We start from the raw sequence: 461,373 nt of genomic DNA on the forward strand, positions 1-461,373 counted from the left end.
GCGCCGACGCCATCAGCCGCCGCGGAATTAGTGAGCCGTGACCTCAGTTATCGCTTACAGCAATATCAGCAGCGCGAGCAAGCACTTAAAAACGCGATCGGCACCCTCTTGTATCGCCAGCAACGGGCGCTGACGCAGCACGAACACCGTTTGTCGCATCAGCACCCTCGCCGGCGGTTGCAACAGCAAAGTCAGCATATTGATGAGCTGCAACGACGAATGCACCAGGCACTCACTAAGCAGTTTTCACGGTACAGCAGCCAACTGAACACGTTAGATACTCGATTGCAGCGCATGACGCCTGACCGTCGTATTCAGCAGCATCAGGCTCAATTGGCGCAATACCATCAACGCCTCACCCACGCGATGGACTCGCACCTGTCCCATGCGCAACAGCGACTCGCGACCTTGGTCGCCACCTTAGATGCGGTCAGCCCACTTGCCACCCTTTCTCGCGGCTATTCAATTAGCCGTGATAGTGATGGACACATCGTCACTAACATCAACCAGTTGAAAGAGGGTGATACCTTACACACCCAGCTTAGCAACGGCGATGTCACCAGCGTGGTACAACAACGACACCTGCATCAATCTCCTGATTAAACTCTGCACAACAGACATCTGACCGATCAGTAAGCGATCGCGCGATCTGGGGGTTTATTCCCCCTGATCAGCTTCCTACCCTGAAAAGAATATTTATCAATACACTTCCCGAAAGCATAAGTTACATGTTCTGCATTTGGATTTATAGAAGGATAAAAATCTAAATTGTGTTTTACTACAGCCTAGATCCAGAGTAATCTAAAAGTGTGATGTAGAAAGGGGTGTCGATTTTACCACCGCTCAAAACCTGAGCGGCAGCGCAATGGACTAGGATCTAAGACAACAGATAATCGCGCCCATTAACGTGACCCAGATCACTTTTATTCGGTTACGGATCCTAACAGAGATCGGACTCGCCATGTCACGATCAAAAAAACCCAGCATCGCTGCTGGGCTTTCTATCACTTCTTATTGCGGTTTTTCACCATATCCATTAAGCGTTTACGCTGACGGGATTGAGATAATGTCAGCTTTTCTTTTTTCCCCTCATAGGGGTTTTCGCTGTTTTGGAATTGGATCTTTATTGGCGTGCCCATTATATCCAGGGTTCGCCGATAGTAATTCATCAAATAACGCTTATAAGAATCTGGTAGCTCTTTGACCAAGTTACCATGAACCACCACAATCGGTGGGTTGTAGCCGCCTGCGTGCGCATATTTGAGCTTCACCCGACGTCCACGGATCATCGGTGGTTGATGGTCATCTTGCGCCATTTTCAAAATGCGGGTGAGCATCGCGGTTCCAACACGTTTTGTCGCTGACTGATACGCCTCTTGAATCGACTCAAACAAGTGACCGACCCCGGTGCCGTGCAACGCAGAAATGAAATGCACACGGGCAAAGTCGACAAACCCTAAGCGACGATCAAGCTCTGACTTCACACGCTCTTTCACTTCACTGTCCAAGCCATCCCACTTGTTGACCGCCAAAACAATCGAGCGCCCAGCATTCAGTGCAAAACCAAGCAAGCTTAAGTCTTGGTCCGATATATTCTCGCGTGCGTCGATGACTAATAACACCACGTTGGCATCTTCAATCGCCTTGAGGGTTTGGATCACCGAGAATTTTTCTACCTTGTCGGTCACTCGTTTACGACGTCGCACCCCGGCAGTATCAATCATCACGTATTCGCGACCATCACGCTCCATGGGAATGTAAATGGAGTCACGGGTTGTGCCAGGCATGTCATAAACCACCACGCGCTCTTCACCGAGCATGCGGTTCGTCAGGGTTGATTTACCCACATTGGGGCGGCCAATAATCCCAATTTTAATCGGTAGCGATTGTAAGTATTCATACTCGCTTTCCGCCTGCTCTTCGGTTTTTACCGCGTCATCATTACTGTCGAGCGTATCGGCTTCCTCGGTCAAATCGATCACGCCTGCTTGCGCATCGTCCTCGTCAGCTGACACTTGCTCCACCAAAGGCGTCAACGCACGATTAATCAGGCCGCTAACACCTCGGCCATGCGCGGCAGCGATCTGGAACATGTTATCCATGCCTAACTGCCAAAAATCAGCCGTCGCCGTGTCTGGATCAATACCATCCACTTTGTTCACCACCAAGAAGGTAGTTTTTTCACGGGTACGAATATGTTGAGCAATATCCTGATCCGCTGGGGTCAGACCGGCTCGACCATCGACCATAAACAGCACGACATCGGCTTCTTCAATCGCCGCTAGCGACTGCTCTGCCATCTTGGTTTCTACACCTTCTTCGGTGCCGTCAATGCCGCCGGTGTCAATCACGATAAATTCGTGATCATCTAGCAATGCCTTGCCGTATTTTCGATCCCTGGTCAGTCCCGGAAAATCCGCTACTAATGCATCGCGTGTGCGGGTAAGACGGTTAAAGAGCGTCGATTTTCCCACATTCGGGCGCCCCACTAGGGCTATAACAGGAATCATGTAGACCTCTTCTTTTCATTCGCTTTATTAATAAACAAGGCTCCCGACTGTCTTGGCAGCCAGGAGCCTAAATATAGAACTGGATGGCTTCGCTTACTCGATACTCAGCTTTCTCAGTTGACCATCACGGGTGATCACAATATAGCCATCATCGGTTTGCACCGGTGCAACTGCAATCCCGTTCCCTTCTAGAGATTGTTGCGCGACAAAGTCACCCGTTTGCGGGTCAAGCCAGTGCAAGTAGCCTTGGCTGTCGCCGACCACCAGATAGCCGCCGCTTGCCGCAGGTGCGGTTAAGATACGGTAAGCTAGCTGTGTATTGCGCCACTTTTCTAGGCCGTTACGCGCATCTAACGCAACGACATTATCTTTATCATCAATAAGATAAATACTATTGCCTGCGACTAGGAAGTCTTTAGCAGAGGAAAAATCCCGCTTCCACGCTGCTTTCCCTGAGCGCAAATCAATAGAGACTAATTGGCCATTATAGCCTACTGCATACAAACGGTCGCCATTGATTACTGGGGTCGCATCCACATCCACTAAGCGGTCAATCTCGGTCGCCCCTTTTGGGGTCGAGATAGGGATCTGCCAAATTGAGCGGCCGGTTTCGATCATGGCCGCGCCTAGACGTCCATTGGCCATCCCCCAGAATACCCCGCCGGAAATAGTCACTGGCGCACTTTCACCGCGTAGGCTCAAGTTCGGCACATCATTAGCGTTATTCCACTGTGGCTCGCCCGATTCTGCATCCAGTGCCACTAACTCACCACGGCTGGTATTAACGATCACCAACCCAGCTTCCACCAAAGGCTTGGCCAGTACTTCACCATTCACGTTCTGTTGCCAAACCCGCTCGCCAGTTTCGGCATCCAGTGCGTAAACTTGACCGGTTTCACCGCCCACATACACTTTGCCGTATGAGGCGCTCAAGCCGCCAGAAAGCAACGCCAGTGTCTCGGTTTGTACCGACTGTTGCCAGACAGCGTCACCGCTTTCTAAATCAAAGGCGGCGACTAAACCTTGGCGGTCCGCCGCAAACACTTTGTCATACGCCACGGTAGGCTGGAGCGCGGAATAGTATTGGCCGACCCCGTCACCCACTTGTGCCTGCCAATGCTGGGTTGATGAAATCTCATTAGTCACTGAAGGCAGCGGCGCCATTTGCACCACATCTTCTTCACCGGCACAGCCTGCCAGTATCGCCATGGTCGTGGCCATTGCAGCCATACGCCATAATCGTTTTTTCATACCACGACCTTATTGACTCAGATTATCAAGCTTCATGTTAACGGTTGGGCTTTCCGCCGCCGCCAATGACGCTGCATACGCGTCTCGCGCTGCCTGCTTGTCGCCCTGACGAAGCAAGACGTCACCACGGATCTCTGCCACTTTCGCCGTCCAGCTTTCGGCGGTCACTTTGTCGAGTTCGTTCAATGCGGCTGAATAATTTTCCAACTCTGCCTCAACGCGCGCCAGTCGTGTGGTGACAAGTCCATACAGGGCGTCATCTTTCACGGCTTGCTGCGCTTTTTTGAGTTGCGCCTGGGCACTGTCCAGCTCTCCTTGCGCAACATGCTTTTGCGCCAGCTGTAATGCCGCCAAGGCACGATAACCTTCATGGCCTTCTAGCTCGCTCAGTGACACAGTATCACCGCTTTCAATGCCACTTAGCACCTGTTCATATTGCTGCGAGGCTTGCGCTTGGTTCGCCAGTTGCTGTGACTGGAAATAACGCCAACCATATAACGCACCCAAACCGACAACGGCACCGATTACAACGGCCTTACCATTGTCTCGCCACCACTTTTTAATGGCTTCAACCTGCTGCTCTTCTGTGGTGTAGACGTCCACGTTCTGTCCTCTTAAATCAATGCTTTTAGTGACGCGGCGATCTCATCCTGATTCAGTGTTTGTTGCTCGCCGCCTTTCAAATCTTTTAACGCCACTGTGCCGTTGGCGACTTCATCTTCGCCTAACACCAGCGCCACAGAGGCGCCGACTTTGTCCGCGCGCTTAAACTGTTTCTTAAAGCTACCACCGCCGAAGTGCGACATCACACGTAGCCCTGGCACCTGCTCGCGTAAGCGCTCCGCCAGTTTCATCCCCACAGCCATGGCTCCTTCGCCGGCTGTGACCATATACACATCCACTGCCGGGCGGACATCATCTTGGTTAAGGTTTTCCAGCATTAGAACCAGACGCTCTAAGCCCATTGCAAACCCAACAGCAGGGGTTGCCTTGCCGCCGAGTTGCTCAACCAAGCCGTCATAACGGCCACCACCGCACACCGTGCCTTGCGCACCCAAGCTATCAGTGATCCACTCAAACACGGTCCGGTTGTAGTAGTCGAGACCACGTACCAAACGGTGGTTTACTTGGTATTCGATACCTGCCGCGTCCAAGAGTTCACACAAGCGCGCAAAATGCTGTTTTGATTCGTCATCCAGGTAGTCACCGAGCTGAGGCGCATCCACTAGAATGGCTTGGATGTCTGCGTTTTTGGTATCTAGCACGCGCAATGGGTTGGTCTGCATGCGGCGCTTGCTGTCTTCATCCAACACAGATTCGTGTTGCATCAAAAAGTCCACCAGCGCTTGACGATAATTCGCACGCGCTTGTGGTGAGCCGATTGAGTTAAGCTCCAATCGCACATGTTCCGCAATGCCCAGCTCGCGCCACATACGTGCGGTCATCATGATTAACTCAGCATCCACGTCTGGGCCATTGAGGCCAAAGACTTCCACACCAAATTGGTGGAACTGGCGATAGCGGCCTTTTTGCGGACGCTCATGACGGAACATTGGTCCGATGTACCAAAGACGATGCTCTTGGTTGTACAGCAGGCCATTTTCAATCCCGGCTCGGACACAACCTGCTGTCCCTTCAGGGCGCAAAGTGAGACTGTCACCATTGCGGTCATCGAAGGTATACATTTCTTTTTCGACAACGTCTGTCACTTCACCAATGGCACGGCTAAACAAATGCGTCGCTTCCACAATAGGCATGCGAACTTCACTATAGCCGTAAGCGCTCACTACGTTTTTAATGGTAGATTCGAGCTTTTGCCATAAAGGAGATTGAGACGGGAGGCAGTCATTCATGCCTCGAATTGCTTGAATTGTTTTAGCCACGTTAACTTCCGTTACCGAAATGATATAAAAGGGGAGAAGGCCGCCTAACGGCTTAGCCTTCTTGATCGATTTGAGACACCTTGATGCGGTTGCGTTCATCCATCATCGCCGCTTTGGCGCGGATTTTGGCCTCCAGCTCATCCACCAAGTTGTCGTTATTAAAGCGCTCTTTTTGGCGTTTACCATCGAGGTAATAAGCACTGCGCTTGTTACCCCCTGCCAAGCCGAGGTGAGACGCTTCGGCTTCACCCGGGCCATTGACCACACAACCAATCACAGAGACATCCATTGGGGTCAGTATGTCTTCCACGCGCTGCTCGAGCGCATTAACCGTACCAATCACATCAAACTCTTGACGTGAACAACTCGGACAGGCAATAAAGTTCACACCGCGAGAGCGGATACGCAGTGATTTAAGAATATCGAAGCCGACTTTGATTTCTTCGACCGGATCGGCGGCGAGTGATACACGCAAGGTATCACCAATACCTTCCGCCAATAGCATCCCCAAACCAACGGATGACTTAACCGCACCAGCACGCGCGCCACCGGCCTCGGTGATACCAAGGTGAAGGGGCTGATCGATTTGCTGCGCGAGTTTGCGATAAGACTCAACCGCTAGGAAGACATCTGACGCTTTCACACTGACTTTAAATTGGTCAAAGTTAAGACGGTCAAGGATATCGACATGACGCATGGCCGATTCGACTAAAGCATCAGAGGTTGGCTCTCCGTACTTTTCTTGCAGATCGCGCTCCAGTGAGCCGCCATTGACACCAATCCGGATTGGAATGTTTTTGTCACGTGCGGCATCCACCACCGCCCGAATGCGCTCTTCTTTACCAATATTCCCTGGGTTGATACGCAAACAGTCGACACCATACTCCGCCACTTTTAATGCAATGCGGTAGTCAAAGTGGATGTCTGCGACCAAAGGGATCGAGGTTTGCGCTTTAATCTCTTTAAACGCTTCCGCCGCGTCCATGGTGGGTACCGATACCCGAACGATATCTGCCCCCACCCCTTCTAGCGCTTTGATTTGTGCCACAGTAGCGGCCACATCTGTGGTTCGCGTATTGGTCATAGATTGCACGGCAATCGGCGCGCCATCACCAATCGGCACATTGCCGACGTTGATGCGCGTTGAGGGACGGCGTTTAATGGGAGTTTCGTTGTGCATATCGACGTTCTCTGATTACTGCGGAAGGCGCAACCGAGCCACTTGACCGGTTGGGAAGCCATCAAGATCAATGTTGTCGCCATTAAAGGTGATTTTCACCACGCTGGGAGCACCCAATACCAATTGATACGGGATGTCACCCGTTAAGGTCACTTGCTCACCCTCAGATTTTATCCCGGTTGCCAGTCGTTCGCCATTGGCATCTCGCACATCTATCCAGCAATCACCACTAAAGGTCATCACTAGACGATTATTGACCGTACTGGCGGGGGCTTCATCCTCAGACGCTGCCGTTGATTGTGCCTCAGGTTCAGTTTGTGTCGTCGCCTCGTTCGTTTGCCCCGGCTCAACCGCCGAAGCTGATTCTGGCTCCGTCGACCCTGAGCGGTTCTCCTGATTAGATACCGGCTCGTTCGCGGTATCTTGTGTGTCAGTTTCTTGTAACTCCGCCCCTTGTGAGGCCGTCGAATCTGTCATCGCAGGCTCGGCCATCGCCGGTGCCTCTGCGGCAACCATCGCGCTATCTTGCTCTGATGGCGTAGTGACAAGTTCATCCGCTTGCTGGCTATCCAGCTGTGTCGGCACAGACGTCATGGCCTGCTGGTTCTGCCAATACCACACACCCGTGATCCCGACCGCAATAGCGATGATCACCCAAGACAACCACATCAGGCGGCTTTCACTTTTTTGCCGCCGTGTTTTGCGCGAGAAGCTTTGCATTTTTTGTACGGTGGCCGTACTGCTTGCTTCCATATTGCTATTACCTAAAAGCTGATCCGCGTCGATTTGCATCAGCTTGGCATAGGATCGCAAATAGCCACGTGTAAACGTGGCCAATTGATCCATGTCCGGATTGTTTTGTTCAAGATCCTCAATGACGCTGACCCGCAACCGAAGTCGGTCAGCCACATCTCGAACACTCCAGCCCATTTTCTCTCGCGCTTGCTTTAATACTTCCCCGGGCGCAGGTTGGGTATCAGATTGCGCTTGTTCTTCCGTCTGTTCAGTATTCATTCGCTAGGTACAATTGATATTCTTTGGATTCTGGAAACCGTTGCGCCAATCGCTGAGCGTCATGGGCAGCTCGCTCCGTGTAGCCTTGTTGCTGATACGCTTTCACTAGCAATAACAGTCCTGCAGGCTGAACACCAACACGTTGGTGGAGCCGCTTGATACGTGCGACGGCCTCTGCCACTTGCCCGGTATCTATTTCTAATTTGGCAAGTTGTAAACCAGCACGGACATTCAGCGGGTCGTGATCAACCGCTTTGCTAAACAAGGCTTTTGCGCGTTCTACGTGGCCAGCTTTTAGCTGACAAAACGCCGCGTTTTCATAACTGTCTGACACACGATGATAATACGGTTGTACGACTGCTTGCAAAAATGCGTCATTCGCCGCGGCAAATCGCTGTTGTTCGCACAAGAAAACACCGTAATTGTTATACACATCACCTTTTTCAGACGCTTGCGCTAACGCTTGTTGATATAAGCGATCCGCTTTGTCGTTTTCACCGACACGTTGTTGATAATACGCCATCGACAGCGAGGTGCGATAGTAGTTAGGCGCATATTGGCGCGCTTGCTGCAAGTTTTGCTGCGCTTGTTGATAGCGATCACTGTTTAGATAGCCTAATCCCAGTGCAATGCGCGCCTCTGCGGCTTGAATCTTATCAAATTTCGTCTCGCTGTGCGGCGAACCTGACGATGAACATCCAGCCAACGCCATCAGCACGCCCAATACCCAAACCGTTTTTGTCATGCCATCCCCTTATCACCCTCTCAGTTAGACGGGTCGAACAGGGATCACCTCCTGTGCGCCCAGTCGCTTCTCGGCACGCTTGGTTCGGTCGACAATGTCACCGGCAAGTTGACCACATGCTGCATCAATGTCGTCGCCCCGTGTTTTACGTACCGTCACCGTAAAGTCGTATTCCATTAAGGTTTTCATAAACCTATCAATACGAGAATTGCTCGGCTTGTTGAATGGCGATCCAGGATACGGGTTAAATGGGATCAGGTTAATCTTCGCTGGGGTGTCTTTTAATAGCTCTGCGAGTTGGCGCGCATGCTCCATGTAGTCATTGACATGATCGAGCAAAATATATTCTACCGTCACACGGCCGCGGTTGGCATTTGAGGTTTCAATATAACGGTGTACCGCATCTAAAAAGGCCTCAATATCCCAACGATCGTTAATCGGCATAATTTGGCTACGCAGCTCATCGTTCGGCGCATGCAGTGAGATGGCCAAGGCGACATCGATTTTGCCAATCATTTGCTCCAAGCCAGAGACCACGCCCGATGTCGACACGGTGACTCGGCGCTTAGATAAGCCATAAGCATTGTCGTCGAGCATCAAATTCAGAGAAGGGAGAAGGTTTTTCATGTTGAGCAGCGGCTCTCCCATGCCCATCATCACCACGTTGGTGATCGGACGACGACCCGTCTCTTTCTCAATGCCAATCTCTTTTGACGCACGCCATACCTGTCCGATGATCTCAGACACACGCAAGTTGCGGTTAAAACCTTGCGCCCCGGTTGAGCAGAACTTGCAATCAAGCGCACAGCCTACCTGAGAGGAGACACACAGAGTCGCGCGGTCATCTTCGGGGATATACACGGTTTCCACGTCTTGACCGCCCACACGCATTGCCCATTTGATGGTGCCATCTTGAGAGTAATGCGCTTCACTGACTGCTGGGGCTTTAATTTCTGCCACCCGCTTGAGCTTCTCACGCAACTTCTTGTTGATGTTGTTCATTTCATCGAAGTCGTCGCAACCAAAGTGATACATCCACTTCATGACTTGGTCAGCACGGAAGGCTTTTTCGCCGAGCTCATCAGCGAAGTAGGCACGCAATCCTTGCCTGTCAAAATCAAGCAGATTAACTTTCTCTGTCGTCATTGGGGGTTGCCTCGTAAGAACTAGCTAGGTGGTAAGACTGAATCATCGCCTCACGCGTGCCGATACCTGACCTTGATCATAGCCAATATATCACCTCGGGACGCGCTTAAGGCGCGAAATTGTACAGGCTTTAGATCACAGTTTCCACTCTCTAACCGCGGGGTTATTCAATGTGGTCGTCTGATATCGATAGGCAGAAAAAAAGAGGCTAATGCCTCTTTTGGAAGATTAAATAGCAGGTGCTTGATTTAGCAGCGAGGATGAATTTCATCCGCGGTGAAAAAGTACGCAATTTCGCGCTCTGCCGAGGCTGGGCTATCAGAACCATGCACCGAGTTGTATTGCATGCTTTCCGCATAGTCAGCACGCAAGGTGCCGCAAGCTGCTTCTTCTGGGTTGGTTTTTCCCATCAATTCACGGTAGCGGCTGATCGCGTGCTCGCCTTCGAGTACTTGCACCATGATAGGGCCTGATGTCATGAACCCAACCAGGGACTCAAAGAAAGGCTTCCCTTGATGTTCGGCATAAAATCCTTCTGCCTGCTCTTTGCTAAGATGGAGCATTTTCGCCGCCACGATACGCAAACCTGCACTTTCGATACGCTGATAAAGCGTGCCAATCAAATTACGCTCTACGGCATCAGGTTTAACGATAGAAAAAGTGCGTTCAATGGTCATTCGCTTGTCCTTTCACTGTCTGAATCTCGCCCGCTAGGGGCAACAACGCGCCTACCCTAGCAAATTTCGTCCTCTGTCCCTATGACCAATCGGGTGAAGCGTTAACTCACACAAAATTTTGTTAACCTTTCACCCGACGTGTCGAAGGTTTATTTCGCTTGGTCGAGCAATACACGCGCCAAGGTTTTCACGCCCATGCCAGTCGCACCAACAGCCCACTTGTCGTTGGCCGCTTTACGATAGGTGCCCGAGCAATCAACGTGCATCCATCCTTTTTGGTAGTCTTCTACAAAATAGGAAAGGAATGCTGCTGCGGTGCTCGCACCCGGCATATACGCCCCCATTGACGCATTGGCGATATCGGCAAACGAAGAAGGAAGTAGCTGACGGTGGAACTCCGCCAGTGGCAATGGCCACATGCCCTCGCCTTCTTTTTGCGCCGCATCAAGCGTGCGATGGGCGAGCTCATCATCAAAACTAAACAGGGCGTGGTAATCGTTACCCAGTGCCGCTTTTGCCGATCCGGTGAGCGTGGCGCAATCAATCAGCAGTTCAGGTTTTTGCTCGCTGGCATACATCAAGCCATCAGCGAGTACCAAGCGCCCTTCCGCATCGGTATTGAGCACTTCAACCGTCACACCATTTTTGTAAGTAATGATATCGCCCAGTTTGTAAGCGCTGCTTGAGATCATATTCTCGGCACAGCAAAGTACCAATTTAACGCGCTTATTCAACCCTTTGGCAATTGCCATTGCCAGTGCTCCGGTCGCCGTCGCTGAACCGCCCATGTCTGCTTTCATGGTGGTCATAAAGTCAGAGCCTTTAATGCTGTAGCCGCCAGAATCAAAGGTGATCCCTTTACCCACCAAACACGCATACACAGGCGCGTCCGGATCCCCTGTCGGGTTATAGTCAAGTTGTAACATGGTTGGCTTGCGCGCGGAGCCACGACCGACGGTATAAATGCCATTCCAGCCTTTTTCTAACAGGTCGGTACCGGAAATGATTTTATAAGTGACCTGATCGGGTGCCATGGATTTCACAAATTCCCCTGCACGTGCCACCAGCTGATGCGGGCCGACTTCTTCTGCGGTTTGGTTGATGATATCGCGCACCCAGTCACCTACGGTTTGTCGAAGCTCGAACTCTTGCGTATCGTCCTCGTTCAACACGGTCTGCGTAAAGGCGACCTTATTCTTGGGCCCGCGAAGCCCTTGGTAAAATGCCCACACTAATTCAAGATCCCAATGCTCCCCGGTCAAGGTCAGAGCCGGGACGCCTTGCCCTTCAAGCTTGCGCGCCGCTTGTTGTACCTTGTCTCGCTGATTGGCATCGTTGGAGGCATGGATCACCGCTTTGTCGGTGTCAAAAGAGACCAGCGCATTATCGCCCCACTGTGGCGCCGCCGGTTGATGCGACAGAATAACCTTTAATGTATCTGACATGTTGCACTCCTTGTACTGTCTCGCTGCTTTTGCTGTACAGCGTGTCTCACTGAGCCCTCAGGCAAACGCCTGGACGCCTCAGCAATATGAAAAAAGCGAGCCTATTGGCCCGCTTTGAATGTATGTTTTATTGGCCACGGGTACTGTGCCGAGCCGGTGACGATAACACAAGCATCATCAATCACTCACGAGAGCTAGCCCTCAGTCTCGCTCATCCATCCAGCACATAATGATCGCCTCGAGGATGCGTTCATTGGAACGCTCAGGATCATCATCAAAATCATCCAACTCGGTGATCCACTGATGTAAATCGGTAAAGCGAACCGTTGTCGGATCGACATCTGGGTAGGCGTCACAAAGCTCAATAGCAATATCGAGTGAGTCTGTCCATTTTAAGCTCATCTTGCTTCTCCGTCCGTTGCAGCGTTAGATTAATGATTTTCGGCTGCGTGATTCAAGGTATAGCGCGGGATCTCTACCACCAGATCTTCGTCGGTAATTTTGGCTTGGCAACCCAAGCGTGACTCCGGCTCAAGCCCCCATGCTTTATCGAGCATGTCATCTTCAAGCTCATCGCTTTCATCCAACGAGTCAAACCCCTCACGGATCACCACATGGCAGGTGGTACACGCGCAAGACTTTTCACACGCGTGCTCAATGCCAATGCCATTTTTCAACGCCACATCGAGGACAGTTTCCCCTTCTTTCCCTTCCAGTTCCGCACCTTCTGGGCATAGCTCGTGGTGCGGCAGAACAATAATCTTAGGCATGATTACACCTCATCAATGGATTGGCCGGCCAACGCATTGCGAATCGATTGATCCATGCGGCGTGCCGCAAAAGTCTGGCTGGCTTTGTCTAATGCTTTGATCCCAGCTTCAATGGCGGCGCTATCATCACCATTGCGCAAGGCAATCAAAGCTTCTATTTCTTTCACCAACGCTTGCTGCTCGTCAGCATTGAGCAGGTTATCCCCGTCTTGCTGCATAGCAACCAACAAGCCTTCGATCACACGATCGGCTTCCACACGCTGCTCCGCCAAATAGCGGGCATCTTTATCTTCTTCCGCGTGGGTGAATGACGATTTGATCATGGTGGCAATCTCATCATCACTCAAACCATAAGAAGGCTTCACTTGGATAGACGCTTCCACTTCGGTGGACTTTTCCATCGCCGTGACGGACAACAAACCATCAGCGTCCACTTGATAGGTGACGCGAACATGGGCCGCCCCCGCCGTCATTGGTGGGATGCCTTTGAGACTAAATTGTGCCAGTGAACGACAATCGTCCACCATTTCACGCTCGCCTTGTACCACATGCACTTTCATGCCGGTTTGGCCATCTTTAAACGTGGTGAATTCTTGGGCTTTTGCCACAGGAATGGTGGTGTTGCGAGGGATAATTTTCTCCACCAAACCGCCCATGGTTTCAATACCAAGAGAAAGCGGGATCACATCCAACAACAACATGTCAGAGTCTGGCTTGTTACCCACCAAAATATCGGCTTGCGTCGCGGCGCCAACGGCCACCACTTTATCGGGATCGATGCTGGTCAAAGGTTCACGACCGAAAAACGAGCCAACCTGTTCACGTACAGCGGGCACTCGAGTCGAGCCGCCTACCATCACCACTTCCAACACCTCATCAGCACTGACACCAGCATCTTTTAATGCACGGCGACATGACATCAGGGTTTTCTTGATAAGTGGGGCAACCAATTGATCGAACGTTTCACGGCTCAGCTCGCCTTGCCAGCCCAGCACATCGATGGACGCGCTGTCAGCAGAAGAAAGGGCAATTTTCGCCTGCGTCGCCGCGTGCAGCACGGTGCGGCGCTGATCGCCACTGAGGGTGTCAAACCCGGCTTGCTCACAAATCCATTGCTCGAGCAGATGATCAAAATCATCACCGCCCAACGCGGAATCACCACCGGTCGCCATCACCTCAAACACGCCCTGAGACAGACGTAGAATCGAGATATCAAAGGTGCCGCCGCCCAAATCATAGACCGCAATCACCCCTTCTTGGCCTGAATCAAGACCATACGCAATCGCCGCAGCGGTAGGCTCGTTAAGCAAACGCAGCACGTTGAGGCCTGCCAGCTTCGCCGCATCTTTAGTCCCCGCACGTTGTGCGTCATCAAAATAGGCGGGTACGGTGATCACCACACCTTCAAGCGCGTCGCCCAAACTTTTTTCCGCACGTTCGCGCACAGTGCGTAAGATATCGGACGAGCCTTGCACCGGATTAATCGCGCCACGACGGGTTTCCACTTGTGGCAAGCCATTTTCGGTTTGTGAAAACTGATAAGGAAGTTGCGGATAACGCGCTTGCACATCGTCTAATGAACGTCCCATCATGCGTTTGACAGACACCAATGTATTGGCGCTATCCGTTTGCACATACGGGAGGGCATCATAGCCTACGGAAATGGCATCATCACCATAATGGACCACAGAAGGGATCAGTGGCCGATCTTGCTCGTCGTTCAAGGTGGTTGCGGTACCGCTTCGTACCGTGGCCACCAAGGTGTTGGTGGTACCCAAATCGATGCCGACCGCGTGTTTGTGCTCATGCGGCGCGGCACTTTGACCGGGCTCTGAAATTTGTAACAGTGCCATGTCTAATCCTTAAACTTTACTGCGTTGACAGGCGAAAGGGCGATCAACTCATCAGCTGATCTTCGACACGCTCCACTTCATGGCGAAGCTTTTCTGCGAACTTGAGTTTGCGCACAATCACGGCGGCCTCTAGCCACTGTGACGCAGCCAATGCCTGTTTAACCTCGAGAATCAATGTGTCGTAGAGCGACTGGGCTTTTTCACCAAAATCAAACAGCGCCGCTTCATCTTGATTATCGGTAATCGACTCGAGTTCTTCACGCAACGTCATTTGCTGCATCAGAAACTCAGGATCCTGCATGGTTTGCTGTTCGTCTTTTAAGTCAATGCCTTGCAACGTCAGCATATACTCAGCGCGTCGAACCGGATCTTTTAACGTCTGAAACGCGTCATTTACTTGCGATGCTTTCTGTACCGCCTGCAGACGTGTTTTCTCGTCTTGGCTGGCAACATTATCGGGATGGTACTGGCGCTGCAATTCCCGAAACGTTGAAGAAAGCGAGCTACCGTCCAGCTCAAACTGATACGGTAGCTCGAAAAGTTCAAAATGATTCATGTGCTCTCACGGATTACACGTTGAAGCTTTCGCCACAACCACATTCACTACTCACGTTAGGGTTGTTGAATTGAAAACCTTCATTCAAGCCTTCTTTGACAAAATCCAGCTCTGTCCCTTCGAGATAGAGCAGGCTCTTACCATCGACGATTACCTTGACATCATCGTACTCAAAAACCTGATCGCCTTCTTGCAGCTCATCCGCAAATTCGAGTACATAGGCCATGCCTGAACATCCTGACGTTCTCACACCTAGGCGCAAGCCAATGCCTTTGCCGCGGTTATTGAGAAACGCTCTGACGCGATCTGCTGCCGCCTGAGTCATGGTAATAGCCATATATCAACAACCCCTTCGTTTTACTGCTGGTGTTTTTTCTTGTAATCACTGACCGCTGCTTTAATGGCATCTTCCGCCAAGATTGAGCAGTGCACCTTAACCGGTGGCAGCTCTAGTTCTTCAGCGATCTCAGAGTTTTTGATCGCCGCAGCGTCGTCAATCGAGCGGCCTTTCACCCACTCGGTAACCAGCGAGCTCGAGGCAATTGCCGAGCCGCAGCCGTAGGTTTTAAACTTGGCGTCTTCAATGATGCCTTCGTCATTCACCTTGATTTGTAGCTTCATGACGTCGCCACACGCAGGGGCACCGACCATGCCATTACCAATCGATGGGTCGCCTTTCTCAAACGAGCCAACGTTACGTGGGTTTTCGTAGTGGTCAATTACTTTATCGCTGTAAGCCATAATCGTTTCCTCAATATGATTGCTCACTGTTGCCAGCTGGCGCGTTATTCGAGTTAGTGGTGCGCCCATTCAACGGTACTTAAATCGATACCGTCTTTGTACATGTCCCAAAGTGGTGACATTTCACGCAGCTTGTTGACTGCTTCACGCACTTTCTCAATCGCATAATCCACTTCTTCTTCGGTCGTAAAGCGACCAAATGAGAAGCGCAGCGAGCTATGTGCTAGCTCATCGTCGCGTCCAAGCGCACGAAGCACATAGGAAGGTTCTAGGCTTGCTGAGGTACACGCAGACCCTGACGATACCGCCAGATCTTTCAGTGCCATCAGCAAAGACTCGCCTTCGACAAATGCAAAGCTCACATTTAGGTTATGTGGAACACGCTGCTCCAAATCACCATTGACGTAAACTTCTTCTAAATCTTTCACGCCTTCATAAAAGCGGTTGCGTAGCGCCAGTGCATGCTCAAAGTCTTTTTCGCGCTCTTCTTTGGCGATACGGAATGCTTCGCCCATACCCACGATTTGGTGGGTTGGCAATGTGCCTGAACGCATGCCACGCTCGTGACCACCACCATGCATTTGCGCTTCAATGCGCACGCGTGGCTTACGGCGAACGTACAAAGCACCAATGCCTTTCGGGCCATACGCTTTGTGTGCGCTGAACGAGATCAAATCGATTTTCATCTCTTTGACGTCCAATGGCACTTTACCCACTGACTGTGCCGCATCGACGTGGAACATAATCTTGCGTTCGCGGCAAAGTTCGCCAATCGCAGAGATATCTTGAATCACGCCAATTTCGTTGTTCACGTGCATGATTGACACTAAAATCGTATCGTCACGCATGGCTGCGTCGAGCTTCTTCAGATCAACTAAGCCATTTTCTTCCGGCTCAAGATAGGTCACCTCAAAGCCTTCACGCTCCAATTGACGGCAAGGGTCAAGCACGGCTTTATGCTCGGTCTTGCAGGTAATAATGTGCTTGCCTTTCTTGGAGTAGAAATTAGCAATACCTTTGATGGCCAAGTTGTCTGACTCAGTCGCCCCAGAGGTAAACACGATCTCACGCGGGTCAGCATTGCAGTAGTTGGCAATGTTCTCACGCGCTGTATCAACCGCTTCTTCTGCTTGCCAGCCAAAGCGGTGTGAGCGAGAGGCCGGGTTACCAAAAAACCCGTCCATGGTCAGGTACTGACTCATTTTTTCAGCAACGCGCGGATCGACCGGACACGTGGCTGAATAATCAAAATAAATGGGCAATTTCATGTTTTTCTCCAATTACACCGACATTGGTCATCAGGAGCGAACGTTCACGCCTATGGTGGCGCTATCTTGTTTGACCTTCGAGCTAAATGTATTTCTGGGCGCCAATGAGGCATCCAGTTTAGCGTCCTGACGATCTGCTACTTGCTTCACTTCATTATCATGCATCAGCTCACCGAGCGTGATGTCGTTTAAAAAGCCGCTAATTCGGGCACTCAAGTCGTGCCACAGAGTATGTGTTAAACAACGGGTGCCGCCTTGGCAATCCGCTTTACCTTGGCACTTGGTCGCATCGACAGATTCGTCAACGGCGGCAATGACCGCACCCACGGCAATGTCATTTGCCGCAATACCGAGGCGATATCCGCCGCCGGGACCACGGACACTCGTCACTAACCCCGACTTGCGGAGCCGTGAAAAAAGTTGCTCAAGATAAGACAAGGAAATGCCTTGACGCTCAGAGATGTCCGCCAGTGGTACAGGACCCTGCTCGGCATGAAGCGCCACATCGAGCATGGCGGTAACCGCATAACGGCCTTTCGAAGTCAATCTCATAACACGCTACCTGTGGTGAATAGATGCTCAGATAGTTACATACCTGAGTAATTTGGTCAAGTATTTACCTGAGTATTTTTGTCAGGTTTTCACCCTAAGTTACGCATGCTCGGTTGAAAGGATCACTGAGCGCGATGATTATCGGTATTTTGCTCGCTCGATGCCGCTTGTTGGGTCACTTTTTCGATAGATGACAGCACACCCCGTAAAATATTTAACTCTTGGCTCTCTAGTCGCGCGCGGTTAAAGAGCCGACGTAACTTGGTCATTACCATCCCGGGATGCTGAGTACGAATAAATCCGGTCTTGGTCAGTACGGTTTCCAGGTGCTGATAAAACCGTGCAAGCTCTTCATTTAACGGGTAGGTTTGTTCAAGCGTGGGGCCTTGATAGGCTTGGCTGTCTAACCAAGCGACGCGCATTTCATAGCACAGGGTTTGTACCGCCATCGCGAGGTTTAGCGAGCTGTAATCGGGGTTGGACGGAATCGACACATGATAATGGCAGGTCTGCAGCTCTTCATTGGTCAAGCCTGTCCGCTCGCGACCAAAGACAATCGCCACCGGGTGAGTACTGGCTTCTTCCACGGCCTTTTTACCGCATTCGCGCGCATCCAGCATCGGCCACTCAAGTGTCCGGCTTCTGGCACTGGTTCCCACCACAAGACCACAGTCTGCTACTGCCTCTTCTAAGGTCCCGACCACCCGCGCATTGTTGGCGATATCACTGGCACCAGCTGCTAACGCAATGGCTTGGCCATCCACGTCACAGTCAGGCGCGACGAGGGTCATATTGCTAAGCCCCATGACTTTCATTGCCCTCGCGGCTGAGCCAATATTTCCGGAATGGGAGGTTCCCACCAATACGACGCGGATTTGATCTAGCATGATGTTGTTTTCGTCTCTTACGCTGTGCCCCCTTGGTGGGGCGAGCAGGTGTCTGTCAGATCTGCGCAGTTTATCACAGTGCAATCGATAATACTTCTCAGCTAAGCGTGTCGCGTCGCTTCACGGACATGGCCGCGGTCAAAAAATACCCACTTTCCTTTTGCTCTGGCTCTGTTATACTCCGCCCCGCTTTCGTTCTTTAACATCCGTTGGGAAAACCGTATGCATCCGATGCTAAACATCGCCGTCCGTGCTGCACGGAAGGCTGGCGATTTTATCGCTAAATCTGCAGAAAACAGAGACAACATCGAAACCGCACAAAAAGGCAGCAATGACTTTGTCACTAACGTCGATAAAGGTGCGGAACAAATCATCATCGACATCATCAAAAAGTCCTACCCGGACCACACCATTGTTGGCGAAGAGTCAGGCGTGGCTGAAGGGAAAGATAGCGACTATCAATGGATCATCGACCCACTGGATGGCACCACCAACTTCGTTAACGACTTTCCGCACTTCAGCGTGTCTATCGCGGTGCGCATTAAAGGCCGCACTGAGATCGGCTGCGTTTACGATCCTATCCGTAATGAGCTGTTCACCGCACAACGTGGTTCTGGCGCGCAACTCAACAACAAGCGTATTCGTACCGGCAGCGCCAAAGAGCTGGACGGCACCATCCTAGCAACGGGCTTCCCTTTCAAAGCTAAGCAACATGCTGAAGGCTTTATGGCAGTTGTGAGCGCGTTGTTTGTCGATTGTGCTGACTTCCGTCGCACTGGTTCGGCCGCACTCGATCTTTGCTATGTAGCCGCGGGCCGTGTCGATGGCTTTTTTGAGCTTGGCCTTAAGCCTTGGGATATCGCGGCAGGCGAATTGATTGCTCGCGAAGCGGGCGCGATTTGTACCGACTTTAACGGTGGTACCGACTACATGCGTAGCGGTAACGTGGTAAGCGGCGCGCCACGTGTGGTAAAAGGCATGCTGGCCAAAGTACGTGAAAACGCGCCTGAGTCGATGAAAAAATAATGATCCCCTCTGGGAATAAAAAGCGACGCTCGATGAGCGTCGCTTTTTTTATGCATTCAAATCACCGACTGCCTCTTTGAGACACGCACCCTGTTGAGCGCTTCACGCCGATAATAGAAACATCGCCCCACCATCATGCGGGCAGGGCGAGCGTATTAAGGCATCGCGTCGAATTCTTGCCCTTCTTTTTCCACTTCTGGCACCAAGAGGTGCTCGCGTGCAATTCCCAACTTCAATGCCAGTGCGGACGCCACATAGATTGAAGAGTAGGTACCCACGGTGATACCAATCAGCAAGGCCATCGCAAAGCCGTGGATCATGGTTCCACCCAAGGTGAACAGGGCAATCACCACAAATAATGTGGTGCCCGAGGTGATGGTGGTTCGGCTTAGCGTCTGAGAGACAGACGCATTAATGATTTCATCTGACTCGCCTTTACGCAGCTTACGGAAGTTTTCACGAATACGGTCGAACACCACGATGGTATCGTTCAACGAGTACCCCACCACCGTCAGCAACGCAGCGACGATGGTCAAGTCCACTTCGACTTGGAATAAGGAGAAAATCCCCAAGGTAATGATCACATCGTGCGCCAGTGCCATCACCGCGCCCGCGGCCAAACGCCACTCGAAACGGAACGACACGTAGATCAGGATACAAACCAGTGCGATGATGATCGCCAACCCACCCGCTTCGGTCAGCTCGTCACCCACGTTCGGGCCGACAAACTCGATGCGGCGCATTTCTACCTGGTCACCCGTACCTGCTTTGATGGCATTGAGCACCTCGTTACCAAGGTTCTCACCTTCCATGTCATCACGCGGACGCAGGCGCACCATCACATCAGTGGCACTACCGAAGTTTTGTACCACGGCATCATCGAAACCGTCAGCCGCCAGTGACTCACGAATCTGCGGTAAGTCAGCGGGCTGTTCAAAGCCCACTTCAATCAAGGTACCGCCGGTAAAGTCGAGCCCCCAGTTTAACCACTTAGTGGATAGGGTCACCACAGACGCGGCAATCATGGCGATGGACAACACGAAGGCCAATTTAGACCAACGCATAAAGTTGATCGACATGTCCGGTTTAAATATTTGAAACATGCTTGGACTCCCTTAAATCGACAGTTTCTTGACGCGCTTACCACCGTACACCAGGTTAACCAGTGCACGCGTACCAATGATGGCGGTAAACATCGAGGTCAAAATACCGATCGACAGTGTCACCGCGAAGCCTTTTATCGCGCCCGTTCCTACAGCAAACAAGATGATTGCGGTGATCAGCGTGGTGATATTGGCATCGGCGATGGTACTAAACGCGTTAGAATAACCACGGTCGATTGCATGTTGAGGATTACGGCCTTCGTGAATTTCTTCACGAATACGTTCAAAAATCAGCACGTTGGCGTCGACCGCCATCCCCACGGTCAAGACGATACCGGCAATACCAGGCAATGTCATGGTCGCCCCTGGGATCAGAGACATAATACCGATGATCAATATGATATTGGCGAGCAAGGCACAGTTGGCAAAAAGACCAAAGCGACGATAGTAAATCAAGGTAAAGATCATCACCGCCACCAAGCCCCAGATACAGGCTTGCACACCCATGTTGATATTTTGCTGACCCATTGATGGACCAATGGTGCGCTCTTCAACAATCGAGATAGGCGCAATCAAGGCCCCCGCACGCAGCAGTAGCGCCAAGTTGTGAGCTTCAGCGGCAGAGTCGATACCGGTAATACGGAAGTTACGTCCCAAAGCGGACTGGATCGTGGCTTGGTTAATCACTTCTTCGTGTTTTTCCAAGATCACTTTGCCGTCTTCATCACGCTCGCCGCTGTCTTTGTATTCAGCGAATACCGTCGCCATCAGCTCACCAATATTGCGCTTGCTGAAGTCGGCCATTTTGTCACCGCCCTCGCTGTCGAGCGAGATATTAACTTGAGGACGGCTGTATTCGTCGCGTGACGAGCTGGCGTCAGTAATGTGTGAGCCGGTCAAAATGACGCGCTTTTTCAGCACGGCGGGACGGCCATCACGAGTACGCATCAGCTCACTGCCTGGCGGTACACGACCCGCCATGGCGGCAGATAGGTCAGCGTCTTGATCCACTTCGCGGAATTCCAAGGTCGCGGTCGCGCCAAGGATTTCTTTTGCTCGCGCTGTATCCTGCACGCCAGGAAGCTCAACCACAATACGGCTTGCACCTTGGCGTTGAACCAAAGGCTCGGCCACACCCAGCTCATTAACACGATTACGCAGAATGGTAATGTTTTGCGCCACCGCGTAATTGCGAATCTCTTTGAGTCGCTCTTCTTTGTATACCGCGGCTAATCGCCCTTCATCTTCATCGACAGAAAAGTTCATGTCGAGGTAGTTGTTCGAGAGCAGCTCTAGCGCTTTATTGGTGTCTTCGGCATTACGCAGATTTACCACGACGCGGGTATTATCTTCTACACGCAAGCCACGATAACGAATACGCGCTTCACGTAAGTCTGTGCGGAAGCTGTCTTCTTGTTGGGTGATCAGCTTTTCTAATGCTGCATCCATGTCCACTTCCATCAGGAAGTGCACGCCGCCACGTAGGTCGAGGCCAAGCTTCATCGGGGTGGCCCCCAGCGTATCCAGCCACGATGGCGTTGCAGGCGCTAAGTTTAAGGCGACCACATAATCATCACTGTCGAAACGCGACATCAAGGCATCACGGGCGCCGATTTGTGCTTCCGTGTCTTTAAAGCGGGCTAAGACGGTACCGTCTTCGAGCGCAATGGATTGGTAGGAAAGGTCGTTCGATTCGAGGGTCTGTTTGATGGAGTCCAACGCAGTCATATCTACCGAGGCGCCACGCGCCCCGGAAATTTGTACTGCTGGATCTTCACCGTATAAATTGGGAAGTGCATACACGATGCCAATAACCAGTGTTATTAGCACCATGATGTACTTCCACAAAGGATAACGGTTTAGCACAGCATGCATCCTTTATGGTTGCGAGAATTAGAGAGACTGGATAGTACCTTTCGGCAGTACTGCCGTCACGAAGTCTTTTTTGATGGTTACTTCGTTATTATCGTTGAGCGCAATCACAATAAAGTCATTGTCTTCAGCGATTTGAGTGATCTTACCCACTAGACCACCGCCAGTTAGCACTTCGTCCCCTTTGCTCATAGATGCCATCAGGTTTTTGTGCTCTTTGACACGCTTAGATTGCGGGCGGTAGATCATAAAGTAAAAAATCACCGCAAAGAGACCAAGCATGATAAAAAGCTGCATTCCGCCACCTTGTGGTCCGGCTTCAGCGGCTGCGTGAGCTTGTGAGATAAACATTCAATCACGTCCTCGTTCTAGTTGTTGAATTCGAAATTAATCGAGCGGCGGCACTTCCTTGCCACGACGCGCGTAGAAATCCGCTACAAAGGCATCTAATCTACCTTCGTCAATCGCGTTACGCAAACCTTCCATTACACGCTGATAATAGCGCAAGTTGTGGATAGTATTGAGTCGCGCGCCTAGGATCTCATTACAGCGGTCTAAATGGTAGAGGTAAGCACGGCTGTAGTGGCGGCAAGTGTAACAGTCACACTCAGGATCCAAAGGCGAGGTATCACTTTTATGTTTCGCATTACGGATCTTGATCACACCGCCAGTAATAAACAAGTGGCCATTACGTGCATTTCGTGTCGGCATCACGCAATCAAACATGTCGACGCCGCGACGAACACCTTCGACCAAATCTTCAGGTTTTCCTACGCCCATCAGATAGCGAGGCTTATCTTCTGGCAGCTGCGGGCAAGTGTGCTCCAAGATACGGTGCATGTCTTCTTTGGGTTCCCCGACCGCGAGTCCGCCGACGGCATACCCATCAAAACCGATCTCGGTAAGGCCTTCTACCGACACATCACGCAAGTCCTCGTAGACACCGCCTTGTACAATCCCAAACAAGGCATTTTTGTTACCTAGTTTGTCGAAATGATTGCGGCTACGTTTTGCCCAGCGCAATGACATTTCCATCGACTTTTTCGCTTCGGCGTGTGTCGCAGGATACGGCGTACACTCATCAAAAATCATCACGATGTCTGAACCCAAGTCATATTGGATTTCCATCGATTTTTCCGCGTCCATAAAGATGCGATCACCGTTCACTGGGTTGCGAAAGTGCACCCCTTCTTCGGTGATTTTGCGGATATCGCCCAAACTGAACACTTGGAAACCGCCTGAGTCGGTCAAAATAGGGCCGTGCCACTGCATAAAGTCATGCAAATCCCCGTGCAGTCGCATAATTTCCTGACCAGGGCGTAGCCACAGGTGGAAAGTGTTCCCTAATAGGATCTCCGCGCCCGTCCCTTTCACTTCTTCAGGCGTCATCCCTTTAACGGTGCCATAGGTGCCTACCGGCATAAAAGCCGGGGTTTCTACCGTGCCGCGTTCAAAAATTAAGCGGCCACGGCGAGCGCGTCCGTCGGTTTTTTTCAGTTCGTATTCCACGAATCCTCCTCAGTGCCAGAGAAACAGTCTGGCGTGTGTCTTATGCTAACAGATTGACCCTGCCGCAAGCATAGCGCACACAGGCATGAGAGCCCGTGTCCTCATTCTGTCGTCAGTTGTGCTGACGGGTAATAAACATGGCATCGCCATAGCTGAAAAAGCGATAGCGCGCTTCAACCGCGGCACGATAAGCCGCCATGGTGTGTTGGTAACCGGCAAAGGCACTGACCAACATAATCAAGGTGGATTCCGGCAGGTGGAAATTGGTCACCAATACATCCACTAGCTGCCATTCATACCCTGGATAGATAAAAATCTGGGTGTCATTAAAAAACGGGGACAGTGGCTCACCTTTTTGCTTGGCCGCCTGTGCCGCACTTTCCAGTGAACGCACCGAGGTGGTTCCCACCGCAATCACCCGCTTACCTTGTGCTCGTGTTTGATTGACCGCATCAACCACCTCTTGCGGCACTTCAGCATACTCAGCATGCATGGTGTGCTCTTCAATGTTGTCGACCCGAACCGGCTGGAATGTGCCCGCACCGACATGCAGGGTAACAAAGGCGATATTAACGCCTTTTTCTTTAAGCGCTGCCATGACGGCATCATCAAAGTGTAGCCCCGCGGTGGGCGCTGCCACCGCTCCTGGCTTCTCGCCATACACCGTCTGATAGCGCTCTTTATCACTGTCCTCATCAGGGCGGTCGATGTATGGCGGCAACGGCATATGGCCGATGTCGTTAAGCGTATCTACCACGCCTTTATCGCTGTTTAGCTGGATTTCGAACAGAGCATCATGGCGTGCCACCATCTGAGCCGCGACTTGTCCCTCATCGCCGAGGAAAAGCTCAGCCCCGGGTTTCGGAGCTTTAGAGGCACGCACATGAGCAAGGAAGCGCTGCTCGTCGAGCACACGCTCCACCAGCACCTCAATTTTTCCGCCTGAGGCTTTGCGCCCATACACGCGCGCCGGGATCACGCGCGTATTGTTGAACACCATCAGATCACCCGGCTCAACCAGCTCGAGGATGTCTTTAAACTGACGATGTACCACCTCGCCGCTGGTGCCATCGAGCGAGAGCAAGCGGCTCGCGCTGCGATCCGGTTGCGGATAGCGCGCAATCAACTCATCAGGGAGTTCAAAGTGAAAATCGGATAATTGCATGACCTTTGCCTAGATAAAAAGCAGGCCGCTAGTATAGGTAGCCCACCGTGAAGATCAAGCAAGCTGTAAGCTTGATTCAGGCATGGTTTACACTGGTACCCTTGGGCTCCACGTTTGCCTCGATGCACGTCGTTATCTTGATGCATATCACGTCTAACCTAGCACAACTGCACTACAGTAAAAGTAACCCTGTGTACTGACGACAAGGAGGTGCCATGTTTGTTGTTGATGATATGATGACCCGGCATCCACATACGCTTAGCCCTGACCACACACTTGACGATGCCCACCGTTTAATGCGCGCCGAGCGCTTCCGCCATCTCCCTATTGTGGATGATGATGAGCGTTTGTTAGGACTGGTCACACAAAGAGATGTGCTATCAGCGCAAGCCTCATCACTGGGCAAGACCACCAATGGCGATCACCAGATCCATACCCCCCTATCACACTTTATCGAGCGGCAACTGGTCACGGTCGATCCTGGCGCATCCTTACGAGCGGCAGCGCTAACCATGTTAGAGCGTAAAATAGGCTGTTTGCCGGTAGTGAAACACCAACGTTTAGTTGGGATCATCACCGACAGTGATTTTGTCGCCATCGCGTCGACACTACTCGAGATCCAAGAAGAAAGTGAACCGGTTGAAGAAGGCGAGTAAATTAAAAAAGGGAGTGCGAAACTCCCTTTTTATGAGGTTGATAACGGGTATCGCCTGACTAGAACTGATCTTCTTCCGTCGAGCCCGTCAATGCCGTCACCGATGACTGGCCACCTTGGATAATATTGGTCATTTGATCAAAATACCCGGTGCCCACCTCTTGTTGGTGTGCGACAAAGGTATAGCCATGCTCAGCGGCAGCGAACTCGGGGCGCTGAACCTTTTCAACATAGTGACGCATGCCCTCACCTTGCGCATAAGCATGCGCCAAGTCGAACATGTTGTACCACATGTTATGAATACCCGCTAAGGTAATGAACTGGTACTTGTAGCCCATGTCTGACAGCTCTTGCTGGAAGCGTGCGATCGTCTCTGCATCCAGGTTTTTCTCCCAATTGAAAGACGGTGAACAGTTATAAGCCAGAAGCTGGTCTGGGTACTGAGCATGAATAGCTTCAGCAAACTGTCGTGCTTCTTCCAAGTCCGGTTTCGCGGTCTCGCACCAAATCAAATCGGCATAAGGCGCATAGGCTAGGCCGCGCGAAATGGCTTGCTCAATCCCAGGGCGCACGCGATAAAAGCCTTCGGCTGTGCGCTCACCAACGATGAAGTCCTTGTCGTATGGGTCGCAATCTGAGGTCAATAGATCCGCGGCGTTGGCATCAGTACGTGCAATCACCAGCGTATCGGTGCCCGCCACATCCGCGGCTAAGCGCGCCGCCACCAATTTTTGTACCGCCTCTTGGGTTGGCACCAATACTTTTCCGCCCATGTGGCCACATTTTTTCACTGACGCGAGCTGGTCTTCAAAGTGCACGCCTGCCGCGCCAGCCTCAATCATGTTGCGCATCAGCTCGTAGGCGTTAAGCACGCCACCAAAGCCTGCTTCGGCATCGGCCACAATCGGCAAGAAGTAATCCGTGCCCTCCTCTGGCGAACTGCCTTTTGACCACTGAATCTGGTCGGCGCGGCGAAAGGCATTGTTAATGCGCTTAACGACAGCGGGAACAGAGTCGACCGGATACAGTGATTGGTCTGGATACATGCTTGAGGCGGTATTGTTATCCGCCGCCACCTGCCAACCGGATAGATAAACCGCCTCAATACCCGCTTTGGCTTGCTGTACCGCTTGACCGCCTGTCAACGCGCCCAAGCAGTTCACGTAGCCTTTTTTCGCACTGCCGTTGACCAAATCCCATAGTTTGGCAGCACCACGCTTGGCGATCGTATTCTCCGGCACAAACGAGCCACGCATGTTGACCACTTCTTCAGCCGTATAGGGGCGTTTAACCTGTTTCCAACGCGGGTTTTCCGCCCAATCCTTTTCCAGTTCAGCGATTTGTTGTTGGCGAGTCAAAGTCATGTTCCATTCCTCTTTGTTAGTAGGGCTTTACCAGCCCCTTACTGTCATTCCATATTTGTTATTGTGCTTCCATGCCCATTACGGCAAATACTCATAACCTGGCAAGGTTAAGAAGTTGACCAGCTCATCACTGGTCGTGAGCTCAGCCATCAAGGTGGCGGCCTGCTGGTATTGGCCTTGCGCAAAGCGCGCTGCCCCCAGCTCTTTTTCCAGCACCGTCATTTCCTCACCAAGGTACTGTGTGAATAGTTCCTTGGTCACCACCTTGCCATTGCTCAGTGGTTTTTGATGTTTAATCCATTGCCAAATCGACGCACGTGAGATTTCAGCTGTAGCCGCATCTTCCATCAGGCCATAGATAGGCACACAGCCGTTACCCGATATCCACGCTTCAATGTACTGCACCGCGACACGGATATTATGTCGCATACCGGCCTCAGTGCGTTCACCCTCGCAAGGCGCTAGCAAGTCAGCCGCCGTGATCTCAGCGTCTTGCTCGCGGGTGACCGCTAGCTGATTTGGCTTATCGCCAAGTGCGCGGTCAAAAATCGCTTTAGCCGTGTCTGCCAGGCCTGGGTGCGCAATCCAGGTGCCATCGTGACCGTTATCAGCTTCTAAGGTTTTATCCTTTTCAATTTTGTCCAGTACCTGCTGATTTTCAGCCGGGTCTTTGCTGGGAATAAAGGCAGCCATACCGCCCATCGCCAACGCACCACGCTTATGGCAGGTTTTGACCAACAGACGCGAGTAAGCGTTAAGGAAAGGCTTATCCATGGTCACCACTTGGCGATCAGGCAACACACGATCCGGGTGATTGCGCAGCGTTTTGATATAGCTAAAGATATAGTCCCAGCGGCCGCAGTTAAGGGCGACGATATGGTCACGGAGGTGATACAGGATCTCATCCATCTCAAACACGGCAGGCAGGGTTTCAATCAGCACAGTTGCCTTAATGGTGCCACGGCTCAGACCAAACTCGTCTTCGGCAAAGGAAAACACCTCGCTCCACCAGGCTGCTTCCTGATAAGCCTGTAACTTAGGTAGGTAGAAATAAGGCCCCGATCCCGTCTCGAGTAAACGACGGTAGTTATGGAAAAAGTACAGGGCGAAGTCGAACAAAGCCCCGGGAATCGGCTTACCTTGCCACATCACGTGTTTTTCGGTCAGGTGCAAGCCACGCACACGGCAGATAAGACGCGCAGGGTTGTCATTCAGCTGGTAGCGCTTGCCAGTTTCTGGGTGCTGATAACTGATGGTGCCATTGACGGCATCGCGCAAATTACGCTGGCCTTCTACCACTTGTGGCCATGCTGGCGAAAAGGAGTCTTCAAAGTCCGCCATGAAAACTTTCACGTTGGCGTTAAGTGCATTGATTACCATCTTCCGCTCTACCGGTCCGGTAATTTCTAGCCGCCGATCTTGTAAATCCTTGGGAATGCCACGGATGGTCCAGTCGCTTTGGCGAATCGATTGCGTCTCCGGTAGAAAGTCGGGCAGCGCTCCCGCATCAATACGTTGTTGACGTGCTTCACGCGCTGCTAAAAGCGTAGGGATACGCGCCGCATACCGCTCAGCGAGACTGGCTAAAAAGCACAATGCATCCTCGGTTAAGATTTCTGCCTGCTCTTCGGTGACTGTCTCGTTAATCACCAACGATTCGCGTAAGGTTGAGCACGCTTCCGTCATATCGCCTCCCTGGCTTATCATTTGTAATCCAATCACAACACTCTTTTCACTACACGCTCTTGGGCTCTCGTGCAGCGCTTGAGTTATTACGTTGGCTCACATTCGCGTAAAAATCAACCAAAGGTCAAAACAAAACGGTAAGACAAAGACAAAAAAGTGCATATAAACAAACAGTTAAAAAATTAGAGCATAAGCTCGAATGTGCTTTTTTATGCCTATCAGCAGAATGATATAACACTGCTACTGGGATCATAATTTTGTCACCACCTTGTAATCAGTTACGTAATTAAATTACATATCGCGCACTTCACCTTCTCGTGAAAAAGTAAAAAAGCAAAATAATTTCAATCTCTTAGGAAAAAAAGCAAAAAGCCGCTCCCCTAGATGCTGCTTTTTTCGTGATAATAATCCAACGGCTTCAGCGTCGTTTTGGCAAGGTTAAAATAGATGATAATGCTGATATAAAGTAGATAAACCAGTTTAAATCACTCATTTTGGTCTCTTTATTCCTTAGCTATTGGGGAAAGTAGCTCTGCGACCAGATCAGCGAGCTGGTTGAACGTATCAATCCGACTCGAAGAAGGACGCCAGACCACCCCGATATCACGGTAGGCCGCTTCCCCCGGCGGCGTTTCTAAATGCACGTCGAGGTTATCAATCAAGCCATGATCAATTGCCATTTGCGGTATAAAGGTCACACCATTGCCGTTGGCCACCATTTGCACCAAGGTGTGTAAGCTGGTCGCCATGAAAGGATTAATCTTCTGCGAGGCCGTCATTTGACAGGCAGACACCGCGTGGTCGGTGAGGCAGTGTTCTCGTTCAAGCAAGAAGACAGACTCATCGGGGAGGGCGTCATAATCAATCGGTAACTCAAGCTGCGCAGCTTGCTTTTGGCTCATCACCATTTTAAATGGATCCCGCCCCACCACGCGGCGAGTCATGGTGCCAATATCCATGGGTAAAGCCAGAATAAGGATATCCATTTCGCCGTGTTTTAGCGCGGTGAGTAAGTTCGCCGTCGTATCCTCGCGCAATAGCAAATCTAGATTGGGATAGTGTTGATTGACCTGCTGAACCACATCACACAACAAGAAAGGCGCAATGGTGGGGATGCAACCCAGCCGGACTTTGCCGTGCATAGGGTCTGATTTAACTTGCGTTAGCTCCATCAAATCCTGGCTGCGTGCTAGAATTTCTCGGCTACGGCGCACCACCTCTTCGCCCATGCCTGTGAGTACCAAGGTTTTATTGTCACGCTCAATGAGCTGAGCACCAATCAGATCCTCGAGGTTTTGGATCCCCGCGCTCAACGTAGACTGGCTGACAAAACACAATTTGGCTGCTTCGCCAAAATGCCGTGTTTCGGAAAGGGTAACCAGATAGTGTAGCTGCTTTAAAGACGGATATTTGTTCATACAGTCATATTTTAAACAATCGTATTTTTCGATTATTACAATCTATTAATTCCACTTTTTTCAATCTAACAAGTTCGCTATAGTTTGTCTCGCTTATATAGGAACCTGATTATCAGGAAAACATTTAAACTAGGAGCTGAGATATGGTACTCGTAGGTCGTCAAGCACCAGATTTTACTGCCGCTGCCGTACTAGGCAATGGCGAAATCGTTGATAACTTCAACCTGAAAGAGTTCACCAAAGGCAAAAAAGCGGTTGTCTTTTTCTACCCACTCGACTTCACTTTCGTGTGCCCATCAGAGCTGATCGCATTCGATAAGCGCCTGAGCGACTTCCAAGCTAAAGGCGTTGAGGTTATCGGTGTGTCTATCGACTCTCAGTTCTCACACAACGCGTGGCGTAAAACGGCTGTCGAAGACGGCGGTATCGGCGCAGTGAAATACCCACTGGTTGCTGACGTTAAGCACGAAATCTGTAAAGCATACGACGTTGAGCACCCAGAAGCTGGCGTTGCCTTCCGTGGTTCTTTCCTCATCGACGAGGAAGGCGTTGTTCGTCACCAAGTTGTTAACGACCTACCACTAGGCCGTAACATCGACGAAATGCTACGCATGGTTGACGCACTGAACTTCCACGAGAAAAACGGTGAAGTTTGCCCTGCACAGTGGGAAGAAGGTAAAGCGGGTATGGCAGAATCTCCTGAAGGTGTTGCTGCATACCTGTCTGAGCACACTGACGACCTGTAATAAGGTCAAGTGCCCCGCACTGGATAATGTGAGACAATAATGAGGCCCGGCAAACCGGGCCCTTTTTGTATCTGCTCGCCTCACCGTATCGGCTGATTCTCTCCCAACAAACCCTTTCCAACTAACACTAGGCGTTTTCCCCTCACCCTGTCACAATAGTTTTAGCTATGCTGACACGGTGCGTTTCGTCAAAGGGGTGGTATGTCTGTCTTGGTTGAAGTTTGTATTGATAGTATCCGTTCATTATCGCTGGCCGAACACGCTGGCGCCGATCGGATTGAACTGTGTAGCGCACTGCGCCTCGGTGGCTTAACCCCGAGTGATGGCTATATGCAACAAGCCGCTCAAAAAGCACGAATCCCTATTTATGCGATTATCCGGCCGCGAGAAGGCGACTTCGTCTATGCCAGTGAAGAAATAGAAGTGATGCTGCAGGATATTGCCAACGCCCGCCAAGCCGGGTGTGCAGGCGTGGTGATCGGCGCACTCACGCCAAACGGTCAGCTCGACCTACCGGCGATAGACGCCATGCTTGCCCAAGCAAAGGGAATGGGCGTGACGTTCCACCGCGCATTCGATCATTGCCAAGACCCTCACGCGGCGCTCGACGCAATCCTTGCCCGCCCAGCGATTGAACGGATTCTTACCTCTGGGCAAGCGGCGAACGCTTTACAAGGCAAAGAGGCACTCAAACAGTGGGTAGACGCCACACGCCATACCTCATTGACCATCATGTCAGGCGCAGGTGTAACCCCTGATAATGCACAAGCGTTGCTCGCCTACACTGGCGTACGTGAAATCCACTTATCTGCACGTACCGAGCAAGTAAGCGTCATGCAATCAAACTCACATGCATCAATGGGCGATGGGGATGATGCCCGTTATCCGATCACCGATCCGGCAAGCGTTCGTCTCGTCAAAGCCATTGCCAATCGTTTTTAAACCTCGGTGTAATGTCGTGACCAAACAACATGGCAATGTGACCCGCTCTAGTCTTTTGAAGTGATATACGCTTTCGCTGCTTGAATCCATTGCATCCGAAAAGTGAGTTTTCTACCGTAACCCCATCGCTGTGGTAAAAGGAGATCGGCTTTGTCGGATAAAAAAACACAAAAAATCAGCAAAAAACACTACGAAAAAAAGCTAGCCGAATTACAAACTGAGTTGGTCAAGCTGCAAGAGTGGGTCAAGCAAGAGCAGTTGAAAGTGGTGGTCATTTTTGAAGGGCGCGATGCCGCCGGTAAAGGCGGCGTGATTAAACGGATCACCGAAAAGCTCAACCCGCGTGTTTGTCGCGTGGTCGCGCTAGACAAGCCCACAGAGCGCGAACGCACGCAGTGGTATTTTCAACGTTACATTGAGCACCTGCCCGCCGGTGGTGAAATTGTCTTGTTTGACCGCAGTTGGTATAACCGCGCCGGTGTCGAGCGAGTCATGAACTTTTGCAGCGATGAAGAATATGAAGAGTTTCTTCGCACCTGTCCCGAGCTAGAGCGTATGTTGATCCGCTCCGGGATCATCTTAATAAAATACTGGTTCTCGGTATCAGACGAGGAGCAAGAAAAGCGCTTCGCGGAGCGGATTAACACCCCAATAAAGCGGTGGAAATTCAGCCCAATGGATCTCGAGTCTCGTAGTCGTTGGGTGCAATACAGTGAAGCCAAAGACCGCATGTTTGCCTACACCGACACCAAAGAAAGCCCTTGGTGGGTGGTGGAAGCCGATAACAAAAAACACGCTCGGCTCAATTGTATCGCCCACTTACTCTCACAAATCCCTTACCAAGAAATTGACTACCCCGCAGTAACCCTGCCAGAAATCAATAAGGAAGGTTACGTGCGTATGCCTTTGCATGACCAGAGCTTTGTCCCAGACGCCGTTAGTGACTGGTTAAATGACAAGTAGCGATTATTTGAGGAGCTTTTCCAGCTCCTCTTTTTGAATGTGGCGAACGTCTTTGCCTTTGACAAAATAGATGATGTATTCACAAATGTTCTGACAGCGATCGCCCACTCGCTCAATGGCTCGGGCCGACCACATCACTTTCAGCACATTGGGAATCGAGCGTGGATCTTCCATCATGTAGGTCATCAGCTGACGCAAAATCCCCTCGTATTCACGGTCTAACGAGTCATCTTTGCGATAGACCTTCATGGCCGCATCAATGTCCATACGCGCAAAGGCGTCTAACACATCGTGCAGCATTTTAGCGGCGCGCTGACCCAAGGCTTCGAGTGATACCAAAAACGGTTGCTGAGAGTAGCTTGAGTTATCCAATGCCATTTTAGCGATACTGTCAGCAACATCACCAATGCGCTCAAGATCCGTGATGGTCTTGATGATTGCCATCACCAGTCGCAAATCGCTCGCGGTGGGCTGACGTTTAGCAATGATACGTGTACATGCCTCGTCGATCGCCACTTCCATGCCGTTCACTTTGTGATCTTCACGAATAACATGGCGGGCAAGCTCCACATCTTGATTATGCATGGCACGTAGTGCATCGGTTAGCTGACGCTCAACCAAGCCGCCCATTGCCAGCACGTGGGTGCGAATGGCTTCAAGCTCTGCGTTAAACTGACCAGAAATATGACGGCTAATATTGTGGTTATCCAAGGCCTGCTCCTTATCCGTAGCGCCCGGTGATGTAATCTTCGGTTTGTTTGTTTTGTGGGGTGGTAAACAAGGTATCGGTATCCGCGTATTCCACCAAGCGCCCCATATTAATAAACGCCGTTTGATCCGAAACCCGCGCCGCTTGCTGCATATTATGGGTGACAATCACCACCGTATACTGATTTTTTAAGTCATTAATCAGTTCTTCAATGGTTAGGGTTGAGATGGGATCCAACGCCGACGATGGCTCATCAAGCAATAGCACCTCAGGCTCAATCGCGATCGCCCGTGCAATCACTAACCGTTGTTGTTGCCCACTGGACAACCCAAACGCATTGTCATTGAGGCGATCTTTCACCTCATCCCACAATGCCGCGCCACGTAGCGAGCGCTCTACCGCATCATCCAGTGTTCTAGGATCATTGATCCCCTGCAAGCGTAATCCAAAGATCACGTTTTCATAGACAGATTTGGGGAACGGGTTTGGGCGTTGAAACACCATCCCTACTTGGCGACGTAATGCTGGCACATCCACATCACGGTGATAGATATTTTGTCCGTGCAGGGTAATTCCGCCTCGAACACGGCAGCCATCCACCAAATCATTCATCCGATTAATGCATCGTAGTAATGTCGATTTACCACACCCAGACGGCCCGATAAATGCGGTGACCTTCCCTTTCGGGATCCGCATACTGATATCAAATAGCGCTTGGGTCGATCCGTAGTAAAGATTGAGATCCCGAATGGCTAACGCGGTTTGCTCGTCAGGCAAATTCCCCAAATCTAAGCTAGGCGTTAAGCCTATGGGTGGCGTTATCGAAAACATCGAGCGGGATCCTTATCGTTATAATTCCAATGCGCGATACTTTTCACGCAAGTAATGACGAATACCAATCGCGGACAAGTTGAGCGCCACGATCACTGACACAAGCAAAAATGACGTGGCGTATACCAAAGGCCGCGCCGTTTCGATGTGCGCGCTTTGAAAGCCGACATCATAAATATGGTAGCCCAGATGCATGAACTTCCGCTCTAAGTGCAAAAACGGGAAGTTTCCATCCACTGGCAAAGAGGGAGCGACCTTAACCACTCCCACCAACATTAAGGGCGCTACTTCTCCGGCTGCACGAGCGACCGCTAAAATCAACCCTGTCATCATCGCAGGACTGGCCATCGGCAGAACCACCCGCCAGAGCATTTCTGATTGGGTGGCGCCAAGGGCAAAGGCACCATGGCGGACACTGGTCGGAATTCGGGCGAGCCCCTCTTCTGTGGACACAATCACCACAGGTAAAGTGAGGATCGCCAATGTCAGTGCCGACCAGAGAATGCCTGGCGTACCAAAGACTGGAGCAGGCTGAGCCGCTTGATAAAACAGATCATCAATGGTGCCACCGATAAAGTAGACAAAAAAGCCTAGCCCGAACACCCCGTAAACAATTGACGGTACCCCGGCGAGGTTAACCACGGCAATGCGGATAATACGCGTGAATGCCGTTTTTGGTGCGTATTCGTGAAGATATACCGCGGCGAGCACCCCTAACGGGGTGACAATCACTGACATCAACAGCACCAAGAAAACGGTGCCAAAAATCGCGGGAAAAACGCCCCCCGCGGCATTACTGTCTCGTGGTGGTTCCGATAAGAAGGCCGCGACCTGGTATCCCCAAAATTCAAGCTTCTCAACCGCACTCATGGCGTTGGGATACCAAACATTAATCACATTTTGCAGTGGCAACGCAACAGCATCACCGTGGCTATCTTCAACAACCAGCGCGCCTGTTTGTTGTTTTTCTCGCAACTGTTTAAGCTTTTTCTCTAGCTGATGATACTGCGATAGCAGCTGTGAACGACGCTTATCGATTCGTTTTTTGTCTGCCGTGTTTAGCTGGCTGTCTAATGAGAGGGACTTTTCCTCCAGCCGCAATTGCTCCAGCCGATAGTTAACACCCGCTAAGTGTACTTGCTCGATGTCATTGATCACCGCGCGACGCGCCGCTAAATCTTCCAAGCGTTGATAAAGTTCAGACAGCACTAATGCATGTCGGTGGCCACCGGCGTCGACGTATGCTTGAGGCTTACCATAAAACATGCCATTTTCACTTCGCTCGATCATCGCCATTTCAACTGGCGTGTGCTGGCTTTTGATCTGAAACGCAAGTAGCTGACGAAAATCAATGCCCGCTTGTTCTCGATTACCGGTTTTAACTACCAAACGTTGGTAGCTAGGCTGGCGATAGGCTGGCAATGCAACACCGGCATCTTCAAGCTGCGTCGCATCAACCTGGTCGGTTCGGTAAATTTGTCCGACCACGGTTTCTACCCCCTGCTCACTCTTCACTTCAAAGCTGGTGACTGGTGTCGGCCAGAAGTAGCCTAAGCCTCGATAACCGAGCAATAACAGCACTCCGAGAATCGCGATCAGACTGACACTGACCATTCCGGCCGTCATCCAAACCCAGGGAGTGCCAGATTTTATCCATGGACGCATGCGCATTCTCGTCTCGGTTAAAGGTTGCTGTACTTGTCACGCAAACGCTGACGGATCAGCTCTGCCAATGTGTTAAAGACAAACGTGAAGACAAAAAGAATAAAAGCGGTTAAAAACAGCACCCGATAATGGGAGCTACCCACTTCAGACTCCGGCATTTCTACCGCGATATTGGCCGATAAGGTACGTAATCCTTCGAGCAAATTCCAATCCATGATCGGCGTATTGCCAGTAGCCATCAGCACGATCATGGTTTCACCCACCGCGCGCCCAAAACCCATCATCACAGCAGAAAAAATACCTGGGCTCGCGGTAAGCAACACCACCCGGGTCAAGGTTTGCCAGTGTGTTGCCCCTAAGGCCAAGGCACCGTTTTTAAGGTGTGGAGGCACCGAAAAAATCGCATCTTCGGCCATCGAGAAAATGGTTGGGACCACCGCAAAGCCCATCGCGATACCCACGACCAACGCATTGCGCTGGTCATAGCCGATGCCAAGCTCATATGTGATAAATTGGCGTGCATCCCCCCCTAACCACAGCTGCTCTACCCATGGCCCCAGGTACGCGGCGAATACGCCCACCAGCAATAAGGCCGGAATGATGACCACAATTTGTGCGTTATCAGGTAAGCGGCGTCGCACATACCTTGGGATCATGCGCCACACCCCGCTTAGCCCAAGCAAAACAAGAGGGATAAGCAAGAGCAGCAAGAAGACGCTAGCAATGTGCGATTCAACCCAAGGTGCCAGCCACAAGCCGGCCAAAAAGCCGATAATGACGGTGGGTAACGCTTCTATTGTTTCCACCGTCGGCTTCACCCAACGCCGTAAGCCAGATGACATAAAGTAAGCCGTGTATATGGCTGCCCCTATCGCCATCGGCACTGCGAAAATTAAAGAAACCAAGGCGACTTTTAAGGTTCCAAAGATCACCGGAACCACGCTCAGTTTCGCTTCAAAGCTGTCATCCGCAGAGGTCGATTGCCACACATATTGGGGAGACGGATACCCTTCATACCACACTTTCTGCCATAGCGAGTGAATACTCACTTCTGGGTGAGGGTTGTCAACAGTCAACCATTGCCATTGACTGTCAACCACAGCAATCAGCCCGTTTGCGCGAGGCGTAAACGCCAAAGCATCAGGCAGCGCGGTAAACTGAGCATCGAAATGGCGCACCTTTTTACTGGTGGCATGCACCAGGCTGAGTCGTCCGGTTTCATCCACCGTCGCCATGCTTTTGCGGTGACGCTCTGGTGCAAGACGCGCCACGCCCTCTCCCGGCGAAAACGCGCGTACTTCGGTTAACGACGGCTCGCCATTTTTCACCACATCGAACCATTGTGTCACTGTGCCGTCTTGGTGCTGAAGGAGCAAAGAGCGCCCCCCGGCTAGCATCGCCATTTTCGTGACCGGACTGGTGACGACATTGTCGAGATTGACCGTTTCGCGCAAGGCTAGATCGTTTCCCTTTAAGCGCCAAATCGCTAAGCGATTTTGTTGATGGACAAACAAGCGCTGTCCGTCTCCTGATAACGCAATATGGTCAACGGCTTGTGAAAGGGGCACCGTGCTTTTTTGCGTACCCCGATAGACGACCAGGCGGTTATCCTGGGTAACGGCAGCCAGCACTGGCGGGATGGTTTGACCATGTAAACTATCCGGCACCGCAACAGTAAGCTGGTTAAGCGGCTGCGCGCTCGCGTCCACTATCAACTCACGACCAAAGGCCGGCATAGTGGACAATTGAGGGACCACTGAAGCGTCAGCTTGATACTGTGTACGAAAGCGTAATTGCCAAACAGCCACGCGCCCTGGTGTCTTTTCTACCGCCAAAAACGGCGTAGATGCTTCGACGCGGCTTATCGCAGGCTTATCCATGCTGGATAACGGCTGCTGTAATACCGTTTGCGCGCGTGGCACGGCGCTGGCTGCGGGCGTCCCAGACCGTGACGGGCGCTTGACTACGGTTAACACCCCTCGATCATCCAAGCCATACGCCAACTGATTGCGCGTATCGGCGCCAATGTATTGAGGCACGCCGGGAGTGGCTACGCTAAAACGCTCACTCAAGCTGACACTCGCTTGGTGAAAAAGCGGTACCACCACTGTGAGTAAGTAGAAGAAAAGAAGCAGCAGGGTCACTAATACCATCACGCCACCAAGACGTACCGTTTGGCGAGTCAGTTTATCTTTAAACCGCCGCGCCGGTCGGGTATCCGTTAATGATGGTGAAGAGTGGGTCATTCGTGCCTCTTTTTATTGAGCAAGCCCTGCATTGTATGTCATTACAATGACAATTTTGTGACAGCGGTATCCTGTCATAGCCCGTAAGGATCAACGCGTTGCGGCGCTTTCCTTTAGTGTATCGCGCGCGGTCATTCACGCCTAGTGACTTGGTTGCCACGCAATAAATATGCAACAAACGGGCTTTAGGCTTGCCCAAGTTGATATTGGGCACACTTTCGTGAGTTTAGCCTCTCGCAGCATAGACAACACCTTGACTGACCTCAATAATTGTCTGAACAATCGCCGTAAGGATCACGCATGAAACACTTTGTTATCACCTTAGTCGGCCCAGATCGCGCAGGCCTGGTTGATCAGATATCACACACAGTGTTCAGCCATCATGGCAACTGGCAAGCCAGTCGGCTCAGTCAGCTAGCAGGGCAATTTGCCGGTATCATTCACATTTCGGTATCAGACACGTACGCTGATGCCTTGGTTCATTCGTTACGCGCGCTCGATGGCTTGCAGCTGCTGATCGCCGATGCGACACCCGCTTCGCCGTCTCCGATCACCCATACCTTGTCGGTGACAGGCAACGACAGGCGTGGCATCGTTCAAACGCTCAGCCAACTGCTCGCCGCTCATGGCGTCACCATCAACAAACTCAACACCCAAACGCAAAGTGCCGCCAATACGGGCGGGCAAATTTTCACCGCAGATTTTTATTTAACTGTCCCACCAACGGCGGACATTAACGTATTGCATGAAGCCCTTGAAACGCTGTCAGACGACTTGATTGTCGATTTTGACAGCAATTTTATTCAGTAGAACAGGATTTTCTTACGCGTTATGACTTTAGACTCTTATCATGTCGACAAAGAACTTAGCTGGCTTTCTTTTAATGAACGTGTCTTGCAAGAAGCTGCAGACAAAAGCGTCCCGATTATTGAGCGAGTCCGGTTTTTAGGCATTTTTTCATCCAACCTTGACGAATTTTATCAAGTACGGTTTGCCGACGTGAAACGGCGCATCATCATTGATGAGGAGCGGGGAGTAGAAAGTCATGCCAAAGAGTTGTTGAGCAAGATTCAAGCGAAAGTCGTCAAGCTGAACCAAGACTTTGATCATCTTTACAATGATATCTTGCTAGAAATGGCCCGCCGCCACATTTTTTTAGTCAACGAACGTCAACTCTCTGACCATCAAGCCCAGTGGCTAAGGCGTTATTTTAGAAGCAATATTTTGCCTTACATCACGCCAATCATGCTTAACAAAGACGTCGATGTTTTAAGCTTTTTGAAAGACGCCTATTCTTACCTCGCCGTTCAGCTGAAAAAAGAAGGGGAAGAGCCCAAGTATGCGCTGATAGAGATCCCCACTGATGAGCTAGAACGCTTTGTTAAAGTCCCTGAGCCAAAAGGAAAACGGCAGCGTAAAACCATCATTTTACTCGATAACATCATTCGTTTGTGTTTAGACCAAATTTTTAGTGGCTTTTTCGACTATGACACGGTCGAAGCGTACGCGATGAAAATGACCCGTGACGCAGAATACGATCTGACCAATGAAGTGGAGCACAGCCTGCTTGAGAATATGTCAGAAAGCTTGGATCAGCGTTTAACCGCCCTGCCCGTTCGGTTTGTTTATCAACGCGATATGCCGCCAGAAATGGTGAGCAAGTTGATTCAGGTATTAAAAATCTCCGACTACGACAGTGTCTTACCGGGTGCGCGTTATCACAACTTTCGCGATTTTATTGGCTTTCCGAATGTGGGGCGTAAATACCTGGAAAACCCGCCTCTGCCCCCATTCGAGTCAGCAGATTTTCAACTACAAAACAACGCATTTGAGGCCGTTCGCCAACGCGATATTCTCCTTTATTATCCCTACCATACCTTCCGGCATATGACCGAGCTGGTGCGCCAGGCCTCCTTTGACCCTAAGGTGCGCAGTATTCGTATCAATGTGTACCGCGTAGCGAAAAACTCCCGCATCATTAACTCAATGATTGATGCCGCCAACAATGGCAAGCGTGTCACCGTGGTCGTTGAACTCCAGGCGCGCTTTGACGAAGAGGCTAACATCGAGTGGTCACGGGTGCTCACGGATGCTGGTGTAAAAGTAGTGTTTGGCACCCCTGGGCTCAAAATTCACTCGAAACTGTGTTTGATTTCTCGTCGTGAAGACGGGGTGCTGCGCGATTATGGTCACATTGGCACAGGCAACTTTCATGAGAAAACAGCGCGTATTTATACCGATTTTGCCTTATTTACCGCGGATCAACAGCTGACATCAGAAATTCGTAAAGTCTTTGATTTTATTGAAAATCCCTACCGTCCTGTTAAGTTCAATCACTTAATTGTCTCGCCACGTAACTCGCGGCGGCGTATGTATAAATTGATTGAACGTGAAATTGAACATGCACAGGCCAAGCGTAAGGCTGGTATTACCCTCAAGGTCAACAACCTGGTCGACAAAGGATTGGTGAACCTGCTTTACAAAGCGAGCAATGAAGGGGTGAAAATCCGCATTATTGTGCGCGGCATGTGCTCGCTGGTGCCAGGGGTTAAAGGAGTCAGTCAAAATATCAAAGCGATCAGTATTGTCGACCGCTTCTTAGAGCACCCCCGCGTGTTTGCCTTTGAAAACGGCGGCGAACGTGATATGTATATTTCGTCTGCCGATTGGATGACCCGCAACATCGATAACCGCATTGAGGTTGGGGCACCCATTCGCGATCCCAGACTGAAAGATCGCATCATGGCGATCTTAGAAATTCAATTTTCCGATCGCGCGAAAGCCCGCGTTATCGATAAAGCCATGTCTAACGCCTACGTAAAACGCGGTAACAAAAAGAAGATCCGCTCGCAAACCGAGATCTATGATTACCTTAAACACGTGGAGCGCCAAGAACTCAAAAACGCGGAAAAGTTGCAACATGACACACCCCCAGTCAAAAAATAAGCCTCGCGAAATCGCAGCGGTTGATCTCGGCTCTAACAGTTTTCATATGGTCGTCGCGCGCGTCGTTGGCGAAGGACTGCAGATAGTGAGTCGTCATAAACAACGTGTGCGACTGGCCGCCGGGCTGGATGAACAACATCGCCTCAGTGATGAGGCGATCCGCCGTGGTGTCGAGTGCTTAGCCATGTTTGCTGAGCGGTTGAACGGCCTCGACATGGAAAATGTCCGTATCGCCGCTACCCACACCTTGCGCCAAGCGCGCAATGTCGACACCTTCATCGAACGGGCGAGACAGGTTTTACCCTACCCGATTGAAATCATTTCTGGGGAGGAAGAAGCGCGTCTTATTTATATGGGCGTCTCCCATACGCAGCAAAACGTTGGCCGAAAATTAGTGATTGATATTGGGGGCGGCAGTACAGAATTAGTGATCGGGGATAACTTTGAGCCCGCACTAGTTAACAGTAAACGGGTTGGCTGTGTCAGTTATAACGAGCGCTTTTTCCCCAAAGGCAACATTACGCCTAAGCAATTTGCCGCCGCACAGCTGGCTACCCAACAAAAGCTAGAAAGCTTAGCGTCTCAATACCGCCAAGCCAGCTGGCAAGTGGCACTCGGTGCGTCAGGCACCATCAAAGCGATTCGTGAAGTGATTATCGGCCTCGGTGATGAAGATGGGATTATCACCCGTAAGCGGTTAGATAACCTGATCGAAAAGCTGCTGAAATTTAAAAACAGCGACAGTATCGACTTGCCCGGCTTGTCGGCTGACCGCCAACCGGTTTTCGCCGCCGGCGTCGCGATTCTTTCTGGGATATTTGATGCGCTTGCCATCGAATCGATGCGCTTCTCTGATGGTGCACTACGTGAAGGGTTGCTCTATGAAATGGAAGACCGCTTTCAGCGTACCGATATCCGTGGTCGCACGACGGATGATATGGCAGCACGCTACAACATCGACCTGAGTCACGCCCGTCGCGTGCAACATACAGCGGCGTATTTTTATGCGCAAGCCGAGCCGGATAAAGGCAGCAAAAAAGCAGAGCTCGCCGGGCTTTTGAATTGGGCTGCGCTGCTGCACGAAGTGGGGTTAAGCATTGGTTATCCTGGCTACCACAAGCATTCTGCGTATATTTTGCGCAATACCAATTTACCTGGGTTTAACCAAGAGCAGCAAACCGTGCTTGCCACCCTCGCGCGCTTCCATCGTAAGGCACTAAAGCTCAACGAGATGCCTAAGTTTACCTTGTTTAAACCTAAGCTCATCGAGACGCTGATTTGCGCACTACGGTTAGCCTGTGTGTTGCATTCACAGCGTAACGACGAGGCCTTGCCAGAGATTGATCTCAGTGTCGACAAGAAAGGGGCATGGCAGCTCACCTTCCCGACAGGGTGGTTGCAAGAAAACCGCTTGCTCGCGGCGGATTTGGAAGCCGAAAAGCAATACTGGCAATCCGTAAACTGGACGCTGACTTTTAGTGACTAAGCGCGCGCCAAGCGTTCGCTTGCGCAACGCCGAGTCCCTCACAAGCCGATTATCTCGCAGCTAGTCTTTTAGCGATGCATCCAGCCCTAGTGCTTGTCTTTGCGCGCGCACCGCTTGAGCCGGCAAGGGAATATAGCCTTGCTGGCTCACCGCCTTCTGCCCTTGCGCCGACAAAATATAACGCATAAATGCCGATTCAAGGGGCGCCAGCGGCTGATTGGGGGCTTTATTGATGTACAAATATAAATAACGGGTAAGGGGGTACTCACCCGTTCGAATCGCTGAAGGGGTGGGCTTTATCGCCGCTTTTCCCTGGTGTGAAATCGCCAACATGCGCGCGCCAGAGGCCTGATGACCAATTCCTGCATACCCGATAGCATTCAGCGAAGAGGCCACCGACTGCACCACTGACGCCGAGCCAGGCTGCTCATTCACATCGGCACGAAAATCCCCACGGCACAACGCGGCTTGCTTAAAATAACCATAGGTACCGGATACCGAGTTGCGGCCGAATAATTGTAAATCTCGGTTGGCCCAACGGCCTGATAAGCCCAATTGCCCCCAGGTTGCCACCGGCTGACTCGCGCCACACCAAAGCGTGCGAGAAAATACCGCATCCAGCTGTTGAAAGCTGATGGCGCGTAAAGGGTTATCTTGGTGGACATAGACGGCCATCGCATCCACCGCAACGGGGACCGCGGTAGGAGGATAGCCAAAACGTGCTTGAAACGCATTTTCTTCACTGACCCGCATCGGACGACTCATGGGGCCAAGTTGGGCTGTCCCTTCCACCAGCGCGGGGGCGGCGGAGGCAGAGCCTGGCGTTTGTAGCTGTATATTCACTCCGGGATGCAACCGTTTGAACCCTTCCGTCCAAGCGGCCATCATATTGGCTAGGGTATCTGATCCCACTGAGCTCAAGTTACCGGATATACCACTGCTACGTTGATAATCAGGCAGGGTGTCAGCATGACTAAGGCTCGCCACACTCAATAGCAGGCAGGCTGTGGCCAAAAACCGCTTTAACATGCTAACCGCTCCGGTAAGGTAAAGGAGAACGTGCTCCCTACCCCGAGTTCACTTTGAATATCTAATTCCGCATCGTGATGACTGAGCGCATGTTTTACAATCGCCAGCCCTAAGCCACTGCCACCCGTTTCACGGGAGCGGGCTTTATCTACCCGATAAAAACGCTCGGTTAACCGATCCAGATGTTGCGGCGCGATACCCTCGCCACTGTCCTGTACTTCCAAGCGTGGGCCTTTGCTTGCGCGATACCAACGCACAGTGATCCCAGCTTTGGGCGGAGTATGCTTTACTGCGTTATAAACTAGGTTGGAAATCGCACTGCGTAATTGGTCGTCATTGCCTTTTACTTTAAGGCTGGTATCGACTTCAAACGTGAGTACATGCTCACTATCACCACTTAAAGCTTGGGCTTCTTTTTGTAGCACATCAAGCATGGCTGGCACATCGACAAGATGATCCAACTCAGGCTTGGCCGCTGCTTCAATTTTAGACAAGGTCAAAAGCTGTTCCACCAGTGACTCCATCCGGGACAATTGCTCGGTCATCACCCCATGTGCTTTGGGCCACATGGGACCGACGACCATCTCTGGATCTTCCGTCATTTCTAAGTAGCCACGTAACACCGTCATCGGCGTGCGTAGCTCATGTGAAACATTGGCGAAAAAGTTGCGGCGCATCCCTTCCAGTTGCTTCAACTGAGTGATATCACGCACCACCATCAAATACTCGCCTTCCGCATAGGGCATGGTCCGGAACTCAAGTGTGCGCGCGCTATTAAGGTGAGAGCGCATCTCAAGCGGCACATCGTAGTTGGCATCAGCTATATAGCTGACGAATTCAGGGGCGCGGATAAGATTACTGATATGCTGACCATTATCATCAGGCATACGCAAGCCAAGCAGCTCTTGGGCTAATTTGTTACACCAGACAATGGCACCGTCACGCTCAAACACCACCACCGCATCCGGTAAAGATTCCGCCCCGTTGCGAAAGCGACGAATCAGATTCGCCAGCTCCTTACGGCGACGACGATTACGCTTTTGTAAGCGATAAATCCCATTAAACAAAGGCTCCCAGGAGCCGGTGCCAGAGGGTGGCATCAGGCTTTTGTCTTTCCAAAGCCAATCGGACAGCTTGACCTGCTGATGCAGGTGCCAAAGCAGCATGGCAACGGTAGCGCCAAGCAATAGCCAAGGTAGGCCACCAAACAGCCAGCCTATAATAAACCAAGGTAAATAAAAAAAAGCCAGCTCCCAGGCTAGCTTCTTCCAAGACAGTCGTTCGACCATTGCGTCTCCATGCAGCCTACACCTGATGTAGGCCGGATTTAACTACGTGTTGAAAAGCGGTATCCAGCGCCGCGTACCGTTTGTACCAATTTAGCGTGCCCACCGGCTTCTAGCACTTTGCGCAAACGACGAATATGCACATCGACCGTTCTATCTTCAACATAGACATTGGTGCCCCACACGTTATTGAGTAGCTGCTCGCGGCTATATACACGCTCTTGATGGGTCATGAAAAAGTGCAACAGCTTAAACTCGGTCGGCCCCATGTCTAGCGGCTCATCATTGGCGGTCACTCGGTGCGAGACAGGGTCAAGTTTCAACCCTTGTACTTCAATAACATCATCCAAGGTTGTCGGCGATACACGGCGCATCACCGCTTTTAATCGCGCCACCAGCTCTTTCGGCGAGAAAGGTTTGGTGATGTAGTCATCTGCGCCTACTTCCAGGCCTCGCACTTTGTCTTCTTCCTCGCCCCGTGCGGTCAGCATCACCACAGGAATCTGTCGGGTCAACTCTTCCCGCTTTAAGTGCTTAATAAGATTGAGCCCCGATCCACCAGGTAACATCCAATCCATCAGGATCATTTCTGGGTAAGGCTCGCATATTTGCGCCAGTGCCGAATCGTAGTCTTCTGCCTCAACCGTTTGATAACCTTTTTGTTCAAGCACAAAACAAAGCATCTCGCGAATGGGGGCTTCGTCTTCAACAACGAGAATCCGTCTAACCATGATAATTACCTAGTGTTATCATTGAACTGGCGCCATTATGTGGATTTATTATGACATTTTTGTGACCCAGCGCGAGCTATTTTCCCCTTGTGTCGACAGGCTGTGACCTAGCCAACACCTTGCTCTGTCACCATGACTCTGCTTGCGCCACCACCTTGGCTATCTACGCGCACTTGCGCACCAATCCGTTCAACCAGCGTATTCACATGCGAAATCACCCCAATTTGTCGGCCATCCGCTTGCAGAGTGTCCAAGCAGGCGAGCGCCATTTCTAAGCTGTCAGGATCTAGGGTGCCGAAGCCCTCATCAATAAACAATGAGCCAAGCTGGCGGGTATCTGCCGCTAAAGAGGCCAGTGCTAGCGCCAGCGAGAGCGAGACTAAAAAGCTCTCTCCGCCAGACAGTGATTCGACACTGCGCACCTCATCACCCATATCATGATCGACCACTTGTAGCGCCAGCAAGCTATCCGGTACCGTTTGCAATGCATAACGTGGTGACAATGACGCCAAGTGCTCATTGGCAATCTCGACCAGCTGGGACAAGGTTAACGACTGCGCAAGATTACGGAATTTAGCGCCACTGGCAGAGCCTATCAGGTCGGCCAATTTCAACCATTGCTCGGTTTGCTGCCTCTGTCCCTCGATTTTTTCGGTCAGCGAGCCGGCTTGCTGTTTGGCTTTTTCCGACTCCGTCAATTGATGGCGGAGGGTGAAGAGCCGCTGCTCGTTTTCTTCAAGTGCTTGTTGCCAACTCGCTTGCTGCGCGCTAAGTGATGCCTCATCCTCCGAGAGTTGCTGCGTCGCTAGCCAAGCACTTGCATCAGCGATGGCCTGCTGACAATGACTAAGCTGTTGCTGACGCTCATCAAGGCGTGTTTTTGCTTCTTGATAACGCGCCTCAACGTCGCTGATAGCCTGTCGCTCATTGGCTCGCCATGCCTCACTGTAAGAAAGTGCGGTAATTAAATCATACTGATGAACACCAAGCTCCGGCTGCCATTGGATCCAACGTCTAACACTTGCGCGGTAGCGCTGGTCCGCCTCACGCTGCTGGGTATCGAGAGTTTGCTGGCGCGCCTGTACGCCCGCGCGCTTTTCACTGGCCTGCGTATACGCCTGCTCAGCGTGGTTACGTTGCGCCCGTTGCCCGTCGATGGCGGCTTTATATTCTCGCTCCAACGCCTCTAAATCTGATTGCGGGATCAGTGCTTGGCGCTCGACACTTTGTTGTTGATGCTCTTGCGCCAACACAACCAATTGCGCTTGCCGTGCTTGAATATCTTCCGACAAGCTCTGACACTGCTGCGAGAGCGTGGCCAGTTCGGTCTCTCTTTGTTGTTTGTGCTCAGCAAGCGCCGCTTTTTCATCTTGCAGCGCCTGGTAGGCCTGAATTTTTTGCTCCATCTGGCGGATATAATGCGCCGCCCCCACCTGTTGCAGGCTCGCCAGCCATTGCCCAGCACCTAACTGCTGATCCAACGATTGGCTGACGCGCGTGAGTTGCGCGTGTTGCTGTTGCCATTGCTCATCAATCGCGTTGAGTCGTGTCTCACACTCAGTCAGTGACTGATCAAGTTGATGACGTCGTGCCACTCGCTGCTCACGTGCATGTTGGAGTTCCGCGATGGCCGTATCCATTTGTTGCACGTGCGCAAGCTGTTGTTGGCGCTCCGTCATCGCTTGATAACAGGTTTGATACTCGGCATAGGTTTGTTGCGCCTGTGCGTCAATCTCGCCGAGGATGTCACTGAGTGGACGTGATAAGTCGATGGCTTCATCCAGCTCAGCGATCGCGGCAGACACCTCGCGTTCGCATTGCTGTCGCTCAGCCTGCCAAACAGCTCCCTGTTCTCTCAGCTCGGCGCACGCGTGCTGGCTTTGCTGGTGCTGTTTCTGCCAATAATAGTATTCGGCATTGTGCTGGTTATACGAGGCTTGTAAGGCGTCTACACGCGCCTGCTGCTGGGCGATCATGCCTTCAATCGCGGGGGCATGGTGTAGATAAGGATGTTCGGTGGCCCCACAGAGCGGACAAGGATCCCCTTCGTGTAAGGTTTGGCGAAGATCATCAAGCTCGACCACCGCCATCGCTTGTTGAAGGCTGTTTTGAGCCTCCTCCACCTGAGCCTGCTCACGGGTTAGTGTGTCTTTCAATTGGGCTAAATGGGCTTGGCTGTCCGCAAGCAATGCTTGGTGTTTTTCCAGCTCCGCTTGATTATGCTGACAGCGCTCTTGCCAATACTGCCAGTTTTTCCCCTCATTGAGCACCGCTTCTTGCTGCTGCTTTTGCGTGTGCAACTTGCTATACCGTGCCTGATCTGCGTCTTGATTTGCCTGCAGCGCCTCAGGCTCCAGCGCTTGTCGCTTGGCTTTCAGCTGCGCACTACTGTCATCCACTTGGGCAATGTCTTTGTCCAACTTGTCACGTTGCGGCTGCCAATGTTGCTGCTGATGATGACGGGCTTGATACTCTTCTTGCAGCGCCGAGAGAGTGTCTTGGCAATCGAGGTACTGGCGCAGGTTATCGAACACCGGCTGATAGTGCTCCGCCACATGCGAGAAGTCACCATATTGCGCGATTTCTTGTTCTAACGCCTTCTCGCGACGTTGCTGTTGCTCGGCTTGTTCGCGCGCATGGACGAGTGACTGGTGAGCATGACGATACTTTTGCTGCTGCTCATTCAACGCCACGTTTTGATCGTGCATTTGCCGCTCAATGCCGGACAATTGCGTATCGATTTGCTGCGCCTCACGCACTTTAGGCTCAATATCCGCCCAATATTGCTCGGCCTCAGCCAATGCTCGGTTGGCGGCGCGCCAGCGTTCGGCTTCTTGTTCATATGCTTGCGCAATCTCGCGCTCTTCGCGAGCGAGTTGATGGCTTTCGAGTGTGAGCGCTTGGCGTTGCCACTGGCTGGTTTGCACCGCTTGCCAGTCGTCGCGCGCCACTTGCACTCGCTCTATCTCATCCAACGCCTCTCGCCGCGCGGCAATGCCTTCTCGCGCTTCACTCGCTTCATCGAGCGCCTGCTGAGCCGTCTCGACACCCTGCTGCGCTTGGGCAAGGTGCGTGTGTTGTTGGCGGTAGTCGTTGAGTTTTCTCAGCTGAGTTTGTAAATCGTGAATGTGCTGCTGGCATTGCGCCTGCTCTTGGTGCAGTTGCTGTTCTTCATCATCCGTGAGTAACTGAATATCGCCCAACTGTTGGGTCAGTTGATCCAGTGCTTGCTTTTCATCGCGGGCCCGCTCGTGTGCCATTTGCGACAGTCGGCTATATATCTCAGTGCCTGTCATCCGTTCAAGCAAGGCCGCTCTATCATCAGCAGACGCTTTTAAGAAAGCGGCAAAATCCCCTTGCGGCAACATCACCGCACGGCGGAACTGTTCATAGCTCAGCCCCACTAAGCGCTCTATTTCACTGAGTACTTCCTGTTTTTTACCGGCAATACGTTGGCCTGTGGCGAGGTTCTCCAACCAATGCTCGCTCGCCTGTATGCGGCCATCCGCCTTGCCCCGCGCCCGGCGTACCGACCAGTGTGCGCGCCAACGACTGCCGTCATAGGCGACAAAATCAACCTCTGCGTACCCCTCGCCTTTACCACGCGATAAGATACTACGCACATCATTGGCTTTAACCCGAGTGGTCGGGTCGCCCAAGCCAATATCCGCATCATGTTTTTTATTGGACTGAAAGCGCGGGATCTTGTCGTAAAGCGCCAAGCAAATCGCATCCAAAAGCGTCGACTTTCCCGCGCCCGTCTTGCCTGTGATCGCAAATAAGCCACTGTCACCCAGTGGTCCTTGTGAAAAGTCCAATACAAACGGATGTTGAATGCTGGCCAAATTCTCGCCACGTAATGCCAGGATTTTCATCGTTTATTGATCCTCGTCCTGTTCCAGTTGCTCCAATAACTGAGAAAACGTTGCTGATAACGCCGTATCCGGTTCACCTTGATACTTTTGCTGCCAGCCATGACGCAGTACCTGATAAGGCTCAACCTCAGATAACCGTTGTTGCCGAAAGCCACTTGTTTGTGGTTGTTCTCGATAATGAGGGGTAATTTTGGCAAGCCGTACGGGTTTACTCTCTAGCGCGGCTAAGATCTTTTCTCTTAACATCGGCTGGGGTTTATCCAATAAAACAGGGACATCAAGCAAAGGCTGCTGCGACAGCGGTAAAGGCTCAAGCGTGAGCCCCGCCAAGGCGTCGAGTACCGTCTCCAGCGGTGCGGGCTGTTCCGGCACTCGCCATAAATCAACCGCACGCGGCACATAATGTGGCACCACACTTTGTAGCTGGTTGTCTTCAAGCGTCACGGCTAGTACTTGATGCCGATAGTGGCGCTCTGATAACGATAGCGGAATCGGTGAGCCGCAGTAACGGATCCGAGATTGTTTCGCCACTTGCTGGGCTAAGTGCAAATGCCCGAGTGCGACATAAGCAATATCCTCACTGAAAATATCTGCCGGCAACGCATGCTGATTCCCCCCCAGAATGCGTCGCTCTGACATCTCTGATAACTCGCCACTGGCCATATACACATGGCCCATTGCTATCAATGCCTGATCAGCGCGCGCATTCTCACGTCCCGCTTGCTCCGTTTGCTGATAAATAGCTCGCACTCCCTCAATAAGCCGATCGTCCTTTTCATCGAGCCCTTCTGTACGTAAATCACCACTTCGCAAAAAAGGCACTGCCAATACCCAAGCCGCGACCTCGCCTGACTTATCGGTAATTGGCACTCGCATACGTTCAGTATCTAAATCGCCATCTCCATCTCTCGCAATGGCACCAATTAAGTGTAAATCAAAGGCTTTAAGTAGCTCGTGTGGGGCGTCGAGTTTGCTAGGTGAGTCATGATTCCCGCCAGTGATCACTACATTTAAGTCTGGCAGTGCTTTGGCAATGTCAGCTAAAAATCGATACAGCATCCGCCAAGCACTGGCGGGTGGGTTAGCACTGTCAAACACATCTCCCGCCACCAATAAGGCATCGGCTTGCTCATCAATAAGACATTGCTTAAGCCAATCGAGAAAAGCTTGATGTTCATATTGGCGATCATAACCATGCAGCTGATGACCAAGGTGCCAATCGGAGGTATGAATGATTTTTAACACAACTGAGGTAATCCATTCGTTGAGGAAGTTGGGCAAGTTTGTCTCGCTGAAGTCGCGAGCAGGGTTAAATTCTACGCTAATTGCAGCGACATTCGAGAGTGAATGCAATACCATGTTGCCTTTCTCACAACAGGATGGATAAAGCCTCGCCATGATTTGGTTTAAGAATTTACTCGTCTATCGTCTTACCCGTGATATTCCTCTCGATCCAACCCAATTGGAAAGCCAGCTCAAGGAGTTCGACTTTACCCCTTGTGGCAGCCAGGACATGCAAAAATTTGGTTGGGACAATGCGCTGGGTAAGCACGGCGATATGCTTACGCATGTCAGCGGTAACAATATCCTGATCCGCGCTCGCAAAGAAGAAAAGTTGCTTCCCGCGTCGGTGATCAAAGACGCTTTGGAAGAGAAAGTCGACGCCATGGAGCAAGCTCAAGGGCAACGCCTGAAAAAGCGCGAGAAAGACAGCCTAAAAGACGATGTGGTCATGGAGCTCTTGCCACGTGCCTTCACGCGCCAAAGCCAGATGTGTGCCTTGATCATGGCCGATAAAGGCCTAGTATTAGTTGATGCAGCCAGCATCAAAAAAGGCGAAGAGTTGCTCGCGCTATTACGAAAATCCATCGGCAGCTTACCCGTCGTGCCGGTTGAAACCGAGACCCCAGCAGAGCACGCGATGACCGAATGGGTGAAGCAAGGCCAAGCGCCGCAAGGCTTTCACCTCGGTGATGAGGCAGAACTGAAAGCGCTACTCGAAGAAGGTGGGGTGATAAAATGCAAACAGCAAGATCTCACCAGTGACGAAATTCAGGCGCACTTGGAGGCAGACAAACAAGTCACCAAGTTATCCATGGACTGGCAAGAGCAAATCGACTTCGTATTAGGCGATGATTTGAGCCTGAAGCGCCTGAAATTTTCTGAAGAGATCCGCGATCAAAACGCTGACATCGACCGAGAAGATGTTGCCGCCCGCCTTGATGCTGACTTATCGCTGATGTGCGGCGAGCTCGACACGTTATTAGAAGGCTTATTCACGGCTTTAGGCGGTTTAAAAACCGACTAACTAATCCCTACAAAGATTAGGTAAATTCGGCTGGTAGTGTGGGCAATGTCACAGTAAAATGGCGCCCACACTCACCTTCAACGTGAAGGTGCCTGACTTATACTCAGACTCAAGCTTGGAATTATGTTTACGCCAGAATTACTCTCTCCCGCCGGTAGCCTAAAGAATATGCGCTATGCGTTCGCCTACGGGGCCGACGCCGTGTATGCCGGTCAGCCACGCTACAGCCTGCGTGTGCGCAACAATGAATTCAACCACGAGAACCTGAAAATCGGCATCGATGAAGCCCACGCACAGGGTAAGAAATTCTACGTGGTTTGTAATATTCAGCCGCACAACGCCAAGCTCAAAACCTTTATTCGCGATCTCAAGCCGATTATCGATATGGGCCCTGATGCGCTGATCATGTCGGATCCTGGCTTGATTATGATGGTGCGTGAGCACTTCCCTGATATGGCAATCCACCTTTCCGTGCAAGCCAACGCGATTAACTGGGCGACCGTCAAATTTTGGCAGCAGCAAGGGGTTGAGCGTGTGATCTTATCGCGTGAACTATCACTGGAAGAGATCGAAGACATCCGCCAACACTGCCCCGATATGGAGCTTGAAGTGTTTGTTCACGGCGCGCTATGCATGGCGTATTCTGGTCGTTGTTTGCTGTCAGGCTATATTAATAAGCGCGATCCAAACCAAGGTACCTGCACCAATGCCTGCCGTTGGGACTACAAAGTTCATAAAGGCAAAGAAGACGACGCAGGCCAAGTCGTACAAGTTCAAGAAGTGACCCCAACCCTGGGTAAAGGCGAGCCGGTTGATGATGTGGTATTGCTCGAAGAAGGCGGACGCCCAGGTGAGTTGATGGCCGCGTACGAAGATGAGCACGGCACCTACATCATGAACTCAAAAGACTTGCGCGCCATTCAGCACGTTGAGCGCTTGACCCAAATGGGCGTGCACTCGCTAAAAATCGAAGGTCGCACTAAGTCTTTCTATTACTGCGCACGCACAGCACAGGTGTATCGCCAAGCAATTGATGATGCCGTGGCCGGTAAACCGTTCGATGAGAGCCTGATGAATACCCTCGAGAACCTTGCACATCGGGGCTATACTGAAGGCTTTTTGCGTCGTCATACCCACGATAGCTACCAAAACTATGACTACGGCTATTCAATTTCTGAACAGCAGCAATTTGTCGGCGAATTCACTGGCAAGCGCCGTGGCGATCTGGCTGAAGTGGAAGTGAAAAACAAATTTATGCTCGGTGACAGCCTTGAGCTGATGACGCCACGCGGCAATGTGCATTTCACCTTAGAGGCGATGGAAAACCGAAAATCAGAAGCGATCGACGATGCCAAAGGCAGCGGCCATTTCGTGTTTATTCCCGTGCCCGCTGATATGGATCTAGAGTACGCGCTACTGATGCGTAACCTACAATCAGGCCAGGATACGCGTAACCCATCGGGTAAGTAATATGGCACTACTCATCACCGATAAATGCATAAACTGCGATATGTGTGAACCCGAGTGTCCCAACGGGGCCATCTCTATGGGTTCCGAGATCTTTAAGATCGAGCCTGATTTATGCACCGAGTGTAAAGGCCATTACGACAAACCAACGTGTCAGTCGGTCTGCCCGATCTCCAAGTGCATTATCACCGACCCTGATAATGTCGAGACTGAGGATCAGCTCCTAGAAAAATTTGTGGTCATCCAAGGGATGGCCTAAACCACTAAAAGTGCCACAAGGCGCTTTTTTTATGTCTTTTATTCTCCAGCAATAACCCTAAACACTATAGGGGCGCTTTAAACGCGAAAAACCCCAGCTTTTCAGCTAGGGTTTCTAATCTAAATAGTGGCGGAGTGGACGGGAGTCAACGCGCACTGCAAGGCGGGGCTGGCCATCCAGCCGCGACCAAGACGTCAGGCTTAGGGGAGCTTAAACGAAAAAAACCCCAGCCTTTCAGCTAGGGTTTCCAATCTAAATAGTGGCGGAGTGGACGGGAGTCAACGCGCACTGCAAGGCGGGGCTGGCCATCCAGCCGCGACCAAGACGTCAGGCTTAGGGGAGCTTAAACGAAAAAAACCCCAGCCTTTCAGCTAGGGCTTCTAAGTAGTGGCGGAGTGGACGGGACTCGAACCCGCGACCCCCGGCGTGACAGGCCGGTATTCTAACCAACTGAACTACCACTCCGCACCAATTCTGTCTCATCAAAGTCTTACATATCATTGCTTTGATAATTAAATTGCGAACTATGCGCAGGGAGTTTTGAAGCGAGACGCGCAGTGTATGCCAATACATGAGCATCGCAGCTATCAAAAATCACAAGCAGTAGGCGCAATTTATAATCAAAGCTTGGCAATGTCCTACTCTCACATGGGGAGACCCCACACTACCATCGGCGCTGCTTCGTTTCACTACTGAGTTCGGCATGGAGTCAGGTGGGTCCAAAGCGCTATGGTCGCCAAGCAAAATTTGGGGTGTCTTTACTTTTCAGTCAAAACACCTAATCTAGAAAGCTGTTCGTTCTCGCCACAATCAACTGGCTTTATTTTGAGTCCAACCCAAAACCGCTTGGGTGTTGTATGGTTAAGCCTCACGGGCCATTAGTACAGGTTAGCTCAACGCCTCACAGCGCTTACACACCCTGCCTATCAACGTCGTAGTCTACGACAACCCTTTAGAGAGCTCGAAGCTCTAGGGATGACTCATCTCGGGGCCAGCTTCGCGCTTAGATGCTTTCAGCGCTTATCTGTGCCGAACTTAGCTACCGGGCAATGCGTCTGGCGACACAACCCGAACACCAGCGGTTCGTCCACTCCGGTCCTCTCGTACTAGGAGCAGCTCCCCTCAATCATCCAACGCCCACGGCAGATAGGGACCGAACTGTCTCACGACGTTCTAAACCCAGCTCGCGTACCACTTTAAATGGCGAACAGCCATACCCTTGGGACCGACTTCAGCCCCAGGATGTGATGAGCCGACATCGAGGTGCCAAACACCGCCGTCGATATGAACTCTTGGGCGGTATCAGCCTGTTATCCCCGGAGTACCTTTTATCCGTTGAGCGATGGCCCTTCCATTCAGAACCACCGGATCACTATGACCTACTTTCGTACCTGCTCGAGCCGTCACTCTCGCAGTTAAGCGGGCTTATGCCATTGCACTAACCTCACGATGTCCGACCGTGATTAGCCCACCTTCGTGCTCCTCCGTTACTCTTTGGGAGGAGACCGCCCCAGTCAAACTACCCACCAGGCACTGTCCTCACCCCAGATAATGGGGCTAAGTTAGAACATCAAACATACAAGGGTGGTATTTCAAGGATGGCTCCACAGCAACTGGCGTCGCCGCTTCAAAGCCTCCCACCTATCCTACACATGTAGGCTCAATGTTCAGTGCCAAGCTGTAGTAAAGGTTCACGGGGTCTTTCCGTCTAGCCGCGGGTACACAGCATCTTCACTGCGATTTCAATTTCACTGAGTCTCGGGTGGAGACAGCGTGGCCATCATTACGCCATTCGTGCAGGTCGGAACTTACCCGACAAGGAATTTCGCTACCTTAGGACCGTTATAGTTACGGCCGCCGTTTACCGGGGCTTCAATCAATGGCTTCTCTTGCGATAACCACATCAATTAACCTTCCGGCACCGGGCAGGCGTCACACCGTATACGTCATCTTTCGATTTTGCACAGTGCTGTGTTTTTAATAAACAGTTGCAGCCACCTGGTATCTGCGACTGCCCATAGCTCCATCCGCTAGGGACTTCACCGCGGGCAGCGTACCTTCTCCCGAAGTTACGGTACCATTTTGCCTAGTTCCTTCACCCGAGTTCTCTCAAGCGCCTTGGTATTCTCTACCCGACCACCTGTGTCGGTTTGGAGTACGGTTGCTACTTACCTGAAGCTTAGAGGCTTTTCCCGGAAGCATGGCATCAATGACTTCACCACCTTGGTGGCTCGACATCGTGTCTCGGCCTTGATTTCCCGGATTTGCCTAAGAAATCAGCCTACGCACTTGAACCTGGACAACCATCGCCAGGCCCACCTAGCCTTCTCCGTCCCCCCATCGCAGTAAGCAGCAGTACGGGAATATTAACCCGTTTCCCATCGACTACGCCTTTCGGCCTCGCCTTAGGGGCCGACTTACCCTGCCCCGATTAACGTTGGACAGGAACCCTTGGTCTTCCGGCGAGGAGGTTTTTCACCCCCTTTATCGTTACTCATGTCAGCATTCGCACTTGTGATACCTCCAGCATGCCTCTCAGCACACCTTCAACAGCTTACACAACGCTCCCCTACCCAATATCCATAAGGACATTGCCGCAGCTTCGGTGTATCGCTTAGCCCCGTTACATCTTCCGCGCAGGCCGACTCGACCAGTGAGCTATTACGCTTTCTTTAAATGATGGCTGCTTCTAAGCCAACATCCTGGCTGTCTGAGCCTTCCCACATCGTTTCCCACTTAGCGATAACTTGGGGACCTTAGCTGGCGGTCTGGGTTGTTTCCCTCTCCACGACGGACGTTAGCACCCGCCGTGTGTCTCCCGGATAGCACTTACTGGTATTCGGAGTTTGCAAAGGGTTGGTAAGTCGGGATGACCCCCTAGCCTTAACAGTGCTCTACCCCCAGTAGTATTCGTCCGAGGCGCTACCTAAATAGCTTTCGGGGAGAACCAGCTATCTCCGAGTTTGATTGGCCTTTCACCCCTAGCCACAGGTCATCTCCTAACTTTTCAACGTTAGTGAGTTCGGTCCTCCAGTTGATGTTACTCAACCTTCAACCTGCCCATGGCTAGATCACTCGGTTTCGGGTCTAATGCAAGCAACTGTCGCCCAGTTAAGACTCGGTTTCCCTACGGCTCCCCTATGCGGTTAACCTAGCTACTTACATTAAGTCGCTGACCCATTATACAAAAGGTACGCGGTCACCCCATAAAAGAGGCTCCCACTGCTTGTACGTAGACGGTTTCAGGTTCTATTTCACTCCCCTCACAGGGGTTCTTTTCGCCTTTCCCTCACGGTACTGGTTCACTATCGGTCAGTCAGGAGTATTTAGCCTTGGAGGATGGTCCCCCCCTATTCAGACAAGATATCACGTGTCCCGTCTTACTCGTTTTCACGCCTAAGGCGCCGTCGGTTACGGGGCTATCACCCTTTATTGCCAGGTTTTCCAACCTGTTCACCTAACGCCTAAGCCGCTTAAGGGCTGCTCCGGGGTCGCTCGCCGCTACTGCCGGAATCTCAATTGATTTCTTTTCCTTCGGGTACTTAGATGTTTCAGTTCCCCGAGTTCGCCTCTTAGCGCTATGGATTCACGCTAAGATACCTGCTTATGCAGGTGGGTTTCCCCATTCGGACATCGATGGCTCAAATGCTTCTTACCAGCTCACCATCGCTTTTCGCAGGTTAGTACGTCCTTCATCGCCTCTGACTGCCAAGGCATCCACCGTCTACGCTTAGTCACTTAACCATACAACCCCAAGAGGTTTTATTTACGTCGAGACTGTCTTAAAAAGAAATCTGCGTCGCAAAACCACTCAGTGTTGAATCATCAACCAATTAAGGTTTTGTTTTTGCCGGACTCAAAATAGAGACTTTGCTTATCAAATAAGACAAAGCCCAAGCACACTTGATTGTGTGAGTGACATTTCTGTCACTGATTGAGAACTTTACTGTCATTCTTTAAGAATGACTTGTCAGCTTTCCAGATTGTTAAAGAGCATGTGAATCCATCAATACGATAAACCACTTTTTAAAGACACTTATCATCATAAATGCGCTTAAAAAGTGGTGGAGCTAAGCAGGATCGAACTGCTGACCTCCTGCGTGCAAGGCAGGCGCTCTCCCAGCTGAGCTATAGCCCCATCATGAACCCCTTAGATGCTGGTACCAATTTCTTTTGAGGCAAGGCAGTGTATTTCGACGTTTAGTTCGCTAAACGAGGAATGCACTAACGCAGTATCAGAAGAAATTGGTGGGTCTGAGTGGACTTGAACCACCGACCTCACCCTTATCAGGGGTGCGCTCTAACCAGCTGAGCTACAGACCCATCTAAGGTACGAGCCTTTTACTAAGGCATTCGTATCTCTTTGACTTTCAACCTATACAATCTGTGTGAACACTCGCAACAATAGCGTCAGTAAGGAGGTGATCCAGCCCCAGGTTCCCCTAGGGCTACCTTGTTACGACTTCACCCCAGTCATGAACCACACCGTGGTAAACGCCCTCCCGAAGGTTAAGCTATCTACTTCTGGTGCAGCCCACTCCCATGGTGTGACGGGCGGTGTGTACAAGGCCCGGGAACGTATTCACCGTGGCATTCTGATCCACGATTACTAGCGATTCCGACTTCATGGAGTCGAGTTGCAGACTCCAATCCGGACTACGACAGACTTTAAGGGATTCGCTCCACTTCGCAGCTTCGCTGCCCTCTGTATCTGCCATTGTAGCACGTGTGTAGCCCTACTCGTAAGGGCCATGATGACTTGACGTCGTCCCCACCTTCCTCCGGTTTATCACCGGCAGTCTCCCTGGAGTTCCCACCATTACGTGCTGGCAAACAAGGATAAGGGTTGCGCTCGTTGCGGGACTTAACCCAACATTTCACAACACGAGCTGACGACAGCCATGCAGCACCTGTCTCAGAGTTCCCGAAGGCACCAATCCATCTCTGGAAAGTTCTCTGGATGTCAAGAGTAGGTAAGGTTCTTCGCGTTGCATCGAATTAAACCACATGCTCCACCGCTTGTGCGGGCCCCCGTCAATTCATTTGAGTTTTAACCTTGCGGCCGTACTCCCCAGGCGGTCTACTTAATGCGTTAGCGCCGAAAGCCAAAGTCTAAACCTCAACCTCCAAGTAGACAGCGTTTACGGCGTGGACTACCAGGGTATCTAATCCTGTTTGCTACCCACGCTTTCGCATCTGAGCGTCAGTCTTTGTCCAGGGGGCCGCCTTCGCCACTGGTATTCCTTCAGATCTCTACGCATTTCACCGCTACACCTGAAATTCTACCCCCCTCTACAAGACTCTAGCCTGCCAGTTTCAAATGCGGTTCCGAGGTTGAGCCCCGGGCTTTCACATCTGACTTAACAAACCGCCTGCATGCGCTTTACGCCCAGTAATTCCGATTAACGCTCGCACCCTCCGTATTACCGCGGCTGCTGGCACGGAGTTAGCCGGTGCTTCTTCTGCAGCTAACGTCAAGCCATGCACTTATTAAGTACACCACCTTCCTCACTGCTGAAAGTGCTTTACAACCCGAAGGCCTTCTTCACACACGCGGCATGGCTGCATCAGGGTCTCCCCCATTGTGCAATATTCCCCACTGCTGCCTCCCGTAGGAGTCTGGGCCGTGTCTCAGTCCCAGTGTGGCTGATCATCCTCTCAAACCAGCTAAGGATCGTCGCCTTGGTAAGCCATTACCTTACCAACTAGCTAATCCTAACTGGGCCCATCCCAACGCGATAGCTTACATGTAGAGGCCACCTTTGGTCCCAGCTCGTAATGAACTAAGACATTATGCGGTATTAGCCGTCGTTTCCAACGGTTATCCCCCGCGTCAGGGCAGGTTCCCAGCCGTTACTCACCCGTCCGCCGCTCGACGTCCAGCAAATCCACCGAAGCTTCAATGCTGCCGTTTCCGCTCGACTTGCATGTGTTAGGCCTGCCGCCAGCGTTCAATCTGAGCCATGATCAAACTCTTCAATTTAAGTTTGGTGTTTCCGTAGAAACTGCTCAATGAATACTGATTACTGTTTATCTCCGAAGAGACAAACGAATTGACTGTGCCGAACAACTGTAAAAGTTGTCGTTTGGTCACTCAGTTCATCGAATAAATCTTTTTGTCTATTCTTAACGAGTGCCCACACAGATTGCATAGGTCAAATTGTTAAAGAGCGCCGCTCAAAGTTGAGCGGGAGTGGCATTTTACGCCACTTTAGCAATGAGTCAAGCGTTTTGTTTGCTTGGCTGTTTTGCCGTTGTTAGCGCGGTTTGCCGTGCCAACGAGAAGCGCATTATAGAGAGGTGATTTTTTGACGCAAGGGGTTTTTAAGAAAAACTTTCTAGGCGAACAAAAAGCATACAAAAAAGGTGAATTGACGGGGTTTCAGCTTAACCATGACGATGGATAGAGGCGGTAAAATAAAAGATTAGTGACTGAGACACCCCCCGACTATCTTTCCAACTTACGATGACTTCCAACTGTTTAGCATAAGGGCCTGTCTCCCCCATCAAGGTTTTTGTGGTTTCCGCTTTTAGTTGGTAAGGCGTCTCTTTGGTTTCAATCAAGCAACCAGCAATATTTGAAAGCTGAACCTTTTCTCCATTCTTTGCTGAGCAAGGTGTATCGGTGTTGATGCGCTGCCAAAGGGCGAGTTGATCATTGGCAATATGCATGGCCCCTTCGGCGAGCTTGGCATTATATTGCCGAGCTTCAATCTCTGCGGTGAGACTATACAGGCCTAACCCCGTGACAGAGACCAGCACGAGCGCGATCATTATCTCTAAGAATGAAAACCCAGATTGAGACTTCATCGCCTTACCCTCCACTGGGTGGTGTTAGGTTGTAATAGCTATTGGGTAAGGGCCTTAGCTGCCCGAGCCCCTGAAAACTAGCACGCTTATTACCATCATCATAATTAGCAACCAACGAGCCATTAATGACGGTATTGCCATCAGGCACATCGCTGATAAATGCACCCTCAGTTCTAAAACTGCCATCAAACCAGAAGGGGACACGGCTTGCCTGCTGCGGTTTTTTCACATTGGCAGTGATATTCTGGCAAAGCTCGCGAATCGTCGCATCACGGTGCGTGCATGACAACTGCCCACTCTGAGAGCTATCCATACCCCATTGCCTCGCATACTCATTCGCTTTCATCGTGGGATTAAATTGATAGATGACACCATTGAATGGGTTCATCGCACCACGAAGCGCCATAATGCCATCTTGCACAACCAATAGGATGGGCGGGCTGCTCGGCAAACTATTTTCCCCTCCACGGCTTAAATCACAAGGCCCATCAACCCAGACTTTAACGTTAGGTTGTCCGCTCCCTTGCTCCATCGCATTGTAGATCGTTTCATAGCATTTCGATGTATCGCCATGCGTGTTAACGACAGTTCCGCCTTTTTCCTCAAACTGCTTTTTGGCAAGCCGCCACTGTGAACGCGGGACACCAAAAAAGTCCTGGAAAAGGTCCATGTCCTTCACATTGGTTTGTACATCTTTTTTCAGCAGCGTCTCTGCCTCATCGCGGCTATCCGCAACTTCGCCATACTCGACTTTAGTTTTATACTCATCTGCACATCCTTTACCCTCTCCTAAGTAGACGGTAAATGTATTTTCGCTTTTGTGACTCCCCTGATTACTTTTATCTGGTTGATCTGGCTTTTTGGGGCTTATCGTTACATCACCGCCGGCAATAATGGACTGACATTCATAGCTATCATCGTCACGTTTTTTGCCCTTCGCCGGCCGCCACTCATACCCACCGTAAAATAACGCCGACCCTGATGTGACAAACGCCGCCGCGCGACCGCCTCCTGCACCTTGCAAGGTGACTCCAACCTCCTGCTGATGTGAATGACTACTTAGCCGCCACAACGAGGGATTGTTTGCCCAAGGCGCTAGCTCTAATCGACTTCCAGCCACACCTTGGCACTCTGATAGTTGAGCCATCCCTTTGACCGTCTCACCGGATGAGAGGTCGAGGCCCTCTTGATATATTTTCGCCACCGCACAATCTAACCCCGCCCAAGCTCGTGAGAGATACTCTTGCGTTTTAATTCGTGCCTGCGCTTGCTGGATATCATTGATCGCACGTCGACTCACGCCAAGCACCATCAACAGTGCTATCATAGCAACACTGGCCACCACAACGAGCGTTGCAATACCGGTCTGTGTCTTTCTCATCACTGCCTCATTGTGTTACGTAAAACTAGGGTGCGAGATAAGCTTTCTTGCGTGTGTGGGGCTTCTTTTAACGCGGCAGATAAGGTAATGATTAGGGCTGTGACTACGCGATCATTAGACGTGCTCACTTCTTCGCGCTCAAAAGTCAGATTATCAATCACAATATTGCGCGAAGAAATATCTCGCCAATAACCGAATTTGCACCTCCAGTTGTCTGTATCGTCGTGGTTCTCGTAGATTTCTACAGCCTGATTATCAGCATCGAACCGAAAGCCCTTCACATCCTCTCTTCCTGCATCCAACTGAGGAGTGACCCCCGTCTGTTGGTAGGCAAAACGAATACATTGCCCCTGAGTGATATTGTCGGCGTCGTCGATGCCGTCAGTGCCATCGGTATCGTCGGTACCGCCAATGTTCTCAATCAGCACTAGATGCTTATCTACTTGAAACGCCGTGGTCTCCCCACACTGATAACACAATCCAGCTCGACGAATATCAGACTCCATCATGGTCAGTAAGCGACTTAGCTCAAGGGATAAGCTAGTCTTCGCATCAAGGCGGGTTTGGGTCACACTCGCGGACGTCATCATCGACAATGCCGCCAACATGACCATTAGGCTAACCGATAAACCGATAAGCAGTTCGAGCAAGCCATACCCCAACTGATTAACTGCTCGCATCGTTTTCGCCCTCAGTGTGACACATCGTGTTGTCCTTATTTTTTTTACAATGGCTGAAACCTAGGTACTGACGAACTTGCACTACATAGTCTGGCTGTTGGCGCTTCTTAGCCATTAATCCAAGTGTGAGGTTGAGGTTCGGCCGCTGGGTTCGAAAGTCAATCGTAAATAAATCGCCGTCTGGCTGTAATTGCCACTCTTCTTTAACTTGTTTTTTTAGTGTGACCTGTTTATCTAGCCTCACCATCAAGGCTTGCGTTTGATGGCAGGCGTGAGTCGATGGCTGTTGGGCTGATGCTCGGACTGTGGAAGATACTTTTGCTTTGGCAACAATGCAGTCAATCCCACCCTCACTCACTAAGCTAACAACATACGATCGACTTTCTTCGACAGCTCGGCTTTGTGCCAACTGAAACAAACTAGAGAGTGCCGCACTCTCATTGGCAATTAACGTCGCTTGGTGCGCTTTTTGAAAGTTGGGAAACGCAATACTGCATGTAACCGCCAGGACAGCAAGCGCAATCAGTGACTCTATTAAAGTAAAGCCATGATAACGTCGTTTTTGATGAGAGATAAAACGCATACTGCCTCCCAGGATCTTCGCCTGCTGATTGCGCTCAGATTACCACTCTCATAACCTCTGTATGCGTTTGGTGATTGAGTCTTCGAGAGGCCCGTAGAAATGCGTTTATCTTTTTGTCGCTATTTACAACATGGGGTGACATTGATCGAAATGATGCTCGTCTTGGCTATCATCGCCACACTTGCAGGGGTAGTCATACCCAGCTATACGGAGTACCAACAACGACAGACACGGCACGCAGCGACGCGACACTTAATTCAGTTACAAGCCTGGGTAGAGCAGCAGTTCATTACGACAAAACACTATCCTTCGGTATCAGATGCAACCGACTTAGAAGCAAAAGCACTCTGTGCCGATTGCCAGTTATCGCCTGATTATCGATTCGAAATTCAAAGTGGGGAGGCTACCTATAAGATCCTTGCTCACCCTCGAGCTAATCACTCACAAACCGATGATCCCTGCGCAACCTTAGTGCTCTATGCTAATGGACTAATAACCTCTACCTCATCCAACGCATCCTGCCCCTTACCCCAAGATCGTGCAAAAAGTGGGGTTCTTCAGACATTAAAACGGCCAGCATAGAGCTGGCCGCTGATTCTTTCAGTACGCTCTGACTCGCCGTCGAGCGTAGCGGGAGAAACTCAGTCGTTTATCCGGTTAAATCGTCAAAGAATTTCTTAACACCGTCAAAGAAACCTTCTGATTTTGGCTTGTGCTTTTTCGCCTCAGCGCCACTAAACGACTCTTCCAGCTCCTGAAGCAGCTCTTTCTGCCGGCTACTCAAATTAACTGGAGTCTCAACCACCATTTTGCAGATGAGATCGCCAACACCGCCGCCACGAACAGACTGCACACCTTTACCGCGCATGCGGAACATGCGACCCGTTTGTGTTTCTGCTGGGACTTTTAAGCTAACACGACCATCTAAGGTAGGGACTTCAACCTCACCCCCGAGTGCTGCCATGGTGAAGCTCACTGGTACTTCGCAGTAGAGGTTGTTGCCATCACGGGTAAAAATATGATGTTCGCGGATGTGCACTTGAACATACAAGTCACCCGCCGGGGCACCGTTTTCACCCGCTTCACCTTCTCCGGATAAGCGAATGCGATCACCCGTATCAACCCCCGCAGGGATTTTTACATTCAAGTGCTTGGTTTCTTTTACGCGACCTTGGCCGTGGCAACTGTTACAAGGATCTTTGATAATGGTCCCGCTGCCATGACACGTTGGACATGCTTGTTGAACCGCAAAGAAACCTTGGCGCATTTGCACTTGCCCAATCCCGTTACAGGTTCCACAGGTTTGTTTTTTCGAACCTGGTTTCGCCCCACTGCCATCGCAGGTTTTACACCCGACATAAGTAGGGACTTCGATCTCTTTGCTGACGCCACGGACCGCTTCTTCAAGCGTAAGCTCCATGTTGTAGCGTAAATCGGCTCCACGTTGCGCGCGTTGCTGACCACCACGACGACCTCCGCCGAATATATCGCCGAATACGTCACCAAAAATATCGCTAAAGTCAGCACCTCCACCGAAGCCACCGCCGCCGAAGCCGCCGCCTCCCATGCCGCCTTGTTCAAAGGCTGCGTGACCATATTGATCATAGGCTGCGCGTTTTTGCGGGTCGGTCAGCACTTCATAGGCCAACTTAATTTCTTTAAACTGATCGGCTGCATCTTCGCCTTTGTTGCGGTCTGGGTGATATTTCATTGCCAGCCGCTTATAGGCTTTTTTAATATCGCGCTCGCTTGCATCGCGGCTTAAGCCGAGCACTTCATACAAATCTCTTTTAGACATGGTCTGACTGCACCTGTTTACGTCAACAAAACAAAGACGTTCAATTCACTGTTTGATAAAACGACGGGCGAAGGAGATTGCTCCCCTACGCCCGTGCTTATTAACGACAGTGCTTTCGCTTATTTCTTGTCGTCGTCTTTAACTTCTTCGAACTCAGCATCGACAACATCGTCGTCTTGTTTTGCTGAATCAGCACCGGCGTCTTGCTGCGCCTGCTCATCTTGAGCTTGCTGCTGCGCGATTTCCATCAGTTTTGATGAAGCGGCAACCAGTGCTTGAACCTTCGCATCGATGTCTTCTTTGTCTTCACCGTTGCGTGCGGTTTCTAGCTCAGAAATGGCGGTTTCGATCTTCTCTTTGTCTTCGGCAGGCAGTTTGTCACCTGCTTCGTCCATTTGCTTACGCGTGCCGTGAACCAGTTGGTCAGCTTGGTTGCGCGCAGTCACTAGCTCTTCGAACTTTTTGTCCGCTTCTTTGTTAGCTTCTGCTTCTTGCACCATCTTCTCAACGTCTTCGTCACTTAGGCCGCCAGACGCTTGGATAGTGATCTTCTGCTCTTGGCCGGTTTGCTTATCAGCCGCAGACACATTCAAGATACCGTCAGCGTTCAAATCGAAGGTCACTTCGATTTGTGGCACACCGCGTGGCGCAGGCTGGATGCCCTCGAGGTTGAACTGACCCAGTGATTTGTTATGCATGGCTTGCTTACGCTCACCCTGAATCACGTGGATTGTTACCGCGCTTTGGTTGTCTTCTGCAGTTGAGAACACCTGGTTCGCCTTAGTTGGGATCGTGGTGTTTTTCTCAATCAGCTTGGTCATCACACCGCCCATGGTTTCGATACCCAGTGAAAGCGGCGTCACGTCAAGCAGCAGTACGTCTTTTACATCACCAGACAGTACGCCACCTTGTGCCGCGGCACCCATCGCAACGGCTTCGTCAGGGTTCACGTCTTTACGTGCATCCTTACCAAAGTACTCTGCCACTTTGGCCTGTACCATTGGCATACGGGTTTGACCGCCAACCAAGATAACGTCAGTGATTTCGTCAACCGATAGCTCGGCATCAGCAAGTGCTACTTTCATTGGTTCTAGTGAGCGCTGAACCAGATCTTCAACCAGAGATTCAAGCTTTGCACGAGTCACTTTGATGTTCATGTGCTTAGGACCGGTTGCGTCCGCCGTCACATACGGCAAGTTCACGTCTGTTTGCTGCGCAGAAGACAGTTCAATCTTCGCTTTCTCAGCCGCTTCTTTGACACGCTGCATCGCTAGCGGGTCTTGACGCAGGTCGATGCCTTGCTCTTTTTTGAACTCGTCAACCAAGTAGGTGATCAAGCGGTTATCGAAGTCTTCACCACCAAGGTGCGTGTCACCGTTTGTGGCCAATACTTCGAACGTTTGCTCGCCATCTACCTCATCGATTTCGATGATAGAGATATCGAAGGTACCACCACCTAGGTCATACACAGCGATTGTGCGATCGCCGCCTTTTTTGTCTAGACCATAAGCCAGTGCCGCAGCTGTTGGTTCGTTGATGATACGTTTAACTTCTAGACCTGCGATACGACCAGCATCTTTGGTTGCTTGACGCTGGGAGTCGTTAAAGTAAGCAGGGACTGTGATAACCGCGCCAGTCACTTCCTCGCCGAGGAAATCTTCAGCGGTTTTCTTCATTTTCTTCAGGACTTCAGCAGACACCTGTGGCGCAGCCATTTTTTGGCCTTTCGCCTCAACCCAAGCGTCACCGTTATCTGCCTTAACAATTTTGTAAGGCATGATGCTGATATCACGCTGCACTTCTTCATCTTCGAAGCGGCGGCCGATCAGACGCTTGATAGCAAACAGGGTGTTTTCTGGGTTTGTCACTGCCTGGCGCTTCGCAGGCTGACCGACAAGTGTTTCACCATCTTGTGTGTAAGCGATAACCGATGGTGTTGTACGATCACCCTCTGCGTTCTCAATGACGCGCGTTTTTTCACCGTCAAGTACGGCGACACATGAGTTGGTTGTACCCAAGTCAATACCAATGATTTTACCCATCTGGTGCTCTCCGAAATTCGTTCTATGGCTTTAATGCGTTACCCCTTATGTGGGGGTAACTGTGAGAGGTTCAACCCCCTCACCGCAATTTTATTTAGTGCTGCCGTTTAAATAAGGGCAGCCGAGTGCTTTTCAAGGGGAGGAAGCAAAAAAGCACCGAATTTAGTTTAGTAAGCTCTCTCCCGGGCCTAATTAGGCTTTTTCGTCAACGTTACCTTGCGGCGCTTTGGATACCATCACCATGGCTGGGCGCACAACACGGCCGTTTAGTTCATAGCCTTTTTGCATCACCATCATCACGGTGTTTGGCTCGTGCTCGGCGCTTTCTTGAATGGTCATCGCCTGATGCAATTCTGGGTCAAACGGCTGACCTTGAGGATCGATCGCTTTCAACCCAAACTTATCAATAGTGTCCATCATGGTTTTCAGCGTCAGCTCTACCCCTTCCACCATTGGTTTGATTGATTCGTCTTCCTTGTCGGCCATTTCAACCGCGCGTTCAAGGTTATCAATCACAGGTAAAAGCTCACCGGCAAATTTCTCTAGGGCGAATTTGCGCGCTTTATCCACTTCTTGCTCGGTACGACGACGCATGTTATCGACGTCCGCACGGGCACGCAGCACACCGTCTTGCTGCTCTTGCACCTTGGCTTCGCTTGCCTCGAGTGCCGCCTCAAGTTCGGTAATACGTGCAATCATGGCTGCGGTTTCCTCATCCTCAATGTCTGCACCACCACTTGCCTGTTGCTCAGCGGCCTGCTCTGTACCTTTGGCTTCAGCAGCTTGCGCATCTTTCATCGCTTCCTGCTCTTGCTTCACTTTCTGTTCTTCGCTCATGATCACTCCGACACAAATGGCATTGCCCAGCACGCCACTGGGACTATTCAACTTGATTGACGAAAGTATTATGGGGATGAATCTTTATGATTCAACCGCTCGCATAACGCAAATCACGACAATCGCTTTTTTACCGCGTTATACTGGGCACAAATAACGATGAGATCCTGATTATGTCGACAGCATTCCAGCGCATTGCCCTGATTGGCAAACCTCGTAACCCGGAAGCGGTTAACACACACATAGGCCTCTATCACTGGCTAACTGAACGCGGTTATGAGGTGTGCATTGACACACGCTTGAGCACCAATCTTGGTTTGCCCGATGCCCATTACTTGGATCTCGTGACGATAGGCCAACACGCCGACTTAGCCATTGTGATCGGTGGGGACGGCAATATGCTCGGCGCCGCACGTGTACTGTCTCGCTGCGATATCAAGGTGATCGGAGTGAACCGCGGTAACCTCGGCTTTCTCACCGATTTGGATCCCGAAGCCTTTGAACATGCGCTGGAAGCGGTATTAAGCGGTGAGTACTTGGAAGAAGACCGTTTTTTACTTGAAACCGAAATTCATCGTCACGATCAGGTAAAAAGCCACAACGCCTCATTGAATGAAGCGGTACTTCACCCCGGGCAAGTCGCGCACATGATTGAATTTGAAGTGTACATTAACGAGCAGTTTGCCTTCTCACAGCGATCGGATGGGATCATTATTTCAACGCCCACAGGCTCAACCGCATACAGCTTATCCGGCGGTGGTCCTATTTTATCTCCCAGCCTCGACGCGATTTCGCTCGTGCCTATGTTCCCGCATACATTGTCGAGCCGTCCATTGGTTGTTGATGGCAACCGCCGTATTAAATTACTGGTTTCGCCTGACAACCGCGGGACACTGGAAGTGAGCTGTGATGGCCAAGTTTCCTTGCCGGTAAACCCTGGGGACGAAGTGCACATTTACAAAAGTCCCGCCACGCTCAAACTCATTCATCCTCAAGATTATAATTATTACAACACGTTACGAAAAAAACTGGGTTGGTCTTCTAAGTTGTTTTAAGCCAGCTGTTTCTTATCTTTTACATGTATCCGATAAAAAGCAGGGCTTCCTGCTTTTTTAATGCGCAATTTTTGTGCTGTTCATCGCATTCACAACAATTCTTGCCAAACAGTATTCACTGGATCAAAAAACAGTATATACTGTATCTATACACAGTTGTTGATAGATACAGGTGTCTCTCTATGTTAGCCGATATAACCATTCAAAACTTTGCCATCGTTAAATCCTTGGAGTTGGAGTTTAGTAAAGGCATGACGGCGATCACCGGTGAAACCGGGGCGGGTAAATCTATTTCTATCGATGCGCTAGGGTTGTGCCTTGGTGATCGTGCCGATGCCAACATGGTGCGCCCGGGGGAGAAACGCGCAGAAATTTCTGCCAGCTTCACCCTTGAGCAAAACAGCGCCGCACGTCGCTGGCTGCAAGATAACGAACTGGAAGACGGTGATGATTGCATTTTAAGACGAGTGATCACCAAAGAAGGCCGCTCACGCGCCTATATCAACGGTAACCCCGTACCTGCCTCACAGCAAAAAGCGCTGGGGCAGCTATTGATAAATATCCATGGTCAACACGCGCACCAACAACTGTTACGCCCTGAACACCAAATTACGTTATTAGACCAATACGCTGGCCACCAAAGCTTGCTGGACAAAATGGCGACACGCTATCAGCGTTGGCGCCGTACTAAAAATGAGCTAAAAGCACTGATCAAGAAAAAAGACGACATCGACGCTCAGCAACAACTTTTGGAATATCAAGTCGGTGAGCTCAATGAACTCGCATTGGGTGAAGAGGAATACCAACAAATCGAAGAAGAACACAAACGCTTGTCAAACAGTGGCGATATCGCCATGACCAGTCAGGCGGTGGTGGATTTACTCAGTGATGGCGAAGAGACCAACACATTGAGCTTACTGACGGCGGCCCAGCAGCGCTTAAGTGAGCTGGCTGCACTAGATAGTCACTTCTCACCGCTCGCTGAAATGCTCGAAGAGGCGCGGATCCAAACCCAAGAGACGAGCCAAGAAGTGAGTAGCTATCTTGACCAACTCGATATGGATCCTCAACGCCTCCAGTATCTAGATCAGCGCATGAGCACTATCATGAGTTTGGCGCGTAAACATCAGGTTCAACCCGATGCATTATATGAGACGCATCAACAATTGATTCAAGAGTTGGAGAAACTGGGACATAACGATGAGGCGATTGAGCAGTTGCAAGCAGATGTGGACAGGCAGTTTGCAGATTGCCTCGACACCGCTGAGAAATTAAGCAAGAGCCGTCGTCGCTATGCCAAAGAGTTGAACAAACTGATCACGCAAAGCATGCACCAGCTGAGCATGGAACATGGTAGCTTCGAGATCCAAGTCGAAAATAAAGCGAAGACCCACCTCAGCCCACTAGGCGGAGATGCGGTGGCATTTCTTGTGTCGACGAACCCAGGTCAGCCTTTACAACCACTGGCGAAGGTTGCATCCGGCGGCGAGCTGTCTCGGATCTCGCTGGCCATTCAAGTCATCACCGCCCAAAAAGTAGAAACCCCTAGCCTGATCTTTGATGAAGTCGATGTGGGGATCAGTGGGCCAACCGCTGCGATTGTGGGCAAACTTTTACGTCAACTTGGCGATTCCACCCAAGTGATGTGTGTGACCCATCTGCCACAAGTCGCAGGCTGTGGTCATCAGCAGATGTTTGTAGCTAAAGATACTGACAAAGGCAGCACTACGACCCGTATGTATCCGCTCGACTACAAGGCAAGAATTAGTGAGCTTGCGCGATTGCTGGGTGGCAGTGAGATCACTGATCGCACCCTCGCAAACGCGGAAGATCTTCTAGTAGCCGCTTGATTCTGCCAAGTCAAAACAGCGCTGAATGTGGCATTCAGACCGAGAAAAGTGCACTAGCTTTGCTTTTCTCGGTTATTTCCTTACACACGTCGAACTTTTTCACGCTATCATCGTCGAAACGCTAGTCGTCAGCAGGTTTTTTACATATATTCCCTGCTTCATTATACTCGGGACGCATCCGTCGCAGACTACACATGGTCACCGACAGACATGATTTGCCATCAAACAAGACAGTGAAGATATTAACTATGGGTTGGACTAAAGCCGCCGTTGCCTCTCTGATGGCGATTGCCATGATGGGCTGCTCTTATGCCGAAAAGCTGGTTTATCGCGTGGATATAAACCAAGGTAATTACATTGAAGAAAAGGCCGTCGACGCCTTGAAATTTGGCATGACCAAAGAGCAGGTTAAGTTCCTTCTCGGCCCCCCAATGTTGGTGGAATCAGGTTATCCTAACACTTGGTATTTTGTGCAATGGCAACAACCTGGCCATGAGGCGCCAACACAAAAAGATCTGGTGCTTTCATTCGATGACAATAATCAACTCGTGAACATGGACGGTGATTTCGAGCCAGGTGAGCAATTTTTCGAAGCTGTTCAGTAACGACGACGCATCCGGCTCTCTGATGCCGTCATCTATTCTCCATGAAGTAAAGGCGCCGCTCGGCGCCTTTCTTTTTGGCTAGTCATGAGCGTTTGCGCTGGGTATCTACACGCCCACCAGTAACAGGATCCGCTTTTCCCTCTTGCTTCGCGCGCTCGGCGCGGCGACGGCGGATCTCTTTCGGGTCGGCCTGCAGCGGGCGGTAAATCTCAATACGATCCCCGTCGCGCACTTGCGCGTCGAGTTTCACCGGTCGGCTAAATACCCCAACCTTGTTGGCCTCAAGATCAATCTCCGGATAGGCGCTTAAGACACCTGATTGACGAATAATGTCTTCCACCGTCGAGTCTGGCTTCACCACGCAGTTGAAGATGCGCTGCTCATTAGGCAACGGGTAAACCACTTCAACATGCAGCAATGTCTCTTCACTCATAAATCTCTTTCGCTCGCTCTGTAAACGCCTTCACCATACTACTGGTTAACTCGCTGAAGATACGGCCAAAGGCCGCTTCGACCAAGCGGTTCGTGAACTCAAACTCGAGGTCGAGTTCTATCTTGCATGCGTCACTTGATAACGGCGTAAATTTCCAGCCACCACTTAAGCGTTTAAATGGCCCGTCCACCAGTGTCATATCAATACGGCTGCTATCCACCAAATAATTTTTGGTGGTAAATGTTTTCTTAATCCCTGCTTTCGCCACATCTAAAGACGCGACCATGGTGGTGTCTGTATGTTCAATAAGGCGGGTGCTCACACACCCGGGCAAGAAAGCAGGATAGGACTCAACATCGTTCACCAAGGCAAACATTTGCTCAGCACTGTACGGCACTAAAGCCGAGCGGATGATTTGCGGCATAGGGACTCCTTGCAAGTTAACCGCGAAATAATACCATCGAGACTGATTGAGACCAATGCTCACAACCCACATCGCGGATAAAGTCAGACTCTTTCTCCCACTGAGTGCGATAATCCTTTCATTCTTCGATATATCCCCTTTATAATGCGGCCACTATGGCTAAGAAAAACGCAAAGAACAAAGCAAGTAGTAACACCATTGCGCTGAATAAAAAGGCACGCTTTGAGTACTTCATTGAAGATGACTTTGAGGCGGGGCTAGAGCTGCAAGGCTGGGAGGTGAAAGCACTCCGAGCAGGTAAGGCCAATATCAGTGAAAGCTATGTGTTGCTAAAAGACGGGGAAGCCTTTTTGTTCGGGGCAACCATTACCCCGCTTAATGTCGCCTCCACGCACGTGGTGGCCGATCCGCAGCGCACCCGTAAGCTATTGCTTAAACGGCGTGAGCTTGATACCTTGCTCGGCAAGGTAAATCGAGACGGTTTCACGGTGGTGGCACTGTCTTTATACTGGAAAAAATCTTTTGCTAAACTCAAAATAGGCTTAGCGAAAGGTAAAAAATTACACGATAAGCGCGATACAGCGAAAGACAGAGACTGGCAGCGACAAAAGTCCAGGATCATGAAAAACGCAGCGCGTTAATCGTTGACGCGGTAGATCAATGTGTTAGACTCTGCCGCTCACACTCTGGGGCTGATTCAGGATTCGACAGGATTGAGAAGGCCCGTGGAGCATGCCGAGGGGCGGTTGGCCTCGTAAAAAGCCGCAAACAAATAGTCGCAAACGACGAAAACTACGCACTAGCAGCTTAATAACCTGTTGAGTGCCTATCCTCCCTAGCCTCCGCCTGTAGGACGGGGATTCAGGATAGTCAAAACCAAACAGGATCGCGTGGATGCTTTGACCCAAGAGCTGAAGCGTTAAAACTAATTTGGGTATGTCTTTGTGTGGCGTGTTTGTCCGCAGCACACTGACGAGATAAAAGACAAACTAAGCATGTAGCGCCATTGGTTAGACTGATTCTGGACGCGGGTTCAACTCCCGCCAGCTCCACCACTTTCCTTTAAGTTGTTGTTTTTATTAAAAGTTCTTTTGTTTCAAGCAGTTAAAAAGCATATGTGTGATACGCAGCTGAGCTACACGGGCGACGATTTGCACATATACAAACGTAAAAACAGCAGCGTTTACTATTTCCAAAAGCGAGTTCCTAGCCACCTAGTCGAGCACTATGGCAAGCGCCTTATTCGCTTCTCTTTGAAGACCTCGAACAAGACACAAGCCAAACAACTAGCCACCATCGAGGCTGGTCGTCTGATGAAAGAGTTCGCGGAGCTCAGTGGCTATTCTGTACCAGAGAAGAGAGTTGAGCTGGTCGACCTTCAAAACATTGCCATTGAAGCCGCCAATACGTGGGTAAAAGACAAGCAGGACAACATGCTAACTGGCTCTGTCGATGTTGAGGGTATACGGAACGGGTTAGAAGCAAGCTTAGACGCCATTCAAGAACATGCAGCAGGAATGCTACACGACAGCCTAAAACTAGCTGATGCACCTCGCGTACAACGTGTTTTTGAGGGAGCCATCCCTGACCGAACCACCAGCCAGTACAACGCGCTCACAGAGCCACAGAAAGCGCGTGTATTCATCGAGTTCGCCCAGCACCTACAAGCCCAGACACAGACTCTCCTAGACTCGATTAGCGGCTTCTCGAGCGACATTAAGACCATCACCAAACCAATTCCTAAGATAGAAAAAGCTCCAACACTTGAATACGTCGCTAGTGAGTTCCTAGAGAACAAGCAAACAGAAATGGCAGCAACTGGTAAGCCAATGAGTGATAAGCTCAAGCAGCGCTATCAAGTATCTACTGAGTTCCTTCTTGGTCTTATGGGGGCAGACTATCCTGTCAAAGAGGTCTCGACAGCAGACATAAGAAAGCTGAGGGATGTACTGATAGACACGCCAAGTAATTCAGCGAAGTTAAAGGAGACCAAGAATCTCACGACTCCTGAGCTTATTGCTGTGGTGAGTAGTGGGCAATTGAAGCACCTTCCCCCTCTTTCTATCACGAGCATCAATCAGCGCTTAGAAGCGATTTCTGCAATGTTTAAGTTCGCTATGCAAGAACGATATATCACATTCAACCCTGCAGAGAGCGTGAGGCTCAAGAAAAGAGTCGCAGACAAGGACGCACGGAGACCATACTCACCAGAGATGCTCGACAGGTTACTTCAGTTGACCAAAGGCACAGAGCACTACTGGATTGTACGAATAGCACTTTGTTGTGGTCTGCGTATGAATGAAATCGTCCAGTTGAGACCTTCAGACATCAGGCAACACGAGGGCATTTGGTATATCTCTGTAAACGAAGAGGACGGCAAGGCGTTAAAGACTAGCTCTTCGGCCAGATCTGTGCCTCTGCCTGACGCACTGTTAAACCTTGGTTTCATCGAGTTCGTACAGTCACTGAATACAGAGACGCTATTCGATATTCCTCTTCCAAAACAGGGCGGGTATCGCTCAGACATATACAGTAAGCGCTATGCCTATTTCTGTCGTAAGCATGAACTAAAAGCAGACCGTGTAACTTTCCATAGCTTGAGACACAACTTCAAAGACCTAGCGTTGAATGCTGGAGTGCCTGAAGTTGCTTATAAGCAGCTTGGTGGATGGTCAGAAAGCTCTGTCAGTGGTAATTACGGCTCAGGCCTGACGATAGCTAGTCTCAGGAAGCATATAGAGACGATTCATTTCCCACTCAATGATTGAGAAACGGTAAAAGTCGACAGACCTCCCCTTCCCCCATGGCAGGTGACATTCCCTTTGGAACTATACCGCCTCCTGTGAGGGCTTATGAGTGCTCTGTGACAGCTGTTATGTGATAATTAGGTGGCTAGTTTCTGTTGTCGAAACAATAATAGAGAGGCTTTGGGGCAGCTTCAGTGTTAACTATGCTAGAAGACCAATCATAGGCATTGAAGCAGTGGGAGTGGGTCACTTGCTCCTGAGTGGAGTTATATAGACCCGTATGGTGCAGTAGTTATTTCTAATGATAAGGGTTATTGCGGCAGTGTGTCGTGAGAGCGTTACCCTCTGTGCAGCGTGAGTGGTCTTGTAGCGTTCACACAGACGACTGTAATATGAAGAGACCGCTCGTTTAATCAGTTTAATTCTTGTCATCCCTCATTCATGTTATCTGTTGCCCGTGAGTTTGGAGAGGAGCAACTTCAATCCTGCCTATGGCTATGTAGTTCACTCATTCAAATCAGACCAACGATCCAACGAGGCCAGCTAAAGCTCTCTTGGCTTCGCTCGCGTATTTTCTTAAGGCAACAGCCCATAGGCCATACTAGACCATACAGCTCAGACACACTCTATTCGACTGCTGCTCACAATGATAATTCCTTCTATCAAGTGAAATAACAGTCAACGCAGAGTCGCTCTACTTAGCTACTTATCCATGTAAGCAAAGGTGCGATAGTGTTGTGCTGGTGGTCTATTTAGTATCTGCTACGACTAAAGCAGCAGTGGTGGTGCCACATGGGACTCTTAATGTATATCTAAGAGTTTTTCTTTGGGCTCTTCAATTAGACGTTGTAAATGGCTTGATTAGACAGAAGCCTCTGATGGGAAAGAGCCAGAGAAGAGTGGCAGCGAGGCTGACTCTTAGTGTATATCTAAAAGTTTTCCTTGGGCTCTTCAATTAGACGTTGTAAATGCCCTAGTGAGAGCGTGAAGGCTCTATGACAAAATACTATCGCTGAGACTATCAATGACTGACATCTCTTAATGTATATCTAAGAGTTTTTCCTGGGGGCTTCAATTAGACGTTGTAAATGTCCTAGTCACGCTTACAAAGCTACTCCAATTATACCGATAACTTCCAATGCAAGGCCTAACCAAAAGGACACCTTCTTAATTGTACCCTCCTCAAAAACCCCTGCATCTCTAGAAGTTCGTGAGGAAAGATTCATGCAAGCTCAATCTCCAAGCTCAAGGCTTCTGCATTCTAAATCTTTCTAACATAAAAACCTTAAAATAAGAAAACACCGAAAACTCAATTAATAGATTCGACCTCTAACCACTCCTTCATCTTTTCTGATGTTCCCTTATCAATCACAACATCTTTCCCTTCAAGACTAAAATTACTTGCAATATCAACCTGCTCATTAACAAAGCTACGGACCGATAAAAACTCAGTACCTAAACGCAAAAGATAGCTCTCATTTACACGGAATGCTCCTTTGAATATATCATTTTCATCATGCATAATCTGAAGAGAGAGCTCTCCATCTTCGTCCTTTAAGAAACGGGGAAAAAGTCCAGCATCTCTTATCATACTTTCTACCACTCTCATTTCTATAAAGACCACAACTTCCACTTCTCCCATTGAGAAAAGAAGCGAGTTATAAGGAGTAAAAGAAAGTAAAAAAGGATAAGATGGTAGGTGGCGCTCATCACAGACCAAATGAATTACTATAGAGCTATTACTGTGCTCTTCCATGACTTCCTTAAACTTTTCTTCCTGCCCCGAAGCAAAAGCGATATATGTTAAACCAGGCTCTGGGGACAATGTTTTAATGCCCTTCTCACGAAAAGCACCTTCAATGCATCGGTTGATCGATTCTCTATGACTTACCTCTTTATGACACACCTCTATCCGCTTGGTTAATTCAAAACCGTGGTAGTTTTTTGCAAACCCAGAACAGAGAAAGCTGACAACTTCCTCAAGATGTTGGAACTGTCGATCCGTTCGAGAGTTACGATTAGTCGAACTCTTTATTTCTATAGGGATGGGTTCATCTCCTCCCAGAACACAAATATCCCCAACCCTCAAAGTATTAGTTAAATCACTCAAAACCACAGGAACCCCTAGCTCTACTCCCTTTGCCATCGAAATGTATTCTTTTTCAAATCCAGCTTTTCCTGATAAAAAACCTGGTTCTTGCTTAGGGTGGCCTTCATGACCAAGATAAAGATGCTTTAATGAGCTTTTAGTTTGATAAATAAAAGCAATACCATCTCCCACACACCTCCAAACAAACAAAATTCTCTTATAAATAGACAACCTCTCCTTACCTTTTCTTATCATTTCCTTTAGCTCCCTCACCTTCCACTTCTCTTCTGGTGGGCGCTTTCTTCTTCTATACCTCTCTAGCCGACGAACACCCTCGCTCAAAAGTTTTATACTCCTTTCCGTCTTCTTCAACTCGCTTATTACTTTATTCTGCAAGGGCAGAAGCAGATATACTTTCTCCCTTTGTTCTCTCAGCAAGTGTAAAGATTCTACCGCCTCCAAAAAACCTTTAACATCAAAAAACATACCCTCTCCTTACAGCTGTTATTTTATAATGCTTAGCATATGATTATAGAATTCAACAAATACTTTTTTGTAGTCTTTTAACCGACGACACAGAGCACCCCAAAGCCTCGGCTGTGGCATTAATAGAGTACCCCTTTGAGCGAAGCTCATGCACCTGCTCTTTGCTTATAGTGTGAGGGCGACCCATATGCTTACCTTCTGCCTTTGCACGCTCTCTGCCTGCGTTTGAGCGCTCTAACATCTTCCTTCTTTCCATCTCTGCCACCTTGGACAGAATGGTCACCAGAAGCTCTCCTGCGTCTGTGCTGAGGTCTACCCCTAACCTTGTCACAATGACGTTCACACCGCCTCTCAGAAGCTCTCTCACGGTGTTTTGCACATCAATGCTGTCTCTCCCCAATCTATCAAGATCGACCGTCACAAGTGTGTCTCCTTCGCGCACATAGTCGAGTAGCTTCTTAAACTCTGGCCTCTTCTCAGCGCTAACTGTCCCGCTCACTCCACAATCAGCGAACTCCTTATCTATACGGTATGTCTTATTGAGCTCTCTTCGTTGATTCTCGATTGTTTGGTCGTCAGTTGAAACACGGTAATACGCGATAACAGCCATTTCTTACTCTTCATCTTGGTCTATAAGATGGGCTCATAATTTCATATAGGTCTAAAACTGTCAAACAGGACTTATAGACCACCCCGCCGTAGCTGTTTGAGGTAGGTTCAAAAGGCAACATTAAGAGACCTACTAAGGAGAATAATAAACAACCAAAGGTTCTCATTGGGGGGCGTTAGCACTCATAAAAGTATTTTCCACACCACCAATCCAGATAGTTAAATTTCTTATAGGGTGCGCGGGGGGAAATTTAAAACACTATGTATTATTAAATGCGAGAGAAAATTTTTTACGTAAAAACAAAGCAGAAAAGACGAAGAAAGACCCGTGGCTAGTTAACTTAACGCCATCAGATACCACTAGGTAGCTAATTACGGCTACCTAGGGCTAACAAAGAGCTTTACTCGTACAGGTCTACCGATGCCTTTAACTCCCCTGCCAGTTGGAAAAGGTCATCAACACTGTCGATGGGAGTTTTAGTCTCTTTCTTGTTTGAGTCAAAGATTCCTACATACTTCTGTCGGCCATTAAAGTGCAACCTACACAATGGCTTACGATTATTATCATCAAGTAGAATCCCAAAGTAGCTTTGTGTGTCTCGATGAGCGACTCGCGATACATCGACTCTTTCTCTCAGAATAGCTTTGACAACATTATAACCGTCGAGCTCTTCCTCTGTGGTGACTATCTTAGGGTTGCTACCATCAGCTTCGGCAGAGCTTTCATCCTGCTCTGGTTGTTCGTTGGCTCCTCTCGCCTCACGCTCTTCACTGCCTATGGCATACTTCAAACGAGCGTTTATGCTGTCGTTGAGGAATTGCTTCAAAGCTTTTTTCGTTATTTCAGTAAACTGTGCTTTGACCTTGGCTGTTTGCATCCCATCGTAGACCCTAGCAGTCAAAAGCTTTACAAAGTCTTCCTCTGGATCTTGGAACTGCTCTGCTAACACCTTTTTTATTTGATTGAGATACTTCAATTCACCAGCCGCATCGACCACGGAATCGACATCGAAAGAAGTCTTCGTCAGTTTTTTCAGCTCTGGGACTACATGCTCGTCGACCTCGGACATATCTAGAATCAAGAACGGTTTGTCATCCATTTTATTTGGCGCATCGAGGTCAGTGAAAAACTGATACTCACAACCGTTAGTCAATACAGCTATACGAGCATTGGTCACTGAAAAATATCGGTATAGTTGGCTAGAGTGTTTTGGTGAGAGCGCTTCATTCACTTTCTTACACTCGATTAAGATCTGAACATCCCCGTCTTTCATCAGAGCATAATCAACCTTCTCTCCCTTCTTCGTGCCTGTATCAGCAGTGAACTCAGGGATAACCTCGCTGGGGTCGAAGATATCGTATCCAAGCACATTGTGAAGAAATGGCATCACCAAAGCAGTCTTTGTCGCCTCTTCTGTTTCTATCGAGTCAGATAGCTGTCCCACCTTTTTGGACAAAGCTTGCAGTCGCTCTATAAAGTCCATTTCACTCTCCTTATATCTGCTTAAGTGTGCTTGCAGATGCAACAGCTTTAATACATTTGCTTTTTTATTAGACCATCAACATAGCAAGCATGCTGTGATTGAAAGCCCATCTGTACTCATTACAAGACAACCAATCAGCTTAACTATTTACTCACCTACATAGCTGAGCTACAATTTAGGGAAATTCGGTATCACACGCTCGAAAGATACAAGAAATAAAACCTTTAAATCAAAAGGTTATGTGCAGCGTGCTGGGCTGGGAAATAGCCTCCCGCCAGCTCCACCAATTTTATATTCAAAGACGTCCACGGACGTCTTTTTTATTGCCTTAAATAATGCAAAATCAATAACTTAGATTTCATTAAGGTCCATAGAGGTCCACCAACCGCTTTGATTTTTAGGTACACCGAGGTGTACACTGATAAAAATGGAGGCTGAGAGGTGTACCCATTATGTTATGGCTAAAATCATAGCTAAGCTTACGGATAAGAAGATAAAAGCAGCAACGCCAGAAGATAAAGAGTGCCTACTGGTTATAGGTTAAGGCTGCAGACGTGAATGTCACACCTCACTGATCAATCCGCGGATTAACACATAAGCTTTTGCCACTTATCTATTACCGTGGCACCAATCAAATCGCCTTGCACATTGACCGCGGTACGGAAAGTGTCGAGCGGGCGCTCAATGATCAGCAAAATGGCAATGGCTTCCAGGGGGATCCCCGCAGCCAGCAACACCAACTGCATACCCGACATCGAGCCTGACGGCATGCCCGGCGCGCCTACCGACGAAACCATCGCCATAATGAAGATCATCACAATGCCAGTCGTCGACAGATCAATCCCGAACAGTTGTGCCAAGAACACCGCCGCAACCCCTTCAAATAATGCGGTGCCATCCATATTCATCACCGCGCCCAACGGCAAGACCATGCTCGCGGTCGACGGAGTGACCTTGAGTTCTTCTTTGGCAGCCTGCATCGAGACGGGCAGTGTCGCAGCACTGGAAGAAGTGGCAAAGGCCATCGCCAGTGGCGCGGAAATGGCACGAAATAGGCTCACAAAGCCAATACCACCAGCGACGCGTGCAATAAGTGGCAACACGATCACCGCATGGACCATCGTGAGTCCAAACACCAAGGCGGCGAAGCTAAATAGCTGGCCAAATAGATCGTTATCGCCTTGATGGGAGAACTGGAAAACAATCGCAAACACCGCAAACGGCGCCAGCTTGATAATCCCTGCCACCATGGTGTTAATGCCTTTATTCAGCCCACGAATGGTCTCGAATAATGGGTGCGACTCTGGCAGTGCGACAATCAGCGAAATGCCGAACAAAATGGTGAACACCACAATCGCCAAAAGGTTACCCTGAGTCACCGCGGCAAATGGATTCACCAACGCCATATTGATAAGTTTGGTGGCAATGGCTCCGGCTCCCGCAGCCTCTTGGTTGATAAAGCTAATGCTCTCATCCACTGGCGGTGCATTGGTGAGCGGTTGCCACTCGGGCATCATCAGCGCTGCGCCAAGACCAATAGTGATCGCGATGGTGGTGGTAAAACCGTAAAACAAAAGTGTTGCACCACCAAGGCGCTTAAGGCGAACCACATTGCCAATATTACTGATCCCTTCCAGTAGCGAGAGCAGTACCATCACACCGACCACGGCTTTGAGTAGACCGATATAACTGACCTTGGCGAGCATAAGCAGTGGATACCAAGTGGTCTGCTCTGCGTTTTCAATGGGGCCGAATACCGTGCCCACCAGCCAAGCTAGTGCGGCAGCCACTGCAATTTGCAATGGCAAAGAATGTCTAATGGTTTTCCACATTGTCTTTTCCCTAATCACAGCGTCACAGCTGCATAATGATGATTTGTCTATTTTTTTGGCGCTAAGAAGCGATAAAGCATACCAAGCTGTTAGACGGGGCTCATGTAAAAGTTATGAACAATCTGGAATAACTAGTAACAAAATAGTTGGTGGGGAAATTGGGCCACAGTTTTCTCTACAAGAATGGGGGGAGAGAATGACAAAAAAAGCCCGCCTAAAAAGGCGGGCTCTTATTAATAAGCGCTCATTTTACTTATTGTGGACGCTGATTTTGTGGATTCAGCTCAAGATTGACAGGCGTATCCAACTCTTGATTTAACGCCTTTTCTAGCTCAGCAACATTGGTACCGGGTGTCGCTTCCAGCAACGCCACGCCATCGAGATAGCTGACTAGGTCGAGACCATATTTTTGAGCTAGCTGGCTGGCGTTCGCCTCACTGGCTTTGACCAAAATCGAGCCTGTGACCGTTAATGGCGCGCTTTGTGCCGAGACGGCGACTTTATCGCCAACCATCACGCCCATTTGCTCGCCACTCATATTACGCGCATTACTGTCGGTTTCGACGACGACATAGTCTTTGCCATTTAGCTGCACCGTGCCTGCGCTGACACCAAGGCTGATACCCATGACTGCCAGGGCTATCATTAATTTTTTCATACTTCGTCTCCTATTAACCGCGGTGACCAATGACACGCAGTGACCATTGCGTCAATTTACCATCGACGCTGTTATTCGCCATCGACTTCACCTCACCCCCTAAGCTGTATTGACGCGTCTTGCCGTCCGTATCTGTGACGTAGAGTGTCCATTGACCTTGCGATGCTTCACCATTGAACTTATGGCTAAGCATCAGGTGGTCAGTAAAGCCTTCTGGGTAGGTGCTATCTAGGGTGTTCGATAGCATGCTATTGCGTGGAGACATCAGCACGCTACGGGTACCGGAAGGGGACTCGAGTTCAATCAGCAGATCTGACATACGGCTATGCTCGATCGAAGTCCGCACTTGTACCGCCTCGATGGTGAGGTTATCAGCTACTTGCACACTGTCTGCTGTCGCAACCGACCCGGCATCCGCAATCGTTAACCCAGTTTCACCCTCTTGGTTGTGATAAGACCACGTCCAATCCGTGAATACTTGTGCAGGGAGAGACTGATAGGTCTTCGCGGCTTCGAGTGCTGCATTAACATCAATCAAACCAAAGCCATAGGTTGGGCTATACCAGCGCCCCGCGGCATTTTGCTTCCAACCTTCTAGGCCAGTCACCGTGCGCTCATCACCAAATGCCGTTTGATAGGTTAAAAGCACATCGGCATCGTCTGCATCCACGCGTGTCGCCGTCGTCGCTAATAGGTGGCGAATATCGCGCTGAGACAGATTTGGATAAGCTGACATCATCAACGCAAATGCCCCTGAAGTATTTGGCGCGGCCGAAGACGTCCCGTTCATCACGCTGTTGAAATCACAGGTGTTGTCTATCTCTGTCCCACCGTGTAGATCGTGTGAATCATAAGGAATACGATCGTCGCGGTTGTAACCCATCGTACAGCCTGTCAAATCTGTGGTGATATGTGCCGGTTTATTGGTGCCATACTCGCCACCTGGCGCGGTCAAGAAGACGCTGCTACCCACGGAGGAATAAGATGAGCGCTCACCATCCGCATTCAACGCACTCACCGTCACATTCCAGTAATTGGCATTACTGGATGATTGGTTACTGTTTTGCCACGGTAGACCATGGTTCTCATCTACAGGACCGAAGCGCTGACGGTTAAACGAGGTACGCTTATAGCCATTACCCGCTGATTTGATAAAGACTGCGCCAAGCCCGCCAAAGGCACCCGTGCTCATTTTTTTGTATTGGGCGTTCTGGCGACCAGCATAGCTCATCGGGTCATCGCTATAGGGATAACTGCGGATGCCTGAGCCACCATAGCTTTGGTTGAATATGCGGACATCATCCGAGTAGCCTTCGCGGCCATGGCTGATCTCCCACGCATTTTGGCTTTGGTATTCGAGATAGTTATAGCCTTGCAAGTTGGCAAGCGGTGCTACCCCCATCCCACCAATACCATTATCACGAACCGCCGCGATGATCCCCGCGACCGAGGTACCATGGGCGGTATTACGACTGCTCCAGCCCTCCGGTGTCGGGTCATCATCACGTTCCACAAAGTCATAGGACTTTCCAGCACGGACGTTAGCGGCCAGATCGGGATGGGCAATTTCTAACCCATCGTCGACGACGGCAACGTTAACGTTTTGTCCCAGCACATCTTGGCGATGGGCTAACCATACGTTGAGATCATTGCCTGGTTGGCCACCCTCTCGGGCAAAGGCATTTTGACCACGGTTGAGCAAATGCCACTGTTCGGCCGTAAAGGGATCATCACCGGGCAAGCAACGCTCATCGCTGGTACGACTGCCATCCATGCCGCTCGCTCCAACCAGTGATACACACGCTTGTGGCTCTGGATCGGTGGGAGGGTCGACAGGATCTGGCACTTGGGCCATCGCCCACACCCCGGAGCTGTGAAAAAGTGCGCCGATAATCAGCGCAAGAGAGCTGTGTTTGTGCATTTATCATTCCTTTTTACACTAACTAGACGTGTCTCAATTCTGAGAGACCCATCATTAGTAAAAAGAAAAAACCTAATGATAAACACGAAATTAAAAGAGATGTGATTTTGTGCCTAGTTTTTAAACAAAAAATATCTAAATAGCTGACCACACCCCGCAAAATTAACATTATATTCACATTAGAAAACAGATATTGCGACGAAATAGGCAATATAGAAAACGTAATAAGGTATATTTTTTGTTTTAAGTTGGTTGTCACAGCATTATCTTAGAAATGATGTACCCAATTTTCCTCTTTTCATACGAGATAATCGGCGACTCGCCCTGACCTCCAGTCTTTTTTCACTCACGATCCCAGTATTAGTTAGCCCACCGACGAGCACGGAGAGGTTACGTCGAACGAACTAAATCATCTATGCTAACTAAAGGTAATTAAACCAATGCAGCGGAAAGATGTTGCGATGAATGGTAAGGCGGATCCGTTGAGTAAGACATCACTTGACCAGTTTAAACAGTACTTTTTTGATGCGCTTGATGTGGTGCCACTGCCCTTATTGATATCTGAGGGGATTGTGAGCGATGAGATCAGCAATAATAATCGTGCCCATATTTTCTTCAATCAAGCCTTCCAACAAGAGCTTGGCTATACCCTCGATAACATGCCAGACATTTACCAATGGTTTGAAAAAGCCTATCCCGATCCCGACTATCGGCAAGAAATCATTAGCCAATGGCACCAGGTCGTGCACGAGGCACAAGCACACGGTGAAAAGACGGTTGAACTTCCCGCATTAGTCACTTATGCCGACGGTCAACAGCGTTGGTATGCGGTCACAGCGCAGGTCGATGTCGCGCCAAACCCAGATTGGCATATCGTTGTTTTTCGAGATATCCATCAACTCAAGACCTCTCTCGAGGAGACCACGCACGCCTCACTGACCGATAGCCTGACCCAGCTGGCAAACCGGCGCGGGCTAACGGACTGGTTTGCTCAATCGGCCCATCGCACCGCACTCGGCACTATCGTGTTAGATATCGATCGATTTAAGCAGGTCAACGACAGCTTGGGACATATCGCGGGAGACCGATTGTTGACCCAGATAGCGAGCCAACTTAAGCAGTTTTCACCCCCGAACGCCTGCTGTGCCCGTTGGGGAGGCGAAGAGTTTGTCATCATCATACCGGACTGTACGTACCAACACGCCTTCCAACTGGCCAAGACCCTTTGTCACCATGTTTATCAGGAAGGTTTTTTGTGGCATGCCACTCGCCATCAGGTTAGTTTAAGTGCAGGCATCGGCTTTACAGAAGCAGGCCATCACTCACTCGATGATCTCGTGGCGCGTGCTGACCAAGCGATGTATATCGCCAAACAACGTGGCCGCAATCAGGTATGCGGTGATCCTCCATAAGTTGCCAATAACTTAGCCACTGTTGCATTGGCGATCGCGGTATCTTGCACGCCTGTTCCCGTTAAATCACACACGGTGATCGCCTCATCACTTCGCGCTGTGGGACGCCCCGACGCCACCGTTTTGCCTAACTCTTCCACACATCGTGACAATGCCAGCCCTTTTAGCTCACCCAACACCTCGGACTGAGCACGTCTATCCACCAGCACCCAGTCGGCATTGTGCAAAATATGAGGATCAAGCTCGCGCTTCTCTGCACTATCCGAGCCCATCGCTGTGACATGGGCGCCCTTGGGAATGTCTTGCCAATGCAAAATCGGCTGCTTAGCCGGTGTCGTGGTGACAATAATATCGGCCTGTTGACAAGCCTGTGCCACATCTTGGTGAGGGATCACTCGCACTCCCAGTTCGGCCTCAACCTCTACTTTGTAATGCCTTGCTTGTGCATTGTCTCGTGCCCAAACATGCACCGTGTCTATTTCTCTAACCAGTTTGAGTGCAGACACTTGTAACCTTGCTTGCGTGCCCGCCCCCAACACAGTGACAATGTTGGCATCATCACGCGCGCAATACTTGGCACTTAACGCGCCGGCTAGAGCCGTACGTAAATCAGTCAGGTATCCTTCATCAAACAGCACGGCCTCCACCAAACCGGTTGATGCAGAGAAAACCACCATCAAACCATTAAGGCTCGGCAACCCTATCGACGGATTATCAAAAAAGCCAGGACTGACTTTAATCGCAAATCGCTCAGCGCCTTTGATGTGAGCGGTTTTCACATCGACTTCGCCGTTGTGCTCGTGAATGGCCATGCTTAACACAGGAGGCATGGTTACCTCGCCACGCCCCAAGGCACTGAACGCATTTTCAATCACACTGAGACTGTGCGGGTTAAACGTCGCAACAGATTCGATTTGCTGACGATGATATAGCTGCATACGGGCTCCTTTGACACTCACCAAATTCAACCACAAGCTAAGAGCGAGCCTGCTCACTTAATGCCATGACCGCTGTCAGGGTATCGGTTGATACATTATTTCCACTGACCACAATCACCACTTTCTTGTCCTGCCACTCTAACTGGTGCTGACATGCCGCGGCCAATCCCACCACGGCGGCACCTTCTACCCACCTATTTTCGCACTGCCACATGTCGATCATCGCACGGGCTATAAACGCTTCATCCACTTGATAATGTTGCGTCATCACTTTAGGCACCAAAGAAAAGGTGTATTGATTATTAAGGCCAATGCCTCCACCCAGGCTATCTGCCAACGATTCAGATTCAGGCACAGCCACTGGCTTACCGGCTATGATGCTTTCATACATCGCAGCCCCATCGCGAATTGAGACGCCAATTAGGTCGATATGTGGGGCGATGGTACGCGCCGCTAAGCCAAGTCCTCCCACCAAGCCGCCTCCCGATAAGCCGGCTGCAATCACATCAACATCTGGCGCATCTTCAAGGATCTCAAGCCCAATGGTCCCTTGTCCGGCAATAATATCGGGATGATCAAAGGGAGGGATATAACACAACCCATCACGCGAAACGGCCTCAAGCGCGGCTTGTTCAGCTTCATCCTGCGAACGCCCCACGACCCACACTTGCGCGCCCATTGCTTTAACAGCGTCCACTTTGTTGTCAGGTACTAACGAAGAGAGACATACGGTCGCCGGGATCCCAAGCTGCTTGGCCGCGTAAGCAAGCGCACGGCCATGGTTGCCTGTCGAGCAGGTGATCACACCACGCTCACGCAGCGCCTTGGGCAACCGACTCAATGCGTAGGTGGCACCGCGTAATTTAAACGCGCCCGTCGGCTGGCTCGTTTCGAGCTTCAACCAAATTTGTGCTTGGTAACGCTTAGAAAGCGTCGGTGAATAAACAAGCGGTGTGCGCGCCGCCACTGGCTTTATCGCTTGGCGGGCCAGGTATACATCATGCAAGCTCGTTGACACGCTCCCTCCCCCTTCACGTTACGTGGTCAGTCAGCACGGAGAAATACAGCACTGTTAGTAAACAGATTAGTTGCCTGACACCCAGGATCCAACCTTCTATTTTCACCATTTGCGCTAAACGTTGGCAGGGTTTATCGCGTAAACTCTCTATAAATGAGGAGTGGTTATGAATTGGATTGAAGCGCACGAAGCCGGGTTTAGGCTCAGCCTGTTTGCCTTGGTACTGTTGGTAATGCTCGTCGCCGAATGGCGGTGGCCGAAGCGCAAGCTCACTCGCACGCGGCGAGAGCGTTGGTCAGGGAATATCTTATTGACTGTATTTAATACCCTCACGTTGCGAGTACTGGCACCGATTTCTGCAGTGGGTGCGGCCAGTTTTGCCGCCGCCTCGGGTTTTGGTTTTTTTAATCAGCTTTCGCTTCCTGAATGGGTCGCGGTTCTGGCCACATTAGTTGTGATGGATATGGCGATTTGGTACCAACACAAACTCTTCCACCAGGTACCATGGCTGTGGCGGCTGCATCTAGTGCATCATGCCGATATGGACATTGATGTCACCACAGGCGCGCGTTTTCACACGGTGGAAATTTGGCTGTCGATGGCCATTAAGTGCGTGTTAGTCGCGCTACTTGGCGCACCTGTTGTCGCCGTGATCGTGTTTGAAACGCTACTCAGCGGGATGGCAATGTTTAATCACAGCAATGTTCGTCTCCCCAAGCACCTAGACGCTTGGCTGCGCCGCTTTATCGTCACACCAGATATGCACCGGGTGCATCACTCCACCCGTTTTCATGAATGCAACGCCAATTACGGGTTCAACCTTTCATGCTGGGATCGCTGGTTTAATACCTATGTACCACAGCCACGCAAAGGGCACCAAAAAATGCGAATTGGCTTAAGCGAAGTCGGCCAACCGACTGATGCCATTCATGTTTTTGGAATGCTGCGTTTACCCCTCCGTTGGCGTATACTGCAACGCGCCTACCAACACAAAAAGGAGAGCTAGGCGCATGAAACAGGTGATCGTCACGTCCAAAAACCCCGCTAAAATCGCTGCGGTTGAGGCCGCGTTTTATGACGCTTTTCCCGACACACTTTTCACCTTTACGGGCGTTTCCGTCGCCAGTGGCGTGGCAGAGCAACCAATGACAGAGCAAGAGACCTATGCCGGCGCGTGTAACCGCGTTCGCCACGCCAAAGCGGAATACGAAGGAGACTTTTACGTCGGGGTAGAAGCAGGCTTAGATGGTCAACATACCTTTGCATGGATGATGATAGATGATGGGACAACGCAAGGCGAGGCACGCTCAGCCTCACTGCCTCTCCCTCCAGAGGCGTTGGACGCTCTGCACCAAGGCGAAGAGCTTGGCGATGTGATGGACAGAATGTTTGCCACTGAAAATGTAAAACAAAAAGGGGGCGCCATTGGCATGCTCACCGGGCATCGATTAACGCGCTCAAGTGTATACCATCAAGCACTAATCATGGCGCTGATTCCGTTTATGCACCCGCACTTATACCGTTAACGCCAATAAAAACGGCACCTGATGGCGCCGTTGTTTGTCTATTTAAGGCTTTATTGATTAGGTCGATGAGGTGGACTGTTCAGCTTCACGTTTCAATAAATCAGCCAGCCAATTTTTGGTCTCGTCATCCATCCGCTTTAACTCATTCGAGCCGCGTGTGACGGTCGCGATCCCCACGCCCAATAATTGACTCAACTGGCGCTGACTCATTTTCCCTTCTAACAACTCATGCAAAATATTAATCCGAGCCACCAAGGTGTCTCGCTCGTCGGGGGTCAGTAAGGCCGTCAACAAGGCATCATCATTATCATCTTGTCCAGCACGGCGCACTAGCGCGATAACATCTTGCCAACCAGAAAATGCAGGCGATTGCGACATGGATTCCTCTCGCTCTTTACGTGATGGTCGCGATTGTAACATTAATAACGCTGTGCCAACTCGTGTGCTCTTAAAAACTGCACGGGCTCACCTAAAAGTTGGCGATAATAGATATCGAACATCAACACGTTCTGCACATAATGGCGCGTTTCATAAAACGGGATCGACTCGATGAAAGCAATGGCATCCATGTGCCCTTTCGAACGTGCCAGCCAGCGGCTTACTCGATGTGGTCCAGCATTGTATGCCGCAAAAGCGAGAACGCGGTTGCTATCGAAGCGATCGAGCATCATTTTCAAATAACCACTGCCCAAGCGGATATTCACGCCCGGATCGCTAAGACTGGCCGGCCCTTGATAATCAAACCCTAACCGACGCGAGGTTTCACGTGCCGTACGCGGCATCAATTGCATCAAGCCTCTCGCGCCTACGTGAGAGACCGCACGGGTAAAGAAAGCACTTTCTTGGCGTGACAGCGCCATCAATGTGGTTTTATCTACCCCACGTTCGCGACTGAAAAACTCAAACCACCACTGATGAGCCAGCGGAAAACGCAACGATAAGTGGTCCCACATTTTTCCGGCAATGGTGGCTTGTACTGCGAGATGATACCAGTGCTGTTTATTGGCATAAGCGGCCAGGAGCGCAATTTGCTCATCACTGGCGCGCTGTAACACATAATACCACTCGCGCTTCGCCGCGTAGATTTTATCAAGCGCAATCAGCTCATCGACTCGCGCCAGCACATCATTGACAGGCATCAGACCCGCCTCTTTCAACACCGCAGTACGCGAAGGGATATGGATCGGCTTTTCTAGGTGCAGAGCGGCAGCCACACTGTAAAAATTGCGCTCACCCAACAGGGTTTCAAATGCCTGATTCGCCGCGTGACTGTCGCCAAGCTCTAACTGAATCCGCGCTTGCCAATATCGCCATTTTAGTGATTGTTTCGCCTCATCACTGAGCAGTGAAAGCCATTGATTCAATACGTGCCAATCACCTTCCACCAACGCCAAGCGAAACCGTCGCTCGAGCAGACCATCATCGTCGCTTTGTCTCAGCATACGATCACGCCACCCCGCAAGCGCCGGCTCATCGTCATTCATCAGTTGGCCAATAAGATAATCAGCAATGGCTTGTCGTTCACCTTTGTCGTAATGCTGCCCTTCTACGGTGCGACGAAAATGGCGAATGGCTTGCGCTTCGTCTTTACGCGCCAGTCGCTCAAACGCAAGACGAGTCAGCTTTTGGTTAAAGGGTGTCACTTTGCTTCGCTTGGAAAAGTCAGCAACTTGTTCAGGCTTGTCATAAAGATCAATAACTTGCTTTCCCACCGCTTGGTGAGTGTTGGGGAGTTGATCTTGTAGGTAATGCATTAAGCTGCGATTGCGCCCTTCAAAGGTCAGCAACATCCGCCGCAAGATTAAATCACCAGTGAGTTGCTTTTGCTCGGAGAGGTAATCAAATAAGGGATCGCATGCACTGTCGACTGATTGGCCAGACAAGTAGAGTGATTTCGCGCCACTGCGCGCTAATGCACGATTGCCAGCCTGGCTGTGAGCGTAATAATACTGGCATTGATAACGCTCCCCTCTTGGTACATCGGGCTGGAAAGCGACCAAGGTTGCCCAATCTTTTCGATTCGCCAGTAGTGTCAGGTAGTCAGCACGCAGGCTATTGGCAAACGGCATGGTGGTGTAACGCTGAATAAAGTTGGTGACCGAGGTGGGCGACTTTTCTGAAAGGTTGCGAGTAAAATCACGGTAATCTAAATAGGGATAAAGGGGATAATCACGCAACTTGGCTTTGAGGCGGCGAAATTGGCGTAATTCACCACGCTCAATCGCATCAATAGCAGCCTCATATTGACGCTGCGCAGGCGTCATTTGCCCACTGTCTGGGCTCGCCGACGCCAGAGCAAGAGAAGGAGAAAAAGCGGCCCCTAGAACCCATAAAATAAGTCCGGGTCGCAGTGAACGGGAGAAGGCACGGACACCACGACGCACCGCGTGAGATGCATTGCGTAAAGGCCCGGACAAAGCGATGAATCGTTCCATGTCAAAGGTCGCTCCTAATCAATTAACACCGTGACGAATGTGTCACATTCAGCATGTGTGACAACGAATAGACAACAATCGCATCAGCAAATTCCCTCGCGCTTTGGCAAATGGTTTGCTGCCCATGGGCTATATTACCCACCGAATATGACAATCACTGTTAAACTTGGCAAAGTTAACGTTAGAATAGTGTCTTTTACACCACAACGAGTAGCGTGAGCAGAAATGGCTGAGTACGTATATACCATGTCGCGGGTGAGCAAGATCGTGCCACCTAAGCGCCAAATTCTTAAAGATATTTCTTTGTGTTTCTTCCCAGGCGCCAAAATTGGGGTGCTAGGCCTCAACGGGGCCGGTAAATCGAGTCTATTGCGCATCATGGCCGGTATCGATACCGAAATTGAGGGTGAAGCCCGTGTGCAACCAGGCATTAAAATTGGCTACCTTCCGCAAGAGCCAGGGCTAGACGAAGACAAAACCGTGCGTGAAACCGTTGAAGAGGCGGTCTCGGATGTGAAAGATGCATTGACGCGTCTCGACGCTGTCTACGCAGCCTATGCCGATCCTGACGCCGACTTCGATGCCTTGGCGCAAGAGCAAGGTGAACTGGAAGCCCTGATCCAAGCCAAAGATGGTCATAATCTTGATAACGCGCTAGAGCGTGCCGCCGACGCCCTGCGTCTGCCGGAGTGGGATGCGCAAATCAAAAACCTGTCTGGGGGTGAGCGCCGCCGTGTGGCGATTTGCCGTTTGCTACTCGAGAAGCCTGATATGCTGCTACTCGACGAGCCAACCAACCACTTGGACGCCGAATCAGTGGCATGGCTAGAGCGCTTCTTGGTCGACTATACCGGCACGGTTGTGGCGATTACGCACGATCGCTACTTCCTTGATAACGCCGCTGGTTGGATCCTTGAACTAGACCGTGGTGAAGGCATCCCTTGGGAAGGCAACTATTCATCGTGGCTTGAGCAAAAAGACGTGCGCTTGAAGCAAGAAGCCTCCCAGGAAAAAGCGCGCCAGAAAACCATTGAGAAAGAGCTTGAGTGGGTACGTCAAAACCCGAAAGGCCGTCAAGCCAAATCAAAAGCGCGTATGGCACGCTTTGAAGAGCTTAACACCTCCGATTACCAACGCCGTAACGAGACCAATGAGCTGTTTATTCCACCCGGCCCACGCCTGGGTGATAAAGTCATTGAAGTTAACAACCTCACTAAGTCATTTGGTGATCGCGTATTGATTGACGATCTGTCTTTTAGCGTCCCGAAAGGCGCTATCGTCGGTATCGTTGGTCCCAATGGTGCCGGTAAATCCACACTGTTCAAAATGCTCAGTGGTACCGAAACACCGGACGCAGGCACCGTAGAGGTCGGTGACACCGTACAATTGGCCTCGGTGGATCAGTTCCGTGATAGCATGGACGACAACAAAACCGTTTACGATGAGATCTCGGAAGGTGCCGATATTATTCGCATCAATAACTTTGAGTTACCTGCGCGTGCTTATGTCTCTCGCTTTAACTTCAAAGGGAGCGATCAACAGAAACGTATCGGCGATTTGTCCGGCGGTGAACGCAACCGCGTCCACCTGGCTAAGCTATTGAAAGCAGGCGGCAACGTCCTGCTGCTTGATGAGCCAACCAACGATCTGGACGTTGAAACTCTACGCGCCTTGGAAGAAGCCCTGCTCGAGTTCCCAGGCTGCGCCATGGTGATTTCACACGACCGCTGGTTCCTTGACCGTATCGCCACCCACATCCTTGACTATCGTGATGAAGGCCAAGTGAATTTCTTTGAAGGTAACTTTGCTGAATACACCGATTGGTTGAAGAAAACGCTGGGCGCACAAGCGGCTGAGCCGCACCGCATCAAATACAAGCGCGTTGCCAAGTAACGCCGCACTAATGAGGGCAGCCAACGCTGCCCTTTTTATGGTCTCCCAGCAGGTAAAGCGGCTCGCAACAAACCGCACTCCATCCGCTTTCTTACGCAAGAACACCAAAAAATGTTTCAGAATCGATACGTCCGCGCAGATTATTAGGTCGCCCGCCATGCATCGCCTACACTTAGTTCAAAGGATTGAGGAGATGCGATCATGCCAGAGCGTAGAAAGTTTTCCCGCGTGATGTATCGTGCCCCCGCGATACTCAAGCAAGATGAACAGGCGTGGCACGCGCAGGTTCTCGACTTGTCTCTCAAGGGTGTGTTGCTCAGCCGTCCTGAGAACTGGCAAGCAGACCCGCAACACACAGCATTCTCGTTGGTCTTTTACCTGCATGACTCTGACGTAGAATTAGACATGGACTGCATTCTGGTCAATAACTGCGAGAATTATCTCCATCTTTATATTGATCACATTGACATTGATAGTGCCAGTCATTTAAAAAGGCTCGTTGAACTCAACGTTGGCAACGATGAACTCCTTCATCGTGAGCTAGCGCAGTTGACCGACCCAATGGCAGAGTCAGAATCGTAACGCCACATCGTCATGGGCGGTATCAAACGCAGGCCAGCAGTAACCAGTCATGACAGATCATATTCATATCGCCATCTCACACCCAAATGGTGTGAAGCATTATACGCTTTGCCCTACCCGTAAAAAGGTAGTGCAAACCTTGGCGTTAGTCGTGCTGGCCGTTCTCACCGTGACCTTTGCCAGCCTCTATTTACTCTCCGAGCGTTCCACTGAAGCCGAAGCCGCGGTTAACCGGTTACGTGAAGAGCGTGCTGCATTGAATAACGAAGTGGCCATGCTGCAACAAAAGCGTGATGAGCTGTCACAAACCATCGAGAACAAAGATGTCGAGCTGACTGCACTGACGCAGCGCGTGGTGACAGTGGAAGATATGCTGGGGCTGCAATCGGTGGCCAAAGACGCCTCACTGACCCATCGGCTTGATGTGGCGGCAATTAACTCCGCTGTGCGCTACACCATGCTTCAGCTCATTCCTAATGGTAAACCGATTCAAAGTTATCGCCGTTCATCTGGGTATGGTTCACGCACGCACCCAGTAACGGGCAAAGAAAAATTCCACATGGGGTTAGACTTAACCGCAGACATCGGCACTCCGGTGTATGCCCCGGCCGATGGCGTGGTGGAGTATGTCAGACCCAGCCGCCGCAAAGGCTATGGTAATTTTGTAAAAATAGACCATGCCTTTGGCTTTATGACCCTCTACGCCCATCTTGATAAGTTTAATGTGCGAAGTGGGCAGTTTGTAAAGAAAGGCGACTTGATAGCCTGGTCGGGTAACACGGGTTTATCCACTGGCCCTCATTTGCACTACGAAGTCCGCTTTTTAGGACGAGCGCTGAATCCGCGCCGGTTTATTAAGTGGAGTGCTGAGCAGTTTGATACCTTGCTCGAAAACGAGAAGCGCGTCAGTTGGGGACATTTAGTCGCGGTAGTGGAAAACTTGGTCGAAACTCAGGTACAAGTCGCCAATATGCCCGACGCTGAGCCGCCACTGAGCACCGCCCAGCAGCGCGAAGCCGATGTGCAAACCACACCGACAAAAGCCTCAATGTAGTAGAAATAATAGAGTCGTAGAGGTAGTAGAGCGATGATAAAACCGAGCGCCTTTGTTCGATCAACGGGCCGTATCATCGCCCACCACTTCGCTATTGGTACTTGCGTACGACTACAAGTCTTCTAGCACATCCAGGGCGTCGGAGAGTTTGCTAACGCCATAAACCGTCATCCCTTCAATACGCTGTTTCGGCAAGTTGGCTTTGGGCACGACTGCTTTTTTAAAGCCATGTTTTGCCGCTTCCATCAAGCGCTCTTGCCCACTTGGCACTGGGCGAATTTCTCCCGCCAAGCCGACTTCGCCAAAGACCACCAGCTCTCTCGGCAGCGGGCGATCCCTAAAGCTCGATATCAGCGCTAACAACAGGGCAAGATCGGCACTGGTTTCGGTGACTTTAACCCCGCCAACCACATTAACAAACACATCTTGGTCAGACATTTGCAGCCCACCGTGTTTGTGTAGAACGGCCAGAAGTAAGGCAAGACGGTTTTGCTCTAGTCCCACCGCCACCCGGCGTGGATTGGCCAATTGTGAATAATCGACCAAGGCTTGTAACTCTACCAGCAAAGGGCGAGTTCCCTCCCACACCACCATCACCGAGCTACCGGAGGTTTGCTCCTCACCACGTGAAAGGAAAATAGCGGAGGGGTTACTGACCTCTTTTAAACCCTGCCCAGTCATCGCAAACACACCAAGCTCGTTGACCGCACCAAAGCGGTTTTTATGACTGCGTAGCGTGCGAAAACGGCTATCGCTGGAGCCATCAAGCAAAATAGAACAATCAATACAGTGCTCCAGCACCTTGGGGCCGGCCAGCGTGCCATCTTTAGTCACATGCCCCACCATGAAAATCGCCACATTGTGTTGTTTGGCATAGCGCGTCAATGCCGCGGCAGACTCCCGTACCTGTGACACGCTGCCGGGCGCAGATTGCACATCCGCGACATGCATCACCTGTATCGAGTCAATCACCATGATTTTCGGTTGTTCTTTTTTGGCCACCTGACAGATGGTTTCCACACCCGTTTCTGACAACAGCTTCAAGCGGTCTTTGGCAAGCCCGAGTCTATCGGCGCGCATCGCCACTTGCTGTAATGACTCTTCCCCTGTGATGTACAAGGTCGGCAAATGGTGTGCGAGCCCCACCATGGTTTGCAACAGCAAGGTACTTTTCCCTGCGCCCGGGTTACCACCAATCAAAATAGCGGCCCCTGGGACGATCCCCCCGCCGAGCACACGATCCAGCTCTTTAAAACCACTGCTCAGGCGTGGCACTTCTTGTAGGTCGATATCCTGCAGGGTTTGGACTTGCCCCTCGGCGCTGCCTGCATACCCGGCATACTTTTCATTGCGCGCGACCTGAGGCGACGCCGCTAGCCTCACCTCTGTAATGGTGTTCCACGCGCCACAGGCTGAGCACTGCCCTTGCCAACGGGGAAAATCCGCGCCACAGTCGTTACATACGTAGGCTCGTTTTGTTTTTGCCATTCGCTCTCCAAGACGTATGATGTCAGCTAATTCACAAAATGATTGCTATCTTATTAATTATTCCGACACTTTTTCGAATCGGTGCCGTTATTATATTAAGGACAATACTTTACCAGACTTTGCCATGAAGCAGGATGATTACCAGGGACTGATTGAGCAGCTGCTTCCGATGTCCCAAACCCCCAAATTTGAGGTGCTGCTCGATAAGCTCACCGCTAACGAGCCAAGCTCTGCCAAACTGCTGATCAAAATGGAGATCAGACGTTTAATGACGCCATGCAATCGTGCCATCGATCTGCGTGGCAAAGTCGATGGTGAATGTCATCAATACGAGCTAAACGGCCAAACACATTGGCTAGATGATGTGGCGATTAACCACTATTACGAGCGCTTGCCTTTATACAATGGACAAATGACCCAAGGCTTGTGGGAAGATTTGCACAACACCCCTAATAACTTTCGCGTCAAACACGAACAAGAGAAACACACTCAGCAACAAGGAAAAGGCCCAGTCAGTGATACGGCCCAAGCGGCATTGTTACCCGAGAAACTCACCTTTGGCCGTTATTTAGCGCGTAGTGAAAGCCGCATCCATTTTGCTACCCAAGTATTAATAACACTGAATACTGGGTATGAGGTACATGGGGTCACCAGCGACTTGTCTAATTCAGGGTGCCGAGTGCGTGTCCCTGCAGCATTCGATTATCCGCCTAGCGCTGAAGTATTAGTGCAGTTCACCGCGCTGGGGCAAAAGTATCAAGATCCCGATCTTGAGCAAGGGTTGAGTTATCGTATTATTGGCGTCGATCAAAACAAAGAGTCCACCAGTAGCGTGTGGTTGCGGCTGCGGCTTGACACCAGCAGTGACGCGATTAAGCAAGCGCTCGATACAGAAATGGCCTCACCCGACTTTCGTGGCAAACAAGATGGTGAGGACAAGCTACTCACCCTCAAGCTGCAAAGCTATGAACAGTCCTTTTTGCACCATACCAGTGTGCTACCGCTTTACTTTGCGCAAGACAAATTAGAGTACGTATTACAAACGCGGCAAAATCGGGAGCTATGGGATTACTGGCACGACAGCCGCAATCAACCCGTCATTAATCATATTTTTGATGCAAAGCGTTTGGCGTTACTGCAAGTGGAAGGAGCGTCAACCAGCCAGCTATTGTTATATTGCTTTTATGTAGAGAAAGACAAGCAGCGTTTCTTCTATTCTGCCTCGCCCAGCGAAATGAGCGAAGATGAGCGCCACCTGTTCTGGCAACTGGGTGCCAAGAGTCCTTCATGGCGGGTGTTGAAGGTGACCATGTCAGCCATTAATGCGGGTGACATTGAGCGTTTGCAAGATGTATCTCCGGACTGGCTTAACACATTAAAAACCCTCACACACGTCGCGTTGGTGCAAGATGTGACTCATACCGAAAGCAAGGATAGTTATTTATCCCACCCCAAACCGTCGTTATCCAGTCAAGCCTTGCGACGCTTTTTACACCAACGTAATCCAGTGTGCGCGGCACAGTTAATCTCATCTGATAGGCAGCCCCAACGTCGTGAACCACGTTATGCCTATCGCTCTGAGGTCTCATTGGTGCATCCAGAACAGGGGGCGCTGAAGGGAAGACTGGTCGATTTTTCCTCGGGGGGCTTGAACCTGAAACTGGCGCAGCCTTTTCAAGGGGCGAAAGATGACTTGGTGTCTGTATCACTCGATGCGTTTGTCAATATTGACCCGCGCGCACCGTTAGTCGACATGCCGTATCAGGTGATTCGAGTGAGCCCCAAACGCGATAATATTCAACTCAAGCTCACCACTGAAGCGCCCAACACCCGTCGTCGCCAGTATCTTCGCCGCTTGATTGAGCACAACCTCGACAAATTGACCGTGCTGGATGAACGTTTGCCCGACCCTCCCTTGATTTGGGCCATGCACCAATTGCTGCTCACGCGCCTAACCGTGCAGCCTTATTTTGTTCGACGTGATAACGGTGTACTCTCGGTGCCTGCAGTGGGTATCAACCTGCCTCCCAGCCGTTTGCACCGCTTTCTCGAGCGCGCAGGCGGCGGTCGCCAACTGTCTTTTTACCCGGTGTTCGGGGATAAGATTCTCACCCGTACCCATGAAGTCACACGCCCTTCGCAGCCTCTGAAAGAGCTGGTACGCGAGTACTTCGTCTGGATAGACATGAAAGATGACAAGGTGCGTGCGGTGCATACCTTTGCCGATAGTGAGTTTGAATCTGACGACGCGAGACGTAAGTTCATCCAGTTGGCGCAAAAAGGCGGGGCGTTTGCCGTGCTACGCAACCGGATGACACCGCTGGCCCATGCTGAACAAGATATTGATGCCACCCAGTTATCCAGCTTGCTCAAACGCGATACCCACAAAGCACGCCAACTGGAAGACGAATTTGTTGCCTTGTGTGCCTACGGTGAGTTGGTCGATGTGACCGATGAAGTGCTAATGCGCCTGGGACGATAACCACAGGCGACGCACTCGTCAGCACGATATCGACCGCGGCAATAGCAAAGAGAGAGCGGCATCCAGTAGGTGCCGCACCGAGAGGGTGCCACACCAAGTGGGTGCCACACCAAGTGGGTGCCACAAGGTTGCGCTTATTAGCGTGGCTGCCAGCTAATCCGATCGCGCATACTGGCAGAGAGCACACACAACACACCGCCCAACCACGCATGTTTGACCGCCGCTTGCGCTTTCGCATTGACTTTGGGCTTCGCATGATAGGCAATACCAAGGCCAGCGGCCTCCATCATCGCCAGATCATTGGCGCCATCGCCAACGGCTAAGGTGTTCTCCGGCGCAATATCGTACTTTTGCGCCAACATGGTCAACACATCCGCTTTTCGTTGTGCATCCACCACTGCCCCGTCTACTTCGCCGGTCAATTGACCATTTCTGACCCCAAGCTGGTTCGACGCCGCATAGTCCAAGCCTAATTGCTGCTGTAGGTGATCAGAAAAATGGGTGAAACCTCCAGAGGCAATCGCCACATACCAGCCGTGGGCTTTTAAGCTGGCCACGAGATCCGCCATTTCTGGCATCAACGGCAACTGCGCTTTCACTGTCTCAAGTATCGCCGCGTCAGAGCCTTTCAAGGCCGCCACGCGTTGACGTAAGCTCGCCTCAAAATCAAGTTCGCCCAACATGGCACGCTCGGTAACCGCAGACACCGCCTCTCCAACCCCAGCGAGTGCCGCAATCTCATCAATACACTCTATCTCTATTGCGGTGGAGTCCATGTCAAACACCGCCAAACCAGGTCTGCTTAAATCCGGCAGGGCCTGTAAATCGGCACAGTCAAGCGCGAGTGCATCAATCACGGTACGATGCTCATCCGTCAGTTCACCACGGATCAATAACACCTCATACGGCCCAACACGCCAGCCGTCGACGACCTCAACGTCATCACCGGTAAAAAAACGGATATCGTCGAGCTGACGGGGGTCGATGACCTCACCAAACACAATCCATCCCCCTTGCCGGCGGCGCGAGAAAGCAGACGTCGTCATCGTTGGGAAACGGCGGTAAAGTTGCGGTGAACGGTGAATTGCCAAGGGGTTGGCCTTATCCATGGTCAATATTTTCCTTTCGATTTCCAAGCAAGCTTGGTCAATGAATCAATCACAATGAGGCTGTGATACCATAAAAACCGTAGTAAGCTCCAGTGCTAATTGATCCTGTTTATCTGGCTTGAGGAAGGTATGTTTTCAATTTCGCGCAAAACACTACGGCGGGTGACCTGGTGGGGAATGTTGCTCACCACGATCGGTGCTATTGCCGCCTTAATGCTTTACAGCACCACACTCAGCCAGCGCCAGTATCAAGCGCTATATCAGCAAACCGATCAATTAGCCCAGCTGATGACCCGCCAGGTGGGGGTGCAAGCCTATGATGCCTTGGTTGATAAGAACTATCAGCCTCTGCAAACCATGGCCAATGAACTGGCAACCGAGCCGCTGATCCGTGATGCCAGCTTCTATCAGCTCAACGGCAGTCCTGTGGTGCGCTCAACGAATGCTTTACCACTGGAAACCGCCGTCGGATTAACCACCCCACTGGGGCTAGAAAGCCAAGGACGACAGCAGCTGATGACGCCGATAAGCCGTGGTGGCGATATTGTCGGGTTTCTCCGTCTCACCGTTGAGCATCACTCGGTTATCAATGAAGCCAAAAAACAGCTGCAATCGAATATGACCGAATTCCGGCTCCTCATTGGCCTCGCTCTCTTGCTGGGGGCATTATTGATGACCATGCTCACTCGTCGTTCTGCGCGTTTATCTTGGTAAAACGGCAAAATACGGCGACCAGAGCGAGAAACCGAGATAAAAAAAGAGATGGCCGTTCGCCATCTCTTTTTATCTGGGGGGTCAACGCGTTATAGGAACGACTTGCCGTAATCCATTGGCGACACATCAAAGTATTCCGCCAAGGACTGGCCAATATCCGCGAACGTTTCGCGACGACCGAGTGAACCCGCAGGCACTTTTTTGCCGTAGACCAGTGCAGGGATATGCTCACGGGTGTGATCAGTGCCAGGCCAGGTTGGATCGCAACCATGGTCAGCCGTTAGCAATAACACATCGTCTTCTTCAAGCATGTCCATGATTTCCGGTAGGCGACGGTCAAAGTATTCCAACGCCGCCGCATAGCCAGCTACGTTGCGGCGATGGCCGTACGCCGAGTCAAAGTCGACAAAGTTGGTGAACACCAAGCTGTTGTTACCTGCTTCTTTGATGGCGTCTTTGGTTGCATCAAACAGCGCTTCTAAGCCTGTGGCTTTGATTTTCTTGGTGATACCGCAGTGCGCGTAAATGTCCGCAATCTTACCAATCGAGATCACATCACCACCTTTTTCGTCCACCAGCTTTTGGAGCACGGTAGGAGAAGGTGGCTCGACAGACAAGTCACGGCGGTTACCGGTGCGCTCAAACTGGCCTTTCGCTGGCCCGATGAAAGGACGGGCGATCACGCGACCAATGTTATAGTCTTCCAGCTCTTCGCGCACGATCTGGCACAACTCATACAGGTTATCGAGCCCGTAGGTTTCCTCATGGCACGCAATTTGGAACACCGAGTCCGCCGAGGTGTAGAAAATCGGCTTCCCAGTTTTCATATGCTCTTCGCCCAGATCGTCCAGCACTTGAGTGCCCGACGCATGGCAGTTACCAAGATAGCCAGGTACACCCGCTCGCTCAACAATGCGATCAAGCAGATCTTGCGGGAAGCTGTTGGTTAAGTCTGAGAAGTAACCCCAGTCAAACAACACAGGCACACCAGCAATTTCCCAGTGGCCAGATGGGGTGTCTTTACCAGAAGATAGCTCTTTGGCGTGCGCGTAGGCACCGATAATCTCTGCATGTGAGTCTAAGCCTTCTGGGAAGTAACCTGACGACTCTTCACACGCTTTACCCAAGCCCAACTTGGTCATGTTAGGCAAAGACAAGGGGCCTTGACGATCCGCATTATCCGCTTCGCCCTTCGCACACGCTTGAGCAATGTGGCCCAAGGTGTTTGCACCTTGGTCACCGAATTTGACGGCGTCTTCAGTGGCGCCAATACCAAATGAGTCTAAAACTAATACAATTGCGCGTTTCATGATCGCCTCCATTAGACGTCTTGTAAGCTGATGCGACGATAAACGTCTGGTGTTGCACTCGGCGCCTCATCAGCGACTTTCACTGCGGCTCGCACCGCATTCGCCGCTTGTTGCCATTGCTCTTCAGTCTGAGCGTGGAGCATGGCGAGCGGGGTGTGCTCATCCACTTGTTGCCCCAGACGAATCATTTCGTTCAACCCAACGGCATAATCAATTTTATCGCTGGCAACCCGACGGCCACCACCTATTTCTATAATAGCCATGCCCAATGCCCGTGTATCCATGGCATTGGCAATGCCTGATTGCTCGGCATAGACAGGTTTAATCACGGATGCAGTCGCCAGATATTGATCCGGCGACTCAACAAAGTCAGCCGGCCCGCCTAGCCCTGCAATCATTTTGGCAAAACACTCGGCAGCGCGACCGCTGTCCAGTGCCTGATCCAATTTTTGTTTTGCTTGATTCACATCGGTTGCCAGCCCACTGACCACCAACATGTCGGCGCATAGCGCCATGGTCACATTGTACAAACGTGGATTACGGTAGCGCCCGGTGAGAAAATCAACGGCTTCTTTCACTTCTAAAGCGTTGCCTGCCGACGATGCTAACACTTGGTTCATGTCCGTCAGCAAGGCACTGGTTTTAGTACCAGCGCCGTTGGCCACTCCCACAATCGATTTGGCCAACGCCTCTGAATCTTCATACGTTGGCATGAACGCGCCCGATCCCACCTTGACGTCCATGACCAAGGCATCCAGGCCTGCGGCCAGTTTTTTCGACAAAATCGACGCGGTGATCAAAGAAATATTATCTACCGTGGCCGTGACGTCACGGGTGGCATACACGCGTTTATCCGCAGGCGCTAACGAGCCGGTTTGCCCTATGATGGCGACACCGGCGTCACGGGTCACCTCCCCAAACACTTGGTTGCTTGGCATGATGTTATAGCCAGGAATCGATTCTAGCTTATCCAGCGTGCCCCCAGTGTGGCCCAAGCCGCGACCTGAGATCATCGGCACATAGCCACCACACGCCGCCACCATGGGACCCAACATCAACGAGGTCACATCACCGACCCCACCGGTTGAATGTTTATCAACCACAGGACCATCAAACTGCATGTGAGACCAATCTAAGGTCATGCCAGAGTCGCGCATCGCACAGGTCAATGCCACACGCTCATCCATGGTCATATCATTGAAGTAAATCGCCATCGCAAACGCAGCAATTTGACTTTCCGACACCGAATCGTTCGCCACACCCTGGATGAACGAATAAATTTCTTCTTTGCTTAACGCGAGGTTGTCGCGCTTCTTACGGATAATCTCTTGAGGTAAGATCATACATCCTCCTTACCGGCCAATGGGCAAGGTTCACCTTGCCCATGGTGTCGAGTGACAATCAGCGGTTAATAACCGCCTTCTGCTGCTTTTTCACCTTCACCTAAGGTGTGCAACAGATTTGCCAACAGGCTCGATGCACCAAAGCGGTAATGACGGCTGTCAGCCCATTGCTCGCCGAGAATGCGATCTGCCATCGCGAGGTATTGTTGCGCGTCTTCCGCCGTGCGCACGCCACCCGCAGGTTTAAAGCCAACCGTATCAGCCACGCCTTTATCGTTGATCACGTTGAGCATGATCTCCGCCGCTTCTGGGGTGGCATTCACCGCCACTTTCCCCGTGGAGGTTTTGATAAAGTCAGCGCCTGCATCAATGGCAATCTCAGACGCGCGCTTGATCAGTGCCTCGCTTTTCAGCTCACCGGTTTCAATGATCACTTTAAGTAATACGTCGCTGCCACATGCGGCTTTACACTGTTTGACCAGCTCAGCACCCACTTGTTCGTCACCCGCGATCAGCGCGCGATACGGGAACACCACATCGACTTCATCGGCGCCATATGCCACCGCGGCTTTGGTTTCTGCCACCGCAATATCAATATCATCATTGCCGTGTGGGAAATTGGTCACGGTAGCGATGCGCACCTCAGGGGTGCCTTGTTCGCGCAGTGTTTTCTTGGCGACAGGGATAAAGCGCGGATAGATACAAACTGCTGCTGTGTTGCCAACGGCGGTTTTCGCGTTCTGACACAGGCTGATCACCTTTTCATCGGTATCATCATCGTTCAGTGTGGTCAGATCCATCAGTTTTAGTGCGCGTAGGGCCGCGGTTTGTAATTCGTTCATTAGTTATCTCCAGTCCTCATTCTTTTGCCAAACAGGTATCGGGTTGGCCACTGTATTAACAACCGGTTTAGTTTTCCGGTCATTGCTCAGCGGACTTGGCTCCATGAAGTTTGAGGCTGGACATCGCGCCGCCTTCAACCAACCATCCTTGTTGCCGCGTGCAAATACCTGGGTATTTGCGGTTTCGCCGTTGGACGTTTCTGATTGGGCTAGCCACACCTTGTTGCTAACCATGAGAGGAAAATAAGGATTGTGGCGCCAGCAAACTTTGACGGCGTTCACTTATTTTACCAACGCCGTTTCAGCAAAACTAGATTTTACCGTTTATGTTGAAAAATACACTGTTGCGCGGTGGAACCAATCTTTCTAACTGAAAAAACGCGCCACAATCCACTGATAGCCGACGCCGCCCAAATACACCCCGACAATGCCCATCACCCCGGATAAGACAGGCGGTGCGGGGATGGGGAGTTTGATCGCACTAAACAATACGCCCACTAAAAAACCGGCCACGAGGGCGAGAAGAATTTCCTGCATGGTTTTACCTTATGTTGTCACAAGCCTCTATTGATGAGTATACACCCCTCAGCAAGGACGGGTGGTTGAAGCATACTCATAACGTAAGCCCAATAAAAAACGCCACACAGGCAGTCTGTGTGGCGTTTTGCTTAACACGGTGTGCTATCGCGATAAGACGATTAGCCCGCCAGCGTCAAGGTGACAAATAGACCCGCAATGGTCGCTGCCATCAAGTTAGACAAGGTACCGGCGATCACCGCTTTTACACCGAAGCGTGCAATTTCTGGGCGACGGTTTGGCGCGAGGCCACCCAAGCCACCCAGCAAGATAGCCACAGACGACAAGTTAGCGAAACCACACAGAGCAAACGAGATAATCGCTTTGGTTTTCTCTGTCATTTCCATACCTGTTGCTGCAACAACTTGCGCACCATCACCAAGGTATTGCGTGAAGTTCAAGTAAGCCACGAATTCGTTAACCACGATCTTCTGACCGATGAAAGAGCCTGCGACCACCGCTTCTTCCCATGGCACACCGATAAGGAATGCAAACGGTGCAAACAGGTAACCCAAGATCAGCTCCAGCGTGATGTCTGGGTAACCGAACCAGCCACCGATACCGCCTAGCATGCCGTTAATCAGGGCAATCAAACCAATGAACGCAAGTAGCATCGCACCAACGTTAAGCGCCAGTTGCATACCTGATGAAGCGCCGCCTGCGGCTGCATCAATCACGTTCGCTGGCTTCTCTGCGCCTTCAGCGGTCGCGTCAGCCATCTGCTCAACCGGCTCGTCGGTTTCAGGTTTGATGATTTTCGCAAACAGTAGACCACCTGGTGCGGCCATGAATGATGCCGCAATCAAGTACTCAAGCGGAACCCCCATAGAGGCATAACCGGCCAGTACGCCACCCGCAACCGAGGCCAAACCACCACACATGACCGCGAACAGCTCTGACTGCGTCATACGAGGTACGAATGGACGGATCACCAAGGGCGCTTCAGTTTGTCCAACAAAGATGTTAGCCGTTGCTGACATAGACTCGGCACGTGAGGTACCCAGTGCTTTTTGCAGACCACCACCGAGCACGTTGATCACAACCTGCATAATACCCAGGTAGTAAAGCACGCTGATCAGTGAGGAGAAGAAGACAATGACAGGAAGAACTTTCAGTGCGAAGACGAAACCGCCACCGCCGAACAGTTCAAACATTTTGTCAGAAACCAGCCCACCAAAGATGAAGCTGATCCCTTCGTCACCGTATGCGATGACGTTAGCAACGTATTGTGATGCGCCGTACAGAATGTCGCGTCCGACATCGACATAGAGTACGAAAGCACCGAAAAAGAGTTGGATAGCAAATGCGCCACCCACGGTACGGAGGTTAATGGCTTTGCGGTTATCGGAAAGAAGAACTGCTATCCCTAGCAGCACAACCATCCCAATCACGCTCATCAGCAGGCTCATAATATTGGCATCCTCAAAGTAAAAAGTTGGCGTCTCGACAAAGTGGAATTTGGCTTCCGGGGAGGGATTATACGCATCGCAGTCACATTAAAGTAATATTCCAATCACAGTTCGCTGTAAAACTATTTTGTAATGCATCAATAAGTATGACTTTGATCTAGTTTTGTGAGCTTATGCAACCGCAAACGTTTGTCTTTTGCCCGTTCCCGCTCAATCAAAGCCAAACAATCTTTCAGCGTTGTCTGATGTTTCGGTCATGAGATGATCTTTATCACAGCCTTTTAACTCAGCAACCACATCAGCAACCCTTGATACCTGAGAGGGGGTGTTCGGTTTTCCTTGAAATCCGGCCAAAGGCATGTCGGGGGCATCGGTTTCAAGGACGAGGTGCTCCAAAGGTAGCTGAGCAATGGCGCGGCGGGTCTTTTGCGCGCGAGAATAGGTCACCGTGCCGCCTACCCCGAGCATCAAGCCCGCATCAATAAACTGTTTACCCTGCTGTTCACTGCCACTGAACGCATGTAACACCCCGCGTATCCCTGGATAGGCTTTAACCGCGCGTAATAATGGGTTATGCGCTTTGCGGCTGTGCAGAATGATGGGGAGATCATAGTGGCGTGCGAGCCAGAGCTGCCCCTCCAATAGCGCGTGCTGGCGCTGCTGAGCGGTATTTTGGTTCGCGACAACAAAGTCGAGCCCGGCTTCCCCGACGGCGACACAACGCGTAGGGCGCGCGCTCAATGCCCGTTCCAGTTTATCCAGGCTGGTGTCCGTGTGAGCATCGAGAAAACATGGGTGTAGTCCCAATCCTGCATATACACCATGCAGACGTTCAGTCAGCGACAGCACCGCCGACCAGTTATCCTCGCTAACACTAGGGACCACCATCCGCGTCACGCCTTTTTCGCGTGCCGCCTGCCAGTACGACTCTGGTGCCTCACGAAACGGAGAAAAATCAAAATGGCAATGCGTATCAATCATGCTGAGACGTTGGTGGGGTCGGTGTTTTTTCTGAACGCTTGATAGGCACACAGCTTCGGCGGTTATCCTCGCCAAGCCCCATTCGCAGGCACCAGGCATCGTAATGTGCCACCCAACGTTTAATCCTCGCTATCATCATTATTGGCATCCTTGCTTTGTCAACTTTATGCCATTAAAAAGCCGTCTAGTTACAGACGGCAGTATAGCATGGCGTGAAAGAGGAGAGCGTCATCGCTATCCGGTGCACGTTTGTAATAACCGGGCGACCCCACCCTCTCCCCCGCTTAGTGTTCGCGGGTCGCTCTGAGATCAATATCCGGGAAGCGCTCTTGCGTGAGGTTTAGATTAACCATGGTCGGCGCAATGTACGTCAAGTTGTCACCGCCATCCAAAGCCAAGTTCGCTTGGTTTTTACGCTGAAATTCGTCCAGCTTCTTCTCGTCATCACACTCTACCCAACGCGCGGTGGCGACATTAATCGGCTCATACAAGGCATCCACGTTGTATTCGGCTTTCAAGCGTGCCACTACCATATCAAACTGGAGCACACCGACCGCACCGACAATTAAGTCGTTTGATTGCAACGGACGGAACACCTGTACCGCACCTTCCTCAGACAGCTGAATCAAACCTTTAAGCAGCTGCTTTTGGCGCAATGGATCTTTGAGACGGATCCGACGGAAAAGCTCTGGGGCAAAATTCGGGATCCCCGCAAATTTCAGATCTTCTCCTTGAGTAAAGGTATCGCCAATTTGAATGGTGCCATGGTTGTGCAAGCCAATAATATCACCCGCAAACGCATCTTCAGCCCGTGACCGATCTCCTGCCATAAAGGTCACCGCATCGGAAATATTGATTTGTTTACCGAGGCGCACATGACGCAGTTTCATCCCTTGCTGGTATTTCCCAGAGACAATACGCATAAAGGCAATCCGGTCACGGTGGCGTGGATCCATATTGGCTTGAATTTTAAATACAAAGCCGGAGAACTTCTCTTCGTCAGCCTTGACTTCACGATCATGGGTTGGGCGCGCCATGGGCTTGGGTGCCCACTCGGTCAGACCATCCAACATATGGTCCACACCAAAGTTACCCAGTGCGGTACCGAAGAAAACAGGCGTGAGTTCACCGCTTAAAAACAGTTCATGGTCAAACGCATGAGACGCGCCCATCACCAGTTCCAACTCGTCACGCAAATCTTGCGCAATGTCTGCACCAATCGCCTCATCCAACTCAGGATTATTCAAGCCTTTAATGATACGCGCATCCTGGATGGTATGGCCTTGGCCTGATTGATACAGAATGCTTTCGTCACGATGAATATGGTACACACCTTGGAAGCCTTTCCCGCAACCAATCGGCCACGATACCGGCGCACACGCAATATTGAGCTCACTTTCTACTTCATCAAGCAGCTCCATTGGGTCGCGAATATCACGGTCAAGTTTGTTCATAAAGGTAATGATCGGAGTATCACGTAAACGGGTGACTTCCATCAGCTTACGGGTACGATCCTCGACACCTTTCGCCGCATCAATCACCATTAAGCACGAATCGACCGCGGTCAGTGTCCGGTACGTATCTTCCGAGAAATCCTCGTGCCCTGGTGTGTCGAGCAGGTTCACTAAGCAGTCGTTGTAAGGAAATTGCATCACCGAGGTGGTGACAGAGATACCACGCTCTTTTTCCATGTCCATCCAATCAGACTTGGCATGTTGGTTAGAGCCACGCCCTTTCACGGTTCCCGCCGTTTGAATGGCACGTCCGAATAACAGCACCTTCTCGGTGATGGTGGTTTTACCCGCATCTGGGTGCGAGATAATCGCAAACGTGCGGCGTTTATCAACTTCCTGTTGCAGCAGTGTATTTGACATAGAGGTTATCTTCTTGTTGGCTTCAGGCGGCAATCAGGCGCCAGCTGAGAGGGTCATTCACAAAGGTGGCGTATTTTCGCTGATCTTGTAGTCAGCTTCAATTCACAAATCTGACTTCGCCGTGTTATCTGCATCCGTTAGGGTCAATATTGCTTGCCAAACCCATCACAAATGTTGCCATTTGACCGCCTCGTGGTGTCGTTATCGGCCAAGCACGTGTATAATTAGCGCCACTTTCAGCTGTCACACAGTCAACAACGTCGACCATAAGGTCGCGACTATTGACAGCATACTGCCCAAGCAGGCCAAACACCCGCGCAGCCTGCTGTCATTAGTCGCGATGGTGAGCAGCTGAAAGCCGACACTTAGTGAGATAAACCAACGGGTTTATCCCTCAGCAACAAGGAAATAATCTGTGAATCCAATCGTAAAAACATTCCAGTACGGCAATCATACAGTGACATTGGAAACGGGCGTGATGGCACGTCAAGCCAATGGTGCTGTTATGGTTAGCATGGACGATACCTCGGTATTCGTTTCTGTGGTCGGTAAAAAAGAAGCGGCTGAAGGCCAAAGCTTCTTCCCATTGACGGTTAACTACCAAGAGCGTACCTACGCGGCAGGTAAAATCCCAGGTGGTTTTTTCAAGCGCGAAGGTCGCCCTTCTGAGTCAGAAACCCTGACCGCACGTCTGATTGACCGCCCTATCCGTCCGCTATTCCCGGACTCGTTCAAAAACGAAGTCCAAGTGATTGCAACCGTCGTATCTGTTAACCCAGCGGTGAGCCCTGACATTGTTGCCATGCTGGGTACCTCGGCAGCACTCGCTATCTCAGGCATCCCATTCAACGGCCCCATCGGCTCGGCGCGCGTCGGTTACATCAACGATGAACTCGTGCTTAACCCAAGCCCAGCAGAGCTAGACGACAGCAAGCTTGACCTTGTGGTCGCCGGTACTGAAGGTGCGGTACTGATGGTAGAGTCTGAAGCGGATCGCCTAAGCGAAGAGCAAATGCTACAAGCGGTGATGTTTGGTCATGAGCAACAGCAAACCGCGATCAACGCAATCAAAGAATTTGCCGCCGAAGTGGGAACGCCTACTTGGGATTGGCAAGCGCCAGAAGTGAACGCTGCGCTACAAACCCGTGTGGCTGAAATGGCACAAGGCCCATTGGCTCAGGCATACCAAATCACTGAAAAAATGGCTCGTTACGAGCAGATTGGTCAAGTGAAACAGGAAGTAGTGGCTGCACTACTCGGCGAAGACGAGACCTTGGATGAGCGTGAAATCCTAGGCATGCTCGGCGACTTGGAAAAGAAAGTCGTACGCAGCCGCATCATTGCCGGTGAACCACGTATTGATGGCCGTGAGAAAGACATGGTTCGCGCCCTCGACGTGCGTACGGGCGTATTACCACGTACACACGGCAGCGCCTTGTTTACCCGTGGTGAAACGCAAGCGCTAGTCACCGCGACATTGGGTACTCAGCGTGACGCGCAAACCATTGATTCTATCATGGGTGAGCGTCAAGAAGGCTTCATGCTGCACTACAACTTCCCTCCTTATTGTGTGGGTGAAACCGGTTTTGTTGGCTCACCAAAGCGCCGCGAAATCGGCCATGGTCGCCTAGCCAAACGCGGTATTGCTGCTGTGATGCCAAGCCAGGACGACTTCCCGTACACACTGCGTGTGGTCTCTGAGATCACCGAATCCAACGGCTCTTCCTCAATGGCATCTGTCTGCGGCACATCGCTTGCGCTGATGGATGCCGGTGTACCGGTGAAAAAATCCGTAGCCGGTATCGCCATGGGTCTGGTGAAAGAAGGCGACGATTTCGTTGTGCTTTCCGACATCTTAGGTGATGAAGATCATCTCGGTGATATGGACTTTAAAGTGGCCGGTACGGATGACGGTGTCACTGCTTTGCAGATGGACATCAAAATCGAAGGGATCACTAAAGAGATCATGCAAATCGCATTGAACCAAGCTAAAGGCGCACGTTTACACATCCTCGATGTGATGGATCAAGCCATCGGCTCGGCACGCGACGATATCTCTGAGTTCGCGCCTCGTATCCACACCATGAGCATCAACCCAGATAAGATCCGCGATGTCATTGGTAAAGGTGGCGCCGTGATCCGTCAGCTTACCGAAGAAACTGGCACCACCATTGAAATCGACGACAACGGCACAGTGAAAATTGCGGCCACCGACGGTGAAGCTGCCAAAGATGCCATTTCACGCATCGAAGCACTCACTGCAGAAGTCGAAGTGGGCCGTATCTATACCGGTAAGGTTCAGCGTATCGTTGACTTCGGTGCCTTCGTCTCAGTGATTGGCGGCAAAGATGGTCTGGTTCACATTTCTCAAATCGCTGATCAACGCGTTGAGAAGGTGTCTGATTATCTCGAAATCGGCCAAGAGGTAGACGTGAAAGTGCTGGAAGTTGACCGTCAAGGTCGCATCCGCTTGAGCATGAAAGAAGCGTCGGCAGAACAAGCCCCCGCCGCTGATGCTGCACCAGCAGAAGAAGCACCAAGCACTGACGCTTAAAGTCATATCGTCATTCATGGTATAAAGGGGGCTGAGGCCCCCTTTTTTTTACACGGAGATGCGCCTTCATGACCATTTTTACTCAGCCACGGGCGGGATTTTATAAGCCTCTGGCTATTCTGGCGCTGTTATTATTGACCGGCTGTACCAGCCAGTGGACCTTTCCTCCTATGGCCGTCCCCTTACAGCCCACGCTGCAACAGGAAGTGCATCTGGCACGTATAGACCAGCTGCTTGCCCGCGATGATTTGAGTGACGATGCACGCGCACAGCTGCATTATGAGCGTGGACTCATGCATGATAGCTTAGGGATGCGCGACTTGGCGCGATTGGATTTTAATCAATCGCTGTCACTCAAGCCTGATCAACCTGATGTGTTTAATATTCTCGGCGTCTATTTTACCCAAAATGGCCACTATGATGCTGCCTACGAGGCCTTTGACTCGACGTTAGAGCTGGATAATAGCCACAGCTATGCCGCGCGTAACAGAGGCATTGCCCTTTATTACGGGGGGCGCTATCGCCTGGCCCATCAAGACTTACTCCATCACTACCAAGAAGATAGCGACGATCCTTATCGCCTCATTTGGCTTTATTTAGTGGAGCGCGATTGGAAAGGGGAAACCAAAGCGCAACAAGCGCTAGCAACGCGGAAAGCGAATGCGGAGACCGCGGGTTGGGGCTGGCAGCTTGTCGATATGTACCTCGGTGAGCTCAGCGAACGTGAGCTGCTAGAGCAACTTGCCTCGCAAGGTGAAGACAATGAACGGCTCGCAGAACGTTTATGTGAAGCTTACTTTTACCTTGCTAAACGCTATCAATTCCAAGGCGACAAGGATCGCGCCGTGGCATTGTATAAGCTTGCCATGTCAGGCAACGTGTATGAGTTTGTCGAACATCGCTATGCGTTACTTGAGCTCAATCGGCTCGCCTACCGTCGGCCCTAGTATTTCATTCCTGAGCGCCTCAAAAATAAAAATAGAGCAGGCTCACTGCTCTATTTTTGATCCTGAGTAATACCAACCAATAGGTATCCGGTTAGCTTGTCTGCGCACTGGGTGCCAGTGCCTGTGGAGGTTGCTTGTTGGGCTTACTTTTCAGCAATAGCTTTTCAAACTCATGCTTGGGCATGGGCGAGTGAAAATAATAACCTTGAATGGTGTCACAATGCAGGTTAGTGAGCACTGACGCCTGCTGACGGGTTTCGACCCCCTCTGCCACCACGGTCATTTCCATGGCTCGGCCGAGATGAATAATGCTTTCCACCAGCGTCACCTGTTTACTCAAAGCATCCATATCGTGAATAAACGCGCGGTCAATTTTAAGCTCATCAAGCGGAAAACGAGCAAGGTAAGACAAGGATGAGTAGCCCGTGCCAAAGTCATCAATCGAGAGGGCAAAGCCCAGTGACTTAATCGCATTGAGCATATTCAGCGCATGCTCATCGTTTTTCATCACCGCGCTTTCCGTTAACTCAAAAGTAATATCTTCTGGTTTCGCTCCCGTGGCTTTAATCAGCTTTTCCATGTGCTCGGTCAGCTTGGGGCTGCTAAATTGCTCTGGCGATAAGTTAATCGCCACTCGCCCCGGCAGCATGCCTTGTTGACGCCAGCGACGCACGTTTTGAAAGACCTCGCGCATCACATGGCGTCCAAGCGCTTCAATCAGTCCGCAGCGCTCTGCGACCGGAATAAAACGCCCAGGACTGATATAACCCTCAACCGGATGTTTCCAACGCACCAAGGCTTCAGCACCGTTGATACGATAATCACTGGCACTGACCTTAGGTTGATACCAGACTTCCAGGCCGTTGTTTTGTAAGGCCTTTTGTAGCTCGATTTCCAACCAAAGCCGCATCCGTGCTTCTTTACTCATGCTGTCATGATAGGCGACCACTCGGTTTCGGCCTTGCTCTTTGGCCTCATACATTGCGGTATCGGCATTTTGCAGCAGCTGACGCGCGTCTTTACCATCATCGGGATAACGCACCATTCCCACTGAACACGCCAGATACTTGCTAAAATAATGCAGCTCAAAAGGCTGGCTAATCGCACCGACGACTTTGTCGGCCAGTTGATCAGGCGCGTCGTCCGTTGCGGGCTTAGGCAGCAGCACCGCAAATTCGTCACCGCCTAAGTGGCCAACAATGGTATCCGCCGAGAGCAAGGCGCGTAAACGCTGAGCAATATCCTGAAGCACACGATCGCCAACATGGTGTCCGAGAGAGTCATTGATATTTTTAAAATTATCGACATCAAGGTACAGCATCGCCAACGGCGTTTGTGCTTTGATCAACCTATCCAACTCTCGGCTGAAGCCATAGCGGTTATACAGACCGGTCAAGGCATCCGTATAAGCGGATTGTTGCTCACCGATTTTGCTGGCATCCTCTTTTTCGGTGGGTTTTAAGCGCTTAACCGACGAGTCAGTCGTTGTCGGTTGTAGACGCAGCATATGCGCTTTTTTGCCCAAAAGATGGATGGGTGATTGGCTCACCGTCAGCGGCGCGCTGTTTTTTGCACTCACTACCGACACACCTTGCTCAAGCGGCGTACGCGATAGGCTGTCAATGGTGCTAGACGCTTTCTCTGTCGACACGAGATAGTCTGATAAAGGCTCACCCACCAACGCATCGAGACTTCCGACGCCCAATAACCCAGCGGCTGCAGGGTTCGCTGATAATATACAGCCATCTTCAACCACACAGCAGCCATCATCGATAAGTTGACTAAGACGGTGGTATTTTTCCTCCGCCTCTTCGAGCGCACTGGCTAATACTTGGCGTTCGGATGTATCTGCGGCATGAAAAATCACGCAGGGCTTGCCACTTTCATCAGCGACATTCGGCAAGGGGGCAACACTGAAGTGAAAGCTAGTGCTATGGTAGTTATCAGTAAGAAGCACCTCTCCCTCGGCGCATTCACCCCGTCGGGCTTTGTCATAATGTGGTTTGACCGACTGATAAAACGCCTCGCCTAGGGTATCGATATCGGATAACCCCTTTAACGACGGCAAGGCCAAGCCAGACAGCTCGCTATAGCGTTGGTTGGCGTAAAGGTAGCAATCATTGCTGTCGAGAATGGCAAAAAGGAACGGACTATTATCGGTTAAGCAGTAGAACCAATCATTTAACGACGATATTGGCATGAAAAGCTCACATCTGGAAATCACTCTCGACCATCTCATTGGCGAGGCAAACGTCTCATATATTAGACACTTTTAACTTTGTTGTCAGTAGCACTTTATGAGGCACGCGTCATGGGTTCAAGCTTTTCTCACTATATACCGCATATTTTACTGTAAAAATAGATAAAGGACTCAAAATCAGCAAACAGGGGAGACTGTGTCGCCATATTGCACAATTTGCTGACTATTTATGCATTTAGCTGCGTAAGCATCAAACACAAACCGCAGTCACCTCTTGCACGGGATCGGGAATCCGTTATTCTGGCTACACCATTTAATAACCACGACCTCTGTGATGATGATTCGTACAGAAGCGCCCGCCGACCTGGTTCGGTTAGACGGTTGGTGGCGAGAGACGCTCATGCGTCCCGTGCAAGCCGATCAGCTTCAACAGCTGCGCGAAACGGGACAGATATCGCTTTCTCTCCTGGCGACCGATGATATGGGAGAGATATTAGGGCACATTGCCGTCACCGACGCTCAAACCGCCAATAACACCCAAGAAATTACGTTATGGCATAGCCCAGATGCAAACTTGGTGATGCCGCTGTTAGACGAGGCTGAGTCTACCTTGTTTGAACTGGGCTATAGTCTGTTAAAAATTGCCCCCAGTGACGCCGCCGAACAGGCCGAGTTTGCCCCCTTATACCCGGACGATATTTGGTGGTATAAACAGCTCACCGCCGCGACGTCAACGTGAGAGTCAGCCAACTATGTTAACGGATATCCAGCGTTTACAAGCCATGGATCTCGATGTGTGGCAATTGCGACACCCAGAAATCTACGGCCGTGAGCAAGAAGTGATCCAATTGCCTGACCACTGCCAACTCTTGCTGGTTTGTGATCACACTCTCAGTGATCAAGATGCGTGGCTATTTGGCAACATCCTAAAAAGCATGAAATTAAATGCCGAACAGGCTCGCCAACTTCCCCATGCTGCGTTGCCAGCCCTTGGCGAACATCACCTTAGCTGGTGTTGGTATATTGGCTCTGTTGAGGTGATTGTCGATGGCGTGAAAAGCTTGTATTCACAGCCTTTAGCGCAGATGCACGATAACCCTGCGGCTAAGCGCGATCTTTGGCGTCAAATTTGTCAGTATGAGTGATTATCAGATTACCCCACTTGATCACGACGATGTTGTGGCGATCGCCGCCATTGAGCAGCGCGCCCACCTCTTTCCATGGTCAGCCGCACAACTGGCGGTTTCGTCTCATCAGTTTGACCATCACTACGTACTGCGCTTGACCACCGCTCCCTCATGTATCATCGGTTATTTTTATACACGCTGTATCGCGGGTGAAGCCGAGCTGTTGAATATTGCTATCGATCCGGATTATCAGGGACAAGGGTGGGGATGGATACTTTTAAACGGGATGATAACGACACTACGTCATGCTGGGGCGGACAGTATTTGGCTAGAGGTAAGAGAGAGTAACATGCCTGCCAAAGCACTTTATCAAAAGCATGGTTTCCAAGTAGTTCACCGCCGGCAACAGTATTACCGCTGTGCCGACGGCTGTCGTGAAGATGCGTGGATAATGGAAAAACGACTCCCCTAGTCGCGACGCTCGTGACCACCGTGCGCGTGGTCACTATCAAGCCGAATGGGAGGGAGAATATATCCCTGGTACCCGTGGCAGCCCAACTGATGAAAATACTGATGCTGCTCTGATTGCTCAATGCCCGTAGCAATCACCTTAATCTCTCGAGACGCGGCAATATTCACCAACATGCGAATGAACACATCGTCAACATCGCTCGAGGGCTGGCCAAAGCCAATATCGAGCTTCACGTAGTCTGGGTCTATATTTTTAATATAATCGACATTATCCATATCACGCCCAAAGTGATCGACGCCGACCTCAAAGTCTTGCTCTCGAATAATCTCAAACAACGCTCGGCATGCCTGAGGCTCTTGGTGCACTGCCATTTCGCTCACTTCAAACGTCAACTTATTGGCCAAGTAGGTTTTTAACAAAAAGTTTTGTAACCAATCATGGAAGGCTTGGCTTTTAACACTTTCTAACGTCAGGTTGACCGCTAACTTATCCGTAATAGGGTTAGCTTTTGCGTATTCATCAATCCTAGTCAGCACATACTTATCAAACTCTTCACCCAATGCGTACATTGAAATACGGTTCAACAATTGACCCGCAGCCAGCCAACTCTCATCCACCCAAAGGTGGGCATACACTTCTTGGTGCCAATTATGTTGATTATCGCGATGGCGAACCGGCTGGGCATAAAGCGCGAGCGGATTTTTATTCAGCGCATCCAGTAATATCTGCCGCCATTGCTCTCGAGTACGACTGTCAGCTTGCTCGTCAGAAGGCCAGAAATAGACGTCACCTTGGCGCTTAGCCTGTTGTAAGGCATTATCCGCTTTGGCCATGAGGCTGGCCGTATCATCTGTACATGTTTTCGCTAAACCAAGATGAAACCCTTGGTTGACGGGCAAGGCAATATGCTCCAGCTCTTGGTTTATCGCGCGCAACAGTTGCCTCAAGTAGCGACGCACTAAGTGCTCTTCATCAATTGTCAGCAGTATCGCGATCTCGTTATGACTTAGACGCGCCACTAATTGATGGCTTTGCGCCAGCTCCCCTTGTGTTAACGCTTCTCCTAGCAAGCGCCAACACTGATCACGATATTGGTAACCATAACGTGCGCGCAGTCGCGATAACCAAGAGACTTCGATGAGCACGAGCGTACAACCCACGCCGTCTTTTATGTAACTTTGCAACTGATGCTGGAAGTAGCCTCGGTTAGGTAATCTTGAGACAGGATCAACCATCAATTTATCGCGCAAGCGTGCCAACTCGTCTTGTTGTGATTGCTGCACTTTGGCAACTTGCTGACCGGCAAGGTTAAACGCACTTTGTAAAGCCACCAAATCATTGACACGCGTCTTGGCTCGCGCAGGGTGGAAATCACCATGACCTAATGCTTTCAACCGTTTTCGTAGCTCACCCAGTGGAGCCGTCACGCGAAGGAACATGACCGAGGCCCCCAAGCTTATCAGTACACTCACTGCCATTAACCCCAATACGAGCTGTAAAAGTCGACTCCATAGGGCTTCAATGTGACGCTGCGGCGCGATGGCGATGGTCAATTGTGCTAACTGAGTCCAGCCATTGGTTACCGAGACAGATCGGGTACGGGTTGTGAGCCCCGTCAGTTGTATAAACCACCCCGGTGCATCCAGAACCGGAGAGTCGGACTCCCACACTTGACGATCTCCCGAGAGCATCGGCTTGACAACAATACTCTCCACCTGAGGCATGGTGATAAAGTGAGAAACCAGTTTATTGAGCCTTTGCGTGTCGCCCTGTTCAAGTACCACAGGTAACGCCTCTGCGAGTGACTGGCTTAATAAGCGTGAGTGTTGCTGCTGCTCTCGGTCTATCTGTTGTACGCCAAAATGAAAAACCACTGCCGTGGTCACCAAAAGGATGACCACGGCAGCGGTTATGACAAACGAGAGCACACGTTGATGGAGCGTCATTCCACGCCTCTGTTCATGTCTAGGTTATCGCGCTGAACTATTGCTCTTCTGACGAGTATATCGTCCATCGTTTCTCCGTTACCCCATGTTCGCCTGACACAAATGCTATCACACGGCGATTCTGTTCATTCGCTCTGTCACTCTCGTCATCAATCAACGGTTGGGTTTCCCCAAACCCTTGGGCATCCACACGATTTTTGTCAATATAAAACTGTGTCACTAGCACATTGGCAATGGCTTCCGCCCGTCGCTGAGACAGCGCCATGTTGTATTCTGCATTGCCCACTTTACTCGCATGACCCTCTATCGTCACCCTGGCTTTGGGGTAACGGCGCATAAAGTCCGCAAGGCGGCGAATATCCGCATACTGCTCTTCACGAACCTGGGCAGACGCAGTGGCAAACTGAACGTTGAGTTCAAACGCCTCTTGTTCGATACGCTCACTTGGGCACCCCTCATTGTTCACCTTGGCTTGTTCAACACTATCACCACATTGATCTCGCGCGGCAATCACACCGTCTTTATCGCTATCCGTTAAATCACGACGTTGCGTCACAGTGTCTTCCATGGGTTGAACAGCTTGTGGGGCACAGCCACCAAGCAATAGCCCAGTGATTAAAACGATGACTAGCTGTTTCATTGTTCACGCTCCTGGCCCGTCAAAGACTCTGTATCCCAACTTGCAGGCATATCGACCCGTAAGGAGGCTAAAAGCTCCCCTGTTGCGTTCAAAATACGATACTGCGCATAACGTTCGTCCGCTTCTTTACTCAGGTACTCGCGGCGTGTTTCAAACAGCTCATTTTGCGAGTCAAGCACATCCAACAAAGTACGGGCATTCAAGCGAAATTCTTCGCGATAGGCATCACGCGTATCGGTCGCCGCCTCGACATGTTGACGCATAAAATCGCGTTGCTGCTCAAGATAGGTGCGGGCATTCCAAGCCAGTTTCGCGCCTTCAATCACATCACGATGCGCCATTTCATTAATTTCACGCGCTTCGATAGTCTGGTAAGCCGTTTGTCGTTCACGTGCTCGGTCAGCGCCACCATTAAATAAGTTGTAACGCATGCGCACCATGGCTTGGACATTATTATTCTCGCCACCGACATCTGGCGGACCGGCACCGTCTTCTCCCCCGACATTGTCGTTCCAGTTGGCGTCTACTTCTAAGTTGAACTCAGGTAAGTAAGCCGCACGCGAGCCATCACGGGCCGCATTCGCCGCCGCAATATCCGCTTGTGCAGAGCGCAACCTTGGATGTTTTTCTAGGGCTCGCGCCATCAATGTATCCAATGATGATGGTAGCATCGCCTCATCAGGCCTTGGTAGGTGAAGATTCTCCGGCGTCGCCCCCACCATTTTGGTAAACGTACTACGCGCGTCCGCTAAATTATTACGTGCAGACATTAAATTAGCGTTCGCACGCGCTAAGCGCCCTGTGACCTGTGATAAGTCACTGGCTTTGGCAAACCCACCTTCGTTACTTTCTTTGATGGCATCATAAATCTCTTGGTGGTTCTCCAAGTTTTTCTCCGCCAGTGTGACCACCTCATCGGCGACAAGCACATCTAGGTATACTTTTGCCACCTCTAACGCCTTGTCTTCAGCGGTCGCGATCAGTGCCCACTGTTCAGCCGTCGCCTCATTCTCGGTGCGAGAGACCTCGTTTTGCGTACGGAAACCATCGAAAAGTACCTGACGCAACGACACGCCCAGCTCACGGCGCGTCAAGTCAACCTCATCGTCAGTGGTCGTGTCACGACGTGTCGCGGGGGTATCGGTGCGCTCCCAGCCCACGCCTGCCGTTGCATCCAGTGTGGGATAATAGCCGGCTTCGGCTTGCTCGATAGCCTGTTCTCTGGCTTTATACCTTGCAAACGCTTGACGGATCTGCGGATGAGATTCCAAAGAGCGCGCCACCGCTTGCTCTAAGGTTTGCGACATGGCTGCCGGCGAGCTTAAGCTCATTGCCAGGATAAGCGTCGCAACACGCTTTTTTTTGACCACATGCGAGAAATTCAGCACGTTATTGCTCCTATTAGTCTATTTCTCAGCGCTCACGTAATGCGTTTTCTTTTGCTCGTAAGATAGGATTAAGTATGTATTCCAGTACTGTCCGCTTGCCGGTTATAATATCCACCGACGTCAACATGCCAGGGATAATCGGCATCGGTGTGCCATCTTCCCTGGTTAAGTGTGATGATTCCGTTCTTATCCGTACTAAATAAAAGCTATTGCCTTCTTCATCCTGCGTCGTATCGGCACTTATATGCTCGACGGTGCCGTCCAGGCCGCCATAACGGGTAAAGTCATAGGCGGTCACCTTCACAACGGCGGGTAACCCCGGATGCAGGAACGCAATATCCTTTGGCAAAATTTTTACTTCGACGAGCAGCTGATCTTCTGTCGGCACAATTTCAATCACATCTTCGCCCGGGTCAACAACCCCACCGAGGGTATTGATATGTATTGTTTTCACCGTGCCATTAACCGGAGAGGTGATAACCGCTTTATTCACCTTGTCTTGAGCACCCACTTTCGCTTCTGTTAATCGAGATAGCCGCGCTTCCGTTTCACTCAGTTTAGCGCGTGTTTCGCTGATAAATTGCAAAGCAGCTTCGCGGCGTTTCAATATCGCTTCATCCAATGAGGCTTTTATCTTTGGCCGTGAAAGCTTTAAGTTGGTTAGCTCACCGTCCATATCATTGATCTGTCTCTCTAGTTTGAGAAGTTCCACTTCTGAGACAATCTTCTTTTCCACCAAAGGACGTGTGATATTGATCTCACGCTGCATAATTGACATCGAGTTGGTCAAGGTTTTTATCTTAGAGGCGACCTCTTCCAGCGCTTGCCTTTTTTGTACGATTTGACGCGCTTGGATCTCTAATTGGTTGCTGAGACTCTCTAGTCGACTGCGGTATTCCGATTTTTGTCGCGCGACCAAATTCGGTTTTCTGCTGGTTAATTCGTTAGGAAATGTCATCGAGCGCATGGTGACATCGATCTGTTGTTGCCACGGCTTACTGGCCGGCTGTAGCGTGACACTGTCAAGCTCATGGTACATCCGCGTCACCGACGCGCGCAGGCTATCGACCTCTTGCTCTTGCTGAGCCAGATCGGAGCGAAACCGCGTATCATCAATACGCGCCAAGGGCATGCCTTTTTCAACCAGCTGACCCTCATCGACATACATCGCCTGTAAAATACCGCCATCCAGGCTCTGGATAAGTTGAACATGGGAGGGAGGAATAACTTTGCCATTACCACGGGTGACACGATCAAGCTCAGCAAAGGCGGCCCAGACAATAAAACTGACGATAAGGAGCAAGGCCACCCAAACCACCGCTCGGTATTTAAGTGGCGTGTCTGTCATCATGGCGCCATAAACATCATCGACCATGTCGAGATCAGTGGGTTGACTCGTTTTTTTAACCGGCTTGCCCATTACACACTTCCCTTGTTGAGCTTGCTCAACACCTTATCGCGCGGGCCATCCATCACAATACGACCTTTATCCATCACAATCACACGCTGCGCCATGTTAAGGAGGGCCATATTGTGTGTCACCATCACCAGTGTTCGTGACTTGGCTGCGACCTCCATCGCTTTAATAAACTGGTTTTCGGCGTGTGCATCTAGGCTAGCCGTCGGCTCATCCATCACCAGCATGGGGGGTTCGTTAAGTAATGCTCGCGCCAAGGAAACCGCTTGCCGTTGGCCACGAGACAGTCTTTCACCGCGCTCCCCGACTTGTTTATCTAAGCCTTCATGATCTTGCGCAGTAAACAAGCTCACGCCTGACAGCTGAACCGCACGCATCAGTTGGTGCTCAGTCACCTGGCGCGTCCCAAACATGATGTTTTCGCGAATAGTGCCGTGGAACAGCGTCACATCCTGCGCCAAATAGCCCACGTTGCGACGCAGGTCTGAAGGGTGTATCTGGCGACTATCAACGCCATCAAACCGCAGGCTACCTTGGTGGGGCTGAAAAAGCCCCGCCAACAGCTTCAATAAGGTGGTTTTTCCCGAGCCATTCTTCCCCAAGATAGCAATCACTTCGCCCGGTTGAATCCGAAAGTTAAGTGGGTACAGCGCAGGCTTTTCCGTCTCTGGATAATTAAAGGCTAGGTTATCGGCACTGAGTTCACCTTTAAGGCGCTTGCGACTGACAAGGTGCCCTTTATCGGCAAATTCGTCTTCTTGCTCCATCATCGCATTCAGCTGCCGGAGCGAGGTGCTAGTTTGATTCCAACGGTTGAGTAAGCTGGCCATTTGCGCCATCGGTGACACCGCGCGACTAGAGAGCATCACTGCCGCGATGATCCCACCCATGGAAATGTCGCCATCCGCCACCCGGTATACCCCCAGGATCACCACGGCAATCGCCATCATCTGGGTGATGAAGGTGGCAATGTAAGAAACATTGTTGGTGATTTGTTTGACTTTAAAGTTCCAATTCGCCGTATGCGCGGTCATTTGTTGCCAGCTACGCTGTACAATCCCTTCCGCCCCACTGGCTTTAACGCCCTCTAACGCCGAGAGGCTTTCTATCAAGTGGCCATGGCGTTCGGAGGCGTACTTGTTACTCTCTTCAATAGCGGCACGCAGTTTGGGCTGCACGGAAATGGTATAACCCAAAATCAATAAACCAGCCACAACCGGGACGATCGCGAGATCCCCAGCCACCAAATAGATAATAGCGACAAAGAAAACGGCAAAGGGTAGGTCCACTAAGGTGGTGATGGTGGCTGAGGTCAGCATATCGCGTACCGAGTCAAACTCACCCAGTTGCTTTGCGGTTGCACCGACACTGTTTCCTCGGTTAACGAGCGGTGTCCCCATCAGCCGCGCGAACAGACGGGAGGAGACGATAATGTCAACCTTTTTTCCCGCCATATCAATCATATACGAACGAAGCTTGCGCATTAAAAAATCAAAGCAATAAGCAAGCGTCGCGCCACTGGCTAACACCCACAAGGACTCAAACGCCAAATTAGGGACGATTTTGTCGTAGACGTTCATCACGAAAAGCGGCGAGACCAGCGCGAATAAATTTACCAGCACAGAGGCTAATAACGCATCACGATAGATAGGTGCCGCGTCTTTAACCGTTTGCCAGAACCAATGGATCTTATTGTCATGCAGATGTAAGTCGACTGATTGATCGCCGCGGTACTGGCGCTTGATCAAAAAGCAGTAGCCCACATACATCGACTCGAGCGCTTCGAGCTGCATGGTTTGTTCACCACCATTTTCTGGAAGCTGAATTAATGCAGTACCGGCTTCATTATCGATCTCACGTAATACACAGGCTTTTTGATCCGCTAACAGTATCACGCAAGGGAGCAATAGCGGCCCTAAATTATCCAAATTACGGCGTGACAAGCGTGCAGCAAGGCCCGCTCGACCCGCCGCTTGCGGAAACATATCCGGGGTAAGTAGTGCATTGGTCATCGGCAGACCCGCGACCAACGCATCACCCGAACAAGGTGTACCATAGTGTTCGGTAAGCAATACCAAACAATCCAGCAAGGGATCGTCGGTAGGCTGCTCACCCGCGGCTATCTTCCATTGCACGGATTGATTGTTATTTGATTGGTCAGTCACTTACGTCTCTCTTTTGACCGAAAAATAGCAGGCAGCGACATCATAGCCGCTGCCTGATGGCGATTACCAGTCCGCCGTATCCACTTTGATTTCTAGGTCTTGGCTATCTCCTACTGAAAGTTCAGCATTATCATCACCTTGAGTCAATCTTAGCTCCCCTTCTTGGCCACCAATCAAGGTGTTGATCACGACTTCTTGCTGACCACCGTTGGTAACGACGCTCAAGCTTTCAATGTCAATCTGCTGATCCATTTGGCTATCACCATCGGCATCAATACCAATAGTGAGCGTGCCCTCAGCCTCACCACTGTCTGTGGTTTGCCATGATATAGATACCTGCCCATCTTTAATGAGCTGAGTTAAATCATCGACAAACGCGAGGGTATCTTGCGTGTCACCTTGGTTATCAAAATCGACAATGACATCGGTTTCTGATTCATCACCTTCGGTAGAAGATGGCATATCATCCAGCGACCACTGGAATTTATCGCTACCGGTACCACCGATTAAGGTGTCTTCACCTCGCCCACCAATGAGGGTGTCATCACCGCCTTGGCCGTAGAGGATATCATTACCCTCTCCGCCTTCGAGAGTATCGTCGCCGCCGCGGGTATCACCGTCGACATTAAACAACGCATGGTTATCTTTAATGTACTGATACAGCTCTAGATCTGACGGTGCCGCTCCATTTTTCATCTCTAAAAATGTGGTTAACGCGTCGACGCCAGAGCCATCTGGCAGTGATTCTGGTCGTGTCAGACCATTTTCGTCCCACGGAAGGTTGTCGGTATTGATGGCATCGCCAAAGAGAATGTCGTCTCCAGCATTACCGATTACCTCATCATCACCGACTGGGAGCATATTGATCTCTTTCGTGCCTTCATCGAGTGCAGCGTTCAGATCATTGGCTGTGTTAACAATTTCAACATCCCCAGTTGGTGCACTAACACTTCCCCACTGGTCGCTCCAGGTTCCCGAACCAGATACATTGGTGTTATCAAAGAACCTGAGGATATCGGCATTCACTCCATTTCCAATACCGATAGCTCGAACAGTAGAGCTCTCAGCAAGTGACTCATATGCCTCAATAGAATCCCTTAACTCAAAGGACTCAGTCGTATTTCCTGAGTAATTACTGCTATTCGAAAGCGTCGGATTACCGTCTGTTAGGAAGAATGACAAATTTTCACTATTTGTGTTCGAGTGAGTATTTAACCATGAAGAAGCCTGGTCAAAGGCAGCTTCATAGTTAGTTCCTCCGCCAGATTGAAGAGAATCTATCACACTATCGACATACGAATCATTTGCCTGAGTAAAGTCATCAAGGTTAATTCTCAAGCTCGCTGAGGAGTTAAAGTCTACCAATGCCAGATTAATCGTGCCTGGATGATCAGAAATATTCTCCAACATCGACTTCAACGAGGTTTTCAGCACATCGAGTCTCGATTCAGAACTTCCTGATTCCAATGCATACCCCATACTACCTGATGTATCGACAATCAACGCGATATTGTAGTTTGTTGGCTCGGTTGAGTTAATTTCTACCCCACCAATATCACCGAGCACCACATCATCGCCTGAGCCGCCCTCAACCGTGTTATCACTATTAGGATTGCTAGGTGAAATCACTGCGACCCCTGGTTGCGTGGTGGCATACTCAGGCAAGTCAACAGGGTTGCCGCTGTCATCGACTTCAGTCGCACCGACAGTCACGGATAAATCAGGGGCACTTCCCTCTGGTAATTCAAGCGTGACAGAGAAACCTGCATCTGAGCCTGGGTTTGGCTGCAGTGCATCAATCGGCACTTGCCAGTCACCTGAATCAAGCTGCTCACCATCTGGTACGCTGCCTCCTTCAGGCATTCCCGATATAATCACTGATGTGATGTGCTCTGAGCCGTCGTTCAACGTCACATCAACGTCCAGTTGGACAATATCCGCAACTTTGGTCAGCTCTCCGTTATCTACTTGATATTTACCATCGGCAAAGTAGATGGTTTCGATACTGTATAGATCATGCTTGGCATTTTGTGTTTGCCCATTTTGGTAAACTAAGCGAACCGCATCATTAAAACCGTGAAAAGTCTCTACTTGATAATCGTCACGGTTTCCTTGGAGATAGACAGTGTCACCACCACTTCCTCCATAATAAGCAGTTGAGGCAGCACTCGCATTTCGTGATACAAAGACATCATCACCATCATTTCCACGCAACGCATACGAACCATCGCCAGTGCCACCAACAATAAGATCATTCCCATCGCCAGCATTTACATCAACAGAAACTGGGCTACCATCATCAACGCTAACTATTTGATCATATTGGTCAGATGACCCACTACCATGCTGTTCTGAGTGATCGACAAGCTCATTTGCTAAGTGGTTATCACCTGAATACGACAACGAAGCAGACACCGACAAACCGTTAGAGATCGGCAGCACCGAAATTGGAATCTCTTCCGTAACACTCGCCGTATCGCCATTACCATTCTCCGTGCTGGTTGCCGTCACTTCCAGGTTGATCTCGCCTTCATGCGGTTCAGGCACAGAGATAGAAAGATTAGACAAATCCCAATCTTTGATAGAGACAGAGCCATTTTCGACAATCACTTCCTGATTACCGTCGGACAATGTCGATCCTTCAGGAATATTGCCTAACGTGAGGCTCAGCGTCTCGGAGTTATCTTGATCTACCAAGCTCGCATTGATTGGTGGTAACTTAATCGGTTGGCCAGCGTGCCCTTCACCCGGTTCGTTAATAATGTAATAGCCGCCGGTACCATCGCCTTCGTAATCTTTGACACTTAAGCCACCGTCTTCTAGGGCATCGACATTGGGCACAAGATCAAAGTTGCCGGTATTTAAGCCAACGGCAGCGCCATCGTCTACGGCGACTTCAATGTCGAATCCGCCCGGGCCATTTTGGTTGTGGGTATAAACATCTAACGAATAATAGCCACTTTCTGATGGCGTAAATTCGCCGTTGAAATAGCTCGGTCCGCTTTCGCCTCCTGGGGATGTACCTTGACTACCCCAGCGACCCTCGGCAATCACTTCGCCACCAATGACGATGGCAGCACTATCATCCGCATAGCCGCCAAAGCTATAGCTTTTGCCTGCCTCTAGATAGATTAATCCTGAAGTCACCATGGCCTGGCTCGCATCGAGACCCGAACTGGAGTCAACGGAAGCACCGTTGGTCGTTGACTCAGAGTCTGGCTCTCCAGCGCCATTCACGGCATTGATCAGCGTCTCAGCATCCACACCTTGACCGGGACCATTTGGACTACCCACATCAACCGAATTCCAAATTGATGCGTTAAGAGATGTGGATACAAAGTCCAGATCAAGCTCGCCTACTGATAACTCAGGCGCATCAGCCACAGGCGTCACACTGATATTGAGTGTCGCTTGCGTGGTATCACCATATTCATCTTGAACGGTGTAGGTGATAGCCGGTACGTCACCACTCCAATGCTCTACCGGCGTAAAGGTATAATCACCATCCCCGCCAATGGTAATTTCACCGACATCAGCGATCGTGGCTGACTGACCAGCGGCGTGGGTTTCGCCGTTAATGGTGAAGGAAGGGACGGTGAGCGAATCACCATCGCTATCTGTTGCATTACCTTCGTTTAGCACATTACCAGTAAATTCGACATCTTCATTTGTCGATAGAGATACATACTCTGAATCAGGCACTGAGTTTATTCTCGCGCTGTCGCTGCCTTCTGCCGAGGTGTTGCCGAACTGGTCTTCCAGCACCGCTGTCACCTCGAGGGTTTCACCTTCCGATGGCGCATCGAACGAGGTCGCTACGCTGCCGTTGTCGATGTCGCTCTGCTCCAACACGATCTCGTTGGTGGTGGTGCCATCGCTGACGCGGATGGTGTCACCGTCCACCGCTCCGGCTGGCAAGCCGACTTCAACGTCGACCTGGCCATCGAGCTCGTCACTGCTGATCACGCCATCATCGTTGGCGTCTTCGGTGATGGTGACCGTCGGCGCGCTGTTGTCGTCACCCGCCTGGGTGTCGAGCACGGCGCTGTCGCTGCCTTCTGCCGAGGTGTTGCCGAACTGGTCTTCCAGCACCGCTGTCACCTCGAGGGTTTCACCTTCCGATGGCGCATCGAACGAGGTCGCTACGCTGCCGTTGTCGATGTCGCTCTGCTCCAACACGATCTCGTTGGTGGTGGTGCCATCGCTGACGCGGATGGTGTCACCGTCCACCGCTCCGGCTGGCAAGCCGACTTCAACGTCGACCTGGCCATCGAGCTCGTCACTGCTGATCACGCCATCATCGTTGGCGTCTTCGGTGATGGTGACCGTCGGCGCGCTGTTGTCGTCACCCGCCTGGGTGTCGAGCACGGCGCTGTCGCTGCCTTCTGCCGAGGTGTTGCCGAACTGGTCTTCCAGCACCGCTGTCACCTCGAGGGTTTCACCTTCCGATGGCGCATCGAACGAGGTCGCTACGCTGCCGTTGTCGATGTCGCTCTGCTCCAACACGATCTCGTTGGTGGTGGTGCCATCGCTGACGCGGATGGTGTCACCGTCCACCGCTCCGGCTGGCAAGCCGACTTCAACGTCGACCTGGCCATCGAGCTCGTCACTGCTGATCACGCCATCATCGTTGGCGTCTTCGGTGATGGTGACCGTCGGCGCGCTGTTGTCGTCACCCGCCTGGGTGTCGAGCACGGCGCTGTCGCTGCCTTCTGCCGAGGTGTTGCCGAACTGGTCTTCCAGCACCGCTGTCACCTCGAGGGTTTCACCTTCCGATGGCGCATCGAACGAGGTCGCTACGCTGCCGTTGTCGATGTCGCTCTGCTCCAACACGATCTCGTTGGTGGTGGTGCCATCGCTGACGCGGATGGTGTCACCGTCCACCGCTCCGGCTGGCAAGCCGACTTCAACGTCGACCTGGCCATCGAGCTCGTCACTGCTGATCACGCCATCATCGTTGGCGTCTTCGGTGATGGTGACCGTCGGCGCGCTGTTGTCGTCACCCGCCTGGGTGTCGAGCACGGCGCTGTCGCTGCCTTCTGCCGAGGTGTTGCCGAACTGGTCTTCCAGCACCGCTGTCACCTCGAGGGTTTCACCTTCCGATGGCGCATCGAACGAGGTCGCTACGCTGCCGTTGTCGATGTCGCTCTGCTCCAACACGATCTCGTTGGTGGTGGTGCCATCGCTGACGCGGATGGTGTCACCGTCCACCGCTCCGGCTGGCAAGCCGACTTCAACGTCGACCTGGCCATCGAGCTCGTCACTGCTGATCACGCCATCATCGTTGGCGTCTTCGGTGATGGTGACCGTCGGCGCGCTGTTGTCGTCACCCGCCTGGGTGTCGAGCACGGCGCTGTCGCTGCCTTCTGCCGAGGTGTTGCCGAACTGGTCTTCCAGCACCGCTGTCACCTCGAGGGTTTCACCTTCCGATGGCGCATCGAACGAGGTCGCTACGCTGCCGTTGTCGATGTCGCTCTGCTCCAACACGATCTCGTTGGTGGTGGTGCCATCGCTGACGCGGATGGTGTCACCGTCCACCGCTCCGGCTGGCAAGCCGACTTCAACGTCGACCTGGCCATCGAGCTCGTCACTGCTGATCACGCCATCATCGTTGGCGTCTTCGGTGATGGTGACCGTCGGCGCGCTGTTGTCGTCACCCGCCTGGGTGTCGAGCACGGCGCTGTCGCTGCCTTCTGCCGAGGTGTTGCCGAACTGGTCTTCCAGCACCGCTGTCACCTCGAGGGTTTCACCTTCCGATGGCGCATCGAACGAGGTCGCTACGCTGCCGTTGTCGATGTCGCTCTGCTCCAACACGATCTCGTTGGTGGTGGTGCCATCGCTGACGCGGATGGTGTCACCGTCCACCGCTCCGGCTGGCAAGCCGACTTCAACGTCGACCTGGCCATCGAGCTCGTCACTGCTGATCACGCCATCATCGTTGGCGTCTTCGGTGATGGTGACCGTCGGCGCGCTGTTGTCGTCACCCGCCTGGGTGTCGAGCACGGCGCTGTCGCTGCCTTCTGCCGAGGTGTTGCCGAACTGGTCTTCCAGCACCGCTGTCACCTCGAGGGTTTCACCTTCCGATGGCGCATCGAACGAGGTCGCTACGCTGCCGTTGTCGATGTCGCTCTGCTCCAACACGATCTCGTTGGTGGTGGTGCCATCGCTGACGCGGATGGTGTCACCGTCCACCGCTCCGGCTGGCAAGCCGACTTCAACGTCGACCTGGCCATCGAGCTCGTCACTGCTGATCACGCCATCATCGTTGGCGTCTTCGGTGATGGTGACCGTCGGCGCGCTGTTGTCGTCACCCGCCTGGGTGTCGAGCACGGCGCTGTCGCTGCCTTCTGCCGAGGTGTTGCCGAACTGGTCTTCCAGCACCGCTGTCACCTCGAGGGTTTCACCTTCCGATGGCGCATCGAACGAGGTCGCTACGCTGCCGTTGTCGATGTCGCTCTGCTCCAACACGATCTCGTTGGTGGTGGTGCCATCGCTGACGCGGATGGTGTCACCGTCCACCGCTCCGGCTGGCAAGCCGACTTCAACGTCGACCTGGCCATCGAGCTCGTCACTGCTGATCACGCCATCATCGTTGGCGTCTTCGGTGATGGTGACCGTCGGCGCGCTGTTGTCGTCACCCGCCTGGGTGTCGAGCACGGCGCTGTCGCTGCCTTCTGCCGAGGTGTTGCCGAACTGGTCTTCCAGCACCGCTGTCACCTCGAGGGTTTCACCTTCCGATGGCGCATCGAACGAGGTCGCTACGCTGCCGTTGTCGATGTCGCTCTGCTCCAACACGATCTCGTTGGTGGTGGTGCCATCGCTGACGCGGATGGTGTCACCGTCCACCGCTCCGGCTGGCAAGCCGACTTCAACGTCGACCTGGCCATCGAGCTCGTCACTGCTGATCACGCCATCATCGTTGGCGTCTTCGGTGATGGTGACCGTCGGCGCGCTGTTGTCGTCACCCGCCTGGGTGTCGAGCACGGCGCTGTCGCTGCCTTCTGCCGAGGTGTTGCCGAACTGGTCTTCCAGCACCGCTGTCACCTCGAGGGTTTCACCTTCCGATGGCGCATCGAACGAGGTCGCTACGCTGCCGTTGTCGATGTCGCTCTGCTCCAACACGATCTCGTTGGTGGTGGTGCCATCGCTGACGCGGATGGTGTCACCGTCCACCGCTCCGGCTGGCAAGCCGACTTCAACGTCGACCTGGCCATCGAGCTCGTCACTGCTGATCACGCCATCATCGTTGGCGTCTTCGGTGATGGTGACCGTCGGCGCGCTGTTGTCGTCACCCGCCTGGGTGTCGAGCACGGCGCTGTCGCTGCCTTCTGCCGAGGTGTTGCCGAACTGGTCTTCCAGCACCGCTGTCACCTCGAGGGTTTCACCTTCCGATGGCGCATCGAACGAGGTCGCTACGCTGCCGTTGTCGATGTCGCTCTGCTCCAACACGATCTCGTTGGTGGTGGTGCCATCGCTGACGCGGATGGTGTCACCGTCCACCGCTCCGGCTGGCAAGCCGACTTCAACGTCGACCTGGCCATCGAGCTCGTCACTGCTGATCACGCCATCATCGTTGGCGTCTTCGGTGATGGTGACCGTCGGCGCGCTGTTGTCGTCACCCGCCTGGGTGTCGAGCACGGCGCTGTCGCTGCCTTCTGCCGAGGTGTTGCCGAACTGGTCTTCCAGCACCGCTGTCACCTCGAGGGTTTCACCTTCCGATGGCGCATCGAACGAGGTCGCTACGCTGCCGTTGTCGATGTCGCTCTGCTCCAACACGATCTCGTTGGTGGTGGTGCCATCGCTGACGCGGATGGTGTCACCGTCCACCGCTCCGGCTGGCAAGCCGACTTCAACGTCGACCTGGCCATCGAGCTCGTCACTGCTGATCACGCCATCATCGTTGGCGTCTTCGGTGATGGTGACCGTCGGCGCGCTGTTGTCGTCACCCGCCTGGGTGTCGAGCACGGCGCTGTCGCTGCCTTCTGCCGAGGTGTTGCCGAACTGGTCTTCCAGCACCGCTGTCACCTCGAGGGTTTCACCTTCCGATGGCGCATCGAACGAGGTCGCTACGCTGCCGTTGTCGATGTCGCTCTGCTCCAACACGATCTCGTTGGTGGTGGTGCCATCGCTGACGCGGATGGTGTCACCGTCCACCGCTCCGGCTGGCAAGCCGACTTCAACGTCGACCTGGCCATCGAGCTCGTCACTGCTGATCACGCCATCATCGTTGGCGTCTTCGGTGATGGTGACCGTCGGCGCGCTGTTGTCGTCACCCGCCTGGGTGTCGAGCACGGCGCTGTCGCTGCCTTCTGCCGAGGTGTTGCCGAACTGGTCTTCCAGCACCGCTGTCACCTCGAGGGTTTCACCTTCCGATGGCGCATCGAACGAGGTCGCTACGCTGCCGTTGTCGATGTCGCTCTGCTCCAACACGATCTCGTTGGTGGTGGTGCCATCGCTGACGCGGATGGTGTCACCGTCCACCGCTCCGGCTGGCAAGCCGACTTCAACGTCGACCTGGCCATCGAGCTCGTCACTGCTGATCACGCCATCATCGTTGGCGTCTTCGGTGATGGTGACCGTCGGCGCGCTGTTGTCGTCACCCGCCTGGGTGTCGAGCACGGCGCTGTCGCTGCCTTCTGCCGAGGTGTTGCCGAACTGGTCTTCCAGCACCGCTGTCACCTCGAGGGTTTCACCTTCCGATGGCGCATCGAACGAGGTCGCTACGCTGCCGTTGTCGATGTCGCTCTGCTCCAACACGATCTCGTTGGTGGTGGTGCCATCGCTGACGCGGATGGTGTCACCGTCCACCGCTCCGGCTGGCAAGCCGACTTCAACGTCGACCTGGCCATCGAGCTCGTCACTGCTGATCACGCCATCATCGTTGGCGTCTTCGGTGATGGTGACCGTCGGCGCGCTGTTGTCGTCACCCGCCTGGGTGTCGAGCACGGCGCTGTCGCTGCCTTCTGCCGAGGTGTTGCCGAACTGGTCTTCCAGCACCGCTGTCACCTCGAGGGTTTCACCTTCCGATGGCGCATCGAACGAGGTCGCTACGCTGCCGTTGTCGATGTCGCTCTGCTCCAACACGATCTCGTTGGTGGTGGTGCCATCGCTGACGCGGATGGTGTCACCGTCCACCGCTCCGGCTGGCAAGCCGACTTCAACGTCGACCTGGCCATCGAGCTCGTCACTGCTGATCACGCCATCATCGTTGGCGTCTTCGGTGATGGTGACCGTCGGCGCGCTGTTGTCGTCACCCGCCTGGGTGTCGAGCACGGCGCTGTCGCTGCCTTCTGCCGAGGTGTTGCCGAACTGGTCTTCCAGCACCGCTGTCACCTCGAGGGTTTCACCTTCCGATGGCGCATCGAACGAGGTCGCTACGCTGCCGTTGTCGATGTCGCTCTGCTCCAACACGATCTCGTTGGTGGTGGTGCCATCGCTGACGCGGATGGTGTCACCGTCCACCGCTCCGGCTGGCAAGCCGACTTCAACGTCGACCTGGCCATCGAGCTCGTCACTGCTGATCACGCCATCATCGTTGGCGTCTTCGGTGATGGTGACCGTCGGCGCGCTGTTGTCGTCACCCGCCTGGGTGTCGAGCACGGCGCTGTCGCTGCCTTCTGCCGAGGTGTTGCCGAACTGGTCTTCCAGCACCGCTGTCACCTCGAGGGTTTCACCTTCCGATGGCGCATCGAACGAGGTCGCTACGCTGCCGTTGTCGATGTCGCTCTGCTCCAACACGATCTCGTTGGTGGTGGTGCCATCGCTGACGCGGATGGTGTCACCGTCCACCGCTCCGGCTGGCAAGCCGACTTCAACGTCGACCTGGCCATCGAGCTCGTCACTGCTGATCACGCCATCATCGTTGGCGTCTTCGGTGATGGTGACCGTCGGCGCGCTGTTGTCGTCACCCGCCTGGGTGTCGAGCACGGCGCTGTCGCTGCCTTCTGCCGAGGTGTTGCCGAACTGGTCTTCCAGCACCGCTGTCACCTCGAGGGTTTCACCTTCCGATGGCGCATCGAACGAGGTCGCTACGCTGCCGTTGTCGATGTCGCTCTGCTCCAACACGATCTCGTTGGTGGTGGTGCCATCGCTGACGCGGATGGTGTCACCGTCCACCGCTCCGGCTGGCAAGCCGACTTCAACGTCGACCTGGCCATCGAGCTCGTCACTGCTGATCACGCCATCATCGTTGGCGTCTTCGGTGATGGTGACCGTCGGCGCGCTGTTGTCGTCACCCGCCTGGGTGTCGAGCACGGCGCTGTCGCTGCCTTCTGCCGAGGTGTTGCCGAACTGGTCTTCCAGCACCGCTGTCACCTCGAGGGTTTCACCTTCCGATGGCGCATCGAACGAGGTCGCTACGCTGCCGTTGTCGATGTCGCTCTGCTCCAACACGATCTCGTTGGTGGTGGTGCCATCGCTGACGCGGATGGTGTCACCGTCCACCGCTCCGGCTGGCAAGCCGACTTCAACGTCGACCTGGCCATCGAGCTCGTCACTGCTGATCACGCCATCATCGTTGGCGTCTTCGGTGATGGTGACCGTCGGCGCGCTGTTGTCGTCACCCGCCTGGGTGTCGAGCACGGCGCTGTCGCTGCCTTCTGCCGAGGTGTTGCCGAACTGGTCTTCCAGCACCGCTGTCACCTCGAGGGTTTCACCTTCCGATGGCGCATCGAACGAGGTCGCTACGCTGCCGTTGTCGATGTCGCTCTGCTCCAACACGATCTCGTTGGTGGTGGTGCCATCGCTGACGCGGATGGTGTCACCGTCCACCGCTCCGGCTGGCAAGCCGACTTCAACGTCGACCTGGCCATCGAGCTCGTCACTGCTGATCACGCCATCATCGTTGGCGTCTTCGGTGATGGTGACCGTCGGCGCGCTGTTGTCGTCACCCGCCTGGGTGTCGAGCACGGCGCTGTCGCTGCCTTCTGCCGAGGTGTTGCCGAACTGGTCTTCCAGCACCGCTGTCACCTCGAGGGTTTCACCTTCCGATGGCGCATCGAACGAGGTCGCTACGCTGCCGTTGTCGATGTCGCTCTGCTCCAACACGATCTCGTTGGTGGTGGTGCCATCGCTGACGCGGATGGTGTCACCGTCCACCGCTCCGGCTGGCAAGCCGACTTCAACGTCGACCTGGCCATCGAGCTCGTCACTGCTGATCACGCCATCATCGTTGGCGTCTTCGGTGATGGTGACCGTCGGCGCGCTGTTGTCGTCACCCGCCTGGGTGTCGAGCACGGCGCTGTCGCTGCCTTCTGCCGAGGTGTTGCCGAACTGGTCTTCCAGCACCGCTGTCACCTCGAGGGTTTCACCTTCCGATGGCGCATCGAACGAGGTCGCTACGCTGCCGTTGTCGATGTCGCTCTGCTCCAACACGATCTCGTTGGTGGTGGTGCCATCGCTGACGCGGATGGTGTCACCGTCCACCGCTCCGGCTGGCAAGCCGACTTCAACGTCGACCTGGCCATCGAGCTCGTCACTGCTGATCACGCCATCATCGTTGGCGTCTTCGGTGATGGTGACCGTCGGCGCGCTGTTGTCGTCACCCGCCTGGGTGTCGAGCACGGCGCTGTCGCTGCCTTCTGCCGAGGTGTTGCCGAACTGGTCTTCCAGCACCGCTGTCACCTCGAGGGTTTCACCTTCCGATGGCGCATCGAACGAGGTCGCTACGCTGCCGTTGTCGATGTCGCTCTGCTCCAACACGATCTCGTTGGTGGTGGTGCCATCGCTGACGCGGATGGTGTCACCGTCCACCGCTCCGGCTGGCAAGCCGACTTCAACGTCGACCTGGCCATCGAGCTCGTCACTGCTGATCACGCCATCATCGTTGGCGTCTTCGGTGATGGTGACCGTCGGCGCGCTGTTGTCGTCACCCGCCTGGGTGTCGAGCACGGCGCTGTCGCTGCCTTCTGCCGAGGTGTTGCCGAACTGGTCTTCCAGCACCGCTGTCACCTCGAGGGTTTCACCTTCCGATGGCGCATCGAACGAGGTCGCTACGCTGCCGTTGTCGATGTCGCTCTGCTCCAACACGATCTCGTTGGTGGTGGTGCCATCGCTGACGCGGATGGTGTCACCGTCCACCGCTCCGGCTGGCAAGCCGACTTCAACGTCGACCTGGCCATCGAGCTCGTCACTGCTGATCACGCCATCATCGTTGGCGTCTTCGGTGATGGTGACCGTCGGCGCGCTGTTGTCGTCACCCGCCTGGGTGTCGAGCACGGCGCTGTCGCTGCCTTCTGCCGAGGTGTTGCCGAACTGGTCTTCCAGCACCGCTGTCACCTCGAGGGTTTCACCTTCCGATGGCGCATCGAACGAGGTCGCTACGCTGCCGTTGTCGATGTCGCTCTGCTCCAACACGATCTCGTTGGTGGTGGTGCCATCGCTGACGCGGATGGTGTCACCGTCCACCGCTCCGGCTGGCAAGCCGACTTCAACGTCGACCTGGCCATCGAGCTCGTCACTGCTGATCACGCCATCATCGTTGGCGTCTTCGGTGATGGTGACCGTCGGCGCGCTGTTGTCGTCACCCGCCTGGGTGTCGAGCACGGCGCTGTCGCTGCCTTCTGCCGAGGTGTTGCCGAACTGGTCTTCCAGCACCGCTGTCACCTCGAGGGTTTCACCTTCCGATGGCGCATCGAACGAGGTCGCTACGCTGCCGTTGTCGATGTCGCTCTGCTCCAACACGATCTCGTTGGTGGTGGTGCCATCGCTGACGCGGATGGTGTCACCGTCCACCGCTCCGGCTGGCAAGCCGACTTCAACGTCGACCTGGCCATCGAGCTCGTCACTGCTGATCACGCCATCATCGTTGGCGTCTTCGGTGATGGTGACCGTCGGCGCGCTGTTGTCGTCACCCGCCTGGGTGTCGAGCACGGCGCTGTCGCTGCCTTCTGCCGAGGTGTTGCCGAACTGGTCTTCCAGCACCGCTGTCACCTCGAGGGTTTCACCTTCCGATGGCGCATCGAACGAGGTCGCTACGCTGCCGTTGTCGATGTCGCTCTGCTCCAACACGATCTCGTTGGTGGTGGTGCCATCGCTGACGCGGATGGTGTCACCGTCCACCGCTCCGGCTGGCAAGCCGACTTCAACGTCGACCTGGCCATCGAGCTCGTCACTGCTGATCACGCCATCATCGTTGGCGTCTTCGGTGATGGTGACCGTCGGCGCGCTGTTGTCGTCACCCGCCTGGGTGTCGAGCACGGCGCTGTCGCTGCCTTCTGCCGAGGTGTTGCCGAACTGGTCTTCCAGCACCGCTGTCACCTCGAGGGTTTCACCTTCCGATGGCGCATCGAACGAGGTCGCTACGCTGCCGTTGTCGATGTCGCTCTGCTCCAACACGATCTCGTTGGTGGTGGTGCCATCGCTGACGCGGATGGTGTCACCGTCCACCGCTCCGGCTGGCAAGCCGACTTCAACGTCGACCTGGCCATCGAGCTCGTCACTGCTGATCACGCCATCATCGTTGGCGTCTTCGGTGATGGTGACCGTCGGCGCGCTGTTGTCGTCACCCGCCTGGGTGTCGAGCACGGCGCTGTCGCTGCCTTCTGCCGAGGTGTTGCCGAACTGGTCTTCCAGCACCGCTGTCACCTCGAGGGTTTCACCTTCCGATGGCGCATCGAACGAGGTCGCTACGCTGCCGTTGTCGATGTCGCTCTGCTCCAACACGATCTCGTTGGTGGTGGTGCCATCGCTGACGCGGATGGTGTCACCGTCCACCGCTCCGGCTGGCAAGCCGACTTCAACGTCGACCTGGCCATCGAGCTCGTCACTGCTGATCACGCCATCATCGTTGGCGTCTTCGGTGATGGTGACCGTCGGCGCGCTGTTGTCGTCACCCGCCTGGGTGTCGAGCACGGCGCTGTCGCTGCCTTCTGCCGAGGTGTTGCCGAACTGGTCTTCCAGCACCGCTGTCACCTCGAGGGTTTCACCTTCCGATGGCGCATCGAACGAGGTCGCTACGCTGCCGTTGTCGATGTCGCTCTGCTCCAACACGATCTCGTTGGTGGTGGTGCCATCGCTGACGCGGATGGTGTCACCGTCCACCGCTCCGGCTGGCAAGCCGACTTCAACGTCGACCTGGCCATCGAGCTCGTCACTGCTGATCACGCCATCATCGTTGGCGTCTTCGGTGATGGTGACCGTCGGCGCGCTGTTGTCGTCACCCGCCTGGGTGTCGAGCACGGCGCTGTCGCTGCCTTCTGCCGAGGTGTTGCCGAACTGGTCTTCCAGCACCGCTGTCACCTCGAGGGTTTCACCTTCCGATGGCGCATCGAACGAGGTCGCTACGCTGCCGTTGTCGATGTCGCTCTGCTCCAACACGATCTCGTTGGTGGTGGTGCCATCGCTGACGCGGATGGTGTCACCGTCCACCGCTCCGGCTGGCAAGCCGACTTCAACGTCGACCTGGCCATCGAGCTCGTCACTGCTGATCACGCCATCATCGTTGGCGTCTTCGGTGATGGTGACCGTCGGCGCGCTGTTGTCGTCACCCGCCTGGGTGTCGAGCACGGCGCTGTCGCTGCCTTCTGCCGAGGTGTTGCCGAACTGGTCTTCCAGCACCGCTGTCACCTCGAGGGTTTCACCTTCCGATGGCGCATCGAACGAGGTCGCTACGCTGCCGTTGTCGATGTCGCTCTGCTCCAACACGATCTCGTTGGTGGTGGTGCCATCGCTGACGCGGATGGTGTCACCGTCCACCGCTCCGGCTGGCAAGCCGACTTCAACGTCGACCTGGCCATCGAGCTCGTCACTGCTGATCACGCCATCATCGTTGGCGTCTTCGGTGATGGTGACCGTCGGCGCGCTGTTGTCGTCACCCGCCTGGGTGTCGAGCACGGCGCTGTCGCTGCCTTCTGCCGAGGTGTTGCCGAACTGGTCTTCCAGCACCGCTGTCACCTCGAGGGTTTCACCTTCCGATGGCGCATCGAACGAGGTCGCTACGCTGCCGTTGTCGATGTCGCTCTGCTCCAACACGATCTCGTTGGTGGTGGTGCCATCGCTGACGCGGATGGTGTCACCGTCCACCGCTCCGGCTGGCAAGCCGACTTCAACGTCGACCTGGCCATCGAGCTCGTCACTGCTGATCACGCCATCATCGTTGGCGTCTTCGGTGATGGTGACCGTCGGCGCGCTGTTGTCGTCACCCGCCTGGGTGTCGAGCACGGCGCTGTCGCTGCCTTCTGCCGAGGTGTTGCCGAACTGGTCTTCCAGCACCGCTGTCACCTCGAGGGTTTCACCTTCCGATGGCGCATCGAACGAGGTCGCTACGCTGCCGTTGTCGATGTCGCTCTGCTCCAACACGATCTCGTTGGTGGTGGTGCCATCGCTGACGCGGATGGTGTCACCGTCCACCGCTCCGGCTGGCAAGCCGACTTCAACGTCGACCTGGCCATCGAGCTCGTCACTGCTGATCACGCCATCATCGTTGGCGTCTTCGGTGATGGTGACCGTCGGCGCGCTGTTGTCGTCACCCGCCTGGGTGTCGAGCACGGCGCTGTCGCTGCCTTCTGCCGAGGTGTTGCCGAACTGGTCTTCCAGCACCGCTGTCACCTCGAGGGTTTCACCTTCCGATGGCGCATCGAACGAGGTCGCTACGCTGCCGTTGTCGATGTCGCTCTGCTCCAACACGATCTCGTTGGTGGTGGTGCCATCGCTGACGCGGATGGTGTCACCGTCCACCGCTCCGGCTGGCAAGCCGACTTCAACGTCGACCTGGCCATCGAGCTCGTCACTGCTGATCACGCCATCATCGTTGGCGTCTTCGGTGATGGTGACCGTCGGCGCGCTGTTGTCGTCACCCGCCTGGGTGTCGAGCACGGCGCTGTCGCTGCCTTCTGCCGAGGTGTTGCCGAACTGGTCTTCCAGCACCGCTGTCACCTCGAGGGTTTCACCTTCCGATGGCGCATCGAACGAGGTCGCTACGCTGCCGTTGTCGATGTCGCTCTGCTCCAACACGATCTCGTTGGTGGTGGTGCCATCGCTGACGCGGATGGTGTCACCGTCCACCGCTCCGGCTGGCAAGCCGACTTCAACGTCGACCTGGCCATCGAGCTCGTCACTGCTGATCACGCCATCATCGTTGGCGTCTTCGGTGATGGTGACCGTCGGCGCGCTGTTGTCGTCACCCGCCTGGGTGTCGAGCACGGCGCTGTCGCTGCCTTCTGCCGAGGTGTTGCCGAACTGGTCTTCCAGCACCGCTGTCACCTCGAGGGTTTCACCTTCCGATGGCGCATCGAACGAGGTCGCTACGCTGCCGTTGTCGATGTCGCTCTGCTCCAACACGATCTCGTTGGTGGTGGTGCCATCGCTGACGCGGATGGTGTCACCGTCCACCGCTCCGGCTGGCAAGCCGACTTCAACGTCGACCTGGCCATCGAGCTCGTCACTGCTGATCACGCCATCATCGTTGGCGTCTTCGGTGATGGTGACCGTCGGCGCGCTGTTGTCGTCACCCGCCTGGGTGTCGAGCACGGCGCTGTCGCTGCCTTCTGCCGAGGTGTTGCCGAACTGGTCTTCCAGCACCGCTGTCACCTCGAGGGTTTCACCTTCCGATGGCGCATCGAACGAGGTCGCTACGCTGCCGTTGTCGATGTCGCTCTGCTCCAACACGATCTCGTTGGTGGTGGTGCCATCGCTGACGCGGATGGTGTCACCGTCCACCGCTCCGGCTGGCAAGCCGACTTCAACGTCGACCTGGCCATCGAGCTCGTCACTGCTGATCACGCCATCATCGTTGGCGTCTTCGGTGATGGTGACCGTCGGCGCGCTGTTGTCGTCACCCGCCTGGGTGTCGAGCACGGCGCTGTCGCTGCCTTCTGCCGAGGTGTTGCCGAACTGGTCTTCCAGCACCGCTGTCACCTCGAGGGTTTCACCTTCCGATGGCGCATCGAACGAGGTCGCTACGCTGCCGTTGTCGATGTCGCTCTGCTCCAACACGATCTCGTTGGTGGTGGTGCCATCGCTGACGCGGATGGTGTCACCGTCCACCGCTCCGGCTGGCAAGCCGACTTCAACGTCGACCTGGCCATCGAGCTCGTCACTGCTGATCACGCCATCATCGTTGGCGTCTTCGGTGATGGTGACCGTCGGCGCGCTGTTGTCGTCACCCGCCTGGGTGTCGAGCACGGCGCTGTCGCTGCCTTCTGCCGAGGTGTTGCCGAACTGGTCTTCCAGCACCGCTGTCACCTCGAGGGTTTCACCTTCCGATGGCGCATCGAACGAGGTCGCTACGCTGCCGTTGTCGATGTCGCTCTGCTCCAACACGATCTCGTTGGTGGTGGTGCCATCGCTGACGCGGATGGTGTCACCGTCCACCGCTCCGGCTGGCAAGCCGACTTCAACGTCGACCTGGCCATCGAGCTCGTCACTGCTGATCACGCCATCATCGTTGGCGTCTTCGGTGATGGTGACCGTCGGCGCGCTGTTGTCGTCACCCGCCTGGGTGTCGAGCACGGCGCTGTCGCTGCCTTCTGCCGAGGTGTTGCCGAACTGGTCTTCCAGCACCGCTGTCACCTCGAGGGTTTCACCTTCCGATGGCGCATCGAACGAGGTCGCTACGCTGCCGTTGTCGATGTCGCTCTGCTCCAACACGATCTCGTTGGTGGTGGTGCCATCGCTGACGCGGATGGTGTCACCGTCCACCGCTCCGGCTGGCAAGCCGACTTCAACGTCGACCTGGCCATCGAGCTCGTCACTGCTGATCACGCCATCATCGTTGGCGTCTTCGGTGATGGTGACCGTCGGCGCGCTGTTGTCGTCACCCGCCTGGGTGTCAACCGCATGTTCTGATGAGCCGATACTCTCTACCGTATTGCCCGCGTCATCCGTGGAGCTCACCACCACCTCAAAATCGGTGTCAGCTGCTAGGTCTGCACCGTCTACATCCACAGTCCAGTTGCCATCGCCATCCACGGTGGTGGTGTAGTCTTCACCGTTGATGGCCATCGCAACGGTATCGCCTTCGGCGATGTCGCCGCCGCTCGCGCTGCCGGAGACCGTGATGGTCTCTCCCGCTTCTTGCGCATTGATCACGTTATCATCGGTGATGTTGTTCACGCTGACCGTGCCGGCCTCGGCGCTAGTATCAATGTCTGCTTGATCACTGCCCGGCTCGGAGGTGTTGCCGGAGGTGTCGGTAATGGTGGCTTCTACGGTTAATGTTTCTCCGTCTGCAGGAGTGTCTGGCAGTGTGATGGTGACGGTGCCGTCTATGATATTTTGCTCGGTAATCGTCGAGGTTTGACCATTTATGGTTAATACATCACCCGGATTAGCACCGGTATCGGACAGATCGATCAATACCTGGATCCCATCACCAAGCTCTTGTCCACTAATAATGCCATCGTTGTTAGCATCATTAACAATGGTCACGCCAGGGATTCCGGGAGCGGTGGTGTCAATCGCAAGACCCGCTCCTCCTTCTGCATCGCTACCAATCGCCCCGTCGTTGGTTGCAAGCGAATCAGTATCAAATCCTGAGCTTGCAATGGTCTCGCTTCCATCACGCTCAACATTGACATAACTCCATGAGCCACTGCCGGCTGCAGCGTCACCACCAGCGGCGGTCGCTTGGTCATCTTCAATGGTGATCTCGCCTTCACCATCAAGGATTTGTTGCTGAATCTCGGCTATTTCATCTTGAACATCTTGCGGCAATCCATCGAGCACGGCGCCGGGCTGCTCTCCCTGAGCCTCAACGGCGAGTAACGTTCCGTCGCTGAGTACAATAACAGCCTCACTGTTATCTGGCAGAACCAGCTCGGTTCCAGACGGAAAGGACGTACCTTCGGTCACTGTCATTGGCGTGCCATTGACAAGCAGTACACCATTTCCTTGGATACTTTCGACGTTTACATTGCGAGAGAGCGAGATTGATTTCATAGCCGGGACTCTTTATCCATAAAAAATGTGAGGTGCATTCAAAGTCTATCACTTGCATTATCTAAGGAATTAGACTTCTTCGAAAGCAATTTTACGCCGAAATGTGCGCTTTGTACGGCTCAAAATTGAGACAATACGTGAGTATAGGTGGGTGTTTGAAACGGCGCGAAACTATGCTCTCAAACCATGCCCTTAAAGTATGCGCTTAATTAACGAGATTAAGTGTTTTATCTCTTAGTCATATCGCTACATGACGGTTGAACTGGCTTTTTCGATGAAGTTCTGGATGTAATCATCTCTTTGTCCCTCGCGTACACCCAAATGGATCGACTTATGAATACCTTGTTGGCCTATACGAAGGATATGAAGGTTTAGTCGTTGTTGGTACTCTTTTGCCAGCCATTTGGGGAGTGCCGCGATCCCGCGCTCAGCGGCAACCATTTGTAGCATGATATCTGTGGTTTCAATCGTTTTGTGTTTGCGCGGTGCACAGTGCGCCGGCGCCAAAAACTGGGTAAAGACATCTAAACGTGATTGATCAACAGGGTAGGTAATCAGCACTTCCTGTGTTACTTGCTGAGGATCAACATGGTCAAACGCCGCGAGTGCACTTCGTCCGCTCACCACTAGCACCTGTTCGTAATCAAACACGGATACGTATTCTATGCCTGGTTTAAGTAAGGGATCGGGCGTGACGAGCACATCAATCTCATGGCCAAACAATGCGCCTAAACCACCGAATTGGAACTTTTGTTTGACGTCAACATCCACATCCGGCCATTGATGCAAGAAAGGCTCCACCACCTTAAGCAGCCACTGATAACAAGGGTGGCACTCCATGCCAATGCGCAATGTACCGCGCTGGCCTTGTGCAAATTGTTTAAGTTGCTGTTCAGCGTGTTCGAACTGAGGAAGCATACGCTCAGACAACGTAAGCAAGTACTCACCCGCTCGCGTGAAATGAAGCTGCCGTCCGGATTTTTGCCACAAGCTAATCCCGAGCTGGCTTTCTAGCTTTTTCATCGCATGGCTAATCGCGGACTGGGTGAGATAAAGCGTCTCTGCCGCCGCGGTCAGTGATCCTTGCTCTTTTATTGCGCGCAAAATATGAAGATGATGACGTTCTAACATGTCTTTTCCATGACCAGATTTCATTAATTGATGAAATAATGCCATTTTAGTTCATAACGAGAAAGCCCTATGCTGAACTCAACTTAAAGGAGGACGTATAGATGGCTAAAACTCATAATCTCGGTTTTCCCCGCATAGGGGCACAGCGCGAACTAAAATTTGCACTCGAACGTTACTGGCGTGGTGAATCATCACTGCAAGATTTGACCAATACGGCGGCGGATCTACGCCGTACTCATTGGCACCAACAAGGTAAGCTCGATACAGTGCCAGCGGGTGATTTTTCCTTTTACGACCATGTACTTGATACCAGCTTTTTAGTCGGCAATGTCCCTGACCGTGTGGCTGATCATCAAGATAACACCCTCGATAACTACTTCCGCGTCGCTCGCGGCCGCTCGGCAAACGATACCGGTTGCCAGTGTGTCCACGCTGGTGAAATGACTAAATGGTTTGACACCAATTATCACTACATCGTGCCAGAATTTACCGCGCAAACCACCTTTAGCTTGCACGCTGAAAACCTATTGAACCAACTAGAAGAAGCCAAACAAGCTGGTGTTCAGGCCAAACCTGTCTTGGTCGGCCCTGTCACGTATCTGTGGCTAGGTAAAGAAAAGGATGCCTCTAACAAGTTGGATCTGCTCGATAAGCTCTTGCCCGTGTATCAAACGCTACTGAGCAAACTGGCAGAAAAAGGTGTTGACTGGGTACAAATTGATGAGCCTGTTTTGGTGACTGAGCTTACCCCTGAGTGGCAAACGGCATTACAAACTGCATATAAGGCGCTAAGCCAAGCCCAGGTGAAGTTATTGCTGGCAAGCTACTTCGGCGAGCAAGCTGAAAATCGTCAATTGGCGCAATCCTTGCCCGTTGACGGTTGGCACCTGGATGCTATTCGTGGCCGAGGGGATGTTGCGTCATACCAAGAAGCACTTGGCGATCACCAAGTCCTGTCTCTTGGTGTGATTAACGGCCGTAACGTTTGGAAAACTAACCTTGATGCCACGTTAGAATGGCTCGAACCGATTCATCAATCTCTGGGCAATCGCCTCTGGCTCGCGCCCTCTTGTTCATTGCTCCATGTGCCCGTTGATTTGACCAGCGAACACAAGCTCGATCCTGAAGTAAAAAACTGGCTCGCCTTTGCCCATCAAAAACTAGAGGAGCTGGATATACTCGCTCGCGCGCTTAATCACGGCCGTCAAACTGTTCAGCCCGCGCTGGACAATAACCGTGAGGCAATCGAAAGTCGTCAACAGTCACCGCGTGTACACAACCCTAAGGTGCAAGCCGCATTGGCAGCAATTACACCACAGTTAGGGACACGGCAGCGTCCGTTTGCCGAGCGTATTCGCTTGCAACACGAGCAGCTCAACCTGCCGCGCTTCCCGACCACCACTATAGGGTCATTCCCACAAACGCGTGCCATTCGCCAAACACGCTTGCAATACAAGAAGGGCGATATTGATGCCGCCACTTATCAAGACATTATGCGCAAAGAGATCGCCCATGCGGTGGAAAAGCAAGAAGCGTTAGGGCTTGATGTCTTGGTTCATGGTGAAGCTGAACGTAACGATATGGTGGAATACTTTGGCGAACAATTGGATGGTTATGTGTTTAGCCAGTTCGGTTGGGTGCAATCGTATGGCTCTCGCTGTGTGAAGCCGCCGATTTTATTTGGTGATATTGAACGCCCGAAGGCAATGACCGTGGAGTGGACCCAGTACGCACAATCTCTCACCGATAAGCCGCTCAAAGGCATGCTTACCGGACCGGTGACAATTCTCAACTGGTCGTTTGTCCGCGATGATCAGCCGCGAGCGCAAACCTGCAACCAACTGGCACTGGCGATCCGCCAAGAGGTGCAAGATCTCGAGAAAGCCGGCACCAAAATTATTCAAATTGATGAAGCAGCTCTGCGTGAAGGCCTACCTCTTCGTCGCAGTGAGTGGCAACACTATCTCGACTGGGCCATCAATGCGTTTAAAATTGCGGCTAATGGCGTGAGTGACGAGACGCAAATCCACACCCATATGTGCTACTCCGAGTTTAACGATATTATTGCATCGATTGCGGATATGGACGCTGACGTGATCACCATTGAAACATCCCGCTCGGATATGGAACTGCTGGATGCCTTTGATCACTTTGACTATCCCAATGACATCGGCCCAGGCGTGTACGACATTCACTCCCCCAATACGCCAAGCCAGGCACAAATTATTGGCTTAATGGAGAAAGCCGCCGCCCGTATTCCTGAAGAAAGATTGTGGGTGAACCCAGATTGCGGCCTAAAAACGCGCCAATGGGATGAGGTGATCCCGGCATTAGAAAACATGGTTGCAGCGGCAAAAGCGCTTCGCGAATAATAGTCAGATAATATCTAATAAAAGAGATGAGCCTTAAGTGCTATACAATAGCTATTGATAGGGGCTCACTCTTTTAGGATCTTTTACAAATAAACCAACAACATACCAGACGAGCAACGTCAATATAAAGCTCACGATACCATCGACTGCATAATGCCACGCTAATAAAAAAGAGCCGATATAAATGATGAAAGCATACAACCAAAAGATAATACCAATCCATTTTTGGACATGTGTTAATCCTAAAGCCATCAATACCGCCATTGAAACATGCATGCTTGGCATGGCTGAAATGCCAGCTCCCGCCTTAACACCTTGCTCTACGTGAAGATTGTATAGCCAGTCTTGCATAGATAGCGCCCACAGAGGAAAGGGATAATCCGAGGCGATAAGGTAAGCGTCGATACTTCGTAATCTCTCCATCAAATCCTGATAAGGTTCAACGGCTAAACCTGGATGAACGCGAGAGAAAAAGGCAGGTCCAGCAGAGGAGAAAAGGGTTGCGCACACGACACCTAAAGCCACCCAACATGCAAGCCAAGAATATAAGTACGTACTTCTCACTCGACTCGGTAATTGAAAGCAAAAAAACGCAAAAACGCCGAGGACAGCGAACAGCCATACATTATAAAAGAGGTTAAGTAGCATCATAAAGGCTGGATATTGGTACAGCCAATCAAAAAAACGCCAAGCATCTTTTCCGAAAAAAAGAAGTCTATCCATTTCAGCAAATGCACTATCCCACGCAAACTCTCCAACTGTATATACTGATACCTTTGCTGTTGAAAACGCACTCATAAAAAAGGCTATAGCATAAAGTAAGAAGACACCTGACAAAATATAATAACGCCTAGTAAAAATAGACTTGATCAGATAGCCAAACTGCCTTATTGGTCGCTTTTCTCTAACAACAATTAGATATATAAAATAACTCACCAAGAAAAGTGCCCCTACTACCTTAAAGAGTATTTTTAGATAAGGGAAATAAGAGCCATCAGCAAAGGAAAAACTGCCATTAACAAAAATATTGTATAGCACTAAGGACAGCGTGAGTACACTTCCGTATAAGAGAATCCCTACATTGGGTAAAGCTGCTTGCTTAAAAAGCCGCCACTCCCTCTTTATTAATAAAATGACTTTCGACATAAAGGTTGCTAAAACACATCAACCTCGACACGGCGATTAATAGCGCGCCCCTTCTCGGTGTGATTGGTCGCAGCAGGTTGTATTTCACCTTTCCCGTCCAGCGTCATTGTGTTGACATCAGCAGACGGAATAAAGGGGACAACCGCGTTCGCCCGTCGCTGTGACAGTTGCTGGTTATAGTGTGCGCGGCCGACATTATCAGTATGACCGGTAATCGAGATCTGTGATGGGTGCTTTGCTAACGCCTGCGCTAAGCGTTGCAAAATCACTTGGCCTTGGGAAGAAATACGCGACGTATCAAAATCAAAATGCACACGCGCCACCGGCGAATTGGGCGCTTTTTGCCAATAGGCATGACTTCTAATAAAACTGGCACACTGTGGCGACACATCAAGTGCATCAATTTGCTCGATCAGCCATTGATCCTTGGTAGTGGTTTGGGGCGCAACCGTGAGTAGTTTATTATTCTGATAAGTGCGCGCGATGACGCCCTCACTACTCGTCACCTGATAATGTGCCGATCCTTCTTGCATGATGCAATAGGTATCAAATAAGGCGTCACTCGCCCATACGATATTGGGAAGGCTTAGCACGAGTGCAATATTGATCCATTTAATCATTGGATGCTCCTTGTTATGGGGCAAGATGACCGATTTCTTCAGAGATTAGCTCTAATATTTTGTTCTTGATAGCCGCTCTATCTTGTGCTTGGTAGATATTCTCTCCACCAACACAATTTTTAAGCTCTGGGTGTTCGAAAACATCATAGTCAAAGCCCACCACTACCATACGCGCTTTAATACTGACTCCGTCTTTGCTCTCGTTTAGCTCGTCATAAATAGTCGAACATAGGCCTTCGTCGATGAGACGCTGAGTGACTGTTCGGTAAGAATCCTCTCCATCTGACAACACTAAAAGCAACCGTCTAGGGTTCGTTCCTTCTTTTAGTATTTGAGCGCCCCGGATAATCCCAGCATAAGATGACGTTCCACTGCCGCCACTAGCAGGAACAGAGAACTGAGAAACATTAGATTTAAAACCCTCTACATTACTGGTTAAAGGTAGATCGTAAAAATAGGATACATTTGTTACTTCCCATTCATCTAACGCCTCATGAGCAGAGCTGTTCATGAAAAAAACGTCATCCACCGTACCCGAGTAGTCGATATCATTCGGCCTTGAACCCGGGAGGCTCTCATTAGGGCCGTAGTTACTATAGCTAGAGAATTTGAGGTGCCTGACAAACTTTCTTCTAGAGTTAAACCAGTGAGATGAATAAAAGTCATACCCAACGAAGGCTATTCTATTTTCTACTTCGGAAAAAAAACTATTATATTTTTTAATCTCGTCGGCCACTTCAGCGATTATATCTTTTAAGTCTTGATATTTTTGTTGGCTGCCACCAGTCCAATTGTTATACATAGAGGCAGAGAAGTCCGATACTAGCACCACATCAACAGCTTCGGATTGATATTTTCTTGCCACAGACTGACCCGCCACACCATAATCATCATCAAAACCTATGATGGCTTCATTACCAGGAAACCAGGAGGGCTGTTCCAAGTTTGCTCTCAATTGATATTCAAAAAAAGGTTGTTGATTGGGATCTGTTTCATCACAGGATGGGTTGATATCACAAGATATTTTCGTTATTTGAAGCTCGTTGTCTATTATCCTAGCTTGAGGGAAGTAGTAAGCGATATACGCTTTAGCGGTCTCTCTTTGTACATTAATATCGTCAGCATTTTGACCAGCAATAGCAAGCGTTGCCACTTCAACCGCCTCCTCTAGGCGCGCCTTGTCCTGCACCGCACGCGCACCATCTGTACCTAGGGTAAAAATGCCAAACAGTATCGGAATAAACAGGGCGAATAAAATGGCGGCATGCCCTTGCTGCTGACGATAGTAACCAGGGGCTGAGTGAGCAAAACCTTGTTGTGAGCGCATAAACTATCTCCCCATTACCACGGCGCGCGACGATACGCGCGAGAACGCTTCACCAATAAGATTGCCGTACCAATTATCGGTGTCGTAGCACAAGGTCACTTGGTATAAGGTGGCTGGCCGCCCAAAGGTCGTGGTAAAGCTGAGATCTTTACTCGGGGGCGTTGCCTGGCACAGGGTTCCAGAAGGTGCAGACCACTGGCTAATAATCTTGGTTTGATCTTCTTCGTCCGTCTCTCCAACCCCTTGACGAACATGAAGCGCAAATCCGAGCTTGCTACTGTCAAAATTAGTCATGCTGCGCGTGAGGGAGTTTCTGACGATGATGTAAGCTTCTTCGGCTTGCTCCTCGCCCACTTCAAAATCGTCCTCACCAAACAGCTCAGTACGCTCTTTAATGATATTCGCCGCAGAGAAAGCCATACGATCGAGCTTACCTTTAACACTCAGTTTAATGATGATATCGGCACTGAACACCAGCAGCAGTGCGAAGAAGACCCCGACGATAGCAAACTCGACGGTAAAGTTACCTTGCTGATGAACTTTAAAGCGCGAAGGTTTCACGTTGGTATTCCTGTATCACTATCATTTCACGGGAAAAAAGAGTGTTTTTATCCAAAAATAAGTTAAAGGTAGGTTGATAGTCATAACTGACGTTATAAATGGCAATCGGCGCTTTCTCAGGCTCGCCACACACGGTTTCTCTATCGTCTTCATCTTCAGACTCACAGCCCTCCGTGATCGTGGCAAGGGTGTTGTATTCATTCACATAATGAACACTGATCCGATAATTATCGACATCGATCAACGCATGCCAAAGACTACTGTCATCATTAAGGGATTGTTTAAATACGGGTAGAAAATCTTCGGTTTTTTGTTTTTTCGCATGCTGCGCAGCTCTTGAGATAGCCAAATCGCCCAACGCCGATACATATGACATAAAACTCATTTCCACCCAGGCAGCACACATTAGCCAAAATGCAAAAAAGCCGCCAACAAATTCTATCGTTGCGACACCAGAATGCCGGCAGGGAGCGTTTCGCTTTGGTAACATCATTGATTGGCCTCTACCTCGTGTCTAGAACCACCCATCGGTGCGCCGTTGATCACGCCTGTCACTGCTTAATTCATCCCCTAGTCACCCCCTACCTGTTCCGATAAAGGGAACTTTGCTGCCGTCGCTCACTGCCCACTAAGTGAGGACTGCGTCAGCTCTTCGTCATTCGGTATCGTTACCGAATCATAATTCGCATTCCCCCCGAGAATCGCAGAAAAATCCGCAACGGGGAGTGCTTGCAATTGTTGGTAAAGCGATACGCGCTCACTCTTGCCCATATTGTCTGTTAACATTTCAAATGCCGAATATTGATCAGTTTTAGCATAGACCAACGACAGCGTTACGCGTGCTCTATCTGACAACTGTCTCAGATCTGGTACAGGCTGCAGTCGGCGTAAAGCCTCTGTATAGCGTTCCTCAAACACATCAAGGAGCGCTAAATTATTTTTGATAGTACGATCATCCGCCATATTGCTGCGCGCATGGTTAAACCACTCTCGTGCAACCGTAAAGTTTCCCTCTCGAGCAGAGAGTATGCCAAGAAGGTTCGCTGATTCGCTATTCGACGGCGCAAGTTGCTGAACCTTGTTTAAGTGCTTTCTTGCCTCAGCCCACTGCTCTAGCCCAAGTGAAATCTTTCCAGCGAGTAGTAACACATTACTAGCGGTTGGGTCTTTTGCGTCAAACGGTTGAAGAAGCGGTGTAAGGTAGAAGCGGGCTGAATCATAATCTTTAATCTCTAGATATCGCTTTACCAGCTTTATCCTCACTTCCTCCGATTCTTTTTCTTTCAGCTGGTTTTTGTAAAAATCAATGATTTCAATATCATTACCACTACTTTCCAGAACTTGCTCATTAGTTAGCGTTTTTTCCTGAGGTGGGGCACTCCCCACACATCCTGTTATGATAAGAGCAAGGCTGGGCACGAGTAGTCGTAGAAACGGAAATGATCTCAATACGAAAAGATTAAGCATTCGCTAACATCCTCATAATTCCTGGCGCCGCAATGAGAATAACTATCGGTACCATAATAAATACAATCAAGGGAATCGACATTTTTGCTGCCAACTGACCAATTTTTTCTTCTATTCGAAGCAATTGCACTTCGCGAATATCCGATGAAAGTGTCGTTAGCACACCATAAATAGACGTTCCATATTGCAAACTCTGGTTGAGGGTCATCACGAAACTGCGCATTTCATTGGAGGGAACACGCATGTAGAGTTCTTCTAGCGCTTGTTCTAGACCCACGATTCTTGAGCGTTCATTCACCCTTGTGAGTAAAAAACTCAGATCACGATCAAAAGCTGCCATTTCCCGCGATAGATAAGTAATAGACGCTTCAATCGTCATCCCGGTTTGTACACAGACCGCCATCAGGTCTAACATGTACGGAAGTTTGTTTGAAATGGATTTTACCAATGCCTTTTTTCGAATACCCAAGTAGGCATCAGGACCAATAATCGTCACAACAAGCCATAATATTTCTACAATGAATAGCCATTTACTTGGCCACTGTTGCCATTGACCAATTAGGTATATTGCTGATGCACCGACTATTAATAGCATATATTTAGCGGGCATAAACAACTTGCTCAAGCGTGTGTCGTAGATCCCTGCCGCTAGGAATTTTTGCTCCATATCTTGTTTATCACTAGAGACGAGTTGACTAAGGGCGGTTCCAACGCGCTCCCAAAAATCAAACTTTCTCTCGTCAGCCGAGTTGACGCTAAATTCTCGGAAGCGCTTTTGTTTCATTGAGTGACGTAAGCCACGAAGCGCTATCACACAACCGATTAGTATTAACGCCAAAAAAAGCCATTGCTGCTGTGACATAATGACTACCCTGTATTAGCGGACGCTTTTCATTAATCCCCACACAATGGCAATGCCAATTGCTTCACTGATCAACACATAGTAAAGAATGACTTTTCCATCCGGGTCGAACATGACAAACTCAAAATTTTCTGGGCTCAGGTACTGCAAAATGAAAAGAAAGAAGAATGGAATAGCCGCCACTATTTTTGCGGATGTTCTCGCCTCAGAAGTGAGTGCCATTTTTTTCTTCTCTATAGAGCGAGCATTAAACATCATGCGGTTCAACCGCATCATGATCTCTTTCAGCTGCCCTCCCCTTTGCATATTGGCGCGTAAAGTAATAACGAAGAAATAAAAGGATGGGTAAGGGTAACGCCGGCATGACTTACGAAAAACGTCATCCGGTGATTCACCTAACTGTAAGCGCTTCCCCATTATACGAAACTCGCGGCCGATATCACCTTCCAGTGTATTTCCTACATATAAGATGGCATGCATAATGCTCTCCCCCGCTGATACAGCACTCGTCATCATATTGAGCGCGTCAGGGAATTCAGTTTCGAACATTTTGCGCTCTCGACCTTGCAACCAGCGATAGAAAACCAACATACCCACTAGTACAATGACAGGTGTGATAAGCCACTGAGACTCTCGCAAAAACTGGCGGTTAAAATAAATAGAGGCGAAAATAAGGCCACAAAGCAACGCCACCAGTTTTAAAATCGGTCGGGTGCCTAATTGCTTCTTAAAGTTACTCCAGCGAAGTAATAACTCCTCCCACAGGCTTCTATCGGCCAGTGATCTCAAGTCGACAGCCTGTTGGTTTGCAACTACCGATTCAACAAACTCTGTTTGATTAAACTCCTCAAGATAGTCATAGCGCTTGCGTTTTTTAAGCCAAGGAATAATGAGCAGCCCGATACCGATCACAAGCATAACCAAGTAAATCATCTTTCCTCCCCAGCTTTGAATGCAGATGAGAGCTTGTCTTCCAGACCAAAGAAGCGGGCTTTTTCCATCAACACTGACCGTTGCATCAAACCAGCAGTCACGTAGTTACCGCGTACTTTCCCATCAGAAGATTGCTGATACATAGGCTGAAAACGGAAGATTTCTTCCATAACGACGTTACTTCCCTCTAGCCCAACCACTTCGGTTATGCTCATCACTTTACGACTGCCATCATGCAACCGGCTGATTTGTATGACTAAGTCAACAGCACTGACTATGGTGCGCCGAATCGCCTCCAACGGGAGATTGCTATTGGCCATCATCACCATCGACTCAACCCTAGCTAATGCATCACGCGGTGTATTGGCGTGAAGCGTCGACATGGAGCCATCGTGGCCAGTATTCATAGCTTGGAGCATCTCAAAGGCTTCAGCACCACGACACTCACCGACAATGATTCTATCTGGGCGCATCCGAAGTGAGTTGATAACAAGGTCTCGCTGATCCACTAGCCCAGTATTCTCAATGCCCGCTGTACGAGTTTCTAAGCGAACAACATGTGGTTGTTGTAAGCGTAGTTCAGCCGCATCCTCTATCGTGATAATGCGCTCGTTTTCACCGATAAATTGTGACAACGCGTTGAGCATCGTCGTTTTACCCGAGCCCGTACCACCTGATATCAATATATTGAGGCGGCAATGTGCGGCAATCATTAACAATTGCGCCATTTCAGGGCTCATAGCCCCAAATTCGCAAAGCTTCTGGAGATCGATGCTTTGTTTTTTAAATTTACGGATAGAAATCGCCGTTCCATCAATCGATATCGGTGGAATAACGATATTCACACGACTACCGTCTTCTAAGCGCGCATCACAAGTGGGTGAGGATTCATCCACTCGACGCCCGACGCGAGAGGCAATACGCTTTGCGATTTCTCTTAGTTGGTTCTCATCGATAAAAGTAACAGGTGCACGCTCAACAAGGCCATTACGCTCAATATAAACGGAATCAGGGCCATTGATCATAATGTCCGTGATCGTTTCATCGTCCAACAGGTTTTGTAGCGGGCCTAGACCAATCAACTCATCCGTTAAGTATTTAACAAACTCTTTTTTTACCGTACTGCTCAGTGGCCATTGCTCACGGTTGATCAATAGCTCAATAGCGCTTTCTAATTGTTTCTCAAGTTCCTCTCGCGAAACATCGGCGACAACATTTGGATCCAAAGCGTCAAAAACCTGTTTGCGAATCTTGACATAAACTTCTTTGGTACCAATCACTCAGCTTGCCTCTTTCTGCTAAAAAGGTTGGTTAACTTTGCTAAGGTTGAAGGTGCTTCCACTGACTCACCCACAACTAGCGAAGCGAGTTTGTGTATCGGCCCTGAGGCATTGATCTTTGATCGTGCTATACGCTCTCCCTCGAGTAATAATTCGCCTATTTTCCCATTAAAAGGGATATTCACATCGACAGGGCATTGCAAAAACTTTTCAATGTCATCTTCGGTAACAGTTGCAAACTTTCCAGGGAAATTATTGTTGACAACAAGGATCAAACGAGGTCGCGCGTTTTCATCCATCGAATCAATACTTAACTTTAACCGACCAGCGTCTCGCAAGGCCGCAACCGTTGGCGTAAGAACCAGAATAATACAATCACTGCTAAGCCAGCGCTGCTGATTCCGATGAGTAAAGCCTGATGATCCGGATACATCCTCGATAATAAAGTTACATTCAGACGATAGAATGTCAGCGGCGCTATTGTGATAATCATTCAACTCATCAGCACTATACTGCGAGGAGGACAATGCGAGGACAGACAGCATCTCACTGTGTTTCGTCAGTAGACTCTGAGCAGAAGATAAGTCCAGACTTGATGAAAATGCGCCTTTTTGCACCTCTCGCTTTTCAAATTTTTTAATGCCGAGCATGATATCCAAATCACCACTGGTATAGTTATGATCCACAACGATACAGGATGCCTTTTTTTCTGAAACCAGTTGATGCGCCAATTCAGAAGCAACTAGGGTTGTACCCACTCCTCCTTTTGTACCAACTACAGAGATCCGCTTGGCACGCCTATTTTGTCCTACACCACGATTTCTCTGCCGATTATCACTCACACTACGAACGAAATCGATTAGCTCTTGCTTAGTGATGGGCCAGAACAAGTAATAAAAACCCATCTGTTTGAGGTTACGAATCGTTGAAATTGCATCTTCACTGCCAATGACTATCACAGAAGCATGACTCGGTAATAAGTGGCTAATTCGGCGCGCATCACCCGTCACATCTTGGCTGCTATTAAGCTCAACCAAGACAATCTCAACACTTTGCTGGCGCACATGATCCGTAATGACCATATCCGAGTTTTTACATATTTCAGGCGCAGAGACGCCTTCAAATCTAAAGGCTTCTTCAACGAGAGAGCGGCAAGGCTCCGTTTGATAGAAGAGAACGGAGGTTATCTTATCTTTGTCATCTTGCTGCGACTGATTGCTCTTTAGTATATCAACGAGATCAAACATCAATAATTGCCTTGTTCATGACTAATATCCGGGATACTTAGCCCTTTCTCAGGGTGGACTTTCGACAGCCATTGATTGTGAGTTAATACACAACCGCTTTTCTTCGGGTGAGTATCGGCAATTGTGACTGGCTCACAGGTCTCTGTCTGAACGTGATAAGAATACAACGCCACTTGCCAATCACCCTCGCGCAGTGGCATTGCCTTTTCATGGATATTTTTTTTATCAACCCCTTGGGCTAGGAGGTAATTGCGCGCTTTGACCGTTTTTTTAGCACCTGCTTTCGAGCTATAGCTTAAGTGTATGGGTTGCGTTAATATCAGTGACTGATGGTGGGAAACAAAACGGATAAACTCATCAAAACTGGCATCGCCAGTGCTAGACTGTGCGGTTAAAGACAATTTATACGTCACTGGGGTGACGGAAACTCCCACACCTTCCGTTTGATACGCAGGCGTACAAGCCGTGATCCCAGCCACTAACACAGTAAAAAGGGCCCATATTCTTGGACTTTTCATTGGATAAAGCCTCCTTTACGTAGCCATTGTCGCAATGGCGCCTGCTCAGGCACAGCATCCAGCGCGAAGAATCGCTCTAGCGTTGAAGTACGCTGTATACGAGGGATAACAACTTGGTCAGATTGAATTGGCTTCACCAAGTTCACCTTAGCAATAATGACAAGTTCGGTTTTATTGCGCTGCGTTTCTGTGTGACGAAATAGCGCACCTAGGATAGGTATATCACCGACAAAAGGTATCTTGGATAATGACTCGCGCTCTTCGCTATTGAGCAACCCCCCTAGGACAAAGCTCTCACCATCTCCCAGTTCAACCGTGGTCCGTGCTCTTCGAGTTTTTAAGGCAGGCAAATCGTACGCATCGTTACTAAATTGCTGATCGAGCGAGCTCACTTCTGGCATCAATGCGAGTTTGATCTTGTCATCGCGCCGCACATCCGCCGCAAGCTCTAACTTAACTCCATATTCGCGGTATTGAACGTTCACGCCGCCATCAATACGTGTGACGACAGGCAGTTCACCGCCGACAAGAAAGCTAGCCGTTTCACCAGAAAGCACTGATAAGTTGGGCTCTGCGAGCACTTGCCCAACATTGTCATCACCGACTGCACTGATCACTGTGATAATGTCGCTGGCACTAAAGCGCTTTAACGGATTGACAAAGATCCCACTTCCTCGGCCACCAGAGCTAAAGTCGACCCCAAACTTTTCCATGAACGAGTTTGATACTTCTGCCACTGTAAGCTGAACATTCACTTGCTTGGTTGTCGCGACTTCTAAGTTGTTGACAATACCTTCGTATCGGTAGCGGCGCATAAACCCAAGGTTGTACGTTTCGTCACCTGTGTCCCACTCTATCTCGTCTTGGGTAGAAGGCTTGGATAACAACTCCCCGACGAGTCGCTCTATATCTTGTTTCTGCTCCTCACTCGCAACAAGGCCACTTAGCACCACTTGCTCTGCTAAGTTATAAATAGACACATCTAGTTCGGGATAACGAAGCTGTATTTGTTGTTGAAGATGAACCATGCTCTGATTCACTATCAACTGTCGCGACACTATGGTCTTTCCCTCTTCATCAAAAACCAACAAAGTCGTGGATCCCACCGTTTTGCCGAATGCGACCACCTTCTGTTTATCAATGACCTGATAATCAGCGATAGCAGGGTCAGCAATGAATACCGAGCCAATCACTTTATTAACATGAAACGCCTGTGCCTGTCCCTTAGGCAAGTTCATCACAGTTGTCGACGCCTGGGCTGCAAGTACGGCCAAGCTTATTACCATTAACCCCATCCATCGGAGGTATAAGCATGTTTTTTTCATCAGGGCCCCTTACTTTATTACCGCTGAGTCGGCACGAAACTCTTTTATAGCGCGATAGTCTTCTAGCACATCACCCGCATTGGCAGACATATCTTGCTCTGGCGTTTTCCCAAAAGATTTGTGCACTTCAAGCTGAGCAATCCGTTTTGCAATGGTCATGGTCGCCACTTGCTTGCGAGTTAACTCTAGAATGAGCGTCGTTTCTGTTGATGCTGGCTCGGTTCGTGTCGCCTCTTGCTGCTGTTGGTCGACTTTCAGTACTTTCACCCCAATTAGTACAGGCGATAAAGAAACGCCACGAAAGCTACGAACCGTGGTTTCATTGGCTAAGTTCTGGTCAGTAGACGCTAACGCCATAATATCCACCAATGTGCCTGCACGCACAGCCCCCCCCACCACAGCAGTCGGAGAAACCTTTATCGGGAAAGGAATGCGATCTGCGCGAGTCACATAGTCAAGATAGTCTGGACTCTCTGGTGATACAATTTTATCGGGGTATAAGATATCGCCTGCGACAAGCGCTTCTCTTGCGATCAAGGGGCTGTCACCTGATTCAGGCAGTGCCATATCACTATCGATTCCCATTTGGTTAGCCTTATTCTCAGGCCAGGTTTCAATGATTAATTTGCTACGTGTTATCGAGTCACCACGATTGACAGGCGCTTTTAGCGAAATGACTTTATAAGTCACTTCAGGGGAAGGTGCACTCGCCTTTTCCTGAGAGGAGGTCTCAGGCTCGTCGCTTTGGAGTAATCCGTACAAACCAATCGAAATAGCGGCTAGTGCAAGAATAGAGAGTAATTTTGAGTTCATAGTCCCTCTGACCACCTAAGACAAGTAAAAAGCGAAGCGCTAAGGTATTCGTATTCACTCTCCGCAATGGTAGATAGATAACGCTATGAGTGGGGAGGCAGCTAAATCCGCTTATATTGTTATACGGATAGTGTTTTTATGTGGGTGGCCACCCATTATTATACTCGGTATCTTCAAGCGTCTGGGTTACGTCGCACTGATTAGCGTTAGCCAAATCGCCAACCATCCCGATGGAGCAATGGCTAGCGCATAGGGGACCCCCATTGCTCGCCATTCCGGCTTCCCTAACCCACTCGCCAGCAAAAGCCCTAATGCGACAATGCCACCCAAGGTAGCGGTTAAAAGCAACATCCACGGCCACCAATAGTCGCTCACCGCGAGGCTTATCGCCGCGAGTAACTTCACGTCTCCCGCGCCACACACGCCGAGCCAAAATAAAATAAAGCCAGCCAACAAAACCAGGCCGGCCTGAAAAAGTGCTCTGTCTATTGGCAACTTGTACCAATAAACAATGAAAACGTTTATAAGCACAATGACTGCAACGGAGCCATGCCCTATTTTTCTATACTTCAAGTCTCCTAGAATTATCCAAGATAGACAGCATGTCGAAAGTAGTAACAAGACTGCGGTAATCACTCTTACCCAACATCTATATCAATTACTCGTTCGCCGCCGCCGCCGTGATGTTTGACGTTATTGCGCTAATCGCTCCTTCGAGAGCCGATTGAAGGCCACCATCGCCTTGGAATACGGCTAAGACGATAGCAGAAATTGCCACACCTATGATCGCATATTCAATCGCTGTTACACCACGGTCATCCTTCGCAAACGATTCCAGCGCAAGACGAGTATTCACGAATAGTTTAGTTAACATAAGCATATTCCTTCTCCAAAGGTTGGGCCACTGGAACCCGTACCACAATTTATAAATAAAGTGTAGCACCTAAACGCAAAGCAACAACTAACCAGTTGACAAAAAGCCGACGTATAAGGTAGGCGAGCAAATACTACTTACCACTACAACAATCAAGCCGCTACACCTTATCCACTGTCAGGGTACTGCCCTCTGACTCGTCCTTGTGCGCGTCTCATTTTTAATGACGAAAAATCACGAGTTCATTTAGCAAGCGCAAGCGTCACAGCTACCAGTATGGGTTGAGACTGAAAAAGGCAGGGGTTTCAATCGCTCAGTAAGAAGGACACAAGCAATGAATGGAAGACTAGAATCGGAGGGATGTACAAATAGAGTAAGAATTAGCAGAAAAAGAAAAGGGAGCCTGAGCTCCCTTTTCTCCAGAATCTTAGCGACGGATGCCTAGACGCTTGATAACGTCCAAGTAACGGTCAACGTTGTTCTTTTTCAGGTAGTCCAGCAGCTTACGACGACGTGAAACCATGCGTAGCAGGCCACGACGGCTGTGGTGGTCACCTTTGTGCTCAGCGAAGTGCGATTGCAGATCGTTGATTGATGCGGTCAAAAGGGCGATTTGAACTTCTGGTGAACCCGTATCGTTCTCAGTTTTACCAAAATCAGCAACGATTTGTGCTTTTGCTTCTGCAGTCAGAGACATAATGCTCTCCTAATAAGAGTGTGTGATTATCATGCACCAGCCAATCTCTGATTCAGCCGGTGCCCGAAGGCGCGTATTCTACTGACTTTCGTCTAAGGTAGCAATCTATCCACGCCGCTTTTCCTGTAAAAACACGCGCCGAAGCGTCGGTTTTTTAGCGCGCTTCAGGCTGGCGACTGGCCACCAAACGGCGTGGGGCGACCAAACCATCGGCGTCGATTTCTCCCACACCGATGAAGTGGCGCTCATCACCCGCGGTGAGGCGAACAAAACCACTCGTGGGTGCATTAGGCACTTGAACCGCTTGCCCTTGCAATGCATAGCTAGCCATCACCGGCAGCAAGTTAATTTCGCGCAAATCTTGCACCGCGGTATCGAGGGGCAGCAACAAAGGATCGAGCAGCTGCTTGGGCTGGATCTCTTGCTCTCTGGCTTGATTGAGCAAGCTTTCCAGTTGCTCAAGCGTCACCATCTGGCGCGTTGGGTAGGCTGATACGCCAGTACGACGTAAGGCCGTCACATGCGCGCCACAGCCCAACATTTCACCCAGATCATCGACGATAGTGCGAATATAAGTGCCCTTAGAGCAATGCACTTCCATTTCAATCTCATCACCTTCAAAGCGCAGCAATTCAATCTGATACACCTTGATGGTACGCGCTTCACGTGGCACCTCGATGCCTTGACGCGCATATTCATACAAAGGCTTACCTTGGTATTTCAGCGCCGAGAACATAGAAGGAATTTGCTGGGTTTCACCACGAAACTTAGCAATACAACGCTCGAGTAAGCCTAGGTTAACTTTCACGTCTCGGGTTTCTACCACGTCGCCATCGGCGTCAGAGGTGTTCGTGCGCTCACCCAGCTTTGCAACCACGCGATAACGCTTATCAGAGTCGAGCAAAAACTGGGAGAATTTGGTGGCTTCGCCCAGGCAAATAGGCAGCATACCGGTTGCGAGCGGATCAAGCGCACCTGTATGGCCTGCTTTTTCGGCAAAAAAGATACGTTTTACTTTTTGTAAGGCATCATTAGAGGTCATGCCCGTGGGCTTATCGAGCAGGATAATCCCATCAACGGGGCGACCTCGACGACGTTGACGACGCGCCATCTGTTACTCCTCACCTTTGTCATCTTCACCACGGCGCTCATCATCGCTGCGCACCGCTTTGCTTACCAAGTTGGAAATACGAATTCCCTCAGTGAGTGACTCATCAAAAACAAAAGTCAGCTCAGGGGTCACACGCAAACGAATCGCCTTTCCGACTAAAGAGCGGATATAACCACTCGCTTCATTGAGGGCTTTGAGGCTTTCTGTCGGCGCTTGCTCGTCAACGGTTAAAAACGTGACGAAAACCTTCGCGTACGCCAGATCACGTGAAATCTGAACGTCAGAGACAGTGACCATGCCAATGCGCGGATCTTTGATTTCGCGCTGCAGTATCAGTGCAATTTCTTTTTGCAGCTGATGGGCGACGCGGTCTGTGCGGCTAAAATCTTTACCCATTTTCTTTTCTCTCAATAAAATGGGGGTAAGCGCATGCGCCTCCCCCCACGGTGTATCCAAACAACCTGGTTGATTTATACGCTTAATCAGTCGATTGAGCGCTGAATTTCAACCGTTTCATAGACTTCGATTTGGTCTCCCACGCGAACGTCATTGTAGTTCTTCACGCCGATACCACATTCGTAGCCTTTCTTCACTTCGTTGACATCATCTTTGAAACGACGCAGTGATTCTAGCTCACCCTCGTAGATAACCACGTTTTCACGTAGTACACGGATTGGGTTGTTACGCTTAATCACACCTTCAGAAACCTGACAACCAGCAATGGCGCCCAGTTTCGGTGATTTGAACACGTCACGGACTTCTGCCAGACCGATGATTTCTTGTTTGAACTCAGGCGCGAGCATACCGCTCATCGCTTGTTTCACTTCATCAATCATGGTGTAGATGACAGAGTAGTAGCGCAGATCCAAGCTTTCATTTTCAATGGTCTTACGTGCTGCGGCATCGGCACGCACGTTAAAGCCACAAATGATCGCATTGGAGGCGGCAGCCAAGACGGCGTCAGTTTCAGTGATACCACCGACACCTGAGCCGACAATCTTCACTTTCACTTCATCCGTTGACAGCTTGACCAGTGAATCGGCAATCGCTTCGACAGAACCTTGTACGTCCGCCTTGAGCACGATATTCAGCTCAGCCACTTCACCTTCAGCCATGTTCGAGAACATGTTCTCCAGTTTGGCTTTTTGCTGACGCGCCAGTTTCACGTCACGGAACTTGCCTTGACGATACAGCGCCACTTCACGGGCTTTCTTCTCGTCACGCACAACCGTGGCTTCGTCACCGGCTGCTGGCACACCAGACAGACCGAGGATTTCAACCGGAATCGACGGCCCCGCATGCTCTACGTCTTGGCCATTCTCATCACGCATCGCACGGACACGGCCATATTCCAAGCCACACAGAACGATATCACCTTTGTTCAAGGTACCTTCTTGAACCAGTACTGTCGCGACAGGACCACGGCCTTTATCAAGACGTGATTCAACTACCACACCGCGCGCCATGCCTTGCTCAACCGCTTTCAGTTCAAGCACTTCTGATTGCAGCAAGATAGACTCAAGCAAGCCATCAATGTTCTGGCCTTGTTTCGCCGACACATGCACGAAGATGTTTTCACCACCCCATTCTTCTGGGATAACGTCATACTGTGCGAGTTCGTTTTTCACGCTGTCAGGGTTAGCGCCTTCTTTATCCATCTTGTTGACGGCCACAATCAAAGGCACACCGGCCGCTTTCGCGTGTTGAATCGCTTCTTTGGTTTGTGGCATCACGCCATCATCAGCGGCAACCACCAAGACAACGATATCCGTTGCACCCGCACCACGTGCACGCATCGCGGTAAACGCGGCGTGTCCAGGGGTATCTAAGAAGGTGATCATGCCATTGTCGGTTTGTACGTGATACGCACCGATGTGCTGGGTAATACCGCCCGCTTCGCCCGTCGCAACGTGCGCTTTACGGATGTAGTCAAGCAGCGAGGTTTTACCGTGGTCAACGTGACCCATGATAGTTACCACCGGCGCACGTGGTGCGACGGGTGCATCGCTATCACGATCCGAGAGTACAGCCTCTTCCAGCTCGTTCTCTTTACGTAGGATAACCTTGTGGCCCATTTCTTCCGCCACTAGTTGCGCGGTTTCTTGGTCGATCACTTGGTTAATCGTCGCCATCGCACCCATTTTCATCATGGTTTTGATGACTTCGGCGCCTTTGACAGCCATCTTGTTGGCCAGCTCCGCTACGGTGATGGTTTCGCCGATTTCAACTTCACGGTTTACTTTCTGCGCTGGCTTTTTAAAGCCATGCTGCATCGATGATGGCTTAGCCATGCGGCCTTTGCCTTTCCCACCTTTGCCACGACGGCCACGAGTGGTTTTATCTTCGGCTGCATTGGCCTTTTTCTTTTTCTTACGACGTGGCGCCGCGCTTTCTTCGCGACGATCCGCCTCGTCTTCTGCCTCACGGGCGTACTCGGAAGTGACTGTATGGTGATCAGCCGCCTCCATGGTATTAAGTGCTTTGTCTTGATCTGACCAGCGTTCTTGGTTTGCTTCTGCCATTTTGCGTGCCTCTTCTAACTGCCGCTGACTTTCTTCTTCAGCTTTACGCTTGGCTTCCTCTTCCTGGCGACGCTTAAGTTCATCAGCTTCTTTCTTCGCTTGCGCATCAGCAGTTTGAGCTGCAGCAGTATCCGCTGCGTTTTCTGTAGACTGCTCAGTTTTCGGTTGCGCTTGCGGCTTGGCTTCACGCTTAGCTTTTTCTTCGGCTTCGCGTTTGGCTTTCTCTTCTGCTTCACGTTTGGCTTTTTCTTCCGCCTCACGCTTGGCTTTCTCTTCTGCTTCGCGTTTCGCTTGCTCTTCCGCTTCTAGACGCGCTTTTTCTTCGGCTTCGCGTTTCGCTTGCTCTTCCGCTTCTTGCGCTGTCTTTTGCTCTTCAAGCTCGCTACGCTTCACATAGGTACGCTTCTTACGCACCTCAACTTGGACATCTTTGTTCTTTCCGCCAGCCCCTGACACGCTCAGTGTGCTACGTTTCTTGCGCTGAAGCGTCAGACGCGTCGGAGCATTGCCGTTATCACCGTGCTCACGCTTTAAATGCGCGAGCAAAGCTTGTTTCTCATCCTGGCTTACCTGATCGTCAGCCGACTTTTGCATACCAGCTTCTTTAAACTGCTTCAGCAGACGATCGACTGGCGTATCAATTTCCTTCGCCAGCGTATGTACTGTAACCTCTGACATTCTGCTCCTCCTTTGCCGTCTTTACGCTTCGTCGCTGAACCAGCAGATATTACGTGCGGCCATAATTAGCTCGCCCGCACTGGTTTCGTCTAATCCGTCAATATCTAACAGATCGTCAGTGCCTTGATCAGCCAGATCTTCCAGCGTCTTCACGCCCTTCGCGGCCAGCTTGAAAGCCATTTCACGAGAAAGACCATCGAGAGCCAGTAAATCTTCGGCAGGTTCAACGTCTCCCAGCGACTCTTCTTGTGCCAGCGCGATGGTGGTCAACGCTTCTTTGGCACGTGCGCGCAAAATCTCGACGGTGTCTTCGTCTAGACCATCGATTTCGAGCATTTCGCTGGTTGGCACATAGGCCACTTCTTCAAGGGTGGTAAACCCTTCTTCTACCAAGGTTTCGGCAAAGTCTTCGTCAATATCGAGGTATTTCACAAACAACTCGACGGAGGCTTGCGCTTCTTCTTGGTGCTTTTTCTGTAGATCTTCAACTGTCATCACGTTCAGTTCCCAACCGGTTAGTTGAGACGCCAAACGAACGTTTTGACCATTACGACCAATGGCTTGCGCCAAGTTATCCGCCGCGACAGCGATATCCATGGAGTGCGTGTCTTCATCGACGATGATAGAGGCTACGTCGGCCGGCGCCATGGCATTGATCACAAATTGTGCAGGGTTGTCGTCCCAAAGCACGATGTCAATGCGCTCGCCACCTAGCTCGGTCGATACGGCTTGCACACGTGCACCACGCATACCGACACAGGCGCCAACAGGGTCAATACGCTTGTCGTTAGTTTTAACCGCAATTTTCGCCCGTGACGCTGGATCACGCGCCGCGCCCATCAGCTCAATCATTTCTTCGCCAATTTCTGGCACTTCAATGCGGAATAGCTCGCTGAGCATTTCCGGCTTTGAGCGGGTCATAAACAGCTGGAAACCGCGCGCCTCTGGACGGACGGCATACAGCAAGCCACGTACACGGTCGCCTGGACGGAAGTTTTCACGAGGCAGCTGATCGTCGCGCTGGATAGCCGCTTCCGCGTTGTTACCCAAATCAACGATGATCACATCGCGGTTCACCTTCTTAACCACACCGGTTACCAGCTCACCTTCGTTGTCCATGAACTGCTCAACCACTTGTGCACGCTCAGCTTCACGGACTTTTTGTACGATCACTTGTTTGGCGGTTTGGGTGGTAATACGGTCAAAGGCAACAGATTCAATCTGATCTTCAACGTAACCGCCCAACTCTAGGGTCTCGTCTTCGTATTGTGCCGCTTCTAACGTAATTTCACGCGTCGGCTGGGTGACTTCATCAACCACGAGCCAACGGCGGAATGTATCGAATTCACCGGACTTGCGATCAATGGCGATACGTACATCAATGTCGGCTTCGTACTTCTTTTTAGTTGCCGTTGCCAGTGCGGTTTCTAGTGCCTCAAAAATACGCTCACGGGGAACGGCTTTTTCGTTTGAGACCGCTTCGACAACAGCCAAGATTTCTTTATTCATCTACTAATGCCTCATTTACTCTTAAAATGAAGGAACCAGGTTTGCTTTGGCGATATTACTCAAGGCAAACGCCTCATCTTGGCCGTCAACGCGAACCGTGATGGTATCGCCATCGACAGAAAGAATTTCTCCTTTCCACTTACGGCGGTTTTGCATAGCCATTTTCAGCACGATGTTCACTTCATGCCCGATGAATTGCTGATAATGATCAGCGGTGAACAGTGGACGGTCAACCCCAGGTGATGACACCTCAAGGTTATAAGCCACTGTGATTGGGTCTTCTACATCCAACACGGCACTGACCTGACGGCTCACGTCGGCACAATCGTCGACGGTAATGCCATTTTCATGGTCAATAAAAATACGCAATGTTGAATGCTGGCCAGCTCGAACAAATTCAAGCCCAACCAACTCATAGTCCAACGCCTCAACCGGCGCGGCCAAAAGTTCAGTCAGTTGTTTCTCTAATCCTGTCATTCCAAACCCCAGAAATAAAAAAAGGGCTTAAAAGCCCAGTTACTATCCGAATGGTCTTCTTCAGATAACAAAAAACCCCGAAGATCGGGGTTTAATGTAACTGGACCCTGATGCCATGCTATCAACATAAGTCGCTAGCATAGCCGTTATCGCTGGTGTCGGAATCATCTCAGCAATAACGAGAGAGTAACTCTCTGCACAAAGGCTTATTGGTCCGCTTTGTGCTGCCCCCGAGGGCAAAAAGGCTAGCACATGGCTAGCCCGGTCAGCGTGGCTTTGACAAGAAACGCTGACGCGTTATTCAGTTTAGCCGTTATTTAAACAACAAACTTAAATTCGGTTGCGGGAAGCGGATTTTATCGCGCCGTGCAACGGCGCCGACCGGAGGTCGTGTTGATTGCGTTCAACCTGATATTTCACTTCACCAACCTAAAATTGGTTGCGGGAGACGGATTTGAACCGCCGACCTTCGGGTTATGAGCCCGACGAGCTACCAAACTGCTCCATCCCGCGTCCGATTGCGATTATTATATCGCTTTTTGCAACAAAGGTGCAAGCTAATGCCCTTTGTGAACTTGGTGCCGAGAGCGGGACTTGAACCCGCACGCCTATAAGGCACTACCCCCTCAAGATAGCGTGTCTACCAATTCCACCACCTCGGCTCAATTTTTACTGAGGGATCTCACTGTTATCAACAGGGATTTCGTCCTCTTTTGGCGTCGCTTGCTGTTGTGTAGCAGGCTCGCTTAAATCTTCAAAACCGCCTTTTGCTTCAGGTTTGTGTGCAGTGAGGTTACCCAGCACCAAACTTAGCGCAAAGAATGCAATTGCAAAACCGGTTGTCATTCGGGTTAAAAAGTTTCCAGAGCCGCCAGAGCCAAATACTGTATTTGATGCTCCAGCCCCGAACGAGGCTCCCATATCTGCGCCTTTACCTTGCTGAACCAGAACCAGGCCAATTACACCGATTGCGGCCAACAGATAAATCACAAGTAGAATTTCGTACATGGTTCCACCTATGCTCCAGGTTGTTGAGCCGGCAGTGTTACTTCTCAGCCAGCGCAGCCCCCTTCGTTGGGAGCGGGTGAATACTAGCGAAAGCGCGGTGACGAAACAAGAGGAAATTGCAAAAAACCTTGATTTCGACGCCGTTTGCGCAATCTATGACCACCCGCTCGACGGTTATCAACAATTCGCCTTCACAGCCTCTGCGATTTCAAGCGCATAAGCGTGAACCTTGTCGGTATCCGGTCCCTCAACCATCACTCGAATCAAAGGTTCTGTCCCGGATTTACGTAACAGTACACGCCCTTGCTCGCCCAGCTTTTGCTCGACATTGGCTTTCGCTGCCAGCACCGGCTCGCTTTGTAACGGGTCAACCGTGCCACTAAAACGGACGTTCTCTAATACCTGAGGCAACAAGGTCATCCCGTCACTCAACGCTTTTAGATCCATGCCCGTGGCTGCAACACTGGCCAGGACCTGCAATGCCGCAACAATGCCGTCTCCGGTGGTGACTTTATCCAAGACAATCACATGGCCTGAATTTTCCGCACCAATTCGCCAGCCCTTTTCTTGGAGTAGCTCCATCACATAACGGTCGCCCACTTTGGCGCGTGCAAACGGAATACCGAGAGACTGAAGTGCAAGCTCCATCCCCATGTTGGTCATCAAGGTACCAACCACTCCGCCTTTTAATTCACCACGACGAAGGCTCTCGCGGGCGATAATATATGCAATTTGGTCGCCGTCGACTTTATTGCCAAGGTGATCCACCATGATGACGCGGTCTCCATCCCCGTCAAAAGCAATGCCTAAATCGGCTTTTTGCTCGAGGACGTGTTTTTGTAACGCACGGACGTCCGTGGCTCCCACCTCATCGTTAATATTGGTGCCGTTAGGGGCACAGCCAATGGTGGTCACCTCCGCACCCAGCTCACGAAATACCGAAGGCGCAATGTGATAGGTGGCACCATGGGCGCAATCGAGCACAATTTTTAACCCACTCAGGCTCAACGCGCTGGGGAAGGTGCCTTTACAGAATTCGATGTAACGCCCGGCCGCGTCGTTAATGCGGCTGGCTTTACCTAACTCCGCCGACTCGACACAAGTCAATGTTTTTTCCAGCTCAGCTTCAATCGCTAACTCAACCTCATCAGCCAGTTTCGTGCCCTCGGAGGAGAAAAACTTAATCCCGTTATCGTAATGCGGGTTATGCGAGGCCGAAATCACAATCCCGGCTTCCGCGCGGAACGTTTGGGTTAAGTAAGCAATCGCAGGTGTCGGCATAGGGCCGGTAAAGGCCGCTTCCAACCCCGCCGCAGACAGCCCTGACTCGAGCGCTGACTCTAACATATAACCAGAAATACGCGTGTCTTTACCAATCAGTACCTTACGCGTGCCTTGTTGCGACAACACGCGACCTGCGGCCCAGCCAAGCTTTAGCATAAATTCCGGCGTAATGGGAAATTCGCCCACCTTGCCGCGCACACCATCGGTGCCAAAATACTTACGCTCTGTCATTATTTTTCTTCTCCTAATTCATTTTTTACGCACGCTGTCATGGCGACCACCTTGAGCGCATCAGCGGTTTCTTTCACATCATGGACGCGAATGATCTGTGCGCCTTTCGCCGCGGCTAAGGTGGCACAGGCAAGGCTACCGCCCAGAATATCCTGCGGCGTTTTATCTAACATCTTATAAATCATTGACTTACGAGACATGCCTGCTAATACAGGTAATCCAAAGTCATGAAAAGCATCGAGGTCAGCAAGAAGCTGATAGTTATGCGCCAACGTCTTACCAAAACCAAAGCCAGGATCCAGAATGATATTCTGTCGATGGATCCCCGCCTCAGTGCAGGCGTCGATACGTGCCGCTAAAAACGTTTTCACCTCACCAACGACATCTTGGTAGTCAGGGGCCGCTTGCATTGTTCGTGGCTGTCCTTGCATGTGCATGATGCACACAGGCACTTGCAGATCCGCTGCCGCTTCCAACGCCCCAGGCGCTTGTAATGCGCGCACATCATTAATGAGATTGGCACCCGCATTGACTGCAGCACGCATGACGGCTGCTTTACTGGTATCAATTGAAATCCAACAATCAGATTGCTCACGAATCGCTTCAATGACGGGAACAACCCGATTGATCTCGTCTTGCTCGTCGACATCGGCCGCACCTGGGCGCGTCGACTCGCCACCAATATCGAGAATGGTGGCGCCGTCTGCGAGCATCTGCATCGCACGTTCGACCGCTTTATCACAGTGCTGAAATTGGCCGCCATCGGAAAAGGAATCTGGCGTGACGTTTAAGACCCCCATGATGACGGGGCGGGTCAGAGAGAGTGTGAGGTTATTGTGTGTTATTTGCATGCGGTTTTCCGAGCACGATCAAAAAAACCCCGACGTATCGGGGTTTGTATTCATGGGTATTTACGCTTCAGACTGGTTTTCTGAATCAAGCGGTTTTTGCTTTTTGTCGTCAGACGCGCTCGCTTTCGAGGCATCCGGCTTGCTTGGAGTATCATCAGAGGATGAACCACCATCGCCACCTTCCCAGCCAGCAGGCTCTCGTACATCACGGCGAGCCATCAAGTCATCGATCTGCGCCGCATCAATGGTTTCGTACTTCATCAACGCATCTTTCATCGCGTGCATGATATCCAGGTTTTCTTCCAAGATTTGCTTGGCGCGATCGTAGTTGCGATCGATGATGCCACGGATCTCCGCGTCAATAAGTCGAGCCGTTTCATCGGAGATGTGCTTGGTCTGTGCCATAGAGCGGCCTAGGAAGACTTCACCTTCTTCTTCGGCATAAAGCAGTGGACCCAGCTTCTCTGAGAAGCCCCATTGCGTTACCATTTTGCGGGCAATATCGGTCGCGCGCTCGATGTCGTTCGATGCCCCTGTCGAGACTTTTTCTTTGCCGTAGATCAGCTCTTCTGCCAAACGGCCGCCGTACAGGCTCGAAATCATCGAGTCGAGATGCTGGCGCGACATGCTGATCCTGTCTTGCTCAGGCAAGTACATGGTCACACCCAATGCACGCCCACGCGGGATAATGGAGACCTTGTAAACCGGGTCATGTTCTGGCACCAAGCGACCAACAATGGCGTGACCCGCTTCGTGATACGCCGTTGACTCTTTGGTTTCTTCCGACATCACCATTGAACGGCGCTCTGCACCCATCATGATTTTGTCTTTCGCCAGTTCAAATTCGACCATCGATACGACACGTTTGTTACCACGCGCAGAGAACAATGCCGCTTCGTTAACCAGGTTAGCCAAGTCAGCACCTGAGAAGCCTGGCGTACCACGCGCAATCAGTGAGGCATCGACATCATTACCGAGTGGCACTTTGCGCATGTGTACTTTAAGAATATGCTCACGACCGCGCACATCTGGCAAGCTCACTACCACTTGGCGGTCAAAACGGCCAGGACGCAACAGCGCTGGGTCGAGGACATCTGGACGGTTGGTCGCCGCAATGACGATCACGCCTTCATTGCCCTCAAAACCATCCATTTCGACCAACATCTGGTTCAAGGTCTGCTCACGCTCGTCGTGACCACCACCAAGCCCAGCGCCACGTTGACGACCGACGGCGTCGATTTCATCGATAAAGATGATACACGGCGAGGCTTTTTTTGCCTGTTCGAACATGTCACGGACACGTGATGCGCCCACACCCACGAACATTTCCACAAAGTCAGAGCCAGAAATGGTAAAGAACGGCACTTTCGCTTCACCGGCAATCGCTTTGGCGAGCAAGGTTTTACCGGTACCTGGAGGGCCGACCATCAATACGCCGGTTGGGATTTTACCGCCTAGTTTTTGGAAACGGCTTGGATCGCGCAGGTAATCCACCAGCTCTTTCACGTCTTCTTTCGCTTCATCGCAGCCTGCGACGTCAGTGAAGGTGGTCTTAACCTGCTCTTCACTCATCATTTTGGCTTTCGATTTACCAAACGACATGGCACCTTTGCCGCCACCGCCTTGCATCTGGCGCATGAAGAAAATCCACACCCCGATAAGCAGTAGCATTGGGAACCAAGAAATGAAGATCGATGCCAACATGCTTGGCTCTTCAGGTGGCGTCCCTTTCACGCGAACGTTTTTATTAAGCAAATCATCCAACAACTTTGGATCATTCATCACAGGCATAAAGGTGACATAGCGTGAGCCGTCACGTCGGGTGACACTCAGCTCACGATCGTCAAATTTTACTTCCTGTATTTGATCGTTGCCGATTTCGCGTACGAAAGAGGTATAGTCGACTTGACGACCGGCGCTGTCTCCTGGTCCAAAGCTTTGGAACACAGACATTAAGACAACGGCGATAACCAGCCACAGAATCAAGTTTTTTGCCATGTCACTCAAGGTGTTAGCCTCGCATAACTGAGATAGATAAATGTAAGGGTACTACAGTTTATAACCTGTAGCCACAATGTAGACTTCTCGCGACCTTGCACGGGATGAGTCGGGTTTTCGAATTTTGACCGCTGTAAACATTTTACGCACCTCGGCCAAATACTGATCAAAGCCTTCGCCCTGAAAAACTTTTACCACGAAGCTGCCTTTCGGTCCCAGCACTTCACGGCACATTTCTAATGCCAATTCGACCAAATACATCGCTTTGGGTTGATCGGCCGCCTGATTACCGCTCATGTTTGGCGCCATGTCAGACATCACCACATCAACTTGGTTGGGTTGAATGCGCTCGAGCAAGGTATCGAGTACCGCTTGTTCGCGAAAGTCCCCTTGCAGAAAGCTAACACCTGGCATGGAATCCATCGGTAAGATATCGCAAGCAATCACTTGCCCGTCGTCACCGACTTGTGTCGCGGCATATTGTGACCAACCTCCGGGGGCAGCGCCCAGATCCACTACCGTCATTCCCGGTTTCAAGATGCGATCTTTGTGCTGAATCTCTTCTAGCTTAAAAATTGCTCGAGACCGATACCCTTTCTTCTGCGCTTCATGAACGTATTTATCGTCGAAGTGTTCTTTCAACCAGCGTCCTGAGCTGGCAGAGTGTTTTTTATTCGCCATGTTGTTCCTACTACGCCCACCCATCGCACCACATTCATATAAAATTCAGACAATTGTGTGCGTTAGCTTATTCTCAAAGACAGACTTACTCTCACCCAGCAGACCAAGTGCTTGCCATCCGCCCACTTTCTAGTGTTTCAGTTTGTGGTGAGATGGCGTTAGAATGGCATGTTTTCAACCCCTAGCAAATAGAAATCGAGCCAACATGAAACTCAGCACCAAACAAAAACAGTATCTCAAAGGACTGGCTCACCCCCTTAAGCCTGTCGTCTTAATGGGCGCCAATGGTTTAACTGAAGCCGTGGTCGCTGAAATTGAGCTTGCACTTGACCACCACGAGCTGATTAAAGTGAAAGTCGCTTCAGAAGACCGTGAGACCAAAAACCTGATTGTCGACGCTATTCTTCGGGAAACCGGCGCCGAAAAAGTGCAGGTGATCGGTAAAACCTTGGTGATTTATCGCCAAAGCGAAGATCGCAAAATTGAATTACCACGCAAATAGTCACGTGCGTGATCAGTCTGTGCTATCGCATAACAAAAAGGCCGCATTGCGGCCTTTTTACTGTGTCAGCATCGGAGAAGGGTTACATTCAGTAACACTTTTCTATACGTAATCGACGCTATCGAGTTCGAACTCTTTGACGCCACCCGGGGTAGTGATGCTCACTTCTTCCCCTTCTTCTTTTCCAATCAGGCCACGGGCGATGGGAGAATTCACCGAAATTAAATTCGCTTTGATGTCGGCTTCATCATCACCCACGATCCGATAGGTCACTTCTTCGTCCGTGTTCACGTCAATCAAGGTGACCGTCGCGCCAAAAATCACTTTGCCATTATTCGGCATTTTAGTGACATCAATCACCTGTGCCACCGACAGCTTGTACTCGATGTCACGGATTTGCGCCTCACAAATACCCTGCTCTTCACGAGCCGCATGATATTCTGCATTTTCTTTTAAGTCACCGAGTTCACGCGCCTCTGCAATGGCGTTGGAGATCTCAGGGCGACGCTTGATCAACTTGTCCAGCTCTTCTCGTAGCAGCTGCTCACCGCGCACGGTCATTGGCACTTTATCCATAAATGACATTACCTCTTTCAATCCACAGCAAAGGGATTTTGGCAAAACAAAGCCACGCCCAAATAAAATATCTGGGCGCGGCGGAATTCAACGCTTTTTTTAGATTGTAAACAAGAATTCGCGCAAAATCATCTCTTATCCGGCGATAGCGTGAGCCATCCATCTGCGATCCACTTTGCGGCTATCCACTTTGTCATCAGCTCAACGAGAGGGTTGTCCGCCCCGAACCGCTTGTCTTCAAGGCTAGACAGGGTAGGATGGCATGCATGCGCAAATAAAAAGGCTTTTATCATGCTTTCCGCTCTTTTTCGCCATCTCGCTCTGATGACGATTTTCCTGGTGCCGTTTGCGTCGGCCTCGGCGGCGTCGTTAACGCTGGCACAACTGACACCGTTGCTGCCTAAAGGCAGCCAAGTCGCGCTATGGGTGAGTGATGCGGAGCAAAATCACCCCCAGATCAGTGAGCAAGCCGATGCGCTGCTACCCCCAGCCAGTACACAAAAGCTTCTCACCGGACTCGCCGCCCGGCTTTATTTACCCAGCACCTTCCGTTTTTCCACCCGATTGGTGCAAAGCGGTGATGACATCGCCCTTATTTTTAATGGTGATCCGTTACTGACTCGAAAAGATATTCGTCAACTGCTGAGTCAATTACCGCGTCGCGGTCTCGATACCATTAACAACCTCTATCTGGATGGACACGCGTTTGCTGGTCGCACCCGTGCGCCTGGCTGGCCATGGGATATTTTAGCGGTCTGCTACAGTGCGCCTTCCACGGCAATCACCCTCAATCACAACTGTGTGCAAGGGGCGATTTATAGCCAGCCTGATAGCAGGTTGACACGCGTACATGTCCCTGACCATCAGCCCGTTTCAATAGAGAACCAAGCGCGAGCGGTAAGCGAGGACGAACAAGCTACCCGCCATTGCGGGCTCGATCTCACCGCGACAGCAAAAAACACCTATTATTTTTCCGGTTGCCTCCCGCATCGGGCGCGTCCTCTGCCACTCAACTTTGCCGTACAAACGCCATCGACTTACGTCAAAGCCATTGTGGCCGATGAGCTCGCACGCCTGAATGTGCGCGTGAAAGGCGATATTCGCGTAGCGCGGGCACCCAGTCAGTCACGCGAGCTGGCTCGTCACCAGTCAGCCCCCCTTACCTCCCTGCTCACCACGATGCTGCGCGACTCTGACAACCTCATCGCCGACAATCTTCTCAAAGCCTTGGGACGCCGCTATTTTCAGCAGCCTGGCTCGTATCGCAATGGCGTTGCAGCGGTGAAGGCGATATTACAGGAGGCTGGGATTGACCTATCACAGGCCGTGCTGGTCGATGGTTCCGGGTTGTCTCGTAATAACCGTCTCAGCGCCCGCCAACTGGCGCAGGTGATGCATTATATCACCACGCATCCGACACTGGGCATGACTCAAATGCTCCCCACTGCCGGCGTGGATGGTACCCTCAAGTATCGCCAGAGCATTCGTCATGCGCCCATAAAAGGACGTTTAAAGGCCAAAAGTGGCTCGCTGTATGGCAGCTTTAATTTGGCTGGGATGCTAGAAGATGATTCAGGAAAACAGCACATCGTAGTGCAACTTGTCAGTCATTATCATCCCGAGGAAGACGCGCAGCCGGAGAATGTTCCCTCGCCGATTACTCAGTTTGAGCGTGAGTTTTATATGGCGCTGATCCGCGGTCAGTTACGGCCGACACTGGCCCAATCTCACTGAATAAAAAAAGCCCGCCAAGATGGCGGGCTGATACGCGTTGACAGTCGTACCGTTATGATTTGGTCTGCACCCGTGCATGCAAAGATTGCACAGGGTTGACCTTGCTCATGTCCGCCGCTGTTAACGCCATGCAAGTGGCGAAGGCGGCGTTCAGCGTAGTGGTGTAATTCACCTTGGCTGCGAGCGCGCCGCGACGCAAGACTTTTGAATCTTCAATCGCTTGGCGTCCTTCCGTGGTGTTGACAATGTAGCTGTACTCACCATTTTTGATACGATCAAGAATGTGTGGTCGCCCTTCATGCACCTTATTGACCAAACGCGGATTGATACCCGCCTCACCAAGGATCACCGCGGTGCCATGGGTCGCGTCGAGCTCAAAGCCAAGCTTGAGTAACTTCGCTGCTAAATCCACCACGCGCTGTTTGTCATTATTGCGCACCGATAACAAGGCCCGTCCGCCCTCGCTGTACGCTTTACCGCAGGCGAGGTCTGCTTTTGCAAAGGCTTCGGCAAAGGTATCCCCCACGCCCATCACCTCACCGGTCGAACGCATTTCAGGGCCCAGCAATGGATCAACCCCTGGGAATTTGTTGAACGGTAGCACCACCTCTTTCACCGAGTAATAAGGCGGGATCACCTCTTTGACAAACCCTTGCTCAGCCAGGGAGCGGCCTGCCATGACGCGCGCAGCGATTTTCGCCAGAGGAACACCCGTCGCTTTAGAGACAAATGGCACCGTTCGAGCAGCGCGCGGGTTCACCTCGATGAGATAGATTTCATCATCCTTCACCGCAAATTGCGTATTGACCAATCCATTTACGCCTAACTCCAACGCCAGCTTGCGCACCTGTTCACGCATGCGATCTTGGATGTCGTCACTTAACGTATACGCGGGCAGCGAGCAGGCAGAGTCACCAGAGTGCACGCCAGCTTGCTCGATGTGCTCCATGATGCCGCCAATCACTGCCGTTTCACCATCGCACACCGCATCAATGTCCACTTCCGTCGCATCATCCAAGAAATGATCTAGCAGCACGGGAGATTCGTGCGAGACACTCACCGCCTCATTAAAGTAGCGGCGCAGGTCGGTCTCATCATAGACAATTTCCATCGCCCGTCCGCCCAATACGTAAGACGGACGCACCACCAGCGGGTAGCCAATCTCTTTGGCTTTCTCCACCGCTTGTTCCAGTGCAGTGACTGTCGCGTTGGCAGGTTGTTTGAGGCCAAGGCGCTGTACAGCATCTTGGAAACGCTCACGGTCTTCGGCACGGTCAATCGCATCTGGGCTGGTACCGATAATCGGCACACCCGCCGCTTCTAAGTCACGGGCCAGTTTAAGAGGCGTTTGCCCACCGTACTGAACAATGACCCCTTCAGGCTTTTCAACGTTCACTATCGCCAGCACATCTTCTAGAGTGATGGGTTCAAAGTACAAACGGTCAGAGGTGTCATAGTCGGTAGAAACGGTTTCTGGGTTACAGTTAACCATGATGGTTTCAAAACCGTCTTCACGCAGGGCCAATGACGCGTGAACACAGCAGTAATCGAACTCGATCCCTTGCCCAATGCGGTTAGGGCCACCGCCAATAACCATGATTTTCTTCTTATCTGTCGGTTGTGACTCACACTCTTCATCGTAGGTGGAATACATATAGGCCGTATCCGACGAGAACTCAGCAGCACAGGTGTCGACACGCTTATAGACAGGGTGAATCTGAAATTTGTCCCGCAGCTTGCGCACTTCAATTTCTGATACGCCCAACAAGGCGGCCAAACGCGCATCGGAAAAGCCTTTACGCTTTAACTGACGCAATGCGGCTTTATTAAGCCCCGCAAAGCCCTGCTCACGCACTTGCTGCTCATGCTTGACGATGTCTTCGATTTGCACCAAGAACCAACGGTCGATATTGGTCAGGTTAAACACCCCATCAACCGACATCCCTGCGCGGAAAGCATCGGCAATATACCAAATCCGCTCTGCGCCTGGCTCTTTGAGTTCATGACGGATTTCGGTCAATGCCGTATCGTCATCCAGGTTCACCATCTCGTCAAAGCCCGCCGCACCGACTTCTAGGCCGCGCAGTGCTTTTTGCAATGATTCTTGCTGGTTACGTCCAATCGCCATCACCTCACCCACTGACTTCATCTGGGTGGTTAAGCGATCGTTGGCACCGGCAAATTTTTCAAAGTTAAAGCGTGGGATTTTAGTCACCACATAATCAATGGTCGGCTCGAACGACGCGGGCGTGGCGCCACCGGTGATATCGTTCATCAGCTCATCAAGGGTAAAACCCACGGCCAGTTTGGCCGCCACTTTGGCAATCGGGAAGCCGGTTGCTTTTGACGCGAGCGCCGAAGAGCGTGATACCCGCGGGTTCATCTCGATGATCACCATACGGCCATTTTTGGGGTTAATACCAAATTGTACGTTCGAGCCGCCGGTCTCAACGCCTATTTCGCGCAGCACTGCCAAGGATGCGTTGCGCATTAATTGGTATTCTTTATCCGTCAGGGTTTGTGCCGGTGCCACCGTGATAGAGTCGCCCGTGTGGACCCCCATGGCGTCGAAGTTTTCAATCGAGCAGACAATGATGCAGTTGTCGTTTTTATCCCGTACCACTTCCATTTCGTACTCTTTCCAGCCAATGAGGGACTCATCGATAAGCAGCTCATTGGTGGGAGATAAATCGAGACCGCGCTCGCAAATATCTTTAAACTCTTCTTGGTTGTAGGCGATGCCCCCGCCAGTGCCGCCCATGGTAAAGGAGGGGCGGATAATACAAGGAAAGCCCACTTCGTCGAGCACCTTGTGCGCCTCATCCATGCTGTGGGCGATACCCGCGCGTGGACACTCCAAACCAATGCTTTGCATCGCCTCATCGAAGCGATGGCGGTCTTCGGCTTTATCAATCGCATCAGCAGTGGCGCCAATCATTTCCACGCCAAATTCGGCCAACACGCCATGGCGTTCAAGATCCAGGGCGCAGTTCAAACCTGTCTGACCACCCATGGTTGGCAGTACGGCGTCAGGGCGTTCTTTTTCGATGATGTGTTTCACCACCTGCCACTGGATAGGTTCAATGTAAGTGGCATCGGCCATCTCTGGGTCGGTCATGATAGTGGCTGGGTTGGAGTTCACCAGAATGACGCGATATCCCTCTTCGCGCAGGGCTTTACACGCTTGCGCTCCGGAGTAGTCAAATTCGCAGGCTTGGCCAATGATGATAGGGCCTGCGCCCAGGATAAGAATGCTTTTTATGTCTGTGCGTTTTGGCATGCTCAACGACTCCAATTAGGCGCGATGTTGTTTGATAAGATCGATAAAATGATCAAAAAGTGGCGCGGCATCATGCGGCCCCGGACTTGCCTCGGGGTGCCCTTGGAAGCTAAATGCGGGCTTATCAGTGCGATGAATACCTTGCAAACTTCCATCAAATAGAGACACATGGGTGGCTCTTAATGTGTCTGGCAGACTGTCTTTATCGGCGGCAAAGCCATGGTTCTGGCTGGTGATCATCACCACGCCACGGTCTAGGTCTTTCACCGGATGGTTAGCGCCGTGGTGGCCAAATTTCATTTTCACTGTCTTCGCGCCGCTCGCCAGCGCCAATATCTGATGGCCCAAGCAAATACCAAAGACAGGCACGCCTGCTTCTAAAAACGCTTGTGTAGCCTCAATCGCGTAATCACATGGCGCGGGATCACCGGGGCCATTGGATAAGAAGACACCATCGGGGTTCATCGCCAACACCTCATCAGCCGGTGTCGTCGCCGGCACCACAGTCAAGCGACAGCCTCGGTCAACCAACATGCGCAAGATATTGCGTTTGGCTCCGAAGTCATAGGCGACCACGTGATAGGGCAGCTCACCTTCTACGGCAGCCTCGGGCAAGCCTTGATGAAGCTGCCAAGAGCCTTGCGTCCAGCGGTAACTTTCTTTGGTGGTCACTTCTTTGGCGAGATCCATTCCCTTTAAGCCAGGAAAGTCCTGCGCTTTCGCCAGCGCCAATGCCTCATCTACACTATCGCCGGCCACAATACAGCCGTTCTGCGCGCCCTTTTCTCGCAATAATCGCGTGAGTTTGCGCGTATCAATATCGGCAATGCCGAGAATGTTGTGATGTTTGAGGTAATCAGAAAGGGACTGTTGATTGCGGAAGTTGCTGGCTAACAGGGGGAGATCACGAATGACGAGGCCTTGGGCGTGGACTTGGCTAGATTCTTCGTCTTCGGTGTTGGTGCCGGTGTTGCCAATGTGGGGATAGGTAAGTGTCACGATCTGACGGGAATAAGAGGGGTCGGTGAGTATTTCTTGATACCCCGTCATCGAGGTATTGAAAACCACTTCTCCCACCGCGGTGCCATCAGCGCCGATCGGGGTACCGTGGAACACTGTCCCATCTTCTAGGACTAAGAGCGCAGACTTGCTCAAGACAACCTCCAGTTATATAGAAATGCACTTTTTACGACTAACGTTGCATTCACGTATTCCATCTAAGATCAAAACCCGCGTCAAGCTGAATTTTGACAAATTGCGCGCATTCTAGGGACGAGGCGGCTAGCTGTCAATCAAAGCACAGTATTTTTCTTTATTTTATTAGTCACTCACTAACAAAGCGCCATCAAAGCACCATAAAAACAAACCTAAACCGCGATTTACGGACAAAAAACACCCAAATCGAGCACTGAGATTCTTTTATTGCTCGTGTTTTCTCTCTTTAAAATGAAATCAAACTCGCAAACGTTTACCTTGCATGACTAAATGCTGATGAAAGCGACTTTGTCACTTAAAGTTCACGGAAGGCGCATAAAGAATAAGAAATAAGGAAATGAAAAGAAAACAGGGCAAAGCAAACAAGAGGGGATAAAAAAACATCGCGCCGAAGCGCGATGAATAATTATTTAAGATTGAGGACATCTTGCATTGTGTATAAACCGCGTTGATGCTGATTGAGCCATACCGCGGCACGTACCGCCCCTTTAGCAAAGGTATTACGATTAGAGGCCTTGTGTGTGATTTCGACACGCTCACCAATATCGGCAAACATCGCTGTGTGTTCGCCGACAATGTCCCCAGCTCGAATGGTCGCGAAGCCAATTTCGTCTTTACTCCGCTCGCCAGTGATCCCCTCACGGGCATAAACCGCCACGTCACTAAGCTGGTTACCCATCGCCCCCGCGATCGCTTCACCCATACCTAATGCAGTACCTGATGGTGCGTCCACTTTATGGCGATGGTGCGCTTCAACAATTTCAATGTCGCACTCGTCGCCCATCACTTTCGCCGCCTGCTCAAGCAACTTGAAGACAAGGTTCACACCCACACTGTAGTTGGGCGCCATCACCATCGCTGTCGAGGATGCCGCCTCTTCAATGGTTTGTTTTTGCGCCTCATCAAAGCCGGTGGTACCGATAACCAGTTGCTTACCGACCTCTTGGCACAGCGTTAAATTGGCCAAGGTTGCAGCGGGAGCGGTAAAATCAATCACCACGTCAAAGTCGTCACTGACTTTGCGCAAATCGTCCACCACATTGACGCCCAAGCGGCCGATCCCTGCCAGTTCGCCTGCATCGGTGCCGACTAAGCTAGATTCCGGCCTTTCGCTCGCCGCCCCTAACACGGCACCTGGATACTGTGAAACCGCTTGGATAAGGTTGCGCCCCATGCGCCCAGCCGCACCGGCTATGGCAATACGTACCATGATTTTCCCCTTTGTCACTTTGCCAGTTCACTGGCTCCTTCTCGGTAACCCACCACTCTAGCGCGTTCCTTGGCACTTGTATATTGGCGAAAAAAAGGGAAGCACTTGCTCCCCTCATCGTCTTGCTCATCGCCCTAGGTGACTTCACGAATTTGTAGCTCTTTAGGCACTTCAAAAAACATGTTTTCTTCACGCCCAGCAAGGTTATCAACATGGGTCGCACCCAGCTGCTTGATACGCTCGATAATTTGATCCACTAGCTCTTCTGGTGCCGACGCACCGGCCGTGATCCCCACTGTATGCTTGCCTTCAAACCAAGCCGGATCAATATCTTCTGCCGTGTCAGTTAAATAACCTGGCGTTCCCAGTTTTTCGGATAACTCACGCAGACGGTTTGAGTTAGAGCTATTTTTTGAGCCGACAACCACCATCACGTCACAGCTTTGCGCTAAATCGCGCACCGCATCTTGGCGGTTCTGGGTGGCGTAACAAATGTCGTCTTTGCGTGGTCCTTGGATGTTAGGAAACACCTTACGCAGAGTATCAATCACATCCGCGGTTTCGTCGACCGACAGGGTGGTTTGACTGACATAATGCAGGTTATCCGGATCGCTCACCTCCAAGGTATACACATCCTCTGGGGTTTCGACCAAATACATCCCACCGGTTTCACTGGCGTATTGTCCCATGGTGCCTTCCACTTCAGGGTGGCCGGCATGGCCTATCAGTACCACTTCCATGTTCTTACGGCTGGCACGCGCGACTTCCATATGCACCTTGGTCACTAGCGGGCAGGTCGCATCAAACACGGTTAACTGACGCGACTTGGCCTCATTGCGCACGGCCTGAGACACGCCGTGGGCGGAGAAAATCACAATACTGTCATCAGGCACTTCGCTGATCTGCTCAACAAAAATCGCCCCACGCTGCTTTAAGCCTTCCACCACAAAACGGTTATGCACCACTTCATGACGGACATAAATGGGAGGCTGATAGATTTCTAGCGCGCGCTCAACAATACTGATGGCACGGTCAACCCCTGCGCAAAAACCACGGGGATTGGCAAGTAAGATCTTCATGTGTCCGCCTTTATTGCACACTTATAATTTCAACATCAAAAATGACGGTTTTCCCAGCCAGCGGGTGGTTAAAATCAACCGTGACGGAATCGCCCGTCACTGCCGTCACAATCCCCGGGATCTCCTGTCCTTGCGGCCCACTAAAGGCAATGATCGCCCCTTCTTCTGCGGGCGTTTCTCCACCAAAGTGACGGCGATCCATGTGATGGATGTTATCCGGGTTAGGTTGGCCGAATGCATCCTCTGGTGCCAAGGTGAAGCTGCTCGACTCCCCTTCTTTTAAGCCAAGAAGGCAAGTTTCAAAGTTTTCCGTCAAACTCCCGTCGCCCATTACCAGCTTCGCCGGTTTACCCGCATTGTGGGTGGTATCGGCGACCGAGCCATCTTCAAGCTTGATGGTAAAGTGCATAATGACTTCGCTAGACGCTGTGATTGCTGTCATGATTCATCCTTTTAGAACGTCGCGGTAACGGGGATAGATACGCATCACTCATGTTTGGTCGATGACTGGCCTTGACGAAAACTATCCAAAATAATCAATGCCGCGCCCACGCAAATCGCCGAATCGGCGAGATTAAACGCTGGCCAGTGCGACTGACCGAGATAGAAATCTAGAAAGTCAATCACATAGCCATGCACAAGACGATCAAACAGATTACCCAGGGCCCCGCCAATGATCATTGCATAAGCAATATTGATCATGCGTTTATCGGCCGGGGTATGCCGCATCCAATAAGCCAATAACCCGCTCACCCCCAGTGCAATAACACTGAAAAGCCAACGTTGCCAGCCACCCGCATCACTTAAAAAACTGAACGCCGCGCCATGATTGTGCACGTACGTCAGGTTAAAGAAAGGCAATACTTCAATCCGATTCGCAAACCCGTATTCCATGGTTTGCATCACCAGCCACTTGCTGCCGATATCAAGTGCAAAGACCAGTGGCGCCAGCCAAAGCCAGCGCCATCCTGATTGTGAGAGGGAAAGAGTCTGCATCACACAAATTGGCGAGTTTCGCCTTCTCCTGCAATATTGGTCACGCATCGGCCACAGATCTCTTCATGACCTGCAATGGTGCCGACATCAGCAACGTGGTGCCAACAGCGCTCACACTTGGCCGCGGTTGATGCCGCCACTTCTACGGCCAATCCGTCGAGTTCCGTCTGCGTGGCAGACGCTGGCGCGTCACCGGCAACTACAGTTGCTTTCGAGGTCAGCAATACAAAGCGAAGCTCATCACCCATCAAGCGTAGCTTCTCGGCAAAATCAGCGGGAGCATAGAGGGTGACTTCCGCTTCTAATGAGCCACCAATGACTTTTTCATTCCGCGCTTGCTCAAGGGTTTTGTTCACTGCATCACGCACATCAAGCAGTTTCGCCCAGAAAGCCTGATTCAGCACAGCCTGCTGTTCTAGGTCAAACAAGCCGTCATACCAGACTTCGGTGAACACAAACGGGTTACGCTCACCCGGCATTTCATTCCAGATCTCATCGGCGGTAAATGACATAATCGGTGCCATCCAGCGTACCAGTGCTTCTACGATGTGGAACAGCGCCGTTTGACAACTGCGGTGCGCATGGCTGCCTGCTTTGGCGGTGTACTGACGGTCCTTGATGATATCGAGATAGAACGAGCCCATCTCAATCGAGCAGAACTGCATTAAGCGCTGGGTTACTTGGTGGAAGTTACACGCATCATACGCGGCAGTGATCTCTTGTTGCGCCTCGAGAGCGCGGCTCACTGCCCAGCGATCGACCGCCACCAAATCGTCTGGTGCAACCAAGTCAGCTTTAGGATCAAAACCGTGTAGGTTGGCGAGCAAGAAGCGCGAGGTATTACGGATACGACGATAAGCATCAGCACTGCGCTTGAGAATTTCATCCGACACACTGATCTCACCCGTGTAATCGGTTGATGCCACCCACAAACGAAGAATGTCAGCGCCCAGCTTGTTCATCACATCTTGCGGCATGATGGTGTTACCCAGCGACTTCGACATTTTGCGACCGTTACCATCAACGGTGAAGCCATGCGTCAGTACGCGGCGGTAAGGCGCGTGGCCTTTAATTGCCACTGACGTCATCAGCGATGACTGGAACCAACCGCGGTGTTGATCCGAGCCTTCCAAGTACATATCGGCTTCTTGACCGTTAAACTCATCACGCTGATTGACCACGGCATAGTGCGTCGCACCAGAGTCAAACCACACATCTAGGGTATCCAAAACTTTCTCATACTGGTCAGCGTCATCGCCTAGCAGTTCGTTTAGATCGAGATCCCACCACGCTTGAATACCGGCTTTTTCTACACGCTGAGCCACCTTCTCAATCAGGTTGAGCGTATCCGGGTGTAGCTCGGAGGTTTCTTTATGCACGAACAGGGCAATGGGTACGCCCCAAGTACGCTGGCGCGAAATACACCAGTCTGGACGCCCTTCTACCATCGACTCAATGCGGCTTTGTCCCCAGTCAGGGATCCATTCAACGTTCTTGATCTCTTGCAGCGCTTTATCTCGCAGACCCGCTTTGTCCATGGCAATGAACCATTGCGGCGTGGCACGGAAGATAATCGGTGTTTTGTGGCGCCAGCAATGCGGGTAGCTGTGCTCATACGCGTGATGATGCAGCAACGCCCCGTGCGTTTTCAGCGCTTCAATCACATTGTCGTTGGCTTTGAACACGTGTTGACCAGCAAACAGTGGCGTATCCGGCAGATAAACACCATTGCTGCCAACCGGGTTAGCCACTTCGAGATCGTATTTTTGTCCTACCACAAAGTCTTCTTGACCATGACCCGGCGCCGTGTGAACCACACCCGTACCGGACTCGGTGGTAACATGATCACCCAGGATAACCGGCACATCAAAATCGTAAAAAGGATGCTGCACGCGTTGAAGCTCTAGCGCTTCACCTTTACAGAAACCAAGGTTGTGATAGTGCTCAATGCCCGCGCGATCCATCACATCTTTTGCCAGCTCTGCGGCAAGGATCAAGCGCTGTGGCTGGTCACCTTCGACTTGGACTAAGACATATTCCAAGTCCGCCGCGACCGCGACCGCACGGTTCGCCGGCAAGGTCCAAGGGGTGGTGGTCCAGATCACCGCGGATACTGGGCCTTCACCTTGGTGATCGCCAGCTAGAGTAAATAAGTTAACCAATGCTTGCTCATCCACCGCTCGGAAAGTCACGTCAATCGACGGTGATGTCTTATCTTGGTACTCAACTTCGGCTTCCGCGAGCGCTGAGCCACAGTCTGTACACCAGTGCACAGGCTTGAAGCCTTTGTGTAGATGGCCATTACCGGCAATTTTACCCAATGCACGGATAATATTGGCTTCGGTATTAAAATCCATGGTCAGGTAAGGCTTATCCCACTCACCTAACACGCCAAGGCGTTTAAAGTCCGCTTTTTGGCCTTCCACTTGTTTGGCGGCATATTCACGGCACTTTTCACGGAACTCGGCGGTAGAAACTTTCTGACCTGGCTTGCCAACTTTTTTCTCTACCATCAACTCGATAGGCAGACCGTGGCAGTCCCAGCCAGGGACGTACGGTGCGTCATAGTCCGCCAGCGTTTTCGATTTAATAATAATGTCTTTGAGAATTTTATTAACAGAGTGACCAATATGAATGTTGCCGTTCGCGTACGGAGGACCGTCGTGCAAAATAAATGTTTTTTTGCCTTTCTTCGCTTGACGGATTGCACCGTAAAGATCTTCATCGTACCAACGCTTGAGCATATCAGGCTCACGCTTAGCAAGATTACCTCGCATCGGAAACGCGGTTTCCGGCAGGTTTAAGGTATCTTTGTAGTCACTCATTGATTATTGATTCCGTATGGAGGTTACACTCTAGACATTATTGGCATCAGCCAGCCACGCACGCGCGGCTGATGCATCTCGTTGAATTTGCATTTTTAACGCGTCTACTGACGCAAATTTGGTCTCGTCACGCAACTTATGTAACAAGCTCACTTCAAGCTGTTTGCCATATAAGTCGAGCGTGCGATCAAAAAGGTGTACTTCGAGTTGCTGGTGCGTGCCGTTGACCGTCGGGCGATGTCCTACATTTGCCACTCCAGGTAATGATTGCCCGTCGATGGCCACCGTTACCGCATAAACACCAGACACAGGTGAAACGCGACGTTTAAGCAACACATTCGCCGTAGGAAAACCAATCGTTCGCCCCAGCTTGCGCCCGTGGGCAACCCGGCCACAAATACTATAAGGACGCCCCAGCATATCGGCCGCGGCTTTCATTTCACCCGCGGAAAGCGCATCACGAATCGCGGTGCTACTCACGCGACGATCACTGACACAAAAGCTTTCAGTGCTGACAACCGCAAAGTCATGCTCTTGTCCGGCTTGCGCTAAACGGGAAAAATCGCCCGCTCGCTTCAGGCCAAAGCGAAAGTCGTCACCCACAACCAGAAACTTAACACCCAATTGATTGACCAACAAGCGGTCCACAAAGGCATCAGGACTCATGGCGGCGAATGCCGGGGTAAAACTGACGCACAACAACCTGTCGACGCCCAGTTTGGCAAGCTGGGTGTATTTATCCCGCAATCGCGATAATCGCGCAGGCGCTTGCTCACCAAGAAATAACTCGAGCGGTTGCGGCTCGAACAGCATCACAGTCGCAGGCAAGTCAAGGGCTCTGGCCTTCTCAACCACTTGACGCAAAACAGCCTGGTGACCTAGGTGGACACCATCGAAATTCCCGATGGTCAGTACACAGCCTCGGTGTTGCGCCCGGATGTTGTGGATGCCTCGAATTAATTCCATCGCCTGCTGACTATTTGAACTATTAAAACTGGCGGATTATATACTAGTCAGCGCCGGCAATCAGCCCTGGATTGATAATCCGCGCTTTCTATCATCCACGGTGTCGAATATCACTCAACCGCACACCGACCAACAAGGCGGTGACAAGATAAAGCGCACCGCCCCCCACAATAAGGCCGCCTAACGTTACGCTTCGCGATAGCAAGGACATAGACACCCATTGAGACAACGCAGGCATCACCAGGTACAACCCGCCGATCATCACGCTCACCGCCAACACGAGTTTGCTAATAAAGCCGAGGGTCGCCCGCGATAACTGATAAATACCTTGGCGGTGTAATCCTTGATAGAGCAGGCCGGCGTTAATCAACGCAGAAAGTGCGGTCGCCATGGCCAGCCCGACATAACTAAACAAGTAAGCAAAAATGGCGTTAAAAACCATGTTACTCACCATGGCAATGACCCCGTACTTAACAGGCGTTTTAGTATCTTGGCGGGCGTAGTAGCCAGGCGCAAGGACCTTAATCACCATAAAGTTGACCAAACCACACGCATAGGCCATCAAGGATAGACTCGCCGCCTCTACGTCGGGGACGCCAAATTCACCTCGCATAAAGAGCACCATCAACATCGGTTTGGCCAGCACGATCAACCCCGCCATCGCTGGGATCCCAAGGAGCAACACCATACGCACCCCCCAGTCCATGGTGGCGGAAAATTGCTGAGGCGATTGATCCACATGCTTTTTCGATAACGCAGGGAGAATAACGGTGGCGATGGCGATGCCAAACAAACCGAGCGGAAACTCAAGCAAGCGATCAGAGTAATACAGCCAACTGATCGATCCTGTCATCAAGAAACTGGCGATAAAGGTATCGAATAATAGGTTAATTTGGCTCACCGAGACCCCGAAAAGCGCCGGAATCATTAGCTGACGTATTTTCACCACCCCAGGATGACGCCATCCCCATTTAGGTTTGACCAACATGCCTTCTTGAGCGAGAAAAGGCAGTTGAAATAAAAGCTGAACCGCCCCCCCAACAAAGACACCAATCGCCAGGCCAATTTCAGGTTGGGCAAGATGCGGGGAGAGCCCTATCGCCGCCGCGATAATCGCGATATTCAAAAAAACAGGGGTGAAGCTCGATACAGCAAACTTGTTTAGCGTGTTGAGTATTGCCCCGGATAAAGCCACAAAGGTAATAAACCACAAATAAGGGAAGGTAATTTTGAGCATCAAGCTGGCAAGCTCGAATTTAGCCCCATCAGGTCGCCCTTCTAACCAATCAACAAACCATCCGGTACCAAACAGCGCCGCTAACACTGGCGAGCCAACTACCCCGAGCAAGGTGACAAGGGTGACCAAGCCACCCAAGGTGCCCACCACATTCGCCACCAGCTCACGCGATTGTGCGCGCGTGTCATCTTCTTTGTCGAGCGCTTGATATTCCGTTAATACGGGCACAAACGCTTGTGAGAAGGCCCCTTCCGCGAACAAACGGCGCAGAAAATTCGGAATTTTGTTGGCGAAAAAGAACACATCGGCGGCCGCTCCTGCCCCCATCAAATTCGCGATCACCACATCACGAACCAACCCTAAAACACGGGACACCAAAGTCATGGTGCTCACGATGAGCCCAGAGCGTAAAAGTCGCTTACTCACGGTTACCTCTTGAAAACACGTGCCCAATGCGCGTCACTGTCGCGCCTTTATTGTTTCTTTCCGCTGTCGCGCCATCGCTGACATCGATAAGAAATGGAAATATAGGTGACGTCGGGGCTGAAATGCTGATAGAATCAGCCGCCATATTAACTGTGATAACCCCGCAGCGCCAACACATCGTTGGAGCGGCGGATCTTTGCACAAATGAATTGACAATAGAGGTAAAAAGAGGCATAGTCCTCCGCCTTGAAATGTCACCGAACAAAAAGATTTGGGAGTTAGACCCTTGGCGAATATCAAATCTGCTAAGAAGCGTGCGATCCAGTCTGAGAAGCGTCGCCAGCACAACGCAAGCCGTCGCTCTATGATGCGCACCTATATGAAGAAAACTGCTTCAGCTATCGCTGCAGGCGACAAAGAAGCGGCAACCGCTGCTTTTGCACAAGTTCAGCCTATTCTTGATCGTTCAGCCACCAAAGGCCTGATCCACAAGAACAAAGCCGCTCGTTACAAAGCAGCATTTGCAGCACAAATTAAAGCGCTGTAATCTTGCTCTTTGCAAAGAGATAAAAAAAACCGGCCTCGGCCGGTTTTTTTATGGCTTAAGGATTGGGTGAATCCACGGTTTCCTTACAATACAGATCATGTAGTAACTGGATAACCGCCTCGACTTCATCACTTTTTAGCGAGTAATACACGGTTTGCGCTTCTTTACGCGTGGCCACCAGGCCATCTTTGCGAAGCCAAGCAAGGTGTTGAGACAGCGCCGACTGGCTTAGAGGCACGCGATCCACGAGCTGCCCCACCGACAACTCTCCTTGCAATAAATAACACAGAATGAATAGGCGTTTCTCGTTAGCCATGGCCTTGAGCAAGTTTACCGCCTTCGGCCCATTCTGCTGCATACGGGCTAAATCCATTCAACTTCCATCATTGATTAATACTCATTGCCGTGAGTCTAGCACGATCTTTATGTCAGCTTGTAACTAAACAAATAAGCGACTGTAATCTGCCTCACAAATCCGCTTGACCGCTGGGTGCTGGATCATCCGCTCAGCGAATATCACATAGTATTCTTCTTTAACCGCGCTCAGCTCAACAATTTGCACTGCCTGTCCCAACCGGGTCACTTCTTCAGCATACGTGGTGGGCGCAATGAATAGTGCCTGATGACTAATGCCAAAAGCTTTCATCAGTGCAGAGTCATCAAACTCACCCAGTATATTGGGTACTATCCCTTGTTGATCAAACCATTGGGTGAGTTTTCGCCCCATGGCGGTAGCTTTACTCGGCATCAATATCTTTTGCGTAGCCAGACGGATAGGTAACGGCACATCGGGGGGCTCAGCAGGATTAGAGGAATACAAACTCATGCTACTCTCACCAAGCTTGACGCTAAATAACCCGGCCTGTTGCGTCGAGTCGACCGGACAGTCGGACAGGATCATATCCAATTTATGCTGAGAGAGCTGTTCGAGTAGCATCTCGTGCGTCGATTCAAAACAACGTAGGTGGATAGCATTATCGTTCGGGATAGCGTGAAGCAAGATTTGACTTATTAGACGCTTAGATAAAGCATCGGCCACGCCTACATCAAATAAGATGTTTTCTTGTTGGCTATAGTTAACAATATCTAGCATCTCATAACTCAAGCCAAACATACGGTCCGCATATTGAAACACGAGTTGGCCCAGCTCAGTGGGCTCGACATAACGGCCATTGCGTTTAGTCAGCTTGCCATTTAAGCGCTGTTCCAACGCTCGGATTTGCCCTGTCACGGTTTGTGGTGTTAAACAAAGTTTGTCCGCCCCTTGGGTGATCGAACCTTGCTTGCAGACCATCCAGAAATAATAGAGGTGATTGTAGTTTAGGTGAGCCATGCTGATTGATAAAAAAACGCCAGAGGGGCAGCTTACGCTGCCCCTCTGGCGCCTTCAAGCTTCACGCTCGTTTTAGTCTTTTACATCGTCTTTATCAAGCGGCTTTCTCACCCGCTCTCCGGCACGATGCTCCAATGCACGCTCTGAAAAGCTCGACCCATTTTCGCTTTGGTCTTTGTCATTCAATGAGGCCGTCATTGCTTTTCCATCTGCCACGCCCGCTAGGTAGGCTTGGCACACGTCGCTGTTATCTTTTTCTCCGTGGCAGTACATCTCTTGGTTCGCCGCCATGGCAGCGCCAGAGACGGCAACCAGGCTAGTAATCAATGCTAGTGTCGCCTTCTTCATACTCGTCTCCTTGTTCATCAGCAAGCGCGCTGGCTGGGGGCAATGCAAAGTGCAAGACCGCATAACCAATCACCGCGGCCAAGGTTGATCCTATCAAGATCCCCAGACGAGAGAGTGTGACGAACTCGCCATTCACACCGACAAAGGCCAGTGACGAGATAAAAATCGACATGGTAAAGCCAATACCACAAAGCACTGACACCGCGAAGATATGGGTAAAATTCACACGTGCTGGTAATTTAGCAATGCCAAGCTTCACCGCTGCCCAGCTAAAGCTAAAGATCCCCAAAGGCTTACCAATCAGCAGACCCAATGCAATACCTAACGGCAACATTTCAGTTAAGTTGGACAAAGAGACGCCATCCAAAGACACCCCGGCATTGGCAAAGGCGAAGATAGGCAGGATCAAATACGACACATAAGGATGCAGGGCGTGCTCCATTTTTTTCAACGGTGATGGGTCATCATCCGTTTTCCCCTTAAGTGGGATAGCAAAACCAAGCACCACACCGGCAAGGGTCGCGTGAACACCTGACTGTAGAACACTGAACCACAGCAGCAAGCCGACCACCACATAGGCAGTGATACTGGTGACTTTGCGCATATTCATCGCCACCAAGACCAAGGTAGCCGCAAATGCGCCCGCTAAAGCAACCACAGACAAATCACTGCTGTAGAACAGTGCAATGATCACTATTACGCCAAGATCGTCAATAATCGCTAACGCGAGCAAGAAGACCTTTAACGCCAAAGGGACACGATTACCCAGCAATGCTAAGACGCCGAGGGCAAAGGCAATATCGGTCGCAGCCGGGATCGCCCATCCCGATACCGCGAGTGGATCGCCCCAGTTAAAGGCGAGGTAAACCAATGCGGGTGCGAGCATACCCCCAATGGCGGCGACCGCCGGGAAGGTCGCTTTATCTTTCGAGTTTAAGGCACCTTGCACCAACTCACGCTTCACTTCCAAACCAATCAGCAGGAAAAAAATCACCATCAAGCCGTCGTTGATCCAATGACCAACCGATAAACCGGCTATATAGGTATGAAGGGTGCTGTCATATAAAGGCTGTAGATCCGAGTTCGCTACGAACATCGCCAATACCGCCGCAATAATCAGCACAATACCTCCTGCGGATTCCATTTTCAGAAACTGACGAATGACATCAGTCATTTAAGCACTCCATACAAAAAAAGTGGATTTCCGTAGTCTAGTCAGCCAGACCACTTTTAGAAAAATCGTTTGTTCTGATAGTAAACATCGGGAAAACCGATATGAAAACTAACTTACTATTGATTTATTCGCAGTCTAATCTTTTTTTACCTTGTTAACCGCCCTGCTTCTAGCATAGTGCCATCGAGCGCGCGCCTGTTACATTTTTTTACGCGGATTTTTTTACGGCACCGAACGGGCACAAATAATACTTAAAATCAGCAAGCTAACTGACGCGAATTCCACTGATAACCTCGTCCAGATCGGATTTTCAAACCACTGCAGTATTTGTGTCATATTTCTGAAATATTACCTTCTTACTATCGCCGCAGATTTTTGCTTTGACACTAAACTGACATCGAACTGTCACGGAGATATCTTATGACTCCCCATGCTACAGCGGTAGAGGCAACCCAGAGCTCCTCAAATTGGTTCCGTTGGACCAAGCTTGCCGTCATGCTTTACCTCCTACTGGTGGCCGTTGCCATGGTAGGAAGCGGCTTTAAATGGGCCGTCGGCGACGAAGCTAAGACGCTCTTTGCGTTTGCCTCTCATCCCGTAGCTGGCTTAATGATTGGTATTGTTGCTACCGCATTGATCCAATCGTCAAGTACAGTCACCTCAATTATAGTTGGCTTAGTCGCGGGTGGCCTCCCCGTTGAAGCGGCCATTCCGATGGTCATGGGGGCGAACGTAGGCACCTCGGTCACCAACACCATCGTCAGCCTTGGTCATGCCCGCTGTAAGGTGGAGTTCAGTCGCGCATTTAGCTGCGCCACCGTTCATGATTTCTTCAACCTGTTCGCCGTGGCTATCTTCCTGCCATTAGAGATGGCGTTCGGTTTGCTGAACAAGATTTCCGAGTGGTTGGTTTCACCGCTGACGCAAGCCAGTGACATGAGCATTAAAGGGTTGAACTTTGTTAAGCCGCTGACAAAACCCGTGGTTAACGCGGTGCAATCACCGCTTGAAGCCGCCCTGCCTGGTAACATTGGTGGCGCTATCATGATTGTCATGGGGATTGCTGCCATCGTGATTGCGATTACCATCATGGGCAAAGTGATGAAAAAGCTGATGGTCGGTCGTGCCAAAGACATGCTGAAAAACGCGATTGGTCGTGGTCCACTGCACGGTATTTTCTCAGGCTCTGTGGTCACTGTTCTGGTGCAGTCTTCATCGACAACCACCAGCTTAATGGTGCCGCTGGTCGGCTCAGGGGTGCTGAAAGTCCGTGACATCTACCCATTCACCTTAGGCGCCAACATTGGGACTTGTATTACCGCCCTACTCGCCGCCACGGCGGTTACCGGTGAGTTCGCGGTCTTTGCCCTCCAAATCGCGTTAGTGCACTTAAGCTTCAACATCTTGGCGACGGCACTTATCTTCGGTATTCCGTTCTTGCGTGAATTGCCGCTCAAAGGGGCCGACTGGTTAGGCCAATTAGCAGCCAAATCAAAAGCGGCGGTACTGGCTTACATCAGCCTCGTCTTTGTGATTGTGCCAGGAAGCATTGTGCTGTTGTCACAGTGATGGGTTGACCTCCCGCCCAAGCACAAAAAAACCACCGCCCGTGCGGTGGTTTTTTATTGGAGATAAAACGTTAGCCAGATAAAGATGTCGCGATATAACGCGTGAATCCGATAAAAGGTGGCTAAATGGCGATCGGTGCTTTAATCGTTGGGTGCGGCTCGTACCCTTCAATCTCAAAATCATCAATTTGATAATCGAAAATAGACGCCGGTTTACGCTTGATCACCAAGCGAGGCAGCGCACGTGGTTCACGTTTAAGTTGCTCGTAAACAATCTCGTCGGTTAAATGGTTGTGATAAAGATGCACGTCACCAAAGGTATGGACAAAATCACCCACCGCTAAATCGCATTGTTGCGCAATCATGTGAGTGAAAAGCGCATAGCTGGCAATGTTAAACGGCACTCCCAAGAAGTAATCGGCGCTGCGCTGATATAACTGGCAGGAAAGCTTGCCATCGGCCACATAGAACTGGAACAAACAATGACAAGGCGCTAAGGCCATCTTGCCTTGTTCGGCGTTCTCAGTTGGGCTTATCGACTCATCAGGCAAGTCAGCAGGGTTCCAAGCGGTAATGATATGACGACGTGAATGAGGTTTCGTTTTAATTTGCTCGATCAGTTGTTCGATTTGATCCACGGTCGAGCCATCAGGACACGCCCAAGACCGCCACTGCGCACCATACACAGGCCCCAGATCACCGCTTTCGGTTGCCCACTCATCCCAGATACGCACTTTATTATCTTGCAAATACTGCACGTTAGTATCGCCGTTAAGAAACCATAAAAGCTCATGGATAATGGCGCGCGTGTAGAGTTTCTTGGTAGTCAGTAGCGGAAAACCAGCAGCAAGATCAAAGCGCAACTGGCGACCAAACACAGACCGTGTTCCCACGCCAGTGCGATCCCCTCTATCCGTCCCATTATCGAGAATATCCTGCATCAAAGCCTGATACTGCTTCATAGTGTTTCCTATCATTGGCCAAACGAACAAAAGGCACCGCTGAGGTGCCTTGGTGGTTCACTTACTATAACCGATTCGCGCTATTCGGTCACTTGGCGGGTTGGCGACGGTACGCCCATCCGATCATCACGGCGCCCGCAATAATCATGGGTAATGACAACAGTTGCCCCATGCTGAAAATGCCGGCAAACAAGCCTAGGTGCGCATCAGGCTCACGGAAATACTCCACAATAAAGCGGAACGTCCCGTAGCCTGTCAAGAAAAGCCCTGATACTGCGCCCATCGGGCGCGGCTTTTTGATATAGAGGTTGAGAATGATAAACAGGGCGACACCTTCTAGCGCAAACTCATAAAGCTGTGAGGGGTGCCGCGGCCAAGGGCCACCACTTGGGAATACCATCGCCCACGGGACATCGGTCACCCGCCCCCAAAGTTCACCATTGATAAAATTCCCTAGGCGACCTGCGCCCAGTCCAAAGGGTACCAGCGGCGCGATAAAGTCGGCGACGGTAAAAAAGTGACGCTGCGTTTTACGCGCGTACCACACCATGGCGGTGATCACACCCAGCAAGCCCCCGTGGAAGGACATGCCACCTGTCCACACTTTGAATAAAAACAGCGGATCGGCAACAAAGGCATCAAATTGATAAAATAGGACGTAGCCAATGCGTCCCCCGAGCACGACCCCCAAAAAGCCAGCAAAAAGGAGATCGCTGACTTCTTCTTTGCTCCAACCGCTATTCGGTTTGGCCGCACGATGATTCGCCAGCCATAAGGCGAACACAAAGCCCAGTAAATACATTAAGCCGTACCAACGCACGGCTACCGGACCAAGTTCAAATAAGATGGGGTCGATTGACGGAAAGGTAATGTAGCCTTCGGCCATGAATGGGATCCTTTATTTCAACAACATGCTGACGCCGACGATAACAAGAAAGACGGCAAAAATACGTTTTATTTGCGCTGTGGGTAGCCTCACCGCCAGTTGGGCACCGACCCGTGTCATCCACACCGACGTTGACACGACGCCGAGCAACGCAGGCAAATACAAATATCCGACACTGAGCGCGGGCAAGGGTTCCGTTTGACGCCAGCCCAACCACACAAAACTTACCATGCCACCCAGCGCCAACACCGCGCCCCCCGCCGAGGCACTGCCAATGGCTTGGTGCATACTGACGCCGCGCCAATGCAGGTATGGGACGGTAAAAGAGCCGCCCCCAATGCCCGCTAAGCTCGAGAGTGTCCCGATCAGTGTGCCCGCAAAGGACAGTCGCAGCCAATGCGGTAAAGGGCGCGCGCGATAGGGACGCCGATTGAGCGACATTTGTAGTGCCATGGCAAGCACTATCACGCCAAACAGGCGAGGCAACCAGTCGTGAGGTAGCCGATCCGCCAGCCCAGCCCCCAAGATGCCGCCCAGCATCATACCAGGGACGAGCGCTTTAACCGCCTCAAGGTGAACATTTCCCAAACGAAAATGGCGCCAAGCAGAGGCGCTTGACGTCAGTACAATGGTGGCAAGTGAGGTGGCGAGCGCGATAGGCATCACCACAGTGGGCGCAATACCAAACACGGGAAGCAAGAAGGTAAGAGCGGGCACCACGACTAAGCCCCCACCAATGCCCAGCAGGCCAGATAAAGTCCCTACACAGGCCCCCAGCAGCATACACACCACAAACAGCAGCACGGTTAAGCTGGTGATCATCGCATTTGTCCGATTTTGACCAACGCCTCTAAGCCTTGCGCGGCGAGAAAGGCTTCAGTCGCGGTGCGGATCTCGCTTGGGTGATCCAGCGTCAACACCTGATTGGCCTGCATGACCAAGCGCTCATGGGGTAAGCGGCTTAGCAAGTATTTAATTTTGGCCACGTTGCGGGTGTTCATACTCAGTTGGTGGTACCCCAAGCCCACCAATAATGAGGCCCCCACCGGATCGCCGGCTAGCTCACCACACACACTGACAGGTAATTGATGACGCGTTCCCACCGCGGCAATCGACGCTAATGCGTGTAATACCGAGGGATGCAAAGCATCAAAAATATCAGCTACGCGCGCATTGTTGCGATCAACCGCTAATAGATATTGAGTGAGATCATTGGTGCCGACTGAGAGAAAATCCACATCTCGGGCAATGCTATCAAGCTGATATAAAATAGAAGGCACCTCAACCATGATCCCTAATAAAGGAATGTTGAGACTCTGCCCGGCGTGCTGGGCCTCTTGGCTGACCTCTTGATAAGCTCGGCTAATGAGCGCTTTTGCCTCCAGTAGCTCGTTACGTCCCGAGATCATGGGTAACAATAGCTTTAAATTATTGAGGCCGATACTGGCACGTAACATCGCACGTACCTGAATTAAGAAGATATCTGGATGATCGAGGGTAAAGCGGATCCCCCGCCAGCCTAAAAACGGGTTGTCCTCTTCAACACTTAAATAGGGCAATGGTTTATCGCCGCCAATATCCAAGGTGCGCATCACCACAGGTTTATCGGGATAACTGGCAAGAATCGCACGGTATTGTTTGACCTGCTCGTCTTCAGAGGGAAAACGGCGCTGCATTAGAAACGGGACTTCCGTACGAAAGAGCCCAACCCCATCAACCCCTTGATTGATCGCAATTTGGCTATCCGCGCTTAAGCCGGCATTCAAATGCACTTCAACACGTGTGCCATCCTGAGTTTGTCCCGGGGCCGCCAGTGCGCTCTCAAAGGTAGATTGCAGGCTCGCTTCTTCTTGCACCAGGTGCTGGTATTCGTTGATCAATGCCTCAGCGGGCTCGATCATCAACACCCCTTTGTGGCCATCGAGGATCACGGTTTTTTGATGAAGCTTGGCGGGAGAAAAGCTGACGCCCATTACCGCCGGGATCCCCAACGCACGTGCCAAGATAGCCGCGTGTGAGTTCGCCGCCCCTTCTTCGGCGACCACACCCGTCAGTAATGCGCGGGGAATTGACGCTAACATGCCCGCCGTTAACTCTCGCGCCAACAGCACAATGGGCGTCGAAACCGGTGGTGGACTCCCCGCCGGTGCGATTAAAAAGTAAAGCAGCCGCTGTCCTAACTCTTTCACATCGCCGGCACGGGCTTTTAGGTAAGGATCATCCATCGCGGCGAAACGGGCAGAAAAGGCTTCAACCGTTTGTCTTACCGCCCAGGTGGCGGCATCCCCCTGCTGGATCCGCACCGTCATATCTTCACGCAGCATAGGATCGTTAAGCAGATGAACAAACAAATCAAAAATCGCCAGCGCGTCTTTTTGTAGCTCTTTATCAAAGCGTTTACGCAGACGACGAAACTCGGTACTGGCATCGTCAATCGCCGCATCCAGTCTATCGAGTTCACCTTGTGTATCTAGGTGGCAAGCGGGCGCCACCTCTTCAAGCCGCGGTTGGGAGTCATCACACCAAGCTTGTGCGATGCCAATGCCCGGCGACGCAGGCATTCCCTCCAGTAACACCGGTGACGGGGCTCCCTGCCAGCCACCTTGCGCATCGGCATGGGCAAACACCACCGCCAGCTGTGCGGCTAAGGTCACGAGAAAGGACTCTTCGCTCTCATCAAACTGGCGGGGTTGGTGTTGCTGCACCACCAGCACACCCAACACCTTTTTGCGATAAATGATGGGCGTGCCAAGAAAGGATTGAAACGCATCCTCGCCGGTGGAAGGGAAAGGTTTGAACGCAGGATGCTCACGCGCATACGCCAAATTTAAAGGCTCAGCGCGCTCACCTACCACACCGACCAACCCCTCGCCAAATGCCATCGACACTTGTGCACAAGGGTCGAGGCCTTGTGTTGCCATCAGCTCGAACTGTTGGTGTTCGGCATTGGCAAGATAAACGGAGCAGCACTCGGTACGCATCGCCACGCAGGTTTGTTGCACTAAAGTGTGTAACGCCTGCTCAAGATCTGAAGACGCCGCTACACTTTGCACAATATGTCGTAACTGCGTGAGCACCCGATTTCTCCTCTACACTTATCCTCGCTTATGTCGACGTCGAGGTTTGCGTTCTTTAAACGGCATCGCAAGTGGCGCAAACTCTTTCATCGCGCGCCGATACACCTCGCGCTTAAACGCCACCACTTGCCGCACTGGATACCAATAACTCACCCAGCGCCAACCATCAAATTCAGGTGTGCCTCCGCGCGAGACATTGACGCGTGACTCGTCACATTCAAGTTTTAGCAAAAACCACTTCTGCTTTTGCCCAATGCACACGGGCTTAGAATCCCAGCGCACCAAGCGTTTGGGTAACTTATAGCGCAGCCAATGTCGACTGGTCCCTAAGATGCGTACATCTTTCTTGGTCAGACCTACCTCTTCGTACAACTCCCGGTACATCGCTTGTTCAGGGCTTTCCCCTTCATCGATGCCACCTTGTGGAAACTGCCACGAATGCTGACCATATCGACGAGCCCAGAGAACTTGACCGTGGCCGTTACAAATTACTATCCCCACATTGGGACGATAGCCATCGCCATCAATCACTGGACGACCTCAATGGTAAATCTCTACTGAACCTGATTTTTTCACAAAAAGCGGTAAAGGGTAAACAAACATTGTGGATTGAGCGTTGTTTTTGCGCACTCGTCGTCATCTGAGGATAACTTAACCCCTAACAGGAAGTTATAAACATAGCAATGAGAGTTTGCGCACATTTATTCACGCTTTCTGTGGATAGATTTGTGAAGAAGCCAAGAAAAAGTGTACTTATCGAACGATTCAGGATCTTGCAATGGTGTTTAAAATAACCAAATCAACATAAAAAACATTAAAAATCATTTATTTAAAACAAACCTAAAACAAAACGATCCTTTACGGGATCGAATGATCATCAAATAAACACAGATCGCTCAAAGATCCACCAACAAGAAAATTATCCACACCGATAGCGCAAAAAAGCGCCAAGTTCGCCATTTTTCACATTTTTACCGCGATTTATGTACTGTATATTTGATCATGAGAGTGAGCTATCCCATCAATCATCCCTCCTCTGTGGATAACCAGAGGAGAAAGAGTAGGATCATCGAAATGGGATCCACTTGCAGCCGATACGGCAGTTCTTGATAATGCACGCTCATCCGTTAACGAGCAGGATCCCAACACAGTGACACCGCCCCCCGCATCTGAGCAGATATTGATGGAACGCGCGCTTGCCCTTGCTGGTTTGACCCTTGGCGAAGTCAGCGAGACACTGTCGATCCCTTGTCCAGCGTCACTCACACGGGAGAAAGGCTGGATTGGCATGCTACTCGAAACCTGTTTGGGTGCCAACGCGGGCAGCAAACCCGAACAAGACTTCGCACATTTAGGTATTGAGCTAAAAACCATTCCCGTTAACCGTGAGGGAAAACCACTGGAAACCACCTTTGTGTGTGTGGCGCCACTCACTGGGATCGCGGGGATACGCTGGGAAAATAGTCATGTGCGGCAAAAGCTATCACGGGTTTTGTGGGTGCCGGTTGAAGGCGAACGCGATATACCGGTATCACAGCGCTGCATTGGCACGCCATTATTATGGTCTCCTAGCCAAGAGGAAGAAGCGCAACTGCGCGCCGATTGGGAAGAGTTAATGGATTGGGTGGCTCTCGGTCGCGTGACGGAAATCACCGCCCGCCAAGGTGAGTCGCTCCAACTACGGCCCAAAGCGGCCAACGGTAAAGCCCTGACCGACGCTTTCGGCCCCAGTGGTGAGCCGATCCGTACCTTGCCGCGCGGCTTCTATTTACGCACCCAGTTTACCCACCAGATCTTGCGTCGTTACTTTGTGGATCCGAAATAAGCGTCGATCCGCATGCGTGATAGCCCCATCGCTTTAAGGGTAACCATCAAAAACGAATGGGCATGTCTTCTCGACAGCCTGGCTCTCCGCCCGTGGCAAACTCATCGTAAGGATCCATCAAGCGCAGTACGCCCTCTTCAATCCCTAACGCTTTAAGTTTTTCTCCCACTTGTCCGACATGATCAAATTGCATCACCTCACCGGTTTGGTCCGAGCGTAAAGGCTCTAATTCATGCTTCACTTCGACTTCGACCGAGTATTTCGCGCCGCCTGCGTGTGCCATCACATAACATTGTGGACATGAGCGAGGATCCGCGCGCATCCATGCTTTGGGCTGTGAATAGTTCATCTGACTTTCCTCTAGATTACACTTTCTCGTGTCCATCATGCCTAGCAATAACACCGCGCTCAGACCGATACGATCGGACAATCCATTTAGTAATGGTCAATATTTAACCAACTGTCAAGCCACCGCTAAACCGCTTTCGATCATTTTTAAAATTCTCTACTATGGACTGCCATAGGTCGATTGCAGACAAGGAGAAAGGATGCAATACCACCGTTTGCCCCATTCCTCGCTAGAGGTGAGTAAAGTGTGCTTAGGCACCATGACATTTGGTGAGCAAAATAGTGAAGCTGACGCCCATGCGCAGCTCGATCTTGCCTTTGAACGGGGCGTTAATTTTATTGATACCGCAGAAATGTATCCCGTTCCCCCCAGCCAATCCACACAAGGATTAACCGAACAGTACATCGGCAGCTGGTTAGAAAAGTCCGGGAAGCGCGATCGTGTTATCCTCGCAACCAAAGTGGCGGGGCCACGCAATGTCCCCTATATCCGAGATAATATGTCGCTTAACCGACGCCATATTCATCAAGCCGTTGAAGATAGCCTGACACGACTAAAAACCGACTATATCGATTTGTATCAAGTGCACTGGCCACAGCGGCACAATAACTGTTTTGGTAAGCTCAATTATCCGTATCAAGATGAACACTCTGGGGTCACGATCCTCGATACCCTGGATGCACTGAATGAACTCGTCCAAGCAGGAAAAATTCGTTATATCGGCGTCTCAAACGAAACACCTTGGGGCGTGATGCGCTATTTGCATCTGGCAGAGAAGCACGGCCTCACGCGTATCGTTTCTATTCAGAACCCTTATAATTTGCTTAACCGCACCTTTGAAGTCGGCCTGTCGGAAATCAGTCATCATGAAGGGGTGGAATTGCTCGCCTACTCGCCGCTGGCGTTTGGCGCGTTGAGCGGTAAATATTTGCAAGGCGCACGCCCGAAAGGGGCCCGTTGTACACTGCACCAACGCTTCGCACGCTACTTTACCGAGTCAGGGCAAAAGGCCACGCAAGAGTATGTCGATCTTGCCCAGCGCCATGGTCTTGATCCGGCACAAATGGCACTCGCGTTCGTCAATAGTCGTCCTTTTGTCGCCTCTAACATCATTGGCGCCACGACGCTAAAACAGCTAGAGAGTAATCTCGATAGCTTGGAGCTGACGCTGAGTGACGATGTGCTTGTTGGTATTGATGAGATCGCTAACCGCTACCCTAACCCCTGCCCTTAGATCGCAAACGGCAGCCAGGTTGGCTGCCGCGCAGTGTTTTATTCGATGATGGGGCGGCGTATCAACCGATACGCCGCTTTCTAGGGCCCATTATAGCCACCGCCATCGTCGTCGCCATGTCACCAGATAACGTTTTGCCGCAAATTGTGTGCTAACGGGCAAGGCGTCTTGTTTGTCAGGCGCAATACCAATATCACGCTGTAGGTGACGATTTAACGCCACATCTGTGTAGCGATAACGGTGTGTGCTCGCACGACGCTGACGAATCGCATCCAAACGTACCAGTGCTTGGGCTAAGGGTAATAAAGATAGTTGAGTCATGATGGCTCTCCTTTTGGCTTATAGGAGGCCACAGGCATAAAGCGAAGTGGGACTGCAAACTGGTCGCGTTATACCTGCGACCAGTTACAGTTGGACGCAGAGTCAGATGCGTGAGCGGGTATCCTGAGCCAAGTGGTTGGCACAGTGACGCGCAGAGGCAACGATGACAGCGAATTTTTTCATCGGATAATAAGTCATGGCATTTACCTCCTAGGCAAAAGAATCTGCGTGAATGGAGATATTATTATTCAATAACTTATATTCAACATCAATAAGTTATATAAATATTGTTTAAATAAAGCGCAACGCTCTGTCTAGCAATAAAGACATGGGGGATTGTGCTATTCAGTCAACTAACAATCGATAAAATGCAATGAGTTGTGCTATCGAAGTGAGACAGCGTGCGTTGATGACCGGTGCTTATGCAATATTGTTGAGATGTCTCAAGAGGAAAGATAACAGCGCGAGCGACCCTGAGTTTGGCCGCCCGCTAACGATGGAGTGCGTTAATAGCTGCTTATTAATGACGCCTCACATGCTGAGCAATCAGCGAAGCCATTAAGCTTGTGTCAATTGCGTCATTTCTTCGCGAACCTGAGGTACAGTTAAGCCAACAATAATTTGAAAGCTATCACCATTACGTACCATGTTTACTGCACCATGCTCTTGAAAATATTGTGTTTCTGCCACTTTTTCTGGCTCATGTACCTTGATACGTAACCGCGTGGCACAATTGGTCAGCAAGGCTATGTTGTCTTTGCCACCTAGCCCTTCAATAAACGCACTCGCTTGTCCACTATCAATCACTCCGCTCGATGAATCACTCTGGTGCGCGTCCTTATAATCGGCTTTGGTATAAAGCTTCGCCTCTGCGCTACCTCGACCCGGAGTGGGAATATCAAACTTCAAAATCAGCGCGCGGAACACCACAAAGTAGATAGCGGTGAAACTCAGGCCGATGAGCACTTGCACAATATAGGTGTCACCATGCAAGCTGCCTAGCGGTAGCCAATTTTGAAAAATAAAGTCGATAAGCCCAGTTTGAAAGTTACCTGAAACACCAAACCAATAGGCAATGGTTGCCATGGTGGCTGCCAATACTGCGTGGAGTGCAAACAATGCCGGCGCGATAAACAAGAAGGTAAACTCAATCGGTTCGGTGATCCCAGTAAGAATGGCCGTCAATGCCGCCCCAAGCACCAAGCCGAGCACCATTTTCTTATTTTCTGGCTTCGCGGTTGCGTAAAGCGCCATAGCAATCCCCGTACAACCAAAGACTTTTCCCATGCCAGTCAACATCAAGCCACCTTGCGGGAATTGCTCGGTTAAGGGAGCAGGATTGCTGGCAAAGTTTTGGATATTTTGAATCCAATGGGCCACTGTGCCGCCATCCACTGCTACAGGTCCATAAAATACCGGGCCATAGACAAAGTGATGCAGCCCCGTTGGGATCATAATCCGCTCAAGGAAGGTGAACATCCACACCCCGAATGACCCCGCACCGACTAAAAAGGTTTGTAGATTATTAATGCCGTGCTGAATACTTGGCCAGGTAAAACAGGTGATGATCGCCATGAGTACCATAATCGGAAAACTCACAATGACCACCAAAGGTGTGCCACCAAACACGGCCGCCCAGTTTGGCAGTTTTTTGTCGAAGAAACGGTTGTGAACCCAAACGGAGAGGCTAGCAATGACGATGGCGCCCAATAGGTTAGTATCCAAAGTCAGTATACCGCCCACATCAGTAAGCCCACGCTCACCCTCCACATAGTTCACCCCAAGCTCAGGTCCCCAGAACTGTAAAATGCCACCAATCACATAATTAAAGGTGATGTATGACACCAGTGTGGCAAGCACTGCGCGCCCAGATGCAGATTTTGCTAGTGCTATCGGTAACCCGACCGCAAACACCAAGGCCATATTTTTAAACACCGCCAACGAGGCTTGGAGAAGGATCGTTGACACTTTAACCCATGCACTGCCTTCCACTGCCCAAGGAAAGAGATCTTGGTTGAGCAGCATCACCGATAAGCCTAATAACATACCGGCTGCTGGAAAGAGGAGCACAGGGACAAACATTGCTGCGCCAAAGCGCTGGATCATATCTTTCATGATGATCGCTCCCAGATTTTGGCCCCAGATAGTGTCTGGGGCATCGTATTATTAATGAAATTGAGGTAGATAGTCGCCGTTCACACGTAAGAGCTCATCGACGATTTGCTGCGCTTTTGGCACATCCACGACGGTTCGATTGAGCGTGAGCGCGTTGACCAGTGTTTGTCGATCCCCGCTAAACCATGCATCCACGACCAGCTTTTCGTAGCCAAGTTGGCCTTCGATCAGTGCTTTTTGGAACGTCGGGATGGTTCCGACCGCAAAACGTTTCGGGCCGTCATTGGTTAACGCGGCCGGCACTTCCACCATGGCATCATTCTGAATATTGGGGATCGCCCCATCATTCGGTACGATAACCAGATACGTCTCGCCACGGTTATAGGCCAAGGAGGCCGCTACACGCACCATATAGCGCCCATGAATATCCGCGTGGAGGCGCTCATTGGCGGTAGTGCCCGCGGCAATGATGCGCTCATTCAGGCTAAACACGCGCTTTTCTCGCCCATTGATCACTTGGCGCGCACGCGTATTAGCAATATCTTCTTTTTCCACCATTTTTTCTGGATATAAGTAGTATTGCAGGTAAGTATTGGGTAAATACTGCGGGTTGTCTTTTAGCATGGTTTGCATGTTCTTGAACGTTGCTTGCCATGAAGGGTCATCTGCAATTTCTGGATCAACGGCACTGATCCCCTCTTCCAAAATGATGCGTTTAATCTCATCGGTCAGGTCAACACCTTCTCGGTTTCGTACCTTGGTAAACCATCCAAAGTGATTCAGCCCAAAGTATTCCGGCACCAAGTCCCAGATTTCGCAGCCGAGTAATTGGGCATAACTCACCATAATGGCAGCGGGCATGTCGCAGATGTTTAGAATGCGGTTGTCATGAGGAAACTCACGCTGTAAGGCTTCAGCGACAATGGCTGCGGGATTGGTATAGTTTAAAATCCAAGCATCCGGAGCAAAGTGACGGATGTCATTCACGAGAGTGATCATGTCACCTATCGAGCGTAGTCCATACGCCATGCCGCCCGCGCCACAGGTTTCTTGACCGACACAGCCATAAGAGAGTGGAACCTGCTCATCACGCTCACGCATCGGTAACCCACCCGTGCGAATCTGAATAAAGAAGAAATCGGCATCAGAAAATGCGGTTTCTTTATCCGTGGTATAAACAAACTCTTCGACCTCAGGATAAGCCTCGCGCAGCAAGATCTCCGTCGCTTTTGCATTCGAGGCTTGTCTTTGTTCATCAATATCATAAAAGGTGATTTTGCTGAGCGGAAATGCGGCTTTTTCAGCAATCAAGCTATTGATCATTCCCAATGTATAGGTGCTTCCACCCCCGACGATAGTGAGCTTTTGTGGTTTCATCATCGTGCCTCCTCTTAATATGTATCTTAAATGTATTACATAAATAACACTTTAAGAATACACAAGAGGGCATTTATTGATCGACAACACAGTGAAAGCCTACTTATGTACTTTAAATGTATTATCGATCACAGTTTGTTATGATGGGAAATGCAGCCCAAAAGGAGCCGACATGTTGAAACCTCGCTACATGCAAATAGCCGATTTACTCACTGAGCAGATTAAAGATGGCACCCTCACACCGGGCGCGATGATGCCGACTGAGGCTACGCTACAAGCCACCTATGACGTCAGCCGCGTCACCATACGTAAAGCGATGAAAGTGTTGGTTGATAACGATCTGCTTTACCGCGTCCGAGGTAGCGGCAGTTATGTAAAAGCCCCTAAAGCACAGCACAACGCCTTTCAACTGATGGGGTTTATCGAAGAGGTCTCCGCACAAGGCAAAACACCCAGCTCAAAAGTGATCGCATTTGAAACGTCACCTTGTAGCCACACCATTGCCAGTAAATTGAACTTGGAGGAAGGGACGTTGATTTATGAAATCCAACGTCTTCGTTTGATTGATGGCGAGCCAGAAATCCTTGAGTGCACCTACCTGCCGGTGGCCATGTTTACCGATCTCAGTATCGAAGTGATGCAAACATCAAAATACGACTATATCGAGCGACATAAGGGGATGCAGATCGCGAAAAGTCGCCAATGTGTCTGGCCAGATAGTACGTCAACCTCACTCGCCGCGCGCTTCAACACCCGGGAAAATACGCCCATATTGCGGGTCGAATCCGTCAGTGAGCTTGTCGACGGGACACCGTTTGAATATACCGTGAACTACTTTCGCTTGCATCAGTACAGCTTTGAATTCATCGCCCACCGCCAAACGCCACAATAATTCGTTACCTGGAGACGTCTCGGTTGCGTTGTTGGTCATTACGTGTAATCTTGCCGCATTATCCAATCGCAACCGGAAATCTGATGCGAACAAAAGCAGATAGATGGCGTCATGCTATCGGTTTTGAACTAACGGGCTTGATCTTGGTGGTCTTGGGGCTCAATTGGATCCTCGGGGCGGACATCGGTCACCTTGGGATCATGGGCGCGATTTTTTCGGTGCTCGCCACCCTTTGGAATTATGTCTACAACATTGGCTTTGATAAAGCGATGCTGGCATGGCGGGGCTCAGTGCTTAAAACCTTACCGCTGCGTCTGCTGCATGCGGTGATCTTTGAAGCCGGACTGCTGATTGCGACCATTCCCTTTATCATGTGGTGGCTGTCGATGAGCTTTTGGCAAGCACTCAGTATGGATATCGGGCTAGTCCTATTTTATCTCGTGTATGCGTTTGTTTATAACTGGCTGTACGACTATCTGTTTCCAATCCCAAATGCGCAATCCCAGCAGGGCTGAGTTTTCAGCCCTCAACATCATGGGGACAAGTGATTTACTGACGGAAGGTACGCGGCGAGGGGATCAAGTTGTGTTTGTTCAATAGCCGATACATAGTCGCACGTGATACACCAAGCTCTTTAGCCGCCGCCGACACTTGTCCTTTATTCTCTTCAAGGACGGCGATCAGGGCGTCTCGTTCAGACTCTTCACGGATTTTACGTAAGCTTTGTTTATAATCTCCCTGACGAGGAAGATCTAAGTGCTCCGCTTCAATCACCAGATGATCGGCCAACAGTACTGCCCGTTTCACCTGATTAATCAGCTCGCGCACATTACCCGGCCACGAGTAACTGCTCAACACACGCTTGGCTTCGTCGGAAAACGTCCTCGCTTGTGTGTTGTATTGACGTGCAAACTTAAGCAAAAAGTATTCTGCCAAATCAGGTACATCAGACTGACGGTCTTTTAATGAAGGCATATTAATGCGCAGCACATTTAGCCGGTAATACAGATCTTCACGAAAAAGCCCCTCAGCCACACGTTTCTCCAAATCCATATGGGTCGAGGCAATCACCCGCACATCCAGGTCGTGTTCGTATTTGTCATGGCTGATATCTAAGGTGCCCTCTTGCAGCAAGTGCAATAAGTGCCCTTGTAAATGCAGCGGCAGGTCACCAATCTCGTCAAAAAAGAGGGTGCCTTTATGGCATTGGCGGATTTTTCCACGCGAATGCTCGTCGCCCAATAGCGCTTGCTGCATTTGCTCGTCGGCAAGCGCCGAGCATTTAATCGACTCAAATCGCGCTTTTGCACGGGTTGAGGCATGATGAACTGCTTGCGCTACCAGCTCCTTGCCTGTACCGCTCTCGCCGGCTATCAATACAGACACATCAGTGGGCGCGACACGCCTGACTTGATCACGCAACTTTTTCATCGCTGGGCTGGCGCCTTCCAAACCCATATCGCTATGATCGCCCAGTTGCGGCCATACTTGTCGCTCAAGGCGCAACATACCCAATTGGTGACCAATGGTGCTCATCAACTGCGAGTTAGGAACGGGCGAGGTGAAGTAATCAATACAAAAGCTGACAATAAACTGGCAAATGGCTTCGTTTGTCAGTTGGTTTTCTCTAACTAAAGCTAGCCAGCGCACCTGTTTATTGCGGTTAACCAGTGATGCCACACCATTAAGGCTAAAGTCATCATGACTTAAATCGACAATACCTATACAAGGGCCGATATCTTGTAGCAATGACTGCGCGGCTCGCAAATCATAACAGCGATGACAATGCCAACCAGCTTGCTCAAGGGTCGCTAACCAAGGCTCATAGGTCCCGCCGACAACGACGAGTGAGCTCAAGGTTTTGTCAGTCCCCGAATCGAATCCCATAACACCTGCCTTACATCCATTCTGTCTTTTTTGCCAGCGAATCAAGCCCCTATTATAAAGAAGGGCGAGTCCTAATCTGTCTCAATAAAGAGACATGCGATGGGTTGTAATACGGATAATTGTAGCCAGATATCTGAAAAATCCAGATAAAATATCGCAGGTTTTTGAGAAAACAACGACACAAGGCGCAAAAAAAGCGGCTCATTGAGCCGCTTGTGCTGTGGTCTGTCCAGTATTAACTGCCTTGCTGTGGGCGCATGGCTGGGAACAAGATCACATCACGAATCGTATGCGTGTTGGTGAATAACATCACCAATCGGTCGATACCAATTCCTTGTCCCGCCGTCGGTGGCAACCCATGCTCGAGTGCGTTGATATAATCCGCATCATAATACATCGCCTCATCATCACCGGCATCTTTGGCATCTACCTGGGCTTTGAAGCGTGCATCTTGGTCTTCTGCGTCGTTAAGCTCGGAGAAGCCATTTGCTACTTCACGCCCACCGACGAAGAATTCAAAACGGTCGGTCACAAACGGGTTATCATCATTGCGACGCGCCAGCGGTGAAATATCGGCCGGATATTCGGTGATAAAAGTTGGCTGAATCAACTGCGGTTCAGCTGTCTCACCAAAGATCTCTTCCAGCAACTGTCCAGCCGTCCAGAATGACTCAACACTGATTTTGAGTGATTTCGCTATCGAGGCAAGGTGATCACGATCTTGTACCGTCTCATACGTCAGCGCCTGAATATCAGCATGATCAGGGTTATATTGCTTGATAGCATCGAGCATGGTCATTCGCGGATAAGGCCCTGCGAAATTAATCTCATGCTCACCATAAGGCAATACAGACTGTCCCATCACGTCCAGCGCCACGCGAGAGAGCATGTCTTCCGTAAGATCCATCAGATCATTGTAATCGGCATACGCCATATAGAATTCCATCATGGTGAATTCAGGATTATGACGCGGTGAAAGCCCTTCATTACGGAAGTTACGGTTCACTTCAAACACACGCTCAAAGCCGCCGACAACCAAACGCTTTAAATAAAGCTCGGGCGCCACACGTAAGTACATGTCGATATCAAGTGCATTATGGTGGGTGGTAAAGGGACGCGCGGTAGCACCGCCTGGGATGACGTGCATCATCGGCGTTTCCACTTCCATAAAGTGTTTTTCCACCATGTAATTACGGATGGCGGTGACCACACTTGAACGCACTTGAAAAGCGTGACGCGACTCTTCGTTGACAATCAGGTCCACATAGCGCTGACGATAGCGCAGCTCTTGGTCAGCTAGCCCATGGAATTTTTCCGGTAGCGGACGCAAGGCTTTCGTCAGCAGTTGGTAGCGCTCCATGTTGACATACAGATCGCCTTTACCAGATTTATGTAGCGCACCGTGCACGCCAATAATGTCACCGATATCTAAGCCTTGGTACTCGGCTTTCAGCGCCTTTTGCACGTCTTTTGACGCATAGGCTTGAATACGGCCCGAGACATCTTGTACCACCATAAATGGACCGCGTTTAGCCATGATGCGGCCCGCAATGGTCACTTTGTGGTCCAGTGTTTCGAGTTCCGCTTTTTCTTTCTCGCCAAATTCAGCTTGCAAGTCAGCCGCTAAGTGCTCACGACGGAAATCATTAGGATGGCCGTTTGCCTTACAATTTTCACGAATGTGAGTAAGCTTGGCACGACGCTCGGCAATCAGCTTATTTTCATCTGGTAACTGGTCAGTCATAGAAAACCCTTTACATTAATTCGTCATTACAGGCCAGATTTGAGGCTGGCTTCAATAAATTTGTCCAAGTCGCCGTCGAGAACGGCCTGCGTATTGCGGTTTTCAATACCGGTACGCAAGTCTTTGATACGCGAATCATCTAATACGTAGGAGCGGATCTGGCTGCCCCAACCGATATCAGATTTGGCGTCTTCGTTGGCTTGTTTTTCCGCGTTTTGCTTTTGTAGCTCAAGCTCAAACAACTTCGCACGCAGCTGTTTCATCGCCTGATCTTTGTTTTTATGCTGTGAGCGATCGTTTTGGCACTGCACCACGGTGTTGGTCGGCACGTGGGTGATCCGCACTGCTGACTCGGTGGTGTTAACGTGCTGCCCACCCGCACCAGAAGCTCGGTAGACATCAATCCGTAAATCTGATGGGTTAATATCGATATCAATGTTGTCATCGATTTCCGGGTACACAAACGCCGAGGCAAACGAGGTATGACGACGGCCCCCCGAGTCGAAAGGCGATTTACGCACCAGACGATGAACGCCCGTTTCCGTGCGTAGCCAGCCGTAGGCGTATTCACCGGTGATGCGTACCGTGGCAGATTTTAATCCAGCCACATCCCCCTCAGACACTTCAATCACTTCAGCTTTGAAGCCTTTCGCATCCGCCCAGCGCAAGTACATGCGGAGCATCATGTTGGTCCAATCTTGCGCTTCAGTACCGCCTGACCCGGCTTGCAGGTCAATATAGCAATCAGACGCATCGTGCTCACCAGAAAACATGCGGCGGAATTCTAGCTTGGTTAGCTTGGCTTCAAGCTCCACCAGCTCCGGCTCCACCTCGTCAAAGGTTTCTTGATCGTCTTCCTCGACGGCCAGCATCAGCAGTTCGTTGACGTCTTCGCCGCCTTGAGTCAGTTGCTCGATGGTTTCCACCACCGCTTCAAGGGAAGCACGCTCTTTACCCAGCGCTTGTGCACGTTGTGGTTCATTCCACACGTCCGGTTGTTCTAACTCGGCATTAACTTCTTCTAGACGCTCTTTTTTAGCATCATAGTCAAAGATACCCCCGGAGGACATCGGTACGTTCGGCGATATCGGCGAGGCGATTTTTGATTGGATTAATCTCAAACATGGTCAAGCATCTTCATTATTAGCGGAAATTTAACCGCCGAATTTTAGCGAATTGTCGCGCCAATAAACAGGGCGTGATGGAAAAAGCCGCATATTTAAGCGGCTTCAAGGTGAGAGATGATCAACTGGGCGCTACGATTACCGCGAAACTCATTGATATCCAGGCGGTAAACGAGTCGTAACGTCTTGGTACTGGGATCGGGCCAGCGACGCAAATCAACGTTAAAAGCAATGGCATCAATCATGGTGCCGCCGCCTTCCGGCTCGACCATCAATTTTAAGTGTTTGCCGCCCACCAGTTTTTGCTGCAGCACCTTAAAAAGGCCATCGAACTGCGGCTCCGGGAAGCCTTGCCCCCAAGGGCCGCCTGATTGAATGGTTTCGGCTGTCTCTAATCCCAGCTCGTGACTTTGTAAGGGACCATCACTTAACAAGACACCTTTTAAGTCGTCCTCACTGACCTGCTCACGCACCTGCGCATCAAACTGCTTGGCGAAGGTATCAAACTGTGCTTCGTCGATGGTCAATCCAGCCGCCATGGCATGGCCGCCAAACTTTTTAATTAATCCAGGATTTAAGGTATCAATCCGATCCAATGTATCGCGCATATGCAAACCCGGAATCGAACGCGCTGAACCTTTTATCAGTCCATCCCCCCCATCGGCAAACGCAATCACAGGGCGGTGAAATTGATCTTTTAAGCGCGAGGCGAGGATCCCAATCACGCCTTGGTGCCAGTCACGCTGAAACAACGCCAGCCCTACCGGCAATTCTTGCTCGGACTGTTCGGCAATCAAGCGCTCACACCAAGCCACGGCTTCTTGCTTCATGCCTTGCTCTATATCTTTGCGAGTTTGATTGAGCGCATCCAGCTCAGACGCCATGCGTCTGGCTGCATGAATGTTGTCACACAGTAAAAGCTCGACCCCAAACGCCATATCATCTAAACGCCCCGCGGCATTGATCCTTGGCCCCAATGCAAAGCCGAAATCACTGGCGACAAGCGTGGCCATGTTGCGATTGGCCACCTCGATGAGCGCCTGGATCCCCGGGCGGCAACGCCCAGCGCGGATCCGCTGCAACCCCTGATGTACAAGAATACGGTTATTACCATCTAACGCTACCACGTCGGCGACCGTGCCCAGCGCGACCAAATCCAGCAACTCGGCTAAGTTAGGGATGGCCAGTCCCTGCTGCTCAAACCACCCTTGGTCGCGCAAATGCGCACGCAGCGCCAGCATCAAATAAAAGGCGACCCCCACACCGGCAAGCGCCTTCGAGGGAAAACCACAGTCATCCAGATTCGGGTTCACCATGGCGTCGGCCTCAGGCAGTGTCTCACCCGGTAGATGGTGATCGGTCACCAGCACCTGCATACCGAGCGCTTTGGCGTGCGCCACCCCCGCCAATGAGGATACCCCGTTGTCCACGGTCATAATAAGCTCTGCTCCCCGCTCCGCGGCTTGGTCAACCACCTCAGGGCTTAAGCCGTAGCCATCGTCAAAGCGGTTTGGCACCAGGTAATCGACACGGGAGGCACCCATCATGCGTAAGGCTTTGACGGAGAGCGCTGACGATGTCGCGCCATCGGCGTCAAAGTCACCCACAATCAAGATCGATTGATGGGTCTTAAGCGCCTCAGCGAGCAAGTTAACGGCAGCATCAATCCCGGTTAACGCTTGGTATTGATGCAAGCCAGCCACGCTGCGGTTGAGCTCGCTGTCTTCCTTTAAACCACGGTTAGCGTATAAGCGTTGCAATAGCGGCGGAATGGCATCGCTGAATGCCGGTGTCACTGACGGCGTACGTCTTTTTATTTCTATCATGAAGTTGTCACCAGTTATCGGTTAGCCGCGTGGGTGGTGTGTTTGATGCAGCTGCTTCAAACGCTCGGTGGCCACATGGGTATAGATTTGCGTCGTCGATAGGTCACTGTGTCCAAGTAACATCTGCACCACGCGTAAATCGGCCCCATGATTGAGTAAGTGAGTCGCAAACGCATGACGTAAAACATGCGGCGACAGTTCATCGGTCTCAATCCCTGCCAGTTGCGCGTAATACTTGATGCGATGCCAAAAGGTTTGCCGTGTCATCTGACGTGCTCGTTTGCTTGGGAAAAACACATCAGTACTGGTCTCTCCCAGCAATAGCGGGCGACTATACGCCAAATAGTGCTCCAGCCAATCCACGGCCGACTCTCCCATCGGCACCAAGCGTTCTTTATCCCCTTTACCAGACACTCGCACCACACCTTGGCGCAAGCTCACATTCTCCATCGTCAGCCCGATAAGCTCTGTCACTCGCAAACCCGTCGCATATAACAGCTCCAACATGGCTTTGTCTCTAAGCTCAAGCGGATCGTCGGTATTCGGTGCCATTAATAGTGCATCGATTTGATCCTCCGTGAGATCTTTCGGTAGTCGCTTGGGCTGTTTCGGACTGATCAGAGTGGCACTGGGGTCGTCGGGACGCAACTTCTGGCGATACAAGTACTGGAATAGGCGACGCAACGCCGACACCATACGACTGCGCGTGCTGGATTGGTAGCCCTGCTCATGTAGCCAATATTGGTAATCTTGTAAGTCTTGCTTGCTCACCGCTACCAGCGAGCGAGTATCGAGCCAATGGCACAGCTTCAATAAATCTGTGCGATACGAATTTAACGTGTTTTCGGAGAGCCCGCGCTCCATCCACATAGCATCCAAAAATTGCTCGATGCGTTCAATGTTGTTCGTCACCTTCAGCCCACTTGGTTATTAATCGAAAAAACACGCCCATCACTTGGGTCACGGCCAGCCGCGATTATACAAAATGTCGCTTCCTGTTGCTGGATCATATTACCGTTGAGCAGGTAAACTGCGCCCATGACACACAAACGAGTCGTGCTATGAAAATCGGTCTTTTTTATGGTTCTACCACCTGCTACACCGAAATGGCCGCGGAGAAAATCCGTGACTTTATCGGTGATGATTTGGTCGAACTACATAATGTCAAAGAAACACCGCTCGCCAAAATGGCAGATTACGATTTGCTGCTACTTGGGATCTCAACCTGGGATTTTGGTGAGCTACAAGAAGATTGGGAAGCGGTTTGGCAAGACATTGATAGTCTCCAACTAGACGGCAAAGTCATCGCCTTGTTTGGCTTGGGCGACCAAGAAGGATACGCCGAATGGTATCTGGATGCCATGGGCATGCTCCATCAGCAACTACAAGGCTGTGGCGCACAGTTTATCGGTTACTGGTCTACCGAAGGTTACCGTTTTGATGCCTCAAAAGCCGTCACTGAGGACGGCAAGCAATTTGTCGGTCTTGCCCTTGATGAAGACTCTGAGTACGAACTCAGTGACGAACGGATCCAAAACTGGTGCGAGCAAGTGCTGGTCGAGTACCAAGCGTTACTCTGATACGCGGCCTGTTTAATCCCCTCAAATAAAAAAACCGCGCCCAACCAGCGCGGTTTTTCTTCACGACTATGTCGCGGTCAACATGATTAGGCTTCCGCTAGCGCATTAGCACGTGATCCAACAAACTTTGCCACGCCCATTGCCACCAGTGTGGGCAGCAGCCAGGCCATACCGACATCAAACAGCGGTAGGAAGCTAAAGGCACTCATGTCAGCGCCCATGACTTTTGCCGCATCAAGCAAGCTAAAGAGTAGCGCCACGCCCAACACGAGGCGATACCCTAGCGCTGGGTTTGGTAACCAGCGACGGATGAAGGTCAAGCCAATCAGTGCAATCGCAACCGGGTATAATGCGAATAAGACAGGAATAGAAATAGCGATAAGCTGTTTAAGACCCACATTGGCCACCACCGCACAGACAGTCGCGACGACGACCACCCAGCGACGGTAGGTCCATGATGTGAGCGAGCTAAAGTAATCGGCACACGCACTCACCAACCCAATCACAGTGGTCAAACACGCCAGGCCAATAATCGCCGCGAGGATCATTTGCCCGACCGGGCCAAACAGTGCATCCACGTAAGCGGCCATGATTTCGCCGCCATTTTGCGTCCCTTGCGCCACCACACTGGCGGTTGAGCCTAAATAGAACAGCGACACGTACACAAACGCCAATCCAGCCGCGGCAATAATACCGGCGTAAATCAGGTACATGCAGGTTGCTTTGTTGTCTTCGATACCTTTTTTGCGGATCACATCGACAATCAACATGCCGAACATCAAGGCCGCAAAGGTATCCATGGTGTTATAACCTTCCAAAAAGCCGGTTGTCAGCGCGTTTTCAACATAGCTACCCTGCGCGGCCACCACGTCGCCTTGAGGATTGATGATCACTGCGATAGCCAAAATTGCGAGCGCCGCGAAGAGCAGAGGCGTCAAGAACTTACCGATGGTATCAATCAGTTTGCCTTGAGATAGCGAGAAAAACATCGCGACGGCAAAAAAGACCACAGAGAAAGCGCCCAGCTCTAACTGTCCTGGCGCAGATAAAAAAGGTTTAAAACCAATTTCATAGGCAACCAGTCCGGCGCGAGGGGCGGCAAAAGCAGGGCCAATAATGATAAAAATCAGCACGGCCATCAGTGTCGCGACACCCGTTGGCAGATCACGGGTCAGGCCCTTCCAGCCGCCGCCTGCCACTGCAACCGCAATAATACCGATTAAAGGAAGACCGACCGCGGTGATCAAAAATCCGATCATCGCGGCGGTGTAATGATCACCGGCTAACATGCCAGCTTGTGGGGGAAAGATTATATTTCCAGCGCCTAAGAAAAAGGCAAAGGTCATAAAACCTAACGCTAAAATATCTACTAATTTTAAACGTTTAGTCACGATGTATACCTACAGCTTGAAGATAGTGTTTGCAATCAATAATGTTTCACCCAGCTGAAACGCTCATTTATAATATTTTGTTTCAGACGATGGGCAGAGCGCAGAATAATGAAGAAGTTCATAGTCACAGTAAAGGCATTGACAAAAAACCTTGTGATCTTCTGCTTTAGCAATAACAATCAGCTCAATAAACTATCTATCATGTTATCCATGGTATTTTTTAACGATCAATATCGATAACATAGTGGTTACACAAAAGACAAAAATGCTAACTCTTGATGCCACTACGTCGCCAGAGTGCAGGACACATGAGCCAATTTCGCTTTAAACAATTTGTTATCGACCACGGCAATTGTGGCATGAAAGTCAGTACAGATGGTGTACTGCTAGGCGCTTGGGCTCAGCCTGGGACGGCGAGCAACAGCTTGGACATCGGGACAGGAACCGGTTTGTTAGCGCTGATGTTAGCACAACGTTTTGCTCATCTATCGCTGACGGCGGTCGAGTTCGATCCGTCCGCCTTTCACTGCGCCACGTTAAATGTGAGAGCGTCACGGTTTGCCGCGCAAATCCAATTGCACCACGGTGATATTAACGACTTTGCGTGTCGCGAACAGTGGCAACATATTGTCTGCAATCCCCCTTATTTCACCAGTGGTGCGCTTTCAAGCAACCCACAACGGGCCGTTGCCAGACATGCCAGTACCTTAAGCCATCCCGCGCTTATTGCCTGTCTAAAGCGGTTACTCGCCCCCACAGGGTGTGCGGATCTGATTTTGCCTACCAAAGAAGCCAATGCATTCATTGAGAATGCACAAGCACAAGGGCTTTACTTACAGCGTCGCGTGTTGGTCAGCCCCACACCGGAAAAAGCCCCCTCTCGCGTATTATTCACGCTAAGCCCGACGACGGGCGCGGTCAGATCTGATACGATCGCGGTGCGCGAGCAAGATGGCACCTACACGCAGGCTTTTGCCGATCTGACGCGAGCATTTTACCTTAAACTCTCGTAAGCCAAATCGAGCAGCGCCTCGCTATCATTGGCCTTGGGCGCGCTGCCCATTTACACTATTTGCGTCTATAATACCGCGCTTAACTATCCTTGGAGAATTACCTGTGCGAAGCTTTGCCGAACTCGAGCTGGATCCAGAACTGCTCAGTGCACTTGACGATATGGGCTATCAGCGCCCTACGCTGATCCAATCTGAGGTTATCCCCCACGGTATGGATGGACGTGACATCCTTGCCTCCGCCCCAACGGGAACCGGCAAAACGGCGGCTTTTTTGCTGCCCATGTTGCAGCACTTACTCGACTTTCCGCGGCAAAAACCCGGGCCAGGTCGCGTACTGGTTCTCACCCCCACGCGTGAGTTAGCCATTCAGGTGGCTGATGAAGCGCGCGCATTAGCGAAAAATACCAGTCTTAAGATCTTCACCATCACCGGCGGGATTTCATACCAAGAGCACGCGGAGCAGCTGGGTAAAACACAGGATATTGTGGTGGCAACGCCTGGCCGTTTGATGGAGTACATTGAAGCTGAGCGATTCGATTGCCGCGCCGTTGAATGCCTGATCTTAGATGAAGCAGACCGGATGCTCGATATGGGGTTTGCGAATGCGGTCAACCGACTCTCTGATGAGTGTCAACGCCGACGTCAGACCATGCTGTTCTCAGCCACATTAGAAGGGCGCGGTGTGGCAGGCTTTACTGATAATCTGCTAGATAACCCTGAATTGGTGGATGTGACACCACCGCGCCGCGAGCGTAAAAAAATCACCCAGTGGTATCACCGCTGTGATGATTTGGAGCATAAACGCGCCTTGCTTAAATCCATTGTTACCGAACAGGCAGAGCGCGCGATTGTATTTATTAAAACACGTGAACGCTTGGCGGAGCTTCGTGACTATATGCAGTCACAACAACTGGATTGCGCCTGGATCCAAGGTGAAATGCAACAAGCGAAACGTAACAATGCCATTAACCGGTTTAGCGAAGGAAAAGTGAAGGTCCTACTGGCCACGGATGTCGCGGCACGCGGCATTGATGTTCCAGATATTACCCATGTGATCAACTATGATCTCCCGCGCACGGCTGATGTCTATCTGCACCGTATTGGTCGCACGGCGCGCGCAGGCAAGAAAGGCTCTGCCATTTCACTGGTCGAAGCCCATGATCAACCGATGATGGATAGGATCACGCGCTACATGGATGAAGAGATTAAAGAGCGAACCATTGATGGCTTGAAGCCTAAACATAAAAAAGCAGAGCACAAGAAGAAAAAAAAGAAGCAAAGCGTTAAAAACTCGAGCAAAGTCAAAAAGCCAAAAAAACGCAAATAGAACTAGACACCTATCAGCCTGACTGACTCGCTGATATATAAGGAATTACTCAAGGAGGCCCGTAAAGGCCTCCTTTTTTTCGCTACCGGCGTCCATTTTGTTGAGCACAAAACGATCAGATTCACACATCGTGCAATATAAAGACACAAAATATTAACAATTGAACTGAAAATCAGTTTAAGATGCTATTCGCGATAACAACAAAACATGATGCAAACACAGTAGAAGGAACTCACTATGCAATCGTTTGTCGATTTCTTAAATAGCATCATATGGAGTCCGGTTCTGATTTACACCTGTTTGGGTGCGGGACTGTTTTACTCCATACTGACGCGCTTTGTTCAAATCCGTCACTTCTCCGAAATGTGGCGACTGCTCTTTTCAGGGAAAAGCTCAACCAAAGGGATTTCTTCCTTCCAAGCCTTAGCAGTATCACTCTCTGGCCGTGTCGGTACAGGTAATATTGCTGGCGTCGCCGCTGCTATCGGTTTTGGTGGCCCTGGCGCGGTATTCTGGATGTGGGTCGTTGCTTTTCTAGGCGCGGCAACCGCTTACACTGAATCAACCTTGGCACAAATTTATAAAGAAGAAGACAATGGTGAGTTCCGTGGTGGTCCTGCTTATTACATCGAAAAAGCGATGGGACAGAAATGGTATGCCATCCTCTTCGCGCTCGCGACCCTACTCGCCTGTGGTGTGATGCTACCTGGGGTACAATCCAATGCGATTGGTAATGCGGTCGAAACCGCGTTTGGCTCTGGCGCCATGGTTGATACCGCGATGTTTGGTGCACTTGAAGTGTCGAAAGTGATTACCGGTGCCTTCATCTCTATCGTGCTCGGGTTCATCATTTTCGGCGGTGTTAAACGTATTGCCCACTTTACGCAAATCGTGGTGCCTTTCATGGCGCTGGCGTACATCATTATTGCGTTTGTCATCATTCTGTTGAACATCAGTGAAATTCCCGCCGTGGTTTCTATGATCATCGGCGATGCCTTCACACCGATGGCAGGTGCGGGTGCAGCTATTGGTTGGGGGGTTAAACGTGGTGTTTACTCCAACGAAGCCGGTCAAGGGACAGGTCCACACGCTGCTGCTGCTGCCAACGTTGACCACCCAGCCCAACAAGGTTTGGTGCAATCCTTCTCGGTGTACATCGACACCTTGCTGGTTTGCTCGGCAACCGCGTTTATGATCATCATCACCGGTGCTTACAACGTCCATGGTCCGGGTGAAGCCTATATCGTGCAAAACTTGGCATCTTCGGTCGCGGCAAACAGCCCTGAGTTTACCCAGCTGGCGATTGAAGCAGCGATGCCTGGCCTAGGTAAACCCTTTATCGCCTTTGCACTCTTCTTCTTCGCCTTTACCACCATTTTGGCCTACTACTACATTGCCGAAACCAACATTGCCTACCTGCGTCGCACGATCAAGGTTCCAGGGATGATGTTTGCGCTGAAAGTGGTGCTGATGTCCGCCGTGTTCTACGGCTGTGTGCGGAGTGCTAACCTCGCTTGGGCGTTTGGTGATGCCGGTGTGGGTTTGATGGCGTGGTTAAACATTGTTGGCATCATCATCATCTTCTTTATCTCTAAGCCAGCCCTTAAGGCGCTAAAAGATTATGAAGAGCAACAGGCCAGAGGGGTAGAAACCTACACCTTCGATCCCGTTAAGCTTGGCATCAAAAATGCCGATTACTGGGAACAACGTCTGGCGCGCCGTAATGGCAAGCAAGACAGTGAAACCACCGATGCCGATGGCAAACCTATCAATCCAACGGCATAAGATTCAAACACAGAATCAATGGTAAAAAAGGGAGGGCGCACCAGCGCCCTTTTTTGATCACAGTGGTCGACAAGGCTATTAGTCATCAAGACGGAAAATAATATCAACCTGATCACGCACCTGCATGGTCGCATCTTGATAGCTTGCGGCGACATCGGCGCTGCCGCTGCGCATCTCGGCATTCATCATCACAGGGCGTGGATTGCTGGACCGATAGCGAATTTGCCAGACGCCATCGAGACGCATATCCAGGCTTTTCGCGAGCGATTCAGCTTTTGTTTTGGCATCATTGACCGCCGCCTCACGGGCTTTATCTTTCAATGCCGACTGGTCACTACTGGTTAGCTGCACTTGCCGGATTCGGTTAATCCCCTCGCCCAGCGCCCCATCTAACACTGCATTCAACTTATCGAGCTGGTTAAGTGTCACGGTAACCTGGCGCTCAGCACGGTAGCCAATCAGCTCAGGCGCTTTGTCTTTGACGTGTTGATAACGCGGTGACAGCTGAATATGCGCACTCTCGATTTGTTCGCGCTTTACCCCTTGTGCCGACAGCCGATTGATAAACGCCGTGACCGCTTTGTCGGATGCGGCTTTTGCCGCTTTTGCCGTTTTTCGCTCGGTCACCACCCCCACATCAATCGTGGCCATATCAGGCGCAGCCGTCACTTCCCCGACACCGGTAATGTCCAAATGCGGAAAATCAATATTGGCCATCGCGGCTGGTGCTGTCACCAAGGCGCTAGTCAGGCAAAGCATTGCTTTAAATTTGTGCATAGTCTCTCCTTTGGAACCCGATAATAGTAAGTCACACCTGTCAGACGCCTAAAAACGAAAAATGCTCCCTGGCCAACGTCAACGTTGTGTCAATATTGGGCGAGTGCTTCCTTCGCCGCGAGCTGACAGGCATGGGTGATCTCGGCCAATACGCCACTTTCCATTGCCCAAAAATGCCAGTATAAATGGCGTGATTCGACTTTTCCCGGCATCACGTCCACTAAACGTCCGTCGGCTAACTGCTCTGAGACCATAACCCTTGGGATCAGGCAATAAGCCATGCTCTGCAACGCCATCGCTACAAACGCCTCCGACGAGCGAACAATATGCCGGCGCCAGCCCGCAGCAGGCATCGCATAGTAGGCCGCCAAAAAGTCCGCGTGCATATCATCATGCGCATCAAAGATCACCGCTGGCGCTGCCATTAACGCTTCTCTATCAATCCCATCGGCAAAGTATCGCTGGGCAAATGACGGCGTGGCCACACAACTGTAGTCCATGGTGCCTAAATAGCGGCAGTCACAACCGTGCATTGGCGTGGAATCGGTACTGATCGCCGCAACCGCTTCACCACTGCGCATTTTATTGAGTGTACGGCTCTCATCTTCCACCAATAGATTAAAATCAATCGCTTGATGGGTGGTCAGCGGGGCAAGAGCCAAAAGCAGCCAAGTGGCTAAACTGTCTGCATTGGTGGCAATCGACACTGACAAAGCTGATCCATCAACACCGGGCGCCAGCTCGGGCAAGGTTTCTTGCTCCAGCAGTTGCACGCGTCGATAAAGCCCTAGAAGACGCTGGCCTATCGCTGTGGGTTTTGGCGGTTGCTCGCGCACCATCACAGGTTGAGCGATTTGTCGCTCCAGTTGCTTGATGCGTTGTGATACCGCTGACTGGGTGATAAACAATGCCGCGGCTGCACGTTCAAAACTTCCCCAGGAAATCACCGCATCTAACGCCTCCACGCCTCGATAATCCATCTCGCTCTCCTTATTAGTTTTACTAATTAACTATAAATATATTTAAGTTCCCTTAATAGGCATTCCTGCTTAAAGTGAGAGCCATACTCGGAGAGAAAAGGAAAACAGAGTGAGCAGTTTTTTAGTCGCCCTTCAGGGCTTAGGCTTGAGCCTGACCATGATTATTCCCATTGGCGCGCAAAATGCGTATGTGATTAACCAAGGTATCAGCCGTGAACACCATATGACCACAGCGTCGATCTGCTTTATCTGCGATATCATCTTGATCTCAAGTGGGATTTTTGGCGGAGGGGCCTTATTGGCAAGTTACCCTATACTGCTCAATACCATCACGCTCGCAGGGATCGGCTTTTTGAGTGTCTACGCGTGGCAGTTTATCCAGAGCGCACGTCAACACAACCAAGAGGCGTCAATGGAAGCCCCCACCATGAGTCGAGGCCGCCGCGCAGTGATCATTGGCGCCTTGGCGGTGACCTTGCTCAATCCGCATGTGTATCTCGATACCGTGGTGGTGTTGGGTGCAATTGGTGGCCAATTTGCGTTCGATGAACGCGTCGCTTTTACTGTTGGGGCCCTAATGGGATCGTGCCTTTGGTTTTACGGCTTATCGGCAGGGGCCGCACGCTTGTCACCGTGGCTATCCACTCCCTCAATCCGGCGACTGCTCGATCTACTCATGGCGAGTATGATGTTATTCGTGGCCGGTAAGCTCGCACTCGGCCTTTACGCACGTTTACTGGCAAGTTAAAAAACAGGGATGCGGCCACGCTGCCGCATCCATAATGGCTATCACCGACCGTGAGGTTATGCTTGGCGCTCGCTGCGCTCGACGTGAACACTCATTTGCGGGAATGGAATTTCAATACCATGTTCGTCCAGCGCTTCTTTGATGGTTGGCAGCAGCTCAAAGTAAACGCTCCAGTAGTCTTCTGTTTTCACCCAAGGGCGCACCACAAAATTGACCGATGAGTCGGCTAACGTCATCACCGCCACATTGGGTTCAGGATCTTTCAGAATCAAGGGATGTTGGGTCAGAATATCCATCAACACCGTTTTGGTTTTCTTTAAATCCGCGCTGTACGCGACGCCAATCGTCAAGTCAACACGGCGTGTGGCATGCTTGGAATAGTTAGTGATTGGGCTGCTGATCACCGACCCATTTGGCACCACCACCATTTTGTTATCCGGGGTAGTGAGCACCGTAGAGAACACTTGAATGGACTCAACAGAGCCCGCGACTCCGGCCAATTCGACGTAATCGCCCGATTTAAACGGACGGAACATCACGATTAATACCCCGGCGGCAAAGTTTGCTAACGAGCCTTGCAAAGCCAGCCCCACGGCCAAACCTGCGGCACCTAAGATGGCAATCACAGACGCCGTTTGTACACCCACACGGCTCAACGCGGCAATCAAAACGATCACAAACAACAAGTAACGCACGAGGCCGTGGAGAAATTCCACCACCGCGTTATCCATGTTGCGCTTACGCATCACCCCCGCCATGGAGTTGGCCAAACCTTTGATCACAAGGTTACCAATCACCAAGATCAGTAGCGCAGAAATAATGTTCACCCCGTACTGCGTCAACAGATCTTGATTATCCATCAACCAAGTCTGTGCCCATTTAGCACCCTCTACCATTGTGTTTTCCTCACTCATTCACTTTCCCTCTTCAAGTTGGGATAAACGGTAACCCTATGTTAACAGCCTTTTACTGGTCGCTGTCTATCTCATTCACGCGAAATGTCTCCGCAATGATACGAGTCAGTATCACGAAGATATAAAAAAACCCGCCAAGTGGCGGGCTTTTACATTCAACACTGTTGTGACGTTTACAGGACGTCAACTGCGTTGAGGTCTTTGAAAGCTTGCTCAAGGCGCGCAACCATCGACTCTTGCCCTTTACGTAGCCAAACGCGTGGGTCATAGAATTTTTTGTTAGGTTGATCGTCACCTTTCGGGTTACCGATTTGAGTTTGTAGGTAGCCTTCGTTGTCTTGGTAATACTGACGAATACCATCCCAAGTCGCCCACTGAGTATCGGTATCGATGTTCATTTTGATCACACCGTAGCCAATGGATTCTTGAATTTGTGCTTCAGAAGAACCCGAGCCGCCATGGAAGACGAAGTTCAGACCATTGGTCGGTAGACCAAATTTCTCTGAGCAGTAAGCCTGTGATTCACGTAGGATTTCTGGCTTAAGTACCACGTTACCTGGTTTGTAAACACCGTGTACGTTACCGAATGACGCAGCAATGGTGAAACGGTGGCTAACGGCTGACAGTTTTTCGTATGCGTAAGCCACTTCTTCTGGCTTGGTGTAAAGATCAGCTGTATCAACATCGCTGTTATCCACGCCGTCTTCTTCACCACCCGTAATACCCAGTTCGATTTCTAGCGTCATGCCCATTTTGTCCATGCGCGCAAGATATTCGGCACAGATTTCCATGTTCTCTTCAAGCGACTCTTCAGACAGGTCAATCATATGAGAAGAGAAAAGCGGTTTGCCGTGCTCTTTGAAGAAGGCTTCACCCGCGTCAAGTAGGCCATCAATCCACGGCAGTAGTTTCTTCGCTGCGTGGTCAGTGTGCATGATCACAGGCACACCGTAGACTTCAGCCATCGCGTGAACGTATTTCGCACCGGCAACAGCGCCTTTAATTTGCGCTTCTTGGCCTTCTAGTTTCAGACCTTTGCCCGGGAAGAAACCCGCACCACCGTTAGAGAACTGGATAACCACTGGCGCTTTTACTTTCGCCGCGGCTTCCATCACTGCGTTGATTGAGTCAGTGTTAACGACGTTGACTGCAGGCAATGCAAACTTGTTCTCTTTGGCAACTTCAAATACTTTCTGAACGTCATCGCCAAAGATAACGCCAGGTTTTACAAAATCAAAAACTTTAGACATGGCTCTTGTCCTATTCACTCGGGTTGTCTTTGCTGAACTGAGTAAAGATGCCTGAGGCACCTTTATCAATCGGGTGCAATCGTTTACGACTCGGCCTATTGTAGTCAAACGAAAGCAAGAACGGGAGATGTCACTCCCGTTTTATTATCTGGTTTATGCGTCTTTCGCACGTGCTTCCAGCATTTCTACCGCAGGTAGAGGCTTGCCTTCAACAAACTCTAGGAAAGCACCGCCACCGGTTGAGATGTAAGACACATCAGCTTGGATACCAAACTTATCAATCGCTGCGAGGGTATCGCCGCCACCCGCAACAGAGAAGCCTTCAGACTCCGCGATCGCTTTTGAAATGCCTGCCGTGCCCGCTTCAAAGTTCTTAAACTCAAACACGCCAACAGGGCCATTCCACAGAATGGTTTTGGCATTTTTCAAAATGTCCGCCAACGCTTGGGTTGATTCAGGACCGAGGTCAAAAATCATATCGTCGTCTTGCACATCTTCAACGCGCTTGATCTCTGCTTCCGCGTTTTCATCAAATGCCTTCGCACACGCCACGTCGGTGGCAACAGGAATATGGCACTCTTCCATTAGAGATTTCGCCGTGTCGACTAAGTCCGCCTCATACAGCGACTTACCAACATTGTGACCGTCAGCGGCGATAAAGGTGTTGGCGATACCACCACCGACAACCAGTTGGTCTGCCACGGTTGACAGTGATTTCAGTACCGTCAGCTTGGTAGACACTTTTGAACCACCCACAATCGCCACCATTGGGCGTGCCGGGTTGTCCATCGCTTTGCCTAATGCCTCAAGCTCGTTAGCCAGCAATGGGCCAGCGCAAGCCACAGGCGCATACGTGCCCACACCATGAGTTGAGGCTTGGGCGCGGTGAGCCGTACCAAATGCATCCATCACAAAAATATCGCACAGTGCCGCGTACTTTTTAGACAGCGCTTCGTCGTTCTTCTTCTCGCCTTTGTTGAAGCGAACGTTCTCAAGCACCACCAGCTCACCGGCGTTAAGCTCAAGGCCGTCTAGATAGTCTTTCGCGAGGCTGACCTGACAATCAAGTGCGTCATCTAGGTAGTTCACTACTGGCTGCAGTGAATACTGATCTTCAGGCTGGCCTTCTTCAGGGCGGCCGAGGTGAGAGGTCACCATGACTTTTGCACCGGCTTCTAAGCAGTGCTTAATCGTAGGCAATGATGCCAAAATACGTGCATCAGAGGTCACTTTACCGTCTTTTACAGGCACGTTCAGATCAGCACGGATAAACACACGCTTTCCGGCAAGATCTAAGTCGGTCATCTTAATTACAGACATATGGTCCTCGCTATAAGGTTGCAAATTGAAACTGATTTAATCAGGGCAACACCCCACCCACGCTTGCGTCTATTACGCCATGGCAAGTGTGGTATCTAACATTCGGTTGGCAAAGCCCCACTCGTTATCACACCAAACCAGCGTTTTAATCAGCTGGTGATCACTGACCCGTGTTTGCGATCCATCGACAATGGCGCTGTGCGAGTCGTGGTTAAAGTCAATCGATACCAAGGGCGCTTCGGTATAATCCAGTATACCGTCTAATGTACATCGAGATGCCGTCTGCAGAGCTTGATTTACGTCATTAACTTTCACTTTAGTACGTACAGTGACACTTAAATCCATCGCTGTCACGTTTATCGTCGGCACACGGACCGAGATCGCCTCAAATTTGTCAGAAAATTTCGGAAAAATCCTACCAATTCCAACATGGAGTTTGGTATCCACTGGAATAATAGACTGGCTGGCAGTACGTGTGCGGCGCAGATCAGAGTGATACGCATCAATCACCTGCTGGTCATTCATTGAAGAATGAATGGTGGTGATGGTGCCGGACTCAATCCCAAAGTGTTCGTCCAAGGCTTTGATCACCGGGACGATACAATTAGTGGTACAAGAACCATTGGAAACAATGCGGTCATCGGCGGTCAATGCATCATGATTGACCCCGTAAATAACGGTTCTATCCACGTCTTGGCTGGCGGGGTGAGAGAAAAGGACTTTTTTAGCGCCCGCGGCAATATGGGCCTCCCCATCTTGACGCGTACCAAATTTGCCCGTGCAGTCCAAGACAATATCCACATCAAGGTCACGCCAAGGTAAAAGCTGAAGTTCCGGTAAGTGAAGCAGACGAATGCTGTCGGTGGCGACAAACAAGTGTTCTTGGTTATAGGAAACCGGCCAGCCGAAACGACCATGGCTTGAGTCATATTGCAGCAGATGCGCCATCGCCTCGGGCTCTGCGAGCTCATTAATCGCGACCACTTGAATGCGATCGTGCTTGCCACTCTCATACAGGGCTCGCAATACACTGCGCCCTATACGACCAAATCCATTAATTGCGACTCTTAATGCCATGTCCATCGGTGCTCGTTTAACGATGACGCACAGTGTATCTCAAGCACGTAAAAGACGCACGTGTTGTGTGACTCTTCTCACGCTAGCTGGGAATAAAATGCAGCAAAAAAACGCCCGTCCGGTAAAGTCCGAGACGGGCGTGGCCGTGTTAGGGTCGTGCCACTCTATAAAGTGGCATGGCTCCTTTTATCACGAGTTAGAAGCTGATATTCAGTCCTAACCAATAGCGGCGTTCATCACTGATATAGCCGTAGTCTTCATACTCACGCGTTTTATCCAATAGGTTATAAACCGCGCCTTGCAGTTCAATGGCATCGCTGAGCTGGTAGTTCATCCCGGCATCCACCAAGGTGTAACTTGGCTCTATATTGCTGCGAGAAGATGGACCTGTCACAGGATCCATTTCTTCGCCACGGTGGGTCGCGCTCACCCAAGGACGCAACCTCTCAGTGGCTTGCCAATTAACTTCGCCATACGCGAGCTGCTGGGGGATTTGCGTTAAAGGCTGCCCCTTATAGTCACCGGTTTTTTGCTCTGAATCGGTATAGGTATAGCTGGCACTCACGTCGACCGTCTCCGTGACTGGCACGAATAGGCTCGCTTCAACCCCTTGAGTGACCGCTTCGTCCACATTAATCCGATAGGTTGGATCTGAGCCAAACTGGTTGGGGCCATCCGTGCACACCGAGGTTGGGCAAGTCACTCGGGTGATCTTATCTTCAAAGTCATTATGGAATGCGGTTAACGAGCCACTGATCCCCGTATCGCTTTGGTAGTTGATACTGACTTCTGAGTTAATAGAGGTTTCAGGCTCCAAATCGGGATTGCCGTAGATATTTCCCCCGCGACTCACTTGCGCCCAATTCGGGGCAATTTCGCGCAGTTGTGGTGAACGGAACCCAGTAGCCACGCCGCCTTTCACCACCCAGTTGCTATTGAGTTGATACACGCCGTACACACGCGGGCTGGCGTGGTAGTCGTAGTTTTCATCATGATCAACACGTAAGCCGAGGGTCAGACTAAATGGCTCAATCACACGCCACTCATCTTCGACAAATAAAGCCGCTTGTGTATTGTCAATCTCAGTTTGGCTCGACGCTTTATTAGAGGTAAAGTCCTCTAACTTCGCTTTGTTCACTGAGCCACCAACCGTCAAAGTGTGTGTTTCAAAATCGCGAATGAGACGGGTTTTAAACTCGGTGTTCTTAATCGTCATTTCACGACTTTTATTCCGGCTTTGCTCGTACTGTAAGTGTGAATCTGACCAGCCCCATGTCCAATGCCCTTCATGCCCAAGGGCGATTGATTGCCGTCGATATTCATTGTTGCTGTTTTCACATTTGTTGCCTCGACACTGGCTATCATCCGTGGGAACGGTTTTACCTATGTGACCATTTCGCTCTTGCGAACTCGCGCCTAAGTCCAAGGTCCACTGTTGATAATCGCTAGCATCATAGGTCAACGAGGTAGAAAGACTACGTAAAGATTTGTCCTCGTAACCAGAGAGAATATCGTCTTCTTGGCGTTGAACGTTTTGGCCCGATACCGTCATCCCAAGCTTATCGCTCAAGGCGCCAGAAAGGTAAAAATTGGCGCTTTGTTCGTCGCCTGATGCGCGTTTTTCTTGCAGTAAGGTGCTTAATTGCACATTGCCATGCCATTCATGTTGTTCACGACGGGTAATAATATTAATCACCCCACCGATGGCGTCAGAGCCATACAAGGTCGACATCGGCCCCCGAATCACCTCGATACGTTCAATCGCTTGAAGGGGAGGTAACCAGCCTTGCTCAATGCCAGGGCCATCGCTATTCGGACGAGTCTCCCGGCTCGTCATACGCTTTCCGTCCACCAGCATCAGGGTATACTTGGAACCCATTCCACGAATACTGATATCCTGAGTGTCACCGCCCCCTGTGACCACGACACCTGGAATACGTTTTAGGGCGTCTGTGACGTCGCGATAATAACGATCTTCAAGTTGGTCACGGCTAATCACACTGATACTCGCTGGCGCCTTTGCCGTGGCTTGTTCAAACCCTGAGGCAGTGATCACCATGGTTTCCGTATTTTGAGCGCCTGCTTCTGCCGCATGAATGGCACTCACAGGTATACCGGCTAATACCATCCCGATAACAACGGGACGAAGACAACTGGACATAATCAACTCCATTTTGTGATAATAATTATCATTTGTTCGTTGAGAATTATTCACATGGATTCACGGACGCCTAGCCCCATAAAGGGAACATCTCGTTCCATTTATTGAACGAGGTAATTTCTCTCCTTCTGGACAGCTGATGTGACGTCTTACTGGCGTTAAAAGGAAAGTTATGCAGGATTTATCTTCGATCCGTTCGTTTGCGGCTTTGTGTCATCATCAAAGCCTCACGGCAGCCGCTAAGGCATTAGGTCAACCCAAATCAACGGTGAGTCGTCGCTTAGCTCAACTTGAAGCCGACCTAGGACAACCTTTAACGCAAAGACAAGGCAATAGACTGGTCTTAACCAAAGCGGGCGCGATATTTGCGCGATACTGTCATCAAATTATTGATTTAGCAGAAAGGAGTGAAGAGGCCATACAGGATTTAAATAATCACCTTCAAGGACCGATAGAAGTGATTTGCCACCCCGGAATGATGCGCGGCTGGGCGGCTCCATTGATCAGTCGTTTTCTCGCTGAGCATCCCAAAGTGTCCATCACATTAACAAGCGAAGTCAGTGCACAACGTATTCAGTCGGCCGATCTTATCATCTGGGCAGGAGACATCATGTTACCGGTCAATTGCCGCTCATATCAGCTTGGCCACTGGCAATATGGTATTTACGCGGCACCAGACTATGTCAGCCAATATGGCCCGTTTACGCATCCTAGCCTGCTCGATGAACACCCTTGGCTCGATGTTTTTGCCCTACGTCGACAAGGGTTAACGCTTTATGACCACGACAGTACCTACCACTTAAGCGCCATGCCTAGCCGCTTTAATTGCGATATGATAGCCATTCAATTGGATGCTATCGCCGATGGGCAGGGCGTTGGATTGCTACCGATTTGGAGCGCCACGGGTTATCAACACCATCATCCTGATAGAATTATGCGCTGCTTGCCTAACTGGGCCTCAGCACCTATTCCGTTACGTCTTTACTGCAGCGCTGGCCGCCTTCCTCTGCGTGTCGAATCACTGGTGCACTGGCTGCAAGAGGCGATTCCCTCATCATGGGGGTCAGTGAAGCCACAGCCAGTATCCCACGCGGTGTAAGCGCATCTCAGCCAATTTTGCTATACCTTAAGACACCCATATGCATCATCTGACTTGCGTTTATCACAATTGCGAATAAAATAGACGTCTAGAAGTTAAAACATCTGAGTTGATCGGCGGTGCGCGTTAATACGTATCGTCAGTTTCCCTGATAATCAATGAGAGTGTCACATGGCTAAGCACCTGTTTACCTCAGAGTCCGTCTCTGAAGGCCATCCTGATAAAATCGCAGATCAGATTTCTGATGCTGTTTTGGATGCCATCCTTGAGCAAGACCCCAAAGCACGCGTCGCCTGCGAAACCTATGTTAAAACTGGCATGGTAATGGTAGGCGGGGAAGTGACGACCTCGGCATGGGTCGATATCGAAGAGCTTACTCGTCAAACCGTTCAAGATATTGGCTATATCCACTCTGATATGGGCTTTGATGCCAACTCTTGCGCGGTATTGAATACCATTGGTAAACAATCCCCAGACATCAACCAAGGGGTTGATCGCGCCGACCCGAAAGATCAGGGCGCTGGCGACCAAGGGATCATGTTCGGCTTTGCCACCAATGAGACCAATGTGCTGATGCCAGCTCCTATTACCTATTCACACCGTTTGGTGGAGCGCCAAGCGCAAGTGCGCAAAGATGGCACCTTAGACTGGTTACGCCCAGATGCGAAAAGCCAGGTCACCTTTGCGTATGACAACGGCAAAATTGCCGGTATTGATGCCGTCGTGCTCTCTACACAGCATTGCGACAGTATTTCAACTGAGGATCTGCGCGAGGCGGTGATGGAAGAAATCATCAAGCCTGTGTTGCCGGCGGAATGGCTGACCAAAGACACCAAGTATTTCATTAACCCAACGGGTCGGTTTGTGATTGGCGGGCCAATGGGCGATTGTGGTTTGACAGGCCGTAAGATCATTGTTGACACCTATGGCGGGGCAGCCCGTCACGGTGGCGGGGCGTTCTCAGGAAAAGATCCCTCAAAAGTGGATCGCTCTGCCGCTTACGCCGCGCGCTATGTGGCCAAAAACATTGTTGCCGCAGGCCTTGCCGACCGTTGTGAAATTCAACTGTCTTACGCGATTGGCGTCGCCGAGCCGACGTCCATCATGGTCGAGACCTTCGGCACTGAAAAAGTCGCACCAGCGGTGATCATTAAAGCGGTACGAGAGCACTTCGACTTACGCCCTTATGGTTTGCAAGAAATGCTGGATTTGTTACAGCCTATCTATAAGCAAACGGCTGCGTATGGCCACTTTGGTCGCGACATCTTCCCTTGGGAGAAAACCGACAAAGCGGAGCTGTTGCGCGACTTTGCCAAGCTCGGGTAACCTTAGGCGACTCAGTGCTTTTAAGGGAAGCCTCGGCTTCCCTTTTTTGATCGCAGCAAGGACGACCACTTATGTCTTGTGCTTATGACACCCCAGAAAAATCCGCTCATGCATTACAACAGGCAGCGCTCTCACGCGCCCAGCAATGTATTGATGTGGTTAACCAGCAATTGGACACCCAGCTGACCTACCCCGTGGTTGGTTTTACACTGCGGGGCAAGTCGGCCGGTACTGCGCATCCAGCCCAATGGCGCGTCCGGTTTAATCCTGTTCTTTTGCAACAAGCACCCGACACCTTTTTTGACGAAGTGATCCCTCATGAAGTCTGTCATTTGGTCACCTTTGCGTTATACGGTCGGGTGAAACCGCATGGTCCTGAGTGGCGTTCGTTGATGACCCAGGTCTTTAACGCCCCTGCCAATACCACCCACCAGCTTGATATCAGCGCCGTGCAGGGTAAAACCTTTGCTTACTACTGTGATTGCGGGCCTGTCGCCTTATCCATTCGCCGTCACAATAAAATACAACGCGGCCAAGCCATCTATCGCTGCAACCGCTGCCAACAGCCACTAACACGCAGTGGTGAAGGATCAGAATAGTTTGCTTTTTCGTCCCTCGTCCCCATAGTAGTGACAGAGCCTATCGTCCCTTTGGTCATGTTACACTGAGGGCGACTTGAACATGGAACACGAGCACAATGCGAATTCCTCGAATTTATCACCCAGCACCGTTACCCGAACAAGGCACGGTGATCTTAAGCGATGAAGCGGCGAATCATCTCGGTCGCGTCCTGCGTATGCAGGCAGAGCAGCCCATTTTGCTCTTTGATGGTAGCGGCGCGCAATTTCCTGCCACACTGACACAAGTGAGTAAAAAACAGGTGTCTGCCACCATTACCGCTCGCGAATCATACAGTGTCGAGTCACCACTTGACTTTGAACTAGGCCAAGTGATTTCGCGCGGCGAAAAGATGGAATTTACCATTCAAAAGTCGGTCGAGTTAGGCGTGAATACCATCACCCCGCTTTTTTCAGCTCGCTGCGGCGTCAAGCTCAATGCTGAGCGACTCGAGAAAAAGCGCCAACAATGGCAAAAAATCGCCATTGGCGCCTGCGAACAAAGCGGCCGTAATGTCGTCCCCACTATTAATCCGGTGATCAATCTCGATGCATGGTGTCAGCAGACGTTTGAAGGCTTGAAGCTAAACCTGCATCCGCGTGCCTCCTACTCTATCAACACGCTTCCCGACGCGCCTCAAAAACTGCGTTTACTGATTGGCCCGGAGGGCGGGTTATCTGATGACGAGATTGCGATGACACGCGAACACAACTTTGAAGAAATCCTATTGGGCCCACGCGTGCTGCGAACAGAAACCGCGGCACTGACTGCCATCACGGCCTTGCAGGTCCGTTTTGGCGACCTGGGTTAACTGGCAAGCAGGAGAAAAATGATGAAAATAGGTATAGTGATGGATCCCATTGAAGCCATCAGTGTGAAAAAAGACTCCACGTTTGCCATGATGCTGGCAGCACAAAAGCGCGGCTGGGACCTGCATTACATTCAGATGGATGACATGTCGATGCAGCAAGGTGACCCTTATGCCCGCACTCACAGCGTCACCGTGATGGATAACCCAGAACAGTGGTATCAAATCAAGCAAACGCAAACTCTCGCGCTACGGGAATTTGATGCCATTTTGATGCGCAAAGATCCGCCGTTTGATACCGAGTACATTTACGCGACTTACATGCTCGAACGCGCTGAGCAGGCCGGTGTGTTGATTGTGAATAAGCCACAGAGCCTACGCGACTGCAATGAAAAGCTGTACACGGCTTGGTTCCCAGAGCACACGCCCACCACCTTGGTCACTCGCCGCGCTGACGAAATCCGGGCGTTCCAAGCACAACATGGTGACGTGATTTTAAAGCCGCTTGATGGCATGGGCGGCGCCTCGATTTTCCGAGTGAAACAAGGCGACCCCAACTTGGGTGTGATCATCGAAACCCTTACCGAACATGGTCAACGTTTTTGCATGGCGCAAACCTTTGTGCCCGATATCAGCAACGGCGATAAGCGAATTTTGGTTGTTGATGGAGAGCCCGTGCCTTATTGCTTAGCGCGGATCCCCGCTGAGGGTGAAACCCGTGGCAACTTAGCGGCAGGCGGTCGCGGCGAAGCACGTCCTCTGTCAGAGACTGACTGGGCCATCGCGCGCGCCATAGCCCCTACCCTCAAAGAAAAGGGGTTAATCTTTGTTGGCCTCGACGTGATAGGCGACAAATTAACGGAAATCAATGTCACCAGTCCAACCTGTATTCGCGAGATTGATGCCGCGTATGACATTTCTATTGGTGACATGTTAATGGAGGCGATTGCTAGACGCTGCGCCTAAGAAAAGAAGGCGCTCTCTGCGCCTTCATTATCTAAAACATCAATTTTCGCGCATACTCGAAGTACGCGCCCCCACAGGAGACGGCGATATGGATCTGAAAAATCATTTTTTAATCGCGATGCCCAGTATGGCTGATAGCCGTTTTCATCATGGCGTTATTTATGTGTGTGAGCACAGCCATGACGGGGCAATGGGGCTGATGATTAACCACCCGATCAACTTATCAGTGGGAAAAATGCTGGATCAAATTGAGGTCGAGCGACAACTGCCCTTGTCGACTACCACAGAGAGCCTATCTCAACCCGTCCTTTTTGGTGGCCCGGTCTCTGAGGACAGAGGCTTTGTGCTGCACCCTGCAACCTGTGAGTACGGCACCAGTATTCCGCTGTCTGATCAGCTATCGGTCACCACCTCCAAAGACATTCTCTCGATTCTCGGCACCGAGCAACAGCCAGAGCAATTTCTGGTCGCGCTGGGCTATGCCGGCTGGGAGCCGGGCCAGCTTGAGCAGGAATTGGCCGACAATAGCTGGCTGACACTCGAAGCCGACCCCAAGGTCATTTTTGATACCCCCGTTCACCAACGTTGGCAAAAAGCGCTCGATCAGCTCGGTATCGACGCGGCAAACCTTTCTTCACAAGTAGGACATGCATGAACGCACAGACCATTATTGGATTTGATTACGGCGTCAAGAGCATTGGCGTCGCCATCGGCCAATCACTAACCGGCACCGCTCGCCCTTTGTGCGCCTTAAAAGCGAGAGACGGGATCCCAAACTGGGATGATATCGAAGCCATACTCAAAGACTGGCAACCCGATTATCTGGTGGTGGGCTTGCCGCTCGACTTAAACGGTCAACCGTTAGAGACCATCACACCGAGAGCAAAGAAATTTGCCAACCGCCTGCACGGGCGTTTCGGCTACCCCGTCGAGCTGCACGATGAACGCCTGTCTACCCGTGAAGCGCGTGCGGATCTTTTTGCTCGTGGTGGTTATAAAGCCCTAGGCAAAGGCGCCGTCGACGCCCAATCTGCGGTGGTGATTATCGAAAGCTGGTTCGAGCGTCAGTACACAGATTAACTGGGCGAGATCGCCGCCTGCGGTGCAATCACCCCTTGCTTCTCGAGCTGGGCCATCGCTTGCGCCATCGTCTGCATACCATGCACGGTACCGGTTTGCATCATGGAGGCGATTTGCGCCACTCTATCCTCTCGGATCAAGTTACAAACCGCTGATGTCACCGTCATAATTTCATAAGCAGCAACACGCTGACCTTGGGTGCTTTTGACCAGTTGTTGAGAAATCACCGCCCGCAGTGAGGACGACAGCATCGAGCGCACCAAGGGCTTATCGCTGCCGGGAAATACATCAATGATACGATCGACACTTTTCGCTGCGCTAGCGGTGTGCAAGGTCGCAAACACCAAGTGCCCGGTCTCTGCCGCGGTTAACGCTAGACGGATGGTTTCTAAGTCACGTAGCTCGCCCACTAATATCACATCTGGGTCTTCACGCAGCGCTGAGCGCAAGGCTTGCTGAAAAGACTGCGTATCACGCTTGACCTCGCGCTGGTTCACCAAGCTTTGCTCGGACGGATGGATAAATTCAATCGGATCTTCGATAGTCAGAATATGCTTTTGTTGGTGATGGTTAATCTGCGCAATCATCGCCGCCAGTGTGGTCGACTTCCCCGAGCCTGTCGGCCCAGTCACCAACACCAACCCTTGATGTAGCAAAGCCAGCTCACTGAAAAGTGGCGGCGCGGATAAATCCTCTAGCCTTGGTACGGCGGTGGGCACCACACGAAAGACCGCCGCACAACCATGTAGCTGGTGGAACGCATTGACGCGAAAACGCGCCACCGAGTTTAGTTCAAAGGAAAAGTCGACTTCCCATGTGTTGTCAAAAACATGCTGCTGCTCAGGGCCCATCACTGCCAGTACCAGTTCCCGCACGGCTTGGTGGCTCAGCGGTGGCAGACTAAGCTTGCGCATATCGCCATCTACCCGCACCATAGGCGACACCCCCGCAGAAAGATGTAGATCTGACGCGCGATGCTTTACACTAAACGCAAGTAGCTCATTAATATCCATTCATTTTCCTTGCAGAATCCGGTATGTGTCATATTAAGAACAATATTCAACAGGTCAGGGAACAGATAGACCACGCAAGCCAAAAATGCGGCCGACTCGCCGACTCCGTGCAATTAATTGCAGTCAGCAAAACCAAGCCTATCGAGGCGATCGCAGATGCCATCGCCGCGGGGCAACGGGCGTTTGGGGAAAATTACGTGCAAGAAGGGGTGGAAAAGGTCGAGTATTTTGCCGAGCATCCCCCCGCGGCACCGATCGAATGGCACTTTATTGGTCCCATTCAGTCCAATAAAACACGGTTAATTGCAGAGCACTTTGACTGGGTGCATTCTGTCGATCGGTTGAAGATTGCTAAACGCCTGAGCGAGCAGCGTCCGACCCATTTACCGCCGCTCAATGTCCTGGTACAAGTCAATACCAGTGGCGAGGCATCAAAGTCGGGCTTATCCGTGGATAACGCCATCGCCCTCATTGAAGATATCCGAGCCCTACCCGGCCTGAATGTCAGAGGATTGATGTCTATTCCACAGCCTGAGACGGACTATCAGCGACAATGCGCCGCGTTTGAACCTTTATCCAATGCGTTTCATGCGCTCAGTGAGCAGACGCCCGATATCGATACCTTATCGATGGGCATGAGTGGTGACATGGAAGCGGCGATTGCGTGTGGTAGCACCATGGTGCGTGTCGGCACCGCAATTTTTGGCGCGCGAGACTATCGCTAACAAAGCGGTCGTGATAAACCCCAAATAATGACGAGAACAACAGGAACGCTTTTCATGGAACATCGCTCCCTTACCTTTATTGGCGCCGGTAATATGGCGCGATCTATCATAGCTGGCCTGGTGAATGCAGGCTATCCCACTAAAGCGATAACGGCCTCATCACCCAGCGCTCACCCTGGCGACGTGCTGAGCACGGATTATGGCATCCAAACCACCCGTGATAACTTGCATGCCTGCCAAGCAGCAGACGTCATTGTCTTGGCGGTCAAGCCACAATTAATGGCGCAGGTTTTAAGCGATTTATCGGCCGTCGATTGGTCATCAAAATTGGTGATCTCAATTGCAGCCGGCATCAGTACTCACCGTCTGTGTGAGATGGCAGGTACCACACTTAACCTAGTACGTGTGATGCCGAATACACCGTCTCTTGTCGGACAAGGAATGAGCGGGTTATTTGCGTCGAGCCAAGTCACTGACGCGGATAAACGCTATGCCACCGCATTGATGGAAGCCGTCGGCGAAGTCTGCTGTGTCGACGAGGAAGCAAAAATAAATGGTGTGATTGCCGCTGCAGGCAGCGCACCGGCATACTTCTTTCGCTTTATGGAGGCGATGCAGCAAGAAGCTATCCGCCAAGGCTTTAGCGACGAGCAAGCCAGGCAGCTGGTTCAGCAAGCCGCAAAAGGCGCGGCAGAAATGGTTGTAAGCAATACGGACACAACCATTGGCCAATTGCGTGAGCAGGTCACCTCAAAAGGCGGCACAACCGCTGAAGCACTGCGCGTTTTCGACCAACATGGTATTGGCGATATAGTGGCACAGGCCATGCAGGCGGCAGTCAGCCGCGCCGAGCAAATGGAACAAGAATTTTAATCACTAAGGCAACGATATGAATGCAATGACCTTTCTGATCAACACCGCGTTTGATCTTTACATCATGGTGGTGCTGCTACGCGTTTGGCTACAATGGGCGCGCGCAGACTTTTACAACCCCTTCTCTCAATTTATCGTCAAAGCGACCCAGCCTGTGGTTGGCCCGTTGCGTCGTATGATCCCGGCACTCGGTGGTTTGGATCTGGCAACGGTGCTGTTTGCTTACTTACTCATGGTGGCCAAATTTGTGGTACTGGATTTAGTCGCCGGTAACCCCTTCGCGATGAGTTCAGGCATGTTCCTCTTCTCCGCCATCGCCTTACTGAAAGCCGCGGGTAAGTTGCTGTTCTGGGTGCTGATCCTGCGCGCTATTTTGAGTTGGGTCAGCCAAGGCAACAACCCAGTAGAGTATGTTTTTCACCAACTGACCGAGCCCGTGTGCGCGCCAGTACGCCGTATTATTCCTCCCCTCGGTGGGCTCGATCTCAGTATTCTGGTGATCTTTATCGCGCTCCAATTTATCAATATGCTTATCGGCGATTTTATCGGCCCGATTTGGTATGCCCTGTAAGCGAATCGCCACGCGCTAAGTCATCCTCGACTTATCGCCATAGCTTGCACCGCTTACGGGATTTCACGGGTGCCAACGATGTACGGCGGATCGTACTCAGGCACCCGTACGTATTGATAGCGACCCTCACTTCGCTTTATCACAAGGAAAGATTATGCGTCAGATAATTGCAGCGCTCAGCGTCATATTCACCGTGGCTATCTCCCCAGCATGGGCAGGTCAGTTTAAAGAAATCGGTGAGTTGGAAGTGCATTACAACACGCTCTCGACCACTTTCTTAACGCCCGAAATCGCTCAGCAGTACGACATTACCCGGAGTGGCTATCGAGGCTTGGTCAACATTGCCGTTCTCGATACCATGCAACTGGGAAAACCGGCGATAGCCGCCGAGGTCACCGGACAAGTCAAAAACTTGGTCGGAAACAGTCGTGATCTAGACTTTACCGAGATCAGAGAAGGTGACGCGATCTATTATATCGCTACCTTCGCCGCCGATGATGAAGAGACGTATCGCTTTCACATCGATCTCAATGCCGAAGGAAACCGCAATGCGTCCTTTGACTATAATTATACGTTTTACGTCGATGCCCCGTAGTCGGGCTATAACCCAATAGGTAACTGTGATGAAGAAAGTTGTGTTGGCCACTGGGAACGCAGGCAAAGTAAAAGAAATGGCGGGACTGCTCGGCGAATTTGGTTTCGACGTCCTGCCACAAAGTGACTTTGCGGTTGAAGAGGCGGATGAAACAGGCACCACCTTTATCGAAAATGCCATCATTAAGGCGCGTCATGCGGCCAAAGTGACCGGCCTCCCCGCCATTGCCGATGATTCAGGTTTAGAAGTCGATGCGTTGAACGGTGCGCCGGGCGTGTATTCTGCCCGCTACGCCGGTGAAACAGCCAGTGATACGGACAATGTCGCTAAACTGTTAGAAGCTTTGCATGATACAGACAATGATGGACGCCAGGCTCGCTTCCATTGCGTGTTGGTTTATATGCGCCATGCTAATGACCCAACACCACTGGTCTGTCACGGGGTGTGGGAAGGGCAAATCGCTCAAGCACCGCAAGGGGACAACGGCTTTGGCTACGATCCCGTGTTTTTACCTGCCGATCAGCAATGTACCGCAGCAGAAATGCCCGCTTCCGAGAAAAAACAACGTTCTCACCGCGGACAAGCACTTAACGCCCTGTTCCAAGCCTTAAAAGTGTCGCAATAAACCATGATCCCATTGAGTCTGTATGTACACATTCCTTGGTGTGTACAAAAATGCCCCTATTGCGACTTTAACTCGCATACCCAAAAAGGTGAGATCCCGGAAGAGGATTATATTGATGCGCTGCTCGAGGATTTGGATACTGATCTTGCCGCCTACCCTTCTGTCATCACGCGCACATTGCATTCAATCTTTATTGGAGGCGGCACACCAAGCTTGATGTCACCTCCACAGATAGCACGTCTGTTGGATGGCATTAAGGCACGCCTTCCCGTCAGTGATAGCCTGGAAGTGACCATGGAAGCCAACCCTGGCACCGTGGAGGCCGATAAATTTATCGGCTACCGACAAGCAGGCGTTAACCGGATTTCTATCGGGGTGCAGAGCTTTTCTGCTGATAAGCTCGAACGCTTGGGGCGCATTCATGGCCCTGGAGAAGCAGAGCGGGCCGCCCACCTTGCCCATCAAGCGGGATTAAATAGCTTTAACCTTGATTTGATGCATGGTTTGCCCAACCAGTCAGAGCAAGAGGCTCTGAGTGACTTAGAAAAAGCGATTGCACTTAAGCCGCCACATCTGTCTTGGTACCAGTTGACCATCGAGCCCAACACCCAGTTTTACTCCAAACCACCCACTCTGCCAGAAGAAGATACCTTGTGGGACATTTTTGATCGCGGGCATCAGCTGCTTACCGACGCTGGCTACGTACAATACGAGACATCCGCATACAGCTTACCCGGTCATCAATGCGCCCATAACCTCAATTACTGGCGTTTTGGTGACTATTTGGGCATAGGTTGTGGCGCCCATGGTAAGCTCACTTTACCTAACGGCGATCAGTCTCGCCTGCTTCGAACCGTTAAAGTGAAGCATCCGCGCGGCTACCTCGATCCACAAAAAGCCTATCTCACTGATAGCCAGTGGGTGAAAGAGACGGATCTCGCGTTTGAGTTCTTTATGAATCGGTTTCGTCTGCTCGAACCTTGCCCGAAAGCCGAGTTTGTTGCCCGTACCGGGTTGCCCCTCGATCATCTCAGCCACCCTTTGACGCAAGCCCTTGAGCAAGGTCTGCTCGCGGAGTCCGAGACACATTGGCAAGTAACCGCTAAAGGTAAGCTCTTCCTCAACGATCTTTTGGCCATTTTTTTAACTGACTAGTGCAACAAACTGTGTGTTAAGGTGCCTATTGTTTAGGCACCTTTACCTGCCCAGCGGCTGATTGGCCTTTTGACGGCAAGTAAAGCCAGCCCGACTCACTCAACCAGCCTAAGAGGGATACCCTGTGACTTCGTCATTTCGTGTCGAGCCGAAACATTGGACTTTAATCGCTGCGCTGATCATCGCAGCCTATGCGTGCTATTTACTTATCGAGCCCTATATTGGTGCAATCGTTCTCGCGTTTATTGTCTCTTTGCTCTTTTTCCCTCTTCATAAACGTATTGAAGATCGCATTGGGCAACGCCCAAACACGGCGTCGGTGATATCTTGTGTCTTAATCACCTTTATCATCATTATTCCCCTCACCGTGGTAGCGGGTGCGATAATCGAACAAGGCGTGAGCTTTTTTACACGCAGTTACGAGTGGCTCAATAACGGTGGCGCAAAACAGTTACTCAACAACCCACAAATACAATCGTCACTGCATTTTCTCAACCAATGGCTGCCATTTGATTTAATTGACCCACAAGAAACGGTGAAAAAGCTGGCCGCTTGGATGTCTTCTTTCAGTGGCCAAATGCTCGAATTCAGCTCCAAGGTATTAGGGGATGTGACCGATTTTTTCATCACCTTTATGCTGATGTTGTTCGTTCTGTTTTTCTTGCTCCGCGATCACGACAGCATTATCCATACGCTCCGCCACGTGATCCCCTTATCACGCAGCCAAGAAGATCAGTTATTGGATGAGGTGGAAAAGGTGGCCAAGTCTGCCGTGCTTGGGTCCTTTCTCACCGCCTTGGCGCAAGGGGCCGCAGGCGGCTTGGCGATGTGGGCCGTGGGCCTGCCAGCGCTATTTTGGGGCACCATGATGGCGTTCGCCTCCTTTATTCCTGTGGTCGGCACCGCGCTCATCTGGCTGCCAACCGTGCTTTATTTGGTGGCCACGGGCGATTGGCAGTGGGCGATCGCCTTACTGATATGGAGTGTGGTGGTGGTCGGCTCCATCGATAATCTCCTCCGCCCCTTCCTCATGCAAGGCAACTCGGGGATGAACACCCTGCTTATTTTCTTCTCACTGTTAGGTGGCTTGCATCTGTTTGGCTTGATGGGACTGATTTATGGCCCGATTATTTTCTCCATCACCTTAGTGCTATTTCGTATGTATGAAATCGAGTTTGAGCGCTTTCTTGACCGACAAGACAACGCATAAGCACGCTGATATTGGCCTGGTGCGCGCTTTGTGGGAAAATCCCCGTCAGCGCGCCCCTCGACCAAACGCGACCTATCAGTCACAGTAACCGAAGAGAAATACCATGGCCCTCACGGCTCCTAGCGAGATTGCCCAACGTCACCTCACGCTGTTTGAAAACAAACATGTTCTATTAGCTGGTGAGCTAGAAGATAACTTTGCTCAGCAGTTACTGCCTCATGCCTCGCAAGTGTCTGTCTTTACGACCCATCATGGCTACGCCTCACGAATGGCAAATACCGATGTGAAGGTCCATGAAGGGGCTGAATATGTGGGTGAGAGCTCAGTTGATTTGGTACTTTTCTACTGGCCTAAGTCAAAAGCGGAAGCCGATTTTCTTCTCGCGATGCTCACACATCGTCTCGGTGCCAATGTCGACTGGGTCGTGGTGGGTGAAAACCGCAGTGGCGTTAAAAGCATCGAAAAACGTTTTACCCCGTATGGCCAAGTGATCAAACAAGACTCGGCACGCCGATGCAGCCTGTATCATGGCCAATGTACGTCACCGGCGGCGTCGTTTAACCTAGCGGATTGGTTTCACGACTACCCACTCCAAGTAGAGAATCAATCACTCACGGTTCGTGCTCTACCCGGTGTGTTTAGCCACAAAAGTCTTGATGATGGCACGGCCTTATTACTCAAGCACCTGCCCAATATGCACGGTGATGTGATTGATGTCGGCTGTGGCGCAGGCGTCATCGGCTCGGTAATACTGGCTACCCACCCAAGCTGTACGGTCACCTGTGTTGATGTGAATCATTTAGCCGTTGCATCAACCCAAGCGACCCTCACGGCCAATGGGCTCAAAGGCTCTGTTTTTGCCTCAGACATGTTAGGTGCCGTCAGTGGACAGCAGTTTGATGCCATTATTAGCAATCCACCGTTCCATGAAGGACTCGAGACGTTTTACCAGGCGACTGAGTCCTTGCTGGAAAGCGCGCCTCGCTACCTGCGCCGTCACGGCCAATTGGTGATCGTCGCCAACAGCTTCTTACGTTACCCCCCGATTATTGAAAAAGGGCTCGGTCAGTGTGATACCCTCGCCAAAACCCGTCGATTCGCCGTTTATCATGCGCAAAAAGCACGCTAGTGGCTGACAACACCATCGAGCAGTGGGTTAACACACATATAAGACTTGATACCTGACAGCAGATCACAGTTTTGACTCATCGGACGTGTTAGCGTCTTCTCTCTCGCGGCTGCCTTTTGGCAGCCGTTTGCGATTCAAGCCCGCGTGATCAGAGAGAGGTATTCACAGCGTGCAAATGGATATGGGTTACTCGACGCGTCTTCAACGCCGCTTCATGTGGTGGTTTTTTAGTCTTAGTATTATCCCTGTGGTGATGTTGACGGGGTACTTTACTTGGAGTCAGTCACAACTGCTGATCAATCAAGCCCATCAGCAGCTCGAGCACGAGCGCGATCGTAACTATGCCACCATCACATCATATTTTGATGACCAAGTCCGCGCGGTGATTAATCTTGCAGCCTCCGATCTAGCAATCAGCAGCGGTGGACGCTTTTATGGCTTTCCTCATGCATTCCAACAACTCGGTAATAATACGCGCCAAGCGCAGCGTCGACTCATACCGATCCTTCAACAGTCCTCGAGCCAACATGCTGGCGTGACAGCACAAAAATACCGCCGTTTATATCGCCGCTTTCATCATCAATTTCAAGCCTGGTTAGCAAGGTACGCGTTCAACAATCTCGCGATGTTTGATTTAAACCAAAACCTCGTGTACGCCGTCAAACCTCACCCCATGACACAGGATAACCCGTCACTGAAAAGGGCGATAAAGCAATTAATGAGCCTGCCTGATCAGCAACGTCCTAAGTGGGTGCGCACCGCCTTTGAGCCACATGGCTCACGCACCATGCAAGCTTGGTACCTGGTTCCCATACTTAAAAGCGGCCAGATGCAAAGCATCCTTGCTATTCGCACCACAACCGATAACTTGTCTGCAACTCTACGCCAACGGCAGCGCCCAGAGTCAGGCCTGTGGCTGATTAATCAAAATCATCAATCGTTACTCAACAGTTGGGTACCTCACTCTAATCAAGCGACGCCTTCGATCCTGCCCCCCAAACACGCAATCAATGCCGCTTTCGATGGCCAACAAGGGGTCATGTCACCGAGCCAATATGCAATCATGCCTCAACTCACGGCATACCGCCCCGTCAATGTGGCGGGGGCGTCTTGGGCGTTGATCACTTGCACACCTCAAAAAAGTGCCTATCGACCTCTCCGCCACTTGTATGCAATCAGTGCCACACTCGTGATCGTCGTTATTGTATTATTAGTCTTTATCGGGCATTGGTTATCTCACCGCCTGACACTGCCTATCTTACAATTGACTTGGTGCGCTGAGCAGTTTGCCGCCGGTGAACTGGACTACCCGGTCACCCATCGCCAGCGAAACGATGAAATCGGTCGCCTTGCAAGTGCACTCTCCCACTTAAAACACAGCATGAGAGCGAGGTATTTTGCGCCATCAAGCACGATTAAACATAAAGAGACACACGTTCATCAGTCGGAGGGGATTCATCGTCGCTTGGTTAATGCGATGAACTTAGCTCTCGCCGCTTGGGATGGCGATAAAGTCGACCTAGCAGAAAAAAGTGGCTTATGGCGTGTTTATCAGGATAAAGGCAGCTTCCAAACAAGAACCTTGGATAAGTACCTGCACGTAGAAACCGTCCCCAAAACACCACGTTGGCGAAATGTAGTACGCACGCTCGACTTTGTCCTCAAGCATACCAGTGAGCAATCACCTCACTACCAGTCATTAAAACAGGCCCAATCCGATATCCAGAACTGGGTGAGCCAAGACAAAGGCCGTCGTTGACATTGTCATTGCGGGTAAGCGGCCTTATAGTGATTCAAACCCTTAATCGCTAGGTCTTAATGGCGCTTTCTCTTCCTCAACTGCGAGTGTTTTTAACCATCGTGCAAGAGGGCACGATCACCGCCGCGGCGAAAAAACTGTTTCTCAGTAAACCGGCGGTCAGTATGGCACTCGCCGAATTAGAAAGTCAGCTCGGTTATCCCCTGTTTGATCGACGCGGCAACCGGCTTCACCTTAATGATCAAGGTGCGGCACTTATCCCTAAAGCGGATGAGTTGCTGATCCGTAGCGATGAAATTAGCGCCGCATTGAAAGACGACAGCCAATTGATTGGCTGCCTACGATTAGGGGGAAGCGATACCGTGGGTAATCAGCTTTTACCCACACTGATTAGCGATTTTCGCCATGCGACCTCGCATCAACAGCAAACACTGATGATTGCCAACAGCCAAGAGATCATCGATCGTCTTCAACACTTCGAGCTGGATGTTGGATTGGTAGAAGGTGAAATACTGCACCCCGATTTACTGCAAATGCCGTGGCTAAGCGATCAGATGGTCGTGGTATGTCACCCAGATCACCCACTTGCGAGTCAAACGCCGTTAAGTGTGGGAGCTCTCGACGATCAAACCTGGCTGATCCGCGAACCAGGTTCAGGCACGCGTGAGCACTTTCTCTCACGCCTTGCGCCTCGCTTCGAGCGCTGGCATCTTTCTTTTGAGCTCAATACCACCGAAGCGATTTTAAATGCTGCGAGTGCCGGGTTAGGCCTCGCGTATCTGTCTAAGCTCTCCGCTCAGCACGCCATTGCCGATGGTCGAGTCGTTGCTCTCGAACTCCCTTTGCTATTGTCTCGGCGCTATTGGCTCGTGCGCCACAAAGATAAATATCAATCAGGTCTACTCTCCCGCTTCTGGGATTTCTGCTTACACTGGCAACCTCAACCCCATTCTTCTACTTAACCAGCAATCACCATGCGACAGATACAAAAAAGCCCCGACCGTCAGGTCAGGGCTCTGTATTTTCTCATCAAAGTCTTACGCATATCTGCTTTGATGATTAAATTGCGTGCTATGCGTAGGGGGTTTTGAAGCGAGACGCACAGTGTATGCCAATACATGAGCATCGCAGCTATCAAAAATCACAAGCAATAGGCGCAATTTATAATCAAAGCCTGGCGATGTCCTACTCTCACATGGGGAGACCCCACACTACCATCGGCGCTGCTTCGTTTCACTACTGAGTTCGGCATGGAGTCAGGTGGGTCCAAAGCGCTATGGTCGCCAAGCAAAATTTTGTCTGGAACAAAATTTAACGCACTTCAGTGCGGCCCGTCAGGGTCAAATACAAGGATGTATTTGATAAATTCGTTCCTAAATCTAGAAAGCTGTTCGTTCTCGCCACAATCAACTGGCTTTATTTTAAGTCCAACCCAAAACCTCTTGGGTGTTGTATGGTTAAGCCTCACGGGCCATTAGTACAGGTTAGCTCAACGCCTCACAGCGCTTACACACCCTGCCTATCAACGTTCTCGTCTAGAACAACCCTTTAGAGAGCTCGAAGCTCTAGGGATGACTCATCTCGGGGCCAGCTTCGCGCTTAGATGCTTTCAGCGCTTATCTGTGCCGAACTTAGCTACCGGGCAATGCGTCTGGCGACACAACCCGAACACCAGCGGTTCGTCCACTCCGGTCCTCTCGTACTAGGAGCAGCTCCCCTCAATCATCCAACGCCCACGGCAGATAGGGACCGAACTGTCTCACGACGTTCTAAACCCAGCTCGCGTACCACTTTAAATGGCGAACAGCCATACCCTTGGGACCGACTTCAGCCCCAGGATGTGATGAGCCGACATCGAGGTGCCAAACACCGCCGTCGATATGAACTCTTGGGCGGTATCAGCCTGTTATCCCCGGAGTACCTTTTATCCGTTGAGCGATGGCCCTTCCATTCAGAACCACCGGATCACTATGACCTACTTTCGTACCTGCTCGAGCCGTCACTCTCGCAGTTAAGCGGGCTTATGCCATTGCACTAACCTCACGATGTCCGACCGTGATTAGCCCACCTTCGTGCTCCTCCGTTACACTTTGGGAGGAGACCGCCCCAGTCAAACTACCCACCAGGCACTGTCCTCACCCCGGATAACGGGGCTAAGTTAGAACATCAAACATACAAGGGTGGTATTTCAAGGATGGCTCCACAGCAACTGGCGTCGCCGCTTCAAAGCCTCCCACCTATCCTACACATGTAGGCTCAATGTTCAGTGCCAAGCTGTAGTAAAGGTTCACGGGGTCTTTCCGTCTAGCCGCGGGTACACAGCATCTTCACTGCGATTTCAATTTCACTGAGTCTCGGGTGGAGACAGCGTGGCCATCATTACGCCATTCGTGCAGGTCGGAACTTACCCGACAAGGAATTTCGCTACCTTAGGACCGTTATAGTTACGGCCGCCGTTTACCGGGGCTTCAATCAATGGCTTCTCTTGCGATAACCACATCAATTAACCTTCCGGCACCGGGCAGGCGTCACACCGTATACGTCATCTTTCGATTTTGCACAGTGCTGTGTTTTTAATAAACAGTTGCAGCCACCTGGTATCTGCGACTGCCCATAGCTCCATCCGCAAGGGACTTCACCGCGGGCAGCGTACCTTCTCCCGAAGTTACGGTACCATTTTGCCTAGTTCCTTCACCCGAGTTCTCTCAAGCGCCTTGGTATTCTCTACCCGACCACCTGTGTCGGTTTGGAGTACGGTTCCTACTTACCTGAAGCTTAGAGGCTTTTCCCGGAAGCATGGCATCAATGACTTCACCACCTTGGTGGCTCGACATCGTGTCTCGGCCTCGATTTCCCGGATTTGCCTAAGAAATCAGCCTACGCACTTGAACCTGGACAACCATCGCCAGGCCCACCTAGCCTTCTCCGTCCCCCCATCGCAGTAAGCAGCAGTACGGGAATATTAACCCGTTTCCCATCGACTACGCCTTTCGGCCTCGCCTTAGGGGCCGACTTACCCTGCCCCGATTAACGTTGGACAGGAACCCTTGGTCTTCCGGCGAGGAGGTTTTTCACCCCCTTTATCGTTACTCATGTCAGCATTCGCACTTGTGATACCTCCAGCATGCCTCTCAGCACACCTTCAACAGCTTACACAACGCTCCCCTACCCAATATCCATAAGGACATTGCCGCAGCTTCGGTGTATCGCTTAGCCCCGTTACATCTTCCGCGCAGGCCGACTCGACCAGTGAGCTATTACGCTTTCTTTAAATGATGGCTGCTTCTAAGCCAACATCCTGGCTGTCTGAGCCTTCCCACATCGTTTCCCACTTAGCGATAACTTGGGGACCTTAGCTGGCGGTCTGGGTTGTTTCCCTCTCCACGACGGACGTTAGCACCCGCCGTGTGTCTCCCGGATAGCACTTACTGGTATTCGGAGTTTGCAAAGGGTTGGTAAGTCGGGATGACCCCCTAGCCTTAACAGTGCTCTACCCCCAGTAGTGTTCGTCCGAGGCCCTACCTAAATAGCTTTCGGGGAGAACCAGCTATCTCCGAGTTTGATTGGCCTTTCACCCCTAGCCACAGGTCATCTCCTAACTTTTCAACGTTAGTGAGTTCGGTCCTCCAGTTGATGTTACTCAACCTTCAACCTGCCCATGGCTAGATCACTCGGTTTCGGGTCTAATGCAAGCAACTGTCGCCCAGTTAAGACTCGGTTTCCCTACGGCTCCCCTATGCGGTTAACCTAGCTACTTACATTAAGTCGCTGACCCATTATACAAAAGGTACGCGGTCACCCCATAAAAGAGGCTCCCACTGCTTGTACGTAGACGGTTTCAGGTTCTATTTCACTCCCCTCACAGGGGTTCTTTTCGCCTTTCCCTCACGGTACTGGTTCACTATCGGTCAGTCAGGAGTATTTAGCCTTGGAGGATGGTCCCCCCATATTCAGACAAGATATCACGTGTCCCGTCCTACTCGTTTTCACGTCTAAGGCGCCGTCGGTTACGGGGCTATCACCCTTTATTGCCAGGTTTTCCAACCTGTTCACCTAACGCCTAAGCCGCTTAAGGGCTGCTCCGGGGTCGCTCGCCGCTACTGCCGGAATCTCAATTGATTTCTTTTCCTTCGGGTACTTAGATGTTTCAGTTCCCCGAGTTCGCCTCTTAGCGCTATGGATTCACGCTAAGATACCTGCTTATGCAGGTGGGTTTCCCCATTCGGACATCGATGGCTCAAATGCTTCTTACCAGCTCACCATCGCTTTTCGCAGGTTAGTACGTCCTTCATCGCCTCTGACTGCCAAGGCATCCACCGTCTACGCTTAATCACTTAACCATACAACCCCAAAAGGTTTTTCTTGCGCGAGACTGCCTAAAAAAGAAATCTGCGTCGCAAAACCACTGAGTGTTGAATCATCAACCAATTAAGGTTTTGTTTTTGCCGGACTCAAAATAGAGACTTTGCTTATCAAATAAGACAAAGCCCAAGCACACTTGATTGTGTGAGTGACATTTATGTCACTGATTGAGAACTTTACTGTCATTCTTAAAGAATGACTTGTCAGCTTTCCAGATTGTTAAAGAGCATGTCGTTTATTGCTAAATAAACCACGTTCTAAAGATTCTTAAGCAAAAACCTTTAAAGCGTGGTGGGCGATACCGGGCTCGAACCAGTGACCCCCTCCTTGTAAGGGAGGTGCTCTCCCAACTGAGCTAATCGCCCATCTTCCAGACTTGGTGGAGCTAGGCGGGATCGAACCGCCGACCTCTTGCATGCCATGCAAGCGCTCTCCCAGCTGAGCTATAGCCCCGCGTCTGAGAAATGGTGGGTTGTACAGGATTCGAACCTGTGACCAATTGATTAAAAGTCAACTGCTCTACCAACTGAGCTAACAACCCAATGGCGTCCCATAGGGGAGTCGAACCCCTGTTACCGCCGTGAAAGGGCGGTGTCCTAGGCCTCTAGACGAATGGGACACGCTGATATGTTTGGGAACATATCCTCTTTAATTACTTCAACCTATACAATCTGTGTGAGCACTCGCAACAATAGCGTCAGTAAGGAGGTGATCCAGCCCCAGGTTCCCCTAGGGCTACCTTGTTACGACTTCACCCCAGTCATGAACCACACCGTGGTAAACGCCCTCCCGAAGGTTAAGCTATCTACTTCTGGTGCAGCCCACTCCCATGGTGTGACGGGCGGTGTGTACAAGGCCCGGGAACGTATTCACCGTGGCATTCTGATCCACGATTACTAGCGATTCCGACTTCATGGAGTCGAGTTGCAGACTCCAATCCGGACTACGACAGACTTTAAGGGATTCGCTCCACTTCGCAGCTTCGCTGCCCTCTGTATCTGCCATTGTAGCACGTGTGTAGCCCTACTCGTAAGGGCCATGATGACTTGACGTCGTCCCCACCTTCCTCCGGTTTATCACCGGCAGTCTCCCTGGAGTTCCCACCATTACGTGCTGGCAAACAAGGATAAGGGTTGCGCTCGTTGCGGGACTTAACCCAACATTTCACAACACGAGCTGACGACAGCCATGCAGCACCTGTCTCAGCGCTCCCGAAGGCACACCTCTATCTCTAAAGGCTTCGCTGGATGTCAAGAGTAGGTAAGGTTCTTCGCGTTGCATCGAATTAAACCACATGCTCCACCGCTTGTGCGGGCCCCCGTCAATTCATTTGAGTTTTAACCTTGCGGCCGTACTCCCCAGGCGGTCTACTTAATGCGTTAGCGCCGAAAGCCAAAGTCTTAAACCTCAACCTCCAAGTAGACAGCGTTTACGGCGTGGACTACCAGGGTATCTAATCCTGTTTGCTACCCACGCTTTCGCATCTGAGCGTCAGTCTTTGTCCAGGGGGCCGCCTTCGCCACTGGTATTCCTTCAGATCTCTACGCATTTCACCGCTACACCTGAAATTCTACCCCCCTCTACAAGACTCTAGCCTGCCAGTTTCAAATGCGGTTCCGAGGTTGAGCCCCGGGCTTTCACATCTGACTTAACAAACCGCCTGCATGCGCTTTACGCCCAGTAATTCCGATTAACGCTCGCACCCTCCGTATTACCGCGGCTGCTGGCACGGAGTTAGCCGGTGCTTCTTCTGCAGCTAACGTCAAGCCGTGCACGTATTAAGTACACGACCTTCCTCACTGCTGAAAGTGCTTTACAACCCGAAGGCCTTCTTCACACACGCGGCATGGCTGCATCAGGGTCTCCCCCATTGTGCAATATTCCCCACTGCTGCCTCCCGTAGGAGTCTGGGCCGTGTCTCAGTCCCAGTGTGGCTGATCATCCTCTCAAACCAGCTAAGGATCGTTGCCTTGGTAAGCCATTACCTTACCAACTAGCTAATCCTAACTGGGCCCATCCCAACGCGATAGCTTACATGTAGAGGCCACCTTTGGTCCTGACTCTAACGAATCAAGACATTATGCGGTATTAGCCGTCGTTTCCAACGGTTATCCCCCTCGTCAGGGCAGGTTCCCAGCCGTTACTCACCCGTCCGCCGCTCGACGTCCAGTAAATCCACCGAAGCTTCAATACTGCCGTTTCCGCTCGACTTGCATGTGTTAGGCCTGCCGCCAGCGTTCAATCTGAGCCATGATCAAACTCTTCAATTAAAGTTTTGGTGTTTGCTTTCCCAAAGAAAAGACAAACGGCTCGATAAATACTGTTTTGTTCGTCTCTTGCGAGACAAACGAATTGACTGTGCCGAACAACGTAAACGTTGTTTCGTATTGGTCACTCAGTTCATCGAATAAATCTTTTTGTCTATTCTGAACGAGTGCCCACACAGATTGCATAGGTCAAATTGTTAAAGAGCGTGTCGATTCGTGGTCGGCATTTCGTGACTTACGTCTCGTTGCCCCGTCGACAGGAAGCGCAGTATAGAGATCTCAGTTTTTACCGCAACCCCTAAATATAAAAAAAAAGCGCCTCGCTACCTGTTTGCTCACAAAACAAGCAAAGGTAGCCAAAAGGCGCTTTTCTTGGTGGCGAGCGCATAAGGTGGCTGGTCCTCACGCGCCCTTGTGTGCTCAATCGTTAGTGCGAGTGTGATTGCCGTCTTTCTTCCGCGCGCTCTTTAGCTCGGCAGTAGCGTACTGAGCCCCACGCCATCAGCAAAAGAACAAAAGGGATCGCTCCAGCTGTCCATTGTGCCCAAGTATAGTAGGCAAGTGTTTCTATGATGATGACATGGCCAAGGATCAATAAAGCCGCGCAAATTATCGCAACGACCATCATACTGAGTTCTGATTTCATCCTTTCCCCCTTAATGTTGTGCACGCATTGAGTCTATCGAGGGAGACACGCTGAGGATTAGTACAGATAGTTCAGTATTCAGCTGTGACAGTTGATTGCACAGATAAAGCTGAGAGCGACGTCGCAATCTGTTTGAGCCCCTCCAAGCTTTGAGGATTATTTAGCGCCCCTGTGTTTTGCCTACCCACAACCGACACATTGAGTCGAAAGCAGTGATTGAAGCGTCCGTCACTGGCAAACAGTGCCCCCGGTGCGATAGTCACGCCATATGGCCTCAAAGCTTGAAAAAGTACATGCGTATCGACGCGCTTATCGAGCTCAACCCATAAAAAGTAACCCCCTTTAGGCTGACTAATCCGTGTAGAGGCCGGTAGTAATGCCTTAAGTTCTGCTCGAATCAACGCTTGACGGGCAAACAAGGTTTCGCGCAATCGCCGTAGATGCGAATCATAACCACCTTGCTTTAAATAATCGGCAATCGCCAACTGGTTGGGCGCGCCCACAGCCAAGCTCGAGACAGACTGACGCTTCTCTATTTGCATCGCATAACACCCTGCCGCTATCCAACCAACACGGAATCCGGGGGCCAGCTGTTTCGAAAACGAGCCACAGTGCAGTACGCCGCCCTGTGTATCATACGCTTTAAGCGGCATCGGTCTGGCTTCGGCGAAGAAAAGCTCCCCATAGACGTCATCTTCTATTAACGGTACTTGATACGTCGCCAATAAGTTGACGACATCAGGCCTACGTGGAGCAGGTATCGATGCACCGGTGGGGTTATGGAAGTTGCTCATCAACCAACACGCACTGATCGAGTGAGACGCAAGCGCATGTTCCAGTGCATGGATATCGACCCCTGTTTCAGGGTCAACCGTGACGGGAACGGCTTCAAGCTGTAAACGTTCGAGTGTCTGCAACACCCCGTAGAAGGCGGGGGCTTCAATAATCACTTTGTCGCCTGGCTCGGTCACTGCCGCCAAAGACAGACTCAATGCCTCTATCGCCCCATTAGTAATAATGATTTCATCAATACTGACTTTAATTCCCTGACGAAGATAGCGCTGTGCAATCAGTCGACGTAAACCACTATCGCCCGGCGGTAAAATGGTAAAGTGATCGGGATGAGAGGATTGACGCAGCACGCGCGCCATCGCACGGCCAAGCGCTTGCATAGGAAATAGTTGAGGATCAGGAAAAGCGGAGCCAAATGGATAATACGCGCCTTTATGGCTAGCACTGATCACATCAAACACATCTTGATGGGTGTCAAGCCATTGAGATTGCGCTTGTGGCCGCGCCAATGCATCTACCGCGAGCTTGTTATAATGAGGGCGGACAAAAAAGCCAGAGCGCGGGCGCGCCTCAACCCACCCATCGGCTTCTAATTGCTCATAAGCTCTCATTACCGTCATTGGGCTGACATGTTGAAGCCGACTCATCTCCCTCACCGAAGGGATCCGATCACCGACTTGCCAAACACGCTGCTGAATTTGTGTTTCTATCCAGCTGGCAATGTCTCGATAACGCATTTGCACACTGCTACTCCCTGTTATTGCCCTGACGGAGATCATACCTTGGCAAGTAACAATTGACGGGATGGAATGTAGCGGAGTGTGACCTGATCAGCGCTAATCTTTACCCACAACGAAAAAAGCCCCAGTCTTTCGACTGGGGCTTTCTTGGGATTTGGTGCCGAGAGAGGGACTTGAACCCTCACACCCGTTAAGGCGGCGGATTTTGAATCCGCTGCGTCTACCAATTCCGCCATCTCGGCAAGTGGGGGGAATTATACGTACCGACCTTTGGAGTGCAAGCAATAAAAATAAAAATCCGTTCGTTCGCACTATTTTTAACCAATTCAAGTCATTCAGCCACATTGATGCTGAATTTGTCCCCAAAAGACATCGCAAAACCGAGGTAGAAGCTTACTCACTGTCAACCAGTCTATGCTAGGCTAGCAGCGAATTGAGGACTGGGATGTGAACAATCAAATGCAAACTTCTTCTATCGCTTGCCCAACCGCAGGCTTTTTTCGGCGTTTAGCCGCTTGGCTTTATGATCTCCTCGTCGTGGCAGCTTTGCTCATGCTCGCGGGAGGGGGAATGATGGCAGTACTCGCACTGGCACAGGTGCTAGGCATGTCGATTGCGCCTTACCAAGACATCAGTGACTTCTTAACCCATCATCCAATTGTCAATCCGCTTTATACCGCGTATCTGGCCTGTGTCATCGGTGGTTTTTATGGCTACTTTTGGTGCAAGGCCGGACAGACGCTGGGTATGCGCGCGTGGCGACTCAAGCTACAGAACACCGATGGCAGCAATATCCGCCCCACCCAAGCGGTAATTCGTTTGGCCACTGCCTGCTTTGGTCTCGGTAATCTGGTTGTCATCTTTGATATTAATAACCGCGCATTTCAAGACCACTTCGCCGAATGCGACATGATTGTGCTCCCCAAGCCGGTTAAGAACAAAAAAAACTAATCACCTCTTTCGATTGGGCACCTGCTGCGTGCCCTGCCCTACCTACCGGCTCACCGTTATAAATTGATATAAGACAATAAATAGGTTGATTTTTACCTATTCATCTATCCGCTATATTTTGAGTTTTATTCACCACATGCAAAGCAGCTAATTGACTAAATAATCACAACTTGCACATAAACTCATCTTTAAATCAACCTTCAGCACCGTAAAAGAAGTGCACCCAAGGTTATTTAATCCATAAAAATCCAAGCAGCACAAAAAAAGAGAGTGATAGCTACGCATAAATAACAGTGCTGCATTCATTTTTATTAAAAACATCTGTTTGGTTGCTTATTAACCGCCTCGTCTTTTGTGAGATATCACTAAGAAGTAAAAAGGGAACCACTTTTACAATGAATACAAAGCCATGTACCACGGCATAAGAATAATAAATAACGTGAAATTAACGGAATTACCTCAACACGTGTAGCGCACTATAGATGCTAATAAGAGGTATGAGGAGAAAGTATGAGTACTCACAGTGTTCCCCAAAAAAAAGGCTGGCTCTCGAACTTAAAGTTCCCGTCTGCCTATACCATTCTATTCATTCTTATCGCCGTCGTCGCCGCCCTAAGTTGGGTGGTGCCCGCCGGGCAATACGACCGCACTCTTAACGAAGAACTGGGTCAACAAGTGCCAATATCAGGTACTTATCAGCAAGTTGAAAGTAATCCGCAAGGTATCGTTGATGTCCTTTTGGCCCCCATTGATGGCTTTTATAACCACCAAACGTATGAAGCCGCCGCCATTGATGTCTCGCTGTTCATTCTGATCATTGGTGGCTTTTTAGGGCTGGTCACCAAAACCGGTGCCATTGATGCGGGGATTGAACGCGTCACTAAACGCCTAGAGGGACGCGAAGAGTGGATGATCCCCATTTTGATGGGCTTATTTGCCGCCGGGGGCACAATTTATGGTATGGCGGAAGAGTCATTGCCTTTTTATACGCTACTCGTGCCTGTGATGATGGCCGCGCGTTTTGATCCTGTGGTGGCAGCGGCAACGGTACTGCTTGGGGCAGGGATAGGTACGTTAGGCTCAACCATTAATCCCTTTGCGACCGTCATTGCCGCCAATGCAGCAGGGATCCCTTTTACTGATGGTATTCTGCTTCGCCTTGCCATCCTCGTCATTGGCTGGTTTATCTGCGTCGCTTATGTCATGCGCTATGCACGTAAAGTGCGGGCTGACCAAAGCCATTCCATTGTTTATGACCAGTATGAAAGTAATAAAAAACATTTCCTTGGCGAGCACGATGATAATCAAAGCTTAGACTTCACCGCCACACGTAAGGTCATCCTTACCATTTTTGCCGGTGCATTCGCGGTCATGATTTATGGCGTCTCCTCGCTCGGGTGGTGGATGGCAGAGATCTCCGCCGTCTTCCTGGGGGCTGCGATCATCATTGGCCTGATTGCACGCATGAGCGAAGAAGAAATCACCACCAGCTTTATTGATGGGGCAAGAGATCTGCTCGGTGTGGCGCTGATCATCGGCATTGCCCGTGGGATCGTGGTGATTATGGATAAAGGCATGATTACCGACACCATCCTTAACAGTGCCGAGAGCTTAGTCAGCGGTTTATCTTCTTTCGTCTTTATTAACGTGATGTATTGGCTGGAAGTATTACTGTCATTCTTGGTGCCTTCCTCATCTGGCTTGGCAGTGCTCACCATGCCAATTATGGCGCCATTGGCCGACTTTGCGAACGTCGGGCGTGAATTGGTGGTAACCGCCTATCAATCGGCTTCGGGGATCGTCAATCTCGTTACACCTACCTCCGGCGTAGTCATGGGGGGTTTGGCCATTGCCCGCGTGCCTTATGCGAAATGGATAAAATGGGTCGCCCCCTTGCTTGGCATTCTTACCATTATGATCATGGCCATGCTTAGCCTTGGCGTCATGTTATAATATCAGTCATCAACTTAGCGTAGCGCGCACTGCTATCAAGCAGTGCGCTTTTTTATATCTATCACGTCCCCTGCTACCCGCGCCCCCCTTCCCCACTTCGTTCACACTGAGATTACATTATTAACACAAAGCGATTTAATACCGATCGTCATCACAAATAAAAACAAAAATCGGTCGGCATTTGTTAAATATAAAAACCACTAAAGATAATCATTCATTTGATCCGCATAAGGTGAAAAGAGAACAAAATACAAAAGGCATAAAAAGTATAAACCCACCGCTAAAAACCTAGCACTTTAAAAATAATACCGCTAAGCACTCAGTAAAAGTGACTAAATATTAAAAACCATTTTTTAATACTGCCATAAATACCATTAACACAGGGTAAAAACCCCGAAATGTAGGCTGTGGTTTCAATGTGATCTAACTTCAAGTTCAACCGGCTCACCGCGTTAGAATAAATCTGTACCCAATAAGAAATCTGCACTTTTTATTTCCCTTCCGATAAAAAGCCAAGCAGAGATATACGGAGAAAGAAAGATGAACAACTTCTATGTCGGCTCTGAAATTGGTCAATTACGCACCGTGATGTTGCACCGCCCCGAGCGTGCTTTAACCCACCTGACCCCCTCAAACTGTCATGATTTACTTTTCGACGATGTTCTGTCAGTGGAACGGGCGGGGGAAGAGCATGATAAATTCGCTCAAACGCTACGTGATCAGGGCGTTGAGGTGTTATTGCTGCAAACCCTACTGGCCGAAACCCTGGATGTCCCCGAAGCCAAAGCCTGGTTGATGAACCTTAAGATCTCGGACTATACTTTTGGCCCGTCATTTGCGAACGATATTCGCTGCTACCTCAATGATCTCCCCCACCACGAACTCGCATCCATGTTCCTAGGGGGGCTAGCGTACTCCGAGCTACCGATTGCCTCGACCTCGATGTTACAAGCGATGCACGCCCCATCCGACTTTATCATTGACCCCTTGCCTAACCACTTATTCACACGTGACACCTCGTGCTGGTTATATGGTGGTGTGTCGATTAACCCCATGGCCAAGCCGGCACGTAAGCGTGAAACGAACCACTTGCGTGCCATCTACAAATGGCACCCTCGCTTTTCGAACGGCGACTTTATTACCTACTTCGGTGGCGAGAACATTGATTATGACAATGCCACCATTGAAGGCGGCGATGTCACTGTCTTAGGGAAAGGCGTGGTATTGATTGGCATGTCTGAACGCACTACGCCACAAGGGGTGGAAAATCTCGCATCCAGCCTGTTCAAACACGGCCAAGCCAAGCAAGTGATTGCCATGGAGCTGCCAAAACATCGCTCCTGCATGCATCTGGATACCGTGATGACTCACATGCGTGAAGACACCTTCTCGGTGTACCCCGAAGTGATTCGCAAAGACATCCAATGTTGGAGTCTGACCGGTGACCGTAGCGGCCACCTCAATGTGCGCGAAGAAGACTACTTCCTCACCGCCATCGAAAAAGCCCTCGATGTCGGCCCACTGAACCTGATCACCACGGGCGGCGATAGCTTTGAAGCGGAACGTGAACAGTGGAATGACGCCAACAACGTCTTGACCGTTCGCCCAGGTGTGGTCGTCGGCTACGAGCGCAACACTTATACCAACGAGAAATACGACAAAGCCGGGATCACTGTTCTCTCCATCCCGGGTGATGAGCTGGGTCGCGGCCGCGGCGGCGCACGCTGCATGAGCTGCCCGATTCATCGTGATGGTATTTAATCCTCGCATGGGCTGAGCGCTTGGCTCAGCCCCCACCGGCTGTAGAGAGTATGATTATGAATAAACCCACTGTCGTCGTTGCATTAGGTGGCAACGCCCTCCTGCGTCGAGGCGAGCCTTTAGAAGCCGACATTCAACGCGCCAACATTGCCAAAGCGGCGAAAACCATCGCGGCAATTGGTGAGCAATACAATGTAGTGCTTGTCCACGGTAATGGCCCCCAAGTTGGCTTACTGGCCCTGCAGGGGCTCGAATACAAATCCGTTACTCCTTACCCTTTAGATGTACTTGGCTCTGAAACCCAGGGCATGATTGGCTATATGCTGATGCAAGAGCTACATAACTTAGCACCAGAGCAACACGTATCTTGCATGCTCACGCAAATGACGGTGGATCCCAAGGATCCGGCATTCGCCAATCCCACCAAACCAATTGGCCCTGTGTATGACCAACAAGAGGCGAATCAGCTTGCTGACAAGTATGGCTGGGATATTAAACCGGATGGCCAATATTTCCGCCGGGTGGTACCTAGCCCACAACCCACTGGCATTATTGAGGATGATGCCATTGCCAGTTTGATCAAACAGGGGCATTTAGTGATTTGTACCGGCGGTGGCGGTATCCCAGTCATTCAAGAGGAGGGGCAACTCAAAGGTATTGAAGCGGTCATTGATAAAGATATGTCTGCTGCGTTTCTCGCCCGTCAAATCAATGCCGATGCGCTGCTTATTTTGACCGATGCCGAAGCGGTTTACCTAAATTATGGTGAGCCCAATCAACGCGCACTTGCCGACACAACGCCCGATGCTCTCAGCCAATATACCTTCGATGCGGGCTCTATGGGGCCAAAAATCGATGCCTCCTGCGAGTTTATTCGCCAAGGCGGCAAGCTAGTAGGGATTGGTGCCCTCGAAGATGGCCTTGCGATTTTGGCAGGCCAAGCCGGCACACGTATTCGTCCACACTCAGTCAATAACAACAATATTTCTCACGGCCAACCTGCGCCTGCACAAGCCTGAGACCCATAACAAAGAGGATTGCCCATTATGGCTTTTAACCTACGCAACCGTAACTTCTTAAAACTGCTGGACTTCACACCTCGTGAGATCCAACACTTTATCGACATGGCGATTGAACTCAAAAAAGCCAAATACAACGGTTATGAAACACCGCGTCTGAAAGGTAAGAACATTGCTCTGATCTTTGAAAAGTCGTCAACACGCACCCGTTGTGCCTTTGAAACCGCTGTGTTTGATCAAGGCGGCCAGGTGAGCTACATCGGCCCAACAGGCTCACAAATTGGCCATAAAGAATCGATGAAGGACACCGCTCGCGTATTGGGGCGGATGTATGACGGCATTGAGTACCGTGGCTTTGGCCAGGATATTGTCGAAGAGCTGGGTGAGTTCGCAGGGGTACCTGTCTGGAATGGGTTAACCACCGAGTTTCATCCTACGCAAATTTTGGCTGACTTAATGACCATGCTCGAACATGGCCGCGGCAAGCAGTTACACGAAATGCGCTTTGCATACCTCGGCGATGCCCGAAACAATATGGGGAACTCCCTGATGGTCGGTGCCGCGAAAATGGGAATGGATATTCGCTTAGTGGCTCCGAAAGCATTCTGGCCGGAAGAAGATCTCGTCGCACAATGCCGCGAAATCGCAGAGCAAACCGGCGCACGCATTACGCTCACCGAAGACGTACAAGAAGGCGTGAAAGATTGTGACTTCTTGTACACCGATGTCTGGGTGTCGATGGGAGAGTCTAAAGAAGCGTGGGACGAGCGCGTCGCGATGATGAAACCCTATCAAGTTAATAAGGATGTGGTGAAAGCCACGGGGAACCCGCACGTGAAATTCATGCACTGTCTCCCTGCCTTCCATAATAACGAGACCACAGTAGGGGCAGAAATCGAAGAAAAGTATGGGTTAAAAGGCCTAGAAGTCACCGAAGATGTGTTTGAGTCAGACTGCTCGATTGTGTTTGACGAAGCAGAAAACCGCCTCCACACCATCAAAGCGGTGATGGTTGCCACCCTTGGCGATTAACGCCATCTGACTCTGGGCGCCGCTCGGCGCCCTATTTCTCAATATTGATACCACCCAGTGACACCCATCAAAGTTTCCTATAAAAGCAACTGATAGCATATGCGATTGAATCACGCATTATCAGCTTTATACACTGATATCGACGTGAAATGCCGTTTATTATAAGGGGTTGCCCGTGGTTAATGATGCAATTCTATCGGTAGAAACCGCCACACCGGAGGACGATATCCTCTCTGCGTGTCGACACCTGCTGCAAACGCAAAGCTTTACCACCCAAGACGCCGTGCGCCAGCAATTGGTTCAACTTGGCTATCTTGATGTCAGCCAGTCCACCGTTTCACGCCTACTATCCAAGCTCGGCGTCGCCAAAGTGCCCAATGCACATGGGCAAAAGGTTTACGCGCTCAGTGGAGAGATGGAGCCTGTCTACGCGGTATCTTCTGTCGGCTCGCAAATCGATGACATCACCTGTAGCCAAGCCATGGTGGTCGTGAAAACGCATCCAGGCGGCGCACAGTTGATCGCTCGCTTACTCGACTTGCACCGACATCCTTTGATCTTAGGAACGGTTGGCGGGAACGACACTGTCCTGGTGGCCCCCCGCCAGCTCAATGAGCTTGCTGCCTGCGAACAAGTGGTTCGAGACCGCCTCGCCCCTGAGTAAACGGCTTTACGTGGCAAGCTAACCGTTGCAGACTATAGGTGTCGCTTTTTATAACAAAGGAACTAACAATGACCCAAGTACTGCAAACCGAGCAGGCACCAGAAGCTATTGGTCCGTATTCGCAAGGCGTTGACCTTGGCAACATGGTGCTGACCTCAGGTCAAATTCCCGTCAACCCAGTGACTGGCCAGATCTCGCCTGAAATCACCGCACAAACCCGTCAGTCTCTCGACAACGTGAAAGCAGTGGTTGAAGCTGCTGGGCTTAAAGTGAATGATATTGTTAAGCTCACTGTGTTTGTCAAAAACATGGAAGACTTTGCCGATGTCAACAAAGTGTATGGTGCGTTCTTCGATGAGCACGGTGTGGAAAGCTATCCTGCTCGTTCATGCGTTGAAGTCGCACGCCTGCCCAAGGATGTTGATATCGAAATTGAAGCGATTGCGGTGCGCCAAGCCTAATTGGTAAGCGACGGCAACGAAAAGCTATTTCAGCGAAAAGCTACTTCAACCAAAAGCTAATGCAAAACCGGCGCCTCCAGGCGCCGCTTTTTTATCTCGTGGTTGCATAGCGCACGCTTATCAACAGCGCGCCATCACATCGATACGTGATAAAACGTCAGCAAACCAAGCGGTGAAGCGCTCGGGAGCATCCACCATCGCCTGCTTGACTTCCCCTTCAGACCACCAGCGGCAGTCTGCTACTTCATCTGGGTTAGGGATCATGTCGACATGGCTGACTTCACAGGCGATGACTTGGTCCCATTCATGCTCTATCAACCCGTTATCCAACTCGGCACGGTATTCAAAACAAGAGCCTAGGGTAAAATCAAGCGGGCGCGCAATGCCTAGCTCTTCGTATAAACGCCGTTTCGCCGCCGCTGCAACCGGCTCATCTTGTTTGGGGTGCGAGCAGCACGTATTGGTCCACAGCCCGCCACTGTGATACTTGTCCAACGCGCGACGCTGCAGCAAGTACTCACGCTCACCCTGTTCGTTGCAACGAAACAACATCACTGAGAAGGCCAGGTGCAGCCATCCTTGCTGATGGGCCTCCAACTTTTCAGCGATCCCTTGAGGTTCACCGCTCGGTGAGACCAAAACCACATGGTGGCGCTGGGTTGAAGTCATAAACCTATCCTCAATTAGCGAACGCCTTGGTTGCGCTCCGCCACTTCTGCATCAAGCTGTTCGAGCTTGTTTTTCATCACCTGATGGCAATGCTTAGCGAGGTCACGGACATTGTCTTTATCGTAGCCCGTTGACGAAATCGGCGCCATCACTTCAACAATCACATGGCCGTTGTTCCAACGGTTCGCTTTTAGGTGATGTGTCGAGCTACATACGATTGGAATCAAGGGGACGTTCGCGCCAATAGCAGCATGAAATGCGCCGGTTTTGAAAGGTAACAAACCACGTCCACGTGAGCGTGTCCCTTCAGGAAATAACCATACGCTCAATTGTTTGGCTCGGATTTTCTCTGTCACCTGTGCAATGGTGCCCATGGCTTTACTGCGATTGGCACGATCAATCAACACGTTGCCCGTGAGCCAATACAGCTGGCCAAAAATGGGGATCCATAACAGGCTTTTCTTCCCCACGGTGACCGCGCCAGGCATCAACGCATTCGATAAGGTCACCATATCCCAATTACTTTGGTGGTTGGCAATACACACGCTAGCGCCAGGCTCACGCGGGGCCCCTTCCGCGAAGCGCAGTTCAAGGCGAATCCCGAACAAAACAGAGAGGCGTCCAAACCACTTACTGATATGGTAGCAATTACGAGGATTGCGAGGGCTTAACAAGCAATACAACCCACCAAAAACAAACAGTAAAACAGCGACAATCAATAAAGCCAGCAGTCGCACGACAAAAATCATTTCTCTCTCCAAAGAGCAGGCGTGAAAGGCGAGTCAGTATACCGATTCAGCGCAAAAATGCACCCGCTCCGCCCCTGGAGTCAGGGGCGGTAGCGACTTAGCGTTCGGGCAGGATCTCGATGTGATCGACACGCTGAAGACCACGCGGCAGCATACTGCCTCGTCGACCTCGCTCGCCACGATAATGCGTGAGATCATCCGGTTTTAAGGTCAGTTTGCGTTTCCCAGCATGCAAGGTCACCCCGGCATTGGCTGGCACCACATACAGTTGACTTAACACCTCTTCACGTGATTTGGCACGTGCGCCAGGAATATTAATGATCTTATTCCCTTTCCCTTTACTCAGTTGCGGAAGCTCATGGACCGGGAACACCAGCATGCGGCCTTCATTGGAAATCGCGACAATCAAATCGCTTTCCAAATCCACAACCTGGCGTGGCGGCATCACTTCAGCCTGATCAGGCACGGTCAGTAAGGCCTTACCGCTGCGGTTTTTGGATAACATATCCGCTTGCTTACAGACAAACCCATAACCGGCATCCGAGGCCACCAATGTGAACTGTCCCTCATCGGCCATTAGTACATGACGAATCGACGAGCCTGGGGTGATATTAATTCGCCCGGTAATCGGCTCACCTTGGCTGCGTGCTGATGGCAAGGTGTGCGACTCTATGGCATAACTGCGACCATCAGAACCCAGGAAAACCGCGGGTTGATTAATTTTGCCCGGTGCTGCGTCGAGGAACTTATCGCCTGCTTTGTAGTTAAGGCCAGAGGCATCCACATCATGCCCTTTGGCGTGGCGGATCCACCCTTTATCTGAGAGCACCACAGTGATGGGTTCGCTGGGGACCAAGTCACGCTCGGTTAACGCTTTGGCCTCTGCTCGCTCAACCAGCGGGGAACGGCGGTCGTCCCCGTATTTTTCCGCATCCGCGAGGATTTCTTTTTTGATTAAGGTATTCAAGCGACGATCGGAGCCAAGCAGTTTCTCGAGCTTATCGCGCTCTTTGCTCAATTCATCTTGCTCACCACGGATCTTGATTTCCTCAAGCTTGGCTAACTGGCGTAATTTGATCTCAAGGATCGCCTCTGCCTGTTTCTCGCTCAAACCAAAACGTGCAATCAGCTCGGCTTTTGGCTCATCCTCACTGCGGATGATTTCAATCACCTCATCAATGTTCAGGTAAGCGGCGAGTAAGCCCTCCAGAATATGCAGGCGAGCGAGGACTTTTTCCAGCCGATGCTCAAGGCGACGTCTCACCGTCTGGCGGCGGAACGTTAACCACTCAGATAAAATGCCCTGTAAGCCTTTGACTTGCGGGCGTCCATCCAGGCCAATCATATTGAGGTTAACGCGGTAATTCTTCTCTAGATCGGTCGAGACGAACAAGTGATCCATCAGTTGATCACAATCGACACGGTTAGAGCGCGGCACAATCACAATCCGAGTCGGGTTTTCATGATCCGACTCATCACGGAGATCGTCCACCATCGGCAGCTTTTTCGCCCGCATTTGATTGGCGATTTGCTCTAGCAGCTTAGCGCCTGACACTTGATGAGGCAGCGCAGTGATCACGATTTCATTGCTTTCTTTATGCCACAGCGCGCGCATTTTGATAGAGCCACGGCCGCTAGCATAGAGCTTTTTCAAATCTGACTTCGGCGTGATCACTTCCGCTTCGGTGGGGTAGTCAGGCCCCTGCACATGCTCCAGTACACCGTCTAAGTCTAGGCTCGGCTTATCGATCATTGCGGCCAAGGCATTAGCAAGTTCACGCGCATTATGTGGCGGAATATCTGTCGCCATCCCCACCGCAATCCCGGTGATCCCATTGAGGAGAATATGCGGTAAGCGTGCCGGCAAGGTTTTAGGCTCTTTCATGGTGCCATCAAAATTAGGCCCCCATTCAACCGTCCCTTGCCCGAGTTCTTGCAGCAACACTTCAGAGAAGCGTGATAAGCGTGATTCCGTGTAACGCATCGCCGCAAACGATTTAGGATCGTCAGGCGCCCCCCAGTTACCCTGACCGTCCACCAGCGGATAACGATAGGAAAACGGCTGGGCCATCAATACCATGGCCTCGTAACACGCCGAGTCGCCATGAGGATGGTATTTACCCAATACATCCCCGACAGTACGCGCCGATTTTTTATATTTTGCCGTGGCAGATAGCCCCAGCTCTGACATCGCGTAAATGATCCGGCGCTGCACTGGCTTTAAGCCATCGCCGATAAACGGCAGTGCGCGATCCATGATGACGTACATCGAGTAATTGAGGTATGCGTCCTCAGTGAACTGGCGCAGAGCAAGCTGCTCTACCCCATCATAAGTCACCTCTGTCATGCGAATAAGATCCCGTTATAGTAATTTAGATATCGATAAGCTCGGCCATATCGCCTTTTTGCTGCAGCCAATGGCGGCGATCCTCTGCCCGTTTTTTACCCAGCAGCATATCCATCAATTGCTGCGTCTGCTCATCATCATCAATAGTGAGCTGAACCAGGCGACGAGTATTGGGATCCATGGTGGTTTCACGCAGCTGTAACGGGTTCATTTCCCCCAAACCTTTAAAGCGTTGCACATTGATTTTGCCGCGTTTATTGCTCAAACGCTCAAGGATCCCTGCTTTTTCATCTTCATCCAAGGCATAAAAGACCTCCTTGCCACAATCGATGCGGTAAAGCGGCGGCATTGCCACATACACATGACCAGCCTGAACCAAGGCTCTAAAGTGTTGCATAAAGAGTGCACATAGCAAGGTCGCAATATGTAGGCCATCGGAGTCCGCATCGGCGAGGATGCAGATTTTATCGTAACGAAGATTCCCCAAGTCCCCAGAATCAGGGTCAATGCCCAGCGCCACAGAGATATCATGTACTTCTTGAGAGGCCAATACTTGGTCTGCGGAGACTTCCCATGTATTGAGGATCTTACCTCGAAGCGGCATCACCGCTTGAAATTCGCGATCCCGAGCCTGCTTAGCTGACCCACCTGCCGAGTCACCCTCGACCAAAAATAGCTCGGTGCGACTCGAGTCTTGCATCGCACAATCTGTGAGCTTTCCAGGTAGCGCGGGGCCTGATGCCACCTTCTTACGCACCACCTTTTTCGCGGCACGCATGCGACGATGGGCACTGGCAATACACACTTCCGCCAAACGCTCAGCAAGGTGGGGACGCTCATTGAGCCACAAACTAAAGGCATCTTTGACCACCCCAGACACAAACGCCGCACATTGACGAGAGGACAAGCGCTCTTTGGTTTGCCCCGCAAACTGTGGGTCTTGAATTTTAACCGAGAGCACGTAGGCACAACGCTCCCAGATATCGTCGGCGGTCAGCTTAACGCCGCGCGGGAGAAGGTTACGGAACTCACAGAATTCGCGCATCGCTTCCAGCATCCCTTGGCGCAAGCCATTCACATGCGTGCCACCTTGTGCCGTTGGGATCAGGTTGACATAGCTTTCTGTGGTTAGCTCGCCCCCTTCAGGTAACCAAATAACCGCCCAATCCGCCGCTTCGGTCTGACCACTGAATTCGCCGATAAAAGGTGTTTCCGGCAGGACTTCATAGCCTTTGACACTGTCAGCCAGGTAGTCTTTCAACCCATCTTGGTAACACCAGGACGTGGTCTCGTCGGTGTTTTTATCAGTGAGATTGACCGTCAATCCCGGGCACAGCACCGCCTTGGCTTTTAAGATGGTTTTAAGACGGGTAAGTGAAAACTTGTCAGAGTCAAAAAACTGGCCGTCTGGCCAAAAATGCACACGCGTACCACGGTTGCGACGACCACAGGTACCGGTCACGGTTAAATCTTGTACTTTGTCGCCATTTTCAAAGGCAATGTCGTAGACTTGACCATCGCGCTTAACGGTAATCTCTACCCGATGAGACAATGCGTTGACCACGGAGATCCCCACCCCGTGTAAACCACCGCTAAATTGGTAGCTTTTGTTGGAGAACTTACCGCCTGCATGCAGTTTGCATAGAATCAGCTCAACCCCAGAGACGCCTTCTTCAGGGTGAATATCAACCGGCATCCCGCGACCATCATCGATCACTTCCAGTGACTGATCGGCATGGAGAATCACATCAATCTTGCTGGCATGGCCGGCTAACGCTTCATCAACACTATTGTCGATGACTTCCTGCCCAAGATGGTTAGGGCGACTGGTATCTGTATACATACCGGGGCGTCGGCGCACGGGCTCGAGCCCATTGAGGACTTCTATCGATCCTGCGTTATAATTTTGTTCTGTCATAATCGATTGGCTTAATAAATGTGATGACATGGTCAGCAAGGGGGATCCGCTTGTCAAGCGCGGTGCCAGATTGCCACAAGTTTCTGTGAGCTGCTATCCGTCTGCTGGGAAGTAAAGGCTAAGATAGCACGAGCCTGCGTCTGCGTGCCTCTGTTTCAATGCCTCTGGCGTGATAGTGCGCTAGATACCAAGAAACTGGAGGATATCCCCACAGTAACGTTCAAAGCCCACAAAGCTATGGTCGCCTCCCGGCTCAACCGTTTGTTGACTGGCACTAAATTTTTCCACTGCTTGGCGATAGTCCAGCACCTCATCACCTTCCTGTTGCAATAACCAAAATCGCTCAGGATGAGATAAGACAGGCACATCAATCTCACGCAGGGCGTGGATATCGGCGGCCTCGAGGGTGTAGCGTTCTTGGGTGTAAGGATTAACTTGTTCCCCAACATAATCTTGCAAGAGTTCGTAAGGGCGAACGGCGGGATTAACCAGCACAGCGGGCAGTTGATAACGCTCACTCAGCCAGGTGGCCAAAAAGCCCCCCAACGAACTTCCCACCAAACCCAGCCGATGGGTTTCGCTAAAGCGCGTGATCAGTTCTGTCAGCAACTGCACGGTGGGCTCAGGGTGACTGGGCAGTTGTGGCACCAACACCTCAATATCACCACGATGTTGGGCGCAATAGGCTTGCATCTGTCTCGCCTTTAACGATTGCGGCGAGCTGTTAAAGCCATGAAGATAAAGCAACGCTGATGGCATGATTAATATCCGCTGGAATCGAAGTCTGGCCGAAAATGCTGACCGGTTATACGCACCACTTGCGTGTCTACGCGTCCGTCGTCATACAGCTCAAGCCAGCGCCAACCTGGGTTCTGGTTGTCGAGCGCAAAGTCGTGTGAGTCCGGCATAAACTGGATACAGGTGGAGGGCGCCGCCATCACACGCGTGCCTTGATAACCCACATCCAATGCCTGATGAATATGCCCACACACCACAATTTTCGCTTGAGGGTGACGCGCCATCACTTGCCAGAATGCCTCTCGATTAGCCAGTTTGTGCTGATCTAACCAGGTGCTTCCTGCATCCAACGGATGGTGGTGCAGCAACACCAACGCATGACGTTCAGGGTGCGCGCTTAAGTGTGTATCCAAAAGGTTCAGTTGCGCTTGTGATAACTCACCGTGCGGCACACCGGCCACCTGACTGTCGAGCAGCACCATTTGCCAGTGCTCCCCCAACAGGACTTGCGAGCAAGAGCGAAGGGTATTTGACTGTAATACCGCGCTCATTTCTGGCTGATAATCATGATTCCCCGGAAGCCAAAAGCAAGGCTGTGACCACCGGGCGATACCGTCGACAAAACGACGATACGATAAGGCAGAGTGATCTTGGGACAGATCCCCCGTGGCAATAATAGCGTCAAAAGTCGGGTCAGTGGCACTGATGGCATCCAGCACCGCATGGTAGCTGCGAAGCGTATTAATACCCAGCAAGCTACCCTGCTCACTCGCAAACAGGTGTGTGTCGGTGATTTGCAAAAGACGAATACAATCGCCGTCGGCGTTATCTATCTGGCAAGACTGCAACGTTGAAAATACCTTTGCTGGTTTAGTTTAACGATGATTTATACATAGGATCAGACGCCACCACGCCACGGCGTAGGCAGTGGCCAAGCCAATCCGATAAAAATGCATTAACCTGATGTTTTTCGTCGCGCTGATGCATACGCGGATTCGGGTAATCATAACGTGGTTTTAAGCGTGAAATCTGCTGCGTGGTACACACTTCCGCGACCCGTGCATCGTGATACAAGCGCACTGTCAGGTTAGCACGTAAGTAATCGGGTGCGGCGCCTGGGCTCAACTGCGCAATATCCAGTAAGGTGGTATAGCGGGTTGACTCACGCACGACCAAGGCATATTCCTGCCCTTGGATATCGTATCGACACACCTGTCCCACCTCGTCACGCTTGGGCATCAAACGGACAAGTTTGGCATAGTTGGTTTCATACAAGCGCATCATCGCTGGCAAGTCGACGCGATATTCTGTTTTCACACGCACCTACTGTCTATTTACTGTTTTGTTCATTATAGCTTTGACGTAACCGACTGGCATTGAGTTCCAACCATTGCAACGCAATGATTGAGGCGGCGTTTTCAATCTCGCCATCAACCACTTTTTGATAGGCGTGTTGGCGAGACAATCGATGCACCAAAATGTCTTCGTTTTCACTGTCGAGGCCGTGTACGCCTTCAGCTTCCGAGGCATCAACAATCGCGACAAACACATCCAACTGTTCAGAGCAGCCACCAGAGCTGGATAGATAACGGGTAACACGCTCCATTTGATGCAGTAATAGCCCCGCTTCTTCTCTCGCTTCACGGTGGGCAACCTGCTCGGGGGATTGGTCTTTGTCTATCATCCCAGCCACAATTTCCAGTTGCCATGGTGTCGCGCCTGCTGCCATCGCCCCCACGCGGATTTGCTCAAGCATCACCACTTCATCACGGACGGGATCATACGGCAAAACAGCCACCGCGTGGCCACGTTCAAACAACTCCCGCACCACAGAGCCACTCCAGCCGCCTTCAAACAAACGATGGCGAAACTGATAGCGCTGAATGGAAAAGAAACCTTGATAAAGCGGCGAAATATCCTCGATCACAATATCGTCGCGATCGAATTGTCCGGGCGGATAGTCTGACATGCGGGCTCCTTATCCTCGCTGACACGAGCTGACAAACTGAAGTGCTGAGTCACGCCTAGACCCGCTGGCCTGTGCCGATCGGCAACGCGCGTCTTTCTCGCACCCCACAAACTTAACTTTTTTGATAAAAGTTACAACTATTTTTCAGTCCCATTTGCAAATTGGATAGTTTACACTCAATGTCCTAACAAATTGTCAGTTTCACGCAAGCATAATTGCGGTAAGCTAGTGGACGTTTATTTATCCAATCGCACAGATTCAGGGATTCCATCTATGAAAAAATTGCTCCCTTTGGCGTTAAGCTTGGCACTCGGCAGCGTAAGCAGTGCAGCCCTTGCCGATGATCTCGCCCAAATTTATCAACAAGCGAAGCAAAGCGATCCCACTCTTAATCAAGCGGCCGCCGAGCGCGACGCAGCGTTTTCTGCCGTCGATGCGACCCGTGGCGCCTTGCTACCACAAATTGCATTAAATGCGGGATACGCCATTACCCGTAATGATACCGATGACACTCGCGACAACGATGTCACCAGTGCCGATATCAGCTTAAGCCAACAGCTTTTCAAACGTGATAGCTGGGTCAACTTGGATATCAGCGAAATGCAGGCCCGCCAGCTAGATGCGACCTATGCTGCCCAGCAGCAAGGGTTAATGCTACGCGTGGCACAAGCCTATTTTGACGTGCTCCGCGCCATGGACAAGCTTGAGTTTATTCAGGCAGAAAAAGCGGCCGTGGGCCGTCAGCTTGAACAAACCAAGCAACGTTTTGAAGTGGGCCTTTCGGCGATTACCGATGTGCATGACGCTCAAGCGCAGTATGACGCTGTGCTCGCCGATGAAATCTTGGCCGAAAATGCGCTCACCAACAGCTATGAAGGCTTGCGTGAGATCACCGGCCAAGCCCCGAGAGACTTACGCGTACTGGACACTGAGCGCTTTAGTGCCAGTAACCCGCAGCAGCAACCGGCCGCACTGGTCAAAGTCGCCGAAGAGAAAAACCTCGAGTTGCTCGCCAACCGCATTGCCCGTGATACCGCCAAAGAGCAGATTAAGCTGGCCAAAACCGGCCACCTGCCCACGCTGACCTTCAGCGCACAATACGGGATGACGGATAACGATAATCAGCACAGCGATGTCTATTCCTCTGATTACAACCAAGGCACTGCCAGCCTCGATTTTAGCTTGCCACTGTTCACTGGCGGCAGCACCTCGGCCAATGTGGAAAAGGCGCAGCATGAGTATGTGGCCGCGTCACAAAGCCTGGAAGCCAAATACCGCAGCACGGTAAAAGATGTGCGCGCCTTCTATAACGACATCAATGCCTCAATTGGTGCCCTGCGTGCCTATGAGCAAACCGTGGTTTCTGCGCGCTCTGCGTTAGAAGCGACAGAAGCCGGCTTTGAAGTGGGTACACGTACCATTGTCGATGTTTTGGATGCCACGCGTCGCCTTTACGATGCCAACCGTAACCTCTCCAATGCACGCTACGACTATATTCTCAGTCATTTGCGCTTACACCAAGCGATGGGCACCTTGTCTGAGCAAGACTTGCTCGATATTAACCAAGGGCTGGTGAAACAAGATTGATTCACGCTTAAGGCTCTAGTATGCAAAAAGGTGCCGACGGGCACCTTTTTTATTGTCTTCAATTGATAGGGCAAGAGGCGCTATTGCCCACGCCGAATCGACTCAATGATTTCTGTGGTGGAGCAGCCATCTTCAAAGTTAAGCACCTTGACCTCTCCCCCATTGGCGAGCACCGCCTCGGCACCGGCAATCTCGTTGACCTGATAATCACCGCCTTTAACCAGCATATCGGGCAAGACTTCGCCAATCAGGCGCGCGGGGGTTTCTTCGCCAAAAGGAACGACCCAATCGACCGCGCCCAGTCCTGCTAGCACCGCCATCCGTCGATCAGTTGGATTAACCGGGCGGCCAGGCCCTTTCAAAGCCTGTACCGATGCGTCGGTGTTCACCGCCACAATCAAGCGATCGCCCAGTTTGGCGGCCTCATTGAGGTACGCCACATGGCCTGCATGCAAAATATCAAAGCAGCCATTGGTCATCACCACTTTCTCACCTCGCCCTTGAGCGACATGCACCGCATCAATCAGCTGCGCTTCGGTGGTGACGCCAAAACCAGACTCGTGCGATCCGTGTACCGCTTCGGTTAGCTCGATAGTGGAGAGGGTTGAAGTACCCAACTTGCCCACCACCACACCGGCAGCGGCATTAGCCAGTGCACAGGCTTGCTCTATCGGTTTGCCCGCGGCCAAGGATGCTGCCAGTACCGATATCACGGTATCGCCAGCCCCTGTGACGTCGTACACTTCTTTGGCAAGCGTTGGCAAGTTCAGCGGCGCGGCATCTGGGCGCAGCAATGTCATCCCATGTTCACTACGGGTGACCAACAAGGCACCAAGTTCGTACTGCTTAATCAGCGCCAAGCCTTTTTCTTCCAAGCTTTGATCGTCCGTCACTGTGCCTGCTACGGCTTCAAATTCAGTTAGGTTTGGCGTCAGCAGACTGGCGCCACGGTAGCGTTCAAAGTCCGTGCCTTTAGGATCCACTAAGGTGGTGACACCCGCTTGTTTGGCGGCCTGAATCAATGTTTGTACCTCGGCCAGCGCGCCCTTGGCATAGTCCGATAAGATCATCGCCTGCGTCTTGGGCAGTGCCGCTTCGACTTTGGCCAGCATGGGTGCCACATCCACCCCCGCAAATCCCTCTTCAAAATCCAGACGAATCAACTGCTGGTTACGGCTCATGACTCGAAGCTTAGTAATGGTGGGATGCGAGTCCAGCGCCACAAAATCACAGTTAACATTTAACGAGTCGAGGGTTTGCGTGAGCGCGTCAGCCTGTTCATCCTTGCCCGTCAGACCAATCAGCTGAGTCTGTCCACCCAAGGCTGCGATATTCATCGCCACGTTTGCCGCGCCACCAGGGCGTTCTTCCGTTTGATTGATTTTCACTACGGGGACAGGCGCTTCTGGGGAAATGCGTCCAGTCGGTCCATACCAATAGCGATCGAGCATTACATCGCCGACGACCAGAACATTGGATTGGCTGTAGTCAGGAAGGCTGAGTTTCATCTGGATCTCCGAATACTGTCGTTACCGAGCGATAGTAGCATAGCCGTAGGCTAAATGGGGCGCTCTCAGGCGTGTGCTGCGCACAATCTCAACACTCACTGCGCACACTCGCGCAGGACAGCGCCAAGAATTTACTCTACAATGGCGCGGGCCTTACGGCTCTTTCTGGTTTGGTTTTCATGAGTCATTAACGCTATGAGCGATTTTTCAGCCCCCACTTTTCGCCTTGGGTTTCTTCACCCTCGCTATCTTCATACCTGGCTCGGCGTCGGGTTAATGTATCTGGCTAGCTGGCTGCCTTATCGCGTCCAATTCTATGTAGGCCGCGGCTTGGGTTACTTGATGCATACATTGATGAAACGACGCGTTAAAATTGCCGACCGTAACCTAGCGCTGTGCTTTCCAGAGATGACGCCCGCTAACCGTGCTGCGATGGTGAAAGAAAACTTTGCCAACGCTGGCCTTGCCTTGTTCGAAACCGGCATGGCATGGTTTTGGCCCAAATGGCGGATACAAAAGCATTTCACCATTGAAGGGCTAGATACTCTGCTTGAACTTGAGCAGCAAGGTAAGGGGGTGTTGTTGGTCGCAGTGCACTCTCTCAACCTTGAAATAGGTGGGCGTGGCCTCAGTGAACAAACACCCGGCGTGGGGGTGTATCGCCCCAATACCAACCCTGTGTATGACTGGTTTCAATTCCGTGGCCGGATGAAGCGCAATATTGGGGTTGATCGCAAAGACGTCAAATCGATGATCCACTATCTCAAAGAAGGCCATCGTGTATGGTATGCACCCGATCATGATTATGGTCGCCGCCGCTCAACGTTTGCTCCGCTGTTTGCGGTCAAACACGCTTGTACCACCACAGGTACCAGTTTGTTGACCCATGCCGGTCACGCTACCGTGGTACCGTTTTCTGTGGTAAGAGAGCGACGGCTTGGCCAATACCGCGTTAAAATCGACCCGCCGATAACGGATTTCCCTAAAGAAGCGCATGCCGCAGCCGTGATCACTAACCAAGCGGTTGAACGTTTGATCCTGCGCGCCCCTGAGCAATACATGTGGTTGCATCGCCGTTTTAAAACTCGCCCAGAGGGTGAACCTTCCTTATATGAGGGAATATAGCCCCATACAGGCCGCCAATCGCGGCCTGATGGTTGAGGCAAGGCGCGCTACTTCACTTACCCATCAAACCACTGTTGCCAAGCTTGTTGCACGGCTTCGCGCTCATCGATAAAGGCATCAGCCTCCACCTTGCCACTCTCACCCGCCAAATGGCTGCGATGAAGCGCATTGCGCATCCGCGTATAGGCCGACTTTAACCCCGCCGCCTGCGCCAGTGGCATCACCTCCAGCTCTCCGGCTTGCTCAAAAATGCGCGCATTATCGCTGTAACGGGTTAACGCAGGTTGTGTGGCACTGTTGCCGAGTACCAGGTACTGGGCTAAGAACTCGATATCAGTGATCCCACCAGCGTCTTGTTTGATGGAGAAGGTCTCTTTTTGTCCTGTCGCTTTATGCTGACGCATTTTTTCTCGCATGCCACTGACTTGCTCTCGTAATGTCTGTGTGTCTCGCGGCGCAGCGAGAATATGATGGCGCACCTGGGTAAACGCCGACTCAAGCTGAGGATCACCATATATCATGCGCGCACGCACCAACGCTTGGTGCTCCCATGTCCAGGCTTCGTTTTGCTGGTAATCCGCGTAAGCGTCCAGTGTACTGACTAGCATTCCAGAGGTGCCAGAAGGGCGAAGGCGCGTGTCTATTTCATAGAGTACCCCAGAAGGTGTACGCGTAGAGAAAAGATGGACGATGCGCTGGGCCAGACGCAGATAAAACTGCCGACCATCAATCACTTTGCGTCCGTCAGTCTCAACATCCGCGGGGCAATCATGGAGAAAAACCACGTCGAGATCGGAATTATAACCCAGCTCCCATCCGCCTAACTTGCCGTAGCCAATCACCGCAAAACCACGTCCCTCTCGCTCGCCTAAGTGTGTCGGTTGGCCATATTTTTCCACCATTTGGTGCCAGGCCTGATTAACCACCGCCTCCACAATCGCTTCGGCCAAGTAAGTCAAATGATCACTGACGCGCATCACGGGCAGCACACCCGCGATATCCGCCGCGGCAATTTTTAATAACTGAACTTGCTTAAACTGACGCACCGCTTCCATTTGTTGCTCCATATCCTCAACCGGGATACGGGCAAGATAATCGCGTAATTCGCTACGATAGGCATCGGGCGCTAAAGGTTGATACAAATGGGTTAAATCGAGCAGCTCATCCAGTAGCAAAGGATAACGTGCTAACTTCTCTGCTACCATCGGGCTGGCCGTACAAAGCCGCAACAGCTGATCGATCGCCCCGGGGTGCTCATCCAACAGCTCTAAGTAGGTCGTCCGTGTCGAGATATTGAGTAACAGGTGGGTGATATGTGGCAACACCTGCTGCGGTTGCGGCAACGTCAGTAGCTTGCTTAACATCACCGGCATCAGACGGTTGAGCACCTCACGTCCTCGCGGCCCCACTGTGCGCTTAGCCAGCTCTTGTTTAAACGCCAATAACTGCTCAGCAATATTGGTGTCCGGTAGATCTAAGCCCGCTAAGATCAAGTGGGCGTTTTCTACATCGCGCGCCATCGCCCATAGATCATGATACTCAGTGTCGACATCCGTCTCTGTTTCTTGCTCATCTTCGCCAATCAAGCCGGAAAATACTTGATTAACCGCTTGCATATGCTGGGTGATATCGGCCTGTAAGCGCGTCCAGTCATTGACCCCCATGGCGTGACAAAGCCGCTCACGATCAAGGTCGTTATCGGGCAGGGTCTGCGTTTGGTTGTCATCAATCGCTTGTAGGAGGTTTTCTACCCGGCGCAAATAGCAATACGCGGCCTTTAATTGGCTTACCTCAGCGGTGGGCAATAATTCCAGTTCCGCAATCGCATCTAAGGTGTCGAGTAAGCCGCGCTGGCGCAAACTGGGCTCTCGGCCGCCACGAATAAGCTGAAACGACTGAGCAATAAACTCAATCTCCCGAATGCCTCCTGCACCCAGCTTAATATTGTCGGTTAAGCCACGCCGGCGTACCTCTCGTTGGATTAACTGTTTCATCCGCCGCAACGCTTGAATGGCACTAAAGTCGATATAACGACGGAAGACAAACGGGCGTAGCATCTGGCGTAAGGTTTGATAGCAGTCATACTGCTCTTTACCCATCACGCGCGCTTTCACCATCGCATAGCGCTCCCAATCACGCCCTTGTTCTTGGTAGTAATCTTCGAGTGCGGAAAAGCTCATCACCAAAGGGCCACTATCGCCAAAGGGACGCAGGCGCATATCAACCCGATAACAAAAACCGCCCACCGTGGGTTGATCAAGTGCTTTGATCAAGCGCTGCCCTAGCCGAGTAAAGAATTGCGCATTGGCGATGCTTTTTCTCGCGCCCTGGGTTTCTCCCGCCTCAGGGTAGGTAAAGATCAGGTCGATATCTGAAGAGAAGTTAAGCTCGCCGCCACCGAGTTTGCCCATGCCCAAAATCAGCATCGGCTGCGGCTCACCCTCAGGGCTCATAGGGGTCCCCCAGTCGTGACAGGCGCGCTGATAGAGCCATTGATAAGCCGATAAGATTTGCGCTTCCGCAAGGGCTGATAAGTGCTGTAAACCTTGCTCAACTGGCCATTGATTGTGGATCTCTTGCCACGCTATCCATACGAGTTCACGCTGGCGGTGCCGACGGAGTTGACGGTGAAACTCGCTCTCATCGATCACCGCGTCCAACATCTGACTCAGCTCAGCTTGATATGTCCGCTCACGCGAGGCTTGCTGATGATGCTGATAGAGCCAGTCGAGAAGGCCAGAGGTTTGAGTTAATGCCTTGGCGACAAACTCGCTACACGCTAAGGCCTGCTCGAGTCGCTCACGCGCCGCGCCTTGCCATTGCGGCACGGCGTCAGGGGCAAATTCGTTTAATCGTGTCCAGTGCTGGTGCAAGCAAGCGGCAAGCGAGTCAGAGAGTACCATGGGCAGTCCTTTTGCTATCGTCCTGTCTCGACACTAACAAAAACGGCTCGCCGATGCAGCGAGCCGTTGTTGATTACGGGATAAAACCTCAAACGTGGTTAGACTTTAAAGGCCTCAATTTTATCTTTAAGTGATTGCGCACTTTGTTCAACCATCTCTGCCGTTTCATGCAGTTCGCCCGCCACCGTCACCGATGCCTGGACCAAATCTTTAACGTTGGTGAGGTTTTGGTTCATCTCACCGGCCACTGACGCTTGTTGTTCTGCCGAGGAAGCGATTTGGAAGTTCATGTCATTGAGCGATTGGATTTGCGTGACGATTTGCTCAAGCTCTCCGCCAGCCTGGCTCACTGACTCGACGCCTGTCTTGGCCTCGGAAACACTGCGATCCATCAAGCCCACCGCTTTTTGCGCACTTTGCTGCAACTGGGTGATCATGTCTTGAATTTCCACCGTGGCTTCTTGGGTGTGTTGCGCCAGCTTGCGTACTTCATCAGCCACCACCGCAAAACCACGCCCCGTATCACCGGCTCGTGCGGCTTCTATCGCGGCATTGAGTGCCAGAAGGTTGGTTTGCTCTGAAATTCCTTGAATGGTGACCACGACAGTACCGATTTTCTCCACCTGGGCATCGACTTGCCCCACGACCTGAGATGACTCGCTGATGTCGTTGGACAGCTCATTGATGGTTTGGATGGTACTGCTCACGTGCGCTTGGCCACTGTTAGCCTGTTGGCTAGAGGTTTCGGTCGCTTTGGCCGCCTCTCGCGTGTGCTCAGCGACGGTTTGCACGGTTGCACTCATCTCACTCATCGCTGAGGCGAGCTGATCCATCTCAGAGAACTGCTCTTGCGATGACTCTTTGGTTTCCGACATGCTGATCGTCATAATCTCAGCCAGAGAAGAAAGATCATCCGACGCTTGGCGCTGCGCGTTAATCACATCCACCAATTGCTGACGCGATCTTTCCAGCTCACGGGCTAAATCACCGAACTCGTCTTGGCTATTCATTTCAATCGGCTCGCTCAAATCGCGATTCGCCAACGCACGAATCCTATCGGTCAAATAGTTGATTTGCCGTAGCATAATATTAGAACCGCCCAGCAAAATAACCATGAAACAGACAATCATCAGCGCGGTTTGCCACGCGACCTGAATCATATAATCTTGGTAATACGCCTGCGCCTCAGACGTCGGTTGTGATGCCACGAGCCACCAATCACTGCCGCCGACGGGCACGGCATAGCCATGACGGCCACCGTCATAAACGGTATAGCTAAACGCACCTGACTGATTGAGAAATAAGTCAGCGACATCGGTGCCAGTGCTTTCATCCGGCACGCGTAACGCGTCAAACTGGCGCATTGAAGGGTGAGACCAGACTTGGCGAGTGGTGCCATTGACCAAATATAAATACGCCCCTTCGCTGAATTCGGCGTTCATGGTATCTACCGCCTCTCGCATCAAGCGTTCCCCATCCGGCTGATCGATGAGGGTGCCGGTCATGGCCGCACTCGATTGTGCAAGCTCTTGGGTCTGATTCAGAGTAAAATCAATCACGGACTGGCGAAACGTGTTCGCATCCCACATCTGCTTACCGACCAGAATAATGGTACTAAAGACCATAAGAATCACGAGTTTTGGGATCAAGCGCAGATTGGTAACGGGTTTTTCCCACGCATAGAAGGTATGTTTAGCCATAATCCTGAAAGCTCCATGTCCGTTATCAAGCCAACTGACTGCAAAACGGGCGGTTATTAATACTGAGTGATGTTATATCGGCAAACCTCATCCTCACTGAATCCTTGTTTACCGTATTTGTGAAATTTGCCCATAAACAATGCCCATAATGATAAGTTAATCAAATTATCATCATGCACCTTGCCTGTTTATAACGTAAAAAAGCGCCAAAAATATTGATCCCAAAGGCGGTTTTACCGGATCGACTCAGGCAGTGCGACTGGGTACTCAAGCAAGGTAACCGCATAAAGGCACGCATAAAAAAAGCAACCTCCAGGTTGCTTTTTATCACTCTCGTTCGCTTACTCTTGCCAATACGGGGTGAGACGTAATCCTGTTTGACGGCTTTGCGTCATGGCATGAAACAGTGACTCTTCTTTGCGGGCCAACCATTTCTCTGCCTGTTTTTTGTCCTCTTCATCGTCAATCTCGACCACGCGCTCACGTACCGGTTCGAGCAAGCGTAGCGCCTCAATGCCTTGCAACATATCGAGCCAAGGCAGGCGGAAGGCTTTACGCCGACTTTTGTCATACAAAGAGGCCAAGCAGGTGCCTAGTAACAAATTGCGTTGCAAGCGAGGGTATTGGTCAAAGTAATCATGCCGCGTCAGTGGCTTCGTTTCATCAAACGCGTCAAGCAATTCATGCCAAGATTCAGGGAGCGCTTTATCGGCCAAACGTTGAATCGGTTGGGCAAGCTTATCCGCCGCTTTATCATCTAAAAACGGTTGCCAACCTTTCGAAAGGATCCAACGACTTAAATCGAGCAGTAAATTACAATACCGTGATGTATGTAGCAGCGAGACAATGTCCTCACGCTCAGGCAATCGTGCTTGTTCAGCCTTCAAACTTTTCACCAAGGTTTTTCGCGCATTTAATTTACGCAGATATTGGCCTTTGTCTTCACACAGCCGGGCATTGGTCCGCGCGTCATCGAGCCACGCCAGCTCACCTTCAAACCATTGCAGCTCTTGACGAAGTAGACTGCTTGCTCGGCGCGGCACCACACCGCCGAATAAGACAAACGCTTGTCGGATCAACAAGACGGCATAGCGAATTTCTTGCAACGCCTCGAGTGATTCGCGTTCAATATAAATCTGCTCATGATAGTGCCAGTGGCTCAGTGCGTGTTCGAGGATCCGAATCAGGGCTTTTTCTTGGCTATCATCCGCGCCGAGTTTAACGATGGATAAGGCTTTCACCGGATCGCCCTGATAGCCTGTCGCTAAACGATAGCCACGCGCCGCCTTGCTCAAATTGCCGAGGCGCAGGCCGCCTTCATCCGCCAGACTGCGTGCCAGCGAGAACAAGGCATCGGTTTGCCCGGAAATCAGCTCCAGCTCCACCTCAGAAATCACGTCCTTATCGCCGGCTTCGGTAGAGACCTCGCCTTGATCGCTCGCCAATTCGATTTGGCTACCGTCATCCGTTGCTAGCAGCCATTGCTGACGCACAAAATCGGTGGAAAACAACGGCTGGAGAGCTTGGCTGAGTGCATCAACATCCAGATCATCGGGCCATGCATCGACTGGGATCAAAGAAAGATCAGGTTCAGGCCCGTTAAGCTCGGCATTGTACTCTGGGCGCTGATGCAGCCCCGCCACGACCCGACCTGCCGTTTTGAGGGTTTGAATGTACACACCATCAAAACGACGCACCCGCAAACCGATATCGTGTTTACGTAGGGTAAAATCTGGCGTATCGAAGTAGATGTTTCCCAGCTCACGCTGGCTTTGCTGTAGCTGTTTTATACTGACAATTTTATCGCGAATGCGATGAGAAAAGTCAGAAGAGACAAAAAATTTGAGCTCTATCTCAGTGTCCATACGGGTACCTATCGCCAATTGCCTGACAAGGATATGAACAATTGATCCTGTCGGCAAGCGCTATCACTACCAGGCTTGATCATGCGCACTGAGGCAGAGATCACAAAAGCTATTTCTTTAGCCTATGTTCTGCGCTACCATCGCCGCTCCGATATACCATCGTTGAACGTTTGGCCTCTCTTTTTTGCCCACTGGGCTCGAGGCAACCAGGTAGATTACGGCTATGCCAGTCAATACAATTGTCGGGCTCTTTGCGAAGAGTCCCATTAAACCACTGCAGCGTCACGTCAATCGTGTAAACGATTGTTGTGAACTACTGGTCCCCTTCTTTCATGCTTGCGAGCAACAAGATTGGGACAAAGCAAACCAACTCCGCCATCAAATCTCTGAGATAGAGAAAGATGCTGATACCCTGAAACGCAATATTCGGCTTAAGTTACCTCGAGGCCTCTTTATGCCCGTTGATCGTACGGACATGCTCGAGCTCCTCACCCAGCAAGACAAGCTGGCAAATTTAGCCAAGGATATTGCCGGCCGTGTGATAGGCCGTCAGCTGCGTATGCCCCCCTCCATGAATGATGCTTTTATCGCCTATGTGCAGCGATGCTTAGATGCTGCCGCGCAAGCACGCCGCGTGATCAACGAGCTTGAAGAGCTGCTTGAAACGGGCTTTAAAGGGCGCGAAGTCACCTTAGTCGCCGAAATGATTCATCAGTTGGATGTGATTGAAGACGATACCGATTCTATGCAAATCCAACTTCGCCAAGCATTAATGGCCGTTGAGCAGGAGTACAACCCTGTTGACGTCATGTTCTTGTACAAAATCCTCGAGTGGGTCGGTGAAATTGCTGACCAGGCGCAACGTGTGGGTGCGCGCTTAGAGGTCATGCTTTCCCGTTCCTAACCGAGTGATGTAACAACAAGGTATTACAATGGAAATCCTGATGAATCACGGGACCATACTGATCATGGTCGCCGCGGCTTTTGGTTTTTTAATGGCAATTGGTATTGGTGCCAATGACGTCGCGAACGCGATGGGCACCTCCGTGGGCTCAAAAGCACTCACCGTCAAGCAAGCCATTATTGTGGCGATGATATTTGAATTCGCCGGCGCGTATTTAGCCGGTGGCGAGGTCACAAACACCATTCGCAAAGGCGTGATTGACACCAGCTTGTATGCTGACCAACCACTAGAACTCGTCTTTGGCATGATGTCCGCGTTATTGGCGGCAGGCTCTTGGCTATTACTTGCCTCATTCATGGGTTGGCCCGTCTCCACCACCCATTCCATCATTGGTGCCATTATTGGCTTCGCCTGCCTATCGGTTGGCGCAGATGCCGTCGATTGGCACACGGTGCAAGGTATCGTTGGCAGTTGGATTATCACCCCTTTTATCTCTGGCTTGTTCGCTTACTTTATATTCCTAAGTGCACAACGACTGATTTTTGATACCGACCGTCCTGTCCTGAATGCCAAACGTTTCGTCCCGCTTTATATGTTCCTCACCGCGTTTATTATCGCGATGGTCACCATTAAAAAAGGGCTCAAACATGTTGGTTTACACTTGAGCACGCTAGAGTCGGTGAGTGCCTCAATTGTCTTGTCTGCACTGGTGATGTTTTTTGGTGTTTATTATATTTCTAGAAAGTATCGCGGCGATGAAAACCTAGGATTTCAGGGCGTTGAGCGGATATTTAGCCTCCTGATGGTCGTCACTGCCTGTGCCATGGCCTTTGCTCATGGCTCAAACGATGTGGCCAATGCGATTGGTCCACTATCGGCCATTGTGGCCACGGTGCAAAACCTCGGTGCCGTAGCGGAAAAAGCACAAATCGCCTGGTGGATTTTACCGATGGGTGGCGCGGGGATTGTACTCGGCCTTGCCACCATGGGACATAGAGTCATGGCGACCGTGGGCTCGGGCATTACTGAGCTTACCCCAAGTCGTGGTTTTGCCGCGCAACTGGCGACCGCAAGTACGGTTGTGCTCGCCTCAGGCACTGGCCTCCCTATTTCGACCACCCAAACCTTAGTCGGCGGCGTCTTAGGCGTGGGCTTTGCTCGCGGTATTGCCGCACTCAATTTGGGAGTGGTACGGAATATTGTTGCCTCGTGGCTGATCACTCTACCCGCGGGAGCCTTGTTGGCTGTGATCTTTTACCAAGTGATGACCTCGCTGTTTGCGTAACAAGCGCCGATGATGTCAAATCACAGTCAAAAAAAGGGGGGCATGGCTCCCCTTTCTTTTACGCCTATGGCACTATGCCCAGCAAAGCCGATGTGTCCCACACTGAAATTATGCAAAGGACCCCAGACGTGAAACACCTGTATTCTGCTCTCGTATTGCTGTTCGTTCTCGTTGCCGCGCCTCGAGCGATGGCAGAAAACTATATTTCTGATGATTTGTTTACTTATATGCACGCTGGCCCGGGCACACAATATCGCATTATCGGCAGTGTTGATGCGGGTGATAAAGTCACTGTGCTAAAACGTAATCGCGATGAGGGCTATACCCAACTGGTTGATAGCCGTGGCCGCAAAGGCTGGGTAAAAAGTGACTACGTCACCACGCAGCCGGGCTTAAAAGAACGAGTGCCTGCCTTAGAAGCTGAACTGAAAGAGGTTAAATCCGCCTTGGCCAGTGCAAAAGATGATGCCAAAGCACAGCAAAAAGGCTTGGCTGAGTCGCTTAAACAGCGTAACGCGCAGATCGAGAAGCTCGAAGCACACAGCAGCGAACTCAATAAAAAATTGATTGATGCGCAAAGCGAAATCCGCGCCTTACGCGCCAAAATAGACACCCAAAAAGATGATCTTCTGATGCGTTGGTTCACCTACGGCGGCATGGTGGCTGGCGGAGGCTTACTGTTTGGCCTGATTCTCCCACACCTTATCCCACGCAAAAAACGTCGCCGCGACGGCTGGGCATAATCGTTTATGAAAGGCTGCATTGGCAGCCTTTTTTATTGCGATCCTTATAGCGTCCTTTTAAGCACACGGTAGGCGTGCTGCTAGGCTGTATGTATACTTCAATCATTCACGGAAAACGTGATTGTCTCTTCTCTGTGTCATTAAGGAGTCTGGTGTGAAACATTATCTTGTCGGCGGTGCTGTACGTGATGCGCTATTAGGCTTGCCGGTCACAGATAAAGATTGGGTGGTCGTCGGTGCCACCGTCAAACAAATGCAAGCGGCCGGCTACCAGCAAGTCGGCCAAGACTTCCCAGTTTTTTTACACCCGACTACACACGAAGAGTTTGCCCTCGCCCGTACCGAGCGTAAGTCTGGCCAAGGCTACACGGGGTTTGTTTGCGACTTCTCGCCAGATATTTCTCTGGAAGCAGACCTTCAGCGGCGTGATCTCACTATAAACGCCATTGCCCAAGATGAAGATGGCAGCTTGATTGACCCTTATGGCGGTCAGCAAGATTTGCACAACCGGATGTTACGTCATGTCTCGCCCGCCTTTAGCGAAGATCCATTGCGCGTGCTACGTGTGGCACGATTTGCCGCCCGTTTTGCGCCTCTCGGCTTTACCCTTGCCGACGATACATTGGCGCTGATGAAAACGATGGTCGCCAACGGCGAACTTGCCCACCTCACCCCAGAGCGAGTTTGGCGGGAGTGGGAGAAAGCGCTCGGCAGTGATTGTCCCGATGTGTTTCTTGCTGTGCTGCGCGATTGCGGTGCCCTAGCGGTGGTGCTTCCAGAAATCGACGCCTTGTACGGCGTGCCGAACCCAGCCAACTGGCACCCTGAAATCGACACCGGCATCCACACGGAAATGGTCAGTCGTTATGCCGCCTCATTGACCGATGACAAAGGCATCCGCTTTGCAGCACAAGTCCATGATCTCGGTAAGGCCCTCACCCCAGCCTCTATTTTGCCCGGCCATCGCGGCCACGGCGATCGCGGGCTACCCGTGATTAAAGATCTGTGCGAGCGACTACGTATCCCCAACAGCTATCGAGATTTGGCTTTGGTAGTCAGTGCCCACCACTCCAAAATTCACAAGTGCGATCAACTCAGTCCTGAGCATTGGGTGGCGCTGTTTAATCAAATCGACGCGTGGCGCAAACCCGAGCGGATCGAGCAATTGGCCTTGGCGTGTTTAGCCGATGTGCGTGGCCGCAAGGGACGTGAAAACTATCACTATCCACAAGCCGATGCTTTACGCGAGCGCTTTGCTTGCGCGCAACAGGTGGAGGTTAAACCCATTGTCGACGCAGGCTTTAAAGGCGCGGCGATTCGTGATGAGCTGCATCGCCAACGTATTCAAGCGGTGGCTGCGTGTCCGGCACCCGTCTATCCCGACGCGGTCAGCGCGTCGCGTTAACGAAATTCACGCGCAGCGACCGACAAGGTAGTGAGCGTCGGGGTCAGATCAATCAACTTACCGGCAATCACATGCACCACTTCGCCCTGGCGCTCGACAATGCCATGCACTTTCAACACCTTGGCTTGCATAAAAGCACGGGATTGCGCCCGTGCCGTCCCCGCCCAGACCACCACATTGATATTGCCCGTATCGTCTTCCAAGGTGACAAAGATTACGCCACTGGCCGTACCGGGGGATTGCTTTCCCGTCACCACCCCCGCTACCGCGACCCAACTTTGCGGCGCACACTGAGATAACTCAACACTGCGGGTAAAACGCCCCAGCGTGCCGGCTTGCGCCATCAAACGAATAGGATGATCGGTGAGCGACAGTCCCATGGCCGCATAATCTTCAATCACGTTCTGCCACTGGGAAGGCGAGTGAGGTAGCTCGACGGCATCATCACTGGCAGCCAGTAGCGGCAGTTGCCGCTGCTGATCCATCAGTGCCCAGCGCGCCTGATAGCGATTGCCAGCCAGCGCCGCCAATGCGCCACTACTGGCTAGGGCTTGATAGGCATCGCGGTCAAGGTTAATTTCTTGCAGTGCCGACAAAGACGCAAACCCCGACTCTGGGCGATGCGCCAGCAACCGGTCTATCGCTGCCACGCTCAATCCTTTGACTAATCGCAACCCCAGCCGCACGCCCCACTGATCGCCGACCTTTTCTAAGCAATGATCCGCCCCCGAGTGCTGCACACAAACCGGCAACACAGACACCTGATGGCGCGTGGCGTCTTGCATCAGTTGTGATGGTGAGTAAAACCCCATCGGCTGGCTATTAAGCAAAGCGGTATAAAACGCGGCGGGATAATAATGCTTCAGCCATGCCGATATATAGGCCAAGACCGCAAACGACGCCGAGTGGCTCTCTGGGAATCCATAATCACCAAACCCGCAGATTTGCCGATAAAGCTGCTCGGCAAAGTCGGCGCGATAGCCTCGCGCAGTCATCCCGGCAATCAATTTGTCGCGAAACGGCCCCAGTCCGCCCTTTTTCTTCCAGGCCGCCATCGCGCGACGCAGCTGATCCGCTTCACCACCGGAAAAACCGGCCGCCACCATTGCCAGCTTGATCACCTGCTCTTGAAAAATGGGCACCCCAAGCGTACGCGCCAGCACTTGCTCAACCGCTTTGGACGGGTAGCTCACCGCTTCTTCCCCGTCGCGGCGCTTTAGATACGGATGTACCATGTCACCTTGAATCGGACCGGGGCGGACAATGGCAATTTGGATCACCAAATCGTAATAACAAGCCGGTTTGAGCCGCGGCAGCATACTCATTTGTGCCCGTGACTCAATTTGAAATACCCCCACGGTATCGGCGTGCTGAATGCGGGCAAACACCGCCGGATCGTCGCCTTGTTGGGTGATCGCCGCCAAACTCAAGCGAGGACCACCGGTTTGGGCAATCAAATCAAAGGTACGGCGAATCGCGGTGAGCATCCCTAGCGCCAGTACGTCGACTTTCATCAGATGCAGCGTTTCCAGATCGTCTTTATCCCACTGGATCACCGTCCGCTCTGCCATCGCCGCATTTTCCACCGGCACCAACTCATACAAAGGCCCATCCGCAATCACAAAGCCGCCGACATGCTGAGAAAGATGGCGTGGAAAGCCGATCAACGTCTGGGTAAGCGACAGCCATTGCTGGCTTTTCGTGCTTTTAGGATCGAGGCCCAACTGCTGAAGTTGCTGCCCCCAAGGCTGGGTTTTATCGCGCCGGTTAAGGTTTTGAATAAAAAAATCAATCTGGCTGGCGGGGATCGCCAACGCTTTGCCCACATCGCGCAATGCGCTTTTAAGCCGATAACGGATCACGGTTGCCGCTAAGGCGGTCCGCTCACGGCCATATTTTTGGTACAAATACTGGATCACTTCTTCTCGGCGCTGGTGCTCAAAGTCCACATCAATATCCGGCGGCTCGTCGCGCTCTTTGCTAATAAAGCGCTCAAACAGCACATCGACTTTGCACGGATCCACCGCAGTGATCCCTAAGCAATAACACACCACCGAGTTCGCCGCCGAGCCGCGCCCTTGGTATAAGATCCCACGCGATTGGGCAAAGCGCACCAGATCGTAAATGGTCAAAAAGTAATACGGGTAATCCATTGCCTCGATAAGCGCGAGCTCTTTTTCAATGGTAGCTCCCACGTCATGGGGCACGCCCTTTGGGAAGCGTTGCTGTGCCCCTTGCTTGACCGCCTCACGCAGATAGGCCATCGCAGGCTCACCGGTTGGCACCACTTCTTTGGGATAGCTGTATTTGAGTCTTGCTAAGGAAAACTGACACTGAGCGGCAATCTTGGCACTTTCCGCCAGCCACTCGGGGGGAAACAAAGCGTGTAATTTGGGTAACGGGCGTAAGGCGCGCTCTGCATTGGGCAATAACGTCCGCCCCAACGCCGCCACCGGCTGACGATGCCGAATCGCGGTTAAGGTATGATGTAACGCCAGTCGCTCAGGATGATGCATCAGCACATCACCACACGCGGTCACACGAAGCTCATACTGGCTTGCCAACATGCGACAGTGCGCCAGATACGGATGGTCGTTATCCGCTAGATCGCGCCGCACCGCCAGATACAAGCGTTCAGCATGATAACGCAGCAGCCACGTCGCCCAGTGATGATCACTCTCTGCGCCACTGGGGAGCCATAGCACCAAGCCATGACGCACCGACATCAGATCCCATTCGCTCAGCTGGTAATCGCCTTTGTGACTGCGCCGCCGCGCATTGGTGATAATCCGACACAGCTCTTGATAAGCCGCTTGGGTGGGACACAGTAGAACAATATCTAACGCGTGCAGGCGAAAGCGACTGCCAATGATCAGCGAAAGCTGCGGATAATCACGCTGAGCTTGATACGCTCGCACCACCCCTGCGACCGAGCATTCATCGGTGATCGCAAGCGCTTGATAGCCCAATGTTGCCGCTTGTGCCACCAGCTCTTCTGGGTGTGAGGCGCCCTCAAGAAAGGAAAAGTTGCTGCAACATACCAGCTCGGCATACGTACTCATCGCTTCACCCCTAACTAAACCAACCGTGTAAAAACCAAGTTTGCTCTGGCGTGCGGAATACCCACAGCCATTGTTGCTGGACGTTTTGGGCAATAAAGTAATCGCGCTGGATAGGCATACCTTCCCACCAGCCGGAGACAATCCGCTCTGGCCCCTCGCGTAAGGTGACCTTGCCAACCAGTGGCGTGGGTTGCGGCAGTAGTAAGCTTGGGCGTGGACGCGTGGGGGCCGAGGCCGTCGGTGTGGCGCGATGGTGATGAGGGACATGTTGGCTGGCCGCCTCAGGACGGTGATGATTCACATACGCTAACCGCATAACCGCCTCCTCCCCTAATCGAGCCGCCAGAGTCGCGACCAACTCATCGCGATTTTGCTCACCTTGCTGGGCGCTAAAAAGATCGGTTTGTCCGGGCTGGTGACAATCGATTTGCGAAGCCGCCACACTGACCGCAGTCACCGGCTGGCTCACTTGCCATGACGCCAGCCGTAAACGCACCAACGCCATCCAGCGCTCGAGAGCTTTCTCGCCATGCGCAGCCATTACCGGCAGGGTTTCTTCACATCCATCACGCAAGCTAAAGCCCAACGTCAGCGCAGGCGTGCAGGCACTACGCTGCTCAAGAAAGCGGCACAGTGCCGAGACGAGGTTCTCGATAATGGGCAATAAATGGGCTTGCTCACTAAGCTCAAACAATAAAACCCGTTGCTGAAAAAATTGCAGCGGTGGCTGAAAATAATTCAGCGGCGTCGGCTTATCACCACGCACTTCGGCAAGATAATCCACCACCGAGCGGGGAAAACGTCGCGTGAGCGAAGCGGTGGGCAAGGCGATAAGCTCACCTAACTGAGAGAGGCCCAGACGCGTAAACTGGGTTTTCACCGTCTCCGGTAAAGGGGCTGCAGCCAACGGCAATTGCTGCAACGCTGCCTGCAAATGTTCGGGGTCGGTGCTGATCTTGCCCGCGTGGCCATACGCCATCAGCTCGGCGGCACGCGGCGTTTGGCCCACCCCAGCCTGATAACGGATACCACTTTCAACCAGCGTTTGAGTCACCGCCTGCCATAGCGGGGTAAACCCTTGATATAGTGCCAACATCGGTGACACGTGTAGCCATAAACCGTTAGGGGGATTAAGGCTGATTTCCGCGACCAACGGATAAAGCTGTGCGGCAAGCTGCTCAAGCGCAGACTGCTCTTTCACCGCGCAATAAGGATAGACCGCGAGCTGATGACACATAAGCGCTGCGGCCCCTAATCCCATACCGATATTCAGGCCGTGCGTGTTCGCCGCCACAGAGAGCTGCACTAAACGGCCTTCTTGCTCGCTAACCAGCCCCACCGCTTGCGCCGATGACGGCGCATAAAGACTATCTAACAGCAAGCTTGGGCAATGCAGATACAGCCACAATGACATCACGCTTGCTCCCGCTGTTGCCGTGAGGGAAAGGCAAGCAAATTCTCAGCATTGCTCGGCCAGGTCACCAACGCGGGCCATTGCTCGCGCCAATCGAGGGTAAACGGGGCCGGCGGCCATTGGCCGCGACAATAACGCACCGTAACCGTCACGCCACATGCAGAAGGCGCCAGCGCCACGCTTAAATCGACTGGCAAGGTCAATGAATACGTCTGCTGGCGGCGCAACAGCACCACCGCACATTGACCATGTTCGGCCGCCAGTTTTAGGCGCTTCACTTGCCCCACCGTGAGCGAAGATGGCCATAACACTACCGCCTGACACGCGCCACTGCGCGCCGCTTGCTCTGCCGCCCACAGCGCATCTTGATCGCTTTTGGGGGACACCAACAAGGTGTTGTCTGTGGAGTAGCCTTGCTGATGTAGCATCGCTGCGTTGAGTCCAACCGGTGGGCGGATCCACGCCACCTGCTGACCGCTAGCGTGATACAACGCGGGTAACACCAGCCGCAACTCACCGACGCCATAATCACTGATAATATCCGTCACCCCTGGAGACGGGAGGCCGCCGAGGCGCTGATCAAAGGCAGTGTAACCGGTCGCTTTTTTATCGGGTAATTCCGCCATTAACGGCCGCTGACTAGCACGCCATAGGCCGTGTTGCTGAGCTAATTGGTCGAGTGTTTTCATCATCAAAATACCTGTATATATATACAGTATATTTACTGATAAAAACGCTGCAAGGAAAGAAAACAAAAAAAGCAGAAAAGAGGAGGATGGTACATCAAAGAGAAAAAGACATGCGTGACACCGCAGCAGCTTCGGGACGGATGGCGCGCAATCATTAGCCATTGCGGCTAGGAAATAAGTAGGCGCTTTCCCCAGCGTAAAGTATTACCCACTTTACCCGACAGTAAACGGTATTATATTTCGACGATGGGGGTATTAACGGATTGCGAAGAAGCGAGCATCACTTGGTTACGACCACGGTCTTTCGCGCGATACATGAGAAGATCAGCGGCATGGATCAACGCATCTAACTCTAGTTGCTTTATCTCCTCCACCACATCGCTAGAAACAATCGCGCCGATACTCACGGTGACACGAATATCCGCGCCGCCAAATTCAAACACCGTCTCCGCAATATCACAGCGAATGTGATTGGCCATTTCAATTAAAGCATCTAAATCTTGGGTAGGACATAAGATACAAAACTCTTCCCCACCTAAACGCGCCGCTGCCCCTTTTTTAACAAACCGCTTCAGGTAACTTGCCAAGTGTACCAGCACTTTATCGCCTTGCATATGCCCGTAGGTATCGTTGACCTGCTTGAAATGGTCAAGATCAATCAAAATCAACCCCATTTCCTGTTGACGGCTCAGCTTAGGTTTTAAACGGGTAAAATAGGTTTCAAGTCCACGGCGATTTAACAGCTGTGTCAAAGGATCGGTATTGGCGAACTCTCGCAAACGAGCGTTAGCCCGGCGCAATGCGACCGTGCGTTTATACACCATACGTTTAAGAATAAAGATATAGGTCACCGCGCCTAACAGCATCACCAGTACAATGCTAGGAATAAGCCAAGCTGGGTAAGCCTCGACGCGCTCGGTATTGACCCACTTTTGCTTGATGCGTAACAGCTCTGCCGCAGGGATATTATCTATGCCTTCGCGTACCTCTTTTAGTAGCGCTTGATTGCCTTTGGGCACCGCCGCATAAATCGGGCGTGTGTAAAGGATTTGCTCTGCGACAAACGCAAGCGGTTTACCTTGGGTCAAAAAGTAAAAGTTTGCCGTTTGGGTATCGGCAACAAGCGCACTGATTTCGCCATCGAGCGCGGCACTAAATAGCGTTTCATTCCGCCGAAAGCGTTTTTGCTCCACATCAGGATAGTGCTCGGCCAAAAACCAAGATTCGTAACTGCCATCAACCACGCCCACCACTTTGCCTGCGGCTAAAGGATCCTTACTGACTTGCCCCGACTGATTTTTTACATAGAGTGAGCCATTAGTATTAAAAATGGGGGCCACATAGTCTAAATAGGCTTCACGTTCGGCGGACTTGAGTAGCCCCGCATGAATGCGATCACCGCCTTCTTTCATATAGGCCAGAGAATCCGACCAGTCGGCCAACATAAACTGAATCGATGTGTGATTGTATTTCGCGTAGGCCTGCCAAAAGTCAATCAATAACCCTTTGGGTTGCCCGTTGCCAGGTATGTAGCTGTAGGGTTTCCATTCAGATGAGTGCGCAATAACTAAAATGTCTTTTTCTTCTGACAGATAGGCGTCGTCAGCCCATGCAAACGTACTCATATACGTGCAGGCTAGAAGCAGCATCCCTGTCAAAAGTCGAAAAGTGCGCGCAAACATTATTAGGCAGTCCATTCAAAGAGTCTTGATGGTAGATAAATTCTAAGGGAACGCAAAAGACTTAATAAAAAAGCATGATCCAGTTCAAATTGGAAGCTAGATCACATCATAAAGCGTGCAAATGGCCACTAATGGCTGATAAAAGCAGCAAAACGGAATACGTCGTATGGTAAAGATAGCAACATCAACAGATAGCGTAATCATGATAAAAATATCTTGATTCGCTGGTGCGCTGTCACCAGGTTGTAATGATTTAAATCATCAGCTGTGGTAAATTTACACGCCCCAAAGGGAGGGAAGACTCATGAGGCAGGTGCACTATTGAGTGCTTTATTGTCAATGAAGCCTTTATTGCCCGTGATCAACACAGATCTCGGCAGACAATCTATACTCACGTTCGATAAACAGTGACGTCACCACAGCCACCCTGGCTGCGGTAACGTCATTGAAAAATGCAAAAAATTCGCTTTCACAGCCACTTAAGTCGTAAAAGTGCGTGGTAAAATTACACTTTTGGTGTGTTGTGAGAAAGCATCAGGCTTATGTTTCAATTTTTGACCGGAGAAATGTGTCGATGAAAAAGACCAAAATCGTATGTACGATTGGCCCAAAAACCGAATCTGAAGAGATGCTTACTCAGCTTGTTGAAGCTGGCATGAACGTCATGCGCCTTAACTTCTCACACGGCGATTACCAAGAGCATGGTACGCGTATCGCCAACTTGCGTAATGTGATGAAGCAAACTGGCAAACAAGCCGCTATCTTGCTGGATACCAAAGGTCCTGAGATCCGTACGGTAAAACTGGAAGGTGGCGATGATGTGCTACTAAAAGCCGGTCAAACCTTTACCTTCACCACAGATACCTCTGTTGTGGGCAATAAGGAGCGCGTTGCCGTGACCTATGCCGGTCTGCCGCAAGATTTAAAAGCGGGTGATACAGTACTGGTTGATGATGGCCTGCTTGAGATGGAAGTACTAGAAACGACTGAAAAAGAAGTGGTTTGTAAAGTACTCAACAACGGTGAGCTGGGTGAAAACAAAGGCGTTAACCTGCCAGGCGTTTCTGTCAGCCTGCCAGCGCTGGCTGAAAAAGATAAATCGGACCTGAAGTTTGGTTGCGAGCAAGGCGTTGACTTTGTTGCTGCCTCATTTATTCGTAAGAAAGAAGACGTAGAAGAAATCCGCGAGCTATTGGCGCAAAACGGCGGTAGCGACATCAAGATCATCTCTAAAATTGAGAACCAAGAAGGTGTCGACAACTTTGACGCTATCTTGGAAGCGTCTGACGGCATCATGGTTGCTCGTGGTGACCTAGGGGTAGAGATCCCCGTTGAAGAAGTGATCTTCGCCCAGAAGATGATGATCGAAAAGTGTAACCGTGCACGCAAGATGGTTATCACAGCAACACAAATGCTGGATTCAATGATCAAAAACCCACGCCCAACCCGCGCAGAAGCCGGTGACGTGGCCAATGCCATCATGGATGGCACGGATGCAGTGATGCTGTCAGGTGAATCGGCAAAAGGGAAATATCCATTAGAAGCGGTGAGCATCATGGCACAAATCTGTGAGCGCACAGACCGTCAAATGTCTCCAGCCCTCGGCTCTCGCCTTGATAGCGATCGTCTGCGTATCACCGAAGCGGTCTGTAAAGGCGCGGTTGATACCTCTCAAAAACTCAGTGCCCCGTTAATTGTGGTGGCGACTGAAGCGGGTAAGTCAGCGCGCTCAGTGCGTAAATACTTCCCAACCGCCAACATTGTCGCGGTCACCACGAACCCGAAAACAGCCGCTCATCTGTGTCTGACTAAAGGGGTGACACCAGTGATGATCGAAAGCATCGATAGCACCGATGAGTTCTACCGTCGTGGTAAAACCATCGCGCTAGAGTCAGGCTTAGCGAACAAAGGCGATATCGTCGTCATGGTGTCAGGTGCGCTCGTGCCATCTGGTACGACTAACACAGCCTCTGTGCACGTGCTGTAATTTAAGCACCGATAAGCAACACCTGCGCCTCGACATTGTCGGGGCGTTTTTTTATCCCCCGTTTAGTGGCATGATAAAAAAGGGACAGCAGGAAGCGCAATGAAACCAACCAAAGCACAAGAAGCCATGGCACATATTTGGGGAGCTATATTAACCCGCCAGCTCACAGTGACACCGAATGCGCATGGCCATTATTCACTCACCGTCGCCACCTTGTGCGAGCATCTTGATTTAACCACAGCAACGGCGCGTGATGGCTTACATTTACTCGCCATGGCCGGACGCATCAGCTACCAACCCCACCTTGGATACCAGTTAATGCCCTTAAGTCAGCCAGACTGGCAATCTCTCGCGGCTGGCATACAGGCGATGGTTGGCGCTTTCATGGATAGGCTGCCGCCTCGGTTGGATGAGCCGACCTCATTGACCCTACTGGGCTTACTGCACGGCCTACAGCATCTGCCTGCCAAGGATTATCGTGACCTCGCTGCCTTAGCGCATTGGCATCAGCAGCTTCATTACACGCTCTTTGCCGGCATCAATCCGTATCTTGCAGACGCGATACAGCCGCTTGTCGCCCAGCATTTACGCTACCTCACGCATCCCGATATCGGCTTTGAATTCGCATCCAGTTGGCAGCGCTTAATGCCAGTATTGCGCGGGCTCGTCTCTGCGCGACCGCAGGCTCATAGTCACGCTTATCAACACTACTGGCTGGGGCTTAATACTGCGGTCGGAGAAAGGCTCAGCACCTTTACCAGTGGACAATTTCTTTGAAGTGGGTTTTTATCAAGACCGCTAACGGTACCAAATAGATGGCACTAAACTTGACGGCCATCACTGCCAACGTCAAGGTGGTGAGACGTACTAAGCACTTATTGATTGTTTGTAGTAAAGGGTGACTCATCATCATTTCAGTCTAAAGCGGGATGTCTGTTCAAAAATCAGGCATTAGTTTACAAATTAATCAATAAATCGCAAGCGCCAATCTCGCCTGTTATCATCACACTCCAACAGGCGGCGACTAAGCTGCTGATTTAGTGTGACGACAGAGAACAAGATGACAAAAGCATTGACGATTTTGGATATCGCCCGCTTAGCCGGGGTGGGAAAATCGACCGTATCTCGTGTGTTAAACGATGATCCACGGGTCAAAGACAGTACGCGCGAGAAAATACAAGCCGTGATTGACCAACACGGCTTTATGCCCTCCAAATCTGCACGTGCGATGCGCGCACAACGCAGTGGCGTCGTGGGTGTGATTGTGGCAAAGCTCAGCTCTAATTCTGAAAACACCGCGTTGACGGGCCTGCTCAATACCTTGTATGCCAAAGGCTATGACGCCGCCATTATGGAAAGTCAGTTCTCACAACAAAAAGCCCAAGCGCATCTGGATGTGCTAAAACGCCGTAATGTTGATGGGATTATCTTTTTTGGTTTTTCTGGCTGTGATCTCAACGCGCTCGCGCCTTTCGCTCCCAACTGTGTCGTTCTGGCCGTTGATAGTGATCAATACATTAGCGTCAGCTATGACAACCAAGGCGCAGTCACACAAGTGATGGACCATTTTTATCATCAAGGATGTCGTCATATTGCCTTCTTGGGGATTGATGAGCGCGATGAAACCACCGGCCTTGCCCGCTCTGATGCCTATCAGCGTTTTTGCCAACGCCACCAACTCTCACCACAATTACATCGCTGTGAAATGCGCTTACACGCCGCCTATGACGCCACCGATGCCCTCATGAACTCGCATACTGATGCAATTGTTTGTGCGTCAGACACCCTGGCGCTAGGGGTTGCCAAACGGCTACAAACCCTAAACCGTGAAGATATCGCCATTGGTGGCATCGGTAACCATGACATGCTTCGTTTCATGTTCCCGCGCGCCGTGAGTGTGGAGCTAGGTTACCATCAAGCAGGGCAACATGCGGCCGACTTGCTGCTCAAGCAGCTGGATGACGACGCTCCCGTGGTTAGCCACTGGACACAACCTTGCCACCTCGTCACTCCCTAAGCGGCGGCTCACACCAATAATCAGGCAGTTACAGATTTCTCTGTGATGGTTTTCAAATAATGGGAACGATTCCACTGATAAATTCGATAGTAGGATCCATAATGAGTGGGAACGTTACCAATGAATACCCTACAGCAATACAGGATTGCTTATGAGCCAGATAGATAAAAAAGCCATCGACCAATTGGTCACTCATATTGGCGGCAAAGATAACATCGCAACCGTTAGCCACTGCCTCACGCGTTTACGTTTCGTACTAAATGATCCAGAAAAAGCGGACGTGGCCGCGATTGAAGCGATCCCCATGGTCAAAGGCTGCTTTACCAGTGCCGGCCAATTTCAAGTCGTGATCGGCACCAATGTCGATCAAGTGTATGCCCTATTGGAAGCGCAAACCGGCGTGGAAGGCCAGTCAAAAGATGAGGCCAAACAAGCCGCGCGCCAAAATATGAGCCTAACTGAGCGTGCTATCTCACACCTCGCGGAAATCTTTGTGCCCCTTTTGCCCGCGATTATCACCGGTGGTCTGATCCTTGGCTTCCGTAATGTGATCGGCGATATCCGCATGTTCGATGGCAAAACTCTGACCGAGATCAGCGAGTTTTGGGCCACTGCTCACGGCTTTTTGTGGCTGCTTGGTGAAGCTATCTTCCACTTCCTCCCTGTCGGTGTGTGTTGGGCGACGGTGAGAAAAATGGGCGGCACCCCCATTTTGGGTATTGTTCTGGGTATTACCCTGGTATCCCCCCAATTGATGAACGCGTACCTTATCGGTAAAGAAATGCCTGAAGTGTGGGACTTTGGCTGGTTCTCAATTGAAAAAGTCGGCTATCAAGCACAGGTGATCCCGGCGATGTTTGCCGGTATGGCGCTGGCATTTATTGAAACCCAGTTAAAACGGATTATTCCAGATTACCTCTATCTTGTGGTGGTGCCGTTTGTTGCGCTGCTGACTTCCGTGATCTTGGCGCATACCCTGATTGGTCCATTTGGGCGTGAAATCGGCAACGGTGTCGCCTTCTTGGCTCGCACGGCGATGACCGGTGATTTCGCCTTTATCGGGGCAGCGCTGTTTGGCTTCCTCTATGCACCTTTGGTGATCACCGGGGTTCACCACACCACCAACGCGGTGGACTTGCAGCTGATGCAGGAAATGGGCGGCACACCTATTTGGCCGCTGATTGCCCTGTCCAACATTGCACAAGCCTCGGCGGTAGTCGGTATTATTTGGGTCAGCAAGAAAGAAAACGAGCGCGAAATTTCGGTGCCCGCGGCGATTTCCGCCTACCTTGGCGTGACAGAGCCGGCCATGTACGGGATTAACCTGCGCTACAAATTCCCGATGCTCTGCGCCATGGTTGGCTCGGCGCTAGCGGCGATGGTGTGTGGTCTTTCCGGTGTGATGGCCAACGGTATTGGTGTCGGGGGTCTACCAGGCATCTTATCTATTCAGCCACAATTCTGGGGTGTTTACGTGGTCGCGATGTTAATCGCCATCTTAGTGCCAATCGCACTCACCGCCTTTATGTACCGCCGCCAGGCCAGCAAAGGCAAATTGGCGGTCGCCTAATTCCCATTCCGTCTGCGGGGAGGGAACGCTCCCCGCTTTTTTTAGCGTTAAGAGAGACATTATGCACGCACATCCCTGGTGGAAAACGGCCACCATTTATCAGATTTATCCAAAGAGCTTCCGTGATACCACACAAACAGGGACAGGTGATCTGCCAGGCATTATCGAAAAGCTGGACTACTTTTCGACCTTGGGCATCGACGCGTTATGGCTAACCCCCATTTATGTATCGCCACAAGTCGATAACGGCTACGACATTGCCGATTATTACGCGATTGATCCTAGCCTAGGCACCATGGACGACTTCGATACCCTGCTGGCCGAAGCGCATAAACGCGACATCCGCATCATCATGGATATTGTGATTAATCACACCTCAACCGAGCATCCTTGGTTTCAATCAGCGCTTGCCAGCAAGGACAGCCCCTATCGCGATTATTACATCTGGAAAGATCCGGTTAACGGCGGAGCCCCAAACAACTGGCAATCAAAATTTGGCGGTAGCGCGTGGCAATGGCATGAACCAACCGGCCAGTATTACCTCCACTTATTTGCCACCGAACAAGCCGATCTTAACTGGGAAAATCCAGCGGTGCGGGAGGCCGTCAAAGAGGTGATGGCGTTTTGGGCCGAAAAAGGCGTGGATGGCTTTCGCCTCGATGTGATCAATTTGATCTCCAAAGATCAGTCGTTCCCTGATGATCATCAAGGCGATGGTCGCCGCTTTTATACCGACGGTCCCCGCGTTCACGACTACTTGCAAGAAATTAGCCGCGACATTTTCCAGCGTTACGGCAGCGTCACTGTAGGCGAGATGTCTTCGACCACCTTGGAGCATTGTCAGCAATATTCCGCGCCAGATGGCAAAGAGCTCTCCATGGTGTTTAACTTCCACCACTTAAAAGTCGATTATCCGGGCGGCGAGAAGTGGCGACTGGCGCCGTTTGACTTCCTGGCCCTAAAACAGCTTTTCCGCACTTGGCAGCATGGCCTGCATAATCAAGGTTGGGGCGCCCTGTTTTGGTGTAACCACGACCAACCGCGTGTGGTCAGCCGCTTTGGTGATGATCGCCACCATCGCGTTGCCTCCGCCAAAATGCTCGCCACCGCGATTCATATGCAGCAAGGCACGCCTTACGTGTATCAAGGGGAAGAAATTGGCATGACCAACCCTGGCTATCAGCGTATTGATGACTATCAAGACGTCGAAAGCCGCAACATGCACCGTCTGCTGTGCGACCAAGGCATGCCTGAAGGGGAAGTGTTGGCCATTCTGGCTGCACGCTCACGCGACAATTCGCGTACCCCCATGCAGTGGGACAGTTCAACAAACGCCGGTTTTACCACAGGCACACCCTGGCTAAAGCCTGCGCCTAACTATGCTGACGTCAATGTCGACACCGCTTTGGCGGATGAAGACTCGGTGTTCTATCACTACAAGCAGCTGATTTCCCTACGTAAAACCTTACCTGTAATCCGTGAAGGGGATTATCAGGACTTGCTGCCTGACCACCCACAGCTACTCGCGTATCGTCGCGACAATGGCGACAGCCAACTGGTGGTAGTGTGTAACTTTTATGGCGAACCGGTCACAGCGGCCTTGCCTGTCGCCCCTGCCCCGAACGCAGACTTGGTGAGCCATAATTACCCCGAAGCCAAGCGCTTAATGCCAGAAATGCAACTGGCACCCTATGAAGCCTTGGTGTATTTGATTAATCCCGCTTAACCGACACAAAAATGGCACGCCTTGGCGTGCCATTTTTTCAATTACATATTACCAGTCTAAAAACAGATATATTGTAAAAATGATATGGATAGAATATAAATTCAAGTTATACGGGATTATTAGAGAGAAGCACGTATATCTCTCACTGTCTTGATTGCATCATCAAATACTTCACGAATTTCCAATACATTATGAAACATGGTCACCGAGCATTCATGCAACTCAGGGACCTCGTCCAATGTTTTTTCATTGAGGAGTTCTTCTGGTGCGTTATCTATAAACCTTTTGCTTTTACATGCTGCAGTGTTATACCTGTCAAAAGGATAAAAGAGTCTACTCTTTAATTTATACAGTTCGAGACTTTCTAGTTTTTCTAGCTTTTCCCCGTCTGCAATTTCTGAAGCCTTTTGATAGGCGTCGAAATAGTCATTTCTTATTATAGACTCTGGCTCAGCGAAAGCTCTTAGTGCTTTGGATACGGGAAGCCCATCCTGTGTTATTGCTTTCTCAATAAATTCTTTTTCATATATTTTTAACGATGTTTCAATAGTGCTTAGGTATTCATACAATAGTGAGTGTTTGGACTGTTCCTTCCATTGTCCAATAGACAAATATGAAATATATGCTGCGGCGGCAGCACCAATACCAGATAGAGTTGTCCCCATAGCATTAAAAAATGTGACCGCGGATTCACTGACTTGAAAATTGAGTCCAAATAGCATCCCAACCAACACTAACGCGAGAACAGATACGACAATAGGGGTGTTTTTCATGATGCTTACCTACGCTTAAGGGCTATTTATTAGTCTAAACACCTGAAAAGACACAAACCACACTTTGGCGGTTAGGGAGCCTCAAAGTGTGGTTTGCTTCATGTGAGTAAATTTTCTTGTAGTAGGGAAATCAGGTTGTGGCTACGAACCCAATACCATCATGGCTGCCTTGCTTTCATGGTATATCATGCCATTTCTATTACAACGACCAGTGGCTTTGATTACTGGCGCAGCGCTCGCTCGCCGCGTGCAATGCCCACCACACCACTGCGTGCGACTTCAATGATGTCGGTAATTTCACCCACCGCGCGAATAAAGGCATCCAGTTTGTCACTGTCACCGGTCAACTGCACGGTGTAAAGCGAGTTCGTGACATCGACAATCTGCCCGCGGAAAATATCCGCCGTGCGTTTTACCTCCGCGCGGGCAAAGCCGCTGGCTTTCACTTTCACCAACGCCAGTTCACGCTCAATGTGATCGCTTTCGGTGACATTGCTCACTTTCAGCACATCAATCAGTTTGTGCAGGTGCTTTTCGATTTGCTCGCGGTCCGCGTCGCTCACCACCGAGGTGGTGATATTCAAGCGCGATAAGGTCGCGTCATCGGTCGGTGACACCGTAAGCGACTCAATGTTGTAGCCACGCTGAGAGAATAATCCCACTACCCGCGATAAAGCTCCCGGCTCGTTTTCCATTAAAACCGATACAATACTGCGCATTAGGTTCTCTCCGTTTTGCTCAACCACATTTCATTCATCGCCCCGCCGCGTACCTGCATCGGATACACGTGCTCAGTTTCATCGACATTAATATCGACAAAGACTAAGCGATCTTTCATTGCCAGTGCCTTTTCTAGGCCGGCTTCCAGCTCAGACGGATGATTAATGCGCATCCCCACATGACCATAGGCCTCAGTGATCGCCGCAAAGTCCGGCACCGAGTCCATATAAGAGTGTGAGTGGCGACCTTGATAAATCATATCCTGCCATTGTTTCACCATCCCGAGGAAACGATTGTTAAGGTTGACGATCACTACCGGAATGTCGTATTGCAACGCTGTCGACAGCTCCTGAATATTCATTTGAATACTGCCATCACCAGTGACACACACCACCTGCGCGTCCGGTAGCGCAAACTTCACCCCCATGGCGGCGGGAAGCCCAAAGCCCATAGTGCCCAAGCCGCCGGAGTTAATCCAACGGCGTGGTTTATCAAAAGGATAATAAAGCGCGGCAAACATTTGATGTTGGCCGACGTCTGAGGTCACATAGGCCTCGCCATGAGTGAGGCGGTACAAGGTTTCAATCACCTGCTGTGGTTTAATCCGCTCAGGATCGGCGACATACTGCAAACACTGACGCTCACGCCAAATCTGAATATTGTGCCACCAGGTGCTGATCGCATCGCTGTCATTGCTGCCACCTTGCTCCACCAGCAGCTTGACCATGCTATTTAATACCGCATCCGCCGAGCCAACGATGGGAATATCCGCGGCGACGGTTTTAGAGATGGTGGAAGGGTCCACATCAATGTGCATGATGGTGGCATCGGGGCAGTATTTTTCTAAGTTATTGGTAGTGCGATCGTCAAAACGGACACCAATACCAAAAATTAGATCGGCTTGGTGCATCGCCATGTTCGCTTCGTAGGTGCCATGCATGCCCAGCATGCCCAGCGAGTGTTCATGGGTGCCGGGAAACGCCCCCAGCCCCATCAAGGTGCTGACGACGGGAATGTTTAGGCTTTCTGATAATTGACGGATTTGTTCACCACAGTCGGCCATGATGGCGCCGCCACCGACATACAGCACCGGCTTTTTCGCCGCCAACAGCGCTTTTAAACCACGCTTTATCTGCCCTTTGTGTCCCGAGGTGGTCGGGTTGTAAGAGCGCATGCGCACACTGTCAGGGTACTGATATGGATGCTTTTGTGCCGGGTTCAGCATGTCTTTGGGAATATCGACCACCACAGGGCCAGGACGTCCCGTCGCGGCAAGATAAAAGGCTTTTTTAACAATGTTGGGAATATCTTCGGCGCGTTGAACTAAAAAGCTGTGTTTAACCACCGGGCGGGAAATCCCCACCATGTCACATTCTTGGAAGGCATCATTGCCAATCAGGCCGCTCATGACTTGGCCAGAAAAAACTACCATGGGGATCGAGTCCATGTACGCGGTGGCAATACCGGTAATCGCATTGGTTGCCCCTGGGCCTGAGGTGACCAGCACCACGCCCACTTCACCCGTGGCCCGTGCGTAACCATCGGCCATATGCACAGCGGCTTGCTCATGACGCACCAACACATGGTCAATATCACTCTTTTCGTGTAATGCGTCGTAAATATCCAGCACCGACCCGCCTGGATAGCCAAAAATATGTTTTACGCCTTGATCGATCATGGAGCGCACGATCATCTCGGCACCGGATAACATTTCCACTCTACGCCTCCCTGTCTGCATAGTTAGGACTTACTTTTAGCCTAATCTTGCCCCTTACGCTTGGATGTACTGATGGTCACTCACCACGCGGACATCTAAACCAAATACTGGCGGTAAGGCGGCGTTAGATTGTCATTTGGCCTGCTTCGAATGAAGCTGCAATCAATGTAACTTTTTATTTGCAAAACTGTCTATTAGCTAATCAGTATTTACATTTTTAATCTAAATGTTGAGTGAATGTTGCTGGTTTACGCTAACCACGGGGGATAAAATTGGAAATATCCACTATAAAATCGCCACTTTGCCAGATTTGCTATCCAGCTATGAGGAGAAAAGAGGGGGAAAAGGCATAAAAATAGCAGGAAAAAAGGAAGATTCTCAGCCATGAGAAACCTTCCTCGCTTTGGTAAACCAAACTAACGCTGATACATCGTATTAATGTGATCTTGGTAACGTGAAAGGATCACTTTGCGGCGCAGTTTCATAGTCGGCGTGAGTTCGCCACTGTGCATGCAAAAGCCCTGCGGCAACAAGGTAAAGCGTTTGACTTGCTCAAATTTGGCCAATTCATGTTGCAAGCTCTGCAAACGCTTTTCAAACAAAGCCACCACATCAGCGTGTTTTAGCAGCTCTTTACGGTTTTGATATTCGATATTGGCCGCCCGCGCCCACTCTTCCAAGGCATCGAAGCAAGGTACAATCAAGGCAGAGACAAAATGACGCGCCTCAGCCACCACCGCAATCTGGTCGATAAAGTGATCACGTACCAAAGCGCCCTCTACCCGTTGTGGCGCGATATACTTACCACCAGAGGTTTTCATTAGCTCTTTGATTCGGTCGGTGATAAACACGCTGCCCTTGGTATCGAGATACCCCGCATCGCCGGTTTTCAAAAAGCCATCCTCGGTAAAGGTCGCCGCCGTCGCATCGGGTTGATTAAAGTAACCCCGCATCACCATCGGCCCACGCACTTGAATTTCATTATCCGCCCCAATCCGTACTTCTGCGCCCGGCATCGGATGGCCAATCGATTGGGGGTCAAAGCCGGTATCGTCCCAGCAAGAAACCGTGGCGGTGGTTTCGGTCATGCCATAACCGAGCTTGACGTTAATGCCGATTGCATGGAAAAACGCGCCGATGTCAGGGTCAAGACGCGCCCCACCGCATGGCATCAAGCGCATCTTGCCACCCAATAGCGTACGTAACTTACTGAGCACCAGCTTGTCGGCCAACGCCAATTGCCATTGCTGACGCCGCGACAGTGATTGACCAGCGCGTAATTGCGCAGCATGACGTTCGCCTTGGCGCAGGGCCCAACGGAATAAATGCGGTTTAACGCCAGTGGCCCGACTGAGTTTGTCGTGAATAGCACCATGGATTTTTTCGTAAAAACGCGGCACTGCACACATCACCGTCGGTTTGACCTCGGCCAATGCCTCACGCACCTGAAGCGGGTTGGAGAGGTAGCAATTGACCGCTCCGCGGTGAAGCACGTAATAGCTCCATGCGCGCTCAAACACATGGGAAAGCGGCAAAAAGGCCAAGGACACATCATCCGGTCTTAATGCCAAGACTTGATCATGCACCTCCAACTGCGCCGCGATATTGGCATAATCCAGCATCACTCCTTTCGGATCGCCCGTGGTGCCGGAGGTATAAATCAAGGTGGTCAGATCGTCCATGCATCGTGCGTCAATGCGCGCCTCTAATTCGGCTTGGTAGCCACGATCGTCTTGCAATAACCAACTGGCCCAATCCCACACCTTGGGGTGCGTTGGAGCCGTCGTCTCTTGGCTTAGGGCAATCACCCCTTTGACATTAGGACAGTGTTCGAGAGCAGCCACCGCGATCTCTCGTTGCTCGTCACCGACGAAAACCCATTGCACGTCAGCATCATTGATAATGTGTGCCGCTTGCTGAGCGGTGCTGGTGGCGTAAATCGGCACAGGTACGGCGCGAATTTGCAATGCGGCGTAATCTAACATTGCCCACTTTTCGCTGTTCGGCGCAAAGATAGCGATGGTTTGTTGAATCTCACACCCGGCATTTAACAAACAGCGTGACAGCTGATCGATTCGCTCGCCCATTTGACGCCAGCTGAGGCTTGCCCACTGTGACTGTTGCTGAAAACGAATGGCTTCGCGTTCACCTTGGGCGCGAATCTGCTCGCGGATGCGAGTAACGATATGGTTTTGGGTGTCCACTGTCTCTCTCTTGGTTCGCATTTTTGGCGAACACATGTACGCTCAATAATGACAGCGAGTGTACCGAGCGCACGACCAAACTCAAGAAAAATTGAGTGAATGCTCTAGCGAAAGTGTAAAAACGTGATTCAGCCTTGTGGAAGCGGCTGATCGACGCACGTACCGCACAGCGCGCTACCGAATCAAGCGTTGCAACCTAAGTGGGTGTGGATCCATACGTATTGAGGAGCGATTAAAGTCCAAAATCGACTCCTCAACCGTTTCTGGGTAATCCACCTGAGCCCATAGATGGTGAAACAGGCTGCGTGTCTGACTTAGCTCGCCTTTCACCAGCCATTCCGCCAATGCTTGAGCAACATCCGGGTAGCCAATCGCGCCCACCTTCGGTGCCTGCAACCATTCGCGTACCGCACTCGCATCCAAACTATCCATACTATGTGCTAGCCCAAGCTGAGAAAGTGTGGCGACATTACTCAACTGTTCAAACTGACCAGACAATGGCTTTAAAAGGAGCTTTTTCCCTAGGCTTAACGCCTCGGAAGGGAGTTCAAATCCCCCATTGGCAATCACGCCCTGGCACTGGTGTAGCGCTGTGTGAAAGCTTTCTTTGCCTAAGGGCATGAGCGTTAGGTTTTCACGCTGATAGGGCGCATTAACCTCGGGGTGAAAGCAGATAAAAGGTTGGCTAAAGCGCAACAACAATTCACTCACCGCAGATAAAGACTCAAAGGGAAGATACACCAGCACCGCCCTCTCCGCAGCCGGCGGTGTCACCGCTTTATCTACCGGAGTGGTATCAATAATCGGAGGTAAGATCGGTTGGTTAAAGTGATACCAGTGCAAGCCAATGGCATAGTCTGTTGGAGCAAAATAACGCATGATCATGCGATTGATCAGCGTTTCTCCATGTTTGGGCACCGCGTGAGAAAACGCCGCTTGGTGGCTGATCGCCACCGATGGTACCCCTTGCCGGCGCGCCGCCCACGCACTGATGGGTTCAAAATCAGAGATAACCTTATCGTAGCCTGATACATCAAACTGGCGAATATCGCGTCGTAGCTGCGCCAAGTGATTGTGTCGCGCGGTGGCGAGCATATCAATTTTGCCATCACGGCTGACAAAGCTCATCCCAGTAAATGTGCGATAATCGCCAAATGGCGCCATATCAAAATAGCGCTCGGCAGGCCGCCCGGAAAAAACAAAATCGACGTCGACATCGTATCCAGCCAAGGCACGCGCCATCGCACGGGCACGCGATATATGCCCATTACCGGTTCCCTGAACACCGTATAAAAGCTTCATTAAATACCTGTTATTCCGTAAAGATCGAAAGTGATACTGTGTGCCAACGTCGCGCACATCAGCCCTAATCCAGCGCCCACCACGATATCGCTCACAAAGTGCACGCCCAGCAACACGCGCGAAATACCAATTAGGCTGGCCCAAATGAACACCAAAAGGGTTAACGAAGGGAAGAAGGTGCTCAGCAATGAGGCCATGAGAAAAGCGGCGGCCGTATGGCCTGATGGCATACTGTAAAGATCGGAAGGCGTGATAAAGGCGGGCAACTGCGAAGGACGTGCGCGCCGAAAGCTGCGTTTAAGTACCCAGTAAATCGGCAGCTCGATGGCAAAAGCCGTCAGTCCGGTGAGCAAAAACCAGAACCCGACCGCCTCATGAAGCCACCAAGCCGTGAAGCCAATCACCAAATAGAGGGGGCCGTCGCCGGAACGGGAAACGGCACGGGCTATTTTTGCTGTACCAGCGCTAAAGCGATGCGATAGACAAAAGGTCGACACCGTGTGATCGAAGCGTTGAATCGCGGTAAAGCTTCTCATCCTGCCTCCCAATGCGGCGAGCTGATGGTTAAACTCTAGTCAGCCGGTATGACAGGTCGGTGACGTTATTGGGTCATCTCGATGAATTTACGTCGCCGCTTGATCTCAGGGACGTTGGGACAAGTAAAAATAATGAAGACTGGATAAAGCCGCGCCAGAGCACAGCACAAAAATCTAACTTTTAGTTTTAAATCCAGTTTAATTAACCAGTTTTTTACCTTTGCATTGCGCAGAAAACGGGTTTTGTTTTTTTCAGATTGACGCTTTCCCCATCGCTCTGTTATTTCTGGTAACAGAATATTTACTGACGGACATCAGCATGACATTGTTTCACCTACGCCTCATCCTCCTTCTTATCGTGACCCAGTCGCGCGGGTAGGTTTTGGGCAGAAAACAGTGAATGCCAAATCTCAAAAACCCGCGCCAGACGCGGGTTTTTTTGTATCTAACGTCGCCAAAATAATATCAAGCGCCAATTAAAGAGCCCTTCAAAGCGGCCAGCAAACACAACAGGGAGTCACCCATGAGCGAGAACAGCCAAGTTATTCTGTTTGATACCACCTTACGCGACGGCGAGCAGGCGCTGTCCGCCAGTTTAACCGTCAAAGAGAAATTGCAGATCGCCCAAGCCTTGGACCGCATGAAGATAGACATTATTGAAGCCGGTTTTCCTGTCTCCTCACCGGGCGATTTTGAATCCGTGCGCACTATCGCCGAGCATATGCAACATGCGCGCGTTTGTGCCTTGTCTCGCGCGGTCCCCAAAGACATCGATGTGGCCGCCGAGTCCCTCAAAGCCGCTGACGCCTTTCGTATCCACACCTTTTTATCCACCTCAACCATCCATGTAAAAGACAAGCTTCGCCGCAGCTATGATGACGTGGTCGAGATGGGGGTACGCGCCGTCAAACATGCGCGCCAATACACCGACGATGTAGAGTTTTCCTGCGAAGATGCCGGGCGCACCCCGATTGATAATTTATGCCGTATGGTCGAAGCGGCGATTGATGCCGGCGCGACCACGGTCAATATTCCCGATACCGTCGGCTACACGGTTCCCAGTGAATTCGGCGATATCATTGCGACCTTGTTTAACCGCGTGCCTAATATCGACAAAGCGGTGATTTCTGTCCATTGCCATGATGATTTGGGGATGTCGGTCGCCAACTCTATTGCCGCGGTGCAAGCTGGCGCCCGCCAAGTGGAAGGCACTATCAATGGTATCGGTGAACGTGCGGGGAACTGCGCGCTGGAAGAAATTGCGATGATTTTAAAAACCCGCGCCGACTTGTTAGGTGTAGAAACAGGGTTGAACCACACCGAAATTACCCGCACCAGCAAGTTGGTTAGCCAGCTTTGCAACATGCCTATTCAGCCCAATAAAGCCGTCGTCGGCGCCAATGCCTTTAGCCACTCCTCCGGTATCCACCAAGATGGCATGCTGAAAAACAAAAACACCTACGAAATTATGACGCCAGAGTCGATTGGTTTGGGCAAAAAAGCGCTTAACCTGACCAGTCGCTCCGGCCGTGCCGCGGTGAAAAGCCATATGGATAACCTTGGCTACAGCGAACAAGACTACGATTTAGACACCTTGTATCAGTCATTCTTACAGCTGGCGGATCGCAAAGGTCAGGTATTCGATTACGATTTAGAAGCCTTGATGTTCTTCAATAATCTTAAAGAAGAGGACGACTTTTATAAGCTGAACTATTTGGGCGTGCAATCGGGCAGCTTAATGGCAACCACCAGCATCAAGTTGCAATGTGGCGATGAAGAGAAGCACGAAGCAGCCACTGGCAACGGCCCCGTCGATGCGCTGTATCAGTGTATTTACCGCATTACCGATTATGATATTGAGCTGGATAAATTTGATCTGACCGCCAAAGGGGAAGGGGAAGATGGCCTCGGCCAAGCTGACATCATTGCCAACTACAAGGGTCGTAAATATCACGGCACCGGGGTGTCAACCGACATCATCGAGGCCTCAGGCGAAGCGTTATTGCATGTGATCAATGCCATCTATCGCGCCGACAAAATCGCTCAGATTAAGGAACAATCCCACTTGAAACAGGAGACAGTATAACCATGGCCAGCGCACACCAGATTGCACTCTTACCCGGCGACGGTATCGGCCCCGAAGTCATGACGCAAGCCGAGAAGGTGCTTGATGCAGTTAGCGAGCGATTCTCACTCACTTTGGAGCGTCAGCATTATCCGGTGGGGGGAGCCGCGATTGACGCCCATGGCTCGCCGCTGCCCGAGCAGACCTTGGCGGGATGTGAAAAAGCCGATGCGATTTTATTTGGTTCAGTGGGCGGCCCAAAGTGGGAGCATTTACCGCCCAATGAGCAACCGGAGCGCGGTGCCTTGCTGCCGTTACGCAAGCACTTTGGTCTTTTTTGTAATTTGCGTCCGGCGCAAATTCATACCGGTCTCGAAGGCTTTTGCCCACTGCGCGCCGATATTGCCGACCAAGGCTTTAACATCGTGGTGGTGCGAGAGCTGACCGGCGGGATTTATTTTGGTGAGCCCAAAGGGCGCGAAGGCGAAGGCCGCGAGGAAAAAGCGTTTGATACCGAGGTTTATCATCGCTATGAAATTGAGCGTATCGCCCGTATCGCCTTCCAGTCGGCTCAGTTGCGTAACAAGCAAGTGTGCTCAATCGATAAAGCCAATGTGTTGCAAAGCTCGATGCTGTGGCGTGAAGTCGTGGAAGAGGTGGCCAAGGACTATCCAGATGTCCACTTAAGCCATATGTATATCGACAACGCCACCATGCAGCTGATTAAAGACCCATCGCAATTTGATGTGATGCTGTGCTCGAATATTTTCGGCGACATTATTTCGGATGAATGCGCAATGATCACCGGCTCGATGGGCATGCTGCCATCCGCGAGCTTAAACGCGAGTAAATTTGGTTTGTATGAGCCCGCCGGCGGCTCTGCCCCCGATATCGCGGGGAAAAATATCGCCAACCCGGTCGCACAAATTCTCTCCGCCGCGTTGATGTTGCGCTACTCGTTAGGCGAAGAAGACGCAGCCTGTGCGATTGAGCATGCAGTCAGCCAAGCACTGGCGGCCGGTGAGCTGACCGCCGATCTGGCAGGCAACCATCCTGCATTGAGTACTGAACAAATGGGCGATCGTATCGCCGCCTATATCCGCCAAGGCGCAGAATAATTACCCGTAAGGATACGAGCTATGTCGAATGCAAACACTCAGCAAGGCGCCAAGACCTTGTATGAAAAAATCTATCAAGCCCATGTGGTCACCGAGCAGCCGGGTGAAGCGCCACTGCTGTATATCGATCGTCATTTGGTGCACGAAGTAACCTCACCACAAGCCTTTGATGGCCTGCGGGAAAAAGGGCGTCCGGTGCGCCAAGTGAGCAAAACCTTCGCTACCATGGATCACAATGTCTCCACCGAAACCAAAGACATTAACGCGTCTGGAGAAATGGCGCGCATCCAAATGGAGACGCTAGCCAAAAACTGCGACGAATTTGGCGTCACCCTGTACGACCTAAATCACCCTTACCAAGGCATTGTCCATGTCATGGGCCCTGAGCTTGGCATTACCCTGCCCGGCACCACCATCGTCTGTGGTGATTCGCACACCGCGACGCATGGTGCCTTCGGCTCCCTCGCCTTTGGCATTGGCACCTCAGAAGTCGAACACGTACTCGCCACCCAAACGCTTAAGCAATCCCGCGCCCGCACGATGAAAATTGAAGTCACGGGCAAAACTGCCCCCGGGATCACCGCCAAAGATATTGTCCTAGCGATTATTGGTAAAGTCGGCCACGCAGGCGGCACCGGACATGTGGTGGAGTTTTGTGGGGACGCGATCACCGCCTTGTCGATGGAAGGACGTATGACGGTCTGCAACATGGCCATCGAATTAGGCGCCAAAGCTGGCCTTATCGCGCCGGACGACACCACCTTTGCCTATTTAAAAGACAAGAAATTTGCTCCTAAAGGCGAGCAATGGCAGCAAGCGGTCGCTTACTGGCAAACTTTGCACTCGGACGCCGATGCACAGTTTGATCGCGTGGTCACCCTCGATGGCAGTCAAATCCATCATCAAGTCACTTGGGGCACTAACCCCGGCCAAGTGGTCAGTGTGCATGATACCGTGCCTGCCCCTGAGACAATGACCGATCCGATTGAACGCCACTCAGCAGAGCGCGCGCTAAAATACATGGGACTGACACCGGGACAAGCCATCAACCAAATCAGCATTGATAAGGTCTTTATCGGCTCTTGCACCAACTCACGGATTGAAGACATGCGCGCGGCCGCCGCGGTCGCCAAAGGACGACGCGTGGCAGATAGCGTCCATGCCATGGTGGTGCCTGGGTCCGAGCAAGTGCGCGCCCAAGCAGAGCAAGAAGGGCTGGATGTGATTTTCCGCGACGCTGGCTTTGAGTGGCGCTTACCCGGCTGCTCAATGTGTTTGGCGATGAACAACGATCGCTTGGGCCCCAAAGAGCGCTGCGCGTCCACCAGCAACCGTAACTTTGAAGGCCGCCAAGGCCGTGAAGGCCGCACCCACTTGGTCAGCCCGGCGATGGCCGCCGCCGCTGCTATCGCGGGTCATTTTGTCGACGTTAACCAATTATAAGGAGGCCTTATGTCAGGCATACACACTCACACCGGCATTGTTGCTCCATTGGATGCGGCGAACGTCGATACCGATGCGATCATTCCCAAACAGTTTTTGCAAAAAGTCACCCGTACTGGCTTTGGTCAGCACCTGTTTCACGATTGGCGCTTTTTAGACGATGCGGGCAAGCAACCGAACCCCGAGTTTGTGCTTAACCAAGCGCGTTATCAAGGCGCAAGCGTCTTGCTCACCCGCGAAAACTTTGGTTGTGGCTCATCCCGCGAGCATGCCCCCTGGGCGCTGGATGATTACGGTTTTAAAGTGATTATCGCCCCCAGTTTTGCCGATATTTTCTATGGCAACTGTATCAACAACCAAATGGTGCCGGTGCCCCTTGAAGAAGGCCAAATCGATGCTTTATTTGCGTATGTAGCCGAAAATGAAGGCGCAACGGTAACCCTGGATTTGCCCGCCCAAACCATCCGAGCCGGTGAGCACTGCTTTAGCTTCCAAATGGATGATTTTCGTCGTCATTGCCTGTTGGAAGGCTTAGATAGCATTGGCCTCACCCTACAGCACGACGCTGAGATCTCGCGCTTTGAGCAGCGCATCCCGGACTTTTTGTCATAAATCCCCGCTTTAGCCCACTCCACCAATAAGCGCGATCCTCGCCGCGCTTATTGGTCAAGCCTCACTTTTTTCCATTCACCATGAAACCAACAACGCATTTGCTTGGTCTAGTCTGAAAAGAAGGCTTGCTGAAAATAAGGACGGGCAATGCAAAAACGTTTGATACTTCTATTCTGTTTGGTTTTTCCGCTGTTTAGCCAAGCGGCCCCCAAAGCAGAGTATTGGGCGATGTGGGATGCCCATAACCCTGACAGCCAGGCGACATTCACTCATCACAGCTGGCAAGTATTACTGGATAAGTATTTGCAACCTCAGGGGCAACACACCTTATTTAACTATGCGGCGGTCACCGACGCTGACAAGAAAGCCCTCGATCATTATATCCGCATGCTCACCGCGCGCGACCCGCGTACCCTGACCAAAAACGAGCAATACGCGTATTGGGTCAACCTTTACAATGCGGTCACCGTAAAACTGATTATCGCCGAGTACCCGGTCAGTTCCATCACCAAACTCGGTGGGCTATTTAGCTTTGGCTCATGGGATGATGAGGTGGTCACGGTGGCAGGTGAACCCCTTACCTTGAATGATATTGAGCACCGCATTCTGCGCCCACTATGGCAAGATCCGCGTACCCACTATGCGGTTAACTGTGCCAGTTTGGGTTGTCCAAACCTGCAACCTAAGGCCTTCCAAGCAAACGCGCTTGAGGCACAGCTCGAACAAGCGGCCTATCGTTTTATTAATAGCGACAAAGGGGTAAGTCAGCAAGGCGATCAATGGCAGCTTTCTTCTATCTATGAGTGGTTTGAGGCTGATTTTGGTGGCGATAAGCAAGGCGTGATCGCTCACATAAACCAGTATCGCGATATTCCATTGCCACAAGAGGCAACATTGGAATACGACTACAACTGGGACCTTAACCAACTCGCTGACTAAAAGGCTTGGTTAACTCTAAGCCAATCAGTACAATGGCTTGGTACTCATTGGGGAGCCTCATGGCTGAGATTGCGCTCTGCGCTAGACCCATCGAACCTGATCCAGCTAACACTGGCGTAGGGATTGAGACTTGATGTTGCCATCAACTTGCCTCAACACCCACGCCCAACTTAGGAGCGTGCTGTGAAAGTTTTTACCTCTGTTCTCACTCTGATTTCTCTGTCGCTGTTATCACTCAGTGCCCGCGCCGCGGACCCACTCACCGTGTATACCTATGACTCCTTTATCGCCGAATGGGGCGCAGGGCCCAAAATCAAAGCCGAATTTGAAAAACAGTGCGATTGCCAACTGGAATTCGTGTCTCTCGATGATGGCGCCGCTTTGCTCAATCGCCTACGCATTGAAGGGGAGACCACCCAAGCCGATATCGTACTCGGGATGGATACCAATTTAATGAAAGAAGCCGAGCGCAGCGGCATTGTCGCTGAGCATGCAGTCAATACTGAGCGCCTGCAAGTGCCTGGCGGGTGGGACAACAACTACTTTATCCCTTACGATTACGGCTATTTTGCCTTTGTGTATGACACTACCCGCTTGCTCGATCCGCCCAAAAGCCTCAAAGCCTTGATTGAAGAGCGCGACGATATCAGTGTGATTTACCAAGATCCGCGCGTCTCAACCGTCGGCCAAGGCTTAATGCTCTGGATCCAAAAAGTGTATGGCGATGATAACCAACAAGCATGGCGCGAACTGGCTGACAACACCATTACCGTGACCAAAGGCTGGACCGAGGCGTACAACATGTTCCTTAACAAAGAAGCCGACATGGTGCTTTCTTACACCACTTCACCGGCCTATCACCGGGTTGCTGATGAGGACGACCGCTTTGCCGCCGCCATGTTTGAAGAAGGCCACTACATGCAAATCGAAGTGGTGGCAAAATCAGCCTACACGGATCAACCGGAACGTGCAGACGCGTTTTTACAATTTATGCTCAGTGATGCAGCTCAGTCTGTGCTCCCAACCACGCAGTGGATGTATCCGGTAACCGATGTCAACCTACCTGATGCCTTCTACACCTTAGACAAGCCGGAGAAAAGCCTGCTGTATCAGCCTGATGAAGTGATGGGCAATCGCCAGCAATGGGTGCGTGACTGGCAAACCGCGCTGGTTGAATAGCCAAGATGCTCAACCCTTCTCGAACCTGGCCGGGCAGTATGGCGGCCAGCTTAGTCGTGGTTTTGATTGGCAGCGCACTCTGGGCGCTGTTCTCTCACAGCCACGACCTAGTGCTCACCGCGTTGTGGCAAGATACCTACCTGCGCCATGTCACCTACTTTAGCTTTAAGCAGGCGACCTTATCTGTGGTGCTCAGCGTTGGGCTTGCGATACCCGTCGCCCACGCTCTGTATCGCCGGCAGTTTCCAGCCAAGGCATGGCTGCTTAGGCTATTCGCCATGACCTTGGTGCTACCGGTATTGGTGGGGGTATTTGGACTGGTTGCCATCTATGGCCGCAGCGGCTGGATTGCGCAAGCCTTCGCGCACTTTGATGCGACGATGCCGTTTTCTATTTATGGTTTAAGTGGCATTTTGCTCGCGCATGTGTTTTTTAATCTGCCATTTTCCGCCCAACTCATGGTGCAAGCGTTAGAGGGGATCCCCGCTGATCAACGTCGTCTTGCTACCCAGCTAGGGCTGAAAGGCTGGCAGCGCTTTAAGCATTTAGAATGGCCGTATTTACGCCAAAGCTTGCCTCATATCGTCGGGCTGGTGTTTATGTTGTGCTTTACCAGCTTCGCCACCGTGATGGCACTGGGTGGCGGACCTAAAGCCACCACGATAGAGCTAGCCATTTACCAAGCCATTCATTTTGATTTCGATTTACAAACGGGTGCTGTCCTTGCGCTTTGGCAAATGCTCTTGTGTGGCGCCATCGCATTTACCGTGCAAACCTTGACGCGCCCGCTGCCGAGTACGCCCAGTGAAGTACTGCCTCTTCCCACCTCTTTGGATAGCCGTGCCGCCAAATGCTGGGACAGTTTATGGATTGGCCTCGTTTTGCTACTGGTGTTACCGCCGCTGGGCGTGGTGATTGCACGTGGGCTCAACCCCAGCGCATTAGCGGTACTCGGCGATAGCGCACTGTGGCAGGCAACACTGCACTCCCTCGCCATTGCCTCAGGGGCAACCAGCTTTGCCTTTGTGCTTGCAGCCGCAGTGATCCTCGCTAGCCGCCACTGGCGCTTACATGGACGCAAAAAACAGGCGGATGGGATAGAAACGCTAGGAGCCATTATCCTGGTGGTCCCGAGCATCGTGCTCAGCACCGGGCTTTTTTTGCTGTTTCGCCAGTTTAGCGACGTATTCAGTTTAGCGCTGTGGCTAGTGATGGCGGTGAACGCCCTGATGGCGCTGCCTTATCTCATAAAAGTATTAAGTGCTCCCGCGTTTCAGGTTGCCCAGTCTTACCATAATCTGTGCGCCACCTTAGGCGTAAGAGGCATCACGCGTTTACGTCTGATTGAGTGGGACTGTTTACGTGCACCGATTGCACGCGGTGTCGCGGTCAGTTTTGTGTTATCGATAGGCGATCTTAGTGCGATAGCCCTATTTGGCAGCCAAAACTTTCAAACCCTGCCCCTGTATTTATTTCGCTTAATGGGCAGTTACCAAATGGAAGCCGGTGCTGCTGCAGCGATGCTGTTACTGCTCACCAGCTTGGGATGTTATGCCCTGCTTACGCGCCTTATCCAATGGAGACACGCATGTTAACGCTTTCCAATGTCCATTACCGTTACCAGCAAGATTGGATGATCTTTGATGCCAAGATAGCGCCGGGGGAGATTGTGGCTGTGCTCGGCCCAAGCGGGGCGGGAAAGAGCACCTTGTTATCCTTGATTGCCGGGCTGATCGCGCCAGATAGTGGCGAGATCACCATTGATGGTAAGCCCGTCACCACGACGCCCGCCCACCAGCGGCCATTGTCTATCTTGTTTCAAGAGCACAACGTCTTTACTCACTTGTCGGTATTCGACAATATGGCCATTGGCTTGTCGCCATCACTGAAACTCACCGCTTCCCAGCGTGACAGCATTCACCAGGCGGCCCACGCCGTGGGTTTAAATGACTATCTGCCACGTCTGCCCGGTCAACTATCAGGTGGCCAACGCCAACGCATCGCCTTGGGTAGAAGCATCGCACGTAACCAGCCTTTATTGCTGCTCGATGAGCCCTTTTCAGCGCTCGACCCTGCGCTAAAAAAGGATATGCTGGCATTGGTCAAGCGTACCGCCCAAGCACAAGGCACGACGGTGGTGATGGTCACTCACCATCCCGAAGATGCCCAAGCCATTGCCTCTCAGTTTCTTTATCTCGATGAGGGACAAGTTCGTCTTCATCGTCCGATTGAGGCGCTCAATCATCCGCCAGAAATGATGCAAGGTTACATGGGCACCGCTGACGATTCGTTTTGGGTGGCATCCCCCTGACAGGCTTCTATACTAAGGAAAACACGGTAGATTCCAAGGAGGCGTCCTGTGGCCGCCAGCAGTATCCAGATTCTCGACTCGATCGTCGACTTTACCGCTAAAACGGAAGTCGACGCGATTACTAAGAGCTTGCTGACCTCGATTACCGAGCTTACTCCGGTAGGCGAAGTCGTACTGCTTGATTACTGCGATGATATGCAGCCTGCCTTTACCGTACTCGGCACCAACGACAACAGTGCGTTTCAGCAAGAGAATATCCATCAAATTGACGCACTTTTGGCAGAGTGCCTTGCGTCCCAAGCGGTTATTCAACACCACACTCATGATCATGTATTGATTGCCGTTCCCATCTATTATGAGAAAGAAGATGGGGTCAGCGGTATTTTGTGCGGCCGCGCCAAAAGCCTTAGCCAGGATCAACGTGCTTTGGTGGCCGGACTCACGCGCATTTATGAGAACTACCAGCAGATTATTATGGCGAGCGAACGTGACAGCTTTACCAGCTTATTTAATCGTAAAGTCTTATCTAAAAAGCTGGATCTGATATGTGATCGCTTAGCGCAAAGCGAGGCGACGCCAGACAGTGACGCTGACAGCGCTCTCTCACCTTGGGTATGCATTTTCGATGTCGACCACTTTAAGCAAGTCAATGACAATTTTGGTCATGTGTTTGGTGACGAGGTCATCTTGTTACTGGCTTCACTAATGCGCCAGAGCTTCTCTTCACAAGACACCTTGTTCCGGTATGGCGGCGATGAATTTGTAGTGCTATTTCAGCCCTGCTCGCGGGCCATGGCCGAACAAAAGGCCAATGCCTTTATTGCCAATGTCAACGCGCGAGACTTTGGTGCCGCCCAAACCGTGACCATTTCCATGGGCGCGACACGGATTGAACATGGACAGCTGAGCACCAGCGTCATCTTAGGCTATGCCGATCAGGCGCTTTATCACGCCAAACAAAATGGCCGTAACCAAGTCGCTTTTTATGATGATTTACTGCAGTCTGGGGTGGTCAAAACCTTTGTCGCCGAGGACGATGTTGAATTGTTTTAGGCAATGGATGAAAGTGGCGGCCTGATAACCGCCACCTGATATCAGCTATAGATTCTCTTCGGCAAACTCAGCCAAGCGACTGCGCACCACGCCATTGAGGTACACACACGCACTGCCTTCAAAGTTTTTAAACCGCTCAACAATATAGGTCAGCCCAGATGTCACTGGGGTCAGATACGAAGAATCGATTTGCGCCAAGTTCCCCGAGCACACCAACTTGGTCCCCTCCCCACACCGAGTAATAATGGTTTTAAGCTGAGAGGCGGTGAGGTTTTGGCACTCATCCAAAATCACGAACGCGTTTTGAATCGAGCGGCCACGCATAAAGTTAATCGATTTAAACTGCAGATTCGCTTTCTCCATGATGTAACGCATCGAGCCATCGGTGCACTCATCGTGCATGTGCAAGGCTTCTAGCGTATCGGTCACGGCCCCTAGCCAAGGCAACATTTTCTCTTCTTCGGAGCCCGGCAAAAAGCCAATTGACTCGCCAATATCTGGAGTATTGCGGGTCACGATGATTTTATCGTACATCCCTTTTTCTACCACCTGCTCCAGCGCGGCGGCCATCGCCAGAATGGTTTTACCACAACCTGCCGGACCGGTGAGGATCGCCAAGTCGATACTCGGATCGAGCAACGCATCCATCGCCATCCCTTGATAGATATTTTTCGGTTTCACATCCCACGCAACGCGATGCATCAATCGCTCTCGGCTCAGATCTTTAATCACCGCTTTATCGCCATCAATGGCTTGCACACGCGCGGCAAAATCGTCACTGTCATCTAACAGGTATTGGTTAACAAACGGCGTATCGAGAAGCTCTGACGGCAACGTATGTAGGGTCTCTGTGCCATAGGCTTGACTATTACATTCTCCCACTTTATCCCAAAAGCTGCCTGCAAATTGATGGAAACCTTTGGTTAGCAATCGCACATCATCAATCAGCTGATCGGTGCGGTAGTCCTCCACATACATCACCCCCGCCCCTTTGGCGCGCAGGCGCATATTGATGTCTTTGGTCACCAATACCACTTTGCGGGGTGAGCGCTTAGTTTGCAGATACAACACCGCATTGAGTATGCGGTTATCACCCGCTTTATCGGCAAAGGCATGGACGGTTTCTTTGATCTCAAAATCAGCGAGGATCGACACCGTCCCTGTCGCATCGCCTTTGCCAACGGCAATGCCCTCGCCAATTTCGTCAGGAGTGGCCTCTTTAAAAATATCTTCCAGCGCACGGATCGCCACACGCGCATCCCGTGAAACATCGCGTTTGCTATCTTTAATCCGGTCAAGTTCTTCGAGGACGGTCATGGGGATCACGACATCGTGTTCTTGGAAAGAGTAAATCGAGAAAGGCTCGTGGAGGAGAATATTAGTATCAAGTACAAACAGCTTCCGGTCGGCGTCGCCCATAGGCACCTCCTGTGTCGGCAGTTCACTGTCGGTGACAGCGCTTAAAATAAGCGTAGACCTGGCCGTTGGGATGCGCCCAACTTGTTTTACTGCGCCAGCTCACGCTTTTATCTTTGCCGTCACTTGATGACGTTTGTATGTCAATCTACCTCTTTGCCACTATTGATTGAGTTTCATCGTGACCCTCCTCACAAGTTCGAGTACTATTGGCGGCCAATTTTTTCAGTGCCACACTGAATAGCAGAGTATTTAAACGGTGCCGTCGTCAACGGCGCCGCGTCTTTCGACAATCGAGTTAATTCAGAGGTTTTCCCTTATGTCATTTGCGCTTGGACAACGTTGGATCAGTGATACGGAGCATGATCTTGGACTCGGCACCGTGGTGTCCGTTGATGGCCGTACCGTGACCCTAATGTTTCCTGCTAGTGATGAAACACGGCTGTACGCCAGCCATGATGCGCCCGTGACTCGGGTGATGTTCAACCCCGGCGATGAGGTAGAAAGTCACGAGGGCTGGACCATGACCGTCTCGCGCATTGAAGAAAACGACGGGGTGTTGACCTATTACGGCCAGCGTACCGACACAGGGGAAGATGAGGTCGCACTGCGTGAGATCTTACTCAGCCACCAAATTCGCTTCAACAAGCCACAAGACAAACTGTTTGCTGGCCAGCTCGATCGTATGGACCGTTTTGCCCTGCGTTATCGCGCGCTGACCAATCAGCACCAGCAACTGCGTAGCCCATTACGCGGTTTAACCGGCATGCGTGCTGGCCTGATCCCCCATCAGCTTTACATTGCCCATGAAGTCGGTCGTCGTCATGCACCGCGCGTACTGCTCGCCGATGAAGTGGGGTTGGGGAAAACCATTGAGGCAGGGATGATCATCCACCAGCAAGTGCTAGCGGGTCGCGCGGAACGTGTACTGATTGTGGTGCCCGAAACCTTACAGCATCAGTGGCTGGTGGAGATGATGCGCCGCTTTAATCTGCATTTCTCGATTTTCGATGAAGAGCGCTGTGTGGAGGCTTTCGCCGACGCCCCCAACCCCTTTGATACCCAACAATTGGTGTTGTGCTCACTGGAGTTTCTGCGCAAAAACCGCCGCCGGGTGGAACAAGTGTGTGATACCCATTGGGATTTATTGGTGGTCGACGAAGCCCATCACCTCACGTGGGCACCCGATGCGCCGAGCCGCGAATATCAAATTATTGAAAGCATCGCTGAGCACACCCCTGGCGTATTGCTGCTCACCGCGACACCAGAGCAATTGGGCCAGCAAAGCCATTTTGCCCGCTTGCGCCTGCTCGACCCCGATCGCTTCTATGATTACGACGCCTTTGTTGAAGAAGCCCAACAATACGCGCCCGTGGCTGAGGCGGTGGAAGCGCTGCTGGACGATACGCCACTGACCGACGCGGCACAAGCTGGGATACGTCAGCTATTGCAACACGAAGATCTGTCAGCACGTTTGGCCCAAGTGCACAGTGATGACGCAGAAGAAAACGCCCGGGCGCGCCAACAGCTGATTGATGATTTGATGGACCGCCATGGCACTGGACGCGTCTTGTTCCGTAACACCCGAGCGGCCATTAGCGGCTTCCCCAGCCGCCGCCTGCATATGCAGCCACTGGCGCTACCCAGTCAATACCAAACCGCCATGCGGGTCGCCGGCATGATGGGCAGCACAGGTTCGAGTGAACAAAAGGCAGTGCAAAACCTATACCCAGAAGATATCTATCAACAGTTTGAAGGGGATAGCGCGAGCTGGTGGGGCTTTGATCCACGTATTGATTGGCTGTTGGATTACTTAAAAGCCCACCGCAGCGAGAAGGTGCTGATTATTTGCTCGCGGGCGCAAACCGCACTGACCCTAGAGCAAGCGCTGCGTGAGCGCGAAGGTATTCGCGGAACTGTATTCCATGAAGGGATGTCGATTGTTGAGCGTGACAAAGCCGCGGCTTACTTTGCCCAAGAAGAGGGGGGCGCGCAGGTCTTGATCTGCTCAGAAATTGGCTCGGAAGGGCGCAACTTCCAATTCGCCCATCAGCTAGTGATGTTCGACTTACCGATGAACCCCGATTTACTTGAGCAGCGTATCGGCCGTCTTGACCGTATTGGCCAGACGCAAGATATTGCCATTCATGTCCCGTATCTTGAAGGCACCGCTCAGACCATTTTAGCGCGCTGGTATCACGAAGGCTTAGACGCGTTTGAAGATACCTGCCCCACCGGCCGCGCGGTGTTTGAGCAATATGGCGAGACCTTGTTAACGCTGCTCGCGGCCAATCAACAGGATGACGCGCTGTCGGCGCTGATCAGTGACAGTGCAGTAATGAATCAGCGCTTAAAAGCAGAAATGGAAGAAGGCCGAGATAAGCTCCTCGAAATGCACTCTCACGGTGGGGAAGCCGCTAACCAACTGGCAAACACCATTGCCGAGCAGGATGGCGACACTAACTTGGTCACTTTCACCTTGGGGCTGTTTGATACCATCGGAGTTAACCAAGATGACAAAGGCGAGAATGCCTTGGTGGTCAAACCGTCTGAACACATGATGGTACCCAGCTATCCAGGACTGCCTGCCGATGGCTGCACCATTACCTTTGACCGCGATACCGCATTGAGTCGCGAAGATGTTCAGTTTGTATCTTGGGAGCACCCGATTGTTCGAGGGGGCATTGATTTGCTGCTGAGCGAAAACATCGGCACTACCGCGGTATCACTGCTCAAAAACAAGTCACTGCCGGTAGGCACGCTGTTTGTCGAGCTTATCTACACCATTGACGCCCAGGCGCCGAAATCGAGCGGTATCCACCGCTTTTTACCGCAAACGCCCGTGCGATTGCTGCTTGATGCCAACGGCAATGATCTGTCCACCAATGTCGAATTTGAAAGCTTCCATCGCCAGCTCAGTCCGGTAAATCGCCACCTCGGTAGTAAAATGGTTAACTCGGTACAAAGCCAGATCCACAACCTGATTGAGAAAAGCGAACCACTGGCAGAGAAAGCCCTCGGCGAGGTCCAAACCCGGGCGCACCAAGAAATGGAAACCGAGCTCCAACAAGCCTTAGCGCGTTTAGAAGCACTCAAAACGGTCAATCCGAATATTCGTGATGATGAGCTAGACGCATTACGCGAGCAGATAAGCACCTTGTCGCACCATATTCAGCACGCTCAAATTGAGCTTGATGCGCTGCGCCTTGTTGTAGTTAGCCACCAATAAACCAAAGTGAGACGGGGCCTGATGGCCCCGATAACCCTATGGCAATAACTGAATACCATCCACCGACGGATCCTTGGTTAGATATCCTCTATCAAGACACGGATCTGGTGGTGATCAATAAACCCAGTGGCTTGCTGGCCAATCCTGGTCGCAATCCAGAGCATTACGACAGCGCATGGTCGCGGGTGAAAGCCGAATTTCCCTCCGCCGAGCTGGTTCACCGCTTAGACATGTCCACCTCAGGCGTGATGGCCTTTGCTGCCCATAAGGAAGCAGAGCGCAATCTTAAAGCGCAGTTTCGCGACCGCATCCCAACCAAGTTGTATTATGCGGAAGTATGGGGACAACCAGAAAGCCATGAAGGCATTATCGACCTGCCGTTGATTTGTGACTGGCCCAACCGCCCGCGCCAAAAAGTGTGTTTTGAGCATGGTAAGCCCTCGCAAACGCACTATCGCTGCTTACACTCCTTCTCCCTGACCAGCTTGATGGCTTTGTACCCACTGACTGGGCGCTCTCACCAGCTTCGTGTCCACATGCAGTCTTTGGGGCATAGCATTGTCGGCGATGAGTTTTATGCTTGCCCAGACGCGCTCGCCTATACCCATCGACTGCATCTTCATGCTGCCGAGCTTAGCCTTTTGCATCCAGCGACCGGAGAAACCATGCATTTCCAAGCTCCCTGTGATTTTTATCCCCAGATGCCCAATAACCGCTTGGCGAGTGACTATCAATTGGCCGCACCGCTTACAGCCACAAAGGCGGACGCACAAACCAGCTAGCTGAAACCATTGCACAAACTCGCGATATCTCGCACCCTAGAGCCATGGATTGAGACACGGAGATCAACATGGCTCAGCACCACCCCGTCAATATCGTCTTTCTCGACCGCAATACTATCCCAGCGCATATTGTCCTGCCTGCGCCCCAGCATCCGCATCGCTGGCAAGCCTACGATGAAACGCAACCCAGCGATGTGATCGCGCGCTTACAACACGCTGATATCGCCATAACCAACAAAGTGGTGATCGATGAGACGGTGCTTGCCGCCTGTCCGAATCTCAAACTGATTGCGGTGGCCGCAACCGGGGTAAACAATGTCGACTTAGCCGCCTGCCAAGCCCGTGGGGTACAGGTGTGCAACGTACAAGGTTACGCCACTCAGTCGGTACCTGAGCATGTCGTCGCCATGATTTTTGCCCTTAAGCGACAACTGCTCGGATACCACCAGGACGTACAAAACGGTGAATGGCAAAAGCAGGGACAGTTTTGCTTTTTCACTCATCCTATCGGCAGTGTGGCCGGCAGTACATTGGGGATCATTGGCAAAGGCGCATTAGGCGAGGCCGTCGCACAACTGGCGCGCGCCGTCGGCATGAAGGTGGTTTTTGCTGAGCACCGAGGGGCGCAGGCATGCCGGCCTGGCTATCTGCCTTTCGAACACGTGTTACGCCAAGCCGATGTGCTCTCCTTACATTGCCCACTCACCGATAACACCCGTCATCTTATCGACCAAGACACGCTGGCGTTGATGCCAGCTCATGCCATATTGATCAATACCGGACGTGGTGGCTTAGTCAACGAGAAAGCTCTGCTACAAGCACTGGAAAGCGGACAAATTGGCGGTGCTGGATTGGATGTGCTGAGTAAAGAGCCGGCCCCTGATACTCACCCGCTGATCGCCGCATCATTGCCTAACCTGCTGGTCACCCCCCATATCGCATGGGGCGCAGATGAAGCGGTTAACCGTCTCGCCAACCAACTGATGGATAACATTGATGGTTTTTTAAGCGGCTCGCCGCAACACACACTGATTGACTAGCGCACAAGCCCGCTACATATCGCGGGCTTTTTTCACCACATCGTAGGCTTGTTGGATCTCTTGCGCTTTTTCTTTGGCCAGTTCCATCATTTCTGGTGGCAAGCCTTTTGCCATCAATTTGTCGGGATGGTGCTCATTCATCAGCTTGCGATACGCTTTTTTCACTTCTTGAGAGGATGCATTGGCATCAACCCCTAGCACATCATAGGCATCATCAATCTCACTTTGCCGTGGTGGTGCGCCCGGGCCATCGGTTTGATGCTGCCAGCCGCCTTGATAACCTTGGCTGAAGCGAAACGCGGCTTCTTGCATCCGTAACCGTTGCTCCAGTTGCTGCGGCGAAAAGCCCAGTTTCTCAGCAATCACATAGAGTAGTTCCCGCTCTTTAGGATGCAGCTCGCCATCGGCAAACGCCGCTTGTATCTGCATTTCCAAAAAGACACGCGACAAATCACGCTGCCCCTGACTTAAGGTGCGAATACTACTGAGGGTCTCATCAAGCGGAAAGTCACTGTCTTTGCCCTCACGGAACGCCTGCTGGGCCAACTGCCTGGCTTCACCTTGCAGCTGCATTCGGTCCATAAATAAGCTGGCGAGACGTATTTCGTCCTGAGTGACTTGCCCTTTAGCTTTGGCGATATGCCCCATCACCGCAAAGGTACCGTGGAAAAAAACACGTTGCGCTTGCGGGCCTTGGGCACCAAAACCGCCGAAACGCGCGCGCTGTTTCGCTTTATCAAACTGATGACCTAAGAAAAGGCCAAGAAGAAAACCGATTGGGCCTCCCAACAATGTGCCGAGAATTGCACCAATTACCTTGCCATTTAGTCGCATGCCATGGTCTCATTGCTAGTTTCACACCCTGAACATTTACAGGTGATGCCGGGCGTAAATTGATTTATGATAATCGCATTTTGCAGCCAAAGCATACTGATGCGTTGCCTTCGTGTACACCACGCAATCAGATAAAACAGGAATGTCTTCTTCAATGTCACCGACTGCACGCAGCTTTTTAGCCACCATGATTAGCCTGGCCCTTTATGGCCCAGCCCTTGTTTTTGCGAATGCGGAAACATCCAGCGAACCTTGCCCCGATAGCGAGGCGCGCTGTATTCCAGCGAGTGAGCAAACCCAAGATGTGAACAATGCACCCATTCGCGTGGTGGCCGATCGCGCTGAAGCGCAAACCAATGAAAAAGCCATCTACAACGGCAATGTCGAGGTGACCCAAGGCCATCGTAAAATGACCGCGGATACCGCGACCTTGCGCGATCCAGAACGGATCGTCACCGCACAAGGAGATGTGGTGTTCAATGACGGCCAAATGATGGTGACGTCGGACTATTTACAAGCCAATTTAGAAAACGAAGACACCACGCTCAATAATGCCCAGTACAAGATGCTATGTACGCCAGGGCGAGGGGAAGCTAAGCGGGTATTTAAAAACGGTACCACCTTCTACGAACTGGAAGATGGCACCTATACCACTTGCCCGGACGAAGACAAAAGCTGGCGTTTTTCTGCTTCTAAGATAGAAAAAGAAGATAGCAGCCTGTTTGCTGACCTTTATCATCCACGGTTTGAGGTGATGAATGTGCCGGTTTTTTATCTGCCATACCTGCGGGTGCCGGTCGAAGACGGTCGACTGACGGGCTTTTTATACCCCTCGGTCTCTTGGAGTGATCGCGACGGTATCGAGATGGAAACGCCATTTTATTGGAATATCCATCCGCAACTTGACGCCACGATCACGCCCAAATATATGTCGGAACGCGGCGTACAACTCAATACCAATGTTCGTTACCTTACCCCACTCGGCTCAGGCTCGTTGTACTCAGAATATCTGCCTGATGACCAGCGTAACCCAGACCTTGACGCACGCTGGGGCTTTAACTGGACACACAGCGGCGTACAGGGCCACTGGCGCTATCAAGCCGATTACAGCAAGGTCAGTGACATTACCTACTTCCAAAACATTGACTCGGACGTGGGTAAACGAGAAGACAATACCTTGCTGCAAACCGGTGAAATCAGCTACCGCGGCTTAGATTGGAACAGCACTGTGCGTGTGCGGGACTTTCAACCGCTCACAGAAAACACCAGTGTGTATCGTTTGATGCCGCAAGTGGATTTTAACTACTATGCGCCGCAAGTGATGCCATGGTTGGACATCAGCGTCCCCGCACAATTTAGTGTATTTGCTAATGACGACCCCAATAAACCTGAAGCGACGCGCACGCACCTGGCGCCGACCTTGACCATGCCCTTCACGCGTCCTTGGTTTAATGCCACGGCCGAAGCGAGCATGCTCTACACCCATTACGATCAACGCTTTGACAACGCCATGCCAGATGCCGAGTCCACAGCGACCTTGAGTAAATCGGTGGAGCGTAAAATCCCAACCGTAAGATTGCATTCCGGCGTGGTACTAGAGCGTAACTTTTGGGCGATGGGGGGGCACTTTAGCCAAACCATTGAGCCTCAAGTGCAATATTTGTACATCAAAGACGTGGAACAAGGGGATATTTATAACCCGGTCAACTTCAGTGGCGGCGGTTACGATACCGCACGCTTACAAACCGACTACTATGGGTTATTCCGCGGCAATCAATTTAGCAGCATTGATTATATTAACCCGGCTAATCAGCTAACCTACGGGGCGACCACCCGTTTTTACGACGGTGGTTATAAAGAGCGACTCAACCTGTCGTTCGGGCAAATTTATTACTTTGATCAACCCTCCAACCAAGACGCAGAAACCTTCGATTATTCGTCTTGGGCGCTCGAAGGGGAAGCCAATATTGATGACTACCTGTTTTTACGGGCATCCATGCAATATGACAGCAACCTCAGTGAAATGCAGTTTGGTAACGCGATTGCCGAGTATCGCCACCAACAATTCTACGCGCAAACCAGTTATCGCTATGTGGCACAAGAATATATTGAGTCTACCTTGCCGAACCGAGATATCAGCGCACTCACCGATGATGGCCTGTCCCAAGCCGGGGTGGTCACGGGCTTCCCGCTATGGGGAGGCCTCAGTTTTAAAGGCCAATACTGGCGCGATCTCACTCAAGACGTGATGCTAGAAAACCAGTTTAGCCTGACCTATCGCTCTGATTGTTGGGTGGTCGGCTTGAGCTATAACGAGTACTTACTCTCACGCTCTGATATTAATACAGACCCAGAATACGACAATAACGTCACCCTCTCATTTAGCCTCCTAGGGCTAGGGGCTGATAGCGGCTTTAACTTCAGCACAGACTCAGGCAACGCCTTGGGTTATCGCAATCCTTTTGCGCTGAAGAACTAACCCGCTTTATTGTGGTCTGGACTGTTGAACCTATGAAAAGAAGTGGACAAAGCATGAACAAATGGAGTCACGCCCTCATCACTGGCGTTTTAGTGTTGCTGACCCCCTTAACGCAAGCGGCACCTCAAGAGCTGGATCGCGTGATCGCAGTGGTCAATGACGGCGTGGTATTACAAAGTGATATGGCGGCGATGCGTCGCACCGTTACCCTTAATGCCGCCAACAGCGATCGCGAATTACCGCCACAAGATGTGCTTGAAGAGCAAATGCGTGAGCGGCTGGTTATCGAGGAGCTACAACTGCAAGAGGCCAAACGTTTAGGGATCCAGATAGACGATAGCCAGTTGCAACAAGCAATCGAAAACATTGCTAAGGAGCAGTCTGTCAGTGTGCAAGCCCTGCGAGAAAAAATGGCCGAGCAAGGTGTCGCATGGGCACAATACCGTGAACAAGTGCGTCGTGAGCTTACCATTTCCGAAGCACGTAACGCGCAAGTACGCCGCCGAATCAGTATTTTACCGCAAGAAGTCAAAACGCTTGCCAGCCAGTTAAATGAGCAAAAGATGCAAAAGGTAAAATACAAACTTTCGCATATTCAGCTCAAATTAGACGACGATGCCAGCAAAGCTGAGCGTGAAAGCGTCAAAAAACAAGCTCACCGTCTCGTTGACACCCTGCGCCATGACGGTGATATCGCCGAGCTGGCGATGGAATACTCCAAAGGCCCTAAAGCGCTAGACGGCGGTGATTGGGGCTGGTTGCGCCGAGAGGAAATGCCGACCATTTTCGCCGACCAGATCACCAACCAAGGTAAAGGGGCAATCATCGGGCCGTTTAGAAGCGGGGTTGGCTTCCATATTCTCAAAATTGACGATGTACAAGGACTAGAAACTGTCGCCGTCACCGAAGTGAAAGCGCGTCATATCCTGATCAAACCATCGATCGTGCTGAGTGATAAAGGCGCGCAGAAAGAGCTCAACCAATTAACAGATCAAATCCGACGTGGTGAGCAAAGTTTTGCTGATCTCGCCAAGCAGTACAGCGACGATCCAGGCTCGGCAGTCAATGGTGGCGACCTAGGTTGGTCCACCACCGATGCCTATGTACCCGCCTTTAAGGCGAAAGTTGATGCCCTGCCAGAAGGCCAAGTCAGCGAACCGTTTAAAACCGTACATGGCTGGCATATCGTCGAAGTCACTGATCGTCGTGAAGTGGATAAAACCGATGCGGCTGTGAAAAATCGCGCTTACCGCATGCTATTCAATAGAAAGTTCAACGAAGAAGCGCAGGCCTGGCTGCAAGAGCTACGCGCAGGGGCTTACGTCGAGGTGATCACCGATGACAGCTGAGCGTATCGCGATTACGCCCGGAGAGCCTGCGGGCATCGGGCCTGATCTTGTCTTGGCCATGGCGCTTCATGCCTGGCCTCATCAGCTTGTCGCGGTCGCGAACAAGCAAATGCTGGCTGAGCGCGCCAAGCAATTAGGATTGGCTATCAGCTTACGAGACTATGATCCCAGCACTGAGCCGCAAGCACACCAGGCGGGCGAGCTTATCGTCGCAGAGACGCCGATTGGTGCGGCGGTGACCCCTGGTCAATTAGATGAAGCCAACGGCCGCTATGTGCTCGATACCCTGACTCGCGCCGCGGAAGGAAACATGAGCGGTGAGTTTGCCGCGATTGTCACCGGCCCAGTTCACAAAGGGATCATCAACCGTGCAGGGGTATCTTTTAGCGGCCATACGGAGTTTTTTGCCCAGCACGCCAATGTCAATCAAGTGGTGATGATGCTCGCCACTGAAGGGTTACGTGTCGCCTTGGTCACCACCCACATTCCCTTGGCCTATGTCTCCAAGGCCATCACCCGTGAGCGCTTGCACGATGTTATCGGCATTTTGCATCAAGACTTACGCGAGAAGTTTGCGATTGCACACCCTCGTATTTATGTCTGCGGCCTGAATCCTCATGCCGGAGAGGGAGGCTGTTTAGGCACAGAGGAAATCGACACCATTGAACCGGCCCTCGATGATTTACGCCAACAAGGGATGGATTTAGTCGGTCCCCTACCCGCGGATACGCTTTTCCAAGAAAAGTACCTGCAAGATGCCGATGCTGTACTGGCGATGTATCACGACCAAGGCTTACCTGTGTTAAAATTCAAAGGATTTGGGCGCTCAGTGAATATTACCTTGGGCCTGCCTTTTGTCAGAACATCAGTAGATCATGGTACCGCACTGGATTTAGCGGGTACCGGTACGGCGGATACAGGAAGCCTGCGGACGGCCATCTCCCACGCCATTGAATTAGTAGATAGCAAGCATGAGCGATAAAGTCCATCAAGGCCACCGTGCCAGAAAACGTTTCGGGCAAAACTTCCTCAATGATCCTTACATCATTGACGGCATTGTATCAGCCATTAACCCCCAATCCGGCGAGAACTTAGTCGAGATTGGCCCAGGCCTGGGCGCGCTCACCGAGCCAGTCACAGAGCAGGTCGACCACCTAAACGTGGTAGAGCTTGACCGGGATCTTGCCGCGCGCTTGCGCAGTCATCCTTTCATGGGCCGTAAACTCACGGTGCATGAAGCCGATGCGATGGCCTTTGATTTTGCCGAGCTTGCCAAGCAAGGCCCGCTACGGATTTTTGGTAACCTGCCATACAATGTCTCTACGCCGTTAATGTTCCATTTGTTCTCTTTTGCCGACCAAGTGCAAGATATGCACTTTATGTTGCAAAAAGAGGTGGTGAATCGTCTCGCCGCTGGTCCTGGCACCAAAGCCTATGGACGTCTTACCGTCATGGCACAATACTACTGCCAAGTGATCCCGGTATTGGAGGTGCCACCGAGTGCCTTTAAGCCGGCACCGAAAGTGGACTCCGCGGTTGTGCGCTTAGTGCCACACAAAACCTTGCCACATCCAGTCACCAATTTGTCATGGTTAGAGCGCGTGTGTCGTGAAGGTTTTAATCAACGCCGTAAAACCATACGTAACTGTTTTAAATCATTGGTTAGTGTCGATACATTGACCGAGCTTGGTATCGACCCTAGCTTACGTCCTGAGCACATGACCTTGGCGCAGTTCTCCAGCTTGGCCAACTGGTTAGATGCCAATCACTCATCATAAACAGGAGCCTTGATTTGCAAGCCACCGAACAATCGCAATTCGAGATTCACGTCGCGACACAATATGTGGAAGACCAATCTGAGCCTGACAATGAGCGCTTTGTCTTCTCATACACGGTCACCATTGAAAACCGCGGCGATGCCCCTGCGCAACTCATGCGCAGAAAATGGCTCATTACCGATGCCAATGGTAAAGAGCTAGAAATAGAAGGAGAAGGCGTTGTCGGCGAGCAACCCAAGATTGCCGCGGGGGAAAAATACACCTACACCAGTGGCACCATCATCGAGACGCCTGTGGGTGTAATGCAAGGTTTTTATACCATGCAAGATCAAGACGATCAGTCGTTTAAGGTCGATATTGCACCGTTTCGTCTCGCGCTGCCAAACATTCTCCACTAATCCCAACAGGGAGGCATATGGCGACCTATCTTGTCGGGGATATCCATGGTTGTGAGCGCACATTACGTGCGCTTCTCACTCAGGTCGATTTTTCCCCAGATAAAGACATCTTGTACTCGGTTGGGGATTTGGTCGCACGCGGCCCCGACTCCCTCAACGTGTTACGTTTCTTTTATCAGCTCGGGGACGCGGCGCGCGTCGTCTTGGGTAACCACGACTTGCACTTGCTGGCCGTTGCCCATGGCATAAAACCGATTAAAGGCAAAGACAATACTCAGTCTATTCTTGATGCGCCAGATCGGGAGCAACTCCTCGGCTGGTTGTCTCAGCAGCCGCTCCTGATGGATGTCGCCGCGCCAGACGGTGGCTTTTTGCTGGCCCATGCAGGCATCAGCCCGCAGTGGGACAAAAAGACCGCTGTCACCTGTGCCAATGAGGTAGAGGCGATACTGCGCAGTAACGAGCAGCGCTGGTTGCTGGAAAACATGTATGCCGACAGCCCCGATCAGTGGGATCCATCACTGAGCGGCCTTGACCGTTATCGCTATATCATCAATAGCTTTACCCGCATGCGTTTTTGTTTCCCAGATGGTCGCCTGGACATGCAATGCAAGCTGCCACCTAGCCAAGCGGCTGACAGCGGTTTATTGCCTTGGTTTGAGGTGCCAGCGCGCCAGCCGCTTGATCAGTCGGTGGTGTTTGGCCATTGGGCGGCGTTAAATGGCACCATCCAGCCCAAGCTTTATGGGCTAGATACTGGGTGCGTATGGGGCGGCAAGCTCACGCTCCTTCGTTGGGAAGATAAAGCCTGCTTTACGTTAGCGGCAGAAAATAGCGCTACTTAGGCACGATCCCAGACAGTAAAAGTGATGGGGTGGGCGTTTTTATCATCCACTGGATGTGAGCCGACCTCTGTTTTCTTCCACCCTTCTCCCCACTGCGGGAAGCGGGTATCGCCGTCGACGTCAAGATCAATAAAGGTAAGATACAAGCGGTCAGCACGGGGCAAAAATGCCTGATAAATGGTACCGCCACCAATCACCATGACCTCCTCATACTCGGCCACGGTTTTAAGCGCTTGTTCTGGCGAGCGCACGACAGTGACACCCTCTGGCTGATAGTCCGGGTCGCGACTGATCACAATGTTCGGTCGTTTGGGCAGCGGACGACCAATTGACTCAAAGGTTTTGCGCCCCATCACCACAGGATGACCAAGAGTAGTACGTTTAAACCACGCTAAATCTGCCGGCAAATGCCACGGCATTTGGTTATTCTTGCCAATCACTCGATCGTTTGCCATCGCAGCCACTAAACTGACGCGCATTACAGGTACCCTTTTCTTCAAATCACTGGTCGGCGACGATAAAACAATAACCCTGGCATCGCAAGGCCAATGGCCAGTGCCGAGAGAATGAACCCCGCGGTGGTCAGGTTTTCAATAAGGCTCGCCCATAAAGCAGGGCTATAGCCTTGATTGTTGATGGTTACCAACGCAATCATCGCTTTAAACGCGTAAACGCCGGGGATCATCGGGATAATTGCCGCCACGGTAAACACCTTAGGATGCGCCAAAAAGCGCTGCGACCAGTACACACCTAAAAAGCCAATCGTGGTCGCGCCTGCCAGCGTGGCCCATTCAATGGCGACCCCGGATTCCATCAGCACAAAGCGCAAACCATGGCCGACCGCACCGCCATAGGCACAGTATTTGAGCGCCTTAACCGGTACATTAAACACTAATGCAAACCCCACCGCGGGGATCATGGCAAAGAACATATCTTCCAGTAAGGCGAGCAATAAACTCATAACCATCCCCATGCCCCCACAAGACTCATGGCACCAACAATACCCAGCGCTGTTGCCAAGGTGAGCAAGGATGCCATCGTCCAACGAGCGATCCCCATATCGACAAAGCCTTTGACCATATCTGATACCGCGTTTATCAACGGATAGCCGGGGACGAGCATTAAGACTGATGAGGCCATGATAAGGAAGGGTTCGTTACCCCAATCCATTATCGTGCCCACGCTGGATATCAAGGTGGTGACCATCGCGGTGACCGCGAAAGTGAGAAGCGGATTAAAGTGACGGTGGGCAATCAGTTGGCGCACTCGCATGCCGGTTGCAGACGCGATAAACGTGAGTGCAAACACCACGGCATCGCCGCCCGCTAATCGACTGAAAGCCGCACATGACAAGCCTATCATCCCCACCACCAGCCAAGGTGGATAGCGAAAGGGCTCGATCCGACTTAAGCGCTTGCGCACCGCCAAAGCATCGAGGATCCCTTTCTCGGCCAAAATGACCGTGCGTTGGATATCGGTCACCACTTTCATGTTGATCCCGCGATCGGGGCAACGTCTGGCGGTGGTGATACAATGACCTTGACTGAGCGTGGTGACCACCAAAGAACTCGCCGATAACGCCAGCTCAACGCTATCGAGTCCTAGTGCACGTCCTAAGCGAATACTTACATCACTGACCAGCTTACTTTCCGCGCCATGCTGTAATAGTCGCTGCCCGACTTCAATCACTAAACGCGATATAGCACGTTGCTCTGGCTCGGTTAACCGCTTTCCCACCTTAAAAATCCCTCTTACATTGCGCCTATCTGCTCGCAGTATTCATCACCGACTCGCTGCGGTCTTTGATACAAATAAAGTTGCGATCAGATTATCGCCAAATCGGACATAAAAAAAGCCGCTACAGACGTAACGGCTTTTTAGGATTAAGGCTTGTAGATGATCTCGACGTCGTAGTCGTCTTCGTTCCAATCATCCCAATCATCGTCGTCATCGCTTTGATTGAGCTGCTGTTCGTGGTGATCATCCCACTTGAACGCCACCGTCTCATCTTCCGGCTCAACCTCAGGTTTCGGCGCAGGTAGCGCCTCGATCGATGCCATCAGATCGTAAATAAGCGGTTGGACGTTCGCTTTGTTAATCGCGGATATCGCGTAGTATTTGTCATCCCACGCCAGAGCTTCTAACACACGCTCAATTTGCGCCTGTGCCTCGTCTTCTGGCATCAAATCCACTTTGTTAAATACCAACCAACGCGGTTTATCCGCCAGCTTTTCGCTGTATTGGTTCAATTCATCAATAATGGTGAACGCGTTATCGACCGGATCGGTACCATCAACGGGCAGCAAATCAATCATGTGTAACAACACACGACAGCGTTCCAGATGTTTCAAGAAGCGAATACCCAGTCCCGCGCCATCAGCCGCACCTTCAATCAGACCAGGAATATCGGCCACCACAAAGCTCTTGTCAGCCGCGACACGGACCACCCCAAGGCTAGGCACTAACGTGGTAAAGGGATAATCAGCCACTTTCGGTTTTGCCGCCGACACCGCACGAATAAAGGTCGATTTACCCGCATTCGGCAAACCTAACATCCCCACATCGGCCAACAACAACAACTCCAAACGCAGCTGACGGACCTCACCTTTGGTTCCCATGGTTTTTTGTCGTGGGGCGCGGTTGACGGATGATTTGAAACGCGTATTGCCAAGGCCGTGAAACCCACCTTTGGCTACCATCACTTTCATGCCATGTTGGGTTAAGTCGGCAATCACCTCACCCGTGTCTTCATCCACAGCCCGGGTACCAACAGGCACATTGAGTACCAAGTCTTCACCGCGTTTACCGGTACAGTTCCCCCCGCGACCGTTTTCACCACGCGCTGCAGAGTGAAAGCGCTCAAACTGATAATCGATCAGGGTATTGAGGTTTTCGTCGGCTAGCAGATAGACATCACCACCATCACCGCCATCACCGCCATCTGGGCCCCCTTTAGGGACATATTTTTCCCGCCGGAAGCTGACGGTCCCATTGCCCCCGTCCCCGGCATCGACGCGAATAATCGCTTCATCTACAAACTTCATGCTAACTTCTCCGCACCAATTGCTAAAACGCACGTTTATTGCAACTAGCCTTATCCCAGATTAGTGAATGGCGATCTTATCGATCTTAGGATCATTTTTCTGCTTTGACCGACTTTCCGCGCCTCTCTGATCAAACGCTCATTGACCGGTGATCACCAGACACAATAAAAAGCCCCGCCAAAAGGCAGGGCTTCAGAAATTCGCTTGGCGTTGAAGCTTATTCAGCTTCGATAGTAACGAATTTACGGTTATGACGACCTTTGGTCTCAAATTTCACTTTGCCATCAGACAGAGCGAATAGAGTGTGGTCTTTACCGCAACCTACGTTAGTGCCTGCGTGGAATTTAGTACCACGTTGACGAACGATGATGTTACCTGCTAGTACAGACTCACCACCGAAGCGTTTAACACCTAGGCGTTTACTTTCTGAATCGCGGCCGTTTTTAGTAGAACCGCCAGCTTTTTTGTGTGCCATCTCTTCTCTCTCCTACTCTTAAGCGCTGATGCCAGTGATTTTGACTTCAGTGAACCACTGACGGTGGCCCATGTGCTTGCGAGAATGTTTACGACGACGGAACTTAACGATATTCACTTTATCGCCGCGACCGTGAGTAACAACTTCTGCTGTTACTTTTGCACCGCTAACAAAAGGCGCGCCAACTTTAACGTCTTCGCCGTTTGCCACTAGCAATACTTTGTCAAGTTCTACACTTGCGCCAGTTTCAACGTCTAGCTTTTCCAAGCGAATAGTCTGGCCTTCGCTTACTCGGTGTTGCTTACCACCACTTTGGAAAACTGCGTACATGTTTTACTCCGCATTTCCGCACGGCCTGCTGCAATATTGAGCAACAAGGGGTGCGCATATAATTCATCAATAGGGCGCGAATTCTACGGCAGAAATTGATTTGAGGCAAGAGGGGAAAGCAAGAAAATTGGTGAAAAGGTGCTCAGCATTAATTCCCACACATTTTCCCTGTGCGAGCGCTATCTCGTCGCCTGTCATCTGGTGTACTATGCCAAGCTAAATACCCGCTCTGGTGCCGATACTGACGAATGTTTCACGCCATTCTGAACGTATTAACGTGCAATATTTCGCCTCTTGCTGCTAGTGAGTTGTGATTTATTTCGTTAGCTCGGCAGGCAAGTAACTAGGACAACGCCCGGATATATTCATGGATTTCAAATCAATCCAAGCCTTAATTAGTGATGACATGGCGCAGGTCGACCAAAAGATCCTCGCCCAGTTAAACTCTGATGTCGCGCTAATCAATCAGCTCGGCTTTTACATCGTTAACAGCGGTGGCAAACGACTGCGCCCGATGCTCGCTGTATTAGCGGCGCGTGCACTTGGTTATCACGGTGACAAACACACCACCGCCGCCGCGTTTATTGAATTCATTCATACCGCCACCTTGCTCCATGATGACGTGGTCGATGAATCGGACTTGCGCCGTGGCAATGCAACCGCCAATGCCTTGTTTGGTAATGCGGCCAGTGTGTTAGTCGGTGATTACATTTACACCCGCTCGTTTCAAATGATGACCAGCCTACGCTCGTTACGCATTCTGGATTTAATGAGTGAGGCTACCAATGTGATTGCTGAAGGGGAAGTGCTGCAATTGATGAATTGTAACGACCCTGATACCACAGAAACCAGTTATATGCAGGTCATCTACTCTAAAACCGCGCGTTTGTTTGAGTCAGCCACTCAGATTGGCGCGATTCTTAACGAGGCAGACGCAGACACGGAGAAAGCCCTCCAAGACTATGGCCGATATCTTGGAACGGCGTTCCAGTTAATTGATGATGTGATTGACTACACCAGTGCTGACAATGAAATGGGCAAGCAAACGGGTGATGATTTGGCAGAAGGCAAACCGACGCTACCTTTGCTGCACGCGATGCAACACGGCTCTGAGGAAGAAGCGGCGATGATTCGTACCGCCATCGAAAAAGGCAATGGCCGCGATAAACTCGAGGCGATTTTGGCCTGTATGGACGCCTGCGGCTCACTGGCGTATACCCGAGAGCGTGCCGAGCAGGAATCAGAAAAAGCCATCCGTGCGCTCGATATATTGCCAGAAACCCCGTATAAACACGCCTTAGTGGCATTGGCGCATTTAGCGGTTGACCGCAACACCTAACGCAATTTAAGCCCCTCAGCCAAACTAAAAAGCGGCGCTATTGCGCCGCTTTCCTCGCGAGAGTCGAATGCCTACTATTTGGCCGCGAACTCTTCGCCCATTTTGATATCTTTACGCAGCGTTTCCAGCATCTTGTCCATCGCTTGTTGCTCATAAGCACTTAGCTCACCGATGCTGAGGATCTCGTCGACTCCCTCTTTACCCAGACGTACCGGTTGAGCGAAGAAGCGGGCGTGCTGACCGTCGCCTTCAACATACGCACATTCCACCACGTTTGATTCACCTTGCAGGGCGCGCACCAGCGAGAGGCCAAAGCGACATGCTGCCTGACCCATTGACAAGGTTGCGGAGCCACCACCGGCTTTAGCTTCAACCACTTCAGTGCCAGCGTTTTGAATGCGCGGTGTCAAGGCTTCAACCTCTTCTTGGCTAAATGTCACGCCTTTTACTTGTGACAATAGCGGCAGAATCGTCACGCCTGAGTGGCCACCGACAACAGGAATAGACACTTCGCGTGGATCCATCCCTTTCAGCTCACCGATAAAGGCTTCTGAGCGGATCACATCCAGCGTGGTCACGCCAAACAGTTTATTTTTATCGTAAACGCCCTTGGCTTTCAGCACATCGGCGGCAATCGCCACCGTGGTATTAACCGGGTTAGTGATAATACCTACGCAGGCTTTTGGACACACATCAGCAATCTTTTCCGCCAATGATTTCACAATGCCCGCGTTCACATTGAACAAATCAGAGCGATCCATACCCGGCTTACGAGCCACCCCTGCAGAGATTAACACCACATCAGCCCCATCAAGTGCTGGCGTTGGATCTTCGCCGCTATAGCCTTTGATGGTGACCGGCGTGGGGATGTGACTCAAGTCAACCGCTACACCTGGCGTAACAGGAGCGATATCGTACAAGGCCAGGTCGGAACCGGCTGGTAAATTGTTTTTTAGCAGTAGGGCTAGAGCCTGACCAATGCCTCCCGCGGCGCCAATCACAGCAACTTTCATGTCGTTCTCCTTTCGATATTTCTTATAGTCCGGATCCGGTCCGGCTTCTGTTCGGGCACAAGTCGCCCATCAATGGTGCGAACTGTTGCTTCATCATATGCCCGCCCCTACCCCCACTCAAGCCTCAGGCGGTGATGATCAGCCTAAGCTCTCATTTTTTCGCTCTCCCTTTCCCCCACCCTTTCGTTGTCGCGGGGTGTCTGATCAGCAACAGTGATATTGTCGCCATTTTACACCCTCAGTGATTGCCCCTCGTTGCATGTATATGCAAAATAGCCACTCGTTTGTCATTGCGAGTCTGCCGTCATGCGTAACTCAGAAAAACAAGACCAATTGGTTCGAGCGTTTAAAGCGATCCTCAAAGAAGAAAAGTTCAGTTCTCAGGGTGAGATTGTCGAAGCCCTACGTGCTCAAGGATTTGAGGGCATCAACCAGTCGAAAGTATCACGCATGTTGACCAAATTCGGCGCAGTGCGTACCCGCAACGCCAAAATGGAAATGGTCTATTGCTTACCGATCGAACTCGGTGTCCCCACCACCGGCAGCGCCTTGCGCGAGCTGGTGATGGAGATCGACTATAATGAGGCTGTTGTGGTGATCCATACCGGGCCAGGGGCCGCGCAGCTTATCGCACGGCTTCTCGACTCATTGGGCAAGGCCGAAGGCATCCTGGGTGCCGTGGCCGGAGACGACACCATCTTTATCACGCCCACCCGCGGTACCAGCACAGAAGCCTTATTTGAGGCGGTATGCGATCTGTTTGAATATCATTATTGATTACCCTATCAGGCAGCGCGAAGCCGCTGCCTACCTGCCTTATCTCACTTTTGAGTCATTGCAACGAAAGTAAAAGCGATAACATCGTTTTAATTTTTTGATACCCCTCTGTTACTATCTGCTTTTAGCTGCCACACACTGTTCACGTTTTCGTTAAACGTCAGTGAGACTGCGAGCGTAGCAGTGGGCTGCAGACAGGCGAGTCGCTCATAGATAGTGACGCAGCCGGGTATGCATTTCTCGGGACACTGTAGCCGCATCAGCGGTGCATATGATAATAAGGACAAACTGCATGACGAAGACACATCAATCGTCTCCTGATGTGCAAGACATGGTGGCGCAAGCAGATACTGGCGCACGCTCACCGGATGGACTATCAGGACGTATTCTTTGGCTGGTACCACTTTGCTGGTCCCTGTTTCAGCTTTGGTATGCGTCGCCGCTACCTTTCGCGCTCGACTTTGGCGTACTCAATAATACCGAAGCTCGCTCGCTCCATTTGGCGTTCGCGATGTTTTTGGCCTACACCGCCTACCCCGCGCGTAAGACTTCACCCCGAGATCGGGTGCCATTACTCGATTGGGTATTTGCACTAGCGGGTAGTTTAGCCGCCGGTTACCTCTTCCTTTTTTATAACCAACTTGCAGACCGTGCTGGCGCTTATACCTCGTTCGATATTACGGTTGCCGCCATCGGTATGATTCTGATGCTTGAGGCAACACGCCGCGCCCTTGGCCCACCGCTAATGGTGGTGGCAGGTGTGTTCTTACTCTATACCTTTGCCGGCCCCTACATGCCGGACGTCATCGCTCACAAAGGCGCGAGCTTGAACAAAGCCATGTCACACTTGTGGCTGACTACTGAAGGCGTCTTCGGGGTGGCACTGGGCGTCTCTACCTCGTTTGTATTCCTGTTTGTCCTGTTCGGTGCCTTGCTCGACCGCGCCGGTGCCGGCGGCTACTTCATTAAAGTGGCCTTCTCACTACTCGGTCACATGCGCGGTGGCCCCGCCAAAGCCGCGGTGGTCGCGTCCGGCCTGTCCGGTTTGGTCTCGGGTTCTTCGATTGCCAACGTAGTGACTACCGGGACCTTTACCATTCCCTTGATGAAACGCGTGGGCTTCCCAAGTCATAAAGCCGGGGCGGTGGAAGTGGCCGCCTCGACTAATGGCCAGCTCACCCCACCGATTATGGGGGCAGCGGCATTCTTGATGGTGGAATACGTGGGCATTTCCTACGTCGAGGTGATTAAAGCCGCGCTACTTCCCGCACTGATTTCTTATATTGCGCTGATTTACATCGTGCACTTAGAAGCCTGTAAAGCTGGCATGGAAGGCTTACCACGCCGTCATACCAGCACGGTACTGCAAAAACTGTTCTCGTTTATGACGGTGTTTGTTGGCTTGTTGGTGCTCAGCGCGGCGGTCTACTACGGCATTGGCTGGACCAAAGACGTATTTGGTGCCATGGCAACCGTGGTCATCGGTATCCTCACGCTGATTGCCTATGTGCTGTTGGTGCGTTACTCCGCCCAGTATAAATCGCAAGCAGCGGAAGACCCCGCGGCGGCTGATTTATCCGAGGTCCCCGAGCCCGGCCCCACCGTGCGTTCGGGCTTGTACTACCTGCTGCCAATCGGCGTGCTGGTATGGTGTTTGACCGTGGAGCGCTTCTCGCCAGGCCTCTCTGCATTTTGGGCGACGGTGTTTATGATTTTTATCATTCTCACCCAGCGCCCACTCATTGCCTACTTCAACCAGCGCACTAACTTTAAAGAAGAAATTCGTGACGGGGGCGTTGATCTGCTCGAAGCCTTTGTGACCGGTGCGCGCAACATGATCGGTATCGGTGTCGCCACTGCAGCGGCCGGGATCGTGGTAGGTACGGTGACACTCACCGGTATCGGCTTGGTGATGACAGACTTCGTCGAGTTTATCTCCGGCGGCAACATCTTCCTGATGTTGCTGTTTACCGCGGTGATCAGCTTATTGTTGGGGATGGGACTACCGACCACCGCCAACTATATCGTGGTCTCTACCCTGATGGCGCCAGTGATTGTTACTTTAGGTGCACAGCAGGGGCTAATTATTCCACTGATCGCGGTGCACTTATTTGTGTTCTATTTCGGTATTCTTGCCGATGACACCCCCCCTGTGGGGTTGGCTGCCTTTGCGGCCGCGGCCATTGCTAAGTCGGATCCCATCCGCACCGGTGTGCAAGGTTTTACTTACGACATCCGCACCGCCATCCTGCCATTTATGTTTATCTTCAACACCCAGTTGTTGTTGCTCGATCTCGATGGCCCCTTTCACCTGATTTTAACCATTGTGTCGGCGACCATAGCAATGCTGGCGTTCTCTGCCGCGACACAAGGTTGGTGGATGACTAGAAACAAATGGTGGGAAACCGCCTTATTGTTATTGATTACCTTCTCCCTTTTCCGTCCAGGGTTTTGGTGGGACGAAGTGTATCCGCCGACTACCAGCTTCCCAGGCACAGAAATCACCCGTGTGGCGGAGCAGCTACCAGAAGGAAAGCCGCTGCAGCTTGAAGTGGAAGGGGAAAACTTCTTTGGTGAGCAAGTCTCCAAACATGTGGTATTGCCGGTGGATCATAGCCTTGAAAGCGGTGAAGCCCGCATTAACGACACAGGCTTAATGCTTCGCGAGGAAGACGACAAGTTGTTGGTGGATATGATCCAATTTGGTAGTGACGCTGACAAAGCAGGGATTGATTTTGATTGGCAAATCAAAACAGTGACTATCGATAATGTCCGGCCATGGAAAGAGTGGGTGTTTGTCCCTACTCTCTTGCTCTTAGCATTGTTGGGGTGGAATCAACGCCGCCGTATTCGCCAAGCCTAATAACAGGGGGACGTGTGTGACACGTGCCCCTTTCTTTTATAAGTGCAAAGGATATCGCTATGTATAAACATATCTTGGTTCCGGTCGATTTGAACGACGAAAGCTTTGCAGATACCGCGGTCGATCACGCTGTTTGGCTCGCCAGCCAGTCAGGTGCCAAAATCCACCTGCTCACTGTATTGCCCGGCATTCATAATTCGATGGTCGCCTCTTACTTCCCTGAAGAAGCCGCCAATAAAATGAAACGCGACATGAAGCGCAATTTACAAGGATTTGCGGATAAATATGTCCCCGAAAACGTGGCCTGTCAGGTGTCGGTTGAAGAAGGTAAGCCCTACAAGGGGATCATTAAAACGGCAGAGCGCATCGGCTGCGATTTGATTGTGATGCCAAGCCATAAGCGTTCACGCGTCAATAAAATGATGCTGGGCTCAGTTGCCGCCAAAGTGCTCGAGGGCGCGAGTGTCCATGTAATGGTGTTAAAACCTTAACCATAGGGTTCAGGCACGTCGATGCGTGCCTGAGCATTGTTCACCGCTGGCGTTGATCATAGCCCCAGCGAGGCACCAAGGTTTGTTCGGCCCCCAAGTGATCTAAAATGCGTGCCACCATAAAGTCCACTAAATCATCGATCGACTGGGGCTGGTGATAAAAGCCTGGCGCGGCAGGCATAATGGTGACACCCATCTGCGACAGCTTGTGCATGTTTTCTAAATGCAGCGTTGAAAACGGGGTCTCGCGCACCACCAAGAGCAACTGTCCGCGCTCTTTAAGTACCACATCCGCCGCGCGTTCGATAAGGTTATCGGACAAACCATGGGCAATGGACGATAACGAACCTGCCGAGCAGGGGCACACCACCATTTGCTTGGGCGCTGCCGATCCCGAGGCGACCGGCGAAAACCAATCTTCTTTACCACAAACGATCAGTTTGTTGCTATCACATTGCAGATGTTCGGCTAATATTTTCTGTGCCGCTTGCGGGCCTGACGGAAGTTTCAGCCCATGCTCGGTCGCTAACACCACACGTGCGGCCGACGAGATCAATAAGAAAACCTGATAATCTTGTGCGAGCAAGCACTCGAGCAAACGTAGACCGTAGGGCGCACCGGATGCGCCTGTCCACGCCAAGGTTATTCGTTTATCCGCCATAAACCGCCTCCTTACTCGCCAGAGCTGTTAGCAGCTTGTCATGAATACCACCAAAGCCGCCGTTGCTCATCACCAACACGGTATCGCCTGCTTGGGCGTGCTCAGTCAGGGCAGTTACCAGTGCATCAATATCGTCATGTCTATGCGCCGGCTGCGTGCAGTTGTCCACCACCGCTTCAAGCGACCAATCTAGCCCTTGCGGTTGATATAAGAACACCGTGTCCGCACGGGCCAACGACGCCGCTAGTGTATCCTTGTGAACCCCTTGCTTCATGGTATTAGAGCGTGGCTCGAGCACAGCGACAATGCGGCCATTACCCACTTTCGCGCGCAACCCCTCAAGGGTCAGGCGAATCGCCGTCGGGTGGTGGGCAAAATCGTCATACACAGTGACACCGGCTTGCTCGCCGCGCCACTCTAGACGTCGCTTGGTATTGATAAATGTCTCGAGCGATTGGCAGGCCAAATCAGGTGTCACCCCCACATGACGCGCTGCCGCGATGGCCATCAACGCATTACGCACGTTGTGATCACCGACTAAATCCCAGCTCACCGTCCCCACGAGTTCACCGGCAAAGTACACGTCAAATTGACTGCCAGCCGGGTCTTTTTTCATGCTCTGCCACTGGCCATCCGGCCCGGCGTACACACACTCACTCCAACAGCCCATCGCCAACGTGTCCGTGACATTGGTGTCGTCTGAGGGCGCAATAATTTGCCCAATCCCCGGCACGGTACGCACCACATGGTGAAATTGTTTCTTAATCGCCGCCAGATCATCAAAAATATCGGCGTGATCGAACTCAAGGTTATTGATCACCAAGGTTTTCGGTTGGTAGTGGATAAACTTAGAGCGCTTATCGAAAAACGCACTGTCATATTCATCCGCTTCCACCACAAAAAACGGGCTATCGCCTAATCGCGCCGATGCGTTAAAGTTACTCGCTACCCCACCAATCAAAAAGCCGGGGGCGTAGCCACAGTCTTCTAAAATCCACGCCAGCATACTGGCGGTGGTGGTCTTTCCATGGGTGCCAGATACCGCCAGCACCCAGCGGTCTTGCAGGAGAAAATCATGCAACCATTGCGGGCCTGACGTATACGGCAAGCCTTGATTGAGGACCGCCTCGACACAAGGGTTACCACGGCTCATAGCATTGCCAATCACCACCAAGTCAGGTGCAGGTGATAGCTGGACAGGATCATAGCCTTCGATAATATCGATTCCCTGAGACTCAAGTAGCGTGCTCATCGGGGGGTAAACATGGCTGTCAGAGCCCGTCACCCTATGCCCCAGTTGTTTTGCCAGCATGGCTGCGCCACCCATAAAAGTCCCGCAGATGCCTAAAATATGAATATGCATAGCCTTCACTGTATTGTTGATTGCCCTGTCGTTTGGCGCAGGCGGTTATTATGCCTTGGATTAACGCTTGGGTCTTATCGCTTGCGCGCATCTGACATGGTTTTTATGTCGCGATCACACTTCCCTGGCCTGATTCATTTCTTCAGTACGATTAAAAAGTCACGAAAGCTAGAATAGCGGCGATTCCAAGAGGCAGCTCACTGCCCATGTATCCGATTGCACAAGAAAGACAGTTCATCATCATTAAGGATTGAGAATGCCCGACATTAAGACCCTCGGCGAGTACATTGTTGAGAAGCAACACGCGTTTCCGCATGCCAGCGGTGATTTATCTTCTCTTCTCGCCTCCATTCGTCTGGCCGCCAAAATTGTTAACCGTGAAATCAACAAAGCCGGCTTGGTCGACATTGCTGGCGCGATTGGCACGGAAAACGCGCAAGGTGAAGAGCAGCAAAAACTCGACGTCTATGCCAACGAAAAATTTAAAGCCGCGATGGAAGCGCGCGACCAAGTGTGTGGCGTCGCCAGTGAAGAAGAAGATGACGCGGTTATTTTTAATAAACAGCTTAACCGTAATGCCAAATATGTGGTGCTCATCGACCCACTGGATGGCTCCTCTAACATTGATGTTAATGTGTCTGTTGGCACCATTTTCTCCATCTATCACCGCGTATCACCGGTAGGAACACCGCCCACCGAAGAAGACTTCCTTCAACCCGGTCACCGCCAAGTTGCCGCCGGCTATATCATTTACGGCTCATCCACCATGTTGGTTTACACCACGGGGGATGGTGTACATGGTTTTACCTACGACCCTTCGCTAGGTCTGTTCTGCCTGTCTCACGAAAACATGACCATTCCTAAAGACGGCAACATCTACTCCATTAACGAAGGGAATTACATCAAATTCCCACAAGGCGTCAAAAAATATATCAAATACTGCCAAGAAAACGTCCCACAGGAGAAACGCCCTTATACGTCACGTTATATTGGCTCCTTAGTCGCCGACTTTCATCGCAACCTGCTCAAAGGTGGCATTTACCTCTACCCCAGCACGCTCGCCTACCCCAATGGCAAGCTACGCTTACTGTATGAGTGCAACCCCATGGCCTTTATTATTGAGCAAGCCGGTGGCAAAGCGACCGATGGCACCCAGCGCATCATGGACATTGCGCCGAATGAACTTCATCAACGGGTGCCTTTCTTTGTTGGCTCAAGCAATATGGTCGATAAGGTCGAAGAATACCTCGACACTTATCCGGATCATGACGACGAATAGGCGCGAAATAGACACCTAACACCAGTCTTCCATGATAAAGAGGCGGCCAATACGGTCGCCTCTGTTATTTTCACGCTTGGCGGTTATAATTGGCACACACTTTTTCATTAAACAAAAGGACATCCCATGAGCCTGAACCAGGTCCCTGCAGGCAAAGAGCTGCCTGAAGATATTTATGTGGTGATTGAGATCCCAGCTAACGCCGATCCAATTAAGTATGAAGTCGATAAAGATAGCGGCGCCGTTTTCGTTGACCGTTTCATGGCAACGCCTATGTTCTATCCATGTAACTATGGCTATGTGAACCACACCTTGTCTTTGGATGGTGACCCTGTTGACGTACTGGTTCCAACCCCATTCCCATTAGTGCCTGGCTCAGTGATCCGCTGCCGCCCTGTTGGCGTGCTGAAAATGACCGATGAGTCTGGTGAAGATGCCAAAGTGATTGCGGTACCGCACAGCAAGCTCACCAAAGAGTATGATCACGTGAAAGACGTGAACGATCTGCCTGAGCTACTGAAAGCACAAATCACGCACTTCTTCGAACGCTATAAAGAGCTAGAAGCCGGCAAGTGGGTGAAAGTTGACGGTTGGGAAGATGCCCAAGCGGCAAAAGACGAAATCCTGTCTTCATTTGAGCGCGCAAAACAGTAATCAGCCGCTTCAATGAAACACTGCCCGCGAACCTTCGCGGGCTTTTTTGTCTCTACTTGACCTCAAACTGATAGAGCAGATCCACTGCCTGATCGACACCAGACACCGCTTCCAGATAAAGGTCTTGCATCAGTCGATAGCGCACCGTGAACACACCAATTGCATCGAAGATCCCCACGCCGTATTTCACCTCTAAATCGGGCAAGATATAACCGGATACTTCCACTTTTTGCTCATCGCCCGCGCCTGAGGTATCGAGAGTCAGATCCTCGACCCCAAACGCCTGACCAATCTCCCCGACCAACTTGCCACTTTGTGCTAACCCCAAGCCAATCAGCATCGAGGTCATATTGGCATCACCGGCACCAGCATCAAGCGCGCGGCCACGTAACAAATAGGACAGGGCATTGGCCTGCGAGCCAGCCGGGTCCATAAATACAGTCGCCACCGGGTCATCAGCGGGCCCCGTTAAGCGGATCCCTGCCGTCACATCTCCTTCAATACGTTCAGGGTTTCGAATCGCCTCCACTTGCAAGTACGGCTGATCAGCGGGGCCATTGAACAAGATCTCGCCCTTTTTAATCAGCAAGTCTTGGCCAAACGAGCGATAAGTACCATCAAGCAAGCTCACATTCCCCACAATCAAGGCGCCTTGCTGATTGTTTTTGATATTAAGCTCGCCTGACAAACGAGATTTCAGTCCAAACGCCGCTAACTGTACATCTTCCCCCAGTACGAGTTGCACATCAGTCTGTAAGTTAAAGGGCACGGATTCACTTTGCTCAATATCCTCTGGCACATAGTTCTCTTTCAGCAGGACCGTATCGTCCGACACCGTGATGGCAGACTCGGGCAGGTTCTCGACTTCAATCCGCCCCCATGGCACACGAATGTCGCCCCGAATCGTCATATCATGTGGCGTTGCCGATACCGTGAGGTCAGGTGCGACATCCAGCCGCACCATTGGCGGCACATTGACCCGTAAGGTGTCCCCCGCCACGTTTAAGCCAAAACGCCAGTCGTCCATACTGGGCCATTGCCCATCGCCGTTCAGTGCCAGCACGCCATCCGGTGTCACCAGCTTGCCTTCCACCTTGCCCTGCTTGCCATCCAACGTGAGCGCTAACTGCCCATCGTTCACATCAACAGGTGACGCCAAGCCTTTGACTCGCAATGCCTCAACGGTCAGTCCACCATATACATCTGGTAGGGTCAGCGGCCCCTCGACCCGTAAGTTAGCATTCACTTCACCATTAATATCCGCTTGTTGATCGCTACCCAGCAAAGGTTCGAGCTTGGCCAGTTGAACATCATTGACCGTCACCTCCCCCGTCAAAGATCGGTTTGGCGCCAACAAATCGTTTAAAGTAAAGGCCGAGGCGAGGGTCCCCCCTTCGGACAATGTCAGCGCCAGCGCGCCTTGCAATTTATCCTGATGCCAACGCGTATTGAGATTGGCATGTTGCCAGCCAATCACCAGCGGCGTATCGGCCTGCTGGCGCAGATCGCCATCCGCGATATCAATCGAGGCCTTTACATCCGGTGAGGCGTCAGGCTGCCAGCGTGCGTGAATCGCGGCACTGGCACGTGTATTGAGCTGCCATTCCGGCGGTAAGAAGGCCGCGATTTGCGCCGCTTCAAAGCCTTCAATCTTAGCGGCCACGTCCCCCTGCGCGCCGACGGTTGCCGGTTGCGATAAGCACAAGGAAGTCGCTTGCCACTGCCAACAATGCTCGCCAACCTCGGTTTGCATATCGGAAAAACTAAACGCAATCGGTGCCGCGCTTTGCTGCACAATGTCGCCAAGATCGTCTACGTTCACCGATGTATTAAACAATCTCCCTTGCCATCCTGTCTCTCGCGCCAGTGCGCCTTCAATACGTAGCGCGCCAGACGCTGGGGCACCTTGCCAGCGTAAATCCAGCTGATGCTCGCCTTCATCACCGCGCACGGATAAATCGAGGTTATCTAAGCGCACGGTTTGATAGCGCCCGCCTAATACCGATACCGTCAAATTGCCACCCAAGCTGTCTTTCAAGGCAAGATTGCCGTCTAACGTCAGCTGATTAATGCGCACATCTTGCCAACGCAGCTGCTTGGCTTGGAGTGCAAGTTTGGCATCTGGATGAGCAAACGGCCCGCTCAGCTTTGCATCGCCGCGGATCACGCCAGTGAACATAGGCAAGGATTGCGACAAATCGGCAATATCGACCGACAGTCCCATTTGCCACTCATCACGCACTTGCCCTTGTGCCGTGACTTGGTTGGGGCCGTGCGACAGGGTCAGTCCCGATGTCGACACGCTCGGCTGGCCATCGCCATCCCGGTCATGCGCATTAAGGGCGCCTGCGACTGCCAGTGGCAGTTTTTGCAACGCCCCATGCACCACCAATGTGGGCACAGACACCTCCCACCCGCCTTGGGCGGTTAAGCGGCCACGATGGCTGATTGCACCGGTTAAATCCCCCGTAACCTCCGGCCATTGCTGCTGAGGTTGAATGTTGGCAAACCCTAACTCAGCTTGCCAAAAAGGCACGCTAGACCAATCTACGCTGGCACGCCCGGCCACCTTACCCCCCAGTGTGTTGGCCTCCAGCTGCGAGAGAGTCAGCGCCGTTAGGCTACCTTGGCCGGTCAAATTCAGTTGGGTGGTCGGCACGTCAGGGCCATCGACGCCGGTTTGTAAGCCGAGCTGATAGTCAGACAAGTCACCATCGGCGTGAAATTGTAGCTCGCGTAATGCCCCGATCGCTTCTCCCGTCAGCGGCAACGCCAATGCTTTGCTCTCCAATTGCACGGCAAAAGGTAAGTTTGCCGCCAGCAGGTTTGCTTCTCCTTCCAGCGTCGCCGTCACCGGGCCGCGCGCGCTCGCGTTTAGCTTAAGCGCGGCAAGACTTCCTGAGGCCGACAGCGATAAAGCTTGGCCTTGAAGCGGAGCGAGGTTGGTGGTCAATTGAGCTTGCAAGGTTAGTGGGTACTCACCTTTAAGTATAATATCACCCGCAAGGCTTGCCGTGCCTTGGGGAGCAGCCACCGAGACGTTATCAATCGTCACGGTGCTGTCTTGAACACTGCCCGCCAGGGATAACGATGAAAGTGTTTGCACTGTGCCCGCTTCAATCCGCGTATCTTGTAGATGGAGCTGTTCCACCTCGATAGCCAGCGGCAGCGCCACCGTGGGTAGCTCCAGCCCCGGATAATGCCATGGCGGGCTTGCCACCGCGCTATCCGGTTTGCCGACCGCTTGGTCGGTATTTTCTTGAGGCTCAGTGTCGCTCGGTAGGCTCACCACCAGCTGCTGCCAATCCGTCGGCGATAGGGTTAAGGTGTCGCCAACAAAATGTACGCCTCCTTGCAGCTGATGCCAACTGACCGACTGCTCGGCAACCTGAATCGCCACATCGTTAAAGACAAAGGCATTAACATGGATCGGCAGCGGCGCTTTGATAGCTGACGTGGATACGTCTTGCGACGATGTTTCCTCCTCACTCGCGGGCAAATGAATATCAAGGGTGACTCCTTCGACGGCCAATTGGTCAATACAAATCGCAGGCGTCAGTAAGCACTTACCTTGGATAACAAGCCTGAGCTGTTCGGCGTTCAGTTGCAGCTGCGCATCATCATAGCGCACCCCTTGCAGTACAAACCCGGAAAGTAGGCTGCCGTCGGCCTCATCAATCGATAAAGCAGGCAGCGCTTTCTGCGCGCCCCACACCCCTACCTGCAAGCCCACAGGCGTAAAAAGTGCGGCCGCTACCAGCCCCACCACAGAAAAAAGACTGATTAACGTCATAAACGTTAGTCTGACCAACCAACGACTCATAATTCAGGCCCTAAGGTAAGGTGTACACGAAAATCATCATCGTCATTATCAAAACCATGTGCGACATCAAGGCGAATCGGGCCGACCGGCGATGACCAGCGAATACCGGTACCAGCCGCACGCTTCCACGATAAACGACTGGTCCACGCGTCACCGCCATCGGCAAATAGCGCCCACCACCAATTGCCGCCAAGGCGATATTGATACTCTAACGTCCCGGTCAACATATAGCGCGCACCGCTCAGCTGACCGCTTTCGTCACGCGGAGAAACGGTCTCGTAGCCATAGCCGCGAATACTGTTGTCCCCCCCGGCGAAAAAACGCAACGATGGCGGCGCTTCACTAAATTCTTCAGAAATCAGAGCGCCACCATCGACGCGTAATAAACCGCGATGGTTTTTGTTCAGGCTACGAATCCAAGCACTCCGCCCTTGCAAGCGCACCAAACTAATATCTGACAACCAAATCGGATCGGCCGCTTCCAATGTAATCGATTGTTTATCTCCCCAATGCGGCATTAATCCACCGCGTGCACGCGTGCGAGTGAAATTGATCCCAGGCAGCACCACGCTGACGCTATCTTCATCTTGCCCTTGGGTGTAGTCTTCATAAAGCCAGCGTAACGAGACACTGCGTTGCCAGCCGGTATCATACAGCCAATGTCTAGAAACCGACGTCGACACCTCAAGGCTGGAGGTGTCGCGTTGTTCGGTGTTTTGTAACCCTAACTGCACTTGATAATACTCGCGGGAAACATCCTCCAAAGGGACCTTGTAGGTCGAGGTCAACGTCTGCTCAGGCTCAGAAATCGCGAGTGATGTGGTGATACTGTGGCCGCGTGAGTTATACCAAGGCTTGCGCCAGTTAAACTTGAACCGTGGACCAATGTCAGTGGAATACCCGACACCGGTTTCAAACTTATTGCGCGCTTCCGGGGTCAGCGTCACCTTGATGGGGACTTCATTATCTTCCGCTTGCTCCATGTCCGCTTGCACCAAGGCACTGGAGAACCAACCGGTATTCGCGAGCGCTTGGTTAAACTCTCCCAGTACCGACACACGATACGGCTCACCCGGGGAAAAATCACGTAAGGTGTCGAGACGCTGCAACTGAATTTGCGCGCCTTGGTAGCGAATCGCACCAAAGTGATAACGCTTGCCACTGGCAAAGTGAAGCCGAATAAAGGCCTGCTGACGATCAGGCGCGACCTCTAATCGCGTATGCGTAAAGCGACCATCAAAGTATCCCTTTTTCACCGCCAAGCTTTGAATCTGGCTTTTTAGCGTCTCGTAATCATTGTGATTGAGCCTCGCGCCCGGCTGCGGACCGTCAGCCTTGAGAGCATGAAAATCGTCATCCATGCCCGCTTCACCGCTAAACACCACATCCACTTGCGCCAAGCGCACAGGCTCACCGGGGTCAACCTTGACGTTAAGCGTGGCATCACCGTCCATGTGAGTGGCAATCTTGGGTTGATAAAACCCCACCGCTTGCAGCGCTTTGCGCACATCTTTTTCGACGCGAGCAATAAATCGGTAGGAGCCATCCCGCTCTTCTGGGGCAATCGCCGCAAGATAGGTCTCGACGTTATCTTGTGCAATGCCATCGAGCCCTTCAATATCTATGTCGACATCCGCACGAGCCGTACTAGACATCAAGCTGATAGCGATCGCGAATAGGGGGAATAACCGTATATTCATGCAGTGAGATCCATTACCCGGGTGTCGCCCGGCTAAATTGATGATATCTTGCCATATTACGTGTTGAGCGGGGCAGGAGGCCAGCACCATGTTGTTCATAAGGTGCGGGATCCATGCCTGAATGCCAACCATTAACGCGCATAGCAGCACGCATTGCGCTTTTTCATCACAGCAGTCAAAGGATGCCTATGTCGATGCAATCTTCCTTTACCCAACCTGACAATGCGATAGCGGATCGACCCGATCCGATTATTCCAGCCGAACCGCACGCGGTATTTAATCAGCCTATCACGGCCATGCCAGCGGCTGGTCAAAAACAGGTCATTTTTGGTATGGGCTGTTTTTGGGGGGCCGAGCGAAAGTGGTGGCAACAGCCGGGTGTGGTGATGACATCGGTGGGATACAGTGGCGGTGTTACCCAACATCCGCGCTATCAAGACGTCTGCACAGGACAAACCGGCCATGCCGAAGTGGTTAACGTGATTTTTGATCCGTCCGTAGTGAGTTTAGACACCCTACTGGCGGTATTCTGGGAAAACCACGACCCGACCCAAGGTATGCGTCAAGGCAATGACGTCGGCTCGCAGTATCGCTCCGCGATTTACTACTGTGATCCCGCGGATCAAGCCAGTGTCGAAGCGAGCCTGGCCACTTATCAAGCGGCATTGAGAGATGCCGGTAAGCCAGATGCGGTGACCACCGAGATCGCACCGGCCGGCGCGTACTACTTCGCGGAAACTGACCACCAGCAGTACTTGCACAAAAATCCGCAAGGCTACTGCGGCCTGGGTGGCACAGGGGTTTGTTTCCCACCGCAATAAGCCTTTGCTCAATGGCGAGGCATAAAAAAACACGTCCGCTTGGACGTGTTTTTTGAGTGTGGCGATGTTTATGCAGTAATGGCCATGGCTTTAATTTCTTTATTCACCTCAGTCATTACCGATAACGCTCGTTTGTCACTGTGCCCCGGCGGCAGTAAACGGCCACCATCAAACTCAAACGCGCCTACACCTTCGATGTAGAGTCGGCCCTTAAAAAATCGTTTCACATACCGCGCAATCTGGGTTGGTCGATATTGACGAAAGATGCGAAGCATAAGGATCCCTTTCTTGTTCTCAAAGTCTGTCTAAGCAGACCGAAACGGCAATTCATTTCTTTCACCGTCACGATGACCGTGTGATATTGCCACCTTGGAGCGCCAAATATTATCTGGCAATCTCCGCGTAAAAAGCTAAGCAAGCAAAGTGCCATCTCAATAAGATGGCAATCACAGCATTAGAGCCTGCTTGCGAACAGAAGTTCCCGCTTTAGAGAAATACGTTTTGCGGCACAAGTTCGATCGACACAGAAAAGTCCGATCTTGCGCACGGAATCACCCTAGATACTTGGCACAAATCACCGTGTGACGTAACCATAGATAACTTGGCACCTGATGCCAAATAGTACCCACAAACATGGATGATCAATAATGAAAAAAACCACCCTACTTGCTCTCACCTTTGCGTTATTCTCCGGCACGAGTATGGCGCACACGCTCCAAAATGGTGCACCCTTACCGCCAGCCAAAGTCGCCGAGCACGGCGAACTGACGCTGAATGGCGACGATATCGTTTATCAAACTTGGCAAACCGAACAATTGCCGGGCAAAGTACGCGTGATCCAGGCCATCGCCGGACGCAGCAGTGCCAAGGAAATGAATGCCCCCTTGATGGAAGCCATCACCGCCGCAGACTTTGACGATGCTCGCTACCAAACCACCACCATCATTAACCAAGATGATGCCATGTGGGGCACCGGTGGCTTTGTCAAATCATCAGCCGAAGACAGTAAACGCGAGTTTAGCTGGTCATCGATTGTGCTCGACGAAAACGGCAATGTCGCAGAGGCATGGCGCCTAAAAGAAGAAAGCTCGTTAATTGCCGTATTGGATAACCAAGGCTCGGTACGCTTTGTCAAAGAAGGCAAATTAAGTGCCGACGAGGTGAATCAAGTCGTCAGCTTGGTCACCCAATTAGTCAACCGATAACAACCACGCGCGGGGACAGCCCGCGCTGTCATTCAACACTTGGCGTTGATGATGATAATTGTTATGTTATCACATTACTTATGTAGCACGGAAGTTGGCATGTCTCGGCGATTGATCGTCCATCTGCTATTTGTTTTGATGCTCAGCCAAGCTGGGCTGTGGGGGGAGCATCACCTCGATACTTTCACCCCAACGCATCATAGTGAGCACTGCAGCGCCTGCCATTTGGTGCCGCCAGCCCTCTTAGCTTATGCGGTCTCAGCACCTGTGCCCACCTATGTGGTCAACGCAATTGTTACCCTTTCAAAGCCACCACGTGCTTACCACACCGCCATTGCCTTTTCAGCTCGCGATCCACCTAGTCGAATAAATTCCCTCATGATTTAACCCATTTATTCACTAGGAGAACCCAATGAAAACACGTTTTTTACCCAGCATTATCGCCATGGCCGTTACGATGGCTGCGACGTCGGCACTCGCCGAAGAAGCCAATTACCAATCGTTTGACGCCCACGTGCACGGTGAAGTGGCCGCTAGCCTCGCCCAAGACGGTGAGCGTGTGCTGATTGAGCTGACCGCGCCCGGCCATGATGTGGTTGGGTTTGAGCACCACCCGAAAAATGCCGCCGATCAGCAAACGCTCGAAGATGCCTACGCGCTGCTGCGTGATGGTGGGAAACGCTTCCAACTTGCCGAAGCGGCGAATTGCCAGCTCGCCGAGACCAAAGTCACCAGCAGTTTTAACGACTACGATGAGCATCACGGCCATGAGGAGCATCATGGTCACGATGAACACCACGGTCATGACGAGCACCATGACCACGACGAACATCACGGCCACGACGAGCATAATAACCACGACGAACATCACGGCCACGATGAGCATCATAACCACGACGAACATCACGGCCACGATGAGCACCATGACCACGACGAGCACCACGGCCACGATGAGCACCATGATCACGACGAGCACCACGGCCACGATGAACATGATGCTCACCATGACGACCATCATGGACATGACCACGGTAACCACAATACCTTATCCGCGAACTATCAATTCGTTTGCCAAAACCCACAAGCCTTCACCGAATTGAAAACTGATTGGTTTAGCCTGTTTCCCAACACAGAAACCATCAAAATTCAGGCCTTTACTAATGATAAGGTCTGGGTAGACACCTTGAATCGTGCCAAGTCGCACATCCAGTGGTAGGGAAAAAGGAGGCGGGGCGCGTTAAGCGCCCCTGTCAGGCATGATTACCATCGAACAACTGCGTTTTACGTGGCCAGATCAGTCGCAACCGATCTTAGACATCGATAGCTTTGCGGTCGGTGAGGGCGAGCATGTATTTTTAAAAGGCCCCAGCGGCAGCGGGAAATCCACGCTACTGAGCCTGATTGCAGGTATTCATACCCCACAATCGGGTGTGTTGACAGTCAATCACCAAGCGCTGACGGCACTGAATGATCGCCAGCGGGATCAGTTTCGCGCTAACCATATTGGTTATATTTTTCAACAATTTAACCTGCTACCGTACTTATCTGTGCTTGATAATGTCACTGTGCCGCTGCGCTTTTCTCACGCGCGACGTCAAGCACTTCACCACTCCCCGCACCAAGAAGCCGGCACCTTACTCGATCGATTAGGCTTACCGGCTAGCTGCTACCATCAGCCAGTCACTGCGCTGAGTATCGGCCAGCAACAGCGGGTCGCAGCGGCACGCGCATTAATTGGTGCACCAGCGTTAATCATCGCTGACGAGCCCACTTCTGCGCTCGACACGGACACCCGGAATACCTTTATTCGGTTGCTGCAAGACCGATGCCGAGAAGCCAACAGCAGCTTATTGTTTGTCAGCCATGACAGCCAATTAGCGCCCTTGTTTGACCGCGATGTCTCACTTCCCGCGCTTAATCGCGCCATACATCGCGAGGAGGCCAACCCATGATTTCGCTTTTAGGATTGGCGGGGCAAAGCCTGAAAAATCGCCGCGCCACCGCACTGCTTTCTTTACTGACCGTCACCATTGCCGTGGTGCTCTTGCTCGGGGTAGAGAAGGTGCGCACCCAAGCTAAAGCCAGCTTTGCCAACACCATCTCCAATACCGATTTAATTGTCGGTGCCCGCTCCGGTCCCATCAATTTACTGCTCTACTCGGTGTTTCGTATTGGCAACGCCACCAACAATATCGGCTGGGACAGTTACCAGCGCCTTGGTGAGCATCCGGATGTGAGTTGGACCATCCCCATTTCACTGGGGGACTCTCACCGTGGCTTTCGGGTGGTTGGTACCACCAATGATTACTTTGATCATTACCAATATGGTCAAAAACAACCACTGGCCTTTCGCCAAGGCGGCTCATTTTCCGGCTTATTCGATACCGTGATTGGCGCCCAAGTGGCCAAAGAGTTGGGGTACAAGATGGGCGATAGTCTGATCATTGCCCATGGACTGGCCGACAAAGGCTTTAATCAGCATGACAACTTGCCCTTTACGGTCACTGGGATCTTGGCACCCACTGGCACCCCCGTCGACCGTAGCGTGCATGTATCGCTCGAGGCCATCGAAGCGATTCATGTCGGCTGGGAAAGTGGCGCGCGACTCGGCCAAGGCCTGACTCAAGCGCAAGCGCAGCAACGCGAGCTACAGCCGGAACAGCTGACCGCGGTGATGGTGGGCTTGAACAGCAAAATCAAAACCTTCGCTGTCCAGCGTTGGGTCAACACCTATCCACGCGAACCATTAACCGCGATTATGCCCGGCATTGCCTTGCATGAACTGTGGGGCATGATGCGGGTTGGCGAACAAGCCCTGCTGGTGATCTCTGGCTTTGTCGCCGTCGCCGGGCTTTTGGGCATGCTCTCAAGCCTGCTCACCAGCTTGAACGAACGTCGACGAGAAATGGCGATCTTACGTGCAATGGGCGCGCGGCCTTTGCATATTATTTTGCTTTTGGTCAGTGAGGCGGTCGCGATTACTCTCGCAGGGATCGTCTTTGGCGTGCTACTGCTTTATGGTGGACTCGCGCTGGCTCAGCCCTATATTCTCAGTGAATTTGGCTTGTTTTTGCCACTCGACTGGCCGTCTTCTTATGAGCTTTCACTGATGGCCGGTGTGTTGGTCGCTGGCTTTATCGTGGGCTTGATCCCGGCTTGGCGCGCCTATCGACAGGCGCTCGCTGATGGCATGACAATTAAGGTATAACAGATGAAAAAACGGATAATGCTCGGACTTATCGCCTTGCTTAGCAGTCTTTTTGGCTCTCAGGCTTGGGCAAATAGCGAACCACTCACGCTGGATTGGATTGATTTGGTGCCTGAGCATGAACGTGCTCAATTTGATAGCCGCGGGATGCCGGAAATCAGCCACGACAGTGAGAATCCACAAAGCCTGGTCGGCTCTGTTCGCCCAGAGCTCAACAACAGCCAAGTCAAAATCCCTGGCTTCGTGATCCCACTGGAAGGCGACGATAAAGTGGTAACGGAATTCCTACTGGTGCCCTTTCTTGGCGCCTGTATTCATGTTCCACCCCCGCCACCCAATCAAATTGTTTATGTAAAGTTTGCCGGCGGCGCGCCGATTCAACAGTTATGGGATGTGGTCTATGTCGAAGGCACGCTGAAAACCGAACATGTGAGCCATGACTTGGCAGAGGTGGGTTATGTGCTACAAGGCACCGAATTAACGGACTACGACGACGGATAAGTCCCTATCAATCAGTGAGCCTGATCGGCGCACCCGATGTTGTCAGACAATATAATGAGACAAGATCGCCAGTGCGCCAATGTACACGGCAATCAGTAGCAGATTGATGGGGTTGAGTTTTTGCTTGCGCACACGCATCCCTATGCTTGATTGTTAACGCTCATAATGTTAACAAATTTAATCTTTAATTAACATATTTGCCAGCACTAAATTTGCTGACAATCAGTGTGAGAATCGCATGGCAGAGCAAGACAAACCCGAGGTCGTCGACGTCCACCCCGATAAACGACAACATCAGGATCACAAGAATAAAGAAGACGCAGATCTGCGTGGCAGTAAAGGGCGGCTAAAAGCCATTGCCAGTGAATATTATGTCGATGCGCGCCTGCAGGAGGTTGAGCAGGAAGATCTCGCCCATCGCAGTGCCACCCGCCAGCGTCATGTGATGCAAAAGCAGCAGGCTAACCTCGAAGCCATCATTGCTCTGACCTACGACCAGTGTCACAGCGAAACCGCTCAGACCCCGGACCCAGATTGGCTGGTTCGTTTTTTCGATTTAGCCCGCAATATTCACGGCCATGCAATGCAGCAGTTGTGGGCGAAGATTCTCAAACAAGAAATGCTCCGCCCCGGCAGCACCTCAATTAAAGCACTGACCATTCTCGAGACTATGACCCAGCGCGAAGCGCAAGCACTGCAACGCGCCTGTGCATTGTCCAGCACCTTTGGGCAAGACAGCACCAAAAAGCTAGTCACTGGTTTTCGCCGCCGTCAAGGCTTGGTGCAACTGCTACGCCCAGAGCCGCCTCATAAGCTTTCGCTGGGTCACTATCAACTGTCTTATACCGATTTAATGCTGTTGATGGACTTGGGGCTGATCCTGCGCACTGAGCTTGAATCTGGTGTGATTGAAATGCAGCCAGCGATGCCGTTTAAACTGCAAGACACCCAATACATGCTCACCCCGCTCCACAAAGGGATGCGTCTTTATTATTACCGCTTTAGCCCCACTGGCCATGAGCTAGCAAAACTGGTCGGTAAACGCGTGCATCCCGATTATCACCACGCCATTTGTGAATTACTCGCCGAAGGCTTTGAGATGCACAGCGATGTGGGTGATACGGTCAACACTCACGCTTAATCTGACGAGCGCAACACCCCGCGCTCACGCAGTACGTGAAGACAGGTCGCCACATGCTCGGCGACGCTGAGATCACCGCTTAAATGGATCGCCGGTGTTCGCGGTGGCTCATACTCTGACGATATGCCGGTAAACGCCGGGATCTCGCCGGCACGCGCTTTTTTGTACAGCCCTTTGGGGTCGCGCTGTTCACATACCGCCAGCGGCGTATCGACAAAGACTTCAATAAACTGCCCCTCAGACAAACGCTCGCGCACCCGCTCTCGCTCCGCGCGAAACGGAGAGATAAAGGCACTCAAGACAATCAGGCCAGCATCAGTCATCAACTTAGCCACCTCGCCAATTCGGCGAATGTTTTCGGCTCTGTCCTGATCGGAAAAACCTAGATCGCGACATAAGCCATGGCGAATATTATCGCCATCCAGCAAATAGGTATGGTGCCCTTCGGCCACCAAGGCCGCCTCCAGCGCGCCGGCGATGGTCGATTTGCCCGAGCCAGACAAGCCGGTAAACCAAAGCACCACGGGTTGCTGCTGCTTTTGTGCACTGCGCTGGGCTTGGTCAACATGATGCTGGTGCCAGATCACATTGGGATCGGTTGACGCAGATACAGTGTCAGTCATGAAAGTCTCCGCTATTTCGTTGGCCACGCCATGATTAAGGGGCGACCGCCGTTAAAGGAAAAACAATCGGTAACAAGGTGAGCACTACTGCGGAATACACCACAGATAACGGTAATCCCAGACGCAAATAATCACGTAGCTGGTAATTGCCCACGCTGTATACCAATAAATTGGTTTGATACCCGTAAGGGGAAATAAAACTGGCACTGGCGCCAAACAGCACCGCCATCACAAAAGGCATAGGATCAACCCCATACCCTAGCGCCAAGCTATAGCCCAGCGGGAAAGCCAGCGCCGCCGCGGCATTGTTGGTGATAAGCTCGGTCAGTAACAAGGTCAGCAAGTACACCGCCACCAGCGCTCCTATCGCGCCTCCTGCGCTAAAGGTCGCCATAAACCAATCACTAAAACGTGCCGACAGCCCTGACGCCAACATCAGTTGTGCCAATGTCAGCGCCGCGCCGACAATCACCACCACCTCAACGGGAAAGCGACGTTGTAAATCGTGCAAAGAGATAATGCCGGTGACCAGCAACACCACCAAATACGCGGCTAAGCCATTGAGCAGTGGCATCGGGGTGAGCAAGGCCGCGCCAATCACTGCGACAAATCCTGCCAGTACCGCAACGCTTTTCCGCTCGGAAAGACGGGTACTGGCTTCCAAACCATTAAAGAGCACGAATTCACGCCGCAGCGCTTGGCTGTCTTGGCGAAAGGTTTTGCCCGGCACCAACACCAGCGTATCGCCGGCATGCAAAGGAATGTTGCCCAGTCCCCCATCGAGTTTTTCATGGCCGCGGCGAATGGCGACCACCACAGCATCAAAGGTCTCGCGAAACCGGGCGGCTTTGAGGGTTTTGCCACAAATGCTGGCGCTGTGGCTCACCACCACCTCAATCAAATTTTGCCCATCAATGTGATGCTGGCCGAACAAGGTCAAGCCAGGGATCTCTTGTAAGGTCGCAACACTTTCCACATCGCCGGCAAACTGCAACTTATCACCGGCCAATAACGGCGTCTCCGGACACACGGGCGCAATGACGCCGTCTTGACGATGAATTTCGGCCAAGTACAAACGCCGTAGTGCTCGCAAGCCATTGTCTGCCACGCTTTGCCCACATAGGGGCGAGTCGGCGGCTAGCCGCGCTTCGAGCACATACGGCAAGCTCTCTTCTTGTTCACCATCCTGGCGTGGCAACCGGTAGCTGAACGGAATTAACACCAACAATCCTGCCACCAGTGCGGCGGCACCGATGACCGTTGGTGTGAAAAATCCCAAACTGGGTAATCCCGCCCGCTCAACAAAGCTGTTCACAATGAGATTGGTCGACGTGCCAATCAGCGTCAGGGTGCCGCCGAGAATGGCGCTGTATGACAATGGGATCAAAAGCTGCGAGGGTGAGTGACGTCGGTTGCGCTTGATTGCGCCAATCATGGACACCACCACCGCAGTGTTATTGACCAGCGCCGACAGCAGCGCACTTGAGATGCCTAATTTAGCAATCACAGTGGGGAGTGCGCCGTGCGACGCCTGTCGCGCGACCCAGCTGGTCAGATGGGTTTTCTCTAGCGCACAAGAAACCAAAATCAGCAATACCAAGGTCAGCAGTGATGGCGCGGTAAAGTTCGCCGTCAGCGCTTCAACCGAGGTCAGCCCAGTTTGGAACGCCACAAACGCGGCCCCCGCAAACAAGAGCGCAGGCTTTAATCGAGTGAGCACCAAGCCGGCGACAATCGCCACCAGCAAGGTGAGTACCGTGGTTTCCTGCCAACTCATGGTCTATCCCAGTTGACGCAGATCCCGCGCTTGCCAATGCGGAAAGTGCTTGCGGATCAGCTGGTTTAACTCAAGCTCAAACGCTGAGAACGACGAGGTGGTTTGCGGCTGCGTCTCAGCCACATGACGGATCATCCCCGCGCCGACCGTCACATTGGTGAGGCGATCAATCAGGATAAAGCCACCGGTATTCGGGCTATCGTGATAGGTATCCAGCGGCACCGCTTCGCTCAGGGTCAAGGTGCAACGACCAATGCCATTGAGCGGCAAGGTGTCTGCGTCATGGGTGTTAAGCGTATTCACATCCACCCCATAGGACAGCGCCTCAACCTGTGCCGAGGTTTTCTTGCTGGCCAACTTAATCTCGTATTCGCGCCCCGGTGCCAGTGGGGTTTGTGTCATCCACACCATGTCGGCGTCAAACCGTTGACCCACCGCCACGTCATCATCCGCTCGCACCAAGAGATCGCCACGCGAAATATCAATTTCTTTATCCAGAGTGAGGGTAACCGCTTGACCACTAAAGGCAAATTCTCGGTCACCGTCAAAGGTGACGATGCGCGCGACCTTCGCGGTAAGCCCAGAGGGGAGTACCTTAACCTCATCACCCACATGCAACTCGCCACTGGCAAGGGTGCCCGCGTAGCCGCGAAAGTTCAGATCCGGTCGATTGACATACTGCACCGGAAAACGGAACGCACCCGTCCCGCGCGATTTTTCAATGTCGATGGCTTCTAGCTGGCTGAGCAGCGGCTCGCCTTGGTACCACGCCATCGCGTCACTGGCATTGACCACGTTGTCGCCTTCCAGTGCCGACAAGGGCACCATAGATACCGACAAGCCGGGGTTGAGCTGATCGGCAAACGCCAAATACTGCTCTTGAATTTCATCAAACCGAGCTTGGCTATATGCCACCAAATCCATCTTGTTCACCGCTACCACAAAATGCTGAATACCCAGCAAGTTAGCGATATACGAGTGGCGACGAGTCTGATCCAAGATGCCGTGGCGCGCGTCGATTAAGATCACTGCCACATCACAGGTCGACGCACCGGTGGCCATATTACGGGTGTACTGCTCATGGCCTGGGGTATCGGCGATGATAAACTTGCGCTTGGAGGTGGAGAAATAGCGATACGCCACATCAATGGTGATCCCCTGCTCGCGCTCGGCTTGTAGGCCGTCTACCAATAGCGCCAGATCCGGTTTCTCGCCCGTGGTGCCAACACGCTGGCTATCGGCATGGACAGCAGCCAGTTGATCTTCATAAATCTGTTGCGAGTCATGCAGCAAACGGCCTATTAAGGTCGATTTACCGTCATCGACCGAGCCACAGGTCAAAAAGCGCAATAAACTTTTGTGTTGGTGCTGTTGCAAGTAACCTTCAATACCCAGATCGGCCACCTGTTGTTGAATTGCTGGATTCATGACTGCTCCTTAGAAATAACCCTGACGCTTCTTGCGCTCCATGGACCCGGACTGATCGTGGTCGATCGCCCGCCCTTGACGCTCACTCGAGGTGGCGACCAACATCTCTTCGATGATCTCTGGCAAGGTATTGGCATGTGACTCGACTGCCCCGGTTAATGGGTAGCAGCCCAGGGTGCGAAAACGCACCGATTTATGGGTCACGGTTTCGTCGGGCCCAATCGGCATCCGCGCATCATCCACCATGTACAAGGTGCCATCGCGCTCTACCACTGGGCGCTCGGCCGCTAAATAAAGCGGAACAATGTCGATGTTTTCCAGATAGATATATTGCCAAATATCGAGCTCAGTCCAGTTAGAGAGCGGAAACACGCGAATACTCTCGCCTGGGTTCACTTGCCCGTTATAGTTGCGCCACAGCTCTGGCCGTTGGTTTTTCGGATCCCAGCGATGGTTCTTATCGCGGAACGAATAGACACGCTCTTTGGCGCGGGATTTTTCTTCGTCCCGACGCGCGCCGCCAAACGCCGCATCAAACTTATGCTGATCCAGCGCCTGCTTCAGCGCTTGGGTTTTCATGATATCGGTGTGCTTGTCGGAGCCGTGATCAAAAGGATTGATCCCCTGAGCCATCCCTTCTGGGTTTTTGTGCACGATCAGATCCAGCCCGAGCTCCTTGGCAGTACGATCGCGAAAGGCAATCATGTCGCGAAACTTCCAGTCGGTATCGACATGCAGCAGCGGAAACGGGATCTTTCCGGGGTAAAAAGCTTTGCGCGCCAAATGCAGCATCACTGACGAGTCTTTGCCAATCGAATACAGCATCACGGGGTTATCAAACTCCGCCGCGACTTCCCGCAGTATATGAATGCTCTCGGCTTCTAACTGCTGGAGGTGTGTGAGTGTTTTTGCATCCATCCTAACTATCCTTTAAGCGAAGTTAACCACAGCGGTGGGGGCTTGCGTGGGGTCGGCATCGCTTACCGCGCGCCCCTCGCCAAACCATGTCAGCTGACCGGCGAGTGCCGCCACTTCACCCACCACGATGAGCGCGGGCGACGCAGCTTGCTCCGCCAGCGACGGTAAGTTATTGAGTTGACCGGTAAACACTTTCTGCTCCGGACGCGTGCCGTTTTCAATCACCGCCACAGGCGTATCCGGCGATCGACCGTGAGCCATCAGTTGGCTTTGAATATGGGCCGATTTCATCAATCCCATATAAATCACCAAGGTCTGACGTGGGCGCGCTAACGTCGCCCACTCCAAGGTGTCTTGTTCTTTTTTCAAATGACCGGTAATAAACAGCGCGGTCTGGGCGTGATCGCGATGAGTGAGCGGAATACCGGCATAGGCCGTCGCCCCAGCAGCAGCGGTGATCCCGGGTACCACTTGAAAAGAAACACCGGCGTTGGCAAGCGTTTGTAATTCCTCACCACCGCGGCCAAACATGAAAGGATCGCCCCCTTTTAAGCGCACCACCCGTTTTCCGGCTTGAGCATGCTCAACCAACAGACGATTAATGTCGTCTTGGCTCACACTGTGGTAGCTCGCCCGTTTACCCACACAAATCAGCTCTGCGTCTCGGCGGCACAGCTCCATAATCGGCTCAGCCACTAGGTAGTCATAAAGCACCACATCGGCTTGCTGCATCAATTGCAACGCGCGCAAGGTCAATAGCCCAGGATCTCCCGGACCGGCGCCAATCAAGGCCACTTCGCCTTGGGTGGTGATTTGTCCACTCAGCTGCTCCAGCGCCTGCTCGGCTTGCTGGTGTTTGCCTGCCGCGACTAAATCGGCAAACCGACCACTAAAGGCGGCCTCCCAGAATTTGCGCCGGCCGGTCAAAGTCGGAATGCGCGCTTTCAGTTTGTCGCGAAACGCACCCGCCATCGCTGCCATCTTGCCGATATGCTGGGGCACTAGGGTTTCAATCTTCTCACGGAGCATCCGCGCCAATACTGGCGCTTTGCCGCCCGATGAGATGGCAATAATAATGGGAGAGCGATCCACTAATGAGGGGACAATAAAGCTGCATTTGGGGGTGTCATCGACGACATTGACCAAAATATTGCGGCTGTCAGCGGCAGTGGAGACCAGCTCGTTGACTAAAGCATTATCGGTCGCCGCAATCGCCAACATGTTTCCGTCCAGATGATCGGGACGAAACGCCTCGCGCAACACCGTCAGCTTTCCTTGCGCGTGTGCCTCCGCAAGTTCATGGTCGACGTCAGGCGCAACCACAGTGACCGCTGCGCCTACCTTGAGCAACATGCGCGTTTTGCGCCATGCCACTTCGCCGCCGCCAACGACGAGGCAAGGACGATGTTTCAGCTGAGCAAAGAGGGGAAGATAATCCATGATCGCGCATTCCCTTGATGACAATGCAGCCACTATATCGCCCCATATCTATTACTTGAAATTCTATAAATTCATTTTTTATTCTTTTTTGTGCTTAATAGAGTGAGCGTCACGATAACGGAAAGGATTAACGATGACTGAGATCGCAAAGCGTGCAAGATCCTTATGTTAGGCAGCAATCAAGACTGATAAGCCGATCAATCGCACAGCTTTTCAGGTATGAGAAACGGCATAATTCATCTGCCTGATAACTAACGCACACTTTTCACTGGAGACTCTGTTATGCGTTTACTGCCTTCTGCTGTTGCCACCGCGGTGGTTGCCGGCCTGTTTGCCGCCTCTGGTACGGCGTTTGCCGACACCATTAACCTGCGTGTGATTGAAACTACCGACATTCACACTAATGTGATGGATTACGACTACTACAAAAACAAACCGTCACAAAAAATCGGCTTGGTTCGCGCCGCCACCGTGGTCAAACAAGCCCGCGATGAAGCACAAAACGCGCTATTGGTGGATAACGGTGACCTTATTCAAGGCAGTCCGATGGGCGACTACATGGCGAGCAAAGGGATCAAGCCTGGCGAAGTACACCCAGTGTACAAAGCGATGAACTTGCTCAATTATGAAGTGGGTAACATCGGTAACCATGAGTTCAACTACGGCTTAGCGTTCTTAAAAGAGTCGATTAACGACGCCAACTTCCCGTATATCAACGCCAACGTATTTGATGCGGAGACTGGCGCGCACTACTTTGACCCGTATTTAATTAAAGAATACCAACTCAAAGACGAAGACGGTGATACCCACACCATCAAAGTCGGTTACATTGGCTTTGTCCCGCCACAGATCATGACTTGGGATAAAGCCAACCTTGAAGGTAAGGTCATCGCCAAAGACATTAAACAAACTGCTGAAAAACTCGTCCCAGAGATGAAAGCTAAGGGGGCAGACGTGGTGGTGGCCATCCCACACTCTGGTATCTCCCAAGCGCCATATAAAACAATGGCCGAAGATTCCGTGTATTACCTCACCGATGTCGACGGCATTGATGCCATTGCCTTCGGTCACTCGCACGCCGTATTCCCAAGTGACGACTTTGCCAATATTCCTGGTGCCGATATTGAAAAAGGCACCATCAACGGTGTGGCCAGTGTAATGGCCGGCCGCTGGGGGAGCCATGTGGGGGTGATTGATCTCGCCCTCGAGCAAGTGGACGGCCAATGGCAAGTCACTGATAGCAACGCACATGCGCGGCCGATTTTTGACCGCGCCAACAATAAAGCATTGGTTGAAGCCGATGAGGCGATGCTTGACGTGGTAGAGGCCGATCATAAAGCCACACAAGATTTTGTGAATCAACCGATCGGCAAAGCCAATGATGTGATGTACTCCTACTTAGCATTGCTCCAAGATGATCCGACCGTGCAGATTGTTAACCTTGCTCAGCAAGACTATGTCGAGCGCATGATCCAAGGCGACCCGGATTTGGCTGATCTTCCGGTTGTCTCTGCCGCTGCGCCCTTTAAGGCCGGTGGACGCAAGAACGATCCGACCAACTTTACCGAAGTAGAAGCCGGTCAGCTCACCTTCCGCAACGCCGCCGACTTGTATTTGTACCCCAATACCTTGGTGGCGCTGAAAGTCTCTGGCGCCGAACTCACCCAATGGCTGGAGTGTAGCGCCGGCCAGTTTAATCAAATCGAACCAAACGCAGAGCAGCCGCAATCGCTGATCAACTGGGACGGTTTCCGCACCTATAACTTTGATGTGATTGATGGGGTGGAATACCAAATTGATATCACCCAGCCCGCGCGTTACGACGGCGATTGTAATGAAGTGAACCCAGACGCATCACGGATCGTCAACCTCACCTATCAAGGCGAGCCGGTTGACCCCGAGCAAACCTTCTTGGTGGCGACCAATAACTACCGTGCCTACAGTGGTAAGTTCCCTGGCACCGGCAGCGATCATATTGCCTTTGCCGCGCCGGATGAAAACCGTACCGTGGTCGCTAACTACATCAGTCGCGTGAGTGAAGAGGAAGGTGAGGTGACCGTTAGCGCTGACAATAACTGGTCGATTGCCCCGATTAAGGGAGAGGCCGTGGTGCGCTTTGAAACCTCCCCGAGTGCGCAAGCGGCGCAGTTTATCGAGCAAAAAGGCCACTGGTCGATGACGCGAGAAGGGAAAGATGCGGTCGGATTTGCCGTTTATCATGTTGATTTAGGCCAACCTCGCCAGTAATTAACACAGAAAGATAAATAGCCTTTGAATACCGCAGCCTGTCTGCGGTATTTTTTATGTTCAATCAAGAGGAAATGACATGGAATGGCAACAGGCAACCTTTGATGCGCTGGATACCCGCACCTTATTCACACTGATGAAATTGCGTGTCGATGTGTTTGTGGTCGAGCAAGCCTGCGCCTATCCAGAGCTGGACACGCACGATACCGCGTCAGATACCGTGCATTTAATGGGCTGGCTAAACGGCGAGCTTGCCGCCTATGCCCGCATTCTCGCCCCTGGGGTAAGTTACTCAGGGAGCAGTATTGGTCGCGTGATTATTGCGCCCACTCATCGCAACGGGCAATGGGGTCATCAGCTGGTCCGCCAAGCCATTCAAGTATGCCAACAACAATGGCCCGAGCAGAATATAGAAATAGGCGCTCAAGCACACTTACAACGCTTTTACCAAAAACACGGTTTTGTCGCGTTTTCCGACGTTTACTTAGAAGATGGTATCCCCCATATCGATATGCGTTTAGCTGTCAGTGAGACGTCTGCCGTTTAAGCAAAAAAATCCCGCTGAATCAGCGGGATTTTTTCATCTATTGGCGGTTCGACCTATTTAGTTAGACGGAAACGCTGCATAGTGCTTTGCAGTGATTGCGCCAATTGGCTCAGTTCGCTACAGGCTTGCGCGGTTTGATCGGCGCCACCCGCCACTTCTTGGGCTGAGTCATTGATGCGCTCGATATTGCGGCTTAGCTCATCCGCTACCGAGTCTTGCTCACCACAAGCACTGGCGATCTGCATACCCATATCAGCAATATTTTCCACTGAGGTTTCAATCCCACGCACCAATTGCTGCGCCTGATCGCCCTGCTCCACACATTGCTCGATGCTCTCACAACTTTGGGTGGTAGCATTGCTAGCCTGAGTTGCAAACTGCTGCAGTTTCTCAATGATGGTGGTGATTTCACCGGTCGAGTCTTGCGTCCGGCCCGCCAGGGTGCGCACTTCATCCGCGACCACCGCAAAGCCACGACCAGACTCACCCGCACGCGCCGCCTCAATTGCCGCGTTCAAGGCCAACAAGTTGGTTTGCTCAGCGATATCACGAATCACATCCACCACCATGTTGATTTGTTTCGACTGCTGATCCAACTCATTAACGGTATCGCCGGTTTGACGCATGTCCTCGGCAACTTTACGAATCGAAGCTACCATACCGTCAATGTCTTGTGCGCCCATGCGAGACTGCTCACTCGCTTCATTGGCTGCGGTGGATGAGCTCTCGGTGTTCTGCGCCACATCCGCCACGGTGGCTTTCATTTGTGCCATCGCGGTCGCCACTTGCGACACTTCGTGTTGCTGATTTTGCATCCCGCTTGAAGTTTGGCTCGATACCGCACTCACCTCTTCCACCGAACTGCTTAGCTGGGTTACCGCGGCAATCACTTCTTCGATTAAGCTGCGCAGGCTGTCTTGCATGGTGATACTGGAATCGGCCAATTGACCCATTTCATCATTGCCAATCTGGCTACGATCCAACTGGTAAGTTAAGTCGCCCTTGGCAATCGCAGACGATTGCTCCATCACTAAACGCAACGGATTGATGATCGCACGAGTGAACACCACTGCCACCACAATCATAAAAGCGATCACTGCAAGCAGTACTCCGATAATGGTCATGCTCACCGTCGACACTTGATTCAGCATGGAGGTGCGGTTTGAGGTAATAAAACCTTGAGTCAGCTCAGACATTTCTTTAAGCGATTTCTCCAACTGGCCAAAGGTGCCGAACGAGTTAGATAGGATTTTTTGTGCCGCGGTCAGTTGCCCGTCTTCAACAAGGTCAGGAAAAGCACTGAGCTCTTGATTATATTGATCCCAATTGTTCTGAATACGACTGAAAATGGCTTTTTCATCATCGTACCAAAGGGTTTCTTCATACGCATCGAGCGCACGGCTGTAATCGCGCTTCATGACATCGATTTCGCCCAAGATTTCACGTCGTTCTGCTGGATCGTCAAAGGTGAGCACCGCATACTGATCTTGACGAATAAGAACGATTTCTTTATTGAGTCGCTCGATCTCAAGCACTGCAGGGAGGGTATCGTCCGTAAAGTTCAGCATATTATCGCGCATACCGCTGACTTGGGTAAAAATGTAAAACCCAAAGATCACCACAGCGATACCAATGAGGGAAAAAGCCGCGGTAAACTTTTTACCAATAGATAGATTTTTCAACATGGAAAAGCGAGTCCTCAACAAAATAGTGATTAGCGTGTTAATGCCTAGACATCCATGTTGAGGCGGGCTTGCGTGTCTGTCCTACACAGCGGCACGAATGCTAGCACAAAAAATAACCAAAGCGTGATGAAAGACTCATTATTTTTGCAAAAAGTCTGTCATACAATGATGGCTGATTGAGTAGACATTCTTGCCCTGAACAGCAACTTATCCCTTTTCCGCCCCAATGGTGTAGCGTATTCGACCCTATTGACCGATTTATAAAAAGTAGATCAAAAATCGTCCGGCAGCGACTTTAATCACACATCGATTAGAAAAAAGATAGAACAAGACTTAGATAAAGCGAGGCTGAGTACCGAAAGCACCCTGTTACTGTGCTTTCGGTTGGATTCTTGACATCAAAAGACTAACGCTGGCGAGCAAACCCGCCATCAGACAAACGGAAATAGAGTACCGATTGCCCTTTCTCGGTTTCGATTTGCAGAATATCTAACGCACCACTCTGTGTACGCTTAAAGCGGATCCACTGCCCTGGCTGGATGCGACTAATCGGCTTTCCCTCACCTTCAATATTAGCAATCGCATACAGATCGGTTAACGCTAAATCGTAGCGACGAAAGACTTTGGCCAGCGTGTCACCGGGCTCAATTTGATGGCTCACCCAAGGGCTATTTTCTGTTTTTTCAGCTTGTTGAGTCGCAGGTTCAGCGGTTGACGCCGCGACGGACGAATCATCTTGCGACGCAGACGACGCATTCGTCCCCGTATTCAGGGCGACGGGTTGACGAGTTTGCGGCGAGGGGGCTTTGGGCGAGGGGCTGGGAAGCATAGCCAACACCAATACAATCGGGATCAGCACTATCAATAGGCGTCGATGTAACACAGGAAGACGTCGCCAAAGCTGTTTTAACGGCTCCAAACCACGTAGACCATGGTTCAAGTGGGGCCGGTTTGTCCACTTCGCGTTAAGTTTCTCTCGCCATCCAGCACGCAGTTTGTTCCAGTGTGAACGCATTGCTGTTAACTTCATTGCCACTCCGCGCATGTTTTGTTGTTTTGTCCTCATCTTGGACGCCTTATTGGCACAAAAGTTTACCCACGAAACCATCACCTGTTATCCTTTCACACTTTATTGACGCAAAAAAGAGAGACGTTATGTCTGACGTACAACTGGAAACTGTCGAGCAGAAGGCGAGCTATGGCATCGGCCTACAAATGGGTCAACAGCTTGCCGGTAGCGGCCTAGAAGGCTTGCACGTTGATGCGATTGCAAAAGGCATCAGCACCGCGCTAGCTGGCCAAATGCCAGAGATTGAAATTGACGACATCAATAACGCATTGCGTGAGCTTCACACAAAAGCGGAAGAAGTTCGTCAAGAGGCTGCAAAAGCACAAGCGGCAGAAGGCGATGCCTTCTTGGCAGATAATGCCAAGCGTGAAGAAGTGACTGTGACAGAGTCAGGTTTGCAGTACGAGGTGCTGGTACAAGGTGACGGCGAGATCCCAACCAGCGATAAGCAGGTGCGTGTTCACTATCACGGTCAATTGGTTGATGGCAGCGTATTTGATAGCTCAGTCACGCGTGGCGAGCCGGTTGAGTTCCCTGTAACAGGTGTGATTAAAGGTTGGGTTGAAGCCCTGCAAATGATGCCGGTTGGCTCTAAGTGGAAGCTGTATGTACCACAAGATCTGGCCTACGGCGAGCGTGGCGCTGGCGCAGCCATTCCTCCGTTTGCCGCTCTTGTGTTTGAAGTTGAGCTACTCGACATCCTGTAATCGCTGACTGAATACAAGCGCCCAAACAGGAATGAGAAAAGCGATGCCTCGGCATCGCTTTTTGTCTCTTCATCTAGCGTTATTGCACGTACTCACGTGGGTTCACCGCGCCCCACCAGCTATAGATTTCTGGGAAAATCACATCCGCCTTGGTCTCATACTCCACTGCCCCAATGGTTTGCTCCCCTTGCTGACCGAATAGCACCACTTCGTCATTAGGGGCCACCTGATCAGCAATATCCGTAATATCAACCATAATGGTGTTCATTGATGCAACGCCAACAACAGGCACTCGGTGACCCTGAATGAGCACATCGGCATCATTACCCATTTTACGTGGGAAACCATCCGAATAGCCGACCGGTAAATTAGCCAGAATAGAATCGCGCTCCAAGGTATAAGTGCTGTCATAACCGACCGTGCTACCGGCAGGCAAGTGGTGAACAGAGGCCACCTTGGTCTTAAAGCTCATGATGGGCGGAAACTCTCGGTTGGTGGGCTGATCGCCATATAGCGCACCGCCAGGGCGAACCATATCAAAATGCCCCTCTGGCACGTTTAAGGTGACAAACGAGTTCGCGGCATGCAGCAAGACATCTTCACGTTTCAAGTCTGCCTGTTCAATCAACCATTCGCTGTTGGTTTTAAATTGTCCCAATTTGCTGCGAACATAATCCGCTTCGTAGTTAGGAAAATGCGTCATGATTCCCACCACGTCAAAGCGCGGGTCAGTGGCAATATCCAACGCGACTTGCTTACCCGCTTCCTCGTTCATCTCGATGCCATTGCGACCCATTCCACCAGCATTAAACGCCATGTGAACCGGAATGGTCACATCATGTTTGTCGGCAAGTTGCCGCATTTGCTCGGCTTGCTCTGCTGAGCCAATCAGCTCTTGCATATTCAATGCTAATGCACTCTCCATTTCCTGTAAGGTCGCGGTGCGCACACGCATGATCTCGCCAGTAAAGCCGCCTTCACGCAAGGTCCGTGCTTCTTCATTGCTGGCAATGCCAACACAGTCAATGCCACTGGCAATTACAGTGGGTAAAAGACCAGCAATCCCATTGCCATAGGCATCGGCTTTCATGACCACACAAATCTTGGTGCCTTCGCTGACTTGCTGCTGAACACGCTGAATATTGTCGCCAAAGGTGGAGGTGCTCACTTCTAGCCAGCCGTTGCCATGCCCCATATAACGATTACCGCTATCCGGCGTTGACGGCGTAGGCGAGGAGTAGTCGATGACGGCGGGCGCCCCAAGGGCAACGACACCGGCGACGGCAAGCGCCACTAAAGAGAATTTTTTGTTCATAAGCTTCACTGTTGGTCACATAAATGGAGCATCCGTGACGTGTTGAATAAAAGCTCGGCGCTTCTATTTATGCCTCCTGGCAATGCGCGCTGTTTATATCACAGAACACGGCACGGCTGACGAATCACTCAATAAAAAAGATAGACAAGTTCCGCGTATTTGAACAAAAAAACGCCACCCTAGGGTGACGTTTGAGAGAAGCGTTGTCGCCGACAAGACTCAACACGCTAGATGCCAGCGCCATCATTCAAGTCGTCTTCGTGCAATCCACATTCGCGTTTTAAGCCAAAAAAGCGCGTTTGTTCATCACGCATTCCTGGCTCCAAGCGCTGGGTAGTATGCACATCGCCCACTGATACATAGCCTTGATCACGCAAGGGGTGATAAGGCAAGTCGTGCTCGCGCAGATAGTCATCCACCGCTTGGTTCGACCAATCAATCACGGGCAAAAATTTAAACACCCCATGCTGAACACTGAGTATCGGCAAATTAGCACGAGAGTCTGACTGCCCCCGGCGCAATCCCGACAACCAGGTGCCGGCGTTTAGCTCTCGCAGCGCACGCTTCATTGGCTCAACTTTGTTGATTTGATTGTATTGGGTGATCCCCTCCACGCCTTGCTCCCACAGCTGGCCATAACGCGCTTCTTGCCAAGCAGGGCTGAGTGCGGCGCGATATACCCGTAAGTCTAAATCCAACCGGGTGGTGAGGGTATCGATAAACCGATAGGTTTCCGCAAACAAATAGCCGGTGTCGGTTAAAATTACCGGAATGTCCGATTTCACTTGGCTGACCAAATGCAGCATCAGCGCGGCTTGCACCCCAAAGCTCGACGACAGGACAAATTGCCCCTCAAGGTGCTCTAACGCCCAGGCGATACGCTCAGGTGCCGAGAGAGTTTCCAAGCTGGCATTGACCTCCGCCAATGCCAAGGCTTGCTGGCTTTTATTCATCGCGGCAATGTCAGCTAAGGCTAACGTCGCGTTGGGTTGAATGGTTTCAGGCATAAAAATCCCTCTTAGAGACATGCACGGGGGCAATCACCTCGCCACGGATCAAGAAATCACCAAAGTGCTCGCCCGGCTCGCGTTCTGTCGCCCAGCGACCAATCAGCTGATCCAACTCCTCGAGGATTTGGCGATCGGTGATATTCTCTTTATACATTTTCGGTATCCGGGTGCCTTCCCAGTTTCCGCCTAAGTGCAGGTTGTAACGCCCAGGCGCTTTACCTACCAAGCCGACCTCAGCCAGCATCGCGCGGCCACAGCCGTTAGGGCAACCGGTTACACGCAATACAATCGGATCATCTTGTACTTGATGTTTTTGCTGAATTTTCTCCACTTCCGTGACAAAGTCCGGTAAGAAGCGTTCGGCTTCAGCCATCGCCAGTGGACAGGTTGGGAAGGCCACACACGCCATCGAGTTAGTACGCTGAACACTGTGTTCGTCATCAATCAACCGATAGCGACGCGCTAACGCTTCAATCTCGTCTTTTTGCGCTTCCGGGATCCCAGCAATGATCAGGTTTTGGTTAGCGGTCATGCGGAAATCGCCTTGGTGGACCTTGGCGATCTCTGCCATGCCGGTTTTGAGCGGCTTTTCTGGCGTATCACGCAAACGGCCATTTTCGATAAACAGGGCAAGGTGGTATTTACCGTCAATGCCTTTGGTCCAGCCTAAGCGATCGCCGCGTCCGGTAAAGGTATAAGGCCGGCTTGGTGCAAAGCTCACCCCAGCACGCTTTTCCACTTCCGCTTTGAACACATCCGCGCCCACGCGATCAAGGGTGTACTTGGTTTTCGCATTCTTGCGGTTCGAACGGTTCCCCCAATCACGCTGGGTGGTGACCACCGCCTCAGCAATCTGCAACGTATGCTCTAGCGGAATAAAGCCAAAGTCATCGGCACGACGCGGGTAGGTGTTGGTGTCACCATGGGTCATCGCCAGCCCGCCACCGACGAGGACGTTAAAGCCAATCAGTTGTCCGTTTTCCGCAATCGCGACAAAGTTAAGATCGTTGGCGTGCACATCCACATCGTTTTGTGGCGGGATCACCACCGTGGTTTTGAACTTGCGCGGCAGATAGCGCTCACCCAAAATCGGCTCTTTGTCTTGGCTACCTTCGACTTTTTCACCATCAAGCCAAATCTCTGCGTAAGCGCGGGTTTTAGGCAGCAAGTGCTCGCTGATGCGCTTTGCCCAATCATAGGCTTGCTGATGGAGCTCTGACTCCACCGGGTTAGAGGTGCACAACACGTTGCGGTTCACATCGCCGGCGGTGGCAATCGAGTCAATGCCATATTCATTCAAGGTCTGGTGCATAAGCTTGATATTCGGCTTAAGGACACCATGAAACTGAAAGGTTTGTCGGGTAGTCAGGCGAATACTGCCATAGAGCGAGCTTTCACGGGCAAACTTGTCAATCGCTAACCATTGCTGGGGCGTAATAATCCCGCCCGGCATCCGCGCTCGCAACATCACATTATGCAGCGGCTCCAGTTTTTGCTTTTGCCGCTCAGCGCGAATATCGCGATCGTCTTGCTGATACATGCCGTGAAAACGGATCAGCTGGAAGTTATCATCGGTAAACCCCCCCGTGATCGGATCCTGTAAGTCTTGATCAATGGTGCCACGCAAGTAATCACTTTGCTCTTTCAAACGCTCATTATCGGCCAGTGGGCCCAGTGTATCGCCCGCAAATTTCTGTTCACTCATTAGTACACATCCCTTTGATAGCGCTTATCTTTGCGCAATTCATTAATAAAGGTTTCCGCTTGCTCACGGCTTTGTTGACCCTGTGTCTGGGCAATCTCAATTAAGGCTTCATGGACATCTTTCGCCATTTGGTTGGCATCACCACACACATAGATGTAAGCGCCATTTGATAGCCATTGCCACACTGTCTCAGCACGCGCGAGCAACCGGTGCTGGACATACACTTTCTCAGCCTGATCGCGGCTAAAGGCCACATCCATCCGCGTCAGCAGGCCAGATTTAAGGTATTGCTGCCATTCAACCTGGTAGAGGAAATCGTCAGTAAAGGTGCGATCGCCAAAGAACAACCAATTATCGCCTTTCGCCTCGCGTTGCTCTCGCTCTTGCAAGAAGGCGCGGAACGGCGCGATACCGGTACCTGGGCCTATCATAATGATGGGAGTGTCATCACTGGTTGGCAGTTTGAAGTTATCGTTGTGCTCAACAAACACCTTAACCGTCTCGGCCGCTTCAGCGCGGTGGGCGAGAAAGCTCGAGGCGCCGCCTTGGCGTGATTCTCCGCTCTCATGCTGATAATCCACCAGCCCCACGGTGAGGTGCACTTCGTCCTCCACTTCCGCTTGGCTAGAGGCGATCGAGTACAAACGCGGAGTCAGTCGGCGCAATATCGATTGAAACTGCTCGACATTGAGGTTGACGTCCGCCAGTGCCAGCACATCAATCAGCTGAGTGCGATTCGCGAACTCGCGCAATCCGGCTTTGTCTTCGGTCAATGCGGTGAGTGTGTCGCTTTCCGATAACGCCGCCAACGCTGTGATCTGCTGCGGGTTAGAAGCGGTGATCTCATAGTGGGCAATTAACGCGTCTCGCAACGAGAGGCTGTCACCACCGATATCGACGGTTTCATCGCCACGCAGGCCCACCTTGGCGACGATGCTGTCCACCAGTTCGGGATCATTTTGATACCATACGCCCAACGCATCACCCGGCTGATATTCAATGCCGGATTCATCGAGATCGAGTTCAATATGGTAAACCGCTTTATCTGAGCCTCGTCCGGTAATGCGCTGGCAGGTGAGTAGCTCGGCCGTGTACGGGGATTGTTTGGTGTATTTTGCCTGCGCGGTAGCTTGATGAAGAGGCACCACCTGCGCATCGCCACTGGCCTGAAACTGCTGCTTCACCTCGGCTAAGGTTTGCTCTCGCCAAGCACTGGCCGTGGCTTCATAATCCACATCGCAATCAAGACGCGCGACCATCGGCTTGGCGCCAAGCTTTTGCAAAAAGCCATCAAAGTCTTTACCCGTCTGGCAAAAGTACTCATAGCTCGAATCACCCAAGCTCAAAACGGCATAATGCAGATGATCAAGTTTGGGCGCTTTCTTGGATTGCAAAAATTCATGCAGCTCAATGGCGTTGTCCGGCGGCTCGCCTTCTCCATTAGTAGAGGCGACAATGACAAGATGGGTTTCTTTGCCCAGTTGCTTACCTTTGTAGTTATCTGCCGCCACCAATTTGGCTGGGATCCCAGCCGCTTCCGCTTCCTGATGCAGCGCCTCCGCTACGCCTTTAGCGTTGCCGGTTTGTGACGCATACAAAATGGTCAGAGTCTGGTTAGGGGCAGAACTGGCTTGTGGCATAGCATTGGGTGCCGCCGCTTCACCAGCAGGTGTTTGGCTTAACCCCCAAAAATAACCACTAATCCAGGCCAGTTGCTGCGGTGACAACTCCGCCACGGCTTGTTGCAACTGGCCTATTTGCTGATCATTAAGCGGGCTGGTTAACCCGGAGAGATCCTTGAGTAACATGGTGACGACATTCCTTGCTAACATTGCGTGAATGCTAGCGTACCCTCACCAATTAATAACAATAAAGAATAGATACGAATGTTTTATAACGTTTTGTAAGGTAGGTGCGTAATCGCGTGTCATTGAGCGGGAAAATAATGTTAGTCAGCAATACGTACTTGCTGAAAACCAATCTCAAGCGCGTTCAAGGTCGCTTGGTCAATATCGGTAAAGCATTGTTCAATCCCTTCAGCATTGGTAAGCGCCATTAAACCGCCACTGGTGTGTCGACACTCAACCACCCACCCTTCGCTATCTAACGAAGGCTCAACGACCGCTTCAATCAAAAGCTGTTGACGGTATAAAGCACGGAGCTGTTCGGCTGTCATGATGCTTTGCCCACTCAATTGGATCACTTATTGAGTTTAGTCTCAGATAAGCAAAGCTGCCATGCGGGAAGCTTGATGCGCAGAGGCGATGTTATCACCGCCCCTGCTTTGAGGGGTTCTCTATTAAAAGAAGCCCAATGGATCAATGTCGTAGCTAACGAGTAAGTTCTTCGTTTGTTGATAGTGACCCAGCATCATTTTATGTGTCTCTCGTCCAATACCGGATTTTTTGTAGCCACCAAAGGCGGCATGGGCCGGATAAAGGTGATAGCAGTTGGTCCAGACCCGCCCTGCTTCAATCGCACGTCCTACACGATAAGCGCGGTTCATATCACGTGTCCAAAGCCCTGCGCCCAACCCGTACTCGGTGTGGTTGGCAATCGCCAACGCTTCCGCCTCATCTTTGAAGGTGGTCACTCCAATCACCGGCCCAAAAATCTCTTCTTGGAACACACGCATGTCATTGTGCCCTTGCAGTAAGGTCGGCTGCACGTAATAGCCGCCGCCCAAATCCTGATGGCTACCGCCAATTAAGACCTTCGCGCCTTCTTCTTGCCCGACCTTCAAATAGCTCATGATCTTATCGAACTGTTCGTCCGATGCTTGCGCGCCCACTTGGGTCTCGGTATCAAGCGGATTACCTTGTTTTATCGTGCCTGCGCGCTCAATCACGCGTGCGATAAAGTCGTCGTAGATGCTTTCCTGGATCAGCGCGCGCGACGGACAGGTGCATACTTCGCCTTGGTTGAAAAAGCCAAGCAACAGGCCTTCTACCGCTTTATTGATATAGGCTTCTTCTTGCTGCATCACGTCTTCAAAATAGATGTTGGGCGATTTTCCACCCAGCTCCACGGTTGAAGGAATGAGGTTTTCCGCCGCGCAACGTAGAATGTGGTGACCGACTGGCGTAGAGCCTGTGAACGCCAGTTTGGCAATCCGGGGCGATGTGGCAAGTGCTTGTCCGGCTTCGGCGCCATAACCATTGATCACGTTAACCACACCCGCTGGCAATAGATCACCAATCAATTCCATCAGCAGCAAGATGGTAGTTGGGGTTTGCTCCGCCGGCTTGAGCACCACGCAGTTCCCAGCCGCCAAGGCCGGCGCAAGCTTCCATGACGCCATCAGCAAGGGGAAATTCCACGGAATGATTTGTCCTACCACTCCCAATGGCTCGTAAATATGATACGCCACTGTGCCCGCATCCAGCTCCGCCGCGGAGCCCTCTTGAGCACGAATACAGCCGGCAAAGTAGCGGAAGTGGTCGGCGCAAAGCGGAATATCGGCCGCCAGAGTTTCACGCACCGCTTTACCGTTTTCCCAGGTTTCCGCCACCGCGAGCATTTCGAGGTTCGCTTCAATCCGATCAGCAATTTTTAACAGAATATTGGCGCGATCAGTGACAGAGGTTTTGCCCCATGCGTCTTTGGCGCCATGAGCCGCATCCAGTGCCAGATCGACATCATCGCTACTTGAGCGCGGCACTTCAGCAAGGGTTTCGCCAGTGCACGGTGACGTATTGGCAAAATACTGGCCTTTCACCGGCGGCACCCAATCACCTCCAATAAAGTTTTGATAACGCGACTTAAAACTCACCACTGACCCATCTGTTCCTGGTTTTGCGTAAATCATACTCTTTCCTTATTCCATGTTTGAGTTGATGGCGGAGCACGTACTGCTCTCTCCTTGCCGTTATTACTCAAAAAGCGTGGCAGAGTTTTTTATCGCTGGGTATTAGGCGAAAGTCGCAGTGAGACATGGGCAACAGATGCGAATAGGCGGAATCTTCAGGTATAAAAAAACCGCGCCTATGCGCGGTTTTTACTCGTTGCCTTGACGTTCAACCGATTAAAAGTCGAGCTCTGCACCAACAAAGAAGCCAGTCAGATCAAGCTCACCTTTGTTATTGTCAAAATAATCGAAATCGTGATCAATCATCCGATACCCGCCTCGTACGTTCAAATCAGCGGCCACTAAACCTAACTGATATTGCAAGCCCGCTTCGGCATCCAAGGTGCTGCTACCATCAAACTCGCCTTTGCTCACGGTGGCAAATACAAATAAAGGCGTGCCGACTAGACCTACACGTGCATCGGCATAAATGTTCGGTTGCCACTCGTCAAAGCTTTGTCCTTGAAACTTGCCAGATTGGAAACGCTGCATATTAATGCCCGCATCCACCGATACGAGATCGTTATCGAGAAACTCGTAGTAGGCAACAAAATCGATTTGGTCAAAATCAACTTTTCCCGTATCTGCTCCATCAACACTCACCGACGTTTGACGGATTTTTGCATTGGGGATCAGCGGAAGTGGGTGCTCAATTGCCGCATAGTAAGAGCCAGCCGTGCTCGCATCATCGGCTTCTACATTATTGACGTCAGCATCCATAAACCAAGCATCAGCGCCGACTTTTCCCCCGGCAAGGGTGGCTGCTTGAGACGGCATGGCCAGTAGCGCGGTAAACGCTGCGGCGGCAAGCGTCATTGAAGTGGTTTTCATGAAACTCTCCACATTGTCGATTAAAAAAGGTCGTCACGCGGAGGCGGCAAAGCCATGCCTTGTCGCCGATTGCTTAGAATAATAGCAAGCTTTGTGCCGAGGTGAAGAGAAAAAACCGCAACAGCATGCGTTTGCTGTGTCAACGCGCAAATTTTGTGCGCTTAGCGGCGACGGAATCGTGCCCAGCGCTTTTCATTGATAATCACTTCCGGCTCACCTTTGCGGCCGCGACGCTGGCGTTTAACCAGCCAAACGACCAAAGCGATCACCAAAAGCCATGGTAGTAGCTTAAGCAGGGTCCCTATCATCCCGGCCAACATCATCACAGCAAAGCCTGCCAGCATGGCCAGCACCATGCCCATGATGCTCACGCCTGTCATGAACAATACAACAGCAAAGCCAATCAGAAAGAGTATTTCGATCATTGCGATCTCCTTGTCTTGATAGCGAGACAGACTTTGCAGGTTTTAGGCCAATTTGTCACTCGATAATTGATCATTAATTCAATAGATTACAGAAATGCCTTCAAGATGAAATGAAGGTGCGGTTAGATTGACACCAACAAGTGGTGATTTTCACCGGATCAGGCGTCAAGCCATTGCTCAGGGATATGGCCCATTGCAGTGGTCAGTACCTCAATCCCCGCGCCCGGCTTGTGCGCATTCTCGCTGATATAACGGCGCCACTGCCGCGCGCCTGGCATATTTTGGAACAGACCTAACATATGGCGGCTGATATGATTGAGTTGCGCCCCGTAAGTAAGCTGCTGCTCGATGTATGGGAACATCGCCTCGACGGCTTGGCGACGTGTAATGCGAGGAGTTGTCTTACCAAATAAACGCTGATCGACCTCGGCCAACATAAACGGGCTCTGATAGGCTTGGCGGCCAACCATCACACCATCAAGATGCGCAAGGTGCTGCTCCGCCTCCTCAAGGCTTTTCACCCCGCCATTGATGGCAAGCGTCAGGCGCGGAAAATCTTTTTTCAGCTGGTACACACGCGGGTAATCCAGCGGCGGGATCTCCCGATTTTCTTTAGGGCTCAGACCTTTCAACCACGCCTTGCGCGCATGCACAGTAAACATATCGCAGCCACTCTTTTCACTGACGATACCCACAAAGTCAGTCAAAAATTCATAGCTATCTTGCTCATCAATGCCAATGCGGGTTTTCACCGTAATAGGTACATCAGTCACTTCACGCATCGCGGCCACGCACTGCGCCACCAGCTCAGGTTCAGCCATTAAGCACGCCCCAAATCGCCCGTTTTGCACCCGATCCGACGGGCAACCAACGTTGAGGTTAATTTCATCATAACCACGCTCGGCCGCCAGCTTAGCGCATGTTGCCAAATCCGCCGGATCCGATCCCCCCAGTTGCAACGCCACCGGATGCTCCTGCTCGTGGTAAGCAAGGTAATCCGCTTTACCATGAATGATCGCACCTGTGGTCACCATCTCGGTAAACAACAACGTGTGTTCTGATAGTAAGCGATGAAAATAACGGCAGTGACGATCGGTCCAATCAAGCATGGGCGCAACAGAGAAACGCTGCATCACCGTTTTTGGCGTCATATCAGGGCTGGCGGCGGTTTTGCTGGGGGTAGTCATGGTCTCGAATCTCTGCAAATTACGTTAAACGACGGTCGTTTTCGACAGGCGGACGCGGATTATACACATTGCATCGGTAAGATTTAAGCAGAACCATCCCGCTTGACCACGAGGCAGAAGAAACGCATAAGCTAATAGTATGGCAGCCGTTATGATGGCTTAAACGAAGCGTGCCCCTGTGAACCTATAACTGCTGCGAAAGCCGAAAGTATTTCTCTGCCACCAAGTAGCTGATCACCGCCTCTTTTTGTCGGTCGCGGAATTGATTCACCCATTGGTGAGCATTGTTGATGATCGCTTGTGCTTCATGCGGATGAGTGAGGTAATAGTCGATGACTGCCTCTAGGTTGGAGAAATCAGCGTTGACCTCGGCATAGTGGACCCCGGGGATTAATTGGCCCTCCATAAACCAGGTTTCATATTCCATTGGGGGTGACAAGCAAAGCGAGTTGGAGGACATGATCCATTTTAAATTGGTGGCAACGTCTTTCCCTTCCACACTGAGAATAAACTTATACTGTAGCTGCGCTTGCGGTGTCAGCGGGGCTTTTCGGTAAGCTTGGTCAGTATCATCCACGGGCCGAGAATCCCCGACATCAATGGTTGGATGCGTGTAAAAGCGCTGAAGAAGCTGGCGACGCTTGTCATTGAAACAGCGCCCGCGCCATACCGCGCTATCGCGTTTTTGCCCAAACGGCACAGGATCATTAATGAATTGGAAGTGACGCACCGCGTTGAGCTTGAGCAGAACGGCGTTTTGATTGTCGCCATGAATCGGTCGGCTTTTTACAAATGCTGGTGTGAATGGTGGTTGTGTCACATCGCCGCCTAAGTAATGTAGAAACAAGCCATTTGGGAACCAGCGCATTACCCGCAATATATCGAAAAAATACACCGAGCCGTGGTCTTGTCTCACTCGGCCCGTCTGGTGATCACAGTATTGCTCGGACAAGCAAAATGGTGCAGCCATACGGTTGTAGTAGCTGACGCGCTGGTCGATATCGGATTGATGCTGCTGATAAATGGGTAAAAGTTGCCGGCGCATCCAAGTGCGATACCAGTGATTTGGGATCGCATTGACGGCCAAATTGTAGCTGTAGTAGCGGAGTTTTTTCACCCTCTTGCTCCGTCAATCCGTTGGCGGGTGTCGGTTTACAGCAAAGCCTAACCGAGCAAGATGACGAGCAAATGAAATGGGCGAGAGAGCCAGTTACTCTGCTCTCTCGCGACAAGACTTATTCGATGGTGAATTTGCCTTTCATTACCGTCCAGTGACCTGGGAAAGAGCAGAAATAGGTTAAGTCTTTGCCTTGCAAGCCTTCAGTTGAGAAGGTGATGCTGGTGCTTTCACCGCCGCCAATCAGCTTAGTGTGTGCCAAGATGCGGTCGTCGCCTTGTGGTAGATAGTCGTTATCTGCCCCTGCACCCGCGCCTTTCATGGCGATATCTTGCAAGTTAGACGTTTCCGACAGCACCCAGTTGTGGCCCATAGAGGTCACAGGCATTGAGCCTTGATGCTCAAGTGTTAGCGTGACTTCGCTGCAGCTTGCTGGTACGGACAACGATGACTGGTCGTAGGCCATTTTATCGCCGGTGGTGACAGTTAACTCACACTCATTGGCAGCCGCTTGCGTTGAAACAGACGCGAACGCCAAGGCGGCGAGGGCTAACAGTTTTTTCATCGGTACATACTCCTATTATGGATGTAAAGGTATGTTTTTAATGCCTGTGGCACGCTGTCATCATACTGACATAACAGCGCAAAACAGTTAGCCGATTCAAAAATCGACTGATTGGTTTTTATTTTTACTTCTATCATTACTGTAGGGTGACTGATCGCGATCAAGTGATATTGGACTACCTATTTACACTTGTGGCAAAGCGCATAGGATGAGGATAGGTGGGGTGCGATGTTATACAGCTATGATAAGATAACTGACTGACTGTTAGCACTTTGAGGCGCTATGACCAACACCACTGGGTTACTGCACCACGCACAGCAGCTTTGTGAACAACGCGGCGTGCGATTAACGCCGCAGCGAACGCGCGTTTACGAGATTATCGCCAACTATTCACGCGCGATCACCGCCTATGAGCTGCTAGATGAGTTGCGTGAAACAGAGCCACAAGCCAAACCGCCAACGGTTTATCGTGCGCTAGACTTTCTGTTAGCGCAGGGGTTTGTGCATAAGGTGGAGTCAACTAATAGCTATATCGCTTGTTGTCATCTTGGCCACCAGGGGCACTGCTCCCAACTGCTCATCTGTGATCAATGCGGCACCGTGGAAGAGTGTCACACTGAGGAGCTTTCTGAGGCGTTGCGTGAAAAGGCGCAAACAATGGGGTTTAAGGTTCAACATCACGTGATTGAAACCCATGGTACCTGCGCACAATGCCTAGCCCACTAATACTGAATTGATTAGGACGGACATTCTTTATGGAAGCACAATTCGTCAACCCATTTCTTACTTCACTGATCAATGTGCTACAGACGATGGCACAGCTGGAAATCCAGCCAGAGAAGCCTCACTTGAAAAAGTCAGAGATCGCCAAAGGGGACGTTTCTGGGTTAATTGGTATGGTCGGCCCACAGACTAAGGGCTCCTTTTCCGTTACCTTTGATGAAGATATGGCGCTTGAAATCATGCAGCGTATGCTCGGAGAGCGGTCCGAGTCGATTGATGAAGAAGTGACGGATATGGTCGGTGAGATCACCAATATGGTGACAGGTGGCGCGAAGCGTATTTTGTCAGAAAAGGGCTTCGAATTTGAGATGGCGACCCCTGTGGTCGTATCCGGCAAAGGCCATACCATCAATCACAAAAGTGATGGTCCAGTGATCATCATGCCATTTAAATCCCCGCACGGCACTGCCTTTATTGAGATCTGTTTCGATCACTAAGCGGGCGTACGTCGCTGACGGCCACAAAATATAAAAACGCCGCGATAACCATCGCGGCGTTTGACTTTCTCAATCGCGGTTAGCTCAGCTTAGGCTTGGCGCCACTGCTTAAACGCGTTGATCAATCCATTGGTCGAGCTATCGTGGCTTTCAACCTGTTGCGCATCACCGAGCTCTGGCAGGATGTTACTCGCCAGCTGTTTACCCAGCTCAACACCCCACTGATCAAAGCTGAAGATATTCCAAATTACCCCCTGGGTGAAGATCTTGTGCTCATACATGGCAATCAAAGCGCCGAGTGTATAAGGGGTCATTTTCTCTACCAAGATCGAGTTGGTTGGGCGGTTACCTTCAAACACTTTAAATGGCGCAATCGCAGCCACGTCTTCGGCGGATTTGCCCGCTTGCATTAACTCGGCTTCAACTTGCTCACGGCTCTTACCAAACGCGAGCGCTTCCGTCTGGGCGAAGAAGTTCGCCATCAATTTTGCGTGATGATCGCCAATCGCATTGTGGCTGTGCACAGGGGCAATGAAGTCACATGGGATCAGCTTGGTGCCTTGGTGAATCAGCTGATAGAAAGCATGCTGACCATTGGTGCCTGGTTCACCCCAGATGATTGGGCCGGTTTGGTAGTCAACAGGATTACCGTTGCGGTCGACATACTTACCGTTTGATTCCATATTGCCTTGTTGGAAATACGCGGCAAAACGGTGCATGTATTGGTCATACGGTAAAATCGCTTCTGATTCCGCCCCGTGGAAGTTGTTGTACCAAATACCAATCAACGCCAATAACACCGGCATGTTTTGTGCCATGGGTGCGGTTTTGAAGTGGTTATCCATTTGGTGCGCGCCATCGAGTAAGGTGACAAAGTTGTCATAACCTACGCCCAAGCAGATAGAAAGACCAATCGCTGACCACAGTGAATAGCGGCCGCCAACCCAGTCCCAGAATTCGAACATGTTGGCCGTATCGATACCAAATTCAGACACCGCCTTTGCGTTGGTAGAAAGCGCAGCAAAGTGCTTCGCCACCTGTCTCTCATCGCCTGCTGCGTTCATTAACCAGTCACGCGCCGTGTGCGCGTTGGTCATGGTTTCTTGGGTGGTAAAGGTTTTTGACGCCACCAAGAACAAGGTGGTTTCCGGGTTAAGGGCTTTTAACGTCTCGGCCATGTGGGTGCCATCGACGTTAGAGACAAAGTGCAGGTTGAGATGGTTCTTATAAGGGGCGAGTGCCTCGGTCACCATATAAGGGCCCAAATCTGATCCCCCGATACCAATATTCACTACATCGGTGATCGCTTTACCGGTATAACCTTTCCATTCGCCACTGATCACGCGCTCGGAGAAAGACTGCATCTGTGCCAATACCGCGTTGACCTTAGGCATCACATCTTCGCCGTCAACCATTATAGGCGTGTTGCTGCGATTCCGTAGTGCTGTGTGGAGTACCGCGCGATCTTCTGTACGGTTGATTTTCTCACCGCTAAACATTGACTCAATCGCTTCAGCCACCCCGGTTTCGTCGGCGAGTGCCAATAACTTAGTCAGTGTCTCTTCACTGATCAGGTTTTTGGAATAATCCAACAGAATGCTGTCTTCGAATTGCGTTGAGAAGTGGGCAAATCGCTCTGGATTATCAGCAAACAGATCTGCCAGTGTATAGTCCTGCGCTTCTTCAAAATGGGCGGTCAGTGATTGCCACGCCACGGTCTGAGTGGGATTCGTTGTCTTTAGCATCATGTCATCCAAATCGCGTTGTGAGTGCTGCTGTGGGTATCACAGCAGGCAAGGATCCTGTATAACGTCAGCACCACCACGCTGTACGCAGCGGTCATTGGTGTAATATTACATAATCATGGCTCGATTCTCACATGCAATCGCTGTGAGTAGGTTGCGATCAATCATAGAATAGTTGGATCGCCTTTGAGCCAACTGCATACAATAAAGATCACAACAAGGATTGCTTATGTGGTATCAAACTGAGATTCGTCTACGTGCCCGGCCGCGCGGCTTTCACCTAATCACCGACGAGATCGTTCACGCACTTCCTATGCTAAGCGATATTGATGTGGGTATGGTACAGGTGTTTATCAAGCACACCTCGGCGAGCTTAACCCTCAATGAAAACGCCGACCCAACCGTGCGCCAAGATATGGAAGCGCACTTTAACCACTCAGTGCCTGAGCGTGCGCCTTATTATCGCCACACCGACGAAGGAGACGATGACATGCCAGCGCACATCAAAGCATCATTATTAGGCGCAAGTATCACTGTCCCCATCAGCCAAGGTCAATTGAATCTCGGTACGTGGCAAGGGGTTTATCTGGGCGAGCATCGCGACCAGGGCGGCACGCGTACCTTGGTGGTGACCTTGCAAGGCGCGCCACAAGCCAACGTCTAATCTCGCTGGCCAACATGCGTTCAGAGGGGTGACGCCGCCTAACCCGTCGCCCGCTGCTCAGAGGGGGTGGTCAGGTATTGGCGCGGCACACGGCCGGTTACTTGACATACGAGCTCATAGCCGATGGTGTCGACGAGACGTGCAATCCGTTCAACTGGTAGCTCAGGCCCCCACAGTACCGCTTCGTCGCCCACGCTATCGGTTGCATCTGGGCCAAGATCAACAGTGATCATATCCATCGATACCCGCCCGGCGAGTGGCACTTCGCGTCCATTCAACCAAACAGGGGTGCCATCGGGAGCCAGCCGAGGGTAGCCATCGCCATAACCGATGGCTAATACACCAATCAGCGTGTCGCGCTCGCTACGCCAGCGCGCGCCGTAGCCTACCGGTTCACCGGCTTTTAGCTTGCGAACGGCCATCACCCTTGAGGTTAAGCGCATCGCCGGTTTCAGGCCCAGCTGTTCACCCGTCAGTTCAATCCGCGACGAAATGCCGTATAGGCAAATACCGGGACGCACCCAATCAAAGTGACTCTGCGGCCAAAACAAGGTCCCCGATGACGCTGCCAGAGAACGTTCTCCAGGCAGCCCTTCCGTCACTTGTGTGAAGGTATCTATTTGCGCTTGCGTAATGGGATTATCCATCTCGTCGGCGCAACCGAAATGACTGAGAAAGCCAATTTGCGGTGCCACATTGTCACACGCTTTCAAGGCAGAGAGTGCGTCTGGCACTTGCTCAGGCTCAAAGCCTAAGCGATGCATTCCAGAGTCGACCTTTAACCATACGGGTAAAGGCTCACTCAGTGCTGCGTTGGTCAGCATGGTAACTTGCTCATGGCAGTGCACCGTGGCGGTCAGCTGGTGTTCAACCAATAGCGGTAGCTCGTCGGCTTCATAGAAACCTTCCAGCAAGACAATAGGCAAGCGTATACCGGCCTGGCGTAACGTCAGTGCTTCTTCAATCCGTGCCACCCCAAAGGCATCGCTATAAGGCGCAAGTGTGGTGGCAACCGACACTAACCCGTGGCCGTAACCATCGGACTTCACCACTGTCATCACTTTGCTATTGGGCGCTTGGCGACGCATCACCTGGATGTTGTGTACCATCGCCTCCGGGTCGATAACGGCTTTGGCGGCATTGGTCATGATAAAAGGATTACTCGTCATCAAACGCCGGCCCTGCATAATTATCAAATCGCGAATACTGGCCTTGGAACGTCAGCCGCACCGAGCCAATCGGGCCGTTACGCTGTTTACCAATCAGGATTTCTGCAATCCCTTTCATCGCACTTTCCGGGTTATAGACTTCGTCACGGTAAATAAACATGATCAAGTCAGCATCCTGCTCAATCGCGCCTGATTCACGCAAGTCTGAGTTTACCGGGCGTTTGTCGGCGCGCTGCTCCAACGAGCGGTTAAGCTGTGATAGCGCCACCACAGGCACATTCAGCTCTTTGGCGAGCGCTTTGAGCGAGCGAGAAATCTCAGCAATCTCAAGGGTTCGGTTCTCTTGCAAACCAGGCACCCGCATCAGCTGCAGATAGTCGACCATGATCATGCTGACCCCACCGTGTTCACGGGCAACGCGGCGCGCTCGCGAGCGCACATCGGTGGGCGTCAAGCCGGAGCTATCATCGATGTACATGTTCTTTTTCTGCATTAAGATCCCCATCGATGAGGAAATACGCGCCCAGTCTTCATCATCAAGCTGGCCGGTACGGATCTTGGTTTGGTCAACCCGTGATAGCGAGGCCAACATACGCATCATCAGCTGTTCCGCTGGCATCTCGAGCGAGAAAATGAGTACCGGCTTTTCTTGATCCATCGCCGCATTTTCACACAGGTTCATCGCAAAGGTGGTTTTACCCATTGAAGGACGAGCCGCCACGATCACCAGATCAGAAGGCTGCAAACCTGCCGTCTTCTTGTTCAGATCAGTAAAGCCTGTCGATACGCCCGTGACGCCATCTTGTGGGGTTTTAAAAAGCTCTTCGATACGTTCAAGGGTTTTACTGAGCACCGAGTCAATATGTTGCGGCCCTTCTGTCTCGCTGGTGCGCGACTCAGCAATGGCAAACACCTTACTCTCTGCCATATCGAGCAGATCTTCTGATGTGCGACCTTGGGTATCATAACCGGCGTCCGCAATTTCATTCGCCACCCCAATCAAATTACGCACCATAGCCCGTTCACGAACAATATCCGCATAAGCGACGATATTCGCTGCACTTGGGGTGTTTTTCGCCAACTCTGCGAGATAGGCAAACCCGCCCACATCATCCAAATGTCCGCCTTTTTCTAAATGCTCAGACAGGGTGATTAAATCCAGCGGCTTGCCTTCATCGAGCAACGACTTGGTAGACTCATAAATCAATCGATGCGGGCGGCTGTAAAAGTCATGGCCAACCACTTTTTCCGCAACCGCATCCCAGCGCTCGTTATCCAACATCAAGCCACCCAGCACAGACTGCTCGGCTTCGATGGAATGCGGGGGCACTTTAAGGTTAGCGACTTGCTGATCTTTTGCGGGTTTACGATTGTCTGCCATAAAAACTCACCTATTGCTACTGGAGGTCATTATACCCGCTGTCCTCGCAAGACGCTGCCCCACGCAGCATTTTTTTCCCAACGCTGAAGAAGTCGCCGCGATTTTAACGAAAATTTGACCGCTTATGGCGCCCATGCACCTAGGATAAGGCGCGATATTGTCAATAGGTGATTCATAATGAAAACGCCGTCTCTTTTTCTTCTGATGTCCGCACTGTATATGCCATATAGCCACGCCGCGGAAGCCGATTCGTCGCCTTGGCAAAGCGAGCTGTCTTTAGGCCTACAACAGTTGAGCGGCAATGCCGATTCACAGACAGTCAACGGGGAAGTCAATGGTCAATATGATGGCGAACAAACACGTTATCAAGCCAGCGCGAGCGTGCTACAAGTGGAAAAAGATGGAGAAGAAGATAAACGTAAAACCGAGTTAGAAACCCAAGCAAACCGCGGTATTAGCGCACGCAGCTATGTTTTACTCAACGCTACCTATGTCGCAGATCGCTACGGTCCTTATTTCGATGATTTTATGCTAGCGACAGGACTCGGTCATCAATGGTGGCAAAGTGACACACTCTCACTGAGCACAGAAGTGGGGCCAGGGTATCGCTACCAGCGCCCCAACCTTGATGAAATCGACGATGACGATCTCATCATGCCTTACTCGGTTCGCGAGCCGGTGATTCGTGCACAAGCCAAAGGAGAATGGCAACTGGTCGACAGTGTTCGCTTAGAGGGGAGAAGCATAGTGATATCAGGTGCCAGTAATACCAGCGTGGAAGGCGCCGTCACTCTGGCTTCCACCATTACTGAGAAGCTTTCGATAAAAATAACCAGCAAACACAACTATATGACGGATGTACCACCAGGACTCAAAAATCACGATAGCGTGCTCACACTCGGTCTTCGTTATCAGTGGCTATAAAAGACGAAAAAAAACCAGCCCGAAGGCTGGTCTTTTATCAACGTATTGATGCGCAATTACGCAGCAACAACGTTTACTTTTACCGTTGCGAACACGTCATAGTGCAGCTGTACGCTGATTTCGTACTCGCCAGTGTGACGCAGTGCGCCCTCTGGTAGACGAACTTCGTTTTTCGCAATTTCAACGCCGGCTGCAGTCACAGCATCAGCGATGTCACGGGTACCGATAGAACCAAACAGTTTACCTTCATCACCCGCTTTAGAAGCGATTTCAACCGCTTCTAGTGCTTCAACTTTCTCTGCACGCGCTTGAGCAGCGGCCAGTTGCTCAGCAACTTTTGCTTCTAGCTCAGCACGACGTGCTTCAAAATGTTCGATGTTGGCTTTGGTTGCCATAACTGCTTTACCCTGAGGGATAAGGAAGTTACGCGCATAACCAGATTTAACAGTTACCTGATCACCTAGGCCACCCAGGTTACCGATTTTATCAAGTAGAATAACTTGCATTCTTCAATCCTCTCTAACTTGGACAGTTCCGATTACTGATGCTTGTCAGTGTACGGCAGCAGGGCCAGGTAACGAGCGCGCTTGATAGCACGAGCCAGTTGACGCTGATACTTAGCACGAGTACCAGTGATACGGCTAGGTACGATTTTACCTGATTCGGTAATGTAGTTTTTTAGAGTCGCTACATCTTTGTAGTCGATCTCTGTAACGCCTTCTGCAGTGAAACGGCAGAATTTACGACGACGGAAGAAACGTGCCATGGGCTTATCTCCTGATCTAAATGTCTATGATGTTGTCGGCGTGCAATACCAATTTTCCCTCGCCTTGTCGGCTGGTTTGGTAGGCGAGAAACCCGCTTACCTTGATATGGCTGCCTAAAGCTAAATGTTGCGTTTGTTGTGTTGACACTTGCCCGCTGGCTACCACTGATAAGCGACAAAACACTTGTCGAGGTAGGTCAGCTTCAACCTGCGTGGAACGATGCTCTAGCACAAAGTGACAGTGCGGAATTCCAGCGGGGCTTTGGCGACGGACCGGACCTTTACTGATAACACCAGCAAGCTCCAACCGATTGGTCATCACAGCAATTACTCAGCTGCGTTTTCGCCTTCAGCTTGCGCTTCAGCTTTTGCTTCTGGTTTCGCTTCTGCACGCTCTTCGCGCTCAGGGCGATCTTCACGCTTAGCGGTACGCTCTTCTTTAGCCTTCATCATCACAGATGGCTCAGTGATAGCGTCTTTGGTACGCATGATCATGTTACGGATCACAGCGTCGTTGAAGCGGAACATGCTTTCCAGCTCGTCAATCACAGCCTGCTCAGCTTCTACGTTCATCAGAACATAGTGTGCTTTGTGCAGTTTGTTGATTGGGTAAGCCAGTTGACGACGGCCCCAGTCTTCTAGACGGTGAATCTGACCGCCTGCATCTTTGATAGACGCAGTGTAACGCTCGATCATGCCAGCAACTTGCTCGCTCTGATCAGGGTGCACCATGAATACGATTTCGTAATGACGCATTGAGTTGCTCCTTACGGATTAATCAGCTTCCACAATTGGCTCGGTCGTCCAGCGGAAGCAAGGAACGAAAAGTAAAAGACCGAGAATCAGGCGCGAGATAGTACAGAATTGCAGCGGTATAAGCAAACAGATTTTCTCTTTATCCGCCAATCTTTCTGTCACCGTGTCACCACAACGTCACAAGGCCCTAGCTGCGTTTTTATCGTAACACGCTCCTTACCCTCACCCTTTAAAACATAGAATATGCAGGCCACTTAATTCGCTTAAAACAACAACCTACTGATAACATTCTCCGTGATATCGGCCGAAAAAACATGACTAATCGCAAAAAAATCAAGAAATCAAGCCTGCAAACTGTCAAGTTTGTTTAATTTCCCACCAACATCACGCTATTGATGTACTTCTTTTTTACCGATAATTAATTTCTGAACCCGCGCTCAAATTATTGCATCCTCGCCTCCATTTCTTGGCACACATTGCCCAATATAACGATTTCATTGCCTAGGATAGACCTATGAGTCGGTTTTTTACTGCAAAAAGCGTAGGGAAGAACGCATCAAGCACTGACTGCATTGATGAAATTCGCTTCAAAAATTTTGGGAGCAAAATATGAAACTAATAACGCCATCGCGTGCCGTCGCGCTAGGCTTGGCGGGGCTCGCATTAAGTAGCCCCAGCGTGTACGCTGCGGTTGATTGCCAGCCATTGCCCGCTTGGCAGGACGGAAATACCTATACCTCAGGGGCTCAAGTCAAAGCGGACAATACCGCCTATGAAGCAAGGTGGTGGACGCAAGCCGATCCAGCCACCCAGTCTGGCGAGTGGAAAGCATGGAAGATCCTTGGCCAATGCGCGGGCAGCGTTAACCAAGCCCCTAACGCAACCTTAACCGTCTCACCGTCTGGGCCCGTTGAGGTTGACGACACACTCACCTTCACCCTCGCCGGAAGCGACACGGATGGCACGGTGACCTCATTTGCGCTCTCACAAGGCGACACCGTCTTATATGAAGGTGCAGAAGCGACCACCATTGACTGGCAAGCTGAACAAACGGGGCGTTTTACCTTTACCCTCACCGTGACCGACGACAAAGGCGCGACCGACACCCAAACATTGCAACAGGTGGTGGGTGATGACCCAACCGGCGGCGATGAGTATGCCTGTCGTCCGGCGGGTTTATACACCACCCCTGATGTCGAGGTGCCGTATTGCTCGGTGTATGACGAGAACGGCCTTGAAGACATGGGCGCCGATCACCCTCGCCGTGTTATCGGCTATTTCACCAGCTGGCGAAACGGTGCCAACGGCCAGCCCGCTTATTTAGTCAGCGATATTCCTTGGGAAAAGATCACCCACATTAACTACGCCTTTGCTCACGTCAACGCGGACAACCAACTGTCTATCGGCGATCCTAATGCCCCCGGTAACCCCGCGACCCAGATGACTTGGCCAGGCGTGGCCGGCGCAGAGATGGATCCAACCCTGCCGTACAAAGGCCACTTTAACTTGCTCAACAAGTATAAAAAGCAGCACCCCGACGTGAAAACACTGATCTCCGTAGGTGGCTGGGCCGAAACCGGGGGTTACTTCGGTGAAAACGGCGAGCGCATCGACAGTGGCGGTTTCTATACCATGACCACCAATGCCGATGGCAGCGTCAACCAAGCCGGCATCAAGGCTTTCACCGACAGTGCCGTCGCCTTCTTGCGCCAGTATGGCTTTGATGGTTTGGACATTGATTATGAATACCCATCGTCGATGAAAGACTCTGGCCACCCTGACGATTTCGAGTACTCCAACCCACGTCGCGCGCACTTGAATAAATCCTATCAAGTGCTGATGAAGTCGCTGCGTGAAGCGCTCGATAAAGCCAGCGCGCAAGATGGCAAGCACTATATGCTGACCATCGCCGCACCGTCATCGGGGTACTTATTGCGCGGGATGGAAACCTTCCAAACCACCCAATACTTAGATTACGTCAACATCATGAGCTATGACCTGCACGGGGCATGGAACGATCATGTTGGCCATCAAGCGCCGCTGTATGACACCGGAGAGGATTCCGAACTTAAACAGTGGAATGTCTACCAAACCCCTGAGTTTGAAGGGATTGGCTATTTAAATACCGACTGGGCAGCCACCTACTTTATGGGCGGTATGTCACCCGGCCGCATCAATATCGGTATCCCGTATTACACCCGCGGCTTTAAAGACGTACAAGGCGGCGATAAAGGCCTTTGGGGACGCGCGCCATTGCCAAACCAAAGTGAGTGTCCAGCCGGCACTGGTGTCGGTGAGAAAAACAAATGCGGCAACGGTGCAGTCGGCATTGATAACCTTTGGCATGATGTGGACGAGCTCGGCAACGAAGTGCCTGCTGGCTCCAACCCTTTATGGCATGTGAAAAACTTGCTCGATGGCAAACTCCCGGCCTATGCGGCGGAATACGGACTTGACCCTGAACAAGACCCCACTGATCGCCTTACTGGTAGCTATCAGCGTTACTACGATGACATCGCCAAAGCGCCATGGGTTTGGAACGAGGAAAAACGCGTATTCCTGTCGATGGAAGACGAAACCTCGATGGCCGAGAAAGTGGACTACGTAATCAACAAAGGCCTAGGCGGGGTGATGTTCTGGGAGCTGGCGGGGGATTATCGCTATGATGATCAGCGTCAAGCCTATTTTATGGGTGACACCCTGACCTCGCTGGCATACCAAACCTTTAAGCAATCCGGCAGCGACTACTCACTGCAACGCGGCGATGCCAACTTCCAAGTGCCAAGCGAGCAAGTGGATGTCACGTTTGACGCGCTGAACTTCCCAGTGGGCGATGACAACTACCCTATCCGCCCGACGTTCCGCTTTACCAACCACTCGGATCTGGACTTATCGGGCGCCACCATCAGCTTTGATGTGCCAGTGTCTACGTCGGCCATTTTTAAATCTGACTGGAACGCCCAGAAAAAGCTGCGCATGGAAGTGGTCCGTGATAGCAGCAACGCCAGTGGTAACAACATCGGCGGATTTGATGCCACGCATCATCGCTTTGCCATCACCTTGATTAACGAATGGGGTGGCATTGAGCAAAGCTTTAAGCCGGGTGAAACCTTGGACGCTCAGGTGATGTACTACATGCCGATCACTAACCCGACCAATATCACCATCGAAAAAGATGGCCAGCGCTATGCGCTGAAGCAGGAGTATCCAAGCCTTCCGCCTGCGTTCCCCGGTAGTACCGGCCAAAGTGGCGGAGAGTCTCAGTGTCCCGGCGTCGATGTCGCCAGCCTGAGTACCTACCCCAACTGGCCTAACGGGAGCAATCATGCCAGCGGTGGCGACCAACTTATCTACCAAGAGGCGGTGTGGGAAGCCAAGTGGTGGACCCAAGCGGCCCCCGGTGGTCAAGCTTGGCGCCAAGTCTGCAGCCTCTAATCCATTTCTGGTCTTGAATAAGGGGGCTAAGTGACCCCGTTAAGGAGTCGTTATGTTCAAGTCTTCGTTTACTCAACTTTCCTGCCGTACCGCCATCGCCCTTGCATTGGCGGCAAGCAGTACACAGGTGATGGCACATGGCTATTTAGAAAGCCCCAAAGCGCGCCAGGCGATTTGCCATGAGCAAGGGGGTTATTGGTGGCCTTCAGATGGGTCAGGTATCCCTAACGCCGCCTGTCGCGCGGCGTTCTTAGAATCGGGGCACTACCCGTTTGTGCAACACCATGAATCGGCGCAATTGGTGGCGGATTACCGCAATATGAATGCCGTGAAAGCAGCCGTTACCGATGGCAACTTATGTGGTGCCGGCGATCCTAATAAAGCCGGGATCAGTTTGCCCTCACCGGATTGGCAACGCACCGAGGTCACCCCAGATGGCAATGGTCAAATTGACGTGCGCTTTCGCGCCACCACACCTCACAACCCAAGTTTTTGGGAAATTTATCTCACCAAGCCAGATTACAACAGCGCGACCGATGCGCTGACGTGGGACGATCTCGAAAAGATCGACACCTTTGGCGATCTGCCCATTGTGGTCGGCGATGACGGTAACCGTTATTACGAGATGACCGTGACCTTGCCCGCCGAGCGCCAAGGTGATGCCATTCTCTATAGCCGTTGGCAACGCATTGATCCGGCCGGTGAAGGCTTCTACAACTGTGCCGACATCACCATCACCCCTAGTCAGACAGCGCCAGCCCAGTGGCACGAGCTGGGCTACTTTGTCGCGCATCCACAAATGGCAGCATTAGGCGATCGCGTGCGTGCCCGCTTGCACAATCGCCAAGGCCAAGAAGTGGTGGATGTCACACTCACCCTGACCGACCAAAATGTAGCGAATTGGCCACAAGCGCTGGCCAATCTTATCGAACAACAAGCTAACGAGCCCTTGCGTATCGGGGTGATGCGTCACGGCGAGATCCAGTTTAATGCCGATGACGTGGTGCAAAACCAAGTCTTTAGCCACCACGATAGCTATAGCTTCAATCTGTCGGTGATCCCGGCTACCGACGAACCCACCAGCAACCTGCCCGCGTGGCTCGCTTCTGAGGTCTATGTGGCCAAGGATCGCGTGCGCTACGGCGATAACATCTACCAAGCCAAATGGTGGACACGCAACGAGCAACCCGGCGCTGCCCTTGTTTGGCAACGCGTGACACAATAAGGAGCAAACATGAAGCCAATGACCCTACTCTCTCTGGCGATTGCTGGGGCACTGGGTGCCAGCCACGCCGTGGCGGCCCCCTCAACCCCAAGTTTGGACTGGAAGCCACAAAACTATTCTTTTGTTGAAGTCGACGAATATGGCCGCGGATCGTACAAAGATCTGGTGCAACGCGTGGATGAAGTCCAAATTGAAATTAAATGGAATGCCTGGTCCGGTGATGGCGGTGACAGCTACAAGGTGTACTTTGACGATCAGGTCGTCAATCAAGGCACCTTACCGGCAGGCACCAAGTCTGGCACAGTTACATTCCCTTATGACAAAGGCGGCCGCCATCAACTTAAACTCGCCTTGTGTGAAGGCGGCGTGGATGGCCAGTGTGCGACCAGTGCCGCCAAACCCATCGTGATCGCAGACACCGACGGTGTGCATCTTGACCCACTGCCGATGAATGTCGACCCCAACAACAACGACTACCCCAAACAACCTGATACCGTGGTGGGGGCATACTTTGTCGAATGGGGCATTTATGGTCGTAACTTCGATGTCAGTCAGGTGCCCGCGGGGAATCTCACCCACATCTTGTATGGCTTTATCCCCATTTGTGGCCCCAATGAGTCATTGGGCGACATCGAAAATGGCAACAGCTTGCGCGCGCTGGAGCTTGCCTGCCAAGGCTCAAAAGACTATGAAGTGGCGATCCATGACCCTTGGGCGGCGATTCAGAAAAAACTGCCCGGCACGCCAGCTAAAGATCCGATTGGTGGCACCTACGCGCAAATGATGGCGCTCAAACAGCGCTACCCGGATCTGAAAATTCTCCCCTCCGTGGGTGGCTGGACCCTATCCGACCCCTTCTATGATTTCACCGACAAGGCCAACCGTGATGTCTTTGTTGCCTCAATGAAAGAGTTCCTGCAAACCTGGAAATTCTACGATGGGGTCGACATTGACTGGGAATATCCAGGCGGTGGCGGTGCCAACCCTGATTTAGGTGACCCAGATAAAGATAGCCAAGCCTACGCGGCCTTAATGCGTGAGCTGCGCGCGATGTTGGATGAGCTCGAAGCCGACACGGGCCGTGAGTACCAACTCACCTCGGCCGTCGGGGCCGGTTATGACAAAGTCGCCAATGTCGATTACAGCGCCAGCGCACCGTACATGGATTACATCTTTGCCATGACCTACGACTTTTTCGGCGCATGGAATAATGTCACCGGCCACCAAACCGCCATTTACTGTGGTAGCCACATGAGCGCGGGCGAATGTGATGGCACCGGCGTCGATGACAACGGCGAACCTCGCAAAGGCCCGGCCTACACGCTCGATAATGGCGTGCAATTACTGCTAGAGAGCGGTGTGCCTCCGGAAAAAATGGTGATCGGTACCGCGATGTACGGTCGTGGCTGGGAAGGCGTTTTCCCTGCCAATGCAACCGATCCTAGCAATCCGATGACCGCGCCCGGTAACGGCCCCATCAAAGGCAGCACCGCTGATGGTATTTGGGAAGCGGGTGTGATTGACTACAAAGGCGTCGTCAAATCAATGCTCGGCAGCGCGGGGAACGGTATCAATGGATTCCAACCCGGTTATGATGAGCAAGCTGAAGCGGCCTACGTTTGGAACCCAGACAACGGCAAGCTAGTCACTTACGACAACCCACGCTCGGTCAAAGCCAAAGGCCAGTATGTACGCAACCACAACTTCGCCGGTTTGTTTGCTTGGGAAATCGATGCCGACAATGGCGATATCCTCAATGCGATGCACGAGGGCTTAGCACAGGATGGTCAACCACCCGTCAATAACGCCCCCACCGTCACCCTTGCACAGCAAAGCTATACGCTGGCGCCCGGAGCGTCATTAACCATTGCGGCCAATGGGCGCGATCGGGATGGCGATACCCTGACCTATCTCTGGCAAGGTGATGCGGCATTGGCGCTGACCAATAGCGACACGGATTCGGTCACCGTGACCGCCCCCGATGTGAGCACCAGCACCGACTATTCTCTGTCGGTGACGGTATCGGATGGCCAAGCCAATGCCGAGGCCAATGCGACTATCGAGGTGGTGGTACCGGGTGAAAACCAAGCCCCTACCGTGGCACCTATCGCCCCAGTTAGCCTGAAAAGCGGTGAGCAAACCCGCGTGACGGTTGAGGCGAACGACCCAGATGGCGATACACTCAGCTACACCTACCGTGCATCCGGCGATCTGGCCGTTTCTGGCACCGGGGATCAAGTATCGCTAACGGCACCCACAGTGACGGAGAATCGCGACTATGTGGTCACGGTCGAGGTCAGCGATGGCGACAAAACCACGCAAGCACAATTCACGGTCACCGTGACGCCGGCCAGTGGCTTGCCAACGTGGGATGAAAACACCGTGTATGTGGGCGGCGATCGCGTCCTGTATCAAGGGGTTGAGTATCGCGCCAAGTGGTGGACCAAGGGTCAGCGCCCAGACCAAGGCGGGCCATGGGAGCGCGTCGGGGATAGCCAATCCAACCAAAGCAGTGAATGGCAAGCGAGCGTCGCTTATTCCGGCGGCGATGAGGTTGAATACAACAACCAACGCTACCAAGCCAAGTGGTGGACCCGAGGCGAAAAGCCAGGCAGCGCCGCGGTCTGGCAATTACTGTAATGGTTTTTCACTTCCCAAAATGACAAAACGCCCCAAGCCGGGGCGTTTTTCTTCAACGGAGAACAAGAGAGGTGGTATTTAGCGACGCTGACGCACCGCTTCATACAAACAGACGCCCGTCGCCACGGATACATTCAAGCTCGACACGCTGCCCGACATCGGGATCCGGATCAGCTCATCACAGGTTTCACGGGTCAAACGGCGCATGCCATCTCCTTCTGCGCCCATCACTAAGGCTAGCGGCCCCACTAATTTGGTGTCGTAGACATCATGATCGGCCTCACCCGCGGTGCCCACAAACCACACGCCCTGCTCTTTGAGCGTCCGCATAGAACGCGCCAAGTTAGTAACACGCACCAAAGGCACGACTTCAGCCGCGCCACAGGCCACTTTTCTCGCCGTGGCATTGAGCTGAGCGGATTTGTCTTTCGGAACAATCACCGCACTGACTCCCGCCGCATCCGCGGTACGTAAGCACGCCCCCAAATTGTGCGGGTCGGTGACACCGTCAAGCACCAGCAACAAGGGGTTCTCGGTATTGGCGAGGATCGCCTCCAAGTCATTCTCGTTGTACTGACGACCCGGTTTGACACGGGCAACAATCCCCTGATGCGACGCACCTTGGGTTTTATCGTCTAGCGCTTTGCGGCCGACTTGCTGAATACTGACGCCCAGCATCGCAATCTCATTGAGCACAGGTACCAGACGTTCATCCTGGCGCCCTTTTAACACCATCACTTCGATAAAGCGGGAAGGATCGGTCGCTAAAATCGCTTTAACGGCATGAATACCGTAAATTACTTCATTACTCATGATTTACTTCTTTTTCTGACCCGCTTTGGCTTTTTGTTTCTTCGCCTTTTTCTTACGCGCTTTTTCCGCTGGCGATTTCACTTTACGCTTTTTGCCGTTTTTATCTGCAGGCGCCTTATCGGCTTCAACATTTGGCACCGCACCGCGTTTGAGCTGTTGGCGAACCGAGGTTCGCTCACGACGGGCTTGCGGGTCTTTATTCGACTCCGCACGGCCTTTCTTGCGTTTATCGCGCGCGGTTTTGCCCGGGCGACGGGCTTTGCGCTCAGAGCCTACCAGCTCAAAGTCGATTTGTCGCTCATCCAAGTTCACCGCCAAGACTTTCACGGTCACCTGATCGCCGAGCCGGAACACACGACCCGAGCCTTCGCCCACCAGACGCTGACCCACCATATCAAAGCGATAGTAATCGTTATCGAGGTTAGAAATATGCACCAAGCCATCGATATGTAGCTCATTAAGGCGGACAAAGAAACCAAAACCAGTGACATTGGCAATCACGCCCTCTAGCTCATCGCCAACGTGATCTTGCATGTACTCACATTTAAGCCAGTCTGACACATCACGGGTGGCATCATCGGCACGGCGCTCTGTTTTCGAGCATTGTTCACCCAGCACATCTATATCATCAAACGAGTAGTGATAGCCGCCAGTGGGTGTCCAACGGTCTTGGTTTTTACCCGCTTGCTTGGCAACTAGGTATTTAAGCGCTCGGTGCAACAGCAAATCTGGATAGCGACGAATAGGCGAGGTAAAGTGCGCGTATTGCTTGAGCGCCAAACCAAAGTGGCCTTGGTTATCCCCCTGATACACCGCTTGTTTCATCGAGCGGAGCAACATGGTTTGGATCAGTTCACTGTCAGCACGACCATGGACCACATGCATCAGTGCCGCGTAATCTTTCGGCGTCGGCTCTAGACCACCGCTCAGGCTTAAGCCTAACTCGCCTAAAAAGTCTTTAAAGCCGCTAAGACGTTCCTCTCCTGGCGCTTCGTGAACACGAAAGAGCGCCGGCTCTTTGTGTTTTTCCACAAAGCGCGCCGAGGCAACGTTGGCCAAGATCATACATTCTTCGATGATCTTGTGTGCATCGTTGCGCTCCACTGGCACAATACGGTCGATTTTGCGCTGCGCGTTGAAAATAAATTGGGTTTCCACCGTCTCAAATTCAATCGCCCCACGCTGCTGACGCGCATCACTGAGCACCTTGTACATATCGTGTAACGTTTCTAAGTGCGGCACCAATGAGCGGTAGCGCTCACGCAGTTCCTCATCGCCTTCCAGAATATGAGACACCTTGGTATAAGTCAGACGCGCGTGGGAGTTCATCACCGCTTCGTAATGTTTGTAACCAGATAACGCCCCTGATTCTGAAATCGTCATCTCACACACCATACATAGGCGGTCGACTTGCGGATTCAGCGAGCATAAGCCATTAGAAAGCACTTCCGGCAACATAGGCACCACTTGGTTCGGGAAGTACACCGAGTTACCGCGGTTTTGCGCTTCTTTATCCAGCGCCGAATCAGGACGCACATAGTAACTGACGTCGGCAATCGCCACCCACAGGCGCCAGCCGCCCGAGCGTTTACGTTCGCAATAGACCGCATCATCAAAGTCGCGGGCATCTTCACCATCGATGGTCACCAGTGGCAAATCACGCAGATCGACACGGCCCTCTTTGGCTTTTTCTGGGACCTCTTCACTCAAGCTTTTCACTTGCTTGAGCACCGCATCCGGCCATTGATGAGGAATATCGTGGGTGCGCATCGCGATCTCGATTTCCATGCCGGGTGCCATGTTCTCCCCCAGCACTTCAACAATCTTACCGACAGGATTGGTTTGTCGGGTCGGACGCTGCATGATCTCAACCACCACCACATTGCCCATACGCGCGCCCTGAGTATGATCTTTATCAATCACGATATCTTGGCCCAGGCGGCTATCGTCTGGCACGACAAAGCCCATACCATCTTCCACAAAGTAACGGCCTACAATCTGACCTTGGCGCGCTTCGGTGACGCGCACCACACGGGCTTCTTTACGGCCGCGCTTATCGGTGCCAACACCTTGGGCTAAAATCACATCACCGTGCATCACACTGCGCATTTGGTGGTGAGGGAGCATCCAGTCATCGTGGTTGCCTTTGCCTTCTGGGCGCAGAAAACCAAAGCCGTCACGGTGACCAATCACGGTGCCTTTGACCAAGTCTAACCGCTCGGGTAAGGCATAGCATTGACGACGGGTGAACACCAATTGTCCATCACGCTCCATGGCGCGCAGGCGTCGACGTAGCCCTTCATACTGCTCATCACCAGCTAAGCCAAGGTGTGAAAACAGATTATCGCGGCTCACTGGCGCCTTGAAGCTGCGGATTACTTCCAGCAAATGCTCTCGGCTGGGGACCGGATTGTCGTATTTCTCCGCTTCACGTGCCTGGTGTGGATCCGCAGCGATGTTGTTTGGGGTATTATTTGTCGAACCTGTGTCTTGCGACATAGACCTTTTCCTATTGGCGTATGTTGATTTCATTATATCTGTAAACTGTCGCTATTGCGCCGCGATGATCGCAGTTTGACGTTTTGTTTCAGCGCCTTGCTTGCAGGCAACGAGAGGAACATGGCGCATCGGCCATATCAAATCAGATTGGGAACAGATGTGTATAGAGAGTGTAACGGATTTTGCGCATAAAGTCGCCTACTGGCGCCTTTCGCGGTCACCAATAGCTGGTACGCCGTTTGGCGCGGGCGATAATATTCTGTGGCATCCGTGCTTCAAGTGCGGCACGAAGCTCTGAAATACGGTTGCGGGTACGAGAGTCTGCGGTGATGGTTTGATATAACCAGCGATAAGCGTCTTCATAATCAAGTGGCGACCCGACATCATCCACTAGCAACTCAGCCAGTTGGATCCGGGCACGCGTATCACCCAATGAAGCGGCTTCGCGCAGGTAAGGAATCGCCCGACGTTGATCCTGTTGGACCAGCGTGCCATTGGCGTAGTAACGGCCAATTTGCTCTAGCGCAGCGGGTAGCCCTTGCTGCGCCGCTTGCTTCATGTAGTAAACACCGAGATCCGCGTCTTGATCCACACACACTCCCCACGCCAGCATATCGCCATATAAAAACTCGTAGGCGGGAGAGCCGACACGGGTAGCTCGGGCTTCGATGTCTTGCACGAGCTGGCATTCGTCTTGTTCGACGCGCTCAAGGTGAGAGTTGGTTTCAAAAAGGGTGATAAGTTCACTTTCTTCGTATAATGGCACAGCCGCCCCGACGTCCGCGCGGGCCGTTGCTGTCGTCAGCGTCGCTGTCGTCAGAGAAAGTGAAAAAATCAGCGTTCGAAACTTCATGCCTACTCGCTATTCAACCAAGAAACCCAACAGCAACGCGCACGCTCGCCGTGTGCTTTTTTGTATCGGCACCTTGCATACTGACTTTAGCAAAGGCGGCAAGTTTTTTCCGCTTTCACGCGATCTGGCTTCCAACGCTACACCAAAATAGTAAAAAAGCCAGCGATCAACGCTGGCTTTTAGTATCGAACCGTCTCACGTGCTTAGCTATTAAAAGGATGCACTTTGATGATGGTTTCGTTACGGTCTGGACCGGTCGAGATCACATCGATAGGCACACCAGTCAGCTCTTCGATACGCTTGATGTAATCGAGCGCTGCTTGCGGCAGTTCGTCGAGAGATTTCACTCCAAAGGTGTTTTCACTCCAGCCCGGCATGCTTTCATAGATAGGCTCGATGTGCTCATACGCGTCAGCTGCTAGTGGAGACACCTCAACCGTGGAACCGTCTGCCATCTTGTAACCGGTGCAGATTTTGATTTCTTCCAAACCGTCCATCACGTCTAGCTTGGTTAAGCAGAAGCCTGATACCGAGTTAATCTGCACAGCACGACGCATTGCCACCGCATCAAACCAACCACAACGACGCTTACGGCCAGTAGTCGCACCGAACTCAGCGCCCTTGGTGCCGAGATGCATGCCAATCTCGTCATCCAGCTCAGTCGGGAATGGGCCTGCGCCTACTCGCGTGCAATAGGCTTTGGCGATACCCAGCACATAACCAAGATGACGCGGACCAAAGCCAGAGCCTGCCGCGACACCACCAGCGGTGGTGTTCGATGAAGTCACATACGGATAGGTGCCGTGGTCGATATCAAGCAAGGTGCCTTGTGCGCCTTCAAACATGATTTTGTCACCACGCTTGCGGGCATCATCCAGCTCTTGGGTGACGTCCATCACCATACCAGTGAGAATGTCCGCTTGCTCCATGACTTTCGCCAAGGTCTCTTCGTAGCTCACCGGCTCAGTTTTGTAAAAATGCTCGAGCTGGAAGTTATGGAATTCCATCACTTCTTTGAGTTTTTCAGCAAAAGCTTCTTTATCAAACAAGTCGCCAACGCGTAGGCCACGACGGGCAACCTTGTCTTCGTATGCAGGACCAATACCACGGCCTGTGGTACCGATAGCTTTCTTACCGCGTGCTTGCTCACGTGCCGCGTCAAGCGCAATGTGATAAGGCAGGATCAGTGGACAAGCTTCTGACAGGAATAGGCGCTCACGAACCGGCACGCCACGTGCTTCCAGCTCACCCATTTCTTTCAGCAAGGCGTCCGGGGACAGCACCACGCCGTTGCCGATAATGCATTTAACGTTGTTGCGGAGGATACCAGAAGGAATCAAGTGTAGGACGGTCTTTTCACCGTCAATGACAAGAGTATGACCTGCGTTGTGACCGCCTTGATAGCGCACCACGTATTTTGCATCTTCAGTCAAAAGATCAACGATCTTTCCCTTACCTTCGTCACCCCATTGGGTGCCGAGAACGACTACGTTATTACCCATCTTCTTCGATATGCAGCTAGTTAAAAATGGATTCTAGCACCTTAAAAACTCGGTTGCAGTCATTTTTTAACCGTATTGACATTTTCACCGCTCTTCTCGGTACCAGGTGGCTGAATGCTAGGTTAAAAACTGGTAAGCCAACACACACCCAATCACCACCAAGCAACCGCCAATACGCCGCAACTGGGTATCAGATTGCTCACCTAAAGCCATGACCATTTGTCGCCACTGTTTGGGCAGTAACATCGGCCCTAACCCCTCAACCACTAATACCAGCGCTAGCGCGCCCCACAAGCTAGTCATCCTTACCTCCTACGTCGAAAACAGGGGATGACGACATAAAAAAAGACAAGGCCAGAACCTTGTCTTTTATGCGTCGCTACCCATCTAACGATTTACTTTTCTATCGCTTCAGGTTGCTTCATGTATTTGAAGAAATCACTCTTCGGATCCACAACCAGCATATCGCTCTTACTGTCAAAGCTCTTACGATACGCTTGTAGCGAGCGAACAAAGCTATAGAACTCAGGCTCTTTTTTGAACGCACTGGCAAACAGCTTCGCCACTTCTGCGTCAGCTTCACCACGAGTGATCCGCGCTTGACGTTCTGCTTTGGACAGAATTGTCGCCACTTCTAGCTCGGCTTGCGCTCGAATAATTTCCGCTTGCTCGCGACCTTGTGCACGATGACGACGGGCAACGGCCTCACGTTCAGCACGCATACGGGCATAAATCGACTCACTGATTTCACTCGGGAGGTTGATACGCTTGATACGCAAGTCAATCAACTCAATCCCTAAATCACGCGAGCCCTCGCTGGCCGCACGCTCAAGGACGCTTTCCATCACTTGATCACGTTTTTCAGACACAATCTCTTTGATGGTCTTATTACCAATTTCGGCACGCAGGCCATCGGCAACACGACGTTGCAACAGAGATTCAGCCGTCAATTTATTACCGCCCCCCGTGGACAGATAATACTGACCAAAGTCTTTAATACGCCATTTGACGTAAGAGTCGATAATAACGTCTTTTTTCTCTGCGGTGACAAAGCGATCAGCGCGATCATCCATGGTTTGAATACGCGCATCCAAGGTCTTAACGCGATCAAACAATGGCAGTTTGAAGTGCAGACCCGGTTGGTAGATCTTGGCAATATCATTGTCCGCTTTTAGCACGCGTCCAAAACGGATAACAATGCTGCGCTCACCTTCACTCACCACGAAGATCGACATCAAAAAGACCACTGCCGCTAGGACGACAACGGGGATCATCATCTTACGCATGCTTAGTATCTCCCTTCTCGTGATGAACCAGAACGCGGCGCCGACTCTTGCTGTTTAGGCTGCGAGCTTTGCTCAAGCTCAATACCGTACTGGCTGCTCGACGTTTCTTTACGCTGGTTAGCGCCAACGGCTGCGCCTCCCATTAACTTATCCAGTGGGAGATACATGAGGTTGCTGTTTCCGCTTTGCGAATCCACCATCACCTTACTGGTATTGCTATATACTTCTTCCATGGTCTGGATGTATAGCCGGTTACGCGTCACGCGTGGCGCATCACGATACTCAGGCAACAGTTTCTCAAATTGAGAGACTTCACCCTCAGCTTCGTTAACCGTACGCTCTTTGTAACCCAGTGCCGCTTTTTTCAGCGTTTCTGCACGACCCGTTGCTTTCGGCAACACATCATTGCGATACGCTTCAGCTTCACGGATAAAGCGGGCCTCATCCTCTCGCGCTGCAATCGCATCATCAAAGGCGTCTTTGACCTGCTCAGGTGGGCGCGCATACTGGAAGTTAACATCCACCACCAACAAGCCCATTTTGTACTTGTCGATGATGTCGTTCAGCTCAACTTGGGTGCGCTCACGCACTTCTTGACGACCACGGGTGATGATGTCATCCATCAAAGAGTCACCCACGACCGCGCGCAATGCCGAATCAGTTGCTTGACGCAAGCTATCATCGGCGTTGGTCACGCTATACAAATACTGCTGTGGATCCATCACGCGGTACTGAACGTCCATTTCAACGTTGACCACGTTTTCATCTTTGGTCAGCATCAGGCCAGAGCTATTGAGCGAACGAATCGACTCCACGTCCACCGTGCTTACCGTATCCACAAAGGTTGGTTTCCAGTTCAGGCCCGGTTGAACGATACGATCATACTGACCAAACCGTAAGACCACACCACGCTGAGCTTCTCCGATGGTATAGAACCCGGAAATCCCCCAAACAATGATGCCTACTAGCGCGAGGACGCCTAGCCCTGCCATACCACCGCCGAACGATGGTCCTTTACCTTTGCGGCCACCTAAGCCGCCCAGTTTGCGACTTAGTTTGTTAAACAATTCATCAAGATCCGGTGGCCCTTGATTACGGCCTCCACGATTCCCCCAGGGGTCTTTGTCGGGACCGCCATTGTTTCCTGGCTCATTCCACGCCATTCGCGCACTCCATCAAATTGATCTGACGATAATTTTTTACTCTAGCAGCCTAATCACTGACGATAAAGTCGCCGAGCTGGTTGCCTTCTCTTTTTTCTAGTCGATACCAGTCTGTTTGTGGCAGCCTGACATCGACAAGTAGATGCCCATCATCTTGGTACTCTTCACTGACAATGCATCGCATCTGGTGAAATTTACTTTGCATTCGTCCGGCCATGCTGGGTGGTAGCCGTAATTGATGCCGCACCATGGTGCCAGATAAACGCTCGGTAAGGGCTTCAAATATGAGCGCGATACCCTGACCAGACAACGCTGACACCCATACTGCTTTCGGAACGCCCTCTTCGTCCCGTTCAATACGAGGCTCAGCCTGATCCAGACTATCTATTTTGTTCATAATGATAAGATGAGGCACATCCGCCGCATCGATTTCATCCAACACACTGTTGACCGCCTCAATGTTGTCACCAAAGCGTTCATCACTGGCATCGACCACGTGTAACAACAAGCTCGCTTCTTGTGTTTCTTGAAGCGTTGCTTTAAATGCCGCGACCAAGTCATGCGGTAAGTGACGAATAAAGCCAACGGTATCCGCCAATATTGCGGTACCGACGTCGTCGACTTCAATACGGCGTAATGTCGGATCCAAGGTGGCAAACAGCTGATCGGCCGAATATACCCCCGCTTCGGTGATCCGATTAAACAAGGTCGATTTGCCCGCATTGGTATACCCCACCAATGACACAGTCGGCACTTCTGCCCGTGCGCGAGCGCGCCGCCCTTGCTCTCGCTGTTTCGCCACTTTATCCAGTCGCTTTAAAATCGCTTTTACCCGATCACGCACTAAGCGACGGTCTGTTTCTAACTGAGTTTCACCCGGGCCACGCAAGCCAATCCCGCCTTTTTGACGCTCAAGGTGAGTCCAGCCTCGCACAAGCCGGGTAGATAAGTGACGTAACTGTGCCAGCTCAACTTGCAACTTACCCTCATGGGTACGCGCGCGCTGGGCAAAAATATCGAGGATTAATCCGGTTCGGTCTAACACTCGGCATTTAAACCGTTGCTCTAGGTTGCGCTCTTGCGCCGCGGATAAGGTGTGATTAAAAATCACAATGTCCGCGCCGACTTGTTGCACTGTATCTGCTATTTCTTGGGCTTTTCCCTCTCCAACAAAATATTTGGGATGAGGGGACTGACGGCTGCCGACAACAACTTGCAAGGCGTCGACACCCGAGGATGACACCAGCATTTGAAATTCGCTGAGATCATCCCACTCGCCATCATGGGTAAAATTTATATGAACGAGTACAGCCTGTTCACCGGCCTCGTAACGGTCAAACAAGCGATAGACTCCTTAGCAATAGAATGCTTTATTCCTCAGGTTTTTCTTGCTGACGTTCGCCCTGTGGACGCTCACCAGCTCCTTGGTTATTGTTGTGGTGGCTCACAGCACGTGCCGGCACAACGGTTGAAATCGCGTGTTTATACACCATTTGATTAACCGTATTTTTTAGCAGGATCACGAACTGATCAAACGATTCGATTTGGCCTTGCAACTTAATACCATTTACTAAGTAAATGGAAACAGGAATGCGTTCACGACGTAACGCGTTCAGGAATGGGTCTTGTAATGATTGCCCCTTAGCCATTATTTCTTTTCCTTATTTGTTTGTAATTGTAGTCAATTGTCGCGGTTAAGCAGCGTCCTTGTCAGTGACAGTATACATCAAGTTTCCGTCCCTGCCGTCAACGCTTTTGTCACCGTTTGTAAAGACAGCGACGGCGTGTCGCTATCAAGCCAAGTCACATTATCCCAGCCTCTTAGCCAGGTTATCTGACGCTTGGCTAACTGGCGCGTCGCGCAAATCCCACGGTAAACGGCTTCATCATGGGTGCAACGTCCGGCCAAATAGTCCCACATCTGACGGTACCCGACACAACGAATCGAGGGCAGATCGACATGCAGATCTTCGCGTTCGTATAGTGTGCGTACCTCTTTTTCAAACCCCGCGTCGATCATTTTATCGAAACGACGCTCGATGCGGCGATGCAATTCACCTCGATCCTGAGGCGCTATTGCAAATTGGTGTACCTGATACGGCAAAGGTTCACCTTTTTTTTCTGTTAATGCTGTTAGGGTCTGGCCACTGATCCGATAGACTTCTAACGCCCGCGTAATTCGCTGCGGATCGTTGGGGTGGATCCGCGCCCCCGACACGGGATCAACCTCGCACAACTGAGCATGTAATGCTTCCCACCCATGCTGTTGCGCCTCGTTTTCTAACGCTTCACGGATGTCAGGATCCGCACTCGGCAACGGTGATAGTCCTTCTAGCAATGCTTTAAAATACAGCATGGTGCCTCCCACCAACAGTGGGATCTTACCATCCGCGACGATCCGCGCCATTTCTGTGAGCGCATCGTCACGAAAGTCTGCCGCCGAGTAGGCCTGAGACGGATCACGAATGTCGATCAAACGATGGGGGGCTTGCGCTAATTCCTCCGCGGTTGGCTTAGCTGTCCCAATATCCATCCCGCGATAAATCAGTGCCGAATCAACACTAATGATTTCCACTGGCAAAGTCTGGCGTATTGCAATGGCCAAATCCGTTTTCCCGGATGCAGTCGGCCCCATCAAAAAAATCGCTTTAGGCAGCGGATTAGTCATGCTGTAATGCTTCTATCACTGAGGTCAGGTCGAGGCGTTTAAAGTAGCGCTGGCGCCCCTTTTCTAACGCATCCCCCTGCCAATATTGTTCAATGTCCGATACGGTTTGTACCGCTTGCGCAAGGCTGACTGGATCCGATGCTACTGTCAACTGCTTTGCCAGCCAACTGCACATACTCGCGCTGTGATCCGTGTGGGATTGGTCGGGGTCTAACCCACCCAAACAATCCAACAGTGCCGGTATAAACGCTTGCAAGTTATGTTGGCGTAGCGGCTGACAGACTGACATCACCATTAATTGCTGCCCTTTGGGGCGAATATGAATGCCAAACTGGCCAAGTAACGCCTGATACTGGATCACGCGCTGACACTCCTCTTCAGAGGCCGATAACCGTTGTGGGATCAATAGAGGTTGAGTGACTAACCCCTCACCCAGAGCGGGTTGTAACGCACCTTGATGACGCCAGCATGCCAACCGGTGATGATCGGCTAACCATAATCCCTCGCCCCAGGACATCAACACATAGTGCTGCTCAACCACTGCAAGCACCTTGCCTAATCCAGACTGACCCGTGCTCGCCACTGTTGAGGCGGTATCGAGCGTTGCTGGGACGCTGTCAAAATGCGATAACGTCGTCGAACGCGCTGGCGTGGCCTCACCAAGGTCAGCCCCGGCATCAGATTGGGGGGTCATCAATGCTTGATACGCTTGCGTCGCCTGCTTTGAAGGTGAGCTTGAGGGAGCAGACGGTCTTCCCGGCCAGCCTGAACCGTGAGAGGGCCGGCCACTGCGTGAGCCGTCACTGGCGTCGTGCTGATACGATACCGTATCACGCGGCAACGTGGCCTGTGACCCACCGCTCCCCTCACACTTCCCCGGATAATCAGGAAACGCGTCAACCGCGTGTTGGTAAGGATTGGGGTTGGCAGTCGCGGAGGCTCGCGGCTGATAAGTGACGGCTTCTCTCACTTCGCCCGTCTCAGGGTCCACACTGTGGTCTTCAGAGAACAACGCTTGTTGTAAGCCGTCATAAATGGCTTGATAGATAAAATCATGCACCAAGCGCGCCTGATGAAAACGGACTTCATGTTTGGCCGGGTGCACATTGACATCTACTTGATGCGGATCGACATCAATATACAGCACGAAAGCGGCATACTGATCCTGGGCAAGGCTTTGTTCATAGCCTTGACGAATCGCGTGGTTAATCAGCTTATCTTTCATCATTCGCTGATTAACAAAACAATGCTGCATATCGTTTTGTTGTCGTGCGCCTGCCGGTGTGCAGATCCAGCCTGTCAGTGCCATGTCGTGGTGATGCAGGTCAATCCGCAACGCATGCTCAACAAATTTTTGCCCACAAATCGCCTTAACACGACGCAGTGGATCGCCATTTTCTGGTACACGTCGATATTGGCGCACTTGCGTGCCGTTGTGGCGTAGATTGATGGTGATATCAAACCGGCTCAATGCAATGCGGCGTAATAGCTCATCAATGTGGCCAAATTCGGTTTTGTCGGTGCGTAAAAATTTGCGCCGCGCTGGAGTGTTAAAGAATAAGTCCACCACTTCCACGGTACAGCCAACCGGATGGGCGGCGGGTTTGACATTCACCGCCATCTCTCGCCCTTCGGCAAACGCCGACCATGCTTCTTGCTGGTCAGCTGGACGCGAGGTGATGGTAAGACGTGATACCGAGCTAATACTCGCCAGCGCCTCGCCGCGAAAGCCGAGGCTCATGATCGCCTCAAGATCGTCAAGGCTATGGATCTTAGACGTGGCGTGTCGACTCAGGGCAAGCTGCAGATCGGCTTTGCTGATCCCACCACCATTATCACGCACCCGGATCAGTTTGCTCCCGCCTTTTTCAATATCCACATCAATGCGGGTGGCCCCGGCATCAATGCTGTTTTCTACCAGCTCCTTGACCACCGAGGCAGGACGTTCGACCACTTCCCCTGCTGCAATCTGGTTGGCAAGGCGCGCGGGTAAAATCTCAATCGCCATATTAGCTTCCTGGGATGATCAGAGTTTGCCCGACCGCCAGCGTATCAGAGCGTAATTCATTGGCGCGACGAAGGCTCTCAATCGTCACCCCGTAATTGCTAGCAATTTTGCCAAGGTATTCACCGCGTTTGACTTTGTGCTTCACCGCTGGCGGTGTTGCGCCCGGCACTTTCAGCTTTTGCCCGACCCAGAGCGTGTCAGACTTCAAGTTATTCGCACGGCGCAGCGTCGCCACCGAGACCTGATAATGCTCGGCAATTTTGCCGAGAAACTCGCCGCGGCTCACGGTGTGCGTCAGCGTACGCGTTGATGTTGCTTTACTTGTCTTTCCTGCTAATTTGGCGACATCCACATTGGGGATCGATAACACTTGGCCCACCCGCAACGTATTAGAGGTCAACCCATTCGCCGATTTTATCGCGGCGACGGAACTCTTATATTTTTTAGCGATGACCGACAGTGACTGACCGGCACTGACTTTATGTTTGACGCCGTTTTTGCGCGCAGCAAACAAGGTGCCATCCGGCGGGAAACGCTCAAAATAATTGCGAATACCATGATAGACCGCATCCGCGAGCCGGCGCTGGTGATCACGCTGAAATAGCAGGCGTTCTTCTTGCGGATTCGAGATAAAGCCCACCTCGACGAGCAAAGACGGTATGTCTGGTGATTTTAATACGGCCAGACTGGCATGCTCTGGACTCGATTTATGCAATTTAGTGACTTTGCCAAGCTCCTTTAATACCCGTTTCGCGACATTAAAGCCTTCCTTTTGCGAGTTGCTAAACTGCAAATCCAACACCGCACGGCTTAAATACTCGTCCTCATTATTCTGTGCCAGTAAAGAGCCTCCACCCAACAAGTTGGACTGCTCTTCGTGTTTTTCAATCCAGCGACCAATTTCACTGTTCGCCCGGCGACGAGAGAGTACCCATACTGACGCGCCACGAGGCTGTGGCTTATGGAAGCCATCCGCGTGTACCGAGACCAATAAATGGGCTTTGTGTTTACGTGCAATTTCGGAACGACGGTTCAAGTCGACAAAATAATCGCCCGTACGGGTTAAGACCGCACGCATGCCGGGAACAGCGTTAATACGCGCCGCCGCTTGCTTAGCGATGGAGAGCGTGACATATTTTTCAAATTTGCGGCTCGGCCCCACCGCACCGGGATCGTTACCGCCATGCCCGGCATCAATTGCCACCACGATATCCTCGGTGCCAAAAGGCAATGCGGCCACCGTCTCACGCCGCTTTTTTTCAGCAACAGACAATGCCGGTTTATTTTTATCCACTTTCTTAGGATGGGGTAAATCAACCACCAGCCGGTGGCCATATTCTCCCCCAGGGGCGAGCGAGAAGATATGTGGTTTCGCACCGTCTTTTAACTCAAAGACTAATCGATACGTCGATGCCTCGGGCGGACTACTTTTACGGATTTTACCCAGAATATCGCTGCCTTTAACCGGCTTAGGTAAGCGCGTCGCCAGCTGGCTCTGCTTTAAGTCAACCACCAACCTATCGGGGCGTGACAGTGAGAAATAGCTAAAATCCGGTTTATCTTCAAGATCCACCACCACCCGTGTCTCATTGGGGGCGGGCCATACGCGAATATTTTCAATCTTATTGGCCCAACTTGTTGCACTCAACAAACTGGCGATCATCAAGATGCAAAGCCGCTGCCACATCATGCTAGTCTTCCCATTCTAGACGGTCGATAATTGCTACCCCAACATGGGTATTCGCGTCAATAATCAGTTCACGTTGCTCGCCGTCATAGCGCAGCCTAATGTCTAGATCGGCGCGCGGTAACCAGCCTTGGCCTTTTTCCGGCCATTCAATCAAGCAAAGCGCCTGATCATTAAAATAATCACGGATCCCCATAAACTCCAACTCTTCTGGATCGCCCAGTCGATAAAGATCAAAGTGATAAACCTGCCATGGCGTTAACAAGTAAGGCTCCACGAGCGTATAGGTCGGGCTTTTCACATTACCGGTATGTCCCATTGCTTGCACAAAGCCGCGACAGAACGTGGTTTTGCCGGCGCCAAGATCACCGTGCAAGTAACAAGTGGTACTTTGCGTACATGCACGCGCCAACGCGGCACCAAACGCCACGGTGCGATCGGCATCTGTCAATGAGGTGGTAAAAGTCTGGGTCATACTACAAAGGGATCTCATCTTTATATGGGTATTCGTCGCACCTTGCATGGCTACCGCCACCCGTGCGCTAATCAACTAATTGTTGCAAATAGGGGAGTAAATCGCTGGCCAATAACCCCCGTTCTCCTGCCTCGGCCGCCTTATCACCCGCTTTGCCATGAAGATAGCACCCCAGAGCCGCGGCAGGAAATAAGTCCACGCCTTGCGCAAGTAGGCTGCCTATTACACCCGACAGCACATCGCCCATTCCCCCTGACGCCATGCCAGGGTTGCCGACATTAGCAACAGCATAATTTGTGCCATCATATACGATTGTTCCCGCGCCTTTAAGTACGGCAACGCCACCATAACGAGTGTGTATCGCTTTGACGGCAGCAAAGCGGTCAAGTTCCACATCTTTGGTGTCACAACCTAATAAGCGCGCCGCCTCTCCGGGATGGGGAGTGAGGATCCAGTCATCACGGTGTTGTGGCTGCCGCGCTAACTTATTAAGGCCATCGGCATCAATCACCTTGGGCGTCCGAGCACTCACGGCGATCGTCCACAACGCATCCGACCACGCACTCTGGCCCAGTCCCGGGCCAATGACCAAATGGGTTGCCCATGCGAGTGTCTCGCTGAGTGATTGGCCCGGTGCCCAATCTTGTGTCATCAACTCCGGCTGACGGGTGACCAGCATCAACGTATGCGCTTTTTGTGTCACTACTTTGACAAGTCCGGCACCGGCTCTTAACGCCGCTTGCGCTGATAAGGTCACCGCACCCGCCATACCTTGATCGCCACCTAAACACAGTACACGCCCAAACTGGCCTTTGTGTGCACTACGCGCGCGCTTTGGTAAATACTGTTCAATCCAGTCGTCGCAAACAAGGTAGCCGGCGGGTGTGCACTGACGCGAGAACGCCGTCGCCACGTTCAAGCCCGCGAACAATAATTTACCGCGATAAGAGACAGCTTGGCCGGTGAGTAATCCTTGTTTTAACGCAATCAAGGTGACGGTCATATCCGCATCAATGGCCGCGCCTTTCACGCAGCCACTATTGGCACAAAGCCCAGAAGGAATATCTACCGCCACCACAGGTACATCCGCGAGGTTGATAGCGCTGATCGCCTGCGCAAACGTTCCCTCCACGGCACGCGATAATCCAGTGCCCAAGATAGCATCGACCACGACATCAAACTGGCTGATGGTGGGTGGGTGTTCCACATAGCTACCACCACAATCTTGCCACTCTTGCCAAGCAGTCGCCGCATCCCCCTCCAGTTTATTTGGGGTCACTAACGACCAGACGGTAACGTTCAACCCTGCGGATTTGGCAAGCCGCGCAATCACATAACCATCACCCGCGTTATTCCCGGCGCCACATACGATTAATAGTCTGGCCGCATTGGGATAATGTTGATTAATACAGTCAAACACTGACTGTCCCGCGCGTAGCATTAACTGATACAGGGGAATCGACAATGCACGCGCGACCGCTTGCTCGCCTTCTCGAACTTGCTCTGCGCGATAGAAACTCTGTGGTAAACTTGTTGCCATTAAGTGCCTCCATTGATTGTTCTGCACCACCCAAGGCCTCAGGATCTACCGCTATGTCGCAACCCAAGTCCGATGCATCCATTGATTTCGACCACCTCGCCCAACGTATCAAGCAATGGGGGCAAGCGCTAGGCTTCCAGCAGGTGGGGATCACGGATGTTGATCTCAAGCAACATGAAGCGCAATTACAGCGCTGGCTTGATAACGGCTATCACGGTGAGATGGCGTGGATGGCCAGACATGGCATGATGCGCGCGCGCCCCGATGAGTTAGTGCCAGGCACGGTACGCGTGATCAGTGTGCGGATGAACTACTTACCCCCCAATGCCGGTTTTGCGCATACGCTGGCGCATCCAGAGCTTGGGTACATTAGCCGTTACTCTTTGGGACGGGACTACCATAAATTGATCCGCAACCGCTTAAAAAAGCTTGGACAACAGATTGAACAAGCGGTCGGCCCCTATGGTTACCGCCCTTTCGTCGACTCCGCGCCAGTCCTTGAGCGTCCTCTAGCGGAAAAGGCAGGACTGGGTTGGACAGGCAAACACTCCCTGATCCTCAATGATGAAACGGGATCCTGGTTCTTCCTCGGTGAGTTATTGGTGGATCTTCCTTTACCTGTCGACACCCCTGTCGAGAATCAATGCGGTAAATGTGTTGCCTGCATGACCAGCTGTCCCACTCAAGCGATCATCGCAGAGGGCGTGGTCGACGCCCGTCGCTGCATTTCCTACCTGACCATCGAATATGACGGCGTGATCCCCTTAGAATTTCGCCATGCCATCGGTAACCGTATCTATGGTTGCGATGACTGCCAGTTGGTTTGCCCGTTTAACCGGGAGGCCGAACTGACCTTAGAGGCCGACTTCCACTGTCGCCCCAGCCTTGATCAGCAGCCGCTCACCACGCTTTTCAACTGGGATGAAGACACTTTTTTATCGCTAACCCAAGGCTCAGCAGTACGCCGGATAGGGATTAAAAAATGGCGGCGCAACTTGGCTATTGCGATGGGTAATGCCCCCTTCGATCAGGCGATCATCGATAGTCTCAAGGCGCGGCTCGGTGAGGACGAGCTGGTTGACGAACATATTCACTGGGCGCTCAGCGAGCAAGAGAAAAAACGACAGCGTATTGATGTCAAAACGCTACCCACAGGGACGCGTCGTCTCGTGCGCATCATAGAAAAAGGATTGCCTCGTGACGCTTAATCAGGGCTTACAAGCAGAAAGATGATGCTATTCACATAATGTGGAAAACCGTCACGCAATGCGCATTTATGGTGCGCTTTTTGATAGTTAAACACATTGATGGTGCATTAAGCGAGCAAGATCACGTAAGTGAATAACACTGTGGAAAAGCGTTAGCTAACCTGAAAGAAAAGCCTAAATATCCCTTACCTTACAATCATTTACGGTATTTTTGTATTTATTGCACGTGTGCAACATAGATACCGTGCCTGATGATAAGATAACCAGCACTATACACAGCAACAAATCCATTAACTGGTTTATCCACAGCGCTTGACCTGTGGATAAGTCTGTGCAGTGTTGGTAAAAAACCGCGCCACCATGCGCTTTCAGAGAAAGCATGGGCAGATGGGATTTGTGTAAGAAATGATGCTTCACAGCATTAAAGATGGCGCTATCTTAAACGCCACACTGGTGGTTAACCAAGTGATTGGAGCGACACACGGGGTTCGAACCCGTGACCTCAACCTTGGCAAGGTTGCGCTCTACCAGCTGAGCTAGTGTCGCTTATTCCGAATTGTTGTTTGGAGCGACATACGAGGTTCGAACTCGTGACCTCAACCTTGGCAAGGTTGCGCTCTACCAGCTGAGCTAATGTCGCATTGCTGATGCATTACATCGCATTTTAATTTGGAGCGACACACGGGGTTCGAACCCGTGACCTCAACCTTGGCAAGGTTGCGCTCTACCAGCTGAGCTAGTGTCGCTTAGATCGACCTGATCAATTTCAGATCGAGACTAAATTTGGAGCGACATACGAGGTTCGAACTCGTGACCTCAACCTTGGCAAGGTTGCGCTCTACCAGCTGAGCTAATGTCGCTTTCAACAGACGTTTCACGTCGTTAGGGCTGCGAATTATACGAAGAAAAAACCGGGTTGCAAGTGCTGATGAGCAAAATTTTGGTTTTTTCTTTTAATCGCTCAAAAGAGCATCAGATCGATGACTGACTCATCAGATCGTTAAGATCCTCTCGCGATAGAAGCGTAATTCTGCAATTGATTCTCGGATGTCGTCAAGCGCTAAATGGGTTCCCTGTTTAGAGAAATCATTCAACACCTCTGGTTGCCATCGACGTACCAGCTCTTTTAACGTGCTCACATCCACGGTGCGGTAATGAAAATAGCGCTCAAGTGCTGGCATGTGTCGGTAGAGGAAGCGCCGATCCTGTCCCACACTATTACCGCAAATCGGTGACGCGCCAGACGGTACCCATTGCGATAAGAATGCGATGGTTTGCTCAATGGCGGTTTGTTCATCAATATCACTCTGTTGTACGCGCGCCACTAAGCCAGACTGGCTATGCGTTCGCGTGCACCAATCATCCATTTTGTCGAGCTCACTTTGCGGTTGATGTATCGCCAGCACGGGCCCTTCCGCCAGAATATTCAACTGTGCGTCCGTCACAACGGTCGCGATCTCAATGATCTTATGGGTATCCGGATCTAGCCCTGTCATTTCCAGATCAATCCAGATTAAATTGTTTTCACTGAACGCCATTGAACTTGCCTTTTTTATCGATAAACCATGTATCATACTGTGCTTGATATGAAAGCCAACTTAACCGATAAGAGTCAACGTGGCAAAAAAGAAAAAACTGACGAAGGGTCAACTGCGACGGGTAAGATCCAACCAACAACGCCGGATCAAAGACAAAGATACCGATCGGCAATGGGACGATGCCGCGCTAGAATCCGCACGGGAAGGGCGGGTTATCACGCGGTTTGGCCAGCATGCCGATATTGAAGATCCCGACACAGGTAAGATACATAGATGCAATATTCGCCGCACTGTCCATAGTTTGGTCACGGGCGATCGTGTCGTATGGCGACCCGGAAAAGAAGCGCTCGATGGCTTTGCCGGCGTTGTGGAAGCGGTGCATGAGCGTGACTCCGTGCTCACTCGTCCCGACTATTACGATGGGGTCAAGCCAGTAGCCGCAAACATTGATCAAGTGGTGATCGTGGCCGCTATTTTACCTGAGCTGTCGACCAACATTATCGATCGTTATCTGATTGCCTGTGAAGCACTGGATATCGCCCCCCTGATTGTGATTAACAAGGTCGATTTGTTGGATGAAGAAGGCCATGAGATGGTCGATGATCTGCTCGATATTTATCGAGATATTGGTTATCCCCTCGTGATGGTCAGTGCGGACTCGGGCGAAGGCATGTCAGCGTTGATGACACACCTAGACCAGCATGTGAGTGTTTTTGTTGGGCAATCCGGCGTCGGGAAGTCCAGTTTGGTCAATACCCTACTCCCTGATGTGCACGCACATACGCATCAGGTGTCAGAAAATTCAGGGCTTGGTCAACACACCACCACCGCCGCTCGCTTGTATCATTTTGATCAAGGCGGCGATCTGATTGACTCCCCCGGCGTCCGTGAGTTTGGCTTGTGGCATTTAGAGCCGGAACAAATTGCTCATGGCTTTGTCGAATTTCGTGATTATTTAGGTGGCTGTAAGTTCCGCGATTGCAAACATGGCGATGATCCGGGGTGTCTACTGCGACAAGCGGTCGAAGACGGGCACATTAGTGTCGAACGTTTTGATAGCTACCATCGCATCATTGAGAGCATGAAAGAAGCCAAAGACAACCGTCAGTTCTCTCGTAATAAGCAACACTGAGCGACTGTCACTTCACTCAGATCCGCGACACGGCGCGCCCGTATAAGCGCGTCACTGGCATCATCAACCCAACAAATGGTTAGGACTACACTGTGCGAGACGATTTGAAAGTCGGCCTACAATATCTTACGCCGAAACACGCGTTAACCCGATTAATGGGCAAACTTGCGAGCTTAAAAGGTGGCTGGTTAACCACTGCAGTCATCAAGTGGTTTATCAAGCAATATCACGTCGATATGAGCGAAGCGAAAGTCAGCGATCCGAGTTACTATCGCACCTTCAACGATTTTTTCGTCCGTGAGCTGAAGCCCGCACTACGCCCAATCGATGGCGACGAGACAACACTGATCTTTCCGGCTGACGCCTGTGTCAGCCAAGCAGGCGCGATTGAACAGGGTCGTTTGATTCAAGCGAAAGGCCATAGCTTCTCACTGACTGAACTTATCGGTGGCGATGACAGCTTAGCAGCAAAGTTTGATCAGGGAGAGTTCGCCACCTTATACCTCTCTCCCCGCGATTATCACCGCGTCCACATGCCGTGTGACGGCGTATTGCGAGAGATGATCTATATTCCTGGCGATTTGTTTTCAGTGAATCCACTGACGGCAGAAAACGTACCAAACCTCTTTGCGCGGAATGAGCGCGTGGTGTGCGTCTTTGATACTGCATTTGGACCCATGGCGCAAATATTGGTCGGCGCCACCATTGTTGGCAGTATCGAAACCACCTGGGCCGGGACGGTGACCCCGCCAACCGGTGGCAGTATTCGTCGTTGGCAATATCCAACCGACGGTGAGCAGGCGATGCACTTTTCTCAAGGAGAGGAAATGGGCCGATTCAAACTGGGCTCTACCGTGATTAACCTCTTCCCCAAAGGGGCGGTACGCTTTGATGATGCCGTCATACCCGGTGAGCCAACACAATTAGGGCAAGCTTACGCACATTGCCAGCACTAGCTCCCGCTAAAAATCTAGAAAAATGTGAAATATGGGGCATTTATGCCCCTTTTTTGTGTGGAAATTCGGATATTTTTCCCGTTAATTCAAGATAAAGCACCGTATCATAAAGATATTCTATTTCTGATAACAAGGCGCACGCGAGTCTTCGCGTCTCAGGCGGAACGCGCTCGCCCACCCATGACGAAGGAGCGTATTTGTGGTCAATGCTCGTCTTATCAAATTGCTGGTCGCCCTCGGCTTACCGCTGTTATTACTGTTAGCCCCTACCGATTGGTTACCCATTGCTAACCTCACTATCATTCAGCACCGTTTATTGGCGATCTTTCTGATGGCGGCCTTGCTGTGGGTTCTTGAGCCTGTGCCTGTTTTTTCGACGTCTTTATTGATAATCACACTACAACTAGTGATGATATCTGATAAAGGCTTACACTGGTTTCGCGGTATCACACAGCATCACCCCCGCGGAGACTTAATTCCTTATACCGACATTCTCAGCGCCTTTTCATCCCCTATCATTATTCTGTTTATGGGCGGGTTTTCACTGGCTATTGCCGCGTCAAAATATGAACTCGACATCAATTTGGCACGTGTGCTGTTAAGGCCGTTTGGTCAACACCCTAAATTTATCATGCTTGGCCTGATGCTGATTACCGCGGTATTTTCGATGTTTATGTCCAATACGGCCACCACGGTGATGATGCTAGCCCTATTAACACCCATTATCGCGGTTTTACCCAAAGGGGATCCTTTGGTCAAGGCACTTGTGCTGTGTATTCCCGTGGCGGCGAATACCGGTGGTATTGCCACCCCTATCGGCACACCGCCTAACGCCATTGCGTTACAGTATCTAACCGGGGAATACAAAGTCTCTTTTCTGGGCTGGATGCAAATGGGGCTGCCTTTTGTCATTGTTCAACTCACCTTCGCTTGGTGGCTATTACAACGGCTCTTTCAGAGTCAACATACCCGCGTGAATCTTGCTTTAGAGGGACGCTTTTTACAAAGCTGGCAGGCGTATACTGTCTATATCACCTTCGCCCTCACGATCGTGCTGTGGCTCACCACCAGTTTGCATGGCATGAACACTTATGTGGTGGCGGTAATTCCACTGGCGATTTTTACCCTCACCGGCATTATTGGTAAGCCAGAACTTAAACAAATCAACTGGGATGTATTGTGGCTGGTTGCCGGCGGGATTGCGATGGGGATCGCGCTCGACCAAACCGGTCTCGCCGCGGCGCTCGCCCATGCGGTCGACTACAGCCTGCTTACCGCAATGACAGTGCTGGTTACCTTATCGATTATCTGCTGGCTGATGGCAAACTTTATGTCTAATACAGCGACCGCTAACCTCTTAATGCCGATAGCCGCAGCCATTGCTTCCTCCATGCCCGCACTGGCAAGCATTGGCGGTATGCAAGGTCTATTAATTGTCGTCGCCTTCTCGGCCTCCTTGGGGATGATACTGCCAGTTTCGACGCCACCCAACTCCTTGGCGTATTCAACTGGCTTTATCAGCAGTCAAGATTTGGTCAAAGTCGGTCTGATCTTAGGCATAAGCGGCTTAGGCCTAGTTTACAGCGCGGTTGTCTTACTTACGTGACATGCGTTTAACAATTGAGAAATAAAAGCGATAAATTCGCCTCATTCTGTGTAAGTGGATATTTTTCATCGAGTAAAAATGGGATAACACTGATGATGTGAGTAAGAAAGCCAGCTGAGCGTTGAGGATAAACCCATTTTTTGCAAAATTCTTTATCCCTCATTGACTCAAGCTTTCTACAATTAAGCAGATACTCAATAAGAAAGTATCATCAATACGTGGTAGTACGAGGGATCTTTAATGAAATTCACCATCAAGACCAAAATATTGCTTGCTGTTGCTTTGGTCGTTGCCTTAGTCAGTGCCGTACAGGCATGGTTTTCTGTTAATCAATTGGAACAAGAGACGCAACAAAACGTCACTGAACAAATGCGCGATGTCGGTCTTTCCACCAGCAACTTTATCGAGGAGTGGCTAGATATTCGCAGCGACATGCTGGTTGCCAATGTGCCATTGATTGCGACACAACCCAATGTTGATCGAGAACTCTTATTAACCAAACGCCAAGGTGACTTTCTCACCGTTTACGCCGGCTTTGCCGATGGCTCTGTTGCTTATGGTGACAAAACGGAGAGCTGGCCAGCCAATTACGATCCACGAACGCGACCTTGGTACAAACAAGCCAACGCCGCCAATGAACTAATCATCACCCCGCCTTATGTCGATGCTAATGGTGCCGGCATGGTGATCAGTTTTGCTAAATCGTTCAATCAACGCTATGAAGGCGTCATCGCGGCCGATCTTTCCGTTGATGCCATTGTGCAAGAAGTGCTCAATGTGCGGTTGCCCAATCAAGGCTTTGCTTTTTTAGTTGATAGTCACAACAACGTCGTCGCTTATCGGGATACCGCGCTCAGTACCAAAGCGCTCACCGAGGTTGACGATGAGCTCACCCCCGCTTTTATCCAACAGGCACGTAACAGTGATGCACTCGCGACCATTACCTTTGACGGCGATGACAGAGAAAAACTGCTCGCCGTGACGCCCGTTGAAGGCGCTGACTGGAGCCTTGGCGTGGTACAAGACAAAAAGTTAGCGTTTGCGTCTGTCTCAGAGCAGATTGTTTCCACCTTGGTGACGTCAGTGATTCTCTTTGTGATCATTGCATTGATTGCCGGTGCCCTTATTCACCGGATGTTGGCACCGCTAACCCAACTCACCCATGCAGTAAGCTCACTGTCAAAAGGCAGTGGGGATCTGACTCAGCGCCTTGATATTGTTCGTAAAGATGAAATCGGTGAGTTAGCCGGACACGTCAATGCGTTCCTGGAACAGTTACAAGCGATGATAGGCCGCAGCGTCACCCAGAGTGTGACCTTGTCTGACAGAGCCGACCAATGCCGCAACCTCGCCCACCAATCCAGTAGCTTGGTGGGTCAGCAGCAAGGCGATGTGGATCAAATTGCTACCGCCATCCATGAGATGTCGACCACGGCCAACGAAGTGGCCAGTAACGCCGAACAAACCGCTCGCTCAGCCCAAGAGGCAGAGGGCTCATGCCGTGACGGCCTAGAAGTGGTGGAGAACAACCGTGATGCTATTACCCAACTGGCAGAGCAAGTCGAGCAAGCGACGGATGTGATCCGTGAATTGGATACCAACTCACAAAGCATCAACCAAATTATCTCCACCATTCAGGATATTGCCGAACAAACCAACCTACTCGCGCTTAACGCCGCCATTGAGGCAGCTCGTGCCGGTGAACAAGGGCGTGGCTTTGCTGTGGTCGCCGATGAAGTGCGTGTGTTGAGCCAGCGCACTCATGACTCCACGGAAGAGATCCGTAACATGATTGAAACGCTACAAAACACCACTCAACGCGCAGTGGATGGCATGACCCAAAGTAATGATATGGCGACCTCGAGCGTCGAGCGCGCCGCCTCTGCGAGCGAGAAACTCAACGAAATTACCCGTGCCATTGGCGATATTTCGGAGATGGCTGCACAAATTGCCAGCGCGGCTGAAGAGCAGCGTGCAGTGACCGAAGATATCAACCGTAATACCCAAGCGGTGCGTGACCTCTCGTTAGAGATCCACCAAAAATCCAATGAAACGGGCGAGCAAGGTGAGCAAATGGCGCAAGACGCGCAAGAAATGCACAACGACCTCTCCAAGTTCAAAGTATAACTTGAGCCACCGCAGTCTGCCTGCCAAGGTAGGCAGACTGTCACTGGCAGAAAGATCACAAATTCATCCTTCTTCTCTCTCTTCACCGCTTTTATGACCACATTTTGTCTGATCGATCCAACTATAGTGCAAACGTTGCGTATACACTTGTGACACTTTTCAACGAGATGGAAATGTGTCTATGCCCAAGCCGACAATTAAGCTGAAAATCATTGTGGCCATTGCCTTTATTGTGGCTCTGGTCAGTGCAGTGCTTGCCAGCATTTCTGTGCGTCAACTCCAAAGCGAGACGACCAGCAGTATTACCAAACAAATGCATGATGTCGGGGATGCCACTGTTCAGTTTATCGACAGCTGGCTGAGTACGCGTGCCGATATGCTATTAGCAAACGAATCACTGATCGCCAATCAGGCCAATGTCGATCGCGAGCTTTTGGTGACCAAGCGAGCGGGGCATTTCCTCTCCGTGTATGCCGGCTTTGAAGATGGCCGCATCGCCTACGGTGATAAAAGCGAAGATTGGCCCGCCGACTATGACCCGCGCACTCGCCCTTGGTATCAAAGCGCCAGTAACGCGAATGGCTTAATCATTACCGAGCCCTATCAAGATTTCGATGGCAGTTTGGTGGTCAGTCTCGCCAAGGCCTTCAATGGTCAATATCAAGGGGTACTGGCTGCCGATGTCACCGTCACCGATATTGTCGAGCAAGTGTTAAATTTAAAACTCAGTAATGGCTTTGCCTTTCTCGTCGATGGTGACAACCGCTTAGTGGCCTATCGCGATACCGATCTCAGTCGCCAACCCCTCACTGAGCTGGATGAAGAGCTCACACCCACATTTATGGCTAGCGCGAGCGCACAACGTCAGCTCACCACCTTTCAACTCAATGGCAAAGAAAAGCTCATCGCCGCTATCGAGGTCCCGAATACCGATTGGACCTTGGGTATCGTCGAAGATAAGGCGCAAGCCTATGCCTCGGTATCAGAGCAAATTACCTTTGTGGTGATTGCCTCCGTGATCTTGTTTATCGTGATTGCCTTTGTCGCCGGCGCGTTAATCAAACAACTACTTAAGCCATTAGGCGAGCTGACAGGCGCTGTGCGTACCCTCTCTGCCGGTGAAGGCGATCTCACGCAAAGGATCAACATCGCCCGCCAAGATGAAATTGGCGAATTGGCTGGGTACGTCAATGCCTTCCTTGCCCAGCTCCAGCAAATGGTAGGTAAAGCGGTTAGTCAGAGCATGACATTGTCAGAAAGTGCAGAAGAATGCCGAACCCACGCCCTGCAATCCAGCCAGTTGGTTGATAAACAGCAAAATGATGTTGACCAAATAGCGACGGCTATCCACGAAATGTCAACCACAGCCAACGAAGTAGCAAGCCATGCTGAAGATACAGCCTCATCCGCACAACAAGCCGAGCAATCTTGCCAAGAGGGGTTAAGTGTGGTCGGTGATAACCGCAACGCCATTACTCAACTCGCCGAGCAAGTGGAGCGTGCCACCAATGTGATCCGTGAGCTGGATGAAAATGCACAAAGCATTAACCAAATCATCGCGACCATTCAAGGAGTGGCCGAACAAACCAACTTGCTTGCCCTTAACGCGGCGATTGAGGCGGCCCGGGCTGGTGAGCAAGGGCGCGGCTTTGCGGTGGTTGCCGATGAAGTGCGAGTATTAAGTCAACGGACGCATAGCTCCACCGAAGAGATTCGCAATATGATTGAGACACTGCAGCACACCACGCAACGCGCGGTCGATGATATGACCCAAAGTAACGAAATGGCGACATCAAGTGTGGAGCGCGCCGAAGCGGCCAGTGAGCGCCTCAATCAAATCACCAGCGCGATTGGTACTATCTCGGAAATGGCGATTCAAATTGCCAGCGCCGCAGAAGAGCAGCGCGCGGTGACCGACGACATCAACCGCAATACCCAAGCGGTAAAAGATCTCTCCTATGAGATCCACCAGCAAGCCAGTGCTACCGGCGATCAAGGTGAAAGCATGGCACAAGCCGCGCGGGACATGCATCAAGACTTATCCAAGTTTAAAGTCTAACGTCTTGTCGTCACGCCCCTAACGACGAACGCCGCCTTCGGGCGGCGTTGTTTTTCCCGCTTCTACGCACGTGATACCGGAAAAGCGGTGACCGCATCAATGTGGTGGCAACCGAGTGCCAACATCACTAAACGGTCGACGCCCAATGCTACCCCAGCGCAATCAGGTAAACCACTTTCCAGCGCGGACAGTAAGTGCTCATCGATAGGCTGTGGCGATAAACCGCGCGCGACTCGTGCGATATTATCCGCCTCAAACCGCTGTCGTTGCTCGTTGGCGTCTTGCAACTCATAAAAGCCATTAGCCAGTTCAATGCCTTGGTAATACACCTCAAACCGATGCGCAACACGCGTGTCTGCTTCGCTGATTTTTGCCAGCGCGGCTTGCGATGCAGGAAAGTCATAAATAAAGGCGGGCGCCTGCTGGCCAATATTCGGCTCGACCATCACGGAGAAAAGCAGCTGCAGCAAGGTGTCTTTGTCCGTTTCATCTTCAGTGATATCGGCAAGCCCTTGGGTCGCGGCAAGTGCACGCAGCTGAATAATATCCGCGGTTAACGGGCACAGTCCGGTGAAGGATGCAAATGCCGTTTGATAGCTCATCCGTGTCGCACCTTGGCACCTGAGTACCGCTTGCAACAAGGCATCCATTTCATCCATTAGGTCATGGTGGGTATAACCAGGTTGATACCACTCCAACATCGTAAACTCAGGGTTGTGGTAGCGCCCGGCTTCTTCATTTCGAAACGCTTTACTGATCTGATAAATAGCCCCACTTCCAGCGGCCAATAGCCGCTTCATATGGAACTCTGGACTGGTCATGAGGTGCAAGGCGACGCCGTCAGCAAAACCCGGCCCAACCAAAGACGTTTTGAAACTATGAAGATGCACATCGGTCACCGCTGCTTGACTCAGTGCCGGGGTATCCACTTCCCATACCTCACGTTCAGCAAAAAATTGACGGATACGGGCTATGATAGCAGCGCGTTTTTTTAATTGTGACACGCTTGCCGTTGGCTGCCACTGATTCATCTCACTCATTCGTTACTCTTGCGCTTTCTGGTGACGCCAGTCTATCGCTGCCGTCTGGAATGACAAGTACTCACAACCGGTGTCGCACGACGCACATGTGTCACATGCCGCATTTTCTTTGTCAGCATTTTCCCTTTTTACAAGAGAGGCCGACACTTAACGACCCACCTCACACTTTTATGCAATTTAACACCCATGCCCGCAAAATCGCGACAATTCCCCGACTGAGTCAATTTTTGCTTTGCACAGATTGCCTACCATGACAGCAGAACAATAAACAAGCCAAGCACTGGCTTTCCCTACACTGGAGGATGAACGTGCAGATCCTTACCACAGATATTGCAGTGATTGGCGCCGGTGGCGCTGGGCTGCGCACTGCTATTGCGGCCGCTGAGGCCGATCCCTCGCTTAATATTGCGCTGGTATCTAAGGTCTACCCGATGCGCTCCCACACTGTGGCCGCAGAGGGTGGCTCGGCTGCCGTCATCAAGGATGAAGACAGCCTAGACAACCACTTCAATGATACCGTCAGCGGTGGCGACTGGTTATGTGAGCAAGATGTCGTCGATTACTTTGTTAAACATTGTGCCCACGAAATGGTACAACTCGAGCAATGGGGCTGCCCTTGGAGCCGAAAAGACGATGGCAGTATCAATGTCCGCCGCTTTGGTGGCATGAAAGTGGAGCGCACCTGGTTTGCCGCGGACAAAACCGGTTTCCATATGCTCCACACCCTGTTTCAAACCTCGACCAAATACCCGCAAATCCAGCGTCTCGATGAATACTTTGTGATTGATTTGATTGTCGATGACGGCCAAGTACAAGGTTTGATTGCCCTCCATATGGCGGAAGGCGAGCTGGTCTGTATTAAAGCCAAATCAGTGGTGCTAGCCACTGGCGGCGCGGGACGCGTTTATAGCTGTAATACCAATGGTGGCATTGTCACCGGTGATGGCATGGCCATGGCTTATCGCCACGGCATCCCGCTGCGTGATATGGAATTTGTCCAATATCATCCCACTGGATTGCCTGGTACGGGAATTTTAATGACAGAAGGCTGCCGTGGCGAAGGTGGTATTATTGTCAACAAAGACGGCTATCGTTACCTGCAAGATTATGGTCTCGGGCCAGAAACACCGGTCGGGCAGCCAAAAAACAAATACATGGAGCTCGGCCCACGCGATAAAGTCTCGCAAGCCTTTTGGCATGAGCAACAAAAAGGCAATACCATCAAGCACACGCTCGGTGACGTTGTGCATCTTGATTTGCGTCACCTCGGCGAAGATTACATTCAAGAACGACTACCGTTTATTTGTGAGCTCGCCAAAGCCTATGTCAATGTTGACCCTGCCAAAGAGCCGATCCCAATTCGTCCTACCGTGCACTACACCATGGGTGGCATTGAAACGGATGCCCAAACCGAAACGCGCGTTAACGGCTTATTTGCGGTTGGTGAGTGCTCCTCCGTCGGTTTGCACGGCGCTAATCGACTCGGCTCAAACTCGCTCGCTGAATTAGCGGTATTTGGTCGTTTAGCGGGTGAAGGCGCCGCAAAACGGGCAGCGGCCTTCACAGGTTGGAATCAAGCGGCTATTGATGCCCAGATTCAGAACGTCAAAGCGCGCATTGATAAGCTCTTGAGCCATCAAGGCGAAGAAAACTGGGCGGATATTCGCAAAGAGCTGGGCGAGACAATGGAAGCCGGCTGCGGTATTTATCGTCGCCACGATCTAATGCAAGCGACCATTGATAAAATTGCTGAACTCAAAGCTCGCTATCAAGATGTTGCCATCCAAGACCAAGGCAGTGTGTTCAATACCGATCTGCTCTACGCCATTGAGGTCGGCTATGGCTTGGAAGTCGCAGAAGCCATGGCACATTCTGCCATCCAGCGTAAGGAGTCTCGTGGCGCTCACCAACGGCTAGATGAAGGCTGCACCGAGCGTGATGATGATAACTACCTCAAACACACCTTGGCGTTCTATCAACCCGAGAGCGGTCCTCGCATTGACTATGGCGATGTCAAAATCACCAAATCACAACCACAAGCGCGCCTATATGGCGATGCGGCGGAACACGCCAATGGTGGCAATGTGGATCAACAAGAGGAGCCCGCATCATGACGCAAACTACCTACCAGGTCTCAGTGCTCAGATACGATCCGGCAACGGATGATGCGCCTTACTCGCAATCTTTCGTTGTACCCGGCGATGAAACCATGTCGGTCTTGGATGCGCTGGGGTATATCAAAGACAACCTCGATAAGTCGCTCTCTTATCGCTGGTCGTGTCGCATGGCCATTTGTGGCTCATGCGGGATGATGGTCAATGGCGTGCCCAAGCTCGCTTGCAAAGCGTTTTTACGTGATTACGCCAAAGGGGTGGTGATTGAGCCTTTGGCTAATTTTGCCATCGAAAAAGATCTCGTTGTCGATATGACGCCCTTTATTGAGCGTCTTGAAGCGATCAAACCTTATATTTTGGGCAATGATCGCCGCCCTGAAGACGGGCCCAATACGCAAACGCCTGAACAAATGGCACGCTACAAACAGTTTGCCGCTTGTATCAATTGCGGCTTATGCTACGCCGCTTGTCCTCAGTTTGGTCTCAATCCCGACTTTCTTGGTCCTGCCGCGATCGCGCTGGCACACCGCTATAATCTTGACAGCCGTGACAAGGGGAAAGCCCAACGCATGCCATTGATTAATAGTGATAACGGCGCGTGGGGGTGCACTTTCGTCGGCTACTGCTCAAAAGTGTGTCCGAAGAGTGTTGATCCTGCAGGTGCAGTCAACCAAGGCAAGGTGGCTTCCACCCAAGATATGGTGATTGCCATGTTTAATCCTAATAAAGATGGGCAGGAGGTAAGAGGATGAGTAATCGCAAACCCTATACACGCCCCATGCCGCGTACTTGGTGGCTCGACCATCCGTTCTACCGCTTTTATATGGTGCGAGAAGCGACAGTACTGCCTTTGGTCTTCTTCACGCTTAGTCTCACCGCTGGGTTAATCTGCTTGGTTCAGGGACCGCAAGCATGGCAAAGCTGGCTGGATTACATGGCCCACCCGGTTGTGATTATCTTGAACCTGGTTGCCTTGGTCGCCAGCCTGTTTCATGCCACCACCTTTTTCAGCATGATGCCGCAAGTGATGCCGATTCGCATTAAAGGCAAACTGCTCGACGGTAAATGGGTGATTGGTGCGCAATGGGCCGCGGTGGCGGTGATATCACTGATTGCTCTGGTGCTCATTTAGGAGGTGTTATGATCGATCCCAAACCCAAACGTTCTGATGAGCCCATTTGGTGGAGTTTATTTGGCGCCGGGGGGACCTGGTTCGCGATGTTTACCCCGGTGACTGTCTTGATTCTAGGGGTGCTCATCCCTCTTGGCATTATTGACCCATCCGCATTGAGCTATGACCGCGTGATGATGTTTGCTGATCACTGGCTGGGTAAACTGCTGATCCTCGCCACGCTGGCGCTACCAATGTGGCACGCCATGCACCGCATTCATCACGGGCTGCATGATTTGAAGCTGCATGTGGGGTTAGCAGGCAAAGTGGTGTGCTATGCCATCGCTTTTGCCGTCAGCATTGCCGCCGTGCTGTTGGTGTTGATTGTTTAATCCCAGTAAAAACGAGGCATAAAAAAAGCCCTGGCTGAAGAAGCGCAGGGCTTTTTTGCAAAGGTTACTTAACCCGTCCAACGTACTCACCCGTACGGGTATCGACTTTAATCACTTCGCCGATTTGAATAAACAAAGGCACGCGAACCACAGCGCCTGTGCTCAGTGTCGCTGGCTTACCACCCGTGCCTTGCGTATCACCTTTCAAACCAGGATCAGTTTCCGTCACTTCGAGTTCAACAAAGTTAGGTGGGGTAACCACGATAGGGTCACCATTCCAAAGCGTAAGCGTACAAGTGTTGTTCTCGACTAGCCACTTGACGTTATCACCCACTGCGCTCTCATTAGACGCAATTTGCTCAAAGGTTTCATTGTTCATGAAGTGATAGAATTCACCGTCTGTGTACAGGTAATCCATCTCGACTTCAATCACGTCGGCCGCTTCAACGCTGTCACCCGATTTAAATGTTTTCTCTAGTACTTTACCGGAGATCAACTTACGGATTTTGACACGGTTAAACGCCTGACCTTTGCCTGGCTTTACGAATTCATTTTCGGTAATGACACACGGCTCGTTATCGAGCATAATTTTCAAACCGCCGCGGAATTCATTAGTGCTGAAAGACGCCATCTTGATCCTCTTAACATCTTCGAGTTTTCACAAATGTCGCACATCATAACCCGAATCCAACCTGCTGTTGAGCGAAACTGGATCAAAGAACTCGCAGAGGCGATCACAGATCCCAATGAACTGCTGCAAATGCTTGATATTTCACCACAGGGATGGGAATCCGGTTTTAAGGCGCGACGTTTGTTTTCACAGCGTGTCCCACGCAGTTTTGTCGCCAGAATGGAAAAGGGCAACCCTCATGACCCATTACTAAAGCAAGTACTGCCGATTGCGGAAGAATTTAATGAGGTTGACGGGTTCAGCGCTGACCCACTGGAAGAGCAAGACAATGCGATTCCTGGTTTGTTACACAAGTACCACAACCGTGTGTTGCTGATCGTTAAGGGAGGCTGTGCAATAAATTGCCGTTATTGCTTCCGCCGCCACTTCCCGTATCAAGATAACAAAGGCAGCAAACGCGTGTGGCAAGGGGCGCTGGATTATATCGCCGCTCATGCAGAGATAGACGAAGTGATTTTATCGGGTGGCGACCCGCTGATGGCCAAAGATGAGGAGCTCGATTGGCTCATCAGTGCTATCGAGCCAATAACACATGTTAAACGGCTGCGTATCCACTCTCGCTTGCCCGTCGTGATCCCCGCACGCATCACCTCAGCGCTGACCGAGCGCTTATCGCACTCGCGTTTACAAGTGGTGATGGTCACCCACATCAACCATGCCAATGAGGTCGATGACGAGCTAAGCGACAAACTCCACATGCTGCGACAAGCGGGTATCACACTGCTTAACCAAAGCGTGCTTCTCAAAGGCGTGAATGATAGTGCGGATGCGTTGGTGGCACTGAGCCAACGACTGTTTGAGGCTGGCGTTTTGCCTTACTACCTGCATGTATTGGATAAAGTCCAGGGCGCCGCTCACTTTTTAGTCTCAGACGATGAAGCGCGCACCTTAATGCAGGAGATTATCGAGCAGCTCTCCGGCTATTTGGTCCCTCGACTGACACGGGAAACCGGTGGCCGAGCAAGTAAAACGCCGCTGGATCTCCATTTAGAGTGAATAATCAGAAACTTATTCAATATAAGCTGTTGATTTATTATTAATTCCATGGCTTATTAAAAGAAAACTCACCACAAGGATGTGTTATGTCTCTGATTATTCGTCAATACCACGCCGACGACATTCCGGCGATACGTGATATCTATGCGCAACCCAAGGCTCAAGCAGGCACCCTGCAATTGCCGATGCCGAGCCTTGCCATGTGGGAAAAGCGACTTAATCAGGTACCTGATGGCGTATACCCGTTGGTTGCTGAGCTGGAGGGGAAAGTGGTCGGCAACCTCGGCTTGGTCATTGCCGCGAATCCTCGCCGTCGCCACGTTGCAGATATTGGCATGGGCGTTCACGATGCCTATCAAGGCCGCGGCATTGGTAGTGCGCTCATGGAAAAAGCGATCGATTTAGCCGAAAACTGGTTGAACGTATCACGGACAGAGCTGACCGTTTATACAGATAACGCTGCTGCGACCCGCCTCTATCAAAAATTTGGCTTTGAAATAGAAGGCACCGCCAAACAGTTTGCGTTCCGTAACGGCGAGTTTGTTGATGCCTATTATATGGCGCGTACCCGCTAATCAAGCCACTCAGGCATGCTGTCGGGTTTAGCGTAACTGAGCCGTCCCACACGGTCGGTGCAGTGGTAGCTGTCTAAGCCACTCAATGCGACGGTGCCTGCTTGCTCAATATCGACAAAACCATCATGGCTGATGCAGCTATCTGGAACATGCGCTTCAATGATCTCACCAACCAATAGGTGGGTGCCATTAATGGCCATGGTATGCTCCTCACGAAGAATGAGACCAAGACGTATTGCCGCTTCTTGAACATAAGGCGCATTGATTCGCTCACGCCATAAGGGCGTCAACCCCACTTGCTCAAATTCAGACACTCCGTGTGGGTAGCGTGCTGACGTTTGATGCGCCGCGACAACCATCTCTTTTTGAACATGGTTGAGTGTATAAACCCCGGTTTCGCGAATGTTTTCTAACGTATCACGCGGTACGGTATCAGGGCGGATAATCACACCCATTAACGCTGGGTTGGCCCCTAGATGAAACGCAGAACTCACAATGCACAAGTTTGTCTGTCGATTTGAGTCACTGGTGCCCAACAGGTTCGCCGATTTAAAGCCGGACAGGCTATTCACGAACGCCGCGCGATAACGCTTTTCCATCGCCAGTATATCGTCTCTCTCATACACACTCAGAGCCATATCCATCCTTACTTAAGTTGGCATTGTTGACAGCGAGCTTGCCCCGTTAACAGCGCGGATAGGCGATAACGGTGTTGGGCAAAGAACAGATACAGTTTATCAGCAAACCAAGCAACACCAGGCCAGCGTAGCCACTTCACCCAATATCCTTTATTCACAGCCCGCCAAGCGACATAAGTTGCATCTAAACCATACACCATCTGCCCGCTGCTATCTTGCGCATGCAAAATGCGATTTGCAGAGCTGGGATCGACATGAGGAAACCGATCACAAAAATCGCCTTGATGAATATCAACCAGCTGCAACGCACCCTCGGTATCCCAGCTAGATAACTTACGCATTTCTTTCACGCATAAAGGACACATGCTGTCATAAAATACAGTCACCATATTCACACCTCCTAGCAAAAGACTTACGCACAGAAGGGAAAAGAAGATCAGAGAAACGCACGGTAGAAAAGCTAGCAGGAAGGGAAAGCATAAAGCTCAGTACAAAAATGACAAACACAAAAAAGCCCCGACCGTGAGGTCAGGGCTTGGTGTTTTCTTATCAAAGTCTTACATCTATTTGCTTTGATGCTTAAATTGCGAGCTATGCGCAGGGAGTTTTGAAGCGAGACGCGCAGTGTATGCCAATACATGAGCATCGCAGCTATCAAAAATCACAAGCAATAGGCGCAATTTATAATCAAAGCCTGGCGATGTCCTACTCTCACATGGGGAGACCCCACACTACCATCGGCGCTGCTTCGTTTCACTACTGAGTTCGGCATGGAGTCAGGTGGGTCCAAAGCGCTATGGTCGCCAAGCAAAATTGGGTGTGTCTTCACTTTTCAGTCAAAACACAAATCTAGAAAGCTGTTTCGTTCTCGCCACAATCAACTGGCTTATTTTAAGTCCAACCCAAAACCCCTTGGGTGTTGTATGGTTAAGCCTCACGGGCCATTAGTACAGGTTAGCTCAACGCCTCACAGCGCTTACACACCCTGCCTATCAACGTTCTCGTCTAGAACAACCCTTTAGAGAGCTCGAGGCTCTAGGGATGACTCATCTCGGGGCCAGCTTCGCGCTTAGATGCTTTCAGCGCTTATCTGTGCCGAACTTAGCTACCGGGCAATGCGTCTGGCGACACAACCCGAACACCAGCGGTTCGTCCACTCCGGTCCTCTCGTACTAGGAGCAGCTCCCCTCAATCATCCAACGCCCACGGCAGATAGGGACCGAACTGTCTCACGACGTTCTAAACCCAGCTCGCGTACCACTTTAAATGGCGAACAGCCATACCCTTGGGACCGACTTCAGCCCCAGGATGTGATGAGCCGACATCGAGGTGCCAAACACCGCCGTCGATATGAACTCTTGGGCGGTATCAGCCTGTTATCCCCGGAGTACCTTTTATCCGTTGAGCGATGGCCCTTCCATTCAGAACCACCGGATCACTATGACCTACTTTCGTACCTGCTCGAGCCGTCACTCTCGCAGTTAAGCGGGCTTATGCCATTGCACTAACCTCACGATGTCCGACCGTGATTAGCCCACCTTCGTGCTCCTCCGTTACTCTTTGGGAGGAGACCGCCCCAGTCAAACTACCCACCAGGCACTGTCCTCACCCCAGATAATGGGGCTAAGTTAGAACATCAAACATACAAGGGTGGTATTTCAAGGATGGCTCCACAGCAACTGGCGTCGCCGCTTCAAAGCCTCCCACCTATCCTACACATGTAGGCTCAATGTTCAGTGCCAAGCTGTAGTAAAGGTTCACGGGGTCTTTCCGTCTAGCCGCGGGTACACAGCATCTTCACTGCGATTTCAATTTCACTGAGTCTCGGGTGGAGACAGCGTGGCCATCATTACGCCATTCGTGCAGGTCGGAACTTACCCGACAAGGAATTTCGCTACCTTAGGACCGTTATAGTTACGGCCGCCGTTTACCGGGGCTTCAATCAATGGCTTCTCTTGCGATAACCACATCAATTAACCTTCCGGCACCGGGCAGGCGTCACACCGTATACGTCATCTTTCGATTTTGCACAGTGCTGTGTTTTTAATAAACAGTTGCAGCCACCTGGTATCTGCGACTGCCCATAGCTCCATCCGCAAGGGACTTCACCGCGGGCAGCGTACCTTCTCCCGAAGTTACGGTACCATTTTGCCTAGTTCCTTCACCCGAGTTCTCTCAAGCGCCTTGGTATTCTCTACCCGACCACCTGTGTCGGTTTGGAGTACGGTTCCTACTTACCTGAAGCTTAGAGGCTTTTCCCGGAAGCATGGCATCAATGACTTCACCACCTTGGTGGCTCGACATCGTGTCTCGGCCTTGATTTCCCGGATTTGCCTAAGAAATCAGCCTACGCACTTGAACCTGGACAACCATCGCCAGGCCCACCTAGCCTTCTCCGTCCCCCCATCGCAGTAAGCAGCAGTACGGGAATATTAACCCGTTTCCCATCGACTACGCCTTTCGGCCTCGCCTTAGGGGCCGACTTACCCTGCCCCGATTAACGTTGGACAGGAACCCTTGGTCTTCCGGCGAGGAGGTTTTTCACCCCCTTTATCGTTACTCATGTCAGCATTCGCACTTGTGATACCTCCAGCATGCCTCTCAGCACACCTTCAACAGCTTACACAACGCTCCCCTACCCAATATCCATAAGGACATTGCCGCAGCTTCGGTGTATCGCTTAGCCCCGTTACATCTTCCGCGCAGGCCGACTCGACCAGTGAGCTATTACGCTTTCTTTAAATGATGGCTGCTTCTAAGCCAACATCCTGGCTGTCTGAGCCTTCCCACATCGTTTCCCACTTAGCGATAACTTGGGGACCTTAGCTGGCGGTCTGGGTTGTTTCCCTCTCCACGACGGACGTTAGCACCCGCCGTGTGTCTCCCGGATAGCACTTACTGGTATTCGGAGTTTGCAAAGGGTTGGTAAGTCGGGATGACCCCCTAGCCTTAACAGTGCTCTACCCCCAGTAGTGTTCGTCCGAGGCGCTACCTAAATAGCTTTCGGGGAGAACCAGCTATCTCCGAGTTTGATTGGCCTTTCACCCCTAGCCACAGGTCATCTCCTAACTTTTCAACGTTAGTGAGTTCGGTCCTCCAGTTGATGTTACTCAACCTTCAACCTGCCCATGGCTAGATCACTCGGTTTCGGGTCTAATGCAAGCAACTGTCGCCCAGTTAAGACTCGGTTTCCCTACGGCTCCCCTATGCGGTTAACCTGGCTACTTACATTAAGTCGCTGACCCATTATACAAAAGGTACGCGGTCACCCCATCACTAAGTCACCTCTGCTGGATTGGGCGGTTGACCCACGCTGCGCGTGGTTAACCCAATCAACAAAGTGATAGCGTCTCACTAAGATGAAGTGTCTTAGTGATGGGGCTCCCACTGCTTGTACGTAGACGGTTTCAGGTTCTATTTCACTCCCCTCACAGGGGTTCTTTTCGCCTTTCCCTCACGGTACTGGTTCACTATCGGTCAGTCAGGAGTATTTAGCCTTGGAGGATGGTCCCCCCATGTTCAGACAAGATATCACGTGTCCCGTCTTACTCGTTTTCACGCCTAAGGCGCCGTCGGTTACGGGGCTATCACCCTTTATTGCCAGGTTTTCCAACCTGTTCACCTAACGCCTAAGCCGCTTAAGGGCTGCTCCGGGGTCGCTCGCCGCTACTGCCGGAATCTCAATTGATTTCTTTTCCTTCGGGTACTTAGATGTTTCAGTTCCCCGAGTTCGCCTCTTAGCGCTATGTATTCACGCTAAGATACCTGCTTATGCAGGTGGGTTTCCCCATTCGGACATCGATGGCTCAAATGCTTCTTACCAGCTCACCATCGCTTTTCGCAGGTTAGTACGTCCTTCATCGCCTCTGACTGCCAAGGCATCCACCGTCTACGCTTAATCACTTAACCATACAACCCCAAAAGGTCTTGCATGAAAACAATTAAGGTTTTGTTTTTGCCGGACTCAAAATAGAGACTTTGCTTATCAAATAAGACAAAGCCCAAGCACACTTGATTGTGTGAGTGACATTACTGTCACTGATTGAGAACTTTACTGTCATTCTTAAAGAATGACTTGTCAGCTTTCCAGATTGTTAAAGAGCATGTGAATCTATCAATACGATAAACCACTTTTTAAAGACACTTATTATCATAAATGCGCTTAAAAAGTGGTGGAGCTAAGCAGGTTCGAACTGCTGACCTCCTGCGTGCAAGGCAGGCGCTCTCCCAGCTGAGCTATAGCCCCATCATAATTCCTTAGACAGACTTCTTCGAAGAAGCCACTTCGCTTAACCCAGTCAGATTTGAAGTGAGAGGCGCAGTGTGCGCTAGCACATGAGCATCGCAGCTATCAAAGATGACGCAGGGTAAGTAGAAGTGGTGGGTCTGAGTGGACTTGAACCACCGACCTCACCCTTATCAGGGGTGCGCTCTAACCAGCTGAGCTACAGACCCATCTAAGGTACGAGCCTTTCACTAAGGCATTCGTATCTCTTTGACTTTCAACCTATACAATCTGTGTGAGCACTCGCAACAATAGCGTCAGTAAGGAGGTGATCCAGCCCCAGGTTCCCCTAGGGCTACCTTGTTACGACTTCACCCCAGTCATGAACCACACCGTGGTAAACGCCCTCCCGAAGGTTAAGCTATCTACTTCTGGTGCAGCCCACTCCCATGGTGTGACGGGCGGTGTGTACAAGGCCCGGGAACGTATTCACCGTGGCATTCTGATCCACGATTACTAGCGATTCCGACTTCATGGAGTCGAGTTGCAGACTCCAATCCGGACTACGACAGACTTTAAGGGATTCGCTCCACTTCGCAGCTTCGCTGCCCTCTGTATCTGCCATTGTAGCACGTGTGTAGCCCTACTCGTAAGGGCCATGATGACTTGACGTCGTCCCCACCTTCCTCCGGTTTATCACCGGCAGTCTCCCTGGAGTTCCCACCATTATGTGCTGGCAAACAAGGATAAGGGTTGCGCTCGTTGCGGGACTTAACCCAACATTTCACAACACGAGCTGACGACAGCCATGCAGCACCTGTCTCAGCGCTCCCGAAGGCACGCCTCTATCTCTAAAGGATTCGCTGGATGTCAAGAGTAGGTAAGGTTCTTCGCGTTGCATCGAATTAAACCACATGCTCCACCGCTTGTGCGGGCCCCCGTCAATTCATTTGAGTTTTAACCTTGCGGCCGTACTCCCCAGGCGGTCTACTTAATGCGTTAGCGCCGAAAGCCAAAGTCTAAACCTCAACCTCCAAGTAGACAGCGTTTACGGCGTGGACTACCAGGGTATCTAATCCTGTTTGCTACCCACGCTTTCGCATCTGAGCGTCAGTCTTTGTCCAGGGGGCCGCCTTCGCCACTGGTATTCCTTCAGATCTCTACGCATTTCACCGCTACACCTGAAATTCTACCCCCCTCTACAAGACTCTAGCCTGCCAGTTTCAAATGCGGTTCCGAGGTTGAGCCCCGGGCTTTCACATCTGACTTAACAAACCGCCTGCATGCGCTTTACGCCCAGTAATTCCGATTAACGCTCGCACCCTCCGTATTACCGCGGCTGCTGGCACGGAGTTAGCCGGTGCTTCTTCTGCAGCTAACGTCAAGCCATGCACTTATTAAGTACACCACCTTCCTCACTGCTGAAAGTGCTTTACAACCCGAAGGCCTTCTTCACACACGCGGCATGGCTGCATCAGGGTCTCCCCCATTGTGCAATATTCCCCACTGCTGCCTCCCGTAGGAGTCTGGGCCGTGTCTCAGTCCCAGTGTGGCTGATCATCCTCTCAAACCAGCTAAGGATCGTTGCCTTGGTAAGCCATTACCTTACCAACTAGCTAATCCTAACTGGGCCCATCCCAACGCGATAGCTTACATGTAGAGGCCACCTTTGGTCCCAGCTCGTAATGAACTAAGACATTATGCGGTATTAGCCGTCGTTTCCAACGGTTATCCCCCGCGTCAGGGCAGGTTCCCAGCCGTTACTCACCCGTCCGCCGCTCGACGTCCAGCAAATCCACCGAAGCTTCAATGCTGCCGTTTCCGCTCGACTTGCATGTGTTAGGCCTGCCGCCAGCGTTCAATCTGAGCCATGATCAAACTCTTCAATTTAAGTTTGGTGTTTCCGTAGAAACTGCTCAATGAATACTGATTACTGTTTATCTCCGAAGAGACAAACGAATTGACTGTGCCGAACAACTATAAAAGTTGTCGTTTGGTCACTCAGTTCATCGAATAAATCTTTTTGTCTATTCTTAACGAGTGCCCACACAGATTGCATAGGTCAAATTGTTAAAGAGCGCCGCTCAATTTTGAGCGGGAGTGGCATTTTACGCCACTTTGGCATCGAGTCAAGCGTTTTGTTTGCTTGGCTGTTTTGCCGTTGTTAGCGCGGTTTGCCGTGCCAACGAGAAGCGCATTATAGAGAGGTAATTTTGTGACGCAAGGGGTTTTTAAGAAAAACTTTCCAGGCGAACAAAAACCCAACAATATGCATTATTACTGAGCATTTCCACGCTAAAACACGGCAAAAAGCCACCTAAAATTGGTGGCTTTCGTCCGATAAGTACTTATAAGTCCTGTCTTGCGATGATTTGGTCGTTTTCAACATCAAGGAAAACAGACCGCCCTGGTATCAGCTCGCCACTTAGAATTTGCTGAGCAAGCGGGTTTTCAATTGTCTGCTGGATAGCACGTTTGAGTGGACGCGCACCATAGACGGGGTCAAAGCCACCTTTAGCGACTTTTGCTAAGGCTGCGTCTGAGACCTCAAGCTTAAAGTCTCTTTCGGCCATACGGTGAGCCAGATCTTGCATCTGTAGACCCGCAATCTCTTTGATATGGTCTTCGGCTAATGGATGGAAAACCACCGCTTCATCGATTCGGTTGATGAACTCTGGACGGAAATGATTCGCAGCTACTTCCATCACGGTGCGTTTTATACCCGCATAGTCCAGTTCACCGAAATGCGCCTGAATCTGCTCTGAGCCAAGGTTTGACGTCATGATCACCACCGCATTGCGAAAGTCGACGGTACGGCCTTGACCATCCGTCAGGCGACCATCATCCAGCACCTGTAGCAAGATATTAAACACATCCGAATGGGCTTTCTCTATCTCGTCGAGCAGAATGACAGAGTAAGGGCGGCGACGTACCGCTTCGGTCAGGTAGCCACCTTCTTCATAACCCACATAGCCTGGAGGCGCCCCCACAAGGCGAGCCACGGAGTGCTTCTCCATAAATTCGGACATATCAATCCGAACCATGGCATCTCGGCTATCGAACATAAACTCGGCAAGTGACTTACATAGCTCGGTTTTACCTACCCCCGTTGGCCCTAGGAAGAGGAATGAGCCGATCGGGCGATTCGGATCCGCTAAGCCCGCTCGGCTGCGGCGAATGGCGTTGCCGACAGCACTGACCGCTTCATCTTGTCCAACCACACGCTCGTGAAGCGCTGACTCCATTTTAAGTAGCTTTTCTTTCTCGCTTTCCAGCATGCGCGAGACTGGAATACCTGTCTGGCGTGCAATGACATCTGCGATCTCCGCATCCGTGACACGGTTTTTAAGCAATGTCATTTCCTGCATCTCTGCCTGACTGGCAAGATCCAGCTGCTTCTCAAGCTCCGGAATTTTTCCGTATTGCAGCTCTGACATCCGGCTCAAATCACCCGCTCGACGAGCGATTTCCATGTCAGTACGTGCTTGCTCTAACGCTGCTTTAATATGTTGAGCACCAGACACGGCAGCTTTCTCAGTGTTCCAGACCTCTTCCAATTCTGCGTACTCACGCTCTTTTGCTTCTAACTCGTCGCGAAGCGTTTCTAAGCGCTTTTGGCTCGCACTGTCTTCTTCTTTTTCCAGTGCTTGCTGCTCTATCTTCAGTTGCACAATACGACGCTCAAGCCTGTCGAGTGAGTCTGGCTTTGAGTCTATTTGCATCCGAATACTGGAAGCGGCCTCATCAATCAGATCGATGGCTTTATCTGGCAGTTGCCGATCGGCAATATAGCGGTGTGACAAGCTCGCAGCAGCAACGATAGCCGGATCGGTAATCTCTACCGCATGATGCAATTCATAACGCTCTTTGAGGCCTCGCAAAATGGCCACCGTGTCTTCGACATTCGGCTCACTCACCAATACTTTTTGGAAACGACGCTCTAATGCCGCATCTTTCTCCACATACTGCCGATACTCATCCAGCGTGGTGGCCCCAACACAATGGAGTTCACCACGTGCCAAGGCAGGCTTAAGCATGTTGCCCGCGTCCATGGCCCCTTCAGCTTTGCCTGCACCCACCATGGTATGCAGTTCATCGATAAAGAGGATGACATTGCCTTCCTCTTTGGCAAGCTCGTTGAGTACCGCTTTTAGACGCTCTTCAAACTCACCTCGATACTTCGCCCCTGCAACTAATGAACCCATATCAAGAGAAAGAACGCGTTTACTGCGAAGCCCCTCTGGCACCTCACCATTCACAATGCGTTGGGCAAGCCCTTCAACGATCGCGGTTTTACCTACACCGGGCTCACCAATCAGCACTGGGTTATTCTTGGTGCGGCGTTGTAACACTTGCACCGTACGACGGATTTCATCATCACGGCCAATAACAGGGTCGAGCTTGCCTTGCTCTGCACGCTCAGTAAGATCAATGGTGAATTTTTCGAGGGCTTGGCGGTTCTCTTCCGCATTCGGATCATCAACTTGCTGGCCGCCACGGACTTTCTCTATCGCTTCTTCTACCTTTTGCGACGTCAACCCGTGGCTACGCAACAGATCTCCCAACTGGCCTTTGTCTTCCACCGCCGCCAAAACAAAAAGCTCTGACGAGATATATTTATCTTTACGCTTTTGCGAGATTTTGTCGCACAGGTTAAATAGCGTGCCTAGGTGGTTTGAAAGCTGCACTTCGCCACCCGTGCCAGTGACTTGTGGTAGGCGGTCTAATAACTCAGAGAGACTGGAACGCAACTGGCTCACATCCACGTTCAGCATGGTCAATAACGGGCGGATGGCACTGCTGTCTTGGTTCAGGAGCGCGGTCATCAAGTGAACAGGCTCGATGTATTGGTGATCTCGCCCTAATGCCAGTGATTGCGCATCAGAAATCGCAATTTGGAATTTACTCGTAAATCGGTCAAGGCGCATAGTTCCTCCCACTTAACACCTCTAGTTGATGAATAAATGGGCACGATTGCGGCGCTTTTCAAGCACCTTTGTCGATTTTATTTCACCCGCCAGATGCAGGTTGCCATCCGGCCTGTTTGCCCATCTCGTCGATACGAATAAAACTGATCCGCCTGCTGGTAGGTACAAAACTCCCCACCATAAACAGCAGTAACGCCAGCCTGTTGGAGTCGTTGCGTCGCGAGCATATAAAGATCAGCGAAGTACTTGTGGTTGTCGGTAGGCATAAAGGCGACCTTGGCTTCCGGTGACAAAGTGGTAAATGCCTGATACACATCTTCCCCTACCTCGAAAGCTTGGGGGCCAATCGCAGGCCCCAGCCAAACGAGGCATCGGCTTGGCGCCTCAAACATCGATAATGTCGATTCCAGCACACCATGTAATAATCCGCGCCAACCTGCGTGGGCCGCCGCGACTTGCTGACCATCGTCACTGCAAAAAAGTACTGGCAAGCAATCAGCCGTCATGATGGTACAGACTTGGCCTGTTGTTTCGGCGAAGGCCGCATCTGCCTTGGGGTGAGGGTCCTGGCTTGGCAGGCGCGTGACCTGGGTGCCATGTACTTGGTCCAGCCAGGTAATATCGCCCTCGACCTGCTTTGCGAGTAGCAGTCGGTTTTTGGCAACATCATCAGGTGCGTCGCCAACATGCATCCCCAAGTTCCAACTCGAAAAGCGCCCATGGCTCACGCCACCAACACGCGTGGTCGTCAGCGCACGCACATTGCTTGGGGCAGGCCAGTCGGGCTCGAGGTAGCGCATCAGTATTCCTCTTCTCCATATTGGCTTTGATCATCCCTTAGCAGCTCAGTCAGTGCGACCATGTCATCTGGAATCGGAGCATGCCATTCCATTTGCTCGCCAGTGACCGGATGATCTAAACGTAGCATGGCCGCATGTAGCGCCTGGCGCCGGAATTGGCGTAAGCCTTGGATGAGCGCATCATCGGCATGACGAGGCGGTTTAGCCTTGCCACCATATAGCGGATCGCCCACTAAGGGATGATTCAAGTAAGCCATATGGACACGGATCTGGTGAGTCCGGCCCGTTTCCAAGCGCAAACGTAACCGCGTGTGGCCACGAAAATGCTCGGCCACGCGATAATGGGTGATCGCGGGCTTACCTAATTCATGCACCGCCATATGGGTGCGTTTCGTTGCGTGGCGGCCAATCGGCTTATCCACCAAACCACCACCGGTCATATTGCCAATCGCAATCGCTTCGTACTCACGGGTAATTTTCCGCTTCTGTAGCGCCCGAACTAGACGTGTTTGTGCTGGGATCGTTTTGGCGACCACCATTAATCCCGTGGTGTCTTTGTCCAAACGATGGACGATCCCTGCTCGAGGTACGTCTCCTATTTCCGGATAACGATACAAAAGACCGTTCAGTAAAGTACCATCAGGGCAACCTGCGCCTGGGTGAACAACCAACCCCGCAGGTTTATTAATCACCAACAAGTCGTCATCTTCATAGACAATATCGAGCGGAATATCTTGCGGGATCCAACGGTCATCATCCTCGATTTCCGCAGTGATCTCGACGCTTTCTCCTCCCATCACTTTTTGACGCGGTTTATCAATGGCCACGCCATTGAGTGACACCTGACCAGCTTGGATCCAGGTTTTGATCCGAGAGCGCGAGTAATCAGGAAACAGCTCAGCGATAGCTTGGTCGAGCCGCTGACCTAGTTGATGATCTTGGATCTGATGGGATAACTCTATCTGTTGTGCCATATCGAACTTTTCTGTGATTTCTATGACTAAACCCTTGCGACAGTCGTTATAGTGGCGCTTGGCATATCGCCTGCAAACGCCTTTTGCTATAGTCGCCTGTCACTGGATAAAATAGCCGGAATAATGACATTGTATCTGTTTGCCGCTGCGACCGTAATCCAGATGGCATAAAAACTTTTCAAGGAAGTGCGATAACCCATGAAACGCCTAACCCTGACTGCGCTACTCGCAGCCTCTCTACTCGCCGGTTGTTCAAGTAACGACCAAGTCGTTCAAGACGATCCGCCATCCAAACTGTATCAGGATGCTGAAGCGCAGTTAAATCAAGGGGCTTGGATAACCGCGATTGAAAAGCTGGAAGCACTAGATTCACGCTATCCTTTTGGTGCTTATTCTGATCAAGTGCAGCTGGACCTTATTTATGCATATTACAAAAATGATGACTTGGCTTTGGCCGAAGCCACGATCGATCGTTTTATGCGTATGCACCCAGCGCACTCAGAAAGTGACTGGGTGGTTTATATGCGTGGTCTTGTCCATATGGGCCAAGATCGTAGCCTCATTCACGATATCTTACGTATGGAGCGGGATGACAGAGATCCGCAACCAGCACGTAAAGCCTTTGCCGATTTTCGTCGCTTACTTGAGCGCTATCCCAACAGTGAATATGCCGCAGATGCCAAAGCGCGGATGACCGCATTGAAAAACCGCCTTGCCAACTATGAGCTCGCCGCCGCTGATTACTACATCCGTCGCGAAGCATGGGTTGCCGCGGTTAACCGTTGCCAAGCGTTGCAGCGTGACTTCCCTGATACAGAGGCAGCCCGCGCATCGTTACCTTTGATGCTGAAAGCCTATGAAAAGCTTGGACTCGAAGAACCTGCAGAGCGAACAAGAAAACTTATCGCTAAGAACCCAGCGTAATAGCAAGTCAAAAAGCTTGATAATCAAAACCTCCGCCAAGGAGGTTTTTTTATGTCTATAGATTACCGGTGAAAAGCGCGCTTCACCGAGTAATATTGGAATCGACTCTCGGCTTCAGTGTTGAGTGAGAACAGCCACACGCTTGTCGATGTATAACGGTTCAGAGAGTTTGAAGCGGCAGGTTATTGAAGCAAAACGCGGACAATGTTGGTTTAGATACAAAAAAGCCCTGACCGTAAGGTCAGGGCTTGGTGTTTTTTATCAAAGTCTTACGTCAATCTGCTTTGATACTTTAATCCGTTTTTGCCTTCAGATTTTTCCAAAAATCTGAAAACAAGAAAGCAAGCCTGGCGATGTCCTACTCTCACATGGGGAGGCCCCACACTACCATCGGCGCTGCTTCCTTTCACTACTGAGTTCGGCATGGAGTCAGGTGGGTCCAAAGCGCTATGGTCGCCAAGCAAAATTGGGTGTGTCTTCACTTTTCAGTCAAAACACAAATCTAGAAAGCTGTTCATTCTCGCCACAATCAACTGGCTTTATTTTAAGTCCAACCCAAAACCCCTTGGGTGTTGTATGGTTAAGCCTCACGGGCCATTAGTACAGGTTAGCTCAACGCCTCACAGCGCTTACACACCCTGCCTATCAACGTTCTCGTCTAGAACAACCCTTTAGAGAGCTCGAGGCTCTAGGGATGACTCATCTCGGGGCCAGCTTCGCGCTTAGATGCTTTCAGCGCTTATCTGTGCCGAACTTAGCTACCGGGCAATGCGTCTGGCGACACAACCCGAACACCAGCGGTTCGTCCACTCCGGTCCTCTCGTACTAGGAGCAGCTCCCCTCAATCATCCAACGCCCACGGCAGATAGGGACCGAACTGTCTCACGACGTTCTAAACCCAGCTCGCGTACCACTTTAAATGGCGAACAGCCATACCCTTGGGACCGACTTCAGCCCCAGGATGTGATGAGCCGACATCGAGGTGCCAAACACCGCCGTCGATATGAACTCTTGGGCGGTATCAGCCTGTTATCCCCGGAGTACCTTTTATCCGTTGAGCGATGGCCCTTCCATTCAGAACCACCGGATCACTATGACCTACTTTCGTACCTGCTCGAGCCGTCACTCTCGCAGTTAAGCGGGCTTATGCCATTGCACTAACCTCACGATGTCCGACCGTGATTAGCCCACCTTCGTGCTCCTCCGTTACACTTTGGGAGGAGACCGCCCCAGTCAAACTACCCACCAGGCACTGTCCTCACCCCGGATAACGGGGCTAAGTTAGAACATCAAACATACAAGGGTGGTATTTCAAGGATGGCTCCACAGCAACTGGCGTCGCCGCTTCAAAGCCTCCCACCTATCCTACACATGTAGGCTCAATGTTCAGTGCCAAGCTGTAGTAAAGGTTCACGGGGTCTTTCCGTCTAGCCGCGGGTACACAGCATCTTCACTGCGATTTCAATTTCACTGAGTCTCGGGTGGAGACAGCGTGGCCATCATTACGCCATTCGTGCAGGTCGGAACTTACCCGACAAGGAATTTCGCTACCTTAGGACCGTTATAGTTACGGCCGCCGTTTACCGGGGCTTCAATCAATGGCTTCTCTTGCGATAACCACATCAATTAACCTTCCGGCACCGGGCAGGCGTCACACCGTATACGTCATCTTTCGATTTTGCACAGTGCTGTGTTTTTAATAAACAGTTGCAGCCACCTGGTATCTGCGACTGCCCATAGCTCCATCCGCAAGGGACTTCACCGCGGGCAGCGTACCTTCTCCCGAAGTTACGGTACCATTTTGCCTAGTTCCTTCACCCGAGTTCTCTCAAGCGCCTTGGTATTCTCTACCCGACCACCTGTGTCGGTTTGGAGTACGGTTCCTACTTACCTGAAGCTTAGAGGCTTTTCCCGGAAGCATGGCATCAATGACTTCACCACCTTGGTGGCTCGACATCGTGTCTCGGCCTCGATTTCCCGGATTTGCCTAAGAAATCAGCCTACGCACTTGAACCTGGACAACCATCGCCAGGCCCACCTAGCCTTCTCCGTCCCCCCATCGCAGTAAGCAGCAGTACGGGAATATTAACCCGTTTCCCATCGACTACGCCTTTCGGCCTCGCCTTAGGGGCCGACTTACCCTGCCCCGATTAACGTTGGACAGGAACCCTTGGTCTTCCGGCGAGGAGGTTTTTCACCCCCTTTATCGTTACTCATGTCAGCATTCGCACTTGTGATACCTCCAGCATGCCTCTCAGCACACCTTCAACAGCTTACACAACGCTCCCCTACCCAATATCCATAAGGACATTGCCGCAGCTTCGGTGTATCGCTTAGCCCCGTTACATCTTCCGCGCAGGCCGACTCGACCAGTGAGCTATTACGCTTTCTTTAAATGATGGCTGCTTCTAAGCCAACATCCTGGCTGTCTGAGCCTTCCCACATCGTTTCCCACTTAGCGATAACTTGGGGACCTTAGCTGGCGGTCTGGGTTGTTTCCCTCTCCACGACGGACGTTAGCACCCGCCGTGTGTCTCCCGGATAGCACTTACTGGTATTCGGAGTTTGCAAAGGGTTGGTAAGTCGGGATGACCCCCTAGCCTTAACAGTGCTCTACCCCCAGTAGTGTTCGTCCGAGGCGCTACCTAAATAGCTTTCGGGGAGAACCAGCTATCTCCGAGTTTGATTGGCCTTTCACCCCTAGCCACAGGTCATCTCCTAACTTTTCAACGTTAGTGAGTTCGGTCCTCCAGTTGATGTTACTCAACCTTCAACCTGCCCATGGCTAGATCACTCGGTTTCGGGTCTAATGCAAGCAACTGTCGCCCAGTTAAGACTCGGTTTCCCTACGGCTCCCCTATGCGGTTAACCTAGCTACTTACATTAAGTCGCTGACCCATTATACAAAAGGTACGCGGTCACCCCATCACTAAGTCACCTCTGCTGGATTGGGTGGTTGACCCACGCTTCGCGTGGTTAACCCAATCAACAAAGTGATAGCGTCTCACTAAGATGAAGTGTCTTAGTGATGGGGCTCCCACTGCTTGTACGTAGACGGTTTCAGGTTCTATTTCACTCCCCTCACAGGGGTTCTTTTCGCCTTTCCCTCACGGTACTGGTTCACTATCGGTCAGTCAGGAGTATTTAGCCTTGGAGGATGGTCCCCCCATGTTCAGACAAGATATCACGTGTCCCGTCTTACTCGTTTTCACGCCTAAGGCGCCGTCGGTTACGGGGCTATCACCCTTTATTGCTAGGTTTTCCAACCTGTTCACCTAACGCCTAAGCCGCTTAAGGGCTGCTCCGGGGTCGCTCGCCGCTACTGCCGGAATCTCAATTGATTTCTTTTCCTTCGGGTACTTAGATGTTTCAGTTCCCCGAGTTCGCCTCTTAGCGCTATGTATTCACGCTAAGATACCTGCTTATGCAGGTGGGTTTCCCCATTCGGACATCGATGGCTCAAATGCTTCTTACCAGCTCACCATCGCTTTTCGCAGGTTAGTACGTCCTTCATCGCCTCTGACTGCCAAGGCATCCACCGTCTACGCTTAATCACTTAACCATACAACCCCAAGAGGTTTTTTTTTTGCGCGAGACTGTCTTAAAAAGAAATCTGCGTCGCAAAACCACTGAGTGTTGAATCATCAACCAATTAAGGTTTTGTTTTTGCCGGACTCAAAATAGAGACTTTGCTTATCAAATAAGACAAAGCCCAAGCACACTTGATTGTGTGAGTGACATTACATGTCACTGATTGAGAACTTTACTGTCATTCTTTAAGAATGACTTGTCAGCTTTCCAGATTGTTAAAGAGCATGTCGTTTATTGCTAAATAAACCACTTTGTAACCACACTCGAAAGTATGTTTATAAAGTGGCGTCCCATAGGGGAGTCGAACCCCTGTTACCGCCGTGAAAGGGCGGTGTCCTAGGCCTCTAGACGAATGGGACACGCTGATATGTTTGGGAACATATCCTCTTTATAACTTCAACCTATACAATCTGTGTGAGCACTCGCAACAATAGCGTCAGTAAGGAGGTGATCCAGCCCCAGGTTCCCCTAGGGCTACCTTGTTACGACTTCACCCCAGTCATGAACCACACCGTGGTAAACGCCCTCCCGAAGGTTAAGCTATCTACTTCTGGTGCAGCCCACTCCCATGGTGTGACGGGCGGTGTGTACAAGGCCCGGGAACGTATTCACCGTGGCATTCTGATCCACGATTACTAGCGATTCCGACTTCATGGAGTCGAGTTGCAGACTCCAATCCGGACTACGACAGACTTTAAGGGATTCGCTCCACTTCGCAGCTTCGCTGCCCTCTGTATCTGCCATTGTAGCACGTGTGTAGCCCTACTCGTAAGGGCCATGATGACTTGACGTCGTCCCCACCTTCCTCCGGTTTATCACCGGCAGTCTCCCTGGAGTTCCCACCATTATGTGCTGGCAAACAAGGATAAGGGTTGCGCTCGTTGCGGGACTTAACCCAACATTTCACAACACGAGCTGACGACAGCCATGCAGCACCTGTCTCAGCGCTCCCGAAGGCACGCCTCTATCTCTAAAGGATTCGCTGGATGTCAAGAGTAGGTAAGGTTCTTCGCGTTGCATCGAATTAAACCACATGCTCCACCGCTTGTGCGGGCCCCCGTCAATTCATTTGAGTTTTAACCTTGCGGCCGTACTCCCCAGGCGGTCTACTTAATGCGTTAGCGCCGAAAGCCAAAGTCTAAACCTCAACCTCCAAGTAGACAGCGTTTACGGCGTGGACTACCAGGGTATCTAATCCTGTTTGCTACCCACGCTTTCGCATCTGAGCGTCAGTCTTTGTCCAGGGGGCCGCCTTCGCCACTGGTATTCCTTCAGATCTCTACGCATTTCACCGCTACACCTGAAATTCTACCCCCCTCTACAAGACTCTAGCCTGCCAGTTTCAAATGCGGTTCCGAGGTTGAGCCCCGGGCTTTCACATCTGACTTAACAAACCGCCTGCATGCGCTTTACGCCCAGTAATTCCGATTAACGCTCGCACCCTCCGTATTACCGCGGCTGCTGGCACGGAGTTAGCCGGTGCTTCTTCTGCAGCTAACGTCAAGCCATGCACTTATTAAGTACACCACCTTCCTCACTGCTGAAAGTGCTTTACAACCCGAAGGCCTTCTTCACACACGCGGCATGGCTGCATCAGGGTCTCCCCCATTGTGCAATATTCCCCACTGCTGCCTCCCGTAGGAGTCTGGGCCGTGTCTCAGTCCCAGTGTGGCTGATCATCCTCTCAAACCAGCTAAGGATCGTTGCCTTGGTAAGCCATTACCTTACCAACTAGCTAATCCTAACTGGGCCCATCCCAACGCGATAGCTTACATGTAGAGGCCACCTTTGGTCCCAGCTCGTAATGAACTAAGACATTATGCGGTATTAGCCGTCGTTTCCAACGGTTATCCCCCGCGTCAGGGCAGGTTCCCAGCCGTTACTCACCCGTCCGCCGCTCGACGTCCAGCAAATCCACCGAAGCTTCAATGCTGCCGTTTCCGCTCGACTTGCATGTGTTAGGCCTGCCGCCAGCGTTCAATCTGAGCCATGATCAAACTCTTCAATTTAAGTTCTTTTGTTCGCTTTCCTATAAAGGAAAGACAAACGGCTCGATAAATACTGTTTTGTTCGTCTCTTACGAGACAAACGAATTGACTGTGCCGAACAACTGTAAAAGTTGTCGTTTGGTCACTCAGTTCATCGAATAAATCTTTTTGTCTATTCTTAACGAGTGCCCACACAGATTGCATAGGTCAAATTGTTAAAGAGCGTGTTGACTTCGTGGTCGGCATTTCGTGACTTGCGTCTCGTTGCCCCGTCAACAGGAAGCGCAGTATAGAGATCTCAGTTTTTCCCGCAACCCCTTTTTGCAAAAAAAATCTCACCTGAACGAAATTCGTACAAAATCGTTTTTTTTGTCTATTTTAACCCTTGTGTTTTGCCGCCAGTGTTCACCTTGGCTTACATCGCTCATCATGCTTTTCACTCTTCTCCACTCAAAATGAGGCATACATCATAAAAATTGGCTGGTAGCATGGCCTGCCTGTTTCTCACTTGGGAGTCATCGATATGAAGCATTGGCTTTTTCTAGGGTTTGCTATTGTGGCAGAGGTGATTGCAACCGCATCACTCAAAAACAGTGACGGCTTTTCTAAGCTCGTTCCTTCGATATTAGTGGTGGTGGGATACAGTTTCTCTTTCTATCTACTCGCCCTCACTTTACGCGCAATTCCTGTAGGCATCGCCTATGCGATATGGGCCGGCGCGGGCGTGACATTGATTGCTTTGATTGGTTGGCTAGTCTTTGACCAAAAGCTGGATGCACCGGCGGTGATAGGAATGGCACTGATTGTCTCGGGTGTCGCAGTGATGAATATTTTTTCATCTGCGTCTCCGCACTGAGCCGCGTTATTGGCGTCAGCCCGAGAACGAAAAAACCCAGCCGAAGCTGGGTTTTTTCATTTATGAGGGAAAGGCGATCACATCATGCCGCCCATTCCGCCCATGCCACCCATACCAGCAGCCGCGCCCATATCAGCACCGCCGTCTTTTTGTGGCAGATCGGTAACCATGGCTTCAGTGGTGATCATCAGACCCGCAACAGAGGCAGCGAACTGTAGTGCACTACGTGTTACTTTAGTTGGGTCAAGAATACCCATCTCAATCATGTCACCGTATTCGCCAGTTGATGCATTGTAGCCAAAGTGGTTATCGCCAGATTTCACTTTGTTAGCAACCACTGAGTCTTCATCACCTGCGTTGGTCGCGATTTGACGAAGTGGTGATTCCATGGCGCGCAGTGCAACACGGATGCCCACGTTTTGCTCTTCGTTGTCACCTTTCAGCTCGCCAACTTTGCTCGCCGCACGGATTAGGGCAACACCACCACCGGCAACCACGCCTTCTTCAACCGCCGCACGTGTTGCGTGCAGGGCATCTTCAACGCGATCTTTCTTCTCTTTCATCTCGACTTCTGTCGCCGCACCGACTTTGATCACTGCAACACCGCCAGCCAGTTTAGCGACGCGCTCTTGCAGTTTTTCTTTGTCGTAGTCTGAGGTTGCTTCCTCGATTTGCTGGCGAATCTGCGCAACACGCCCTTCAATCGCCGCTTCCTCACCGACACCGTCAACGATAGTGGTGTTGTCTTTAGTGACAGTGACACGCTTGGCTTGACCTAGGTCTTCCAGCGTCACTTTCTCTAGGTCCATGCCGATTTCTTCAGAAACCACAGTACCTGCCGTCAAGGTTGCGATATCTTGCAGCATCGCTTTACGACGGTCACCAAAGCCAGGGGCTTTCACGGCAGCAACTTTGACGATGCCACGCATGTTGTTGACAACCAGGGTTGCCAGCGCTTCACCTTCAAGATCTTCTGCAATGATCAGCAGAGGACGAGACGCTTTAGAAACCGCTTCAAGGGTTGGTAGCAGCTCGCGGATATTCGAGACTTTTTTGTCGATCAGTAGGATAAATGGGTTATCCAGCTCAACGTTACCGGCTTCTTGGTTATTGATGAAGTAAGGAGATAGGTAACCACGATCGAACTGCATGCCTTCTACGACGCTCAGTTCGTCTTGCAGTGATTGACCTTCTTCAACGGTAATAACACCGTCACGACCGACTTTTTCCATCGCTTGAGCGATGATCTTACCAACAGTGTGGTCAGAGTTCGCAGAAATGGTACCCACTTGCTCAATCGCATTGTTGCTGGTGCAAGGCGCAGACAGTTTTTTCAACTCTTCAACCGCCGCAACAACCGCTTTGTCGATACCGCGCTTTAGATCCATTGGGTTCATGCCCGCCGCGACTGCTTTCAAGCCTTCATTGACGATAGATTGCGCCAATACAGTTGCAGTTGTCGTTCCGTCACCCGCAGCGTCGTTCGACTGAGACGCCACTTCTTTTACCATTTGTGCGCCCATGTTCTGGAATTTGTCTTCCAGTTCAATTTCACGCGCAACAGAGACGCCATCTTTGGTGATGGTTGGTGCACCGAATGATTTGTCTAGTACTACGTTGCGGCCTTTAGGGCCTAGTGTGACTTTCACGGCATCAGCCAGAACATTCACACCTTCGAGCATTTTCGCACGCGCGTCGTCACTAAATTTAACGTCTTTAGCAGCCATGATTCTATTCCTTTCTTACATTATTGATTGGAGGTGAAATGAATTATTCAACGATTGCCATAATGTCGCTTTCAGACAAGATCAGAACTTCTTGACCCTCGATTTTTTCCGTCTTGGTGCCAAAGCCTTCAGAGAAGATAACAGTGTCACCCACTTGAACGTCCAATGGCTGCACATTGCCGTTTTCAAGAATACGGCCTTTGCCTACCGCCAGCACTTTACCGCGGGTAGACTTTTCTGCAGCAGAACCAGTTAACACGATGCCACCCGCTGATTTAGACTCAGCTTCTTGGCGCTCAACGATAACGCGATCATGTAGTGGACGAATGTTCATCGGTCGTCTCCTGAATTAGTAATGATGTTCCGTTTGATGAAGTAAGTATGCACACAGGCCGTACATGCGTCCGGTTCCTGATGTAATTCCCTATGTGGGGACGCCCTTTTTCTTTCCCAAGGGTTTTACAGTAATTTTTTTGTTTTTTTAGACTGGCAACTTTCTCCGATTGTGAGGATCCGCTAGGGTAAGCCGTCCCAACCCAGTAATAAGCGATTATGAACGACAAACACGGGCTGCTCTCCGCCCCGATCAACCTCACATTGCGTAAGATGACCGTGCCCATGGTATTTGGGCTGTTCGCGATCATCATGTTCAATGTGGTGGATACCTTCTTTATTTCACTGCTTGGCACGGAAGCACTCGCTGCGGTGAGCTTCACCTTCCCGATCACCTTTGCGGTTAACTCCATCACGCTCGGGTTAGGGGTCGGCATTGCCGCCTTGGTGGCGCGATTGCTTGGTCAAGGCGATCATCAAGATGCCGCGCGGGTGTCGAGTCACGGCTTGACCTTGGCGGTATTCATAGTGATGTCCGTCGGTTGGCTGGGGGCGGCTACCATCAATCCAGTGTTCTCCGCACTGGGAGCAAGCGACAACTTATTGCCGTTGATCCACGACTATATGCAGGTATGGTACCTCACCATTCCATTGCTCGTGGTACCCATGGCAGGAAACGCCGCTATCCGCGCCACGGGCGACACCAAAACGCCGGCGAAAATCATGATGGTCTCCGGCCTGATTAATGGGACGCTCGACCCCTTACTGATTTTTGGCTTGGGTCCGTTTCCCGAGCTGGGCGTAAAAGGGGCCGCCATCGCCAGCGCCGTCAGTTGGGCGGGGGCATTGATAGCCGCGCTAAGTATACTGATTCGCCGTGAACGGCTACTAATCGCACCACAATGGACCAAACTGGCGACAGACGTGCGTCAAATCCTTAAAATTGGCATGCCCGCTGGGATGACCAATGCCTTAAACCCGGCGGCAGGTGCCATTTTAATGATGATGCTCGCCTCGCAAGGGACAGAGAGCGTTGCCGCCTATGGCGCCGCGCAACGCATTGAAGCCATTTTATTAATTGTGATGATGGCAATGACGTCATCGCTCACGCCCTTAATGTCGCAAAACTTTGGCGCGCAATACCATCAACGGGCCTTTCAGGCACTGTTTAGCGCGATGCGCTTTGCCATCTTGTTCCAGTTTGCCTTGTACTTGTCGCTATGGCCTTTTATCGATCTGATTGCGGATTTGTTCAGTGACGATGTGCGGGTTCAACAAGAAATTGCCCACTATTTGATGGTGGTTCCGGCCAGTTACGGCTTACAAGGCACCTTGATGTTATTGGTCGGCGGCCTGAATGCGATGAAGCGTTCATTGCATTCGTTCGCCTGCAACCTCGTCCGTTTGTTTGTCTTCTTGGTGCCCTGTGCGTGGCTGGGCGGCATGGTCAACGGCACCCATGGCCTGTTTGCGGGAATAGCCATTGCTAATCTACTGGCCGGTATTATGGCGTACCTGTATGCCGTGGTGCTGCGCCGTCAGACACTGGCTTCGTCACTGCCGGTCTGATCCAACTCATGAACGCGGTGCTGCAGAGCGTCTAACGCCTGATAAAGCGCTTGATACTGCGCCGCACTGAGTCCCTCAAGCATGGCTGTTTCCCACTCCAACACCTTGGGGACAATAGTCTGATAATGGGTGCGTCCTTTATCGGTCAAATGGACTAACGCGGCGCGCTGATCACCTTGGCACGCGCGTCGCTCTACCAGTTGGTGCTGCTCTAAACGGGTAAGCAAGCGCGACACTTTTACTTTATCCAGCCGCGTTTCTGCGGCTAAATCTTTCGCCATCACGCCATCCCGTGCCCCCAAAGAGGCCAGCACGCGCCATTCTGGACGCGATAATCCAAACTCTGCTTCATAACGTGCCGCAAGACTATCGGCCACCAACTCCGCCGTGTGAACCAGCTTATAAGGCAAAAAGCTATCGAGCGCTAAATGAGGAAGGGTCATACCAGTTAGTTTCAAGTGAAATCATATGACCTACTTTACGAGAGGCTTCGATAAGATGCAAAGGTAGTGCTTTGTTTACACTTACGATTTTTAGGCGGCAAAAATACTGAACACTCAAAGTAAAATATTTGTTAACAGAGCGTTGCTTTTTCTCGTCTCTGATCGCTAGTATAAACGGATAGATTGTTTCTTTTGAAACTATTTGGCCGTCCCGGTGAGCACGGCCGCCCAGCACAAGGAGCGAGTTATGCGAAAGTGGTTTTCATTCCCCATTCGTGAAGGGGATGCCTCACGTCAAGCCCACTGCGACTTTCCCGAGGGAACTTACGAGCGCGAGTGTGGCAAGGAAGGCTTTTTTGGCCCGGCCAGTCATATGTATCACCGCCATCCCCCGACGGGCTGGAGCGAGTGGGAAGGCCCATTACGACCGCATGCTTTTGATACCAACCGAGTTGAAACGCAAGGCACGTCGCCAATGGATGCACCTGTGCTGTTATCTAATGCCAACGTTCAGGTTCGCTTATGGCGCACCGATACCGCCATGTCTTATCTGGTGCGCAACAGCGATGGCGACGATTGCTTGTTTGTCCATCAGGGCGAAGGCTCGCTGTATTGCGATTATGGCCACTTGCGCTATAGCAAAGGCGATTATTTGATCGTTCCTCGCGCCACCAGCTGGCGACTAGTGCCGGATGAGGCAACCACCTTGTTGATGATTGAAGCGACTCATGGCTCCTACATGAGCGCCGAACGAGGCATTGTCGGCGAACATGCGGTGTTTGATCCTGCAGTGTTAGAACATGCGCGCATTGACGAACGCTTTAAAGCCCAGCAATCCGACAGCGAAAGCTGGCAGGTGATGATCAAATCGCGCCAACAGCTTAACCGTGTCACCTATCCTTATAACCCACTCGATGCCGTGGGCTGGAAAGGCAATCTCACCGTATTCCGGCTCAACTGGCGAGATATCCGCCCGTTGATGAGCCATCGTTACCACTTACCGCCATCCGCGCACACCACCTTTGTCGCGCAAGGTTTTGTGATTTGTACCTTTGTCCCCCGCCCGATCGAGTCAGATCCTGGCGCACTGAAGGTGCCTTTCTACCACAATAACGATGACTACGATGAAGTGCTTTTCTATCACCAAGGTGACTTTTTCAGCCGCGATAACATTGATGCCGGCATGGTGACTCTACACCCTTGTGGCTTCCCACATGGTCCTCACCCAAAAGCCTTTGCCGCAGGCAAAAAGCATCAGAAAAAAGAGACCGACGAAGTGGCGGTGATGATTGATACCCGCATGCCACTTGATATGGGCGACGCGGCGAAAGCCACCGAACTGACCGATTATGTTTACTCTTGGCGCACGCCAAGTGACGCAGAATAGCGAAGGAGAAAGCAATGAAACTGGCTTCACTCAAACACGGACGTGATGGCAAATTGATTTTGGTCTCTCGTGACCTTACTCGCGCCGTCCACGCCGACGATATCGCACCCACACTACAAGCGGCACTCGATCATTGGGCGACACTGGCGCCCAAACTGACTCAGCGCTACGATGCGCTCAACGACAACCAAGTCAGTGAGTCCTTTGCCTTTGACCCAAGTGTCTGCGACTCACCACTGCCCCGCGCCTTTCAGTGGGCCGATGGTAGCGCCTACGTTAACCACGTTGAACTGGTGCGCAAAGCACGCGGCGCACAAATGCCTGAGAGTTTTTGGACCGACCCACTGATGTATCAAGGCATGTCTGATGGCTTTCTCGGCCCACGTGACGAGATTGAATTAGTGGATGATGCATGGGGCTGTGACTTTGAAGCCGAGCTAGCCGTCGTCACCGATGATGTGCCCATGCACCTAAGTGCCGACAAAGCGGGCCAACACATTAAACTGCTGATGCTGGTCAACGATGTTTCCCTGCGCAACCTGATCCCCGTCGAGCTTGCCAAAGGGTTCGGCTTTTTCCAATCCAAGCCCGCCTCTGCCTTTTCGCCGGTGGCGGTTACCCCCGATGAGCTTGGCGATCACTGGCGCGACCATAAAGTCCACTTACCGATGCATGTCACCCTCAACGGCGAATGGTTCGGGTCACCCGATGCGGGTGTCGATATGACCTTTGATTTTGCCCAGTTGGTCGCGCATGTGGCGAAAAGCCGTCATGTCAGTGCCGGGACCATTATTGGCTCCGGCACCGTGTCCAATACCGATCGCAGTAAAGGCTCTTGCTGCTTAGCCGAAAAGCGCATGCTGGAAATTATCGACCAAGGCGAGGCAAAAACTCCGTTTATGACCTTTGGCGATAGCGTCACTATCGATATGCGCGACAGCCAAGATGCGTCTATTTTCGGCGCCATTGAGCAAACTGTGACCCGTTACATCGCTGAGTAACCTTGATGAGCGCCTAGTACCTCTAGGCGCGCTTGACGTTGACGCCGTCTAGGAGCTTGTATGCTGCTTTATGATTACAGTAAGTCGACCGCGGCCTACCGCGTCCGCATCGCCCTTGGCCTTAAAGGCCTCAGCTACCAACGAGAAACCGTGTCCCTGCTGGATAAACACCAGCAAAGCGACGCCTATCGTTCGCTCAACCCCGCCGGTTTAGTGCCGACCTTGGTCGATGGCGATGTTACCTTGAGCCAATCGCTCGCCATTATTGAATACCTCGATGAGCGCTATCCACAGGTCAAACTGCTCCCTAGTGATCCAGTGCAAAAAGCCCAGTGCCGCTCACTGGCGCTCGACATTGCCTGTGATGTACATCCACTCAATAACTTGCGGGTTCTGCAATACTTAACCGGCCCCTTTGGCCACAGTGATGACGACAAAATCACTTGGTATCACCATTGGCTAAAACAAGGGTTCGATGGCTTGGAAGCCAAACTACAGGGATTAGACAGCCCCTTTATCGGCGGAGAAGCGCCCAATTTGGCCGATATTTGTTTGGTACCGCAGCTTTTTAATGCACGCCGATTTGCGTTTGATTTAACGGCCTACCCAACTTTGACGCGCATCGAGGCACAGTGCCAAACGCTGGATGCATTTATACAGGCTCACCCTGATAAGGGCTAAGGAGAGGACATGAAAGACGGATTGTTGTGGACGCCGGATAAGGAACGTCAAACCCACACGTTACTCGCCGCGTTTATCCGTGCCGTGAATCAGACTCACGGCACCCAGCTGAATGGCTATAACGATCTTTATGCCTGGTCAGTACGTCAAAGCGGCGATTTTTGGCAACAGTTATGGCAATTTGCCGGCGTGATCGGTGACCCGGGCGAGAGAGTGTGCGATATCGACCCCGAGCACCCCAATCGAGATAGCCACTGGTTTCCCTCCGCGCGCCTCAACTATGCCGAAAATCTGCTCAAACACGCCGAGCAGTATGCCGACCAACCAGCGATGATTTTTAGCGGTGAGCATGAGGTAGCACGAACCCTCACTTGGCGTGAGCTCGTCGATCAGGTCGCGGCCATCCGTCACTACCTAGAGACGCAAGGTGTTCAGCCGGGCGATGTGGTTGCCGGCTATTTACCTAACCTGCCTGAAACCGTGATTGCGATGCTTGCCACCGCGGCGTTGGGCGCGATTTGGACCTCAACCTCACCGGACTTTGGCGTCGACAGTGTGTTGGACCGTTTTGGCCAAACCGAGCCCAAAGTGCTGTTTACCACCGATCACTATCACTACAACGGCAAAACCTATGACTGCCTAAGCAAAGCGCAGCAGGTGGTGGATAAGGTACCGGCCATTGAGCGCCTAGTGGTGATCCCTTTTGATGGTGATCGACCTTCTTTACCCGCTGGCGTGGATAATTGGCAAGATTTATTAGCCCACGACGCGCCGCCGCTTCGCTTTACCCGCGTGGCATTCAATGCCCCACTCTTTGTGCTTTACTCTTCCGGCACCACGGGTAAGCCCAAGTGCATTATTCATTCGGTAGGGGGGATATTGCTCAATCACCTGAAAGAGCATCAACTCCATTCAGATGTGCGCCCCGGCGATCGCTTTTTCTACTTCACCACCTGCGGCTGGATGATGTGGAATTGGCAGGTCAGTGCCTTGGCAAGCGGCGCGACCTTGGTGCTTTATGATGGCTCGCCGTTTTATCCGGACGCAGGCGTACTTTGGCGACTGGCCGAGCAGCACCAGCTCACCCTTTTTGGTACCGCAGCGAAATACTTAGAAGCATTGGAAAAACAAGGTGTGGCGCCGAAAGATGATTACTCGCTGGCGTCGCTACGCGTCCTATGTTCGACCGGCTCGGTACTTGCGCCCGAGCAGTTTGATTATGTCTATCAAAAGATAAAGTCTAATCTGCAGTTAAGTTCGATTGCGGGTGGCACTGATATTTGTGGCTGCTTTGTTCTTGGCAGCCCACTGTCACCGGTTTATCGCGGCGAAAGCCAAAAGCGCGGCTTGGCGCTTGATGTACAAGTGTTTAACCCCCAGGGCCAAGCAGTTGAGGAGCAGAAAGGGGAGCTGGTGTGTTGTAATAGCTTCCCCAACCAGCCGGTTGGCTTTTGGCACGATACCGATGGCAGTCGCTATCACAATGCCTACTGGAACAAGATTGATGACATCTGGTTCCATGGTGACTATGTGCGCCTGACCGCACAAGGTGGCATGGTGTTTTATGGTCGGTCTGATGCGGTATTGAACCCGGGCGGGGTACGAATTGGTACGGCGGAAATCTATCGCCATGTTAACCAGCTTAGCGAGATCATGGACTCAGTGGTCATTGGCCAGCAATGGCAAAATGATGTCCGCGTAGTGCTATTCGTCAAACTCGCTGCTGGTGTGACACTGGATGAGCCGCTCAAGCAAACCATCAAAAAAACCATCCGCACCCAGTGCACGCCGCGTCATGTTCCCGCCGTGATTGCCGAGGTGAGCGATATTCCGCGCACCAAGTCAGGGAAACTGGCCGAATTGGCGGTACGCGATGTGGTCCATGGCCAAGACGTGGCACAGTTAAGCGCCTTGGATAACCCAGCATCACTCGATCAATACCGTCAGCGCCCCGAGCTCACCCAATAAGCGGACGTTATGATCGAAAAAGGCCGCTTCTTCATGCGGCCTTTTTGCTGGGTTTAACTCCGAAATGGCTTAGCGCAGACGATGGTCATCATCGTCGTCATCTTTGCGCTCATATTCCCCCTCAAAGGTGTTGCTATCGTCACCACGGCCTCCGCGACGGAAAGGATCCTCCCCAAAGGGTCCTTGCGCATTGCCCCCTTGATGGAAGCCACCTTGGCTAAAGCCCGCTTGAGAGACAGTGACGCGCTTCATCACTTGTTTGGCGAGCGCGGCACGCGGTGCTGGTAGCAGCACCAACATCCCCATCGCATCGGTCATAAAGCCTGGCGTTAACAGCAGGACGCCGGCGACGGCCAGCATCACGCCTTCAAGGATTTGCTGGGCGGGCAATTCTCCGCGATTAAGCCTGTCTTGCACCGAGGCCAAGGTCATCAGTCCTTGGCTGCGCACCAAAGAGGCACCGACGAATGCGGTGATCAAAACCAGCGCCAGTGTGGGCCACAATCCCAACCAACCACCAACCTGAATAAACAGGCCGATTTCAATCACTGGGACCAGAATAAATAGCAGCAATAAGATTGGAAACACGATTCACCTCGCGCTGGAAATGGACTTTTCATCCTAACATCAAAATCCGCCAAACGCCGAACAACGAAACCGAATTTAGCGCTTGAATCAATGTGCAAGAAAGCGCATTTTGTCTATGCGCCATGCTACAGCTGTGACCGGGGTCAGCCCTTTTCACCGCATTATATGCTGTAATGGCGGCTGAAAGGATGTAACAGATAATACATCCAGCCAAAATCTCTGAGGAATGGATTCTACAGCAAAATTTGTGGCGACGTTTTAATCATTATAATAACTTGATGTTAAGGCCAACGCATGTCTCAGACGATTGTAACACCCAATGAAACCTCGATCCTCACTACTGCAACCCGTTTAGAAGAAGATTTACTCGGCCAACGCGCGGTACCTGCCGATGCCTACTACGGTATTCATACGTTGCGGGCAGTGGAAAACTTTACCATTTCCGGTACCCGGATTTCTGATATCCCCGATTTCGTTCGCGGCAT

365 protein-coding genes, 17 tRNA genes, 12 rRNA genes, 1 other RNA gene and 1 riboswitch (2 of these 396 only partly in view) are annotated in these 461,373 nt (G+C 51.6%); of the genes, 142 read left to right on the forward strand and 253 right to left on the reverse strand.

Annotated features, from left to right (window positions below):
- On the forward strand, window positions 1-603 hold the 3' end of the coding sequence (gene xseA, locus FCN78_RS10060; RefSeq protein ID WP_106407188.1) for an exodeoxyribonuclease VII large subunit. 786 nt of this gene lie to the left of the window's left edge; the window shows 603 of its 1,389 coding nt (coding positions 787-1,389); the start codon falls outside the window, past its left edge; the stop codon is at window positions 601-603.
- A 401-nt stretch (window positions 604-1,004) separates the two neighbouring features.
- On the opposite strand, the gene der is transcribed toward xseA, so the two are convergent.
- From der to trmJ, 19 genes are all read right to left on the reverse strand, one after another.
- Complete coding sequence (der, locus tag FCN78_RS10065) at window positions 1,005-2,510, reverse strand: ribosome biogenesis GTPase Der (protein WP_077659370.1); 1,506 nt, start codon at window positions 2,508-2,510, stop codon at window positions 1,005-1,007.
- Window positions 2,511-2,603: 93 nt separating this feature from the next.
- Window positions 2,604-3,761, reverse strand: a complete 1,158-nt coding sequence (gene bamB, locus FCN78_RS10070) for an outer membrane protein assembly factor BamB (protein ID WP_077659371.1) — start codon at window positions 3,759-3,761, stop codon at window positions 2,604-2,606.
- A 9-nt stretch (window positions 3,762-3,770) separates the two neighbouring features.
- A complete protein-coding gene (locus FCN78_RS10075) occupies window positions 3,771-4,364 on the reverse strand; it encodes a YfgM family protein (RefSeq protein WP_077484573.1) in 594 nt (197 codons plus the stop codon).
- Window positions 4,365-4,375: 11 nt separating this feature from the next.
- Window positions 4,376-5,644, reverse strand: coding sequence for a histidine--tRNA ligase (hisS, locus tag FCN78_RS10080; RefSeq protein WP_069363244.1), 1,269 nt, complete (start codon window positions 5,642-5,644; stop codon window positions 4,376-4,378).
- 52 nt (window positions 5,645-5,696) lie between these two features.
- Complete coding sequence (gene ispG / locus FCN78_RS10085; RefSeq protein ID WP_069363245.1) at window positions 5,697-6,824, reverse strand: flavodoxin-dependent (E)-4-hydroxy-3-methylbut-2-enyl-diphosphate synthase; 1,128 nt, start codon at window positions 6,822-6,824, stop codon at window positions 5,697-5,699.
- Between the two features lie 15 nt (window positions 6,825-6,839).
- Window positions 6,840-7,838 carry a cytoskeleton protein RodZ gene (gene rodZ / locus FCN78_RS10090; RefSeq protein WP_077659372.1) on the reverse strand — a complete coding sequence of 333 codons (999 nt, stop codon included), beginning with the start codon at window positions 7,836-7,838 and terminating at the stop codon, window positions 6,840-6,842.
- Window positions 7,828-8,583 carry a type IV pilus biogenesis/stability protein PilW gene (gene pilW, locus FCN78_RS10095; protein WP_069363247.1) on the reverse strand — a complete coding sequence of 252 codons (756 nt, stop codon included), beginning with the start codon at window positions 8,581-8,583 and terminating at the stop codon, window positions 7,828-7,830. Before pilW ends, rodZ begins: the two co-directional genes overlap by 11 nt.
- A 24-nt stretch (window positions 8,584-8,607) precedes the next feature.
- The gene (gene rlmN / locus FCN78_RS10100) at window positions 8,608-9,729 is read right to left on the reverse strand and encodes a dual-specificity RNA methyltransferase RlmN (protein WP_077600236.1); all 1,122 of its coding nucleotides are present in this window, start codon (window positions 9,727-9,729) and stop codon (window positions 8,608-8,610) included.
- A gap of 248 nt (window positions 9,730-9,977) precedes the next feature.
- On the reverse strand, window positions 9,978-10,406 hold the full coding sequence (gene ndk, locus FCN78_RS10105; RefSeq protein ID WP_069363249.1) for a nucleoside-diphosphate kinase: 429 nt from the start codon (window positions 10,404-10,406) through the stop codon (window positions 9,978-9,980).
- A 149-nt stretch (window positions 10,407-10,555) separates the two neighbouring features.
- The gene (gene pepB / locus FCN78_RS10110) at window positions 10,556-11,851 is read right to left on the reverse strand and encodes an aminopeptidase PepB (RefSeq protein ID WP_077484564.1); all 1,296 of its coding nucleotides are present in this window, start codon (window positions 11,849-11,851) and stop codon (window positions 10,556-10,558) included.
- A 201-nt stretch (window positions 11,852-12,052) separates the two neighbouring features.
- Window positions 12,053-12,253 (reverse strand): Fe-S cluster assembly protein IscX, encoded by a 201-nt coding sequence (iscX, locus tag FCN78_RS10115; RefSeq protein ID WP_046075004.1) that lies wholly within the window; start codon window positions 12,251-12,253, stop codon window positions 12,053-12,055.
- A 29-nt stretch (window positions 12,254-12,282) separates the two neighbouring features.
- Window positions 12,283-12,621, reverse strand: coding sequence for an ISC system 2Fe-2S type ferredoxin (fdx, locus tag FCN78_RS10120; protein ID WP_069363251.1), 339 nt, complete (start codon window positions 12,619-12,621; stop codon window positions 12,283-12,285).
- A 2-nt stretch (window positions 12,622-12,623) separates the two neighbouring features.
- Complete coding sequence (gene hscA / locus FCN78_RS10125; RefSeq protein ID WP_069363252.1) at window positions 12,624-14,474, reverse strand: Fe-S protein assembly chaperone HscA; 1,851 nt, start codon at window positions 14,472-14,474, stop codon at window positions 12,624-12,626.
- A gap of 43 nt (window positions 14,475-14,517) precedes the next feature.
- On the reverse strand, window positions 14,518-15,030 hold the full coding sequence (gene hscB / locus FCN78_RS10130; RefSeq protein ID WP_069363253.1) for a co-chaperone HscB: 513 nt from the start codon (window positions 15,028-15,030) through the stop codon (window positions 14,518-14,520).
- Between the two features lie 13 nt (window positions 15,031-15,043).
- On the reverse strand, window positions 15,044-15,367 hold the full coding sequence (iscA, locus tag FCN78_RS10135) for an iron-sulfur cluster assembly protein IscA (RefSeq protein ID WP_046075008.1): 324 nt from the start codon (window positions 15,365-15,367) through the stop codon (window positions 15,044-15,046).
- A 20-nt stretch (window positions 15,368-15,387) separates the two neighbouring features.
- The gene (gene iscU / locus FCN78_RS10140) at window positions 15,388-15,771 is read right to left on the reverse strand and encodes a Fe-S cluster assembly scaffold IscU (RefSeq protein WP_069363254.1); all 384 of its coding nucleotides are present in this window, start codon (window positions 15,769-15,771) and stop codon (window positions 15,388-15,390) included.
- 53 nt (window positions 15,772-15,824) lie between these two features.
- Complete coding sequence (locus FCN78_RS10145; RefSeq protein ID WP_069363255.1) at window positions 15,825-17,039, reverse strand: IscS subfamily cysteine desulfurase; 1,215 nt, start codon at window positions 17,037-17,039, stop codon at window positions 15,825-15,827.
- Window positions 17,040-17,069: 30 nt separating this feature from the next.
- Window positions 17,070-17,591 (reverse strand): Fe-S cluster assembly transcriptional regulator IscR, encoded by a 522-nt coding sequence (gene iscR, locus FCN78_RS10150; RefSeq protein WP_069363256.1) that lies wholly within the window; start codon window positions 17,589-17,591, stop codon window positions 17,070-17,072.
- Between the two features lie 122 nt (window positions 17,592-17,713).
- Window positions 17,714-18,478: a tRNA (cytosine(32)/uridine(32)-2'-O)-methyltransferase TrmJ gene (gene trmJ, locus FCN78_RS10155; protein WP_077650347.1), complete on the reverse strand. Its 765-nt coding sequence runs from the start codon at window positions 18,476-18,478 to the stop codon at window positions 17,714-17,716.
- 222 nt (window positions 18,479-18,700) lie between these two features.
- Between trmJ and suhB the strand changes: the two genes are divergently transcribed.
- Entirely contained in the window at window positions 18,701-19,504 is an 804-nt protein-coding gene (gene suhB, locus FCN78_RS10160; RefSeq protein ID WP_077458523.1) for an inositol-1-monophosphatase, read from the forward strand.
- A gap of 155 nt (window positions 19,505-19,659) precedes the next feature.
- Here suhB and secF read toward each other — a convergent pair whose 3' ends face one another.
- From secF to queA, 5 genes are all read right to left on the reverse strand, one after another.
- The gene (gene secF / locus FCN78_RS10165; RefSeq protein WP_069363259.1) at window positions 19,660-20,607 is read right to left on the reverse strand and encodes a protein translocase subunit SecF; all 948 of its coding nucleotides are present in this window, start codon (window positions 20,605-20,607) and stop codon (window positions 19,660-19,662) included.
- Between the two features lie 12 nt (window positions 20,608-20,619).
- Entirely contained in the window at window positions 20,620-22,473 is a 1,854-nt protein-coding gene (gene secD, locus FCN78_RS10170) for a protein translocase subunit SecD (protein WP_069363260.1), read from the reverse strand.
- 27 nt (window positions 22,474-22,500) lie between these two features.
- Window positions 22,501-22,830 carry a preprotein translocase subunit YajC gene (gene yajC, locus FCN78_RS10175; RefSeq protein ID WP_021022912.1) on the reverse strand — a complete coding sequence of 110 codons (330 nt, stop codon included), beginning with the start codon at window positions 22,828-22,830 and terminating at the stop codon, window positions 22,501-22,503.
- A 36-nt stretch (window positions 22,831-22,866) separates the two neighbouring features.
- Window positions 22,867-23,988 carry a tRNA guanosine(34) transglycosylase Tgt gene (gene tgt, locus FCN78_RS10180; RefSeq protein WP_069363261.1) on the reverse strand — a complete coding sequence of 374 codons (1,122 nt, stop codon included), beginning with the start codon at window positions 23,986-23,988 and terminating at the stop codon, window positions 22,867-22,869.
- Between the two features lie 112 nt (window positions 23,989-24,100).
- Entirely contained in the window at window positions 24,101-25,153 is a 1,053-nt protein-coding gene (gene queA / locus FCN78_RS10185; RefSeq protein ID WP_077659373.1) for a tRNA preQ1(34) S-adenosylmethionine ribosyltransferase-isomerase QueA, read from the reverse strand.
- A 215-nt stretch (window positions 25,154-25,368) separates the two neighbouring features.
- Between queA and FCN78_RS10190 the strand changes: the two genes are divergently transcribed.
- The gene (locus tag FCN78_RS10190) at window positions 25,369-25,809 is read left to right on the forward strand and encodes a CBS domain-containing protein (RefSeq protein WP_077484548.1); all 441 of its coding nucleotides are present in this window, start codon (window positions 25,369-25,371) and stop codon (window positions 25,807-25,809) included.
- Between the two features lie 58 nt (window positions 25,810-25,867).
- Here the strand turns inward: FCN78_RS10190 and aceA are convergent, their stop codons facing one another.
- The 3 genes from aceA to FCN78_RS10205 all read right to left on the reverse strand — a co-directional run bounded on the left by aceA (window position 25,868) and on the right by FCN78_RS10205 (window position 30,276).
- The gene (gene aceA, locus FCN78_RS10195) at window positions 25,868-27,172 is read right to left on the reverse strand and encodes an isocitrate lyase (RefSeq protein ID WP_069363264.1); all 1,305 of its coding nucleotides are present in this window, start codon (window positions 27,170-27,172) and stop codon (window positions 25,868-25,870) included.
- Window positions 27,173-27,250: 78 nt separating this feature from the next.
- On the reverse strand, window positions 27,251-28,858 hold the full coding sequence (gene aceB / locus FCN78_RS10200; protein WP_077650344.1) for a malate synthase A: 1,608 nt from the start codon (window positions 28,856-28,858) through the stop codon (window positions 27,251-27,253).
- 503 nt (window positions 28,859-29,361) lie between these two features.
- Window positions 29,362-30,276, reverse strand: a complete 915-nt coding sequence (locus FCN78_RS10205; RefSeq protein WP_069363266.1) for a hydrogen peroxide-inducible genes activator — start codon at window positions 30,274-30,276, stop codon at window positions 29,362-29,364.
- A gap of 143 nt (window positions 30,277-30,419) precedes the next feature.
- On the opposite strand from FCN78_RS10205, the gene FCN78_RS10210 reads away from it, so the two are divergent.
- The 3 genes from FCN78_RS10210 (at window position 30,420) to ppk2 (ending at window position 32,927) form a co-directional block, all read left to right on the forward strand.
- Window positions 30,420-31,022, forward strand: a complete 603-nt coding sequence (locus FCN78_RS10210) for a peroxiredoxin C (RefSeq protein WP_069363267.1) — start codon at window positions 30,420-30,422, stop codon at window positions 31,020-31,022.
- Window positions 31,023-31,223: 201 nt separating this feature from the next.
- Window positions 31,224-31,964 carry a copper homeostasis protein CutC gene (locus FCN78_RS10215; RefSeq protein WP_077659374.1) on the forward strand — a complete coding sequence of 247 codons (741 nt, stop codon included), beginning with the start codon at window positions 31,224-31,226 and terminating at the stop codon, window positions 31,962-31,964.
- Between the two features lie 150 nt (window positions 31,965-32,114).
- Window positions 32,115-32,927 (forward strand): polyphosphate kinase 2, encoded by an 813-nt coding sequence (gene ppk2, locus FCN78_RS10220; protein WP_077458513.1) that lies wholly within the window; start codon window positions 32,115-32,117, stop codon window positions 32,925-32,927.
- A gap of 3 nt (window positions 32,928-32,930) precedes the next feature.
- Here ppk2 and phoU read toward each other — a convergent pair whose 3' ends face one another.
- Genes phoU through FCN78_RS10240 form a run of 4 tightly spaced genes read right to left on the reverse strand, consistent with a single transcriptional unit; the run spans window position 32,931 to window position 38,378 of the window.
- Window positions 32,931-33,638 carry a phosphate signaling complex protein PhoU gene (phoU, locus tag FCN78_RS10225; protein WP_046075027.1) on the reverse strand — a complete coding sequence of 236 codons (708 nt, stop codon included), beginning with the start codon at window positions 33,636-33,638 and terminating at the stop codon, window positions 32,931-32,933.
- A gap of 10 nt (window positions 33,639-33,648) precedes the next feature.
- Window positions 33,649-34,467: a phosphate ABC transporter ATP-binding protein PstB gene (gene pstB / locus FCN78_RS10230; protein ID WP_069363270.1), complete on the reverse strand. Its 819-nt coding sequence runs from the start codon at window positions 34,465-34,467 to the stop codon at window positions 33,649-33,651.
- 18 nt (window positions 34,468-34,485) lie between these two features.
- A complete protein-coding gene (gene pstA / locus FCN78_RS10235) occupies window positions 34,486-36,132 on the reverse strand; it encodes a phosphate ABC transporter permease PstA (RefSeq protein ID WP_069363288.1) in 1,647 nt (548 codons plus the stop codon).
- A gap of 17 nt (window positions 36,133-36,149) precedes the next feature.
- A complete protein-coding gene (locus FCN78_RS10240; protein ID WP_077659375.1) occupies window positions 36,150-38,378 on the reverse strand; it encodes an ABC transporter permease subunit in 2,229 nt (742 codons plus the stop codon).
- Between the two features lie 300 nt (window positions 38,379-38,678).
- Between FCN78_RS10240 and FCN78_RS10245 the strand changes: the two genes are divergently transcribed.
- The 3 genes from FCN78_RS10245 to ppx are packed head-to-tail and all read left to right on the forward strand — an operon-like array spanning window position 38,679 to window position 42,810.
- Window positions 38,679-39,188, forward strand: coding sequence for a glycine cleavage system transcriptional repressor (locus FCN78_RS10245; RefSeq protein WP_069363272.1), 510 nt, complete (start codon window positions 38,679-38,681; stop codon window positions 39,186-39,188).
- A gap of 21 nt (window positions 39,189-39,209) precedes the next feature.
- Window positions 39,210-41,324, forward strand: coding sequence for a polyphosphate kinase 1 (gene ppk1, locus FCN78_RS10250; protein ID WP_069363273.1), 2,115 nt, complete (start codon window positions 39,210-39,212; stop codon window positions 41,322-41,324).
- Window positions 41,299-42,810: an exopolyphosphatase gene (gene ppx / locus FCN78_RS10255; protein WP_077608116.1), complete on the forward strand. Its 1,512-nt coding sequence runs from the start codon at window positions 41,299-41,301 to the stop codon at window positions 42,808-42,810. The genes ppk1 and ppx overlap by 26 nt, the downstream gene beginning before the upstream one ends.
- A 60-nt stretch (window positions 42,811-42,870) precedes the next feature.
- Here ppx and FCN78_RS10260 read toward each other — a convergent pair whose 3' ends face one another.
- The 5 genes from FCN78_RS10260 to FCN78_RS10280 form a co-directional block, all read right to left on the reverse strand.
- Window positions 42,871-43,839, reverse strand: coding sequence for a PstS family phosphate ABC transporter substrate-binding protein (locus FCN78_RS10260; protein WP_069363275.1), 969 nt, complete (start codon window positions 43,837-43,839; stop codon window positions 42,871-42,873).
- A complete protein-coding gene (gene phoR / locus FCN78_RS10265; protein ID WP_069363276.1) occupies window positions 43,833-45,128 on the reverse strand; it encodes a phosphate regulon sensor histidine kinase PhoR in 1,296 nt (431 codons plus the stop codon). Before phoR ends, FCN78_RS10260 begins: the two co-directional genes overlap by 7 nt.
- A gap of 38 nt (window positions 45,129-45,166) precedes the next feature.
- Complete coding sequence (gene phoB / locus FCN78_RS10270) at window positions 45,167-45,856, reverse strand: phosphate regulon transcriptional regulator PhoB (protein WP_069363277.1); 690 nt, start codon at window positions 45,854-45,856, stop codon at window positions 45,167-45,169.
- Between the two features lie 107 nt (window positions 45,857-45,963).
- Window positions 45,964-49,731, reverse strand: a complete 3,768-nt coding sequence (locus FCN78_RS10275) for an AAA family ATPase (protein ID WP_077659376.1) — start codon at window positions 49,729-49,731, stop codon at window positions 45,964-45,966.
- A 3-nt stretch (window positions 49,732-49,734) separates the two neighbouring features.
- The gene (locus tag FCN78_RS10280; RefSeq protein ID WP_077659377.1) at window positions 49,735-51,090 is read right to left on the reverse strand and encodes an exonuclease SbcCD subunit D C-terminal domain-containing protein; all 1,356 of its coding nucleotides are present in this window, start codon (window positions 51,088-51,090) and stop codon (window positions 49,735-49,737) included.
- Window positions 51,091-51,130: 40 nt separating this feature from the next.
- On the opposite strand from FCN78_RS10280, the gene rdgC reads away from it, so the two are divergent.
- From rdgC to FCN78_RS10295, 3 genes are all read left to right on the forward strand, one after another.
- A complete protein-coding gene (gene rdgC, locus FCN78_RS10285; protein WP_198534764.1) occupies window positions 51,131-52,039 on the forward strand; it encodes a recombination-associated protein RdgC in 909 nt (302 codons plus the stop codon).
- A 123-nt stretch (window positions 52,040-52,162) separates the two neighbouring features.
- On the forward strand, window positions 52,163-53,509 hold the full coding sequence (trhP, locus tag FCN78_RS10290; protein WP_077659378.1) for a prephenate-dependent tRNA uridine(34) hydroxylase TrhP: 1,347 nt from the start codon (window positions 52,163-52,165) through the stop codon (window positions 53,507-53,509).
- Window position 53,510: 1 nt separating this feature from the next.
- The gene (locus tag FCN78_RS10295) at window positions 53,511-53,765 is read left to right on the forward strand and encodes a YfhL family 4Fe-4S dicluster ferredoxin (protein ID WP_077659379.1); all 255 of its coding nucleotides are present in this window, start codon (window positions 53,511-53,513) and stop codon (window positions 53,763-53,765) included.
- 388 nt (window positions 53,766-54,153) lie between these two features.
- Here FCN78_RS10295 and FCN78_RS10300 read toward each other — a convergent pair.
- The 10 genes from FCN78_RS10300 to FCN78_RS10345 all read right to left on the reverse strand — a co-directional run bounded on the left by FCN78_RS10300 (window position 54,154) and on the right by FCN78_RS10345 (window position 63,219).
- Window positions 54,154-54,230 (reverse strand) — tRNA-Asp (locus FCN78_RS10300).
- Between the two features lie 160 nt (window positions 54,231-54,390).
- Window positions 54,391-54,506, reverse strand: a 5S ribosomal RNA gene (rrf, locus tag FCN78_RS10305).
- Window positions 54,507-54,622: 116 nt separating this feature from the next.
- Window positions 54,623-57,509, reverse strand: a 23S ribosomal RNA gene (locus FCN78_RS10310).
- 318 nt (window positions 57,510-57,827) lie between these two features.
- Window positions 57,828-57,903, reverse strand: a tRNA-Ala gene (locus tag FCN78_RS10315).
- 108 nt (window positions 57,904-58,011) lie between these two features.
- Window positions 58,012-58,088 (reverse strand) — tRNA-Ile (locus FCN78_RS10320).
- Window positions 58,089-58,179: 91 nt separating this feature from the next.
- Window positions 58,180-59,748, reverse strand: a 16S ribosomal RNA gene (locus tag FCN78_RS10325).
- Together the 16S, 23S and 5S rRNA genes with 3 tRNA genes alongside form the textbook arrangement of a ribosomal RNA operon.
- 404 nt (window positions 59,749-60,152) lie before the next feature.
- Window positions 60,153-60,575: a type IV pilus modification PilV family protein gene (locus tag FCN78_RS10330; protein ID WP_077659724.1), complete on the reverse strand. Its 423-nt coding sequence runs from the start codon at window positions 60,573-60,575 to the stop codon at window positions 60,153-60,155.
- Window positions 60,576-60,579: 4 nt separating this feature from the next.
- Window positions 60,580-61,956, reverse strand: coding sequence for a hypothetical protein (locus tag FCN78_RS10335; RefSeq protein ID WP_077659723.1), 1,377 nt, complete (start codon window positions 61,954-61,956; stop codon window positions 60,580-60,582).
- A complete protein-coding gene (locus FCN78_RS10340) occupies window positions 61,956-62,636 on the reverse strand; it encodes a PilW family protein (RefSeq protein WP_077659722.1) in 681 nt (226 codons plus the stop codon). The genes FCN78_RS10335 and FCN78_RS10340 overlap by 1 nt, the downstream gene beginning before the upstream one ends.
- Complete coding sequence (locus FCN78_RS10345; protein WP_077659721.1) at window positions 62,623-63,219, reverse strand: pilus assembly FimT family protein; 597 nt, start codon at window positions 63,217-63,219, stop codon at window positions 62,623-62,625. The genes FCN78_RS10340 and FCN78_RS10345 overlap by 14 nt, the downstream gene beginning before the upstream one ends.
- 99 nt (window positions 63,220-63,318) lie before the next feature.
- Here FCN78_RS10345 and FCN78_RS16145 point away from each other — a divergent pair, with 99 nt between their 5' ends.
- Window positions 63,319-63,801, forward strand: a complete 483-nt coding sequence (locus FCN78_RS16145; RefSeq protein WP_077609009.1) for a type IV pilin protein — start codon at window positions 63,319-63,321, stop codon at window positions 63,799-63,801.
- A gap of 67 nt (window positions 63,802-63,868) precedes the next feature.
- On the opposite strand, the gene dnaJ is transcribed toward FCN78_RS16145, so the two are convergent.
- The 3 genes from dnaJ to grpE all read right to left on the reverse strand — a co-directional run bounded on the left by dnaJ (window position 63,869) and on the right by grpE (window position 67,896).
- Window positions 63,869-65,017: a molecular chaperone DnaJ gene (gene dnaJ, locus FCN78_RS10355; protein WP_077659720.1), complete on the reverse strand. Its 1,149-nt coding sequence runs from the start codon at window positions 65,015-65,017 to the stop codon at window positions 63,869-63,871.
- Window positions 65,018-65,136: 119 nt separating this feature from the next.
- The gene (dnaK, locus tag FCN78_RS10360) at window positions 65,137-67,059 is read right to left on the reverse strand and encodes a molecular chaperone DnaK (RefSeq protein ID WP_069362799.1); all 1,923 of its coding nucleotides are present in this window, start codon (window positions 67,057-67,059) and stop codon (window positions 65,137-65,139) included.
- A 192-nt stretch (window positions 67,060-67,251) separates the two neighbouring features.
- Window positions 67,252-67,896: a nucleotide exchange factor GrpE gene (gene grpE, locus FCN78_RS10365; RefSeq protein ID WP_077459237.1), complete on the reverse strand. Its 645-nt coding sequence runs from the start codon at window positions 67,894-67,896 to the stop codon at window positions 67,252-67,254.
- 173 nt (window positions 67,897-68,069) lie between these two features.
- On the opposite strand from grpE, the gene nadK reads away from it, so the two are divergent.
- The 3 genes from nadK (at window position 68,070) to bamE (ending at window position 71,406) form a co-directional block, all read left to right on the forward strand.
- Complete coding sequence (gene nadK / locus FCN78_RS10370; protein ID WP_077459236.1) at window positions 68,070-68,951, forward strand: NAD(+) kinase; 882 nt, start codon at window positions 68,070-68,072, stop codon at window positions 68,949-68,951.
- A gap of 182 nt (window positions 68,952-69,133) precedes the next feature.
- Window positions 69,134-70,801 carry a DNA repair protein RecN gene (gene recN, locus FCN78_RS10375; RefSeq protein ID WP_077659719.1) on the forward strand — a complete coding sequence of 556 codons (1,668 nt, stop codon included), beginning with the start codon at window positions 69,134-69,136 and terminating at the stop codon, window positions 70,799-70,801.
- Window positions 70,802-71,049: 248 nt separating this feature from the next.
- A complete protein-coding gene (gene bamE, locus FCN78_RS10380) occupies window positions 71,050-71,406 on the forward strand; it encodes an outer membrane protein assembly factor BamE (RefSeq protein ID WP_046075182.1) in 357 nt (118 codons plus the stop codon).
- An 82-nt stretch (window positions 71,407-71,488) separates the two neighbouring features.
- Here the strand turns inward: bamE and FCN78_RS10385 are convergent, their stop codons facing one another.
- Window positions 71,489-71,839, reverse strand: a complete 351-nt coding sequence (locus tag FCN78_RS10385; RefSeq protein WP_069362795.1) for an RnfH family protein — start codon at window positions 71,837-71,839, stop codon at window positions 71,489-71,491.
- Window positions 71,832-72,263, reverse strand: coding sequence for an SRPBCC family protein (locus FCN78_RS10390; RefSeq protein ID WP_069362794.1), 432 nt, complete (start codon window positions 72,261-72,263; stop codon window positions 71,832-71,834). The genes FCN78_RS10385 and FCN78_RS10390 overlap by 8 nt, the downstream gene beginning before the upstream one ends.
- Window positions 72,264-72,418: 155 nt before the next feature.
- Here FCN78_RS10390 and smpB point away from each other — a divergent pair, with 155 nt between their 5' ends.
- The 3 genes from smpB (at window position 72,419) to FCN78_RS10405 (ending at window position 75,031) form a co-directional block, all read left to right on the forward strand.
- Entirely contained in the window at window positions 72,419-72,904 is a 486-nt protein-coding gene (gene smpB / locus FCN78_RS10395; protein WP_069362793.1) for an SsrA-binding protein SmpB, read from the forward strand.
- A gap of 47 nt (window positions 72,905-72,951) precedes the next feature.
- Window positions 72,952-73,318: a transfer-messenger RNA gene (ssrA, locus tag FCN78_RS10400) on the forward strand.
- 36 nt (window positions 73,319-73,354) lie between these two features.
- Window positions 73,355-75,031, forward strand: a complete 1,677-nt coding sequence (locus FCN78_RS10405) for a site-specific integrase (RefSeq protein ID WP_131825149.1) — start codon at window positions 73,355-73,357, stop codon at window positions 75,029-75,031.
- A 1,288-nt stretch (window positions 75,032-76,319) separates the two neighbouring features.
- Here the strand turns inward: FCN78_RS10405 and FCN78_RS10410 are convergent.
- The 6 genes from FCN78_RS10410 to FCN78_RS10435 form a co-directional block, all read right to left on the reverse strand.
- Complete coding sequence (locus FCN78_RS10410) at window positions 76,320-77,585, reverse strand: hypothetical protein (protein ID WP_077659718.1); 1,266 nt, start codon at window positions 77,583-77,585, stop codon at window positions 76,320-76,322.
- 52 nt (window positions 77,586-77,637) lie between these two features.
- Window positions 77,638-78,195: a recombinase family protein gene (locus tag FCN78_RS10415; protein WP_077577403.1), complete on the reverse strand. Its 558-nt coding sequence runs from the start codon at window positions 78,193-78,195 to the stop codon at window positions 77,638-77,640.
- 400 nt (window positions 78,196-78,595) lie between these two features.
- Window positions 78,596-79,678: a type I restriction endonuclease gene (locus FCN78_RS10420; RefSeq protein WP_077659717.1), complete on the reverse strand. Its 1,083-nt coding sequence runs from the start codon at window positions 79,676-79,678 to the stop codon at window positions 78,596-78,598.
- Window positions 79,679-80,265: 587 nt separating this feature from the next.
- Entirely contained in the window at window positions 80,266-81,510 is a 1,245-nt protein-coding gene (locus FCN78_RS10425) for a dicarboxylate/amino acid:cation symporter (RefSeq protein ID WP_077659716.1), read from the reverse strand.
- 253 nt (window positions 81,511-81,763) lie between these two features.
- On the reverse strand, window positions 81,764-82,168 hold the full coding sequence (locus tag FCN78_RS10430) for a hypothetical protein (RefSeq protein WP_077458789.1): 405 nt from the start codon (window positions 82,166-82,168) through the stop codon (window positions 81,764-81,766).
- A 13-nt stretch (window positions 82,169-82,181) separates the two neighbouring features.
- Entirely contained in the window at window positions 82,182-84,089 is a 1,908-nt protein-coding gene (locus FCN78_RS10435; protein WP_201258666.1) for a S8 family serine peptidase, read from the reverse strand.
- 440 nt (window positions 84,090-84,529) lie between these two features.
- On the opposite strand from FCN78_RS10435, the gene FCN78_RS10440 reads away from it, so the two are divergent.
- A complete protein-coding gene (locus tag FCN78_RS10440; protein WP_077659715.1) occupies window positions 84,530-85,501 on the forward strand; it encodes a sensor domain-containing diguanylate cyclase in 972 nt (323 codons plus the stop codon).
- Here the strand turns inward: FCN78_RS10440 and FCN78_RS10445 are convergent.
- Window positions 85,477-86,439, reverse strand: a complete 963-nt coding sequence (locus FCN78_RS10445) for a cyclodeaminase (protein WP_077659714.1) — start codon at window positions 86,437-86,439, stop codon at window positions 85,477-85,479. The two genes, FCN78_RS10440 and FCN78_RS10445, sit on opposite strands and share 25 nt — an antisense overlap.
- Window positions 86,440-86,476: 37 nt before the next feature.
- Window positions 86,477-87,457 (reverse strand): hydroxyectoine utilization dehydratase EutB, encoded by a 981-nt coding sequence (gene eutB / locus FCN78_RS10450; RefSeq protein WP_077659713.1) that lies wholly within the window; start codon window positions 87,455-87,457, stop codon window positions 86,477-86,479.
- Between the two features lie 166 nt (window positions 87,458-87,623).
- Between eutB and FCN78_RS10455 the strand changes: the two genes are divergently transcribed.
- Complete coding sequence (locus tag FCN78_RS10455; protein ID WP_077659712.1) at window positions 87,624-88,463, forward strand: sterol desaturase family protein; 840 nt, start codon at window positions 87,624-87,626, stop codon at window positions 88,461-88,463.
- Between the two features lie 4 nt (window positions 88,464-88,467).
- Window positions 88,468-88,983, forward strand: a complete 516-nt coding sequence (gene yjjX, locus FCN78_RS10460; protein WP_077458793.1) for an inosine/xanthosine triphosphatase — start codon at window positions 88,468-88,470, stop codon at window positions 88,981-88,983.
- A gap of 57 nt (window positions 88,984-89,040) precedes the next feature.
- Here the strand turns inward: yjjX and trpR are convergent, their stop codons facing one another.
- Together trpR and sltY are read right to left on the reverse strand one after the other, a co-directional pair.
- Window positions 89,041-89,361, reverse strand: a complete 321-nt coding sequence (gene trpR / locus FCN78_RS10465) for a trp operon repressor (protein WP_077659726.1) — start codon at window positions 89,359-89,361, stop codon at window positions 89,041-89,043.
- A gap of 41 nt (window positions 89,362-89,402) precedes the next feature.
- Window positions 89,403-91,418, reverse strand: a complete 2,016-nt coding sequence (gene sltY / locus FCN78_RS10470; protein ID WP_077659711.1) for a murein transglycosylase — start codon at window positions 91,416-91,418, stop codon at window positions 89,403-89,405.
- A gap of 225 nt (window positions 91,419-91,643) precedes the next feature.
- On the opposite strand from sltY, the gene ettA reads away from it, so the two are divergent.
- The 3 genes from ettA (at window position 91,644) to FCN78_RS10485 (ending at window position 94,947) form a co-directional block, all read left to right on the forward strand.
- Complete coding sequence (ettA, locus tag FCN78_RS10475) at window positions 91,644-93,311, forward strand: energy-dependent translational throttle protein EttA (RefSeq protein ID WP_077659710.1); 1,668 nt, start codon at window positions 91,644-91,646, stop codon at window positions 93,309-93,311.
- 201 nt (window positions 93,312-93,512) lie between these two features.
- Window positions 93,513-93,893, forward strand: a complete 381-nt coding sequence (locus FCN78_RS10480) for a PilZ domain-containing protein (RefSeq protein ID WP_069362779.1) — start codon at window positions 93,513-93,515, stop codon at window positions 93,891-93,893.
- 49 nt (window positions 93,894-93,942) lie between these two features.
- Complete coding sequence (locus tag FCN78_RS10485; protein ID WP_069362778.1) at window positions 93,943-94,947, forward strand: M23 family metallopeptidase; 1,005 nt, start codon at window positions 93,943-93,945, stop codon at window positions 94,945-94,947.
- A 111-nt stretch (window positions 94,948-95,058) separates the two neighbouring features.
- On the opposite strand, the gene radA is transcribed toward FCN78_RS10485, so the two are convergent.
- Window positions 95,059-96,435 (reverse strand): DNA repair protein RadA, encoded by a 1,377-nt coding sequence (radA, locus tag FCN78_RS10490; protein WP_046075145.1) that lies wholly within the window; start codon window positions 96,433-96,435, stop codon window positions 95,059-95,061.
- Between the two features lie 124 nt (window positions 96,436-96,559).
- Here radA and FCN78_RS10495 point away from each other — a divergent pair, with 124 nt between their 5' ends.
- The gene (locus tag FCN78_RS10495) at window positions 96,560-98,917 is read left to right on the forward strand and encodes a PilZ domain-containing protein (protein ID WP_162274077.1); all 2,358 of its coding nucleotides are present in this window, start codon (window positions 96,560-96,562) and stop codon (window positions 98,915-98,917) included.
- Window positions 98,918-99,054: 137 nt separating this feature from the next.
- Here FCN78_RS10495 and serB read toward each other — a convergent pair whose 3' ends face one another.
- Window positions 99,055-100,026 (reverse strand): phosphoserine phosphatase, encoded by a 972-nt coding sequence (serB, locus tag FCN78_RS10500; protein ID WP_077659708.1) that lies wholly within the window; start codon window positions 100,024-100,026, stop codon window positions 99,055-99,057.
- Window positions 100,027-100,155: 129 nt separating this feature from the next.
- Between serB and FCN78_RS10505 the strand changes: the two genes are divergently transcribed.
- The gene (locus FCN78_RS10505; protein ID WP_069362774.1) at window positions 100,156-100,740 is read left to right on the forward strand and encodes an AhpA/YtjB family protein; all 585 of its coding nucleotides are present in this window, start codon (window positions 100,156-100,158) and stop codon (window positions 100,738-100,740) included.
- Window positions 100,741-100,829: 89 nt separating this feature from the next.
- Here the strand turns inward: FCN78_RS10505 and FCN78_RS10510 are convergent, their stop codons facing one another.
- From FCN78_RS10510 to prfC, 7 genes are all read right to left on the reverse strand, one after another.
- Window positions 100,830-102,050, reverse strand: a complete 1,221-nt coding sequence (locus tag FCN78_RS10510) for a phosphopentomutase (RefSeq protein ID WP_077486525.1) — start codon at window positions 102,048-102,050, stop codon at window positions 100,830-100,832.
- Window positions 102,051-102,061: 11 nt separating this feature from the next.
- On the reverse strand, window positions 102,062-103,393 hold the full coding sequence (gene deoA / locus FCN78_RS10515; RefSeq protein ID WP_069362772.1) for a thymidine phosphorylase: 1,332 nt from the start codon (window positions 103,391-103,393) through the stop codon (window positions 102,062-102,064).
- A gap of 65 nt (window positions 103,394-103,458) precedes the next feature.
- Window positions 103,459-104,235 (reverse strand): deoxyribose-phosphate aldolase, encoded by a 777-nt coding sequence (gene deoC / locus FCN78_RS10520; protein ID WP_077458803.1) that lies wholly within the window; start codon window positions 104,233-104,235, stop codon window positions 103,459-103,461.
- A 366-nt stretch (window positions 104,236-104,601) separates the two neighbouring features.
- Entirely contained in the window at window positions 104,602-104,772 is a 171-nt protein-coding gene (locus FCN78_RS10525) for a XapX domain-containing protein (protein WP_069362770.1), read from the reverse strand.
- A gap of 161 nt (window positions 104,773-104,933) precedes the next feature.
- Complete coding sequence (locus tag FCN78_RS10530) at window positions 104,934-106,220, reverse strand: NupC/NupG family nucleoside CNT transporter (RefSeq protein ID WP_069362769.1); 1,287 nt, start codon at window positions 106,218-106,220, stop codon at window positions 104,934-104,936.
- A gap of 210 nt (window positions 106,221-106,430) precedes the next feature.
- Window positions 106,431-107,201: a TatD family hydrolase gene (locus FCN78_RS10535; protein ID WP_077659707.1), complete on the reverse strand. Its 771-nt coding sequence runs from the start codon at window positions 107,199-107,201 to the stop codon at window positions 106,431-106,433.
- A 284-nt stretch (window positions 107,202-107,485) separates the two neighbouring features.
- Window positions 107,486-109,075, reverse strand: coding sequence for a peptide chain release factor 3 (gene prfC, locus FCN78_RS10540; protein ID WP_069362767.1), 1,590 nt, complete (start codon window positions 109,073-109,075; stop codon window positions 107,486-107,488).
- Between the two features lie 415 nt (window positions 109,076-109,490).
- Here prfC and pnp point away from each other — a divergent pair, with 415 nt between their 5' ends.
- Together pnp and nlpI are read left to right on the forward strand one after the other, a co-directional pair.
- Window positions 109,491-111,629, forward strand: coding sequence for a polyribonucleotide nucleotidyltransferase (gene pnp / locus FCN78_RS10545; RefSeq protein WP_069362766.1), 2,139 nt, complete (start codon window positions 109,491-109,493; stop codon window positions 111,627-111,629).
- Between the two features lie 68 nt (window positions 111,630-111,697).
- Window positions 111,698-112,576 (forward strand): lipoprotein NlpI, encoded by an 879-nt coding sequence (nlpI, locus tag FCN78_RS10550; protein WP_069362765.1) that lies wholly within the window; start codon window positions 111,698-111,700, stop codon window positions 112,574-112,576.
- Window positions 112,577-112,667: 91 nt separating this feature from the next.
- Here the strand turns inward: nlpI and FCN78_RS10555 are convergent, their stop codons facing one another.
- Window positions 112,668-114,776, reverse strand: coding sequence for a sensor domain-containing protein (locus tag FCN78_RS10555; RefSeq protein ID WP_077659706.1), 2,109 nt, complete (start codon window positions 114,774-114,776; stop codon window positions 112,668-112,670).
- Window positions 114,777-115,110: 334 nt separating this feature from the next.
- On the opposite strand from FCN78_RS10555, the gene FCN78_RS10560 reads away from it, so the two are divergent.
- The 3 genes from FCN78_RS10560 to rimI are packed head-to-tail and all read left to right on the forward strand — an operon-like array spanning window position 115,111 to window position 116,375.
- Window positions 115,111-115,515: a GNAT family N-acetyltransferase gene (locus FCN78_RS10560; RefSeq protein ID WP_069362763.1), complete on the forward strand. Its 405-nt coding sequence runs from the start codon at window positions 115,111-115,113 to the stop codon at window positions 115,513-115,515.
- A gap of 13 nt (window positions 115,516-115,528) precedes the next feature.
- Window positions 115,529-115,921 (forward strand): DNA polymerase III subunit psi, encoded by a 393-nt coding sequence (locus tag FCN78_RS10565; RefSeq protein WP_069362762.1) that lies wholly within the window; start codon window positions 115,529-115,531, stop codon window positions 115,919-115,921.
- A complete protein-coding gene (gene rimI / locus FCN78_RS10570) occupies window positions 115,914-116,375 on the forward strand; it encodes a ribosomal protein S18-alanine N-acetyltransferase (protein WP_077659705.1) in 462 nt (153 codons plus the stop codon). The genes FCN78_RS10565 and rimI overlap by 8 nt, the downstream gene beginning before the upstream one ends.
- On the opposite strand, the gene FCN78_RS10575 is transcribed toward rimI, so the two are convergent.
- From FCN78_RS10575 to FCN78_RS10605, 7 genes are all read right to left on the reverse strand, one after another.
- Complete coding sequence (locus FCN78_RS10575; protein ID WP_077659704.1) at window positions 116,372-118,321, reverse strand: bifunctional diguanylate cyclase/phosphodiesterase; 1,950 nt, start codon at window positions 118,319-118,321, stop codon at window positions 116,372-116,374. The two genes, rimI and FCN78_RS10575, sit on opposite strands and share 4 nt — an antisense overlap.
- 37 nt (window positions 118,322-118,358) lie before the next feature.
- Window positions 118,359-118,961 carry an OmpA family protein gene (locus tag FCN78_RS10580; protein ID WP_077659703.1) on the reverse strand — a complete coding sequence of 201 codons (603 nt, stop codon included), beginning with the start codon at window positions 118,959-118,961 and terminating at the stop codon, window positions 118,359-118,361.
- Window positions 118,958-120,349: a TolC family outer membrane protein gene (locus FCN78_RS10585; RefSeq protein WP_235607608.1), complete on the reverse strand. Its 1,392-nt coding sequence runs from the start codon at window positions 120,347-120,349 to the stop codon at window positions 118,958-118,960. Before FCN78_RS10585 ends, FCN78_RS10580 begins: the two co-directional genes overlap by 4 nt.
- Before the next feature lie 25 nt (window positions 120,350-120,374).
- Entirely contained in the window at window positions 120,375-121,769 is a 1,395-nt protein-coding gene (locus FCN78_RS10590) for an HlyD family type I secretion periplasmic adaptor subunit (protein ID WP_069362758.1), read from the reverse strand.
- The gene (locus FCN78_RS10595; RefSeq protein WP_069362757.1) at window positions 121,769-123,931 is read right to left on the reverse strand and encodes a type I secretion system permease/ATPase; all 2,163 of its coding nucleotides are present in this window, start codon (window positions 123,929-123,931) and stop codon (window positions 121,769-121,771) included. Before FCN78_RS10595 ends, FCN78_RS10590 begins: the two co-directional genes overlap by 1 nt.
- Window positions 123,932-123,994: 63 nt before the next feature.
- Complete coding sequence (locus tag FCN78_RS10600; RefSeq protein ID WP_137317904.1) at window positions 123,995-142,807, reverse strand: Ig-like domain-containing protein; 18,813 nt, start codon at window positions 142,805-142,807, stop codon at window positions 123,995-123,997.
- Window positions 142,808-143,053: 246 nt separating this feature from the next.
- Complete coding sequence (locus FCN78_RS10605) at window positions 143,054-143,938, reverse strand: LysR family transcriptional regulator (protein WP_077659598.1); 885 nt, start codon at window positions 143,936-143,938, stop codon at window positions 143,054-143,056.
- A gap of 101 nt (window positions 143,939-144,039) precedes the next feature.
- Between FCN78_RS10605 and metE the strand changes: the two genes are divergently transcribed.
- Entirely contained in the window at window positions 144,040-146,310 is a 2,271-nt protein-coding gene (metE, locus tag FCN78_RS10610) for a 5-methyltetrahydropteroyltriglutamate--homocysteine S-methyltransferase (RefSeq protein WP_077659573.1), read from the forward strand.
- A 51-nt stretch (window positions 146,311-146,361) separates the two neighbouring features.
- On the opposite strand, the gene FCN78_RS10615 is transcribed toward metE, so the two are convergent.
- From FCN78_RS10615 to rlmE, 28 genes are all read right to left on the reverse strand, one after another.
- Window positions 146,362-147,456 (reverse strand): phosphatase PAP2 family protein, encoded by a 1,095-nt coding sequence (locus tag FCN78_RS10615; RefSeq protein ID WP_077659574.1) that lies wholly within the window; start codon window positions 147,454-147,456, stop codon window positions 146,362-146,364.
- A gap of 8 nt (window positions 147,457-147,464) precedes the next feature.
- The gene (locus FCN78_RS10620; RefSeq protein WP_069362150.1) at window positions 147,465-148,076 is read right to left on the reverse strand and encodes an OmpA family protein; all 612 of its coding nucleotides are present in this window, start codon (window positions 148,074-148,076) and stop codon (window positions 147,465-147,467) included.
- Between the two features lie 13 nt (window positions 148,077-148,089).
- A complete protein-coding gene (locus FCN78_RS10625) occupies window positions 148,090-149,403 on the reverse strand; it encodes a TadE/TadG family type IV pilus assembly protein (protein ID WP_077600156.1) in 1,314 nt (437 codons plus the stop codon).
- Window positions 149,404-149,406: 3 nt separating this feature from the next.
- The gene (gene tadF, locus FCN78_RS10630; protein ID WP_069362148.1) at window positions 149,407-149,964 is read right to left on the reverse strand and encodes a tight adherence pilus pseudopilin TadF; all 558 of its coding nucleotides are present in this window, start codon (window positions 149,962-149,964) and stop codon (window positions 149,407-149,409) included.
- Complete coding sequence (locus FCN78_RS10635) at window positions 149,945-150,457, reverse strand: hypothetical protein (protein WP_069362147.1); 513 nt, start codon at window positions 150,455-150,457, stop codon at window positions 149,945-149,947. The genes tadF and FCN78_RS10635 overlap by 20 nt, the downstream gene beginning before the upstream one ends.
- 125 nt (window positions 150,458-150,582) lie before the next feature.
- Complete coding sequence (locus tag FCN78_RS10640; protein ID WP_077659575.1) at window positions 150,583-151,431, reverse strand: tetratricopeptide repeat protein; 849 nt, start codon at window positions 151,429-151,431, stop codon at window positions 150,583-150,585.
- Window positions 151,424-152,293 carry a type II secretion system F family protein gene (locus tag FCN78_RS10645; RefSeq protein ID WP_069362145.1) on the reverse strand — a complete coding sequence of 290 codons (870 nt, stop codon included), beginning with the start codon at window positions 152,291-152,293 and terminating at the stop codon, window positions 151,424-151,426. Before FCN78_RS10645 ends, FCN78_RS10640 begins: the two co-directional genes overlap by 8 nt.
- A 15-nt stretch (window positions 152,294-152,308) precedes the next feature.
- Window positions 152,309-153,226, reverse strand: a complete 918-nt coding sequence (locus tag FCN78_RS10650; protein ID WP_077659576.1) for a type II secretion system F family protein — start codon at window positions 153,224-153,226, stop codon at window positions 152,309-152,311.
- Complete coding sequence (locus FCN78_RS10655) at window positions 153,223-154,506, reverse strand: TadA family conjugal transfer-associated ATPase (RefSeq protein ID WP_106407196.1); 1,284 nt, start codon at window positions 154,504-154,506, stop codon at window positions 153,223-153,225. Before FCN78_RS10655 ends, FCN78_RS10650 begins: the two co-directional genes overlap by 4 nt.
- Entirely contained in the window at window positions 154,503-155,753 is a 1,251-nt protein-coding gene (locus FCN78_RS10660) for a CpaE/TadZ family protein (protein ID WP_077659577.1), read from the reverse strand. The genes FCN78_RS10655 and FCN78_RS10660 overlap by 4 nt, the downstream gene beginning before the upstream one ends.
- Window positions 155,753-156,271 (reverse strand): hypothetical protein, encoded by a 519-nt coding sequence (locus tag FCN78_RS10665; RefSeq protein ID WP_077653252.1) that lies wholly within the window; start codon window positions 156,269-156,271, stop codon window positions 155,753-155,755. The genes FCN78_RS10660 and FCN78_RS10665 overlap by 1 nt, the downstream gene beginning before the upstream one ends.
- On the reverse strand, window positions 156,268-157,596 hold the full coding sequence (locus FCN78_RS10670) for a type II and III secretion system protein family protein (protein ID WP_069362141.1): 1,329 nt from the start codon (window positions 157,594-157,596) through the stop codon (window positions 156,268-156,270). Before FCN78_RS10670 ends, FCN78_RS10665 begins: the two co-directional genes overlap by 4 nt.
- Window positions 157,597-157,605: 9 nt before the next feature.
- Complete coding sequence (gene cpaB / locus FCN78_RS10675) at window positions 157,606-158,409, reverse strand: Flp pilus assembly protein CpaB (RefSeq protein WP_069362140.1); 804 nt, start codon at window positions 158,407-158,409, stop codon at window positions 157,606-157,608.
- 186 nt (window positions 158,410-158,595) lie between these two features.
- Window positions 158,596-159,045, reverse strand: coding sequence for a prepilin peptidase (locus tag FCN78_RS10680; protein ID WP_077659578.1), 450 nt, complete (start codon window positions 159,043-159,045; stop codon window positions 158,596-158,598).
- A gap of 22 nt (window positions 159,046-159,067) precedes the next feature.
- Window positions 159,068-159,283 carry a Flp family type IVb pilin gene (locus FCN78_RS10685; RefSeq protein WP_069362138.1) on the reverse strand — a complete coding sequence of 72 codons (216 nt, stop codon included), beginning with the start codon at window positions 159,281-159,283 and terminating at the stop codon, window positions 159,068-159,070.
- A gap of 427 nt (window positions 159,284-159,710) precedes the next feature.
- Window positions 159,711-159,980, reverse strand: a complete 270-nt coding sequence (rpsO, locus tag FCN78_RS10690) for a 30S ribosomal protein S15 (RefSeq protein WP_046075122.1) — start codon at window positions 159,978-159,980, stop codon at window positions 159,711-159,713.
- A gap of 154 nt (window positions 159,981-160,134) precedes the next feature.
- Complete coding sequence (truB, locus tag FCN78_RS10695) at window positions 160,135-161,091, reverse strand: tRNA pseudouridine(55) synthase TruB (RefSeq protein ID WP_077458688.1); 957 nt, start codon at window positions 161,089-161,091, stop codon at window positions 160,135-160,137.
- Window positions 161,092-161,094: 3 nt separating this feature from the next.
- Complete coding sequence (gene rbfA / locus FCN78_RS10700; RefSeq protein ID WP_046075120.1) at window positions 161,095-161,487, reverse strand: 30S ribosome-binding factor RbfA; 393 nt, start codon at window positions 161,485-161,487, stop codon at window positions 161,095-161,097.
- Between the two features lie 86 nt (window positions 161,488-161,573).
- On the reverse strand, window positions 161,574-164,291 hold the full coding sequence (gene infB, locus FCN78_RS10705; protein WP_077458689.1) for a translation initiation factor IF-2: 2,718 nt from the start codon (window positions 164,289-164,291) through the stop codon (window positions 161,574-161,576).
- A gap of 21 nt (window positions 164,292-164,312) precedes the next feature.
- Window positions 164,313-165,800 (reverse strand): transcription termination factor NusA, encoded by a 1,488-nt coding sequence (nusA, locus tag FCN78_RS10710; RefSeq protein ID WP_069362135.1) that lies wholly within the window; start codon window positions 165,798-165,800, stop codon window positions 164,313-164,315.
- Window positions 165,801-165,821: 21 nt separating this feature from the next.
- Complete coding sequence (gene rimP, locus FCN78_RS10715; RefSeq protein WP_069362134.1) at window positions 165,822-166,277, reverse strand: ribosome maturation factor RimP; 456 nt, start codon at window positions 166,275-166,277, stop codon at window positions 165,822-165,824.
- Window positions 166,278-166,713: 436 nt separating this feature from the next.
- Window positions 166,714-166,790: transfer RNA gene (locus FCN78_RS10720), tRNA-Met, on the reverse strand.
- Window positions 166,791-166,853: 63 nt separating this feature from the next.
- Window positions 166,854-166,939 (reverse strand) — tRNA-Leu (locus tag FCN78_RS10725).
- A 7-nt stretch (window positions 166,940-166,946) separates the two neighbouring features.
- Window positions 166,947-167,285 (reverse strand): preprotein translocase subunit SecG, encoded by a 339-nt coding sequence (gene secG / locus FCN78_RS10730; RefSeq protein WP_069362133.1) that lies wholly within the window; start codon window positions 167,283-167,285, stop codon window positions 166,947-166,949.
- Window positions 167,286-167,462: 177 nt separating this feature from the next.
- Window positions 167,463-168,800, reverse strand: coding sequence for a phosphoglucosamine mutase (glmM, locus tag FCN78_RS10735; protein WP_077486710.1), 1,338 nt, complete (start codon window positions 168,798-168,800; stop codon window positions 167,463-167,465).
- A complete protein-coding gene (gene folP / locus FCN78_RS10740; protein ID WP_137317905.1) occupies window positions 168,800-169,651 on the reverse strand; it encodes a dihydropteroate synthase in 852 nt (283 codons plus the stop codon). Before folP ends, glmM begins: the two co-directional genes overlap by 1 nt.
- 60 nt (window positions 169,652-169,711) lie before the next feature.
- Window positions 169,712-171,649, reverse strand: coding sequence for an ATP-dependent zinc metalloprotease FtsH (gene ftsH, locus FCN78_RS10745; protein ID WP_077659579.1), 1,938 nt, complete (start codon window positions 171,647-171,649; stop codon window positions 169,712-169,714).
- Between the two features lie 51 nt (window positions 171,650-171,700).
- Window positions 171,701-172,330 carry a 23S rRNA (uridine(2552)-2'-O)-methyltransferase RlmE gene (gene rlmE, locus FCN78_RS10750; protein ID WP_069362130.1) on the reverse strand — a complete coding sequence of 210 codons (630 nt, stop codon included), beginning with the start codon at window positions 172,328-172,330 and terminating at the stop codon, window positions 171,701-171,703.
- Window positions 172,331-172,535: 205 nt separating this feature from the next.
- On the opposite strand from rlmE, the gene yhbY reads away from it, so the two are divergent.
- Complete coding sequence (gene yhbY, locus FCN78_RS10755) at window positions 172,536-172,832, forward strand: ribosome assembly RNA-binding protein YhbY (RefSeq protein WP_069362129.1); 297 nt, start codon at window positions 172,536-172,538, stop codon at window positions 172,830-172,832.
- A gap of 102 nt (window positions 172,833-172,934) precedes the next feature.
- Here yhbY and greA read toward each other — a convergent pair whose 3' ends face one another.
- The gene (gene greA / locus FCN78_RS10760; RefSeq protein WP_069362161.1) at window positions 172,935-173,408 is read right to left on the reverse strand and encodes a transcription elongation factor GreA; all 474 of its coding nucleotides are present in this window, start codon (window positions 173,406-173,408) and stop codon (window positions 172,935-172,937) included.
- Window positions 173,409-173,699: 291 nt separating this feature from the next.
- Between greA and dacB the strand changes: the two genes are divergently transcribed.
- Window positions 173,700-175,142, forward strand: a complete 1,443-nt coding sequence (gene dacB / locus FCN78_RS10765) for a D-alanyl-D-alanine carboxypeptidase/D-alanyl-D-alanine endopeptidase (RefSeq protein WP_077659580.1) — start codon at window positions 173,700-173,702, stop codon at window positions 175,140-175,142.
- 52 nt (window positions 175,143-175,194) lie between these two features.
- On the opposite strand, the gene carB is transcribed toward dacB, so the two are convergent.
- From carB to murJ, 9 genes are all read right to left on the reverse strand, one after another.
- Window positions 175,195-178,422: a carbamoyl-phosphate synthase large subunit gene (carB, locus tag FCN78_RS10770; RefSeq protein ID WP_077522884.1), complete on the reverse strand. Its 3,228-nt coding sequence runs from the start codon at window positions 178,420-178,422 to the stop codon at window positions 175,195-175,197.
- A gap of 15 nt (window positions 178,423-178,437) precedes the next feature.
- Window positions 178,438-179,577 (reverse strand): glutamine-hydrolyzing carbamoyl-phosphate synthase small subunit, encoded by a 1,140-nt coding sequence (gene carA / locus FCN78_RS10775; RefSeq protein WP_069362127.1) that lies wholly within the window; start codon window positions 179,575-179,577, stop codon window positions 178,438-178,440.
- A 466-nt stretch (window positions 179,578-180,043) separates the two neighbouring features.
- Entirely contained in the window at window positions 180,044-180,847 is an 804-nt protein-coding gene (gene dapB, locus FCN78_RS10780; RefSeq protein ID WP_069362126.1) for a 4-hydroxy-tetrahydrodipicolinate reductase, read from the reverse strand.
- Window positions 180,848-180,981: 134 nt separating this feature from the next.
- Complete coding sequence (gene ispH, locus FCN78_RS10785; protein WP_077458694.1) at window positions 180,982-181,926, reverse strand: 4-hydroxy-3-methylbut-2-enyl diphosphate reductase; 945 nt, start codon at window positions 181,924-181,926, stop codon at window positions 180,982-180,984.
- Between the two features lie 10 nt (window positions 181,927-181,936).
- On the reverse strand, window positions 181,937-182,368 hold the full coding sequence (fkpB, locus tag FCN78_RS10790; RefSeq protein ID WP_069362124.1) for an FKBP-type peptidyl-prolyl cis-trans isomerase: 432 nt from the start codon (window positions 182,366-182,368) through the stop codon (window positions 181,937-181,939).
- A gap of 44 nt (window positions 182,369-182,412) precedes the next feature.
- Complete coding sequence (lspA, locus tag FCN78_RS10795) at window positions 182,413-182,922, reverse strand: signal peptidase II (RefSeq protein ID WP_069362123.1); 510 nt, start codon at window positions 182,920-182,922, stop codon at window positions 182,413-182,415.
- Complete coding sequence (ileS, locus tag FCN78_RS10800) at window positions 182,922-185,747, reverse strand: isoleucine--tRNA ligase (protein ID WP_077659581.1); 2,826 nt, start codon at window positions 185,745-185,747, stop codon at window positions 182,922-182,924. The genes lspA and ileS overlap by 1 nt, the downstream gene beginning before the upstream one ends.
- Window positions 185,748-185,777: 30 nt before the next feature.
- Window positions 185,778-186,713: a bifunctional riboflavin kinase/FAD synthetase gene (gene ribF, locus FCN78_RS15925; protein WP_077659582.1), complete on the reverse strand. Its 936-nt coding sequence runs from the start codon at window positions 186,711-186,713 to the stop codon at window positions 185,778-185,780.
- A 91-nt stretch (window positions 186,714-186,804) separates the two neighbouring features.
- The gene (gene murJ, locus FCN78_RS10810; RefSeq protein WP_077650917.1) at window positions 186,805-188,376 is read right to left on the reverse strand and encodes a murein biosynthesis integral membrane protein MurJ; all 1,572 of its coding nucleotides are present in this window, start codon (window positions 188,374-188,376) and stop codon (window positions 186,805-186,807) included.
- A gap of 286 nt (window positions 188,377-188,662) precedes the next feature.
- On the opposite strand from murJ, the gene rpsT reads away from it, so the two are divergent.
- Complete coding sequence (gene rpsT, locus FCN78_RS10815) at window positions 188,663-188,923, forward strand: 30S ribosomal protein S20 (RefSeq protein WP_046075100.1); 261 nt, start codon at window positions 188,663-188,665, stop codon at window positions 188,921-188,923.
- Window positions 188,924-188,978: 55 nt separating this feature from the next.
- On the opposite strand, the gene FCN78_RS10820 is transcribed toward rpsT, so the two are convergent.
- The 4 genes from FCN78_RS10820 to nhaA all read right to left on the reverse strand — a co-directional run bounded on the left by FCN78_RS10820 (window position 188,979) and on the right by nhaA (window position 191,778).
- Window positions 188,979-189,296 (reverse strand): ArsR/SmtB family transcription factor, encoded by a 318-nt coding sequence (locus FCN78_RS10820; protein WP_069362119.1) that lies wholly within the window; start codon window positions 189,294-189,296, stop codon window positions 188,979-188,981.
- 66 nt (window positions 189,297-189,362) lie between these two features.
- A complete protein-coding gene (gene nhaR, locus FCN78_RS10825; RefSeq protein ID WP_046075098.1) occupies window positions 189,363-190,256 on the reverse strand; it encodes a transcriptional activator NhaR in 894 nt (297 codons plus the stop codon).
- A gap of 72 nt (window positions 190,257-190,328) precedes the next feature.
- Window positions 190,329-190,604, reverse strand: coding sequence for a hypothetical protein (locus tag FCN78_RS10830; protein WP_069362118.1), 276 nt, complete (start codon window positions 190,602-190,604; stop codon window positions 190,329-190,331).
- Window positions 190,573-191,778, reverse strand: coding sequence for a Na+/H+ antiporter NhaA (gene nhaA / locus FCN78_RS10835; protein ID WP_077458697.1), 1,206 nt, complete (start codon window positions 191,776-191,778; stop codon window positions 190,573-190,575). Before nhaA ends, FCN78_RS10830 begins: the two co-directional genes overlap by 32 nt.
- A 420-nt stretch (window positions 191,779-192,198) precedes the next feature.
- Here nhaA and FCN78_RS10840 point away from each other — a divergent pair, with 420 nt between their 5' ends.
- Window positions 192,199-193,347: a Na/Pi symporter gene (locus FCN78_RS10840; protein WP_069362116.1), complete on the forward strand. Its 1,149-nt coding sequence runs from the start codon at window positions 192,199-192,201 to the stop codon at window positions 193,345-193,347.
- A gap of 121 nt (window positions 193,348-193,468) precedes the next feature.
- Here the strand turns inward: FCN78_RS10840 and FCN78_RS10845 are convergent, their stop codons facing one another.
- From FCN78_RS10845 to rppH, 5 genes are all read right to left on the reverse strand, one after another.
- Window positions 193,469-194,308, reverse strand: a complete 840-nt coding sequence (locus FCN78_RS10845; protein ID WP_077659583.1) for a thymidylate synthase — start codon at window positions 194,306-194,308, stop codon at window positions 193,469-193,471.
- Window positions 194,309-194,396: 88 nt separating this feature from the next.
- Window positions 194,397-195,194 carry a prolipoprotein diacylglyceryl transferase gene (gene lgt, locus FCN78_RS10850; protein WP_077659584.1) on the reverse strand — a complete coding sequence of 266 codons (798 nt, stop codon included), beginning with the start codon at window positions 195,192-195,194 and terminating at the stop codon, window positions 194,397-194,399.
- Between the two features lie 12 nt (window positions 195,195-195,206).
- Entirely contained in the window at window positions 195,207-196,013 is an 807-nt protein-coding gene (locus FCN78_RS10855) for a sulfite exporter TauE/SafE family protein (RefSeq protein WP_106406592.1), read from the reverse strand.
- The gene (ptsP, locus tag FCN78_RS10860; RefSeq protein ID WP_077659585.1) at window positions 196,013-198,271 is read right to left on the reverse strand and encodes a phosphoenolpyruvate--protein phosphotransferase; all 2,259 of its coding nucleotides are present in this window, start codon (window positions 198,269-198,271) and stop codon (window positions 196,013-196,015) included. Before ptsP ends, FCN78_RS10855 begins: the two co-directional genes overlap by 1 nt.
- A gap of 18 nt (window positions 198,272-198,289) precedes the next feature.
- Window positions 198,290-198,802: an RNA pyrophosphohydrolase gene (gene rppH / locus FCN78_RS10865; protein WP_046075090.1), complete on the reverse strand. Its 513-nt coding sequence runs from the start codon at window positions 198,800-198,802 to the stop codon at window positions 198,290-198,292.
- Window positions 198,803-199,421: 619 nt separating this feature from the next.
- Here rppH and mutH point away from each other — a divergent pair.
- Window positions 199,422-200,096, forward strand: a complete 675-nt coding sequence (gene mutH / locus FCN78_RS10870; RefSeq protein ID WP_069362111.1) for a DNA mismatch repair endonuclease MutH — start codon at window positions 199,422-199,424, stop codon at window positions 200,094-200,096.
- A 46-nt stretch (window positions 200,097-200,142) separates the two neighbouring features.
- Here the strand turns inward: mutH and FCN78_RS10875 are convergent, their stop codons facing one another.
- Window positions 200,143-200,445, reverse strand: a complete 303-nt coding sequence (locus FCN78_RS10875; protein ID WP_077659586.1) for a DUF6482 family protein — start codon at window positions 200,443-200,445, stop codon at window positions 200,143-200,145.
- Window positions 200,446-200,644: 199 nt separating this feature from the next.
- Here FCN78_RS10875 and FCN78_RS10880 point away from each other — a divergent pair, with 199 nt between their 5' ends.
- Complete coding sequence (locus tag FCN78_RS10880; protein ID WP_077659587.1) at window positions 200,645-201,679, forward strand: NADP(H)-dependent aldo-keto reductase; 1,035 nt, start codon at window positions 200,645-200,647, stop codon at window positions 201,677-201,679.
- 90 nt (window positions 201,680-201,769) lie between these two features.
- Here the strand turns inward: FCN78_RS10880 and FCN78_RS10885 are convergent, their stop codons facing one another.
- From FCN78_RS10885 to FCN78_RS10895, 3 genes are all read right to left on the reverse strand, one after another.
- Window positions 201,770-202,000 carry a hypothetical protein gene (locus FCN78_RS10885; RefSeq protein WP_069362108.1) on the reverse strand — a complete coding sequence of 77 codons (231 nt, stop codon included), beginning with the start codon at window positions 201,998-202,000 and terminating at the stop codon, window positions 201,770-201,772.
- 558 nt (window positions 202,001-202,558) lie between these two features.
- On the reverse strand, window positions 202,559-204,115 hold the full coding sequence (locus FCN78_RS10890; RefSeq protein ID WP_069362107.1) for an alpha-glucoside-specific PTS transporter subunit IIBC: 1,557 nt from the start codon (window positions 204,113-204,115) through the stop codon (window positions 202,559-202,561).
- Window positions 204,116-204,166: 51 nt separating this feature from the next.
- Complete coding sequence (locus tag FCN78_RS10895; RefSeq protein ID WP_235607590.1) at window positions 204,167-205,495, reverse strand: 6-phospho-alpha-glucosidase; 1,329 nt, start codon at window positions 205,493-205,495, stop codon at window positions 204,167-204,169.
- A gap of 169 nt (window positions 205,496-205,664) precedes the next feature.
- Between FCN78_RS10895 and FCN78_RS10900 the strand changes: the two genes are divergently transcribed.
- Both FCN78_RS10900 and FCN78_RS10905 read left to right on the forward strand, forming a co-directional pair.
- Window positions 205,665-206,384, forward strand: coding sequence for a GntR family transcriptional regulator (locus FCN78_RS10900; RefSeq protein WP_069362106.1), 720 nt, complete (start codon window positions 205,665-205,667; stop codon window positions 206,382-206,384).
- An 83-nt stretch (window positions 206,385-206,467) separates the two neighbouring features.
- Entirely contained in the window at window positions 206,468-206,899 is a 432-nt protein-coding gene (locus FCN78_RS10905; RefSeq protein ID WP_069362105.1) for a PACE efflux transporter, read from the forward strand.
- 34 nt (window positions 206,900-206,933) lie between these two features.
- Here FCN78_RS10905 and FCN78_RS10910 read toward each other — a convergent pair whose 3' ends face one another.
- The 5 genes from FCN78_RS10910 to xerD form a co-directional block, all read right to left on the reverse strand.
- Window positions 206,934-208,271, reverse strand: a complete 1,338-nt coding sequence (locus FCN78_RS10910; RefSeq protein WP_069362104.1) for a sigma-54-dependent transcriptional regulator — start codon at window positions 208,269-208,271, stop codon at window positions 206,934-206,936.
- 235 nt (window positions 208,272-208,506) lie between these two features.
- On the reverse strand, window positions 208,507-210,015 hold the full coding sequence (gene lysS, locus FCN78_RS10915) for a lysine--tRNA ligase (RefSeq protein ID WP_077486864.1): 1,509 nt from the start codon (window positions 210,013-210,015) through the stop codon (window positions 208,507-208,509).
- 26 nt (window positions 210,016-210,041) lie between these two features.
- Window positions 210,042-211,140 (reverse strand): peptide chain release factor 2 gene (prfB, locus tag FCN78_RS10920; RefSeq protein WP_100298016.1). Its coding sequence is split into 2 segments (ribosomal slippage): window positions 210,042-211,064 and window positions 211,066-211,140, totalling 1,098 coding nucleotides; the frame shifts between segments, so codons are not numbered across the junction.
- A gap of 94 nt (window positions 211,141-211,234) precedes the next feature.
- A complete protein-coding gene (gene recJ, locus FCN78_RS10925; RefSeq protein WP_077649822.1) occupies window positions 211,235-212,965 on the reverse strand; it encodes a single-stranded-DNA-specific exonuclease RecJ in 1,731 nt (576 codons plus the stop codon).
- A 21-nt stretch (window positions 212,966-212,986) separates the two neighbouring features.
- Window positions 212,987-213,877, reverse strand: coding sequence for a site-specific tyrosine recombinase XerD (xerD, locus tag FCN78_RS10930; protein WP_077605624.1), 891 nt, complete (start codon window positions 213,875-213,877; stop codon window positions 212,987-212,989).
- A gap of 149 nt (window positions 213,878-214,026) precedes the next feature.
- On the opposite strand from xerD, the gene fldB reads away from it, so the two are divergent.
- The gene (gene fldB, locus FCN78_RS10935) at window positions 214,027-214,545 is read left to right on the forward strand and encodes a flavodoxin FldB (protein ID WP_069362101.1); all 519 of its coding nucleotides are present in this window, start codon (window positions 214,027-214,029) and stop codon (window positions 214,543-214,545) included.
- Between the two features lie 86 nt (window positions 214,546-214,631).
- On the opposite strand, the gene brnQ is transcribed toward fldB, so the two are convergent.
- A complete protein-coding gene (gene brnQ / locus FCN78_RS10940) occupies window positions 214,632-215,936 on the reverse strand; it encodes a branched-chain amino acid transport system II carrier protein (RefSeq protein ID WP_077486867.1) in 1,305 nt (434 codons plus the stop codon).
- Between the two features lie 308 nt (window positions 215,937-216,244).
- Between brnQ and FCN78_RS10945 the strand changes: the two genes are divergently transcribed.
- The 3 genes from FCN78_RS10945 (at window position 216,245) to FCN78_RS10955 (ending at window position 220,061) form a co-directional block, all read left to right on the forward strand.
- Window positions 216,245-216,949, forward strand: coding sequence for a tRNA1(Val) (adenine(37)-N6)-methyltransferase (locus FCN78_RS10945; protein WP_158012823.1), 705 nt, complete (start codon window positions 216,245-216,247; stop codon window positions 216,947-216,949).
- A 103-nt stretch (window positions 216,950-217,052) separates the two neighbouring features.
- A complete protein-coding gene (gene srmB / locus FCN78_RS10950) occupies window positions 217,053-218,276 on the forward strand; it encodes an ATP-dependent RNA helicase SrmB (protein ID WP_077605626.1) in 1,224 nt (407 codons plus the stop codon).
- Between the two features lie 237 nt (window positions 218,277-218,513).
- On the forward strand, window positions 218,514-220,061 hold the full coding sequence (locus tag FCN78_RS10955) for an alanine/glycine:cation symporter family protein (RefSeq protein ID WP_077486870.1): 1,548 nt from the start codon (window positions 218,514-218,516) through the stop codon (window positions 220,059-220,061).
- A gap of 78 nt (window positions 220,062-220,139) precedes the next feature.
- Here the strand turns inward: FCN78_RS10955 and FCN78_RS10960 are convergent, their stop codons facing one another.
- Window positions 220,140-220,838: an oxidative stress defense protein gene (locus FCN78_RS10960; protein WP_077522854.1), complete on the reverse strand. Its 699-nt coding sequence runs from the start codon at window positions 220,836-220,838 to the stop codon at window positions 220,140-220,142.
- A gap of 89 nt (window positions 220,839-220,927) precedes the next feature.
- Window positions 220,928-221,818, reverse strand: a complete 891-nt coding sequence (locus FCN78_RS10965; RefSeq protein WP_077659588.1) for a LysR family transcriptional regulator ArgP — start codon at window positions 221,816-221,818, stop codon at window positions 220,928-220,930.
- Window positions 221,819-221,975: 157 nt separating this feature from the next.
- Here FCN78_RS10965 and FCN78_RS10970 point away from each other — a divergent pair, with 157 nt between their 5' ends.
- Entirely contained in the window at window positions 221,976-222,566 is a 591-nt protein-coding gene (locus FCN78_RS10970; RefSeq protein WP_069362154.1) for a LysE/ArgO family amino acid transporter, read from the forward strand.
- Between the two features lie 56 nt (window positions 222,567-222,622).
- On the opposite strand, the gene mscS is transcribed toward FCN78_RS10970, so the two are convergent.
- The 5 genes from mscS to FCN78_RS10995 form a co-directional block, all read right to left on the reverse strand.
- A complete protein-coding gene (gene mscS / locus FCN78_RS10975) occupies window positions 222,623-223,480 on the reverse strand; it encodes a small-conductance mechanosensitive channel MscS (protein WP_069362097.1) in 858 nt (285 codons plus the stop codon).
- A 173-nt stretch (window positions 223,481-223,653) separates the two neighbouring features.
- Window positions 223,654-224,730 (reverse strand): class II fructose-bisphosphate aldolase, encoded by a 1,077-nt coding sequence (gene fbaA / locus FCN78_RS10980; RefSeq protein ID WP_077486873.1) that lies wholly within the window; start codon window positions 224,728-224,730, stop codon window positions 223,654-223,656.
- A 153-nt stretch (window positions 224,731-224,883) separates the two neighbouring features.
- Window positions 224,884-226,050, reverse strand: coding sequence for a phosphoglycerate kinase (locus tag FCN78_RS10985; protein ID WP_069362095.1), 1,167 nt, complete (start codon window positions 226,048-226,050; stop codon window positions 224,884-224,886).
- Window positions 226,051-226,122: 72 nt separating this feature from the next.
- On the reverse strand, window positions 226,123-227,127 hold the full coding sequence (epd, locus tag FCN78_RS10990) for an erythrose-4-phosphate dehydrogenase (RefSeq protein ID WP_069362153.1): 1,005 nt from the start codon (window positions 227,125-227,127) through the stop codon (window positions 226,123-226,125).
- 196 nt (window positions 227,128-227,323) lie between these two features.
- Window positions 227,324-229,288, reverse strand: coding sequence for a ligand-gated channel protein (locus FCN78_RS10995; protein WP_106407197.1), 1,965 nt, complete (start codon window positions 229,286-229,288; stop codon window positions 227,324-227,326).
- 172 nt (window positions 229,289-229,460) lie between these two features.
- Here FCN78_RS10995 and FCN78_RS11000 point away from each other — a divergent pair, with 172 nt between their 5' ends.
- The 7 genes from FCN78_RS11000 (at window position 229,461) to ruvX (ending at window position 235,185) form a co-directional block, all read left to right on the forward strand.
- The gene (locus tag FCN78_RS11000) at window positions 229,461-230,387 is read left to right on the forward strand and encodes a LysR family transcriptional regulator (protein ID WP_077659590.1); all 927 of its coding nucleotides are present in this window, start codon (window positions 229,461-229,463) and stop codon (window positions 230,385-230,387) included.
- 171 nt (window positions 230,388-230,558) lie between these two features.
- The gene (metK, locus tag FCN78_RS11005; RefSeq protein WP_069362092.1) at window positions 230,559-231,713 is read left to right on the forward strand and encodes a methionine adenosyltransferase; all 1,155 of its coding nucleotides are present in this window, start codon (window positions 230,559-230,561) and stop codon (window positions 231,711-231,713) included.
- Between the two features lie 71 nt (window positions 231,714-231,784).
- Window positions 231,785-232,312: a SprT family zinc-dependent metalloprotease gene (locus FCN78_RS11010; RefSeq protein WP_077659591.1), complete on the forward strand. Its 528-nt coding sequence runs from the start codon at window positions 231,785-231,787 to the stop codon at window positions 232,310-232,312.
- Between the two features lie 98 nt (window positions 232,313-232,410).
- The gene (rsmE, locus tag FCN78_RS11015; RefSeq protein ID WP_077659592.1) at window positions 232,411-233,142 is read left to right on the forward strand and encodes a 16S rRNA (uracil(1498)-N(3))-methyltransferase; all 732 of its coding nucleotides are present in this window, start codon (window positions 232,411-232,413) and stop codon (window positions 233,140-233,142) included.
- 18 nt (window positions 233,143-233,160) lie between these two features.
- Window positions 233,161-234,105: a glutathione synthase gene (gshB, locus tag FCN78_RS11020; protein ID WP_077458999.1), complete on the forward strand. Its 945-nt coding sequence runs from the start codon at window positions 233,161-233,163 to the stop codon at window positions 234,103-234,105.
- A gap of 88 nt (window positions 234,106-234,193) precedes the next feature.
- A complete protein-coding gene (locus FCN78_RS11025) occupies window positions 234,194-234,760 on the forward strand; it encodes a YqgE/AlgH family protein (RefSeq protein WP_069362088.1) in 567 nt (188 codons plus the stop codon).
- A complete protein-coding gene (gene ruvX / locus FCN78_RS11030; RefSeq protein WP_069362087.1) occupies window positions 234,757-235,185 on the forward strand; it encodes a Holliday junction resolvase RuvX in 429 nt (142 codons plus the stop codon). The genes FCN78_RS11025 and ruvX overlap by 4 nt, the downstream gene beginning before the upstream one ends.
- Here ruvX and FCN78_RS11035 read toward each other — a convergent pair.
- The gene (locus FCN78_RS11035; RefSeq protein WP_069362086.1) at window positions 235,182-236,198 is read right to left on the reverse strand and encodes a type IV pilus twitching motility protein PilT; all 1,017 of its coding nucleotides are present in this window, start codon (window positions 236,196-236,198) and stop codon (window positions 235,182-235,184) included. The genes ruvX and FCN78_RS11035 overlap by 4 nt on opposite strands.
- A gap of 23 nt (window positions 236,199-236,221) precedes the next feature.
- On the opposite strand from FCN78_RS11035, the gene FCN78_RS11040 reads away from it, so the two are divergent.
- From FCN78_RS11040 to FCN78_RS11085, 10 genes are all read left to right on the forward strand, one after another.
- On the forward strand, window positions 236,222-236,923 hold the full coding sequence (locus FCN78_RS11040; protein WP_077608237.1) for a YggS family pyridoxal phosphate-dependent enzyme: 702 nt from the start codon (window positions 236,222-236,224) through the stop codon (window positions 236,921-236,923).
- Between the two features lie 54 nt (window positions 236,924-236,977).
- A complete protein-coding gene (proC, locus tag FCN78_RS11045) occupies window positions 236,978-237,796 on the forward strand; it encodes a pyrroline-5-carboxylate reductase (RefSeq protein WP_077659593.1) in 819 nt (272 codons plus the stop codon).
- A gap of 16 nt (window positions 237,797-237,812) precedes the next feature.
- Window positions 237,813-238,367: a YggT family protein gene (locus FCN78_RS11050; RefSeq protein WP_069362083.1), complete on the forward strand. Its 555-nt coding sequence runs from the start codon at window positions 237,813-237,815 to the stop codon at window positions 238,365-238,367.
- 154 nt (window positions 238,368-238,521) lie between these two features.
- Window positions 238,522-238,962 (forward strand): DUF4426 domain-containing protein, encoded by a 441-nt coding sequence (locus tag FCN78_RS11055; protein WP_077522840.1) that lies wholly within the window; start codon window positions 238,522-238,524, stop codon window positions 238,960-238,962.
- A 28-nt stretch (window positions 238,963-238,990) separates the two neighbouring features.
- Window positions 238,991-239,587 (forward strand): RdgB/HAM1 family non-canonical purine NTP pyrophosphatase, encoded by a 597-nt coding sequence (gene rdgB, locus FCN78_RS11060; protein WP_077659594.1) that lies wholly within the window; start codon window positions 238,991-238,993, stop codon window positions 239,585-239,587.
- Between the two features lie 3 nt (window positions 239,588-239,590).
- The gene (gene hemW / locus FCN78_RS11065; RefSeq protein ID WP_077659595.1) at window positions 239,591-240,742 is read left to right on the forward strand and encodes a radical SAM family heme chaperone HemW; all 1,152 of its coding nucleotides are present in this window, start codon (window positions 239,591-239,593) and stop codon (window positions 240,740-240,742) included.
- A gap of 124 nt (window positions 240,743-240,866) precedes the next feature.
- Complete coding sequence (locus FCN78_RS11070; protein WP_069362079.1) at window positions 240,867-241,952, forward strand: AI-2E family transporter; 1,086 nt, start codon at window positions 240,867-240,869, stop codon at window positions 241,950-241,952.
- A gap of 103 nt (window positions 241,953-242,055) precedes the next feature.
- Complete coding sequence (gene rsmC, locus FCN78_RS11075; RefSeq protein WP_077659596.1) at window positions 242,056-243,081, forward strand: 16S rRNA (guanine(1207)-N(2))-methyltransferase RsmC; 1,026 nt, start codon at window positions 242,056-242,058, stop codon at window positions 243,079-243,081.
- Window positions 243,082-243,295: 214 nt separating this feature from the next.
- Complete coding sequence (locus FCN78_RS11080; protein WP_158014716.1) at window positions 243,296-244,840, forward strand: HAMP domain-containing protein; 1,545 nt, start codon at window positions 243,296-243,298, stop codon at window positions 244,838-244,840.
- Between the two features lie 59 nt (window positions 244,841-244,899).
- Complete coding sequence (locus FCN78_RS11085) at window positions 244,900-245,802, forward strand: LysR family transcriptional regulator (protein ID WP_069362076.1); 903 nt, start codon at window positions 244,900-244,902, stop codon at window positions 245,800-245,802.
- Between the two features lie 210 nt (window positions 245,803-246,012).
- Here the strand turns inward: FCN78_RS11085 and rrf (FCN78_RS11090) are convergent.
- The 10 genes from rrf (FCN78_RS11090) to FCN78_RS11135 all read right to left on the reverse strand — a co-directional run bounded on the left by rrf (FCN78_RS11090) (window position 246,013) and on the right by FCN78_RS11135 (window position 253,889).
- Window positions 246,013-246,128, reverse strand: a 5S ribosomal RNA gene (gene rrf, locus FCN78_RS11090).
- A gap of 165 nt (window positions 246,129-246,293) precedes the next feature.
- Window positions 246,294-249,180 (reverse strand): 23S ribosomal RNA (locus FCN78_RS11095).
- A 311-nt stretch (window positions 249,181-249,491) separates the two neighbouring features.
- Window positions 249,492-249,567: transfer RNA gene (locus FCN78_RS11100), tRNA-Val, on the reverse strand.
- 12 nt (window positions 249,568-249,579) lie between these two features.
- Window positions 249,580-249,655: transfer RNA gene (locus FCN78_RS11105), tRNA-Ala, on the reverse strand.
- Window positions 249,656-249,667: 12 nt separating this feature from the next.
- Window positions 249,668-249,743 (reverse strand) — tRNA-Lys (locus FCN78_RS11110).
- Window positions 249,744-249,745: 2 nt separating this feature from the next.
- Window positions 249,746-249,821: transfer RNA gene (locus FCN78_RS11115), tRNA-Glu, on the reverse strand.
- Between the two features lie 82 nt (window positions 249,822-249,903).
- Window positions 249,904-251,472 (reverse strand): 16S ribosomal RNA (locus FCN78_RS11120).
- Window positions 251,473-251,896: 424 nt separating this feature from the next.
- Entirely contained in the window at window positions 251,897-252,115 is a 219-nt protein-coding gene (locus FCN78_RS11125) for a hypothetical protein (protein ID WP_069361744.1), read from the reverse strand.
- Window positions 252,116-252,186: 71 nt separating this feature from the next.
- Window positions 252,187-253,644 carry an aminotransferase-like domain-containing protein gene (locus tag FCN78_RS11130; RefSeq protein WP_235607574.1) on the reverse strand — a complete coding sequence of 486 codons (1,458 nt, stop codon included), beginning with the start codon at window positions 253,642-253,644 and terminating at the stop codon, window positions 252,187-252,189.
- 158 nt (window positions 253,645-253,802) lie between these two features.
- Window positions 253,803-253,889 (reverse strand) — tRNA-Leu (locus FCN78_RS11135).
- 217 nt (window positions 253,890-254,106) lie between these two features.
- Here FCN78_RS11135 and FCN78_RS11140 point away from each other — a divergent pair.
- The 7 genes from FCN78_RS11140 to FCN78_RS11170 all read left to right on the forward strand — a co-directional run bounded on the left by FCN78_RS11140 (window position 254,107) and on the right by FCN78_RS11170 (window position 261,488).
- On the forward strand, window positions 254,107-254,598 hold the full coding sequence (locus FCN78_RS11140) for an RDD family protein (protein WP_077459654.1): 492 nt from the start codon (window positions 254,107-254,109) through the stop codon (window positions 254,596-254,598).
- A gap of 510 nt (window positions 254,599-255,108) precedes the next feature.
- On the forward strand, window positions 255,109-256,551 hold the full coding sequence (locus FCN78_RS11145) for a YfcC family protein (protein ID WP_077659271.1): 1,443 nt from the start codon (window positions 255,109-255,111) through the stop codon (window positions 256,549-256,551).
- A 540-nt stretch (window positions 256,552-257,091) separates the two neighbouring features.
- A complete protein-coding gene (arcA, locus tag FCN78_RS11150) occupies window positions 257,092-258,312 on the forward strand; it encodes an arginine deiminase (protein ID WP_077650657.1) in 1,221 nt (406 codons plus the stop codon).
- 56 nt (window positions 258,313-258,368) lie between these two features.
- Window positions 258,369-259,331, forward strand: a complete 963-nt coding sequence (arcC, locus tag FCN78_RS11155; protein WP_077650656.1) for a carbamate kinase — start codon at window positions 258,369-258,371, stop codon at window positions 259,329-259,331.
- Between the two features lie 27 nt (window positions 259,332-259,358).
- Window positions 259,359-260,363 carry an ornithine carbamoyltransferase gene (argF, locus tag FCN78_RS11160; RefSeq protein ID WP_077459420.1) on the forward strand — a complete coding sequence of 335 codons (1,005 nt, stop codon included), beginning with the start codon at window positions 259,359-259,361 and terminating at the stop codon, window positions 260,361-260,363.
- A gap of 175 nt (window positions 260,364-260,538) precedes the next feature.
- Window positions 260,539-261,027, forward strand: coding sequence for an arginine repressor (locus FCN78_RS11165; RefSeq protein ID WP_077521713.1), 489 nt, complete (start codon window positions 260,539-260,541; stop codon window positions 261,025-261,027).
- A gap of 68 nt (window positions 261,028-261,095) precedes the next feature.
- A complete protein-coding gene (locus FCN78_RS11170) occupies window positions 261,096-261,488 on the forward strand; it encodes a RidA family protein (protein WP_069361728.1) in 393 nt (130 codons plus the stop codon).
- Between the two features lie 120 nt (window positions 261,489-261,608).
- Here the strand turns inward: FCN78_RS11170 and idi are convergent, their stop codons facing one another.
- From idi to nudF, 8 genes are all read right to left on the reverse strand, one after another.
- On the reverse strand, window positions 261,609-262,157 hold the full coding sequence (gene idi / locus FCN78_RS11175) for an isopentenyl-diphosphate Delta-isomerase (RefSeq protein ID WP_077659272.1): 549 nt from the start codon (window positions 262,155-262,157) through the stop codon (window positions 261,609-261,611).
- Between the two features lie 14 nt (window positions 262,158-262,171).
- On the reverse strand, window positions 262,172-262,906 hold the full coding sequence (locus FCN78_RS11180; protein WP_069361726.1) for a 1-acylglycerol-3-phosphate O-acyltransferase: 735 nt from the start codon (window positions 262,904-262,906) through the stop codon (window positions 262,172-262,174).
- Between the two features lie 97 nt (window positions 262,907-263,003).
- On the reverse strand, window positions 263,004-265,253 hold the full coding sequence (gene parC, locus FCN78_RS11185; RefSeq protein WP_077659273.1) for a DNA topoisomerase IV subunit A: 2,250 nt from the start codon (window positions 265,251-265,253) through the stop codon (window positions 263,004-263,006).
- A gap of 25 nt (window positions 265,254-265,278) precedes the next feature.
- Window positions 265,279-267,171, reverse strand: a complete 1,893-nt coding sequence (parE, locus tag FCN78_RS11190) for a DNA topoisomerase IV subunit B (protein WP_077659328.1) — start codon at window positions 267,169-267,171, stop codon at window positions 265,279-265,281.
- Window positions 267,172-267,351: 180 nt separating this feature from the next.
- Entirely contained in the window at window positions 267,352-267,939 is a 588-nt protein-coding gene (gene yqiA / locus FCN78_RS11195) for an esterase YqiA (protein ID WP_162274072.1), read from the reverse strand.
- On the reverse strand, window positions 267,933-268,757 hold the full coding sequence (cpdA, locus tag FCN78_RS11200) for a 3',5'-cyclic-AMP phosphodiesterase (protein WP_077650655.1): 825 nt from the start codon (window positions 268,755-268,757) through the stop codon (window positions 267,933-267,935). Before cpdA ends, yqiA begins: the two co-directional genes overlap by 7 nt.
- Before the next feature lie 22 nt (window positions 268,758-268,779).
- Window positions 268,780-269,226, reverse strand: coding sequence for a DUF1249 family protein (locus FCN78_RS11205; RefSeq protein ID WP_077459426.1), 447 nt, complete (start codon window positions 269,224-269,226; stop codon window positions 268,780-268,782).
- A gap of 13 nt (window positions 269,227-269,239) precedes the next feature.
- A complete protein-coding gene (gene nudF, locus FCN78_RS11210) occupies window positions 269,240-269,878 on the reverse strand; it encodes an ADP-ribose diphosphatase (protein ID WP_069361722.1) in 639 nt (212 codons plus the stop codon).
- A gap of 273 nt (window positions 269,879-270,151) precedes the next feature.
- Here nudF and tolC point away from each other — a divergent pair, with 273 nt between their 5' ends.
- The gene (gene tolC / locus FCN78_RS11215; protein WP_077649469.1) at window positions 270,152-271,465 is read left to right on the forward strand and encodes an outer membrane channel protein TolC; all 1,314 of its coding nucleotides are present in this window, start codon (window positions 270,152-270,154) and stop codon (window positions 271,463-271,465) included.
- An 80-nt stretch (window positions 271,466-271,545) separates the two neighbouring features.
- On the opposite strand, the gene hldE is transcribed toward tolC, so the two are convergent.
- Window positions 271,546-272,973, reverse strand: a complete 1,428-nt coding sequence (gene hldE / locus FCN78_RS11220) for a bifunctional D-glycero-beta-D-manno-heptose-7-phosphate kinase/D-glycero-beta-D-manno-heptose 1-phosphate adenylyltransferase HldE (RefSeq protein ID WP_077659274.1) — start codon at window positions 272,971-272,973, stop codon at window positions 271,546-271,548.
- Window positions 272,974-273,168: 195 nt separating this feature from the next.
- On the opposite strand from hldE, the gene lpxL reads away from it, so the two are divergent.
- On the forward strand, window positions 273,169-274,098 hold the full coding sequence (lpxL, locus tag FCN78_RS11225; RefSeq protein WP_077659275.1) for an LpxL/LpxP family Kdo(2)-lipid IV(A) lauroyl/palmitoleoyl acyltransferase: 930 nt from the start codon (window positions 273,169-273,171) through the stop codon (window positions 274,096-274,098).
- Window positions 274,099-274,154: 56 nt separating this feature from the next.
- Here the strand turns inward: lpxL and glnE are convergent, their stop codons facing one another.
- The 3 genes from glnE to FCN78_RS11240 all read right to left on the reverse strand — a co-directional run bounded on the left by glnE (window position 274,155) and on the right by FCN78_RS11240 (window position 280,566).
- Entirely contained in the window at window positions 274,155-277,001 is a 2,847-nt protein-coding gene (gene glnE / locus FCN78_RS11230) for a bifunctional [glutamate--ammonia ligase]-adenylyl-L-tyrosine phosphorylase/[glutamate--ammonia-ligase] adenylyltransferase (RefSeq protein ID WP_077659276.1), read from the reverse strand.
- Window positions 277,002-277,099: 98 nt separating this feature from the next.
- Complete coding sequence (locus tag FCN78_RS11235) at window positions 277,100-278,701, reverse strand: methyl-accepting chemotaxis protein (protein WP_077659277.1); 1,602 nt, start codon at window positions 278,699-278,701, stop codon at window positions 277,100-277,102.
- A 341-nt stretch (window positions 278,702-279,042) separates the two neighbouring features.
- Complete coding sequence (locus FCN78_RS11240) at window positions 279,043-280,566, reverse strand: CYTH and CHAD domain-containing protein (RefSeq protein ID WP_077599753.1); 1,524 nt, start codon at window positions 280,564-280,566, stop codon at window positions 279,043-279,045.
- A gap of 223 nt (window positions 280,567-280,789) precedes the next feature.
- On the opposite strand from FCN78_RS11240, the gene FCN78_RS11245 reads away from it, so the two are divergent.
- The 4 genes from FCN78_RS11245 to FCN78_RS11260 all read left to right on the forward strand — a co-directional run bounded on the left by FCN78_RS11245 (window position 280,790) and on the right by FCN78_RS11260 (window position 284,903).
- The gene (locus FCN78_RS11245) at window positions 280,790-281,470 is read left to right on the forward strand and encodes a TIGR00153 family protein (protein ID WP_069361714.1); all 681 of its coding nucleotides are present in this window, start codon (window positions 280,790-280,792) and stop codon (window positions 281,468-281,470) included.
- 28 nt (window positions 281,471-281,498) lie between these two features.
- Complete coding sequence (locus FCN78_RS11250; RefSeq protein WP_077659278.1) at window positions 281,499-282,755, forward strand: inorganic phosphate transporter; 1,257 nt, start codon at window positions 281,499-281,501, stop codon at window positions 282,753-282,755.
- Between the two features lie 110 nt (window positions 282,756-282,865).
- The gene (locus tag FCN78_RS11255; RefSeq protein WP_176719640.1) at window positions 282,866-283,498 is read left to right on the forward strand and encodes a TIGR04211 family SH3 domain-containing protein; all 633 of its coding nucleotides are present in this window, start codon (window positions 282,866-282,868) and stop codon (window positions 283,496-283,498) included.
- Between the two features lie 154 nt (window positions 283,499-283,652).
- On the forward strand, window positions 283,653-284,903 hold the full coding sequence (locus tag FCN78_RS11260; protein ID WP_077659279.1) for a multifunctional CCA addition/repair protein: 1,251 nt from the start codon (window positions 283,653-283,655) through the stop codon (window positions 284,901-284,903).
- Here FCN78_RS11260 and FCN78_RS11265 read toward each other — a convergent pair.
- From FCN78_RS11265 to FCN78_RS11280, 4 genes are all read right to left on the reverse strand, one after another.
- The gene (locus FCN78_RS11265; protein ID WP_077659280.1) at window positions 284,900-287,965 is read right to left on the reverse strand and encodes an error-prone DNA polymerase; all 3,066 of its coding nucleotides are present in this window, start codon (window positions 287,963-287,965) and stop codon (window positions 284,900-284,902) included. The genes FCN78_RS11260 and FCN78_RS11265 overlap by 4 nt on opposite strands.
- A gap of 10 nt (window positions 287,966-287,975) precedes the next feature.
- Window positions 287,976-289,379 carry a Y-family DNA polymerase gene (locus tag FCN78_RS11270; RefSeq protein WP_077599750.1) on the reverse strand — a complete coding sequence of 468 codons (1,404 nt, stop codon included), beginning with the start codon at window positions 289,377-289,379 and terminating at the stop codon, window positions 287,976-287,978.
- A complete protein-coding gene (gene imuA, locus FCN78_RS11275; protein WP_077659281.1) occupies window positions 289,379-290,071 on the reverse strand; it encodes a translesion DNA synthesis-associated protein ImuA in 693 nt (230 codons plus the stop codon). Before imuA ends, FCN78_RS11270 begins: the two co-directional genes overlap by 1 nt.
- Window positions 290,072-290,301: 230 nt before the next feature.
- Window positions 290,302-291,693, reverse strand: coding sequence for a transporter substrate-binding domain-containing diguanylate cyclase (locus FCN78_RS11280; RefSeq protein ID WP_162274070.1), 1,392 nt, complete (start codon window positions 291,691-291,693; stop codon window positions 290,302-290,304).
- Window positions 291,694-292,324: 631 nt separating this feature from the next.
- On the opposite strand from FCN78_RS11280, the gene pykF reads away from it, so the two are divergent.
- The 5 genes from pykF to treC all read left to right on the forward strand — a co-directional run bounded on the left by pykF (window position 292,325) and on the right by treC (window position 299,050).
- Window positions 292,325-293,737 carry a pyruvate kinase PykF gene (gene pykF / locus FCN78_RS11285; protein WP_069361707.1) on the forward strand — a complete coding sequence of 471 codons (1,413 nt, stop codon included), beginning with the start codon at window positions 292,325-292,327 and terminating at the stop codon, window positions 293,735-293,737.
- 99 nt (window positions 293,738-293,836) lie between these two features.
- Window positions 293,837-294,514, forward strand: a complete 678-nt coding sequence (locus FCN78_RS11290; protein WP_077659283.1) for a hypothetical protein — start codon at window positions 293,837-293,839, stop codon at window positions 294,512-294,514.
- Window positions 294,515-294,797: 283 nt separating this feature from the next.
- Window positions 294,798-295,754, forward strand: coding sequence for a trehalose operon repressor TreR (gene treR / locus FCN78_RS11295; protein WP_077521690.1), 957 nt, complete (start codon window positions 294,798-294,800; stop codon window positions 295,752-295,754).
- A gap of 151 nt (window positions 295,755-295,905) precedes the next feature.
- On the forward strand, window positions 295,906-297,324 hold the full coding sequence (gene treB / locus FCN78_RS11300) for a PTS trehalose transporter subunit IIBC (protein WP_077659284.1): 1,419 nt from the start codon (window positions 295,906-295,908) through the stop codon (window positions 297,322-297,324).
- A 61-nt stretch (window positions 297,325-297,385) separates the two neighbouring features.
- Complete coding sequence (treC, locus tag FCN78_RS11305; RefSeq protein ID WP_077659285.1) at window positions 297,386-299,050, forward strand: alpha,alpha-phosphotrehalase; 1,665 nt, start codon at window positions 297,386-297,388, stop codon at window positions 299,048-299,050.
- Between the two features lie 119 nt (window positions 299,051-299,169).
- Here treC and FCN78_RS11310 read toward each other — a convergent pair whose 3' ends face one another.
- From FCN78_RS11310 to FCN78_RS11335, 6 genes are all read right to left on the reverse strand, one after another.
- Window positions 299,170-299,823 (reverse strand): hypothetical protein, encoded by a 654-nt coding sequence (locus tag FCN78_RS11310; RefSeq protein WP_077659286.1) that lies wholly within the window; start codon window positions 299,821-299,823, stop codon window positions 299,170-299,172.
- 221 nt (window positions 299,824-300,044) lie between these two features.
- Window positions 300,045-300,542, reverse strand: coding sequence for an acetolactate synthase small subunit (gene ilvN / locus FCN78_RS11315; protein ID WP_077599747.1), 498 nt, complete (start codon window positions 300,540-300,542; stop codon window positions 300,045-300,047).
- Window positions 300,542-302,260 (reverse strand): acetolactate synthase 3 large subunit, encoded by a 1,719-nt coding sequence (locus tag FCN78_RS11320; protein ID WP_069361702.1) that lies wholly within the window; start codon window positions 302,258-302,260, stop codon window positions 300,542-300,544. Before FCN78_RS11320 ends, ilvN begins: the two co-directional genes overlap by 1 nt.
- Before the next feature lie 416 nt (window positions 302,261-302,676).
- A complete protein-coding gene (locus FCN78_RS11325) occupies window positions 302,677-304,485 on the reverse strand; it encodes an AMP-dependent synthetase/ligase (RefSeq protein ID WP_077659329.1) in 1,809 nt (602 codons plus the stop codon).
- 153 nt (window positions 304,486-304,638) lie between these two features.
- A complete protein-coding gene (locus tag FCN78_RS11330; protein ID WP_077659287.1) occupies window positions 304,639-305,766 on the reverse strand; it encodes an MJ1255/VC2487 family glycosyltransferase in 1,128 nt (375 codons plus the stop codon).
- Complete coding sequence (locus tag FCN78_RS11335; protein ID WP_077659288.1) at window positions 305,766-306,302, reverse strand: phosphatase PAP2 family protein; 537 nt, start codon at window positions 306,300-306,302, stop codon at window positions 305,766-305,768. The genes FCN78_RS11330 and FCN78_RS11335 overlap by 1 nt, the downstream gene beginning before the upstream one ends.
- 523 nt (window positions 306,303-306,825) lie before the next feature.
- Here FCN78_RS11335 and leuA point away from each other — a divergent pair.
- The 9 genes from leuA (at window position 306,826) to FCN78_RS11380 (ending at window position 317,022) form a co-directional block, all read left to right on the forward strand.
- Window positions 306,826-308,388, forward strand: coding sequence for a 2-isopropylmalate synthase (leuA, locus tag FCN78_RS11340; protein ID WP_069361699.1), 1,563 nt, complete (start codon window positions 306,826-306,828; stop codon window positions 308,386-308,388).
- Between the two features lie 2 nt (window positions 308,389-308,390).
- Window positions 308,391-309,485 (forward strand): 3-isopropylmalate dehydrogenase, encoded by a 1,095-nt coding sequence (gene leuB / locus FCN78_RS11345; RefSeq protein WP_069361698.1) that lies wholly within the window; start codon window positions 308,391-308,393, stop codon window positions 309,483-309,485.
- A 21-nt stretch (window positions 309,486-309,506) separates the two neighbouring features.
- Complete coding sequence (leuC, locus tag FCN78_RS11350) at window positions 309,507-310,928, forward strand: 3-isopropylmalate dehydratase large subunit (protein ID WP_077659289.1); 1,422 nt, start codon at window positions 309,507-309,509, stop codon at window positions 310,926-310,928.
- A gap of 9 nt (window positions 310,929-310,937) precedes the next feature.
- Window positions 310,938-311,540 (forward strand): 3-isopropylmalate dehydratase small subunit, encoded by a 603-nt coding sequence (gene leuD, locus FCN78_RS11355; protein ID WP_077659290.1) that lies wholly within the window; start codon window positions 310,938-310,940, stop codon window positions 311,538-311,540.
- A gap of 147 nt (window positions 311,541-311,687) precedes the next feature.
- Window positions 311,688-312,479, forward strand: a complete 792-nt coding sequence (locus tag FCN78_RS11360; RefSeq protein WP_077659291.1) for a DUF547 domain-containing protein — start codon at window positions 311,688-311,690, stop codon at window positions 312,477-312,479.
- Window positions 312,480-312,517: 38 nt separating this feature from the next.
- A riboswitch (TPP riboswitch) is annotated at window positions 312,518-312,619 on the forward strand.
- Window positions 312,620-312,662: 43 nt separating this feature from the next.
- Window positions 312,663-313,658, forward strand: coding sequence for a thiamine ABC transporter substrate binding subunit (thiB, locus tag FCN78_RS11365; RefSeq protein ID WP_077659292.1), 996 nt, complete (start codon window positions 312,663-312,665; stop codon window positions 313,656-313,658).
- A gap of 5 nt (window positions 313,659-313,663) precedes the next feature.
- Window positions 313,664-315,253 (forward strand): thiamine/thiamine pyrophosphate ABC transporter permease, encoded by a 1,590-nt coding sequence (gene thiP / locus FCN78_RS11370; RefSeq protein WP_077659293.1) that lies wholly within the window; start codon window positions 313,664-313,666, stop codon window positions 315,251-315,253.
- The gene (gene thiQ, locus FCN78_RS11375) at window positions 315,247-315,969 is read left to right on the forward strand and encodes a thiamine ABC transporter ATP-binding protein (protein ID WP_077458145.1); all 723 of its coding nucleotides are present in this window, start codon (window positions 315,247-315,249) and stop codon (window positions 315,967-315,969) included. The genes thiP and thiQ overlap by 7 nt, the downstream gene beginning before the upstream one ends.
- A gap of 48 nt (window positions 315,970-316,017) precedes the next feature.
- Window positions 316,018-317,022 (forward strand): GGDEF domain-containing protein, encoded by a 1,005-nt coding sequence (locus tag FCN78_RS11380; RefSeq protein ID WP_069361691.1) that lies wholly within the window; start codon window positions 316,018-316,020, stop codon window positions 317,020-317,022.
- Between the two features lie 45 nt (window positions 317,023-317,067).
- Here FCN78_RS11380 and FCN78_RS11385 read toward each other — a convergent pair whose 3' ends face one another.
- A complete protein-coding gene (locus FCN78_RS11385) occupies window positions 317,068-318,441 on the reverse strand; it encodes a PhoH family protein (protein ID WP_077599742.1) in 1,374 nt (457 codons plus the stop codon).
- Between the two features lie 316 nt (window positions 318,442-318,757).
- Between FCN78_RS11385 and rapA the strand changes: the two genes are divergently transcribed.
- The 3 genes from rapA (at window position 318,758) to FCN78_RS11400 (ending at window position 323,489) form a co-directional block, all read left to right on the forward strand.
- Entirely contained in the window at window positions 318,758-321,667 is a 2,910-nt protein-coding gene (gene rapA / locus FCN78_RS11390; protein WP_077659294.1) for an RNA polymerase-associated protein RapA, read from the forward strand.
- 38 nt (window positions 321,668-321,705) lie between these two features.
- Window positions 321,706-322,449 carry a bifunctional tRNA pseudouridine(32) synthase/23S rRNA pseudouridine(746) synthase RluA gene (gene rluA / locus FCN78_RS11395; protein WP_077659295.1) on the forward strand — a complete coding sequence of 248 codons (744 nt, stop codon included), beginning with the start codon at window positions 321,706-321,708 and terminating at the stop codon, window positions 322,447-322,449.
- A gap of 68 nt (window positions 322,450-322,517) precedes the next feature.
- On the forward strand, window positions 322,518-323,489 hold the full coding sequence (locus tag FCN78_RS11400; RefSeq protein ID WP_077659296.1) for a D-2-hydroxyacid dehydrogenase: 972 nt from the start codon (window positions 322,518-322,520) through the stop codon (window positions 323,487-323,489).
- A gap of 12 nt (window positions 323,490-323,501) precedes the next feature.
- Here FCN78_RS11400 and djlA read toward each other — a convergent pair whose 3' ends face one another.
- Window positions 323,502-324,323: a co-chaperone DjlA gene (djlA, locus tag FCN78_RS11405; RefSeq protein WP_069361686.1), complete on the reverse strand. Its 822-nt coding sequence runs from the start codon at window positions 324,321-324,323 to the stop codon at window positions 323,502-323,504.
- Between the two features lie 154 nt (window positions 324,324-324,477).
- On the opposite strand from djlA, the gene lptD reads away from it, so the two are divergent.
- From lptD to apaH, 6 genes are read left to right on the forward strand one after another with little or no spacing between them, the layout of a single operon-like run.
- The gene (gene lptD / locus FCN78_RS11410; protein WP_077458136.1) at window positions 324,478-326,802 is read left to right on the forward strand and encodes an LPS assembly protein LptD; all 2,325 of its coding nucleotides are present in this window, start codon (window positions 324,478-324,480) and stop codon (window positions 326,800-326,802) included.
- Window positions 326,803-326,855: 53 nt separating this feature from the next.
- Window positions 326,856-328,151, forward strand: coding sequence for a peptidylprolyl isomerase SurA (gene surA, locus FCN78_RS11415; protein ID WP_077659297.1), 1,296 nt, complete (start codon window positions 326,856-326,858; stop codon window positions 328,149-328,151).
- A complete protein-coding gene (gene pdxA, locus FCN78_RS11420; protein ID WP_069361683.1) occupies window positions 328,141-329,133 on the forward strand; it encodes a 4-hydroxythreonine-4-phosphate dehydrogenase PdxA in 993 nt (330 codons plus the stop codon). The genes surA and pdxA overlap by 11 nt, the downstream gene beginning before the upstream one ends.
- Complete coding sequence (gene rsmA, locus FCN78_RS11425) at window positions 329,123-329,929, forward strand: 16S rRNA (adenine(1518)-N(6)/adenine(1519)-N(6))-dimethyltransferase RsmA (protein WP_069361682.1); 807 nt, start codon at window positions 329,123-329,125, stop codon at window positions 329,927-329,929. Before pdxA ends, rsmA begins: the two co-directional genes overlap by 11 nt.
- A 14-nt stretch (window positions 329,930-329,943) precedes the next feature.
- Complete coding sequence (gene apaG / locus FCN78_RS11430; protein ID WP_069361681.1) at window positions 329,944-330,327, forward strand: Co2+/Mg2+ efflux protein ApaG; 384 nt, start codon at window positions 329,944-329,946, stop codon at window positions 330,325-330,327.
- Window positions 330,328-330,344: 17 nt separating this feature from the next.
- Window positions 330,345-331,172 carry a bis(5'-nucleosyl)-tetraphosphatase (symmetrical) ApaH gene (apaH, locus tag FCN78_RS11435; RefSeq protein ID WP_069361680.1) on the forward strand — a complete coding sequence of 276 codons (828 nt, stop codon included), beginning with the start codon at window positions 330,345-330,347 and terminating at the stop codon, window positions 331,170-331,172.
- On the opposite strand, the gene folA is transcribed toward apaH, so the two are convergent.
- The 6 genes from folA to rplU all read right to left on the reverse strand — a co-directional run bounded on the left by folA (window position 331,169) and on the right by rplU (window position 335,021).
- Window positions 331,169-331,651 (reverse strand): type 3 dihydrofolate reductase, encoded by a 483-nt coding sequence (folA, locus tag FCN78_RS11440; RefSeq protein WP_069361679.1) that lies wholly within the window; start codon window positions 331,649-331,651, stop codon window positions 331,169-331,171. The genes apaH and folA overlap by 4 nt on opposite strands.
- A gap of 17 nt (window positions 331,652-331,668) precedes the next feature.
- Window positions 331,669-332,133 carry a threonine/serine exporter family protein gene (locus FCN78_RS11445; protein WP_069361678.1) on the reverse strand — a complete coding sequence of 155 codons (465 nt, stop codon included), beginning with the start codon at window positions 332,131-332,133 and terminating at the stop codon, window positions 331,669-331,671.
- Window positions 332,130-332,909 (reverse strand): threonine/serine exporter family protein, encoded by a 780-nt coding sequence (locus FCN78_RS11450; RefSeq protein ID WP_069361677.1) that lies wholly within the window; start codon window positions 332,907-332,909, stop codon window positions 332,130-332,132. The genes FCN78_RS11445 and FCN78_RS11450 overlap by 4 nt, the downstream gene beginning before the upstream one ends.
- A 146-nt stretch (window positions 332,910-333,055) precedes the next feature.
- Window positions 333,056-334,216, reverse strand: coding sequence for an Obg family GTPase CgtA (gene cgtA, locus FCN78_RS11455; RefSeq protein ID WP_069361676.1), 1,161 nt, complete (start codon window positions 334,214-334,216; stop codon window positions 333,056-333,058).
- Between the two features lie 217 nt (window positions 334,217-334,433).
- Window positions 334,434-334,691: a 50S ribosomal protein L27 gene (gene rpmA, locus FCN78_RS11460; protein ID WP_069361675.1), complete on the reverse strand. Its 258-nt coding sequence runs from the start codon at window positions 334,689-334,691 to the stop codon at window positions 334,434-334,436.
- A gap of 18 nt (window positions 334,692-334,709) precedes the next feature.
- Complete coding sequence (gene rplU / locus FCN78_RS11465; protein WP_046074286.1) at window positions 334,710-335,021, reverse strand: 50S ribosomal protein L21; 312 nt, start codon at window positions 335,019-335,021, stop codon at window positions 334,710-334,712.
- A gap of 367 nt (window positions 335,022-335,388) precedes the next feature.
- Here rplU and ispB point away from each other — a divergent pair, with 367 nt between their 5' ends.
- Window positions 335,389-336,360, forward strand: a complete 972-nt coding sequence (gene ispB / locus FCN78_RS11470) for an octaprenyl diphosphate synthase (RefSeq protein ID WP_069361674.1) — start codon at window positions 335,389-335,391, stop codon at window positions 336,358-336,360.
- A gap of 74 nt (window positions 336,361-336,434) precedes the next feature.
- Here the strand turns inward: ispB and mdh are convergent, their stop codons facing one another.
- Window positions 336,435-337,373: a malate dehydrogenase gene (gene mdh, locus FCN78_RS11475; protein ID WP_069361673.1), complete on the reverse strand. Its 939-nt coding sequence runs from the start codon at window positions 337,371-337,373 to the stop codon at window positions 336,435-336,437.
- Between the two features lie 306 nt (window positions 337,374-337,679).
- Between mdh and argR the strand changes: the two genes are divergently transcribed.
- The 3 genes from argR (at window position 337,680) to FCN78_RS11490 (ending at window position 341,504) form a co-directional block, all read left to right on the forward strand.
- Complete coding sequence (gene argR / locus FCN78_RS11480) at window positions 337,680-338,150, forward strand: transcriptional regulator ArgR (protein ID WP_046074289.1); 471 nt, start codon at window positions 337,680-337,682, stop codon at window positions 338,148-338,150.
- Window positions 338,151-338,442: 292 nt separating this feature from the next.
- The gene (locus tag FCN78_RS11485; protein WP_069361672.1) at window positions 338,443-341,013 is read left to right on the forward strand and encodes a TRAP transporter permease; all 2,571 of its coding nucleotides are present in this window, start codon (window positions 338,443-338,445) and stop codon (window positions 341,011-341,013) included.
- 59 nt (window positions 341,014-341,072) lie between these two features.
- The gene (locus tag FCN78_RS11490) at window positions 341,073-341,504 is read left to right on the forward strand and encodes a universal stress protein (protein ID WP_069361671.1); all 432 of its coding nucleotides are present in this window, start codon (window positions 341,073-341,075) and stop codon (window positions 341,502-341,504) included.
- 40 nt (window positions 341,505-341,544) lie between these two features.
- Here FCN78_RS11490 and FCN78_RS11495 read toward each other — a convergent pair whose 3' ends face one another.
- Both FCN78_RS11495 and mpl read right to left on the reverse strand, forming a co-directional pair.
- Window positions 341,545-342,165 (reverse strand): flavin prenyltransferase UbiX, encoded by a 621-nt coding sequence (locus tag FCN78_RS11495; RefSeq protein WP_069361670.1) that lies wholly within the window; start codon window positions 342,163-342,165, stop codon window positions 341,545-341,547.
- On the reverse strand, window positions 342,155-343,528 hold the full coding sequence (gene mpl / locus FCN78_RS11500; RefSeq protein WP_077599734.1) for a UDP-N-acetylmuramate:L-alanyl-gamma-D-glutamyl-meso-diaminopimelate ligase: 1,374 nt from the start codon (window positions 343,526-343,528) through the stop codon (window positions 342,155-342,157). Before mpl ends, FCN78_RS11495 begins: the two co-directional genes overlap by 11 nt.
- Window positions 343,529-343,784: 256 nt before the next feature.
- On the opposite strand from mpl, the gene fbp reads away from it, so the two are divergent.
- Together fbp and ppa are read left to right on the forward strand one after the other, a co-directional pair.
- Window positions 343,785-344,807 (forward strand): class 1 fructose-bisphosphatase, encoded by a 1,023-nt coding sequence (gene fbp / locus FCN78_RS11505; RefSeq protein WP_069361668.1) that lies wholly within the window; start codon window positions 343,785-343,787, stop codon window positions 344,805-344,807.
- A gap of 126 nt (window positions 344,808-344,933) precedes the next feature.
- Entirely contained in the window at window positions 344,934-345,461 is a 528-nt protein-coding gene (gene ppa / locus FCN78_RS11510) for an inorganic diphosphatase (RefSeq protein WP_046074295.1), read from the forward strand.
- Window positions 345,462-345,513: 52 nt separating this feature from the next.
- Here ppa and tamB read toward each other — a convergent pair whose 3' ends face one another.
- A complete protein-coding gene (gene tamB / locus FCN78_RS11515) occupies window positions 345,514-349,254 on the reverse strand; it encodes an autotransporter assembly complex protein TamB (RefSeq protein WP_158014701.1) in 3,741 nt (1,246 codons plus the stop codon).
- A 26-nt stretch (window positions 349,255-349,280) separates the two neighbouring features.
- Window positions 349,281-350,984: an autotransporter assembly complex protein TamA gene (gene tamA, locus FCN78_RS11520; protein WP_327292974.1), complete on the reverse strand. Its 1,704-nt coding sequence runs from the start codon at window positions 350,982-350,984 to the stop codon at window positions 349,281-349,283.
- Between the two features lie 188 nt (window positions 350,985-351,172).
- Between tamA and msrA the strand changes: the two genes are divergently transcribed.
- A complete protein-coding gene (gene msrA, locus FCN78_RS11525) occupies window positions 351,173-351,805 on the forward strand; it encodes a peptide-methionine (S)-S-oxide reductase MsrA (protein ID WP_412458342.1) in 633 nt (210 codons plus the stop codon).
- Window positions 351,806-351,873: 68 nt separating this feature from the next.
- Here msrA and FCN78_RS11530 read toward each other — a convergent pair whose 3' ends face one another.
- Window positions 351,874-352,080 carry a DUF1107 domain-containing protein gene (locus FCN78_RS11530; protein WP_025673598.1) on the reverse strand — a complete coding sequence of 69 codons (207 nt, stop codon included), beginning with the start codon at window positions 352,078-352,080 and terminating at the stop codon, window positions 351,874-351,876.
- A 372-nt stretch (window positions 352,081-352,452) separates the two neighbouring features.
- Here FCN78_RS11530 and FCN78_RS11535 point away from each other — a divergent pair, with 372 nt between their 5' ends.
- The 6 genes from FCN78_RS11535 (at window position 352,453) to FCN78_RS11565 (ending at window position 357,860) form a co-directional block, all read left to right on the forward strand.
- A complete protein-coding gene (locus FCN78_RS11535; RefSeq protein ID WP_077659299.1) occupies window positions 352,453-353,010 on the forward strand; it encodes a YtfJ family protein in 558 nt (185 codons plus the stop codon).
- Window positions 353,011-353,422: 412 nt separating this feature from the next.
- Window positions 353,423-354,226, forward strand: a complete 804-nt coding sequence (zrgA, locus tag FCN78_RS11545; RefSeq protein WP_106407186.1) for a zinc uptake protein ZrgA — start codon at window positions 353,423-353,425, stop codon at window positions 354,224-354,226.
- A 40-nt stretch (window positions 354,227-354,266) separates the two neighbouring features.
- A complete protein-coding gene (locus FCN78_RS11550) occupies window positions 354,267-354,962 on the forward strand; it encodes an ABC transporter ATP-binding protein (RefSeq protein ID WP_077659300.1) in 696 nt (231 codons plus the stop codon).
- Entirely contained in the window at window positions 354,959-356,218 is a 1,260-nt protein-coding gene (locus tag FCN78_RS11555) for an ABC transporter permease (protein WP_077659301.1), read from the forward strand. Before FCN78_RS11550 ends, FCN78_RS11555 begins: the two co-directional genes overlap by 4 nt.
- A gap of 3 nt (window positions 356,219-356,221) precedes the next feature.
- Window positions 356,222-356,719, forward strand: coding sequence for a DUF3299 domain-containing protein (locus tag FCN78_RS11560; RefSeq protein WP_069361660.1), 498 nt, complete (start codon window positions 356,222-356,224; stop codon window positions 356,717-356,719).
- Between the two features lie 238 nt (window positions 356,720-356,957).
- Window positions 356,958-357,860: a TIGR03899 family protein gene (locus FCN78_RS11565; protein WP_077659302.1), complete on the forward strand. Its 903-nt coding sequence runs from the start codon at window positions 356,958-356,960 to the stop codon at window positions 357,858-357,860.
- Here the strand turns inward: FCN78_RS11565 and cysC are convergent.
- Genes cysC through cysG form a run of 5 tightly spaced genes read right to left on the reverse strand, consistent with a single transcriptional unit; the run spans window position 357,857 to window position 364,046 of the window.
- Window positions 357,857-358,483: an adenylyl-sulfate kinase gene (cysC, locus tag FCN78_RS11570; protein WP_077659303.1), complete on the reverse strand. Its 627-nt coding sequence runs from the start codon at window positions 358,481-358,483 to the stop codon at window positions 357,857-357,859. The two genes, FCN78_RS11565 and cysC, sit on opposite strands and share 4 nt — an antisense overlap.
- 34 nt (window positions 358,484-358,517) lie before the next feature.
- Window positions 358,518-360,260 (reverse strand): SLC13 family permease, encoded by a 1,743-nt coding sequence (locus FCN78_RS11575; protein ID WP_077521638.1) that lies wholly within the window; start codon window positions 360,258-360,260, stop codon window positions 358,518-358,520.
- 3 nt (window positions 360,261-360,263) lie between these two features.
- Window positions 360,264-361,688 (reverse strand): sulfate adenylyltransferase subunit CysN, encoded by a 1,425-nt coding sequence (gene cysN / locus FCN78_RS11580; RefSeq protein WP_077659304.1) that lies wholly within the window; start codon window positions 361,686-361,688, stop codon window positions 360,264-360,266.
- Between the two features lie 9 nt (window positions 361,689-361,697).
- A complete protein-coding gene (gene cysD / locus FCN78_RS11585; RefSeq protein WP_046074308.1) occupies window positions 361,698-362,606 on the reverse strand; it encodes a sulfate adenylyltransferase subunit CysD in 909 nt (302 codons plus the stop codon).
- A gap of 12 nt (window positions 362,607-362,618) precedes the next feature.
- On the reverse strand, window positions 362,619-364,046 hold the full coding sequence (cysG, locus tag FCN78_RS11590; protein WP_077458102.1) for a siroheme synthase CysG: 1,428 nt from the start codon (window positions 364,044-364,046) through the stop codon (window positions 362,619-362,621).
- Between the two features lie 282 nt (window positions 364,047-364,328).
- On the opposite strand from cysG, the gene FCN78_RS11595 reads away from it, so the two are divergent.
- Both FCN78_RS11595 and FCN78_RS11600 read left to right on the forward strand, forming a co-directional pair.
- On the forward strand, window positions 364,329-366,293 hold the full coding sequence (locus FCN78_RS11595) for a bifunctional 2',3'-cyclic-nucleotide 2'-phosphodiesterase/3'-nucleotidase (RefSeq protein ID WP_077659305.1): 1,965 nt from the start codon (window positions 364,329-364,331) through the stop codon (window positions 366,291-366,293).
- Window positions 366,294-366,372: 79 nt separating this feature from the next.
- On the forward strand, window positions 366,373-366,840 hold the full coding sequence (locus FCN78_RS11600; protein WP_069361653.1) for a GNAT family N-acetyltransferase: 468 nt from the start codon (window positions 366,373-366,375) through the stop codon (window positions 366,838-366,840).
- 53 nt (window positions 366,841-366,893) lie between these two features.
- Here FCN78_RS11600 and FCN78_RS11605 read toward each other — a convergent pair whose 3' ends face one another.
- A complete protein-coding gene (locus FCN78_RS11605; RefSeq protein WP_077659306.1) occupies window positions 366,894-368,525 on the reverse strand; it encodes a methyl-accepting chemotaxis protein in 1,632 nt (543 codons plus the stop codon).
- 406 nt (window positions 368,526-368,931) lie between these two features.
- Window positions 368,932-369,555 (reverse strand): LysM-like peptidoglycan-binding domain-containing protein, encoded by a 624-nt coding sequence (locus FCN78_RS11610; RefSeq protein ID WP_162274071.1) that lies wholly within the window; start codon window positions 369,553-369,555, stop codon window positions 368,932-368,934.
- A gap of 125 nt (window positions 369,556-369,680) precedes the next feature.
- Between FCN78_RS11610 and FCN78_RS11615 the strand changes: the two genes are divergently transcribed.
- Entirely contained in the window at window positions 369,681-370,301 is a 621-nt protein-coding gene (locus tag FCN78_RS11615; protein ID WP_069361650.1) for a BamJ family beta-barrel-assembly machinery protein, read from the forward strand.
- Between the two features lie 79 nt (window positions 370,302-370,380).
- Here the strand turns inward: FCN78_RS11615 and alr (FCN78_RS11620) are convergent, their stop codons facing one another.
- The 11 genes from alr (FCN78_RS11620) to azu all read right to left on the reverse strand — a co-directional run bounded on the left by alr (FCN78_RS11620) (window position 370,381) and on the right by azu (window position 382,303).
- A complete protein-coding gene (gene alr, locus FCN78_RS11620; protein WP_077659308.1) occupies window positions 370,381-371,616 on the reverse strand; it encodes an alanine racemase in 1,236 nt (411 codons plus the stop codon).
- 227 nt (window positions 371,617-371,843) lie between these two features.
- A complete protein-coding gene (locus FCN78_RS11625; protein ID WP_069361648.1) occupies window positions 371,844-372,623 on the reverse strand; it encodes a phosphoadenylyl-sulfate reductase in 780 nt (259 codons plus the stop codon).
- Window positions 372,616-374,331, reverse strand: coding sequence for an assimilatory sulfite reductase (NADPH) hemoprotein subunit (cysI, locus tag FCN78_RS11630; RefSeq protein WP_077650631.1), 1,716 nt, complete (start codon window positions 374,329-374,331; stop codon window positions 372,616-372,618). The genes FCN78_RS11625 and cysI overlap by 8 nt, the downstream gene beginning before the upstream one ends.
- Window positions 374,331-376,139, reverse strand: coding sequence for an assimilatory sulfite reductase (NADPH) flavoprotein subunit (locus FCN78_RS11635; RefSeq protein ID WP_077659309.1), 1,809 nt, complete (start codon window positions 376,137-376,139; stop codon window positions 374,331-374,333). The genes cysI and FCN78_RS11635 overlap by 1 nt, the downstream gene beginning before the upstream one ends.
- 140 nt (window positions 376,140-376,279) lie before the next feature.
- Window positions 376,280-376,507 (reverse strand): thymidylate kinase, encoded by a 228-nt coding sequence (locus FCN78_RS11640; RefSeq protein WP_069361645.1) that lies wholly within the window; start codon window positions 376,505-376,507, stop codon window positions 376,280-376,282.
- 123 nt (window positions 376,508-376,630) lie between these two features.
- Window positions 376,631-378,139: an acetaldehyde dehydrogenase ExaC gene (exaC, locus tag FCN78_RS11645; RefSeq protein ID WP_077659310.1), complete on the reverse strand. Its 1,509-nt coding sequence runs from the start codon at window positions 378,137-378,139 to the stop codon at window positions 376,631-376,633.
- A 216-nt stretch (window positions 378,140-378,355) separates the two neighbouring features.
- Window positions 378,356-379,009 (reverse strand): TIGR04219 family outer membrane beta-barrel protein, encoded by a 654-nt coding sequence (locus FCN78_RS11650; protein WP_077659311.1) that lies wholly within the window; start codon window positions 379,007-379,009, stop codon window positions 378,356-378,358.
- Between the two features lie 161 nt (window positions 379,010-379,170).
- Window positions 379,171-379,434: an envelope stress response protein PspG gene (gene pspG, locus FCN78_RS11655; protein WP_069361642.1), complete on the reverse strand. Its 264-nt coding sequence runs from the start codon at window positions 379,432-379,434 to the stop codon at window positions 379,171-379,173.
- A gap of 158 nt (window positions 379,435-379,592) precedes the next feature.
- Complete coding sequence (dusA, locus tag FCN78_RS11660; RefSeq protein ID WP_077659312.1) at window positions 379,593-380,621, reverse strand: tRNA dihydrouridine(20/20a) synthase DusA; 1,029 nt, start codon at window positions 380,619-380,621, stop codon at window positions 379,593-379,595.
- A gap of 184 nt (window positions 380,622-380,805) precedes the next feature.
- The gene (locus FCN78_RS11665) at window positions 380,806-381,738 is read right to left on the reverse strand and encodes a glycosyl transferase family 90 (protein ID WP_077650628.1); all 933 of its coding nucleotides are present in this window, start codon (window positions 381,736-381,738) and stop codon (window positions 380,806-380,808) included.
- Window positions 381,739-381,856: 118 nt separating this feature from the next.
- Window positions 381,857-382,303: an azurin gene (gene azu, locus FCN78_RS11670; RefSeq protein WP_077457588.1), complete on the reverse strand. Its 447-nt coding sequence runs from the start codon at window positions 382,301-382,303 to the stop codon at window positions 381,857-381,859.
- Between the two features lie 282 nt (window positions 382,304-382,585).
- Between azu and zur the strand changes: the two genes are divergently transcribed.
- Together zur and FCN78_RS11680 are read left to right on the forward strand one after the other, a co-directional pair.
- Complete coding sequence (zur, locus tag FCN78_RS11675; RefSeq protein ID WP_069361600.1) at window positions 382,586-383,029, forward strand: zinc uptake transcriptional repressor Zur; 444 nt, start codon at window positions 382,586-382,588, stop codon at window positions 383,027-383,029.
- Window positions 383,030-383,058: 29 nt separating this feature from the next.
- Window positions 383,059-383,523: a chemotaxis protein CheX gene (locus FCN78_RS11680; RefSeq protein ID WP_046074362.1), complete on the forward strand. Its 465-nt coding sequence runs from the start codon at window positions 383,059-383,061 to the stop codon at window positions 383,521-383,523.
- An 89-nt stretch (window positions 383,524-383,612) separates the two neighbouring features.
- Here FCN78_RS11680 and pgi read toward each other — a convergent pair whose 3' ends face one another.
- Complete coding sequence (pgi, locus tag FCN78_RS11685) at window positions 383,613-385,268, reverse strand: glucose-6-phosphate isomerase (RefSeq protein WP_077659313.1); 1,656 nt, start codon at window positions 385,266-385,268, stop codon at window positions 383,613-383,615.
- A gap of 229 nt (window positions 385,269-385,497) precedes the next feature.
- Here pgi and FCN78_RS11690 point away from each other — a divergent pair, with 229 nt between their 5' ends.
- A complete protein-coding gene (locus FCN78_RS11690) occupies window positions 385,498-385,932 on the forward strand; it encodes a secondary thiamine-phosphate synthase enzyme YjbQ (protein ID WP_077659314.1) in 435 nt (144 codons plus the stop codon).
- Window positions 385,933-385,970: 38 nt separating this feature from the next.
- Here the strand turns inward: FCN78_RS11690 and alr (FCN78_RS11695) are convergent, their stop codons facing one another.
- Together alr (FCN78_RS11695) and FCN78_RS11700 are read right to left on the reverse strand one after the other, a co-directional pair.
- Window positions 385,971-387,101 (reverse strand): alanine racemase, encoded by a 1,131-nt coding sequence (alr, locus tag FCN78_RS11695; protein ID WP_235607573.1) that lies wholly within the window; start codon window positions 387,099-387,101, stop codon window positions 385,971-385,973.
- The gene (locus FCN78_RS11700) at window positions 387,091-388,482 is read right to left on the reverse strand and encodes a replicative DNA helicase (RefSeq protein ID WP_046074366.1); all 1,392 of its coding nucleotides are present in this window, start codon (window positions 388,480-388,482) and stop codon (window positions 387,091-387,093) included. Before FCN78_RS11700 ends, alr (FCN78_RS11695) begins: the two co-directional genes overlap by 11 nt.
- A gap of 177 nt (window positions 388,483-388,659) precedes the next feature.
- Here FCN78_RS11700 and FCN78_RS11705 point away from each other — a divergent pair, with 177 nt between their 5' ends.
- Window positions 388,660-389,406, forward strand: a complete 747-nt coding sequence (locus tag FCN78_RS11705; RefSeq protein WP_077521613.1) for a DUF481 domain-containing protein — start codon at window positions 388,660-388,662, stop codon at window positions 389,404-389,406.
- A gap of 56 nt (window positions 389,407-389,462) precedes the next feature.
- On the opposite strand, the gene rplI is transcribed toward FCN78_RS11705, so the two are convergent.
- From rplI to rpsF, 4 genes are read right to left on the reverse strand one after another with little or no spacing between them, the layout of a single operon-like run.
- Window positions 389,463-389,912 carry a 50S ribosomal protein L9 gene (gene rplI / locus FCN78_RS11710; protein WP_046074368.1) on the reverse strand — a complete coding sequence of 150 codons (450 nt, stop codon included), beginning with the start codon at window positions 389,910-389,912 and terminating at the stop codon, window positions 389,463-389,465.
- Window positions 389,913-389,944: 32 nt separating this feature from the next.
- On the reverse strand, window positions 389,945-390,172 hold the full coding sequence (gene rpsR / locus FCN78_RS11715; RefSeq protein ID WP_021023493.1) for a 30S ribosomal protein S18: 228 nt from the start codon (window positions 390,170-390,172) through the stop codon (window positions 389,945-389,947).
- 16 nt (window positions 390,173-390,188) lie between these two features.
- A complete protein-coding gene (gene priB / locus FCN78_RS11720) occupies window positions 390,189-390,491 on the reverse strand; it encodes a primosomal replication protein N (RefSeq protein WP_069361596.1) in 303 nt (100 codons plus the stop codon).
- Window positions 390,492-390,499: 8 nt separating this feature from the next.
- Complete coding sequence (gene rpsF / locus FCN78_RS11725) at window positions 390,500-390,928, reverse strand: 30S ribosomal protein S6 (protein WP_069361595.1); 429 nt, start codon at window positions 390,926-390,928, stop codon at window positions 390,500-390,502.
- 609 nt (window positions 390,929-391,537) lie between these two features.
- Here rpsF and FCN78_RS11730 point away from each other — a divergent pair.
- The 3 genes from FCN78_RS11730 to FCN78_RS11740 are packed head-to-tail and all read left to right on the forward strand — an operon-like array spanning window position 391,538 to window position 398,228.
- Window positions 391,538-394,363: a glycosyl hydrolase family 18 protein gene (locus tag FCN78_RS11730; RefSeq protein ID WP_077659315.1), complete on the forward strand. Its 2,826-nt coding sequence runs from the start codon at window positions 391,538-391,540 to the stop codon at window positions 394,361-394,363.
- Window positions 394,364-394,415: 52 nt separating this feature from the next.
- The gene (locus FCN78_RS11735) at window positions 394,416-395,588 is read left to right on the forward strand and encodes a lytic polysaccharide monooxygenase (RefSeq protein ID WP_077659316.1); all 1,173 of its coding nucleotides are present in this window, start codon (window positions 394,416-394,418) and stop codon (window positions 395,586-395,588) included.
- Between the two features lie 9 nt (window positions 395,589-395,597).
- Window positions 395,598-398,228: a glycosyl hydrolase family 18 protein gene (locus tag FCN78_RS11740; RefSeq protein ID WP_077659317.1), complete on the forward strand. Its 2,631-nt coding sequence runs from the start codon at window positions 395,598-395,600 to the stop codon at window positions 398,226-398,228.
- A 78-nt stretch (window positions 398,229-398,306) separates the two neighbouring features.
- Here the strand turns inward: FCN78_RS11740 and rlmB are convergent, their stop codons facing one another.
- From rlmB to FCN78_RS11810, 14 genes are all read right to left on the reverse strand, one after another.
- Entirely contained in the window at window positions 398,307-399,041 is a 735-nt protein-coding gene (gene rlmB, locus FCN78_RS11745; RefSeq protein ID WP_077659318.1) for a 23S rRNA (guanosine(2251)-2'-O)-methyltransferase RlmB, read from the reverse strand.
- Window positions 399,042-399,044: 3 nt separating this feature from the next.
- The gene (gene rnr / locus FCN78_RS11750) at window positions 399,045-401,540 is read right to left on the reverse strand and encodes a ribonuclease R (protein ID WP_077659319.1); all 2,496 of its coding nucleotides are present in this window, start codon (window positions 401,538-401,540) and stop codon (window positions 399,045-399,047) included.
- A gap of 217 nt (window positions 401,541-401,757) precedes the next feature.
- Complete coding sequence (gene motX, locus FCN78_RS11755) at window positions 401,758-402,393, reverse strand: flagellar protein MotX (RefSeq protein ID WP_069361589.1); 636 nt, start codon at window positions 402,391-402,393, stop codon at window positions 401,758-401,760.
- A 203-nt stretch (window positions 402,394-402,596) separates the two neighbouring features.
- Window positions 402,597-403,895, reverse strand: coding sequence for an adenylosuccinate synthase (locus FCN78_RS11760; RefSeq protein ID WP_069361588.1), 1,299 nt, complete (start codon window positions 403,893-403,895; stop codon window positions 402,597-402,599).
- Between the two features lie 117 nt (window positions 403,896-404,012).
- Window positions 404,013-404,198 (reverse strand): DUF2065 domain-containing protein, encoded by a 186-nt coding sequence (locus FCN78_RS11765; RefSeq protein ID WP_069361587.1) that lies wholly within the window; start codon window positions 404,196-404,198, stop codon window positions 404,013-404,015.
- A gap of 92 nt (window positions 404,199-404,290) precedes the next feature.
- Window positions 404,291-405,181 (reverse strand): protease modulator HflC, encoded by an 891-nt coding sequence (hflC, locus tag FCN78_RS11770; RefSeq protein ID WP_069361586.1) that lies wholly within the window; start codon window positions 405,179-405,181, stop codon window positions 404,291-404,293.
- A 2-nt stretch (window positions 405,182-405,183) separates the two neighbouring features.
- Window positions 405,184-406,344: an FtsH protease activity modulator HflK gene (gene hflK, locus FCN78_RS11775; RefSeq protein ID WP_069361585.1), complete on the reverse strand. Its 1,161-nt coding sequence runs from the start codon at window positions 406,342-406,344 to the stop codon at window positions 405,184-405,186.
- A 49-nt stretch (window positions 406,345-406,393) separates the two neighbouring features.
- Window positions 406,394-407,686 (reverse strand): ribosome rescue GTPase HflX, encoded by a 1,293-nt coding sequence (gene hflX / locus FCN78_RS11780; protein WP_069361584.1) that lies wholly within the window; start codon window positions 407,684-407,686, stop codon window positions 406,394-406,396.
- Window positions 407,687-407,714: 28 nt separating this feature from the next.
- Window positions 407,715-407,993 (reverse strand): RNA chaperone Hfq, encoded by a 279-nt coding sequence (gene hfq / locus FCN78_RS11785; RefSeq protein WP_046074381.1) that lies wholly within the window; start codon window positions 407,991-407,993, stop codon window positions 407,715-407,717.
- A 77-nt stretch (window positions 407,994-408,070) separates the two neighbouring features.
- Window positions 408,071-409,012: a tRNA (adenosine(37)-N6)-dimethylallyltransferase MiaA gene (miaA, locus tag FCN78_RS11790; protein WP_077457608.1), complete on the reverse strand. Its 942-nt coding sequence runs from the start codon at window positions 409,010-409,012 to the stop codon at window positions 408,071-408,073.
- A complete protein-coding gene (gene mutL / locus FCN78_RS11795) occupies window positions 409,005-411,020 on the reverse strand; it encodes a DNA mismatch repair endonuclease MutL (protein WP_077659320.1) in 2,016 nt (671 codons plus the stop codon). The genes miaA and mutL overlap by 8 nt, the downstream gene beginning before the upstream one ends.
- 1 nt (window position 411,021) lies before the next feature.
- Window positions 411,022-412,710 carry a LysM peptidoglycan-binding domain-containing protein gene (locus FCN78_RS11800; protein WP_077457612.1) on the reverse strand — a complete coding sequence of 563 codons (1,689 nt, stop codon included), beginning with the start codon at window positions 412,708-412,710 and terminating at the stop codon, window positions 411,022-411,024.
- A 1-nt stretch (window position 412,711) separates the two neighbouring features.
- A complete protein-coding gene (gene tsaE, locus FCN78_RS11805) occupies window positions 412,712-413,182 on the reverse strand; it encodes a tRNA (adenosine(37)-N6)-threonylcarbamoyltransferase complex ATPase subunit type 1 TsaE (protein ID WP_077659321.1) in 471 nt (156 codons plus the stop codon).
- 67 nt (window positions 413,183-413,249) lie between these two features.
- Entirely contained in the window at window positions 413,250-414,722 is a 1,473-nt protein-coding gene (locus FCN78_RS11810; RefSeq protein WP_077659322.1) for a bifunctional ADP-dependent NAD(P)H-hydrate dehydratase/NAD(P)H-hydrate epimerase, read from the reverse strand.
- A gap of 80 nt (window positions 414,723-414,802) precedes the next feature.
- Here FCN78_RS11810 and queG point away from each other — a divergent pair, with 80 nt between their 5' ends.
- On the forward strand, window positions 414,803-415,930 hold the full coding sequence (queG, locus tag FCN78_RS11815) for a tRNA epoxyqueuosine(34) reductase QueG (RefSeq protein WP_137317908.1): 1,128 nt from the start codon (window positions 414,803-414,805) through the stop codon (window positions 415,928-415,930).
- A gap of 470 nt (window positions 415,931-416,400) precedes the next feature.
- On the opposite strand, the gene FCN78_RS11820 is transcribed toward queG, so the two are convergent.
- The 5 genes from FCN78_RS11820 to orn all read right to left on the reverse strand — a co-directional run bounded on the left by FCN78_RS11820 (window position 416,401) and on the right by orn (window position 417,468).
- Window positions 416,401-416,476 (reverse strand) — tRNA-Gly (locus tag FCN78_RS11820).
- An 18-nt stretch (window positions 416,477-416,494) separates the two neighbouring features.
- Window positions 416,495-416,570: transfer RNA gene (locus FCN78_RS11825), tRNA-Gly, on the reverse strand.
- 30 nt (window positions 416,571-416,600) lie between these two features.
- Window positions 416,601-416,676 (reverse strand) — tRNA-Gly (locus FCN78_RS11830).
- A gap of 38 nt (window positions 416,677-416,714) precedes the next feature.
- Window positions 416,715-416,790, reverse strand: a tRNA-Gly gene (locus FCN78_RS11835).
- Window positions 416,791-416,922: 132 nt separating this feature from the next.
- Window positions 416,923-417,468: an oligoribonuclease gene (gene orn / locus FCN78_RS11840; RefSeq protein WP_069361577.1), complete on the reverse strand. Its 546-nt coding sequence runs from the start codon at window positions 417,466-417,468 to the stop codon at window positions 416,923-416,925.
- Window positions 417,469-417,547: 79 nt separating this feature from the next.
- Here orn and rsgA point away from each other — a divergent pair, with 79 nt between their 5' ends.
- From rsgA to FCN78_RS11865, 5 genes are all read left to right on the forward strand, one after another.
- Window positions 417,548-418,600, forward strand: a complete 1,053-nt coding sequence (gene rsgA, locus FCN78_RS11845) for a small ribosomal subunit biogenesis GTPase RsgA (RefSeq protein ID WP_069361576.1) — start codon at window positions 417,548-417,550, stop codon at window positions 418,598-418,600.
- 155 nt (window positions 418,601-418,755) lie between these two features.
- Window positions 418,756-419,556 (forward strand): archaetidylserine decarboxylase, encoded by an 801-nt coding sequence (gene asd, locus FCN78_RS11850; RefSeq protein WP_412458343.1) that lies wholly within the window; start codon window positions 418,756-418,758, stop codon window positions 419,554-419,556.
- Window positions 419,557-419,755: 199 nt separating this feature from the next.
- Window positions 419,756-421,162: an SLC13 family permease gene (locus tag FCN78_RS11855; protein ID WP_077659324.1), complete on the forward strand. Its 1,407-nt coding sequence runs from the start codon at window positions 419,756-419,758 to the stop codon at window positions 421,160-421,162.
- A gap of 240 nt (window positions 421,163-421,402) precedes the next feature.
- On the forward strand, window positions 421,403-423,289 hold the full coding sequence (locus FCN78_RS11860) for a methyl-accepting chemotaxis protein (RefSeq protein WP_077659325.1): 1,887 nt from the start codon (window positions 421,403-421,405) through the stop codon (window positions 423,287-423,289).
- A gap of 181 nt (window positions 423,290-423,470) precedes the next feature.
- Window positions 423,471-425,348 (forward strand): methyl-accepting chemotaxis protein, encoded by a 1,878-nt coding sequence (locus FCN78_RS11865; protein WP_077457622.1) that lies wholly within the window; start codon window positions 423,471-423,473, stop codon window positions 425,346-425,348.
- 62 nt (window positions 425,349-425,410) lie between these two features.
- Here FCN78_RS11865 and epmA read toward each other — a convergent pair whose 3' ends face one another.
- Window positions 425,411-426,379, reverse strand: coding sequence for an elongation factor P--(R)-beta-lysine ligase (gene epmA, locus FCN78_RS11870; protein WP_077659326.1), 969 nt, complete (start codon window positions 426,377-426,379; stop codon window positions 425,411-425,413).
- A gap of 317 nt (window positions 426,380-426,696) precedes the next feature.
- Between epmA and frdA the strand changes: the two genes are divergently transcribed.
- Genes frdA through frdD form a run of 4 tightly spaced genes read left to right on the forward strand, consistent with a single transcriptional unit; the run spans window position 426,697 to window position 430,005 of the window.
- Window positions 426,697-428,502: a fumarate reductase (quinol) flavoprotein subunit gene (frdA, locus tag FCN78_RS11875; RefSeq protein WP_069361746.1), complete on the forward strand. Its 1,806-nt coding sequence runs from the start codon at window positions 426,697-426,699 to the stop codon at window positions 428,500-428,502.
- Entirely contained in the window at window positions 428,499-429,254 is a 756-nt protein-coding gene (locus FCN78_RS11880) for a succinate dehydrogenase/fumarate reductase iron-sulfur subunit (protein WP_069361570.1), read from the forward strand. Before frdA ends, FCN78_RS11880 begins: the two co-directional genes overlap by 4 nt.
- Window positions 429,251-429,634 (forward strand): fumarate reductase subunit FrdC, encoded by a 384-nt coding sequence (frdC, locus tag FCN78_RS11885; protein WP_077457626.1) that lies wholly within the window; start codon window positions 429,251-429,253, stop codon window positions 429,632-429,634. The genes FCN78_RS11880 and frdC overlap by 4 nt, the downstream gene beginning before the upstream one ends.
- Before the next feature lie 8 nt (window positions 429,635-429,642).
- Window positions 429,643-430,005 (forward strand): fumarate reductase subunit FrdD, encoded by a 363-nt coding sequence (frdD, locus tag FCN78_RS11890; protein WP_077486440.1) that lies wholly within the window; start codon window positions 429,643-429,645, stop codon window positions 430,003-430,005.
- A 64-nt stretch (window positions 430,006-430,069) separates the two neighbouring features.
- Here frdD and efp read toward each other — a convergent pair whose 3' ends face one another.
- Window positions 430,070-430,636, reverse strand: coding sequence for an elongation factor P (gene efp, locus FCN78_RS11895; protein WP_069361567.1), 567 nt, complete (start codon window positions 430,634-430,636; stop codon window positions 430,070-430,072).
- Window positions 430,637-430,669: 33 nt separating this feature from the next.
- Here efp and epmB point away from each other — a divergent pair, with 33 nt between their 5' ends.
- Window positions 430,670-431,692 carry an EF-P beta-lysylation protein EpmB gene (gene epmB, locus FCN78_RS11900; protein WP_077457628.1) on the forward strand — a complete coding sequence of 341 codons (1,023 nt, stop codon included), beginning with the start codon at window positions 430,670-430,672 and terminating at the stop codon, window positions 431,690-431,692.
- A gap of 86 nt (window positions 431,693-431,778) precedes the next feature.
- Window positions 431,779-432,267 (forward strand): GNAT family N-acetyltransferase, encoded by a 489-nt coding sequence (locus FCN78_RS11905; RefSeq protein ID WP_077659327.1) that lies wholly within the window; start codon window positions 431,779-431,781, stop codon window positions 432,265-432,267.
- Here FCN78_RS11905 and FCN78_RS11910 read toward each other — a convergent pair.
- From FCN78_RS11910 to rluD, 10 genes are all read right to left on the reverse strand, one after another.
- Window positions 432,264-432,905, reverse strand: a complete 642-nt coding sequence (locus FCN78_RS11910) for a flavin reductase family protein (RefSeq protein WP_077457632.1) — start codon at window positions 432,903-432,905, stop codon at window positions 432,264-432,266. The genes FCN78_RS11905 and FCN78_RS11910 overlap by 4 nt on opposite strands.
- Window positions 432,906-432,913: 8 nt before the next feature.
- The gene (locus tag FCN78_RS11915; protein WP_077457634.1) at window positions 432,914-433,294 is read right to left on the reverse strand and encodes a thiol-disulfide oxidoreductase DCC family protein; all 381 of its coding nucleotides are present in this window, start codon (window positions 433,292-433,294) and stop codon (window positions 432,914-432,916) included.
- Window positions 433,295-433,597: 303 nt separating this feature from the next.
- A 5S ribosomal RNA gene (rrf, locus tag FCN78_RS11920) occupies window positions 433,598-433,713 on the reverse strand.
- A 115-nt stretch (window positions 433,714-433,828) separates the two neighbouring features.
- Window positions 433,829-436,814, reverse strand: a 23S ribosomal RNA gene (locus FCN78_RS11925).
- A gap of 261 nt (window positions 436,815-437,075) precedes the next feature.
- Window positions 437,076-437,151 (reverse strand) — tRNA-Ala (locus FCN78_RS11930).
- 132 nt (window positions 437,152-437,283) lie between these two features.
- Window positions 437,284-437,360: transfer RNA gene (locus FCN78_RS11935), tRNA-Ile, on the reverse strand.
- A gap of 91 nt (window positions 437,361-437,451) precedes the next feature.
- Window positions 437,452-439,020, reverse strand: a 16S ribosomal RNA gene (locus tag FCN78_RS11940).
- A 458-nt stretch (window positions 439,021-439,478) separates the two neighbouring features.
- A complete protein-coding gene (clpB, locus tag FCN78_RS11945; RefSeq protein WP_077659802.1) occupies window positions 439,479-442,058 on the reverse strand; it encodes an ATP-dependent chaperone ClpB in 2,580 nt (859 codons plus the stop codon).
- A gap of 77 nt (window positions 442,059-442,135) precedes the next feature.
- The gene (pgeF, locus tag FCN78_RS11950) at window positions 442,136-442,858 is read right to left on the reverse strand and encodes a peptidoglycan editing factor PgeF (RefSeq protein WP_077659801.1); all 723 of its coding nucleotides are present in this window, start codon (window positions 442,856-442,858) and stop codon (window positions 442,136-442,138) included.
- Entirely contained in the window at window positions 442,858-443,832 is a 975-nt protein-coding gene (gene rluD, locus FCN78_RS11955; protein WP_069362001.1) for a 23S rRNA pseudouridine(1911/1915/1917) synthase RluD, read from the reverse strand. The genes pgeF and rluD overlap by 1 nt, the downstream gene beginning before the upstream one ends.
- 198 nt (window positions 443,833-444,030) lie before the next feature.
- On the opposite strand from rluD, the gene bamD reads away from it, so the two are divergent.
- Window positions 444,031-444,756, forward strand: a complete 726-nt coding sequence (gene bamD, locus FCN78_RS11960) for an outer membrane protein assembly factor BamD (RefSeq protein ID WP_069362000.1) — start codon at window positions 444,031-444,033, stop codon at window positions 444,754-444,756.
- Between the two features lie 345 nt (window positions 444,757-445,101).
- Here bamD and rrf (FCN78_RS11965) read toward each other — a convergent pair.
- From rrf (FCN78_RS11965) to FCN78_RS11980, 4 genes are all read right to left on the reverse strand, one after another.
- A 5S ribosomal RNA gene (gene rrf / locus FCN78_RS11965) occupies window positions 445,102-445,217 on the reverse strand.
- Between the two features lie 115 nt (window positions 445,218-445,332).
- Window positions 445,333-448,318: ribosomal RNA gene (locus tag FCN78_RS11970) — 23S ribosomal RNA — on the reverse strand.
- Between the two features lie 312 nt (window positions 448,319-448,630).
- Window positions 448,631-448,706 (reverse strand) — tRNA-Glu (locus FCN78_RS11975).
- Between the two features lie 81 nt (window positions 448,707-448,787).
- Window positions 448,788-450,356: ribosomal RNA gene (locus tag FCN78_RS11980) — 16S ribosomal RNA — on the reverse strand.
- 502 nt (window positions 450,357-450,858) lie between these two features.
- On the opposite strand from FCN78_RS11980, the gene FCN78_RS11985 reads away from it, so the two are divergent.
- The gene (locus FCN78_RS11985) at window positions 450,859-451,191 is read left to right on the forward strand and encodes an SMR family transporter (protein WP_077486472.1); all 333 of its coding nucleotides are present in this window, start codon (window positions 450,859-450,861) and stop codon (window positions 451,189-451,191) included.
- A 77-nt stretch (window positions 451,192-451,268) separates the two neighbouring features.
- Here FCN78_RS11985 and groL read toward each other — a convergent pair whose 3' ends face one another.
- Together groL and FCN78_RS11995 are read right to left on the reverse strand one after the other, a co-directional pair.
- A complete protein-coding gene (groL, locus tag FCN78_RS11990; protein WP_069361508.1) occupies window positions 451,269-452,918 on the reverse strand; it encodes a chaperonin GroEL in 1,650 nt (549 codons plus the stop codon).
- Between the two features lie 43 nt (window positions 452,919-452,961).
- The gene (locus tag FCN78_RS11995) at window positions 452,962-453,252 is read right to left on the reverse strand and encodes a co-chaperone GroES (RefSeq protein ID WP_046074554.1); all 291 of its coding nucleotides are present in this window, start codon (window positions 453,250-453,252) and stop codon (window positions 452,962-452,964) included.
- 218 nt (window positions 453,253-453,470) lie between these two features.
- Between FCN78_RS11995 and FCN78_RS12000 the strand changes: the two genes are divergently transcribed.
- Entirely contained in the window at window positions 453,471-454,820 is a 1,350-nt protein-coding gene (locus FCN78_RS12000) for an MATE family efflux transporter (protein ID WP_077659656.1), read from the forward strand.
- Here FCN78_RS12000 and FCN78_RS12005 read toward each other — a convergent pair.
- Window positions 454,790-455,278 carry a MarR family winged helix-turn-helix transcriptional regulator gene (locus tag FCN78_RS12005; protein WP_327293477.1) on the reverse strand — a complete coding sequence of 163 codons (489 nt, stop codon included), beginning with the start codon at window positions 455,276-455,278 and terminating at the stop codon, window positions 454,790-454,792. The genes FCN78_RS12000 and FCN78_RS12005 overlap by 31 nt on opposite strands.
- 232 nt (window positions 455,279-455,510) lie before the next feature.
- Here FCN78_RS12005 and FCN78_RS12010 point away from each other — a divergent pair, with 232 nt between their 5' ends.
- Genes FCN78_RS12010 through FCN78_RS12025 form a run of 4 tightly spaced genes read left to right on the forward strand, consistent with a single transcriptional unit; the run spans window position 455,511 to window position 460,300 of the window.
- The gene (locus FCN78_RS12010) at window positions 455,511-456,650 is read left to right on the forward strand and encodes a homogentisate 1,2-dioxygenase (protein ID WP_077600586.1); all 1,140 of its coding nucleotides are present in this window, start codon (window positions 455,511-455,513) and stop codon (window positions 456,648-456,650) included.
- A gap of 14 nt (window positions 456,651-456,664) precedes the next feature.
- Window positions 456,665-457,651: a fumarylacetoacetate hydrolase family protein gene (locus FCN78_RS12015; RefSeq protein ID WP_077659657.1), complete on the forward strand. Its 987-nt coding sequence runs from the start codon at window positions 456,665-456,667 to the stop codon at window positions 457,649-457,651.
- 60 nt (window positions 457,652-457,711) lie between these two features.
- The gene (gene maiA, locus FCN78_RS12020) at window positions 457,712-458,332 is read left to right on the forward strand and encodes a maleylacetoacetate isomerase (protein ID WP_077659658.1); all 621 of its coding nucleotides are present in this window, start codon (window positions 457,712-457,714) and stop codon (window positions 458,330-458,332) included.
- Window positions 458,333-458,341: 9 nt separating this feature from the next.
- Window positions 458,342-460,300 carry an acetoacetate--CoA ligase gene (locus FCN78_RS12025; protein WP_077659659.1) on the forward strand — a complete coding sequence of 653 codons (1,959 nt, stop codon included), beginning with the start codon at window positions 458,342-458,344 and terminating at the stop codon, window positions 460,298-460,300.
- Between the two features lie 69 nt (window positions 460,301-460,369).
- On the opposite strand, the gene FCN78_RS12030 is transcribed toward FCN78_RS12025, so the two are convergent.
- The gene (locus tag FCN78_RS12030; protein ID WP_077459095.1) at window positions 460,370-460,888 is read right to left on the reverse strand and encodes an FxsA family protein; all 519 of its coding nucleotides are present in this window, start codon (window positions 460,886-460,888) and stop codon (window positions 460,370-460,372) included.
- A gap of 294 nt (window positions 460,889-461,182) precedes the next feature.
- Here FCN78_RS12030 and aspA point away from each other — a divergent pair, with 294 nt between their 5' ends.
- A protein-coding gene (gene aspA / locus FCN78_RS12035) for an aspartate ammonia-lyase (protein ID WP_069361516.1) crosses the window boundary here: on the forward strand, window positions 461,183-461,373 show its start. 1,273 nt of this gene lie beyond the right edge of the window; 191 of the gene's 1,464 nt are visible here — the first part of the coding sequence; its start codon is at window positions 461,183-461,185; the stop codon falls past the right edge of the window.

This window comes from Salinivibrio kushneri (assembly GCF_005280275.1).
Lineage (GTDB): Bacteria > Pseudomonadota > Gammaproteobacteria > Enterobacterales > Vibrionaceae > Salinivibrio > Salinivibrio kushneri.

Excerpts from the sequence above, each read along its gene's own strand:
- FCN78_RS11330 (WP_077659287.1), bottom strand. The coding sequence starts at position 305,766 with ATGAAGCTTTTATACGGTGTTCAGGGAACCGGTAATGGGCATATATCG.
- aceB (WP_077650344.1), bottom strand. The coding sequence starts at position 28,858 with ATGACGGAAGCGTGCTCAACCTTACGCGAATCGTTGGTGATTAACGAG.
- fdx (WP_069363251.1), bottom strand. The coding sequence starts at position 12,621 with ATGCCTAAGATTATTGTTCTGCCGCACCACGAGCTATGCCCAGAAGGT.
- FCN78_RS10445 (WP_077659714.1), bottom strand. The coding sequence starts at position 86,439 with ATGCAGCTATATCATCGTCAGCAAATCGAATCTGTTGCGACGTTTAAC.
- dnaK (WP_069362799.1), bottom strand. The coding sequence starts at position 67,059 with ATGGGTAAAATCATTGGTATTGACTTGGGTACAACCAACTCATGTGTC.
- djlA (WP_069361686.1), bottom strand. The coding sequence starts at position 324,323 with ATGCGACTAAATGGCAAGGTAATTGGTGCAATTCTCGGCACATTGTTG.
- iscA (WP_046075008.1), bottom strand. The coding sequence starts at position 15,367 with ATGGCTATTACCATGACTCAGGCGGCAGCAGATCGCGTCAGAGCGTTT.
- fbaA (WP_077486873.1), bottom strand. The coding sequence starts at position 224,730 with ATGTCTAAAGTTTTTGATTTTGTAAAACCTGGCGTTATCTTTGGCGAT.
- asd (WP_412458343.1), top strand. The coding sequence starts at position 418,756 with ATGGGCAAACTTGCGAGCTTAAAAGGTGGCTGGTTAACCACTGCAGTC.
- hfq (WP_046074381.1), bottom strand. The coding sequence starts at position 407,993 with ATGGCTAAGGGGCAATCATTACAAGACCCATTCCTGAACGCGTTACGT.
- FCN78_RS10590 (WP_069362758.1), bottom strand. The coding sequence starts at position 121,769 with ATGGGCAAGCCGGTTAAAAAAACGAGTCAACCCACTGATCTCGACATG.
- FCN78_RS11290 (WP_077659283.1), top strand. The coding sequence starts at position 293,837 with ATGAAACCAACCAAAGCACAAGAAGCCATGGCACATATTTGGGGAGCT.
- mdh (WP_069361673.1), bottom strand. The coding sequence starts at position 337,373 with ATGAAAGTTGCTGTGATTGGCGCCGCGGGAGGCATTGGTCAGGCTCTA.
- thiQ (WP_077458145.1), top strand. The coding sequence starts at position 315,247 with ATGTTAACGCTTTCCAATGTCCATTACCGTTACCAGCAAGATTGGATG.
- hflC (WP_069361586.1), bottom strand. The coding sequence starts at position 405,181 with ATGCGTAAGATGATGATCCCCGTTGTCGTCCTAGCGGCAGTGGTCTTT.
- FCN78_RS10660 (WP_077659577.1), bottom strand. The coding sequence starts at position 155,753 with ATGTTTGATCTCGTTGATATACTAAAGAGCAATCAGTCGCAGCAAGAT.
- FCN78_RS11530 (WP_025673598.1), bottom strand. The coding sequence starts at position 352,080 with ATGCTTCGCATCTTTCGTCAATATCGACCAACCCAGATTGCGCGGTAT.
- FCN78_RS11050 (WP_069362083.1), top strand. The coding sequence starts at position 237,813 with ATGAATGCAATGACCTTTCTGATCAACACCGCGTTTGATCTTTACATC.
- secG (WP_069362133.1), bottom strand. The coding sequence starts at position 167,285 with ATGTACGAAATTCTACTTGTGATTTATCTGTTGGCCGCAATCGGTGTA.
- FCN78_RS11735 (WP_077659316.1), top strand. The coding sequence starts at position 394,416 with ATGTTCAAGTCTTCGTTTACTCAACTTTCCTGCCGTACCGCCATCGCC.
- gshB (WP_077458999.1), top strand. The coding sequence starts at position 233,161 with ATGATGAAAATAGGTATAGTGATGGATCCCATTGAAGCCATCAGTGTG.
- FCN78_RS10280 (WP_077659377.1), bottom strand. The coding sequence starts at position 51,090 with ATGGTATTGCATTCACTCTCGAATGTCGCTGCAATTAGCGTAGAATTT.
- rimP (WP_069362134.1), bottom strand. The coding sequence starts at position 166,277 with ATGACAGGATTAGAGAAACAACTGACTGAACTTTTGGCCGCGCCGGTT.
- FCN78_RS11055 (WP_077522840.1), top strand. The coding sequence starts at position 238,522 with ATGCGTCAGATAATTGCAGCGCTCAGCGTCATATTCACCGTGGCTATC.
- alr (WP_077659308.1), bottom strand. The coding sequence starts at position 371,616 with ATGAACAAAAAATTCTCTTTAGTGGCGCTTGCCGTCGCCGGTGTCGTT.
- FCN78_RS11555 (WP_077659301.1), top strand. The coding sequence starts at position 354,959 with ATGATTTCGCTTTTAGGATTGGCGGGGCAAAGCCTGAAAAATCGCCGC.
- cysC (WP_077659303.1), bottom strand. The coding sequence starts at position 358,483 with ATGACTGACACTGTATCTGCGTCAACCGATCCCAATGTGATCTGGCAC.
- leuA (WP_069361699.1), top strand. The coding sequence starts at position 306,826 with ATGAGCGAGAACAGCCAAGTTATTCTGTTTGATACCACCTTACGCGAC.
- proC (WP_077659593.1), top strand. The coding sequence starts at position 236,978 with ATGGAACATCGCTCCCTTACCTTTATTGGCGCCGGTAATATGGCGCGA.
- FCN78_RS12015 (WP_077659657.1), top strand. The coding sequence starts at position 456,665 with ATGAAACTGGCTTCACTCAAACACGGACGTGATGGCAAATTGATTTTG.
- yjjX (WP_077458793.1), top strand. The coding sequence starts at position 88,468 with ATGAAACAGGTGATCGTCACGTCCAAAAACCCCGCTAAAATCGCTGCG.
- hemW (WP_077659595.1), top strand. The coding sequence starts at position 239,591 with ATGATCCCATTGAGTCTGTATGTACACATTCCTTGGTGTGTACAAAAA.
- nhaR (WP_046075098.1), bottom strand. The coding sequence starts at position 190,256 with ATGGCTCACCTAAACTACAATCACCTCTATTATTTCTGGATGGTCTGC.
- FCN78_RS10560 (WP_069362763.1), top strand. The coding sequence starts at position 115,111 with ATGATGATTCGTACAGAAGCGCCCGCCGACCTGGTTCGGTTAGACGGT.
- FCN78_RS11595 (WP_077659305.1), top strand. The coding sequence starts at position 364,329 with ATGCGTTTACTGCCTTCTGCTGTTGCCACCGCGGTGGTTGCCGGCCTG.
- pspG (WP_069361642.1), bottom strand. The coding sequence starts at position 379,434 with ATGATCGAAATACTCTTTCTGATTGGCTTTGCTGTTGTATTGTTCATG.
- FCN78_RS11560 (WP_069361660.1), top strand. The coding sequence starts at position 356,222 with ATGAAAAAACGGATAATGCTCGGACTTATCGCCTTGCTTAGCAGTCTT.
- FCN78_RS11080 (WP_158014716.1), top strand. The coding sequence starts at position 243,296 with ATGTGGTGGTTTTTTAGTCTTAGTATTATCCCTGTGGTGATGTTGACG.
- FCN78_RS10245 (WP_069363272.1), top strand. The coding sequence starts at position 38,679 with ATGAAACACTTTGTTATCACCTTAGTCGGCCCAGATCGCGCAGGCCTG.
- FCN78_RS10910 (WP_069362104.1), bottom strand. The coding sequence starts at position 208,271 with ATGGGATTCGATTCGGGGACTGACAAAACCTTGAGCTCACTCGTCGTT.
- FCN78_RS11800 (WP_077457612.1), bottom strand. The coding sequence starts at position 412,710 with ATGATGTGGCAGCGGCTTTGCATCTTGATGATCGCCAGTTTGTTGAGT.
- FCN78_RS10945 (WP_158012823.1), top strand. The coding sequence starts at position 216,245 with ATGAGCCAATTTCGCTTTAAACAATTTGTTATCGACCACGGCAATTGT.
- FCN78_RS10650 (WP_077659576.1), bottom strand. The coding sequence starts at position 153,226 with ATGATTTACTTGGTTATGCTTGTGATCGGTATCGGGCTGCTCATTATT.
- FCN78_RS11680 (WP_046074362.1), top strand. The coding sequence starts at position 383,059 with ATGGAAGCACAATTCGTCAACCCATTTCTTACTTCACTGATCAATGTG.
- leuB (WP_069361698.1), top strand. The coding sequence starts at position 308,391 with ATGGCCAGCGCACACCAGATTGCACTCTTACCCGGCGACGGTATCGGC.
- ettA (WP_077659710.1), top strand. The coding sequence starts at position 91,644 with ATGGCTGAGTACGTATATACCATGTCGCGGGTGAGCAAGATCGTGCCA.
- yajC (WP_021022912.1), bottom strand. The coding sequence starts at position 22,830 with ATGTTTATCTCACAAGCTCACGCAGCCGCTGAAGCCGGACCACAAGGT.
- FCN78_RS11535 (WP_077659299.1), top strand. The coding sequence starts at position 352,453 with ATGAAAAAAACCACCCTACTTGCTCTCACCTTTGCGTTATTCTCCGGC.
- FCN78_RS11490 (WP_069361671.1), top strand. The coding sequence starts at position 341,073 with ATGTATAAACATATCTTGGTTCCGGTCGATTTGAACGACGAAAGCTTT.
- pstA (WP_069363288.1), bottom strand. The coding sequence starts at position 36,132 with ATGCGTCCATGGATAAAATCTGGCACTCCCTGGGTTTGGATGACGGCC.
- FCN78_RS10640 (WP_077659575.1), bottom strand. The coding sequence starts at position 151,431 with ATGCTTAATCTTTTCGTATTGAGATCATTTCCGTTTCTACGACTACTC.
- ilvN (WP_077599747.1), bottom strand. The coding sequence starts at position 300,542 with ATGCGCAGTATTGTATCGGTTTTAATGGAAAACGAGCCGGGAGCTTTA.
- sltY (WP_077659711.1), bottom strand. The coding sequence starts at position 91,418 with ATGGAACGATTCATCGCTTTGTCCGGGCCTTTACGCAATGCATCTCAC.
- pstB (WP_069363270.1), bottom strand. The coding sequence starts at position 34,467 with ATGTTTTCGATAACGCCACCCATAGGCTTAACGCCTAGCTTAGATTTG.
- FCN78_RS10530 (WP_069362769.1), bottom strand. The coding sequence starts at position 106,220 with ATGAGCCTGCTGATGAGCGTGATTGGGATGGTTGTGCTGCTAGGGATA.
- apaH (WP_069361680.1), top strand. The coding sequence starts at position 330,345 with ATGGCGACCTATCTTGTCGGGGATATCCATGGTTGTGAGCGCACATTA.
- alr (WP_235607573.1), bottom strand. The coding sequence starts at position 387,101 with ATGACGAGTAATCCTTTTATCATGACCAATGCCGCCAAAGCCGTTATC.
- lysS (WP_077486864.1), bottom strand. The coding sequence starts at position 210,015 with ATGACTGACCAGTTACCAGATGAAAATAAGCTGATTGCCGAGCGTCGT.
- FCN78_RS10605 (WP_077659598.1), bottom strand. The coding sequence starts at position 143,938 with ATGTTAGAACGTCATCATCTTCATATTTTGCGCGCAATAAAAGAGCAA.
- FCN78_RS10580 (WP_077659703.1), bottom strand. The coding sequence starts at position 118,961 with ATGAAACAGCTAGTCATCGTTTTAATCACTGGGCTATTGCTTGGTGGC.
- iscX (WP_046075004.1), bottom strand. The coding sequence starts at position 12,253 with ATGAGCTTAAAATGGACAGACTCACTCGATATTGCTATTGAGCTTTGT.
- frdD (WP_077486440.1), top strand. The coding sequence starts at position 429,643 with ATGATCGATCCCAAACCCAAACGTTCTGATGAGCCCATTTGGTGGAGT.
- FCN78_RS11485 (WP_069361672.1), top strand. The coding sequence starts at position 338,443 with ATGACGAAGACACATCAATCGTCTCCTGATGTGCAAGACATGGTGGCG.
- FCN78_RS11810 (WP_077659322.1), bottom strand. The coding sequence starts at position 414,722 with ATGGCAACAAGTTTACCACAGAGTTTCTATCGCGCAGAGCAAGTTCGA.
- fkpB (WP_069362124.1), bottom strand. The coding sequence starts at position 182,368 with ATGACAGCAATCACAGCGTCTAGCGAAGTCATTATGCACTTTACCATC.
- FCN78_RS10415 (WP_077577403.1), bottom strand. The coding sequence starts at position 78,195 with ATGGCTGTTATCGCGTATTACCGTGTTTCAACTGACGACCAAACAATC.
- rimI (WP_077659705.1), top strand. The coding sequence starts at position 115,914 with ATGAGTGATTATCAGATTACCCCACTTGATCACGACGATGTTGTGGCG.
- dnaJ (WP_077659720.1), bottom strand. The coding sequence starts at position 65,017 with ATGTCTAAAAGAGATTTGTATGAAGTGCTCGGCTTAAGCCGCGATGCA.
- tolC (WP_077649469.1), top strand. The coding sequence starts at position 270,152 with ATGAAAAAATTGCTCCCTTTGGCGTTAAGCTTGGCACTCGGCAGCGTA.
- rodZ (WP_077659372.1), bottom strand. The coding sequence starts at position 7,838 with ATGAATACTGAACAGACGGAAGAACAAGCGCAATCTGATACCCAACCT.
- FCN78_RS10340 (WP_077659722.1), bottom strand. The coding sequence starts at position 62,636 with ATGCGAGCAGTTAATCAGTTGGGGTATGGCTTGCTCGAACTGCTTATC.
- FCN78_RS11650 (WP_077659311.1), bottom strand. The coding sequence starts at position 379,009 with ATGAAAACCACTTCAATGACGCTTGCCGCCGCAGCGTTTACCGCGCTA.
- FCN78_RS10620 (WP_069362150.1), bottom strand. The coding sequence starts at position 148,076 with ATGATTAAATGGATCAATATTGCACTCGTGCTAAGCCTTCCCAATATC.
- FCN78_RS11625 (WP_069361648.1), bottom strand. The coding sequence starts at position 372,623 with ATGCCTGAAACCATTCAACCCAACGCGACGTTAGCCTTAGCTGACATT.
- cysD (WP_046074308.1), bottom strand. The coding sequence starts at position 362,606 with ATGGATGCAAAAACACTCACACACCTCCAGCAGTTAGAAGCCGAGAGC.
- FCN78_RS10535 (WP_077659707.1), bottom strand. The coding sequence starts at position 107,201 with ATGATTGATACGCATTGCCATTTTGATTTTTCTCCGTTTCGTGAGGCA.
- bamD (WP_069362000.1), top strand. The coding sequence starts at position 444,031 with ATGAAACGCCTAACCCTGACTGCGCTACTCGCAGCCTCTCTACTCGCC.
- prfC (WP_069362767.1), bottom strand. The coding sequence starts at position 109,075 with ATGTCAAATACACTGCTGCAACAGGAAGTTGATAAACGCCGCACGTTT.
- FCN78_RS10420 (WP_077659717.1), bottom strand. The coding sequence starts at position 79,678 with ATGGACTTTATAGAGCGACTGCAAGCTTTGTCCAAAAAGGTGGGACAG.
- dusA (WP_077659312.1), bottom strand. The coding sequence starts at position 380,621 with ATGACTACCCCCAGCAAAACCGCCGCCAGCCCTGATATGACGCCAAAA.
- FCN78_RS10510 (WP_077486525.1), bottom strand. The coding sequence starts at position 102,050 with ATGAAACGCGCAATTGTATTAGTTTTAGACTCATTTGGTATTGGCGCC.
- dacB (WP_077659580.1), top strand. The coding sequence starts at position 173,700 with ATGCTTTCCGCTCTTTTTCGCCATCTCGCTCTGATGACGATTTTCCTG.
- fldB (WP_069362101.1), top strand. The coding sequence starts at position 214,027 with ATGAAAATCGGTCTTTTTTATGGTTCTACCACCTGCTACACCGAAATG.
- imuA (WP_077659281.1), bottom strand. The coding sequence starts at position 290,071 with ATGATGAAAACACTCGACCAATTAGCTCAGCAACACGGCCTATGGCGT.
- ispH (WP_077458694.1), bottom strand. The coding sequence starts at position 181,926 with ATGAAGATCTTACTTGCCAATCCCCGTGGTTTTTGCGCAGGGGTTGAC.
- FCN78_RS10215 (WP_077659374.1), top strand. The coding sequence starts at position 31,224 with ATGTCTGTCTTGGTTGAAGTTTGTATTGATAGTATCCGTTCATTATCG.
- FCN78_RS11705 (WP_077521613.1), top strand. The coding sequence starts at position 388,660 with ATGAAAACGCCGTCTCTTTTTCTTCTGATGTCCGCACTGTATATGCCA.
- pilW (WP_069363247.1), bottom strand. The coding sequence starts at position 8,583 with ATGACAAAAACGGTTTGGGTATTGGGCGTGCTGATGGCGTTGGCTGGA.
- zrgA (WP_106407186.1), top strand. The coding sequence starts at position 353,423 with ATGAAAACACGTTTTTTACCCAGCATTATCGCCATGGCCGTTACGATG.
- rpsR (WP_021023493.1), bottom strand. The coding sequence starts at position 390,172 with ATGGCACGTTTCTTCCGTCGTCGTAAATTCTGCCGTTTCACTGCAGAA.
- lptD (WP_077458136.1), top strand. The coding sequence starts at position 324,478 with ATGTCACCGACTGCACGCAGCTTTTTAGCCACCATGATTAGCCTGGCC.
- FCN78_RS11400 (WP_077659296.1), top strand. The coding sequence starts at position 322,518 with ATGGCTCAGCACCACCCCGTCAATATCGTCTTTCTCGACCGCAATACT.
- parE (WP_077659328.1), bottom strand. The coding sequence starts at position 267,171 with ATGACAGAACAAAATTATAACGCAGGATCGATAGAAGTCCTCAATGGG.
- rsmC (WP_077659596.1), top strand. The coding sequence starts at position 242,056 with ATGGCCCTCACGGCTCCTAGCGAGATTGCCCAACGTCACCTCACGCTG.
- FCN78_RS11360 (WP_077659291.1), top strand. The coding sequence starts at position 311,688 with ATGCAAAAACGTTTGATACTTCTATTCTGTTTGGTTTTTCCGCTGTTT.
- frdC (WP_077457626.1), top strand. The coding sequence starts at position 429,251 with ATGAGTAATCGCAAACCCTATACACGCCCCATGCCGCGTACTTGGTGG.
- miaA (WP_077457608.1), bottom strand. The coding sequence starts at position 409,012 with ATGACTAATCCGCTGCCTAAAGCGATTTTTTTGATGGGGCCGACTGCA.
- FCN78_RS10890 (WP_069362107.1), bottom strand. The coding sequence starts at position 204,115 with ATGAAAGATATGATCCAGCGCTTTGGCGCAGCAATGTTTGTCCCTGTG.
- FCN78_RS10275 (WP_077659376.1), bottom strand. The coding sequence starts at position 49,731 with ATGAAAATCCTGGCATTACGTGGCGAGAATTTGGCCAGCATTCAACAT.
- hflK (WP_069361585.1), bottom strand. The coding sequence starts at position 406,344 with ATGGCGTGGAATGAGCCAGGAAACAATGGCGGTCCCGACAAAGACCCC.
- FCN78_RS10880 (WP_077659587.1), top strand. The coding sequence starts at position 200,645 with ATGCAATACCACCGTTTGCCCCATTCCTCGCTAGAGGTGAGTAAAGTG.
- FCN78_RS11265 (WP_077659280.1), bottom strand. The coding sequence starts at position 287,965 with ATGAGTACGTATGCCGAGCTGGTATGTTGCAGCAACTTTTCCTTTCTT.
- FCN78_RS11760 (WP_069361588.1), bottom strand. The coding sequence starts at position 403,895 with ATGGGTAATAACGTAGTCGTTCTCGGCACCCAATGGGGTGACGAAGGT.
- FCN78_RS11085 (WP_069362076.1), top strand. The coding sequence starts at position 244,900 with ATGGCGCTTTCTCTTCCTCAACTGCGAGTGTTTTTAACCATCGTGCAA.
- FCN78_RS10840 (WP_069362116.1), top strand. The coding sequence starts at position 192,199 with ATGACTCCCCATGCTACAGCGGTAGAGGCAACCCAGAGCTCCTCAAAT.
- FCN78_RS10240 (WP_077659375.1), bottom strand. The coding sequence starts at position 38,378 with ATGACCCACTCTTCACCATCATTAACGGATACCCGACCGGCGCGGCGG.
- FCN78_RS10260 (WP_069363275.1), bottom strand. The coding sequence starts at position 43,839 with ATGTTAAAGCGGTTTTTGGCCACAGCCTGCCTGCTATTGAGTGTGGCG.
- rnr (WP_077659319.1), bottom strand. The coding sequence starts at position 401,540 with ATGTCGCAAGACACAGGTTCGACAAATAATACCCCAAACAACATCGCT.
- FCN78_RS11565 (WP_077659302.1), top strand. The coding sequence starts at position 356,958 with ATGGCAGAGCAAGACAAACCCGAGGTCGTCGACGTCCACCCCGATAAA.
- carB (WP_077522884.1), bottom strand. The coding sequence starts at position 178,422 with ATGCCAAAACGCACAGACATAAAAAGCATTCTTATCCTGGGCGCAGGC.
- FCN78_RS11025 (WP_069362088.1), top strand. The coding sequence starts at position 234,194 with ATGGATCTGAAAAATCATTTTTTAATCGCGATGCCCAGTATGGCTGAT.
- treC (WP_077659285.1), top strand. The coding sequence starts at position 297,386 with ATGCACGCACATCCCTGGTGGAAAACGGCCACCATTTATCAGATTTAT.
- serB (WP_077659708.1), bottom strand. The coding sequence starts at position 100,026 with ATGGATAAGGCCAACCCCTTGGCAATTCACCGTTCACCGCAACTTTAC.
- FCN78_RS10430 (WP_077458789.1), bottom strand. The coding sequence starts at position 82,168 with ATGAAAAAATTAATGATAGCCCTGGCAGTCATGGGTATCAGCCTTGGT.
- FCN78_RS11495 (WP_069361670.1), bottom strand. The coding sequence starts at position 342,165 with ATGGCGGATAAACGAATAACCTTGGCGTGGACAGGCGCATCCGGTGCG.
- FCN78_RS10885 (WP_069362108.1), bottom strand. The coding sequence starts at position 202,000 with ATGACTCAACTATCTTTATTACCCTTAGCCCAAGCACTGGTACGTTTG.
- FCN78_RS10435 (WP_201258666.1), bottom strand. The coding sequence starts at position 84,089 with ATGCACAAACACAGCTCTCTTGCGCTGATTATCGGCGCACTTTTTCAC.
- FCN78_RS11130 (WP_235607574.1), bottom strand. The coding sequence starts at position 253,644 with ATGCGTTATCGAGACATTGCCAGCTGGATAGAAACACAAATTCAGCAG.
- FCN78_RS11140 (WP_077459654.1), top strand. The coding sequence starts at position 254,107 with ATGCAAACTTCTTCTATCGCTTGCCCAACCGCAGGCTTTTTTCGGCGT.
- glnE (WP_077659276.1), bottom strand. The coding sequence starts at position 277,001 with ATGGTACTCTCTGACTCGCTTGCCGCTTGCTTGCACCAGCACTGGACA.
- FCN78_RS11635 (WP_077659309.1), bottom strand. The coding sequence starts at position 376,139 with ATGTTACTCAAGGATCTCTCCGGGTTAACCAGCCCGCTTAATGATCAG.
- FCN78_RS10495 (WP_162274077.1), top strand. The coding sequence starts at position 96,560 with ATGAAGCAGGATGATTACCAGGGACTGATTGAGCAGCTGCTTCCGATG.
- FCN78_RS11270 (WP_077599750.1), bottom strand. The coding sequence starts at position 289,379 with ATGTCATTGTGGCTGTATCTGCATTGCCCAAGCTTGCTGTTAGATAGT.
- FCN78_RS10425 (WP_077659716.1), bottom strand. The coding sequence starts at position 81,510 with ATGTGGAAAACCATTAGACATTCTTTGCCATTGCAAATTGCAGTGGCT.
- leuC (WP_077659289.1), top strand. The coding sequence starts at position 309,507 with ATGTCGAATGCAAACACTCAGCAAGGCGCCAAGACCTTGTATGAAAAA.
- mpl (WP_077599734.1), bottom strand. The coding sequence starts at position 343,528 with ATGCATATTCATATTTTAGGCATCTGCGGGACTTTTATGGGTGGCGCA.
- motX (WP_069361589.1), bottom strand. The coding sequence starts at position 402,393 with ATGAAGTTTCGAACGCTGATTTTTTCACTTTCTCTGACGACAGCGACG.
- cysI (WP_077650631.1), bottom strand. The coding sequence starts at position 374,331 with ATGAGTGAACAGAAATTTGCGGGCGATACACTGGGCCCACTGGCCGAT.
- FCN78_RS10575 (WP_077659704.1), bottom strand. The coding sequence starts at position 118,321 with ATGACGCTCCATCAACGTGTGCTCTCGTTTGTCATAACCGCTGCCGTG.
- recN (WP_077659719.1), top strand. The coding sequence starts at position 69,134 with ATGTTAGCCGATATAACCATTCAAAACTTTGCCATCGTTAAATCCTTG.
- FCN78_RS11385 (WP_077599742.1), bottom strand. The coding sequence starts at position 318,441 with ATGGGCGACGCCGACCGGAAGCTGTTTGTACTTGATACTAATATTCTC.
- nadK (WP_077459236.1), top strand. The coding sequence starts at position 68,070 with ATGTCGACAGCATTCCAGCGCATTGCCCTGATTGGCAAACCTCGTAAC.
- greA (WP_069362161.1), bottom strand. The coding sequence starts at position 173,408 with ATGGATAAAGTGCCAATGACCGTGCGCGGTGAGCAGCTGCTACGAGAA.
- FCN78_RS11040 (WP_077608237.1), top strand. The coding sequence starts at position 236,222 with ATGTGTCATATTAAGAACAATATTCAACAGGTCAGGGAACAGATAGAC.
- rpsO (WP_046075122.1), bottom strand. The coding sequence starts at position 159,980 with ATGTCTCTGACTGCAGAAGCAAAAGCACAAATCGTTGCTGATTTTGGT.
- FCN78_RS11600 (WP_069361653.1), top strand. The coding sequence starts at position 366,373 with ATGGAATGGCAACAGGCAACCTTTGATGCGCTGGATACCCGCACCTTA.
- FCN78_RS11445 (WP_069361678.1), bottom strand. The coding sequence starts at position 332,133 with ATGAGTTTATTGCTCGCCTTACTGGAAGATATGTTCTTTGCCATGATC.
- treB (WP_077659284.1), top strand. The coding sequence starts at position 295,906 with ATGAGCCAGATAGATAAAAAAGCCATCGACCAATTGGTCACTCATATT.
- rlmN (WP_077600236.1), bottom strand. The coding sequence starts at position 9,729 with ATGACGACAGAGAAAGTTAATCTGCTTGATTTTGACAGGCAAGGATTG.
- folP (WP_137317905.1), bottom strand. The coding sequence starts at position 169,651 with ATGCAAATAACACACAATAACCTCACACTCTCTCTGACCCGCCCCGTC.
- rpsF (WP_069361595.1), bottom strand. The coding sequence starts at position 390,928 with ATGCGTCATTACGAAATCGTATTCATGGTGCACCCTGATCAGAGCGAG.
- rdgB (WP_077659594.1), top strand. The coding sequence starts at position 238,991 with ATGAAGAAAGTTGTGTTGGCCACTGGGAACGCAGGCAAAGTAAAAGAA.
- ileS (WP_077659581.1), bottom strand. The coding sequence starts at position 185,747 with ATGAGTGACTACAAAGATACCTTAAACCTGCCGGAAACCGCGTTTCCG.
- rsmA (WP_069361682.1), top strand. The coding sequence starts at position 329,123 with ATGAGCGATAAAGTCCATCAAGGCCACCGTGCCAGAAAACGTTTCGGG.
- der (WP_077659370.1), bottom strand. The coding sequence starts at position 2,510 with ATGATTCCTGTTATAGCCCTAGTGGGGCGCCCGAATGTGGGAAAATCG.
- aceA (WP_069363264.1), bottom strand. The coding sequence starts at position 27,172 with ATGACTTTGACTCGCCAACAACAAATCGCTGAACTGGAAAAGGATTGG.
- FCN78_RS11180 (WP_069361726.1), bottom strand. The coding sequence starts at position 262,906 with ATGATTTTTGTCGTGCGACTGCTGGCTTTATTGATTGTCGCTGTTTTA.
- cgtA (WP_069361676.1), bottom strand. The coding sequence starts at position 334,216 with ATGAAGTTTGTAGATGAAGCGATTATTCGCGTCGATGCCGGGGACGGG.
- FCN78_RS12010 (WP_077600586.1), top strand. The coding sequence starts at position 455,511 with ATGCGAAAGTGGTTTTCATTCCCCATTCGTGAAGGGGATGCCTCACGT.
- FCN78_RS10875 (WP_077659586.1), bottom strand. The coding sequence starts at position 200,445 with ATGAACTATTCACAGCCCAAAGCATGGATGCGCGCGGATCCTCGCTCA.
- FCN78_RS16145 (WP_077609009.1), top strand. The coding sequence starts at position 63,319 with ATGCGTTTATCTTTTTGTCGCTATTTACAACATGGGGTGACATTGATC.
- arcC (WP_077650656.1), top strand. The coding sequence starts at position 258,369 with ATGAATAAACCCACTGTCGTCGTTGCATTAGGTGGCAACGCCCTCCTG.
- priB (WP_069361596.1), bottom strand. The coding sequence starts at position 390,491 with ATGACCAATCGGTTGGAGCTTGCTGGTGTTATCAGTAAAGGTCCGGTC.
- FCN78_RS11615 (WP_069361650.1), top strand. The coding sequence starts at position 369,681 with ATGTCTGACGTACAACTGGAAACTGTCGAGCAGAAGGCGAGCTATGGC.
- FCN78_RS10145 (WP_069363255.1), bottom strand. The coding sequence starts at position 17,039 with ATGAAATTGCCCATTTATTTTGATTATTCAGCCACGTGTCCGGTCGAT.
- FCN78_RS11860 (WP_077659325.1), top strand. The coding sequence starts at position 421,403 with ATGAAATTCACCATCAAGACCAAAATATTGCTTGCTGTTGCTTTGGTC.
- FCN78_RS10440 (WP_077659715.1), top strand. The coding sequence starts at position 84,530 with ATGCAGCGGAAAGATGTTGCGATGAATGGTAAGGCGGATCCGTTGAGT.
- metE (WP_077659573.1), top strand. The coding sequence starts at position 144,040 with ATGGCTAAAACTCATAATCTCGGTTTTCCCCGCATAGGGGCACAGCGC.
- trhP (WP_077659378.1), top strand. The coding sequence starts at position 52,163 with ATGTTTACGCCAGAATTACTCTCTCCCGCCGGTAGCCTAAAGAATATG.
- grpE (WP_077459237.1), bottom strand. The coding sequence starts at position 67,896 with ATGAGCGAAGAACAGAAAGTGAAGCAAGAGCAGGAAGCGATGAAAGAT.
- pykF (WP_069361707.1), top strand. The coding sequence starts at position 292,325 with ATGAAAAAGACCAAAATCGTATGTACGATTGGCCCAAAAACCGAATCT.
- FCN78_RS11010 (WP_077659591.1), top strand. The coding sequence starts at position 231,785 with ATGTCTTGTGCTTATGACACCCCAGAAAAATCCGCTCATGCATTACAA.
- FCN78_RS11690 (WP_077659314.1), top strand. The coding sequence starts at position 385,498 with ATGTGGTATCAAACTGAGATTCGTCTACGTGCCCGGCCGCGCGGCTTT.
- pepB (WP_077484564.1), bottom strand. The coding sequence starts at position 11,851 with ATGTCAGATACATTAAAGGTTATTCTGTCGCATCAACCGGCGGCGCCA.
- epmA (WP_077659326.1), bottom strand. The coding sequence starts at position 426,379 with ATGAATCAGTGGCAGCCAACGGCAAGCGTGTCACAATTAAAAAAACGC.
- maiA (WP_077659658.1), top strand. The coding sequence starts at position 457,712 with ATGCTGCTTTATGATTACAGTAAGTCGACCGCGGCCTACCGCGTCCGC.
- rsmE (WP_077659592.1), top strand. The coding sequence starts at position 232,411 with ATGCGAATTCCTCGAATTTATCACCCAGCACCGTTACCCGAACAAGGC.
- hscA (WP_069363252.1), bottom strand. The coding sequence starts at position 14,474 with ATGGCACTGTTACAAATTTCAGAGCCCGGTCAAAGTGCCGCGCCGCAT.
- FCN78_RS10615 (WP_077659574.1), bottom strand. The coding sequence starts at position 147,456 with ATGTCGAAAGTCATTTTATTAATAAAGAGGGAGTGGCGGCTTTTTAAG.
- tamB (WP_158014701.1), bottom strand. The coding sequence starts at position 349,254 with ATGACGTTAATCAGTCTTTTTTCTGTGGTGGGGCTGGTAGCGGCCGCA.
- deoC (WP_077458803.1), bottom strand. The coding sequence starts at position 104,235 with ATGAACGAATTACAAACCGCGGCCCTACGCGCACTAAAACTGATGGAT.
- efp (WP_069361567.1), bottom strand. The coding sequence starts at position 430,636 with ATGGCGTCTTTCAGCACTAATGAATTCCGCGGCGGTTTGAAAATTATG.
- FCN78_RS10670 (WP_069362141.1), bottom strand. The coding sequence starts at position 157,596 with ATGAAAAAAACATGCTTATACCTCCGATGGATGGGGTTAATGGTAATA.
- arcA (WP_077650657.1), top strand. The coding sequence starts at position 257,092 with ATGAACAACTTCTATGTCGGCTCTGAAATTGGTCAATTACGCACCGTG.
- nusA (WP_069362135.1), bottom strand. The coding sequence starts at position 165,800 with ATGAATAAAGAAATCTTGGCTGTTGTCGAAGCGGTCTCAAACGAAAAA.
- phoR (WP_069363276.1), bottom strand. The coding sequence starts at position 45,128 with ATGGTCGAACGACTGTCTTGGAAGAAGCTAGCCTGGGAGCTGGCTTTT.
- FCN78_RS11985 (WP_077486472.1), top strand. The coding sequence starts at position 450,859 with ATGAAGCATTGGCTTTTTCTAGGGTTTGCTATTGTGGCAGAGGTGATT.
- bamB (WP_077659371.1), bottom strand. The coding sequence starts at position 3,761 with ATGAAAAAACGATTATGGCGTATGGCTGCAATGGCCACGACCATGGCG.
- FCN78_RS10480 (WP_069362779.1), top strand. The coding sequence starts at position 93,513 with ATGCCAGAGCGTAGAAAGTTTTCCCGCGTGATGTATCGTGCCCCCGCG.
- pdxA (WP_069361683.1), top strand. The coding sequence starts at position 328,141 with ATGACAGCTGAGCGTATCGCGATTACGCCCGGAGAGCCTGCGGGCATC.
- FCN78_RS11335 (WP_077659288.1), bottom strand. The coding sequence starts at position 306,302 with ATGAGAAGCTTTACCGCGATTCAACGCTTCGATCACACGGTGTCGACC.
- FCN78_RS10960 (WP_077522854.1), bottom strand. The coding sequence starts at position 220,838 with ATGCACAAATTTAAAGCAATGCTTTGCCTGACTAGCGCCTTGGTGACA.
- FCN78_RS11145 (WP_077659271.1), top strand. The coding sequence starts at position 255,109 with ATGAGTACTCACAGTGTTCCCCAAAAAAAAGGCTGGCTCTCGAACTTA.
- FCN78_RS10830 (WP_069362118.1), bottom strand. The coding sequence starts at position 190,604 with ATGAAGAAGGCGACACTAGCATTGATTACTAGCCTGGTTGCCGTCTCT.
- nlpI (WP_069362765.1), top strand. The coding sequence starts at position 111,698 with ATGACCATTTTTACTCAGCCACGGGCGGGATTTTATAAGCCTCTGGCT.
- FCN78_RS10600 (WP_137317904.1), bottom strand. The coding sequence starts at position 142,807 with ATGAAATCAATCTCGCTCTCTCGCAATGTAAACGTCGAAAGTATCCAA.
- cpaB (WP_069362140.1), bottom strand. The coding sequence starts at position 158,409 with ATGAACTCAAAATTACTCTCTATTCTTGCACTAGCCGCTATTTCGATT.
- msrA (WP_412458342.1), top strand. The coding sequence starts at position 351,173 with ATGTCGATGCAATCTTCCTTTACCCAACCTGACAATGCGATAGCGGAT.
- trmJ (WP_077650347.1), bottom strand. The coding sequence starts at position 18,478 with ATGCTAGATCAAATCCGCGTCGTATTGGTGGGAACCTCCCATTCCGGA.
- ispB (WP_069361674.1), top strand. The coding sequence starts at position 335,389 with ATGGATTTCAAATCAATCCAAGCCTTAATTAGTGATGACATGGCGCAG.
- FCN78_RS11995 (WP_046074554.1), bottom strand. The coding sequence starts at position 453,252 with ATGAACATTCGTCCACTACATGATCGCGTTATCGTTGAGCGCCAAGAA.
- secF (WP_069363259.1), bottom strand. The coding sequence starts at position 20,607 with ATGTTTCAAATATTTAAACCGGACATGTCGATCAACTTTATGCGTTGG.
- FCN78_RS11575 (WP_077521638.1), bottom strand. The coding sequence starts at position 360,260 with ATGAGTTGGCAGGAAACCACGGTACTCACCTTGCTGGTGGCGATTGTC.
- FCN78_RS10295 (WP_077659379.1), top strand. The coding sequence starts at position 53,511 with ATGGCACTACTCATCACCGATAAATGCATAAACTGCGATATGTGTGAA.
- idi (WP_077659272.1), bottom strand. The coding sequence starts at position 262,157 with ATGACTTCAACCCAGCGCCACCATGTGGTTTTGGTCTCACCGAGCGGT.
- FCN78_RS10820 (WP_069362119.1), bottom strand. The coding sequence starts at position 189,296 with ATGGATTTAGCCCGTATGCAGCAGAATGGGCCGAAGGCGGTAAACTTG.
- FCN78_RS11905 (WP_077659327.1), top strand. The coding sequence starts at position 431,779 with ATGTCTCTGATTATTCGTCAATACCACGCCGACGACATTCCGGCGATA.
- FCN78_RS10330 (WP_077659724.1), bottom strand. The coding sequence starts at position 60,575 with ATGAAGTCTCAATCTGGGTTTTCATTCTTAGAGATAATGATCGCGCTC.
- FCN78_RS11910 (WP_077457632.1), bottom strand. The coding sequence starts at position 432,905 with ATGGCTCTGAGTGTGTATGAGAGAGACGATATACTGGCGATGGAAAAG.
- FCN78_RS11035 (WP_069362086.1), bottom strand. The coding sequence starts at position 236,198 with ATGGATATTAATGAGCTACTTGCGTTTAGTGTAAAGCATCGCGCGTCA.
- smpB (WP_069362793.1), top strand. The coding sequence starts at position 72,419 with ATGGCTAAGAAAAACGCAAAGAACAAAGCAAGTAGTAACACCATTGCG.
- surA (WP_077659297.1), top strand. The coding sequence starts at position 326,856 with ATGAACAAATGGAGTCACGCCCTCATCACTGGCGTTTTAGTGTTGCTG.
- FCN78_RS10345 (WP_077659721.1), bottom strand. The coding sequence starts at position 63,219 with ATGCGTTTTATCTCTCATCAAAAACGACGTTATCATGGCTTTACTTTA.
- rplU (WP_046074286.1), bottom strand. The coding sequence starts at position 335,021 with ATGTACGCAGTTTTCCAAAGTGGTGGTAAGCAACACCGAGTAAGCGAA.
- FCN78_RS11325 (WP_077659329.1), bottom strand. The coding sequence starts at position 304,485 with ATGCGAACCAAGAGAGAGACAGTGGACACCCAAAACCATATCGTTACT.
- thiP (WP_077659293.1), top strand. The coding sequence starts at position 313,664 with ATGCTCAACCCTTCTCGAACCTGGCCGGGCAGTATGGCGGCCAGCTTA.
- FCN78_RS10895 (WP_235607590.1), bottom strand. The coding sequence starts at position 205,495 with ATGATGAAACCACAAAAGCTCACTATCGTCGGGGGTGGAAGCACCTAT.
- mscS (WP_069362097.1), bottom strand. The coding sequence starts at position 223,480 with ATGAGTGAGGAAAACACAATGGTAGAGGGTGCTAAATGGGCACAGACT.
- FCN78_RS10635 (WP_069362147.1), bottom strand. The coding sequence starts at position 150,457 with ATGATGTTACCAAAGCGAAACGCTCCCTGCCGGCATTCTGGTGTCGCA.
- orn (WP_069361577.1), bottom strand. The coding sequence starts at position 417,468 with ATGGCGTTCAGTGAAAACAATTTAATCTGGATTGATCTGGAAATGACA.
- FCN78_RS10455 (WP_077659712.1), top strand. The coding sequence starts at position 87,624 with ATGAATTGGATTGAAGCGCACGAAGCCGGGTTTAGGCTCAGCCTGTTT.
- clpB (WP_077659802.1), bottom strand. The coding sequence starts at position 442,058 with ATGCGCCTTGACCGATTTACGAGTAAATTCCAAATTGCGATTTCTGAT.
- epd (WP_069362153.1), bottom strand. The coding sequence starts at position 227,127 with ATGGCATTAAGAGTCGCAATTAATGGATTTGGTCGTATAGGGCGCAGT.
- FCN78_RS11730 (WP_077659315.1), top strand. The coding sequence starts at position 391,538 with ATGAAACTAATAACGCCATCGCGTGCCGTCGCGCTAGGCTTGGCGGGG.
- ftsH (WP_077659579.1), bottom strand. The coding sequence starts at position 171,649 with ATGGCAAAAAACTTGATTCTGTGGCTGGTTATCGCCGTTGTCTTAATG.
- glmM (WP_077486710.1), bottom strand. The coding sequence starts at position 168,800 with ATGACAGAGCGTAAGTATTTTGGCACCGATGGTGTGCGCGGCAAGGTG.
- FCN78_RS11170 (WP_069361728.1), top strand. The coding sequence starts at position 261,096 with ATGACCCAAGTACTGCAAACCGAGCAGGCACCAGAAGCTATTGGTCCG.
- exaC (WP_077659310.1), bottom strand. The coding sequence starts at position 378,139 with ATGATTTACGCAAAACCAGGAACAGATGGGTCAGTGGTGAGTTTTAAG.
- FCN78_RS10985 (WP_069362095.1), bottom strand. The coding sequence starts at position 226,050 with ATGTCTGTAATTAAGATGACCGACTTAGATCTTGCCGGAAAGCGTGTG.
- FCN78_RS11740 (WP_077659317.1), top strand. The coding sequence starts at position 395,598 with ATGAAGCCAATGACCCTACTCTCTCTGGCGATTGCTGGGGCACTGGGT.
- FCN78_RS11235 (WP_077659277.1), bottom strand. The coding sequence starts at position 278,701 with ATGGCTAAACATACCTTCTATGCGTGGGAAAAACCCGTTACCAATCTG.
- FCN78_RS11700 (WP_046074366.1), bottom strand. The coding sequence starts at position 388,482 with ATGGCAGACAATCGTAAACCCGCAAAAGATCAGCAAGTCGCTAACCTT.
- FCN78_RS11865 (WP_077457622.1), top strand. The coding sequence starts at position 423,471 with ATGCCCAAGCCGACAATTAAGCTGAAAATCATTGTGGCCATTGCCTTT.
- FCN78_RS11240 (WP_077599753.1), bottom strand. The coding sequence starts at position 280,566 with ATGGACACTGAGATAGAGCTCAAATTTTTTGTCTCTTCTGACTTTTCT.
- hldE (WP_077659274.1), bottom strand. The coding sequence starts at position 272,973 with ATGAAACTCAGCCTTCCTGACTACAGCCAATCCAATGTTCTGGTCGTC.
- FCN78_RS10685 (WP_069362138.1), bottom strand. The coding sequence starts at position 159,283 with ATGTTAACTAAACTATTCGTGAATACTCGTCTTGCGCTGGAATCGTTT.
- FCN78_RS11880 (WP_069361570.1), top strand. The coding sequence starts at position 428,499 with ATGACGCAAACTACCTACCAGGTCTCAGTGCTCAGATACGATCCGGCA.
- truB (WP_077458688.1), bottom strand. The coding sequence starts at position 161,091 with ATGGCGCGTCGTCAACGTCGTCGAGGTCGCCCCGTTGATGGGATTATC.
- ppx (WP_077608116.1), top strand. The coding sequence starts at position 41,299 with ATGACACACCCCCAGTCAAAAAATAAGCCTCGCGAAATCGCAGCGGTT.
- leuD (WP_077659290.1), top strand. The coding sequence starts at position 310,938 with ATGTCAGGCATACACACTCACACCGGCATTGTTGCTCCATTGGATGCG.
- ppa (WP_046074295.1), top strand. The coding sequence starts at position 344,934 with ATGAGCCTGAACCAGGTCCCTGCAGGCAAAGAGCTGCCTGAAGATATT.
- fbp (WP_069361668.1), top strand. The coding sequence starts at position 343,785 with ATGCCCGACATTAAGACCCTCGGCGAGTACATTGTTGAGAAGCAACAC.
- queA (WP_077659373.1), bottom strand. The coding sequence starts at position 25,153 with ATGCAATTATCCGATTTTCACTTTGAACTCCCTGATGAGTTGATTGCG.
- FCN78_RS11605 (WP_077659306.1), bottom strand. The coding sequence starts at position 368,525 with ATGTTGAAAAATCTATCTATTGGTAAAAAGTTTACCGCGGCTTTTTCC.
- azu (WP_077457588.1), bottom strand. The coding sequence starts at position 382,303 with ATGAAAAAACTGTTAGCCCTCGCCGCCTTGGCGTTCGCGTCTGTTTCA.
- FCN78_RS10905 (WP_069362105.1), top strand. The coding sequence starts at position 206,468 with ATGCGAACAAAAGCAGATAGATGGCGTCATGCTATCGGTTTTGAACTA.
- FCN78_RS10390 (WP_069362794.1), bottom strand. The coding sequence starts at position 72,263 with ATGCCGCAAATCATCCGCTCGGCTTTAGTGCCGTACAGTGCTGAGCAA.
- radA (WP_046075145.1), bottom strand. The coding sequence starts at position 96,435 with ATGGCAAAAACAAAACGAGCCTACGTATGTAACGACTGTGGCGCGGAT.
- parC (WP_077659273.1), bottom strand. The coding sequence starts at position 265,253 with ATGACAGAGGTGACTTATGATGGGGTAGAGCAGCTTGCTCTGCGCCAG.
- mutL (WP_077659320.1), bottom strand. The coding sequence starts at position 411,020 with ATGGCGATTGAGATTTTACCCGCGCGCCTTGCCAACCAGATTGCAGCA.
- pgi (WP_077659313.1), bottom strand. The coding sequence starts at position 385,268 with ATGCTAAAGACAACGAATCCCACTCAGACCGTGGCGTGGCAATCACTG.
- FCN78_RS12000 (WP_077659656.1), top strand. The coding sequence starts at position 453,471 with ATGAACGACAAACACGGGCTGCTCTCCGCCCCGATCAACCTCACATTG.
- ribF (WP_077659582.1), bottom strand. The coding sequence starts at position 186,713 with ATGGAATTAATTCGAGGCATCCACAACATCCGGGCGCAACACCGAGGC.
- FCN78_RS10845 (WP_077659583.1), bottom strand. The coding sequence starts at position 194,308 with ATGAAGCAGTATCAGGCTTTGATGCAGGATATTCTCGATAATGGGACG.
- FCN78_RS11640 (WP_069361645.1), bottom strand. The coding sequence starts at position 376,507 with ATGACAGCCGAACAGCTCCGTGCTTTATACCGTCAACAGCTTTTGATT.
- iscU (WP_069363254.1), bottom strand. The coding sequence starts at position 15,771 with ATGGCTTACAGCGATAAAGTAATTGACCACTACGAAAACCCACGTAAC.
- metK (WP_069362092.1), top strand. The coding sequence starts at position 230,559 with ATGGCTAAGCACCTGTTTACCTCAGAGTCCGTCTCTGAAGGCCATCCT.
- FCN78_RS11250 (WP_077659278.1), top strand. The coding sequence starts at position 281,499 with ATGGAAATCCTGATGAATCACGGGACCATACTGATCATGGTCGCCGCG.
- FCN78_RS10900 (WP_069362106.1), top strand. The coding sequence starts at position 205,665 with ATGTTGAAACCTCGCTACATGCAAATAGCCGATTTACTCACTGAGCAG.
- FCN78_RS10485 (WP_069362778.1), top strand. The coding sequence starts at position 93,943 with ATGACAGATCATATTCATATCGCCATCTCACACCCAAATGGTGTGAAG.
- rbfA (WP_046075120.1), bottom strand. The coding sequence starts at position 161,487 with ATGGGTAAAGATTTTAGCCGCACAGACCGCGTCGCCCATCAGCTGCAA.
- tamA (WP_327292974.1), bottom strand. The coding sequence starts at position 350,984 with ATGAATATACGGTTATTCCCCCTATTCGCGATCGCTATCAGCTTGATG.
- rplI (WP_046074368.1), bottom strand. The coding sequence starts at position 389,912 with ATGCAAGTTATTCTACTTGATAAAATCGGTAACCTGGGTGGCCTAGGT.
- argR (WP_046074289.1), top strand. The coding sequence starts at position 337,680 with ATGCGTAACTCAGAAAAACAAGACCAATTGGTTCGAGCGTTTAAAGCG.
- FCN78_RS10210 (WP_069363267.1), top strand. The coding sequence starts at position 30,420 with ATGGTACTCGTAGGTCGTCAAGCACCAGATTTTACTGCCGCTGCCGTA.
- rlmB (WP_077659318.1), bottom strand. The coding sequence starts at position 399,041 with ATGAGTAATGAAGTAATTTACGGTATTCATGCCGTTAAAGCGATTTTA.
- FCN78_RS10385 (WP_069362795.1), bottom strand. The coding sequence starts at position 71,839 with ATGAGTGAAGAGACATTGCTGCATGTTGAAGTGGTTTACCCGTTGCCT.
- FCN78_RS10190 (WP_077484548.1), top strand. The coding sequence starts at position 25,369 with ATGTTTGTTGTTGATGATATGATGACCCGGCATCCACATACGCTTAGC.
- ppk1 (WP_069363273.1), top strand. The coding sequence starts at position 39,210 with ATGACTTTAGACTCTTATCATGTCGACAAAGAACTTAGCTGGCTTTCT.
- lgt (WP_077659584.1), bottom strand. The coding sequence starts at position 195,194 with ATGGCCGAAGGCTACATTACCTTTCCGTCAATCGACCCCATCTTATTT.
- rpmA (WP_069361675.1), bottom strand. The coding sequence starts at position 334,691 with ATGGCACACAAAAAAGCTGGCGGTTCTACTAAAAACGGCCGCGATTCA.
- pgeF (WP_077659801.1), bottom strand. The coding sequence starts at position 442,858 with ATGCGCTACCTCGAGCCCGACTGGCCTGCCCCAAGCAATGTGCGTGCG.
- infB (WP_077458689.1), bottom strand. The coding sequence starts at position 164,291 with ATGTCAGAGGTTACAGTACATACGCTGGCGAAGGAAATTGATACGCCA.
- nhaA (WP_077458697.1), bottom strand. The coding sequence starts at position 191,778 with ATGACTGATGTCATTCGTCAGTTTCTGAAAATGGAATCCGCAGGAGGT.
- FCN78_RS11610 (WP_162274071.1), bottom strand. The coding sequence starts at position 369,555 with ATGAAGTTAACAGCAATGCGTTCACACTGGAACAAACTGCGTGCTGGA.
- FCN78_RS11310 (WP_077659286.1), bottom strand. The coding sequence starts at position 299,823 with ATGAAAAACACCCCTATTGTCGTATCTGTTCTCGCGTTAGTGTTGGTT.
- rluD (WP_069362001.1), bottom strand. The coding sequence starts at position 443,832 with ATGGCACAACAGATAGAGTTATCCCATCAGATCCAAGATCATCAACTA.
- FCN78_RS11915 (WP_077457634.1), bottom strand. The coding sequence starts at position 433,294 with ATGGTGACTGTATTTTATGACAGCATGTGTCCTTTATGCGTGAAAGAA.
- rlmE (WP_069362130.1), bottom strand. The coding sequence starts at position 172,330 with ATGGCGAATAAAAAACACTCTGCCAGCTCAGGACGCTGGTTGAAAGAA.
- lpxL (WP_077659275.1), top strand. The coding sequence starts at position 273,169 with ATGAGCGATTTTTCAGCCCCCACTTTTCGCCTTGGGTTTCTTCACCCT.
- zur (WP_069361600.1), top strand. The coding sequence starts at position 382,586 with ATGACCAACACCACTGGGTTACTGCACCACGCACAGCAGCTTTGTGAA.
- epmB (WP_077457628.1), top strand. The coding sequence starts at position 430,670 with ATGTCGCACATCATAACCCGAATCCAACCTGCTGTTGAGCGAAACTGG.
- FCN78_RS10665 (WP_077653252.1), bottom strand. The coding sequence starts at position 156,271 with ATGAAAAGTCCAAGAATATGGGCCCTTTTTACTGTGTTAGTGGCTGGG.
- deoA (WP_069362772.1), bottom strand. The coding sequence starts at position 103,393 with ATGATCTTACCTCAAGAGATTATCCGTAAGAAGCGCGACAACCTCGCG.
- FCN78_RS10995 (WP_106407197.1), bottom strand. The coding sequence starts at position 229,288 with ATGTCCAGTTGTCTTCGTCCCGTTGTTATCGGGATGGTATTAGCCGGT.
- FCN78_RS11255 (WP_176719640.1), top strand. The coding sequence starts at position 282,866 with ATGCAAAGGACCCCAGACGTGAAACACCTGTATTCTGCTCTCGTATTG.
- FCN78_RS10645 (WP_069362145.1), bottom strand. The coding sequence starts at position 152,293 with ATGTCACAGCAGCAATGGCTTTTTTTGGCGTTAATACTAATCGGTTGT.
- folA (WP_069361679.1), bottom strand. The coding sequence starts at position 331,651 with ATGCGCGTCAGTTTAGTGGCTGCGATGGCAAACGATCGAGTGATTGGC.
- argF (WP_077459420.1), top strand. The coding sequence starts at position 259,359 with ATGGCTTTTAACCTACGCAACCGTAACTTCTTAAAACTGCTGGACTTC.
- FCN78_RS10625 (WP_077600156.1), bottom strand. The coding sequence starts at position 149,403 with ATGCGCTCACAACAAGGTTTTGCTCACTCAGCCCCTGGTTACTATCGT.
- FCN78_RS10505 (WP_069362774.1), top strand. The coding sequence starts at position 100,156 with ATGTTTTCAATTTCGCGCAAAACACTACGGCGGGTGACCTGGTGGGGA.
- FCN78_RS10335 (WP_077659723.1), bottom strand. The coding sequence starts at position 61,956 with ATGAGAAAGACACAGACCGGTATTGCAACGCTCGTTGTGGTGGCCAGT.
- FCN78_RS10555 (WP_077659706.1), bottom strand. The coding sequence starts at position 114,776 with ATGCCAATATCGTCGTTAAATGATTGGTTCTACTGCTTAACCGATAAT.
- cysG (WP_077458102.1), bottom strand. The coding sequence starts at position 364,046 with ATGGATTATCTTCCCCTCTTTGCTCAGCTGAAACATCGTCCTTGCCTC.
- cysN (WP_077659304.1), bottom strand. The coding sequence starts at position 361,688 with ATGAATCCAGCAATTCAACAACAGGTGGCCGATCTGGGTATTGAAGGT.
- FCN78_RS11245 (WP_069361714.1), top strand. The coding sequence starts at position 280,790 with ATGCCAGTCAATACAATTGTCGGGCTCTTTGCGAAGAGTCCCATTAAA.
- lspA (WP_069362123.1), bottom strand. The coding sequence starts at position 182,922 with ATGCAGACTCTTTCCCTCTCACAATCAGGATGGCGCTGGCTTTGGCTG.
- groL (WP_069361508.1), bottom strand. The coding sequence starts at position 452,918 with ATGGCTGCTAAAGACGTTAAATTTAGTGACGACGCGCGTGCGAAAATG.
- FCN78_RS12025 (WP_077659659.1), top strand. The coding sequence starts at position 458,342 with ATGAAAGACGGATTGTTGTGGACGCCGGATAAGGAACGTCAAACCCAC.
- FCN78_RS10205 (WP_069363266.1), bottom strand. The coding sequence starts at position 30,276 with ATGAACAAATATCCGTCTTTAAAGCAGCTACACTATCTGGTTACCCTT.
- suhB (WP_077458523.1), top strand. The coding sequence starts at position 18,701 with ATGCATCCGATGCTAAACATCGCCGTCCGTGCTGCACGGAAGGCTGGC.
- FCN78_RS11550 (WP_077659300.1), top strand. The coding sequence starts at position 354,267 with ATGATTACCATCGAACAACTGCGTTTTACGTGGCCAGATCAGTCGCAA.
- rluA (WP_077659295.1), top strand. The coding sequence starts at position 321,706 with ATGGCAATAACTGAATACCATCCACCGACGGATCCTTGGTTAGATATC.
- FCN78_RS10965 (WP_077659588.1), bottom strand. The coding sequence starts at position 221,818 with ATGGATTATCGAGGCGTGGAGGCGTTAGATGCGGTGATTTCCTGGGGA.
- FCN78_RS11125 (WP_069361744.1), bottom strand. The coding sequence starts at position 252,115 with ATGAAATCAGAACTCAGTATGATGGTCGTTGCGATAATTTGCGCGGCT.
- rapA (WP_077659294.1), top strand. The coding sequence starts at position 318,758 with ATGTCATTTGCGCTTGGACAACGTTGGATCAGTGATACGGAGCATGAT.
- FCN78_RS10525 (WP_069362770.1), bottom strand. The coding sequence starts at position 104,772 with ATGCAGGAAATTCTTCTCGCCCTCGTGGCCGGTTTTTTAGTGGGCGTA.
- yhbY (WP_069362129.1), top strand. The coding sequence starts at position 172,536 with ATGAAACTCAGCACCAAACAAAAACAGTATCTCAAAGGACTGGCTCAC.
- FCN78_RS11280 (WP_162274070.1), bottom strand. The coding sequence starts at position 291,693 with ATGAGTACGTTTGCATGGGCTGACGACGCCTATCTGTCAGAAGAAAAA.
- ispG (WP_069363245.1), bottom strand. The coding sequence starts at position 6,824 with ATGCACAACGAAACTCCCATTAAACGCCGTCCCTCAACGCGCATCAAC.
- phoB (WP_069363277.1), bottom strand. The coding sequence starts at position 45,856 with ATGGTTAGACGGATTCTCGTTGTTGAAGACGAAGCCCCCATTCGCGAG.
- trpR (WP_077659726.1), bottom strand. The coding sequence starts at position 89,361 with ATGTCGCAATCGCCTGCATTTTCTGGTTGGCAAGATGTTATCGCGCTA.
- treR (WP_077521690.1), top strand. The coding sequence starts at position 294,798 with ATGACAAAAGCATTGACGATTTTGGATATCGCCCGCTTAGCCGGGGTG.
- FCN78_RS10970 (WP_069362154.1), top strand. The coding sequence starts at position 221,976 with ATGATTATTCCCATTGGCGCGCAAAATGCGTATGTGATTAACCAAGGT.
- FCN78_RS11765 (WP_069361587.1), bottom strand. The coding sequence starts at position 404,198 with ATGACTAGCTTGTGGGGCGCGCTAGCGCTGGTATTAGTGGTTGAGGGG.
- ruvX (WP_069362087.1), top strand. The coding sequence starts at position 234,757 with ATGAACGCACAGACCATTATTGGATTTGATTACGGCGTCAAGAGCATT.
- FCN78_RS10955 (WP_077486870.1), top strand. The coding sequence starts at position 218,514 with ATGCAATCGTTTGTCGATTTCTTAAATAGCATCATATGGAGTCCGGTT.
- tsaE (WP_077659321.1), bottom strand. The coding sequence starts at position 413,182 with ATGACCCAGACTTTTACCACCTCATTGACAGATGCCGATCGCACCGTG.
- ndk (WP_069363249.1), bottom strand. The coding sequence starts at position 10,406 with ATGACCATTGAACGCACTTTTTCTATCGTTAAACCTGATGCCGTAGAG.
- bamE (WP_046075182.1), top strand. The coding sequence starts at position 71,050 with ATGGGTTGGACTAAAGCCGCCGTTGCCTCTCTGATGGCGATTGCCATG.
- iscR (WP_069363256.1), bottom strand. The coding sequence starts at position 17,591 with ATGAGATTGACTTCGAAAGGCCGTTATGCGGTTACCGCCATGCTCGAT.
- FCN78_RS10565 (WP_069362762.1), top strand. The coding sequence starts at position 115,529 with ATGTTAACGGATATCCAGCGTTTACAAGCCATGGATCTCGATGTGTGG.
- hscB (WP_069363253.1), bottom strand. The coding sequence starts at position 15,030 with ATGAATCATTTTGAACTTTTCGAGCTACCGTATCAGTTTGAGCTGGAC.
- FCN78_RS10410 (WP_077659718.1), bottom strand. The coding sequence starts at position 77,585 with ATGTTTTTTGATGTTAAAGGTTTTTTGGAGGCGGTAGAATCTTTACAC.
- FCN78_RS11000 (WP_077659590.1), top strand. The coding sequence starts at position 229,461 with ATGCAGGATTTATCTTCGATCCGTTCGTTTGCGGCTTTGTGTCATCAT.
- nudF (WP_069361722.1), bottom strand. The coding sequence starts at position 269,878 with ATGTCAGACTATCCGCCCGGACAATTCGATCGCGACGATATTGTGATC.
- dapB (WP_069362126.1), bottom strand. The coding sequence starts at position 180,847 with ATGGTACGTATTGCCATAGCCGGTGCGGCTGGGCGCATGGGGCGCAAC.
- recJ (WP_077649822.1), bottom strand. The coding sequence starts at position 212,965 with ATGATAGAAATAAAAAGACGTACGCCGTCAGTGACACCGGCATTCAGC.